A 461,373-nucleotide genomic window follows, 5' to 3' on the forward strand; every position below is an offset into this window, starting at 1 on the left:
TGACACTAGCCAACCCTACTCACCGGAAACCAGTGTTCCCGGAACAGAGGGTACGGTAATGAAATGCGATTTCTGTCCGGATATGCTCCGGCAGGGTAAATTACCCTATTGTGCATCATCTTGCCCTATGGGTGTCATCTATTTTGGGGATAAAAACGAGGACATGGTCACCAATGGAGAGGAAACCGTTCGATTTTCAGAGTTAATAAATGATAGGGGAGGGTATAGGCATTTGGAACATTTAGGGACAAAACCCAATGTTTATTACCTGCCTGCCGTAAATAGGCAGTTCCCATTGGAGCGGGGCTTTGATGTTGAAGAGGATATTATTGAACGCTACAAGGATGTTCCTTTTGTTCAGGACCTAAAGAGCCAAGGTAAGATTTAAAGTAAACAACGTTCTAGGATGGATGTAGATAGTAGAAAAAGAGAATTGGTCAAAGAGTTTTCGCCCATGCTTTTAAGGTCGACCAAATGGTCCAAAATATGGATCGGGACCTTGGTTGGATTTATCTTATGGGGATTGGTAGCCTTTGTCATACAAGTTGTTAAGGGACATGAGGTCACCGGTATGCGTGACAATGTGGTTTGGGGTATTTACATTATTAATTTTATCTTCTTTGTGTGTTTAAGCTATTCAGGGGCCTTTATCTCGGGCATTTTACATTTCTTTAAAACACCTTGGAAGAACTCGGTATCCAGAATAGTCGAAATCATTACCGTAGTATCCCTGATTATTGGCCCGATATTTATTTTACTTTGTATCGGTAGGTTGGATAGGTTGCACTATTTGTTTCTCTACCCCCGTATACAATCGCCCATAACTTGGGATATCATAGCCATAATTACCGATCTTATCGGTTGCTTCATTTACTTATATCTAACATTTATCCCGGATTTTGCCATACTTCGGGATAATAGTAAAGATGTACCTGAATGGAGAAGAAGGCTCTATACGTTTTTGGCCATTGGATATCGAGATACACCCACCCAACGCAATAGACTACATAAAATAACCCGTATCATGTCCGCCATGATCATTGCCCTTGCTATTGTGGCTTATACGGTCTTGGCCTGGATATTTAGCTTAACCCTACAACCTGGCTGGAACAGTACAATTTTTGCCCCGTATTTCATTGTTGCTGGTCTCTATTCCGGTGTGGGGGTTATCATTATTGCCATGTATCTAATTCGCAAATACTATAAATTGGACCACTACATACGAAAGGTTCATTTTATTGGCGCTGGTGTAATCCTATTGGTTATTTCATTGTTGTTCGGCTATTTCACCTTTAGTGAATATTTCTCCAGATGGTTTAGTCATAAGACACATGATGCCGATTTGTTGAATACCTTGTTCAATAGGTATTTCTGGGAGTTCATTTTTGCAAATTACATTGGGGTATTGGTACCCATAGTAATCCTGTTCTTTAAAAGGTTCAGGACTATAAAATCCATCACTTTTGCGGCTGTTATTGCGGTTCTGGGACTATGGTTAAATAGGTACTTAATAGTTGTGCCTACTTTGGAAACACCCTATTTACCTATTCAGGATACCCGTCCAGAGTTCATACATTACTCCGCTACATGGATTGAATGGGCCTTGAGCTTTGCCGGGATTGCCGCTTTTGTCCTGTTCTTTATCCTCATTATGAGGCTTGTTCCCATCATTCCCATATCCGGTATCATAGACTATGAAAGAGAGGGAAAAGGAGGAACCCATGATGTAACCCAATATCAATTGAAATGAGAACTAGGTTTTTTAAATATTCAGTTTCCATGGTGCTTTTGAGCTTATTTCTGGCGTCGAACATTTTTGCTCAGGAACAGGACTTAAGCAACTATAGGATGCGGTTCCGTTTTAAGAGCATTAAACGACCCGATGGGTCGAGGATACTGGAAGCCAGTTTTATCGCCACAAATAAGAAGGACAGAAAAGATAGAGTGCCGGTATACGAGGCGGATATTAATTTTCTTAACGTGCTGGGAGAAGAAAAGATTCGGCTGGGCGCATCCAAAACTTCCAAAGAAGGGATTGCCCGGATTGCCTTGCCAAAGGACCAATCCTATTTGAAGGATAAGGAGGGAAGGATTACGTTGATGGCCCTTTTTAAGGGTACGGAAGAATTGGATGGAGAAGAACAAGAAATCAGTATAAAGGATATTCACCTGGATTTAGGTCTAATTGAAAAGGACAGTGTTAAAACCGTCCAGGTAAAAGCCCATACACTTGATAGTCTAGGAGTTCAAATTCCCGTGGAGGAAACCGACATTATTATTTCGGTTGAAGGGATGCTTTCCAAGATGATAATTGACGAAGGTATCATAGAAGGGGGAGCCTATGAATTTAAGATGCCCATGGGTTTGCCGGGAGATGCAAATGGCAATATCACGGTGTATGCGATCATCGAAGATCACGACGACTATGGTGATGTAGTCCAGAAGAATACGGAAAGCTGGGGAATTTTAAAGGAACGGCACAAAGAGGATGAAAACACATTGTGGTCCGAAGCTGCACCTGTTTGGATGTATGTGGTATTGACCATTTTATTGGTAGGAATTTGGGCAAATTTCGTTTACACTGGAATACACTTATTTAAGATCAAAAAGGAGGGAAAAGAATTGGAGTTAAAAACCGAAGAATAAATAATCAAAACATGGGAACAGTTAGAAATTTAATCGTTATCGCAATCGTGTCATTTGCCTTTTACTCTTTTACCGAGGAAGTGCAAGAAGAATGGGTAGTTCCGGAAGAGTATGAGAAAATGAAAAATCCCACGGACCCAGCGGTGGATTTGAACATCGGCAAATCCTTATACAACAAACATTGTAAATCTTGCCATGGCAAGGAAGGCTATGGAGACGGACCCAAGGCGGATGAGGTAGAAGGAGATTTAGGCGACTTCTCATCAGAGGAATTCCATGCACAAAGTGATGGGGCCATTTTTTACAAAAGCTATATAGGACGGTTCGATATGCCCAACTATGAAAAGAAAATTCCGGATGAAGAGGATATGTGGTTGGTTGTCAATTATATGAGAACAATGAAGGAGTAGTAAATACCTTGTCCCTTTGCTAAAATGTTTTCGTAAAAAAACATGAATGGGGATGAAAGCGTATAGATGGCATCTAAGTTTTAAGATCTATTGTATTTATTATGGAAAAGTCACTTCGCTATATAAGCATTTCGCATAAAACGGCTTCGGTTACCCAACGGGAGGTCTTCCATATTCCGAAGGAGGAAAAGAAGGATTTGGTAGCCCGCCTTTGTGAGACCTTTCCTGATATTTCGGGATTGTTGCTCCTGGTTACCTGTAACCGAACGGAAATATACTTTGAATCCGTAACCACCCGGGCAGTAGCGGTACGGAATTTCTTGGTCTGTATTAAATCCTCTAGTTTAGATGTAGAAGTTTCACGATTATTCAAGTCTAGCGATACCACTGAAAAAACCGTTCGACACGTATTGGAGGTTTCTTCAGGACTTGCTTCATCAATAACTGGGGACGTGGAAATTGTGCATCAAATAAAGAAAGCCTACCACTTCTCCATGGAACTTAACCTTCAGGGGTCTCTTTTGGAAAGGGTCATGCAAACAGTATTTAAAAGTCACAAACGCATAAGTAATGAGACACTTTTTAGGGACGGGACCACTTCAATGGCATATAAAGCGTTAAAGGTTATACATCAGGCCTATGACAAAGCTTTGGTAAAAGAGAAAAGAATATTGTTTATTGGAGCGGGGGACATTGTACTACAATTGTTCAAGTATAATTCCAAATTCAATTTTAACAATATTTGCGTTAGTAACCGTACAGAGGAAAAGGCAGTGGTCTTGGCAAAAAGACACGGAGCTAAGGTACTCGGTTGGGAAAAGGTGTTGCGCAACGATTTTCAAGATTTTGACGTAATCATTGGTGCGGCCAGTAACTGTGCCGACCTTGTAAAAAACATACCTGCTTCGGGAACGGATTTGGTACTCCTGATAGATTTGGCAATCCCGTGCAACATTAATAAGGACCTGTCCCGTAAGGAGAACGTTTTACTTTATGATTTGGATACCCTTTCTATGGATTTGGAGGAGACCAAGGAAAAAAGAATGGCGGCCATTGGGAAGGTTGGCGATATTATAGGGGAGGAACTTTTAGCGTACACCAAGTGGCTTCAAAAGGCTCCTTTACGGGCTTTTTTGGCGGAGTATAAAATTCTTGTAAATCAAAAGGTAGTTGATCATTTTGAAACGGATTCGGAAGAATACGACCTTAAGACGGTCAAAACGGTTACGGACCGGGTTATTCGGAGAGTAAAAAGACGGACAAGTCCATCAATATCACTTGAGGAAATGGATGCAGTTATTGCCGAACAGATTTCTTTTTTATAAAACTATTTAGTTGTGCACGAGACTTGCAATCAATACAAACTTTTCAATAAAAGCAAAACAATGATTTTAAGATTTAAATACATACCATTGATGATAGGTGCAATGACCATAATGACGGCTTGCAATAACGGCCCAAAAGTTATTGAGCTGACCAACCAAACGGGACGCTCCCAGGATTCCTCGACGCAACTTGATAGTAATGGCGATGTATCATCCAAAGCCCAATTCCATTCAGTTATGGTAAGCGAGGTACTTCCTTCAACACGATATGTATATCTTAAAGTAAAGGAAGGGCAAGAGGAATTTTGGATTGCTACAGGGAAAATGGATATTAAAAAAGGCGGGACCTATTTTTATAGGGGTGGATTGTTAAAGACCGATTTTGAGAGTGAGGAACACAATAGGGTATTCAAAGAGATTTACCTGGTCTCAAATTTAGTTTCCAAGGAAGACCATACAGCTATGGCGAAAACTGAACCCAATACCAGTTTGGTCAAGGGAGAAGGTATTGCTGAAAAAGAGGACGCACCTACCCAAACTGGAAAAGAGGTTCAACACAAAGGATCCGTTAAAATTGCCGAATTGTTAAAGGAACCCGAGCGGTACGAAGGACATTCCGTAGACATTAACGGTACCTGTGTAAAGACAAATCCCGGCATAATGGGGCGTAATTGGTTGCACCTACAAGATGGGAGCAAGGATGATTATGATTTGATTGTTACCTCCAATGCCCTAGTACCCGAAGGTTCGGACATCACCGTTCGGGCCGTTGTGGCTTTGAACAAGGATTTTGGCGCAGGGTATACCTATACCCTTATTCTGGAAAACGGAACATTGGTCGAGTAGGCCGAATTGGCTTTGTTGGGATTGGCTTAGTCGCAATTCCCATTTTCCAATCTCTGGGATATTTCAATTAAATGGCTAAAGACCTTAGTATTCGGTCATACCATTGGAGGCTGACTGTTCATATCGTCGTCCACGTCTTCGGAAACGAAACAACTCCGTCCTTCCAAACAGTGTACAGGCGATACCAAACCATTATCGGGCCCCGTGGCTCCAGCAGAAGTAATACACCAACAAATCGTATTGGCATCATCCAATAAAAGCCAAGGATTGTCCCCTCCTTCCATCATACCATATGGATTTCTAGCCCTAAGGAATTTGCAGATATTTTTTTTGTTCGGGTTACCATTTTCCATACTTAAGCGATTTCTAAAATGGTTTGCTTAATAGTGGATACAAATAGCGGTACTTTGTAATCATTTTTAGAAAGCGGGCGCGCTTTTGCCATCGCAGCTTTTGCTGCGGCCGTGGCATTGTCGCTATTTATGATCTTATTTTCAATGGCCTGTTGGGCTTCAACGGAACGATAGGGTACCGGAGCGGCAGCTCCAAGGACGATACTCGCCGATTTACAAGTATTCCCGGAAATTTCCATGACAACGGCCACATCTGCCAAGGACCAATCGTAGGATTCACGTGCTACCTGTTTAATATATGCACTTTTCGTATTTTTTGAAGGTGGAGGTAGAACAATTTCCGTAATGATTTCCTTCGCTTGAAGAATAGTTTCCATAGCAATATCCTCTCCAGCCGAGACAAAGAAATCATCCATTTGGACCGTTTTCTGTTTTCCTTCCGCATTCGCAATAATCACACTGGCATTAAAGGCCATAAGCGCCGTAGCTATGGAGGAAGCATGAACACTTACGCAAGTACCGTTATCGAGTATAGCATGATTTTCATTTTCTCCGGTTTGGGAATGGCGGGCAAAACATCGGTCGCCCCCTTTACGGAAACAATCATGATCGGCAGAACGAAAGTACCAGCAGCGGTTGCGTTGCGCGATATTTCCTCCCAAAGTGGATACATTGCGAAGTTGGGGGGTGGCAGCATGGTTTACCGCTTGGTGAAGTGCCAAATACTGACTCTTAATTTCCGGATTTGACGCGATTTCCGCCAGGGTAACATTACATCCAATTCGCAACCCCTTTTTACGGTCATAACTTATTTTGTCCAGACCGGGAATGTTCCGAATATTGATAATCTTTTGCGGTTTAAGCAGACCTTCTTTTACCCAATCGAATACATCGATGCCGCCCGATTTAAAAACCGCCGCCTTTTGGGTGGGTTGATATAGCTCATCGGATAGGGTCGAATTGACTTGCTCAAGGGCATCCTCAACGGATTTTGCTTCGTACCAACTAAATTTATTCATGGTTTCGTATTTAAGAGACTTTACTTAATGCTTTAAGAATGCTGGATGGAGTAATGGGGATTTCATAGAGCCTTACTCCAATGGCATTGTATACCGCATTGGCAATCGCGGCGGCCGTGGCAATATTTGCAGGCTCCCCAATGCCATAGGCATCGGTTGAGGAACGCCCGGAATATTCTTCTACAATTATCGTTTCAATTTCAGGGATTTCCATGGAAAATGGCACCTTATACTGATCCACATTGGCATTCATCATGTGGCCGGTACTATTGTCCATCACCCTATTTTCATAGAGTGCATAAGACACACCTTGAATGACTCCCCCATTAATCTGACTTTCCAATTGGCCTATATTTAACGGTCTACCACAACTATGCGCTGCCACTACGCGATCCACCTTTACAAATCCTGTATCGGTATTTACACTGACCTCTGCAAATTGTACCGATCCCAAATCACCATAGGCCAGACCCCAAGGTTGTTGAAAGCCTCCATAATCATCCGACCGGCTCGCTATTTTACTAATTTGGCTGGTTCGCATTAACTTGGTCGCTTCCTTAAATGACATTTTAAGGTCCGTATTCGTTTTGTGGGTCACCTGACCATCGGCCATAGATAACTCCGAGGAATCTGTCTCCCATTTTTTGGCAACAAGCTTCAATAAGGCTGTTTTTGCTTCAAAGGCCGCATTACGGGTAGGAGGGGTAATGGAACCCGTGACCACACTTCCGCCAGAACCTGGTCCGACAGGAAAAAACGTATCCCCAATGTTTACTTTAATATCTTTTACCTGTAGGCCCAATTCCTCGGCAACTACCTGAGCAAGAATGGTCTTTGTCCCTGTTCCTATATCCTGGACACTAGACCGTATCTCAACGCCACCGCCTTTGTGAATTTTAATTTCTACGGAAGAATCCAAGGATACAAATCGGGGCCAAGTGGATTGGCCTACTCCAAGTCCTTTCTTCACCACACCTTTGCCACTTCCAGCAGGTTTACGACGAGACCATCCGAAAAGTTCCGCTCCCCGTTGGCGCTCCACTTTTCTCACCTCGCTTGTATCAATACGATCTCTATAGCTCAGGGGATCCAAATTTAGTTTTTCCGCTATTTCATCAATGGCCTGTTCCAAACCAAAAGCGCCCTGCACATTACCGGGTGCACGCCATGCAGCTCCTGGCCCGGCATTGGTCAATACATCATATTGCTCCGTTGCAAAATTTGGACATGTATAAAGGATTTGGGCAATACGCCCCACCCCGGCTCCAAGTCCTACTCCCGCAGTTCCATGGGAACGTTGTTGTATACCGGTCAAGGTCCCATCCTTTTTGGCTCCTATTTTTAGGTATTGAATTGAATTGGGACGATTTCCCTCTGCCAGATGCTCTTCCTGCCTATCCAACATCAGCCAAACAGGTCTACCTGTCTTTTTAGCCAAATTTGCAGCCATAGGCCCAAAACTTCCGGCACTATGTTTGGCACCAAATCCGCCACCCATGAATTCGCAGATGACCCGTACCTTACTTTTTGGCAAATTAAAAACGCTGGCCATTTCATTTCTGACGGCCGCCGTGTTTTGTGTGGATGCATAGACGGTCATAACATCGGCATTCCAATCGACCACAACACCATGGGTTTCCAAAGGCATATGGGTATGCACTTGAGTGCGATATGTTCTTTCCACTACAACATCCGCTTCTTTGAAACCTTCTTCCAAATTGCCTCTGGGCCCACCAAAAAAACTACTGGTAGATGGCCCCCTAACATTACCTTCTCCTTTGCTGCCATCATGTGTTTCGCCTACATCCCCACCATCTTGCTGTTGCGTAATGGGGGCATCAAATACTATAGGTGCATTGAGCTCCATAGCTGCTTCAAGATCTATAACAAAAGGTTTTTTCTCATAGTTGATCTTGATCAAGGAAACGGCCTCTTTGGCAATTTCCAAACTTTCGGCCGCTACACCAGCCAAAGGTTGGCCCACATACTTCACCATGGGGTACTTATCGGTGCTATTTTCTTCTCCCTCTTTTGGGGGACTTTCTATTAGGTGGATAGCGTGTACACCAGGCAAGCTTTTTGCTTTGGATATATCTATGGACGAAATGGTGGCATGTGGCACATTTGAACGCAACATCTTTGCGTAGAGCATACCCGGTAATTTAATGTCCGAGGTATAAATTGCCCTACCGGTCACCTTTTCAAGGGCATCGATTCTTGTGACTCTTTTTCCAATCACTTTTAATTTATCGTTGACGGGCCATACTGGCGGCTCTTCAACGGGTATTTCCCGTTCTACTTCGCCTAAATTATGCCCAGGAATACCGTATGGGAATTTTTCTTTTCTAGTATCCATCTTAAATCGTTTTTTTTGCTGCTGCCAAAGTGGCCTTAAAGACTTTAGGGTAGGTGCCACAACGACAAAGGTTGCCCCGAGTGGCGTTTTTCACATCTTCCAAACTAGGGTCGGGGTTATTATCCACAAGGTGCACACAGGACATGACCATCCCTGGAGTGCAGTACCCACATTGCGAAGCATCATGTTCTATAAAAGCTTCCTGTACCGGATGTAGCTCCCCGTTTTTTGCAATACCCTCAATAGTAGTAATCTCTTTGTCTCCCACATCAAAAGCTGACATCATACAAGAATTTACAGGCTTACCATCTAAATAAACGGTACATGCGGAACAAGAGCCCCGATCGCATACAACCTTGGTTCCCGTAAGCTCTAAATGATCCCGTAGGGCAGAAGCCAGGGTTGTCCTTGGTTCTATGCTAAGTGATTTTGTTGTACCATTGACCTTCATTTTTATGGTTATGGCATCGGGGCCAAATTCTTTGCCTGTCACAAGTGGTTCCTTGTACTCCAAGGCAAAGGCGTTCGAAGTCATTAAAACGCTACTTGCGGTGGATAATCCGGCACCCCGTATAAAACTACGCCTACTTATGGTTTTTCCCGGTTTGGATTCCGGATCTTGGTCTTTATTTTCCATGTAATTAGGATTGGGTTTGTTTACTATTCTATTACAGAAATGGGCACCTTAATTTACAATATTATTCCGTAAGAAGCCACCATATAATCAAAATTTAACGCAAAGAATAGGGACGAGGAAAATAGCCTAGACCTCTTGATCCCTTAATTACAAGATTCATTGATTAGAAAAGGGCCAGACCAAGCATGCGATTGAATATTTTTTATTCTTAAAATAGACCTATGAGTTTTGGAATAAACCTCATAGACCATTTTTTGAGCGGTTTCTGTTGCGAAATCGTTTTGCTTAAAGTGGCGATGGTGCAAGATGCGGTAAGTACCAATGAATAAACCGCCGTGACTATAATGTTAAAAGAGGCAAAAATCAAAGTCCCTGCGCTTGATTAAAATTGAAACGAACATAAGTTTTATGGGTAAAGTACTGGCACGGGCAAAAACAATGTTACGCTCTTTTGCCTGATCTATTGCCTTGCTATAGGGCTTTTATTCGTTCACCGAATTCCTTTACCTTTTCCCAATCTGTATATTCAATTTCGGTATGGGAATCGGTCGGCCCTTTGGTCATCCACATAATGAATTGAATCATGATCCTGTCAAAAAAAGGATATTTTTTATAATCCAGTTTACCTGCAAACACTTCCACTAAGTTGGGTCTCCACTCTATAGTTCTAAAGAACTTTGTAACGTATGGATTTGTATCAGGAGCATTTTTTTCTGGCTTTCTGGCCACTAGATTAACAGAAAAAAATGCTGTCTTTATAGAATCAAGGTGTTCTTTTTTTGTATTGATGAAGTCAATTACTTTTTTGTTATGGACGCCATATCGGATACTTGCCCCAATAATAATTTTGTCATATGGGTTGGTGTCCCCATTAAAACCATCAATGGCAATCAGGTCAACTATGTTTTGTTTCCGTAGCTGGTCCCTAAGTCTGGTACAAATTTTTAGGGTTTGTCCATCTACAGAGGAATATAAGAGCAAGATTTTAACCATCTCATCAAGTTAAAATTGAGATATTTTAGGATGCCCCCTGTGTTTTATGCCAGGCACTTGTATGATTGGCGGTAAAAATCAGTCATCCACCGCAGCAAATACCATCTGCCGAAATTTCCAACCGGTTTGGTCGTCCACTGGCCCCCTGGTCTGCTTCATCAATATTCCGATAATGTTTTCCTGGGGGTCGGCAAAATATTGTGTATTGAAATATCCGCCCCAATCAAAGGTGCCGGCACTTCCCTCACCGCCATGGTCCTGGCCTTTTGAGGTTACTACACCAAATGCAAGGCCATAGTGTTTTATGTCATCACCCCATAGGTCTCCGGTTTGGTTGCCCATAATACTTCTTACCGTAGTTCTGCTTAAAATACGTTTTCCATTAAGTTCGCCATGGTTCAAATACATCTGTAAGAATGTGGCGTAGTCCTTTGCGGTACTTGAAAGCCCAGCCCCTCCTGAAAAAAATCGCCGAGCGCCCTTTATGGGATAATCCGGGTCATAAAAAGTTACAGGATATTCTTCCCATGTGCCTCCTTTTTTTTGTTGTACGGTCACCAACCGGTCTTCCTTTTCCTCGGGAAGATAAAACCAAGTATCGTCCATGCCCAGAGGGTCAAAAAGTCGTTCTCGAAGAAATTCATCGAACGGCATTCCGGAAACGACTTCAATAAAGTAACCGAGTACATCCAAACCTTCGCTATATACAAAGGCCTCTCCCGGATTATGATGCAATGGTAGTTTTGCTAATTTTTTTACGCTTTCCCCAATGGATATATTATCTGTTGTAAAAAGGTCGGTAATACCTGCTTTGGCATATATTTTTTGAAATCGTTCATCGCCATCGATTACGCCGTAACCCAATCCTGAGGTGTGTGTTAAAAGGTGTCGTATGGTAATTTGATTTTCCGCGGGCTTTGTGGTGTAGGTGGAGTCACGTTCGTTGAAGCTATCCAGAATCTCAGCTTTTCCAAAATCTGGAATGTACTTGGAAATTGGGTCGTCCAATCGAAATTTTCCCTCCTCCCATAAGATCATTACCGCGGTAGAGGTTATGGCCTTGGTTTGCGAGGCGATTCTAAAAATGGTATTCTTTTCCATAGCCTTGCCCAATGCATTGTCTGCCTTGCCGTAAGCCTCGTGGAATACAATTTTTCCATTTCTGGCAATCAGGGCCACCGCTCCTGGGATGTTGTTTTTCCCAACGGCTTGTTCCAGCATAAGATCAATTCGCTCCAGTCGCTCCGTAGAAATACCTTCATCGGTCGGGGAAACCTCGGAGAGCGGAGAAGAGGATTGTATGGATCGAGTCTGTGCCCCCAGGATCAGCGAGGTTAAAACGAACAAAAATGTAATTCGGTTTTTCATTATTTCTGATTTTGATTTACAATATATTCATAATGCCCCATTTTTGACATATCTTCCTGAAAAATAGATATGAACATCAAAGCGTGCACGGATACAAAGTGTTATAAAATAGGGATTCATTCGTATATTTTGCAATATTAGGGCACTATTTGGTACAACGGAAAAAAGCATTACCCTTTATGTCATTGATAGACAGAATAAAGGATTTGGCCAATATCAATACGTTATCCAAGCATGAACAGTTGGTGCAAGGTACAATGGAATCCATAGACTCCGGTATTTTGACAACGGGTGACAAACTGCCCTCCATAAACCAAATGGTAGACGAACTAGGTTTTGCCAGAAAGACCATTGTAAAGGCCTACGAGGAGCTTAAAGATCGGGGCCTGGTGGAATCCAAAAAGCTTAAGGGATATTTCATAATCAGTGAGGAAACCAAGGTTACCCTTAAAATAGCATTGCTATTGTTCTCTTTCCGACGTTTTCAAGAGGAGTTTTATGATACATTTAGAAAGGAATTGGGCAAAAAATTCCAGATCGATGTTTTTTTTCATCACAATAATGTTTCCGTCTTCGAGAGTATCTTCAATACAATCCGAGGTAAATATGGCATGTATGTGGTCGCTCCAATTCCCCATAAAAGTATACGCCCGATATTGCGATCTATAGAACCGGCCAAACTATTGATAATAGACAGGTATTTGTCCATGCCCAAAGAGTATTCCTATATATCACAGGAATTTGAGGAAACCACATACAATAAATTGGTTGAGCTACTGCCTCGTATAAGACAGTTTGATAAGTTTGTTCTTTTCTTTAGGAAGGAATCCGATTATCCTGAGGGAATTTTAAGGGCCTTCAATCGATTTTTGATGGACTATAAAATTCTTGGGTCCGTAGAAGAGGAATACCGACTGGGTTCCATCAAAAAGGGACATGTTTATTTCTTTATTAGCGATACCTATTTATGGGAGGTTTTAAGAGATTGTCGCAACGGTGAATATGTTGTTGGCAAAGATGTAGGTATCTTATCCCACAACGATCATGTGGTAAAGCAAATTGTCTTCGGAGGCATTACCACCATCTCTACAAACTTTAATGACATGGCCATTAAGGCCGCGAAGCACATTAAACAAAAGGGTAAAACGCAAGTAATTATGCCCTTTAACGTCATTAAGCGTAATTCACTGTAAGTATTCTGACAGATTTTTCAATGCCTTGCCTAAGCTACTTTTTTCAATAAATCAAAACAGGGACAGCGATTACAGCGTTTGGATTCGCATTTCTTGTATTTGGAACAGCATTTGGTTTTGCAACCCTTGGGTTTTAATTGAAGTAAAGCGACCTTCTGAGCTTTTTCTAGCTTTTTACGCGCTTTTTTTGATACCTTCTTTTTTTTGCCCACGAATACTCACTTAAGGAATATTCCAAAAGTAATTATTTTAATTAAATCTAAATAAGAAAAATGATAAAAATTTATTCTGTTGTATCCGAAGCTGCACTCTCGACCGTGATTTGCTGAACATCCCGATCAAAAAGGTAAAGGCCGCCCTTATCATTTCCTATGAGATTTATTTTATCCAAAATAGTACGGGCCAGTGCTTCTTCCTCAATTTGTTCGGCCACATACCATTGCAGAAAATTGTGGGTGGCATAATCCTTTTCTTCCAAAGTGACGTGTACCAAATCGTTTATACTTTTCGAAACGAAAATTTCATGGTCGTATAGTTCCTGGAACATTTTTTGGAACGTTCCGAAATCGGTTTTAGGGGCTTTTAGATCAGAGATGATGGCATGCCCGCCTCTTTCGTTGACGAATTTTATCAATTTGAGCATATGCATCCGCTCTTCATCGGAATGTTTATACATAAATTGCGAGATACCTTCCAGGCCTTTTACCTCGGCCCATGATGCCATGGATAAATACACCTGTGAGGATTCCGCCTCTATCCTAATTTGTCCGTTCAATGCTTTTTCAACCTTCTTGGATAACATAGTTTCAAATTTTGCGCAAAGTTACAAATTATACCTATTAAAAAAATGATTTGGATTAGAAGCGTGCTGCAATTCCAATTCGTCCTGGACCAAAATTGAGGTCCCAGCTAATTTTTTTGCTATTATCGTTGTATTTCTTGTCGTATTTGGTATCCAGATAGTGATCTATGGATTCAACGATAGCAATACTCACCACGGCACTAAAGACTATATCGGAGAGCCAATGTTTGCCCTCCCACAACCTAGAAACTGAGGGGATAGCTCCCAAAGTATAAATACCTCCTTTTATCCAAGGACTCTTAAACTGTTTTGCAATGGCATGGGCATTTGTCAAAGCCAAAATGGCGTGACCGGAAGGGAAGGCATGAAAATCCTTACCCCCACTCCAGAAGGGGCTAAATGTATCCTTGGTTTTTCCGCTCAAAGGCCTCGCCCGCCCTATAGCGGATTTCAAAAAATGTTGTAGTAATCCTCCCGCGGAGGCCGAGGAAATAAGCAGCACTCCGGTCCTTCGTAATTTTTCATCCTTTATGGCCAGTCCGGTTAGGTATACGGCACCCGTTACGATGTAGTTATTGGATGGGCTTCCGTATTCAAACCCAAAATCCCGAAGGACTTCGGGTATGTCATCCCTGATTCTTCTAAAATATTCCGAGCTAGGATCGTCAACAAGATAAGCGACTCCCGTGCCCACCACGGTAACACCAAAATCGCCCCATTGGTCACCCTTCCAATGCAAAGGTCTGGAATAGGCATATCCCATTCCCAAAAAGATATTGCCAACATCATATTTGAACATATCCCATCGGGTCTCGGTAACATCCGTGTCCAAATCCTGGGATTGAGCGCAACAAACAAATACAAGGAAAAAAAGTAAAAAAACTCTCTGCATTGCACTGATTTGCGGTGCAAGTTAAGGTTAAGATTTCAATTTCAATACTCTTTTAAAACCAAAATTTCACCCATAAATGTGCAGTGACTACTGTGTTGCCGAAACCAAAAGGGGGTTTTCCATGGTTTCATAGAAATCGGCCAGAATCTTTTCCTTATCGAAGTTTTCCCAAACTATAATTTTTCTTTGGTTCGCGGGGCGTTCCATCCATTCATTGTTAATAAGGATTGGGGCTGGAATCGATTTTTGATCTCCCCAGGAGTTGTCCTTTAAAATGGCCAGGGCAACCATATCAAAAAGTGGGCGGGAGGGAGGATCGGTATGGTAATGGATATGTTCAAAAAGACTGATGGAATAATCGCCAAAATTTTCAAAGGTTCCCCCATGTCTTCCTGTAATCGATTCTTTTGCTTTGGGCCCCAATCCCGGCATTCTTGAATTTACTTCGGTTTGGGTTACTGCCACCGCGTCCGTTCCCGAGGGTTTTCCATATCGAACAGTTACCATTTCAAAGGGGATTTTGCTGTTCAGTACATAGTTCATGGAAATGGTGTCATTGTCCTGATTGTATTCCCCGGGTTCGGGATAGTTACTTCCTAACCAAACAATTTTGGTCCGCTCGGCAAAAGAAGGATCTCTTTTTAGAGCTAGGGCAATATTGGTGAGCTTGCCCACCGCCACTATGATTATGGAATCCTTCTTCGTTTCTTCCAGAATAAAATCTACACCTTCGTTTCCATCATAATTGGAGGGGTCAAAATCTTCAACAATTTCCTTAAAATTCCCATTTGCTCCATCTAAAAGGGGGATGGAATCTTTTAAATTACTCAATTGTAATACCCTTTCCGCTTCATCATAGTGCCCCTGAATACCACCTCCATTATACGTAGCATTGACCGTAATCCCCCTTACATCAAAAACATCGCCGTTGAACAACATATAGGCCATGGCATGCTGATCGTCCAGCTCGTTATTGGCATCGGTATCGAAAATAACTTTTGTTTTTTGTGGCTCAATTTTTGACGATTCCTCTGAGACGGATCTGGATTCCTTTTGTTTTTCCTTGCAGGAAGTGCAGAGTGAGGTAGATAAGAGGAATAACAATATGTAGTAAGCCGTTTTCATATAAAAATGAATTATTAGGTTATAGTGGGTTGGGAAAGTACAAAAAAATGGAAAACTCCTAAAACGGCTAAAGCATTGCTCCGAGTTCCATTCAATTTTGGTTACATATGAGAGCATTGTTTAAAAAAAGATGTGTTGTGCCATGCGAAAGGTATTGGCATGGGCCTCAACAATCGTTTTGATATCGGCGGAATATCCACCGCCCATACTACATTGTACCGGGATGCCTAACCGTTGGCAGGTCTCCAACATTATTTCATCCCGCTGTTTGCAACCTTCCAAGGTTAGCGCCAATGTGCCCAATTTATCGGTTTCAATGATATCCACGCCGCAGAGATAAAAGATAAAATCGGGCCGGGTTTTATCGATTAGTTTAGGCAGATTCTCGCGCAAAATGGACAGATACTCGGCATCACCGGTTCCTTTTTTCAAGGGAATGTCCATATCCGATTTTTCCTTTTTAAAGGGATAGTTATTGGCCCCGTGTATGGAGAAGGTAAATACCGAATCATCATTTTGAAATATTTCCGCTGTCCCGTTCCCCTGATGAACGTCCAAATCTACTATCAGGATTTTTTTGGCCAAATTCTTGGCCTGAAGATAACGTGCTCCTATGGCTTGGTCGTTCAACATACAAAAGGCTTCGCCTCTGTTGGTATAGGCATGGTGTGTACCCCCGGCAATATTCATGGCAATCCCATTTTCCAGCGCAAATTCACAACCTCTCATGGTCCCATCGGCGATAGTGCGTTCCCGTTCCACCAAGTCCTCCGTCAAGGGGAAGCCAATTTTTCTGGCCGCTCTAGGAGGGATTTTAATATTCAACAAATCGTAAAAATACTCGGGTTCATGAACGGCTACGATATACTTGTCATTGGGGATGTTTGGCTCAAAAAAGTTTGTATGTGCACAGGTGCCTTCATATAATAGTTGTTGTGGCAACAGTTCATACTTCTCCATCGGAAATCGATGGCCTTTGGGCAAAGGATGTTTATAAATGGGATGATAGGCTATTTTAAGCAAATTCGAAAGATTCTGTGTTGTTTCAAATATCGCTTATTATCGTAAATCATGAGCAAATAGAATACTTCTAAACTATTTGGAATCTTTTTCTCCACCAGTTTCTTCTAGGGAAATAGCCGGTATAAGCGAATGCTGTAATACCTTTGCCGAATATGACGAACACCATCACAAAGGATATTGTCCGTTGCCAAGAACTGTTGCGAAACAATGCGTTGGTGGCCATACCTACCGAAACCGTATATGGGTTGGCGGCTAATATTTACAATGACGAAGCCGTCCGAAAGATTTTTGAGATGAAGGGGAGACCCTTGTTCAATCCCTTGATTGTACACATCCATCATTTAGATCAATTATCATCCTTGGCAAAATCGGTGCCGGAAGCGGCCACAAAGCTGGCCGAGCGATTTTGGCCTGGCCCTTTGACTTTAATACTTGAAAAAAATACTTCGGTAAGTAAACTTGTCACTGCAGGGAAGTCTACCGTTGCCATACGCATGCCCAACCATCCCTTGACTTTAGAGCTGCTCCGGGGTCTGGATTTTCCGGTAGCTGCTCCGAGCGCCAATCCTTTTACAAGAGTTAGTTCCACTTCGGCAGAACATGTGGCCGACTATTTTGGCGATCGGATTCCCGCTATTTTGGATGGTGGTCCCTGTACGGTCGGGTTGGAATCCACTATTGTGGGATTTGATGGTGAAACTGTTGTGGTTTATCGAAAAGGAGGTATTTCCATTGAGGCCATCGAAGCCTGTGTGGGGAAAGTGAGATTGCTTACCAAAAATGAGGATGCCCCACAGGCACCTGGAATGCTGGCCAAGCATTATTCCCCTCGAACAAAACTAGTTTTAAGTGATGATATCTTAAAAACTATAGAAGGCTTTACCAAACAAAAAATAGGGGTATTGGCCTTTTACGAGTCTAACTTTGCCAAAGCCAAGGTGGTAGAAACTCTTTCTGAAAAACGAGATTTAAATGAGGCCGCTAAAAATCTATTTGCCGCTTTGCATCGCTTGGACCAAGAAAATCTGGACATAATTATTGCCCAACGCCTTCCCAATGAAGGATTGGGAATCAGTATCAATGATCGCCTGGAACGTGCCGGAAATTAATCTTGAATAGGTTTTTTATGAAGTGCCAGCTGAATGCGTTTTCTAGGAATATCAACGGATAGGACTTTCACTATAATCTGTTGGTGCAAATGCACATGCTCGGTGACATCCTTAACGAAGCCCTGCGACAAATTGGAAACATGTATCAATCCACTTTCCTTAATGCCCACATCCACAAAACAGCCAAAGTGGGTAATGTTGTTCACAATCCCTGGTAGCAGTTGTCCTTCCCTCAGGTCGGTAATATTTTTAATGTTCTGATCAAAAGTAAACACCTTGGCCTTTTCTCTTTGATCTAGCCCCGGTTTTTTCAATTCCGAAATAATATCCTCTAGGGTAGGGAAACCGACAGTATTGGAAGTATAGAGCTGTAATTCTATCTCCTTGAGCAGTTTTTTGTTACCGATGAGTTGGGTAAGTGGTACTTTTTTGTCCTTTGCCATACGTTCCACTAAAGGATAACTTTCAGGATGCACTGCGGAATCGTCCAAAGGGTTTTCTGCTCCCTTAATACGAAGAAAGGCGGCGCCCTGTTCAAAAGCCTTTCCGCCTAATCTCGCCACGTTTTTAATATCATTTCTGCTTTTGAAAGGTCCGGTCTCATTTCTATATGTCACAATATTTTCTGCCAATTTGGGGCCAATACCAGAGACATAACTTAACAAAGAAACACTGGCGGTATTAATATTTACACCCACTGTATTTACGCAGCTTTCTACTGTTGTGTCCAATGAATATTTAAGCTTTGTTTGGTCTACATCATGTTGATACTGGCCTACGCCAATCGATTTTGGATCTATTTTAACCAATTCGGCCAAGGGATCTGCCAAGCGTCTTCCAATGGATACCGCGCCACGTACGGTAACATCATAATTGGGAAATTCTTCCCTTGCAATTTTGGAAGCCGAGTAGATAGAAGCTCCCGCCTCGTTTACCACATACACCTCCACAGCATTTTTAAAGGCTATGCGTTTCACTAATCTTTCTGTTTCACGGGAGGCAGTTCCATTGCCAATGGCAATGGCCTCTATTTTGTAGGCATCGGAAAGCGAACTGATTTTTTTGATGGCACCTTTACTATCGTTTTGGGGTGCATGCGGATAAATGGTTTCGTTGTGTAGTAAATCGCCCTGGGCATCCAAACAGACCAATTTACAACCTGTTCTAAAGCCTGGGTCAATGGCTAGGATACGTCTTTCACCTAATGGAGCACCCAGCAACAACTGCTTTAGGTTTTTGGAAAATACCTGTATAGCCACGTCATCCGCTTTCTCTTTTGCAATTTTGAGCGATTCGTTGGAAAGCGATGGCAACAGCAGTCGCTTGTAGGCATCGGCAATGGCCAGTTTTATGTGTTCAGAACAAGCATTGTTGGTTTTTAGGACGCGTTGTTCAATACGTTCCAAGGCCTTCTCATCATCGATTTCGATTTTTACCCGAATAAACTTTTCCGATTCAGCTCTAAGGATGGCTAAGAATCGGTGGGACGGACAGCGATTTAGCGGTTCGCTCCAGTCAAAATAATCTCGATACTTTTGGGCTTTTTCGGTATCCTTTTGGGAGCTGATGACCTTAGTGGTCAGAATGGCAAAGCGTTCCAGTTGGTGCCGCAATAGATTTCTGATGGATGCACGTTCATTGATCCATTCAGCAATGATATGCCGTGCTCCTTCCAATGCTTGGTCTTCATCAGCAACATTTTTTCCTAAATAGTTTGAAGCCAAACTTTGGATGGCATCACTATGCTGGGCCATAATGATCTTTGCCAAGGGTTCCAATCCATTTTTACGTGCAGTTTCCGCCTTGGTTTTTTTACGCTTCTTAAAAGGAAGGTAAAGATCCTCCAATTCGATAATATCTGCTGCGAATTCAACCTTTTTTTTTAGTTCTGGGGTCAATACCCCTTGCTCGTTCATGGTTTTTAGAATAGCCTCCCTTCTTTTTTCAAGTGCTTGATATTGCATTTTGAGCTTAACAATCGTCCCGATTTGTACTTCGTCAAGATTTCCCGTTCGTTCTTTTCGATAGCGGGCAATAAAGGGTACGGTACATTCTTCGTCCAACAGTGCTAGGGTATTTTCAATATCTTTTTCGGGAAGTTGGGTATGTTGTAGAACGTAGGTTACCAAGGAAGACATTGAAGATGTTTGTTATAGTTAGCTGATACTGCTGCCATTCCCAACCTCATCTTCATCGGGATTAACGAACACTAGTTTACCTTCCGCATCTTCGGTCATTAGAATCATACCTTGACTTTCTACACCTCTTAGTTTTCTTGGAGCTAGATTTACAAGTACAGTGACTTTTTTGCCAATGATTTCATCGGCCTTAAAACTTTCCGCAATACCCGAGACAATGGTCCGGGTGTCCAGGCCCGTCTCCACTTTTAGGACCATAAGTTTTTTGGTCTTGGGCATCTTTGTCGCTTCAACGATGGTACCTACGCGCATATCCAGTTTGGTAAAGTCATCAAAGGTGATTGTTTCTTTTTGTGGGCTGATTTCTTGTGTAGCCTCCATAGCAGCGTTGGTTTTTTTGGTAGCTTCCAGTTTATCCAGTTGCTTTTGGATTTCTTCATCCTCTATTTTCCGAAATAGAAGCTCGGCCTTATTGATGGTATGACTGGAGGGTAGTAGTATTTCATTATCCTTAACCTGTTCCCAGCCATTTTGAGCTGTGCTTGACCTGATATTGAGGATATTTTTTAGCTTCGCCGAGGTAAAGGGGAGGAAAGGTTCGCTCAAAATAGCCAGTCCCGTCGCAATTTGTAGGGCAACGAACATTATGGTTTTTACTCTTTCTTCATCCTCTTTAATGACCTTCCAAGGTTCTTCATCGGCCAAATATTTATTACCTAAGCGCGCCAAATTCAATAATTCCTGACTTGCTTCCCGGAATCGGTAACGTTCCAACGAATTGGAAATAATTTGAGGATACTTTTGTAGTTCGGCAAGGGTTTCTTTATCTATGTTGGAAAACTCCATGGGCTCTGGTACAATCCCTTCATAATACTTCTGGGTCAATACCACCACCCGGTTGATAAAATTCCCGAAAATGGCGACCAGCTCATTATTGTTCCTTGCCTGGAAATCCTTCCAGGTAAAATCATTGTCCTTGGTTTCCGGTGCATTTGCCGTTAATGTATAGCGCAGAACGTCTTGCATGTCCGGAAATTCTACCAAATATTCATGTAGCCATACTGCCCAATTTTTGGAGGTAGATAATTTATTGCCCTCCAAGTTTAGGAACTCATTGGCCGGGACGTTTTCAGGAAGTATATAGTTCCCGTGGGCCTTAAGGATGGCTGGGAAAATAATACAGTGAAAGACAATATTATCTTTTCCGATGAAATGCACCAATTTGGTATTTTCATCCTTCCAATAGGGTTCCCAATCCTTACCTTCCCTTTCCGCCCATTCCTTGGTGGAGGAGATATAGCCAATGGGCGCATCGAACCAAACATACAGTACTTTGCCTTCGCCTCCTTTCACTGGGACGGGAATGCCCCAATCCAAATCACGGGTCACTGCGCGAGGTGCCAAACCACCATCTATCCAAGATTTGCACTGGCCGTATACATTGGGTTTCCAATCTTCCTTATGGCCCTCCAAAATCCAGTTTCTTAAGAAACCTTCATAACGATCCAAAGGTAGAAACCAATGTTTGGTCTCTTTTAAAGTGGGAACGGCACCGGTAATCGTTGATTTCGGGTTTATTAAATCCGTAGCATTCAGTGAAGAACCGCAATTTTCACATTGATCCCCATAGGCTTCCTCATATCCACAATTGGGACAGGTGCCGGTAACAAAGCGATCGGCCAAAAATTGCTCGGCTTCTTCATCGTACAATTGGGCCGTATTTTCCTCAATGAAATCACCTTGTTCATAGAGCTTCTTAAAAAAATCTGAAGCAGTTTCATAATGCACCTTTGCCGAGGTCCTAGAGTAATTGTCGAACGAAATGCCAAAATCCACAAAGGATTTTTTAATGATACCGTGGTACTTGTCTATAATCTCATTAGGCGATACACCTTCCTTTTTGGCCTTCATGGAAATAGCTACCCCATGTTCATCACTGCCACCTACAAAGGCTACCTCATGGCCCGTTAAGCGCAAATATCGGGCATAAATATCGGCAGGAACATAAACACCGGCCAAATGCCCAATGTGGATTGGCCCGTTCGTATAGGGTAAAGCTGCCGTAATCGTGTACCTTTTTGGATTCTGTTGATCTTGAGACATCAAAACGCGAATTAAGGCACAAAAATACAGATTTTTGCTAGCGCATTATCGAATGCCACCAAAAAGAAAACCTTCGGCTTACCAATTGGTGCACCGAAGGTCAAGTTGCAAAGTGTGGGGCGTGTTAAGCAACCATTACCGATTTGCTCATTTTTTTATCTTGGATCTGAATACGATAAATGTATTTTCCTGTTGATAAATGTTCGGGCATTCGTTCCCTAATATTAATTTCCGCCGATCCCTCGGTCATCATTTCATTGTAGATCGTGCCCACATTCTGGCCAAGGATGTTATACAACTGAATATCCACATGAGCTGTGAAAGGCATCTCCAAATAAATATGGGGAGCATTATCCGTGGGGTAAAATGGTTTATGGACCACAGCGTTCAACAAATCCGGGTTCGGATCCGTTGGTTCCGGTTGTGTGGGCAAGGTAGGTTCCCCATCACTGTAAACAATATCGGGGAATTCAACACCACTACAATTAAAGCCTAGGTTGACCGGAGCATAAGGGTGATCTAATAAATGTTGTTCTACCAAAGGAATGTCTACGCAGAGCCATTCGGCCAAAACAGTGGCATATAGATCCCTAAAGTCCATGGTATATTCCAAATTACCTCTACCATCCGGATTATCCAAGGTTGGGTGTTCCCCAACAAACGCACTTCCGTTCAATCCCGATCCGAAAAACAGTGTTGGTGCCGCTTTACCATGATCCGTACCATTGGAACCATTTTCAAAAATTCGTCGCCCGAATTCCGAAAAGGTCATACTTAGGACTTTGTCATCTTGTTGTGTAAAAGCAATGTCATCGTAGAAATTATCTATGGCTACGGATAAATTGGTCATCAATCGTTCATGGGCCAAGGGTTGGTTGCCGTGAGTGTCAAAACCACCCATGGAAATCATGTATACCTTGGTTCCTAAGTTACCCTTGATCAAACGGGCCAATAATGCCAATTGTCTTGCAAAACCATTGTCCTGATATTCCACTTGGTTTTGTCCACGCTCATAGGCTTCATGGATAAGACCTGCATATTCATAGGTAGTATTGGCGACTCCCCTAAGGAATTTCAATTGGTCGCCATACATACAATCGCCGAACAATGCGTCATCCAATCCATAGACCACTCCAGATTCCGCAATTTCTTCCAACTGATCGATATTTGAGGTCACAAAAGCGTAATTGGTCTCTTCGCCTTGGAAGACCAAGTTCCCGAACTGACCTATTTGTATGGCCGCCGGCGATGCTGGAGGATGAATCAGATAATCTGGATAGAGGTTCTCAAAGTGTCTTCCCATCCAGCCAGTATCCAATCCGGAAAAGCCGGTGGTTGTTAAATCTGTATTGGCATAAATATCCGATCCCGTAAAATGGGAGAGACTTTGGTTTTGATAGCCCACGCCGTGTACAGCCTTAAACTGCCCATCGCCCCACATAGGCTCTACGGCCTGCATATAGGACGGAACGCCAAATTCGTCCGTTAGCTTTAATACTTTACTCTCCGGAATATAGATGTTGGGCCTGGCATTGGCATAACTATCATACTGCTCGATTGGAATTACGGTACTAAGTCCATCGTTTCCGCCGGAAAGTCGAATTAAAATTAAAATATTATCCGTTTCCGCAGCTGCAATTGCTGCAGTCAATGGAGAGGGTGCCGAGGCGGTCAACATATTGCTTCCGAGCATCATGGAACCAGAACCGGCGATTCCCAAAGCCTGAAGAAAGGAACGTCTGCTCCAGGCCTTGTGTTCTAAATCGTGGCCCTCATGCTGAAGACCTTTATAAGGAGTATTGTTGATATTGCACATATTCGTAGGTTTTATTTTAGTTGAAACTCGGGTTGTCTTGCCAAATATTGTAATAGTAGGTATACTTGAAACGGTGCTGTCATCCAAGTGGCCAGCGTCCAAGTTTCATCATTTCCACCTTCATAGTAGGTGAGGTCTACATCGCTTCTAAATACGGCGAATGCCTTATCGTACTCCCCTTCATCCAGTAGTCCTTTGGGTAGAACAAAATCAATGATAGGTCTGGCGATAATATCAGGATTATTGCTTGTTAATCCATCATTTCCGGTTAGGGAGAGGCCAAACGCCCTGAACTGTTCATTGTTGTTCTGGTAGAAAGTTTCGAGAATGGTCTCTATGGTGAGCCAACGTCCTATAATGAAATTGGTATTGATCCAGGTGCGATCTCGCTGCCAACCGGCCACATCAAAAGGATCGAACATTTCCTGTCCTAAAAGACGGCTGTAGTTATTGATCTCGCTCAAGGTGGTATCCGTGTAGGCAAAGCTGGTCTCCTTTAATGTATTCAAATACATGTCATAAGGACTCTTGATAATAACGCCGATAGCGTTGTCATCAAAAAAGTGTTGACTTCTGAACAATTGAGACAGAACCGGAGCTATTTCAAAATCGTTTGCAATGAACGTATTCGCCATTCCATCAATAATGGCCTGCGCATTTCCCATATCATCCTTGGAATCTGGATGTACAAAGAATTCGTAAAGTTTTCTACAGATGAACTCCGCTATTTCATTCGGACGTTGTTGAAAAAGAATATTGATTACGTCATCATATCCCCAATTCCCGGTCTGCCCTAAAATGGTTTTACTGCCCGCATCATGTCGTGTAGCATCATAGGCTACCGGAGAACAGCCAATTTCGCCTCTTTCCACATAACCGGATAGGGCCTTGGCCGTTTCAATGATGTCTTCTTCGGTATAACCGTTTCCTTCGCCCAAAGTGAAAAGCTCATACAGTTCACGGGCATAATTTTCGTTAGGATTGTTACCGTTATTATATACGCCATCCAAATAGTAGAGCATGGCATCGGTCAATCCTATTTCGCTTACGAAGGTCCGGAAGTTCCCTAGTGAATTTCGTTGGAGACAATTAATGTAGTGATAAAGGAAGGAATTACAGTCATATACATCGATTTCGGTAACAAAATGATTGCTCCAAAAGAAACTCATCCTATCCCTTAGATTATTGTCCAAAAGGGCATTGGTATAAGTCAAGCGCCATTCTTCCAACTGTGTTCGACGAACCTGTCTTGCTTGATCATCATCGGCGGGATAATTACTATTATTCCAATCCGCCCAGGCTGGGGCCGGTGTTGGGGGCATGGCTACTGCCTGATTTATCAGATTGTCAACCAGCGTTCCCGCATTTTGAGTGACCGCTTGGTCAATAATCTCTACCGAGGCGCTAAACCCCAGTCTTCTATACAAATGTGCCGCTTTTGTCCTGTCCAAAGGAGTTGTGTACGGCGCTAATGTAGAGGTATTACAATTAACGAAGTATTCCATAGATTTTAGGCTTTAAGAACGTTCATGTGCGTAGGGGCTAATTCTTAACGCTTAAACTTTTTGGATAGTATCTTAATCGTTTTATTTTCGTTGTACTGCGGGCCAATTTACGATGTTGCGGTTAATAATAACGACGAAGTGTTGTTTTTTTCGATGAAATGCACTGTTTTCGTACAATTTTAGGGAGATTTATATGGGGAAGCACAATGAATTTGGAAAGGAGGGGGAGCAGATGGCAGTGGATTTTTTGATGGCAAAAGGGTATGATATCAAGTATCGCAATTACAGATATTTAAAATCCGAAATTGATATTATTGCGCAAAAAGGAAATACCCTAGCTATAATAGAGGTTCGTGCTAGAAGCAATGACCAAATTGTTCCCATTGCGGAAACCATTACCAAGAAAAAAATCGGACTTTTGGTTATGGGTGCAGATTATTATGTAACTGAACAGGGTCTTGATGTAGAGGTTCGATTCGATGTGGTAACGATTCTAAAAAATAGCAGAATATTCAAGATTGAGCACATAAAGGATGCTTTTTATCACTTTTAAATACGTAATTACGCACAAAATTATCTACTGCACAATTTGTTTTATTTATAACAAATTGTTATTTTTGTACCTCAACTGAACCAAAGATGAAAACAATTTCTTCCGTTGTAGAGCAGTACATCAAAAAAAAGCCTTTTTTACAAAGCGCATTGGCGCAGGGTATCATTAATCTGACTTCGTTATCCCGTATTGTGAAGCCGGAGATCGAGGAGGAATTGGGGAAGGAAATTCGCAATGGAGCTATAGTTATGGCCTTAAAGCGTTTATCCGATGACCTGGAATTTAGAGCTACCCATAAAATAATCAAGGTTTTAAAGAATATAGGGGAGATTACGGTTCGTTCCTCACTGACCGATTATACATTCTTGGCCTCGGATACCGTCCTTGTGCAACAAGCCAAGCTTTTAGACGAAATCAATGCCAATCAGGATATTTTTTACACTTCCTCTCGCGGTGTAAACGAAATCAATATTGTGATTAGTAGCAGTATGGATGAAATCGTGGAGCGACTTTTCAAAGCGGAAAAGTGTACCCAAAAGGCGGAGAACCTTTCTTCCATTACAGTAAAACTTCCTGCTGAGAATGTCTCGGTTCCTGGAATCTACTATTTTATTTTTCAGCGTTTGGCATGGGAGGGTATTGTTCTCTATGAGGTAATTTCGACTACTAATGAGTTCACCATTCTTGTGGATGACGATCAAGTAGATGTAGCCTTTAGAACCATAAAGGACTTAAAGGCGCTTTAATTATCTTCTAGGAATTTGATTACTCCCGGGCTGTCATCCAGTTTGGCAATTATCCGTTTCTCCTTGTCCAGAATGAAATAGGTAGGGGTTTTGGCTATATCATACAATTTGGCGTATTCATTTTCCCATTTGCCCATGGCGAGGACGTGCTCAAAATTTTCAAATTTGGCCGATTCAATTTTCCAGCGAATGTCATCATCTTCCAACCCTATGGCAACCACTTTTAGATTTGTCCGCTGCTTTAGCCCTTCATATAATCTTGGCAGATCTCTGAGACAATGCCCACAGGTACTACTCCAAAAGATTAGCATATAATACTCGTAGCCTTTAAGACCGCTTAATTTTTTAAGTGTATTACCCTTTCCCCATTCTATTTCAAGAGCTATGGCCCCCAAGCGCAGACGATTATGGGTTTTGATCTCATTGATAATTTCCTGATTCCTGGTTACCGCCGCCAAAGGGGTAAGATAATCTTCATAAATGAAGTCCGACAAGGTAGTATAATCGTTTGTCGCGGCCAGTTTCCAAAGTTTATGAAAGACATGAAATTTGAAACCTGCCGAGGTACCTTCCATTTGCCTGCTGACTTCACTTACATTTTCCTGTATTGCCTTTTCCGTTTCCAATGGATCCATCTGTTGCAACGGGAGAGCGGTAAAAACATAGTTGGAAATTTTATCCATCAAGAACCCGGAAGCCTGTAGCATAGGATTTTTCAAATCAAGCGCGCTAAAATAATTTGCCTTTCTGTTTTTGACATAATCGAATAAGGATTCATTTTCTCGAGGGATGTAGGGTGAATTAGCTTTTATAAAATGTTGGATCAGCATACCATTGGATAGCTTTTCATAAGCCATCTGAGTTGCCTTTAATTCCTTTGTCACTTTCTTGAATTTGGCTTCGTCGGTTTTTCCTTCGGAATACCACCGGACAATTTCACCTGTTAGACCTTGTATTTCCCCAAAATATTTGTTGAAGATCTTATTTTCCTCGGAAACCAAAAAGTTGATTCCTTTGGAGGCGTTAAAATGCAATTGCACATCTTCCTTCCCGTTGTAGATGACATCAAAATAAAATTCATCCTGGGGAAGGGCGTACACCAGGCGGTAGATTCCGGGAGCACTGTTTTCGGGAAGTGTCAAGATGAATTTTCCGTCATTTACAGCGCCATCCGCTACATAGGATTGATTGCCAGGACTAAGATGATAGGCTATTAGCCAACTATAATTGTCCGCGGGTGAGAAGACACCGGATATGGTATGCTGAGCCATTACCGATAGGGTCAGGAACAAAAAGGAGAAAAGGATGATTTTTCGCATGCTTAAACCAAATCAAACATCTTACCAAAATAGTACGGAGTAAGAAATCGGATAAGGAACATTACATCTCCCAACCTTCCCTATGGGTTCTACCTACAAACTGATTTGCCTCTTCCAGGTTGGTAATCCGCATGTTTTCCCCATCCCATAACAATTTTTTACGGGCATAAAAATCCATTTTTCCATCACTGTTCTCCCTTCGTAGCATATAACTACGGATAGCTAAATTGCCCATTAACACAGTTTCGGTCATTGGTCCTGCATAATCGAAAGATGAGGTCAACCCTTTATGTTCCGGGCTATCGAAACCTGCTTTGCAGGCATCCACCCATAACCGCTGATGGCCATATTCTGGCTCTTCGCTACTTTCAACCTCGGGACCAAAGTCGGTCGTACCATCGTTAAGATATAGTTTAGGGGTAAGTGGGGAACTATCATTAATATTAGTAGAGATAATCCCTTTTTCCCCGATCATCAATACGCCATTTTGACTTCCCGGCCCTCCAATATCGTTATTGGCAGGAATGATGTCCGGGTGTGAAGGTCGAATGCCCCCATCACTCCAAGTCATTTCTATGGGAGATTTGCTCTTATCCGTAGCACCAAAATGTAAGGTAATAAAGGACGAAGGAGGGCAGCCTTCAGGATGATAATCGGCCGTCCACATCTGAGTGTATACGGAACCTACACTGCATTCTGCATCCGTTGGATATTTGAGTCCCAAGGTCCTAAAGGGAATATCGATCAAGTGACAACCTACATCTCCTAAGGCCCCAGTACCGTAGTCCCACCAGCCGCGCCAATTAAAAGGATGTAAATTGGGCGTAAAAGGTCTATTCGGGGCAGGCCCTAACCATAAATCCCAATACAGGTCTTCGGGTTTTTTGCTTTCATCGGGTTCTGGCATAGCATACCCTTGAGGCCATACCGGTCTATTGGTCCATACCTGAACTTTGGAAATGGGCCCAACGGCATCGGTGTCCACCCATTTTTGAACCATATCCAACAGTGGGTTGGAACCACCTTGGTTTCCCATTTGGCTTACAATTTTTTTATCCCTTGCCATTTGGGTAAGCTTCCGTGCCTCACTGATGTTATGGGTCAGCGGCTTTTGAACGTATACATGTTTTCCGCGTTCCATGGCAAAAGCTGCGGCCGGACCGTGCACATGATCGGGAGTTGAAATGGTAACGGCGTCGATGCCCTTTTCCTTATCCAACATTTCACGATAATCATTGTACAACTTGGCCTTGGGAAATGCTTCTACGGAGCTCTTGGCCGATCCGGAAAAATCCACATCACAGAGTGCAACTACTTTTTCCCTTCCTTTGACGGAAGCATTCATAATATCGCTACGGCCCTTTCCTCCGGCTCCAATTGCCGCTAAATTAAGGCGGTCACTAGGGGCTAAATAACCTGGGCCTCCAAGGACATGCCTGGGTACTATAAAAATAGAGGAAGCTATTGCGGTTTTTTTAATGAAGGATCTTCGGGAGGTACTTTTTTTGGACTGCATAAGAGCGATTTTAGTGGATTTTTTTTTGCGCCCCCTAATATAACATAAACCTTCTTAAGAAACTACTATTGATTTGTGATCAAGAGGTTGAAGTACCTCCAATGCCCTATCAACGGAACCAATTTGTTCAAATACAAGCAATAGCCGGAGTCCACTTCGGGTTTGCTTTTCCTTGAGCTTAACCTGCTGTGGGTGGTTTTGCACAAATTGAAGCACTTTGGTAAAGGCGTTGCTTTGGTAAAAGTCCGATTGTTGATCGGCTACAAAGTATCCAAGGAGCTTGCCCTTTTTCATGACCACTTTTTCCAATCCAATTTGGCTCGCAACCCATTTTACACGCACGGAGTTCAAAAGATCGGCCACGGTATCAGGTAGTTGGCCGAAGCGGTCTATTAGCTGGGTTTCGAATTTTTGTAGGCCTTCTTCATCTTTTACCTGATTGAGTTCTGTATACAGGTTTAGGCGCTCCGTTATATTGTTTACATAATCATCAGGGAAAAGCAATTGAAAATCAGTATCGATTTGGGGATCCTTTACGAATACCTTTTCATGATGGCCCTCAACTTCTTCATACAATTCCTTAAATTCATTTTCCTTGAGCTCCTCTATGGCCTCGGCCAATATTTTTTGGTAGGTCTCAAAACCTATTTCGTTTATAAAACCACTTTGTTCTCCGCCCAACAAATCCCCGGCACCCCTAATTTCCAAATCTTTCATTGCGATGTGGAACCCACTGCCCAGTTCTGTAAACTGCTCCAGTGCTTGTATGCGTTTGCGGGCATCGGGAGTCATTACGTGATAAGGCGGTGTGATGAAATAACAAAAAGCTTTTTTGTTGCTGCGCCCTACACGACCGCGCATCTGATGCAGATCGCTCAATCCAAAATTATTGGCGTTGTTGATAAAAATCGTGTTGGCGTTGGTTACATCCAATCCACTTTCTACAATGGTGGTAGAGACTAGAACATCAAACCCACCATTGATGAAAGAGAGCATTAAGGCCTCCAGTTTTTTGCCTTCCATCTGTCCATGACCAATACCCACTTTGGCGTCCGGCACCAGCCGTTGTACCATACCGGCCACTTCCTTGATGTTCTCTATTCGATTGTGAATAAAGAATACTTGCCCTCCCCGTTGTATCTCATAGGTTATAGCATCACGAATGGTTTCCTCGGAGAATCGGATAACCTGGCTCTCTATGGGGTATCTGTTGGGTGGGGGTGTATTGATGACCGAGAGGTCCCTTGCGGCCATTAAACTAAATTGCAACGTACGCGGAATAGGGGTAGCGGTGAGCGTTAGTACATCCACATTTTCTTTAATGGACTTTAACTTGTCCTTGACCGATACTCCAAATTTTTGCTCTTCATCCACGATTAACAATCCAAGATCTTTGAATTTTACATTCTTGTTAACGAGCTGATGTGTGCCGATAATAATGTCCACTTTTCCCGATTCCAGATTCTCCAAGGTTTCCCTACGTTCCTTTGCGGTCCTAAAACGGTTAAGATAATCCACCGTTACAGGCATCTCCTTTAACCGTTCGGTAAAAGTGCGATGGTGCTGAAAAGCCAAAATAGTAGTTGGTACCAGTACGGCTACCTGCTTGCCATTGTCCACTGCCTTGAACGCGGCACGGATAGCCACTTCGGTCTTGCCAAAGCCAACATCCCCACAGATAAGACGATCCATGGGACGTTCGCTCTCCATGTCTCTTTTTACATCTTCAGTAGCCGTGCTCTGGTCCGGGGTGTCCTCGTAAATGAAAGAAGCTTCCAGCTCAGTTTGGAGATAACTATCGGGGTCATATTGAAAACCCTTTTCCAATCGCCGTTTTGCGTAGACTTTGATCAGGTCAAAGGCAATTTTCTTGACCCGTGATTTCGTTTTCTGCTTGAGCTTCTTCCAGGCCGCCGATCCCAATTTATAGATTTTAGGTACAGCCCCGTCTTTACCATTGAATTTGGAAATCTTATGGAGCGAATGGATGCTGACGTATAGGATATCGCGATCGCCGTACATCAATTTTATGGCTTCCTGCTTTTTTCCTTCCACATCAATTTTTTGAAGCCCCCCGAACTTTCCGATACCATGGTCTATATGCGTGACATAATCCCCAATTTCGAGTTTGTTGAGTTCCTTAAGGGTAATGGCCTGCTTCTTGGCATAGCCATTTTTGAGGTGGAATTTGTGATATCGTTCAAAAATCTGGTGATCGGTATAGCAAACTATTTTTAGATCATCATCTATAAATCCTTGGTATAACGGGAATACAAGGGTCTGATAGTTCACCTGTTGGTCTACCTCCTCAAAAATATCGTGAAAGCGTTGAGCCTGTTGTTCGCTGGCACAGCATATATAATTGGTATAGCCATTTTTGTACTTTGCATTGAGATCATCAATAAGCAAATTGAATTTTTTATTGAAGGCAGGCTGCGGCCTTGTATTGAATTGAATGGCTTTCTGCAGAGTTCCGACCGTGCTCAATGTATCATCATCTGTCGGGCTGAGCGCAGTCGAAGCCCCCATTTGAATTAGACCGAAATCTTCTAACTGATTTTTGAATAATACTGAGTCTACAAAAAGCTCCTCAGGAGTGGCATGCTTGATTTCTTGGGGCAATTGGGCAAATGCTTCGTTGGCCTTTCCAAAGAAATCGTCCAACTTTTTAAACAGGAGGTCGTTATTTTGAATAAAAATAATGGTCTTTGGTGAGATGTATTTCAGAAAACTTTCTCGTTTTTCCTCTAAGAATTTGTTGGCTACATTAGGGATAATACTAATTTTCTTCACTGTATCCGTTGAGAGCTGGGTTTCAACATCAAAGGTGCGGATACTGTCTACCTCGTCCCCAAAAAACTCGATACGGTAGGGTTCGTCATGTGAAAAAGAAAACACATCTACAATACCTCCACGAACGGAAAACTCCCCGGGCTCCGTTACAAAATCAACGCGTTTAAATCGGTATTCAAAAAGTACTTCATTCAGGAAATCCAATGACAGGGTATCGTCGATTTTAATTTTGAGCGTATTCTTTTCAAGTTCCCTGCGAGTGACCACTTTTTCAAAAAGAGCATCAGGGTAGGTAACGACAACCGCCGGTTTTTTTCGAGAGTTTATACGGTTAAGTACCTCTGCCCGCAGCAACACATTGGCATTGTCCGTTTCTTCAATTTGGTAAGGTCTTCGATAGCTTCCCGGGTAGAAAAGTACATTCTTTTCGCCTATGAGCTGCTCCAAATCGTTGAGGTGGTAGGCCGCTTCTTCCATATCATCAAAAATCAGTAAAAATGGCCGCTCGGAATTTGAGAAAGCATCGAAAAGTACAAAAGAAAATGAAGACCCGGTAAGGCCTTTAAGAGCTAACTTATTTTGGGATACGGCAATAGCATCCCGCAGTTTCTGGGTTAGCAGAGACCGTGCATAGCTTTCGGAAATCGGGGTATTGAGCAACCGTAAAACTTTGTGCAAAGATAGATTTATGGGGTAAACAATCCAATTATAAAAATAATTTTGGCCAAGCCATTTCAGAGTTTGGGGAAATCAGTGGGGGATTCTAGGAAATAAAAACGAATTATAGCTTCATGATTTCATCTTCCACAATAGCAAATACCTCATCGGTCTTTTTAGGCTCCAATACAAAAGTTCCTGTGAACAGGCCAAAAGCTGGTAGGATTAGTTGTCGATCACTCTTAAAAAAGCAAGGTAATCTAAGGGATTGTCTCCCTTTTCCCCTTAACCTTACGGCAGGGTGTATATGACCTGAAAAATTGAAGAAGCCGTTTCGTTCTTCGGGATGATGGGTCAAAAGAAAATCATCCCATTGAACTTCAGAAACTACCTTAATGCCCAAGTCCTCATACTTTAAAGGGGAAATGATATCATGGTTCCCGGCGACAAGAATGACTTCCATAGACTTCTTGGCAATCCACCTTTCGAAAAAATTCCATTCCTTGTTCAAGGCCGAGTGGAACAAGTCTCCCAAAAAACAGATGACTTTGGGATTAAAATATTCCAAAGCTTCGTCCATTAACTCAAAGTTTTTTTGGACTACATTTTGGGGGACGGCCGCACCGAACTTTCGAAAATGGGACACCTTTCCTAAATGAACATCACTTATCAGCAAGACCGATCGGTCTTGCCAAAATAGGGTTCCCGAGGGATGCAGTATAAAATTTTGATTTTGTATTTGAATACGATGTCCGTTCATTAGGATTTCAAAGGTAAAAAAAGAGCCCCTTGTTTATATGCTTTGATATCGCTACTTTGTCAACGGATAACAAATTGACCCAACTATGTCCAAAATCGTTGTTGTAGGAAGTGCAAATACAGATATGGTCGTTAAGACCAAAAGATTCCCGGAACCGGGAGAGACCATACTGGGAGGTGACTTCTATATGTTTCCGGGAGGTAAGGGAGCCAACCAAGCCGTAGCAGCAGCACGGGCAGGAGGTGAGGTGACTTTTGTTTGTTGTTTGGGGGACGATCTATTTGGCCAAAATGCGCTTAAGGGATATGTAAAGGAAGGGATAGATGTAGGCAGTGTAAAAATTGTAGAAAATGAAGCCTCCGGAGTTGCCTTGATTACGGTTAATGGGGAAGGGGAAAATGAGATTGTAGTCGCCTCCGGGACCAATGCCCTGCTTTCCCCAGAGCACCTTGATACACAAATAGGAGCCATTTCCAACGCCCAAATTTTTCTCACCCAATTGGAAACACCCACTGAGACCGTTGCTTTTTTGGCAGCATACTGCAAGGCAAACAGTCAAAGGCTTATTATTAATCCAGCCCCGGCACAGGCATTGGAAGATACTATTTTAAATGGGCTCTTTTTGATTACCCCCAATGAAACGGAAACCAAGATTTTGACCGGAATTGAGGTAGCGGACGATGCTTCGCTTGAGAATGCGGGGAACGCTTTTTTGGAAAAAGGGGTTCAGAATGTCGTTGTTACCTTGGGAAGCAAGGGTTCTTTTTTTATGAATGCAACCGAAAGCTTTATTGTTCCTGCCCCCAAGGTAAAAGCGGTAGATACAACCGCGGCCGGAGATGTATTTAATGGAGTTTTGACCGTTTGTTTGGCTCAAGGTAAGGGATGGAAGGAGAGTATGGCCTTTGCCAGCAAGGCGGCAGCACTTGCCGTTACAAAAATGGGGGCACAGGACACTGCACCCACAATAGCAGAAATCAACCAATTTTAAGATTATGTTCGTTATAGAGACCTATCAAATAGCTGTACTATTTTGTATTATTACCATGTTTGCCTGGGGTTCGTGGGCCAACACCCAAAAATTAGCGGCAAATAATTGGCGCTTTGAACTCTACTATTGGGATTATGTTTTTGGTATTGTTTTGTTTTCCTTGCTTTTTGCCTTAACTGCAGGAAGTATGGGGGAGTTGGGTAGACCCTTTTTAGAGGATATTGCCCAAGGGAGCTCCGAAAATGTGTGGTCCGCTGTTTTGGGCGGCATTCTTTTTAATCTGGCTAATATCCTTTTGGTAGCGGCCATAGCGTTGGCGGGTATGTCCGTCGCCTTTCCCGTGGGTATCGGTTTGGCCTTGGTCATTGGTGTTATCGTGAATTATCTAGATCAGCCCATTGGAAACTCTACTTTTCTTTTTGGCGGCGTCGCCTTGATCGTGGTGGCCATTTTATTAAATGCCAATGCCTATAGGAAGTTGTCCGCGCAACAGGAAAAAGTACCCACAAAGGGTTTGGTTTTGGCTGTTGTGGCAGGATTGTTAATGGGATTGTTCTATAAATATGTGGCCAATTCAATGTTTCCCGATTTTACACAACCCATAGCCGGAAAACTGAGTCCGTATACTGCGGTTTTTCTTTTTGCCTTGGGAATACTGGCGAGTAACTTTTTGTTTAACACCATACTAATGCGCAAACCTGTAGAGGGTGCTGCAGTAAGTTTTAAGGATTATTTTGCAGGTAGCGGAAGAAGTCATCTCATGGGTATCCTAGGTGGAGTAATCTGGTGTATTGGAATGTCATTTAGTATTTTGGCATCGGATAAGGCCGGGCCCGCCATTTCATATGGATTAGGTCAGGGAGCCACAGTAGTCGCGGCTTTGTGGGGTATTTTTGTTTGGAAGGAATTCAAAGGGGCTCCCAAAGGCGTTACCGGAATGCTGAATGCCATGTTGCTACTTTACATTGTAGGATTGGGACTAATAATAGCGGCTCGTTGAGCTGTAATTACAGATTACTTTTTCGTCAAAATTGCAGCCATTCTTTTGATGCGGTCCGCAAGTTTTTCACTGGATAATCTCTCGCGGCTTAATCTATCGGTAATTATGGGAAAGGAGAATGGGGTAGGTTGCTCACAATGCTTCCAGACAATTTCCTGGGAGGCCATCCTCTCGAGTGCCATTCGCAAACGGCCTTCCTCCAATTGATGTTCAAAAGTTTCCCGAAACGCCTGTTGGTACAAAAGATTATTGGGTTCGTAATCCCGGAAAACATCAAATAACAATTGGGAGTTGCTCTGTAAATGTTTCAATTTAATCTGTTTGTAAGGATATCCGGTGAATACCATTCCGCTGATGACCGCAATGTCCCGGAATTTTCTACGTGCCATTTCGGTAGAATTCAGACTTTTTTGCAAATCTTCCAGTAGGTATTCTGCCGTGAACAAATCATTGTCGATGACCTGTTGCATATCTATTTGCTTGTCCGATAATAGTTCAAACCCATAATCATTGAAGGCCAAGGAAAATGTAATGGGTGAAAGCAGACTTATTCTGTAGCCAAAAAGGCTTCCCATGGCCTCATGGACAAAACGACCTTCAAAAGGATAAAAAATGTGATGATATCCTTCCCGGGTCTTAAAGGTTTCTATCAAGAACTCATAAGGTCTGGGAACAATGCTTTCCCTGCCTTGACGTTCAAAAATATGAGCGAGTGATTGAATTTCTTCCGACTGTTCCTTCGGAGGGCTGTAGGCAGAATATAATTCGTTACGCAATAATTCTGACATGCGTGCTGAAAGCGTCAATCGCCCACCCATCCAACTGGGTACTTTATTGGTTCTTTTCTTTGAATTACGCACATGGACCTGCATTCCTTTTATTCGGATGAACTCCAGATTACGCCCCGCAAAGGTGAACACATCGCCTTGCGTTAATTTGGAAACAAAATACTCCTCAATAGAACCAATATATCCCCCCCTTTGGTAGCGTACGGTGAGGTTGGCATCACCTACAATGGTGCCAATTTGGAAACGATGGCGCATGGCAATACCCTTATTGTTTACCTTAAATTTGCCGTCTTCCGCTACTTCCACCTTTTTATATTCATCGTAGGTTTGGAGACTTTGGCTGCCCATAACCAAAAAATTCAACAGCCAATGCCATTGCTCCAAGGTAATGGCTTGATAGCAAAAGGTCTGTTTGATTTCCGAAAGGATTTCATCTGGATAAAACCCGTTGGATACCGCGAGTGTGGTCAAATATTGTAACAAGACATCGTAGCTGTTCAGATAAGGGATACGGTCTTCTACGGCATTCTGCTTTACCGCCTCTTGCAATGCCGAGGCTTCAATAAGTTCAATGGCATGGGTAGGAAGAAAATGTATAACACTTTCCTTTCCTGGCCTGTGGCCACTGCGTCCAGCACGTTGCAAAAAACGGGCTACACCTTTGGGGCCTCCTATTTGAACTACGGTCTCCACAGGGGCAAAGTCCACCCCCAAGTCCAAACTTGACGTACACACCACGGCTTTAAGGCTTTCATTGCGAATGGCCTGTTCCACCCAGGTACGGGTCTCCTTGTTGATACTCCCATGGTGCATGGCAATTTCTCCCGCATATTCCGGATGCTTCTCCAAGATTTTTTGGAACCAGATTTCACATTGGCTTCGGGTATTGGTAAAGAGTAGGGTAGTCCTACTATTGTTAATTATTGGCACTACATCTTCTAAAAGTCGGATACCCAGATGGCCGCGCCATGGGAAGGTTTCCATCTTCTTTGGAATAATGCTCCTCACCACAATCTTCTTTTTGATATTGGCCCTGATCATTACCGAATTCTTTAGTGCTTCCGTTTCAGGGCCCAAAAGGACCTCTCGGGCCTGTTCCAAATTGCCTATGGTCGCCGATATCCCCCAAATCCGAAGATTTTTGGAGACTGTTTTTAGGCGCGAAAGGGCTAATTCCATCTGTACACCGCGCTTGGTCCCTAAAAGCTCGTGCCACTCATCAACCACTATGGCCGAACAATTCTTGAAAGTTTTGTCATATCCTTTGGAGGCAAGCAAAAGCTGAAGGCTTTCAGGAGTAGTAATCAATAGGTCGGGCATATTTCGTTTTTGCTGGGCCCTTTCATTTGTTGAGGTGTCCCCAGTACGGATACCCACGGTCATTTGGGTTTGCAGATCTTTGGTGACCCGCTCCGCGGATTGCCTAATTTCTTGGGACAAGGCTCTGAGAGGGGTTATCCAAATGGCCTTTAGCCCTTTTTTGTGTTTTGTGCGGTATTCCGGATTTTGTTTGATGTAGTTAAGCACTATGGGAAACCATAGGGCATAGGTTTTACCACTTCCAGTAGGAGCGTTCAACAGTCCATGTTTGCCTTTTAAAAATGCGCTCCATGTCTTTTTTTGAAATGGAAAGGGTTTCCAATTTTGTGATTGAAACCAGTTTTCCGCGATTTTATAAAGTTCCTCTTCAGTCATGTTGCTCAGCCAAATTTCCTCTACACCAGAGAAAACGTATTTATTAATTCCTTCCCTTAAATAAGGGAAGGTGGATTCCAAACTTGTTTCGAAGACGGAAGGGATTACTTTTCCTACCCTTTCCAAGAAAGCCTTGGTTTATCCACCTTAAAGAAAGCATCATCGTATCATTTTTTTTAAATCATCCAATGTATTCGCTTCCTCGATTTTTTTATCCTGTCGCCATCTTAGAATTCTAGGAAACCTTGTGGCCACACCACTTTTATGTCGTTTGGAAAGGGCTATACCTTCAAAGGCAATTTCAAAAACATGGTGGGGCGTTACGGAACGTACCGGCCCAAAACGTTCCAGAGTATTCTTCTTGATCCAATTGTCCACTTGCCGAAACTCCGCATCGGTCAACCCGGAATAGGCCTTGGCGAAAGTGACCAACTCTTTTTCACCATCCTCACGCTCCGACCAAAGGGCGAAGGTATAATCCGTAAAAAGGTTGCTTCGCCTACCATGCCCCCGCATGGCATAGGTGAGGACCGCATCAATAGTCAAAGGGTCTACCTTCCATTTCCACCAATCGCCTTTTTTTCGCCCTACCAGATAGGGAGAATCTTTACGTTTTAGCATTAAACCTTCGCTTTGTACTTCCCTGGAACGATTACGTTCCTGGGCCACCTCCCGCCAAGAGTTGAATTGTAATGTTTTGGAAAGATGCAAGGATTCCGTGACACCTAGAGAATTAACTTTTTCAAACAATCCGTCCAATAATTTCCTTCGCTCGGTGAAAGGCTTGTTTCGAATGTCCTTGCCTTGCCATTCCAATAGATCATAAGCCTTTAAGATTACGGGGACTTTTTCCAGTAAATTCTTGGAAACTGTTTTTCGACCTATTCGGGTCTGCAGGTCGTTAAACGTACCGATTTGACCATTGGGATATGGGAGTATTTCACCGTCTAGCACCGTGCCATTGGGAACAGTATTAATAAAAGTATGGAACTCTGGGTATTTGTCAGTGACCAGTTCCTCCCCACGGCTCCAAACGAAGACTTCCTGATTCCGCAGAATGACTTGGGCCCGTATCCCGTCCCATTTATGCTCAACGGACCAGTCTACTACATTTCCTAATTCCTCAACTTCGTTTTCAACGGCATAGGCCAAATAAAAGGGATAGGGTTTGGAAAGATAGTCGCTTTCATTTTCCTCCAAAATCAATTCCTGAAATGAAATGGAATTCGGGTCCCAGTTGCCCATTAATTTATAAGCGAGAATATCCTCATCGATTTTGGTAGCCTTGGATAGGGCACGCGTCATCAGTTTTTGGCTCACCCCGATCCGAAAACCGCCTGTTATCAATTTGGTAAAGACGAAGCGTTCATAATAATCAAGCACTTTCCAATTTTCATGTAAGTATTGTTTCTTGGCTCCGTCATCCTTCTTTTTAAGGGCGATCATTTCCTCCAAGAATTGGGTTAGACTTTTATCCGTAGAAGTTTTGGAAGAGGGCATGACCAGAGCAATGGTCTCTGCCAAATCCCCGACGATATGATAGCTTTCCTCAAACAACCACAATGGAATATTGGCTAGCTCGGATGCCCATTCCCTTAGTAAAGTGGTATTTACGGGACGCGGTGGACGCCGATGGGAAAGAATGGCGATAGTCCATACCTTATCCCTAGTACTTGCAGTGTTAAAATAATCCGTCAAGGCATTTACCTTTATGTTGGTCTTATTGGTACTGTCCAGAGCTTTTATAAGTTTTGCAAAGTTTTTCATGCCTCGGATTCTTCTTTTGGGGCAGGATTCAATTCTCCCAATTCTCCCTCGTATTGGGTTTCCTCCGTCCGTGCATCATATCCCTGCTCCCTTAGATATCTTGAAAATATTTCGGTATAGCCATGGGTACATATGATCTTTTCAGCTCCAGTGGCGTTGATGCTATCCAAAAGCCCTTGCCAATCACAATGATCACTGAGCACAAAGCCCTTATCAATAGCCCTCCTTCTTCGTGCCCCGCGAAATGTCATCCAGCCACTTGCCGATGCCGTAACATAGGGAACCATTTTTCGCATCCAGGAACTCCCATGGGCGCTGGGAGGGGCAATAACCATATGCCCTAGCAGCTCTTCTTTTTTGGTGTCCGCGGTAATCAATGAGGTCTTTGGAAAATCCACCAATTGGCGCACCACCTCGGTCATGTTTTCGACCGCTCCATGCGTGTATATTTTTCCAAGGGATAAGTCTAAATGTTTCAGTAAACGTTGTGCTTTCCCCAAAGTATATCCAAAGAGGACGGATGTTTTGCCTTCTGATTTGTTTTCGGCCCACCAACCATTGATTTCTTGAAAAACCTCTTCTTGCGGCATCCACTTAAAAGGGGGCAAACCAAAGGTGCATTCGGTAATGAAGGTATTGCATTTTATGGGTTCATACGGGGTACAGACTCCATCATCCTCATTTTTATAGTCTCCGGAAAACACCCATACTTCACCTTTATGCTCAACCCGAATCTGGGAAGAACCAATGATATGGCCGGCAGGGTGCAAACTAAACTTAACATTGTTCACGATAAAGGATTCACCCCATTCCTTCCCCAGTATGTTTATTTTCCCCAATCGATGGGTAACAATAGGAACATTACGATGATGTGTAATATAGCTTTGATGGCCCCAGCGACTATGATCCGCGTGACCATGGGAAATTATGGCCTTCTGCACGGGCCGCCAAGGATCCAAATATACATCTGCCCTGCTGCAATAGATACCATGGTCCGTAAATTCCAAGAGGGGCGTTTTCATAGTGGCAGGAAGTTACGAATTTGGTCAAAAACAAAGTTGGGGATATTATAAAATATGACCTTTAAAAAAATTATATTTGCACCCATTAAAATATAAAGAATGTCCGTAAAAGATTTGTACGATGCCCATTCGGCGAACAACAATTTGGCCCATTTTGCGAGTATAGCCTCATTGGCTGCCGTGGATGGTTATATAGATGATGAAGAAATGAAGCTCTTGGAGCGATTTGCCCATAAGTTGAATGTTTCCGATGCCCAGTTCAAAGAGGTTATGAAAAAGTCCAACAAGTATCCCATAACTCATCAGGTGAGCTTTGAGAAGAGATTGGAGCGTTTTTTTGATTTGGTGAAAATTGTTTTTGCAGATGGCATTTTAGATGAAGAAGAAGAATTTCTTTTGGGCAAATATGCGATAGGATTGGGCTTTTCATCCTCACAGTCCGATGAGATCATCTCAAAATCCAAAGCCTTGTTTATGGGGAAAATAGATTTTGAGGATTATCTCTATTTCATGAACAAGTAGTTTCCTAAAGTACTGATGGGCGACTATTGGTATTTTTGTAAAAACTCCTGTAGTTTTTCCACCATTTTCCGACTTCCACAAAAGAAAGGTATCCTTTGATGCAGTTCTTCAGGTTTTACATCCAATATTCTGGAACGTCCTCCTATGGCCAGGCCATTGGCCTGCTCAGCAAGAAAGGCCATGGGATTACATTCATATAAAAGCCTTAATTTTCCATTTTCCGTGATACTGCTTTTAGGATACATATAGATACCTCCTTTGATCATATTACGATGAAAATCGGATACGAGTGATCCTATATATCTGGAGGTATAAGGCCTATCCCCTTCTTCCTTTTGACAATATTTTATATAATCCTTTACCCCTTGATGAAAATGGATATAATTCCCCTCATTAACGGAATAAATTTTACCCGATTCAGGAAATTGCATGTCCGGATGGGACAAATAGAAGGTACCGATTGCGGGATTCAGGGTAAACCCGTTTACTCCATGGCCGGTGGTATAGACCAACATAGTAGATGTGCCGTAAATAATGTAGCCCGCGGCGACCTGATTTTTACCGGGCTGTAGAAAATCTTCCAAAGTTACCGGGGTGCCCACAGGGGTAATACGCCTGTATATGGAAAAGATGGTACCTACGGAAACATTGACATCAATATTTGTAGATCCGTCCAAAGGATCGATCAGTACAACATATTTATTCTGGTGCTTCTCATCATTACTGTTAATGCTAATAAAATCGTCCTCTTCTTCAGAGGCAATCCCACATACAATTTCACGATTCTTTAGAGTCTGAATGAATTTTTCATTGGCAAGGACATCCAATTTTTGTTGGTTTTCACCTTGGATGTTCATTTCTCCTGCAGTCCCTAGAATATCGACCAACCCTGCTTTGTTCACCTCATGGTTTACTACTTTTGCGGCTAGACGTATGGCGTTTATCAGTTTGGATAATTCACCTGAGGAATACTGAAAAGCAGCTTGATTCTCTATGATGAATTCGCCTAAAGTCTTGTTTTTTTTGTTCAGCATGGGAAGTGTTATTTTCTCCTGCAAAGTTCGTTTATTTTGTTAAACTACAACGTTTTCGTACTTTTTTAGTTTTTTAAATTTATAACTTTGTGTTTTATTTGTAACAAATTATGGAATATATAGTTCGAGAGGCAGCGGAAAAAGATATGGTCCAAGTATGGGGCCTTATTAAGGAATTGGCCATTTTTGAAAATGAAGGAAATGCTGTTGAGGTTACAGCTGAAGATCTGGTGAAACATGGATTTGGGGATATAAAGCATTTTCATTGTTTTGTGGCCGAAACCAAAGAAGGAATCATGGGAATTGCCCTGATATTTCATAGATACTCCACATGGAAGGGTCCTATTATCCACTTGGAAGACCTGATTGTTTCGGAAAAAGCAAGAGGTTGTGGATTAGGTTCGGCACTTTTACACAAAGTAGTGGAATATGGTCATAAATTGGGCGTAAAGCGTATTAACTGGGAAGTGCTGGATTGGAATGAACCTGCCATTGCCTTCTATGAAAATAAAGGTGCCAAAGTACTGCGGGATTGGGACGTGGTCCAATTGGACGAGAAAGGGATATATAATTTTTTGGAAAGAAGCAGAGCCTAGTATTTTAAAGAAAAACTTTTAGCAAATAATTCGAGTCGTATAGAAGGTTTCCCTTGAATCAGGGGATGGAATAAATACAGTGATTACATGAGAATTTTCAAATTTGGAGGAGCATCGGTCAAGAATGCCGAAGGAGTCAAAAATCTGGTCAATGTACTTAAGGAAGTTGGCTATGATAATACATTGCTCGTCATTTCGGCAATGGGCAAGACTACCAATTCAATGGAGGAGGTTGTAGGTTCATATTTTAATGAAAAAGAAAGACTTCCCTTTAAAGTACAGGAAGTTGTTGATTTTCATAACAAGATTTTATCCAATCTTTTCCCTAACGATCAACATCCTGTTTTTAAAAAGGTAAAATCCTTGTTCGATGAAATCCAAGGTTTTTTGATATGGAACAAATCGCCCAATTATAACTTTGTTTATGACCAATTGGTCGGGTATGGTGAGTTGATCTGTACTACAATAGTAAGTGCCTATTTGGATGAAGTTGGAATGGAGAATACATGGTTGGATGTACGCAACTTCATAAAGACCGATAATAGCTATCGGGACACGAATGTGAATTGGGAGCGAACCCAGGAAAAAATATCCAAGGGCATTGATAGGAAAGTACTTAATGTAACCCAAGGGTTTTTGGGGAGTGATGACAACAATTTCACCACCACGTTGGGAAGGGAGGGGTCCGACTATACAGCGGCTATTTTGGCCTATTGCCTCAATGCAGATTCCGTTACTATTTGGAAGGATGTACCGGGTGTGCTTAATGCGGACCCCAGACATTTTAAAGAAACACAATTATTGAACAAAATATCGTACACGGAAGCCATAGAGTTGGCTTTTTACGGAGCGTCCGTTATACATCCCAAAACGCTTCAACCCTTGCAACGGAAAGAGATTCCGCTCCATGTGAAATCGTTCATCAATCCTGGGGATTCCGGTACTACGGTTGGAAGAGGTATTGGGATAGAACCATTGGTCCCCTGCTTTATTGTTAAAAAGAATCAAGTACTGGTAAAGCTTTCCTCTTTGGACTTCTCCTTTATTGTGGAGCATAGTATTAGTGAATTGTTCAAACTACTTCATGAACACAAGATGAAAGTGGACCTCATTCAAAATTCGGCCATTAGTTTTTCCGTCTGTGTGGACAACAAATTCGGAGGCCTAAACGGACTTTTGGAACTTCTTAAAAGTAGATTCAAGGTGGTTTGCCACGAGGACGTTTCTCTATACACCATACGGCATTTCAATGAAAAAGCGGTAGAATCATTTTTAAACGGGCATGATGTGCTATTGGAGCAACGAGGTAAGGAAACTTTGCAATTGGTAGTAAAATAGGAGTGCATATTCCATTGCCTAAATGTTAAAATAAATCGCTCAACTAGTGATTTCCCTATATTTACGGTTACCTAATTTTTTTATGATATGGGTTTAGTGACCGCGAAAGAGGTGGCCAAGGCAGTCAATTTGGATAAGTATGGGTTCTTGGGCACTTTTATGGGATGGGTTTTAATGAAGGTCACCAGAATATCCAGTATTAATAGGACCTATGATGCCTACAAGCATCTTTCGGGGCCTGAATTTTTGGACGCCCTCCTCGCCCATTATCAAATAGATTTTGAAATTCCGGAAGACGACTTTAAGCGCTTACCCAAAGATGGGGCCTATATAACCATTAGCAACCATCCCTTAGGAGGGTTTGACGGTATTCTTTTGTTGAAATTGATGTTGCAGCAAAGAACCGATTTTAAGATTATCGCCAATTTTCTGTTGCACCGTATTAAACCTTTGGAGCCCTACATCATGCCGGTTAACCCTTTTGAAAACCATAAGGATGCCAAAAATAGTATTCTTGGATTCAAGAATGCCTTAAAGCATTTGGATGATGGGCATCCCATGGGGATTTTCCCGGCTGGGGAAGTATCTACATATAGGGATGGAAAACTGATTGTGGACAAGCCTTGGGAAGAGGCGGCGATCAAGTTGATCAGAAAGGCAAAAGTTCCGGTCGTTCCCATATATTTTCATGCCAAGAACAGCAGATTGTTCTATAGGTTGTCCAAGATCAATGATGCTTTCCGAACGGCCAAATTGCCTTCGGAATTGACCACTCAAGGCAATCGCCCTATAAAGGTACGGATAGGGCAACCGATATCGGTGGATACCCAAGAGGATCAGGAAACTTTGGATGAATTCACTGAACTTCTAAGGAAAAAGACCTATATCCTTTCCCATGCCTATGAGAAGGAACGTCTGATTGATCAAATACCTACAACCTTAAAAATACCCAAACCCCCCAAACGTATTGCTACGGCTGTTAGGACCGAAGTAATATTAGGTGAAATAGAAAGGTTAAGGGAAAAGGACGGTAGGATGCTGCAAAGCAAGAATTATGAGGTTTTTTTGGCAAAAGCTCAGGATATGCCTTTTATCCTTCAGGAAATTGGAAGGCAACGAGAGGTTACGTTCCGTGCTATAGGTGAGGGAACCAATAACTCTATAGATTTGGATGAGTTTGACGCCTATTACCACCACTTATTTTTATGGGACTGTAAAGAAAAAACCATAGTGGGGGCCTACCGTATGGGCATGGGTTCCGAGATTTTTTCTAAATATGGTATTGATGGTTTTTATCTGCAAGATCTTTTTAGGTTTGAACCGGAGCTTTTTGCCATGATGCAGCAATCCATAGAGATGGGAAGGGCCTATATTGTAAAGGCCTATCAACAAAAACCAATGCCTTTGTTTCTTCTGTGGAAAGGCATTGTACATACCACCTTGAGACATCCGGAGCATAAATATTTGATTGGCGGGGTAAGTATAAGCAACCAGTTTTCCAACTTTTCCAAATCTCTGATGATCGAGTTTATGAAAAGTAATTATTGGGATCCTTACGTGGCACAGTACGTTCGTCCCAAAAAAGAGTTCAAGGTAAAATTAAAGGATGCGGATAAGGAATTTGTTTTTGATGAAACGGAGGCCGATCTCAATAAGTTTGATCGTTTGATCAATGAGGTAGAGCCCGGGGATTTACGATTGCCGGTACTCATCAAGAAATATATCAAACAAAATGCCAAGGTAGTTGCGTTCAATGTGGATCCATTGTTCAATAATTCGGTGGACGGCCTAATGTATATTAAAATTGCAGACCTGCCTGAAAGTACAGTGAAACCGGTAATGGAAGAGTTTCAAGCAGAACTGGAACGAAAACTTACAGAGGCGAATTCTACAGAGGTTCCCTAATTTAATCTACCCCAACGGTCTTGCTCCTTCGTTCAAACAAAAGATTATCTTTCCAATGCCCATTTAACTTCCCGACCCGTTCCCGTTTACCGATATATCGAAATCCCATTTTTTCATGAAGCTTAACGCTGCCTTGGTTTTCTGGAAAAATCCCGGATTGCAAAGTCCAAAGGCCCATCTCTTCGCTTTGTTGTATTAAAGTTTGCATCAATAGTGCTCCTAAACCTGAACCTCTGAAGTCCTTACCAATATAAACACTAATTTCAGCTACACCGCCATAAACACACCTGCTGGATACAGGTGAAAGAGCGGCCCATCCCAAAATATCCTCTTTTTCCCAGACGACCCATCTGCATTTTTCCAGATGGGCTTTGTCCCAGTCCGAATAGGAGGGGATAGTGGTTTCAAATGTAGCATAGCCCGTGGCGATGCCATCGGCGTAGATTTCCGAAACCTTGGGCCAATCGGCCTCTGTCATTTTCCTAATCTCCATGTTTACGGACTAACAACATCCGCTTTCAGGGGCGCAACAAATCTCTTCTTTAGTGTTTGCTTCAGCTGGTACCCCACAGGTCTCCTGAGCCTTGCAACTAGTCTTTTCGACCACTAGCCTAAGCAAAAGGTGTTCGTCAGCAACGTCCACATCATCAACAAAAAGCTGGGCCGTATGGAAATCTGGATTGCTATATTCAAATTTTATTTCCGCGTCGGGTTGCATCCGTTTCATACCACTTACCCTTTTAAAAATATCAGTTGCTTTCTGAGCTGTCATATAGTGCAAGCGGTCTTTTTCTTTTGGGCTTTCCCAAAGTTGGACCACGGTTTCCCGCCAAAAATCGGTCCCCGCTCCACAGTCAACAGAATCTATAATTATATTCTTTACTTCCGTTATGTGATAGTTTGGTGCAATGGTTTTTCCTTCTGCGTATTCAAACAGTAGACTTTGGGTTGGATGTGCCTCTAAAAGCTCTAGAAATTCTTGTGTCTTCATAGATCTAATCTTAGTTTAACAACAGTTTTGATTTATAGTATTAAAAAATGCGTGGAAAAGCTGCTGCAACTCCGCCCATTTTTCCTTGTGGATACAGTAGCATAGATTTTTCCCTTCAAATGTTCCTTTTAACAAGCCAATTTTCTTTATCTCGTTCAGGTGTTGTGAAATGGTAGGCTGGGAAAGTCCAATGACATCTACCAAATCGTTACAGATACACCCTTCTTGTTTGCTTATGTATTGTAGAATGGCTACCCGTGCCGGATGGGCCAAAACCTTGGCCAAGGAGGCAAGTTCATTTTGAGTAAGATCGAATATCTCGGTTTTAGTAGCTCCCATATGATTTAAAAAGTAATATTGCAATATTACGATGATATGTTGAAATAAAAAAGCCAAATCAAAAAAATTTGGCCTTTCGGTTTTTTAGAACCACGGTTTTTTCCCAACCTGATAGGTGTTATAGAACTCCTCATCGGATTTGGTCAAATAGATAATACCTTCTATGAGACCTACTATGGCGGTGGCCATTACAACGAAACTCCCTATGACAAAACACATGGTGGCATAGCCTATTATTGTGGCAACCAATAGAATAATACCTTCTTTTTGATAGCCTAGAATAAATTTATGGACTCCTAAAGATCCAAATATAATAGCCAAAACCCCGGCGAGTATTTTTTTATTGTCCCCACTGACGTTGTTCATAGCTTCTTTGGCTCCATCGGCAAATTCATTGGCCGTCTTTTTGGCTTCATCGGCAAAATCACCAGCTGCTTCCTTGGTATCCTCTGCAAATTCCTTGGCCTTTTCTTTGGCGTCGTCGAAAGCATCTTCGGCCTTGTCGCCCAAATCCTTATTCTCTTCTGACATTTCTATTGTTTTTGGTGGTTAATATAACCTTAAATGTAACGATTATTTAGAAATCAGAGAAATGCTTTATCTACCGGCTCCCAAAGTTCAATTTTGTTTCCCTCGGGATCTAGTATCCACCCGAATTTTCCATAATCGTATTCTTCTATTTTACCAACAATTTGAACGCCTTCAGTTTTCAATTCTTCTAAAAGTTCTTTCAGATTTTCGACCCTAAAGTTCATCATAAAAGATTTCTTGCTTGGGGCAAAATAGGTCGTGTCTTCCTTAAAGGGACTCCATTGTGTAGAACAATCATTTCCTTCCTTGTCTTTCCACCAAAACGTACAACCGTATTGATCGGTAGCTAATCCCAAATGGGTTTTGTACCATTCCTTCGTTGTCTCAGGATTCTTGGATTTAAAAAAGAACCCTCCAATACCGGTAACTCTATTTTTCATTTTTTCCTCTGTTTTTTATTGCATTTTCATAAAAGTCGATCCATTGGTCAACCGTAATTTTTTGACATAGCTCCCCAATGAGATCATAGGGTATGGCATCTATTTTCTTGAATCGGATACAACTTTTGCCCATATCCAGTTTTGTGCTCGCTGTTTTAGAATATTCTTCCTTGAACCAATCCAAGAGTTCTTGTTTGGAATATATGCCCATATGGTACATGGCTATATAATGCTTTTGCGAAGCTAAATTCATAAAAGGCAACGGCATCTTGGAATCACAATGATAGCCGCTGGGATAAATGGAATGGGGGACTACATATCCCAACATGCCATAGTTCATTTGTTCCTCAAAACCTTTGGGAAGGTTTTTAAGAATAATTTTTCGCAATTTGGAGATGGCTGCTTGTCTTTCAATCGGAAGTTGTGCTATATAGCCTTCCGGGGAGTTGGCCTCGTATTGCATTGGTGTTAACTTTTTCGTTGAAGAATTAGGGAAGAAATCAATGAAATGATAAAACCGATGACAAATACAGTAAGGAACATAATCAAAAAATTCATCATCGGATTGGCAAAGAGTTGTTTTTCCGCCTCCATCCTGGCTTGTTCTAGCTTGAATTCTTCGGCCGGAAGGGTTTCCTTCATTTCATTTAGGACTACTTCATAATACTCCGTTAGGAAATCGGGATTTATAAATTTTACATAGATAATATCCAAAACACCAAAGGCAAAGGCCGTAATCAGACTGATCAGAGTACCAATGATAAGCCCTTTTTTAAAGCTGACCCTACCTTGGTTCTCCTGGTCCCTAAAATGTTTAATGCCAAAGTAAACAAAGGAAAGGGAAATGATCATGGAGGCATATCCCAAGATTTCCTGGGTAGACATATCAGCTCCTTTTAGCGCAAACCAACTAAAAAGGAACAGGGCACATATGGTAATACTTCCATAGAACCCATAGCGTAAAACTGATTTTTTCATTTTCAGTGAGTTTAAAGTTTTGGCCAAAGTAGTCTTTAGGACAAAATGGAGCGTCATACTAAAGTACCAAAATCATTCTATTTTGTCGTATAAGATGCTAATGATGAATAATCTGAAGCTCCTTCGCCTTTTGTATGGCTTGTGTTCTGCGGTTGGCGTCTAATTTTAGCAGTACGTTGGAGACATGGGTCTTTATGGTACTTTCCGAAACAAAAAGCTTACTGGCAATTTCTTTGTTGGATAACCCTTTGGATACTTCCAGAAGTACCTCGTACTCTCTTTTGCTCAATCCCAGTTGTGCTATTCTGGAGAGATCCACTTCTTTTGATATGTTGTTCTTTTCAGTGAAGCTTCGTTTATTGAAAAATACGCCAATGGCAAAAAATACCACGGCGATAAGGGCTATTATGATTTCAATGGAAGTGCTTCCGGAAAGATAGGAATACTTGCTTAGTTGAAAGAGACTAAGCAGTGCTATAATCAAGGCCGAAAAGACAAAAACCGTACGCTTCACGCACTAAATTTAGCAAAATCTTTCCTTTACTTTGTCCACTATAGTCTGGGCTAGTTTTTCTTTACTCTCGATGGTCCAACCGGCGACATGCGGAGATAGGATTACATTTTCGGATTTAATAAGGTATTGAAAAGCTTCGGGAAGTTGATCGTCCATAAACATATCTTCAAAAGAAGTTTTTTCGTACTCCAATACATCCAGTCCCGCCCCCAAGACTTTACCCGACTTTAAGGCCGTTACCAAATCTTCGGTAATTACACATTTTCCGCGAGCCGTATTCAACAACCAAAAAGGGTTATGAAAGGCATTGATGAATTCAGTATTGACCATACCCGTAGTGAGCTTGGTTTGAGGCACGTGAAGACTTACCACATCTGCCTTTTGTTGAAACTCCATAATACCCACTTGTCTTGCATTGTCATCTCCCACACCCCCAACGATATCATAACAAATGACTTCGTCTACATCAAAACCACGTAGTTTTTTGGCAAAGGCCTTTCCCATATTGCCATAACCAATAATACCTATAGTCTTTCCCTCCAATTCTATACCTCTATTACCTTCCCTGTCCCATTTGCCGTTTCGTACTTCTATATTGGCTTTATTCAGTTTGTTGAAGAGGGAGAGAAGCATCCCCAAGGTATGTTCGCCTACCGCATTACGATTACCCTCGGGCGCCGAAGCTAAAAACACGCCCTTGGTCTTGGCATATTTTATATCAATATTTTCCAGACCGGCTCCAACCCTACCGATAAACTTTAAGTTCCTTGCCTTATCTAAAAAATGGGCATCGATTCGAAACCTACTTCGCAGGACAATACCATCATATTTATGGATATGTTGCTCTACCTGTACCTTGGAAGAAGTATAATCTTCGTCGTTTTGGAATCCTAGCCCGGCAAATTGTTCTATCAGCAAGGGGTGGTTGGTATCTAAATGGAGGACTTTCATGATGAATATTAGATTTTTGGATAGTTGGTCTTTGTTAATTTATCTTGGACGCCTCCCGTATGTGCTGTGGATAGCTTTTCGAAAAGTAGCACATGTACAACTTCCCCGTTCTTGGTCATAGGATTGTGCTCTACACCTTTAGGTACCACAATAATCTCCCCTTCTTGCACCACTTCCGTCCTATCTCGAAATTGCATATACAAAGTACCTTTCAAAACCTGAAAGAGCTCATCCTCATTTTCATGGGCATGCCAAACAAATTCGCCTTTAAGCTTGGCGAGAATTATCTGCATATCATCTACAATGGCGATTTGGTGGGGATGCCAGTGCGAGTTGAACAAGTTATGTTTTTCCTTTAGGTTAATTGGTTTCATAATCGGATTTTGATTTGGATTTTCGATTCGAAGTTTAGGTAATGTATTGGTTTGGTCTCTTTCTAAATTCCTAAAACCAACTTGGCAATCCAAAAATAAATCAGGATACCAAAAATATCATTACTGGTAGTAATAAATGGTCCAGTAGCTATGGCCGGGTCTATACCTCTTTTATCCAGGAACAGTGGAATAAAAGTACCTATGATACCGGCCACAATAATAACCGCGACCAGTGATAACGAGATAGCCAAAGCGGTGTAAAAGTTTCCGTTCCACCACCAGGTAAACAATAGCAAAATGGCAGCCAAAATCAAACCGTTTAAAGTGGCCAAGAGCATTTCCTTGATCAAACGGTTACTTATGCTTCCTTTTAGATCATCATTGGCGAGCCCCTGTACGATAATGGCACTGGATTGCACCCCGACATTCCCTGCCATAGCGGCTATCAATGGTGTAAAAAAGAATAGAATGGCATGTTTGGCAATCATTTCCTCAAATCCTCCCATAATGGCCGCTGCGCCAACTCCCCCAAGAAGACCCAAAAACAACCACGGCAATCGCGCTCGTGTCAGTTCCCAAATACTATCATCGGCCTCGACACCTTGTGAAATACCCGCCGCCATTTGATAATCCCTATCGGCTTCTTCCCGGATAACGTCAACGATATCGTCAATCGTAATCCGTCCTACCAAACGCCCAATTTCATCCACTACGGGAATGGCCTCCAGGTCATACTTTTGCATAATTTTTGCCACCTCCTCCGGCTTTTCGTTCACATCTACCCGATCTACCTTAGGAATGTATACTTCCCTTATCGGGGCAGTGGTGGAGGTGGTCAATAAATCCTTTAAGGATAACCTACCTTTTAAAACACCTTCATTATCTATCACATAAATAGAGTGGACGCGCGTAACGTTTTCCGCCTGGGCCCTCATTTCCTTGACGCAAGTAAGGACGTTCCAATTCTCGTTGACCTTAACGAGTTCTTTAGCCATAAGTCCACCTGCCGAATTCTCGTCATAGCGAAGAAGTTCGACAATATCTTTGGCATGTTCCTTGTCCTCGATTTCGGAAATAACCTTTTGAACAATTTCATTGGGTAGTTCCGCTACAATATCCGCAGCATCATCCGTATCGAGTTCTTCAAGTTCCCCTGCAATTTCCTTAACGGACAGGTTGCTTAAAATAGCTTCCCGGACATCCTCGTCCAGTTCAGTAAGTACATCGGAGGTCTTATCGCTGTCGAGCAACTTAATAAGGTAAGTAGCCTCGTCCTCGTTTAGCTCGTTGATGATTTCTGCCACATCCGCATAATGCACCTCCGCCATTAGGGAAACTAGCTCGGTTCCCTTTTGGTTCTCGATCAGCTGCTCTATTTCGGCCAAGAGCTCCTCTGTAAGCTTAAACGGTGTCATCCTCTTGTATTGTACCTCTTACGGGCAATCTGCGCAAAGCTAAAGAAAAATGTGTTAGGCGTATAGTAGTTTCAATTTTCTCTTGGTCGCCGTGTAGAGCATATCTACGGTTGTCTAACCCCAATTCTTTTTGGATCTGTTTTTACAAATATGGGATTTGGAACAATCTTTTGTTCATTAAGTTAAATCGGCTTCGACCCTTTGGGTAAGTCGTATAAAGTCTTCCACACTTAATTGCTCCGGTCTTAGGTTGAATACATCGGAGGATCTTAGCGTATCGGAAAGTGGAAATGTCTTTAAACTATTGCGCAAGGTCTTTCGCCTTTGGTTAAATGCTGATTTTACCACTTTAAATAATAATTTCTCGTCACATTCCAATTGGAAGTTTTCTTTCCGGACCAAACGAAGCACACCGGACTGAACTTTGGGAGGCGGATTAAATACTTCTGGATGTACAGTAAACAAATAGACGGCATCATAGAATGCCTGTACCAGCACCGATAGAATTCCGTAGGTTTTACTCCCTTTTTGTTCACATATACGTTGGGCTACCTCTTTTTGGAACATCCCTGAAAATTCAGGGACTTGCTCACGCATATCCAATAATTTAAAAACAATTTGAGTGGAAATGTTATAGGGAAAGTTCCCCGTAATGGCAAAGGGCTCTTTACCAAATAGCTGACTTAAGTCATAAGAAAGAAAATCGGCTTCCACAATTTTAAAAGAAGCATCTTGCTCAAATAAATGCGGATTTTCCATGGGAAAGCTATGGTTTAGGTAAACTATGGATTCTTGATCCAAATCCATTGCCACCAACTCCAAGTCCCTTAGGAGAAGGTACTTTGTAAGTATTCCAGTACCTGGACCGATTTCCAACACCTTCTGGTATCCTTTCAAGGACAAGGTTTCTGCTATCTTTTTTGCAATAGTTTCGTCCTTTAAAAAGTGCTGTCCCAGGTACTTTTTAGCCTTTACAGGACTTTCCGAATGAAATGTTTTATGATGAAGTGCTTTTCTCCTCCCTTTTTTTCCCATGTTGGTATAACAATTATGTTAATCCAGGCGTTCCATAAAAGCCCAAGCCGTTTTGCCCGAAGCAAGGACCACCCTATGCCGTTCATACCCTTTACCTTCATAAGCATCTGCTTTTTTTAACTCCAAAGGAGTAAGCTCGTATGCCATGCCTACAACACTATCCAAAGTATCATGGGTTTTGGAAACCGTTGGATAGCGACCGTATACCCTATTTTTGGAAAGTAAATATCCCTTCAATATTTCTTTGTTCCCTTTTAACTTGCGCTTAAAGAGATTTAACTGAATTTCATTTTCCTGAAGGGTTCCATAGGTGAAGAGATATTCCATGGGTTGATTGTCCGATCTGTTTAATGTTCGCTTATAATTTCCAATTCGGTTCGAAAGGAGACAAATTTGTTGGGAAATAGTTTTACGGCATCTTCCCGAAGTCGTGGGGCATCTTCAATATAATATTTTTCCAAGGTCTCTTTATTCAAGGTAGTAAATTGCACGGAATAGGTTATACCTCCCATTTCCTCTTCCACCAAGACTTTGCTCATTTTAGCATTCAGAAATTTTCCCGTGGCCAATACATCCGGAATATGAATTTCCTTCATCCATCGGAGCCATTCCTCATGAACGGACTCATCAATATTTGTGGTTACATTGTATATATACATGGCAAAATTTCAAGTATCAAGTTCAAGTTCGTATTGCGTTTGAACTTTAGTTAATGGAATCCCCCCGAAGCCTTCTAAAATGTTTCCGTGCCTGAGGGAAGTAATAACTGTCCTGATAGTTATAGATGATTTTTTCGTAATGTACTTTTGCCTTTTCCGGTTCGCCCAGATGATTTCTATAAAGCTCACCCAAAGCAAAATGGGCATCGTCCGCAAGGATATCGTTCTGATAGAATTCAGTGATTTTTCTGTAATTGAACTCTGCGGCCTCATAATCCTTAAGGGTCTCCAGAAGTTGGGCCTGTTTCAATAAGGCCTCGTCCTCTATTTTCTCTCCTTTATGGTTTTCAAGGATTCCGTTGAGTTCCGCAATGGCCTCTTTGGTCTTGTTCTGGTAGCCCAACAAGTCGGCTCGCGCATATTTCTTCAGAGCGGTCTGGGTGGAATCTTCCAAACTATTATCCGATATTAAGAGGCTCAATTGCATGGCATCATTGGCAATGAGTTGTGAAGTGGAGCCGCGTAGTACTTTTAATTGGGTTAATGCCCAATCAAAATCGCCCTTATAAAAACTAGTCTGCGCCACTTTATAGCGGGCATCCTGGCCCAAAATATCGTTCTTAAGGCTTTTTTGCACCTGGGTAAAATAAATCAATGCCTCGTTAAATTTTTTATGATAGACCAGGATATCGCCTAAAGCTAGCTTTATATATGCAGTCCCCCTTGAATTTAAAGGTAGTTCCAAGCTGTTTTTGAGAATGGTAATAGCGGGTTCTGGAGTATCTTTTTTAAAGGTTAAAAAATTGGCATAGGCAATCTGCAATTGCAATGTCTGACTCTTGTAACCATGTAGGGCCACAAGCTCATCATATTCCTTTTGGACCTGTCCCAAAGTCTTTTTATTGGCATTTAGCAGTTGGATGTCTATTAAATTCAATTTTGCATTTAGTCCGGTAACTTCGTCCTCCGTGTTTGCTACGATATATTCAAAGATTTCCTTTGCGGTTTCTGGCTCATCATCCCTTAGGGCAATATTCCCTAAATTTTCAAGTCGCTGTAATGAACCTCCTTCCATTCTCCTATAAATTGCTTTTTCTTGGCGGAATGCGCTTCTATATTGTTTTTGTTGGACAAAAAGCCAACTCAACAAGTCGTTCCAGAGCAAATCTGGGTTCTTTTGTGCATTCTGTAATAGGATTTTTTTGAGTTTGATATTGTTTTCGTTCTCGGCGTCCGACGTAATGAAATCATCGATACTACGAAGCACATTGGATTTTGAAGTCTTGCCCTCGCTTATGAGCTTCAGGTAGGAGCTATACATCTTTTCAATGTCACCTTGCTCTCCATAGATTCGGGCCATTTGATAATTGTAATCCAGTTTTGGATTAAGCTCCATAGCCTTGGTATAAGCCTCCAGAGCATAGTCCAACAAGGCATATTTTTGAAAGCGGAAGCCGATACCATATCCAAAATTTGGATTCTGCTCAATTTTTCTAAGTGCTTCCCCGTAATACTTTACCGCTTCTTCATTGCGGTTCTGAATGGTATAGTTATAGCCAAGCTCAATAAGCAGGGTAGGATAGGCATTTCCTGCTTGAATTTGAGGGAAAAGAAATTTTTCTACATCGGTGTAACGTTCCAGTTGTTGATAGCAGGCTACCAGGCCTTCGGCATAGTCCGTACGGCGTGGATGTCTGTCTACTAACTTTTCATAAAAAATTACCGCTTTTTCAAAATCCCCATCGTTAAAATACTGCTTGGCCAAAAAGTCCTCCTGAGCTATAGCGTTTGTGGAAATACCGAAAATGATAAAGAAGTATACGACCCTCATAATGGAAATTTAACAAATTTACATTAGCTAGGGATAATAAACTGTCAAGGAAAACATAATATGGACAAACGGCACTAGGAAAGTTCTACGTCCGTCTTTTCATAAACAATATATCGGGTTTCAGTGGGGCGCTGTTTTTTAAGTTTCCAAAAGTAAAGGGCGTCCTTTAATGTTTGATCTGCATTGTCTTTTAGAAAATCACGGACATATTGGGCCATCATGTTGTTCTTGGCAATTGCCCGTTTAAAATTTGGGTCTTTTTTTCTATCCTCAAGCGCATACCACATAAGAATGGCTTCTTCCAAAGTTTTTCCTGGGTTGGATTTTACCCAATCCATGAAGTCGCTATGACAGGAAAATTTGGGGCCAATTTCGGATTTCATAAAATTCCTGAAATTTGGCCCAAAGGAAATAGAGTCCGTAATTTTCGTATCCAAATCTAGTTTTGCCTTGGACCAGTTGAAATTTGAAGAAGCCTTTTCCTTTTTAATGGGCGGTAATGGCTTGCCCGGATAATCCAACATAAAAATAATACGATCCTGAAGTTCAAATTTTCTTCCAGTGTAGGGTATTCGTGCTTGTTTGCAGATTTCCACCAACTCTTCCTTGAGCCAGTACCATCTATTGAATTCCTTCCCAGAGGTTATTTCAGAAAAATCAGGTCTGGGCATTTTTGCTTAATTAATAACCTCGAAACCGCAATAAGGCACCAAAACCTCAGGAATTTGAATGCCGCTCGGGGTCTGGTAATTTTCCAAAATACCGGCCAAGACTCTTGGGAGTGCCAAAGAACTTCCATTTAAGGTATGTGCCAATTGGCTTTTTCCATTTTCATCCTTGTAGCGCAATTTAAGTCGATTGGCCTGATAGGTCTCAAAATTGGAAACCGAGCTGATTTCCAGCCAGCGGTCCTGCGCTGTGGAAAACACTTCAAAATCATAGGTAAGGGCCGAGGTGAAACCCAAATCGCCCCCGCATAGCCTTAGAATACGATAAGGTAGCTTCAATTCCCTTAGAATTTGTTTTACATGTTCCACCATCCCATCCAAAGCTTCATATGAATTGGTTGGATGCTCTACCCGAACAATTTCCACCTTGTCAAACTGATGTAGCCTGTTCAACCCACGAACATGGGCTCCATAACTGCCTGCCTCTCTTCTAAAGCAAGGGGTATATGCGGTGTATTGGATAGGAAAATCCTTTTGGGACAAAATCTCACCTCTTAACAGGTTGGTAACGGGTACCTCTGCAGTGGGAATAAGATAGAGGTCATCTGCCCCGATGTGGTACATTTGACCTTCCTTGTCCGGCAATTGCCCCGTGCCATAGCCCGATGCTTCGTTTACAAGATGTGGAACCTGAATTTCCGTATAGCCTGCTCCGGTATTTCTGTCCAGAAAATAGGAAATCAGTGCCCGTTGCAGTCGGGCGCCCTTCCCTTTGTAGACCGGAAAACCGGCCCCTGTAACCTTAACACCCAACTCAAAATCGATTAGATCATATTTCTTGGCGAGCTCCCAGTGGGGAAGAGCATCAGTTTGTAATGTTGGAATATTCCCCTCCTTGAAGACCTCTTCATTATCCTCTTCGGTACTTCCTGCCGGAACGGAATCATGGGGAACGTTGGGGATCTGGTACAATACGTTTTGAAGCTCATCGGCAGTTATGTTTAGATCTTCTCCCAATTTCTTGGAATCTTCCTTTAATTGCCCCGTTTTTTCCTTGAGTAGATTAGCTTCCTGAGCTTTTCCTGTCTTGAACAGCATGCCTATTTCTTTGGAAAGTGCATTGCTCTCGGCCAGGGTCGCATCCAAACGGGTTTGAAGGGCACGACGTTTTTCATCCAAATGGAGTACGTTTTCCACTAGTGAAGTGACATCGATATTTCTTTTTGTCAGTGCGCGGATGATATCCTCTTTCCTATCTCGAATGGCTTGTAGCTGTAACATCGAATTTTATTTAAGCTGCAAATTTAAACTATCTTCTGCTTAAAAACATATACATTTAAGGCAGATATCATGAAACATATCGTACTATGATTTTTGAGCATTTTGCACTCAACGTTGAAAAAATTGATGAAATTGTAACGTGGTACGTGGAGCATCTGGGACTACAAGTGGTAAGCGAACAAAAGAAACCACCGTTTATGACTTTTTTGGCGGATTCGTCTGGAAGGGTAATGATGGAATTATACCACCGGCCTGATGAAACTATACCGGATTTTTCTCAACAACACCCGTTAACTTTTCATGTGGCCTTTGTTTCGGAAAATGCCAATGAAGATCGTTTCCGGTTGGAAAGCAAGGGTGCATCTTTTGTGGAAGAGGTAAAAAAAGAGGACGGGGGTCATTTGATTATGCTTCGCGATCCATGGGGGATGCCGTTACAGTTATGCCAAAGGGCCCGGAAATTTTAAAGGAAATCGATCAATCTTCTAAGTCGGAGGGAAAAATCCATCCGTGATGCCGCAATGGTTCCCAAGGGACATTGGCCAAATCGGTTTCAGGATTTATAAATGCCCTATAAGGTCTTCCATTGATGCTTACCTTGGAATTGACGGCAAAGACTGAGACGTCTTCTCCTTTTTCCGCAAATTCTTTTTTGAGGTATTGGGCAAATTGCCAAATGAAATCAGGGTAGGCCGCTAGTCTTCTTTTTTGTTTTTTTGAAAGGTAATCGTTCAATTTTACAAATTCTGACATACCGGTTTCAAGGTGTACAATTTTAAACTGTATGGTGCCCGCCCTGCTACGTAGCATCATGCGCCAGCTAAGGCGATGCCCTTCTTCTGTCCATAGCACATCATCCTCAATAATATGGTGCCGCAAAGGCAATAAAAGCTGGACCAAAAAATAGATGCCACCTAAAAAGAATAGGAGATTTTTATAGGTTGGAATTTCAACTGTACTGGATATAAAGGCTTTTTTCTTTTTAAAAAAGATGCTTCTAATGGTCTCGGGCTCAAAAAAGAATACGGAGAAGGCCAGTGATAGAAAAGGAAAAATCCCAATTTGGAAAACAATGGAATTGAGCAGATGAAAGAAAATGGAGAAAAAGAAAGCTGCTTTTCTTGTGGGTTTCCAAAGTAGGGCAGGTACAATCAACAAATCGAATAGAATCCCTACAACACCTATAACACTGTGTACCCAACGTTCCTGCAGCAAACCACCAATGATGTAGTAGTCCGCTTTGTCCTGCATTAAGATTTTTATGATGCCAAAGTCTGTCCAATCACCGTACCATTTAGCGATGGAAGCATAGGTATATACAATGAACAATTGAAGGACAACGGCCCATTTTACCCAACAGAACATACGGTCCGTTTTAAGCGAAGGATTTTGCCGTACATCAAGTGCATGACTGCGATTGGCCGGGACGAGACACATAAAGGCAGAAATCAATATCAACAAATAATAATGGTTATTGTACGATGTTTTTTGCATAAGATAGGCCCCTGTCCATAAAATGGTAAAGGCAATCATACTAAAACGATATTTGTAACCGAGGGCCACACAGATACCCAAAGTGCCCATTATAAAAAAATAAGCGTACATGGGAGTGCCTTGAAGCACCTGAAGGAAATCAAATCCAATGAAATTAAAGGTAAATTCGGGGTCTACCAGATTGCGTCTTACCCAACCTGTCATTATTGCGCCATAGCACTCCGCGGCAATAAGAAACCCAAAAAAAATTCGAAAAATAATTAGTGGCGAGTTATCAATTCTTGTAAATAACAATCGATTCAACATCACCTGGAAATTAGCGAAAGTGAAGTTTCCTTGTCCTTTTGCAGCTGTTTTTTTAAATCCTCAACAGAATCAAATTTATGTTCGTCCCGAAGCCGTTTCAAAATATCAACTTGCAAAGTTTGATCATAAAGGTCTCCTTCAAAATTAAAAAAATGGATTTCAATGCTTTTACTGGTACCTGAAACAGTAGGATTGAAACCTATATTCATCATCCCGGAGACCGTTTTGCCTTTTATTTGGCCCTGTACCACATAAACCCCGTTTTTGGGGACTAACTTATAGGACTCCTGTATTTGTAGATTGGCGGTAGGAAAGTTAAGCTGCCTGCCAAGGCCTTTCCCCCGGGTTATGGACCCTGTTAACATATAGGGGTAACCCAAATAGGTATTTGCCGTATGGATATCCCCTTCTTCCAAAGCCTTTCTTATCTTGGTAGAGCTTACGGATACATCGTCAATTTCCTGTGCCGGGATTTCCTCTACCTCAAAGTCCAGGGTACTACCAAAAGTGATAAGGTCATTTATGTTGGCATTCCTATTTCTGCCAAACCTATGATCGTACCCGATTATTATTTTTTTGGTCTTTAGGCTGTTCACCAGTATATCCCTAACAAACTCTGTTGCGGACAAGCGGGAAAATTCTTTGGTAAAAGGGTGGATGATAAGTTGGTCCAATCCCAATTCCTCCAGTATTTTGGTCTTTTCTCCGATCGTGTTCAATAATTTTAGGTCAGAGTCTTTTTGGAGGATCATCCTAGGGTGTGGAAAGAAAGTAAGGACCGTGGACTTTAAATTTGATTTTTGGGCATTCTTTATAACTCGATCTAGTATTTTACGATGTCCAATATGTACACCATCGAAGGTGCCGATGGTAATTACGGTAGGGTGCTTTTTGTCGTATTTGGAGATGCTTTGGGCTATAACCACGTTATCGGAAAAATAAAAAGACTTATATTTGATTTTGAGCTAAAAACCCCTTAATGGCTACAAAATTACGCCTTGTTTTTTCAATTACCATATTATTTCTCTCCTTTTACGTTTCAGGTCAACAAAAACATTGGCAAAAGGAAACTTCAGGGAATGTTGCCGCGGGGAAAGTGTACCAACGCTTTCAAATAAAAAAAGGGACATTCCTTTCTTTTAACGAGAAAGCCTTTAAGGCCGAACTGCAAAGTTTTCCAAAATCGGGAAAGCAGACCAAAATAGTCAATTTTCCCAATGAAAATGGAGAGTCGATTCCCTTTAAGGTTACCGAAGCACAAACACTATCTCCGGAACTGGCAGCAAAATACCCCTTTATTAAATCGTACGTTGGGCATAGTCTTGATGGGCAGGAAAAAATACGGTTTAGTGTCTCGCACAGGGGTATTCAGAGTATGATGGTACATGCTGATGCCAAAGGGAATACCTTCATGCAAAAAACGAGTGATGGAAAATATGTGGTCTACAAACGGGAAGGCAATGCCTCCCGTGATATGGATTTCGTTTGTAGCACCCTTCCCATGGTTCAAAAAAATATTGGGCGGGCCATGAGGCCGGTTACCGGACAGGTTTTACGTAAGTTTAGATTGGCGGTATCCGCCACCGGGGAGTATACGGACCATCACGGAGGCACGGTTGTGGATGCGTTGGCTGCTATCAATGCTACCATTACCCGGGTCAACGAAGTTTTTGAAACAGATCTGGCCATAACTTTGGAGTTGGTGGCCAATAACGATCAAGTGATATTTACGGATGCCGAGACCGATCCATATGACGGAAATTTGAATTTTCAGGTACAAACTACACTTAACGATATCATCGGTGCAGAGAATTATGACATAGGGCATTTGTTCCATGATGATGTAGCAGGAGGAAATGCAGGCTTTGTAGGCTCGGTTTGTATTGATAACAGAAAAGGTAGTGCCTTTGCCGCATCCCCGGAGCCGGAGGGAGATATTTTTGATCTTGATTTTGTGGCCCATGAAATGGGACATCAGTTTGGCGCCAACCATACCTGGTCCTTTGAATCCGAAGGAACACAGGTACAGGCCGAGCCCGCAAGCGGTACAACTATTATGGGCTATGCCGGAATTACCTTAAACAATAATGTTGCCCCAAATGGGGATGATTATTTCCATTATTATAGCATAGTTCAAATGGCGGATTATTTGGAATCCGTAAGTTGCGCCGAAACCCTGCCCCTTACCAATAATCCACCGGTGATAGCCCCTATCGGAAATTTCACGATACCCAAATCCACCGCCTTTGCCCTTACCGGAAGTGCTTCTGATTCAGATGTTGGGGACGTGCTAACATATACTTGGGAACAAGTGGACGATGGGGTGGTAAACAGGGCGACTTTTGGCCCCACAAATCCAGGAGGAGCAAATTTTCGGTCCCTAAAACCTTCATTGGATCCAACTCGTTATTTTCCGCGATTATCCAGGGTATTGGAAGGGAATCTTACTCAAACGAACCCTCCGGAAGGCTCGGCCTGGGAAACGGTTTCGGACGTGGAAAGGGAAATGAATTTTGCACTTACGGTTAGGGATAATGCCATGGGTGGGGGACAAGTGGTGTCCGATTTGGTAAACGTTGTCGTTACCAATAGTGCAGGGCCGTTTATGGTAACTTCACAGGCTAACAATGAGATTTATGCCGCGGGATCCGTACAGGAAATAACGTGGGACGTTGCCGATACGGACAACGCAGTCGTAAATGCACAAACCGTTGATATATTGTTGTCCATTGATGGAGGACTTACCTTTCCTATGCCCTTGGCAGAAAATGTAGTTAATGACGGGAGCCACAATGTGGTGATTCCCGGTGATGCCACAACGCAGGCTAGGATTATGGTAAAAGCCAATAATAATATCTTTTTTGCCGTAAATTCTACGGATTTTACAATACAAGCTTCGGAGGTTGTTCTCAATTTTTCCAATTTGGAGTATGAGGTATGTCAATCCGATGATTTGATCGTAACATTCGATTACGAAACTTTTTTAGGGTTCAATGAGGAAAGCACCTTTAGTGTCCCTACCCCACCTGCTGGGTTGGATATTTCATTTTCACCTGAAACAGCTATTGCCGATGGTACCTCGGTAGACATTATCTTTTCAAATACCGCAGGTGTGGCTACCGGAAGTTATAGCATACCTGTTCTGGCTACCTCCTTAAGCCAATCTACTGAAATAACTTTGGAATTGAACGTTTATAACACTTCCTTTTCGGAAGTCGTGCTGGTTTCTCCTGCAGATGGGTCAACAGATACTTCCACGGGAATTCCGTTGGAATGGGAAGAAAATCCTTTGTATGTTTCCTATGACATAGAGATTGCTACCGATATTGCTTTTTCGAATATCGTAGAAAGTACAACGGTACTTTCCAATTCATACCTACCTTCTAATTTGGATAATGAAACTTCCTATTTCTGGAGGGTGAAACCAAAAAATCCGTGTGGTGAAGGTATCTTTGGTAGCCCTTTTAGTTTTACCACCATTCAATTTAATTGTAAGAACGAAACTGGCAGTGGCTTGCCCTTGGCCATATCTTCAACAGGTACTCCTACTATAGTTTCCAAAATAGCTTTCTTTGAAGACTTGGCTTTGGCCGATATCAATGTAAGACTGGATTTGGACCACACTTTCTTGGCGGATTTGGTGGTTAGTTTAACCTCACCTTCCGGTACTACAGTTGTTCTTGTTTCCAGTTCTTGTGGAGAACTTAATAATATCGATGCCATTTTTGATGACAGTGCCACCAGCTTTGTTTGTGGAGGAAACCCTGCCATAGGGGGAACTGTAAAGCCCTTGGGATCCCTAAGCTCCTTTAACGGTGAATCCATATTGGGAGAGTGGACGCTGACCATATCCGACAATGCACCATCCGACGGGGGTACGTTAAAAGCTTTTTCGCTTGAAGTTTGTATTGAAGGAGAGTTTGGACCTGATGAAGACAATGATGGAATTTTTGACCAAGATGACCTTTGTCCGGGAACTCCGGCCGGAACGGAAGTAGACTCTTCCGGTTGTCCTGTGTATAGGTTTCCTAGCACTAATTTTTCTATTGCGATTCAAAGCACCGCCTGTCGAAATAACGCTGATGGGAGTCTACAGATTTCGGCCAATCTTCCCTTGGATTATACCATAACGATTATCGGAAACGGAACGAATGAGTCGGATATATTTACGAATTCTTATACATTTGGGGGTCTTGCACCTGGGGTTTATGAGGTATGTATAGGAGGCTCGGACGGCACAATCGATTATTTGGAGCATTGTTTTGAGGTTGTCATATCTGAACCGGATCCTTTGAGCGTCTCATCCAAGATTTCGGCGGACGGCAAACAGGCCATTTTGGAAATGGATGGAAGTGACATGTACACTATAGAGCTAAACGGGGAAGGTATACGGACTAACGAATCCGCGATTGCTTTGGACTTAAAGAATGGAATCAATACCCTAAAGGTATCTACCAACAAAACTTGTCAAGGAATTTATGAAGAACGGATTTTTGTTTCGGATGGTCCTATAGTTTATCCAAATCCTTTTGAGGATTTCATTACTATCTTTATAGGCGAAACGCCTAGAGAACTAACGGTTAAGGTGTTTGCATTAAATGGACGATTGGTCCATAATGGAAAATATCAGGTCAATGGAACGGAATTGGTATTGGACTTATCCACTCTACCTTCCGGAACGTATTTAATACGCTATAGGGGCGAGGGGATAACCGGAGCGTCCAAAATTGTAAAACGATGAGATTATTGGTGCCAATAGCAATGATTTTTCTTTTTATAGGGTGTGGTAAAAAGGATTCACCTAAATCACCTGAGCAAGCTTCTTTAGTCTTTCCGGAAAGGAATTCGGAGTGTACAACAGGACAAAGCCTAAGCGAAACAACAAGTCGTGTGGAGTTTCTATGGCAGCCGTCCGATCATACGGAATCCTATGAACTTCGGGTTACCAACTTAAATACGGGAACCACTCAGACGGCCTTTGTGGAAACTCCTTCCGCCAGTGTCACTATTGCCAAGGGTGTTCCCTATTCATGGGTAGTCGTTTCTAAAAATTCTGGTTCCCCCAATACAGCGATAAGTGAAGAATGGCGATTTTATAATGCAGGTTCCCAAACCAACTACGCTCCCTTTCCGGCGGAAATTGTTGAACCACAAATGGCCGCCAATGTATTTAAGGATATCAATAATGAAGTTACCTTAAGTTGGGCAGGGGCCGATGTGGATAACGATATCTCCAGTTACGAAGTGTATTTTTCTACGGAAACGCCGCCAGAGACCTTGATTGCCTCCCCTGCCGCCGGAGATATGGAGGTAAAGGTAAGTGTTTCGTCAAATGGGATTTACTACTGGCAAGTCGTGACCAAGGACGAGGCCGGGAATAGTTCTGACTCCGGGATTTTTGACTTTAAGGTTTTTTGATGCTATTCAAGTACCGTTGAAGGTGTTCATGGTATTCTTTATTCCGGATAATATAAAAGAGCGAATTAGCTCGGTGGATTTTTCCAAACGTTCCTTTAGTTTCTCTTTTTCTTCCAAATTCCATTCGCCTAGAACATAGTCCACCTGTCTTCCTTTACCAAAATCCGAGCCAACCCCAAAACGGAACCTATTGTATGTAGTGGTCTGCAAAATTTGTTGAATGTCTTTTAATCCATTATGCCCTCCGTCACTTCCCTTGGCCTTGAGCCGAAGGACCCCGAATGGTAGATTAATATCGTCCGTTACCACCAATACATTTTCCAGAGGTATTTTTTCCTTTTCCATCCAGTACCTTAAGGCTTTGCCACTTCGGTTCATGTAGGTAGAGGGTTTTAAACAGAGGATGCTCCTACCTTTAATTTTTAAGGTTCCGACTTCGCCGAGTTTTTCGGTCTCAAAGGCAAACCCTCCTTTTTGTGAAAAGGTATCCAATATTTTAAAACCAATGTTATGGCGTGTCTCTTCGTATTCTGCTCCGATATTTCCAAGGCCAACGATCAAAAACTTTTTCATGGGTATTTTTTCCTCAAGTAAGGGTGCGCTCCAATTGAAAAGGGATACTAGGAATCGGAACATAATTCTAAAAAGATTTTCGCAAAAATACAAAAGCATCCCAATGCAGTCATCGGGATGCTTCGCAAAAGATGCTTTACAAAACTATTCTGCGCCTTCAGCAGCAGTCTCTGCAGGTGCTTCGGAAGCAGCGCCTTCTGCTGTAGCCCCTTCTTCACCTTCAACTCCTTCTTCTTCCTCTTCATCGTCGACCTCGACGGCAGCACGGGCAGTTTTAACCTGAACCACTACAGTGGTATCCGGATGAAGAATTGAAAAATCATCATTCAATAAGCTTTCTACGGAAATATTTTGACCGATCTTCAATTTTGAAATATCAACATCAAAGAAATCCGGAAGTTTATCAGGTAAGGCCCTGATCGCCAGTTTTCGTTTTCTGAACAATAGACGGCCACCATTTCGAACCCCTGGGGAATTTCCTTGTAGACGGACCGGGATATCCATAGTAACCTCCTTGTCGGCGAACAATTGATAAAAATCAATATGTAGAATTCTGTCCGTTACAGGATGAAACTGGATATCCTGCATTACGGCATCTACCTTTTCTCCATTGTCCAACTCAACCACAACAGTGTGTGCATTGGGTGTGTAAACCAAATTTCTGAACGCTAGTTCATCTGCTGAAAAATGCAATGGTTTTTCCCCTCCGTACACTACGCAAGGAACCTTTCCAGCATTACGTAGGGCCTTTGTTGCCTTTTTGCCCACGCTTTCTCTTTCTGATCCTTTAATTGTAATTGACTTCATTATTTGAATTAAAAATTAATAGTTCCTCTCGTTTGATTTGTTTCCGCCCTCGGTAAGATGGACAGAAGACAATTTTTACATTAAAAACTTGGATGCTATGGATGTGTTATGATGTACCCTGTGCATAACATCCGCAAACAGCTCGGCACAACTTAATACTTTTACTTTTCCACTTTCTTTCTTTATAGGAATGGAATCGGTGATGATCAATTCCCTCAATTTAGATTTTTCAATTTTATCAAACGCATCCCCGGATAGCAGACCATGTGTGGTTATGGCACGTACGCTAACTGCACCTCGTTCCATCATCAAATCTGCCGCTTTTGTCAATGTTCCTGCAGTATCGACCAAGTCATCTACAAGCACAACATTTTTTCCTTTAACGTCCCCAATAAGCTCCATATGCGATATAACATTGGCTTTGGCACGCTGTTTATAACAGATGACCACATCACTGGTCAATGCCTTGGAGTAAGCGTAGGCCCGTTTGGATCCCCCCATATCCGGTGAGGCAATGGTGAGGTTCTCTAGACCTAATTTCCTTAGATAGGGCAAAAACAAGGTAGATGCGAACAAGTGATCCACAGGTTTTTCGAAAAACCCTTGTATTTGATCGGCATGCAGGTCCATGGTTATGATCCGTGTGGCTCCTGCGGCTTCCAACATCTTGGCCACCAGTTTGGCCGCTATAGGGACCCTTGGCTTATCCTTTCTATCCTGCCTGGCCCATCCAAAATAGGGCATAACTGCCGTTATATGTCTGGCGGATGCACGTTTGGCGGCATCCAACATCAATAACATTTCCATTAAGTTCTCCGAACTGGGATTAGTAGATCCAATAATGAATATACGTGCTCCCCGTACGGACTCCTCAAAAGAAGGTTGAAACTCCCCATCACTATATCTGGAGAAGAGCACATTGCCCAAGTCCGTACCATAGGATTTTGCTATTTTTTTGGCAAGTTCCGTACTCTGTGTACAAGCAAAAATTTTGGGTTCAGGTACTTGATAAGGCATGGTTAATGTCTTGTGCTCTAGTTTCTTAAATACCCTTTCTACAAAGGAGGTGCAAATTTAGAAATTTATTCGGGTTGGTAAAGGATAATTGTTGATATTTTTACTTTGAAAGTAGCAACTATTTTTTAGCTTTGCAGTCCGTTTGCCTCGGTGGCGGTCCCGATAATTATCGGGAGGTAGATGCCCCGTATTTCATTTAAATGCCTCGGTGGCGGAATTGGTAGACGCGCTGGATTCAAAATCCAGTGGTAGCAATACCGTGTGGGTTCGATTCCCACCCGAGGTACGAATAAACCACAAAATAGTGGAAATTCAAGCGAGCTTCAAAATGGGGCTCGCTTCTTTTTTGAAGTAAAATGATTGCTTAACTGGTAAAAATATCCGGCTATAAACCCAATCTCCTCATAAATTCGTCCTTATAACTTTCCCCGATCGGGATACGGATATCGTCCATTACTATTTTACTACGTTGGATGGAGTCTATGTTATTTACATTTACAAGAAAGGACCGATGTACACGTACAAAATCGGCGTTGGCAAGTTTCATTTCTATATCCTTGAAATTCATCAGGGTAAGTATGGGCTTTCTTTCGAAAGTATGGATTTTTAAATAATCCTTAAGACCTTGTACATATTTGATTTCCTCCATTCTAATCTTAACATTGCCATAGTCCGATTTTACAAAAATAAATTGATTGTCAGAAAGCTGCCCACCACTGGCCGATGAAAGGTTTCCTTCCTTTGCTTCTATGCTTTTTTTGAGCATTTTTAACTCTTTTACACGATTTATGGACTTTACAAATCTTGGAAACGGTATAGGCTTTACCAAATAATCCACGGCATTGAGTTCAAAACCTTCTATGGCATATTGGGGATAGGCCGTGGTAAAAATGAAAAAAGGTCGTTTGTCCAGGGTCTTTACAAACTCTATCCCGGTTATTTGAGGCATTTCAATATCCAGAAATACCAAATCCACATTTCCTTCTTGAAAAAGTGCTATACTCTCCAACGGGTTGGTAAAGGTTCCCAAAACCTCTATACCGCCCAACTCCTCGCAATAGGATTTAACAATGCCCAATGCCAAAGGCTCATCGTCAATTATGATACAATTCATTTTTATAAATTTAGTTCTAATTGAACAGTGTAAAAGCCATCCGTTTTATCAATCTTCAAGACATGCTGGTCGGGATAAAGCAGATGCAACCTACCTTTTATATTTTCCAGTCCGATACCGGAATTGCTTTCGTCTTTTCTGTAGACCCCGATTTTGTTCTTTACAATAAAAAATAAACTTTCCCCGATCAATTCCATGTTAATGGACACGTCTGTCCTTCCCTTGAAATCAGTTCCGTATTTAAATGCGTTCTCTACGAATGGAATTAATAATAAGGGTGGAATTTTCTTATCCTGATAATCCCCTGAAATTTTGATTTTTACGTTTTCACTATGGGATAACCGTAATAGTTGGAGTGACACAAAGTTTTTGATATAATCTATTTCCTTGGAAAGAGGTACCAATTCCTGTTTTGCCTCATAGAGCATATAGCGCATTAATTCCGATAACATAATAATGGCCTCGGGAGCTTCAATGGACTTATTTCTTACCAGGGAATAAACGCTATTCAATGAATTGAACAAAAAATGGGGGTTCAATTGGGCCCTTAAAAATTGTAACTCGGTTTCTTTTCGCTGCACTTCGGCTTCCCTGTTCACACGGTCCCTTCTGTAGAAATCCTTGGTAAGTCCCAATACACCTCCCAAAAGGAAAAAGGTCAGGGAGATAATGGCGGTCATGAAATAGGGTAGTCTTTTCAATGGCTGCATGTCCTTTATGAAATGGGGTGGTTTTCTAGGAGGGTGCATCTCCGTATTCTGTATCAGTTCGGTAAATTTATCTATTGGGACATGAGGAAAGGGCACGAATTTGATAAGGAAATTAAAAAGAACCAATACTGTTATTGAAATAATAATATAGAGTGTAATCTCTTTTTTAAGGAGAAAGTAGGGCACCAATATTAAATAATTGATATAGACTAAAATGGGGTTCAATAGTATTCTATAAAACATACCAAAGCGCACTTCACCAAGGTCAATGTATGATATGCTTAGAGGAAACAATACCAAGCAAGCCCAAACGATAATATGAATCCAAAATTCCTTAATCTTTATATGTCTTTTCAAAGTACCTCTTACTAGTTGTCGAAAAAAGATACTCATTATTGATAAGAAATTCCATTTTTCTCCAAATCTTGTTCGGTTATGACGGGGAACCGGCCACTGTTGAGTCTGTTTAGGACAATCGTCCCAATACGTTCTGCCTGTATTTTGGAGGCAAATCGCACTTTTTTGGATATTCCGGGAACGTGTTCTTGTCGTATCTTAAGCTTTCCATTCGCATATATTTCGTAGTACCAGCTTTTATCCGTTGGATTTTTAGCCAATTTTAGTCCATAACCGGTTTCAACATATTTGGTTTGTGAATCGCTAACATCCAATAACATTCCTACAAGCAATGCAACAATGCCAATGATCAAAAAAGCGATACCGTGTTTTCTTTTTTCCATAAGGACTAGAACACCGACCCGGATTTCGTTTTGTTGTTTTAAGAAACCCGGATAGGTGCCATTAAAAAGCTAGTATTAAAAAAACTATGAAAACTCATATTTCAATCATCTTCATCTTCTTCCTGATCTGGGAAGAATTCACGATTATCATCCAGGTACAAAGTACCGCTTCTACCTAGGCCCAAAAATGCAGTAGCGCCATTATAGAATGCTATCGCTCCCTCCCTGGAAACACCTTCATATTCTGTTTTTTCTTCCCAAAGATCGGTAGAGGGGTTGTATTCCCAAATGTCATCCGAGGCACCAAATCCCGGATCTCCGGTTGCAAAGTATCCCCTATCCCCTATACTAAAGCCTACTGCATTATTGCGTATAATGTCGTAGTCATCATCCTCATCCAGATCCAATAAAGGGCTCCACGATTCCGTGTCGAGATCAAATACCCAAAAGTCCGCCTGGTTAAGGCCATTGGATACTCCCGTTCCTAAATAGACTTTATTGCCAATAGTAAATGTGGCCCCATCCCTTCGTTTGGTTCCCCCAAAGCCTACAAGTTCGGTCCACGTATCATTGGTAGGGTCGTATTTCCAAAAGTCCTTCTTATCATTGTCCCCGTCAAAACCAGTGCCGACATAGCCATGGGTTTGCGAGTTGAATCCAACGGCTCCACGCCGTGCCGATCCCCCAAAGAGATTAAGGGAGTCCCAGGTGTTTGATGCTACATTGTATCGGAAAAAATCACCTAGTTCGTTGTCACCATCATAACCTAGGCCTATGTACCCATTGCCATTTACCGTGAAGGCAACAGCAGAACTTCTGGGAGTGCCCGGGAAAGGGGCAAGTTGACTCCAAAAGTTACCATCCATATCATAGACCCAAACATCGGTCAATCTATCGTCCCCGTCAAAACCCGTACCCATATATCCCTTATTGCCAATGGTAAAGGCAAAGGCCCCACTGCGTGGGGTGCCATCAAAAATGGAGCGGTCTACCCAATTGCCAACGCTATCATCATCGTCGTCATTGGAACATGAAACAAACAGTAGCACCATAAAAATAGGAAGACTAAATTTCCTTAGTGTTCGCAGAATTAATTTTGAATTATTCATTTATTTACGCAATTTGTTAGTAAAGTTTAAAGAATATTTTAGTCCCATGACAATGTAAGGAGAGGAGTCGGCCCCAAGATCAAGTATGGGATTATCCTCCGAATCCATTATCTCCAGACTATTGGCCATTGAGAATCCCGCTCTAACGATTGTAATAAAGCCGGATGACATGTAGTAATTGTACTCCAACCCAAGGTCTATTCCACTATATGCCAATTTTGTATGTTCAAGATTTTCTAGGCCGTTGACAGAAACCGTTTCGGAATTGTTCGCATAGATTCCGGACATAATGGCTTTGGAGCTTAGGGAGTGTTTTTCATTAATGATGTATGTGACCTCCGTATATGGAAATCCAAGGATATATTTCCATTTGTCCGCAATTTTCCCTTCCAAAGATAGCAATGGAAAGAGGGTGGGCTCTCCAAAAAATGTCCCTCGGCCCAACCCTAGGGCGAGGCTCAACGGGAAATCCCCATTTTCCCATTTTTTCGAAAAAGAAGCGGACCAGTTAAATATAAAATCCTCGCTGCTTGGCCCATTCTTGAAATTTGAGGACAGCGTCGGGTCCAGGGAAACGGATATAGCCCAGTTTGAACCAAGGTTTTGGTAGTATCCGATTTCTGGTTGGATCGTATGGGTTTTGTCATAAGAATCCGTGCCAATTGCAGCGCTACTATTGTAAAAGGAGAAGGTATGGGCCAGGTAATCCAAACCAAGCTGAAGCTTTCCTGAATTCAAATTTTTTATGGCGTTCAAAGAAAAGACGTACTTTTCCAAATTCGTATCTCCCAGGCTAGGAATAAGTCCATATTCAAATAGGCCCTCAAAATGATTTTGAGGTTCTTGACAATATATGGGATTCCTGTGCGCAGTAATTATCATACCAATTAGAAAGACGTATTTCAATCCTCTTATTTTTTTCCAAACGTATATAGCACCGTCAGCCGTTGAAAAAAAGATATACGAAACCTAAGGTTTCCTAGATGAACCTCTATTTTTCCCCTACTAATGGCGCAGGAGTACTTTATAGATATATTATATCTATAGGTAGATGTATTTCTCCTTTCTGTATAAAATTCTTCGTGCTCGTCACCGTTGCGTCTTAATTTGCCCCTTTAATTCATTGAAAATGGGGAAGTTTCTTTGCTTTTTAATGCTTTTGTTCGGTATCATAGCCTGTTCCGTAGATGCGTCCGATATCCCTACGCTGGAAGTAGGACAGGACTTTACCACCTCCAATGTACGGGTGCTGGTATTGGATACTTTTTCGGTAAAATTGTCTACCATTAAGTTTGATAGTATTAATACCTCGGAGAGTGAGCGACTTTTGGTAGGGAAGTACAATGATGAATATCTGGGTACCATTGAGTGCAATTCCTACTTTGAATTAACGGCTGCAACCACTGAAAACGCAACCGCTCCATATACACTTCCCGACGATGCCACACTGGACAGTGTGGCCTTGATTTTGGGATATGACCGCTATTTCTATAATGATACCACTTTAGTCTCCCATATCAATGTGCATCTATTAACAGAAGAGGTAGAACCCGATGACGATGCCTTTTTCAATACTAGCGAATTGGAATATGACTCATTACCCCTGATCTCAAGAAGGTATCGCCCGGAACCCTTTGATGAAGATTCTTTACACATTTCCTTGCCCTTTGAGTTTGGCAACAATCTATTTCGGCTCATACAGCAAAACGATATCAATGACAATGAGGATTTAAGGGACAACTTCAAAGGATTTGCGCTTGTCCCGGAAAAAAACGATAATACCTCTGTCATTGGCTTTAGCAAGGAAAGTGAAAGAACATATCTTCGGTTTTTTTATTCGGTTCCCGAGGAGTTTGAGGATGAAGAAAGATTTTTGGATTTTGCGATAAACCCATTCCCCGAAGCTCCTAATGCCTTCAATAAAATATGGAATTTTTCCACGGACTCTTTGTTGAATGCTCTTTCCAATCAGGAGGATGAACTCCCTACTTCAAGGAACAATGATTTGAGCTATATACAATCCGGAACAGGGTACGCTACCAAAGTCGATTTCCCCAGTATTCGCAGTATTTATGAGATAGAGGGCACGGGTACGGTTTTGAGTGCATTGCTAAGATTAAAACCCTTGCGTGCCAGTCATGATGAGAGAACATATCTAAGGGATTCGTTAAACGTAAACGTACTGGACCAGAACAATGTCATTACACGGGTTATAAGGACAGGGGAAGGTATTGTCATTGGAAAGATTACTGGGGCGAACGAGGAATTTTCGGATGTGGTGTATGAAGTCCCCGTTGGGGTGTTTGTGGACCAAAAGCTAGGTGAATCTATCATAACCGAGGATGCTCTTGTATTATTTACCAAGGACTTTAATCAAACGGTAGACCGCATCATTGTGCAGGGGGAGAACAACAGCGATTTTGAGGCACGTTTGGAAATTACTTATGCTATTTATGATGAATAGAATTCTGTTTTCATTTATTCTTTTTCCATTTTGCATCGTTGCCCAGACCAATAACCTTACGGGATCCCCTTATTCCTTTTTCGGACTTGGTGTATCTACCAATTCCAACATAGGAAAGAATAGTGCATTGGGGCGTGGGGGTTACGCCTTAAATAGTAATTTTCTCATTAACAATCTTAATCCGGCCGCATTGGGGGCTTTAGGTGAAAAGGGCTTTCTGTTCGATTTCGGATTCCTTGCCGAGATAAGTACAGTGGCTAATCGAAGTACGGAGGAAACAAGGGTGGCAGGTAACTTTTCCAATCTGGCCATTGCTTCCAGTATAACGCCAAAATCGGCTTTCGGACTTTCTGTCGTTCCCTACTCCGATGTTGGATACTCGCTAATTGGTATCGATAGCAATGTGGAAGGATCCTCCGATCCGTTTATAAGTAATGTCTTTGGAACGGGATCTTTAAATGATTTACGGCTTTCCTATGGCAGTAGTCTTACGGACAGACTCCGCTTAGGAGCCAATGTTTCATTTTTATTTGGGGCCATCTCGGAGCGGGAAACGGTAACCGCGCTTAGCGGATTTGTCAACGAAAGTACACTCACCATTTCAGAAGAAAACAAGTATAATGGCTTTCGGTTTGGGTTGGGATTACAGTACAGTTTTTTGCCCAATCTTACCTTAGGATGGAGTCTAAGCCTCCCGACTACACTTTCCGGGACTCGGGATAGATTTGTAGAGAAAACCTTGGACTTTATCCCAACATCTGTTGAGAATGAAACCGATTTGGATATTGACGGTTTTGACCTTCCCTTGGAAGTGGGGACTGGTATATTGTTCTCACCTATCCGAAAAATTCACGTCAATTTGGACTATACCTTAAAACTGTGGAATGCTACGGATCAAAGGGATAATATTGGGGAATTTGTAGATCAATATATATACGGGATCGGGGTGGAATACCTTAAGGCGGACAGGTCCTTCAACTATTTGGACCGGATACGGATACGGGCCGGGTTCAATTATGATAGTGGCTATCTCAGCATCAATGGAAATGTTATTGATTCGTATAGTATAACGGCCGGTTTGGGCATCCCCTTGGGAGCCAGGACCCTATCCATGTTGAATATTGGCTTTTCCAGTTCCACTAGAGGTTCTACGGAGGGTATTTTGGTGGAAGAGCGTTTAAACACTATAAACATAAACCTAAGCCTAAAGGATATATGGTTCCGAAAACGTAGAATAGACTAGGTAGATTTTATGGACGAACGGGATATTTTTATCTACAAAAATAAAAATGGCATTAGTAGTCAAAATTGGTCTGTTGGTATACCCTATCTTTTATGTGGTCTAGTATTGTTGCATGAGCATTGTAGAAGTGAATATTTTCGGTGGAAAATTTCTAATGAAGAGGATATATTTTTTGGTGGCGGGGCTTGTGGCTATAGGTGCTTACGGCCAAATGCCTATGATGCAAGAACCTGGTGAAGTGGAATTGGCAGGAATTGATTATGGGTATCTTCCGGATTTGGGAGGGACCGAAATCCACAATTATAATGTCAATCTTAATTTGGCAAAACCTATCGGCAAAAGCATAATAGGCTTGGGGCTAACCTATCGGTATTTCGATTTTACCTTTGATGAATCTACGAACGTCCTTGATCTCTCTTCATATGAAAACATGCATGTGGTCAGAACTAATCTTTTATTCATTAGACCTCTAAAAAATGAATGGACTATGATGATATCTGCTGGCCCTACCCTTATGTCCAATTTTGCAAATGGGATTTCATCGGAAGACTTGGTATTCAACGCCCTAGGTGCTGTTAACAAGAGATGGGGCGACTTTGACAGAAATACCGTTTTGATGCTCGGGGTATTTTATGGTACCCAATTTGGTGAACCCAGAGTACTGCCCGCCATATTGTTACGTCAAAAACTCAACCACCATTGGAGCTATTCCTTTGGACTTCCGATTACGGGAATCAACTATAGAATCAATGACAGACATCGCATTTCAGCGATGGTTTCACCGGAAGGTCTTTTTGGAAATAACTCCAACGCAGTAGCCGTGGATGGCAATAGAATACTTACGGACACCAAGATTCAGTTTAACGGAATCAATACCAGACTATTGTATCGCTATAGATTTACAAAACACCTCGCTTTTGTGGCCGAGGGAGGTTTTGTACCTGGCGCCACTTTAAAAATTGTGGATAACGAAAATGATGAAATATTCGATTTAGAACCCGGTAGTGGTGCCTATTTCAAATTTGGGATACGTTTTGCCCTCAAAAGGCCCCCTCAAAATAAGAATCTTAATACAGACGATAATGAAAACTAAAATTTCTATCCTTTTGTTGCTTGCTGCAACGATACAGTGTATAACCGCCCAAAAAATGGATCCACAGGAAATGGCGGACTACCAGACCAAAATTATGTCCAAAGAATTGGAATTGAATGAATCACAAAAAAAACAGGTGACCGAATTGAATCTGGAATTCTCGGAGAAACAGGCCGGATTGATGAATAAAGAAGGCTCTATGTTCAGTAAAATGGGTGACATGAAGAGGATAGGAAAGGAAAAAATGGCAGCACTGGACAAAATCCTCACCAAGGAACAGATGAAAAAATATGAGGACCAGGTAAGGCCAGAGATTCGGAAGTATATGCGCGGAAAAATGAAAGGATAGCATGAAGAGAGCCTACGGAATTATTTTTGGGATTGTATTGATTGGTCTGGGCGTTCTTGCTTTCATTTTTTTGGCTAAGGGACAAGAAGAGCCAGTTGCCGTGAAAAGGACCGATAAAGTATATGTCTCTACAGTTTTGGTGGCGCCCGAAGAACTTCCGTTTGTCGTTGAGGCGACCGGAACCTTAACGGCCAAGAATAAAATTGAACTTTTCAGTGAGGTCCAGGGAGTACTTCTACCCATGAACCCTCGTTTTAGGGAAGGCAATAGGTTCCATGCGGGACAGGACCTACTTCGTATAGATAGTGGGGAACATAAGGCACAGTTGCAATCAAAAAAAAGTGCGCTGGTCAATCAAATAGTTGCCATGTTGCCCGATATGGAAATTGAATTTCCCAAAGCCTCAAGAAAATGGGAGGCTTATCTCGAGAGTTTTAATATAGATGGCTCGCTGGAACCACTTCCTAAAACCGTTTCCAGTGCCGAGAAATTTTTTGTTACCGGGAAGAATGTCTTTCAGACCTACTATGATGTAAAAAATCTGCAGGAGCGACTTTCCAAATATGATATCAAGGCACCTTTTACAGGTATAGTGACACAGTCCGATGTAAATGTGGGGACATTGGTTCGCAGCGGACAGAAGTTGGGAGAATTTATAGACCCTTCGATTTTTGAACTTCAACTGGCTATACCTGCCGCGGCCAATAAATATATTGATGTGGGGAAAAAGGTGCATTTGATATCATTGGACGGAAGCCAAGGCCATGCAGGAAAAATTAGTAGGATCAATGGTAGGATTGATCAGGCTACGCAGACTATAGGGATGGTTGTTGAGGTTTCTGGCAAGCAACTCAAGGAAGGGCAATATTTCAAGGCAGAGATTTTTGGGGAACCTGTTTTGGATGTCTCAAAAATAGAAAGTAATCTACTGGTGGAAAACGATCATGTCTATATGGTAAAGGATAGTGTATTGCAATTGCAAAGAGTGGTGCCCTTAAATTATGTTGGGGATAGTGTTGTGGTGCGGGGATTGAAAAAGGACATGGTGCTATTGGACAAAGTTGTGGCCAATGCGTATCCCGGAATGAAGGTAACCTATTGAATACGTGGTAGAGTGAAGAGATTTATTAGTTATTTTATCAAGTATCCCGTTGCCGTAAATATCTTCATTATAGGTTTTTTGATTTTTGGATATTTGGGATATAAAAAACTAAATTCTTCCTTTTTTCCCTTATCCGATCCAAGCTTCATAAGTATTTCGGTCTCCTATCCGGGTGCTTCTCCAGAAGAGGTAGAGGAGGGTGTGATAGAAAAAATAGAACGCAACCTGAAAGGAGTGCAAGGGGTGGATAGGATAACATCTATTTCGCAGGAGAACCTTGGAACCGTAAATATTGAAGTGTTGACGGATTTCGATATCAATTTGGTGCTGGATGAAGTAAAGAATGCCGTTGATAAGATACCTTCATTTCCCTCAAGTACAGAACCCCCGGTCATTGAGACCTTAAAACCTACTAGAGAGGCCATTGCGTTTGTTGTTACGGGGCAAGATGTTCCGCTTAGTATCCTAAAAAGGACAGCCCAGGAAGTTGAGGAGGATCTGTTGAGAATCAATGGGGTTTCCCAAATAGCACTTTCCGGTTTTCCAGAGGAAGAGATAGAGATTGCCGTAACCGAGGAAATTCTCAGAAGTTATGGATTGACGTTTGAAGAGGTTTCCCGTTCGGTGGCCGATGCTAATATATTTATTACGGGAGGCTCCATAAAGACTAGCAAGGAAGAGTATTTGATCCGGGCCAATAATAAGGCCTACTATGCGGAAAATTTAGGAGGTATTGTCGTAAAGGCCAATGCCAATGGGGGGAAGGTATACCTTCGGGATATTTCGGAAATAAAAAATACCTTTAATGAGACTCCCAATAAAATAAGTCTTAACGGACAACCCGCAGTAAAAATTTCGATTACCAACACCAATACGGAAGACCTTATTGGCAGTGTTGAAAAGATAAGGGGATATATAGAGGATTTTAACCGGGACCATGATAACCTAAGGCTGGAGATTACGATGGACACTTCCGAAGCCATCAAAGATCGGATTTCCTTGTTATTGGAAAATGCCCTGGTCGGGATGATATTGGTACTTCTACTACTTTCCTTTTTCCTAAGGCCCGGGGTGGCCCTATGGGTAGCCTTTGGCTTGCCCATATCATTTTTCGGGATGTTTATTCTGTTGCCCCATTATGGGGTTACCCTTAATATGCTTTCTCTTTTTGGAATGATATTGGTTATTGGCATCTTGGTAGATGACGGTATCGTTATCGCCGAAAATATTTATACCCGATATGAAAAAGGGGAGCCGGCGATAAAAGCTGCGGTAAATGGTACCCTGGATGTGTTGATTCCCATTCTCTCGGCCATTGCTACGACAATATTGGCCTTTTCGGTATTTTTCTTTCTAGATGGACAAATAGGGGCTTTCTTCGAGGATATAGCCGTAGTTGTCACCCTTACCCTTTTGGTATCCTTAATAGAGGCCCTGTTGATCCTGCCCGCCCATTTGGCACATTCCAAGGATTTGAGTGGAAAGGGGAAGACCTATAAATTCAACCAATGGGGCGATCAGTTCATAAACTACCTTAGGGATAAGGTGTATTCCCCATCGTTTCGTTTCGCATTGCGAAACAAGTTCATATCATTTTCCATTATTTTGTTTCTATTTATCCTTACCATAGGGGCTTTTGCAGGAGGTATCATTAAACTGACGTTCTTCCCTACAAATGCCAGCAATCAGATTCGAATCACTCTGGATACCCCTCAAGGGACCCACAAAAACATTACCGATTCCCTGGCCACCTATGTAGAAAACAGCGTATGGAAAGTGAACGGGGATTTGGGAAAAAACGAGATAGGAGAAGACCATGTCGTTTCAACAGTTAAACAAATAGGCCCAGGAAGTTCTACTTCTACCATGACCGTAAATCTTTCACCAAGTGAAACCAGAATTTTAGGATCTCCGGAAATTGCAGATGCCATTCGTAAAGCCGTGGGAGAGCTTAAGGGAGTGGAAAAATTAAGCTTCAATTCCGGGGGAAACGTAGGTGGGATGCCCATCTCGGTCTCCCTGCAAGGAAAGGATATTGCAAACATCAATGGAGCAAAGGACATTATTTATGAGGAATTGAGAAAAAATCCCTATGTAAAGGATATTGTGGATACCAGCCCCAAAGGTGTTAAGGAAATACGTTTGGAGTTAAAGGAGAATGCCCAGCTTTTGGGATTGACATTGAATGATATTATGGCTCAAGTGCGTAGCGCATTTTTTGGCAATGAAGTACAACGGATTCAAAGGGGTCAGGATGAGGTGAAGATTTGGGTACGCTATAATAAACAAGACCGATCCAGTATAAATAACATCAGCAATATTCAAATTTCCGCACAAAATGGGAGAATTCCATTGTCCGAAATCGCCACGTACACCATTGAAAGGGGAGAAGTTGCCATTAACCATTTGGACGGCATACGGGAGATTACGGTCGAGGCGGATATGGCGAATCCAAAGGCAAGTGCTTCGGAGATTATGCAGGATCTTACAACCCGGGTCACCGGTTTGGTGCATAGCAAGTATCCGGAAGTAATGGTCAGTGCCGAGGGTCAGAATCGCGAGGTGAATAAAATTTCTGTATCTGCTTTTAATATATTGCCCGCCGTGATTTTTCTTATCTATGTGACCATTGTCTTTGCCTTTCGCTCATATAGCCAACCATTTATATTGCTTGCCATAGTCCCATTTTGCCTTATCGGAGTAGCATGGGGGCATTGGTTGCATGGATTCCCAATGAGTATTCTCTCGTATTTGGGCATTATAGGATTAATAGGAATAGTAGTAAATGACGGATTGGTGTTTACGGGAAGATTCAATAGCTTTCTTAAGGAAGGCCTAAAATTTGACGAAGCACTCTACGAAACGGGTAGGGCTCGTTTTAGGGCCATATTCCTAACTTCGATTACCACAATAGCGGGATTGGCACCCCTTATGCTGGAAAAGAGCCTGCAAGCACAGTTTTTGATTCCCATGGCCATATCAATAGCCTATGGTATCGCAGTGGCCACTTTACTGACCTTATATATGCTGCCCTTATTTCTTTCTTTTTCAAACAGTATCAAAGTATATATTACGTATTGGATTACCAGAAAGCGCCCTGAACGTGAAGAGGTGGAGCGAGCCATAAAAGAATTAAAAGTAGACCATGTTAAGGTATAATCTTTTATATATGGCCCTACTGGTCGGGACAATGGCACTAGGACAGAATATGTTGTCCATGGAAGAAGCCATTGCCACTGCCGTGGAAAACAACCATGATCTTCGCATAGCAAGGAACAATACCCAAATAGCGGATGTTGAGGCCAGTACGCTGAACAGTGGATATTTACCTAGTTTAAGCGCAAGTGGCGGCATAAATTATTCGGATGAAAATCAAAGTGTTACATTTTCTGATGGAACATCTACTTCTATTGATGGAGCTATTACCGAATCATACAATGCGTCGATAACGGCGGAGTATTTAATTTTTGATGGGTTGGAACGAAAATTTGGTCAGGACAGGAATGAGGAAAACCTCACCTTGGCACAATTACAGGAACGGCAACAAATTGAAAATACGGTAATTTCAGTACATGAAAATTTTTTCAATGTTGCCTATCAAAAAAGAGTGGTGGAGAATTTGGGACTGAACATGGCTAATTCCAAGGACAGGCTGGTACGCGCACAAAAGCAATTAAAGTATGGCCAGGGAACCAAATTGGATGAATTAAATGCCCAAGTCGATTTAAACAATGATAGTATAGCCCATATAGAGGCGGTACGTGATTTGAATAACCTAAAACGCAGCCTGAACCTTGCGTTAGGACGAAAGGTCACCACGGATTTTGAAATTGATACCACTGTAACCTTTAGTGCGCAATTACAAGAACAGGATGTTCTAAAATCCGCAGAGCAGAACAATATAGAGATGATACTGGCCCAACAGAATATTCTTTTGAGCGAGTTGGATATTAAAATCAATAAAGCGCGTTTCCTCCCAAAAATTAGTGGTAGCGGTTCTTATCAGTGGAACGAGAGCCAAAATCCACCTACTTCCTTTGCGTTGGCCAATAAATCATATGGAATCAATTTAGGGCTAAACCTATCTTGGAACATTTTTGATGGTAGCTCTATGGCCAGGGTAAGGACAGCCAAAATCACCAAAAAAAATAGGGAGATAGAGCTGGTAAAAGTGAAAGATCAGCTATTGACCGATATTTTAAATGCCTATGAAACATATACCATATCACAATATACCTTGAATGCGGAGTCCAAAAATGTAGACACCAACAAACTTAATTTTGAGCGTACCCAAAAGCAATATGGTCTGGGACAGATTACCTCTGTAGAATACCGGCAGGCTCAGATCAACTTGTTCAATGCCCGGAACAATTATGCCCGGGCCAAATATGATGTAAAGATTGCCGAGGTGAACTTACTTCAATTGGGAGGAAGTCTATTAAATTAAAATATATTTATGGATATAATCCATTAAATTGGATATATTCCATATATTAGCTATCCTTTTTGGGATAGCCATGAACAAGACCATTCTTCATTTGGATTTGGATACTTTCTTTGTATCCGTTGAGCGATTGCTTAATAGAGAACTTCGGAACAAACCCTTATTGGTAGGAGGTATTACGGATAGGGGCGTAGTAGCGGCTTGTAGTTATGAGACCCGGGGCTATGGCATACATTCGGGTATGCCCATGAAGATGGCCAAGGAACTGTGTCCGGAGGCCAAGGTGATTAAGGGAAATGCAGGGACCTATAGTAAACATTCGGATATAGTTACGGAAATCATCAAGGAGAGCGTTCCTCTTTTTGAGAAATCCAGTATCGATGAATTTTACGCAGATCTTACAGGGATGGATCGTTTTTTTGGTAGCTACAAGTATGCTACGGAATTGCGCCAAAGAATAAGGATGGAGACTGGCTTGCCCATATCTTTTGGTCTATCAGTCAATAAGGTGGTTTCAAAAGTAGCTACCAATGAGGCCAAGCCCAATAATCAGCTAAAAATTGATTTCGGACTCGAAAAGCCATTTTTGGCCCCGCTATCCATTAAAAAGATTCCTATGGTAGGGGACAAGACCTACCAGACGCTGAGAAATTTAGGCATACGAAAAGTTGGAACCATACAGGAGATGCCTGTGGATATCATGCAACGTGTACTTGGCGCCAACGGAACTGTAATTTGGAGGCGGGCCAATGGGATGGATAATACGCCAGTGGTCCCATTTTGCGATAGAAAATCCATTTCTACGGAACGGACCTTTGATAGGGATACGATCGATGTGCTAAAGCTTAAAGGAATTTTAATGGCCATGACAGAGAATCTGGCCTATCAACTACGTCGGGGCAATAAACTTACGGCATGTATAACCGTAAAGATACGGTATTCCGATTTTAACACCTATTCCAAGCAGATGCGGATTCCGTATACCAGTGCGGATCATATACTGCTTCCCAAAATTTTGGAACTATTCCGTATGCTATATAGCAAAAGAATGTTGGTGCGTCTGATCGGTATTCGTTTCAGTCATCTGGTTTCGGGCAATTACCAGATAAACCTATTCGAGGATACCGAGGAAGCCCTGAATCTGTACCAAGCCATGGATCATGTTAGAGATCGGTTCGGGGATCGTTGCGTTTTTCGGGCCTCGGCCATGGGAGCCAAAACTATTGGTAGAATGCACAATCCCTTTAATGGGCAACCGCCAATTGTACTGGCACATAGAAAACAATGAAAGGTGAAAAAATCAAACTACAAATCGCAAATTCCAAAATTATGAAAAAGTGCAAGATTTATAATTTAGAAGAACGTACGTATGTATTTGCCCGGGACTGTAGATTACTTGTCAGGGATTTTTCCAAAACTATTAACAATATTGAGGATGGAAAGCAATTGGTTCGTTCTTCAGGCTCGATTGGAGCAAACTATATTGAAGCCAATGAAAAATTAGGTGATAAGGACTTTCTAATGTGGATGAAGATTGCAAGAAAGGAGGCCAAGGAAAGCGGTTATTGGCTGAGACTTTTGTGGGACATGAATGATTCGCATCGAAAAAAAATCAACGAATTGAAAAATGAAGCTTTGGAAATAAAGAAAATACTCTCGGCGATTATCAATAAGTCTAGTACCTATTGAGATTTGTGATTTGGAATTTGTGATTTCCTCCCATGTACCTTAACTGCCACACATACTACAGCATGCGCTTCGGAACTTTTTCCGAATTGAGCCTCTTGCAATTGGCACAGCAAAGCCATATAAAACAATTGGTGCTCACGGATATCAATACCACTTCGGCATGTCTGAATTTTGTTCGAAAGGCACCGGAGTATGATGTACGCCCCATTTTGGGAATAGATTTTAGGAACGGGGTAGAACCCTGTTTTTTGGGAATCGCCAAAAACAATACGGGGTATCAAGAGTTAAATGCCTTCTTATCGCATCATCTGCAGAACGAATTGGAAATTCCGCAACGTGCCCCTTCATTTGAAAATGCCTTTGTTGTTTATCCTTTTGAAACCGTTTTGCTTAACGAACAACATGAATTTTTGGAAAATGAATTTATAGGCATCTCCATCAAGACCCTTAGGCGGCTTCCTTTTTCCAGATTGTTAAAGCTTAAGGATAAATTGGTAGTACAGCAACCGGTCACTTTTCGAAATAAGCGCGATTTCAATGCGCATCGATTGTTACGTGCCATTGATAACAATGTGCTTTTGAGCAAGCTTCCGGAAACAGAGGTGGCCGATGCCGATGAAAAGATGTTTCCCATGCTGAATTTGGCCGAAGCATTTTCGGAGTACACGCATATTCTTGAGAACACAGAACGTCTCTTGAAAGCGTGCAGCATCCATTTCGATTTTTCAAAAAATAGGAAACCACAAAACTTAAAAGCCTTTACCAATAGTATAGAAGAGGATGAACGGTTGATCGAAAAGTTGTGCGAAGAGGGATTGCCATACAGATACCCTAAAATGGACAAGTCCGTAAAGGAGCGGTTGGAGAAAGAATTGGGCATTATTAAAAAAATGGGGTTTGTTTCCTATTTTTTGATCAATTGGGATATCGTTTCCCATGCCAGGAAAAGAGGTTTTTATTATGTAGGACGGGGTAGTGGGGCAAATAGTATAGTTGCGTATCTCTTGCGGATAACCGATGTAGACCCTATGGACCTGGATCTCTATTTTGAGCGGTTCATTAATCTGTACCGTGCCAATCCACCGGATTTTGATATTGATTTCTCCTGGCGTGATAGGGAGGAGATGACCCAATATATTTTTGACCGTTTTGACCATGTTGCACTCGTAGGCACCTATGTTACCTTTAAGCGAAAAGGAGTCGTCCGGGAATTGGGAAAAGTCTTTGGACTTCCAAAAGAGGAAATTGACATTTTGAGCGAAGGTCATTATTCCCTTTCCAAATTGGACAGTGCCTCCAAACTTGTTCTTAAATATGGTGAATTGATTCAGGGTATGCCCAATTATTTAAGCGTTCATGCCAGTGGTATTTTAATAAGTGAACGGCCTTTGAACTATTTTTCCGCTACTTTTTTACCTCCTAAGGGATTCGCCGTAACCCAATTTGATATGGTCATCGCAGAGGACGTAGGACTTTACAAATTTGATATTCTGGCACAGCGTGGCTTGGGAAAGATAAAGGACACCTTGGCCATCGTAGCCCAAAACCAACCTGAAGAGGCCAATTTTGATATTCATGATGTCAAAACTTTTTTTCAGGACTCCGTAATCAATACTTTGATCAAGACCGCGCAGTGCATGGGTTGCTTTTATGTAGAATCACCGGCCATGCGTATGTTGCTCAAAAAACTGGAGGTGGATAATTATTTGGGCCTGGTCGCCGCAAGTTCCATTATTCGTCCGGGTGTAGCAAAAAGTGGTATGATGCGCGAATATATTTTGCGTCATCGCCATGAGGGGAGGGCCCAAGAAAAAGCCCACCCGGTGATGTTGGATATTATGCCGGACACTTATGGGGTAATGGTATACCAAGAAGACGTAATAAAGGTTGCCCATCATTTTGCCGGCTTGGGTCTGGGCGAGGCCGATGTGTTGCGTCGTGGTATGAGCGGGAAGTTCCGTTCCCGGGAGGAGTTTCAAAAAGTGAAGCACAAATTCATTAGCAATTGTAGAAAAAAGGGGTATAAGGACGTTTTGATCTTTGAGATTTGGAACCAGGTGGCCAGTTTTGCAGGATACGCCTTTGCCAAAGGTCATTCCGCATCCTATGCGGTAGAAAGCTATCAAAGCCTATTCTTAAGGGCCTATTTTCCACTGGAATATATGGTGGCCGTTCTCAATAACGGGGGTGGATTTTATCGGTCGGAATTTTATATTCATGAGGCCCGGATGATGGGGGCTATGATTCATCCCCCCTGTATCAATAAAAGCCAAGTAGCAAATAGCATTTATGGCAAACATATCTACTTGGGAATGATGTACCTAAGGGATTTGGAACGGCAGGTCATGGAACGTATTGTAAAGGAACGTATTACAAATGGCCTTTTCAGCTCATTGGAGGATTTTCTGGATAGGGTGGTCATTTCCGTGGAACAGTTGAGTATTTTAATACGTATCGATGCATTTCGGTTTACAGGGATAAACAAGCACCAAATACTTTGGAAGGCTTATTTAACACTTTCAAGGAATCCTAGGATGGAACACCCAAAACTATTTCCGCCCACAAGGCAAAAGTTTAGGATTCCCCCATTGAACACCACTTTTTTGGAAACTGCTTTTGAGCAGTGGGAGTTATTGGGTTTTTGTTTGAGTAGCCCTTTTGAATTGCTTGAAATACCTCCTAAGAACTCAAACGGTCAACATAACTTGGAAAGCTATCTCAACAGGCATATCGATATTTACGGTTATTTGATTACGGTAAAAAATACAAATACACATTCTGGAAAACGTATGCATTTTGCAACGCTTCTGGATCAACAGGGAAAGGTTTTCGATACGGTGCTTTTTCCTCCTGTGGCTGCCAAATACCGTTTTCGGGGCAAGGGAATTTACCGCTTCTATGGAAAGGTGGTCAGTGAGTTTGGGTTTTTAAGCATAGAGGTCATTAAAATGCAAAAACAGAACTATATTCCGGATCCACGGTATGCTGATATGAAAACTAGCACAAAAGTGTTTGAGAGGAAGAATTCCATTTCACAGCTTAAGGAATAAAGCATATATTTGTATATATAATATATATATTATGGATAAAATCAGGAAGTTGATAGATGTAGATGAAAATGCACTTCAAATTTTGGAAAAGGAGGCCAAAAAACAAAAACGATCCTTAAAGAGCTTATTGGAATACACCATTGAGGAAACTGCTCGTAAGTTGGAATCACCTTCGGAAGAATATAAGGCCATGATGGATGATATGTTGTTACGTGTCCAAAAAGGAGAAGTTGACTTTAACCCTATAGAAGAGATAGAGAAGAAATATGACCTATAAGATTCATATTTCAAGAGAGGCACAAATTGAATTGAGCATTGCGGAATGCTTTTACAAAAGCAAAAATTTGGACCGGGAATTTCTAACCGATTTTTCTCAACAGCTTCAGTTTTTAAAGGCGATGCCAGAATCATTTCAAGTTAAATATAGAAATATCCGCATTTTAAACTTTGAAAGGTTTAACTATTCCATTCATTACATAATAAAAGATTCCCAAATCTTAATCCTAAGGATTTTGAATCAAAAACAGAATTTTTGATATTACTTTGTAGACATGCCAGAAGAATTTCATAGGAACGTCTCCGTAAGGGGATCGGAAGAATTTACAGGCATCCAGTTACGGGAACCTGCCCGCTACGCGGCCGGACCTTTGGGTATTCACGTTGCGATGCAGCACAGTTTTAAGGAAATGGGCATCTCACGTTCCATGCGGGCCTTGTTGCATATGAATCAAAAGGAGGGCTTTGATTGCCCTAGTTGTGCATGGCCCGATCCCGAGAAACCTTCCAGAGTAGGCGAGTATTGTGAGAATGGGGCCAAAGCCCTGGCGGACGAGGCCACTATCCAACAAATCGATGCGGAGTTTTTTAAAAAGTATTCTGTCGAGGAGCTCTCCCGGTTAACGGACTATGAGTTGAACAAGTTTGGCCGGCTTACGGAACCTTTGGTACTTAGGCCTGGAAGTGTTCATTATGAACCCATAACATGGGAAGTGGCCTATGCTTTGATTGCAGAGGAATTACATCGATTGAATTCGCCGGATGAAGCTATTTTTTATACTTCAGGACGGTCCAGCAACGAGGCAGCTTTTTTATATGGGATGTTTGCCCGGGCGGTGGGAACCAATAATATGCCGGACTGTTCCAATATGTGCCATGAAAGCAGTGGCGTAGCCTTGAGTGAAACCTTGGGCATTGGCAAGGGATCGGTTAAATTGGAGGATTTTTATGGGGCCGAAGTAATCCTCATTGCCGGTCAAAATCCAGGTACCAATCATCCGCGCATGCTCAATGCTTTGGAAAAATGCAAGCAGAATGGCGGAAAGATAATCAGCATTAATCCTTTGGAGGAATCCGGTCTGGTCAATTTTAGAAATCCAAAGACACTTAAGGGCCTTGCCGGAAATGGCGAGGATATAGCGGATATTCATCTACCCGTAAAAATCAATCAGGACATTCCTTTGGTAAAGTTGCTCTTAAAAAGATTAACCAGATTGGATGAGGTGACCGGAAAGGTGTTGGACCACGATTTTATGGCAACGTATACCGATGGCTATAAGAACCTCCTAAAAGATTTGGAGCAATATCAAGAAAAGGATTTGCTCCGAAGGAGCGGTGTTGATTCGGAGAAAGTGGATGAGGTAGTAAAGCTTTTGGCCACCAAATCCAAAATTATCGTTTGCTGGGCCATGGGGCTCACCCAACATAAAAATGGGGTGGAGAACATTTGCGAATACGTAAACCTGTTATTGGCAAAGGGAGCCATTGGAAAGCCAAATGCCGGAACATGTCCCGTACGGGGGCATAGTAATGTGCAAGGAGATCGAAGCGTAGGGATTATGCACTATGTGGATAAAGGCCTCAACGAACGTATTAAAAAATATTTGGGTTTTACGCCCCCGGACAAGGAAGGCGTGGATACCGTAGAAGCCATAAAGGCGATGTATGAGGGTAAAGGCAAGGTGTTCATCTGTTTGGGAGGTAATTTTTTAATGGCCGCCTCGGACACCGAATATACCGCTAAAGCTTTGCAAAATTGCAGCCTTACTGTACAAATTAGTACTAAATTGAACCGTAGCCATTTGGTTACGGGCAAAACTGCTTTGATTTTGCCAACCCTCGGTCGATCGGAAAAAGATACGAAGGGAGGTCAACAACGTTATTTTACGGTTGAAAATAGTATGGGCAGAGTGACCCGATCGAAGGGCATGCTTAAACCAACCTCGGGAAATCTCAAAAGCGAACCGGAACTTATTGCCGAAATGGCGAATGCCTATTTTAAAGGAGGGCATGCTATGGACTGGAAAACCTTGGGGGAGGATTATGGGTTGATTCGGTCATATATAGATAAGGTAGCCAAGGGTTTTGAACATACGGACGAACGCTCAAAGGGTATTGGATATTATCTGCCCAACAATGTACGGGAACGCGATTTTAGCTCGCTCCCCGATGGAAAAGCACAATTTACCATCAATTCGCTTCCTGAACATAATTTGCAGGAAGATGAATTCTTGTTGATGACTATCCGTTCACATGATCAGTTCAATACTACCATTTATGGTCTTGATGATAGATATAGAGGGGTGTACAACGAAAGACGAGTGCTCTTTATGAACCCAAGGGATATGGAGGACCGTAATCTAAAAAAAATGGATGTTGTGGATATGGTCAGTAACTATGATGGCGTAAAGCGAACCGCAAATCGTTTCCTAGTTATTCCCTATACCATTCCCCGCTCGAATCTGGCTGCCTATTTCCCGGAAACCAATATTTTGGTGCCCTATAACCATTTTGCCGATAGGAGTAGGACCCCCATCAGCAAATCGATTGTTGTAAAGGTTAAGAAGACTTCTCCTTAGGAAATGGACCTGACCCTTCTTGATTTTGATTAGTACTACAATTCCTTTAAACGAATATTGCGGTACTCCACTTTCATAGGTGGGCCTCTATGGGCCTGTAGACCTAAAAAGCCTGAAAACTTTCGGTTTACGGTGTCGTTATCGATTACATCACTCATAAGGACACCATTGATAAAATGCTGTAACCGATTCTCTTTTATGATGAGGTGACATTCGTTCCAATCCCCATTTTTTATGTGGTTTCTAAGGGAATCCGAGTTTCCCAGCGATTCTAAAACTGCCCTACTTTGCCAGGCATTCTTATCCACATTGGCACGTAACGAACCGGGGGTATCCGGGTCTTTCTGTGATGTAATCGCAGCTTTCTCTCCGCGATAGGCCAAAGTAGTCCGCTTTCGTTCCTCATAATTTTGCCCCGTATAGCTATTTTTTCCATCTATATCCGCTTGATAACCACGGAGCGCGAACGGAACGCTGTCCAAAAGCTCGCTGCGATAGTTAATGCCACTATTGCCATTTTCAGAAATCCTAAACTCTGTTTTGAACTCAAAATCTTTAAGTTCACCACCTTTCCAAATAATGAACGTATTGGATTCTAAGAGTGTTTCTGGGGTGATTTCCCCGACCAAATTGGTATTTTCTACACGCCAATAGGTAGTGTCGCCTTCCCAATTGTTTAAGGATTTCCCATCGAATAAGGCAACAAAGCCATCATTGCCTATGGCATTGTTTTCGGGAGTTTCATTAATTTTTTCTTTAGGTTGCTCACGGCAGGAATAGATGCTGAATAGAATACACATCCCCAATACAATACTCAATTTTCCGCCTTTGCTTACTTTCTCATTCATGTCCTTTGTTATAAAAGATGAATAGCCCGTCCTTACCGGCTACAATAATATCCTTGTTTCCATTCCCCGATAAATCGGTTACCCAAAAATGAATTCCGGTGCCTTTGCTTTCACCGAATACCCCATAATCTATAATATGTTTGCTGAAACTTTCCCCATTGAAGGTATAATAGTAAATTCCGTAGGAATCATTGCCGCCGGGGTCTTTGCCATTGTGGGCACGATACCGTTTTCCCGAAATGAGTTCGTTCGCTGCATCACCATCAAGATCGGTCCATACCATAGTGTGGAACTGCGAGTTATTTGGGTCGATCGGATGTTTTACCCATTTCGGTAATTCTCCACCTTCCTGTTTTTGTTCGTACCAATGTAATCCATAACCGTGCCCTTGGCCTACAATCAGGTCGTTATGACCATCTTCGTTAACGTCTACAACTAAAATAGGTATACTTGCCGTACCAAGCTCAAAATCGGGATGAAAAATCCAATCCCCTTCAAATGGATTTTTGGGAGATTCCACCCAACCTTTGCTCACAATAAAATCTCCTCTTCCATCATGGTTTACGTCACCAAAACCAAGGCCGTGGCCATGTTCCCCCATGACCTTGTACGATGCAAACTTTCCAGTTCCCCTTCCTTCCGAATCCCTTATCAAACGATAAATTATCAAGGAATCATTGGGTGTGTTAGGTACAATTTCTGGGATACCATCTCCATCAATATCCCATGAACATGGGGCTTCTATATTACCGGCTTCGGCAATGAGGTGTTCCGTCCATTCACCCTCATTCCCAGGATTTTCCATCCATACAAGGCGCTTTCCAAACCATCCCCCGGTAATATAATCCATATGGCCGTCTCCGTTAACATCAAGTGGCAGGGTGGAGAAATCATCGTAGTATTCACCATAGCGCTTAAAATCCCCAATAAAATGACGGTCAAGATAAGTGGGCCCTTCATACCAATACGAACCGGATACCAAATCAAGGATTTTGTCATTGTTGACATCGAAAACGCCGACCGATTCAAAACTTTCCGATGCTATTTTTTGTTTTTCAAATTTCAACGGCTTCTTTGTCATCCCATCTATCTTGTTCGCCTGAGCCATTAAAAAGAATCCATTGTGGCCGAAAATTGGGAAGGACAGCAGTGCACAGTAAATGGCAAACTTTGTGGAATTTTGGAGAAGACTTTTAATAGTATCCATCTTTAATGACTTCGTTTTACGAAGCATTGTAAATATATTCAATGATTTTTAAGCTATGGACTTTGTTGGAAATTTAATTTATAACAACATCCATTACTGCTAGAAAGAGTCATAACCCCGGCTAATTTACTTCCGAACGATTAGGGTCTGTCCGTCACATATGCTTTTAGGGCCAGGTATACGCCATTGCTCCAACCAAAGCCGTCCTGCACCGGGTATTCCCCTCCACCAGCTTCCAACCCCATATCCTCAACATTATATTTCTCTACAAATTTGCCCGTATTTTTATACACCTTTTCGTTTAAGGCTACCCATCTTTGTGCAATGGTCCCGGCCAAATTTTCGTAGCCGTAGTTTTGAAGTCCTATTACTGTCATCCATTGTAAGGGAGCCCAACCATTGGGGGCATCCCATTGTTCGCCGGTATGGTACAGCGTGGTGACCACGCCCCCGGGTTTTAAAAAGTGCTCTTCAATATAGGAAGCTACTGCATCTGCCTGTTCCTGATCGGCCATTTTAAAAAACAAGGGGTAGGTCATGGCCAGGGATTTAAGGGGAGTTCGCTGTTGTTCTACCCAATTGTAATCTTCAAAAACCCCATCATTAGCATTCCATGCATATTTATCCAAAAACTCCTTTCTATCTCCCATACTTGTTTTCAATGCGACCACATAAGCTGCATCCTCAGCATAACATTGGGCAAGAATCTCTTCCATGCCATATAGCAATGCGTTAAGGTCTACGGGGATAATATCCGTAGTTTCGATAGTTTCTATGGATTTTCCATCGGCAAACCAACGGGAGGTATAGTCCCAACCGGACTCTGCACCCGAGCGTAGGTCACGATACATTTTTTCGCCACCGCCCATTTTTTGAACCTGGGTATAATCCTCGCGATACGATTCCTGGCGTGGGGTATTTCCTTTGTCAAAATAACGATTCATGATGCCCACCGGAGTTGCCACACAATGTCTAATGGGTTTTTCCTTGGCATGTTGTCCATCCATCCAAAAGTCATACTCCTTTTTTAACGCCTCTCGATATTTTGTATAAATCCGTTTCCCCTTATGCTTTGCCAATAATTTCACCATCTGGGCAAAGAAAGGTGGTTGTGAACGGGTGATGTAGTAGGTGCGATTCCCGTTGGGGATATGCCCCACAGTTTGAATTAAATGGGCAAAGTTATCCAACATATTTTCAATGCGTTCAAACTCCCCACTTTCTGCGAGTCCCAACATGGTAAAATAACTATCCCAATAGTATACTTCCCGAAAACGACCACCAGGAACGATATAAGGTTCGGGTAGCGGTATTAATGTGCTCCCTTCAGCATCTATATCGGATTCCCTTTGTAGTACCGGCCAAAGCGCTTCAACGTGTTCGACTGCGGAACGGTTGGGGTCCGATTTAAAATCCGAAGAAATGGAAATGGGGACATCAAAGTTATTGAAGACAAAAGCCCTCAGGTCAAAATCGGCCTTGTCTTTTTGCGTAGCATATTTCTCTACAATAATTTCATACGGGTATTTAGCTGTACAGTCCACAAAGGTCTTGCCGTCCTGAAAAACCTCACCTAATTGGACATCCGCAAAAAGTTGACCCAAAAGTTCATCGGGAGTTCTTAAGGACCGGGTTGCCGTAGAATCTACTGCTTCGGTAGCTATCGTAGTATCCACCTTTTTATCGGTTCTACATGCTGTGACCAAAACAAGTAGTACGAAGAAATATTTCAAGGAGGCCATATAGTGTCTTTAGTGCCTGAAAATAGGGCTTTTTATTTAAACCTCGAACTGGCCACTATTTCAGTGTTTTCATCTATAGAGTAATTCCATATGTACTGATAACCCTCTTATTTACCCCTAAATCCTACCACTTAGGATGGTCTGGTAAAGATGTTGCTTCCTTTTAATTAGCAAGGGGTTTCCCAAAAAATAGTGGCCATCAAATAAACCAAAACCCAGCAATTAGATTTCGGTTTTATTGAAAGGCAGGTATTCCGGTGATATCCGAACCTGTAATCAAAAGGTGGATATCATGGGTGCCTTCATAGGTGATAACACTTTCTAGGTTCATCATATGACGCATAATACTGTATTCCCCGGTAATACCCATACCCCCTAAGATTTGCCGCGCTTCCCTAGCAATGTTTAGGGCCATGTCCACATTATTACGTTTGGCCATTGAGATTTGCGACGTGGTCGCTTTCCCCTCGTTTTTCAATTGTCCTAAACGGAAAGCCAATAATTGGGCCTTGGTGATTTCCGTGATCATTTCGGCCAGTTTTTTCTGTTGTAGCTGGAACGATGCAATGGGTCTACCAAATTGTACGCGCTCCTTGGCATAGCGCAAAGCGGTGTCATAGCAATCCATGGCCGCTCCAATGGCACCCCAAGCTATCCCATACCGAGCCGAGTCCAAGCAACCCAATGGCGCCCCCAGTCCATTTTTGCCCGGCAATAGGTTTTCCTTGGGAACCTTTACATTATCAAAGATCAATTCCCCCGTGGCCGATGCCCGTAATGACCACTTATTATGGGTTTCTGGAGTAGAGAAACCTTCCATGCCCCGTTCTACGATTAATCCATGAATACGGCCCTCTCCATTCTTGGCCCATACCACGGCCAAGTCCGCAAAAGGAGAGTTTGATATCCAAAGCTTGGCCCCATTTAAGAGGTAATGGTCTCCTTTATCCTTAAAGTTAGTGGTCATCCCGCCCGGATTGGAACCATGATCGGGTTCCGTTAAACCAAAGCATCCCATCAATTCGCCTGTGGCCAATTTGGGCAGGTATTTTGTGCGCTGTTCTTCCGTGCCATAGGAAAAGATGGGAAACATGACCAGAGAGGACTGTACCGAAGCGGTGGAGCGCACTCCACTATCCCCCCGTTCAATTTCTTGCATAATGAGCCCATAACTAATTTGATCTAGCCCCGCCCCGCCGTATTCCTCGGGAATGTAAGGCCCAAATGCCCCTATTTCGGACAGGCCATTAAGAATTTGTTTTGGAAATTCTGCCTTTTGGGCATACTCTTCTATAATTGGGGAGATGTCCCGCTTTACCCATTGGCGGGCGGCATCACGTACCAATTTGTGTTCCTCGGAAAGCAGGTCGTCCAAGTTATAGTAGTCGGGTGCTTCAAATAAATCCGGTCTCATATTGCCATTTTCGCCAAAGATAAATAAAGAAAATACAACAATACTAAAGACTAATGTTACATTTTTAAATAAAATTCCTTGGTCAATTCTTGATATTCCGAAGTGTACACATGGCGATTTATCTCAATGATTAGTTCTTTTTCGGATGCTTCCGTTTTATGAAAGCCAAATTCCAATAAGCTTCTTTTAATTTCTGAAGCTGAATTTCCCTTTACCCGCGTTATCCGTTTTGGATAAAGACCCAATGATTTGCTCGTTTGAAGGAGGGAATTTTCTTCCTTAAAGGGAACAATAATGGAAAGAATGCCGTTCTCGGCGAGTAATTGGGAAGCGCATTGCAAAAGTTCCTCAAAGGGAAGGGAAAGGTTTTGCCGTGCCCTATCCCTTGAGCTACTGCCAGTGGAAACGTTTTCGGAATAAAAAGGTGGATTGGAAACGATTAAATCATAAGTATCATCCACTTCCTGACAGAATTCATCCAAGCCGGCATGATAACAGAAGAGACGGTCGCTCCATGGAGAGGCTTCAAAATTTTCTACGCATTGCTCATAGGCCGCATCATCGATTTCCAAGGCATCAATAGTTTCGGCATTGCATCGTTGGGCCAACATAAGAGCTAGCAGCCCAGTTCCTGCGCCGATATCCAAGATTGAGGAAGGATTATTTTTTACGGATGCCCAAGCTCCGAGCAACACACCATCCGTTCCCACTTTCATGGCGCAGTGGTCTTGTAGGATGGTAAATTGTTTGAATTGAAAAGGCTTGCTCATTCCACTCGTCCCGGCTCCCTGCTTTCAGAACCTTCCAGTTCTAGTAGCGAATCACCCAAACGGGAGCGCATATTATTGGCCAATAACTTTATTTTCTCGACCACTTTGGGATGTTCATCCGCCACATTTACTGTTTCGCTAATATCGTTTTCCAAATCATACAATTCCAAAGTTTCCATGTCTACCATCCTATAGTCGCCTGGCAATCCATCCTTGCCCGGTTCTTGGCCGTCCATGGTACGATAACGGTGTGGAAAATACAGTTTCCATTTTCCGTAGCGCACCCCGAACAATTCGTTGACCCGATAATAAAAGAAATAGGCCTCCTGCGGACTTTCTTGGGTTTTTCCGGTTAAAACCTTCCAGGCACTTTTGCCGTCCAGGACCTTTTCCGGAAGTTCGGCATTCGTAATTTCCGCGATTGTCGGCAAAATATCAATAGCCATGATAGGGATGTCCAGTACCTTTCCCCCTTTTAGGCCATTGGGATATTTAATGATAAAGGGCTCGCGTTGCCCCCCTTCCCAAGCTGTTCCTTTCCCTTCACGCAGGGGATGGGCACTCCCAGCATGATTACCGTAGGATAGCCATGGACCGTTATCCGATGTAAAAATGACCATGGTATTTTCCTCGATCCCGTTCTTTTTTAGGGCGTCCAAAATTTGACCTACGGACCAGTCGATTTCCATGATGACGTCACCATAGAGCCCACGATCTGATTTTCCCTTGAACTTATCCGAGACGAATAAAGGCACATGAGGTTGGGGATGGGGCACATAGAGAAAAAAAGGATTTTCTGCATTTCGGTTGATGAAATCAACACTGCGCTCGGTAATGCGGGTAGTAAGTTGTGATTGTTCCGTTAAGGTGTCTATCACTGTTTCGTTTTCAAATAGAGGAAGGGCGGGGAAATTGAAAATTGTACCCTGTTGTGGGTGGTAGGGCCACATATCATTGGAGTAAGGGATGCCAAACCATTCGTCAAATCCATGACGGGTGGGTAAAAATTTTGGATGGTGCCCCAAATGCCACTTTCCAAAAATGGCTGTTTTGTAGCCGATAGCCTTGAGCATTTCTGCCAAAGTAGTCTCCGATGCATTGATGCCGTGATTGTTCCCAGGCCCCAGAGCCCCGTGTATTCCGATTCTGTTGGGGTAACAGCCCGTAAGAATACCGGCCCGGGAGGCGGAGCAAACCGCTTGCGCCGAGTAATAACTTGTTAACCGTACCCCATCGGCAGCCATTTGATCTAAATTAGGGGTAGCAATATTCTTGGACCCGAATACCCCGACATCTTGATAACCTTGATCATCGGTAAAGATGAGTACGATGTTAGGAGGTGTCTGGGTTTTCTGGGATTCTTGATTTTGCTCACGACATGAGCACAATGCAAATACAGCGAGGATGACGGGAATTCTAAACATAATACAATGTACGATTGGTAAATCCGGCTAAATATACCATAAAATATACCCAGATTTCGAATCCCCTATGAAGGATTTGGGAATTTGACCTCTAATTCAAATATAGGTCTACCAGACCTTCCGGTGTGGATACAAACAGTGTCCTGTTTTTCCGATCTACCCTGGTAAGGATTTCATCGGTTAAAGGGACCAAAAGCTCTTTGCCATTCTTTTCCACTTCAATTAAGGCTTGGGAAGTGGTGTCGTTTACTCCGGTAACTACACCGATATCCCCATGAGTGCTATCCTCCATTGTAAACCCAATGATCTCATGGTAATAGAACTTATTGCCTTCTAATTTGGGAAGCAGGGATAGGGGAAGATATAGTTCGGCACCAAGAATCCTGTCGGCGGCCTCTTCATCTTTTACATCCTCAAAATCGATACGTAACAATGCCGACTTGTGCAGACGACATTTATCAATAAAAAATGGAACCAAATTGCCTCGTATGGAGACAAATATTGATTCCATGTTTTCGTAAATTTCAGGTTCGTCGGTATCTAGTTTTACCAATACCTCTCCCTTATAGCTATATTTTGAAACGACTTTACCGAGGTAGAAACAATCTTCCTTGCGCATCGAGCCGGAATTTTTTACTCCTCTTCGGCGGATGCAGCCGGTGCGTCTTCGGAATCTGTTGCAACCACTTTCTCTTCAGCTTGCGCCTCCTCCGCTTTGGGAGCTTCTTTAGGTGCGGGTGCCTCCTCTACGGCTTCGGCAACCTCTTCAGCAGCTGCAACTTCCTCTGCTTTAGGAGTTTCTTCGATTGCAGGTGCTTCTTCCGCTGTTTCCACAACTTCTTCAGCACTTTCAGCAACAGCTTCTTCTGTTGTTTCCTCTATCGGTGCTTCTGCGGCTGCAGCGGCCAAGGCTCGTTTTTCGTTTACTTCTTTTTCCGCTTTAAGTGCTTCGGCCTTTGCCTTTGCTTTTTCTTTATCTAGACCGCTTACTTTGGAAGAGATGGCTTTTTCCTTTTCTTCCAACCAAGCGTTGAATTTTTCCTCTAATTGCTCTTCGGTAAAGGCTCCTTTTCGGACCCCGCCCCATAAATGATGTTTTAACATTACACCTTTGTAGGAAAGAATGGCCCTAGCCGTATCTGTAGGCTGTGCCCCATTCTGCAACCACTTTACAGAGTTGTCAACATTCAATTCTATGGTGGCAGGATTGGTATTGGGATTGTAGGTTCCCAATTTTTCAAGAAATTTACCATCTCTCTTCGCACGGCTATCGGCGGCTACTACCCAATAAAATGGTTTTCCTTTTTTTCCGTGTCTCTGTAATCTAATCTTTACTGGCATATCACATTAATTTTGTAGGGTGCCCGACCCTTGTTATTAATTCTTTTTCCTTTTTTTAAGGGCTGCAAATATAGGATATTTCTATGAATCGTCAACAAAAAGTATCTAAATATTTAGAGGTTGATAACTCCTAAAAACTACCTTTTTCCAAACAAGTGGTTTTCACTAATTTTAACGGTACTTTTTTATAGAACGAAATACCCGATATGTACCTGATTTTTGATACCGAGACTACTGGATTGCCCAAACGTTGGGATGCGCCAATTACCGATACGGACAACTGGCCACGTTGTATTCAGATTGCCTGGCAATTGCACGATGCTATGGGGAACTTGGTAGACCATCAAGATTACTTGGTAAGACCGGATGGTTTTAACATCCCTTATGACGCGGAACAGGTGCATGGTATTTCTACGGAATTGGCCAAGCAACAGGGCGCTGGTTTGGACGAGGTTTTGGAAAAGTTCAACGTCGCGCTTGCCAAGGCCAAATTTATTGTAGGCCAGAATGTAGGCTTCGATGTGAATATTATGGGGGCTGAATTTTACCGGTCAGGGATTGAAAATTCACTACAGGAACTCCCTGTTTTGGATACATGTACCGAATATACCGCAGAGCTATGTAGGATTCCCGGCGGCAGGGGCGGAAAATTTAAATTGCCTACGCTTACAGAATTGCATGAATATCTTTTCAAGGAGCCTTTTGCAGAAGCTCATAATGCCACAGCCGATGTAGAGGCTACCACCCGATGTTTTTTAGAGCTGGTACGTAAGAAACACTATACCCAGGAGCAACTGGATGTGCAGCCGGATTACTTCGAAAATTTCTCCGAAGCCAACCCTCAGGAAATTCAATTGATTGGGTTAAAGCATATCAACCTGAAAAAGGCTTCCAAAAAAATTGCGGATGTACTTTGGAAAGAGGATACTGGCGGGGTTTCCCAAGAGGAAATAGATGCAAACATAAAGTCTTTGGAGGATGCCAAATTTGTGCACCTACACAACCATTCGCAATTTTCGGTCTTGCAATCCACCATCAATATTAAGGATTTGGTCAAATCTGCGGCCGATAACCAAATGCCAGCCGTTGCCATTACCGATCATGCCAATATGATGGGGGCCTTTCACTTTGTTAAGGAAGTAAAGGCACACAATGCCAGTGTGGAACAAAGCAATGCAGAGGCTATTGAAAAGGAAGAGTCGCCACTGGCAAATAAAATTAAACCGATTATAGGCTGCGAGTTTTTCGTCTGTGAGGATCATACCAACAAGAATATAAAGGATTACGGATATCAAATTGTGCTTCTGGCCAAAAACAAAAATGGCTATCACAACTTGGCCAAAATGTCTTCCATAGCCTATACCGATGGATTTTATTATGTTCCTCGAATCGATAAAAAGGTCATCCAAGAATATAAGGAGGATATCATTGTGCTTACCGGGAATCTGTATGGCGAAGTTCCCGGAAAAGTTTTGAACGTTGGGGAAAATCAGGCTGAGGAAGCCTTGTTGTGGTGGAAACAAGAGTTTGGAGACGATCTCTACATCGAAATGATGCGTCACGGACAGGAAGATGAAGATCGGGTGAATCAAGTCTTATTGGAATTCTCCCAAAAGCATAAGGTAAAACTGGTTGCGACCAATAACACGTATTATTGCTCCAAAAAAGATGCCGATGCCCATGATATTTTGTTATGTGTAAAGGATGGTGAAAAGCAGGCTACGCCGATTGGCCGGGGTCGTGGTTATCGGTATGGACTTCCGAACCAGGAGTATTATTTCAAGTCCCAAAAGGAGATGAAGGAATTGTTCCATGATGTTCCCGAGGCTGTTTTGAATGTTCAGGAAATCGTGGACAAAATAGAACCTTTTGACTTGGCCCGGGACGTACTGCTTCCCAAATTTGATATCCCGGAGGAATTTAAAGTGGCCGAGGATATAACCGATGGTGGTAAACGGGGAGAGAATGCCTATCTAAGACATATTACGTTCAAAGGTGCAAAAGAACGATATGGGGATATTACACCGGAAATAGAAGAGCGCATCCATTTTGAGTTACAAACTATTGAAAATTCGGGCTATCCAGGCTATTTTTTGATTGTTGAGGATTTTATCCGTGAGGCACGAAACATGGATGTTTCCGTAGGCCCAGGCCGAGGTTCGGCTGCAGGTTCCGTGGTAGCCTATTGCCTAAAGATTACAAACATTGATCCACTTAAGTACGATTTACTTTTTGAGCGGTTCCTGAATCCGGATCGAGTATCCATGCCCGATATTGACATTGATTTTGATGATGAGGGCCGGGGCCGGGTTATGGATTATGTCATTAATAAATATGGGGCCAACCAAGTTGCACAGATTATTACCTACGGTACCATGGCCGCCAAGTCTTCCATTAGGGATACAGCACGCGTGCTGGATTTACCCCTGAACGATGCGGACCGAATTGCTAAATTGATTCCTACCATGTCCAAGTTGGGAAAGATTTTTGGGGTGCCGGAAGCAGATTTGCGAAAGAAGTTCCGATCTGATGACCTGGAAAAGGTAAATCATTTGCTCAATATTTCCGAGGGAGACGACTTGGAGGCGCAGACCGTAAATATGGCCAGGGTATTGGAAGGGTCACTTCGGAATACCGGTATCCACGCCTGTGGGGTCATTATCACCCCCGATGATATTACCAATTTTGTTCCCGTGGCTACGGCAAAGGATTCCGATTTATATGTAACGCAGTTCGATAACTCGGTCGTGGAAAATGCCGGTCTTTTAAAGATGGATTTCCTAGGGTTGAAGACCTTGACCTTAATTAAGGATACTGTGAAAATTGTAAAGGCCAAACACGGTATTGAATTGGTGCCCGATGAGTTTCCGCTGGACGATGAAAAGACCTACGAGCTTTTCCAGAGAGGGGATACCGTGGGTATATTCCAATATGAATCTCCTGGAATGCAAAAGCATATGAAGGATTTGAAGCCGACGGTCTTTGATGATCTCATTGCCATGAACGCGCTGTATCGTCCGGGACCTATGGAGTATATTCCTAGTTTTATCGCCCGTAAGCATGGAAGGGAGGAAATCAGCTATGACCTTCCGGATATGGAAGAGTATCTTAAGGAAACCTATGGTATTACGGTATACCAGGAGCAAGTGATGTTGCTTTCCCAAAAACTGGCAAGTTTTTCCAAAGGCGAGGCGGATGTACTTCGAAAAGCCATGGGTAAAAAAATATTCTCCCTGCTACAAAAACTGAAACCCCAATTTTTGGACGGAGGTGAAAAGAATGGGCATCCACGGGAAACATTGGAAAAGATATGGAAGGATTGGGAGGCCTTTGCATCTTATGCTTTCAATAAAAGCCACTCTACCTGTTATGCTTATATCGCCTACCAGACTGCATATTTAAAGGCACATTATCCTGCTGAATATATGGCGGCAGTGCTGAGCAATAACATGAACGACATCAAACAAGTGACCTTCTTTATGGAAGAATGTAAACGGATGGAATTGGATGTTTTGGGGCCGGATGTCAACGAATCGTATTATAAGTTTGCAGTAAACAAGGATGGTGCCGTACGATTTGGAATGGGTGCCATTAAAGGTGTTGGGCGTTCCGCTGTAGAAACCATTGTTGAGCATCGGAAGAAGGATGGAAATTATAAGTCGGTCTTCGATTTGGCCAAACGTATCGATTTGCGTGCCGCCAACAAAAAAGCCTTTGAGAATTTGGCGGTGGCCGGAGGGTTCGATTCTTTTGGGACTACACACCGAGGACAATACTTTCATGATGAAGGCGATGGTGTCACATTCTTGGAGAAGGTTATTCGCTCCGCTGCAAAATATCAGGAAAACAAGAATTCCAGTCAAATGGATATGTTCGGTGGAGTCAGTGAAGCCCAGATTCCGGAACCCGAAGTACCTCCTTGTGAGGAATGGGGCACTATGGAAAAGCTGCGACGGGAAAAGGAAGTAGTCGGGATTTATATTTCCGGCCATCCTTTGGACGATTTCAAGACAGAAATAAGTGCCTTTTGCAATGCCAGCGTTTCCAATGCCAACAATTTGGAAGATTTTGTAAATCGGGAACTTTCATTTGCGGGGGTAATTACAGATGTACAACACCGGACTTCCAAGAATGGAAAAGGCTGGGCATTGTTCACTATGGAAGACTATACGGATTCTTTTGAATTCCGAATTTTTGGGGAAGAGTACCTAAAGTTCCGTCATTTCTTGATGATTAACTCCTTTGTTCATGTCAAGGTGTTTGTTCGTGAAGGCTGGGTCAACCGTGAGACCGGAAAAAAGGGTGAACCAAGGTTACAGTACAACAGTTTTATGTTGTTGCAGGAAGTGATGGAGAACTATGCCAAAAAATTGACCATCAAACTCAACATAGAGGAATTACAAGAGAAAAGAATCCAGGATTTAAAGAGTGCATTGGTTTCGTACAAAGGCAATCATCCTTTACATTTTACGATTTATGAAATGGAAGACGAGATAAAGGTAAACTTCTCTAGCAGAAAACAAAAGATACAGATCACGAGCGAATTACTATCCGTTTTGGAAGAACAGGAAGTGCATTATAAATTAAATTGAAGGAGGTCACTGGCGAGAGACGGCATCGTACATTTGGAATGACCATTTTTGGAAGGGATGTTTGGAACCCTTGAACATATAACTGTTTCTTAACGGCTTGGTAGTAAGGCAGGCACACATAAATTACCTTGATACCACAATAACCAAAATGAATGTGACGTTGGTAAGGAAGACGAGGAATTATTGACTAAATTTGCGAATATAAAATCTAAATAAAATGGCATTAGAAATAACAGATGCTACTTTTGACGAAGTAGTCTTAAAAAGTAATAAACCTGTAGTAGTGGATTTTTGGGCGGCATGGTGCGGACCCTGTAGAATGGTAGGTCCCATTATTGATGAGGTTAGTACGGAATATGAAGGCAAGGCTGTAGTTGGGAAGGTAGATGTGGATGCCAATCAGGAATTTGCCGCTAAATACGGTGTACGTAACATTCCAACCGTTCTGGTATTCAAGGATGGGGAAATTGTTAATAGACAAGTTGGGGTCTCCCCGAAAAAAGTGTATACCGATGCTTTGGACGCGGTACTATAAAAAGGAAAATTAAAAAGTTGTAAGAAAGGTTTGGCATAAGTCAAACCTTTTTTATTTTATCTTAGTTGAATGGATTCCCAGTACGAGTTACACAAAATGGCGCTCTTCCAAAACTTGGAGCTTTTGGCCAATCAGGTAGTGGAAGGGTTTATTAGCGGAATCCATAAAAGTCCCTTTCATGGATTTTCGGCAGAGTTTGCCGAACATAAGATCTACAACGCAGGAGAGAGTACCAAACATATAGATTGGAAACTATTTGCAAAGACGGATAAGCTCTACACCAAACGATACGAGGAAGAAACCAATCTGAGGTGCCATATGATCTTGGATAATTCGGCCTCCATGTACTATCCAGAAGTCCAGGAGTTGACTAGTGCCAACTTGAACAAAATCGGTTTTGGGGTATTGGCCATTGCCGCATTGATGAACATTCTCAAAAGACAGCGTGATGCCGTTGGCCTAAGTATCTATTCGGATGCCTATTCCTATTATTCACCTGAAAAGGGAAGTGAACGCCATCACCAGATGCTATTGGCCAAGTTGGGTGAAATTAGTCTGGAGACCAAACCCGCTCAACAGACCGAAACCTATACCTACTTGCACCAAATAGCGGAAAAAATTAAGCGAAGGAGTCTGATTTTTTTGTTTACGGATATGTTTCAGACGGCTACTGACGATGACAAATTGTTCGATGCCCTAAGGCATCTAAAATACAACAAGCATGAGGTAGTGCTGTTTCATTTACTGGATGCCGAAACGGAATTGTACTTTGACTTTGAAAATAGACCTAAACGTTTTCTTGATGTAGAGACTGGGGAATATATAGATTTGTATGCAAATACTATTAAAGAAGCCTATCATAAGGAGGTAGCCCAATATTTTGATGAACTGAAACTGAAATGTGCCCAATACAAGATAAAGTACGTGGACGTTGACATTAAGCAATCATTTTCAAAAGTCTTCAATACTTTTATGATAGAGCGTCAGAAATTCTTGTAGCGTTTAGGGCACATTTTAAGTGATTTTATTTGTGCAATACAATAAGCAATGTATATTTGCAAACGCTTTACAAAAGCGTTGAGCAAGATTTGAATCCCGCTGTTGCGGGAGTGCCGATTATCCGGGATAAAATCATTGGTCTGGTAGTTCAGTTGGTTAGAATACCTGCCTGTCACGCAGGGGGTCGCGGGTTCGAGTCCCGTCCAGACCGCTTAATAAATAAGAGCCTCCGAGGAATCGGGGGCTTTTTTGTTTGCTTTGTTTTATGTCCTACTCTAAGTTTTAAAAAACTTCAGAAAGAGATTGGTGATAAATGAACGCTTTTAGTTTAATATGGACTTTGAGACAAGGTGTTTTAAAAGTAAATCCCGCTCTAAAAGCCAGAGGCCATTTAGATATATAATTGGTAGTAGAAAAGTTCCTTGATTTCCAGATAATCCGTTTATCGTTATTCAGCTTGCCAATACCATGCCATAAATATGACAATTCAACGCATTTTAACGATGATTGGGCCCAAGGTCATTTGAGTATCGGGCCAATGGTTTAATATTTGAACAATGTTTAATTATGTTGCCCCTTAGATTATGAAAACAAGAAATCTTTGTGAAGTCGAATCAATTCTTTTTGCAAAACCGATTTATATTTATCCGGTAAAGGAAGGAATCCTGTTCATTTTTAAATAACCATACCCTAGTGTTAATCAATAAAGAGGAACGTATAAAATATTTAGGCTTTGATGACCTTTGGTTTTCCATAATCGGCATCCTGATCCTTAGTGGTATTGCAGCCTACCTGTTCAATGACCCATTTTTGCTTCTTTCTTGGCCCGAAAAAGTACTAAGTTGGGTCATATCCCTGTTCTTCACTATCATTGATTGGTTCGTCAATCGATCTATCATGATTCATTTACGTAAAAAATACCCAGCCTTTGCCGATGATGCCAAGCGGATAACCTTGTTTTTTTTAGCCATTGTAGTCACCGTAGTTGCGGTCGATTTTCTAGGGGGTACGCTAATCTCCCAAATCCAAGGGGTCAACTACTTCATTTCCTGGTCCCGAATAAAAGTACTATTACCCATTATAATCATATCCATCATGAGCATGGCCATCTACGAAGCAATTTATTACAACGTACGGCTTAAAAAATCGGTAAGGGAGGAGGAACATTCCAAACGGCTCCTCGTACAAGCACAATTGGACGCGTTATTGAATCAGGCCCAACCTCACTTTTTCTTCAATACCTTGAATACCCTACGCGATATCATCGATCAGAACTCCAAGGAGGAGGCCAAGGAGTTTGTGGACAAGCTATCGGATATGTACCGCTTTTTACTGGAAGCCGGCAAGGAAAATTTGGTTCCCCTAAAAAATGAATTGCGATTTGCCAAAGCCTATATCCACATACAATCCGAACGGTTCGGGGACAACCTGAGATTGAATTGGGATATCCCTGAAGCCGTTTTAAACAAAATGATCGTACCCATGAGTCTACAGCTTTTGCTCGAAAATGCGATAAAGCACAATGTGATATCCAAAGCGAAACCATTAACAATACATGTGGCCGTTCGCGATAACAAATTGGTCGTCAACAATAAAATAGAACCAAAATCTACAAAATTACCATCAACGAAGGTAGGACTTGCAAATATCAAAAAGCGGTATATGCTGATTTCGGGAAAATCAATCGAAGTACAAAATGACGGAAACCGATTTAGGGTTTCTCTTCCATTAGTAACAACGTAAAGAAAAAGAACAAGGATGAACATATTGATCATTGAAGACGAGCCGAGAGCGGCCGGCCAATTGCAACGCATGTTAAAAACGTGTAGTTTCAATTTTCATTTGTTGGGAATAATCGATACCGTTGAAGATGCAGTGAGGTGGTTTCGAGAGAATACCGCTCCTGACCTGGTATTTATGGACATTCAGTTGGCGGATGGATTGAGTTTTGAAATCTTTCAGAAAACAGATGTGGAGGCTCCCATTATTTTTACCACGGCATTTGATCAATACGCTATCCAAGCATTTAAAGTGAATAGTATCGATTATTTGTTGAAACCTATTCAAAAGGACGACTTGAGTCTTGCGCTGGACAAATTCGTTAAATCGAATAGATCGGCTACTATTGCTCCTGGCGTTTTAAAGCAATTACTCGGTAGTCTGCAAGTAAACCAAAAACGTGAGGGCCTATTGGTAAAAGAGGGAAACGGCTTCGTTCAAATTAAAATTTCAGAATTGTTATACTGCTATTCCGAGGATAGTATCACATTTGGCGTTACGGCCGGCAAGCGTTTTATTATCGAGGAAACGATGGACGAATTGTTCAGTTCCTTGGATCAAAATAAATTCTATAGAATAAATCGAGGACAAATAGTTGCCAAAACTTCCATTCAAAAAATAGACCCCTACTTTAATCATCGGGTTAAACTCTCCATAACAAATCCACGGAATCAAGAATTCATTGTCAGCAGACCCAAGACCAGTCACTTTAAAGAATGGATGAATAGGTAAGATCGACATTTACATTTCAACTACACATTACGACATTTCGGAAAAAACGACTTCTCCTAAAGGACCGAAAAAACGATATTGCGCCAATAACCATTTTAAAACAAATACCATATCATGAAAAAATTACTGTTCATCCTAAATATTATGTTTTTTTTGCAGCTACCTGCCCAAGAAACCATGACAACAGCCCAATGGCAAGAAGATCTGCGTTTCTTGCAAAATACCGTTCACAGAGACTATTCCTTTCTATTTGTAAAAACCACCGAAGAAATTTTTGATTCGGAAGTTGAAACACTTTATAAGAACATTCCGAATTTAGAGAATCATGAGATCATTGTGGGTATGGCAAGAATTATTGCCTTGTTCAAATACGGCCATATGGGTGTTGGTTCTTCCCAAACACCCTATGAGTTTCACTATCTGCCCTTAAATTTATATCAGTTTAACGATGGGGTATATGTACAAGGTGTACATAAGGACTACCGACAAGCGTTGGGAGCTCAGGTTTTGGAAATCAACCAAGTCCCAATAGCCGAGGCATTGGAAAGGATCTATCCGGTGGTGAGTGCCGAAAACATGCAGTATTTCAAAGCCTATGGAATACATAATTTAACGGTACCCGAAGTGCTACATGCACAAGGTATTACCAATACCCTGGAGAATTCGATCGAATTTACCTTGCAGAAAGAGGACAAAACCTTTAAACAGCAATTTACCTCCTTACCCAAGGGAGAAAAAGTGCCGTCCAGGTATGGATACGTTTTTAAAGATAGCAATTGGTTGGAGGCCAGAAATCAAGACCATACTCCTTTGTATATGGAACATCTTGATAAGATTTACTTTTTTAAATACTTACCTGAAGAGAAAGCGGTATATGTAAGACATAGCCAAATACAGAACGACCCTGAAGAAGATACACAGTCTTTTTATGCTCGCATTTTTGATTTTATCGAAAACAACACTATTGAAAAATTGATACTCGATGTTCGGTTGAACGGAGGCGGAAACAGTTATTTGAACAAGGCTGTTGTTACGGGTATCATTGAAACCAAGAAAATAAATAAAGTCGGTAGCTTATTTGTAATTATCGGAAGGAATACTTTTTCTGCTTGTCAGAATCTTGTTAACGAATTGGACAATTATACGAACGCCATTTTTGTGGGGGAACCAACGGCGGAAAATGTGAATTTTTACGGGGATAACCGTCCGGTAGCCTTACCTAATAGTAAGATTCCTGTGTATCTATCCTATGCTTGGTGGCAAGAAAAACCAGCATGGGAAAATGCCGATTGGCTTGCACCCGCCATTCCCGTGGAAATGAGTTTTAAAGAATACAAATCCAATCAAGATCCGGTGCTCGATGCTGCTTTGGCTTTTTCGGATATTAATTTTAAACCGAACCCGATGCGGTACATAACCGACCTATTTCTAGCTGGAAAGATGCAGGAATTGGCACAAGAGGTTCCTAAAATGACAAAAGACCCGAGGTACGCTTTTTTTGATTTTGAAACTGAATTGGGCAAAGCAGGATTACATCTGGCGAAGAGTGGCCGAACGGAAGGAGTGCAAGCTGCCATTGGAATATTATCGTTCGTTACGCAATTGTTTCCAAATTCCGCAAATTCTTGGAAAACCTTGGCGCAAGCCTATTTAAAAGCCGGAGATACGAAAAAGGCCATCGAGTTCCTTGAAAAAACGATTTCATTGGATTTGAATGGCGGAATAGGTAAAAGCGCCAAGAAGATGCTTCTGGAGATTAAGAATTAGGGTGTTTGTTTTTGTGCTTTGAAGAACTTTTGCTGATTTTATGAGCCGATTAGAAATCTTATTCGGCTCAAAAACAATGAAAAGATGAGCTAGCAACAATGCGTATTTGGTGTACCGCTTTATTTTCTGATTAAACGGTTTTTTTTGGGGTTACCTAGTTAAAATCAGTAGGAAAAGTCCACAAAAAGGCATATTTTAATTATTGTATTGTAAAGCGAGGTTATCCCCGTCATTTGCAGCACTCCTGTTGATAACTGCAGAAACCAAAACGTGTTCCTCCAATGCCAAAAAATAGAGTCACTTATATCGTTTATGCCTTGGTACTGCTATTTTCGTGGCCCTTGCCGGCCCAAGATCCAGACTACATTGTCGGAAAACTGGTAGACGCCAAAACGGAGGATCCCGTTGTATTTGCCAATATCAGGATTAAGGACAGGGCCTTGGGGGTTATTACCAACGAGGACGGTAGTTTTAGAATCCCCTTGCGGTATAGGGAATATGGTGATATCATTGAAATATCTTCCATGGGATATAGGACCAAGGAAATTCCCATAGCGAATTTGGAAGAAGGGGCCCTAAACCTAATACGATTGCATCCGGATGCCATAATGCTGGAGGAGGCCATTGTTAAGGCCAAAGGGAAGCGAAAAAAGTATTCTGCCCGAACTATAGTAAAGATGGCCATAGAGGCCATTGAGGAGAACTATCCCTCCAGTTCTTTTTCCACAGTGGGCTACTATCGGGACTATCAATGGAAAAATGATAATTACATTAATCTCAACGAAGCCATTTTAGAGGTTTTTGACCAGGGTTTTGACCAGGAGGATTTTAGGACTTCCGAGGTACAATTGTTCGATACGGAAATGAATACGGATTTTCAACGGGATACACTCGCTTCCCAGAAATACGATTATAGGACCAAAACCAAAGTAATAGACAAGGCGTATTTGGAGAATTACGATGGGAACGAGTTTACGAATTTAAGAATTCACGATGCCATACGGAACTTCAATGTATATTCTTATGACTTTGTCGGCAATTTGAAAGACGACTTTTTAGAAAATCACAAGTTTTCGAAAAACGAAGAGACGTATCTGGCTGATGAGGTCTTATATGTAATAGATGGCCAAGGGCAGAAACCTGGCTTTAGCGCCTACACAAAACTCTATATTTCCAAGACAGATTATGCCATCCATAAACTGGAATATACACTATATGATAACTCCATAAAGAATACCAAACGAATTAAAAATAAACACAGTCACAAACGCAAAATGATTTTTGACGTAGTTACGGAATACAAAAGGCTCAAGGATAAGATGTATTTGAGTTACATTTCATTTCATAATAGTTTCCGGCTCAACCTCCCTCCGATTTTTACAATGACGGATGTGGAACTCGCCCTATCAAAAGGTTATTTCGGGTTAAAATTCAACCGACCTCTTGATGAGCTTTCCGCTAAGATTCAAAATAATTATGCGATAATCTTTAAAGGCACCCAATGGGAAGTGGGTAAGGTTGAGGTGTTCCAGGACTCGGTAAAGGTCTATCCAAATTTAAAGGATGGGACTTTGGCCGAGGCAATGCGGGAAATTGATATTGCCGTAAAAAAACGAACGTTCAGTAATGAATTGCTGGACATACAGGTTAAAAGCATAAAGGACTTTGAAGGGAACTCAGTTAATGTGCCAAGGGTGGAAAACTATCAGCAATTCAGGGAGTTTTTTGTTCAAAGGGTAAAATTGGACACTCGCGCCCCTTTTGATGTTGAATTCATGGACAAGAGAAAACCTATGTTCAAGGACCAATCCATTGAAAGGCCAGAGGATTACCAGGAGTATTGGATGAATACTCCTTTACAGGAGAAAATGAATTAATATGGGAAGAATTGTATTTAGAAATTACTTTTTTCTATTGTTCGTATTGATAGCGACTTCCTCCTTTTCACAAAGGGAAGATTTCATTTTTGGGCAGTTGGTGGATTCTACAAAAAATGAGACCATTCCGTTTGCCAGTATCCGGATAAAGGACAAGGCCTTGGGTGTAATCACCAATATAGATGGAACCTTCAAGATACCATTACGATTTAAGAAATTGGGCAATATTATTGAGATTTCGTGTATGGGTTATATGACAAAGGAGGTATTGATGGAAGACCTAATTGAGGGTCAAAGTAACATCATAGTGCTGCGGCCTGGAGGATTTCAACTTAGCGAAGCCGTGGTATCCACCAAAATCCGGGGGCTTACCGCCAAAAAAATCGTCAAGATTGCCGTGAATAATATTTCACAGAACTATCCTTCGGAAAACTTCGAAATCGTGGGATATTATCGCGATTATCAAGTTAAAAATGGCAACTATGTCAACTTAAACGAAGCCATCATTAACGTTCAGGACCCTGGTTTCGCCACCAAGGATATTTTGGACAATGAATACCAACTCTATTCCTATTCAAAAAATCTCGATTTTGAGGTGGATCCGTTTGCAAGACAACCTTATGACTATATAGGCCGAAACAAGATAGTGCCCAATGCAAGAATGAGAAATGATGGCGGTAATGAATTTATTACTCTACGATTACATGATGCCATTCGGAATTATGGGCTAGAATCCTTTTCTTTCATAGATTCTCTTTCTACCCACTTTATAGAGAATCACCAGTTTCGAATACTTCGGAAAACCAACTTTAACAAAGAAAGGGTATACGAAATAGATTTGACCTATGAAGATAATAATTATCGTGTGGAGGGTAAGATTTTTATCAATACCGATGGTTTCGCCATCCATAAATTGGATTATACCCTATTTAAAAGAAGGCAACCTCTGTTCTATCGTGTCGCGGAAAATGCCAACGAAAGGTTTACGGACGGCTTTAATAAAACGAACAGGGAAATGCTGTACCACATTCAAATAGAATATGCAAAAGGTGCTGGCGACCAAATGTTCCTGAACTATATTTCCTTTTATAATAAGATTCTCCTGAAAAGACCGGCAATCTTTAAGTCCAAACCTAGTATCGATTTAGAGGACAACACCTTCAAAATTCGTCTAAACAAATTTCCTGCTAAACCACATAGAATAAAGTTAAGGGATTTTAAGGTGCTTTATGGAAATGAGTCCCTCCCACTAAGTAAATTTGACTTCTTGGAAGATGAAAGGACCATTGTATTATATCCTCATTTAAAGTACAAGAGGGCGCAGGACAAATACAAGTACATATTCATGCCGGAAAAAGGCCTTCAAATTCCTAATCTAAAATTCACTTACCGGAATATCAAAGACAGTCTTGGAAATGAATTGGATGAAAGAAAAGGGGAATATATCCATCAATATCGGGAATTTTTCACTCAGGAAGCAAAGCTCAGGCCAAATCAAGAATTGGATACATTGGGGCTTATGCAAAAGGTACTGCCCTTGGACAATGTATTACAACCCATAAAAAAAGAAGGCCTTAAAAAGGAATACTGGAAAAACACGCCCTTACCAAATTTGGGACAATAGGGAACTCCCTGGCATGGAATTCCAATATTGTATTTTCCGATAAGAAATAGGGGTTTAGTTCTTCTCTGCCACCGGCCCGGTTTTCATCAGTCCCTTTTCACCCTATAGGTAACTCGTCTATTGGTAATAATTCGGGTAGGGCAGCCGAGTCGCAGGGTATTATCCCGTGCAGATCCAACCGTTTGCCCGGAACCGGCCGCTAGGGGAATACCGTAATTTGGGCTTAGGGGATTGGTCTCCACAACTCCGGCCAATCTATTATCGGCATCCAGGTCGTTTTTGGTAAACGTAGCGTTACCCTCCAAGGCATCGGGGCATGTATCGCCATCACTATCCGTGTCCAGATGATCTGCAATTCCATCGTTATCGGTATCGATTTCTGTACAATCGTTATTGCAACCATCCGCCTCATGTACACTGGCCAATCCATAAATAGAACCTATTTCTGGAATTGCTGTAGTAACCGTGGTTCCTGAAAGACCTGTGGTAACGTCATCCAAGATTACCATGGTGTCAATTGCCGCATATACCACTTGACAGCTCCCGGAAATAGACGCTCCATAGGCCGCACCTGGAAGAAGGGTCGGTGTGGAGTGGCTTGCGTAGTCATAGGTAATGGGATCTACCTCCAGTTCAAACATATAATATGAGGAGGGACTTGTTGTCGAAAAAGCCAGATAGTATATTTTTCCATTTACCAGCGAATAGTCTCCTCCTGGACCATAACCCGGTATGTTGGCCCAAGGCGTAATGCTAAATGTCGGGGACACCGTAACCCTATAAATAGTAGATTCTCCATAGAAACCGACGAGGGCCGAACCATCCGGAAGGAAGGACATGGCGTTGCCCCCTGCAAATGGTGCTGTTCCAATAACGGTCTCCGTGCAAGTGCTCAAATCAACTCTTTTTATGTCGGTAGTCGAATTTGCAAATTCTAGGGTATATATTTGACCATCAGGTGCTATTCCGATATCCCCGGATACTTGAAGCCCGGAACATAGTATATTTACCGCGTTGGTCTCAAGATTATAGGTTGCAATTTCTCCAATTTCGGTATTTACGTAAACTTCTCCAAGCGAGATACTTGGACAGGAATGCCCTTCGTCTATATCCACTATGCCATCATTATCATCGTCGAGGTCCCTACAATCATGTATCCCGTCACCATCGGTATCATCGCCAAGGAACAGCCGCACCCCATCCAGGGCCATATACTCAGAGTTAAACCCGGTAGCGTCATTATCCACCGTAAAGGTCAGGTTCTGGGAAGTGGCCGTAGCGGTAAAGGTCATTTCCTCCTCCATCCATATTTGATTGCCCTCTCCCAAGTAATCCATGGTCGTACTGGTAAAGGTTTGGGTACCGAAAGTTACGCTCCAGCGTGCCCTTTGGGCAGGGTCTATTGGTGTGTTCCCGTCGATACCCGCGTTGGCCTGGTAAAACTTCAACACATAAATTTGGCCGACGTCCAATCCGGTTATGGTGGTTCTAAAGGACACGCCCAAATTCGAGGTGGTTACGTATCCTCCCACGAAAACGCCTCCATCCGGGGAAGAAGGCATTCCATCTGCGATTCCGGTAAAGAAATTCGACCCGGCAAGGGGCATGGGGGAAACCCATGTACCGCTAAAACCGATAACGGGAGACCATCCTGCTCCAGTAATTACGTTACTAAAGTTGAATGCATCGTTGCTTGCCACACCGGACAAGGATTCGAAGGAGCCATCGGCATCCGAACTAAAATCGAAAGGGGTCAGGCACTGTCCAAATAAGACGGAATAATTAGAAAGAAAAAAAAGTAGGGGAACTACCCAAATGTTTTTTAAAAATTGATCTTTTGAGGCCATTGGTCGGTTGTCAGGTTAAGTAACATGCTTGCCTTAGATGCATCAAAAAATTTGATGGTTATTGGCTGGGGGGAACAGGGCATAGTTGATACAAAGCTAAGTGGGGATACCTGTAGATTTTGGTACAATCCCCTAAGCGGTAGGTTTCGTATGGTAAACGGTAGGGGATGAAAAACATCGGTATTGCCCTATTTTAAAGAGGTTGCAAGAATATTCTTTCCTAATCGATGCGTGATCTTTTCAATTTATCGGTTTTACTTTGTTCCCATACGCCTGCCTAAGGGCGATACCTCCCGGTTCCATACGGTCTAGACCTCTAGAAAACAAAATCTCCAAGAAGTCAAAAGCTTTTTCAAGCAGTACCAAATATTGCCCGGAAATCCCTTCATCTTCATTCTTGCTCTTCTCTTTTGAAGGACGCTGGATGAATTAAGTAAAGGTTATGTTTTTGATAGCGTTTAAAAAAATGTATCTTTTTTAATTAATTTGTCCAACGAGATATTTGGGCTTTGAATACTCTATTTTTTTCGATAAAGTGGAAGAGAAAAGGCTTTTATTGGCATTGAGGAATTCGGATGAGGCCGCTTTTAAAAAGTTGTTCGAGCGGTTCTATCCGAAAGTCAAATCTTTTCTGGTCTCCTGCAATCTAAAGAACGATCTGGATGATGTGCTTCAAGAGACCTTTATCAGTGTTTGGAAAAGAAGGGAGCATATTGATTTGGATAAATCCTTTGACTCTTACATTTTCACCATTGCAAAAAATTACGCGCTCAAGAATCTGAGAAAACGCATTATTGGCGACATCCGATCTTCTGAAATCGAAATCAACGATACGGCGGTTCCCATAGACCGAATCGTGGATGTTGGTTTCTATGATGAAAAAATACAATCTTCCATCAATAGTTTACCTCCCCGATCAAAGGCCGTTTTTCAAATGAAACGGTATGAAGGGCTTTCTACCCTGCAAATTGCACAAAAATTGGGTATTGCACCAAAAACGGTAGAAAACTATATGCATAAGGCCTTGACAACACTTAAAAAGGAATTGGAGCATTTGGCGTGGCTGATACTTGTCTATTTCCTTTAATCGCCTATCCTAAAGATTAAGTCTTCTTAACATTATGTTAACATATCTGCCTAGAGTGTTAGCACCATTTCTTGGATATACTTATAAACCGAGATAAATTTTTATGACGTCCCTTAAAGAGATTTGGAATAGATATAAGCTTGGAAAAGCCGACATCAAAGAGAAAAAAAAGCTTTTGGAAGCTATTGATAATGAAGATGTTGAACTGGATGGAATCCTATATGCGGATTGGAAGAACACGAGGACTGGTAAAATTGGACGCAAGGAAAAAACTAGGGCATGGGACAACCTTGCCCATAGTATCGCTATTAAAAAGCGGAAGGTCATTCATTTATATCAATATGGTATTGCGGCCAGTGTTGCGGTATGTGTCGCCTTGGCCATTTTTTTGTACCCCACTACGAACCATACCATAGAGGTACAAGTGGCGTCCGGTGAAAAAGTAAAGGAAGTCCTATTGCCCGATGGTTCCAGAGTTTGGATAAATCATGCTTCGTCCATTTCCTATCCAAAGGAGTTTGGTCCGGAATCGCGGAATCTTATTTTACAGGGACATGCTTTTTTTGAAATAGAAAGGAATCCGTCCAAACCTTTTCTTGTCGAAACCAATGAAATTGCTGTAAAAGTACTTGGAACCTCTTTTGATGTGTATAGTTTTAAGGATGAATCTTCAACTGTATCCGTAGAAAGCGGAAAAGTGGAAGTCTCGCATTCCGATTCCGATTCTAAAATTGTGTTGCTGGCCAATGAGCGATCTGTATATGATTCCGAACAAGGACACTTCGGCAAAACCACATTTGATTCCAAAACAATCATGGCCTGGCGAAACAATGTCCTTCATTTTGAAAACCTAGAGTTGGGGCAGGCCATAAAACACATAGAACGGAAATATGGAGTGCATATCGTTTGCACGGATCCCGGACTTCTGGGGATTCGGATACGGGCAAGTTATACTGTGGAGCCACTTGATACCGTCCTAACAGATTTGGCCTTTATGACCAACTTTGATTTTGAGAAAAATGAAAATAACAACGAGATAACACTAAAACCAATGGATATGGGTGAAAATTAAAAAATAGAACAAAAAAGGGTTGAAACCACTGCAATGGTCCCAACCCCGAAAAAAGAAATTTACTAATGCAAATAAATCTCTAATTACAAACATATGAAAACCACCAAATATGGCAAACAAAGCGTTGCCATTTGCAAACTCTATATAGCCGTACTTCTTTTTAGTATATCATTACAGGCCCAGGCCAATAGTTTTGATGAGCTTAAAATAAGTATCGTAGCCAAGAATCAAACGATAGACTGGATATTTAAGGATATCGAAAAAAAGACAACATTCTCCTTTCGTTACTCCGAAGATATCCTCAGGGATCAACGTAAGTTTTCGTTTAGTTATTCGGATGTTCTCCTTAGGACCATTTTGGACGAAATCGGAACCAAGGCCGGACTTGAGTATAAAATCTCAGGGGACAATATTTCAGTAAAGAAATCTACCTTCCAGCGTACCATTTTGGGAACTGTACTGGACGAATCGGGCGTGCCCATACCTGGGGCCAATGTCCTGGTAAAAGAAAGTGGAACCGGGGTGGTGACCGATTTTGACGGTAACTTTAGCATCGAGGTCTCATCCGGGGATACCTTGGTCTTCTCCTATATAGGTTTTACCTCTTTGGAGCTTCCCATCACCGACCAAACGGAACTGACCGTTACCTTAAAGGCAAACGTAGATCAGCTGCAAGAGGTTATTGTATATGGCTATGGTACCGGTACCAAGGAGAAATTTAACGGGGCCGTTTCCAAGGTAGAGACCGAAAAACTCAACAATTTCTCTTCCGCAAATTTTGAACAGGCCCTTTCGGGAAATGTTGCAGGGGTCCAAGTGGTCGGAAATGGAAAAAATCCAGGGGAGAATTCGGTAATCCAGATTCGTGGTCTCAATACCCTTACCGCGGGTACAAACCCTTTGATCGTTGTAGACGGTAATCCGTTATCTGAAGGCTCTTCCTTCAGTTCGATCAGCACCCAGGATATCGAATCCATCAACATCTTAAAGGATGCCGCATCTGCAGCTATCTATGGATCAAGGGCTTCCAATGGGGTTATTTTGATTACTACGAAGAAAGGAAGGCAGGGCGACTTAAAAGTGACGTATGACACCTACTATGGTTTTCAGAATCGCATTGACAATTTTGAATTGGCCGATGCTTATGAAACCGCCCTTTTTGATTCCGATGCCCGTAACTTTGGGTATGTTTCAGGCGGGCCAGGCCGAAGTGTCAATGATGACAACGCCACTCGGGATGCCAATGGCGGGGGAAAAAGAAGTAGGGTACAGGGATTTCTACAAGGCTATTTGGACCGCCAAACGGGATTGACCAATACCAATTGGTTGGATGCCGTTTTTAGAACCGCATCGCAACAAAACCATTACCTGAATTTGAGTGGCGGTACCGAAAAGACCAATTATGCGGTTTCCTTTGGCTATTTGGATCAGGAAAATATCATCATCGATTCGGATTACAAGCGGTATACCGCCAATATCCAATTGAATTCCCAGATCAGTGATCATATTCGTTTCGGGATTACTTCCAATATCTCTTTGGTGAATTCCAATCCAACAGGAGAACGAGGTTGGTCATCCCATGGTAGAGGGGAAAGACAGCAACCCGATCCCAGTTATGCCGTGGTGCTTATGCATCCCTATTATCCCATATACAATGCCGATGGCTCTTTTGCCATTGCCAATCAAATAGACGATAATAATGACAATTGGGATGGCCCTATCTCGGAAAACATCATTGCCAAGGTAGGTTTGACCGACTTTTTTGAGCGCCGATTGCGGGTGTTCGGAAACACCTATGTGGAAGTAGATATTTGGAAGGGCCTACGGTTTAAAACCTCCTTTGGGGGCGATTACAATACCATTTTCACGGAATTCTTTGCGCCCTCTACCATTGGAAATTATAGAACGCCGGTAGAAAATAGTCTAGCCGAAGCCTTTGAAGATAATAGGAGAAGGGAGAATTTCATAACGGAAAACCTATTGACCTATAACGGCACTTTTGGTAAGCATACCGTTGACGCACTGTTCGGATTTAGTTATCAAGAGGAAAGTGGTTTCAAAACAAGACTGGAGAGCAACAACTTTGCAGATGACAACCTGCGCAACATTTCCGGGGCTACCAATCCCTCATCGATACCGGAAAGAAGCAAGTGGGCCTTGGTATCCTATTTTAGTCGCTTACAGTACGATTATGATGGTAGGTATTCACTTTCGGCCTCGTATCGAAGGGACGGCTCATCCCGTTTTGGGGCAAATACAAAGTACGGAAACTTTGCTTCCGTATCCGGAGGGTGGACCTTGAGCAATGAAGACTTCTTCCCAGTGGATGCTGTGGTCAGTTTTGCGAAGCTTAGGGCTAGCTGGGGCCAGACCGGTAACAATCAGATTGGGGATTTTGCCTCCATAGCCTTGGTAGAACCGGACAACTACGTCCTAGACGGGCAATTGGTCTCGGGCTCTTATACACGTACTTCGCCCAATCCCGATTTATCTTGGGAAACCAATACGGCCTTGAATTTTGGTGTCGATTTGGGTTTCTTGGATAACAGATTGTTGCTGACCGCGGAATACTACAACTCAAAGACCACCGACCTGTTATTGGACGTACCCGTACCACAACAATCGGGGTTCTCACAGTCGCTCCAGAACATCGGGGAACTGGAAAACAAGGGATTTGAATTGGAGGTCAAGGGAAACAATTTTGAATTGGGCGATTTCAGTTTAGATTTCAATGCCAATATCACTACGAATAAAAATGAGGTTTTGGCTTTGGGTGAAGGTCAAGATCAGATTATTGCCAGTAACGGCGGCATGACTTTCTTGACCAAAATTGGGGGTAGCATCGCCGAATTCTATACCTACGATATCATAGGCGTATATCGTACCCAGGAGCAACTGGATGCGGAAACTATTACTCCATTCGCAGGAACCGAGGTCGGGGATTATGTAGTAAGAGATGCCAATGGGGATGGGCAGATTACCCCGGACGACAGGGTAACTTTGGGAGATTACAATCCGGATTTTACCTATGGCTTTGGGTTTACCGTGAATTACAAAGGTTTTGACCTTAATGCCCAATTTACAGGAGTGGAAGGCCGAAAAGCTTCTGATAATATGGTTTATGACGCCGAAAGTGGGGAAGGCTTTTTTGTGCCAACGCAATACTACTTTGACAATTATTTTAACGATAGAAATCCCAACGGCTTTTTTAGAAGACCCGATTTCTCCAGTTTTTCATCCGCAGGAAGAATTACCAGGGCCTCCAGTCTTTCGGTATACGATGCCGATTATTTCAGATTGCGGAGCTTACAATTGGGATATAACTTCAAGCAAAACATCACGGACTATTTGGGCATTGATTTCCTTAGACTTTATATGACGGGCAACAATATCTTCAATATCTCGGACTATAGAGGCTATAATCCGGATGGATTGGATACCAGTACCAATAGGCGTCAAACACTGACCAGAGGTTGGATCAATTCCACAAGCCCTTTGACACGTTTTGTGGCCTTAGGATTAAACGTAAAATTTTAAACTGATAAATCACGTTAAAATGAATCATACAAAAAATATACTTCTGATACTGTTTGTCCTTCTTGGATTCGTCTCGTGCGATGATGAATTGGATATTGTACCAATAACCGAAAAGGCCGCGAACAATTTCTTTTCCAATGAGCAGGAGATAGAAAGCGCCATTATCGGGGTTTACGCGCAATTACAAAATGGTGGTCTTTATGGACTGGATTTGATCGGTGTTGGCGAAATACCAGCTGAGGACTCCTTTGAGGAAATTGCAGCGAATGACGGGGGCCGCTTTGGACAGTTGGACGATTTTTCCACCAACCCTGGAAATGATTTGGTGGGGGATATTTGGAGAGAATCCTACGAGGGTATCCAACGGGCCAATGTGGTCTTAAACCGGATAAATGAGATCGAATTTGAAAATGCATCCCTTAAAACCAGTAGGATTGGCGAAATGAAGTTTATACGGGCTTTGCTGTACTTCAATCTGGTCCGGCTCTATGGCGATGTCCCATTGGTGGTAGAGGAGACCGAAAACCCGTTTGATTTCTTTGGACAGGGTAGGACACCGGAGGCCGAAATATACACCCAAATAGCAGCAGATCTGTCGGATGCGGTCCAAGAGTTACCGACCGCCAAACAGCCGGGTAGACCTGCGGTGGGTGCGGCCCAGGCCTTATTGGCCGAAGTACAGTTGACACAAGGCAATTTTTCTGGGGCCCTATCCAATCTGGAAGCAGTGGTGAACTCCGGCACCTACGAATTAATGCCAAGCACCGCGGAGATTTTTGGGGTGGCCAATGAGGGGAATCCGGAAATTCTTTTCGAGGTCCAATTTGCAAGCGGCTTCGATGCCGATGGTGAAATAGAGGGAAGTCCGGCCGGTTCGCAGTTTAGGCCCTCCGGAACTACAGCTAATGCAAAGGGACACAATTTGCCTACTCAGACCTTTATCGATTCCTTTGAGGCCGGGGATACCAGGGCCACTGATTACGTAGGGATAGACCCGGATGCCAATCCATTCTATTTCACGACCAAATATGAGGTCTCTACTACCGGGGCAAATGATGGGGGGAGTGACCATCTTATTATCCGTTTTGCCGATGTCGTTTTACAATATGCCGAAGCCTTGAATGAAAATGGTCAAACGGCTGAGGCAATTACCCAGTTAAATCGTATTCGCACTCGGGCCGGTTTGGCGGGTACAACGGCCACTTCCCAAGCCGATGTCAGGGCCGCGATCCGTTTGGAACGCCGATTTGAATTCATAGGCGAAGGGAAACGATGGTTCGACCTGAAGCGATACGGTACGGCCATCGAAGTTATGAATGTGTATTTTGAAAGTACCGGGGGATCCACGGAAAACATCAATGAGAATGATTTGGTGCTGCCCGTTCCCCAAAGTCAAATTGATACCGATCCGGATTTCATTCTGCAAAATCCAGGATATTAAGGAAAACACAAAGGGAAAGCCTCAAAAGGGCTTTCCCTAAACATCAAAAGCAATGGGATTAAAAGTCATTGGGGTACTATTAGTTATAATGGGGTGGTCCTACTCTTGCAAAGAGCAAGGTAAAGAGGTTCATCCCCCAAAAGAACGGGAGGTAGTTCAGGAACAATCTACAGAAATGGTTTCGTTGGATTCCTTGATTGCCAATTTAAAGAATTCAAAGAACGACCAGGTCATTGTTGTGGCCCATAGGGGCGATTGGCGCAATGCCCCTGAAAATTCACTGCTGGCCATTAAAAATTGTATAGCCATGGGGGTGGATATGGTAGAGATCGATGTCCGTGAGACCCAAGATGGACAATTGATCTTAATGCACGATGAAACCTTGGACAGGACCACTACAGGGACCGGAAAAGTCTCGGAGGTCACCTGGGATTATGTCCAGACCTTGCAATTACGTGATGGCATTGGTCATGCCACGCCCCATAAAGTTCCAACCCTGAAAGAAGTCTTGGAATTGTGCAGGGATAGGATTTTGGTGAATTTGGATAAGAGCTATTCCATATTTGACAAATGCTATGCCGTTATGGAAAAAACAGGTACCCGGGAACAGGTCATTATTAAGGGAGCCATTCCTTATCAACAGCTCAAGGAGGAATTTGGAACCTATCTGGATGAGGTATTTTTTATGCCGATCGTGCGACTGGGAAAAGGAGATTCCAGGGCCTTGGTGGATGAATACTTGGATGTTTTGAAGCCCGTGGCCTTTGAATTTACCGTACCCCAGGACACCTTAAAAATGATAGCCTATTTCGATGATATTCGGGAACAAGGTTCTTCGGTATGGGTAAACTCCCTATGGCCCCAGCATAATGGGGGGCACGATGATGAAAAGGCCGCTTTGGATCCCTCGGTATACGATTGGTTTATTGAAAATGACATCGATATCATCCAGACGGATAGGCCCAGACTGTTGATCCAGTACTTACAAAAAAAAGGACTGCACTGGTAAATTCAGAAGCGATGTTTAACAACTATTTTCCAGTTCTACTTTTGTGTTTTGTCGGGTTTGGCCCTATATGGTCCCAAAATGCACTAAAGCATCAGGTGGAGGATGCAAATTTCGGAAAGCTTGAAAAGTGGGAGGCGGGTTTTTTGGATATCCATCATATCAATACCGGTAGCGGGAATAGTTGCTTTATGATGTTTCCCGATGGCACTACGCTTGTATTTGATGCCGGCAGCTTGGACAAAAAGGCGTTTGAGGAAGGCAGGGCACCTTTAAAGGCCACTTCGCCCATGCCAAGCGATTCCTTGTCTACCGCGGGCTGGATAGCGAATTATATTACCAATGTACATCCCGAGGGAAAGAATGCCAAAATCGACTATGCCTTGGTGTCCCATTTTCATGGGGACCACTATGGCAGTCTGGTGGAGTTGGGAAACCTACTTCCAATCAAAAGGGTGATAGACCGGGATTACCCCAATTATGATTTTCCATTGGATTTACGGAAACAATTGGTGAGGGACAGAACCTTTCAGGAGTATTTACAATTTTTGGACGACCCTAAAGTGGAGGCTTCATCCCTGAAGGTCGGAAAAAGTGACCAGATCGTGTTATTGAAAAATCCCTCGGAATACAACAGCTTTACAATCCGGAATGTAAAGGCCAACGCCCAAATTTGGACGGGAAGCTCGGAAGATGCGTTCCATTATTTCTCCAAAGAACAAATGACCCGGTTTTATAAGGGGAGCTATAATGAAAACCCCTTGAGTTTGGCCCTTAAGATCAGCTATGGTGCCTTTGATTATTTTACCGGAGGGGACAATACCGGCTTACAGGGCTATGGGCTGCCCCAATGGTTTGATGTGGAAACGCCCATTGCGCAGGCTGTAGGTAAGGTAGAGGCCCTAACCTTGAATCACCATGGCAATCGCGATGCCACCAATATGAACTTTGTGGAAACCTTAAATCCAAAAGTCGTGGTACAGCAGTTGTGGTGTTCGGACCATCCAGGCCAAGAGGTGTACCAACGTTTGATCTATGACGGGGAGGGCATGGAAAAAAGGGACATTTTTTCCACCAATATGCATCCAGAAACCTTAGTCACCTATGGCCCATGGTTTCAGGACAATTACAAAAGTACGGGAGGCCATGTGTTGATCCGGGTAGGCCCGGAAGGAAAATCTTTTTCCGTTTTTATCTTGGATGAAAATACGCTAAGGGTCAAGCAAAAACATGGACCCTATACCTCCCAATAAGAATGCGCTTAAAAATGAATTTTTGTTTTATACGTTAGTTTGAGTTAGTTTATGTAGTGTAAGGGCGTAGCCAATTTGGCTACGCCTTTTTTAATCCTTCTGGCCGTAAAACATTTTTCCCCAGAGTAACTTTGGAATCTTTGGACGGGTTTGATAAAAATGCTCTTGGTTCTAGGCCCTAATTGTGGACCAATTTGAGGTTATACAAATTAAAATACGGAAGACTTTAGTTGCTAAAGAAATGAATTCAGCCTGTTACATAATCTATAATAGTGTGGACAGTCTATTCAAATAAGTATCGATTATACCGTCCAAAGGAACCTAACGGAATATCCATTCGTAGAGCCGTTGAATAGTTCAATTCATATATTGACCTTCTTCTTTACTATTAGGCCATAGGAAATAACCTGATAAGATGCCCAAAATCAAAATCAAAAATTTTACATACACGGTCAGATCAAGCTTAAATTTAATAGCGTCATCGCATAGATCATCATTACAACTCAAGGTTTTGCAATCGCAATTTTTCATCTCTGAAAGCCCATCTGATATATCTTGACATAAGACTCGAGTTACATACGGGATTTCCACGTCCTTTATTTCGTTTCTGTAGTTTTCACAGGCGATACTGGGCTGCTCAATGAAAAGGCCAATGGCCAGCAGTACAATACCCATGAGGGAAAGTATCAAGAAATTCCTTCCCAATTTTATTTTTTCATAAATCGTCCTTTGAAAGAAAACATTGGTTACGAACAACCCAAAAAGCCATAATAAAACGATGAACTTTGGCGACGAGTTATATACTACGAGGCTAATCGTCGGGAAGCCGTTCGGAAAAACGAACACTACGTCCAGGATGATTAACGCAATGAAGATAAAAAGGATTACCCTTTTTACCTTTTTGATAATCCTTACATCGAATGCCTTAATGACCCTTTTTGTTAGTTCCCCCATGCGCATTAATCAAAATTGTTCATTGACCATACAAAATGCCCGATGAATAGGCCTATAGAAAACAAAATAACTTGAAACGTTTTTGATGTTCTTCTCTTTTGGAAGATAAGACCGGTAACCAACAACAATAGGCTAAAGGTGGCAACGACCAATACATCAAAAATGGAACACTCGAACGGGATACCCAATTTACTGCAATCCAACCATCGTATGGAAGTCCCCAAAAAAAGATGGCCCGCTAGTACACCACAGAAAAAGGTAATGAAGTAGAACCTACCATAGGCCCAATTCCTAATTACGATGTTGACATTGTCATTCGGGACATCGTTCAATTTTGCGATTATCTCCACGATAAATAGGACGAGTATCGCCACCGCGATCAGACCCACAACGGCATAATAAAAGATGTCGAACTCCTGTAAGCTGAATTTAAGGTGTGTCATCCGGACAGCAATAAGTGTCTACTAAAATAGTTAATTTTCTGTTTTTCATTAGATGTATTTTCCTATAGTTAATGAAACTACAGACCTGTTTTTTATTTATGTCTTGACCCAATTTTTAGGGTCGTTCATTTTACAACCCCCATATAGGTACTGGCATAAGTGCCTACACGGTCTTTACGATGGATTTTTTGGGCCTTTTCCCTATCCCAATCGATCCTATCTTGGATAAAATCCGGGAAGAAATCGATTTGTAAGGCAGCGGATCGCAGTAGAATCTTGGTTCCGGGCCGGCTATTTTTAAGGATAAGATCCCATTCCTCTTCCAGGGCTTTCGGAAGATGATGTGCCAACCAGTCTTGATGGTCCAGCAAAACATAATGGGAATAGGCGCGCGGGTTCTTCTTTAAAAAATTGCTGATGGTGGTCGTATGGGGTTTTAAGACTTCTATGTTCTGTTGCAGGTCCTTAAAGTTGTGCTCCTTTAAATACTCCGGACAACAGGCCTTGGTATATTTGCCGGTAAGGTACAAACGCCAAAAATAATTGTCCTGAATCGGAAGTTTCGTAAATACATGCCTTAAGTTGGTCTTGATAAAACCGGCCATGGCATCCGGATACTTTTCGGATATCAGGTCAAATTGGGCCCTTGGGACACCGAGTAGGGCCATGGTCAAATGCCGGTTCATGAGCCATAAAGACATTTTGCCTATGAACTTAGGCTCTAGCTCATCATACACTCTCCGTTGCTCTTCCAGGGTTTCACAGGACAGCAGACGGTCGATCAACTTTCTTGCATGTGGCTTGGCATCAAAATATTGTTTGAACAGCCAGGCAAATTTACCTGACGTACCAAAGAAGTAAAACGATTTTTTTTCTCCTTTTACATTGAACTTGCCAATTTTCCGGTCCCAAAAGTCGGCTGCATAATCAGGAAGGTACGGCTTTAGTTTTGCCCGGTAATGCTCCCCGATATTTTTATGACCGCCTTTGCCGAACATCTTAAAATGAAGGTCAAAATCCCCGTTTCGTATACAGGCCTTTTTTAACTCCAACAAAGAATTCTGGCGCGGGTTTACATCAATGCAATTGATGGCCTTGGGCCCATCCAGGGAATAATTGAGCGCATTGCATCCGGCGCTGGTTATCATCACCACTTCACTCTCCTTATTGAGGTCCAAAAACTGGCGGTCTATTCGGGAATCTTCCCAACAGGTGTTGTAGATAAGATAATTGGTGTGGACCTTGGAGAAGATCTTATCCTTTAGCTTGTTGATCTTTTTTTGCATTTTGAAATGTAAGGGACTGTGCCCCGGGAATTGTTCACAATTCCCGAAAGGCCTTATATGCTATTTTAACTTGGAAAATTATCACCATATATATTAACTGACGATGAAGTTGTAATTAAGATTATATTAAATCCCGATTTAAAATTTATCGTCCAAGAATATCACTGTACTTTTCAACAGTGTATGTCAAGGTTTTTGGACGCGGCTCTATAACGGAGCTCGATTGGGATACGGTTGTAAATGGTTCGGCGCTTCGTGCGTTTTATGAACCTGTTGTTGAACATTCAAGTAAGGTTTTTGTCCGGAATTCGAATCACAGGGTTGAGGTGCTGCAGGTAAATGATCGGCTTTATCCCTTGACACTCGGTGCCAAAACCAAAAGAAATAGCTGTTATCTGTTCAGTTTCCTGGCCCAATATATAGACTATACCCGCGAAGAGGTTTTGCACGGGGACAAGTATAGTGCTTCACAGAAAATTGCAGCCAAACTCTTCTTTCCTATTCTACGGATTTTAGGTGATTTTTTGGGAATGGAACGCGTTGTTTTCGTAAACAATTTCTTTTTGGCTACCAATTTATATGAAAAGGAAAGCCCGGTAACGCACCCTTTGGTACCGGAGTATCTTAAAAAGCATTATCCGAAAAGGGCCATCGTATATAGATCGGTCAACGATTCAACGGATATCCGGATATTCCAGAAATTACGCAGGCAGGGGGGGATTCCGTTAGCTTGTAGACAACTCTATATCCTGGATCCCCAAAACAGCAACTATGCCAAAAAAAGGCCGGTTATCCAAGACCGAAAACTTTGGGAAAGAACAACGGATGTATATTGGGAAAACGTATCCGAATTCCTTGATAAGGAAACCGAACTCTTATTGTCATATTATCACCGACTTTACCGCGAAAAATATGCCGCATTGAATCCGGACTATACACCGGCATTTCTAAAGGCTATGCTCTCGTCCCATATGCTGCATTATTCCATTTTAAGGGAGAAGACAAGCCTTTGGCCCCTAGCGGTGCAGGCCGTGGTAAAGACGGGAGAGCAACTGTGTACGCCATTTATCGGCTATGATTGGAAGCAACCTAGGGAACGGGGGCTTTACCGTCTCATGAACTATCAACTTGTTCAGATGGCTGTTGCCGAGAAAAAAATACTCAATATGAGTAGTGGGGCATCGGATTTTAAGAAACAACGGGGTGGCGTGCCTTGTTTCGATTATCACATTGTATTTATGAATCATTTACCCAAAAGAAAACAATGGATATGGAAAAAGCTGTATGCGTATTCCGAATCCACGATAAAGCCTACCATGAAAAGACTTAAAGTTTAACGTCAACTTGAAAATTCCAAATCCCAAAAGAAATTCAAGAATAAATACCAGTCCACGTAACTCCAAGCCATTGCCTTTGTTTTAGGATGTTCTCCGTTGGATCCGATACAAACAAAAAACGTCCCCGAAAAATTTCAGGGACGTTTCTTTTAGCTATTGGTCAGTTATAATAGTTGATAGCCCCATGTTTAATTAATGGGATTCACTTGTACGATTCGGGTATCAGCACTTGCCGGAGTTTCAGCTTCCATATAAGGGCTGGATTGTGGGAATTGGGATGTCAAGTATTCTGCCAAGGCTTCTTGTTCTCCACCGGTATAGCTAAAGGAGCTATTGGCTCCGGGGTCGTTGGTCAAAGTAGCATCCGGATAATCGATTTCCTCACCAAAACCGGTGCCCTCATAAAAATTGACCCGGTTGGGTGCGCTCAAATCAGCATCGGTCAATGGATAGGAATCACCGCCATTCGCGAGGAAGTTTAGGGTTACCAGATTAAAGGTACGGGAGGCATCGCCTTGGATGGTGCCCCCGGATACTACAACATCGGTACCTACAGTAAGTTCCGAAACCCGGGTGCCGTTACCTGGAGCCGTTCTTGGAGTACCGGCACTATCAAAGGTGAAGGAAAGCCCAGCCACTTGTGGGAACTGCCCTGGAGTAGCGCCTGATGCCGTAGCCGCAACGCCATGTTCCAAAATATCCTTAAGCTCTGCTGCCGTAACCGTTAATCGGACCAGTCCATTGTCAAAGCGCAATACGGCCCTAAGGTTGCCCTCGGAAATGTTTTCCGGTGCAGAGAATTCCACATCATCGGGATTTGTGGATCCCGGAGGTAAGACAGCTGTGCCGATTTCGGTTCGGATTCCACCCCCATTCTTCAATGAAATCTGTACGGGCTCATCGGAAAGCAGGTTGGCATACCACAAATTGGCGTCAGCGGTAAGGTTGCCCAAATTGGTCTCCTGGGTCCTGACCTGACTTCTTCTACCATCCAGGTACACATCCGAAAAACCGAGGACATTGCTAAATTGTTGGTCAATGACGGAATTCAATGCATTTTGAAGGGTCGTAACCGTAGAAATCGGTGATCCGTCCACTTGCGAGACTACGGATGATATGGACGCATAGGAACCATTGAGGTATTCGTCCAAGGTATTGGTATCCAAAACGCCATGGGCATCAAATCCTACGACCAATCGCCCTAGATATTTGTAATCCCCGTCTACATTCACCACAAGGGTGGGATTGTCACTGGCATCCTTGGTGATAAAGGGATAGGTTTCCTGAAAGCCCCCATCTCCGGAGAATAAGCTGTCATCGCTATCGCCCATACGGGTATTGGATCCCCCGGCAACGATAATATCCACACCGTCCAAAAGAGTGGCCAGTTCTTTTTCAATGGCAATTTGTTGCATATGGGCCAAAAGGACAATTTTGTTGACCCCTGCCCCTTTTAGGGCATCAACGGCGGGTTGGATCTCTGCGGCAAGGGCCATGGTACCCCCTTCTCCACTAACGATCAATGAACCGGTACTGGTGATGTTCGGTAGAGTAGGGGTGGATGCCCCTACCAGACCAATTTGCTGCCCATTAACGGTCGCTATGGCGTATTTGGCCACTTGGGTGCCCATAGTGTTGGCCTCGGAACCATCGGTTCCGATAGAAAAATCATCATCGGGGGTAAAATCTACATTGGCCGAAAGGAAAGGGAAAGCCGACCCGCTAAATTCCGCTCCACCACCGGCTTCGGCCTGGATGGCATCGGCCAATTCACCGGGACCTGCATCCAGTTCATGATTTCCCAAAGCACTGGCTACAACACCAAAGGCATTGGCAAATGCGATATCGGCGTGGCCAGGTTCGTTACTTCCTGTAACCGCACGGACGGCGGATTGTTCCGCGGCAAAAAATCGGGAACCGGGAATAATGATGTCACCGGAACTGACCATTAACGTCTGCGATCCGTAATCCGAATCGTTGGTAAGGCCATTGACCAATGCCGAGAATTCATCAACGGCATCCAAAGCGGTCTCTTCATTGCCATCCACATCCGCGTAATGTAATAATTGAAGTACAAAATCCGCTTCGTCCAATGCCTTTTGGGCTTCGGGATCTACGCCTGTGGAATCTCCATCGTCATCTTTACCGCCCCCTCCAACGAAGTCATCGGGATAGCAACCGTAAAAGAATGTTAGGACAAGGGCAATTAGCAGCAATTTATTTTTTTTCATTTCATTGTGGTTTTAGTTATCGAATAAAACTACAGCCTAAAAGACAGGATGATATTTTTGAATGGTTAAATAATCTTTATAAAAAATGTATTTTAGAAATGGCCCCGGAAGGAAGTAGTATTCCTAAGAACCCTTTTTAAGATTAGCTTGTTTACGCCTCTGTATAAGACCTGTTTTTTGATTGCCGTCGTAACTGGAATACACTTACTCCACAATTAGCGGAAACCTTCAATTGATTCCAATTCGTATGAATTCATGAATCCGTACGGATTTTGCATTTGGAACGAAAGATGGGTAGCCTAGGCACACTACTTTCATGCAGGTTTAATTAGGTGTACTATGAGATTTCTTGTCCTCTCTTTATGGATTATTTATGTCAGCTCTCATGCCGATACGATTATAGCCCAAAGTGAAAAGGATTTAATAAGGACGCTTCAGGAAATAGTAGACGATGGCTGTGCCGGACATTTTAAAAACTATGGGGACAATTACTTTCCCAAAGAAGCTTGGCGAACCGATGCCCCGGAAAGTCAAGGACTGAATGGGGTAAAACTTAGGGGTTTGATCGATAAAATTGGAAAAGGAGAGATTTTACGACCTATTACATCGCTGACCATAGTAAAAAATGGATATCTAATCGTCAACGAAAGCTTTGGGGGATATAAGGATTCCAAACCGCATACCTTACAATCGGTGACAAAAAGTATCACCAGTACTTTGATTGGGGTTGCCATTCAACAAGGTTTTATCCGAGACCTTGATCAAAAGATCCTTGATTTCTTCCCCGAGTATCAAAACATTAAAAATAACGATAGATCAAAAAAGGCCATGAACCTGCAGCACGCCTTAAATATGCGTACAGGCCAGGCATGGACGGGGGAACGTCATCTAGGCCCTTTAAATAAGTACAAAGGCGATAAAATGAAATATGTCCTGGATTACGAAATGGAGTCGGCCCCCGGGAAGAAATGGTACTACAACAGCGGGATAGCTATCTTAATGGGTGGCCTTCTTCAAAATGCCACAGGGATGGACACAGAGGATTTTGCACAACAGTTTTTATTTGGCTCCCTTGCCGTTAAAAGTGCTCAATGGTCTTGGGGCCATAAGGGTATTCCGCATACCGGGGGCGGACTTTTTCTTACGCCGATTGATTTGGCACGAATAGGGTATCTGTATTTAAGGAACGGTTGTTGGGAGGGACAACAAATTGTTCCCGAAGATTGGATCCACGGGATATTGACAAATGCCGTTCCTCTGGTTAAAAAATTTCATGGTAGCATTCCTGCAGGGTATGGGGGCATGTGGTGGTTATTGCCGCTGGAAAAAACGAAGGCCAAAAATTCATTTGATATTCTGATGGCCTATGGGCATTGGGGACAGTTCCTATTTGTAATTCCCCAATATGATATAGTAATCGTTCTGACCCAAAACGATTCGGCCACCTATAGTGAGGAAATTGAACCGATTGAATTGCTCTATAGCCATTTGTTGCCGATGGTACTGAACTAACTCCGGGCTCTTGGGAAAGTTACAGTTCAAATTACAAAGAGTAATGCTTGCATTCTAAAAACATAAAAACCTTATATCCATGAAAAACTATATAAAACTGGCCCTTGTTGTTTTGTTTTTTCTCGGATGGAACTCATGCAAGAAAACGTCCAATGCGCTTACTAAGTATACTGTCCCGGAATATTGGGACTATCAACCTTCATGGTCCCACGACGGGAAAAAAATCGTATTTGCCAGTACCCGAAATTCGCACCCTACCCAAAATTTGTTTCGAATGAATGCGGACGGAAGCGATATACAACAATTGACCTTTCTTAAAGAAGGATGGGGAAATAGCTTCCCTACTTGTTCGCCCGACGGAACAAAAATTGCGTTCATCTCCGATCAAGGGGATGGTATGCGGTCACTATTTATGATGGATACCGATGGTTCTGATGTTCGGATGTTGTCTCAAGAAGAGGATGTTCTGGTAAGTCAGGTGGTTTTCTCCCTGGACGGAAAATACATTTATGCCGAGGTACAGAATAAAAACGGGTCGGATATTTATAATTTTCATGTGGAGACCGGTGAGAAATCCCAGGTCACCTATTTTGATTGGGGTGTAGGAAATCCATCGCTGCATCCTAACGGAAAATTGTTGGCATTTAATTCGGGACGGTATGGAAACCCGGAGATTGAGGTACTGAACCTGGAGACCGGCACATTGGAGCGAATTACAGAATCTTGGTCGGATGATGGGGCACCTGTTTGGTCAGCAGATGGCAAATTTATTTATTTCTATAGCAACAAGGATGAACCTAAATATGAGATTTATCGTATTGAGGTAGCCACAAAAAAATGGCAAAGAATCACCGATTCCCCAAATTGGGATTTGGAGGCCCGGGTTTCCCCGGACGGAAAGTACTTGACCTTTCACTCGAGCAGGATAGGTCGAAATAGTATAGTTGTAACCAATCTAGAGGGTAAAAACAGAAAGACACTTACCAACCTAGAGATAACCCCCTTTGTTAACATCACTAAGGAAGAGAGTTTGGAAAAGGCAATTGCAGCTTATCCGAAAGCTATTCTAGATTCCTTGAACACCCATTATGTCTTTGAAGAGGAATTACTGGGTCTTGCTGATGAGTTAATAGAGGCAAACAGAAATGTGGAGACAAAAGAGGTATTGGATTATATACGTGAGTATGTAAATACCGAACATTTCCCGGACATGACCATAGAACAGTATCAAAAACTAAATGTGGAGGTTCCGTTGTCCCAGTCACAATTCTTCCAGTTGATATTGGAGGAGGGGGTAGAAAAGGGGCAAACCGTTTTTGACGAATTAAAGGAAAAATATAAGGATTGGATCTTTTTTAATGATTATGAAATGTTGATGTTGGCCTATTGGTATCATTTTCAAGGAAAGTATAAAAGCTCCATAGGTTTGCTCCATATGAATTTGGAACTGTACCCCCAATCTTATCAGACCTATCATGATTTGGGACAAAGCCATGAAGCGAATGGTGAATTGGAAATCGCGTTAAAATTTTACAAAAAGGCTTCGGAATTGGATACTATTTCCTGGTATGGAACCCATGCCAGATCCAAGGTGGAAGAACTTGGGGCTAGGGTAGAGGATAAATCCGAACCATAATTCATTAAAAAGTAACTGTATATAGAATCCTTTCAACGATTTTCACACTTCGTTTTAAACGTCTTTCTCGGAAGACCGCCCAATAAGGTTATCGCCTACTATTCTCTGATACACTTCGTTGCGAAGTGTTCTGCTGATCGTAATCCTTTGGGTTCCTACATAAAGGAGGTTCCCCTCGAGCTTTTTCACGTGTTGCAAACCGACCAAATAGGATCGGTGAACCCTCATGAATTTTGAATCGGGCAATTCTTGTTCCAATTGGCGAAGGGATACCAAGGTAAGATACCTATCGTTGATCGTATGCACAAAAACATAGTCTTTCGCAGTTTCTACAAAAGTGATATGGTCTATCTGCACCTTAACAATAGTCCCCTCGGATTTAATGAAAATATGGGTTTTGTCTTCCTCGGAACCTATTGTGCCAGTAAGAACGGTTTTATCCACGGCTTTCAAAAATCGAGTATAGGAGAATGGCTTTAACAAGAAGTCCGTGGCGTTAAGATCAAACCCGTCCACTGCAAACTCCCTGTGTGCGGTAGTAAAGATTACCTGAGGGGGCTGATTGAGCGCCTCCATAAGCTCTACCCCGTTCATATCTGGCATTTGAATATCAAGAAACACAATATCTACCACGCTGCTTTTTAAAAATGTCAGGGCCTCCAAGGCCGATGACAAGGAAGCAACATGCTCCAAGAAAGGTGTCCTAAGCACAAAATCTTCCAGGCCTTTTCTGGCCAAGTGCTCATCATCAACTATGAGGCATTTCATTTTCATGGAGCTGTATTTCCAGTTGGACCATAAATTTTGAGTCAAGTTTTCGTGTGATAAAATTATGCCTATTGGGGTAGATCAATTCCAACCGTCGTTTTACGTTAGTAAGTCCTATTCCCTTTGTATGCATAGGTTTCCGTTTTTTGGTGTTGGCGATTGTATTTTCCACATAAAATTTTAAAACGCCATTTGATGTAATCTCCGAGTTGATGCCTATTTCATATCCTTGACTGCTTTGACTGTGCTTAAACGCATTTTCAATAAGGGGGAGCAAAAGCATAGGAGAAATTACCAAGTCTTCACAATTCTTTGGGAAGTTATGGGTCACTTTAACAAGATCCTTATGCCGAATACCTTCAATGTGGATATAGTTTTCCAGATTTTCGAACTCCACTTTTAGACTAATTCGTTTCTTTCCCGTCTCGTACAATTGATAGCTCAACAATTCCGAAAATTGCAGCAACATATTTTTCCCATCGCTCAGGTTTTTCCCCAGCATAATATAAATACTGTTCAATGAATTGAACAGAAAATGGGGATTGATCTGGTTCTTGAGCAGGCTTAACTCCATTTCCAGTCGTTTTTGTTCCATTTCCCTTAAGACCCTTTCCTTTCTGTACCACTGATCTATCAGGAACAAGGTCATGGAAAGTCCCAAGGACAAAATAATCTCTGTTATTATGGCAATCCTACCTTCAAAGCTGCTAAAAAAATGGGCAGTGGGGATATACACGTTTACCGTAGAAAAATAGAAGTAAAGGTATTTGGAGGAAACCCAGCTAGTAATTGCAATGCCAAAAACCAAAAGAACGAGGTAGCCGCTAATTCTCCTTTGCAAAAGGAACCGGGGTGTTAACCAATAGAGGTTAAAATAAACCAGAAAAGCATAGGGAACAAAGGCAAAAACGTTGGTCTGCAGATTTGCCAAAAAATCGCGGTGATAATTCAGGTCATGCATGCTCCAAAGTACTACAAAGACTATCCAAAACAAGAGGTGCCAAAGTATCTTGCCCGGTTTACCGTTTCTATAATTTGCTTTAGATGTATTTTTTATGGAAAAATGTGGACTCAACTATTTTCGGATAATGGGCTTCCTTATAAAGTTACAATATTTGGTTAGTGTTTAACCGAAGGATATCACCATATCCTTCATCCCGGTTCCCTATGGCTTTATTGTAAAAGTACACCCTGCTTCACCCCTGTTTCAATAGTTTCGTGAATGCAGGATATATCTTCCAACGGATTTTTATTTAGCACCAAAAAACTAGCTTCGTAACCTTCCCTAAGGAATCCGATCTTACGGTTGGGGAAGATGGTCATGGCCGAATTCTCCGTCCACATTTTCAATAGTTCCAGATTGGTGAAAACATTTAAATTGTGTAAAAGCTGAAATTCCCCAACGGAATTGTCATTGTACATATCCGAGCCAATGGCGAGCTTCACCCCTTTTTGCTTTAACAAGATTAGATTGGACCTTATATTCTTCACCAATTCACTGTATGCTGGTTCCTTCTCCTTTTTTGTGACTAGGGAAACGGTTGTGGTAACGACTATATCTTTCTTTTTCGCCAAAATAGCGTGCTCTTCTGCGATGGGTTTGCCATTGTCGATTTCCGGTAGATGGGCTATCTCATCTACCCCGGCTTTAACAGCAACATGAAAATCATGGGTCGTTTCCACATGGGCACTGACACGCAAACCGCTTTGGTGGGCTCTTTTTACAATTTTGGGAACCACCTTTGGATCAAGACCTTTATGACCAAAATAAGCGGTATCGTTCTTTCGGATTTCGTATTCCTCCGAGTAAAGAAGCATTATTTTTATGAAATCGGGACTAAAGGAAAGAACCCGTTCCCATTGGTTATCAAGGTCATCACAGTTGTTAATGATAAAGAAGCCGTGAGATTCTATAGCCCCAATGGTATTAAAAAGTCCTTTAAAATAACCGTAGTGCAGGTATCTTTTACGTAGCGCTATCGGGTGTCCTCCATTGGCGGTCAAAGGAGCATGGGCCAGACTTACATCAAGGCCATGGGGTTTGTTGTAATGATGCATTAAGGGGTCTATCCTCTTTTTTATGGAAGAGAGAAGTTTAACATAGAATACCCCGTTGTTTAAATAGGAATCTATCCTATCTTGAAGTTTATACGCGCTTTCCAAATTATGGTTATGGGCCTCGGCAAAGGGCGGAATTATGTATTTACCGGTAAGGTCGATTACCGTATCTATCGGTTTGGTGCTAGGGCTAAAACGCAGCAGACCATCATCTACCCAGACATCCCGTTTCGTGAAGTTCTCCCCATTGAACCAATTGCCATTGGTCAGTTTCATTTTTAGGCCATCAGGATTTTTCCTGGCTTTTAGGTTATCCTTTGGGAGGTCCGGAGCACAGGAAAGGATGAGCACTGTGAAAATGAAAACAAATGATTTCACTACGGGTTTTTCATAAATCAACAGTTTAAATTGCTATGGGAAAAATGAAATCGCTGGATCGGTGCCTTCAGTAGCCGAGTGGTAACCATACGTAGATGTTCGTAAACCTCCTCCTTTGGAATAAAAGATTTTATATCTTGGGCAGCCAGAGCGGATGTATGATATTTATGGTTTTGCTTCTTGGTAATAGCAACCGGAAGAGGTTCTCTGCGCCGTATTAATTTACCCCTTTTTGTGTTTACTATAAAATATGGTTCGATGAAGAAATTGCTCATTTTACAAATGCGACCCGAAGATGAAGCGGCCGATAGTGAGTTTCGGGCCATTCTTAGGGTGGGCGAATTGGGCCCAGATGAAGTTCATCGTGTCCGCTTGGAGCAAGGCATTCCTGAAATTGAAATGGATAAGTATTATGCCATAATTGCAGGTGGTAGCCCTTATGATGTTAGTATGGACCAAAAGGAAAAGAGCCAAGTACAGAAGGAAATCGAGATCTTTTATGATAAATTATTCGATCGGGTGGTTCCGGCGGACGTTCCTTTTTTTGGTGCTTGTTCGGGCAACGGGCTTCTGGGAAAATATTGTGGGGCCCGGATATCAAAAAAGTATTCCGAACCCATTGGAAGTATCGATGTCTCATTGACTGAAGAAGGTGCAAAGGATCCTCTTTTAAAGGGACTGGCAAGAACATTTTCGGCATTGGTGGGACATAAGGAAGCTTGTGACGACATCCCTCCGGGAGCTGTTCTTTTGGGAACTTCCGAACCTTGCCCCGTTCAAATGTTCAGGGTCAAGAAGAATATCTATGCTACGCAATTTCATCCTGAAGCGGATGCGAATGAGTTTGTGCTACGAATCAGGACCTATAAAGACCATGGCTATTTTGCCCCGGAAGAAGCCAATGGATTAATCACCTCAATCCGTAAAACCAACACTCCGATAGCAATGGAAATACTCAGGCGCTTTGTAGAGCGCTACAGGTTACAGGCCCCAAAATAGGAATGATATGAATTGGGACTGTGGAAGTGCGATAGGTATTTTTATATTCAAGGGATTTGTGATACGGGTATTTTCTACTAAATTTCATCTTTTTAATGCCTAAGAAATTCCTGCTGGATTAGAAACAGTTTGGAGATGCTACCATAAAAGATTTACAACCACAAATATAGTAATGATGAAATTTGAACTAAACACCGCAATTCCAATTTTAGAAAGAACGCCAACGGTTCTAAGAGTCCTGTTACAGGGCCTATCTGAGGAATGGATTCAGGGAAATGAAGGTAAAGACACTTGGAGCCCTTTTGATGTTGTAGGACATTTGATCCACGGGGAAAAAACCGATTGGATGGTACGAACGGCACTCATCTTGGAAAATGGTCCAAACCCTGCCTTTGAACCTTTCGATAGATTTGCACAATTTGAAAATTCCAAAGGCAAAACCCTCGAAAGCCTACTTGAGGAGTTTGAAGGGTTACGAAAAGACAATCTTACCGATTTAAGGTCAAAGAAGCTTAGTTCGGACGATTACGAACGTATAGGGATCCATCCGGAATTTGGTGAAGTTACGTTGGCCCAGCTCTTATCTGCCTGGGTGGTACATGACCTTGGCCATATTGCCCAAATCTCAAGGGCAATGGCCAAGCAATATAAGAACGAGGTTGGCCCGTGGCCTAAGTATCTTACCATTTTAAATTCTACCCCGAAAGAATGAACGATCAGGTTTAAACAAGTGATCTTTCTTTAACTTCCGAATAAGGGGTTACCCATACCCTCCATTTTTCCTTTCTTGGTATTTGGCTAAATACCCGGGCTTTCGGCATGGCCTTTGGCAAATACTCTCTGCAATCCCCACGTCGAATTTTTTGGTCGGTGTTACATTTCCAAAAGTCTTTGTTACATATCAAAAATCTTCTATCTCGTCCTACTTCTACTTTTGAGATGTCGTTGGAGCGGCTTGTTGCCAAAACACGTTCCCAATGAAAAGTTCCCGCGAAGCATAAACGTAATAACCCTTAAACTCAAAAGCTATGAAAACAAAGCGTTTCATTTATACGATCATTCCGTTAGTACTGTGCGCAGCATTTGCGGCCTGTTCCGCCGAGGATGGTGCCGATGGAGCCACCGGACTTCAAGGACCTCAGGGGGAGCAAGGGCCTCCTGGGGCTGACGGACGGGATGGACAAGACGGTATAGACGGACAAGATGGTACTGCAAACGTATTTTCTTCCGGGTGGTTCGAAATCGATACCTGGGATACGGATTTGTCCAATTTTAAATTTCACAGGATTCCCGATTTGATTTTGACGGAGTTTCAAAGGGAAAACAATGTTATTTTGGTGTATAGAAGGTATCAGCCAGTCCCCACAATTACGACCATAGACCTGTTGCCTTTTTACGAGCTTAATGCAACAAGCGGTGGCATTGAACTGGCCATTCAAAGTAAGATATCCGGTAATGGCCTGTTCCTTCAAGTTCAATCCTTTGGTCGTGCTTTGGCCGATGAAGAATTCTTAGGGCCAGATACCCAATTTCGATATATCATTATTGAGCCCGACCCCACATCGGATAAGAATGCTACTCCTAATTTTTCCAAGATGAGCTATGAAGAGGTTATTGCACATCTGGGACTTCATCCATAAAACCATAAAATACTTCATTATGAAAAATTACAGTTTGTTTAAAATTTCAGGTCTTATGGCATGTGTATTTTTCTTACTGTCGTGCAGTGCAGAAGATGGAGCTATTGGACCACAAGGGCCACAAGGAGAACCGGGTGCAACAGGACCGCAAGGTGAACAGGGCCTTCAAGGTGAACAAGGACCGGCCGGAGTAGATGGACAAAACGGACAGGATGGTACCGATGGAGAGGACGGGACCGCCAATATTATCTTTTCGGAATGGATGCGTGCGGATTGGAATGATGTAGATACCGCGCAGTTAAAAACCATGCATGTCCCTATTACCGAAATAAGCAGTGATGAACTTAGAAGAAGGACTCTGGTTTACATGTACTTAGGGCAATTTGGAAGTAACTCTAGATATCCAATGCCGGGCAAAGGTCGATGGAGCAATACCTGGTATTCATTTAGCTTTGGTTCTACCACGCCGGGCTTTGAAGGAATTATAATACGACTGGAAAGTACCAATGGGGTCGATTTAACGGAATTTCAATATTCAGGTGACAGAGGTAACATATTTAGATACATACTGATTCCAGAAAGCGCGCAAGCCGGAAAATTGAATTACTCCGATTATGAAGCGGTCAAGGCATTTTATAATCTTCCCGACTAGCCAGGAAATACAGCAAAAAATTCGCTACCTTGAAGCGGATGTGCTTGTGAGATAAATGTTTTGAGAGACCATTAAAGCCCCAAACCCTATCCTTTTTGATTGGATTAAATTAACTGCTCCAATGGATATAGATATTATAATTAAGGAACCAAGAAAATCCCTTGTACTCCTATTATTCTTTTTCTTTCTCGCCGGATGTGGAAGTGATGATGGCGATAGCAGTGGGCCGCCACCGCTTTCTGCATGCGAGACCGGTTCCAACCCCAATGTAAGTTTTACGGCTTCCTTTACAGATCTTGAGGGTATTGCCCATATTGAGCCCCTAGGTGAAATACAGGCCTTTCACAATTTTTCGGAACATAGCTATGTGTTCATTAAACCGGAGGTATCCGAAGTGCCGGTTTATGCGCCCGTAGATATGGATCTGGTGAACGTTACATTTGATGGTGTAGATTATCAACCCATGTTCCGTGCCAGCTGTGAGGTGGTGATACGTTTTGGCCATATAACGGATCCCATCCCCGCCATACGGGATTTGGTAGTGAACCAAGGTATTAGCATGTTTGAAGGACAGGCCCCTACCTTATTGAAGTTGTCGGCTGGGGATCTCATAGGCACCACATCCGGAACGGTACAGGCCAAAAGCTTTGACTTTGGCGTATATCATAGTGAACGCCCACTTACCTTTTTGAACAATGACCGTTTTCATCCCGTAGAGACGTTTAAATTCGCTTCTTGCCCCTATGATTATTACACGGGAGACTTGCGAAACCAGATGTACGATCTTTTCGGTCCCAAGCCGCTGGTCCAACCCTTGAATTGTAGGGGGCCGAGAGGGAAGGAGGGGACTATTGCCGGGACTTGGTTTGATACCATGGAAGTATTTTCAACGCCATATTTTGGTCAGACCGAATTTTCACCCCTACATGTGGCAACCGCCTTGAACGGGACCGTAAAGATTGTACGAGGCACGGAATCCACGGTAAATCGGGTACTCTTTGGCGCGGCGACCCATGTAGATCCCGAAGAGGTGACCACCGAGCATTGCTACGAACTGGATTCCGGGGGCTACTTTTATTTCCAGTTACAGTCGGATGGAACATTACATGTGGTCAGGGAAACCTCAGGAACTTGCCCTTCTGAATTTCCGGCATCAGGATTTACGGTATACTATCGTTAGATTACCATTCGAATTATAAAACCAGAATCTGGAAGTGTTGATTTCCTTAGGTTTTTTGTACCTTTTAAATGATTCGACCCAACCATGAAAAAAGCAGTTTTCCTTCTACTGTTGACCATAAGTATTTCCACTATCTGGTGCCAAGACCAACAAAAACTTGATTCCATAAAAGACCTGTTGCGGAATGAAAAGGGTGTGGAAGCATCTGTCGACCTGTATTCCCAACTTTTTGTGGCCTATCTGTATGCTTATCCAGATTCCGCGGACAGTTACCGAGCGCAAATCAGAAGATTGTCTGTAGAGCACAATTACAAAAACGGTTTTTATTTGTACCACTCCTTAAGTGGAAGATATCACTTTGCCAAATCGGATATTGACAGTGCATTTTTTCATATTGAATCGGCTTCTAAAATAGCGGAACAACTTAAAAATAAAGCCTATTTAGCGGATTGCTATAAGAAGATCGGAGTCATTTATAATATCCGAAGAAAAGATTCCCTGTCCAAAAAGTATGCGCACCTGGCTTTGGAAAACGCGAAGCAGACGGATGACTGGAGAACACTTTCCTCCATCTATAACTTGCTGGGAAATCAGAACTTTCAGCGTGCTGAATATCCTGAAGCACTAACACATTATCTAAAACTGGATTCAATTTACACCTCACGGAATGAGCTGGACAAATCCTTGGCGGCATCCTATGCCAATATTGGCACCATCTATACCGAACTCAAAAACCCTGAAGCGGTTGTTTATATTAAGAAGGGTATCGAGGTCTATCGGACCTTGGGCCTGGAAGAAGGGGTGCAATATGGAGAGGTTGCTTTGGGCACACATTACGATTTGCTTGGGGAAGATAAAAAGGCCATTGAACACCTTTTGAAAGCTAAGGCCTATTATGAAGCCTACGGCGACTTGCGTATCCTTGCTGATATTTATGGGAGATTAGGTGGCACCTACTTGGAACTAAATGAACTTGAAAATGCTGAATTCTATCTTTTGAAGGCTTCTTCCATTCCTGAAAACTCAATACGGACCACAGCAGCAGCCAGGTACCAGATGAACTTAGGGGATTTGTACTGGCATAAAAAACAATACAAGAAGGCTATCCAACATCTTAACAAATCATTGGAGTTTTTTGAAGAAGTAGGTGATGACCAAGCCGTAGGCATTCAATTGATCAATGTCTATCAAGGACTTTATGATGCGTATAAGGACAGCAAGGATTATGGGAACGCATTAATGGCACTTGAAAAACAAAAGGTCTTAAAAGACAGTATCCAGAAATTCCAGAACTTAGCCTTAGTCGAGGAGCTTAACAAAAAGTATCAGAATGAAAAACAAGAACAGGAAATAGCCCTACTTACCTCCCAGGGCCAATTGGCCGAACAGAAGACCAAAAACCAACGCAATGTTTTTATAGCTGGGATGTCCATTATGGGCTTGGCTTTCATTACGTTGTTTCTTCTTTTCCGAAACAAACAAAAGACCAACCGAAGACTTCGGCAACTGGAAGCGGCCAAGTCGAGGTTTTTCGCCAACATTTCCCATGAGTTTAGAACTCCGTTGACCTTGATATCGGGTCCGGTTGCCCATCAGTTGTCCAAGAAAGATCTTTCTGCCGATGATAAGACTGACCTAGGACTGATTCAACGGAATGCCGACCGCTTGCTAAAATTTGTGGATCAGATATTGGATCTTTCAAAAATTGAGGCTGGAAGAAGAAAACTTAGGGTTTCCAAGGGAAATCTGGAACTTTTCTTAAAGCATCTGGTCGAACCTTTTCAATATCAGGCCGTACAAAAAGGTATGGTTTTCGATAGTCAAGTTGATATTCCAGATGAGGTTTGGTTTGATCGGGATGTGGTGGAAAAAGTTGTGACGAACCTCTTGTCCAATGCATTAAAGTATAGTCCTGATAAAGGCCATATTGATTTTAAGGCCATACGGCAAGGGCAAGAAGTAATACTTACAACCATCAATGAAAACACGGATTTGACCGAAAGAGCGCTTCCCCTTTTGTTCGATCGTTTTTACCAGAGTGATACTTTACATCAGGGTTTTGGAATCGGTCTTTCGCTGGTACAGGAGTTGACGCACCTTTCCCATGGTAAGATCCACGTCTACAAACCGGATGATGCGACCTTGGCATTTGTTGTGACCTTGCCCGTGTCAAAGAATGTCTTTTCAAAGGTAGATTTAGCCATAGAGGATAAGATACCTTCAAACATCGAGGAATATGGCAAAGAAATAGTTTCTGAAGCAGACTATGAAGAAGAGGCACTTGGGGAAAGCTCCCTCCCTGTTTTATTGGTTGTGGATGATAATGCCGAGATCAGGCTTTTTATCAAGTCGCTATTCAAGGGTGAATATCAAATACAAGAAGCGGAAAATGGGGAAGAGGGGATGAATATTGCGTTTAGGATCGTTCCTGATTTGGTTATCTCGGACATTATGATGCCAATAAAAGATGGGATACACATGAGCGCCGCACTTAAAAATGATGAAAGAACATCGCATGTTCCTATTGTTCTCCTTACCGCAAAATCTGGGGAGGAACATGAGTTGACCGGACTCAAGACCGGAGCGGATGCCTATATGATCAAGCCTTTTAAGGAAGAAAAGTTGCGGGTAGTGATCGATAAATTGATTGCCACTCGAACTGCTATCCAAGAAAAGTTTAGTAAGCAACCCTTCCTGAAACCAAAAAATATAGAACTCACCAGCATAGATACACGGCTATTGGATAGAATTGGTCAAATACTGGATATTGAGCTGACCAACCCAGAATTTAATGCAAGTTCTTTTTCAGAACAGATTGGTTTAAGCCGAATGCACCTGCACCGCAAATTGAAGGCGCTTACGGGACTTTCCACTTCGGAGTTTATCAGGGTACAACGACTGAAGTTGGCGGCGAAGCTATTACATGACGGTCATGATAATATATCTGAGGTCGGTTATGCCGTAGGATTCAATCAACCGGCCTATTTTTCCACCGCATTTAAACAGTATTTTGGTTGTTCACCTTCCGAGTATGTGGAAAATTAATTGGTTTTCTACGGCTACGCTGTTATTGTGTTAATCGCTCCTCCAGAAGCTGGATTACCTCCTGATCTTTAACGTCAAGACAAATTTTGATTTTGGGTCTGTTTCGCCAAGGTTCCAAAGCTTTTGCACCTTCGTGGTCTGCTTCCCCCAGTGAAGGCCATGTCTTACCCCGGCTAATGCAGTGCTGTGTTTCTACACGAATGGGATACTCCAAGGTTTTGTAAAGACTCCGATCTATAAAATAGGCAATTACGGAAGAGTCATGTACAAAGGTTCCATCAATTTTATTGGTTTTCATGAAAAAATCCTGGTAAAACTGATAGGCTTCCATTACGTGGTCGTTCAATGGTGACCTAAACAAGGAAATTCTATTCAAGGTATCTCGTGAAAGCATAGTTTTATGGGTAACATCCAGCCCTACCATGGTCATGGGCCAATTTGCCCCCAAGACCTTATCGGCAGCTTCCGGATCCGAAAGCATGTTCGCTTCGGCGGCGGGTGTTGCATTTCCGGAGCAGAATGCATTTCCACCCATAAATACAATTTCCTTTACCCTATCCTGGATTTTTGGTTCCTTCTCCAATGCCATGGCAAGATTGGTCAACGGGCCTAAGGCAGCTATACAAATTTGGTCGGGATAGCGCAATACCTGTTCGATTATGAATTCATCGGCCGGGGTATTTATGGGTTTTAATGGACCGGCCGGTTTCCAAGTATTACCCTGCCCATCGTCGCCATGCACAAAGGGCACACCGCCAAGGAATTCTCCCTGAACCGGTTTTGAGGCGCCCTTCGCAATGGGAATATCCGGTCTGTTGGCCAAATGAAGTAGACGTAAGGCGTTTTTAGTAGTTTGTTGGATATCAACATTTCCAAACACCGTGGTGATTCCCACTATATGAAGCTCTTCGGAAGCCAGGGCAAACTGAAGGGCCATGCCGTCATCCACCCCGGGATCGGTATCAATAATTAATTTGTCCATAAACGGTCGTTTTGCTATTTTCAAATCACGTACTTTTTTCGTTACCATAAAAGGACAATTGTCCAAACCAATTCACATGATACGGACGAATAATGAGCTACTTGATTTCTTTTCCCAATGGGATAACCCGGAAGGGTACAAGACTTTTGGGGAAAAGCAATTTGATCCGGGACAAAAGTTGATCGTACAGGGAATGGAAGGGAGGTTCGTCCATATTATAAAAGAGGGGATTGCCAAATGTTATGTTAGCGAGGAAAATGGGAAGGAGTTTGTACAGGAGTTCTTTGGCGCTGGTGAATTGTTGGGTGAAATAGAGGTTTTGAACGATACCAGCACCTTTAGCAATGTTATGGCAATCACGACCGTCACTACCTACTACATAGGAAAGGACGATTTTTGCGCTATGATGAAAAGTGTCCAAGGATTCAATTTGATGGTATCCCGCGCCCTGGCCGCAAAATTAAGGGATTCCGCAATTCGTACTTCCCGTCAGCAAACCTATCCCACGGCTCATAATTTGAACAAATTGTCCCAACTTTTTTCCAAGGAGACCGGTATGTTTTCAAAGAAGGATATTGCAGATTATCTGGGAGTAACTTTACGCAGCCTTAACAGGACCCTAAAGCAAATGGAACAAATGGACCTGTTCAAGGAATAATAGTAAGGACACCTGGTTTGAAAGGCTTAGTGCCTTTCTAAAAAAGGCCCGTTCATCGAAAAGTATGACATAGAAGTCTCGCGAATAGGGATTTTTGCTATTTTCAACGAAAATTCCTACTTATGAACAACTATATCGCCCTCATCAGCTTTTTTGCCATTTGTTTTGTAGTCTCTTGTTTGGTCATCGCATTTACTTCTTCCGATCCTGATTGATAAATAGCACCTTCGAATATGCTTTTGGAAATGGAGTGCTATGCAAAGTCCAGGGTTTTTAGGTTGACTTCAAACGGGGGATACTCACGGTCTTAAAAAGGCCCTAAACCATTTTCCGGATTTCTTGATGATTCTTTCCTGGGTGGTAAAATCTACATACACCAGGCCAAATCGGGAATGGTAGCCTTCGGCCCATTCAAAATTGTCCATAAAGGTCCAGGCAAAATATCCCGAGACCTCTAGCCCTTCGTTTTTCGCTTTTAGAACTTGTTTCAAATAGTCCTGTAGATAATTCACCCTTTTTGGGTCGTCCACCGATCCATTTTTCAATTTGTCCTCAAAGGCGGCCCCGTTTTCGGTAATAAGGATTTTTTTAATATTGGAATACGCATTGAATTTGGCAATCATCTCATAAATGCTGGGAGGATGTACTTCCCAATCCATGACCGTGGTGGGAACGTTCCGTTCGCTGGCCTTTACAATTTTGGCCCTTAAATAGGGAACACGATAACTGTGTTTAACGACCTCTCTTGTATAATTCTGAATGCCGATGAAGTCGAATGAAAAGGTCATATCCTTTAAATCAGTGGGCTGCTGGTATCGTTCAAGACGTTTTAAGACGTTTAGATTTTCCACGGGATATCCCAAACCCAAGGTAGGTTCAATAAATAAACGGTTTAACAGGGTATCCGCTTTTTTTGCCGCTATCAGATCTTTTTTATTTTCGGAATATGGGGAAATTTGCGAGCATGAAAACGTAGTGCCAATACTAGATCGTTTAACTTCTTCCCTCAAAATTTTACCTCCAAGGGCCTGGCATAGGGTAGCGTGATGTACTGCCGGCAAAAAACTTTTTAATCCCTTACGCCCGGGTGCATGGACCCCCAGAAAATACCCAGCACCCGTGAAGACCATAGGTTCATTTAAAACCATCCAATGCTTTACCCGATCACCAAAATACTTTGCACAAAAACGGGTATAGTCACCAAACCAACCCAAAATATCCCGGTTCGCCCAGCCTCCTTTGGCTTCCAGGGTTTGAGGTAGATCCCAGTGGTACAAGGTAACCCAAGGAGTGATACCACATTCCAGGCAGAAATCTATGACACGATTGTAAAAATCAACCCCGGCCCTATTTACTTCGCCATGGCCCGTGGGCATCAGTCTGGGCCATGAAATCGAAAATCGGAAGTTTTTGATATGCATGGACTTCATCAGAAGGATATCTTCACGATAGCGATGGTAGAAGTCGCAAGCAACCTTCCCGTGGTGTCCCGCGAAAATTGTTTTTGGTTTTGCTGTGAAATCGTCCCAGATGGACATTCCCTTGTTGTCTTTTACATAAGCGCCTTCAGTTTGATAGGCCGCAGTAGATACGCCCCAAACAAAATCATCGCCAAAATCGATCTTGTTCAAATTAATAGGTTCGCTCTTGGGAATATTTCGCATTCGTCTTTTTAGTGAAGGACACCGGCGGTAGCCTCTTCAAGAATCCGGTCGATAATAGGTTCCGTAATATCAGGATAGTAAACCTCCACTTTTCGATTGCTTTCCACCCAATCCTGAAGCTTGCCTAAGTGTTTCATTTTCAACGATTTCAGTATTGGAACCCCCATTTCTTTCAATGCTGCGGCATTGCACTGTTGTTCATACTGTCCTTTCATGGGTATGACCATAAGCTTCTTGCCCATATGTAGCACTTCCGCTGGCGTTTCAAAACCTGCTCCACAAAGCATGCCTTTACACGATGCCATACTTTGAATAAAAGCCTTATTGTTGATTTTACGAACGGAGACATTGCTCTGAAAAAAATTGGTGCGGGTATGTTTGGAGAAGACTTCCCATTGAATTCCCTTCACTTTTGAGAGCATATTCAGAATCTTTTCGTCACTATAAGAAGGCAAATAAACCGTGTAATGATTTTTTGAACTTCGGGTGGTTTTTCGAATCTCCCCACGTACAATCGGTGTAAATATGTTGCTGTTGTATTCCTTGAAATGTAACCCATACGATTTTGTTGTTGGGGCATATTTCCGAAGAATAAGTTTTCCCAAAGGGTCCTTTTTTATAGGCTTGGGAACCTCCGGCGCCAGAACCGCGGCCTGGTGGCTAAAACCGATGGATGCCTTATTCTGTAATTTGCAGCCCCATGCGGTTATCGGCTCAAAGTCATTGATGATGAGGTCATATCGGGCCACGGGAATGCTTTTGATTTCCTTTTGCAGGCGTGCCGTATTGGTCCTTAGATATGTGCGCCACATATCAACGCCTCCCTTTTTTCCAAAAATGAAGCTCCATCCTTTTAATTGATATTTAATGGGATAGGGAATATGGATATCCGCCTGGGTACCGCTGACCAGGATATCTAGCTCTATATTTTTTCGTTCAAGGACGGGAATAATATCCCTTGCCCGACTCAAGTGGCCATTTCCTGTTCCCTGAATGGCATAAAGTACTTTCATTTGAAGTAATTCAAATTCGGTTTTGCTCAATATTCTTGAATTCCTGTAGCAGATGCTCAAAAAGCACATTTTTCTCCAGGACTTCAATGGGATCGGCTAAATCCAAATCCGAGGCCTTGGCGGAAACGTCCTCGTTATAATTGTAAAGTTTCCATTTGCCTCGGTGGTATTCCAGCGAGGTAAGGTTTTCCACCCAGTCCCCGGAATTCAAATATAATACAGTGCCTTTATCTGTTTGGATCTCCTTAATTTCCGGTTGATGGATATGGCCGCAGACCACATAATCGAATTTCTTTTCTATCGCAATGTCGGCAGCCGTCTTCTCAAAATCACTTATAAATTTGATGGCCGATTTCACCCCATTTTTAATTCGCTTTGACATGGAGACGGGTCCTTTGCCCATTTTTTTACTGACAAAATTGACGAAGCGGTTCAAAAGAATCAAAAAATCATATCCTATAGCACCAAGCTTCGCGATCCACTTGGAATGCTGCATGGTTACATCGAATACATCCCCGTGGAACATCCATGCCTTTTTCCCTTTTAAGGAGAGTACCACCTTGTTCGATATGGTAAAGGAGCCCAAGGTAAAACCTACGAACTTCCTTAACATTTCGTCATGGTTCCCTGTAATGTAATGTACCTTGACCCCATTGGAAACCCACTGCATAATCAGCTTCACCACTTTCATGTGCGACTTGGGCCAATAGCGTTTGCTAAACTGCCAAATGTCTATGATATCGCCATTTAGTACAACTTGCTTGGGTTTTATGGATTTTAAATAGGCCAATAACTCCTTGGCGTGACATCCATATGTGCCCAGGTGCACATCTGAAATGACCACAAGGTCTACCGATCTTTTTTTCATAGGAAATAGGGGGTGTTGGTATATGTATCAAATCTGATCGCAAGGCTGATAGGTGAATACCATGAAACCAAACAAGGGTAGTAAGATGGCTTGTTGGATGTTAAAATTTGATGTTTTTTCACGCCAAAACAATCAGGTTATTCAAAGTTTGTAAATAATCCTTTATACTATTGCAAAGTTGGTTTTAAGGTTGCGTTAACTTCAGGTTATCAATTGGATTCTTGATTTAGGGCTTTCTAGGATTAAATGATATCTGAGTAAATCGAGCCCTGTTCAAGAAAGTGAAACATGCAAAAAACGTTTAGGAAGAATATCCCGAAGGTGTTTCACCAAACAGTTCCTTAAAACATCTTTTCGACCGATGGAACTACGATTTGGCATTTATGAAGGCAAAAACCCTAGAACTTAGGTCTTCAAGCGTATCCACAATATAGGTGTCCTCTAAAAGGTTATAGGAATGTACGGAGCTTCGGGTAACGTTGTTGGTTACGGCAAAAACCTGCATTCCGGCCGCGATTCCAGCTTTAATGCCATTAACGGAATCCTCAATGACCAAACATTCATCCGAATCCAAGTGGAGTGTATTTTTTGCCTTAAGATAAATCTCTGGGTTCGGCTTGCCCTTATCAACATCGTCTCGGGTAAGGATCAAATCAAGCTTATCTGTTATCCCCAGTATGGTGGTCATCCTTTTGGCCTGGGGTAGATGGGACATGGTAGCCAAAACAATTTTTAACTTCTCTGAATAGGCCGTGTGCAAAAGCTTAAGGGTAAAGGGACAAAAATGTCTTGAGAGAAGAACCTCATCCTTGAGTATTTCATCGTAAATGGATAATCTTTTTTTGATGATTTGCTCCTTAACGTTAGTGGAATCCTTCGAATTCAGATGATATTCCAATTCAGGCGAAAACTCCTCGTACAAGCCTTCTACCACCTTTTCCCTCGATAGTCCTACATACTTTCCGAAAATATCCAATACCTGCTTTTCTTGTATGGTATTTTGGGTCAAGTGTTGTATTGCCTGGGCATATGAAGTTGCCTTCAATACTTCGGTCTGGATCAGTGTTCCATCCAGGTCAAAAATTAGAGCTTTTATCATTGCAGGTCGAATTTAGGAAAATTAAGTAAAGTATCTGTCGCCATTTTGTTTTTACTTTTCCAGGTGTGGACCGCGATGTCTTCCGGCACTTTAATTGTTCCGTTATTAATTATCTTAGTCCGGGAAAGAGCTCTTAAAATGAAGTCGACCGTAATAGAACATGAAAAGAAATTAGCGGCCTATGAATCGGTCTCCTTGGTTAAAAACGGCATGATAGTCGGTCTGGGATCGGGGTCCACGGCTGAACATATGATTCGCAAATTGGGAGAAGAAGTTGAAAAGGGTCTGTCTATAAAGGGAGTACCTTCCTCTGAAAGGACCGCCCAATTGGCCCAGGAAGTAGGAATCCCACTAATTTTATTGAAAGAGGCAATTACATTGGATATCAACATAGATGGCGCAGATGAGTTCGACCCGAAATTCCGCTTGATAAAAGGTGGTGGCGGTGCATTGTTGCGGGAAAAAATACTTGCACATAATTCTAAACTAAATGTAATCATTGCAGATTCTGGAAAGAAGGTCAGTGCCTTGGGCAAATTTAAGTTGCCTTTGGAAATTATCCCTTTTGCTACGCAAGCGATTCTTGCCGAACTCAATAAAATGGGTTTGAAACCCGTACTCAGAAAGCTTGATGGAGGGGCCTATAGAACCGATGAAAACAACAATATCATTGATATCGATATTTTTGGGGTCAAGGAGGTGGACAAATTGAACGGCACTCTCATAGAAATTCCGGGTGTGGTTGAAACCGGGCTTTTTCTGAAAACCACGGATATTATCCTTATGGGACAGGGTAGTGAGACCTTATTTTTTAGGAATACTCGGTAAAAAAGAGGGGTATTCAAACATAGGAAACTCTGGAGAGACAGAAGTTATCCGTCTCTCCAAAGTTGATTTACATGTTAATCAAGATGAATGAGATATAAGGAGCTCGCATCCACGTCATCCGTTCCCGGAAGTATTTTTTGTTCGATGGTGCCATCCCCGTCTTCGTCGGAAACCGCAAAATCATCATCGTTAAGACATCCAATAGTATGGTTATCGATCAACCAAAAGCCTTCCAATTTGTCATGAGGGTATCCATTGAGTGCCACCAAATCCGCCACAAGTTCTTTGTTCACAGGCACGATTCCAGCGGCATCGAGTTCCTCCCAGCTTGATTGTTCAATGGTCTTGCCATCTATCATAAGGCCAAATTCGGCGGCATCGTCGTCGCCTGATACGTCAGTAGCTCCCGATACGTCTATTTTATAGATATGTTTTTGGGCAGCCTCGGCTCCGGCAAAATTCCCATCACGCTCCACCACTAAAAATTTTGTACTGGATAGGGCCACAATCTCCGAATTGGAGAGATTCGCCTTCTCCTGTCTGTATAGGTACTGTTTTGTGCTTCCGGTATATAGATCAAGTGTTACAATTCTAGTGATGTCGGCCCGGATACTTTCCGGGTTGTGCATGGTAGACTGCATAAGGCCTACAAGAACACGTTCATCCGGGGTGATGGCCAATCCTTCCATCCCTCGGTTTGCCCTTCTTTTGGCGTAAACGGCAGGAAGTTTTCTACCGCCATTTCCCTCGTTTACCCCAATTGGGGAGATACGCTCCAATTCTACTCCGGTAGCCGAATAGTGCACAATGTGTGGACCATACTCGTCGGATACCCAAAAAGTACCGTCCTTTAAGGCGACCAGGCCTTCGGCATCCATTCCGAAATCATCAAAGGAGATTTGATTGCCCGCAATATCATAGGGAATTTCCCCGGTGGCTCCTTTGCCTTCGGGATTGGGAATGCCCGAAATGGGATTGCCATAGGGGTCTTTGAGTAAAATCTCTTCCAGCAAAACTATTTCGGCATCGCTATTGACCGCATAATGGCCGATCCGAGGAGTGTAATCGGAAACGGGAAACTTTTTCCCATCCAAAAAATTGGTATTCGGGCCCCGATCCGTAATGGCATAGAACTCACCTCCATGGGTAGGATGGGCCGTGGCGGCGGAACCAAACCCTCCGTTGCGGATTTCAACATCGTTTTCCAAGGTGCCCAATACATTAAAAGGGAGGGGGTATTGTACATTTTTCTGTAGCACGGATTTGGGAGGAACCCCTGGGTCTGGTGTACCTATATGATCTTCGATAAGCTCACAGGATGAGATGAGAATAACAAGGGCAAGAAAGAATAGAACTTTTTTCATTTTAAAAAATTTAAAGGTTGATTGTTCACAAAATTTGTTGGGCGATAGCCTAACGAATGATTAAAGTTCCAATACCTAAGCCGTATTGATGTTAGCTAAAACTTATAAAATGTTTATGTCTTATCTAATACTTAAAATCAAGAAGTTAAGCCATTGTAAAGGCTAGGGCCGTACTTTCTGGAATGTAAGCCAAATTATATGGAGAAGTCACCTTTTACTGCCGAATTAGGAACCATTGGGGCAACGGGTATTTTGTTCTAGAAGCTATTTATTGATGTTTTGAACTAAAAAATACCGATATTACATACCCGTTTTAGGTAAGAACCCAGAAAATCAGGCACAATAATCAGTGTTTTGGGGACAATAAAAGCGATAATTTGTTTGTTTACCTTATATTAACGTTTTAATAACCTAAATGGAATTGGGATTTAGTATATGGGAAAGAAATTTAATCTTAAGGAGTTTAGGCATCAACTAAGGAAAGAGCATCCAAAAGTTATTGATAAGGCATACCTTTTGGCCAATGGAATGATCGAGGTTCATGGATATTCAAAAGAGAAAGCCTTTGGAGAGGCTTTGGCCATAGCTAGGACTTGGTTGGAAAACGGGGAACAATACGCAACCAAGAACGATTGGTAAGAGGTTCGCTAGCTTTTGAATGTACTTTCCAAGGGGTACGTTCCTTTTTTAAACCGTTTGGGGTCTGTAGTACTTTTTTCTTAACCAAAAGGCTACTCTAACCAAAAGTATCAGGGCGGGTACTTCCACCAATGGTCCGATCACACCAGCAAATGCTTGACCAGAATTCAATCCGAAAACCGCTATGGCCACTGCAATGGCCAATTCAAAATTGTTTCCTGCGGCCGTAAATGCCACGGAAGCCGTTTTGTCGTACTCCGCACCCATAGCCTTGGTAAAGAAAAAACCAATGATAAACATTAGGCTAAAATACACCAACAAAGGAACGGCGATAATGAGGACATCCATCGGTATCTCCACAATTAATTCACCCTTAAGGGAGAACATAACCACAATAGTAAACAACAACGCGATTAAGGTGATTGGTGAAATGGTAGGAATAAATTTTGTGTTGTACCATTCCTCTCCTTTCAATCTTACCAAAACCAGGCGACTCACAATACCCAAAAAAAATGGAATCCCTAGATATATGGCCACGCTCTCGGCAATGGTTCCTATTGAAATGTCCACAATGGCGCCTTCAAAACCAAAGTAAGGGGGGAGAATGGTGATAAATATCCAGGCATAAAAACTATAGGCGAATACCTGAAAGATACTGTTTAATGCTACCAGTCCTGCACCGTACTCACTATTGCCTTCGGCTAGGTCGTTCCAAACCAGTACCATGGCAATACAACGTGCCAGACCTATAAGGATAAGCCCCACCATATATTCGGGATAATCCCTCAAAAACGCAATCGCCAAAACGAACATTAAAATGGGACCAATAATCCAATTTAGGAGCAACGATATGGACAATATCTTGGTATTGCGGAACACTTTGGGCAACAGGGCATAGTTCACTTTGGCTAGGGGCGGATACATCATCAATATCAAGCCTATGGCAATGGGGATATTGGTGGTGCCACTATTGGCCGTATTCAGCAATTCGGGAAATGATGGGAAAAAGTATCCGATACCGACGCCCAGGGCCATAGCAATAAAAATCCATAGCGTTAAATTTTTATCCAGAAAACTCAGTTTTTTATTCGCCATGGTTATGCCTTGATTTTAGAAAAAACATAGAATAGTTCGGTCGCTATCTGCAGACTTCGTTCACGATATTTTTCAGCCTGCTGTGGGGTATTATCAAAGGCCTTGGGGTCTTCATAGGTGATCGGAATCCGTTTTTCGGCACCTGCTATAAAGGGACAGCCTTCATCCGCTTGTGAACAGGTAAGGATGGCCGCAAATTCGCTGTTGGGATTAAAATCGTCATCAAAGGTTTTTGAGAATCCAATTACAGGATGTGCGTTCTCGGCATATTTGATGGCATAAATAGGGTTTGGGCCTTGGCCAATGGTTATGACCTGAAAACCGGAATTGGCCAAAGTCGCAGCTGCCATAGGGAACAGGGCAGTGGCTTCGGTTCCTCCAGAATAGCAATACACATTTTTAATGTTGAAATAGGCTGCCATGGTCTGTGCCCAAACCTGAGACAAATGGCTTCTTCTAGAATTATGGGTGCAGATAAAGTTGAGTCGTACCTCTAGCTTGTCATCTACCTTGCCCTGTATAAAAGCTATGAGGGGTTGTAACGTATTTCTTCGCTTATCCGAAATGGTATCTGTTTGGATCGAGGAAATCCCTTGTTCTATTTTCTCGAAAATTGCCGTTTTTGTCATCATTGTTTTAGGTGTCTATTAGCTAGCAGCAACCGGAACCTGGTGCGCAAGGATTAGTATTCAGTTCTTGAAGTCCGGCCATTTTGATTTTTGGTTTCTCAACTGGAACTCCACATTTTTCCTTGGCCAAACAGTTGGTTTCCTTGGAGGTCAACAGAAAATATTTTCCATCAAAATGCAGTCCGTATTTGCCAATGGTCTTTCCTTGGTATTCCACTTCAATTTCGAGAGAATCATCTATCCCTAGAATTCTTTCGGATAGTTCAATGATGCGGACCAATTTCTCCGGGTGTAGGCGGTGATCATAATCGTCCGCTTCCCACAATTGAAAATTAACCACTTCTTCATTGCGTACCGTACCTCCACAGTCTATAAAGTGTTTGGTAACCTTCCCTACTTCCGTTACATGGAAATGATTGGGGACCAGGGAACCATCGGGTAGTTGAAATGCAATCGTATCCAATCCATTGAGCAGCACTTTGATTTCGGATAGTTTCATAAAATTAAGATCATAACTTTGTTTCTAGTATAGTGTTGATTCGCGTGGCTACATAGAGCATCTCTCCGGGAATCACTTCCTTGTTCTGAAATATGACTTCAAATATATCGGTTTCATTGTTTTCATTAAGGTTTTCCTCGACAAAAATTTTCGTGCTGTTATCTGCTCTTAAATTTAAGGATTCAAGGCTTTTTCTTTTGATTTCCCAACTGTTGGTACCGTACTGGATTTCATAGGTGAACAGTTCCTTGTCCTTTACATTTTTAACCCTAAAACCATATTTCCGTAACATAGTCAGGTCCAATGCGCTGTTTACGGATTCAACCCCTGCGGATTCAAGGGTCAGATTATCGTCCAGACCGTAGTGGAGAAGACCCGTTCGTAACCATATCATTGCAAATTGGCTTACGTTATCGTTCGTTTTGTCCACAACTACCACGGTATGGTTGGCTTCGCCCATTTTGGCGGCTATTTTGGTCGCCAATTGATCCAAGTTTAAAACTTTATCTTTAGGTATTTGTGGAAAGATGGTTTTTAGTTCCAAAACGGACCTTTCGATTTTCCCTCTTAGTTCTTGGGCGTGAACAGCTGTTTGAAAGCTGAGCAAGAATGCTAATGCGTACGTTAATTTTGTTTTCATGAGATTGTTTTTTAAGTTTATTATATTTGTTTATCGCAATAAAACAATTAATAGGTCTAAATTTTTTTAGCAACATTCCTCATTGGTCGGAAGATCTTGATCCAGAAAATCGGACATCACTTCCTTCATGGCGGTCCAGTTTTCTTTGTTGATACAATAACATACACTTGTACCCTCCACATTTCCCTTGATAAGGCCCAGATATTTCAATTCTTTCAAGTGTTGGGAAATGGTAGGTTGCGCCAACCCTATCTTCTCTACTAAATCCCCGCAAAAACAAGAATCTATTTCAAACAGATGCTGGAGTATGGCCACGCGCGCAGGATGCCCAAATACTTTGGCAAAAACCGCAATCTGGTTTTGCTTTTCCGTAAAAATTTCGGTTTTGGCTAACCCCATTCCATTGATTAATTAATTGCAATATTACGATAAACGATGGAAACAACAAAAAATGAGCGTTATTTATATTTAAATCCTAATTTTTTTGACAGCTTCTTAAATAGCCGATTGGTCAGACGAAATGTGGAATGGGTAGTGCATGGTTAAAGATTCCTTTCATAAGATGTTTCTAAAGTGATGTTCTATACCTTATAGTGCAGTAATAGCGATTTGAATTAATACCCAAATCGCTATTACTTGAATACCGTTTTGAAAAGGGTTTTACACTTTTCTATAGGAATGGGCTTCTTCACCATCATTTGCCTTTCCAATGCCGACAAAATCCCCAACACCGTTTATATACCCCGCATACTCCCTGATATGACGTGCTTTTCCATTCTCGATAACGAATAGCATCATCAATTGATTTCCATACGATTTTCCCTGTATTGTGCCATAGGTCCATGATTCAAATCCTATCTCATTTCCATTGGCAATAACATTTTTTAGTTCCCAAGTGGTTCGGGTCACTCCGGCATGATGCTTAAATAGTTTGGCCATGGAGGCTTTGTCCTTATGTAGGCCTTGAAATCCGTCTACTGGGGCAAACCAGGTCAAATCTTCGTGTAGTAGCTCCAAAAACGGGTCCCATTCCCCGGTTTGTGCTCCTTCATTAAGTCTTTTGAACAGTTCCATTCCTATTTTTAATGCTTCTTCGTTTACCGTTTTCGGTCTAAACTTTTCAGTGTTTAATTGTGTTTTCATATTTACTTTGTTTTACATTTTACATATGTGTATTAGAGTATTCCTCCGTTTATACCTATTTTTTGCATGTTGATCCATTTATTCTCAGGGCTTGTCAACCGTGCCATGGCGTTCGCTACATCATCGGGTCTGCCAAGCCTTCCCAAGGGAGTTTGCGCGATCAATTGATCGATTATTTCTTTAGGAGCGACCAGACTTTCGGTATTGGTAACTCCCGGCAGAATTACATTGACATTTATATCACGTTCCCCAAGTTCTTTTGAAAGGCTGAGGGCAAATTGTTCAATTGCGGATTTTGCGGCTGCATACAGCCCTCCGGCAGGTACCGGCATTGCGGTGGCTCCACTTGAGGTGACCAGGATCGTTCCATGGTCGGCAAGGTGTTCGGCGGCATTTTGCAGAAGAAGAAACGTTCCCTTTACCGTGGAAAAGGTTTCTTCATACTCCTCATCCTCGATGAGGTGCAAGGGTTTGAATATGGATTTTCCAAAGGCGTTACTTATAAGTACATCCACCTTCCCAAGGATTTCTTGGATTTTATAAAAGATGTTATTTACCTCTTTTTGATTATGAAGATTAAGCTGTAATGCGATAGCTTTTGCACCTTTGCCCTCAAGTTGGGAAACAACTTCCTCTGCTTTGGTTTTGTTCCTTGCATAGGTCACTGCAATTTGAGAGTCTCCATTTGCCAGGTTTAGGGCTGTAGCCTTTCCTATACCTTGGGTGGCTCCGGTAATTAAAAATGTTCTTTTTTTCATAATGTCATTTTTAAGATTTGTAATGGACTCCAATGGGAGTTTCGCTTCAAAAAAGCTCATCAGCATTACTGTTTCATTTTACAACTGTTTTAATTGACAACAATTAAAATAAATTTTTTAGCCTTCTAAGTTGAGTTTGATCTTTTGGAGGTCTTTTATCAACCTATCGATTTCTTTTTTGGAAAAACCCATATAGGCAACTTCAAATGCTTCTTCCAATGCATCGATAATCAAGGGCTTATTCTTTTTGGTGAAATGGGATAAACAAATACGTTTTGTCCTTCTACTCTCCGGATCTTCCATGCGCTGGACAAATCCGGCATTTTCCAATTCGTCCAGTACTCTGGACGTTTTTGGCCTGTCATAACCGAACCACTCCGCAATGGTCTGCTGTGATACTGCGTCCTGAAGAAAAAGCCGGTTGATTATTGGAAACAACTCTACCTTTAATGGCAGCTCCCTTTTATTGAATTGTCGTTGCAATTCCTTTTTCAATAGACTAAAAATGGAGCCTGTCAACATCCCGATCGAAGTGCTTTTGTCGTAGCTGATTCTATTGTTGTTTTTCATAACTGTTGTAAACTTACAACATTTTTAGATACAAGCCAATTTTGTATCCGCGTATTCCGAGTACGCCATTTTTTCCAATATTTTGCACATTACTATTTTAATTGTGGAACAGGTAAACGGAATGGAATAATTTCGGTATCCGATTTTAAATAAATTCTTAAATTAAAAGGTATAGAACAATGTAATACCAAAAATTCACCTTTATTTGAGACCTTTGGTAAAATCATCCGAAAATAAGGTCTCCCCATTGCCATTTTTCAACTGTACATCATCGATCATACCGATACCATTGAAGAAATAACTGATTTCCATTATCGGACCAATGGATTGGTGGTAGGCACTTGTAAATATCGGGGTTCCATTTAGTTTTAGGGTGACCTCTTTGTCCTCCGTCAAAACATCCACTTTTTGCCACTCGTACACTGAGGTTCCGAACATACTCAGGTCTTCGTTTTTGCCATTGTGTATGGCATCTCCCAATCGGATTTCTAGTTCACTTTCACAGCCCTTGTTGCCGATCATAATCCAGTAAAATCCATCCACACCTTGTACGTGCAGGTTAAAAATGGGGCAGTCTATAGCCTCTAGGGGTTCCATTTTAAAATCGATGGTATGCCGAAAATTATCTCCTTCCAGACCAAAATTCCTTACATAGTAAAAAGCTAGCTGCATTTTCTTGTTGAGATCGATGCCCTTTTCTTCCAAACTTGATTTATCGATTCCCAAATAATCCTCCTTTGACCAAAAAGTAGGGCTAAACGTATACACTTCTTCCATGGGTTGTCTAGCGGCCATAAACCAATCCTCATAGGTCACATGAATGGGCAACTCCTTTATGATGTTCTCATCCGCAAAAAGTTTGGCCGTAAAGTATCCGGGGATATAGTAGATATCCGTCCGTTCATGAGATCCCTTGAAGATTTCCACTTTTCGACTACTGTCCCAACTCTGTTGTAAAAAAAATCGATTGGCGTCCACACCTTCAATATCATATCTAAAAACCACGGTGTTTGGTATTTTCCCATCTACTGTTTTCTCATAGGAAAAGGAAACCTCTTCGGATGCCTTTGTTATGGACTTTTTGGATGCATTTCTTGGGAGATAAACACCCAAAACTACTAATGTAAGTACAGCCAGAACAATTAAAAAGTAAAATTTTTGGCTTTTGACTTTCCGAGGTTTTTTCCCGATTTCCCTTTTAGGTAGGGTTTGTATTTTAGGATTTAGATGCTCCTTTTTAAGAGAATGCCAATCTTTGCCGTACGCCAAGTTGGCCAGAATATCCAGAGTAGTAATATGGGGTAATCTTTCAAACTCGTTCTTCCATATTCTTTTAACTGTGGACAAGCTTAGTCGGTGGCCCGTCTGATCCTCGATAAAAAAAACTAGAAACTCGTAGTCCTTTTGGACCCAGCCCGATACATCGGAAAGACCGGAGGCCATTTCGATCCGCTTTTTTATGGCTTCCAAGAGATTTTTGTCGTTTTTGGATATATGACTCATTTACAGCGATTTATAAAAATGAATCGAAAAAAAACCTAAAATGGTTGAAAAATGAAGGCTTTCCTACACCTTGCTTCCATTAGTTTGGAATTGTATTCATTTAAAATCATCAATCATGAAGTTACAGCATTATTTTTTGAGTTTCGCCTTTATTCTATCCATACCACCCATGAATGGGCAGGAAGCTTTGTTCGAGCAGGGTAAAAGTATTATTCTATCCGAAGAAAACAAACCTACAACGTATATCGACACAATTTATAAGGGCAAACGCAGTCTTAAACTGGACGGAAAAAAACAGTCCATCGCATTGACCAAGGACAAAAATGTAAGGAACTTTAGAGTAGAAATGGACATTGCCGGAGAGGTTATGTCCGGATTGGGATTTCGGGTACAGGACAAGTTCAACTATCGTTTCATTTATTTTAGACCGGGAATGGGAGGTACCCGGGAAGCTATTCAGTACATCCCAATCTACAATGGTGCCCTGAGTTGGGTGTTTTATAACTATCCAACGTATGAGACCACGGCGGATGTAAAGTCCTTGGAATGGTTCCATGCGGCATTTGAAGTCCGGGGAACCAATTTAAAGGTCTTCGTAGATCATAGTCCCCAACCACAAATGGATATTCAGCTTTTGGACTCTGAGATATCCGGAGGTAATTTTATGTTGAGGAGTTTGTTCGGGGTTTCCTATTTTGCGAATATTACCTATGAAGAGCTCTCGGGCCGTGAATCTGTGGCCTCCCAGCCAAGCAAGAATTCTTTTTTAACGAACTGGGAAATCTCGGAACAATTTCCCAGGGACACCGTGTCCAATCATTTTGAAGCCCTGATAAAGAAAGCAAACCGCTCCAAAAATTGGAAGGTTATAGAACACCCGAGAGATAACTATGTAAATTTTGCCAGATACTTTGAATACCCCAAGGGGGTTGTGGTGGCCAGAAAGACATTAAAATCCAATCAGGACAAGAAGTCCATCTTAAACTTTGATTTTGTCGGGAGGATAAGGATCATGCTAAACGGGAATGAGGTGTTCAGCTACCGAAAGATAAAATTTGAGCGTATGTTCGATGGTATGTTCAGGGTAAACCTGGATCTGAAAAAAGGTGAGAACGAGTTATTGGTGGTCGCCGAGGGAGACGCCAATTTTTTTGGAGGAAAAGGGTTTAAATATATGGGCAGATTGCAACATACCAATTGGGGATTTATAGCCCGTCTTGAGGATTAAAAAGGCATTTTTGCTCCCTTGATTTACATCCACATAAACAATTTTCCAAAACACTTAGGGAAAATAGTATTGAGCATATCTTATCTGTACTACGCCATTTTTCATTCGAAAACAAAGCGCAACAGAGCCAATTTCTTCAGACTAAAATGAAAGTGGAAAAGAATATACCGCTTGTGTAACCTATGTTACCATGGGACCTGTTTATACATTGTAATTTTACTTTATACAAAGACGAAATTGTTTGGTTGATGAGTTGTTTTTAAGGAGCGGTCATTTTTTTTTGAATGGCCGTTCCTTATCCATTTCTCCTTGTAAATAAAAAATGCAACTATGTCGTTTTTAAATGTTTTTTTTCGAGGAACCAAAGAGCGAATGGATAAGATCGAAGTCCTGGATGCAAAGACTTACGCCAAGGCCATATCCGATACAAAAGTGCAATTGGTGGATGTCCGTAGCCTGGCGGAATACAATAGCGGACATATCAAAAATGCGGTGAACATCGATTTTTTCGATTCAGTCAATTTTGAAAGATCTTTTAGTAAGATAAACAAGGAGAAACCGATCTATCTGTATTGTCGCTCTGGAAGTAGAAGTAGGCGGGCCAGCCATAAATTGGCTCGTATGGGATTTGTAAAAATCTATGACCTTAAAGGAGGGTATATGCGGTGGAAATGATAGAAAGGTTTCGTAAATTTAAGTATCTAAAAACCAAATAAAACAACTGTAGGAAATAGACTTTTTTGCCCCTCATTTAAAGTCAAAAAAATAAAAGATTCAAAGATGAAAACTTCAATTATCGTACAGAACTTAAAGTGTGGCGGATGTGCCAAGACCATCACCGAAAAGTTATCGGGAATAGATGATGTTTCAAAGGTTGAAGTGGATACGGAAAATTCCATGGTCTCTTTTTTGCACGAAAATTCGGAAGATGCCTTGGTGGCAAGGGATACCTTGGCATCGTTGGGATACCCCTCCGTAGATAGTAAAAATAACTTGGCGCACAAGACACGCTCTTTTGTAAGCTGTGCAATGGGGAGACTATCAAAATCATGAGGAATAGATTCCTTTTTATCATATCCACGGTACTCTTGACCATAGGATGTAAGGACTTCAAAGCATCCAAGGAAGGTACGGACAAGGCGTCTTCCGAGAAAGAAGCATTGGAAGCTAATGTCGTACATCCTGGAAAGAGACTTTTGGTACAGGAATGTTATATGTGTCACAATCCAAAAGCCTCTGAAGCCCATATGATTGCTCCGCCCATGGCAATGGTTAAGATGCATTATATAGATTCGGGAACTACCAAGGAACAATTTACGGAGGCATTGGTACATTGGTTGAACGACCCCGAACAGGAATACAAGATTCCCAACGCCGTTGAAAGATTTGGCAGCATGCCCTATATTCCCTATCCCGAAAAAATCATTGAACAGATTGCGCATTATATGTACGACCATGAACTGGATAGGCCGGATTGGTTTGTCGATTACCTGGAAAGTGACGAACCAGGAGCGGAAAATTCATTGGAAAAATACGATTATACTGCAACCGGCAATGCCGAAAAGCGCTATGCCAACAAGGGTCTTGGCCACGCTCTGGCGACCAAGGCACAATTGGGGAGTGACTTAATGAAAGCCATTAAGGAAAAAGGAACCCAAGGAGCCGTGGAATTTTGTAATGTAGGGGCGATACCATTAACGGATAGTATGTCCGTTATGCAGAACGCGATTATCAAGAGGGTATCTGACAAACCGAGAAATCCACAAAATGAAGCCAATACCAAGGAATTGGAACATATTAACTTCTTTAAGGAACAAATAGCTTCCGGCAACAGCGTAGAGCCCATAGTGGAATTACATAATAACGAAGTGAACTTTTACTACCCGATTACCACCAATACCATGTGCCTACAATGTCATGGAAACCCCAATGAACAGATTGAATCGGAAACCATGACCGTGTTAAAAAGTCTTTATCCAAAGGATAAGGCCATAGGTTATGGAACAAACGAAGTCAGAGGTATTTGGAGTATCAATTTCGGGACGAATGACCAATAGGGGTAAGGTACTTGTCCTTGATTTAGGACTTCCTGCCATTATTTGGGCCGTACCCGATCCCGAACCTTTATGCCGTAATGTCCTTGAATGTAAGAGAGGGACAGAAATATGGGTTCTTGGAAAGTAGACAAACTCATTTTAAGATTAAGCAATTTTTCTTTTTAGGCTGGGCTGTTTTCAAGTCAGGACAAGGGGAGATGGGCACTTTATTTTTTTGGTCTCGAGCTAGGAATAGATATCCTAAACTAACGGTCTATGGAACTTAGCCTGTTCGCAATGGAGTCTTCCATAAAATCAAGTTCTTCCAAGGCTTTTTTGGTGAAATCGAACAAGCTTAGACAACGATCTAGATTTTGATTTTCATAAGCTACCTTATAATACACATCACCATTAAGGTAGTCCGTCAAGGCCCTAATACCATGAAGGAATGGCATAAGTACGGCCCCCATGGGCAGTACATCAATTTCTGCTTGGGTCAAAAATGCCCCGTTGGTCCCAAGTCCGTCTATAAAGGAATCAAAAAGATCCCTTCGGAATACGATATTGCCATGATCTTGCTCATCTTCGGGAGCAGTATTTACTATGGTACGTATGGCATCTCCGAAGTCAAAATGAAAGAATCCGCTCATCAAGGTATCCAAATCTATTAAACAGAGCGGTTGATCTGTCTTTTTTGAAAAAAGGATATTGTTCAATTTGGTATCATTGTGGCAGATGCGCAATGGAAGTTGAAGATGGTCAAGTTCCTTTAGGGTCTCCAAGGTTTTGTTGGCAAAGGCAATAGCATTTTTAGCGGTATGCCTCCGGTCGTTGGCTCCTGCGGAAAGCGATTCATTAAACTGTCTCTTCCGTAAAGTCAAATCATGGAATCCCGGAATGATTTCAACAAAACTTTCCGGTGAGGCGGGAGACAATAATCGATGGAATTCACCAATGATTTTTCCCGCCCCGAAAGCGATTTTCGGATTTTCCGTGGTATTGTGGGCAAGGCTGTTGTCCATATAGGTCATAAGCCTCCAATAGGTAGCACCCTCTTTTTTATGGCTGTAATAGCTTTGTCCAGATATAGTTTGTACCAGTGAAATATTATGATAGACATCGCTTTTAAGAAAAGAAAATGCCTTTTCAATATTGTTCATTATCCCAGAAACATTCGGAAATACATCATGGTTGATACGTTGCAAAATGTAAACAGGAGCAATGCCTTCCTTTACTAGGAATGTATCGTTAATATAACCATGGGTCAATGGTGATAGTGAATACTTCTTTTGCGCTATAGAAAAGTTTTCTAAAAGAAAGTTGAGTTCGTCGTGGGAATAGCGGCTCATTGTTGCGGCCAAAGAGGTGATACATACTGTCCCTTGTCTGTTTTTTCTTGCAGATGGGTCACGGCCACTTCACGATCGCTGGCATAGGTAACCCCGAACCACTCTCCACCAGAGGGTACCACTTTTACTTCTATTTCACCGGCCTGTAACATTTCTTGAACGGTCTTGGGAATATAGAGCTCACTGGTTTTTGCCAATGCTTCATTGGAAAGGAAGCTTCGGAATTCACTTTCTATTTTATCGAATATTGAAGGTTGACAAATCCAAAAGTTCATACTTACCTGTTCGTCACCGGTGTACATATTTCCAGAATCGTGATCTTTTACACCATTGCCTTCCCGTTCCAGTTTCAAACGTTCATCAACGGATAAGAGATGGTCGCCATCCACTTTGCAAACCCCTCTGGAAACCGAACCATGCTCGGAAAGGGTATCCTTTAAGGTATAGCCTACAAGGGCAAAGGTATTGTCGTTTTTATGTTGCCTAATGAAATCGGCGGCGTTTTTATAGGCAGGCTGTCCATAAAAATCGTCCGCATTGATGACTACAAAGGGATTGTTTATTACATGACGCGCGGTCCATACCGCATGTGCTGTACCCCAAGGTTTGGGACGTTCCCCGGAAAAACTACATCCTTCCGGTAGATCGGTAACTTCCTGTGCCAGCACATCCAGTTTAATATTTTCGGGCAGCCTCTCACGAAGATGGTCGAACAAAAAAGATGTATTTTCCTTTTTGGTAATGACCACAATATGGTCAAAACCATTTTTTAAGGCATCGTATATGGCAAATTCCATTAAAAATTCACCTTTGGGTCCTAGGTCGTCAAATTGTTTCAGTTTTCCATAGCGACTTCCGCTTCCGGCAGCCATTAAAAGTAAGGTCATGTGGTTTATGTTTTAATGGGGCAAAAATAGCCCTTTGAATTTAAAAATGGTTTATATATCGATATAGATCATAATTAAGGGGATTAATACAAACAATTTTATATAGAATTTCATAATTTGAGCAACAACACAAATTCCAAAACCAATATTTAAAATAGACGTATGAGTTCAAGAAGAAGATTTATAAAGGAAAGTTCCCTAATAGGGGCGGGAATGGTCATGGCACCTGGATTTGCCTTTGATATTTCGGGTTCAAGTCAGAATGATAAATTGAACGTAGGACTCATCGGTGCCGGATTACGGGGCACCAATCACCTTCAGAACTTACTTCTACGCAAGGACGTAAACGTTACAGCTGTCTGTGACGTAGATCCGACCCGCATTTCGATTGCGAAACAAAAAATTGCCGATGCCGGCGGCAAACCTCCCAAAACCTTTGGTAAAAATAATTATGATTATAGAAATCTATTGGAGCTACCGGATGTAGATGCGGTTGTTATTGCCACACCTTGGCTATGGCATGTAACTATGACCGTCGATGCCATGAAAGCCGGGAAATATGCGGGTACAGAGGTTTCAGCTGCAAATACACTGGAAGAATGTTGGGATTTGGTGAATACCCATGAGGAGACGGGTACACATATGATGATTCTTGAAAATGTGAATTATCGGCGTGATATCATGGCAGTACTTAACATGGTAAAACAGAATGTGTTTGGGGAACTGGTACATTTTAGATGCGGATATCAACACGATCTTCGGGGTGTAAAATTCAATGATGGTACAACTGCCCATGGAAAAGGAGCCGAATTTGGTGAAAAGGGAAGCTCAGAGGCTAAATGGCGTACCCACCATTCCGTTAAGCGCAATGCCGATGTTTATCCCACCCATGGTCTGGGGCCCATCGCTGTTATGGCGGATATTAACCGGGGAAACCGTTTTGTTTCCATGACTTCAAGTGCTTCCAAGGCTATTGGACTTCACAATTATATTGTTGAGGTGGGTGGGGAAAACCACCCTAATGCCAAAGTGAAATTCAAACAGGGGGATGTAATTACCTCCACCATTGAAACCGCAAACGGGGAAACTATTATCGTTACCCATGATTGTAATTTGCCGCGACCCTATTCTTTAGGTTTCCGGGTTCAGGGAGCCAACGGACTATGGGAGGTGGATGGTAACAGAATATATATTGAAGGCGAATCCAAACCACATACTTGGGATGTTGCCGATGAATGGCTAAAGAAGTATGATCATCCTCTATGGATAAAATACGGGGAATATGCTTTGGGCGCGGGACATGGGGGAATGGATTTCTTTGTTTTAAACTCCTTTGTGGAATCGGCCAAGGCGAAAGTTGCTCCGCCTATGGATGCCTATGATGCCGCCGCTTGGAGTGCGGTTACCCCGCTTTCGGAAGTATCCATAGAGAACAACGGAGCACCCCAGGATTTTCCGGACTTTACCAAAGGACTTTGGATGAAAAGGAAACCCTATAATTGGATTAAGGAAACCTATTGATCAATAATGCTTGGAAAAGCTATGAACATGAACTTAAGGGCCACTTTATTTATTTTGATGGTATGCTTGTCCGCTGTCGCGCAAGAAGGTCAATTATGCGTGGGCCATTATTGGACACCGGATCAAGCCAATCTAAAAATGAAGGAATTCGCCTCCCAATGGAATGACTTAAAGTCTTGGGAGGAAAGGGCCGCTAAGATCAAAGAAGGAATCAAAATTGGTATGCAATGGGAGAAAATGCCGAAGATCACCGGGAATTTTAATCCTGTTATCCATAGTAAAAGGGAAATGGATGGCTATACCATAGAAAACATTGCCATTGAGAGCTTTCCTGGCTTTTATATAACAGGAAATCTGTATAGACCTTCCAATGGTGAGGGAAAGTTCGCAGCTATTCTGAGCCCACATGGACATTTGCCGGACAAAAGGTTACGTGAGGACGTACAGACCAGGGCTGCCATTTTTGCCCGGATGGGGGCCGTGGTCTTTACCTATGATATGCTGGGCTTCGGTGAAAGCAAACAAGTAGAACACACAATTCCCATTGCGCTCGCCCTACAGACGTATAATAGTAAGCGGGTATTGGATTATCTATTGTCACGAGATGATGTAGACAGAGATCGCGTGGGTATGACCGGTGGTTCCGGTGGAGCTACACAGACTTTTATGCTCGCGGCTGTGGATGATCGTATTAAAGTAGTTGCTCCGGTCGTCCAAGTTTCGGCCCATTTTTTTGGCGGATGCGTCTGCGAAAGTGGTATGCCCGTTCATAAGGGAGCAGACCATCAGACTAATAATGTTGAAATAGCTGCACTGGCAGCACCAAGGCCGCTTTTATTGGTTTCCAATGGAGCGGATTGGACGCGAAATACGCCCAGAATTGAATATCCCTACGTACAAAGGGTATATGCCCTTTACGATGCGGAACACAAAGTAGAAAATGTGCATTTGCCCTCCGAAAAGCATGATTATGGGTATTCTAAAAGAACGGCTGTCTACAATTTTTTTGGAAACTATCTGCAATTGAATCTAGGATCCATACCCTATGAAAATGGTTATCGCGAAGATTTTGTAACTCTACTAGAGAAGGACGACTTGAAAGTTTTTAATAATGAACATCCTATACCTGGGAATGCCCTTAAAGGGAATCTTCAAACCATGAATTTTTTGGGACTTCACTGAGCCCGAGTACATCAAAATTGCAGTAAGCCGGATAGGGCAAGATTTGTATCAACTGATAATTATCATGTTTTTTTTTGTGGGCTGAGGCTAAGTTTGTAAGTAAACAAACTATATCCATGTGCAATCTCGTTCAAAAATATAATATTCCTGGTCCCCGTTATACCAGTTATCCTACGGTTCCCTATTGGAACATAAAGACTTTTTCTGGGAAGGAATGGAAATCTACCTTAAAGCGTAGTTTTGAAGAGAGCAATTCATCCGAGGGCATTAGTCTCTACATTCATTTGCCTTTTTGTGAAAGCATGTGTACCTTTTGCGGATGCCATAAACGTATTACCAAGCGGCATGACGTTGAGGCTCCTTATATTGGGAATGTTTTAAAGGAATGGAGGTTGTACTGCGACTTATTTTCCGAAAAACCGATTATTAAGGAATTGCATTTGGGGGGAGGCACTCCCACCTTTTTTTCGCCCCTGAACTTAAAACGACTTATCAACGGAATTTTCAGTACGGCCGTAAAATCGGATGACTATGAGTTTAGTTTTGAAGGCCATCCCAATAATACCACCAAAGAACATCTACAGGCCTTGTACGATGTGGGTTTCAAACGGGTAAGCTATGGCATACAGGACTATAACCTAACCGTTCAAAAGGCAATTCATAGGATACAACCTTTTGAAAATGTTAAGAATGTTACGGAATGGGCCCGTGAAATAGGCTACGAATCCATAGGCCATGATATCATTTTCGGATTGCCCCATCAGACTTTGGCCAATATTGAACAGACCATAACCATGACCGGGGCCTTAAAACCGGACCGATTGGCTTTCTATAGCTATGCACATGTTCCATGGTTAAAGGGCAATGGACAGCGAGGCTATAGGGATGAAGATCTTCCATCAGGCGAAGAAAAACGAAAGCAGTATGAAACCGGAAAGAAACTATTGATCAAAGCTGGGTACCATGAAATAGGCATGGATCACTTTGCTCTTTCTTCCGATGGACTTTATACCTCCATGGTGTCCGGAAAGTTGCATCGCAATTTTATGGGTTATACGGCTTCCAAGACTCAATTGATGATTGGTTTGGGGGTTTCCAGTATAAGTGATAGCTGGTACAGTTTCGCCCAAAACGTAAAGAGTCTTGAAGAGTATTCCCATCTTGTAGAAAATGATATCATTCCTATCTATAGAGGTCATATTCTAACAAATGAGGACCAGATTATCAGAAAACACATTTTGAATTTAATGTGCAGATTTGAAACCTCATGGAGTAACACGGATTTACACTTCCCATCGTTACCCTCGGTATTGGATCGCCTACATGAAATGGAACTGGACCATTTGATAGAAATTCGCCCAAATCAAATTAAGGTAACCCATAAAGGAAGGCCCTTTATCCGTAATATTTGTATGGCCTTTGACCTTCTTCTCCATAGAAAAACACCGGAGACACGTTTATTCTCCATGACAGTTTAACCCAAAAAAGCAGTATGATGAAAAACATTATAGTACCCATAGACTTTTCGGAACAATCGGAACATGCACTTAAAGTGGCCGCCTCCCTGGCCAAAAAACACGGCTCGGAAATCCTGGCCCTCCATATGTTGGAGTTGAACCAAGCGATGGTCTCTTCTTCAGAAGGATTTCATCCCGAGCAAACCGTATTTTTGATAAAATTGGCGGAGAAAAGATTTTCTGACTTTCTGGATAAACCGTATTTGAAAGGAATTTCGATTACCCCGATCGTAAAGCATTTTAAAGTTTTTAGCGAGGTGAACCAAGTTGCCAAAAAACACAACGCAGAACTTATCGTCATGGGTTCCCATGGTACGGATGGGCTTAAGGAGATTTTTGTAGGCTCCAATGCGGAAAAAGTAGTACGGAATGCCACCATACCGGTTTTGGTTATTAAGGATGAATTGCCTGATTTTAAAATAGACCGTTTTGTTTTCGCCTGTGATTTTAGGGATGATAACATGTTGGCTTTTCAAAAAGCCAAGGACTTTGCCAAAATGCTGTCCGCAAAATTGGATCTGGTCTACATCAATACTCCAGGGGACAATTTTTTAAGCACCAAGGATGCATACGATCGTATAAATAAATTCCTCAGAAAGTCCAATACAGGTATGGAAGTGGAGATTTATAATGATTATAGTGTTGAAAAAGGTATCCTTAACTATAGTGAGATGAGTGGCGCCGATATTATCGGGATTTCAACACATGGACGTAAGGGGCTTTCCCATTTCTTTATGGGCAGTATAGGGGAAGATTTGGCCAACCACTCAAAGATTCCAGTAGTTACCTTTAAAATTAATAATTGATGATTTTTTTGTTTCGTTGATGCTCTAAAGGGAAGCCGGTTCGGTTTCCCTTTTTTGTTTCGGTGGGAATAAAAAAATCCCTAATTTACATGGGTTATTCTATCGTAGCACTAGGGTTTTACGATTTGAGTACGTTATCCATACAAAACAATTTATATTTTACCATTATGAAGTTTACCACTAACAAACTAAGCCGTATAATGAACGGGGATTCAAAGAAGAAAAAAGAAGATGAGGCCAAAGGCAGACGGTCTTTTTTGAAAAAGGCCGGATTAGGGGGCCTTAGTCTTGCAAGTTTTACCGGGGCCTCTGCCCATATTGGGGATCAGATTGCCTACGCTTCCCAGAATGTTAACAGAAATTCCAGTCCCTCCGATCTTAAAATTACCGATTTGAGAATTGCGGAAATTGGAGGCGATGTGGTGTTTAGGACCCCAATTGTCCGCATCTATACCAATCAAGGAATTGTGGGACATGGTGATGTACGCGATGGCGCTGCAAAGGAATATGCATTATTCTTAAAGAGCAGGTTGCTGGGTGAAAACCCCTGTAATGTGGAACGCCTATTTGGTATCATAAAGCAGTTTGGACATCATGGAAGGCAAGGTGGTGGAGTATCCGGTGTGGAAATGGCATTATGGGATTTGGCCGGAAAGGCGTACAATGTTCCGGTGTACCAAATGTTAGGTGGAAAATATAGGGATAAGGTAAGGGTATACTGTGATACCACAGTTTCCAAAGACCCGGTTGAATATGCCAATAGGATGCAGGCTAGGATAGACCAAGGATATACCGCTTTAAAAATGGATATCGGTATTAATTTGATCAAGGATATACCTGGAGCACTTATCAATGGTCATGAGGCAGACTATAATCCATATCAACATCAGTCCACAAAGTATAATATGACAAAGCATCCTTTTACAAGGATACAGATTACGGAGAAGGGGGTTGATAAATTGATGGAATATTTAGATGTAATGCGTTCCAAAATAGGGTATGACGTTCCTATGGGAACGGATCATTGGGGCCATATTGGGGTCAACGAGGCCATTAAGCTGGCAAGGGCTTCAGAGCGCTATAATTTGGCCTATATGGAAGATGTCATTCCATGGCAATATACCGATCAATGGAGGGAAATTACGGAATCATCAACTACCCCCACCCAGACAGGTGAAGATATTTATAGGCTTGAAGGCGGTTTTGAGGAACTGATCAAGACCAGGGCTGTGGATATCGTACATCCAGACCCTAACACTGCGGGAGGTATCTTGGAAACAAAACGCATAGGTGATTTTGCTTCCAAACATGGTATTGGTTTCATGCATCACCATGCAGCTGGCCCCGTGTCTTTCCTGGGCTGTGTGCATAGTGCAGCGGCTACGGAGAACTTCATGTGGCTAGAACATCATGCCGTAGATAAAAAGGATTGGGAAAATCTGGTTACCGGTTTTGATGGACCTATTGTAAAAGACGGTTATGTAACCGTACCGGAAAAACCTGGTATTGGTGTAGAACTCAATGAGGAAGTGGTAAAGAAATACCTCGTCAAGGGCGAGAAACTGTTCGCACCCACCCCGGAATGGGACAAGATGCGGGCATGGGATAGGCTTTGGAGTTAATCCAGATCCTATTCTTTTTTAAGCATGGGAAACAATCTTTTGATTTCGGTTTCGGAGGGTTGTTTCCCATATTCACATATTTCAAACCCTTCTGCATGCTTTGCGTTTGCCGCCTTGGCACCGTACCATGTTTTTAGGCACTCCAAGGTTGCCGTATTGGGTTTACGCGATCGCCAATTGGCCAAAAATTCCAATCGCCCCTTTTTGTCCTTGGGTACTTTGTCCAAATTACCGGATGTCCAAGGAAGCCAATCAAAAAATTGGGATTCGTGTGCCGCCATAGCATGAATTTTCTGATCAAAAACATCGTCTATGATAACGGCAATATCCGGTTCAAACGGACTGGGTTTTTGAAATCCATCTTCAGAATACAAAAAAACCGGATTTTTTTTCAAGGGAGGAGTATCGGCGGCAACATTGGGAACAATGACCATATAGGCCGCATCCTGCACCAAGACTCCCGTGTACCTATGATCCGGATGGTAATCGTTGGGTCTAGGGGCGATTACGATATCCGCATTCCATTTCCGAATTTCCCGGATGACCTTCAGCCGATTTTCCAAGGTCGGCATTAATTCCCCATCGTGGTTGTCAAGAACGGTATATTCCACCCCAAATCGTTTTCCGGCTTCTTTGGCCTCCGCAATACGAATTTTGGCCAGCTCACCGCCTCCCATGGCATAATGTCCCGCATCGCCATTGGTCAAGGAGACGAATTTCACTTTATGGCCCATTTTTGAAAAGAGAATGGCAGTACCTCCGGCATCTATATCACAATCATCCGGATGTGCGCCAAATACGATAACATTCAACGGATTTTCTTGGGCAGACATAAACAATGAAATTAAGAACGAACAAAGGAAAAACAGAACTCTTTTCATAAGGAACAAACTAGGATTACATTAGCTTCATGGAAACAGGGTCCCAATCAACCGGTGATTTTTTGTAATAACTATCATTAGCCAAAAGCGCGGCTCCCGCGGCCCTTAATCCAAAGGTAGGGTCTTGAATTACTTTTCCTTTTCCTCGGACGGCTGTAAAGAAGTTATAAAAATGGTCATGGTGGGCACCTTTATAATTTCTTGGTGCTTCCCAAGTGGTACCGCCAGTGTTTAAGGCCGAATCCCGAGTTTCTAAATTTTGGGCGGCATAGCCTTCACGTATTTTCTCCTGTGTGGCTTCCGTAAAGGCCACCATAGAATAACCACCAGGAACCATGCCCAATTTAGATCGCCTTACGGTAACCGAATTTTGTCCTACTTCCATTTCACCTTCCGTTCCTATCAATTTAAAGCCGCCGCCACCACCAGAGCCTGCTATGAAATTGATTCGAAAAGCGGCATTGAATGCGGCATGGGTATCGGTTTTTGGATAGTCATAAAGAGTTATGCTAACATCGGGCACATCGCGACCGTCATTCCAATAGCGGAGTCCACCTGTGGCCAAGGCCCGGTTTGGACCATGGGAACTAATGACATGATTCAAGGTAGAAAAAGCATGTACAAAAAGGTCACCCGCAACCCCGGTACCATAGTCCTGATAGTTACGCCACCTAAAGAATCTTTTTAACTCGTAAGGTACCTTTGGCGCATTGCCCAGAAACGTATCAAAATCTACTGAATCGGGACTGGCATCTGGTGGAATAGGGTATTGCCAAGCTCCCTCGGCCGAGTAACGGTCGTTGTAAAAGTCCAACATCACGATTTCTCCTATTGCGCCATCTTCGTAGAGTTGTTTGGCCTTTTCATTCCCTAGTGAGGACATCCCCTGACTCCCGATCTGGCAAATCTTTCCCGTGGATTTTTGTGTGGAGATAATTTCTTGACCGTCCTGCCATTGCTGTACCATTGGTTTTTCACAATAGACATGCTTACCGGCTTTTAGGGCATCAACCGCAATTTTCTTATGCCAATGATCCGGAGTGGCCACAATGACGGCATCAATATCCTTTCGGTTCAGGAGTTTGCGATAATCCCGGGTAACGAAAATATCATCGCCCCAAAGTTCCTTGGCACGATCCAATCTTCCGGAGTATAGATCACAGGCAGCGACCAATTTTACACCGGAAACAGATAGTGCAGCCCTTGTATCGTAAATACCCTGTATCCCGGAGCCAATCAGTCCCAAATTAATTTGGTCATTGGCCGTGTATTGCTCATCAAGGTAATCTCGTTTCATTAAAACTTTTTCACCTTCTGAGGCAGAAATAAAAAATGGTGCCGAGGTCATGGCAGCGGAACCTAATGTGGCCTTTTTCAAAAATGACCTTCTGGACGGATTTTTCTTCATTATTCTATAACTTTTGGATTTTAGTGGTTATGGCGATGGAAGTTACGTTTTTTGTTGTTCTGCTCCAAAGCACTTTTTAATTGTTAAAAATGGAGGCCCACATAGTTCAACCCTATTGATCTTTCAAGAACGCTTATCCTTTTAAAATTGGACATCTCGGCACTCCTGGGCTATACCGGGGCGGTTTTCAAAAAATTCTTTGGTACTGACTTTGGCCTTCTGATTTCCCTTGTGGTGCTATTGTTTTGGACCATACTTCCTATATGGCGATTGGCCATAAAATCAAAACGAAAGGATTTTTAACTCCGCAATTTCGAAATATTGCAAATGACAATTCCACAATTGGAATTTGATATATTAAAATGTCTAATTACAACATATCCAGATTTTGTCATGGTATTTAAACCAATGAATGGCGAACTATTAAAACGCACGGAAATAGTAAACTTGTTCATCGTGGCGAGCAGATAGAACATTCTAAGCGAACAAAAACAGTAGATTTTATAAGCTTGAGGTATCCACCCGCGGAGGGTCAATCGTAAGAACTACTAAAAAATACTAGGAATGGGATACTTTATCCAAAGGAGTCTGCATTTGTATTTTCATGTCATAAAACGGCCATTTCTAGGGTTACATCTATGTTCAAATTAAAATGGTGTGATAATCTGTAATAAAACCTTGGAAAGACTAACTTTTTTTCAAGCCCACCTGTTTCTCAATACCTAATCGTTTCATTTTTGCAAAAAGGGTTTTGTCTTTCATATTTAAAATATTGGCTGCTCCTTTTGGGCCACTTACCCTCCATTTGGTGTAATTTAGAACATCAATTATGTAATCACGTTGCATAGACTCAAAGGACTTAAAATTTTCGGAAGAAATATTACCATTGGATTTAGGAATCCAAGTTCCCGGGTTAAGTGTAGTACCATTTTCAATAATAACAGCGCGTTCTATCAAGTTTTCAAGTTCCCTTATATTCCCAGGGAAATTGTAGGCCATCAACAGTTCTATTGTTCTTTTGGACAACCGCTTAAATGCTTTACCCGCTTTTACGGAATACTTTTCTAGAAAATATTGTGCCAGTAAAGGAATATCTTCTTTGCGTGCTCTAAGTGGTATGTTATGAATTGGAAACACATTAAGCCTATAGTACAGATCCTCTCTAAAAGTCCCTTCTTTAACCATATCTTCCAAGTTGCGATTGGTCGCAGCAACAATTCGCACATCTACCTGTATGGTCTTATTGCTTCCCAGAGCATCAAATTCTCCTTCCTGTAACACGCGTAATAGTTTTGGCTGCAAGTCCAAGGGCAATTCTCCTATTTCATCCAGAAATATTGTCCCTCCATCGGCAAGCGAAAACTTTCCTATTTTATCCTGTACTGCGCCCGTAAAAGCACCTTTTTTGTGACCAAAGAGTTCGCTTTCTATAAGCTCCTTCGGCAAGGTTGCACAATTAATCTTTATGAGTGGCCTCTCTTTCCGAATACTGTTATTATGTACTGCGCTAGCCAGTAATTCTTTACCTGTACCTGATTCTCCTGTAATTAATACCGTTGTATCTGTAGGGGCAACCTGATTTACTTGCTCCAGGATTCGCGAATAAGAGTTGCTTTTGCAAACGATATTATCGGCGTTAATTTTGCTGCTGATTTCTTCTTGCAAATATTCATTTTCATTTTCCAGTCTTTCTTTCAAGGACTTTATTTCCTCTAAAGCTTCAAAAAGCTTTAAATCGCGCATTTTCCGTTCGGTAATATTTCTTACTACGGCACAATTAATGTCCTGCCCTTCATACACTAAATGATTGGCAACAATATCTGCCGGGAACTTGGTGCCGTCTTTTCTAGTTACAAGCCATTCCATATGCATTGAACCCTTCTCTTTTAGTTCATCAAAGTGACCATGCCACCATTCTTTGGTAATATTTGCATCTAGATCATAGATATAGAAATCATCAAGTTGCTTTCGTGAAAAACCCAGTTGTCTTGAAACAGTATCGCTATAATGTAGCAGCTTGCCTTCTCGGTTATATACATAAACCAAGTCTTGTGCATTATCAATTATCTCTTTAAATAATTTAAGCCGATTTTCTTTTTGTTGTTGTTCGGTAACATCTTGGTATATGCCTATAATTTTAAAAAGATTGTCCCCTTTCTTAATAGGTTTGGCTATAGCTCGAATAAATTTTGACGGGTCTGATTTGGATTCTAAAATCTCGTCAAACTCCGCTCCATTTCTCCATAAATTTTTAAAAAGTATTTTGGCTTTTTCTTCGTCCTTGAAAAACTTAACTGCATTGCCAGGCGCAAAATGGTCTTTATTACTTGTTTCCATTATACAAAAAGCCTCCTCGGTTACCAATATGGATTTGTCCTGCATATTGAATGTCCAGCCCCCAACATTAGCGATAGACTCCGTATCTCGCAACAAACTTCTGTAAAAACTGGACTCGGTAATATCATTGATAATGGAACATATCAGCTCTTTTCCATTATTTGAGAAAAATTGAGCAAAAACCTCGGCTTCATAAAACTTCCCAGACTTAGTTTTATGAATAGCTTTAAAATACTGAGCCTTTTCTTGCTTAATAGTTTCCCAATGGGCTTTCCAACTTTCCTTCGTCACTGTCACATTTAAATCAAATATGGAAAGCTTCATCAGCTCGGACTTTTTATAGCCTAACCGCTTGCAAAACTTGGCATTGGCATAAATAATCTTCCCCGATTCCGATGCCCAAATCACCTCGTAGGGCAAGGCGTCGATCAGCCATTCTTTTATTGATAATTCGTGATGTAAGGCAACCATTTTTATCGCTTTTTAAATGTTAAAATTAGCAAAAAAATTCTCAAATAATAGAATATTCTTAAAAAAGGGAAAGCTATATCCGTGATATATATGTGTAAAATAATGAATATCAATACTTTATTTGTTTGGCACAAGGTTGGTTTAATATCTGTCTAAAAAATTCAACAAAAAATGAAACGTAAAGACTTTTTAAAGAAAACAATTGCAGGCGGTGCACTCTCCATTGTGGGAGCATCCGCAATAGCAAATTCAAGTTCTTCGGTGGAAAGGACAAACGTGAAAATTAACAATGTTGGATACAATCATTTACCAAATAAAGAAAGGAAAACAATGAATTCAGTATTTCACAAGGCAGATACTAGAGGTGATGCTAATCACGGATGGCTAAAATCAAAACACACATTCAGTTTCGCTAATTATCACAACCCAGAGCGAATGCACTTTGGGGTATTGAGAGTTCTTAACGATGATGTTGTTTCCGAAAGTATGGGATTTGGAACACACCCCCATAGGGATATGGAAATCATTTCCATTCCTCTTGAAGGCGACCTAATGCACAAAGATGATATGGGCAATGCCGCAGTAATCAAAGCCGGCGATGTTCAAGTAATGAGTGCGGGTACCGGTGTTATGCATTCAGAGTACAATAACAATCCTGATAGACCGGTAAAATTTCTTCAAATATGGGTTTTTCCAAACAGGAAGAGTGTTGAACCAAGGTATGACCAAATTACCCTTGATACGTCCGACCGAAAAAATAGGCTTCAACAAATCTTATCTCCAAACGAAAATGATGCTGGAGTATGGATTCACCAGAATGCTTGGTTCCATATGGCCGCACTTGACAAGGGAAAGTCTCTCGATTATGAATTGAAAGATCCCAAAAACAATGGTGTTTATGCCTTTCTATTGGATGGCAAGGTGACCATAAATGGCCAATCTATGGCAAAAAGAGATGGTTTTGGAATCTGGGAAATTGAGAAGTTGGAAATAATAGCGGACAGTAACGCAGAAGTACTTCTAATGGAAGTACCGATGCACTAAGCAATAAAAAACTAAAAAAACATAACCGTCAAAATTGACACAAATCTAAAAACAATGAGAAAATTAAGTTTATCGATCACAGCACTATTTGCAAGTATGGCAACATTTGCCCAATGGACACAATACAACCCTAATCCGGTAAATGACCCAGCTAATGCTGCAAAACAAATTTTAAATCCTACTAATCACGCCCTTATTTTAATCGATCACGAAGGCCAAATGGCATTTGCGGTGGAATCTCAACCAATTGAAGAACTAAGAAACAATACTGGTTTAATTGCTGGAGCTTCTAAATTATTTAATGTACCTACTGTAATTACAACTGTAGCCGAAAAACAGTTTTCAGGACCTGTATTTCCTGAAATTAGAGAATACTATCCAGATATGTCTACTTATGTAGATAGAACTACAATGAATTCTTGGGAAGACACTAATTTCATTAAAGCTGTTGAAGCTACTGGTAAAAAAAGACTTGTAATGGCTGGTCTTTGGACTGAAGTATGTATCAATTTAGCCGCATTATCTGCCTTAGAAGATGGATATGAAGTATATGTAATTACAGATGCATGTGGCGCTGTTTCTCAAGAGGCACACGATATGACAGTCGCCCGTATGATTCAAGCAGGTGTTATCCCAATAACTTCGATGCAGTATATGTTGGAAATGTACAGAGATTGGTCTCGTTCAGACCAATATCTTGAAGTTAACAAGCTCGCTAAAAGATATGGTGGAGCGTATGGTTTAGGTATAGATTACATTAAAACAATGCAAAAATGGGCTAAAGAGGACAAGAAGGAGGACTAATTTGAATAATTGTAAGCATTCTAAGATATTCTTGGAGTGCTTCTAAAAACTTAACAAAATGAAAAAATTAGTGTCACTTCTAGTTCTGGTATTAGTAATTGCAGCTTGTAAGAACGATACCAAAAAACAAACGACGGAGGTTGCAGACCTCATAGTTACCAATGCTAAGGTGGCCGTGATGGACGAAAACCGAACCATTACAGAGGCCATTGCTGTAAAAGATGGCAAGGTACTAATGACAGGTACTTCAGACGAGATTGCGAAACTCAAAGCAGATGATACCAAAGTTATTGATGCAAAAGGAAAAACAATTATACCAGGTTTAAATGATTCTCATTTACACCTCACCCGTGGAGGAAGGTTCTTTAATGCAGAGGTACGATGGGATGGCGTAAAAACCCTAAAACGTGCACTCGAAATGTTGAAGGAACAAGCAGCTAGAACACCCGAAGGTCAATGGGTTCGTGTCATAGGCGGATGGAGTCCTTTTCAATTTGAAGAGAAACGATTGTTCACCATGCAAGAACTGAATGAAGCTACAGGAGATGTTCCAACCTATGTTTTGTTCTTATATAGCCAAGGGTATTTGAATCAAGCTGGACTCGATGTTCTAGGTATTGATGAAAATACAAAAGCACCAAAAGATTCCGAATTTCAAAAAGGCCCAGATGGAAAATTGACGGGAGTACTAATTGCAGACCCAAACCCCACTATTCTTTATGCTCGCATTGGAAGCTTACCTCCATTGACCCAAGCCGAAATGGAAAACGGAACAAGGCAGTTTTACCGAGAATTGAACACTTTTGGTATTACAAGCGGAATAGATGCTGGAGGTGGCGGGCATAAGTTCCCGAAGGATTATATGGGAACAAAAGCATTAGCTGATGCAGGTGAAATGCCTATACGTTTGTCCTACTACCTATTCCCTCAAAATAAAGGAGCAGAATATGAAGAGTTTCAAGAGTGGATGGCTAACAATGAAGTTGGTCACAATGGCGAAATCCATTTAGACCACGGTTACGAGCTTGAAGGTGGCGGTGAATTTTTAGCTTGGAGCGCCGGTGATTTTGAAAATTTCCTTGCACCGCAACCAATGCTCAATCGGGACAGACCCACATGGCGTTCGGACTTAAAACGTATTGTCCGCTTGCACGTAGACAATGGTTGGCCTTTCAGAATTCACGCAACCTATGGTGAAACTATTTCAAATATGTTGGATGTGTTTGAAGAAGTAAACCAAGAAACCAATGGCAAACTGGCTTCAAAACGCTGGTTGTTTGACCATGCCGAAACAGTTCAAGAAAAAGACCTTGAACGTATCAAAGCACTTAACGGTGGTATAGCAATACAAGCACGTATGGCATATGCTGGAGAGTATTTCGTTGAGCGATACGGTGCCGAAAAAGCAAAACAAGCACCGCCTGTAAAAAAAATGATCGAGATGGGGTTACCGGTCGGAGCAGGAACCGATGGTACACGTGTTGCAAGTTATAATCCTTGGCCGGCATTGTATTGGTTGGTTACAGGTAAGACCGTAGGTGATTTCCAACTGGCCGAAAAAGCGAATCAGCTATCACGTGAAGAAGCCTTGCATTTGTATACTCAGGGCAGTGCATGGGTCTCTAACGAAGAAACTGTGAAAGGAACGCTAGAGAATGGAATGTACGCAGATTTCGCCATTCTTTCCGATGATTACTTCACAATTCCAGAACAACAAATTAAATCATTGAAATCAGTACTCACCATAGTAGATGGTAAGGTAGTATATGCAAATAGGGAATATAGCACAATGAACCCTCCATTGCCCGAAGTAATACCCGATTGGTCACCGGTAAAACACTTTGGGGGCTATCAATCAAAATAAGTTAAATCACTTAAAGAAAATAAAAATGGAAACAGCAGTAAAGACAAAATGGAGTGTTGACAATTCACATTCAGAAGTGGGATTCAAAGTAAAGCATATGATGATTTCTACCGTAAAAGGACACTTTGGGGAATATGAAGCATCAATAGTATCAAGTAAAGAGGATTTTAGCGACGCGCAGTTTGGTTTTTCCGCGAAAACCGCTTCAATCAACACTAAAAATGACGACAGAGACAATCATTTAAAATCGGATGATTTCTTCAATACTAGTGAATATCCTGAAATGACCTTCACCTCTACATCATTTAACGGGGATAAACTTGTGGGAGATTTAACGATTAGAGATGTCACCAAGGAAGTCATTTTGGATGTAGATTTAAATGGTGTTGCCGTTGACCCTTACGGACAAACCAAAGCTGGTTTTGAAATAAGAGGAAAAATTAACCGTAAGGATTTTAATCTTACTTGGAGCGCGGTTACCGAAGCAGGTAGCATTGTAGTTGCAGATACCGTTACGCTAGTAATAGATGCGCAATTTGTAAAGCAACAATAAACATAACCAAAGCAAAGGCTGTTCTTTTTAAGGGCAGCCTTTTTTAACCTATCAACTCGATGAAAAATAAGAGCACATCCCGAAGAGGCTTCCTTCAAAAGGCAGGCTGGTCAACTCTAGGAATAAGTAGTTTACCTTTTTTGCCAACAGCAATTTTAGGTTGTGAGACCAAAAAAAAACAACAGGATTCAAGAACATCCAGTTTAGGGAATTCGTCGATTTCGGTCAGAAAGAACATTGCAGATATTCCGATAAACGACCCAGAAATCAAACTTCTCAAAGACGCGATCAACATACTTAAAAAACGCTCAGAAGTTTCCCCTTTAGACCCGATGGGATATACAGCCCAAGGTATGCTTCACGCTACCTTTTGTGCAACTAGTATTTATTCCAATCAGGTACATTATAACTGGTATGTTTGGCCATGGCACAGACTATACTTATGGTCCATGGAGCAAAAATTGCAAAAGGCGGTAAACGAGCCAACTCTGGCACTTCATTATTGGGATTGGACCAAATCCAACTTTATTCCGGAACACTATTGGGGAGATGAAAGCAATCCACTTTTTAATGTTACAAGATTGGTTTCCCGGACTGATGAAATTCCAAAAGACTTCATTAATGTAGGAGCCACTTTTAGAGCGGATAAATACAAAACCTTTGGCGGCTACCCTGCTATTAAAAAGCATGGCGATTCCCAACTGGACGGTATTGCAGAGCAATCGTTCCATAACAACATACATAACTGGATTGGTGGTCAAATGGCCACATTTACAGAATCAGGGTTTGACCCCATTTTTTATGGACATCATGGAAACTGCGACCGCATTTGGGATGCTTGGAGAGCATATAGTCCAGGAAACAAATTACCTACAGATGAAGAATGGCTGGAGAAGCGATTGTTTGCCACAGATGGTAATGGAAGGCCTGTAGATTTTAAGATTAAAGAACTGCTCGATACCGAAGCACTAGGATATCGTTTTGCAGATTTAAACCTTAACCCCAATTATTGCAATCCATTTGTTGAAACGGACAAACCTCAACGTAAAGAGACAGGGCGCGATTGCATTGTGCCATTGAATCTCAAAACTTCAGATACCAATGCGATTTACAAGGAGTTCGTGGACAAAGAACGCACCCACGTAATCCTTCATTTTGAAAGAGCACAATTGCCGTATCAGCCCTATTGTGCAAGAGTCTTTTTTGAATACGATAAGTATGGTGAAAAACAGAGTAAGTATACAGGTACCTTTACTATTCTGCCAATATTGGATTTGGATTCGGTCTTATTGCAAAACGGGGTGCACTTACAGATAGAAATTGAAAAGGAAATTGCGGAAGCTATTGATGCCAAGAAGGACATACAAGTAGTATTTCAACCTGTACCGCTTCCCAATAGAAATATACCTGATGAAATTTTGAAATTAGAAAATATCTCTCTTGTAACACATTATGAGAATGGGTAAGTATGGTTCCATATTCATCTTGGTTGCGCTGTTGCACTCCTGTTACCATAAACAAAGTCTACCCATCCTTGGTGAAACATCGGTTGACGCCGGTACTGGTGAAATAGTGTATTATAAAGCACCCGAATTTCAATTAAAAAATCAGTTGAATGAGGTTGCTAGCAGTAATACATTCAAAGGCAAAATACAGGTAGTAGATTTCTTTTTTACAAGTTGCCCGACCATTTGTCCACGAATGACTAGGCATATGAAACTTGTGGAGGATAAATTTCAGGATGATAAAAGAGTATCCATCATATCGTATAGTATCGATTCTAAAACGGATACTCCTGAGAGACTGAAAGAATATGCGGAAGCGTACGGTATCAACAATGATAAATGGACATTTCTAACAGGAAATAGTGAAACCATTTTTGAACTGTCAAAAGATTACAAAGTAAGAGCATTCGACGATGGTGGTCATCAAGAAATTAACCTTATTCATGATGGCACGTTTGTTCTAGTAGATGGTAAACAAAGAATACGGGGCTACTATAACGGTCTTGATGAAAAAGACACCAATAGGCTTATATCGGACATTCAAAAACTTCTCATAGAGTAATTAATGAAAACGAAGCTCAAACATAAAATCTTTAATTCAGAACCCTCCTTTTTATCAAAGGATTGCACACTGTTATTCTTTAGAATACTTGTGTCGCTTTCAATGATAAATACTCACGGAATGAAAAAGCTTTTGAGCTTTGAGGATACTGTAAAACATATCCCGGACCCTATTGGTGTTGGAGGTGAAATAAGTGCTGTTGTAGCTATTGTAGCCAACATAGTTGCACCTCTATTTATCATTGTAGGGCTAACTACAAGACTAGCAGCTATGGCTACTCTTAGTGTTACGCTAATGGGTTTTTTTATTGTTCATGGTAACGACCCCTGGGCTGTGAGAGATGTCCCCCTAATGTACTCACTGGCCTACCTACTCATTTTCTTTATGGGACCAGGAAAATATTCGCTGGATAACAAAATCCTTAAAACATCTTAAAATGAAATCTCAACTCTTTTTTATACTTCTGGCAATAATTGCCGGAGCGGTTCTTCCCATTCAAGCTGGATTAAATGTACAGTTGGGCAAATCTGTACACCAACCTATTTTCGCCGCGTTTGCCTCTTTTTTAATAGGTACAATAGGGCTACTTGTTTACCTCTTTGTTCTCAAATTCGATTTTTTCACCATATCGCAAACAAAGACAGTATCTCCGGTTGTCTGGATTGCAGGAATACTGGGCGCATTTTATGTAGCTGCCGTTATCATTCTTGCCCCAAGACTAGGAACCGCACTCACTTTTGTTCTGGTTGTAGCTGGCCAAATGACGGTTTCTTTAGTGCTTGACCATTATGGTTTGTTGGGCTTGCCCATAAAACAAATTAATTGGCAGCGATTACTCGGCGTAGCCTTTTTGGTTGCAGGAGTTCTCTTAATAAGACGGTTTTAAAGATGAGATTTTGGATAATCGTAAGATGTCTTTTCTATTTTGCTTTTGCAAATGCACAAGATGAAGGCTTTCCCTATAATTTTGGTTTGCTACGACAAAATGACGAGATAAACACAACCCAAGATGCTCCAAAAAGTTTCTATCAAAATATCAAACAACACAAGCTGTCAGCTAAAACCTCTTTGAGTTTTGGTGGAAGTTATCGTTTTCAAATAGAGGGTTTTGTTAATGAACAATTCTCGAGTGAATTAAACCAAAATGACTACTGGTTTTTAAACCGATTTCAATTGCATTCGCACTTGAAAGTATCGGATAAATTTGAGCTTTTCGCAGAAATAAACTCAAGCCTAATAACCAGTAAGGATGAACTTGCTCCAGTGGATAAGGACGAGTTAAGCTTTAACCAGTTGTTTGTTCGTTATCATTTTGATGAAAACTGGAATGCTCTCGTCGGCCGTCAAAATATTCGTTTGGGAAGTGGTCGTTTAATAGATATCCGAGAAGGGCCAAATGTGCGTTTGTCATTTGATATGGTACAACTTCATTACGTTAATCCTAAAACGCAAATTACGGGGTTTTATGCTATACCCGTTCAACTCGAAGAGGGCATTTTTGATAATGATATACTGAACTTCAAGGAGTCCGTAGCCGCATTGTATTGGACACAAAACTGGAATTCAAACACCAATACCGATGTCTACGCCCTATATAAAGAAGAAGAGGATAAAACATGGGATTCGGGAACCGCTGATGACAATCGTTTGTCAATCGGATTACGTCACTTTGGAATGTGGAAAAAGTTCACCTATAATAACGAGTTTGTATATCAGACCGGAGATTTTGGAGGCCAAAACATTAGCGCCTGGACGGCTTCTTTCAATATTGAGCACCCTTTGCCCTTATTGGGCGAAGATGGGGTTATAGGTATTAAAACTGAAGCTATAAGCGGTGATTCAAGTGATCCCGATGGTATTTTGAATACCTTTGATGGCCTGTACCCAAGAGGAGCTTATTTTGGAAGGGTGGCTCGTTTTGGACCTTCTAACCTTATTGATGTACATCCGTATATCAACACCATATTAGGTCCTGTTTCCGTAGAATTGGATTATGTGGCTTTTTGGCGTTTCTCTAGGCAAGATGGCGTTTACAGTCCACCGTTGATATTGGAGTATCCATCCGCTAATGAAAATCGGTTTATAGGGCATCAAATTGGTACGATTGCAAGTTTAAAGGTTAACGACTTCCTTAACTTGGAGTTAGAGACCAATCTTATTTTTCCGAGTGGTTTTCTTGAAGAAAGCGGATTGGATGACACACTTTTTCATACTGTAGTGACAGCTGAGATGAAATTTTAAAACCTTAGACCATGCTAGTTTTAAAATAGATTTTCAGCACTATCGATAGCCTTTTCACTAATTGCTATGATTCTGGGAATGGTTGTATTCGCGCCCTATCTTTTATATCTGTTGATCAAAGAAAATGGAGATTTAAAGAGAGTTCTTACTGGGGAAAGATAGCAAATTGCCCAACTAGGTCTTGAAATAGAAAAAGTCTTAAAAGAAAATTGCTCAAGTTTACAAAAAAACCAATGTTTTGTGGGACAGGCAATCCGATAAACGAACCGCAAGCAACCCTGGGTATATTTTATTTTGCGTCGATGTATACACTGTATATGATATCATTTACCATAAGATATTTTCAAAATGGCTGTCAAAATTTTGAAACGCCAATAGAATTGTTGCAATCTTAGGTAAAACTTTACGAGAAAATCGAACATCAAAGTTGAGCCAACTTATCTCAAAACAAAAGTGCGGGTTTTATCGTACATTGTGACGAAAATCATATTTTCCAGTGTAGATCAAAAATACATTTGCATCCGAAAATTTGGAATCGAGGAACATGAGTTTGGCAAACGAAATCTTAGAACTAAAAAAAAGTAAAAAGGCCATAGTGCTGGCGCACTACTACCAACGGCCGGAAATACAGGAAATTGCTGATTATGTAGGTGATAGTTTGGGCCTCTCGCAAAAGGCTGCGGAAACCGATGCGTCCATTATCGTATTTGCCGGAGTACATTTTATGGCGGAGACGGCCAAAATCTTGAATCCGTCCAAAATGGTTCTATTGCCTGACCTTGATGCAGGTTGCTCCTTGGCCGAATCCTGCCCACCGGATGCATTTCGCAAGTTTAAGGAGGCCCACCCAAACCACTTGGTGATTACCTATATTAACTGCTCGGCAGAAATCAAGGCAATGAGCGATATTGTTTGTACCTCTTCCAATGCTTTAAGGATTGTGGAATCTGTTCCAGAGGATAAGCCCATTATCTTTGCTCCAGACAAAAATTTAGGGAGGTATATCGCCAAAAAAACAGGTAGGGACCTTTTGCTTTGGGATGGGTCTTGTGTTGTACATGAAGCCTTTTCAATAGACAAATTATTGGAGCTCCATAAAGCAAATCCAGGAGCCGTAATCATTGCGCATCCCGAGTCCGAGGAACATATCTTGGACGTTGCGACCTATATCGGTTCCACGGCTGGAATGATCAACTACGTGAAAGAGCATCCCGAGGAACAGTTTATCGTTGCCACAGAAGCTGGTATACTCCACAAAATGCAGCAAGAAGTTCCTGATACAGTTCTCATTCCGGCTCCTGCACAGGAAGACAATACATGTGCGTGTAGCGAATGTGCCTATATGAAAGTGAACACCATACAGAAGTTATACGATTGCCTGCTTAACGAATCCCCGGAAATAGATGTCCCGAAAGCCTTGGCACAATCCGCACTATTGCCCATAGAAAGGATGTTGGAACTATCGAAGTAAGATGATACAAACGAATTTTCTTGTTATTGGCTCAGGGGTAGCAGGATTGACCTTTGCCTCAAAAATTGCCCAGGCACTTCCAGAAAAGACAGTAACCATAGTCACAAAAGCCGATGAGGAAGAATCCAACACAAAATATGCCCAAGGAGGTGTGGCCGTAGTACTGGATCTGGAGGAGGACTCTTTTAAAAAACATATTAAGGATACCTTAGTAGCCGGGGATGGACTTTGCGATCGGGATGTAGTGAAAATGGTGGTGAAGAAAGGTCCAAAACGACTGAAGGAATTGATGGCATGGGGCGCCAATTTTGATATTGACGCTTCGGGAAAATTGGATTTGGGCAAGGAAGGTGGTCATTCGGAACATAGGGTCGTTCATCATAAGGACATTACCGGGCATGAAGTGGAGCGAGCATTGCTGGAAAATTTAAGAAGATTACCCAATGTTTCCATGTTACCGTATCATTTTGCGATAGACCTTATTACGGAACACCATCTGGAGGTTCCGGAATCAAAGCAAGTTTCTTGTTATGGAGCTTATGTACTAAATCAAAGGGCAGGGGAAATTATTACAATCAAGGCGGACAGTACCTTGTTGGCTACTGGAGGTATTGGCCATGTTTATGGGCATACGACCAATCCTGTAATTGCAACTGGCGATGGTATCGCCATGGCCTATAGGGCCAAAGCGGAGATTAGGGACATGGAATTTGTACAATTTCATCCCACCGCCCTATATACCACCAAAGAAGGCCCTTCATTTTTAATCTCCGAAGCTGTACGGGGATTTGGGGCTGTTTTACGAGATAAAAATGGGCATAGGTTTATGCCGGATTATGATGAAAGGGCTGAATTGGCATCACGGGACATCGTATCGCAAAGCATAGACAAGGAATTGAAAAAATCTGGGGATTCCTGTGTTTTTTTGGATTGTACCCATTTGGATATCAATAAGTTCAAAAGACATTTCCCTACGATTTATAGAGAGTGTCTGGCAAACCATATTAACATTGAAACCGATTGGATTCCTGTGGTACCCGCAGCCCATTACCTTTGTGGGGGTGTTGCGGTAGATAAGACTGGAAGAACTTCGGTAAACCGTTTATTCGCCTGTGGCGAGTGCTCCAGAACCGGATTGCACGGTGCCAACCGGTTGGCTTCCAATTCTTTGTTGGAAGCCTTGGTGTATGCGCACAATATCTATAAATATCATGTTGCACGTCCTACCGATTCCCTAAATCTTGCTATTCCGGAATGGAACGATGAAGGAACCCGTATTCCCAAGGAACATATTCTAATACTCCACAATCTTAAAAAGCTACAGGCCCTAATGCGGGATTATGTAGGTATTGTTAGAAGCAACGACCGTTTGGCAAAGGCCGTCCTGCATTTGGATTTGATTTACAAGGAAGTTGAGGAACTTTATAAAAGTTCAAAAGTAACTACGACACTTTGCGAGTTACGAAATATGATCAATGTAGCGCATTTGACAATCGGTCAGTCCTTGAAAAGAAAAGAAAACAAAGGGGGGTACTATAATATAGATAATACCACCAATCTTTGAAAAAGGTGTGTTTGAGATTGGGAACCATCCCTTATTGGAACATTTTTTCGTTCACTCCGCAGTATGGTCACCTTTCCTTAAAGTCCAAATCTACAACGCTTTTATTTCCTCTTCTACGAGAAGCAGGGTCTTTAGGCCCCGGTCCAAATCGAACGCAATTTGGGATCTAGTGCTTTCAAAACTTCCTTTAAGGGTATTAAAAACAGAATTATAGTAGGCAATGCCATCTTTAAGGTTATCCGTAAAAGTGGACAAATACTTTTTTTGCCGATCGGTCACCGTTTCTTTGGCTTCCTCAATTTTGTCTTTGAGATAGTCGATATAGATGTACAATTCCTTGATGAACATATTGGGGCGATCGGTTCTAGTAATTACGTTGGTCCTTCCATAAATATGATCGGTCATTTCGTTTAGGCTGAGTAGTTTTGAAAAATAGGCCATATTGGGTCCTGGACATATAGAAACGCCTTCGCCCTCGGTTTTGGTATCTAAACCATAGGCAAGGAGGGCAGATGTTCCTAACCCAACACAGGTACAGGACTTCTCCACTATTTTTTCATATTTGGCCTGATATTGGGCAGGGGATAATTCCAGGCTATCCAGTTCCTTTAATTTTAAATGCTGGTATTGCCTGGATGCGATGCAAATTCCCTTATCCGTAAGATCCTTGTTCAGGGCAACAAATTTCTTGGGGCAAGAGCTACCGGGCCTTCCTTTATTGATCAAGTTGAACTTTTCATCATCTTTGGTATTGCCCTTAAGGCTATGGAAAGGAATTCCCAGTGGGGAGGTATTGCTCAAATACAGATTATCCTCTTTGGCCTCCACTAATTTGTTACGTGTGCTATCATCGACTGTTGTTGCCTCGGGCACCAAAAGAAAAGGTGTCCCCCATCCAACGGAATCCACATTATAATGGTCCAATATAAACTGATGTTCCTCGGCAGTGCCTACGCCACCTTGAGCTGTTATTTTAAGGGGCAATCCTTTTTTTGGAGCCGGTCTATTTTTTTGTGTCAGTGCCCCTACAAGAATCTGATGGACGGATGCTATCAAATCATCCCTGTTTTCCTTGAATTGATTTAAAATAGGGCCCATAAGGTATCCATCGGTGGCAAAGGCATGACCGCCACAATTGAGTCCAGATTCTATCCGGTATTCGGATACCCATAATCCTTTTTTGGCCAAAAACTTACCTTGGATTAAAGCGGACCGGTAGTCGCTTACCTTTAAGACTATTTTCTTTTTAATATGTCCATTTTCGTCCGGATAAAAATCTTCAAACTGTTCCAGATAGCTATATAATCTAGGGTTCATTCCGGCCGAAAGTATGACGGAAGAGCTCAGGCTGCTATTGGCAAACCCTCTCAGTGCGGCATGCGCATCGTTATATTCACTAGGAAGCTTTTCGTTTTTTTTATAATTATCCTTATCCACCTTGGTCATGATGTTTACATCTATACTTCCCATGGCCATGTGCTCCTTTACCCATTTTTGGACTTCCTCAAGATTAAAATAGTCCGCTGTCAATTTCTTGAATTCCTGTTTTATGTTTGAAGTATCCGGAAGCATATTGAAATAGTCTCGAATACCGTTTGCGGTCTCGGCAGTCGTATTTTTAAACTCATCGAATTTCTTTTGGGCGAGTTCGTTCATAAGATCTAAGTAGGAGGTAATTCGCTTTGCCCGAAAGTCTTCAATTTTTTCCGTGATCTCTGTATACGAAATCTCGAATTTCTCGCAGTACATTTTACGCAATTTCTCAAGGAGAATATCATCCACCAATGAAATCACGGAGTCCATCCCAAATTGAGAAACCTTTAGAGGCGTATCTATAGTAAATCCAATTCCCATTACCGGAATATGGAAAGAATGTGCATGTGTCATTTAATAATCGGTTTAAATCTAGTTCCGGCAAAGTGTTTTTGGAAAATTTTCACGGTTATGTGAAACGCTTTTGCTGTGGCTTGAAATTGCTTTCAGCAAATTTTCGGGTTTTCAGGATTACAGTATATGACTTTTGTCATGTTTTTAAGGCCTTTTTTCTTTTTCTGGCTTACACACGAGCAGCGTATCAAAAATCCGACATTATTACTACAACATTGAATGGCTCAGGGAAAATCATTGTAAAAATGATTATTTAATAAATCACTATTTCTCGGTAGCTAAAGTTGGTGGGTTCGGACCTGTCCAAAAATAATTTTCCTGTACTGATTTCATCTCAGGATATTCCAAACCTTCATCATCATAAAGAATCTGAAGTTCTTTTAATTTGTGTTTTAGACTGTCCACCGTGGTGGTATATTTTGGGTCGTTGAAGGCATTGTACATTTCCGAGGGATCCTTTTTTAAATCGAAGAATTCCCATTCAGGCGGGGTAGGGGACTTGTTGGTCTGCCCAAGGGGCAGGCCGTAATAGAAAATCAGTTTTTTATCTCGCGTTCGGACACCAATATGTGCCGCGACTTCACGATGCAATATGTGTTGCCAATAATGATAGTAAACAGCTTCTCTCCAATCTGCAGGAGTTTCTCCCTTTAAGTTGGGCAAAAAACTCCTGCCCTGTACATCTTGCGGAATATCAATATCCGCTATATCCATCAGAGTAGGGACAAAGTCAGCATTAATAATTAAATCCTTGTTAACCGAGCCTGGTTCGATCAACTTTGGATATCGGATGATCAGGGGCATTCTCATGGCTTCGTCATACATAAACCGTTTACTGAAAAATCCATGTTCTCCCAGAAAATGGCCCTGGTCCGCTGTGTAAATAATCACCGTATTGTCATACAACCCTTCTTTTTTAAGAAAATCGACTAGTTTGCCTACATTTTCATCCAATACCCGGCCACAGCGAAGAAACGACTTGATGTATTGCTGATAGATAAATCCCCGTTGTTCGTCGCGAGTGGCATTTTTAAGACGCTTGTGAGGATAGGTTCCCTGGTTGATTTTCTCTAGTTTAAGCCCAGTTCTTCGGGCTGCCTGTGATCGGTTTTCATAAGTGTCGTAAAGATTTGCAGGTTCAGGAAGATCCTCGTTCGCCCAAAGCGTATCATAAGGTGCTCTTGAGGACCATGGGTCATGTGTGGCCTTGTAATGAGTCATCACCAGAAAAGGTTTTGTCGTATCCCTTTTTCTAAGATACGTGGCAGTAAGTTCCGAAATTATATCTGTCGACCAACCTTCCCTGGTAATCAAGCTATCCTCCCCTTTTTCAATAAATTGAGGGTTTTTGTAGTTGCCTTGAACCGGTAAAACTTTAAAATCATCAAATCCGGTGGGCAAGGTCTCCAGATGCCATTTTCCAAACAAAGCCGTTTGATAGCCGGCAGAGCGAAAAGCACTTTGAACAGTGAATTGTGAACCATCAAAAGCCTGACGTAATATCCGCACGCCATTTTTATGGCTGTACTTTCCGGTGATAAGGGTAGCCCTGCTAGGGCTACAAATTGAATTGGTAGAAAAAACATTCTCAAATCGTATACCCTCCTCGGCCAACCGGTCTATATTCTCAGTCTGGGCATATGCTGCCAAAATGCCACCATAAGCGCTTATGGCTTGCGTAGTATGATCATCGCCCATAATAAATATAATATTGGGCTTGGTCTTTGGATTGGTAATACCCTCCTTTTCTTTCTTGACATCCTTACAGGTGATGCAAGATATAAGAATGAGGAAAAGTGCTCTATTTTTCATTGTTCAATTCGTTTGTGCAAATGCCTATGTACCTCTTTAGAGGTCAGTACACAACTAACTTATGTTTTATAAAATAGGGTTTTGATAGCTACTTTCCAGGGGCAAAACATTTCTGAGCTTAACATTCGTTTTAAAAGAACGATTATTTAGCAAGCTTGTCGGGATTATAGTCGTAGTAAATATAGATGAAACAGCGCAATTATTCCCATAAGTTGCCTTTTGTCCAAAACTAATAAGGCTACGGGCAAACTGGACGGATTGTATTGGTAATCGTAAGTATTTTTTGGACAAGGAGTCTAGTGAAAAGGTAAGTTGGCCGCCTAAAGTCCTGTTAATTCGTTTATTTCTTTCTCAATTTGTTCCAATGGATGATAAGAACGGATTTCCTTCTGAAGTCTTTTTGTATTCTCTTTGTAACTCGGATTGTTGAACACCTCCTGAACGGCTTTTTGGATTTTATCCGGAGTAGGTCTTAGCTTTTTGATATTTATTCCGCAACCGGAATAGGCCACTCTTGCCGCTATCTCCATTTTGTCCTCGTTACCACCTGAACACACCAGGGGTATGCCATGGGCTAAAGCCATGTGGGTTGCCCCAAAGCCCCCATTGGTAATCATAAGATCTATGAAAGGCAATAGATTGGCAAAAGGGATGAATTCGGCTGTTTTTACATTGGCCGAAAGATTTTTTATTTCTTCTTTTACTGGTACCGCAATAAGTAAAATATTTTGGTCCTATAGAAACCGACGTCACCAAAATGTCCTTATTCCTCTGTCCGTACATAAAGCCCGATAAATTTTAACTAAAAACGAGCCATTTTGTATTAGCTTTAGTGGAGTACTAAATGACAATCTAAATTTTATTTTATATCCGTCACGCTACATAAGCATTAAAGAAAACAACCACCAGTGAGTAAATTAAATTACATAACCGTTATTGCCATTTTGCTTTGCAGTTGTAACACAAATGACTCAGAACTCTTAGGTCACCTTGGAAGACCTGATATCTCACCGGACGGAAAGAAGATTGTCTTCATTTATGCCGAGGACGCTTCAAAGGATACCTGGGAGATTTACTCCGCCGACATTACTGGCAAAAATGTTGTTCGACTTACACATTTTCCTGAAGCACGAATTAAGAAAGGACCCGTTTGGTCTCCTAATGGTGAAAAAATCGCCTTCCATGCGGATATAGATGGAGGTTCCCAAATTTTTGTTATGGATTCGAATGGACAGAATCTTACTCAATTAACCCAAACCAGAGGGTATAATGTAGAACCTCATTGGTCTCCTGATGGAAGCAAAATAGCTTACAACCTTTCAATACCTGAAGAGGGCAAAGTACAGATGTTGTCGATGAATTCAGATGGGACAAATATTCAATTTCTACCAAACTTCACTGGTCAAAACTGGTATCCAAGACTTACTCACAATGGTCGAATAATTTTCACATCAGATATACATCACAGGGATTTCTATGATATTTTCACCATGAACCGGGATAGTTCTGATATCAAGCAACTGACCAAGGTAAAGGCGATAAATTGGTTTCCTGAATACTCTCCTGATGGATCTCGAATAACATTTACTTCTAATAGGGATGATCCCCAATTAAGTGATTCAGGAAATTATAATATCTACATGATGAATCAGGATGGTACTGGCCTTCGTCAAATAACGGATTTACCTGGTCAAGAAGTTCATCCTAAATGGCACCCTTCGGGGGACAAACTAATATTCGCGCAGTATCAAGAGGGCCCCATGGGGTTATATATGATAGACCTGCATTCATTGAAAATCAACAAGATTCGCTTGACTTATTAAATTAATATGTTGGGCAAAAAAATAGTAGTTGCTAAAAAACACGATAAGTGAATATACGAATCAAGCCGATATTGCAAACTGAGAGTTCCATACCTCTGGCAACAGGAAGAATACTGATTTTAGATGAGCATTACATTCAAAATAATTATTATGAAAAAAATAACACTTTTATTCTTGTCTCTTATTAGCTTCAATTGCTATTGTTCAGGTTTAATAACTACTAAACCCATTTTATATATTGAAGATACTATGGCATATGCAGTGTTTAACTTACGATTGGAAAATACTTGGAACAACCAACGTAACAACGATGCCATTTGGCTTTTTTTTAAGCTCAAAACGAGCAAAGGTCTTATTAAGCACATTTCCATCGCACCTACCGGTCATCAGGTCGTTAATGTGTTTTCCGGTGAAGATCCAAGTTTAAAATTCAATACTTCGGCAGATGGGGTTGGTGTATTCATTTATCCCTCTATAAGATACAAAGGAAATATAGAAGTGTCCTTGAAAGTCCTACTAAGACCTGAAAGTTTTGAAGGTATTGAAACAAGAAATTCGTCATTTGATGTTTTCGGTATCGAGATGGTTAAGATTCCTTCTGGAAGCTATTTTGTTGGTCTTCCTAATAATCTAGGGAGAAATCGCGGAGTGCTTTATAATCCTACCGAAAATCAATCTCTGATTGAAGTTGATTCTGATTCCCAAGAATTTGAAATCTCACAAAGCGGAGATATTTATTATATGTCCACAGAAGGATATGAAGGTGATCAAAAAGGTCAAATACCCATAACTTTTCCTAGGGGTTTACAATCTTTTTTTATTATGAAATACGAATTGAAAGAAGGCCAATACGTCAAGTTTTTAAATAATCTGAGCGAAAGCCAAGTCCGCAAACGAATTATACATAAGGAAGAAAACTATGAAGGATTCATTGAATTGGACAAAAATAAGTTCACTTCCAGGTACCCGGATAGACCCTGCTCATTTGTCGGATGGGATGACGCAATGGCATATGCAGACTGGGCAGGTCTACGTCCAATGACCGAACTTGAATACACCAAGGCGGCCAGGGGACCTTCGCGGCCAGTGGGAATAGATTATCCATGGGGCCTTTCAGGAAAAGAAACTGTTCAAAGGCTTCCAGATGCTAATGGAAATATGATTATGTTAAATGGATTGGAAGAATCAGAATTGTCAGATGACAACAAGAATCATTTTGGCGCTTCCTATTATTGGGTCATGGACTTAGCAGGTAGCTTATGGGAAAGAGTTATTACTATTGGTCATGAAAACGGGAGGAACTTCAAAGGAACTCATGGAGACGGGGTGCTTACAAACGAAGGAGAAGCAACCAACGAAGATTGGCCCAATGGAATTGAAAATTCGGGAGGAATTGGATTTAGAGGAGGCGGGTTCTATGGTTATAACCGAGAATATCATGACTTTAATCCTTTTAGCCCTGTGTCTTTCAGACCTTACGGTGGATGGCATGGATCAATGAGAACCATATCTTATGGAACAAGGTTCGTTAGAACTTCAAACTAGCATGGGGTATAACTAATGGAGAAATGCATGAAATTGCAGATTTTTTTAGAGATGCCATTGCAGGTTGAATTAGCCATAATTTTACCAAGGCAAGTGAAACATACAAAAGAACTGGAAACCTCATTAATGGGATCAAAGATTTCTTGTTTTAGTTCAGTACATATAAAGATATATTAATCATGACTTATATTCCTATGTTAGCCTTCATTAAATCAACGTCTAAGCAAAAAAATCCGATTGACACAATCAGTAAATTTTCCCCAATGTTTTATCTCGCCCTTATTTTAGGGTTTTTCAGCCCTCAGGACTTATTGGCACAAAAGCGTGATACAACAAATATAGAACAGGCAATAGAGAATTATATAGCGGGCTGGCGCACTGGTAATATTGAACTGCTCAAAAAAACTTTTGACTTGGAAGCAGGAGTAGTGCTTTGGGTGGACAAAAATGGAGAGTCAGAACAATTGAAATCAATGGCATTGTCAGAATTGGCGAATGGAGTTAAACCCGATGACGGCTTTGGTATCGGCTACACGATTCAAGATCTGAAAATAATCGACTCCAAGCTTGCTATTGCAACTATAAAAGTTCCGCTTCCACGCAAGAAAAGTTATTATATTGACTGTTTAGAGATGCAGAAAATCAATGGCGAATGGAAAATTGTGCTTAAATCATTTGTATACTTTCCTAAGGAATAGGTTTTAGTATCTAATTCAAATCCATTCAATAAAGCTTGGATATAGCTGTTTAATAAATGGATTTTTCTACTGGCTTGTGCATGATGTTTAACGTCTTGGGTGGTATTGTTACAATTGATTGTCTTTGGTACTTTGGGCAAAAAAAGTAAGCTTTTTTCACCACCTTTCAGGAAAGGATATTGAAGACCGCAATTGTAGTGTTGATCATTAAAATGCTACTACAGTTACTAACGGCTTTTCCCTATTTTGCCGCTACCATACTGGATTTTACCATAGGGTATCTACATTGGACTTTCTTGGGCGTAGTGACACTATCCCTTTTTTTATTTCTCGATTATTTAAAGTTGTTGCAAATCTACCTAAAGACTCACTTTCTTTATCTATTTGGTTTTTTCTTGACCGAAATTCTCATTTTTTACAAAGGTATTGCGGCATGGCAAAGTTTCGCGGTTTTTGAAAATTATTACGAAATCCTATGGGCAGGAAGTTTGCTTATTCCTTTAAGCTTGGGGATACTGCTGGGTACCCACAGAAAAAGAAAGGTATAGAAACCAATGGCATTCCACCACTTACGACTTGTTTTTCCTGTATTGGTAGATTTGCATGTACAACATGGTCGACATTTTTTGGGCCCTATTTTTGGCTATCCACGTCGTTTCCCCCTCAAATAGTTCGTCCAATGTTTCAAACCAAAGATTGAGCCACAATCCAAAATGTTCGGAAGTTACGGTCTGGGCCATTTTAGCATCTACTTCCTGATGAGCGGTTACGGGGTTGCCGTAATACTTTCGTTTTAGGAAAAGTTGGGTCTCCCAGAAATCGGTAAGGAGGTCTAAATGGCCTTCCCAATCCGTAACTATGGTATTAAAAATGGGCCCAAGTGTTTCATGGGCCCGTATTTTATCATAAAAGGATCTGACCAAAAAATGTACGTCCTTTCGTGTTTGTATATCCTGTTTCACCACAGGCCAATATAGGCATTCCTATCTTCCGAACCTATCAAAAGCTGCTTTGGACAACTCTTCCCTATGTTCCGGATGCGCAATGGAAATTAACGCCTTGGCTCGTTGATGTAAATTTTTTCCATAAAGGTTAACGACACCATATTCCGTGGCCACATAATGAACGTGCGCCCTGGTAGTAGTTACTCCGGCACCTTCTTTTAGGGCAGGGGTAATCTTTGAAATGCCCTTGGGCGTAACGGAAGATATGGCAAAAATGGGTTTTCCGCCTTCCGATAGGGATGCTCCACGGATGAAGTCCATTTGACCTCCTACTCCGGAAAAATGGCGATAGCCTATACTATCCGCACAGACCTGTCCCGTAAGGTCAATTTCAATGGCACTGTTAATCGCCGTTACCTTGGGATTTTTACGGATCAAGGCAGTATCATTGGTGAAGGCCGCTTCCTTAAAGTGAACAGATGGATTGTCGTCGATAAAGTCATACAATTTTTGGGAACCCGCAGCAAAACAGGTAACGATCTTTCCCGTTTTCAATTCTTTTTCCTCACCTGTTATTACTCCTTTTTCCACAAGTGGCAGGATACCATCGGAAAACATTTCGGTGTGTATGCCCAATCTTCTATGGTTTTGGAGGTTTGCCAATACGGCATTGGGAATATTACCTATGCCCAATTGTAGGGTGGCACCATCTTCGATCAGTCCGGCAACATGCTTGCCGATCATCTGATCTATTTCCGATAGCTCGGTAGGTTCATAAGTATGTATGGGCATATCCACTTCTACGGCAAAATCAATATTGCTAATATGAATAATTCCATCGCCATGTGTCCGGGGGACTTGGGGGTTTATTTGGGCCAACACTTTTTTGGCCGTCTGAATAGCTGGTAGGGCTACATCTACGGAAACGCCCAGGGAACAATAACCGTGCCTGTCCGGAGGGGATACCTGAACGATGGCAACATCCAAAGGAAGAATGTTCTTTCTGAAAAGCAATTGGATTTCACTAAGAAAAATAGGGATATAATCCCCTTGATTGGTGTTAACAGCCTTTCTGACATTGCCACCGACAAAACAACTATTTATTTTAAAGGCCTTGTTATAAGGAGGTAGTGCATATTTAACCTCACCGTCCGTATGAATGGAGATAACTTCCACATTCTCCAATTCGGTATAACGCTCTTCGCAAAGGGCATTGATCAAGGTGTTCGGGGTCATTGCGGCACCTTGTACAAAAACTCGATCTCCCGGTTTAACAAAGGACGCAGCTTTTTCTATAGAAACTATTTTCATATCGGCTAAAATTTATGGTACAAAGTTCTTAAGGAAGACAGGAATTAAACATGATATAACTCATTGTTTGGTCGGGGTTGACTTACTTTTTCTCCAAATCGATAAAAATTCAGCAAATACCTTTACAGCTAATCATGGCATTCTATCTCGGCCGTTACCACATCTTGTACAGGTTCGGGCGATATATAGGGAATACCCAATCCCATTCCCCTTAGAATAAAGAACAGACCAATTACCACCACAAATGCCGGAATCAATTTCTGAACGCGATGTCGTAGAGTTCCTTTTAGAAATCCACTAAAGTAAATGGCCGATGTCATTAAGGGCACAGTGCCCAATCCGAATAACATCATATACAAGGAGCCTTCCCAGGCACTTCCCATGGCGATGGCGCCAAATAACGCCATATAGACCAATCCACAGGGCAAGAATCCATTTAGGAACCCAATGGTCAAAAAGGTATCCGGGGTTTTCTTTTTCAATTCTTGGCCCAATCGGTTTTTCACCTTTGAGATTACTTTGTAAACCGGTTTGGAAAGGCTATAGGAGTTCAAGGCTTTTGCAGGGATAAGGACAAGAACAATCATCAACAGGCCAACTCCTATGGATAGTTTTTGTTGCATTCCAAAGATGTAGAGTCCCTTGCCCAACAACCCAAACACTAGACCGATCAAGGCATAGGATAGTAATCTACCAAAGTGATAAAGGGATACCTGAAGAAGTTTCTTAAGATTGTTACTTCTGTCTACCGGCAACATAAAGGCAATAGGGCCACACATGCCTATACAGTGCAAGCTTCCCATAAGCCCTAAAATGATAGCGGATATTAACATTTATTGGATATAAGACTTGAGATACGAGACATTGAACGGGTAAAAACTATTTCCAATATCTAATACGTTATACTTTCCTTATGCAAAAATTCTTTTCCTTTATGTTCCCAAATGATTTTAATGTCCCAGCGACCACCCAACAAACGTTTGTCAGGTATGAGCAAATGTGTATTGGATAAACTTACGGGTAAGTCAAAATCCAAGTGTTTATTGGATGGTCTATATAGGGACACTGTTCCTTGTATGTTTTGTCCTTCCAGAATTTTTGGGAATTTTAGGAGAAGGCCGTTATTCGTTTTTTTTATTTTAATAGGGTCGGCCAAATTTTTGGCATTGGCCTCAGCATCAATTTCCTTTTGATAGGCCAGCTCCTGTTTGTAATATTCATCCGTGACCAGGTCATGGTTGGCTTTGTTGTCCATGCTCATCCGTACAACGAAAAATAGGATAAACCCAATAAACCCTATGAATGCCAGTACAATAGCTGTTCCCCAGTTTATTTTCATGATCGATTCCTTTATCAATTTTTTTAATTGTAACTCCGAGGCGCTAAAAAACGGGCCGTGGTGGTTTCGATGAGTTCGCTCCCGCTGTAAACACCAATTTTTAGCTTATCCTTGTCGCCTTCCAAGGCCGCATTGTTTATTTCGATAAACAATGTACCTTCTGCCAAATCCTGTGCAGGGACCTCAAAATTCGCGTGCCGCACCAATTCTATTTTTCCTTGATGGGATAAAAGTTTGAAACTTACATCATCAATACTTTTTGTGGTCTTGTTTACCAATTTATAGGTATACACATTACTTATGATGTTATTATCCTTACGTTCGTACAGTTGTCCCGGCAAGCGTAGAATGTTCGCTTCCAAATCGTTTCTCAAAAAGAGCATACCGATCAGTACTCCGGTCAAAATGGTCAATACCGCGGTATATCCTTTTAATCTGGGATTGAATTTAAATTTTTCCTTTTTTACGATTTCATCCTCACTAGCATAACGGATAAGGCCCTTAGGCAAATTTACCTTCTCCATAATGGTATCGCATTCATCGATACAGGCGGTGCAGTTAACGCACTCTAACTGTGTTCCATTCCTAATGTCGATTCCTGTAGGGCATACCACCACGCATTGGTTACAGTCTATACAGTCTCCATGTCCCAGTGCTTTTCGGTCTTCGTTCTTACGCCATTTTTTTCGTCCATTTTCCGCCTCTCCGCGTTTATGGTCATAGGCCACCACAATGGATTTATTGTCCAAAAGCACCCCTTGCATCCTTCCATACGGACAAGCAATAATACAAACCTGCTCTCGAAACCAAGCAAATACAAAATAGAAGACAGCCGTAAAAATCAATAGTGATACCAGGGTACTTACATGTTGAAAAGGGCCATCGGTAACATACTGTATCAATCTATCGCTACCAATGAGATATGCCAAAAAAACATTGGCGATAAGAAAGGATATCAAGAAAAATACAATCCATTTTAAGACCCGCTTTCTGATTTTTTCCGCATTCCATGGCTGTCGGTCCAATCTTATTTGGGCTCCACGGTCACCATCGATCCAATACTCGATACGGCGGAAGACCATTTCCATAAAGATAGTCTGCGGACACATCCATCCACAGAAAATACGGCCAAAAGCTACTGTGAACAGGGCAATAAATATGACTCCGATAATCATTGAAATCACAAACAGATGAAAGTCCTGCGGCCAAAAAGGGAAACCAAAAATATTAAAACGGCGTTCCAATACATTGAACATTAAAAACTGATTGCCGTTAACCTTAAGAAACGGTGAGGCAAATAGAAAGGCCAAAAGTAAATAGCTTACGTATTTCCTATAGGTATAGAACTTTCCGCTTGGTTTTTTTGGAAATACCCAGGCCCGCTTACCTTCTTCATTGATGGTGCCTATGCTGTCCCTAAAATTTTCCTGGTCCTGTGCCATTTTACACCGCTTTCAAACCCCGCTTCGCTTCCCTATAATTTGGGAATGCCTCAGGGAATTCATACTTTTTTATGCCCTCAAACCTGAAAATTTCCTTAATTGACGGCTACTGTTGTTGAGTCCGTTTCCACAATTACGGAGTCTTTTGATTGTTCTGGGATTTCCATGGCCGGAGCATCCGGATCGATCCAAATATCCCCTTCTGGAGCTTTTGGGTTTGCGGGCGTCGTTCCTTGGAAAGTCAATAAGTAACTAGACACCTGAGCCATTTCTGCAGGTTTAAGTACATTTTTCCAGGCCACCATACCTTTGCCATCCCGTCCTCCTTCGGAAACGGTGTTGAACACATTTTTGATGCCACCACCAAGAATCCAGTGCTCATCAGTTAAATTGGGGCCAATTCCCCCACCACCATCGGCCATATGACAGGCAACACAATTGGTCTCAAAAATGGCCTTGCCTGCACTTAAATCGGAGGCGTCTGTAAGAAGTTCCACAGTATTGACGTCTACAAAATCCTTTGCTGTTTTCTTGTATTCCTCTATTTCGGCCTCGGCCAAGGCTACCTCGGTAACATATTCCTCATCTTGGGTGTAATCCCCAAAAACATGGAAACGGGCAAGATATATTACACCAAAAACGATAGTGGCATAGAACATCCAAACCCACCAAGGTGGTAACTTGTTATCCAATTCTCGGATACCGTCATAGTTGTGGTCCAAGATAATTTCGCCTTCGGCCTCTATAGGTTTGGAACCCAATGATCTTTGGTATATTTTTTTGCCCCATTTCCATTCCCATCTTTTGGCTTTGGACTCAAGATAGCGTTCCTTGGCCTCTTCGGTCAAGGTCTGGAACATCACATTTTCTATGGATTGCAGTATTAATTCTATTCCGATCAATATCAGCAGTACCATCAGCATAAAGAACTGGGTAATAGGATATTCAATGATTGCTGGTTTATCCCCGGAATCAATGAAATATTCCATCAATCCAAAAATGAGGAAAAAAACTACGGGGATCCGTATCCACCAGGGTGACATATTTCTCATAATACTTCTTCTTTAGGTTGATTATCTTTTTCCAAGGGCAATTCGCTTACTTCTTTGATGTAGTCCTTTCCTGCTGTGAATACCCACCAAAAGAGCAGGGCAAAAAAGACAAAGAAGATGAGCAGTGATATCATGGGATAGGTGGCAATGCCCTCTATACTTTCCATATGGTTTTTTACAAATTTCAACATGGCCTTTTATTTGTTTTCTGAGAGTAGTTCGTTAGTTTCCTTTACTTTGATGTCCGTACCCAACCTTTGTAGATAGGCGATCATAGCAACAATTTCACGGTCTTTCATTTCTACGAATTCCTGTCCGTTTTCCTGTGCGTACTTTTTGGACGCCTCATAGCTTGCTACAAAATCCGGATCGGAATATAGGTTCTTTTCAATTTGGCTTGCCTGCTCGTCCATTGCTTGTACGGCATTGGCAATATCCTCCTCCGTGTAGGGTACCCCTAGGCTGACCATAGCTTCCATTTTGTCCTGTACCGCGCTACGGTCGTGTTCGTTGTTTATTAGCCATTGGTAAGCGGGCATTATGGATCCCGATGAGGTAGTTTGGGGATCGTACATATGGTTAAAATGCCAATTGTCCGAATATTTCCCACCAACCCGAAGTAGGTCCGGTCCGGTCCTTTTACTGCCCCAAAGGAAAGGATGGTCATATACGAATTCCCCTGCCTTGGCATATTCACCATAACGCTCTACCTCGCTTCGGAAAGGACGAACCATTTGGGAGTGACAGCCCACACATCCTTCTCGGATATAAAGATCTCTACCTTCCAATTCCAACGGGGTATACGGTTTTACACTGGTAATCGTTGGGATATTCGATTTTACCAAAATTGTAGGTACAATCTGGATAATACCGCCTATCAAGATGGCTACTGTGGCCAAGATGGTCAATTGTATCGGTTTACGTTCCAACCAAGTATGGAAAGTCTCGCCTGCGGTCCTCCTTTTGGAAACCCGTGTTAAGGCGGCTGCCTCGGCAAGTTCATCCTCTACCTTGCTACCTGATTTTATGGTCACGACTACATTATAGACCATTACAATGGCCCCAACAATATATAGGGTACCTCCAATGGCACGCATCCAATACATAGGGATGATTTCGTTTACAGTCTCCAAAAAGTTTCCGTAGACCAATGTACCATCCGGATTAAAGTCCTTCCACATCAATGCCTGGGTAAATCCGGCGACGTACATGGGCAGTGCGTATAGAATGATACCCAAAGTACCTATCCAAAAATGGAAGTTGGCCAAAGGAGTGGAATGCAATCGCGTCTTGAACATTTTGGGGACCAACCAATAGATCATACCAAAGGTCAAGAAGCCGTTCCAAGCCAATGCACCAACATGGACGTGGGCAATGATCCAGTCACTAAAGTGGGCAATGGCATTTACGTTCTTTAGGGATAACATGGGTCCCTCAAATGTAGCCATACCGTAACCGGTAATCGCTACGACCATAAATTTGAGTGTTGGATCGGTCCGTACCTTGTCCCATGCCCCACGTAGGGTCAACAAACCATTGATCATACCGCCCCAAGAGGGAGCAATCAACATTACGGAGAAGGCAACACCCAGATTCTGTGCCCAATCTGGCAAAGCAGAATACAACAGATGGTGTGGGCCTGCCCAAATATAGATGAATATCAAGGACCAGAAATGGACTATGGACAGTCTATAGGAATATATGGGCCTATTCGCAGCCTTGGGAACAAAATAATACATAAGTCCTAAGAAAGGGGTAGTCAAGAAAAAAGCCACGGCATTATGCCCATACCACCATTGAACCAAGGCATCCTGGACACCGGCATAAACGGAATAGCTTTTTAGAGCACTGACTGGAAGCTCAAGGCTATTGAAAATGTGAAGTACGGCAACGGTTACGAAAGTAGCTACATAGAACCAAATGGCTACGTACAGGTGGCGCTGCCTCCTTTTGATCATGGTTCCTATAAGGTTTACCCCAAAAGCGACCCAAACCAGTGCAATGGCGATATCAATAGGCCATTCCAGCTCAGCGTATTCTTTGGAGGTGGTATAACCCAAAGGAAGGGTTATAGCGGCGGCTACGATAATCAACTGCCACCCCCAAAAATTAAAATTGCTCAGAAAATCATTGAACATCCGGGCCTTGAGCAAACGCTGGGTGGAGTAGTAGACTCCTGCGAAAATGGCATTCCCCACAAAGGCAAAGATTACCGCATTGGTATGCAACGGCCGTAAACGACCGAAACTTAACCAGGAGATGCCATCGGTTAAGTTGGGGAATAGGAACATAAAGGCCAATATAAGCCCCACCAGAAAACCTACAATCCCCCACAGCATTGTCGCATAGAGGAATTTTTTTACGATTTTATTATCGTAGTAAAACTGCTGTACTTCCATAATAACTATTGATTTATTTCGGTTGATTTATCCACTTTTAGTTCACCTTTTGATTTTTCCCCTCCCGTCAAGGATGAGGGCTTTACCAATTCATCTTCAAATAGCATTCGTACCGATGGGGTATAGGAATCGTCATATTGACCACTCCTAACAGAAATAATAAATGCTGTGAAAAAGATGACCGCAACAACAATGCTAATGGCCAACAATACATATATAACACTCATACCTTACCTGAATTCTGGCGTAAAACTAAGTTGGGCACTATCCATAGAAAATGATATTTATCAGGTTTTAAAATAATTTTTCTTTTTGCCTTGACATCTGCAAAAAGAGAAATTTATCAGTTTATTTTTTTGCCCAATACATTGGTCATTACCGTAGTAAATGTCACAATGCTTATTGAACTCAGAGGCATTAAAATGGCCGCAATAACGGGCTGTAACTGCCCTGTTACCGCAAAGTAAAGTCCGATTACATTGTATAATAGGGACAACACAAAACTCAGTTTAATGATTTTCATGGCTTTTTTGGAAGCCAATATATATTTATGCAACTGACGAAATTTGGTTGCATCCAAAATACCGTCACAGGCGGGGGAGAATACGTTTACGTTTTCAGAGATGGCGATACCTACATCACTTTGGGCCAAGGCCCCGGCATCATTTAGTCCGTCGCCGACCATCATCACTTTTTCACCTTGCTCCTGAAGGGATTTGATGAACTGTAGTTTGTCCTTCGGTTTCTGGTCAAAGTATAAAGGTACTAATTTGGGCAACAGTTTTTCTAAACGTTTTTTTTCACCTTCATTATCCCCTGAGAGAATGGCCAACTTTAAGTCCGTAGCCATGGTCTTGAACAATTCCGGGACACCTTTGCGATACATGTTATGAAAAACGTAACGCCCTTTGTAGCTCTCATTGCTACTCACGTGTACCGATGTATTCAACTCATTGGCGGATGATTCCGTACCCACAAAATCTGCCGATCCTATCTTAATGTGATTGTCATCTTTGCTCCCTTCCAAGCCTTTGCCCAAATGTTCCTCATATTCATCTAAGGGAACAATATTGTTTTCCGCAAGTACATCGTACAAGGCACGACTTAAAGGATGGTTGGAAGCCCGTAATGTATTTTTCAATAACGATTCCTCTTCCTCGGTCAAGGGCATACCTTCATAACTGGCCGTAGTCCTTTTGGTAGTGGTGATGGTTCCTGTCTTATCAAAAATAGCAGTGCCTATTCCAGCCAATCGTTCTATGGTCTGTACATCCTTGAGGTAGAATTTTTTTCGGCCGAAGATGCGTAACATATTTCCAAGGGTAAATGGTGCTGCCAAAGCAATGGCACAGGGACAGGCTATAATAAGAACGGCCGTAAAAACATTCAAGGCCTTACTGGGATCATAATACAGCCAAAAGGCCGTAGCAATGGATGCTATGGTCAAAACGGCCAATGTAAATCGTTTTCCGATACTATCCGTAAGCGTCCTGAACCTGCTCGGTCTGTCTTTTTGAAATACGGTATTGCTCCAAAGTTGGGTAAGGTAGCTTTGTGATACGGATTTTAAAACCTCCATTTCCAGGGCCCCGCTTAATTGCTTTCCTCCGGCAAAAATTTTATCCCCGGACACTTTGCGTACGGGTTCCGACTCTCCGGTTACAAAACTGTAATCTATTTGCGCATTTCCGTTAATGAGAATACCATCTGCCGGAATAAGTTCGTGGTTTCGGATAAGAAGCCTATCCCCCCTTTTAATTTTGTATACCTGAACGGATTCCTCTTTTCCATTAGGATTTATACGGGTAATTGCAATGGGGAAATACGATTTGTAATCCCGTTCAAAGGAAAGAAAGGAATAGGTTTTTTGTTGAAAGAACTTTCCGAGCAAAAGGAAGAAGACAAGTCCCGTAAGGCTATCGAAGAAACCGCTTCCCAAGTTGAAAATGATTTCTAGGGTACTGCGTAGAAAAAGTACCAAAATACCCAGGGCAATGGGAACATCAATATTCAATAACCGACTCCGCAATCCTTTATATGCCGATATAAAATAATCCTGGCCCGCATAAAATACCACGGGCAACGAAAAGAAGAACATCAACCAACGAAAAAGATGTTTGTACCGCTCCAGCCAAAATTCCTTTGTGACCGATTCGTCCAGATGCAGATCAAAGTATTCTGGAAAGGAGAGAAACATTACGTTTCCAAAGGCAAATCCAGCTACACCCAGTTTGTAAATGAGGCTGCGGTCTATCTTTTTTTTGCCCCTGTCATAGTCCTCAAGGGAAATGTAGGGCTCATATCCGATGCGAGCCAAGAGGACAACCAGGTTTTTTAAAGAGAAATTAGCGGTTGTATAGGTAATGCGAACCGTTTTCTTGGGAAAATCTACTTGGGCCGCAGTTACCGAGGGGTGCAATTTGTTTAGATTCTCCAATACCCAGATACAGGAACTACAATGGATATGGGGAATATAGAGGCTAACGACCTGAACGTCACTTTCGCTGAATTCCGTTAATCTTTCAACAATAGCAGGAGTATCCAAAAAGTCGTACTTTCCTTCAACCTCTTTTGGAGTGGCCCCAGCAGCCGATTGTAGGTCATAATAATAGGATAGGTCGTTGCTAGAAAAAATTTCGTATACAGTTTTGCAACCGTTACAGCAGAAGTCTTTCTCATCGAACTTAATGGATGCAGTGCCACAATGGTCACCGCAATGATAACACTTGGTCGTTTCCATTCACATTTGCTTACTATACCTTTTGCAAATATTTGCAAGTTTTACAAACATAGATATGATAATTGTCAGCTTTTCAATATTTTTATATAATTTTTCGGAACAACCCAATAACAATGAGGTATGGATAAGGAGGAGCACGAAAGTAGATGTGAGCAGTGTATCATACGCCAATTTAATGCACTGCGTGCCATGAGCAAAGAAGAACTTAAAAAGGTATCCGACTCCAAGATGGTTAGAAAAATAAAAAAGGGGGAGTCCATTTTTGAGGAAGGAGAAAAACTCAATGGTGTTTTTTGTGTTCGCAACGGGGTTTCCAAACTCTCCAAGTTGAGTGCCAACGGTAAGGATCAAATCGTAAAACTGGCCACTAAGGGAGAAGTCATGGGACAACGATCCGTAATTGCCGAAGAACATTCCAATTTAAGTGCTGTGGCCGTAAATGATATGGAGGTGTGTTATATTCCAAAGGATAGCATTGTACATACCCTAAAATCCAATCCGGATTTTACTGTAGAAGTACTCCGGCATATGGCCCATGACTTAAGGGAGGCCGATGATGTTATTGTAAATATGAGCCAAAAAACGGTAAAACAACGGGTTGCCGAGGCTTTTCTTTACCTAAAAAATAATTTCGGGGAGGATAAAGAAGGTTTTTTAATGTTAACCCTTTCCAGGGAGGATATTGCCAATGTGGTAGGCACCGCTACGGAAAGTTGCATCCGTATTATCTCCGAGTTTCGAAAAAAAGGATTCTTAAAGACTTCTGGAAAAAAAATAGGTATTGCCGATGAACGAAAACTGCAAGACTTGGTGGAAGGATTTTAAAAGCTGACATATATCATAGTTTGAGCCTAAGTACTAGGTTAATTTTACCTTGTATAATTAGACTCCGATCTATGAAAAGCATATTATTACCTACCGATTTTTCCGATAATGCGTGGAATGCTACGCAATACGCCATGGAGCTTTTTAAAGGTGAAGAATGCGTTTTCCACTTACTTAATACATACACCCCCGCAATTGCCAATAGTAGATTTATGGCGGCCACCTTGGATGCCGGCAACTTGGAGGATGGAGCGCGGGCCTGTTCAGAGAACGGTCTACTGGGGGTAGTAAAACGTATTCAGAAAAGCTACAGTAATCCAAAGCACAGTTTTAAAACCATGTCTTCGTTTTGTCTGTTGACCGAGGAAATCAAGGAAGTTGTTGAACAAGAAGAAATAGATCTGGTGGTTACCGGGACAAAAGGTGCTTCTGGGTTAGAGGAAGTCTTTATGGGAAGCAATACGGTCCGAATTATCAAATCGGTCAAAAATTGCCCCGTCCTGGCCGTTCCCCAACATTTTAAATATGTTGCTCCTTCAGAAGTTGCTTTCGCTACGGATTTTAATCGCTTTTATACGGAATCCGAGCTTATGCCTTTAATCGAACTTGCCAACACCTTCAATGCCGCAATACGTATTGTATATGTTCAATATGAAATCAAGGCGCTCACGGAAATTCAGCAGTTCAATCTATCTATGTTGCGCAAATACCTTTCCGATGTAGAGCATTATGTACATACAGTTTCCGAACTAAACTCTGTATCCAAGACCTTGGAGATGTTTGTAAACGAGTTGGACATCCACCTATTGGCCATGCTTCATTATCAGCATAGCTATATGGAACGTATGACCCGGGAACCGGTGGTAAAACGCATGGCCTTCCATACGCAAATACCTTTATTGGTCATCCCTGAGCTGGGCATGAGCGTACCATACAAGCATAAAAGGGAACAAGAAATGTCTGTTTCTAAATAAGTATTGGATCCTTCTAAGTAAGTTTACTTCCAATATTAGTATTCACAGGAGCTTTTCTGCATAAAATTGCTGCAATATTATTTCTAATGGAGACGCTCACTTATGGGGCAGTCCTCATAGAAATCCTCAAACGTTTTTTCCGTTTGATAATTTTCGGTCAATACTTTATAGACCATATAGACAATTAAAATTTGTCCTAAAACGGTCAAATAAAAGACCCAATTGAATGGAAAGTCCATGGCAACCATAATCGTTACCATAACGAGAAGCAGGGTAGTAATTCCTACCCAAAACATGGAAGTACTTTGCATAGCGATTTTTATTTCTAAAGTAACACAAATCTTTATTTGGCACTGTTAAGATAACGGTAAAAGAATACGTAATTTTGTACAAAATCGTTGCATGAACCTACCCAAGACGAACCAAAGGAGAGTGGTCATTATAGGTGGTGGATTTGCCGGAATATCGTTGGCAAAAAAGCTTAAAAATTTGGATGTGCAAGTGGTCATGATAGACAAGCACAACTACCATACTTTTCAACCCCTACTTTATCAAGTATCCACTAGTGGTTTGGAGCCGGATTCCATTGCTTATCCGATTCGCAAAGTACTAAAACGTCTTAAAAACTTTCATTTTCGATGGGCAACGGTAGAGCATATAGAGCCGGAGGGTGATCGAGTAATTACCAATATTGGTGAGCTTTCTTATGACTATCTGATCATTGCCACGGGGACCAAGACCAACTTTTTTGGCAATGCGACCATTGCAGAACATGCCATGCCCATGAAAAATGTACCCCAGGCGCTCAATATAAGGAGTTTGATGTTGCAAAATTTTGAAAAGGCGGATGATTGTGATGACTTGGAAGAACGAAAGGCCTTACTCAATTTTTGTATCGTGGGCGCCGGCCCAACGGGAGTTGAACTTGCCGGTGCGTTCGCAGAATTGAAACGCCATGTATTTCCTAGGGATTACAGACATCTAAATGTGGATGAAATGGAGATACATCTCTTTGAAGGTGCCGATAGAATCTTACCTCCTATGAGCGAACAAGCCTCCAAAGAAGCAACCAAATTTTTGCATGAATTGGGTGTGAAGATTCTTTTGAAAACCTTAGTTCAAGACTTTAACGGAGAAACACTTACCATGAACAATGGTAAGAGCATGCGAACCAAAAATTTTATTTGGACGGCTGGGGTAACGGGTGCTGCAATTAAAGGCATAGATGCTTCTTCTCTAATGGAGCGGCTTAATCGGTTTAAAGTAAATCGATTTAATCAAGTAAGGAATTACAAGAATATATTTGCTATTGGCGATGTTGCCTACATGGAAACGGAACACTATCCAAAGGGGCATCCACAAGTGGCCCAACCAGCCATACAACAAGGGGAGCTTTTGGCAAAAAACTTAAAACGACTCTTGGAGGAGAAACCTATGGAACCCTTTATTTATAATGATAAGGGAACTATGGCAACGGTTGGTAGGAACAAGGCCGTTGTGGATTTGCACAAATTAAAGTTTGGCGGATTCTTCGCTTGGTTTATTTGGATGTTCGTGCATTTGATGGCCCTGGTAGGTTTCCGAAATAGAGTCATTGTGTTTTTTAACTGGGCGTACAACTACATCAACTATGATAAGGCAGCTAGGCTTATCGTTAGACCCTTTAAGCCCAAAGCATAAAAGACGGCTGGTTTGTCGTTTTGTTGAAAACCTTTGTTATATTTGCAGCGTTGTGTTGTGACCCATGACCATTAAGGTCAGGGCCAATGAAAGGCTTTCCATAATGGGAGGCTTTTTTTATGATTCCACCTTAGGGGATTTGGTTTAAACCAAATTTCTCCTGAAATCTACTTTCAAACCTACATTATCAATCTTTCGGAAATTGGATGGATTTCCATATAAATTTCCAGCTTTTGGGACATTTTTTAATGAGTATAATCAGTTGATTGTCAAATGTTTTAATAAAGTTATAATTCTACAGGCCAATAAAGTAAACTGTGTTATTTATTGTATTTTTAAAAGAGATTAAAACCAGTAATTATGCCATTGTATCACAAATTGGGCAAGATACCCCAGAAGCGTCATACTATTTTTAAAAAGGATGATGGAACCTTACATTACGAACAATTGTTCGGTACCATTGGTTTTGATGGAATGTCTTCCTTGATGTACCATTTGCATAGACCTACACAGGTCAAGGCCGTTCAAACGGCCATAGATGTTGCTCCCAAAGCGGCAGTGGAATATAACATTGCTTCACGATTATTGAAGGGTTTTGAAATACGACCCGAGGAGGATTATTTGGAAAGCCGGAAAACGATTTTATTCAATTCGGATGTCCACGTGGCTTTGGCCGCGCCCAAAAACTCGATTACCGACTATTTTTATAAAAATGTGGATGCCGATGAACTCCTTTTTGTCCATAGGGGTACAGGTACTTTGAAGACCTTTTTGGGGGAAATCCCCTTTGAATATGGAGACTACCTCTTAATTCCTCGGGGTATGATCTATCAAATCGAGTTTGATGATTTGGACAATAGACTACTAATTACAGAAAGTTACCACCCTATTTATACGCCGAAACGTTACCGCAATTGGTTTGGGCAACATTTGGAACATTCGCCTTTTTGTGAACGGGATTTTAAGCTCCCCGCGAACTTACGGACCTACGACGAAAAAGGTGAGTTTTTACTCAAGATAAAAAAGCAGGGACAATTGCACCATGTAGTTTATGCAACGCATCCTTTCGACGTAGTGGGCTGGGACGGCTATAATTATCCCTATGGGTTTTCCATCCATAATTTTGAGCCGATTACGGGACGGGTACACCAACCGCCCCCGGTACACCAGACTTTTGAGACCTCGGCATTTGTGGTCTGTTCCTTTGCACCTCGATTGTATGACTATCACCCAGCGGCCATCCCAGCGCCCTATAACCATTCAAATATCGATTCCGATGAGGTTCTGTACTATGTAGATGGAGATTTTATGAGCCGTAAGAACATTGATAAGGGATATATTTCCCTACATCCCGCCGGTATTCCCCATGGGCCGCATCCGGGCACCTATGAAGCAAGTATCGGAAAGACCAAGACCGAGGAACTGGCTGTGATGATCGATACCTTTAAACCATTGCAACTAACGCAAACCGCTTTGGATATTGATGATGGAAAGTACTATAAGAGCTGGTTGGAATAGCTAATTGAATTGCTGCCGTGTTACGTAATGGATAAGTGACGCCGCCAATTTAGCAGTACAATTATCAACATCATATCTCGGATTCATCTCAGCAATGTCCACACTTATCAATTTTCGTGAAAGGAGAATTACCTTTAGACATTCCAGTACAATATCCGGCGAAAAGCCCATGGGAGAGGCAGCACTGACCCCTGGAGCATACGCCGATGAAAATCCGTCTAGGTCAATAGTCACGTATAGGGCATCTACTTTGCCAATAAATGTTTGAAGTTCCCGTTCAACGGACTTCCAATATCGAAGATGAAAGCGTGCGTTTTCAATATAACCTACATCAAGTTTGTTTGCTGTTTGAAACAATACCTTGTCATTGGCATCCTTCCGGATTCCAAAACATAAATAGTTAAAGCTAGTTCCATCGGCTTTGCAGTCTTGGGCGATTTGGTAAAAAGGTGTACCAGAATTATTACCGTTGCCGTTATTGCGCAGATCAAAATGCGCATCAAAATTGATAATACCTATGGACTTGTTTCCGTTCAAAAACTTTTTGATACCTTGGAAATGTCCATAGGCCATATCATGACCTCCACCCAGTAGAACGGGAAATATACTGTTCTTTAAAAGTTGGGAGACTTTTATTGAAAGTAGATCTTGTGATTCTTCCATGTCTTCATCCGCACATGAAATTGAACCTATATCCAATAACTTTGTATCCGGATTCAGATGATTGGGCATCTTCCCTAATTGCTTTCGAATGGCATCCGGGCCTTGTGCAGCCCCAATCCTTCCTTGGTTTCGCCTTACCCCTTCATCACAGGCATAACCTAGTATCGCAATGGTTTTTGAAGTAGTGTCTGGAACGATTGAATCCAGATCCATACATTTTACGATTTCATGCAGGTACAGGTTTTTACCGGATTTTCTTCCTGTCCAAATTTCGGGATTCGTTGGATTGTAAACAGGCATAGTTAATCGAACAATTTTTCAAGTATTCCGTCTTCCACCAAATGGGGTATGGTAACCTTTAACTCTGGAGTGCGCTCCATTTCGCGCTGAATGGCAAAAAGTGCCTCCTTGTTCCGAGCCCAAGTTCTTCGGGCGATGCCATTGTTTACATCATAAAATAACATGTTTCGAAGATTTTTTGAGGCTTCCTCAGAACCATCGAGCACCAAACCAAATCCTCCATTGATGACTTCGCCCCATCCAACACCCCCGCCATTATGGATGGAGACCCAAGTAGCCCCTCTAAAACTGTCACCGATAACATTGTGTATGGCCATATCCGAAGTAAATTGGCTTCCATCATAGATGTTACTGGTTTCCCGAAATGGAGAATCCGTTCCGCTGACATCATGATGATCTCTTCCTAAAACAACGGCTGCTGAAATCTCACCTTTTTTTATAGCGTTGTTAAAAGCCTCCGCTATTTTAACCCTGCCCTCTGCATCGGCGTATAGAATCCTAGCTTGGGAACCAACGACCAATCGGTTCTGATCTGCCTCGGAAATCCATTGGATATTGTCCTGCATTTGCTGCTGGATTTCCTCCGGGGCATTCGACTTGACTTTCCGCATTTCCTCCAAGGCCAAGGCATCGGTTTTTCGGAGGTCAGCGGGATTACCAGAAGTACAAACCCATCGGAATGGTCCAAAACCATAGTCAAAACACATAGGTCCTAAAATGTCCTGAACGTAGCTGGGGTATTTGAAATCAATGTTGTTGTCCGCCATTACTTTGGCTCCCGCGCGGGAAGCTTCCAGTAAAAAGGCATTTCCATAATCGAAGAAATAGGTCCCTTTTTGGGCATGTTGGTTTATGGCATCTACCTGTCGTCGAAGCGATTCATGTACTTTTTCCATAAAAAGGGTAGGGTTTTCGGCCATTAGTTGGTTGGATTCCTCAAAACTACACCCAACCGGATAATAGCCACCCGCCCATGGATTGTGCAAAGAAGTCTGGTCGGAACCCAAGTGAACAAAAATGTTCTCCGTAAAGAAACGTTCCCATACATCTACAACGTTTCCAATATAGGCCAGCGATACGGTTTCACTATTCTTTTGGGCTTCCTTGGTACGTGATACTAGCTCATTAAGATTATCAATTAACACATCTACCCAGCCTTGATCGTATCTTTTTCTGGCGGCAGCCGGATTTACTTCCGCGCAGACAGTGATACATCCCGTAATATTTCCAGCTTTGGGCTGGGCGCCGCTCATTCCACCAAGTCCTGCAGTCAGGAATATTTTTCCTGCTGGATTTTCATCTTTTTGTAGCACTTTCCGAAAAGCGTTCATGACCGTAATGGCCGTACCATGTACGATTCCCTGAGGTCCTATATACATATAGGAACCTGCGGTCATCTGTCCGTATTGGGTGACACCAAGGGCATTGTATTTTTCCCAATCATCCGGTTTGGAGTAATTGGGAATCATCATCCCGTTGGTAACAACTACTCGAGGAGCTTCCTTGGCGGATGGAAAGAGTCCCATAGGGTGACCCGAGTACATATGCAGGGTTTGTTCTTCCGTCATAGTGGCCAAATAGTGCATGGTTAAAAGGTACTGCGCCCAGTTTTGGAAAACCGCACCATTGCCACCATAGGTTATCAATTCTTCAGGATGTTGAGCAACTTTGGGATCCAGATTGTTCTGGATCATCAACATGATGGCTGCCGCCTGTTTTGTTTTCGCCGGGTACGCCTCTATGGGTCGGGCAAACATTTCGTAGTCTGGCTTAAAGCGATACATATAGATCCGGCCATGGGCCTTTAACTCCTCGGTGAATTCCTTGGAAAGTTCGGAATGCCATGATTTGGGAAAATAGCGCAAGGCATTGCGTACGGCCAATTTCTTTTCTTCCAAAGACAGGAGATCCTTCCGTTTGGGAGCATGATTCGCATCTTTTGAATAGTCCCCTTTAGGAGGAAGTTTTGTGGGGATGCCCTGAAGTATTTGTTCTTTAAAGGTCATTCTTGGTTCTTTTTACGCTTTCTTTAAATACTGGACATTCGTTCTATTTCCCCTTCATACTTCGTACCTCGTATTTCTTACTTCCTACTTCAACCCTTATGTCTATCAGAAATCAGTTCTCCGTTTTTCCACACCATACACGGTTTTAAATTTCCTTGATTATAGAGAATTTCAGAATAGTTGGTTGTATGGAAAACGGCAAGATCGGCCAAAAAACCCTTGGCCAATTGGCCCCTATCCGATAGATTAAGGGCCGCTGCGGCACGAAAAGTTATGCCCGCCAATACTTCCGCATTGGACAATTTTTCGAAAGCGCCTAGAATGGCAGCCTGGGTCAGCAAATCCCCCATTGGGGCCGATCCCGGATTATGGTCGCTGGCAATGGCCAAAGCTCCACCCGCATCCAAGATTTTTCGGGCGGGAGTAAAATTACAGCCCAGTCCTAATGAAGCTCCCGGCAGTGCAGTGGCAATGACATTACTTTTGGCCAATAGTTCAATTTCTTTTGGAGTACTCGCCTCAAGGTGATCCGCACTGAGCGCATCAAACTGAATAGCAACTTCGCTACCACCTGTAGAGAATTGATCGGCATGGACCGTAATATCAAAACCCATTTCCCGGGCTTTTTCAAAGTAAGGCCCGATTTGCTTTGCAGAATAGGCATTTTCTTCAATAAAGGCATCAATACGATGGGCTAAACCTTCTTTCTTAAGTTTAGGGAAAAGTACATTTCCAATCTCTGCCAGATAATCTTCTTCACCTCCCTTATAATCTTTAGGAAGCATATGTGCCGCCAAGCATGTCGGTATTAAATCTATGGGAAGGATTTCGTTGGCCTCCTTGATGGCATATAGCATTTTAAGTTCCTCCGCTTGAGACAGCCCATAACCACTTTTAACCTCCAATGTGGTTGTTCCATTTTTAAGATGGCGTCGGGCAAGTTTAACCGTATGTTTTACAAGTTTATCTTTTGTGGCCTTTCGGGTTTGGGTCACCGTATCCCAGATACCACCGCCGGCCTGGGCAATTTCTAAATACGTCTTTCCTGAATTTCGCAACGCATAGTCATTGGCCCGGGAACCTCCATAGCATATATGTGTATGGGCATCTACCAAACCGGGCAAACAAACATGGTCGCCCTCCAAACGAATGATTTCCGTGTTGGTTTCCTTGAAATCCTTAAATAACTCAGAAAACTTTTTTATGGAATGAATTTTATTATCCTCGACTAGAATCCCGGCTTCGGTTATAACAGCTAGTTTAATATCTGGAATAGCACCCTTTAAGGGCAATCCGGTCATGGGTACCACTTGTCTAAATGGACCGATAAGTTTGGTTAAACCTGTCATTTTAGTATTCTTCAAATTCCTCGGAATAAGGAGTGTCCAAGGACATGTTCTTCTTTTTCCGTGTTCTTTCTATAATGGTTATCAAGAACTTTGATCGTATCAACTCGATTCCGATATCAATATCTTCTGCAAAAACCCTATCCTCCTTTGCAAAGGCTACTACTTTGCGGACTTCCTTATGGATTTCATCCAACAAAATCCCTGATTTTAACGGCTTTCGAAATTCGAATGCCTGTGCAGCGGTCAGTAATTCAATCGCCAAAATCTTTTCCACGTTTTCCAGGACCTGCAGTGCTTTTCTTCCAGAGATGGATCCCATACTTACATGGTCTTCCTGTCCCAAGGAGGTAGGGATACTATCGGCACTTGCGGGAAAGCACAATCCCTTGTTTTCGCTGGCCAAAGCCGCAGATGTGTATTGCAAGATCATATAACCCGAATTGATACCTGTGCCCGCCATTAATAATTTGGGAACCCCAGGGCTATTGCCTTCCAAGGCCAAATAGATTCTCCTGTCCGAAATATTGCCGAGTTCGGAAGCCGCAACACAGGCATAATCCAAAGCCATGGCTAAGGGCTGGCCATGAAAGTTGCCTCCACTTATGGTCAGGGATTCTTCTATAATGACTGGATTATCCGTAACCGCATTCAATTCTGTCTCCAGTAGTTCCTTTAAATGTAACCATGCATTTCGTGAAGCGCCATGTACCTGCGGAATGCAACGAAGGGAATAGGGGTCCTGTACCCGTTCGCAATCAATATGGGCTTCCATGATTTCCGAACCTTTGAGCAATCGTTTTACCCTTTTGGCCACATGTATGTTTCCCTTGAAAGGGCGTAGGGCGTGCAACTCGTTATAAAAGGGCTTAATGGATCCCTGTAGGCCTTCTATCATCATGGCCCCTATGATATCCGCCTGGGCCAAACAAGCGTGCATTTTTTCAATTACCATAATAGCATGGGCAGCTATAAATTGTGTTCCGTTGATTAATGCCAACCCCTCTTTTGGGCCCAGTTGCAAGGCCTTCAACCCCTCTTTTTTAAAAAAAGCGGAAGTGTCCAAAACCTCTCCTTTATAGGTTATTTTTCCCAATCCGATCAAAGGAAGAAAAAGATGGGCCAAAGGAGCCAGATCGCCGGATGCGCCTACAGAGCCTTGAGAGGGAACCACAGGAATTACATTATTTTCTATATGCCAAAGGATTCGATCTATAGTGGTCTCTGCGATCCCGGAATACCCTTTGGCAAGTGAATGCAATTTTAACACCAACATTAATTTGGCAATTTCCGTATCAATAGGTAATCCAACACCAACCGCATGACTTTTTAAGATATTGGATTGCAGTATTTTGGTTTCCTCCTTGGAGATACTGGTGGTACACAATGGCCCAAACCCTGTATTAATACCATATACTGGATGGCCGTGCTCCACAATGGTATGCACGATTTTTTGACTTGCCCTAAGCTTGGCTCTCGATTCCTCGGGAATTTCACCGATGATTTCACCTCTAACCAGGTCAAGGGCAATGCCAGCTGTAAGATGTTCTTGGCCAAAAAGGAATTTTTTTGATTTCGATGCCATTCGGACTATATTTCAGGACCCTAAATGTATTCATTAAGTTTGATATTGTTAAATATATAACATATGATCTTCGATTTGATAAAAAAGAGACGTTCGGTATTTCCGGTTCAATATAATTCCAGCCCAATTGCCAAATCTGATATTGAAAAAATCCTGGAGGCCGCCAACTGGGCCCCGACCCATAGAAAGACGGAACCCTGGCGATTTAAGGTACTGCTTGGCGAATCCAAACCACGATTGGGTCAATTCCTGTCCAAAAAATATCAGGAGACCGAGGCAAGCCCTAAACAGATCAAATTCAAAAAACTTTTGGAGAACCCCAGAAGGGCAGGAGCAATAATTGCTATTTGCATGCAACGGGATCCAAAGGAAAGTTTACCGGAATGGGAGGAAATAGCCGCTACGGCAATGGCTGTACAGAATATGTGGCTCTGTTGTGCGGAAATGGGAATCGGTTGCTATTGGAGCTCACCCGGTCTAATACAATATATGGGAGAATTTCTGGAGTTAAATGAAGGGGAAAAGTGTTTGGGCTTTTTGTATATGGGATATTATGATGAAGAAATTCCCGAACAGACCAGGACACCTATAGCAGAAAAAACGGTATGGCTCGAATACTAGATCCTAGATTTAGGCCTATTCCATTTTGTAGTTATATACACCTCCAGCTTGCTTTAGGACAAAGCTCTTTTCATCGGGTGTAAATTCTATTCGCACCCCGGCCTTCGCAAACTCGAATATGTCCTTTTCTACGGCTTCCATAGGGAAGGATGGTTGCCCGGTAGCTTGGCCAAAAAGAGTAGTGCCGTCCTTGGTTATTGTAATCTTTAATGGAAGTTGCTCACTGGTATAGATGCCAAGATACTTGTCCAAATCTTTCGATTGTACTTTGATAGTTTTAAAAGTAGGTATCTCAAAAGGCTTCCCATAATACGCGCTTAATACGGCAATGATGATATCGTTATTGGCATAGCGATTGCCATTGGAAGTTAGGGCTACTGAAACTTTATCTTCAGGCATGTACCCCAAGACGGAGGTAAATCCATCTATTCCACCATTATGGCCATATCCACTTTTATTGTGGAAGGGTACCGGAAAAATACCCATGCCATAACCATCGGAAATGGTTTTCATCTGGTAGAGGCTTTTCATGGAAATCAATGTCCCCTCAAAAAGGGCATGTATGAAGGTATTTAAATCGGTTGGTGTGGAGACCATAGCACCTGCCCCTAAGGGGATGGACATATGGGTTTCATCCTTTTTTTTCCAACCTTTTTCGTAGGTGTAGGAATGGGCTTCGTTATGGTCTAAATTGATCCGACCTCCCACATAGGTACTTTTTAGGCCCAGGGGTCCGGTAATGTTTTCGGATACAAGCTCCGAATAGGTCTTCTTTAAGACATCCTCTAAAATAAATGTCAACAGCACATAGTTGGAGTTACTATACTGAGCCCTGCTATCAGGATTAAAGACGCTTCCACCATCTCGGATGATTTCGAGGAGTTCGGCCCTTGTTTTGGGTTCGATATCCCAATCTTGGTAATCGGGGCGGCTTGTAAAACTATGGATGCCGCTTCTGTGGTTTAACAGATTGGCAATGGTGATTTGATCACTATTTTCGACTTTGGGAAAATAGGCGTCGATTGTCTGATCGAGCTTTAGTTCACCAGTTTCCACGGCCTTAAAAACAAGTACCGAGGTAAACATTTTGGTTATAGAGCCAACCCTGTATTTGGTGCCTGTAGTCGGTTTTAGGTTGTTTTTTACATCCCTATATCCAATAGCCTTGGCGTATATAGTTTCACCTTCATGCGAAAGGGCTAAACTTCCCATAAAACGGTCATTAACCTCCAAGGTGTTAAAAAGGCTATCCAGTTTAGCGGAATCAATCTGCTGTGAAACCCCGTACAAAGAGATAAGGCTGGCTAGTAAGAGTGTCAGGAAGTTTTTTTGCATATCAGAAGTTTGAGATACTATTCAAAAAAAGGAAATAGGGCCGCTTTATGTGTCCAGGCCACTGAAATGAACATCCCAAGAAATATCACGGTGACCATAAATTTTAGGAAAGTACCTGTCAAGAATCCAAGAAAGGAACCAAAGGCTGCCTTCAATGCCGTCTTTTTGTCCGCTTTATTAATGATTTCACCCACAAGGGCACCCACAAACGGCCAAATAACAATTCCGAATATACCCAATATGGGGAATACCAAGGCTACCAACAATCCGACAGTGGTGCCTATCATACCCGATCTGCTACCTCCAAATTTCTTAGTCCCCATTGCCGGGATTATGTAATCCAATGCAACAACAATAAGTGCAACTCCCAGGGTGATGCCCAACAACCACCAATCTTGGGGGACGGCCTTTGTGAGATACAGTAATAATAGGCCTACCCAACTTATAGGAGGCCCAGGCAGTACGGGCAAAAAACTTCCCAGAATGCCAACGAGCATTAAAATAAATCCTAGGACCAGTAATACTATATCCATTTTTTCCTTTTCTGTTGGACTAAGATACATGCATTTTGTTACACTTTTTTAACCAGACCCGTCAGGTTTTTTAAAACCTGACGGGTCTATAAACTAAAGGAATAGTTTATTGGGCTCAATTTTTTAACTAAATAATTAGTTTTAACTAAAGTTTTAGTTATATTTGAATATTATTTGAACTAAAAACTTAGTTAAATGAAGCAATTGACCAAAGCGGAGGAGGAGGTAATGCAAATCCTTTGGAAACTGGAAAAATGTAATGTGGCGGCCATTATAGATGAAGTGCCCAAACCCAAACCGGCCTATAATACAGTCTCTACCATTGTACGGATTTTAGAGAGTAAAGGATTTGTAGACCACGAAAAGGAAGGAAAAGGGCATCTCTATTTTCCATTGATTAAGAAAGCTGATTATAGCAATCAGTCCATTACCAAATTGGTGGACGGTTATTTTCAGGGATCTTTTAAAAGCATGGTGTCTTTCTTTATGAAAAAGAACGATATGAGTCTTTCAGAATTGGAATCTATCTTAAAAGAAATCAAAAAAGGCGAAAAATGATACAGTATGTCCTAGAATGTATGGCCTTTCAATTGGTGTTTTTGGTCATCTACGATTTTTGGCTAAAGCCCGAGACCTTTTTCCAATGGAACCGGGCCTACCTTATAGGTTCATATCTGCTATCCTTGATTTTGCCTTGGGTAAAGATAGAAGCCTTTAGAACCAAAATACCCATAGCTTTTAAGGGATATCCGGAATTTCTTTGGAATTTGGACAATGCCGCTCTAAAGGTCGTAGGGGACAAAGGGTCAACTTTTGGTCCGTCCTGGGAGCTTGTCCTGCTTTTTGGCGGGATGATTTTGACCACGACGTTTTTTGTGTATAAGCTGTTTCAAATCCAAAGACTCAAGCGGCTAGGGGAAGTGCATTATTTTAATGAGTTTACCCGGATAATCCTTCCCAATAGTAGGGCTGCTTTTTCCTTTTTCAGGTCCATTTTTTTGGGAGACAAGGTTGTCGAAAAGGAACATGAAACGATCATCAATCATGAGTTGGTCCATATTCGGCAGAGACATTCGTGCGATCTTATATTCTTTGAATTGATGCGCATCTTAGGTTGGTTTAATCCATTGGTTTATGTATATCAAAACAAGGTTTCGGAATTGCACGAGTTTATCGCCGATGCCCAAGTGGCCAAAACCAATAAAAACGAACAATATAAATTGCTTTTGTCCCAAGTGTTTCAAACCCAACATATTTCATTCATCAACCAATTTTTTAAAGAATCATTAATCAAAAAGCGAATAGTCATGTTACAAAAATCAAAATCAAAACAAATTTGGAAATTAAAGTATTTACTAGTTGCCCCCATTGTAATTGGGATGCTTTTTTATACATCCTGTGAAAATGAAAGGAAAGATGATGTACAGGAAACCATATCCGTTGCGGATATCGGGAATTTGACGGATATGGAGGAGGACAAGGTTTTTTCAAGACTTGTGGATCTCTCAAATGGCTCACAGGATTGGGAATTACATGTTGAGGATGGCAATTCTACCATACATTTTTCCAGACCGGAGGATGGGGAGTCCTATATTTCAGGCCCGGAGGGGAACCCTATCAAAGCTAAGATGCAAATTGAAACGGACTTGGCGGACATGGATTTCGACTTTTTCGGAGATAATTCGAAGACCACTTCGGAATATGGCCTGGACAGGGCTTTACCTTTTGGGGAAGTGGAGCAAGTACCTATTTTTTTGGGTTGTGAAAGCGAGACGGATAAAAGGGCCTGTTTCAACTCAAAACTACAACGCCATATCAGTAAGCATTTCAACTATCCGAAGGAAGCTATTGAAAAAGGAGTAGAAGGGCGGGTGAATGCTGTGTTTACCATAGATGAAGATGGTAAGGTTGTACACATTAAAACCAAAGGGCCGGATAAGCTTTTGGAAAATGAGGTAGAACGGATTATCGGACGCATCCCGAATATGGTACCTGGCAGGCATAACGGAAACAACGTTAATGTGATGTATTCCATCCCGGTTACCTTTAAGTTACAATAACTTCCCATAACCTTATAAAAAGACCTGGGTACTGATCCAGGTCTTTTTGTATAGCGTTATAAAGATGTTCTGATCCTTCGCTAAAAAATTGTAATTTCCACCCAAGAATTGGTGGGTATGCGACACTTTTGGATGCTGTTGGTTTTTTGTGGTCTGGCTTCCTGCAATCTGTGGGTCTCCAAAGACAAGAAGACCCAAAAAATGGTGGACGAGGAAATGCAAGCCATTGATTGGAACAATGTGGACAACTACCCCTTATTTGAGAACTGTGACGAGACTGCATCCAAAATAGGGCAAAGGGAGTGTTTTGAACAGGAACTCTTGTCCCATTTTTCGGCTACTCTAACAGAATTTGAATTTATATTAGGTACAGAAATCGACTCTATCATTACTGTCGATTTTTTAGTGGACAAGGAAGGGAAAATAACCATTCTAGAGATTGTAAAGGATAATGAAATCGATGGACAAATGCCAGAATTTGAAGGTATTGTTCGTCAAAGCCTTAAGAATATGCCGCCTTTGGCTCCGGCCTTAAAAAGAGGAATTCCGGTGTCGGCAAAATTTCGGTTACCCATACGTTTACGCAGTAATTAGATTTCGTATTTGAGCCAAAAATCATGTAGAATATTCAATGTCAATTTATTGGATGTAATTTAAACCATAAACCATAAACCATAAACCATAAACCATAAACCATAAGACCTTGGCCCACGAAAAAATCATACTTGGTATAGATCCCGGAACAACCATCATGGGTTTTGGGATTATCAAAGTGGTGGATAAAAAAATGAAGTTTATCCAGATGAATGAACTTCTACTTAAAAAGTATACCGACCCCTATACCAAACTCAAGCTTATTTTTGAACGGACCTTGGAATTGATAGATACCTATCATCCGGATGAAATTGCCATTGAGGCGCCATTTTATGGCAAAAATGTACAAAGTATGCTTAAATTAGGTCGTGCGCAAGGGGTAGCTATGGCTGCCGGACTTTCCCGACAAATACCCATTACGGAATACCTTCCCAAAAAAATAAAGATGTCCATAACCGGAAATGGAAATGCGAGTAAGGAACAGGTCGCGAAAATGCTACAAAGCACTTTGGGTCTTAAAACCCTCCCTAAAAACTTGGATAGCACAGATGGTCTTGCCGCCGCAGTCTGCCATTTTTATAACGAAGGCCGAATAGAAATAGGTAAAAGTTACTCAGGTTGGGAAGCGTTTGTTAAAGCTAATGAAGGACGACTCAAAAAGTGAAAAGTATATAGTAATAAGTAAAATAACACCTCTTTATGAAGTTTCAGGATTTACTGGCATATCAAAAATCTTTTGAGTTGGCAATGGAAATTTTTGAGGTTTCCAAAAAGTTTCCGAAGGAGGAGAAGTATTCTTTGACAGATCAAATAAGAAGATCTTCCCGAAGTGTTTCCACGAATATCGACGAATCTTATGCGAAACGTCGATACCCCAAACATTTCATATCTAAGCTTTCAGATAGTAATGGTGAGAATTTAGAAACTCAAGCATGGTTGGAGTTTTCGAGAGAATGCAAGTATATAGAACAGGAGAAGTTTGAATTGTTATTTGAAAAAACGGTTTAAATAGCAAAATTAATTTATTATATGATTAATAATCCAAGCAAGTTTGGCGCCAAATAGAACTTGCATTAGGCGTAACTATATAACTTATCCTTTTTTACTAATTACCTTTTACTATTTACTACAAGATGTCCGCCATCTACATCCATATCCCATTTTGCAAACAGGCCTGTCACTATTGTGATTTTCATTTTTCCACGTCCCTAGGTAAAAAAGAAGTTATGGTCCAAGCCCTGATGAAAGAGATGGTATTGCGCAAAAATGAATTGAAGGGAGAACTAATTGAAACCATTTATTTTGGGGGAGGAACACCTTCGGTATTAGATATTGGGGAAATTAACCAACTTGTTGATGCTGTATACACTAATTATCAAGTAGTACAGAATCCGGAAATTACCTTGGAAGCCAATCCGGATGATTTGTCCAGAAATCGAATCGTTGAGCTGGCAAAAAGTCGGATCAATAGGTTAAGTATTGGTGTCCAATCTTTTTTTGATAAAGACCTGAAATTGATGAACCGGGCCCATAATGCGTTGGAGGCCGAAATATCCATAAAGGATGCATCCCAATATTTTAAAAATATTTCTATTGATTTGATTTATGGAATTCCTGGAATGACCAACTTACGTTGGCAACAGAATATTGAAAAAGCGTTGGCCTTCAAAATTCCCCATATTTCAAGTTATGCCCTCACCGTGGAACCTAAAACGGCCCTGGCCCATTTTATTGAAAAGGGAGTGGTTCAAAATGTAGATGATGAGGTGGCCCAAGCACATTTTCATATTTTGTCGGATATCCTGGCGGACGCCGGCTATACCTGTTATGAGATTTCCAATTTTGGCAAACCGGGTTATTTCTCAAAGAACAATACGGCCTATTGGCAGCAGAAAACATATTTAGGTATAGGGCCGTCCGCACATTCCTATGATGGCGAACGAAGGGGCTGGAACGTGAGGAGCAATCCCAAGTATATTAGGGCTATCGCCAAAGGTGAACTGCCTATGGAGGCGGAGGTACTTTCCAAAACGGATCGATACAACGAGTATGTCATGACCGGTCTTCGGACCGTTTGGGGCGTCTCTCTAGAAAAAATAAGGGATTTGTTTGGAGAAGTGTATGAAAAACATATTGGGGAGCAGGCCGGAAAATACATTGCGTCACACTTACTGTACCTGGACGGGGATACCTTGTTGGCCACAAAAAAAGGCAAGTTTTTGGTGGACGGAATCGCCAGTGATCTATTTATGGTTAACTTGTCCTAAATCGGGTTTAGAAAAAGTTTGGCAGACATGCTCGCGAAAATAGAATACAATAACAAAGCTTATACAATTGACCTGTCCAAACCCTTGGACATCTCGATTCCCTTGCGGGGAGAGGCAAGCAATGTGAATGCTTGGTATTTGGACCATCCTAAGATAGAACCGCATCAGGAAGGGGGTTCTGTTGCCAAAGTCTCGGAAGGAGCTGCTATTAATTTTAACGATATCTGGTTCAATCCACATGCCCATGGAACACATACCGAGTGTGTTGGTCATATCACCGAGGAATTCCATTCCATAAATACCCATTTGAACCGTTATTTTTTTGCCGCGGAGTTGTTGACCATTGCTCCCGAAAAACAAGGAGGCGATTTTGTGATTTCAAAAAAACAATTGGAGTATGTTTTGGGCCAGGGCCGAAGGGATGCGATAGTAATCCGAACCCTGCCAAATACCAAAGCAAAGCTCTCCCGGCAATATTCCCACACCAATCCTCCCTATATATTGGAGGAGGCAGCAAAATTCCTTTGCGAAATAGGAGTGCAGCATCTTCTCATAGACCTTCCGTCCGTGGACAAGGAAAAGGATAATGGGGAGTTATTGGCGCATAAGGCCTTTTGGAACTTCAATGGAGCACTTAGGAAATCGGCCACTATCACAGAGCTCGTGTTTGTACCTAATCATATTCAGGATGGTAAGTACTTTTTAAACCTACAAGTGGCACCTTTTGTCAACGATGCTAGCCCTAGCCGGCCCGTTTTATTTGAGGTGGAAGAGGTATAACCGTAATCGATAACTTCCTTATATTTACTGCATGGACAATATTCTCGAAATATTTCTGGGCCTGGTTTTAGGCGCGATTATGATGTATTGGATTTTCTCCTTTTTCCGCAAAAAGAAGAGCAAGGAGTTGACCCATCATCAGTCCACGGTATTGTTGGAAAAAATAAAAAGCGTTTGTAAGTTGATTTCCGTGGAAGGTGACTTCGCCGAGATTTACAAATATGAGAATACCAAGGAACGGTTTATGAGCTTGGTGAGCAGCAAAAAGAAAGCACTGATCGTTATCAATGCCAAGGCCCAAATAGGCTATGATCTCCAAAAAGTGCTGATGCATTCCGACACTGCCAAGAAAAAGATAATCCTCACCAATTTTCCTCAACCGGAAGTGTTGTCCATAGAACCGGAATTGGAGTTTTATGATATTAAGAACGGACTTTTTAATTCCTTTACCCCGGATGATCTTACCAGCTTAAATCAAGAAGCAAAAAAGCACATTATAGAGAAAATTCCGGAAAGTGGTCTTATGGAAACTGCAAAACGGGAGGCCTTGGAGGCCGTTCTGCTTATCGAAAAAATTGTGGAAACCATTGGGTGGACCCTGGATTATTCCGCTTTGAAAATCTCCGATGAACAGAAGAAATTGTTCGAGGACATTAGAAAATAAAACACAACAAATGAAAAAACTATGCTATCCTTTACTAATTTTAACCCTTGCCGTAAGTAGTTATGGCCAAACCAAAACAAACATGAAAGAATTTGATCCCCATTTTGCACACACGGTGTATTTCTGGTTGAAGAACCCGGATAATCCAGATGACCGCAAAGCCTTTGAAACCTCGCTCCAAAAGTTTCTGGACAACTCGGCATATGCTAAGACCAATTTTATAGGAACCCCGCCCCAGGCCGGTAGGGATGTCGTTGACGGATCTTTTACCTATTCCCTGATCGTAACGTTCGAATCTGCCGAGGCGCAGCAAAACTATCAGGACGAAGGCCCACATAAATTGTTCATAGACGAATCTAGCAATTTGTGGGAAAAAGTAATCGTTTACGATTCCAAGGGCATTTAAAACTATGAAAGGTACTTCACCCTTAAAGAAATGAACATTGAGGAGTTTCGAAACTATTGCCTTGCCAAAAAAGGGGTAACCGAAGAACTTCCCTTTGGTCCGGATGCCCTCGTTTTTAAGGTGATGGGTAAAATGTTCGCGTTAAGTGCCCTGGAGCGTATTCCGCCACAGGTAAACCTAAAATGTGACCCGGAACGGGCCATTGCCTTGAGGGAAGAATACGATGGGACCATTATTCCTGGCTATCATATGAGCAAGGTACATTGGAACACCCTATATTTGGAACACCTTCCCCCGAAGCTGATCAAGGAGTTAATCGATCACTCCTATGATCTGGTGGTTTCCAAATTCACCAAAAAACTAAAGTCCGAGCTGGACGGCTTGAGTTGATACCAAATTTGTAACATTAGAGCGTTTTCCTACCAATTTTTCAAAACCAACAGATGGTATAGCGTATTTAATCTCCATGCCCTCGTCTTTACTTACGTTAAACAGCATCTATTCTCGTTGAAATACAACTTCATTGAAACTTTATCCTATAAATTGAGAATTTAGTCGAAAACTATTTTCGTTTTTATTTGAAAGACCTTTCATTTTCTAATTTGGCAAAATAAAACAACACATTGTTTATCAATGGTTTAAAAAATAGAAATATGAAGAGGAATACTTTTTTTGGTATCTTGTTAGTGGTTTTTATGTTTCTAGGCTCCTGTGAACGGGAACCTATGAATTCTTCGGAATCCATAGAAAATATACTCGCTAATGATATATTGGAAATCAAAGCGGGTTGGGAGGCCTTTACCTTTAATGCTCCCCTGGCAGGGCTGCCCATGAACGAGATGGTAGTGGACTGGGAAAATCCGGTGCAGCGGGATTCGGTTACCGGTACGGCTTACGAATTCCCTATCACCCAGGAATTCCCAACGGTACTGAATTCCGACGATTTTGAGGCGGAATCCTTAGCTTTAGTAGTATATGAAGGTGCGGAACGATTGTACAGGGTAGTACGCATGCTGCATACGGAGGATTCCTCCGAGGCATCCACCTTTTTGGAACCTTCGGGTTTGGATGGCACGGTTCATGTATATGATTTGGAGGGGAAAAATATCTTGGTAATGGCCTATGAAAAAGGAGAATTGGTGGCGAGTGCGGTAGAAGAAGACCTTGAGGACGTTCCGGAAGTGGACCTTTCCAAAACGGCCCGCTGCAATACCCGAAAATCCGCATCTTGGTCTGGCCAAAAGAGATATGGTTCAGATTGTAGCGGCGGCGGCGGTTATGACCGAGTACGGGTAGAACACTATACGGACTGGTTCAATCACCGGGGCAACGGCCAATGGGAATTCCAACGGAGCGAACATACGGGCACTACCTATGAATATGTATATTCCCCAGGGGCCGGGTATGGAGGGGCCACCATTTATAGGGAAACGGTACGGCCTTACGGTGGTAGCAGTGCGGCCTTTAACAGTTGGTGGCGACAAAATAGCATTTTCTTTAAGACCACCCCGGAGGACTATGAAAGAAAGTACAAGATTATCAACAACCTCACCGGAAAAGCGGATTGCGTATATAAAAAATTGCAACGTGAGAACCCAAATCTGTTTATCAATACGATACGAAAGTTTATCGATGATCCCGAATATCATTTAACCTTAAAAGAGGGAAATTGTAATTCCACCGATGATGCTTGTACAGACGCTAGTGATGTGAACAATATTGTAATCAAAATTGAGGATACCAATTTGTCGAGCATAGAGATTGCATCTCTGATTTTACATGAAGGGATTCATGCAGAGATACACAGATATGTCAGTAGATTTGAATCTGGTATTGACCCTAATGAACGAGCAAGACTATTTCAACTATACGCCTTTTATAAAGGAAGGGAAAGAACAGGAAATATACAACATATATATATGACGGAAAGATATATTCAGCCAATTGCGTCTGCGTTGCGTCAAATCGACGAAAATAGATATCCTTTGGATTATTATAAGTCTTTTGCTTGGGATGGCCTAAGACTTTGGGATGCTAACGGATTGTTATCGATAGAGGAAGATACCCGCTTCAATAGTTATCGTAACATTGTAATAAAAAATTCCAAAATACCATGCAATTAAAGTTCTTTTTAAGAGGATTATTAGGAATATCGATAGTTGCTCTATGGTCTTGTAATGGGGGTATATTGAAAATCGAGGAACAAAGTATTTATACGTTGATCATTGATGATGTTGTCCGACCGGTACCCCCACCACCCCCACCTCCTTTAGGGGAAGAATCTACTATGTCCATGCCGAAAGAAATAATTGATTCTTTAGAGCGGGTTAGCCTGGAGGTGGCGGTAGCCCCTTTTTTCAATATTTCGAAGACGAATCTAAATAAGCAAAAAATAGATTTAGAATATCATTCGGTCATAGACCTTCTTTTTTCCAAGGACACTGTCCATATCATTTCTGACGAAATGATAGGCCTTCAAAAGAAGCACAGAGTTGATGTCATAAATGAGGCGGAACTTAGGGACAAAAAAAGGTTGTTTGAGCATTTCGACCAATTGATTTATCTCTCCAATATCACATTTAATGCGGAAAGAAACAGAGCGGTGGTCTATGTAGGATGGACAAGAGAAGGAAGATTGGCAGGTGGCACTCTTCTATATCTCTTAAAAAGAGAGGGGAAAAATTGGTTTATTGAGGATGTAAGGGAACTATCAATTTCTTAGATAGTAAAGCAAGACTTACGGGTCATCACACTTACTTTTATACAGCATATGTCAGCCGATTTTTCTTTTTTCCAAGAATATCAATACAAGTATCAAAATTATTTTTCAAAAGGGGACTCAGGTGTTTATTTTAATCAATTAAAACACATAAGTTTACTTTCCAAAACTATTTCATTGTGATATCAAACCATAAAATTGCCGCCATAGTACATGATTTAGAGGAATGCTTTGATGGTAGGCCTTGGTACGGGGATTCCCTAATGGGAAAATTGGATTCCCTGGATTGGCAATATGTTAATGAACGACGATATGGAATAAAATCCATTGCGGTGCTCGTTCGGCATATACTCAATTGGAGAGTGTTCGTACTAAAAAAACTAGAAGGCGACCTTAACTATGACTTGATAATAGATGGTCCTAACGATTGGACGGAGGTAAACATCACAACCAAAGAGGAATGGGAAGGATTGAAGTCCGAACTTCAGCAAACGCAGAAGGACATTCTTGGCATTTTGTCCAATAGCTCCGATGATTTGTTGGAGAAAAAAGTACCCGGAAAAAAATACACTTTTGGCAATGTCCTACCCAGTATCGCCCAGCACGATATCTATCACCTAGGACAGATAGCCATGCTATATACCATGGGAAAAAGCTAGCACAGAATACATATCTTTGGGTCTTATCATTTTTTTGAATAGTCCATGCAAGATTGTTTCCTGTTCTATAACGAACAAATCAAAAAACATAAGACAGCATTATCCCAGGTAAAACAGCGCCTTTTTGCTTCAAGCATGATTCGTTTGGCAGTGTTTGCAAGTGCGGCCCTTGGGATTTATGTTTTGTTCGGAAATACCCAAATGGTATGGGGCATTGTGCTGGTCACTTTTGTCCTTTTCCTGTTTTTGGTTTCCCGGCATTCGGATCTGCAATATCAGCGTGACAAGTTACGGGCATTAATCCGGCTGAACGAAACCGAGATTGAAGTCCTGAACCGCAATTTCCATCAGTTGCCGGAAGGGAATGAATTTAAGGATTCTGGTCATTTCTTTAGTCAGGACATCGATTTATTCGGGAGGGGCTCTTTCTATCAATACTGCAATCGTACCGCTCTTCAACAAGGAAGTGAAACCTTGGCGGGAATCTTGACCGGGAATACCATAGATAACATTCCACAAAAGCAGGAGGCCCTAAAAGAATTGTCCCAAATACCAGAATGGCGGCAGAATTTTTCGGCCATCGCCACTTTGGTAAGGACGGAAACAAAATATACCACAATTATCAAATGGATACAGAATTATCGACCATTTATGCCCGCGATAATGAAGATTCTGCCCACTATTTTTAGTGTGCTGTCCCTAGTGGTCTGGACGCTGTATTTTTTAGATACGGTTTCAGAATGGTTTTTGGTCGGATGGTTTTTTTTGGGCCTTGGTATTACCGGAAGATTTTTAAGTAACATAAACAAGCTTTCGGCGGACACCTCCAAAATACAGAGCACTTTTCAACAGTATCAAAAATTGATAACGGAGTTGGAGCAAATGAAGTTTACCTCAGACCTGTTATCCGAAAAAAGAAGTTTGATCATTGAGAAAACGGATAAGGCGTCCAGGATTCTAAAAAAGTTTTCCAGACTATTAAACGCCCTAGATCAACGGAATAATATTATTATTGGCTTGTTCGCCAATGCGTTTATGTTACGGGACCTGCAGTTGGCCTATGCCATAGAAGATTGGTTTAAATCGTATGGTTCCAAGATAGAAGGCTGGTTCCAGACCATTGCCTTTTTTGATGCCTATAATAGTCTGGGCAATTTCGTTTTTAACCACCCTTCCTACAGCTTTCCATCTTTATCCGAGGAAGAAATTATTTTGGAATCCGAAAAGGCCGGCCATCCATTGTTGGATCCCGATAAAAGCGTTCTGAACAATTTTAAAGTCGAGAAAGAACAGTTCTTTATTATCACAGGGGCCAATATGGCTGGTAAAAGCACTTTTTTAAGAACTGTATCGCTGCAAATTGTGATGGCCAATATAGGGCTTCCCGTCTGTGCCTCTAAAGTGCGTTACTCTCCTATTAAACTCATAACTAGCATGCGCACTACGGACTCCTTGACGGATGAAGAGTCGTATTTCTTCTCGGAATTGAAACGGTTAAAATTTATTGTTGACGAGATTCAGAGAGACCGATATTTCATTGTGTTGGACGAAATCCTAAAGGGCACCAATAGTTCGGACAAGGCCAAAGGCTCCAGAAAATTTGTGGAAAAGCTAGTTCGTTCCAAATCTACCGGGATCATTGCGACCCATGACCTAAGCCTATGTGATGCAGCAAATGAATTCAATCAAATTCGCAATTATTACTTTGATGCTGAAATTATTAATAATGAACTCCATTTTGATTATACGCTCAAAGCCGGTATTTGTCAGAACATGAACGCTTCTTTCTTATTAAAAAAGATGGAGATTGTGGAATAAGAAGAGTTTTGGAATCAAGCCAAAAAATTGAAAAATACAATGGTGGTGGATTGGTAATTCTCTTCCTGTCCGGGACCATCACTTAAGGTACTTACTCCTTTTATTCGCTGTCATAAACAACAAGGCCAAGCCTATAAGGCTGGCAGTGGATGCAGCTCCTATGATAATGGGGTCCATGGTACATTGGAGCCAGTGATATGGTTCTGGTAACTCCCTTAAAAAGGTGCCCCATACAATGACAAGAATACTAAAGGCAACGGATAGGATGCCCTGTAACTTTGTAATTTTTACATTATAGATCGCCAGTAGAAAGAGCCCTAGGATACCACCTCCAAAAATACCGGAAATTTGCCACCAAACATCCAATGCACTCTTCGCCCGTATCATTAACAGAGCAAACCCGATTCCTAAAATGCCCCATAGTATTGTCGATAATCTTAAAATTATAAGGCTCTTCTTTTCCGGGACATGCGGATTAATATATTTTTTGTAGAAATCAATGTACCCTACTGTAGCGGAACTATTTAGGGCCGAGTCTACTGTGCTCATGGAAGCTGCCATGATAGCAGCTATCATTAGGCCTTTTACCCCTATGGGCAGTTCGGTGGCGATGAAAAAAGGAAATACCTCGTCACCCTTGGTAATGGTTTGGTCCAATGCATGAAGGCTCGCATTGTAGTAGGAAAATAAAGCCGTACCAATAAAAAGAAAAATAGCGGTCAAGGGCAAATAAATCAACATGGCTATCCATACGGATTTTTTGGCTTCTTTCTCCGTAGCGACCGAACTGTACTTCTGGGTAAAGTTCTGATCGGCCATAAGGTTTCGTACATTTTCGGTAACACCATAAATGATCATCACCCAGATAGTACGGTCACTTAAAGAAAAATTAGTATCGCCCAGGCTAAATTTCTGTCTGTCCAAAGCACTTTGGATCAGATAATCGGGCTGTGCAAAAACTTGTGTAACTAGAATATAGCCTACAAAGAAAATACCTCCAATCATAATGACCGATTGCATTACATCGGTCCAAATGACAGCCTCCATGCCCCCCATTAAGGTATAGATGATAGTTACGACACCTATAATCAGTATGGCGGTACCGATATCGGTATTGATAAAAGAGGTAAGCAATAGGGACGAAAGGTAGAGTATTACAGCCACTCGCCCTACCATAAAAAGCAGGAAGGAAAATGCGGCATAGATTCTACCCCAGCCTCCTATCTTTTCCTCGAGATAACTATAAACCGATATGATTTTGTGTTTTCGATAATGAGGAATCACAAATTGTGTCACGAACCAAGTGACCGGGATGGCGGTAAGCGCAAAAATTAAGGGGTGCCAGTTGTCATCAAAAGCTTTTCCGGGTACCGCGATATAGGAAATACTACTGGTATAGGTGCTCATTACGGCAATACCGGCCGCCCATGCGGGAATACTCCTCCCGGCGACCATGAACTGCTCAGAAGACTTACTCTTTTTAAAGTAATGGATGCCCATGGCCAACAACACCAGACCATATCCAATAATAATGACCAAGTCTAAAGTGCTTAGGCCATATTTCATAGGCCGGTAAGGTATTGATCATCCAAAGGGAAGTTACTCAGATGATTTTGGATTAACCGGCGCTCAGACATAGTAAACCGACTTAAGGGGGGTGCCACTTGATCATGGCATAATCCAAGTACGGAGAGGACACATTTTGTACCTTTAATATACTTCGATTCTTGTTTTCCGACATTGTATATGGTTGTACCTATCAATTTCACTTTCTTCAAAAGTTGCGATATGGTTTCGGTATCCTTGGCCAAGCAAGCTTCGTACAAAGTTACGAACAAACGCGGGAAAAAATTGGCACCGCCGGCAACAGCTCCATGCCCTCCCTTTGCAATTAATTGAGGTAGGAACAATTCCGTTCCGGTGACAATTGAAAAAGTGGGATCCCCACCAAATTCTTCGATTAGGGAATGTAGATAATCCCAATCACCCGAGCTGTCCTTTATTCCGATGGCGCCAAGCTCCTTTCCTTTTTTAATGGTTTCCAATGACAATTGAAGTTTGGTGCAACTCGGCATGTTATACAGTAAAAAGGGTAGGGGGAGCAAAGGTGCCAGATATTCCAAATACTGTTGCATTTCACCTTGGGAAATAGGCAAATAATAGGGAGGGGCCACTACTAGGGCATCAACCCCCATTTGTTTGGAATGTTCCGCCAGTTCCAGGGATTCCTTACATGAGGTATCCGTAATGCAGACCAGTACGGGCACTCGACTGTTTATAAAGTCACAGGCTTCCGTTACCAATTGTTTTCGAAGTACATGGGATAAGCTTGATCCTTCCCCGGTAGTCCCCAACAGGAAAAGTCCGTGTACGCCTCCTTCCAGCATGTGTCCAATGATATTTCTAAGACCTCGGCTATCCAAATCCCCGTTTTCCAATAAAGGGGTAACAATGGGTGGTATAATTCCTTTAATGGGCAGATTCATCTCTTGTTGGAATGATGCTAAACAAATAAAGACTAAATCTCGCTTTGGCACCACTATAATTTTGTATCAAATACATTAAATCTTAACCTTTTTTAAAGCTTTATTTTGTATTTTAAGCCACAACTGTTAAAATAACTACGAATGGAGTTTGTTTTCGAAAAGATTCATGTTCCCCATAAACATTCTTTTATCACAAGAAAGTTACCCTTGAAAACGAATGACAACGTACATTCCCACAAAAATTTTGAGCTTAATTTTATTGAATCCGGTTCGGGCCGAAGAATTGTCGGAGACCACATTTCCAGATTCGAAGCAGGGGATTTGGTACTATTGGGCCCCAATTTACCACATTGTTGGGAGCTACAGGAAGAAGGAAATACCGCGCCCGCTTTCTGCATTGTAACCCATTTTTCCGAGGATATCATGAATTCGGATTTTTTCAAGATTCCGGAGTTGGAAAAGGTGGTGGCTCTTTTGAAGCAATCCAAAAGGGGTTTGCGGTTTAAGATGGAAGATGATTACCAAATCCGACATATACTGGAAAAAATGACCTGTTTGGAAGGATTGGCCTATTATATTGAAATGCTTAAGGTCTTTTATCTTTTGCTCCAGATCAAGGAGCGGGAAATACTATCCAATCCCATGGACCATACCACAATTTTTAATAGAAATTTGGAAAAAATCAATACAGTATATGCCTATGTTTTTCAAAATATTCACGAAGGCGTGAAGTTGGAAGAAGCAGCTGATCTTTTGAATATGGCACCGGGCTCGTTTTGTCGGTTTTTTAAGAAAAAGACAGGTCTTACCTTTATGGAATATGTAAAACGTGTCCGTGTAGGGATGGCGGCCAAACTTTTGGCCGAGACCGATAAACAAATTACCCAGATATGTTTTGAAAGCGGCTATAACAATTTGGCTAACTTCAATCATTATTTTAAAAGTATAATGGCAAAGACGCCTTCAGCCTATCGAAAGAGTTTTAATTGAATGACATGTTGGGTTTGTATCAATCCTAAAAATCAACTTAGCAATTTAATATGAAGATACTATTTGTGTTTGCGATAATAGCTACGACATTTTCGTGTAACGGGCAGTCCCGTAAGCTGCCAAAGGTATTGCCCTCGGACCATCCGGCCGTTATTTCCGAAGAATTCATTTATGATTTGGAAAAGGCCTTAACACCGGAATGCCATGCCTCTACGGTGGAAATCAGCAACGGTGTAATCGTTGCCGCTTGGTTTGGAGGAACAAAAGAGAAGAACAAGGATGTGGGGATATGGGTGTCCAGAAAGACAAATACGGATTGGTCCATTCCCGTTGAGGTAGTCAATGGCGTCCAAGAAGATGGTACCCGCTATCCCTGTTGGAACCCGGTATTGTTTAAACCTAGAGGCAAGCCTTTGCACTTATTTTATAAGGTAGGGCCTAGCCCACGGGAATGGTGGGGATTATATATGACCTCCAAAGATGATGGGAAAACCTGGTCCGAACCTAAAATGCTACCCGAAGGTATTCTAGGGCCTATTAAAAATCAGCCCATTCAATTGAAAGATGGAACCGTGCTTTCACCTTCCAGTACGGAAAGTAAAACGGAAGGTTGGAAAATACACTTGGAATCCAGTGATGATGAATGTACAAACTGGTTCAAAACTACTTCCTTGAACGATTCGAAAGAATTCGGTGCCATACAACCGGTAATTCTAAACTACGGCAATGGAAAATTGCAGCTGTTGAGCAGGACGCAGAACAACGTAATAACCCAGAATTGGTCTACGGATTTTGGGAAAACCTGGAGTAACATGACCGCAACGAAGCTTCCGAATCCAAATTCGGGTATTGATGGGGTTACCTTAGAGGATGGACGCCAACTATTGGTCTATAATCCAACCGAAAAGAATTGGGGAGATCGCGTTCCTTTAAGTGTTGCTCTATCCTCAAATGGGCAAGAATGGAAGCGCGTACTGGACCTGGAACCTCTTCGGGAAACAACTGATAAGGAAGGGGAGGAATATTCATACCCCACTGTGATTCAGGCCTCGGACGGGAAAGTTCACGTTGTATATACTTGGAATCGAAAAACGGTAAAACACGTGGTATTGGATGTGGGTAAGCTTTGACGAAAGCGTTCATAGAGATACATGAGGCCTAGTTCAATTAAGGAAAAAATAGAATAGTTTGGAAGTGAGAAGTGAGAAGTAGGATGTGAGAAGTTCTTTTTTAATTTTATCGGACATCGGACATCGGACATCGGACATCGGACATCGGACATCGGACATCGGACATCGGACATCGGACATGTCGTGCTGAGCGCCCACCTGAATGACATCGTTGGCAGGCAGCCGAAGCATCAAAGTGCAATCGAAGCACCAAACTCTACCCTTGAATCTACTATACGAATAAGAACTTGAAAAATGGATTCACTAACACAAATTGTTCTCGGAGCCTCGGTCGGTGAGGCGGCACTGGGTAAAAAAGTGGGCAATAAGGCACTGCTCTATGGGGCCATTGCGGGTACGATACCGGATTTGGATGTGCTTGCGCGAAATTTTACCGATACCGTTACCGCCATTGAATGGCACCGCGGATTTAGCCATTCCATTTTCTTTTCGTTGTTATTTGCCCCAATTTTTGGTTGGCTTATTTCTAGAATAGAAAGAAAATCCAACGCTACTTGGCAGGATTGGTCCAAGCTTATGTTTTGGGGGCTGTTTACCCATCCCGTATTGGATGCCTTTACCACTTGGGGAACTCAGTTGTTTTGGCCTTTTGATGTGCGGCTCGCCTTTCAGAATATTTTTGTGATCGATCCATTATATACCCTTCCCTTTTTAGTTTTTATGATACTTGTTCTATTTCAAAAACGGGCTTCACCTAAAAGATCAAAATATAACAACTTGGGGTTGCTGGTTAGCGGTAGCTATCTGGTTTTGACCCTTGTTCTAAAAGGATTGGCCTACACCAAGTTCACCAATAGCCTGAAGGAACAGGGGATAGACTACAGCGCCATGGATACCCGGCCAACCCCGTTTAATGCCATTCTATGGACGGCCAACATAGAGACCACCGATGCGTATTTAATGGGCAGTTACTCATTTTTTGATTCCCAACCCATACAATTTTCTTCCTATCCCAAAAATCATCAGCTTTTGGGTAGTTTGGCTACCAATAACAAGATAGAGCGCTTAAAGCATATTGTAGAAGGTTGGTATACGATAACCAAAAAGAATGATCAATTGTTTTTTAATGATTTACGTTTTGGACTGATTAGCCTGGATTCCGAAGAAGAACGCTTTGCATTCAGCTACCGCATCATTCCAAAAGGGAACGAGGTTTTGGTCCAGGAAACCCCAAAACTTAGAAGTGATGCCCGGCATCTTCTTGTTGCACTTTGGCTAAGAATATGGGGGAATTAATACTTCAATTTTCAGTATCTTCATGCCCATTCCAAAAAAACAACCCGGCACTATGAAGAACTTTTTTTTGCTCGTATCGATTCTGCTATTCCTTTCCTGTGGTGAAAAGCAAGACATGAAGCCCATAGCGGAATACCAGCAATGGCATACGGTCACCTTATCCTTTGAAGGTCCTGAAACCACTGAGGAAGCTGGTGAAAATCCTTTTTTGAACTACCGATTGTTCGTAACATTTAAAAATGGTGAAAACGCATATACCATACCGGGATTTTATGCAGCGGATGGCAATGCTGCCGAGACCAGTGCAAATTCGGGGAATATTTGGCAAGTTCGCTTTACACCTGATCAGCAGGGAAAGTGGAGTTATGCGGCCACGATGCATAAAGGAGAAAATATAGCTTTAAGTGAAGATCCCGATGATGGGACCCTAGTAGAAATAACGAATACCTCCGGCGATTTTATGGTAATTCCTTCGGATAAAAAAGGGGATGATTTTCGCGCGCAGGGTCGTCTTATAACATCAAATGGTTATTTTCAATTTAAGGACTCCGGCAAGTATTGGATCAAGGGAGGAGCGGACAGTCCTGAAAACTTGCTGGCATATGAGGACTTTGACGGCACCTATCGTATGCAGACTTCCAACGATGATGGAGAGGCGAAAACCAATGATACCATCCACAGTTATGCACCGCACCTAAAGGATTGGAAAGAAGGCGACCCCACTTGGCAAGATGGTAAGGGCAAGGGCCTTATCGGTGCTTTGAACTACCTGTCCTCCAAAGGGATGAATGTGGTCTATTTCTTGACCAATAACATTAAAGGCGATGGAAAGGACGTTTGGCCTTATGTTTCCCCGGATGATTTTACCCGTTTTGATATTAGCAAATTGGAACAATGGGAAATTGTTTTTCAGCATATGCAATCCAAAGGGATTTTGCTGCACATGGTACTTCAGGAAACCGAAAACGAAACCATGCTGGATGAAGGTGATACCGGTCCTTTGCGACAGTTATATTTAAGAGAACTTTTGGCCCGGTTTGGACATCATCTTGGGATGAATTTCAATCTTGGGGAAGAAAACGGGCCTGCTGATTTTACGCCTATTGCCCAGAACAATGAACAACGCAAGGAAATGACCCGTTTTATCACGAAGATAGACCCTTACAACCATCCCATTCTTTTGCATACCCATTCACATGAACCGGCGCGTACCAATGTTCTGGATTCCATAGTGGGTTTTATGGATCTTGATGGACTTTCGCTACAGGTAGATAAACGTGAAGGGGCGTCCGGTGTTGTGGAAACTTGGAAGAGCAAGTCCCGCGAAGCTGGGCATGAGTGGATGATTACCATGGATGAAATCGGGATGTGGCATACCGGTGCCCGATCGGATTCTTTAGATGGAAACCATGATACGTTACGACGTTACGTGCTTTGGGGTACCCTGCTTTCTGGAGCGGCCGGAGTAGAATGGTATTTTGGGGCGAATAACCGTTATCATGATTTGAATACCGAGGATTGGCGAACGCGAGATCGCTTATGGGAAATTACGGACTATGCCCTACATTTCTTTAGGACATATTTGCCCTATTGGGAAATGAGCCCGGAACATGGGTTGGTCAACTCAAAGGAAGCATATTGCTTCAGAAAAACTGGGGAAATATATGCAGTTTACCTGCCCGAAAATGTTCGGGCGGGCTTACCGGATTCCAAGTCATATACCATCGATTTAAGTGAGGCGAGAGGGGAATATACCGTGCACTGGTATGATCCTTTAAAAGGTGGGGAACTTCAACCAGGTTCCATCAAAATTGTTCAGGGGGGATCAGTCCAAAAATTGGGCTTTCCTTCTAAAGAAGACAAGCAAGATTGGGTGGTCCTATTGCGACCATTTCAGTAATACGGGTTATAAGCTCTTAACCTGTAGATCGTGAAAGGCATCGGCCTGAAGTTTTAGAAGTTCTTCGGCTTTCTGTTTCTTATAAGCGTAGACCGCCTCTTCCTCTTCTATTTCACTATAGATTTTTTCGTTTAACGCGGAATCCGTAGCTAAGATTTTCTCCCGTTGTTCTACTTTTTGTGTTACCCAGGTTTTAACGGCACTTTCCTCATCTTCCAATTTTAGGTCATATTCGCCCTTTGAGGCCAATAGTTTGGCAATGATAGGGGAGGTTTCAATCGCCAAAAATAAAAGGAAAATAAAGAACGAAGGGAACCAAGGTAACTTACCCAAGGCATTGATACGTGCCATAAGTCCGTCGAAACCATCAATAATCGGCTGGGAGTTTTTTACTACTTCTGCGTATTCCAGATTCAATGCCGCAATTTGTCCTTCTATAACCTTAATTTTTTCGCCGTTCTCTTGCTTCAATTGCTGAAGCTCCGCCAGGGTAGCATCATGCTTTTCACGTTTTTCCTTGTATACGGGACCTTTGCCCAAAAGCATGGTTCCCGCCCTTCCCTCGGCCTCGGAAATGTAGGTGTCATATAGTGCGTTGGTTTCAGCCTCCTTAGTATTGATTTCGGCTTTTAACCCTTCAATAGATCCATTTAATTTTTCGATGGTGGGGGTGTATTGTTGCGCCAATTGTTGCTTGTTGGCCAAGGTCATTGCGTTCTTCTCTTCCAGCAATACTTGGTTGATTTCCTTTTCAAAAATCTTCATTTCCAATGGTTTTGAGATAACAACGGCAATAATGATGGCTAGAATAATTCGGGGAGTAGCTTGTAAGAGCTCGCTTCCAAAGCTGTTTCGCTTTTTGATCGTGGAAACGATAAACCGGTCTAGATTAAAAATCAAGAGCCCCCAAATAACCCCAAAGAAAATAGCAATATATACATTGTCAAAAACGGTATAAAGCGCATAACTACTTGCAATAAAGGCCATAACAGCGGTAAAGAAAACGGTGGCCCCGATACCGGCATATTTATTCTGCTCGCCTTCGGAGCAAGTTTTTAGAATGGAGGCATCCGCCCCGGAACAGAGGATAAAAAAACGTTGTAGCATAGTGTTCTGATTTGATTGATGATTCCAATTGAAAGTTAGAACGCGATTTTGGGTAAAATGTTACAACAATAAGCTAGAAATCAAGGTGCTTGTACACAATTTATGATTTTGTTCACGATATTTATCAACGAAGGTATCTGCATAATCGTTCCCCTATAAGTGGCCAATCGATTTTTTTTTACTTCATGTCCTGGGATTTTGATAGAAAATCGTTGGCGAGACCCTTAAATCGTTCATCCGGATTTAATTCAAGGCATCTTTTAAAATTGATTTGGGCCTTTTCAAAATCTTCCATTCTAAAATATCCAATGCCCAAATTAAAATAGGCCTGATAGTTTTTTGGATGCAATTGGGTGTTTAGAATGAAGTATTTAAGGGATTCCTCCCCCTTTCCCCCCATAGATAATAACTGGGCCGTATGGTTTAATTGATAATAATCAAAGTCGCACTTTTCATTGGTTCGGTACACTTCCAAAAAGAATTCCAACATTTGATCAGAAGTAATATGTTTCAAAACCTTGTTATGAAAGGCTTCTTTGTAGTTGGACTTATACCATGCCATCAGCTCCTTAGAGGTTTGTGATAGATTATGTTGTGCGGCAAGGAAAATCAGTTTTTGTAAGTCAGCCTCCGGATAGAGTGTATAGGGTTTCTCGGACAAGGATGCGTCCAAAAATGAAACCAGATCCTTAACTTTGCCGTTTGCATATCGGTCAAAGAGTGCCTCTACTTTGGGTAATCCTTTTTTAGTTTTTATTTGCGCAAAGGAGGGGTCTATTTGATTTGAATCAAAGTATTTCCGGGTCATTTCGGAATAGTCGAGCTTCTCCTGGAATATTCCATTCAGAAAGGCCAATACATACTTGGTCATCAAGTTATATCCTTTCACTTTTACAGCCACATTTTCTTTGGTATCATTTGCCCCAAAAAGCTTTATGAATTGAGAAGCTAGGTCCGTGTGTTCCAATTGAGGTAGGTTGACCATATAGGCATCACTGTAAACCAATTTATCGTAAAAGGGAAGCTCGTTCATATAACCCAAGGAATTGATGAACAAGGCGGGTTTCGAAAAGCACCTATAGTCCTCGTAAGGGGAATCCTCAAAGAAATCATAAGCCTCATGTATACTCGGGTCGATTCCGATCCAGGCGTCTATCGATGAGTTTCGGGCCATCATCAGTACATTGGACAATCCCCCCAAGCTAAATCCACCAATAGCTATCTGATCTGCATCGGCGTTGGGCAGCGTATCCAAAATGCTGAATAGAAATTCCATATCACGGGCCTGGGTCTCCACGCCAATTCTGGAAATGGGCATGTCCCGTTTTTCCGGGCCCACACTTGGGCTGGAGATAACAACATAGCCATGACTTGCCAAGAACTCGCTCAATAGCGCATTTTCATAGGCGGAAGAAGACCAACTTGGACCGTAGATCAGGACAGGAAACTTTTGTGTTATATTGGGAGCGGCATCTTCTATGGCCCGCATATTTACCCTTAATTCCTTTTCTAGGATTTTCATGTCCACCCGCTCGGTTTCAAGGAAATTGTCCAATAGACTGTCCTTTACGGTCTTCGACAAGTCTATTTTTCCAGTCTCATGGGCCATTAGAAAGAAGTACCCACTATATTCCATTGGGCTTTTACCAACGGTTTTCGAAGGATACCAAACACATACCTGAATAGGTCTGAAAATGGTTTCGTCCGGGTCCAAATCAGGGCGGTTTCTATCAAACGAAAAACTTCGGGATTTATCTAGGGTATTGAATGTTTGAAACCCTACTCCATAGTTCCCATAGGGTTCTGAAATGTGGAGTGACGATTCTTGTGCCTTAGCCGTGCAATAACAAAGGATACTGGAAAAGAACAAACGGGAAATCACTCTTAGTATCATCGTATTACTGTAAAATGATTGTTGAAATTTTTTCGGCGATGCTATCGTCCTTAGCACCCCTGTACTTATTGGATAAGACAATGACGGCAATATCTTCTTGTATAAATCGCCAAAAGTCTGCGAAGAATATACCGTTACCTCCGTTATGCCAAATAGCGGTCTTATCTGGGCCAAAGGGCATATTTACCCAACCATAGGCATAAAAGGATTCTCCACTTGCATCTTCCGGTGTATGGGGATAGAAGTACTTTTCCTTGGCTTTTTCGTCCAATATAGCATTGCCCAGAAGTGCTGTATGCCATTTAAATAGGTCTTTGGCATTGGACAGGATTCCGCCATTCCCCTTAAGGTTCAAAAAAGGGCCGTCCTTGCCCCAATGCTCTTCATTGGGTTTTTTATGCTCCTTCTTTTTTGAATATCCTTTTGCAATGGAATTGGAATCCCAGGTAGGGAGCCTATAACCCGTGTTTTGCATTCCAGCCGGATTAAAAAGTGCTTCGTTGAGGTAGGTTTCGTAACGTATACCGCTTACCTTCTCTATAATGATACTCAACAAGCTATAACCCACATTGGAGTAGCGAAATTTTTGGCCTGCAGGTGATTTTAATTCCAATGCGAAGACCCGATTTAGGAAATCCTTCTCACTGATTTCTTCATAGTCGTTACCAACACTTGCTACCAGACCGGAGGTATGTGTTAAAAGCTGATGGATAGTAATCTCCTTTTTATCCCTAGGTATTTCCGCAAAATATTTGGAAATGGGGTCACTTACCGACAATTTCCCCTGCATCTCCAACTTTAGGATAGCGGCTGCGGTAAATTGTTTTGTGACGGAGCCGATGTCGAAAATGGTGTTTTTTTGATTTTTTAACCCTTCGGCTTTATCACGCATACCATAGGCACGGTGCTTAATGATTTCCTGCTTTTTTGCTATAAGAATAGTTCCGGAAAACCCCTTCTTCTCCAATGATTGCAGATACTTTTCCAAATTCTTATTCGAAAAGGATGGTTCTGTTTTAGGCGTATGATCCGTTATGTAAGGATTACCGACCCATAGAAATAAGAGCATAGTTATCCAGGACAACGTTTTTGCTATTGGCAAAATCATGATGATGGTATTAAAATTAGTCTACTAGTGGGAAGAGCCGGTGGATATTTCTACGATAGGACGCTTCCCTTTCGAGCCTTTGGAATTGATGCTAATGTCATTGCTGTTTTTAAGAAGTTCTAGGGCTTGATCAGCAGATATCTTTTTCCCTTCGTGATAAAAGATGGCATTTTTTTTCTTCATTTTTTTAACGAATTCCAAGGGTGATTCAGGTTCTGGCGGAGGTGGCGGGGGCGGGACGCTTCGCTCCAATTTTCGGGCCTGTCTTTCCAGTTCCAGGGATTCCTTTTCCATCAATTTGTCCTGTTTTTCCATTTTCTGTGCTTGTTCCTGAAGTTCCAGGGATTCCTTCTCCATCATGGCATGTTGTTTTTCCAAGGCAACGGCCTGTTCCTTCATTTGCGCTTCCTGTTTTTCTATCTCAATTTCCATCTCCGCCATTTCGGATCTTTGCTGTCTTACTTCTACCACTTTTTCTGCCATCAGGGCGGCCAGCTTTTCCACCTCTTCCTGAATCTCCGCCACTTCATGGGCGGGTGGAATAGGGGGTTCCGGCGCGTCTGGAAAATCCGGAAAAGGTTCTGCCGTATTTTTTTGTTCTTCGGTCATAAGGCTATGCAGATATTCCAGAAGTTCTACGTCGGACTTTTTTATGAAGATGTTTTCCTCAGTTTCGATCATGGCGTTGTATTTTTTGGCCAAGGCATTGTATTGCGCTACTTGTTCCGGGGTAGCACCCTCTTGTGATTCCTGTAAGGGGTCGGCAAATTTAGGAAGCGGCTCGGATTCATTTTTCTGGGCTTGGGACATTCTGTGATAAATATGTTCCATACGTAAAATATCCTTGCTTTTTACAGCTCGTTCGTCCACGAACACATCATTGTATTTTTTAGCCAAGGCATTGTATTCTTTGATCATGTCTCCTGTTATATTTTCTTGGATACTATCTATCCTGGATAGTTCCAAATCCGTAATTTCAGTAAGGATTACCTTTTTATCGCTAAAACTATAAAGCGATATTGCAAGCAATGGAAGAAGCAGAAAGCTTTTGAGTAAAATGATGTGTTTCGATGTTTGTTTTTTCATGACCGCAAATCGTTTTTTGACTTGCCTATACGGGCTTATAAATTCAAATTTTTTACCAAGCACGTTTAGACGGATTGATGAATAATTAATGGCATTGGCTAACCATGGTTGATCGTTTTCATAGTTTGACGGAGAGGTAAATGCCAAAAGAATACTTTGATAAGAGGGAGAGGACGCTCCTTGGTTTAAAACGGCTTGATCCGCCAAAAATTCATGATTTAATCGAACGGCATCCTTTACAAAAAAGAATAACGGATTGAACCAGAGAATAACCTGTAATACTTCGATAAAAAGAATATCCAAACTATGCATTTGTTGGGCGTGTGCTTCCTCATGCAACAGTACTTCCTTTGGAATCAAATGAGTCTCATATTTCGACTTGCTCAAAAAAATGAAATTAAAGAAAGTGTGAGGCACAATTTTTTCCCAGAGCAGTACATAAATATTTTGGTTCCTCTTGAATTTAGGATTGCTGCGTATTCGTCCTATGACTCTGGACAGGTTCTTTGCAAAACGAAGAGCAAAAAATAATACGCCAAACAGATAGATGGTCCAAAGGAACAAAGGGATGTTCATAGCGCTCAAATCCGATGAAATGGTCTGGGATGCTTCTTGCGCATCGGAATTGAATCCCAATGGAATTTCTACACTTCCTGTGGTAGTTTCAATGTATTCCGTAAAGGTAAGAGTGGGAATGGTGAGCGCTAGTACTAGGGATATCAACAAGTAAAAGCGCTTGAAAACATGCATTTTTTCACGCTCCAAAAAGATTTTGTAGAAAATCAGAAAAAGAGCGAGACATGCACTCGACTTTAAAATGTACATCAACATAATTACTTCTTTTTTATTTCCTGATCTATCAATTTCTTTAAATCCTCCAGTTCCTCTTTGCTAAGTCCCGTTTCCTGAGTAAAAAATGATGCAAATTGGCCCGGGCTATCGTCGAAAAAGTTTTTGATCAATCCGTTCACATGTCTGGAGAAATAATCTTTTTTCTTTACCGTGGGATAGTATTCCCGGGACCGTCCAAAAGCGGTATAGGCCACAAATCCTTTGTCCGTCATACGTTTTAAAAGTGTGGCTACAGTTGTTGTTGCGGGTTTAGGTTCAGGGTACGCATCCAACAAATCCTTCATAAAAGCTTTTTTGAGCTTCCAGAGTATATTCATAAGTTCTTCCTCGGCCTTTGTCAATTTCATTGTTCTACAGAATTAGAATAATTTCTACAAAAATAGAATAAATTATTTAATTCTACAAATGTAGAGATACAATTAAAATTTTGAATGAACTTCCGTTCTTCCCGGAAGTAATCCGTAGTTTTGGTTTGGCCTGATGTTAGGGACTTCACTACCCCCAGCACCCTTGATTTTGAAGAAATCCCGTTACGAATTCATTTCGGTAAAATAATGGTAAAAATAAGGTATGGTTTCAATGCCTTTGAGGTAATTCCAAACCCCAAAATGTTCATTTGGTGAATGAATGGCATCACTATCCAGGCCAAATCCCATAAGGACCGTTTTACTTTTTAGCTCCTTTTCGAACAAGGCAACGATAGGGATACTGCCCCCGCCCCTCTGTGGAACGGGAGATTTTCCAAAAGAGGTATCATAGGCTTTTGCCGCGGCCTTGTATCCTGTATGATCTATGGGCATTACATAGGCCTGACCTCCGTGATGCGGCGTAACTTTTACGCGTACACCCTTAGGGGCGATGCTTTCAAAATGTTTACTGAAAAGTTCAGTGATTTCCTTCCAATCCTGATCGGGCACCAATCGCATCGAAATTTTAGCGTAGGCCTTACTGGCAATAACGGTTTTGGCACCTTCACCTATATAGCCGCCCCATATACCGTTTACATCCAGTGTAGGCCTTATGGAATTCCGCTCATTGGTAGTAAACCCTTCCTCACCATATACGGCTTCAATGTCCAGCGCTTTTTTGTATTCCTCCAAATCGAAGGGGGCCTTTGCCATTTCAGTCCGTTCGCCTTGTGAGAGTTGCTCTACCTTATCATAAAATCCAGGAATGGTAATATGGTTGTTTTCATCGTGGAGCGAAGCAATCATTTTAGTAAGGATGTTGATAGGGTTGGCAACGGCACCTCCATAAAGTCCGGAATGTAAATCGCGATTGGGCCCCGTTATTTCTACTTCAACATAACTCAATCCACGAAGTCCTGTAGTGATGGAAGGTACATCTGGGGCGATCATACCCGTATCCGATATTAAAATAATGTCATTGGCCAGCTTTTCCCTGTTTTCGGCAACAAAAGTGGTAAGGCTGTTACTGCCTACTTCTTCTTCACCCTCGATCATGAATTTTACATTGCAGGGCAATTGATCGGTTTTTACCATAAACTCCAATGCCTTTACGTGCATATACATTTGACCCTTATCATCACTGGATCCCCGGGCAAAAATGGCCCCTTTGGGATGTAGCTCGGTTTCCTTTATGACGGGTTCAAACGGGGGAGATTTCCAAAGATCCAAAGGATCTGGCGGTTGTACATCGTAATGACCATAAACCAAAATAGTGGGCAAGGAGGCATCAACCATTTTTTCACCGTAGACAATAGGGTAGCCTTCTGTCTCGCAGATTTCCACTTGATCGCAACCGGCTTCTTCCAGAGCTACTTTTATCGCCTCGGACATGTCTATGACATCTTGTGAGAAGGCTGAATCCGCACTTACGGACGGAATTTTTAAAAGTTGGATGAGCTCGTTTAGTAGGCGTTCTTTGTTTTGTTCAATGTAGTTGGTAATATTCTCCATTTGCAGGAACTTGAGTTTAAACCGAAGTTACAAAAAAGAAGTTTTTTGCCTATCGAATTATTTAGGGAATAGGATTTTTACTTTATATTTGCAATCCTTTTGCGAAATATAACCGTGAAAGAATGTATTGAATTGCGGGCGTGGTGGAATTGGTAGACACGCTAGACTTAGGATTTATCCAAATAAAAAGTGTTAATTTGCACTTTATGCGGGTGTGGTGGAATTGGTAGACACGTCAGACTTAGGATCTGATGCCGCAAGGTGTGGGGGTTCGAGTCCCTTCACCCGCACTAAAAGCCGAAGAGAAATCTTCGGCTTTTTTACTTTGAAAATTGACCAAAAAAAAGCACGGGTACAACATAGGTACAACATTTGACCTATTTTCAAGATAAACTTTGATTTAGTGTCATATAATTCCATTTGATATTAACCACTATGTCAATCAATATAAATTCATAGAATTTAGGTTTTCTCGACTCTTGTTCTTCGATTTGGAGTTTATTATCATACAATATTCCCGAAAGTTAAACTCGTAAAATACTTCCATCAAAAGACTACGGCATAAAGCCACCGCTTCTGTCCATACTTATTTATTCCGTTTCCTTTTGAGCCAAGATTTTATCTTCCGTTTGGTTCACTGCTCAAATATTGTTTAATCTAAAATTTGAGTATTATGACAACAAAAGCAAGTACCACAAGAAAGCGTAGAAGTACAACAACTACTGCGAAGAAAGAAGTTAACGGAAAAAAAGTTCCGGTACTTCAAATCGAGAACATTCCAATTGGCAAAATTAAGCCTGACCCCAAGCAACCGAGAAAGACCTTTGATGAAAAACAGCTACAACAGCTCTCGGATAGTATCAAAGAGTTTGGTGTGCTACAACCGATAACGGTTCGGAAATCTGGAAAGGACTTTATCATCGTTATGGGCGAAAGACGATTTCGCGCAAGCAAGATTGCCAGAAAGAATACAATTCCCAGTATAGTAAGAACTTATGAAAACGATGAAGTGTTGGAAGTTCAAATCATCGAAAACTTGCAAAGAAAGGACGTAGAGCCTACCGAAGAAGCCGAAGCGATAGCTTATCTAAGCGACAAATATCAACCCTCTGAAATCGCAAAGCGTTTGGGAAGAACCGACAATTTCATAAGACAACGTTTGAAGTTGGCTGGATTGATTGACGGTTTCAAACATTTTGTTCGCAATGGTGAAATGACCATTTCGTTAGGTGTTGGTGTCGCACTTTTTGAGCCAGAGGAACAACAGATGATGCTGGAAACGATGGGCGAAGACTTCAATGCACATCAGATAAACCGAATGATAAACAATCGAACCTATGATTTGGAAAAAGCACCCTTTGATGTAGCCGATAAGACTTTGGTGGTTAAAGCGGGTTCTTGTGTAGAATGTCCATTCAATGCTGCGAATCAAGGTAACCTTTTTGGTGAAGGCAAGATGGTCTGTACGAAATCGCCCTGTTTTGAGACGAAAAAGACCAAATCGTTCTTGAACCTTATTGAAAAATCCAAGAAAAAAAACCTTTTGCTCATTCCTGAAATAAGACAGTACTGGGCTGATGAAGAAAAAAATCAGCTCGTTATTTCCCAACTGGAAAATAATGGATTGAAAGTCTATTTGCTGGACGATGTCGAAATTATAGAGAATCCTATCGAGCCGACAATGGATGCCATTAAGATTGAATATCAGCATTATGATTATTCCGAGGATGAACTGAAAGCAGAGTTCAAAGAGGCTATTCAGCAATATAAGGAAGAACTGAAAACGTATTGTTCAGCAGAAAAGAATGGTTTTGTAAATGGTATCGTCTTCCATCCTGAAACATATCAAAACAAGAATGTTTTCATAAAAGTGATTGAGAAATTAAAGAATGATTCTTCTGAATATTCAGCACCATTGGCCAATAGGAAAATGGCAGATTGTACGCCCGAAGAACAAATCATCAAAATCAACGAGCGTGAAATCCGCAAGCGACAGATTGAAAACAACAAGCAATTTGAGGAAGTGGTGCAGATGATTCGTGAGACGGATTATATCGATACCAAAAAAACGCTTTCGGTAGATGAAATGGTTGCGTTTTCCATTTCACTCTTTGAAAACAATGTGGACTATATGAGCCGGCAAAAATGCTTTTCAGGATTTTTCGCCAAAACATCGAAAATGTCCAGGGTTGAAATAGTCGAGCATTTCAAGAAGAATTTCAAAAAGGAAATCTTTCACAAGTTGATTCGGTATATGCTCACGAAGCAAGTACATTTTAGCGAAAGCAACCATAACAATAACCTCACGAATATTTCATTTTACTATGCGATGCAGGGATATTACAAATCCAAGATTGCAGACATTGAGAAGAGCTATGCTGAGAAACGAAACAAGCGTGAAGCACGTTTGAAAGAGCGTATCGCAGTTCTTGAAAAGAAAATCCAAGAGCTCAAGGATTAGCTTTTGTTGTTTGAAGAAGGGTCGGCATTCGTGTCGGCCCTTTTTCTTTTTATGATATTAACAAAAGGGTACTAAGAGAAAGCATCAATCAATATCAGCGCAAAGGTAAACTCGTAAAATACACCCATCAAAAGACTACGGCATAAAGCCGTTGCGCGCATCCCTCTTCTTATTTATTCCGTTTCCTTTTGAGCTGTGATTTTAGCTTCCGTTTGGGTGATGCTCAAATATTGTTTAACTAAAATTTCAACATTATGGAACAAGCATCAAAAGCAAAGATTTCGGTCGAGGAAGCCGAAGTACATTATCAATCCAGTAAGGAAAATTACATCATTGAAGGTGCCGAAAGTCATCTGGCTTACTATAGAGAGAAGCATCCAGAGTATTACGCTCTGCTATCACAAATTGTTTAACCTAAAATTCAAAAGCTATGTATTTACAAAATTTGCAACAAGATGAGATTTTCGTTTCAAACGAAATGAAATCTTTGAAAAACCTGACCCAGATGGAATCCCGTCGCGGACTTGAAAATGCCATCATTTCGAATGGCAAAATCGTTAACGTGGTATCAAACAGTTATGGCCACATACCGAACCAACTGTTCTTCAAGAAAGCAGAGGAAATGTTGACTGATGCCGGATTAAATTATCACAAGCGCACCATCAACAAAAATGATAGGTCTTTCATTACCGATTTTATCATAGACGACAAAAGCCAGTTTACGGTTAAGAATGATAAGGACTTGATACTGCCAATGTTAAGGTTCAAGAACTCGTATGATGGTAGCGAAAAGACCTCTGGCCACTTCGGATTCTATCGAAAAGTATGTTCCAACGGACTTCACGTCTCACAAGCTGAAATCGAATTTTCGATAAAGCACAGCAGGAACAATACAGACCTCATAATGCCAAGGTTGAACAACCTGTTTGATAAATTTCTTGACAATGAATTCTATACCATAACCAAGAAGTTTGATAGGATGAAGGAATTTAAAATCATCGATACTAAAGAATTCGTAAAAGCCATTCTTGACAGAACCAAACTGTTCCGCTATGAATGTAGCGATAAAAACAGCGACCCATCGAAGAAGTCGAGAGAGGTTTTGGAAATCCTCAATTACGAAGCTCTTTTACTTGATGAAGAACCAAATCTCTGGTTAGGTTATAATGCCTTTAATTCGGTATTGCACAATGTGCTGAAAAAGAGTTTCGGCCAACAGGAACTATTGGATAAAAAGTTGTTCGATGAAGTGTATGCCCTGGCATAGCTTTAAAAGGTATATCCAGTACCTTAAACTGGATTTTCCATTATTACAAATCCGTACTACTAAAACCACTCAGCACATTCCCCTGCATTCCGTTTCCCTACATTCCGGGAAAAGAGCTTCACTGCAAATATCTTGGACACAATCCCCAATTTCAGCTTTCCATTTCGCTAACCCTTCCCGCTTAGGCTGGGAAGGAACACTTCATTCCAGAGCGAAAATTGTGAATTAAGTCCGCCTTACCAAATCGGAAGGCCAGCACCTCGATTTTCTTAACAGAATTTACGGCAAGAACTTCTTGAGCCCTTGCTCGAAAATTCTTAAAAACCACGGCACCGGCCCACACATTTTAAGGGGTTTATAATGGATGAAGCCTTGAATGTTTTTCGGGGCATCGAAAAACAGGCAGTGCATAACCAATTCTAAATTAAACCCGATCGCTCGCCTCGCTTAACTTCCCGTACGCTCAACTCACGACCGGCTTTAAAAGAATTGCTAATGCCCTTATGGAACTTGTAAAGACCGTGACAAGTTTCAGCGAAAAATAAGGTATCTACTTCCTTGAAAATGCGAGCATTTTACTACGTCGCAGACACACCTGATTTATTCCCTGAAAGTCTTGACAAAACCCACGTCACCCATTGTGCTACGCACGTAAGAAATCAAACAAACACCCCTTAAAATTTCATCTCAATTTAATTAAACAGGGGAATTATTAATCTTTAAATTTTAGTTATGAGTACTTTAAGAAATCACGTACAACTGATTGGAAACGTTGGTCAAGAGCCAACCATTACGAACCTTGAAAGCGGAAGCAAGGTAGCCCGTTTTTCACTCGCCACAAATGAATATTATAAGAACAAGAAAGGCGAAAAAGAGCAAAACACCGAATGGCATACCGTGGTTGCCTGGGGCAAGACTGCTGAAATTGTAGAGAAGTATGTAGTCAAAGGAAAAGAGGTAGGCGTAAGCGGAAAACTGAAATCCCGAAGCTATGAGGACAAGGACGGTATCAAACGATACCTAACCGAAATCGAAGCCAACGAAATCCTATTGTTGGGTACAAAGAATGGCAACGAGTAAAAACAAAAACAAAGAGGGCGCACCTGTGGAAAGTTTCGCCCTCTTTTTCATTCTTAATTTCTAAATCGAAATCACAATGAAGACACAAGTTAACGAAATAAAAGAGCGGTTGCAATTTTTTACGGGAACGGAAATGTTCTACCAAATACCGCTTTTGAAAACCCGATTTACTGACGGTTTAAAATATTTAGCCGAAGTCGCTGAATGTTTTTGGCTCATAACGGATGCGTCGGTAATCGCTAAAAGTCTGATGAACCGAAGTGAATTTATCACGATTGACTTTAAAAGAATGTCCGAAGATAAACAGGACTACACAGGGTATGAAGCTGAAATCATTTACAGCGATGGAAACAGCAACGTTTTAGAAACCCACCGCTACAATTCCACTGATTTTCCATTGGATGAATTGCGGATGTTCTTTGTGAACGATACGCTGATGTTACCAAGCGAATACTAAATACTGAAGCTATGATTTATCTAAATTTTACTGATTTGAGCGAGGAAACTCAAGAGCGATTAATTGCCAATTCCAAGGTAGATGTCAAGAAAAAATACGGCAAGGATTTGATGGACTATGCCACCAAACATCACACCAATCTAGACCAAATGCTTGACGAAGAAGCGTTAAGGAATCTCTATTCCTATACCTATGTATTTAATATCTGAATGATATTTTTGAAAGAATTGCACCTCTGAATTATCAGGGGTGTTTTCTTTTTTAGTGCATTCATAATCACGAAAAAATCGTATCTTTATTTTGCTGAAATACAGCACATAATTTAATGTAGGGTTATCCACTTTTTTGACTTTCGCCGATAACCGTACCCATCGAAAATTAACGTATCGGAAATTTTATTTTCCCTAAAAATGGCAATTATCCGCCGTAGGTCGGATGGATTGTATGGATTTTTGTCAGCCTTCGGCTGACGAAAAGGAATAGCAAGAGGGTAACACGCTGCGCGATGTTACGGATTCCTTTTCGTTTTCAAATTATTGATAATCAATTGTTTAAATTTATTTTAAATTTTTTGATTTTCAGCAATTTGCGACAAATGCCCTCAAAACGTCCATTTTTCGGGAAGGATTTGCGACAAATCGGCGAAATATGGACACATTTATCGGCATCAGATTCAAGAAGGAAACGGCAAAACGTTTTCAGGAATTCTCAAGAACACATTTCAAGACCCATACCGAGGCAATGGAAGCCATTCTCGACTTTTTCTTCTACAACGAGATTTCACCCAAGGAAAATTTAGGACCAACAGGACGTACCATTGAAGCTAAATTATTGAAACGTATCAATGCCGTCATTGCCATAATGCGCGATGTCGAAAAGACCCAGACGAAACCCACAGTCGCAATGTTGCAATCTCTTTTTGAGATGGAAGAAACAAAGAAAAAACCGTTGATTTTGGAAAAGAAGTTTGCAGAGGAAAAGAACGAAGTGCGCTTTCGCGAAAAGCGAAATAATTCAAACCAACTTTAAAAATACAGGCTATGTACATCAACATCACCCCACAAAAATTAGGAACGAATTACTCGCAGAGCTCAGCGGATTTTGTGGACTATCTCGAAAAGGAAAATGAAGGTTTGGAAAAGGAAGAGATGGAACATTTTTTTAACCAATATGGCGATGAGATTTCAGCTAAAGAAGTGGTCAAAGAAATTGATGGTAACACTGCCAAGCTGAAAAAGAAAGAACCTAAATTCTATTCCATCACGGTGAGTCCATCCAAATATGAATTGCGAAAACTCGAAAACAATAGTGAAGATTTAAAACGATATACCCGGGAATTGATGAAGGATTATGCAGCCAGTTTCAACCGGGAAATCAATGGGCGACCAGTTACGGTAGATGACATTAAATACTTCGCCAAAATCGAACACCAACGGACTTTTAAAGGAACGGATTTTCAGGTGCGAGAAAACCAAACTTTTGCCACCAAGATTCTTGAATTGAAACAAGAAGTCAGGCGCATTCAACAAGGTCAGGCAACAGGCAATATAGAACGGTTGAAATTAAAAATTAGGAAGTTAGAAAAGGAAGCACCACACCAACTCAATGGCAAGCGAATTGTCCAGGGAATGAAGAAACCCGGAAACCAAAGCCACATCCATATTATAGTCAGCCGGAAGGACGCTTCCAATTCCTTCAGTCTTTCCCCAGGAAGTAAACACAAAGCCTCTGAAGTAAAGATGCACGGCAGAGAAGTAAAACGAGGTTTTGATAGGGATGCATTTTTCACGAAAGCAGAAGAGACATTCGATAAGACTTTCGCCTACAAACGCAACTATGCGGAAACTTACAAAGCGAAAAAAGATTTTGTAAAGAATCCCAAGTTGTACTTCGCCGCTTTGATGAAATTGCCAGCCAATGAAAAGGCTTTGGCTTTTAAGATGATGGGCAAGTCGGGTATTCCGTTAATCCCAAACATCCCGACCAGTAAGGCGCAATTGGCGCTTCGAGTGTTTAAGCGGCTACGAAAAGGTGCTGAAATCGCAGTGAAATCAAGTTCTATTGGGATATGAGCTGGTCATTGGTAGAAATAATGATTTATGTCGTTGTGCCTGTTCTTTCGATGGCCATACTTCTCTATGCATTTTACGATAGTGAACCAAGGAATAAAACCGATAAAAAGTATCAAGTCAAGTTCCCGACAAAATCGGGAAGCTTTAAAATCGACAACATAAAACGTGGCGCATCCGTTATCGGATCCGCAGGAAGTGGGAAAACCGAAAGCGTGGTCTATGGATTTTTAAAACACTTTCGTGAAAACAGTTTTTGTGGTATTATTCACGATTACAAGAATTTTGAGCTGACCGAAATGGCATACCCGCTTTTTGCCGATAGCAATGTTCCAATGAAGGTCATTTCATTTGATAGGATTATCCATCGGGTAAATCCCATTGCACCACGGTATTTAGAGAATGAAGAAAGCGTCAACGAAGTATCGAGGGTACTCATTGAAAACCTTTTGGAACAACGGGAATCCGGAACTACCGGAACTACCAAATTCTTTAACGATGCTGCCGAAGGTTTGATTGGTGGATTGATTTGGAAACTGAAAACTGACTATTCACAGTTCTGCACCTTGCCACATTTGATTGCGATATACCAAATGCTCGATACCGATAGCCTGGTCCAGTTTCTGGAAAGCAACATAACATCGAGGGCAATGGCAGATGCATTCATTAGCGGCAAAGATTCTGACAGGCAGACGGCTGGTGTAAAGAGCACCTTGGCCAATGCGCTAAAACGCATCAGCACCCAACGCATTTTTATGGCACTATCTGCAGATGAAGTACCGTTGAACATAAATAATGAAGAAAACCCAGCCGTGATTTCCGTTGTGAACAATCCCAAATTTGAAACCTCTTATTCACCCATTATCGCTACCATAATTCACACGATTACCAAACAAATGAGTGTACGCAATTCCAAACCTTCTTTTTTATTGATGGAAGAAGCACCTACCATTCGCCTACTGAATATGCACCGCATTCCTGCTACACTAAGAAGCTATGACATTGCCACCATTTATGTAATGCAGGATAAAATCCAAAACGATATGATGTATGGCGATAAGGCAAGCAAGGCGATACTGAGCAATCTATCCTATCAGTTTTTTGGTAAGGTCAATGACTCAGATACGGCTAAATATTACGAACGCTTCTTTGAAATTATCAAAAACCCAACAAAAAGCGTGAGCAAGGCCGCCAACATTTTTAAAACTGATACCAGAATCACGAAAGGCGAAAGAGAGGTTTCCAAAAGAAGGGCGGATATTTTCTTTAAGCTGCGACAAGGCGAGTTCGTGACCTTTGCCGATGGGAAGGACAAGAAAGTTCAATTCAAATTACTCAAGATTCAGAGAGGGCTTCCGCAGGAAACGAAGCAATATTCTGATGCTGATTTAAGAGCGAATTTTGAGCGGGTTTATGATGAAGCGAGGTCGATATTTAGGTGATTTTTTGCTCGCAACTTAGTAATTACAAAATATTCTTTAATCGTAGTAGAAGGAATTGCATTTTCCAAATTTTTGGAATATATCCAAATATTAGTATAACTTCAGTTATCAAAATCGCAAAATCATTTGTACCTTTGAAATTAATTTAGTATGTAACTGATTATCAGATATTTTGGACAACTTTCGATATGATTGATTTTGATATAATAGAAAATCTAGGCTTGGATAAAGCCGTGTCTGTTACTTCGAAATCTAATCAAATTTCTGAAAGTCAATCAGTTGTTATAAATCAAGTAAAAGACTTTGGTATTGATGAAATTTATTTCAGTACCGATGAAAACCACAATAGTTATCCTGCGGTTTTTTTAAAAAAAGTTGAAAAGTTTGACGACAGAGCTCTTCATCAAGTTGCAAAGACCCAAAAGAAAATCTGGAACTTCAAGAAAGTAATTTTTCTATACGTTTATTCAGAAACTGAAATTCGTATTTACAATTGTGCTGAAAAACCTCTTATTATTAAAAACGACGATTTTGATTATAAGAAGGAACTCAAAACACTCGAAATAGAGTCTTACAAGTTCAAGGACAACAAAAAGTTAAGGCAGCTTCAAAACCTTTTTTCTTCAATTGCTATTGATACAGGTATCATTTGGACATTTGAAGAAGCCTATGAGATAAGAAAAAAGATAAGTCTTCAGCGTAGGGTAGATAAATATCTTGTACAGAGCCTTACTTACACTGCAAAACAGCTTCAACAAGAAGGATTGGAGATTAATCTTATCCATAAAATAATAATGCGTTCTCTATTTCTACTTTACTTGGAGGATAGAGGCGCAACCGATGAGAAATTTTATTCGGATATAAAAAAAGGAGCAAAATCCTATTTTGATATTCTGGACGACGCTGATAAAACATATTCCCTTTTTAAAAAATTAGAAGAATATTTTAATGGCAATGTTTTCACTGTAGATAATAACGAATCAATCTCTGGAGAACATCTTAAGATTATCCGAAAGTGCTTTATAAACGGTAACGACAATTCTTTACAACAGAATCTTTTCGAAGATTTACGACTTTTTGATTTCAGCATTATTCAAATAGAATTGCTGAGTGAAATCTATGAAAATTTCCTTGCAGAAATTAATCCTGCCCTAAAACAAGATACAGGAACTTTTTACACACCACCTTCTTTAGTTGAGCTTATTCTAAACGAGAAATTACCAATATCTAGGTCAGAGAAAGAATATGATGTTAAGATATTAGACCCCACCTGTGGTTCCGGGATATTCTTGGTGGAAAGTTTCAAACGCTTGGTAAAACGACACGAAAACGCCAACGGAAATAAACTTACGGACTTCAATGAATTGAAGAAGCTGTTGACGGATAATATTTTTGGTATAGAAATCCACCCTCAATCCATCAAGGTTGCAGCATTTAGTCTCTATCTTGCTCTTGTAGATAATCTAAACCCTAAAACCATATGGCAAAATAAGGACTATCGCTTACCTTATCTAATCAATGACCCATCAGACGATACTTTAGTCGAACAAGGCAACAACTTGTTTAGGACAGATACAATAGAAGAAAATCCTGAAGTAGAAAAAATTAATTTTGATTTAGTAGTAGGGAATCCACCATTTGGTACTAAAAACTTATCTAAATCTATTCGAGATTATAGCGATAAATATGGTTTTGCTAAAGAAATGGTTCTACCATTTTTACACAAGGCTACGAGCTTCTCAGCAAACGGAGAGATTGCTCTGATTTTCAACACCAAAATACTTACCAATACCAAAATAACATATCAAAATTTTAGAAGGTGGCTTTTTAATGATTGTTACGTTGAAAAGATATATAACTTTTCAATTTTAAGAAACGCCCCTAAAGACTTTGGAGGTCAATTGTTTGGTTCAGCAACTGGTCCTATTAGTATTGTTTTTTATAGACTGAATCCGCCTAAGAATAAATCTAATATTATCCTTTACTATGCACCCAAGACTTTTATTAAATCTAATGTAATTGAAGGGGTAAGTATCGATAGCTCAGATTTAAAGTTTTTACCACGGGAAGAATGTCAAAAGCAAGACACCAAAATATGGAAAGTTGCAATGTGGGGTGGATTGTCTGACTTTAGACTGATAGAAAAATTGAATTCCAAAAAACATCAAACAATTGAGGAATTTAATCAAGTTCACAATATTGAATCTGGTGTGGGTTTTCAACTTCTTACCCAAAAAAAGGATGAACCTAAATATTCTGACACTTTATCAGAGTTACCTTATTTAGATGCCAGTTCTATAGAGAGATTTTATACACAAAGTTCACGCTTGAGGAATATAAAAGATTCTGTCAAAACACCTAAATCAAAATCTTTTTATAAAACCTTCTACAAGGTAGATGAAATAGATGATATTGAAAGTTTCTCTCACTTCAGACGTCTTGGTGATATTCAAGCATTTTTGAATACGCATATTGTTGTCAAAAAAGGATTGGAGAAAAATAATGTTTGCTCGTCACTAATTGACGTTAAATGCTCTTTTAGAGACGGTGTATATGGTTTTTATTCCAGTAGCAATGATAGTTCTATTCTCAAAGTTCTAAACTCATATTTTAATTCCAGGCTTAGTAGTTATTTCTTGTTTATGACCATTTCTTCTTATGGGATAGAAAGGGAGCAGATTATGAAGAATGAATACCTTTCAATACCTATAAATCTTGAGAAAACAGAGGTTTCGCAAATTCTAGATTTATCCGAAGAGTTTATTGAGGAAATTAAAGGTTTAGACTTTTGGAATATTGAAGAAGAACGAAATCAGTTAATATCTTCTTTTAGTGAAAAAGTAGAGGGAATTATTAATAAAAGTTTTGACCTGAACAATGACGAAATAAACCTTATAAACGATGTCATAGATTACAGCTTAGATTTATTTCATTCAAAAACTAAATCAAAAGCCCTTAGCCCTGTTAGTAATGTATCAGAGTATTCGGAGAAAGTTATTGGAAGATTAAATCAATTCCTAAATGGCCAAAACTTATATGCAAATGCAACACTTTTTGACATTAGTAACTTTTCACCTTTATTGTTAATTAAAATTTCTTTCGAGGAGCATAGCACAGGAGTGTCAAAATCTCAAGAGAGTGTGACACAAGAGCTTCAAAAACTGGATAAACATTTGTGGGCTAAACAAAGTACAAATATCTATTTCAGAAAAAAATTAAACTACAAGACTGGTAACGAGATTTTTATTGTTCGTCCCAATCAGAAAAGGTTTTGGACACAATCAATGGCGATTGAAGATGCTTCGGAACTTATTCTGGAAATCCTTAATGAAGTATAGTAAATGGGATTAAACAAAGTAATAGTTGCCAGCTTCAAAAGAGGCTTTGAAGAAAAATGCTATCAGCTGATAACGGAATCCTATGTTTCTGCTATGGAAACCAAAGTCATTAAATTGGACTGGGATGAAAATGACATTACTTCTGAGCTACACGGACACATCAAGGAAAATCCATTAAGGTTAAAGTGGAATATCATCACTAATGTGGAACAACATTTACCCCAAAAAGATGTAGAGAAAGAGAAAGGTTTTGCTGCCAAATTACCTCGAATAGACCTAAGATTGGCAACCATAAATTCGTCTTTAGAGTATGAGTATCATATGGAAGCCAAAAACCTTAAAGAAAATGACTCTGCTTTAAAGCGACGTTATATTGATACCGGTATAAATAATTTTATATCTGGAAAGTATGAGAACGGGTGCCTGCTTGGATATAACCTTGAAGGTCTGTTACAAAGTACAGTTTCTGGAATAAATAAGCTACTCACGAAAGATGAAAGAGAGCCTGAATGTTTAGAACAGAAGCGGCACCACTTACATAGCGAATATTACGAATCTGAGCATCCAAATGACTATATCATTAAACATTTTATGTTCGATTTTGCTTCTCTAAATAGTGCTTGATTGATTCTAAACCCTCTTGCATTTTAGGGTATTATGGTAAAGAGAGTTTTAGCTTTTCTGATAACTTTCTTAGAATGACGTTTGTAGCTATAGAAACTACTGTTGAAGATGGTGGTGCAAAAGGTGGTCAAACAGGTGGTGTAACAGGTGGTGTAACAGATGCTGCAATTGATGCCACAACTACACTTACTAAAAGACAAAAAGAAGTGGTTAAACTTATAGCTGCTAATTCTTCTATAACTTACAATGAAATAGCAGACGCTTTAGGTATCAATGAATCTGCTGTTGGTAAACATATAACAGCTATTAAGAACAAAGGTGTTTTGGTACGTCAAGATGGTACACAGGGCTATTGGGAAATCAATCTCGATAAAAACAAATAAATACGCTTTTCAAAAAGGCGACTTATCCTTAGAGCCTCTCGCATCCGCCAACCACTTACCGTTTTGCTTAACCAGTTTAAAAATACCAGGTGTTTTATCGTAAGCTGTGGTATATTTTACCCAAGCCACGTCGCCCATAATCGTGTCCTGCAAAACAGTAAAATTGGAATCATCTTTTGGCGTAGTGTTGAACATATTTATGGTATTCATATAGTTTGAATACGCCTGTGGTGTGGAGTTGGCCTTTAAGGTTTCTTCATCCTTTTCATAAAAGCTTTCGATAACAACTTGGGCTGTGGCACTTGGTCCTGAAACTTTAGTTTTAGAATCAGCACAAGAGAGGAACAGCACTACGAGTAAGAAAACAACAATATTTTTCATAATGACTTTAATTTGGGTTATTGATATATCTGTGCGATAGTTTCATTTCAATATTTCGTTCACCATCCTTTTCATTCAGTTCTAAAATTGCCCTACGGTCATTGGATAATGAAAATTTTGGCAACACATAAACGAACCGTACCGTTTGGCCTTCTACAATTTTTGACGGCAACTTATGTTTGTAAATCGGCTCTTGATACAAACGTTGTAACGATTTCCTTTTTCCTTTTTGTCGTGTTTCAATCGAAAGGTTCAAGAAATTCAAATCGTAATCCAATGTGGAATTGTTCTCAATCTGGATGACGAAGTACAGTTCTTCTTTATCAAAAACGATATTCTCAACACGTAAAACAATACCTTCATTTCGCTTTTTAATTCGACCAATGCGCTGTTTCGTATTGAGAAGATACGAGCAGAATTTTTGGTAATGGTACGTCCTGTTATCTACACCCTCTTCAGAAGATTCAGCAAGAATTGAATCAGTTACAATCGGTTTTTCATTCCCGATACTACTTGATATCGGAATAAAATAATTGAGCTTAGAAAGCTGTTTTTTATACCTTACAATATACGAAAAAATCGAGCCATTTCGATTGACTACCAGCAAATTACTTTCCTTTCCAGGCTTGGCTTGCAACAGGCCAAAATATTGTTCTTTTTCACGATTGTAGGTAAAGACAAAATTATCTGAACCAGTTATACCTTGCCGAATAGGTTCTGGGAAAAATAGTGCAACATTTTTAGTGTCGTTTGCATAAATGGTATCAAGTAAGTGGGTGGTTTGTGCGTTCGCTTTCGCGATAGCGAAAACAAATACCATTATGAATATATAGTTATATCGTCTCATAGTTTTGGTTTTAGAATTAATATGTAATTGTTCAGGACGGTTACTTTTACCCTGCGGTTAGAACGCCTAAATACTTGTGTAAGTCCGCCAACTTGCGGTACGCTGGGAATATTAATATCACCAATAACATCATCAAATACCTCTCTGGTTACCTCTTCCCTAAAGTTGTTTTCGACGTAGATACCCTCGCTACCATCTTGTAAATCGAAGGCTTTTAGTTTGGTAGGATGGTGTTTAATATTCTCAATTTCAATTAAAGCACGATTTGGCTGAAAACTGATAAAGCCAAAAACAGTTGTATTCTTCGGCATCAGTTTACCATTGATAGTAGCCGATTTGGTTAGGCGCATCCGTAATCGGGTATTCGCTTGAACAATTTGGTCACCATCTACGACTACGTAAATCGTTTCATCAGTATTGCCAATAATTGAAACTTCATTGGGCTTGGGCGAAGCTGCAAAGAACAGTTGATGTTCCAGGCCCAATTCTTTGGCTTCAATTTTTTGTTCCCTTTTAACTTCAGCAGAATCCACCTTTGGTACCGTTTGCTGAACAACTCGTTTATGTCCCAAATGTTGGTAGCGTTTTTCGGAATACTTTATCTTACCAGCATTGTAAATGCTGTCCACAATACGTTCTTTTTCAAGTTCCGGTAAATCTGGGTCGTAAAAGCCCAGGGAATCAATCAGCTTTTCATCATAGATGCTCGGTGCGGTGCTTTCACGCACTTCCTTGAGGTCGTTTATGGCATCGAGTTTGGAATCGTATTCCTTTTGGTCATCTTCCAGTTCAGGTACAAGCGTCTGTTGCAAGGTGTCTTCATCATTGTCCTCATCTTCCATAAGCATCACTGAATATGAGATAAGGAAGAGGAAAATGATGGCGAGGACACCAGCGAAAATGATTTTATTCTTTTCTACTTTCATAATCTATTTTTCTTAAAGTGTTTTCGAAATAATTGGTAATCAACAATCCGTGTGGATTGTTGGGAAAGTTTCGGTCTACCATAATCAAGTTTCCTGTAGATACCAATTCGTAAGTGTCAATGACGGGTCCACGGTTAATTTCAAAAATGGTAACGGTTCGGAAGACGTGGCTTCCGTTTTGTTGCTCAACTTGGGAATCGATACTTAGCACCTTTTGCACTAAGGAATACTGCAACAATCGGTTATAAACACCATCAGCCTTTTTCTGACGGTACAGATTGTCCACAGAGCTGTTACCCAGCCAAAGTGCTTTTTTGAGATTGCGTTCATAATTGCTGGCATCGATGTTATAGAAATAGTTGTGGAACAGTTCTAAGTGAGCCAGGGCTTCGACCCTGAAATTCTCTTTTTGGGTGACGAGTTTGAGCGGGATGATAGTGCCATCAGTATTGATTGCAAAAGCGCTGTTGAGCGCCTTCTGATTGGTGTTGAATACCATCCAAACTGAAAAAGTACTGGATAGCAGTGCACAAATGACGACCGCCAAAACAATAAACCGATTTAGCTTTAGGACGTTGTATATATTTTTAAAGGGTGTTTTCATTCTGAATGGAATTAGTTGGTAAACAATCTGAGGGTAAACGAGGTGGCACGCCGATATAGTTTGAATTTCAGGAACACGATAAACCCTACTGAGCCCAATTGTACGACAGGTGCAAAGAAGCCCTGGCCCGTATCGGTTCCAAACAGGTTTACCCAGAAATTGGTGTTGATTTCGGTATAAATGGCATTGACAAATACATTGACCAGAAAAAATGCTGGCACAAGCATATAAACGGCAGCGTACAATTTAAAGAAGGTATATGCGAGCGAGCGAAACTTTTCAAATACGGCAAGGCTTATGACCAAAGGGAAAAAGGCTTGCATTATTCCCAACAGGAAAAAACGCTCTGCCAAGAATAGCGGATAGATGAACAAATCCAATATCCAGAGTATGGTACTTAATATAAAGGCCAAAATTTTGAATCCAAACAATGGTGTCACTAACGCCTCATACAAAAGTGTCATTGCCGAACTTGCCGCATCAAAAAGACTTACATCTTCCTCTAATGGTATATCCTGCATCTGTAACGGTAGTAATGCAGGTGCAGTTCCTCGATACTGTCCTTCGATGGCCACTAAAATCCCATCAAAAAACCCTAATACCTGCGTTGAGAATATGACCAAAACCACAATGGCAAAATTTTTTGCCAATTCGCCCGGACTTAACCCCCAAGTGTAACCGTCCTTGTCTGCAATACCTTCGTTGTATTTTTTAAGGATGTTGACCAAGAAAAATAGGACAGCAAGCGTTTTCATTCCGGCAATGGTATATTGCGAAAAGTCGCTGGCCTGTATGGTCTGGAACACCGTATCGATGTATTCCAGCCCAATTCCTAAAATGATGGTCGCAGTCATTGTTAGTATTCGGTTTCTCGATTATTGACTTTATCTTGCATCTTTCTGAATGAAATAATATCACGATAACGTTTTGTTTTCATAGTGATGTTGGAAACCATTTGCTTTGATTCCAGTTCTTTTGCTTTCAGTATTTCGGCGCGTTCGGCATCACTCATTTTGAGATAATCGCTGGAGAGAACTTCGTCTATGAAATCAACCGTGTCAAGGGAATTTTGTACAATTGTTTCAAAAGAGCCCATAACCTTGTCTATTTCCTCGGGTTTGATGTAGGGGGAATTTAGAATATCCTGAAGGTCATTTTGCATTACATTGATAAGGCGCTGATTGTTCTGTGCGATTTCCTCAACTGCCCTAAGCTGTTGGACAACGCTTGAAACTTTTTCAATAGCTTCTTTGGCATCCTTCAAGAATTTTACGGACTTAATCATTTCTGCCGTCTGTTTACCCGATTCCAAGAGCTGTTTAACCAAACTGATGAAGTTGGTATTGTCATAAACTGGCATTCCCTGAGCAGTAGCACGACTTGACATTAACAACATTAAGGCTACAGTCATTATTAAAATTCTAATTTTTGTTTTCATAATATTATGTTTTAGATGTGAATTGAATTATTGCTTTTTCCATATCCTGATGCTCATTGTAGAGCTTCATTATTTTTTCGTTTTCCTTTCCATCAGTCAAGTAAGCTGCATACACTTCCTTCGGAACTTCCAACCGGAAGATGTTGCTTTCCTTGCCTATTTTGATAAACATTTCGGTGTATTTCCGTAGTCCGGAAAGATTGTTTTTGATGGACTTTAACTGGTTCAGGTCGTGACTGGAAAGGTTGAGCCTTTTGACCAGCTCATCGTAGCCTTTTTCATTGTTTAAGCTGTAGATAACCTGTGTGTTCTCAAGAATACTTGCCGATGTGGAATTGTTTGGTAGCTGATTAATGGACTGCAAAATGATACCGATAGCACCATTCTGTTTCCGTATGGCCTGATAGTAGAATTCCACACTTTCCAGCACGTTGTCAAACTTCAGTTGTTTGGCAAACTCATCGAAAAGGATAATGCCTTTTTCGGCTCGATTACGCCAAATGGTGCGTTGGATAGCTGACTTAATAAGCTTAAGCATTACGGATAGGATTTCCTTATTATCCTTTACTTCATCAAGCTCAAAGACAATCAAGCGTTTATCTTCGATTTTATAGGTCTGGTCTTCGCTCACCTCGAACAGAAAACTGTATAGACCATCACCGACATACTCGGACATTACGTGCAAGAAGCTCGTGACATTAAAGTAGTCGGGATGGATTTTAAGGGTTTTCAGAATATCCTTCTGATGCCTCTCTATAAAATTGTAGAAACCTTCGAGCGAATGATTTTCAGAAGTGCTATCGTAATAGTGACGCAATATCTTTTTGACCGAAACGGATTGTGCTTTCGTCACTTTTAGGTCTGAAGCGAACAATTCAAAAAGGAAAACCGACAAGTCTTCGAGACGTTCCGGTGTTAGGTCATTTTTATCGCTGATGAAGAATGGGTTGATACCCAAGTTCTTTCCACTTTCATAGCGAAGTACCGTGTATTTCTCAGGATAGAGTTTGGCAAATTTGGTGTAGGATCCACCGAGGTCAATTATGACCAGGCGAACACCACTTTCAAAATATTGGCGTAGGATGTTATTGGCCAAAAAGGACTTGCCTTCGCCAGTCGGTGCGAAAATTGCAAAGTTCCGGGCTTTGATACGTCTCTTGCGTTCATCCCAAACATCTTTTAGCACAGGAATGTTATGTTCCCTATCATTAAAAATAATTCCGGTAGCATCAGATTTGTAGTTGGTATTGTTGATGAACAGACATAGGGCGTGCTTCAAATCGGTTACGTACAAATCGTTGTTTGAGAAGTTGGATGAAAAACAGCAATAACTGTTCAGAATATAATTTTTACGTTCTTCACCTCTCGGATAGTAAGGGATGATATCGAGTTCCTTAAACTCAGTCTTGATTTTCGAGGTAATTGAATCGAGACTTTTTTTATCCTTTGCCCAATAGACCACATTTAAGTGACCACGGATGATCCGAGCATTATCATCGGCATTGATTTGGTCAAGGATGTGCTGGATTTTACCAAGAACCACCTTATTCTGCGAACCGAAATTGGAACTTTTGTTAAGCTCTTCTATTTTCTTATCCAGCAGCTTTCGCCATTTCTGTTTATCATCCAAATACAGGATTTGGTTGACGATGTGGTTCTCATTCAGCGTAAGCCCTAAGCCATCAATAAACCCTTGATGAAACACAAAATCGTCCGAAGTGAATTTCTCATTGGTCTTGCTACTCTGTACACTTTCGCCAAAGCACAGTTCGCTATTGACGGCCAGGGCATCAAAATGGTTATCGCCAATGGTGACGTTCTTTTTTTCCAGTAGGATGTCGGTATCAAAACCTTCGCTGAATCCGTTGAAATAGTTTGTGGTGAGTTGTAGTATTTCTTTCGCTTGAAGCGAAACAAAACGCATCTTTCGGCTGTTATTGATAAAGGACACCGAATCGCTCACCGCATTGGCAAACACCTTAATGTTGTCATCCATTTGCTGGACAATTCCTTTGAAAACCTTTCGGAATGGGTTGACATATTTTGGATTGTTGAGTGCCTTGTTTTTTGTCAGGATAAAGAACAAATAACATTGATGTTCGATGTAACCACGACTTTTAAAATGATTGTGCGTTGCCTTTTCGAGAAAGGACTCATTGGGCAATTGTTCTGAAGAGTAGGACTTCTTTAAATAAATATCCTGTTTATGAACCACAATTCCAACAGGTAGTGACTTCAAGGCTTGGAACCACGCACCGTGTATATCCTCAAAGTCCTTTTCAGAAAGCGAATAGATTTCTGGCAGATTCCCTTTATAGCACAACACCACATTGCCATTATTGGCAAAGACAATATTATCCTGAATATCTGCAATGGGTTGATATGCTGAGAGGTTCATCTTATTCATATTCAAAACCTGAGTTACGCTTGTTGCTGATGATTTTTGGAAAAGGATTACCCATTTGAAATAGCTGTGGATTGTTGGCAATTCGAGTTAATGCGATGTAGAGACCACCATTGAATACCATTAACCCAATGATGACACCAAAGCTGAAGGAAAAGATGATAATGAGAAGTGATGCCAAAATGGATACCATCATCAAGGCAAACAGGGAAATGGGCAGACCAAAGATGACCGCACGTTTCCGCATATTTCTATAGACTTCAAACTTCTTCACTACACTACAATGCCTATTAGATAGGTGAAGATTCCAACGACTGCACCAGCAATTAGCACAAAGACCAATACACGCGTAATCCCTTTTTTAAGGTCTGCGTTTTCACCAAAGAAGTGTCCTGCATTAAACAGGAAACCTATTAGGAAGATGACACCCAATATAATTGGGAAAATAGTTCGGATGGTGTCGGAAACATCGTTGACCGAATCTTCAATACCACCAATCTGAGCAAAAAGCGAAGTTGATAAGAGCGAAAGAACGCCTGCCAAATAATGTGTTTTTTTCATAACGAATTAGATTAAAATTTTGGTTCATTTTCGTTATGTGAAATTTACATATATTTGAACATAAATAATTGAAAATCAAATATATGTGAATAAAATATTATTTGATATTGTTTGGTTTTCGATGCTATTATTTGGCATCAAATTCTATGGAATTTTGAAGTGTAACTGTTGAAAACCTAAAATTGGAAAATGAAAAAGTGGCTCAAAAACGTCAGTTTTGTGTTTTTACTTCTCAAAAGTTGCTTGCTTTTGGGTCAGGATTTGGATGAGAAAAAAATCATTGTCATTGACCCTGGCCACGGCGGAAATGATTCTGGTGCAATTGGGGTAAATAGCTTAAGGGAAAAGAAAATCACCTTAGAAATAGTAAGGTTGATTTCAGAATTGGCTGAGAAAAACTACAATAAAACTGTGGAAATTTATCAAACACGGTATAGCGATACCTTAGTTTCTTTAAGTGATAGAGCCAAGCTGGCCAAAGTTCTAAATGCAGATTTGTTTCTTTCCCTGCATTGCAATCATTCTGATAATCCAGATGCAAGAGGTGTGGAAGTCTATGTGCCCAATAAAAGGTTGAAGTTTTTGGATGAAGCAACTTGGTTTGGCTTTCAATTACAAGCAGAATTGAATGAGAAGTTGGGATTTGAAAGTAGAGGCGTAAAATTTGCTAATTTTCAGGTGCTTAGGGAAACGACTGACTATATGCCTTCAATTCTTTTGGAATTGGGGTTTGTAAGTAATGAAGATGAACAAGGTTATCTGCTAAAGCCAGAATCTCTGAATGCTGTGGCACTGGTGATTTGGGAATGTTTAATAAAAAATATTGATAGTTATGAAAGAGTTGGGGATTGAGGTTGTAAAATGTTTGAGAAAAGTAATTCTTTCTATTTTGAATTTTATTCTGTCTTTATCGAAAAAATGAGCTACTGTTGATTAGGGTGAAAACCATCATTTTTCATAAAAGCGATGGTCTGCAGAATTTCATCTTTATCAAATTTTGATTTATCAGGATGCCACTGATAAAATTTATGAACTAAAATTTCTTCTGTAAGTAGTTGCTTTTCATCAATAATTTCCTTCCAGCAAGCAAAAATGGTGGCAATCAATTCTATGGCTCTAGTTTTAGTCTTTCGAAACTTATTTATTATAAAATCAATTTCAGAGAGTTGTTCATTGAAATAGCGTTCATACCATTCTTTATGGCCACCATATTTCTCTAAAGGTTGATATTTTTCATATTCTCTTGGATTATAAGAGAACCATTTATTTTCCTTAAACTTTTTATCAATTGAACGCATTAAGCGATTATCATAAGGTCCCATAGCTTGTTTCAAGAAGTTGGCGTGGATATCAATTCTTGCGGAATTTTGGCACAAATAAAGAAGCTTCTGAAGCTTTAAATGTCCTAGTGTATTTTCTTGGTGCAACTGATATACGATTTCTGCAGCAAGCACTGTCCTCTTGTGATAATCAATATTTGTTGCTTTTTTTTTAGGCCTTAACCCCTCTAAAATCTTGTATGAATCTATTTTGTCAGGATTTGATTCTGTTTTACAAGACTTGAATGTATCGTCAAAAGCTTTTATTTCATCTGGACTTTGGGGAAGACCAAAACCCAATGAAATCAGTATTTCATTAATCTTAGACTCTTCCATTGTAAAACTCTTTTGTTACTTCCATCGCAGAAGTATAATTCTTTATTTTATCTAATGCTTCCTTTTTCAAGCCTCGAATCGTAGGCTGTTTAACATCACCCAGATGTTCTCGAAGTTTTTTAAGTAGTTTATTTGGTAGATTAAAACCGTCTATTTCGTATTGCTTGTATGTGAGATAAACCGTTCTTTGGGAAGGCGTAAGTGAATGTATTGCCTTAATTAGAATTTGTTGTTCTAGATTCATTTCCATACCATCAACGTCAGGAATGTCTGTAACAATCTCTTCAGAACCATCATAAGGGTAATTAAGTTTTCTCTGTTGTTGTCTGTAATAATTAGTGAGTTCTATTTTTACTATACCAACTAAATAACCCACAAATAAGTAATCTACATCTGCTTCATCTTCAGGATTAATTTCAAACTTCCCTTTTTCAGCATAGGACTTAAAAGTCGCTGTAACAACCTGTTCGGCGACATTGATGTCGTGACCAAATCTTTTACATCTAATCTCGCATTTTTTTAATATGTCATCTTTAAATCTATGCGTCAGCGCGTGAAAGGCGTTTTCCCTTAAGGATAGGGGGTTGCTCTTATCCTGATAAATCTCGGTAAGTCGTAAAGTGTGCTCATCTTTTAGTTTTTTCCAATCTGACATTGGTTGTTTTCAATAATGGTACGAAAAAGCGTTGGGGATGGTTTTGCGTACTAAGGTTGGCGTAACACGCTAAAACAAAACTAAGCATATTTTTTAACATTTTATTATGGCAACAAATGGAAAAAGCGGCGACAACCGCAGGCACGGAGCAGTTAAGAAAAGATCCCAAGTAAAAAACCCTAAAACAGGGATTTGGACCAAGCGTGATTCGGAAACCGGTAAGTTTATGGATGGAAAAACATCAAGTAAAAAACCATTTAAAGGAGTAAGAAAGGAAAAGTAATAATTGAGTAATATGACAAAATACTTACAATTGATTAAACAGTTAGCCCCTATCGATGCAATAGTGGCTAAAAAGAGAAACGGTCTAGGAAGAATACTGGACCATTACGTAGTTTATTTAGGCAATGGTGTTTTTATAGGTAATCTTAAAGGTGCGGTTAAAATTATCCCAGAGAATGAACTTATGGAACTCCTGCAAGAATACGAACCTGTGAGAATCCGAAAGTTTAGAGGGAGCCATTTTGACATTCAAAATGCAATTAAGAGGGCGTATCAAAAGCTGGGTCAGCGTTATAGCTTCTTAGGCTTCAATTGTGAGCATTTTGCAAATTGGGTACAATACGGTAAAGAGAGAAGTAGTCAAGTAAATACCGGCTTGATGGTGCTTGGAAGCGTAATCTTTTTAAGACTTATATCGAACGATGAATAAAGTACTTAGACGCTTTTTGTTTTACCTAATCGGATTTCTTGTAGCAATTAGCTATTTGTCATATCGTTATCTGTATTTAGAGGGTGCAAACGATTTTCACAAAGAAATTTTGGTAACAGCAGCCTTCGCAGTTGTAATCGGATGCTTTACAGGTATTATAGAAATCGTTAAAGCACATGGGAAATACTTTTGGATTGCCTTAAGGTGTTTCCTTTTAATTCCAAACAAAAAAGTATACGTATCTCTAAGTTACTTACTCAGAATTAAAATACCAGGAGACGAAAAGTATTTTTTGGTCAAGGGTGGTAAGATTAATCAATATCAGCCAGTTGGAGGTGTATATAAATTAGTTGGTAATAAGGATTTATACAAGGACTGGAAGGCAGCCCCGAAAGCGGATGGAAAGAACCCTAAAGACCTACGGTTTTTTGTAAGCGCAAAATTCGTCCCAAAAATTATCAGTTGGTTCTATTCTCGAAAGGACAGGGAAACTGGGGTATGGCGAGAATTTTCGGAAGAATTGGTTGAAACTCAAATTTTAAGTGCTACTAATTTCAAATCTATTAGAGCAGAATACCTCGGGACTGAGGAGAACATCCTGTGCAAACAAACACGCTTTAAGGATGAAGAGTATCATACTTTGATTTACGATATTTTCCAGATTGAACTAAATACAAAGCAGTTAAAGGAATTTAAAAAACTATTAAAAAGCAGCTCATTTAATGAGAAGTATGCCTTTGTTAGTGAAGATGACATAAAAAAAGAATGCTTTAACGAACATAAAACAAGAATAGGACAACACGCAAAATACATATCGTAAATGAATTTTCAAGATTACTTATATAGAAATGGCTTTCAGCGAGAGGACTTATTGGCAAGACTTGCTGAGTCTCTCGAGCTTGACGAAACAAGGTCAAATAAGATGGAGACTGCCTACAATGCCATCTATGATGTTTTAAAAGCAGACCCAGTGTTTTTCTCTAAGGTTGATTTTGTGGTTTACCCGCAAGGCTCAAAAGCCATAGGAACAACAACAAAGCCAATAGGAAAGGATGAATTTGATTTGGATATTGTGGTTCAAATTAAGGATTCGTACAGGAACTACACCTCTTCAGAGATTTACAATCACCTAATACGTGTTTTCACAAGCAATGAGGTTTATAGGCCAAAACTTCTAAAAAAGAATAGGTGCGCAAGAATAAATTACGCTGGGGATTTTCATTTAGATATTTTGCCTGGTTGCATAATCATTCCTTTCGAAGATAAAATTATGGTACCCGACCGAGAACTTGCATCTTGGACTTCTTCTTTTCCAAAGGGATATGCTAAATGGTTTACGGATAAAGCCGAAGATGTCCGAGAGCCATTATTGTTGCGAAAAGCATTTACTGATTATGTTACCCTATCTGAAGCGAAGGCTGAACAGGAGGAATTACCAGACGAGAACATCTATGAAAAAGAGCCGCTAAAACGTGCTGTACAGCTTACTAAACGATACAGAGATATTTTCTTTGAGAAAAAACCAAAACACAAAACATCAAGTATCGTATTGACTACAATTTTCGGAGAATTATACCAAGGTGAGGCATCGATTTATGAAACAATTGATAATACACTCAATAGGATTTTAGAGCGCTACACTAGCTATGAAAAGCTTTTTGAAAGTAGTGGAGTCTATAAAAGGATTAAGGTTTTAAATCCAGTAAATGAAGATGAGGACTTTACTGAAAAGTGGGATAAGGACAAAGAATACTATACTCAATTCATCAGTTTTGTTAGGAGCTATAAAGAAAAATGGGAGCAGTTAAAAAATGGGAACTTTAGTGTTGCGGAAGACTTGTTTGGCAGTACAACAACTAAAACCATTTTAAAGTCTCAACTAGACAACTTATCTGGAAATGGTAAAAATGAATTAGAAAAAGCAGGTCTTACTTTATTGTCTGGTAAAAGTTATGTTGACGACCGAGGAAGAATTTCTAGAGATTCAGGCTACCCGAGCAAGCCTAATAGAAACTATGGTGGTGTAGAATTAAATTTGAATTCGGGTAAAAAGGATATACAGAGGAACTATGTTGCAGCATATATCCAAAAAGACTATTTAAATAAACATTTTCCTTGGCTTAAAACTGTCATCACCGATGGAAAATTGTTGGGAAAAGGAAAAATCAAACCCAATGGATGCAAAAAAGAATATGAGATTCTTGTCGAGTATGATATCAATAGGCAAGGGCGAAAAGAAAGGGTTTATGTGCTAAATGATAGTCAAATCAAGTTTGGTAAAACACCACATCTATATCCTGGAAATAGTTTGTGCCTTTACTATCCCAAAGATTTATCACCACATTTGGACTTGAATTTTGTGGATGTTATGCCTTGGATATCAGAATGGCTTATAATGTATGAACTATGGAAGAAGTATGGTCTGTGGTTAGCAGATGAAGTCAAGCACTAGATTTTCCTCTCATTTCCTCTTATCCCCAGCCCTTTTATCAAAAGCAATCAAATTAAACAGTTCACGCATCCGGCTACGGACGCGATTACCATAGCGTTCTTCCAGTTCTTCGGCATTAAGGTTGGTAGTAGCGTGGGTCTTTATTTTTCGTTTGGTATCGAGATAGAGTTCGTAGCGGGATAAAAGCACTTCACCCATCACATTTAAGTCCTTACCATAAAAGCGTCCGGCAGGTTCTACGCCCAAATCGTCAAAACAGTAAAATTTAGCATTGCCATATTCCTCGACAGTTTTAAAACCCAAATGATTAAAGCTGAAAGTAACATTTCGGCACGGAATCATTTCATAAGGGCGTTGTAAAGGCACAATATGGCGCAACAATTTCATCAAACTGGTCTTACCACAGCCTACAGGCCCGGAAAGTAGAATACCTTTTTCAATGTCGATGTCATATTTCTCACAGTTGTCCTTGTCTTTGATAAAATATGAACATAGCTTCAACAGAATACCCTTATCCTCATCATAAATCCTGAACTTTTTACCAAACAGCAGCTTGCCTTTAGCATTCAAATAAATCAAGATTTTTGGGAAGTCGTACAGTACGCTTTTCCCATCAAACTTTCCCAGCGAATATTCCACGCCGCCTTCGGTGATTTTAGAGGGGTTGTCCATAGTCTTTCGTTTTCGTGGTTCGCAAGTTGTCCTTGATTTGGGATGCTTCTTTTTTGTTTGGTTTGTTTTCAGCTTCAAAAAGTTCGGTTCTGTCCATCCAGTTGATAGCCACAGCTCGCCAATCCCGAATCGGTTCGCCATCGCCTGTTTGCCAATCTCGGTCAGCGTAGTGCTGGTAGAACTTTTCAGCTTCAGCTTTATTAAAATTCTTTTCTTCAAAAAAATCAACTACGGCCAGACAGTCCTTTGGCTGTTTTATGTAGTTTTCTTGTTTGATATTGTTTGTATTAGATACCAATGCTTGTCCACCTATGGGACGGCGTTGGTACACCGCCTGTCCATTTTTGGGATGGTGGTGTCCTTCAAGCGGTACACCTCTGGGATAGTACTGTTCCGCAAGCTGTTCTAAAATGGGATTGTACTGTCCCGTAGCTGGTTCATCACTTGTCCCTAAAATAGACATCTTGATTTTACTGCCCTTGTATGGATTGTTGGACGGGAAATAGGATAGATATTCCCACGAGTGAAGCTCGGTTATGCATCTGTGATAGGTAGACTTTGAACCAATCTTGGCAACACGCATCAATTCCCTTCGGTTTACGTAGAATTCATCCATAAAACGGCAACTGTTCCATTCCTGGAACAGCGCCATATACAGACTGATATGGGTAGGATTTAGGCGGTCATCAAAATAAAACGTTTCAAAAGCCGCATTGAGTAGCTTTATATAGTTCATATTTTCAAGAATTAAAACCGTGATGCACACGGTTGGCATCCATTACCTTTTGAATTTCCTCGGCATCATAATAGATGATTCCGCCTACCTTAGTGTATGGCAAGGTGCCATTGATGCGAAGGTTCTGAAGTGTACCCGGACTCACTTGAAGCAAATCCATTACTTCGGAAGATTTAAGATATTTCTTGATTTTTCCAGAAGCCTGTTTGGACAAAAGACTTTTGATGTCATCGAGCAATTCCATTTTGAATTCTCGAAGGTCGTCTGTGGTGATAATACTTGTCGGCATATTAGAACGGTTTTAAAAGAAAAGGACTATCATAGGTTTAAAATTTTTAATGATAGCCCTTAACCCGATTTGACTTTCGTTCTACAAATTTGATATGTATTATCGGATTTTCTTCCCCAGTACGACCGTACTACGGTCAAAATTTAACATCTTGAAATTTGGTTTGATTTGGTGTTGTTTAATCGCGTTGATGCCGCAAATTATACTCAAATCGAACTAAATTTCATGATAAATAGAAGGAAAACCAAAACACCGTAGGTCAACCGTACTACGGACTTTTTTTAGCATTTTAATTTGATGTATAAAAGGCTGATAAACATTACTATTTCTCGCTTTTATCCATTGCTGAAAGAAGGGAAGTGGACAGCTCATCAAGGAAAAGCGTTCGGCTTTTTTTCCTGTATTTTATGTCTTGATAGGTTTTATAGATGTCTTTCGGCTCAACATCGAAAATCTGACTTAAATAATCTGAAATTTTAACAATACTCAGATTGTTTTTAGCACCAAGCCCTTTAGCGTGAAGCGCATAAATAAGTTCCACATAGTCTGTATTGCTGAACGGCCAATGCATTTTTTCGATGTGAGATAAGGAAATCTCATTTCCATTCAACCCGTTCTTCAATCTATTTTGCTTGTCCACTAAATATTTGGTTAGGGACTTGTAGGCATTGTATTTGCCGAGCAACATATCTCTTGCTGTACAGAATTCCGGGTCTTGAAAGTAGAATTTGGAAAGTGTGATATGATACCCATTGAGATAATCACGAGTGTAATATTCTTTGTCAAAATGCGTCTGCCCTGATTCAATGTATCTTCCGAAGTCCAAATTATAGAGAAAGAATCGATTGAGTTTGTTGCTTTTTTTTTTGATGGATTTAAGCTGACTTTTTAAGTCGATTTTCGGGAACTGGATTTCAAACGAATGGATTTCGGAATAGTAGATTAACTCAACGAGAGGAACTTGTTTAGTTACTTTAAAAAAATGGATTTCGTCTTGAATGGATTTGAAGCCTTGCGACAGGACCTCTTTTTTAAGTGTGCTTAATGAATCACGGCAGAGCCCAATGGAACGGTGTGCCCTTTCAAGGATGCTCTCGTTTTGAAGTTTTATATCATCAAGTTCTTTTTTTAGTCGCTGTGTTAATAATTGAAAGTCCATAAGTAGGTGTATTTTGATATGAAACCATAGAAATGGGATTTAGTTGATGTGGTTGGTTAGATGATATCATAGTCCTGCAAAATGATATAAATGAATGCCACAGGTCATTAAATTTGTGGCTCATTGGTGTATTTTCTGGAACTCTCACTAAAATAATTTTACTTCGTAAACGTACAAGGAAAACTTGCCGTATTTAATTACGGAACGAGCCGTATTTTTCTACGGAAACCCTGTGAGACACTGAATATGCTAAGGTCTTCAGAGAGGAAATTTAATTATCTTTTTTTACGAAATCGCTTTAAGAATTCACGACGGTTCTTCACACCCGTTTTCTTGAAGATGTTTGAGGCGTGTTTTGATACGGTGCTTTCGGCAATGAACAGTTCCTCAGCAATTTTCTTATAACTAAGATTACTAAGGATGGATAGCGCAACTTCAATTTCCCTTCTGGTTAAATCCTCATAGATTATCTTGCGCTCTACAGATTCCTCGCGCTGTTTTTTCTTCAGGGCAAATACTTCATACATTCGGGTATTGTTTTCCAAAAAGTATAGATACCTATCTACTTCAATGGCTGTAATGGCAAAGAAGGCCAAGTTCATTACAGTAAAGGTTATGCATTGATAATCACCTATTACGGTGCAGATGGGTAACAGGGCTATACTTGCTACACTCACCATAGATAATTTGTTTCGCCTTAAAATAAAGGCATTCGGGTTGCTCGGATTTGAAATACGACGATAGAAAATGATGAGAAATACAAATGCTATTATGGATATGGGAATAGTAAAAAGAAAGCGAGCCGCATCTAACGAATCGGTCAAAAAATAAGGCATCAAAAAAAGAACTACATAGCTTCCACTTGCTAAAAATGCGAGATTTTTAATAGATGAATTGAATTTCAATACGACGATGTCATATTCTTTATAGAGGTAATAAACGATGTAAACGCATAATGCAATTGCCACACTATACGTTATGATATATTGAAGTATGAATGGTCCCGGAAAGTTATCTATGGGTAAAAATCCGCCCGTGACATTGTACACAATAAAAAGGATGCCCAGATATAAAAACCGTCGAAGGCTACTTCGTGTATTCCTTCTTGAAAAGTAAAAAGTGAGCAATACAATGACCGTATCTATTAAAAGATAGAAGAACGTTGTCCAATGTATTGACGTGCCGAACATTTACATTACTGGTCATTGCGCTCAAATTTGTTGGTTTCTAAATTCTTTGAAACGTTGTTCCAATTGAAAATCTGTCCGTTCATAGCAATATAAACATCCGGTTTTAGAAGCTGTAATGAGCTCAGTGCATAGCCTAAATTAAATGGTGCATCTGTCTCTGCAGATGAACCTAAAATGAAAGACCCAACCAGTACGATGGTTTTATTCAGGTTGAGTTTTCCGATATATTTTGCGGTATCTTCCATTGTGAAAGTACCGTGAGTTATCAAAATCTTTGTCGCAGCAGATTCCTTAATCTTGCAAACCAACTGCGCTCTGTCCTCATCTGTGATGGCTCTGCTATCCTTTTTGAACACACTTTCAATGGTGTAATCAAAGTCTATATTGGCTTTCTCAAGAAAACCTTGAATCGTGACATTTGATTGGGTTACACCTTTTCCGTCCACATAATCCAGTCCTTCGATGGTGCCGCCTGTTGTAAGAATATGTATCATAAAATAGGACTTGTTGTGACCTATAAAGATAGCAGATTTTTACCGGTAAATATTAAATAACATCGCATTAAAGACTTGGAAAGAATATCATTCCCACTTCTTTTTCTGCAACCGCACAGCATTAAAGATTGCCAATAATGCTACCCCAACATCGGCAAAAACAGCTTCCCACATTGATGCCAAACCACCAGCCCCAAGGATAAGGACGATTACCTTCACACCAAATGCCAGACCTATGTTTTGCCAAACTATCTTTCGGGTGGAACGACCGATTTTGACCGCTCTCGCTATCTTGCTCGGTTGGTCAGTCTGGATGATAACATCCGCCGTTTCGATGGCCACATCGCTACCCAAACCACCCATTGCGATACCTACATCGCTTGCAGCAAGTACGGGGGCATCATTGATACCGTCGCCCATAAAGGCTACAGTCGTATAAGGTTGTTTTTTGAGTTTCTCGACTTCGTTCAGTTTATCTTCCGGTAGCAGACCACCTTTCGCCCAATCGATATTCAATTCTTCAGACACCTGTTGGGTAATGGAATCCTTGTCGCCCGAGAGCATTATGATTTTAGAGATACCCGCCTCTCGTATCTGATTGATGGCTTGGTGTGCATCTTCCTTGAGTTCATCGGCAATGGTTACATATCCGGCAAACTTTTTATCGATGGCTACCATTACTATGGATTCGACTATAGTATCGGTTTCAGAGGGGACTTCGATGCTATTAGAAACCATCAAAGCTTTATTGCCCACTAATACCTGCTTTCCATTGACCGTACCTTTCAGTCCCTTTCCAGCAACTTCGGAAACTTCGGTTGCTTCAAAATCGGCACCATCGGCCTTATATTCCAGTATCGCTTTTGCAATGGGATGGGTGGATTGTTTTTCCATCGCCATCAGGTATTGCATAAATTCCGCTTCTGCAAAATTGGATTTATTGACCACTTCCTTAATCTTGAAGACCCCTTTGGTAACTGTACCCGTTTTGTCCATTACCACGGTATTTACCTTGGTAATCGCATCGAGAAAGGACGCACCTTTGAACAAAATCCCGTTGCGGGATGCCGCACCTAATCCGCCAAAATAGCCCAAGGGAATGGATATGACCAAGGCACAGGGACAGGAAATTACCAAGAAAATCAGAGCGCGGTAGAGCCAATCCCTAAACACATAATCGTCCACGAAGAAATAGGGCAAAAACGTCAGTCCGATGGCAAGGAAAACCACGATGGGTGTATAAATTCTGGCGAATTTTCTAATGAACAGCTCCGTTTTAGATTTTCGGGCGGTAGCGTTCTGAACCATATCCAAGATTCGGGCGATGGAACTGTCCTTAAATTCTTTGGTAGTCTTTACTTCAATGACCCCATCCAAGTTGATGCTTCCTGCATAGATTTTTTCGCTCTTGGCAATGGTATCGGGTTTGCTTTCACCGGTAATGGCAGCCGTGTTCAGCGATGCTTTTTCTGAAAGTAAAATGCCGTCCAAAGGAATTTTTTCGCCTACGCGAACCTGAATTCTTTCACCAATCTCGACCGTTTCGGGATTGACCGAAACAAAATCCTCATTTCTATAAACCAATGCTTCATCGGGTCGCGCATCCAAAAGTGCCTTTATATTTCCCTTCGCCCTATTTACCGCAGCGTTCTGGAAGAGTTCGCCCACGGCATAAAATAGCATTACGGCCACACCCTCGGGATATTCGCCTATGGCAAATGCCCCCAAGGTGGCAATGGACATCAAGAAAAATTCCGTAAAGAAATCACCGTTCCTGATACTGTTCCAGCCTTCTTTAATTACAGGAAACCCAACGGGAATGTAAGCTACAGTGTACCAAATAATCCGCACCCAGCCCCTGAAGAATGGGAACGTATCGAAATAATCTATGGCAATGCCCGTAATCAGCATTAAAAAGCTGAAAATGGCGGGCAAGTAGGTCTTAAAATTGGATACCTCTGCGGCACTGCTATGGTTATGTCCGTCATCGTGACTGTGCTCACCTTGATGTTCTTTCGGGTCTAAATCCCGTAAGTTTACTTTTTTCTTTTTCATTGCGTTTTTCGGTATTTATTTAAAATTTTGGCTATGTCTTCGGGCATTTCCATTCTTTTCAATGGTGGCACATCGCTTCCACCGGTATTTCCAATGGGTACGTGGTCGATAAATGATTTCCAACCACCAACCAAAAGTCGCAACACCTGACCCAGAACTTCTTTTGTGTTTCGCTGGCGTAACCCGAATTTTAACATTGACCAATGGGTATAGGTATGTTCCAACGGGTAGGATTGACCGAGAATATGGGAACGTTCAAGGTGATGCCAAGCTTGGGATGAATTTCCACTATGTAATGAAGAACGATATAGGTTCAGTTCATCTAAATAAAATGCTCTAAGGCCTATTGGTATGGTGGTATTAAATTTCATTATTTATTATTCATTTTTAAAGTGCAAGGTATGTATCTGACCTATGCAACGGAAGTGCATTATTGTCCGCTGCATTTGTCACAAATACCCTTCAGTACCAAATTGGCATCCTCTGCCACAAAGCCTTCTGGCAGATTGATATGTGGAATCTTATGTTCGGTCAGGCAAACGGTCTCATCGCAATTGTTACAATGGAAATGCAGGTGCAAATCTTGTTCAAGGTTACAATCGCAACCAGGCTCACAAAGTGCATATTTTTGTATGCCTGTACCATCATCTATTTGGTGCACAATTTTCTTTTCTTCAAAGGTGCGCAACGTTCTATATAAAGTCGTACGCTCTGCTTTCGCGAAAGCGGCTTCAATATCTGTCAATGATATGGCTACTTCCTTTTCTGCCAAATATTTATAAATCAATAACCGCATCGCCGTCGGGCGAACGCCATTTTCAGTGAGTCTTTGTTCTATTTTTTTCATTTTATAATTGTCTGTATTAATGTCCGTGTTCTTCCGCTTCGCCCTTTTTTAGTTCCGCCATTAGGTAGTAGGCGTTGTTATAGGCGTATTGTGTGTTCGGTTCTTGTTCGCTCAAAAAATCAATGGCAATCCAATCGCCATCGTGGGTGCCTTTGGTGATTTCAATGGGTTTGAATGACCAATCGTCACCTTCCTTTTCTGCCGAGAATACAAAGAATCTCTCGCCATCGGCTGCTATGGCAGCTTCGGGCATCGCCTTAGTTTGTGTATTTTCCGTTTGGATGCGCCCCTGAATGTACATCCCGGGAATCAGGTTGCCTTCCTTGTTCTCGATTTCAGCGTGTACGTGAATAGCCTTCGGATTTTGTTCAAAGGTCTTTCCTACGGAATAGATTTCGGCAGTCAGTTCCTTTCCGGGAATGGACTGTACATTGAAAACCACTTTTTGCCCTTCTTTCACCTTATGGACATCCTTTTCGAAAACCATCAAATCTGCGTGTACGTGATGGGTGTCCACAATTTCCATAAGGTCGGTCTGTGGTTCTACGTACTGCCCAGTCTTAATTTCTACTTTTTGGACGAATCCTTCAATGGGGCTTCTAAGAGATACACGCTGATAAATTGTACCGTTTCTTACGCCTGGTGCGCTGATACTCAACTGTTGCAGTTGCGCCTCAAGACCTTTTACCATACTTCGGGATGCCTGGTATTCGGCTTCTGCCTTTTGAAAATTGGCACCGCTGCCGACACCTGCATCGTACAGGGTTTTTTGCCGCTCATATTCCTTTTTAAGAAATTGACTATTACTGAAAGCATTGAGGTAATCCGTTTGTTTCTCGATGATATTGGGGTGGGACAGATAGGCGACCGTTTGCCCCTTATTAACCTTATCACCCTCGATAACTTCGATGGATACCACGTTGGCACCTACTACCGTTGTGATGGTGGCCTCGTTCTGAGGTGGGACTTCCAACTGCCCGTTGGCTTGCACATAACCGCTCATATTCCGCATTTGCAGGGTGTCGATTTCCATTTGTAGTGCATCGAACTGTTTAGCTGTGAGCATTACTTCCTCGGCTTCACCCTCGGAATGTTCTTTTTCCATTTCCAGATTGGCATTTTTATTCCCTGCGGTTTCTTTGTTGGAATCGCCACAAGCGGTCAACGCCAAAAGCATCGCCAACAAACCAATAGCTGTGTATTTTGATAGATTCTTCATTTTATTATTTGAAATATTGTAGTGCAAAAACTGATTTTAGATAATTGTCGAGCGCGTCCAGCGCATCCATTTCCGTCTGTATGGCATCCCTAATAATTTGGGTGAATGCGGCATAATCCACGGCACCTTCCTTATAGGCTAATAACGCACCCTGTCGCTGTTCCTCGGCAAGCGGTAAGGCCTTGTCCTTATAGAATCGCCAGGATGCTTCCCATTTTTGATACGCTTGTACAGCTTGTCGATATTCCGATTGCAGTTGGCGTTTGGTAAAGTCCGCATTGGCTTTTGCAATTTCACTTTGGATTTTGGCTGCCTTGGCCTGACTGCGTTCTGTACCAGAAAACAATGGAAGGGATATTCCTGCCTGATAAGTGTAGAATCCGTTACTGCCATTCACCCGTTGCAATCCGCCCTGAAGGTTGAGATTGGGCAACAAATCGGAACGTTCAGCTTGGTAGCTGGATTGGGCTTCCTCAATCCGCTTTCGCGAAAGTTCCAGTTCTGGATGGGTTTCTATGGTTGATGGAATTCCCAGTACTGCCATTTCATTTTCATCAAGGGTGTCGGGAACAGTATAGAACGTGTCGGAAACCAACCAAAGATTAAGCTTCTGTAGGGCAATGGCATAGTCACTTTCGGCCTGTTGAAGTTTATTGTTGATTTGTAATGCCTGATTGGTTGCCGATGAATATTCCAAACGTGAAATGGCCTCTACCTCGTAATTCAGTTCAATCGCCTTTTCAAATTGCGAGTAGATGGAATCCAGTTCACGATACAGTTCAAATTTCTGCCGTTGCTGATAGGCCTGTGACCAAGCTTTTTTGACTTCCTGTTCCACTTGCAATGCGGTAAAGTCAAGTGCGGTTTCCGCCAAGGCGATACGCTGTTTTTGCAACCGCTTCTTCGCACCGATACCGAACAGGTTGATATTCTGTTGAACCACGCCAACAAGGGTATAAATGCCCTGACCATCAGAAACTTCCTCACCACCGGTAAACACTTGGGTATTCCCTAAATCATAGGCCGTACCTTTTAGGGCGTTCTGCTTTTGAATTTCCAGTTGTTTTGTTTTCAATAGCGGATAGTTTTCTTTGGATATTTCTACCGCTTGTTCCAATGAAACAACAGGTAATGTATCGTTCTGCCGAACTTGTTGCGCTTCCGCTTTCGCGAAAGCAAAAAAGAAACAGACCACCGCAGAAGCGGTTACGATTTTCGGATTGACCTTTATCTTGCGTTCCGAACGTCTTTCTACCCATTGATAGAAAATGGGAAGAATGAATAGAGTCAACAAGGTGGATGTAATCAATCCACCGATAACGACCGTTGCCAACGGTCGCTGAACTTCTGCCCCTGCCGATGCGGAAATTGCCATTGGCAGAAACCCAAGGATATCGGTAAAGGCCGTGAGCATAATGGGGCGTACCCTTCTTTTTGTTCCTTCAACGATTCGCTCTTTTAGGTTTATAACGCCTTCCTCTTTCAGTTCGTTGAATCCGCTAATCATTACCAATCCGTTCAGTACGGCAACCCCAAAAAGCACGATAAAGCCAACCCCTGCGGAAATACTAAAGGGCATATCCCTAAGCCAGAGAGCGAACACGCCACCAATAGTCGCCATCGGTATGGCCAGATAAATCATCAACGTCTGCGGAAAGGATTTTAATGCAAAATATATCAGGATGAATATGAGTAATAGCGCAATAGGAACCACGGTCTGCAATCGGTCGCTGGCCCTTTCCAGATTTTCAAAGGCACCACCATAGCGGATAAAATAACCTGGGGGTAAATCGAGGTTTGCATCCAGCTTGTCCCTTATCTCATTGACCAGCGATTCCACATCGCGACCACGTACATTAACGCCTACATAGGTTCTGCGATTGGTATTGTCCCTGCTTATCTGCATCGGTCCCGGTGTGTATTCGATGGCCGCCAGTTCGTGAAGTGGAATTTGTGAACCGTTCGGTAGATTGATATAGAGATTACGGATATCGTTGATATCGCTTCGGTTCTGCTCATCGAGCCTTACCACCAAATCAAAACGCTTTTCACCTTCAAAAATGACCCCTGCGTACCCACCTGCAAAAGCGGATTGCACCATCATATTGAGTTGGTCGATGCTTACGCCGTATTGGGCCAGTTTGTTTCGATTGTACTTTATCGTCATCTGCGGTAAGCCCGATGTGGCTTCTGCCCGCATATCGCCTATACCTTCAGTACCTGCGATGATTTTGGTAATCTCGTCCGCTTTGGACGCAAGTACATCGATATCCTCACCGTATATCTTAATGGCAATATCCTCACGGATGCCTTCCAATAGTTCATTGAACCGCATTTCGATGGGTTGCGTAAATTCATAATTGACACCAGGGATAATGCTCACCGCATCCTTCATCTTGTCAATAAGTTCATCCTTGGATTCGGCAGAAACCCATTCGTCCTGCGGTTTCAGGATTACGAATACATCGGCAAAGTCCATAGGCATTGGGTCGGTAGGCACTTCCGCAACACCGATACGGCTAACTATTTTTTCCACTTCGGGAAATTCGGCCTTTACGATGCGTTCTATTTTTGTGGTGGTCTCGATGGTCTCGCTCAATGAGCTTCCGGGTTTCAAAATAGCGTGGAAAGCAATATCGCCCTCGTCCAATTGCGGTATGAACTCACCGCCCATTTTAGTGAACGTGAAGATAGCCACGGCAAAGATGGCCACCGCAATACTAACGACCCATTTTCCTTTTTCCAAGGCATTTAACAATAGGGGCTCATACTTGCGTTGTACCCAATGTACAAAACGGTCGCCCCACGATTTCTTTTCCTTTTTTGGCGGTTTCAGGAATAATGCGGACATCATCGGCACATAGGTCAGACATAAAACCATTGCACCAATCATCGCAAAGATGAACGTAAGTGCCATAGGCTGGAACATCTTGCCCTCGACACCTTCCAATGCCAAGATGGGTAGGAAAACGATAAGGATTATCAGCTGTCCGAAGAAGGCTGCGTTCATCATTTTTTTGGATGCATCGGCTGCAATTTCGTCACGGTCTTTCTTATCCAAAGATTTCTTTTTAAGCACATAACTGGCCATAAGAAATACACTCGCTTCCACGATAATGACCGCCCCATCTACGATAATACCAAAGTCGATTGCACCCAAGCTCATCAGGTTCGCCCATACGTCAAAAACATTCATTAGGATAAAGGCAAACAATAGGGATAGGGGAATGGTCGATGCCACAATCAGTCCGCCACGCCAGTTCCCCAAAAGAAAGACGAGTACAAAAATCACGATGAGCGCGCCTTCCAGAAGATTGTTGCGTACCGTGCCCGTTGTCTCACTTATGAGTTTACTTCTATCCAACAAGGGTTCGATGACCACGCCTTCGGGAAGTGATTTCTGGATTTCCGCCATCCTATCCTTAACGCGGACAATGACCTCGTTTGAGTTTGCGCCTTTGAGCATCATCACCAGTCCACCGACGACCTCGCCTTCGCCATCCTGCGTTAATGCCCCATAGCGAACGGCGGAACTGAAGCGTACATCGGCCACATCGTTTACGGTGATGGGCACACCATTTTCATTTTTAATAACGATTTTCTTGATGTCATTGAGGTTGCGTACCAAACCTTCACCCCGAATGAAGTTGGCCTGGTGGTTCTTTTCGATGTAGGCACCACCCGTATTCCTATTGTTTGCTTCCAAAGCTTTAAATACATCGGTAATGGTAAGCCCGATAGCCTTCAATTCGTTGGGGTCAACGGCCACTTCATATTGTTTAATCTTTCCACCTATCGCATTGATTTCAACGACGCCAGGCACCATCGCCATTTGTCGTTGTACAATCCAATCCTGCATCGTGCGCAAGTCGGCAAGGGAATACTCGTCCTGAAACTCAGGCTTGACCTTTAAGGTGTATTGGTACACTTCGCCCAAACCAGTTGTAATAGGTCCCATCGATGGCTGGCCCAATTCCTCTGGAATTTGCTCGCGTACCTCAGTCAGTTTTTCGGAAACGAGCTGGCGTGGCAAAAAGGTTCCCATATCATCGTCAAAAACTACCGTTACCACCGATAGCCCGAATCGGGAAATCGAACGGATTTCCTTGACATCGGGAAGGTTGCTCATCGCCACTTCCACGGGATAGGTTACGAACTGTTCGATATCCTCTGTACCCAGATTGGGCGATTGCGTGATGACCTGTACCTGGTTGTTGGTTATATCCGGCACAGCATCTATGGGAACTTGGGTCATACTGTAGATACCGGCACCGATGAGTGCCAGTGTAAGCAGACCGATAATAAATTTGTTATTGATTGAAAAATCAATGATTCTGTTAATCATAGATTTAGGTGTTAATTCAGTTAAAAATGAAATTGTGCTTTCCCTTCGACTGCGCTTTGGACAGGCGCGCAAGGCAAATACACCATTTGAAGTTTCCTAAAGCTGAAAACTTCAAAACTGGATATAGTAATCCTGTAAAACTGAATTAAACCTGCGGGGGCTGAAAGAGAGAGAAAGTAATATCCTTACCGATACTGTCGAAGTGGGCAAAGTTATCCTGTGGAATGGTCGCTTGAAGCGGTTCGAAGTTAGCAATACCAAAGTGTATCGTGTGAACGTGACAGCAGTGGCACTGGCAGAACGGTGAGCAAAGTTCGCAATCGTCACCGTGGTCACCATCAAAATCAACTACTGAAACGGTTTGGGAATCGTCGGCGACATCACCAACATCGCTACAAGGCACCACATTGAGCGCCAAGAAGTAAATCGATAATATGATTGCCAAAACTTTCACGATGCAAAGATAACAGAATTTCGGTGCAACAGGGTTGCAAAGTCCTATTTCAACGAATCAATCACACTACCGCACGTTAACATTGCATCACCATAATAAGGATTACGGATTTCTTCTTCGGTGCTCAACCAAACCGCACCTTTATTGTTGTTTGCCATTGGGCATTTTTGAACGTATAGGGGGTTGTCAATGCTTTCGAGATTCATTGCTATTGCAACCAAATTTTCATTGAGAATGACGAAATGACTACGTTGGTTTTCTAAATTAGAATTACTTGCAATGGCATCCAGCATTTCAATACTTTTGGATAGATGGGTTTTGAGCATTTTGTCCAAATCTTTTTGTGATATCACCTTCATTTTTTCGGAAGATACTTTCGCAAAATCGGAAACTTTTTCTGCATTACTCGCTACCAAAGCATCTTTGAGTTCAAGGTATGACGGCAAAGCCTTCACAAACTGTTCTTGAAAAGAAGTTGAAAGTGACATTTCCATCGCCATCATTTCTTTCTCTTCTTCAGTACTTTGATTCATCATCGATTTCTTCCCCTGCAATTGCGCAGCTGCATCTACGGTAAAAGTGCCATTGGTCACAATCTCATCGCCATTTTTTAAACCGGATGTAACCGTAAACATATCGCCATTGCGATTGCCAAGAGTAACTTCCCGCATTTCAAAAACAGGTTCGTTGGCGTTGGTTTTGATGTACACCAAAGACCGTTCACCCGTCCACATCACAGCACTTGCAGGTATGGTCAGGTTTGATTCCGTATTTACCGTTGTTCCTTCTACTTTGCCAGTTACGAACATTCCGGGTTTTAGCATTCCATCGCTATTTTTGAGATTGGCCCGAACGGTTACGGTGCGGGTTTGGGTATTCAGAACAGGGTCTATAAATGAGACCGTTGCATCAAATTCCTTATTTGGATAAGCATTTGTCGTTACTGAAATTTTCTGCCCTTTTTTAAACTCTGAAATCTGGTTTTCGTAGGCATCAAATTCCGCCCATACAGAGTTTAGGTTACTCACCTTTACAATGGGCTGTCCCTGTTTTACATAGTCGCCTTCGGCAGCCATTTTTTCTGAAACCGTTCCGGATACGGTCGCATAAATCGGAAAGTTCTCTTTGACCTTGCCGGATTCCTCTATGCTATTGATTTGGGCTTCCGAGAGTTTCCAAAGTTTCAGTTTGTTGCGTACCGCCTTGTATAGTGAGGGTTGCGATTCTTTTAGCGAAGCCGCAGTAATCAATTCTTGCTGAGCAGCTATCAGATTAGGTGCATAAATGGTTGCCAACAATTGCCCTTTTTGTACTTCCTGACCTTCAAAATTGACGTTGAGCCGTTCAATTCTACCATCGAAATAACTGGCCTGCACCGCATTTTCTTCCTCGTTCATCTTGATTTTTCCCGAAAGGGAAATCATATTCTCATCATCTACAGAAGCATTTCCCACGATGGATGTTTGGATGTCCGCCAATGCCATCGCATTTTTGGTCATCTTTATTTCGTTCATTGCAAGTCCATCAGCACCTGATTCCGCAGGAATTAAATCCATTCCGCAAATGGGACAATCACCTGGTTCGGGTTGCATAATCTGGGGGTGCATCGAGCAGGTCCACATTTGACCTTCCGCTTCTGTGGAATGGTCGTGCTTATCTGTCATAGATTCTTCCGATGAGCCACCGAAAATGAGCCAACCACCAAGCAGTCCGACAACGACTGCAATAGCGATATATATGAAATTCTTGTTCATAGCTATTTATTTTTCGTTCTGTAATCGTTCAATCATTTCTTTCATTTCGGCAATTTCCCTGCGCTGTGCCTTGATGATTTCTTCTGCCAGTTTCTTCACCTCTGGGTCTTTGATGTCCGCTCGTTCACTGGTCAATATAGCGATGGAATGATGCGGTATCATTGCTTTCATCCATAGTACGTCACCTACTGTGGATTTTTGGTCGCGAACCAAAAACAATGCCCCAAAAAACAAGACCAAACTACCTAAAAGAATGGCAATATTCTTTTTCTTGTCGGTGTACATCTTCCGCATAAAAAACCACATAATGACTGCCATTGCTGCTATGCCCAGACAGACCATATAGAAGCGCGTTAGGCTGAACCATACGTGGTCGAGTTCATAGGTGTTGAGATACATTGTGATGTACATTGCTACAAATGAGCAAGCCAGCATCATAAAAAATGTTCTGTATTTTCCTTTGTTTGCGTGTTTTGAATGTTCCATAGTTTTTGAATTTTTGGTGTTATTTGTTTCTCTTTTTTATTTTTCTGATTGTTGGTGAACTGATATACCATAACAAAAACCCGCTCAATACGGTAATCAATCCAAGTAGGGAAAAGGCACGTAGTACGGTTGTATTGAAATCGTCGCGACCTTCATAATCCATCGTATGGGTCATCCATAGAAAGTCGAACCAACGCCAATCCCGATGACGTAGCGTTTGGAATGCGCCATCTTTTTCGGAAACGTAGGCCTTGATGTTTTTAGGTGTTTCATAGCTGATGACATAGGCCGGAAGCGGTCTGCCACGATACTCGCTATGGCTGCCTACTTGCTCGATGCGCTCGATTCCTTTTACTTGAAGTTCCGGCAACATATTCCGTTCAGCGATTTTCAGAGCTTCACTTTCTGAGATTACTTTCTTTACTTTGCCTGTCTTGGCATCAAAGAGCTGTTTGTCATTAATCCAGTAAAAAGGTTTACCACCGATTTCCCGAAGTTCTACCGAGACTATTGCTTCTTCAAGATTCACTTCGGATGGACTTATCAAACTTGTAAAAGCAGATGCCTTTACTGGGTCTTGCCGAAATTGGTCACCGTGTATTTCGTCAATGTCTGTCCAACTAAAATACATCCCACTTATCGTCCACATCAAGAACTGGATGCCCAAGAAGATGCCCAAATAGCGGTGTACCTTTCTAATTTTTATCGCTGTTTTTCTTTTTACCATATAACTTAATCAATGTTTGAACCTTTAAGCCTAAGCGAATTGGCTATGACCGAAACCGAACTGAAACTCATCGCCAAAGCAGCTATCATTGGTGATAGTAAAATCCCAAAAAATGGATAGAGCAATCCCGCAGCAATGGGTATTCCCAAGGTGTTGTATATCATCGCAAAAAACAGATTCTGCTTAATGTTTCGCATTACCACATCGCTTAAATTTCTTGCCTTGACAATACCGTGTAGGTTGCCTTTGACCAAAGTAATGGCAGCACTTTCTATGGCCACATCAGTACCCGTTCCCATTGCGATGCCTACATCGCTTTTTGCCAAAGCAGGTGCATCATTGATACCGTCACCTGCCATCGCCACGACTTTTCCATTTTCTTGTAGTTTTTCAACTTCCTGCAATTTGTTTTCGGGAAGCATTCCCGCTTGAAAATCTGCAAGATTGAGTTCGTTGGCCACTGCCTGAGCTGTATCGTGGTTGTCGCCCGTGAGCATAATCACATCGATTCCCTTGTCCTGTAATTCCTTGATGGCCTTGGCACTCGTTTTCTTAATTTTATCACCAATTACTACATAACCGACAAGGTTTCCATCAATCGCGAGATAGGAAACGGTTTTGCCCTGCTTTTGGAAGAATTGGGCTTTTTCTTCCATTTCTTTGGAAAGCGTCGCCTTTGCATATTCCATCATTTTGGCATTTCCTAAAGCCACCTTTTTACCGTTTACATTACCTTCAACACCTTTACCGGTTACGGCATTGAACCCGTCGGCTTTTAAGAAATCAGCTTTTTGTTCTTTGCCGTATTTGATGGTGGCTTCCGCAAGGGGATGCTCACTTTGATTATTCAGGGAAACAATGTATTGCAGTACTTCGCTATCGCTGAAACCGTTATCAAAAGACCCCATTTTTTCCACCGTGGGTTTTCCTTCGGTAATCGTTCCCGTTTTATCCACGATAAGGGTATCTACCTTATCCATTTTTTCAAGTGCCTCTGCATTCTTGATGAGCACCCCATTTTGTGCACCCTTACCCACACCGACCATCACGGACATCGGTGTTGCCAATCCCAATGCACAGGGACAGGCGATAATCAAAACGGCAATGGCATTGACCAAGGCATACACATAAGCTGGTTCTGGTCCCCAAATTGCCCAAATCCCAAAAGTGATTACGGCGATGATGACCACGATGGGCACAAAGTAACCTGAAACGGTATCGGCCAGTTTTTGGATAGGCGCACGGCTACGACTGGCATCATTGACCATTTGGATGATTTGTGAAAGCAAAGTGTCGGAACCTACCTTTTCCGCTTTCATAAGGAAAGACTGGTTGCCGTTGATAGTTCCGCTACTGACTTTATCATCGGTTGACTTGTTGACTGGAATGGGTTCGCCCGTTATCATCGATTCATCGATGGATGTTTCGCCTTCGGTGATAACACCATCAACGGGAATTTTATCGCCCGGTTTTACCCGAAGAATATCGCCCAATTCAATTTGGTCGATGGCCACTTCCTGTTCCTCACCATCCACGACTTTAACTGCCTTATTTGGCGCCAGTTTTAAAAGTTCCTTGACCGCGGAATTTGTCTTGCTATGGGCTCGGGCTTCCAATAGTTGGCCAAGTAAAACTAACGTGAGAATGACCGTGGCCGCTTCAAAATACACGTGTACGGTGCCCGCTTCGGTCTTGAACTGGTCTGGGAAAAAGTCCGGCATCAGCATCCCGAATACACTAAACAACCAAGCTACACCAGCACCGATGCCAATGAGCGTGAACATATTGAGGTTCCACGTTTTTATGCTTCGATAAGCACGCTCGAAGAACATCCAAGTGGCATAGAACACCACGGGTAGGGAAAGTGCAAACTGAATCCAGTTCCAGTATTTCAGTTCCAAAATATCGTATAGCGGATTGTTGCTGACCATTTCGGACATCGCAATGATGAAAATAGGCAGTGTAAAGGCCGTGGCTATCCAGAACTTTTTGAGCAGTTTTTTATAGGTTTTTTCCTCTGCGGACAAATCTGGCTTCATCGGTACCAAGTCCATACCACAAATGGGGCAGCTTCCCGGTTCATCCTTTACAATTTCAGGATGCATTGGGCACGTCCATTGTTCGCTGCGGGAACTGGCGGAAAAGCTTTGCTCTTCCACCAAATCCATTCCACAGACAGGGCAATCGCCTGGCTTGTCATAAGTATTATCGCCTTCACAGTGCATCGGGCAGTAGAACGTTCCGGTTCCCTTGCCTTTTGGTTTTTGCTTTTTCGCTTTCGTACTTCGACTATGCTCAGTATTAACTTTAGCCGAATCATCCTTGTGATGATGTTTGCCAGATTTGTGAATGCTATACGAACCACCATCTTGCTTTAGAGCTTCCTGAAATGATTCGATAGGAATATGCGATTCCATTTCAATGACCGCTTCAGATTTTTCCAAATCGACCAATACATCAATTACACCGTCCACTTTAGAGAGCGTTTTCTCGACGTGGGTTCTGCAACCGTTACAGGTCATTCCGTGTATGTGATAGGTGTGTTTCATTACTTTACTAATTTGTGTCTGTTACGGAAAGGGTTACTACGAACCATCATACTACCCTTCCCGCAGCAGGACTTTATTCCAAGCTATCTTTTAGTTTATTCATATAGTCAATTACTGCTGTTTTGTTCGCCTCAGAAAAAATTGCATCCCGATGAATTAGCGTGTAACTATCCAAAGGCATTTCCCCATCCTCAATCTGGTTTATGATAGACCGTAATTTGCTATTTTTCCTTCGGTCGGAAAGGTTGCCCCATTCGTTGAAATTCAGCTCTGCCTTTCCTTCTTTGATATGATGTTCCAAGTACCAAGAAGAGGGTTGTACCTTGCTGTACCAAGGATAATCGGTATTATTGCTATGGCAATCATAGCAGGAAACCTGCAACGATTGTTCTACCGTTGCAGGTACATTGTTCACGAGCATAAAATCGGTTTGTGGTACGGTTTCACTCTGGTTATAGTCCACAGGAAAAAACTGGATGACCACAAAGGCAACCAATGCTATCCACGCTATGATTTTTACTATTTTCACTTAGTTGATTTCACGTTGCACCTTACCACATTTTAGCATTTGGGCACCGAAATAGGGGTTTCTGATTTCTTCATTCATACTTAGCCAAGCACCGCCTTTATTGTTATCGTACATTGGGCAGTACTGCTCATAAATGGTCATTGAAGTTCCCGTTATCGCCACCATATCGGTCATATCCTTGCTAAGCGTTTTAAAATGCTCGCGTTGGTGGGCTATATCGCTCTCGCCAATATGCTCGGCGTGTTCGGTGGCATCCTCAATGATATCGTTTAGTTCGTTCTGCTCGCTGTCCGAGTAGCTCGATGCATCAAAGGATTTGAGCGATTGTGCCAAGGTGTTGCCCAGTTCCTTTGCTTTGGAATTGTCATCGTTGACCAAAGCGTCCTTCAAGTTGAAATAGTCCTTCAATATCGCTTCTGCCTTGGCATCTTGGCTGTTATCCATAGCCATATCTTCCTTATCATCCATCTTTTCTTGATGTATTTCATTGCTCATTGGCTTGGCGGGTTCGTTCTTATTTCCGTCCTTGCAGGAAACTGTTACCATCACTACGGTAGCAAGTGCCATTGTACCTATCGTTCTCTTTACTGTTTTCATTTTGTGTTTGTTTTAAATTGTTACTTTGTTAAAATCGGGCTAAAAGACCGCCACCCCAGCCATATCGGTTATTGTAATTTGCTTGTATTGAAAAATTTCGGGATAGGATATAAGAGGTTCCCACCAACCATTGCGTTTCGCCCTGATAGGATGTATCGCCTATATCGTTCACCCAACCAAAGTCTGCCCGGTATTCGTATTCCCCTTCAAGGAAAAAGCGTGGAAAAAGCAACAGTTCCCTATCGAGACGTATCCTTGGGCGCAGTTGATGGTCTACACTCACATCTACATTAAATCGGTAAGGCGTAAAGTATTTTACACCAATTAGACCTACTGTATTAAAGGTGTCATACGAGTCGGGTGTAGAAGTTTCGGTATTTACTCCTACATAGAGGCGCACCCAATCATTGAGATACCTATTATAGTTTACTTCGGCTTCAAGGTTTTTGTTATAATCGAACTCTGCTCTTAAACCAAATTCATTCCGAATATTGCTTGACATCAGAAATAGTTCATTAAAGTTTGAGCCTGCACGCAACAATCCCCAAGAATAGTAATGGTCTGTTTCGTCAATCAGTTTTTGAACGGGAAAGTTTTTCATCCTTTCATCCCTTGGGGTATCATAGCTGAATACGCGAGCCATACCGCCCATCATATGGTACAGGATGTGGCAGTGAAAGAACCAATCGCCATACTCCTCGTTATAGAACTCGATAACCACTTTCTGCATCGGTGGCACATTGACGGTGTGTTTCAACGGCGAGCGCTCACCATTTTCATTGATTACCCTAAAATAATGCCCGTGAAGGTGCATCGGGTGGTGCATCATCGTTAGGTTGTTAAGGGTAATGCGGGTTACTTCACCACCCCTGATTTTAATCTTATCCGTTTCTGAAAGTGGCACACCGTTAATACTCCACACATAGCGTTGCATATTTCCGGTCAGGTTTAATAGAATGTCGTTTACGGGCAAATCAGCCTTGTAGGTGGTATTTTCCTTCGCTTTTAAGAAATCATAGTTGAAATAGGTTTTACGGGTATCGTAATCAAAAGAGGAAGTGTCTTTTTGCATCATAGGCATATCGTGCCCCATATGGCCTCCCATCATATGCGAAGGTTCGGTAGATTTCATTGGCATTGAATCTTTTTTCATTCCTGCCATACCGTCCATCTTTTTATCCATCTTCATTTGCTTATGGTCGTCCATCTTCATATTGTCGCCCATTTCGCCTTTATTCATTGACATTTTGTCTTGCATTCCCATATTCATCTGGCCATCTTTCATATCCATTTTCATCCCGTAATTTTCCTTCAAAAACTCGGGTGTTTTTTTCTTTTTGTTACCCACCATTGCAGGGGCGCCCATCTTCATATCCATTTTGGCCATTTGTTTCATCATTGCAACCTTGTCCGGTCTCTCAATTCTTTTTGCTGGATACAGGCTTCCCTGTCCCAAGCGCAACGAGGTGCTACCAGAACCGTCTTGAGCGGTGGCGGTAACTTCCAAAGTACCTTCAGGGATGGTTACGATAACATCATAGGTTTCGGCAATACCAAAAAGGAAACGGCTTTTAGGTACAGGTTCCACATCAATACCATCGCCCGCAACGACCATAGGGTTGCCACCGCCAAAATCCATCCAGTAATAGGTAGAGGCGGATGCATTGATAAAGCGAAGCCGTACTTTTTCGCCTGTTTTGAATTCGGGATACTCGGCCAATGATTTTCCATTGGTCAGAAATGCCGGATAATAGATGTCGGCTATATCTGCTCCTTCCATACGGTCTCTCCAAAATTTCAGTTGTGCACCAAATGCGCCTTCCTTGATAACCCTGCCCAAAGGAACCGCCGTACCTTTTTTGACCTGATACCACTCGTTACCTCTTTTAAGGTTTCTCAAAACATTCATAGGATTTTCGTTGGTCCAATCAGAGAGTACCACAACCAAATCCTTGTCATATTCCAGAGTTTTTTCTTTTGGGTGAATAATAATAGACCCATAAACACCGCTTTGCTCCTGTAGCATCGTGTGGGAATGGTACCAGTAGGTGCCTGATTGGTTGATTGGGATTCTGTATTGAAAAGTTGTTCCTGGTTTAATAGGTGGCGTGGTCAAATAGGGAACGCCATCGTAAAAATTGGGTAATATCAACCCGTGCCAATGTACAGAGGTTTCCACATCCATTTTATTGGTAACATTGATAATGGCGAGGTCGCCCTCGGTGAATTCCAAGACTGGTCCAGGAATACTACCATTGATGGTCATTCCTTTTGCTGTTACACCAGCGAGCGTCATTTCATTTTCTTCAATGGTTAAGTTATACTCCTTGACAGGTCTACCTTCTTCATTTCTGTCCGCACCGTTTGTGCCTACTTGGGCAAATACAGTAGAAGAAAACAGCAATAGGGTGGTGATTTGTAATATTTTCATTTTTAATTTATTAAATAGTTTAAAAGTGCTGATTGCACGTAATACATCTTTATGGATTCGATTTGGTTCATCTGAAATTTCAGTTGCAATTCCTGAATGTCCAGCACATCGTTAAAATCGATGGTTCCCGTTTCATAATTCTTTATTAATATTTCCTCGGCATCGTTAGCCTGCATTAAACTCTTTTCTTGGGTATTGAACTGAATACGGGCTTGATTGCGCTGTGATTTTGCTTTCGCGAAAGCGGTTTCAAGTACATTCAAACGCTCTGTTTTTTGTGATTCGATTTCCAGTTGTCTCAGTTCGTTCTGTTTGGAAACCGATGAATAGCGGTTGTTGAAAATAGGTATGGACAGCGATACCATTGGCATCACGATATCCTTGCCGTTGTCGCTAAAGGTCATATCGGGACGTTCGGAAACGGGTACATAGTCCAATCCAAAACCGATGTTCGGGGCACTTTCCTTTTGGTTCAGCAATTCGGATTGTTCAATGGACTCGTAAAGTCTATCATATTTGAGCAGTTCGGGATTAAGCGCCAATCCTTCATCGCTGTATATCGGGTCTTCCGTTGGGATGGTCATTTCTGGGACGATTTCAACGGCAATGCTTTCCTTTCGGTTCAAAAGATTGTTGAAGCTGACCTGTTCCGCCAAATACTCCTCCTGCAAGACCTCTTTTTGTTGTTGCAGTTCGTTCTGGCGAATCTGCAACCGTAGAACATCAACTGCGGAAGCCTTGCCCACTTCCACAGAGGTCAATGCCAACCGTTCGTAAGTTTGTAGTAGTTGGATGTTTTCGTCCAGTACATCCTGTTTCGCATTGATGGCATATAGTTGATAGTAGGATTGGGCGACCGAAAGTGCCAGTTTTCGTTTGGCAATGGCAATTTCAACAAACTCGGTTTCCGCCATTGAGCTGGCATAGTTTTCCCGTGCCGTTATCGTACCGAACCACGGCAACATCTGCGAAATCGAAAATCGTGCCCGTTGCGCACCCGTTCGGGTTTCGGGTTCGCTTACAAAGTATCCTGCGCTTACCACAGTATTAGGTAGCGTATTGACTTCGTTCACTTTTTCTTCGGCGATATTGTACCGCAGCTCGTAAGCCTGAATATCTGGATTGTTCGCTTCTGCTTCCTGTATATAAGATTGAAGCTCTTGCGCTTCCGCGTAAAAAGAAACAAGCAATAATCCGATGATGATTTTTACATTTTTCATTTGCTCGCTCGTTTAAGTTGATTTTCTTCCCGCCAGCTATATAGTACGGGCAACAGGAAATATGAGGTTACATCAATGAGCATCCCACCCACAATGGGAATGGCCATTGGAATCATTATATCGCTTCCCTTTCCGGTGGATGTTAGCACTGGCAACAAGGCAAGAACGGTCGTTACGGTCGTCATCAAACAGGGACGGATACGCTTGCCTGCCGCTTCACGGGTAGCTTGACGAATGCCCGGTTTGTCATTCGGTTTTTCCTTATCGAAAGATTGGTCGAGATAGGTTGCCATCACCACACCGTCATCGGTAGCAATACCAAAGAGTGCGATGAATCCGACCCAGACCGCAACGCTCAGGTTGATAGTTTTGATATTGAACAACTCGCGAAGGTTCTCACCGAACAAATTGAAATTGAGAAACCAGTCTTGTCCATAGAGCCAAATCATCACAAAGCCACCTGCAAATGCTACGGCAATGGCGGTAAATACCATCAATGAGGTGGTGACCGATTTAAACTGAAAGTATAGAATGAGAAATATGATAATCAAGCATAGCGGAACCACGATGGACAGGGTTTTCTCTGCACGCAACTGGTTTTCATAGGTGCCCGTAAACTTGTAGCTGATGCCTTTGGGTACGGTCAGTTCGCCGCTGTCTATCTTTTCTTGAATCAAGGCCTGGGCATTTTCCACCACATCCACTTCGGCAAAGCCGTCCAGCTTGTCAAATAAAACATAGCCGACCAAGAAGGTGTCCTCACTTTTGATGACCTGCGGACCTTGCTCATACCGGATGTCCACGAGTTCGCCAAGGGGAACGGGGCTTCCTTTTTCCACGGGAACGTAGATATTCTTTAGGTCGGTCGGATTATCACGCAGCTCTCGTGGGTAGCGTACCCTAACGGCGTAGCGTTCCCTACCTTCGACTGTTTGGGTCAGGGGCATCCCACCTACGGCCACTTGCAGGATTTCCTGTACGTCCATAATCGAAACCCCGTAACGCGCCAACTGTTCCCGTTTGATATCCACCAACAGATAGGGTTTGCCCACGATACGGTCGGCAAATACGGCCTGTTCTTTTACACCTTCGGCCTGTTTCAATATTTCTTCGAGTTCCAAGCCGAAAGCTTCGATTTCCCGTAAGTCCTGCCCCTTGACCTTAATGCCCATTGGCGCGCGCATACCCGTTTGCAGCATCACCAATCGGGTTTCGATAGGCTGTAACTTAGGGGCGGAAGTAATACCGGGCAGTTTAGTGACCCTGACGATTTCGTTCCAGATATCATCCGGGCTCTGGATTTCAGGTCGCCAGTTTCGGTAGTACTCGCCATCATCATCGGGAATCAATTCGTTTCTTGTGATGGTAGTTTGCAATTGGGATGCTTCATAACTGGCATCGTTTTCTACTTCGTTGTTCGGATTAATATGGAACCTATCATTTTTCAATACAAAAAGTCCGTCGTCGTTTACCCGATAGCGTTGCCGTTCCCCTGAAGCGTTGCGCATATATTCCGACTTGTACTGAATCACGTTCTCGTACATCGAAAGCGGTGCCGGGTCAAGCGCGGATTCGGTGCGGCCTGCCTTTCCGACCACGGTCTCGATTTCAGGGATGGTGGCCACCGCCATATCCAATTGTTGCAAGACCCGTTTATTTTCGGCTACACCTGAGTGCGGTAGCGAGGTAGGCATCAACAGGAACGAACCCTCGTTGAGCGCTGGCATAAATTCCTTACCCGTGTTGCGCATTATGAAGAAACCGAGAACCAGCAATGTGGTGGGAATTATCAAGAACAGCAATCTGTTTTGCAATGCCCATCTTAAGATGCTATCGTAGTATTTTCTGAGTAGCGAAAAGATGCCCAGAACACCAAAACAGCTTACCGCTACAAAAATGAGGTTCATAATCAGGCTGCGGTCGAAGCCGAGCGGTCGCCAGTATTCAGCCAATAGGAATACAACTGCGATTGTGGCAATAGCCGTATTGATGAGATTTTTTTGCTTTACCGCTACGCTCTCCCTTTGGTCGTGAATCTCGCCAGCTCGATTTCGCGAAAGCGTAACACGCATCGATAAAATGGCTACCAAGCCAAAAGCGACAAGTACCAATCCTATCCAATACCCAAAAATCACTGCGGTGATTCCCAAAAGGATTAAAAGCCCATTGATGGCATATTTGAGCCGTTCCCGCATTTCGGTCTTTCTAAAGAAAGTGGCTGCGAATGGCGGTATAAGGAATAGGGCAATAACGAGTGCAGCGGCCAATGCCATTGTTTTGGTAAATGCCAATGGTCGAAAGAGTTTCCCTTCAGCACCAATCATCGTAAACACCGGAAGGAAACTAATTATTGTAGTCATTACAGCAGTAACAATAGCGCCGGAAACTTCGGATGTGGCGTTGTAAACGATTTCGTTTGTTGTATAGGGTTGACCGTTTTTGTTTACCCGCAAGTCTTCATCTTCCAGATGTCGAATCATATTTTCGGCAAGGATGACCCCGACATCTACCATCGTACCAATAGCAATGGCGATACCCGAAAGTGCCACAATGTTCGCATCCACATTAAAGAGCTTCATCGTGATAAAGACCATCAACACCGCCACGGGCAATAATCCAGAAATCAATATGGATGCTCTGAGATTGAAAACCATTATGATAATGACCAAAATGGTAATCAGGATTTCCAAGGTCAGGGCCTCGTTGAGCGTACCCAAGGTTTCTTGAATGAGTTCGGTACGGTCGTAAAAGGGGACAATAGTGACTTGGGAGGTTCTACCGTCGGCCAGTTCTTTTGAAGGAAGCCCCGAGCTTACCTCGTCGATTTGGTCTTTGACATTATTGATGACTTCCAGCGGATTGGCACCGTAACGGGCAACTACCACACCGCCCACGACTTCGGCACCTTCCTTGTCCAAAATGCCGCGACGTGTAGCTGGTCCCAAGTGTACCTTGCCTACATCCTTTATCCTGATGGAAGTGAAATTCTCGGAATCGACTACCGCATTTTCTATATCGGCTATGGATTTTACGTACCCCAGACCGCGCACCAGGTATTCGGCCTTGTTCATTTCCAAGGTTTGCGCACCGATGTCCTGATTGCTTTCCCTAACGGCCTTTACAATATCCGCCAGACCGATGTTGTACTGCCGCATCTTTTCGGGGTCAACATCCACTTGGTATTCCTGAACGTATCCGCCAATGGATGCCACTTCACTTACACCGCTTGCAGAAGAGAGCGCATATTTTACGTAGTAATCCTGTATGCTTCGTAGTTCCTGTAAATCCCATCCACCTGTAACGTTTCCCTCTTTGTCACGACCTTCCAGAGTGTACCAAAAAATCTGTCCCAATCCCGTGGCATCCGGGCCCAAGGCGGGATTGACACCATCGGGCAACAGACCGCTGGGTAGCGAATTGAGCTTTTCGAGGATGCGGCTACGCGACCAGTAGAATTCGATGTCCTCTTCAAAAATGATGTAGATACTGGAAAACCCGAACATCGAAGAACTACGAATGGTCTTGACGCCAGGTATTCCGAGAAGGGAAGTGGTGAGCGGGTAGGTAATCTGGTCCTCGATATCCTGAGGAGAGCGCCCTTGCCACTTGGTGAAAACAATCTGTTGGTTTTCGCCAATATCGGGTATGGCATCTACAGCCACAGGGTCATTGGGCAATATTCCGGTGTCCCAATTAAAGGGTCCATTCACGATACCCCAACCCACGAAAAGGGCTAGCATCAGTACCGCAACGAGCTTATTTTCTATAAGGAATTTTATGCCTTTGTTCAGCATATAAAATGATAATTAGACAGTTATACAATTGTGGCTTGTTGCAATTCTAAAAGTTGAATACAACAAAACGTGCCCAGAACGGGATAACCGTTGGGCTTAGTGCCGTTCCGATGGGTATCGGAATCGGGCTACTGTCTAAAAATCAAATTAAATAAGTCTCGTAGAGTATCTGAACGTCCCGTTCAATAAAGGGGGGCGAGTAATCCTTGAAGGGAACGATATTTTCATCAAGTCCCTCGAAAAGATTGATATAGGTGTAGAAAAATGTGGCAACGAAGGTTTGTTGCTCAAAAGTAAGTTTGTTGAATGATGTTTTAAGGTCGTCGCTACCTTCCTTCACGATTTTTTGGTCTGAGCAACACGATTTATTGCTCATTGAAGGATTTTCACAACCCGTGGTTGGTTGTGCCTTTTCCATTCCGCAGGTTTCTGCCTTTGTGAAGAAACTAAAATCGACCAAAGAGTCCCCGCAGTAGTGTATATCAACCGTGAATGACATCGTAGTGAACATCACTACAAATGCCATTAAAACAGATAATATTTTATGGAAAACCTTTTTCATCGATGCAAAATTACAAAATTTTAACAGTTTTTAATGGGTTTAACGAAATTTTAATTTGACTCATTCACAACATTTTACATCATTTGAACGGGTGGACAAGCCTTAGTGCCATATGAACAATACACACAACAATCGCCTTCCTTTGGTCGAATTACTTCCTTACAGTTTTTACACTCATAAAAAAACTGACAAGCATCGGTAGGCATTTGTTCTTCTTCTTGATGCCCACACTTGGGACAAGTAATGGTGGATTTTATTATAGTATTTTTCATATTATTCAGAAACTTTATAACCTGTACTGTTGATAGCCTTTATAATTTGTTCCTCAGTTACTTTGGTGCGGTCGTATTTGACGCTTGTATTGCCCTCTTCATAGCTGGCCTCCACGGAAATTATACCGTCCAACTTGTTGACCTCTCTCTCAATGTGGTTTTCGCAACCCGTACAGGTCATTCTTTCGACGGTAAAGGTTTTTTCAACAATATTATCATATTGCACATATACAATTTCCTTGGTTGGTTGGGCATAAAAAATTCCGGAATAATAGGGAAATGCCAACATCAGTCCAGCAAAGAGGGTCACAATAAGCAGAAATGTTTTTGATTGTAGAAAGGAAGGTTTCCCTGCCTTGCCGACAGGCAGGTCATCATCTTCACAGGCACAATCAATTTCGTGCTGTGATTTTGGCTTTAGCTTCTGGTACCAAGCAAATGCAATTACCAATAAGGTCAGGCCTATGAGATAGGGTCTAAAAGGCTCTACCCAAGAAAAGGTAAATGCAATCCCGCTTGTTCCTGCCAATAGTGCAAGCACTGGTGTGATGCAACAGACTGAGGCAGCGACCGCTGTGAAAATTCCGGTGTACGCTGCTGTATTTGATGATTTGGATGTGTTCATTCTATGCTACTTTTTTGTTTTCTTTAAGCTTGCCGAATATCCCTTCCAACACATTGCTTGAATCCTTGACCAAGGAGTAGTACAACGTTTGGCCATCACGTCTCGAAGTTATCAATCCTGCATCCTTCATTTTACGGATATGCTGCGAAATTGCGGGTACGCTCATTTCCAGTATATCCGAGAAATCACAAGGACAAAGTTCACCTTCCTCGTTCAAGAGGAAAAGTATCTTCAGTCTGGTCTCATTACCTGTCAGGGCGAGTACCTTGCCAATACTGTTGATTGATTCTGAACTTGTTTTCAACGTCTCACGACAGCGCATCAATTGCTTCTGGTCTGCCTCGGCACGGGTGCAACTTAATTCAAGAGACATAATTACAATTTTGAGTAAAGCTACAATTATATAATTATTTAAGCAAATGCTTAAATATATTTATTTTGTTTTTCTAATAGGTTAGAGTTTTTAAGAAAATATGTTATTATAAAAAATTTACCACACTGTCCAAAGCATCGTCAGCATCTTTATGAATAAAATTAGCTTGATAGTTAATGGTGGTTTTCAAATCCGTATGGCGATATAATTTTTGAAGCATTAGTGGATGAATGTTGTCGCCTGCAATATTGCCAAAAGAATGTCGAGCAATGTGCATCGTAACTTTTTTCTGGATGCCTGCTCTTTTTGCAATCTTTTTGAGGTGGTCATTGAATTTTTTGTTTGCTACTTTTTTCTTTCGATATATGTCTTTCGCATCAGATAAGTCGGCTTTTTTCATTTCTGGGAAAACAAAGTCATCATCATTTACTCTGTCCTCAATGTACTGTAGCAAGATTTTTTCAACCTTAGCTGGAATTTTAAGGGACAGTAACTTTGAATTTTTTCCCATTCTATAATGCAATCGCCCATCATAAATCTGGGACCATCTTATAAACAACACATCCGAAACACGCATTCCAGCAAAATAGAAACTGAACAACCAAACGTTCAATGAATGTCTTTCCATATTAGTTAGTTCAGCAACACTTTCAAGGGCTTTTATTTCTTTACCTGTAAGCCCTGTTTTTGTGGTTTCGGGAAATTTGATTTTAAACTTACCCTTGCCAAAGGGGTATATTTCCTTGCTAACAACTTTATCCCGAATGGCTCTATTAAACAGTAGCCTTATCAAGACCATTACATTCATTGCAGTAGTTTCAGTTAATGAACAAGAACCTTTTAAATAAATCTTGAATTTTTTGAGAAAGCGCTCATCGATTTCTTGGAAAGTCAAATGTCGGCCAGAGCAGTATTTTTCTATATAACTCACCCAAGCTGAATCTGTAGAATGGCGATTGATTTTCTTTTCAGCTTCTAAGGCTTCAAGATGCTCGTCAGCAAAATCAAAAAAAGTTAAGCTCGAAGTTGGCTTATATATTTCTTTTTTGATTTGTCGAGCAGTAGCAGCTTTATTATCCGTCTGTAATGCAATAAGCCCTTTTCTGGCTTCGGATAGTTTGGAAGCTATCAAATTGTTCAGGCTTTCAGCTTCAGAATGCGATTTTTTTACCTTTAGGTTTTTAGAGTCCCAATCCTCTAATTCAATGTAATGGCCTATGTGTTTGTAAGTTGAACGACGGTCTTTGGTTATCCTAATTGCAAGCGGATACAGCCCTGTTGCGTTAGGCTTTTTGCGAAGAATTATTTTTGCACTTGTTGACATTTTGAACCTGGTTTAGAGACGAAAGCCAAATCAGGTACAACATCTTGTCAAAAATTCATTCTAAAGATACGTCTTTATTAGGAATTTTGGGTACAACATAGGTACAACAAATGTTGATATTAACTGATATTAATTGACTTTAAATAAAATGAGCAAAAACATAAGTCATTGAAAATGAATTAATTTATGTTTTATTGGTGCAATATATACCAGACTTAGGATCTAGTGCCGCGAGGTGTGAGAGTTCGAGTCTCTCCGCCCGCACAACAAAAAAGCCTCTCAATTTTGAGAGGCTTTCTTTATGGCGAACAAGTACGTTTCCTTAAGATTAGAAGGATAGGGGAGAGGCCCGTCAGCTGGTACCTTTTTTCAACTCTAAATTGTACCGCGAAGCCTTTCTATTTTGAGAGCTGTTTTGTTCTTCTGAAACGTAGGTGACCATTTTGCTTTTTTGTATCCGAACATCAATGAATTACAGTTACTTTCCATTTGGACTGATACTTAATAAATATATCGAAGAACCCATTTTTAGTAGTACTGATTAGCGATACCTTTATTCATGGGAAAATTGTACAACAATCAGTATGGGCAGGACGATGGCTCAGAGCACTTTGCCGGTGTTCATTTTCATTTAAGAAAGACTATGTTCGATACTGTTTGAAAACCTTTAACCCATTTCTGTTTAGCCGATAAAGTTCTCCAAATAATTGGAGTGGGGGTTTTCAATTTATGAAGCGCAAGCGTTTTTGTGCAAGGTCCTTTGCTTGTTTTAGCTCTAATCTAATTGGCATAAATGAGCTTGAGAAAATCCTATTTGGAATTTTCAAAATAAGCAAAGATACAGGGATTAGGTATCCTTGGTTGCATGAAGCTTACTTTTCCTTGGCACATTGTTTCTGGGATCAAATTCGGTAATTGTATTGAAGAACAGCAATGACATAGGTTTAAGATTACCGGATTAGATTTCGACGATTATTCCATCATGATCATTGGGCTATTTGGTATTCAGCCATAATTGGATAATGATCGGACAGTAGGTGTGTTTCTTCCTGATTGTAAACCTGGGCCTTGATGCAATGTTTTGTCAATGAGGGAGAGGACAGGATAAAGTCTATTCGTCTACCCTTAGCGCTTGCCCCCGATTTCTTGTCATTTGGATTGGTAAAAACTTTTGTTGGGTAGCTAGTGCCCTGTTTTAAATCGATCTTGCCCAGGCAAACATCTATCGATGGGGCAGCGAGAAATTCCGAAAGGACGGCGTAATCAAACTCTCCTTCCCTTAAATTGGAATACTCCTTATTCTTGTTTTCGGCATATTGTCGTCTCAAAGCGTCTTTTTTTTCCATCCAGGAAGCATCCATTGGCGAAAACGCATTAAAATCTCCGAGAATAATATACCTATTGTTTTTGAGGTTTTGTATCCGTTCGGTAATCTGTCTGGCCTCATCCAATCTTATACCACTATCAAAAGGCGATAAATGAATCACAAAAAAGTCGATGCCGTAGGTACTACAATGTAGCAGCCCATGCCAAAACGAATCCAAAGCGCGCTCTTTCAATACAATAGGTTTATTGGAGGTAAGGGCCGTGGGATATCCTTCGCTTTTCAGCAGCTGAACATATGGGTGCCCCCATTGCTGGGCATCTTTCTTTAGTTGTTGTTCATCATAGCCACACATTTCCTGTAGGGCCAGAACATCGGGTTTTTTACTTTTGATCCATTGGATGGCATTGGCCTTCCGGTCAGTATCCTTGCCCCAATCGAAGCCGTTCCAAATATTATATGTCATGACCCTAAGTGATTGGTTCTCTTGGGCTCCTAAAAAGCTTAGGACAAAGGCCATGGCAAAAGTCAGCAATACTGTTTTTCTATTTTTCCACATTGTAACTATAGCTTTAAATTACTTCTTATAATTAATACAGTAATCCGATATTTCCACTAAACTTATCAAACCTTCTAGGGCTTTGGACATACCTAAACGGTAGGGAAAAGGCTCCATCCATGTATTTTTGCCCTTAAATATTCGCACGTGGGAGCCTTTATATACTACCAAAATCTAAAAGACATTCTTATGAATTACCGCGGCAGATACCAAAAAAACAATTCTCCATTGATTCTTACTCTATTCGAAAAACGGTCAACACCCCGCCATGATCGGATGGAAACATTATGGGGTGGTAATCTAAGACCTTGGACTCCAAAACACCTAATGATTTGCCCTTATAGTAAATGTAATCGATTCTGTCCCTTAAACCATATTTAGTGGACGAGGTAGCCGCGCGAGGGGTCCATGTAAATCCAGGGTCCAGGAGCGGGTTTATATGCAATTCCCGATAACTATCGGTAAATCCGGATTTGATCATCAATTTGCTCACCGGCCATTCGATGGCCTTGCCGTAATGGATTCCCCTAGTTTTTTCGGTCCAATCCAAATGGGAACCTACATTAAAGTCTCCTGCCATGATAATCGGGGTGCCCTCTGTCTTTTTTAGATAGGGTGCTATTTCCTTAATGATTTCCTTGATTTCGGCATAGCGCGTCTTTCCTTCTTCCGCAATCAATTCTTCGGCCGTTTTCTTTTCATCTTTAACGCCATCACCATAATTTGGCAGGTAATGCAACCAAGTATCGAAAAAAATAAGTTCCCTATCTTCTCCTATCCTGAGTTTCGCGCCACCGAAATTAAAGGGTTTAAAGGCGGTTATGGTCTCAGAAATGGGATAACGGCTCATTATAGATAAATTGGAGCTTATCAAATAAAAGTAATATCCCAAAGCATCGGCAATATACTCTCCGGATCCATAGGTTTCTACCAGCCCAATGATGTCTGCATTGGTAGATTTGATAGTTTCGATAACGCGCTGCCGCCCTACAGCCTCGCCGTACCGATTACCGCCATGCCAGATATTCCATGATAACACTTTTAGATGTTGGGGCCAAATATCAACACTATTCTCTTCTGAATTGGGATGGAACCGGGTATACAGTTTTTGAACTTCTTCGGGAGTTATGGCCCTGTCCCATATTTTCACCTCGTCCAAAAAACCGTTAAAAGCATTCCATTGCCCATTGGATCCCCATTCCCACTTTTCATCAGATCCGCCGATAACCGTGGCAAAATCGGTTTCAAGATCGGAAAGGTTGGGTGTGTTGTATATGGCCTTGTTTTTTCCGTCAAAATACATCCATACCTCTTGCTTTTCACGATCCACCGTGAAAATAATCTGGTGCCATTCCCCGTCGTTTATCCTTTGCCATTTGGCCGTTGGCCGATACTCGTGTTTGTTCTTGCCATCGTTCAAGAGCAGTGCCCAGGCACCATTATCACGTGAATAGAGTTGCCATCCCTTTGTGCCGGGGTCATTCGCTTTTTTATTCCCCATAATCGGGGTGCCCACAACGGCATTGGGGAGGGTCCTGACCCATACTTGAATAGAAAATGATGTTTTCTCAGAAAACGGGATTATATTTTCCTTTTCAACTTTTATCGGCCTTCGCAATGCCGCATTGGCAGAAAGATCCAATGCCCTTCCGCTTAGGCCTTTTATATATTGCGATTGCAACAAGTCTACCATGTAAATGGCATCTTCTTTAGATGTATAGGTCTCATTAAATCCATTGGAATCAAAATCCAAAGAAAAAAAAGGATCCTGTGCTACTATACTACTTGCGTAAAGAGAAATAGCCACTACAACCTTAAAAGCTTTTGATACGTTCATTCAATTTTTTTGGTTAAGATAATACCAAAAGTATGAAGTGATTTAAACCTTTCCCAAATGACCGAGAAATTTTCTCTTTACTTCGATTAAAAAAAATTGATTAAGATTAACAGTGAATCGCATATGATTTGTTTTTGGAAGATCTTGTCGCTTCCCACCATCCTTTTTATCAGGTCATTGAATATGCTTTTCTTACGCTGTGAAGGTTGATGTAAAAGCGTACCAGGGGCAAAGATGTTATCCTATGCGTTGCCGGAAGCTTTCGCCTTTCAGGTTCCTGGCAGGAATTGGGCGATGAGGCATTTCAACATATGATTAAGAAAAAACACGATTTCCATTCCAGGAGAGAAACAACAAGGCCAATATGGAACCTTCTCTTCTCTATACCGATGGTGTGGAATATTTGAAAACGAACAAAAGGGTGAATGTGCTTTACCTATTGATGGAAATCATTGGAAAAAGACGTTTCAATAGGCTTTTAATGGATTGGGTCGACCAAGATGAAATTGGCGCAAGACGTTTATCTACTTACATCGGCGATTGTTGAGTGAGGTACAGGCATCCAAAAAGGAAGAAATTAAAAAGCTGTTCGGGACAGTTGAGACTATTTGAGCTAAGGTGAACGATGCGCTCCTCATCTAATTACAAATTGCACAATCCGGCTCTCCGACCAATTGGCCTCGTTCATTACGGATGTATTTGCAACAGTTTGTGAATCGGTCTTTTAAAATGTTCTTGGCCCTTCGAATTCTTGCCTTGACGTTAGGGAGGGAAATTCCCAAGTCTTTGGCAACTTCAGCCTGTTTCTTGCCTTGAAAGTAGACGGGTAAAATAACTACTTTATAAGTTTCGGGTAATTCATCGACAAACCTATCGAAACAACATAAAAAATCCTTAGCTGTTCCGTTTATGTTGATCGGGTTATCAGGGATTTTGTTGCCTTTATGAAAATTTGCAATTTCATTACGGGTAATTTGAAATACCCATTGCCTAACCTTATTCGGTTGTTGCAGTTTATTTAGGTTGCGGTGAATCTTTATAAAGCTATTTTGAAGGATATCATTCGTTATATCCTTGTTTTTTACCCTTTTTAAGGTAAAAAAATAGAGATCTGTGTAAAACTCTTCCCAAACTTTTGTCGTGGATAAATCCATAAATGGAAACGTTAGGCAATGGGTTAATTACGGCTTAATTACAGCATGCACATTTTTGGCAATCGCAAATTTTACAGGTACAGCTTTCAGGTGAACAACTTGAGCATTCACAATTTGCACATTTACATTTGGTACAAGTACAATTTCCTATCATCATGAAATTTTTATAGTTTACAAAGTAGACCAAAGAAGTTGAAAAAAGATACTTTAAAACTCATTTAATATAACTCCGGTGTAAGTAAAAAAATTAATAAGACTTTGTTTTTTAATGTATTATGGGTTTAACTGACACACACTAAATAAGAGGTTCTTTCCCCTAAATCGGCCCGTTAAATTCCCAACTTGCCTCGTATTCCATCTTCTTCGAGATTTAAAATCAATTCCAAAAGGTTGGGATACCATCGCTCATGATAACCGAACTCATTTCTTTTAAACTCCCGTATCGCCCTTTCCTTTTCCCAATTTTCAAAAACAACCCGATAGGCCGCAATGATGACCCCGGTTCGATCCGATCCGTGCCAGCAATGGATTAAGGCTGGTTTTTCCGAGATTTGGATTGTATAGAGCACATTGTTTATATCGGCCTCGACCATTTTGGCAGCCCGCAGTGGTATTTTTTTTAACTGCAAGTCAGTACCTTTTGCCTTTTTATCATCCTCTTTTAACCTTCGTAAATTAATAATCGTTTTCACCCCTATGGCTTCCAATTCGCGAAATCCTTTTCTGCTCGGTTGTTCCGAGCGGTAGATGGAATCGTTTATACGGTATAGGTTTTTAAAATATTTGGATTCTACTTTGTGGAAGTCGTCCTGCTGCGCAGCCATGGGCCTGATACTAATAGCAAGAATGGCCAACATTGAAAAAAGTCCTCTCATATTTTCATTCCAAACAATCCATAAAAAATTACAATAACGGAAATTACAAAAGATATTGTCATCAATCCACCGGAAATCATGACCACATATTTCATCCATAAAATACCTTTCCATAAAAAGTAAATTCCACCAAAAGTTGTGAGTACGGAAAGCAAGGGCTCAAACAAAAGAAACTGTCTAAAAAATCCCTTTATAGGGGTTGTCGTTACCAAAAGAGCCAAAGTAAAGAAGATGAGCCCCATGGATAAAATATGGCTGTGAATTATATTAAGTAGCTGTTTTTCATTTTTTTTGAATTTCATTTCCTCCGCTTCCAGGTCTTCCTCATTACCGAGATAGTTTTCCTGAATACCTTTTGGGCTCGCTTCGGTCGTTATGGAAACAAATTGTAAGGCCGATAAGAATCCAATACTAAGAACCACCAAAAAAATGCCAATGAGCAGTTTCATCTCTTTTGGGAAATGTTGAATGGAACGATAGAATTGCATTTGAACTATTCGGCTTAATAATGTTATGGAAGAATAAAAGAATCTTTTACTTCCCGAACCCTTCTGGTCCGTACAATAGATGGTCCAACTGTAACTGGAACAGTGTTCCCGCTACCAAATCGTGAACGGCATTTAACTCTTTCTTGTTTACGGCCAATGTAACCTGTGGCGCAGGGGTGTCCAATAAAAGAGCCCGGCACGATTCATTTTGCTGACAATCCTGGCAGAGGCTATAACTTTCCATAGTGTACTTGATGCTTTTTTGAAAATCCTTCAATTCCTTTCTAGAAAGTAGGAGGCCCGTGTCGCGAAAGACCAATTGAACCTTATTTATGTCTTTTACACTATTCCTTTTCCATTGAAAGGCCACTCCGAATGGATTGTGATAAATAGGATTGATATCTTGCATATGGTTCATGGGAGTAGTTTTTTTTCTTCTAAAATGGCTACACTTTTTAAAGCATTGGCTACCGCCTTTGTCATATTGGATGCAGAAATGGTAGCTCCGGAGATAGCATCGATGTTTTTAGCATATAGGGGAACATCGGTAGGGGATAACCCTATAAATTGTTTTAACCATCTTTGGCTTCCGATCTGTTGCCCATAATCTTCCCGATAAATCAAGACTTTTGACTTTTTTATGATCAAATCGGGATTGAACATTATGATATAATCGAACTTTTGTTTCATACTTGGGGCCTCGCCCAGATATAGGTACCCAATTAGATCTGTATCCTGAGTTATTTCGAAAAAGGAATCACCGTTTAGGGCCAAAGGGATAGTATCCTTTAAATCGGATTTGATGGCAATCCTGTTTAAAATGAAGGTTTCGACACCGTATGTTGCATGAATGGCAGCATCTATTTTCTTTTGCAGCCTAGGGGAAATTTGCAATTCAGAAAACGAAAAACATAAGAGAACGGCCCAAAAGGCAATCAACAAAGAAAAAGTCTTATTTACCTTGTACATCAATTACCGATTTATCGGTCACGAATTTTTGGATGATCTCGTTAATATCCTGTGTTTTGGCCTTCCCTTTTTCCAGGGGATAAAAATGCATAAACAGTGGTTGCCCATCTACCGCTTTGCTGAGGGTCAACTCTCCCTCCCTGTCATATACCTTGTCCCATGATTTGCGGACTTTTCCCCAGAACTCATGGTTGGATTTCCACCAATCCTGGGCAAGTTTGCATTTTTCATCGGCTACTTTGGTATAGATATTATAGCCTTTCTCTTGCGCCAATAGCACATCTTCCTTGCCATCTTCCCGGATTACCTTATCGTTGTCCTGTTCGTGTACCCAGCCATATTCGGTAATTTCCTGTCGGTTGCCACGGAGCATTACGTTATAATCCTTTCTTTTGCTATATTCCCTCCTGGGTAGGGGGGCATTTGTCTTGCTTTCCCAATAATGCTTGCCATCCACGTGCACCCAAGTGGCCGAACCTGAATATCTAGGACTATCATCCACTTGAAAGACCTTTTGTGTCCATTGGCCTTTTACTTCTTCCGGGGGAAGTTTTTTGAACTTCCAGGTATTGTCCTTATCATAATAAAAAACATTTTGATTTTCATACTCCCAATCTTGTCGCCAATGTTTCACCACCATGGTATCATTGACCACCAAAATGTGTTGTATCGATAATTTGTCGTCTTTATCCTCTATGAGTTGGGCCCATTCCAAAGCGGCGGCCGCATAATCGTGGTGCTTTTCATAATCGATTTCCGGGGCAAATGTCTCCGTATACTTGAACTTGATTTCATAGCAGCCGCACATATCCTTGATAGACTTGATGTCCTGCAGTTTTTTGTTTTCCTGGGCAAGGATCGGGAGGGTAAACATAGCGGACAACAGCCCAAAAAGAGCTAAATTTTTCATGATTATAGGTTTTAATTGATATACAAAATTTCTTCTCCAAAAATAGTATTTTTATTTAGATTGATTAAAAATAACTTATATATTTGTCGAAATAATTATATAGAATGGATCTAAATAAGGTGTTAATCCTTGTTTTTATGGGGTTTCTGGGAACCTCAATTTTTGGTCAGGAAATAGCTGTGGAAAATGATTCCGTACTCACAGAAGATTTGGACGAGGTAATTGTCACCGCTACCCGCACGCTCAGACAACTCTCGTCCCTGCCCTTGCCCGTTACCTTGATTTCCAAAACGCAGTTACAAAAAACCGGGGTCATTCGATTGGATGAAATCCTCAATGAGCAGACCGGGATTATTACGGTAGCCGACGAAAGCGGGTTCGAAGGCGTACAGATACAGGGTATTGCCTCTGACTATGTACTTGTTCTTATTAATGGAGTACCCTTGGTAGGAAGGTCTGCAGGCAATTTGGATTTGAGCAGGCTTACCATCGGTAACATAAAACAAATAGAAGTGGTAAAGGGGCCTTCCTCCAGTTTATATGGGTCCGAAGCGTTGGGCGGGGTCATCAATATCATCACGGAAACGCCAAAGGACGGAGACTTCCATGGTGACGTTTCCTATAGGTTCGCTTCGTTCAACACCCATGATGCCAATATTGACCTGAGCCAAAAATTGAACAAACTGGGCTATTCGTTTTTTGCCAATACCCTGCATAGCGAGGGGTACGATCTGCAACCGGAAACCCAAGGACAAACGGTACCCCCTTTCAATAATTATACGTTCAATGGTCAGGTATTTTACGACTTTTCCGACCGATTAAAACTCTTCACCTCTGGCAGATATTACCAACAGCAGCAGCAAGCAGACCTCTTTGTAAATGATGAACTTTTTGAAGGGGATAGTGATATTGACGAGACTAATGCACATCTAAGGCTTAATCATAAGGCCAACGAAAAATGGAACTTGGAATATGAATTCTATTTTACGAATTATACGGCGTCCGAAATCTTGCAAAGCCCCATTACGGATGATGTTTTTAGCCAAAGTAATTTTGATCAAAATTTGGTGAGGCCAGAAATTAGGGCCACGTATACCTTTAAACCAAAACATGCATTGACCACCGGGGTGGGTTACAATCATGAGAACCTAGATCGTACATTTTTTGACGAAAAAGTGGTCTTCGATTCTCAGTACGTCTTTGCCCAATATGATTTTTTCCCATGGGAAAAACTAAACCTGATTCTTGGAGCACGCTTTGACAACCATAGCGAATACCAGTCCCAATTTAGCCCAAAGGCATCCGCGAATTTTCAATTGAGCGATGCCATTTCGGTTAAGAGTTCCATAGGTTACGGTTTTAAGGCCCCTGATTTTAGGCAATTGTATTTTGATTTTACCAATTCGGCGGTTGGTTATACGGTACTGGGCTATAACGTTGCCGTAGAAAAAGTCCAGGAACTAGAGTCGCAGGGACAATTGACCGAAATCCTCTTTGACCTCTCCGAATTGGAAGAACCCTTGGAAGCGGAAAGTTCCATCGGGTACAATTTGGGTGTTGGATATGTCCGTGGAAACGTAAAAGTGAATCTCAACTTTTTTCGAAACGATTTTAAAAACCTGATCGACACTAGGGCCATTGCCAGGCGGACCAACGGGCAAAACGTATTCAGCTATGCCAATTTTGACCGGATCTATACGACCGGTCTTGAAATGGATGCCAGTTATAGCTTTAACAAACAATTGACCTTTACCGCAGGCTATCAATTGTTATATGCCAAGGATAAGGAAAAAAAGGTGGCCTTGGAACGGGGCGAGATATTCGCAAGAGACCCCCAAACCCTGCAGACCGTAGCTTTGGACAACTCTGATTATTTTGGGCTCGTCAACCGTTCCAGGCACACCGCCAACTTCAAGGTATTCTATGATGTTCCCCAATGGGATTTTAATATTAATATCCGAATAAACTATAGAAGTAAGTACGGGCTTTTCGATGGTAATGGTAACGGGATCTTGGACGATTTTGATACCACTTTTGTCGATGGCTACGCCCTTACCAATCTGGCATTGAACAAAACCTTTTCGAAAAAGTACACCTTACAATTGGGGGCCAACAACCTCTTTGATTATAGGGACGAGGAAAACATACCTGGCCTTGCCGGAATATTACTATTTACTAAAATCAATTTTCAATTCTAAAAACAATTCCAATGAAAACTACGATTAAATTCTTTACCATACTTTTTGTCACTTTTGCATTCGTTTCATGTAGCGATGACGACAACGGCCCTGAGCCCTTGGCCATAGAAAGTGAAACCGCGAGCAACATTCCTGCACCGCAGACCGGAGGACAACCCAGCCCCGACCCTATAGGTGGTCCATTTACAAAGTTCAGTTTTGCAACTGGTGCGGTCACAACCAGTGAAACAGAATGGGATATTGCTTTTAGGGGCACGACGATAGCCGTTAACGGTGGTGCCACTACCGGCACCAACGATGAACCGGAAAGAAATGGTAATGCCGGGGCCTTTGTAGCCACAGGTACCTTTGCAAGTATTGTGGATGCTGCCAGTTACACCTTTGCGCAAGATTCCGACAGTGGTTTTGCCGTTCCTACCGGAAGCGACAATGGATGGTATAACTATAACCCTTTTCCTGTAAACGTAATTTCACCCATTCCCGGACGGGTTTTGGTTATCAGGACCTACGATGGTAAATATGCCAAGGTAGAGATATTGAGCTATTATAGGGATGCACCGGCAGAACCTGACGGCATGGCTGACGAAGCCCGTTTTTATACCTTCAATTACGTGTACAATCCCAACGAAGGGCAAACCACCTTGGAATAATGAAAAAGTCGGTCAACATATTGTTTATAGCGCTTCGCTTGATTTTGGGTGGAATGATGCTCTATGGTGGGATACAAAAATTCCAAACACCTTTACCTTCTCCTGTGGCAGTGGTGGAAAAAGCGGAAAAGTTTACCGCGCCCGAAAAGGAAAATACGCTACAAAAGATATTGTATATCAGCGGAGCAAAACAGACAGGCTATTTCTGGCAGGTCTTGGGCATTTGTGAATTGTTGTTAGGTCAATTATTATTACTTCAGGGAACCAGTTTGGTAGGTGCCCTATTTCTTTTGCCTATTACATTACACATCTTTTTGTTCCATGTATTTCTTGAGTCCGATGAGGTGGGAGAACTTCTGGAAACAGGCGGATTGTTTCTAATCAATATTCTTTTGGTTCTGAAGGAAAAGGATAAGTGGAAACATTTGTTATGGATAAAACCGATTTGAGTTTGAGTTAGTTGGGGCCGGAAATCTATCAGATTTGGTTTCCGGCCTTTTTAATCACTTTAACAAACCTTGGAAGCCATTACAAACGGACTAAAAATATGGAACTACTCTACCAAAATGATTACGGTGCAACTTACAGAATTTTTCATAGCCCCAACCCCTCCTGTGAGATTCAGCTGATCATTGACACCGCCGGCCTCTTTATGTCCCGTTCGGACTTGGACCACCTGCTCAAAATTGTTCTTAAATCCCATGGGTCATCATGTACATGCCCAGAATGTGGTGGAGATCGTTGCAACAAAATATGGTGCACCAATCCTCTAATGGATATCCACCTTAAGGTGGACGAACGTATCCTTTTTTTATTGGAAGACCTTATTAAAGGAACCCTGTTTATCTTGGATATGGAATCTACCTTAGAAGAACATCTTCTCAAGCCGAAGAATGACGGGGAATGGAAATAGAACCGGAGTTGGAGGGTTTAAAAATCTGACTGAACCGGTTCAATATGGGGCAAAATATAGGAAGTAATATAGGTAACGAATGCATAATCAAGTCTACCCATTATAGTAATCTGCTTTGATAGTCCTAAAAATAAGAAGCTGACCATAGTCATTTCCTAAAAGTGTTTTCCGATTTATTTTGGTGGCTTAACAACCCATAAAAACACAAACTGTCGTGAAAAGAATACTATTGCCCACGGATTTTTCCGAAAACGCTTACAATGCCATCGATTACGCCTTAAATCTTTTTAAGGAAGAGGAGTGCTCTTTTTATCTGCTACACGTGTTCTCTCCGTCCATTTACTATGAAGAAAGGGAGTTCTATGACAATCGGAAAATGCCTTTGGACGATGCAAACCAAATAGATTCACTACGGCAATTGAATGAACTACAAGAACGGATTTTAAAGAAATTTAAAAACCCCAAACACCTATTTGTCCCGCACTCTACATTGGGCTTTCTTGTGGGTGAAATTGGAACTATGATTGAAAAGGAAGAGATAGACTTGGTCATTATGGGAACAAAGGGAGCTACGGGGGCAAAAGAAGTCCTCTTTGGTACCAATACGGTAGATGTCATCAAAAAAATAGAATGTCCGGTAATTGCGGTTCCATCCAATTCTGTTTTTAAGATTCCTGGGAATGTACTGTTTCCGACCGATTATGAAATTGATTACCGAAGAGAACAGCTCGCAGAACTGCTAAATATTGCCAACGAATACAGCTCAATAATTAATATACTGCATATAGGAGCAAGTTCCGATCTTAGTGAACAACAAGTGGCGAACAAATTGAAACTGCAAAAAATAGTAAAAGGGAATTCCTTATTCTATGATATTTCCAATGGTAGCACCATCCAAGGGATCTATGAATTTCAAGCTAGGAACCCTATGGATTTTTTAATTATGATACAAAACAAGCATACTTTTTTGGAGCGTCTTTTTATGAAGTCCATTGTACGGAAGATCGGTTTTACTATTACCATTCCCTTTATGGTAATACCCCATTGGAGCAAAAAAGGGAACACACAATAACTTTTTCCAATTTTAGTGCAGTATTTTCTGAGTTCGGAGTTGGCAAAGCATATGGAAACGAGTTTAATTGACCGATTTAATACTACTAAATTCATTCCTTAATAAATGTTCCCTTTTCTTGGACCACGGTCATGCCCCATTCGGCTATGGATGTCAAAATCGGGACCAAACTTTCACCGAACGGGGTAAGCGCATATTCCACTTTTAGTGGCGGTTTTTTTGTATGGACTTTCCGGGAGATCAAGCCATCTTTTTCCAGTTGTTTAAGCTCAAACTCAACGTACGTTCTGTAATGGTAGAAATTAATTTTCGCAATTCGCTATACCGTTTCTTTCCGTCGATAAGATAAACCAATATTACGCTTTTCCACTTCCCTCCGATAAATTCCATAGCAATGCTGGTGGTACAGGAAAACAATTTGTCATTGTATTTTATCAGTCGTCTTTCATGTTGTTTTGCCATAGGTGTCCAAATTGCGGAGGTTAAAACTAGGATACTATATTCACTTATGCAACTATACTTTTTATAGTATTTTTTTATTTTTTATACTATGATTATCAGATATATAAATCATAATTATCTCTTTTTTAGCCACTATCATTTTTGACCGTTATTGCCAGATATGAAAACTCGAATTAATTTTGGAGCTATACTTTTTATAGTTAAGCCATAACAGATAACACAAAAGATTATGAAGGCCATAGTATTGGAAGAAACAGGAGAAGTTGAAAACCTAGTAACCAAGGATATTGAAAGCCCTATGGCCAAGGAAAATGAAGTTTTGATTGAAGTAAAAGCCATCGGTATTAATCCGGTCGATTATAAAGTACGTGCCAACGAAGCTGTACTCCAAAAGATATGTGGTGGGCAGGCCCCTATAATCCTAGGTTGGGACGTAGCAGGAAAAGTGGTGGCTACGGGTAACAATATTTCCCAATATAAAGTAGGCGATCAAGTTTTTGGGATGCTAAATTTTCCCGGAAGAGGAAATGCCTATGCCGAGATTGTAACTGCCCCGGAAGACCATATCGCAAAAATGCCCAAGAACCTATCTTTTGAAGATGCGGCGGCAACGACGTTGGCGGCATTGACCGCCCTACAGGTTTTACAGGGCAGGGTTCAAAAAGATGACAGGGTACTTATACATGCCGGATCGGGAGGCGTTGGTCATTTTGCGATCCAAATTGCCAAATGGTTGGGCGCTTATGTGATTACGACCAGCTCGGCCAAGAATAGGGATTTTGTCAGGGCTTTGGGTGCGGATGAACATATAGACTATAGAGCACAGGCCTTTGAAAATGTTGTTAGGGATATAGATTTTGTTTTTGATATGTTCAATGGGGATATCTTGCTAAACTCGGTCAAAGTAGTAAGGGCAGGAGGCTCCATCGTTTCCATACCAACCCCGGAATTTTCCGAGGAAATCATGAATTTGGCCAAAGAACGCAATGTCCATGTTTCAAATCTTTTGGTACAGTCCAATGGAAATGACATGAATACGCTTAAAGGCCTATTGGCAAATGGAGCGATTAAACCACATGTTTCCAAAACTTTTCCCTTTGACCGTATGGCGGAGGCGCATCAACAGCTGGAAAGTGGCAGGACCGTGGGGAAAGTAGTGGTTACCCTATAAATGGACATGCTCATGGCATCAATAGAAAGAAAGCCAAAGCCGTATTAACTTTGAAAATTTGATATATCAGATGCTTTAAAATTGGGGATATGATTAGTTAAATAAAAACGGTTGGTCGAAATAAATAACGGAATACCAAAGAATGGATGTTCTAAAGAACGCTTCCTTTTTAAGACATAGAAATATCAATAGATAGACAAATTCATTAAGTCTGTTTAATTGAGTTTTGTTTTCCGTTACAGGTTTCCAGACTAATATTTATTTTAAGTCTTCATCTAGGACTTGGATATCAAGTGATGCTCTTTCTCCGGTTGCCATCCAGAAGTTATAGGTATTGCCCCAATATCCATCCGGCGTTCCCTGCCTGGCGAAGTTTTCCAAGTGCCGGCTGATAGTATCAATCTCATCTTCACTGATTTTCGTAGGAGAGATTATTACGGCTAGGGCCTTAAATGATTTCTGTGAATTTTGAACGGACGGGATACGTTCCCCATGTTGAGCGATAAGATCGGCATTGGTTAAGGTCGTAATGGCATCAGCTGTGAATTGTCCGAATGTACTTCCTCTTTCAGGATTTTCAGCTACCTGGATTGACTCTAATTCCTCTGAACTTATTAGGCCCATGGCATACAGTTCTATATTGCTGTAGGGAACAGAATTGCCCCCATTGGCATTTGGGCCAAATCCGTCCTTGCCATTTAGTTTACCCTGATAGGTATTATTGCCCAGATCAATGAGTTCATCAAAACCGCCCAATTGCCCACCGGCACTGGAATATCCCCAATGCCCCCCAATGGTGGTCGGAATAAAATTGTGGTTGCTCCAATAATGGGCAATTTCATGTAGAAATGGACCGTTTACGATATACTCCGTCCGAGGCATATGAATTACACTTTTCAGTGTACCAAGAGAACCATATTCTGCCGTACCCTCATAGAGGGACATGCCAAGACCCTGAACGTCATTTTTAACCTTGTAGGACCTGCCATAATATAGGCCATCCGGCTGTTGCTCTTCTACAGATAGTATAAATATAAAATCGAGATCATCATGAAAATACTCATATACTTTTTGGGATACCATTTTTACATCCCCTTCGCCTTCCAAAAACTTGTTGTACTCGCTGTTCGACAAAACAAAATTTACCAGTCTTCGATTATCCTCCAGGACAAAATTTTCTTCAAACACAATGGCCCCCGAAGTATCCGGATTTTCATCAACATCATTGTCAGTACCATCGTTAATTTCTGTGTCATCCGAAATTTCTGAATTATCGATATCTTCATTGTCCGTGCTACAAGCACTAATTAACAATGCCATAGAAAATAGGAAAATGGGAAAAAAGATTTTTGCCAAACTCTCTGTAAGGCTCAAAGAAGTACTTTTCATAAGTGTTCATTTATAGATTCAGGTAAGATTATAACGTATGGAAGAGATGCTTATTTTGTTGGGGTAAGGCTTTTAGTGTCCCCAATACGGTTCTCAAACGAATAAAAAGTCTTATTCGCCCAAGTAACATTTCTGGTTCTTCAAATCCTAAATCGTAGTAAGCGTTATAGGGATTTTTTGCCTGTATGATGACCGAAAAATTGTGTAAGAAGGAAAAGTGACATAGGTGAAAAGAAAAAAAATTGAATAAAACTGTCACTAAATCGAAAAAACGAAGTCTTTACTTATAGAACAGCAGTTCTATAACATCAATCAATCAAAAAATGATACAGATCCAAAATCTAAGAAAGAGCTTTAGAACCGAGGAGGTAGAGACCTTGGCTCTAAACAATGTAAACATGAAAATTGAAGATGGCGAGTTCGCCGCCATTATGGGACCTTCCGGTTGTGGAAAATCAACACTGCTTAACATTATTGGTATGTTGGACAACCCTACAGAGGGTAGTTATCAATTTGCCGGTCATGAAGTAAGTGGGCTGAAGGAACGCCAGCGCACGGAATTACGTAAGGGCAACCTGGGCTTTGTTTTTCAAAGCTTTAACCTTATCGATGAACTTACGGTTTTCGAAAATGTGGAACTTCCACTTATTTATTTAAAAATGAAGAAAGCGGAACGTCGGGAAAAAGTGATGAACGTCCTGGAGCGAATGAAAATAGGTCATCGTGAAAAACATTTTCCACATCAATTATCCGGGGGGCAGCAACAGCGGGTGGCTATTTCTAGGGCGGTGGTGACCAATCCGAAATTGATACTTGCGGATGAACCCACAGGTAACTTGGATTCCAAGAATGGAATTGAAGTTATGAACCTTTTGACCGAATTGAACCAAGAGGATACAACCATAGTGATGGTGACCCACTCGGATCGCGACTCGCATTACGCGCATAGGGTCATCAATTTATTCGATGGGCAAATCGTAGCCGAAAATCAGAATAGGGCCATAGGGGCATTGGTATAAACGAAATAAGATAATTGGAATATAAAAGAAAAAGCCCTTCAAATTGAAGGGCTTTTTGGCTTTTGTCAAAATCAATACATAAACAATTCATAGGGAAGTCTTAATTTGGGGAAATTGAACTCCTTGGTCTAAAAGAATCCAAGGGCTGCTAGAATTAAGCAGACAACTACAGCTAAGAGGATGGCAACCAAAACTACCACCATCACACTGAGGAAGCCGTTCAAGACCCTAGCACCAAAAGTGATTTCCTCTTCCATGATTAGTTTGTTTATTACAATGTATAGAATAATTGACTAAAAACCAAGGATTTAGAAGGGTATTTCGACCAATTGCGCTGCCTTTGGTATATTCCTTCGGTATACGGTTTGTTTGATCGGTAAAGGGTTTATAGGCCCTATTGTTCATTGCCGTTTTTGCCTCCGCTCAGTTTTGAGCTCAATTCCTCAAGGGAAACCCCTTTGGTCTCTGGCATCATGAAGAGTACAAAAATCAATTGTAGGACCATCATTCCAGAGAAGAAAATAAATATAGGCCATGGATTGTCCTTAAAGATCCCTTTTTCGGCATCTAGAAAAATGGGGGTTACCAAAGTGATGAGTGCCGCAAATACCCAGTGGGTTCCTGTTCCCCAGGATTGACCAAAAGCCCTTACCTTATTGGGAAAAATTTCTGAAATAAAGACCCAGATAACGGCCCCTTGGCCTACTGCATGAGAAGCGATGAAAATGAGTACAAAAGTCAATAGCAATGTAGAACTGGCTCCACTATAAAAGCACCATCCTACCATGGCAAGGCTTACAATGTAGCCTATGGAACCAATTTTCATCAACTGTTTCCTGCCCAATCTATCGATCAACCAAACCCCTACAAAAGTAAATATCAGATTTACGATTCCGATGGAAATAGAACTGAAAAGCGATTCCTGTGCCGCAAGACCGGCCCTTTCCAAGATTTCCGGGGCATAGTACAGCACAAAGTTGATACCCGACAATTGATTGAAAAAAGCAATCAGAAAGGCAAGGATCAAAGGGGTCTTATACCGTTTTGAAAACAATTTTTCCCCTGTTCGGGCAACGGAGATACTTTCTTTAATTTCCTTCAGTTTTGCCAAAGCCTCACTTTCGTTGAATAACACTTTCAAGGTCTTTAACGCACCCTCATCATCCTGTTTTGTAATGGCCAACCATCGTGGGCTATTAGGAATGCTAATGACCATTATCGTATAAAGAATGGCGGGAACGGCTTCTACGCCCAACATCCAACGCCAATCATTGGAGCCTCCAAAGCCTTGCAAAAGGTAATTGGAAATAAAGGCAATAAGTATTCCCAGTACAAGATTGAATTGATATAACGCCCCAAGTTTCCCCCGATTTTCAGGAGACGAAATTTCCGAAATATAGATAGGAGCGGCTACGGAAGAGGCACCTACCCCAAGCCCCCCGATAAATCGAAAAAAGGAGAAAGTATAGGGGTCCGGGGCTATGGCCGACCCTAATGCTGAAGCAGCGTAAAGGATCCCGATCCAGAATAGGGTTTTCTTTCTACCAAAACGATCACAGGGAATACCCCCAAACAATGATCCGATAACCGTACCCCACAGCGCCATGGACATTATGAAAGTACCATGGAACCATGGCGAGGTATTCCAAAGTTCTTTTATAGGAAGGTTTGCCCCGCTGATTACTACGGTATCAAAACCAAATAAAAATCCGGATAGTGCCGCAGTCAGCGAAATTCGAAAAAGCTTGGAATTCATAGGTTCGGTTTGTCGATTTCGGTAAAGCTAACAAAAAAAACCAAACCGTCTGTACACGTCAATCCAATGTGGCGACACTCGGTTTTAGCGTGTCCAAAGCATTGGGCTTTTTCTTTTTTTTGAGTAGACTATCGGGAATCTTTTTGGGCGCGGGTTTTTGGAAATCCGGTTTTTCGATGGCCGGTGCTGTTTGCTCATTGGGATGTAACTTCCTTCTTTCCCCAAGGTTCTCCCCACAAGAAAGCAAGACCATACAGGATATGACCAAGAGCGTAAAAATTTGGGAAAACTTCATGTGTCAACATAACGGGATTCAAAGTAATGTACGGATATAATGCATTATTTGGATGCCTGCGCCTTTTTTTTCGGCGACATATGTAGCATTGATTTGCCCTGTATTTTGTAGATAGTACTTGTCCTTCAGGAGGCTATTAAGTTTATTGGAAAACTCCTGGGAATTTTTGACGACCAATATTCCGCCGCTATCCACCAATTCTTCGGCCTCATTAAAACCTTCATATTGTGGGCCTATGATTACGGGTATACCGAATACTGCCGGTTCCAGGGTGTTATGAAGACCGGTGGCAAAACCACCACCTACATAGGCAACATCAGCGTAGCTATAAATTTTGGTCAATAGGCCTACCGTATCTACAATTAGCACCTCAAAACCGGAAAGGTCCTTACCCGCTGTTTCCGAATACAATACAACTTTCTTTTGGATAGACTTTTTTAAGTTGTTGATATGGTTTTCCTTTATGTTATGCGGGGCCAGAACGTACTTCATCGGTTTTTGCCCGGTGTTGATGAATTCTATTATAATTTCCTCGTCTTCGGGCCAAGTGCTCCCACCAATAAAACAGATATCGGTTCCCTTAAAATCTTCCATAAAGGATAGATGATTGTCTTGTTTCAAAATTTCCGATACCCTATCGAATCGGGTATCCCCACTTACCGTAACATTATTGAAACTAAGGGACTCCAAAAGGCTTTTTGAATGTGCATCCTGGACAAAGAAATGGGTGAACGTATTTAGTGCTTTTCGCATGAACCCTCCATAAGTCTTGAAATAAATCTTTTCCTTTTTGAATATTGCCGAAATCAAAAGCGTGGGGATTTCTTTCTTCGCCAGCATTTTCAAATAATTCGGCCAGATTTCATACTTCACGAACAACACCAATTGCGGATTAACGGTTTCCAAAAAACGTTTCGCATTTTTTCGGGTGTCCATGGGGAGATAGGTGACGATATCCGCAGCATTAGTGTTCTTCTTTACTTCGTAACCGGAGGGTGAAAAAAAAGTCACCAATAGTTTAAAATCGGGATATTCCAATTTCAATTGTTTTAGTATGGGCAATCCCTGCTCAAATTCGCCCAAAGAGGCCACATGCATCCAAATAATATTGTCCTGTTTTGAAATCGACTTTTCCAGAATATCAAAAGTTCGTTTCCTGCCTTCTACGAAAAGTTTGATCTTGGGATGAAAGATTGCCGTCAACCTTAGAAAAAACCAAGCAATATGGACAACAAAAGTATAGAGAAGGTACACTAGGCAATCGTTTGCGGCTAAATTACGGTTCTTTCCATAAATGCATATCCTACCTTGCCTATTTTTGTACCTTTACATTTTCAAACCGTTTCCATGCGAAAGATTCAAATGGTAGACCTGGGCGGTCAGTACCAGCCCATCAAGGAACAGATCAATAGTTCCATTGCCCAAATTTTAGAAAATTCGACTTTCATCAACGGTCCCGAGGTCCATGCTTTTCAAAAAGAGTTGGAGGACTATCTCGGCGTAAAACATGTTATCCCATGCGCCAACGGTACCGATGCCCTCCAAATTGCGATGATGGGCCTAGGATTGCAGCCCGGGGACGAGGTTATTACGGCGGATTTCACTTTTGCGGCGACCGTGGAGGTAATCGCTTTGTTGCAGCTGACCCCTGTTTTAGTGGATGTGGAACCTGATTCTTTTAATATCGACATTGCTGCCATAGAAAGAGCCATTACTCCAAAGACGAAGGCCATTGTTCCCGTACACCTTTTTGGACAATGTGCCGATATGGATACCCTGCTAAAACTGGCTGAAAAGCATAAGCTGTATATCATAGAAGACAATGCCCAGGCCATAGGGGCGGATTATACCTTTCCCAATGGAACAAAGCAAAAGGCTGGAACCATAGGCCATGTAGGTTGTACCTCTTTTTTCCCTTCCAAAAATTTGGGAGCTTATGGAGATGGAGGTGCTATTTTTACCAATAGCGATGACTTAGCACATACCCTTAGGGGAATGGTCAACCATGGGATGTATGAGCGTTATCATCACGATGTGGTAGGCGTCAATTCCCGTCTGGATTCCATTCAAGCTGCCGTACTTAGGGCCAAACTGCCCAAATTGGATAGTTATTGCGACGCGCGTAGGGTCGCGGCCAGAAAGTATACCAAGGCTTTTGAAAATCAAGAACATATCATCGTGCCAAAAACGGTTAACCGTTGTGAGGGTATTTGCGACACCTGTGATTGTCATGTATTCCATCAATATACGTTACGGATTACCAATGGAAAAAGGGATGCATTAGTACAATATCTAAGCGAAAATGGAGTTCCTTGTGGTGTATATTATCCAATTCCCCTTCATCGGCAAAAGGCCTATACCGATGAACGCTATAAGGAGGCAGATTTTCCGGTAACCAATCAATTGGTCCAGGAAGTAATTTCCCTGCCTATGCATACGGAATTGGATGACGAGCAAATAGCCCATATTACGGATACTGTCCTACAATTTGTTAATAATTGATTTCATACACTCCATAATACGATCGACAAACTTCAACCTTAAACAATATAGTTTATGAAAATACTAGTAACTGGAGGTCTAGGATTTATAGGTTCCCACACTGTGGTGGAACTTCAAAATGAAGGTTTTGAAGTGGTCATTATCGATGATTGTTCCAATGCGGATGAAAAAGTGCTTCAAGGTATTATTTCAATTACCGGAAAGGTGCCGATTTTTGAAAAACTGGATTTACGAGAAAAGGAAAGGGTGCAGGACTTTTTCAGTCGTCATCAGGATATAGAAGGGGTTATCCATTTTGCAGCTTCCAAAGCAGTAGGCGAAAGTGTGGAGAAACCTTTGCTCTATTATGAGAATAACCTGGGTACCTTGGTATATCTGTTGCAAGAACTTTCCCGAAAAGGGAAATCGAGCTTTATTTTTAGTTCTTCGTGTACGGTATATGGCCAGGCGGACAAAATGCCCATTACTGAAAACGCTCCGGTAAAACCCGCGGAATCACCCTATGGCAATACCAAACAGATAGGAGAGGAAATCATTCGGGATACCTGCAAAGTGACCCCAAATTTACAGGCCATTTCCCTACGCTATTTCAACCCTATGGGAGCCCATCCCAGTACGGAGATCGGGGAACTGCCCATTGGCGTACCCCAGAATCTGGTCCCATTTATTACGCAAACAGGGGTAGGGCTTAGGGAACAACTTTCCGTGTTCGGGGACGACTATCCTACCGAGGATGGTACCTGCGTGCGGGATTATATCTATGTGGTAGATCTGGCCAAGGCCCATGTAGTAGCCTTGCAGCGATTACTGGAAGGGAAAAATAGGGATAATTACGAGGTTTTTAATGTAGGTACGGGAAAGGGAAGTACGGTACTACAGGTCATTCAAAGTTTTGAACGGGTGTCCGGCAAAAAACTGAATTACCAAATTGTGGGTAGACGCGCTGGAGATGTTACCTCTGCCTATGCAGATACTACCAGGGCCAATGAAGTTTTAGGTTGGAGAGCAAAATATACCTTGGATGAGGCCATGAAGTCCGCTTGGGACTGGGAACAAAAGGTTAGATTAGGAGTGGTTGAGTGATCCAGGAGGATTCTTTGTCCAGTAAATCACCTGTAACAAACCATAGGGAACGTTTTGTACCTCGCAACCTAAGAACATCAATTATGTGGAAATATGTCATTGCTTGGGTACCCATGATTTTCATTGCTATTGCCAATGGAATATTCCGGGAAAAATTCCTTGCCGGGCGACTAAAGGAACTAGGTGCCCATCAAGCTTCTACAGGTACATTGGTCATATTATTTGGAATCTATATTTGGATAGTGATTCGAAACTGGAAACCGGAGTCCGCCGAACAAGCCATTTTTATTGGCCTACTTTGGTTAGTTCTTACGGTCCTGTTCGAATTTCTATTCGGACATTACATCGCTGGTCATCCTTGGAGTAAGCTGCTCCAAGATTATAATATTTTAAGGGGTCGAGTCTGGATAATTGTACTCATTTGGATTACCATAGCACCCTACATTTTTTATCGATTACTGCGATAGATTATTTTGGTAATTGCAAAGGACAAGGGCCGCAATTGTTTGCGTTTTTGTTAATTATCCACATAGCCTTGATCCCATGTTCTTTTCGAATGGCGGTTTCTTAAATCACATTGGAAGTCGGCTACCGCTTTAAGGTTCATCAGCACGGATATCCATCCGACCTGTACCTCCAAGAAATCACTTTCGGTCACATTTTCATTAATCAGGGTAAGGTCTGTTCCATCATTTTCGGCCTGCTCCAATTGAAATTTTACCACGCTGTCGAAATAGTCCAAATGGAATTCTTTGTTGTGGACGTTTTTTAGAATTCGACCGTCATAGGTTTGGCCATTGGGAAATAAGAAATGAATTATATCATCCTCTTCCGTTGCTTTTTCCGACCAGAATTTTGACCTTCCCTCGGAAGTAACGAGCAAATCAAAGACTTCATTTGGATTGGATTTTAAATGTATTTTCCAGGTAATTGTTTTCATTGTACCGCTGAGATTTTAAAAGGACCGTAGTGGTCTGGTACAAACATCAGTTACGGTTTTGTATTACTGATAATGGTTTATTGATTCAAATGCTTTCTTAATGTTTCGGTGAACTCTTTTGACTGATCGATCCATGGCATGTGTCCAGCATTTTTTATGCTTGTCATTTTGATTCTTGGGACTTCTTTGGTCCACTTTTCATAGAGCCCATTTCCAAAATCCAGCCAATCGTGATCTCCGATAATTATACCAATAGGGTATGTTTGCTTTTTGAATGTTGTAAAGTAGTTCCAACCATTTTCAGGGTAAGTATTAGCCGTTAAATCATAAACTTTGCCTTTATATAAGCCCTTTCCATTACTTAGTTCAGTCCACTTTGAAATATCATATAGCATCAACTTTCCAAAGTTGATTCTTGATTTTATGGTTTTTTCCCTTGAATTTAGAAGGGAATCCGCTCTCGTTAAGCCATATTTTTCCAGTTCTTGTCTTACTTCAGCCCTGTTTTGAAATTCTTTATTTGCCAAGAATTGTTTATGCTGAATGTCTTTATCCGCTTCTGGAAACGGTTCCTTAAGATGTGCCGGGCTAACCAATATAAGCTTTTTGATATGTTTTGGATATTTTGAAGCATACGCCGAAGCCAAAACTGCGCCCATTGAATGTCCGACAACTGTCATCTTTTCAAGATTTAACTCCTTTCGGAGTAGTTCTAAATCATTAATGTGCTGATTAAATGAAATCAGGGAGTCTGGAAATGGCGATCTTAATGAACCTCTTTGTTCGTAAAAGATAAACCTAAATTCATTCTGAAGCTCTGTTATTGCTTGCACTAGCCCACTATGTTCGGCACCCCAGCCTCCGTGAAGCATGATTATCGGTTTGGTCCCGGTTCCAATTTCCCTCACATAGATTTGTGGGTCATTATCCCAGTCGCCGGTAGATAGAAACCATTGGTTTATTGTTTGTTCGTCCGATTCTTTTTGAGCATTCCCTTTTACGAAAAACATTAAACCAATCACCAAGATTATAACTATGCTCTGAGGTTTGGTACTATGCATAAATTTCATTTTCTAAAGTTTTCACTTTAGAGATACTATTTTAAGAAGTTTGTTACAGTATAAATCCTTTTAATTAATTATTCCTCGGACGGCCTTTGGCTTTTTATATTTTGAAGAGGCGTATTCATCCAATAGTCGTCAAAATTATCAGGTTTTGTAATGGTTTGGTCTTTGAAAATATGCCTTCGTTTTTCCATGAATAAACCATCCATTGGATTTTTCGCATTAGGTTTTACTTCCTGTACAAAGAACTCCCGAAATTGATTGTAGTCTTTGGAAGTCCATTCGTTGATCAAATTGCCATCCACATCCCTTATATTGGATACTTTCACGCTTAACAATAATGAGTCGACAGATTTTTTACTGGCCGCCATAGTCATGGACATAAACTTAGCGGGGTACATCTTGGGGTATAGCAGCACTGTTTTTCTATTTTCATCACTATTATCAAGTACAACTTTTGTAAAATCTATTTTTTCGCCCTTGTATTTCAAGAAATAGTTATCCTCGTTCAAAGCATCCCGTACCTTGGGTGCTCGATTAAAGGACATTACAAAACACTGCAGATTAGGGTCTATCGTTGTATGTTCCAACACGAACTTAGGGGGATACCATATTTGAAATGTATTATGAAAAGAGATATAACTGAGGTACATCCTGTCATTTTCAGGATGATACTCCGTGATAATCTCAAAAATCAATTGGTTGTTTGTTTTATGCTTGTTGGTAGCTCCATTTGGCAACTTTTTTGTGCGGTCATATAAGGTATATTCCATCTTATGGATAGCGAAATCCCTTTTTGAAATGTACATTGTACCATACGCACTATAGTCCAAAAGTAGTTTCTCGAACTTAACAGTATAAAGGGGTTCGTCATCCAAATAAGTATCTGACTCTTTTTTGAACCGGTGTTCGGAGAGCAAATCCGATTTAAGGCGATGTACGAAAGAATAAGAACTGATTTTATAGTTGCGCAAAGCATCATGAACCCTTAAAATGGTAAATTCGTTGCCACCATAGGACGCTAAAAAAGCTTTGTCGATAACCTTGCGACCTTCTTTGAATCGATAATCATACGATTGCAACGCCAGGGTATCCCGTTTAAAATCAGTATTTTCTAGATAGTTGAAAATCTTGACTTTGGTTGTGACGGAATCGATGGCATCAAAGCCTTCATCAAATACTTCTAATATGGCTTCATTGAGATTTACATATCCCAAACTGTCTAATTGGTAATCACGATAATAACCTACTGTGGAAAAAGGTTCTACCGGATAATTTTCAGGTATCGACCTTAGGGCCTTACGTACTATCTGTTTCGCCGTGAGCTTCTTTTCCTTTTTCTTTTTGGCGGTTATTACGGCTTCCTCCAATGCCAATGTCGCCGGTTGCAGTCTCACATCATTCAACTCATGGACCGAAAAGTCTTCAATCAAGATTTCTTTTGACCGATATCCCATAGAGGATATCTCGATAATATCTCCGTACGCTTTATACTTTAAAGGAATTTTGAAACTTCCATCCGTATTTGAAATGATACCTAAAGCTCTATCCTTTATTCGAATACTGGCAAAGGCAATAGGCTCCTGTGTTTTGGAATCCGTTAGCTTACCAATGATATATTCAGGCTGTTGAGATAATGCTGAATTGGATACTAGAAAGAGCAAAAGAAAAAACAAATGAGTTCGCAATCTTTCTAGAAAGCTTTTGATCGCAAGAACTTGCCCTTTCGTACGGGTAGATTTTGATACATTTTTTATGTTGCGCAAAATCCATAAGATTTATCGTTCTCATAAAAATACGTAAACCTTTCTGTAAATTCCATAGCGGAACGATATGGATTGGTGAACTTAATTTGCTCCAACTAATCGAGAGTTTATGTGAAACTTTATAAGAACTAATCTATTTCGAGGGCTTATGCCTCTCTGTGAAAACCAAAGCCCCTTAAAAACTCGTACATAGGATATGGTCATAAATTTCCCCAATAGTACCGAACTCCTTCAAAGTGCTGAAAACCAGGGTTTGTATAATAAATTGGTATCTCAACTGGAAAAGGATTTTGGTTTGGCCAATGTTCCTGTAGATTTTTCACTGGATGTTGAACCTACGGACCTACAGGCCACACTCCATGAAAAAGTCTATTTTCTTATTCTTGAAAAATTTGCGGACTATCTTAATCTATTGTATATTGTAGACGTACCCGAAAAAGCTTTTAAGGAAATCCAGGTGACCGATGCGGTAGAAGTCGCGGAACAGGTCTCGTTCCTCATCCTAAAAAGGGAGTTACAAAAGGTGTTGCTAAAGGCAAAGTATGGTTAGCAAGTCAAGTGTCGGCTAAAAACCCATCTTTACCTTAGTGTCTCTAAAATTCGCAGAGGACACCGTTCAAGATTACCTGCTCTACCGTTTTCATAGCTTCTAGATTTTCAAGTGGATTTTCACGGAGCAAAATCAAATCGGCAATTTTTCCTTTTTCAATACTGCCCAAACGGGAATCTATTCTAAAAAATCGTGCATTCTCCAGGGTAGCTGCAACAATAGTCTGCATAGTACTAAGTCCGGCCTCATGTAATAGCTCCATTTCGCGGTAAAAAGCATCGCCAGTATCCGAATAGGGTACCCAGGTATGGGAGCCTACCACTACCTTTGCGCCCGCCTTATGGGCCTTGCCTACAAATTTGAGCATATTCTTAAAACCGTTGACCGCAACGCTGTCGCCTCTGTCCGACTGCCGTTCAAAAACGGCCAAAGTGGGACTTACAAAGGTTTTGCGTTTTACCAATAGTTGAATCAAGGTATCCGCTAACGGATTGTTGTCCATATCTAACTTGTTCCATACTTCATATCTCCCCGATCTTCGGGCTGCGTTGTCCGCCATAACCGTGTTTTTGTAGATTTCGGCTTCTTCCAATGGAAGCAAGGCCGTACCAAATGAGGTCACATGCTCTACCCCATCCAAGCCGGCCTTTATGGCATCCACGGCATGAGTAATTTCCAAATGGGCGGTAACCGGAATTCCTCTTTTGTGGGCCTCGTCGCATATAGCGGCTATCATTTCTGTAGAAAGGCGAAAATAGGCCTTGATGGCTGTAGCACCCTCATCGGCAAAACGGTTTACCGCAATCCGACCTTCCTTGGCGTCTTGAATTAAATAGGAGTTTTCGGGATAGGCCGGCGGATAAACATCAATATGCGGGCCTGTCAAAAACAATCGCGGAATAGGTTTTCCGGAATTTCGGGCGGAATTATAGGAGGCATTCCAGGCACCGGGATCCCGTACGGAAGTCACCCCTTTTTTTAGAAAAAGGGTAGACATTTCGGCATTTTCTCCCCCATGAAAATGGGCATCGATAAGACCTGGAAGCAAGGTTTTTCCTTTGGCATCTATAACTACGGCATCATCTTGGATTTCTTGTTCGTCTACTTTGCCGACAAAATCGATTGTATCATTTTGTATAATGACCAGGGAATTCTCTACCGGAGGTGCCCCCGTACCATCGATTAAAGTGGCACCGACAATGGCAATGGTTGCTTCACCCCTAGGAATTTCATTGGCGTTCAGGGCATGGATGGTATGGGTAATGATTTCTTTTTGGACAGGGGTCTGTTTGGTTTCCCCTTTGTTTTTACAAGAAAAAAGGAGAACAACTAAAAGTATGGCGATTATGTTTGTTTTCATAGAAATTTGATTTTTGATTTGCATGCTAATCCTGTAAGATCTAAAAAAATACCCGTACAAAGGGCATCCAGGCGTTGGCATAAATGCTTTTTTCATCATCGTACAGCACATCGTAACGGATACCCAAAGTAAAATTACGATCCGTATAACCGATACCCAAAAATAGGGCAGGGGACCAGTAATTGTCCTCCAACCGAAAGGTACCGTCATCAAACTCCCTGTTGATACGTAACTGCTCCAATTCGGCGGACAATTGAAGGAATGGAATGGGATTGTAAAGTGAAAGTATGCTCCCGCCATAGGCCAACAGTTTGTCGTCATTAAATTTGGCGTAATTAAAGTTGAGGCTCAGTCCACTCGCGAATTGATCGTTGAATTGGTAAATGCCACTTGGGGAAATGGACCCGTTAAATCCGCCATTGGTAAAGCCCAGACCCACACCGCCTCCAAAACGGACCCGATTCCAGAAATTACTTCGGTTCATGGGATTTTGTGCAAAAAGAGTGTTACAGGTGAGCACACAAAAAAGAACAACAAAAGACTTGAGGAAGAATTTGGCCATAATCCCTTAATTTTCTATGATTACCTAATCTAAGATACACCTAGATATCGTAAATGTTGTATTTTTGAACATATTTTATTCTGATTTCAGAGAAACCTTTTATGGATAAGTATTCCTTCTTAAATACAGCACACACCACTTTTTTTGCCGAACTCTACGATAAGTACCTGCAGCACCCAGATAGTGTGGAGCCCAGTTGGCGGGCCTTTTTCCAAGGCTTTGATTTTGGGATGGAAAGTGCCCTAGACGAGCTGGACATTTCTGCCCAAAATGGAACGGTTACTCATGCCAACGGGGAAGCCGTGGCCATGCCGGAATCGCTTCAAAAAGAATTTCAGGTAGTTCGTTTGATCAACGGGTACCGTAGCCGAGGCCATTTGTTTACCAAGACCAATCCCGTAAGAGAACGTAGAAAATATGAACCTACGCTGGACATCGAGAACTTTGGGCTCTCCCAGAGCGATATGGATATCGAGTTCAATGCCGGCGAGATCATCGGTATCCAAAGAAAGACTTTACGTGAGATTTTAGGCCATCTCCAACGGATCTATTGCGATGCCATTGGTGTGGAATATATGTATATCCGAAAGCCGGACAGGGTCGATTGGATACAGGATTGGATCAACGTCAACGACAATCATCCGAAATTCGATGTAGACCAGAAGAAGCATATTCTCAAAAAATTAAATCAGGCCGTAGCTTTCGAATCCTTTTTACATACCAAGTATGTAGGGCAAAAACGCTTTTCATTGGAAGGTAATGAGACCTTGATTCCCGCTCTGGATGCCATAGTGGAAAGAGCGGCGGGATTAGGTGTTGAGCAATTTGTTATGGGCATGGCACATAGAGGCCGTTTGAACGTATTGACCAATATTTTTGGAAAATCGGCCAAGGATATTTTTAGCGAGTTCGATGGAAAGGATTATGAACAGGAAATTTTTGATGGGGATGTAAAATACCACCTTGGGTGGACCTCACAACGGAAATCGGATAATGGCAATCGCATCAATATGAATATTGCGCCCAACCCTTCCCATCTGGAGACGGTTGGTGCCGTGGTGGAAGGGATTTCCAGGGCCAAACAGGACACTCATTTTCCGGATGACTTTTCAAAAGTATTGCCCATCGTGGTACATGGCGATGCGGCAATCTCAGGGCAGGGTATAGCCTATGAGGTGGTACAGATGGCCCAATTGGACGGTTATAAGACCGGTGGTACCATTCATATGGTAGTCAACAACCAAATTGGGTTTACCACTAACTATCTGGACGGTAGATCCTCTACCTATTGTACCGATGTGGGCAAGGTGACCTTAAGTCCTATTCTTCATGTAAATGCCGATGATGCGGAGGCTGTTGTACATGCCGCCTTATTTGCGTTGGAATATCGCATGCAGTTTAAACGCGATGTTTTCCTGGATCTTTTGGGGTACCGAAAATACGGGCATAACGAGGGCGATGAACCGCGCTTTACGCAACCCAAGCTCTATAAAATGATCGCTAAGCATAAAAACCCCAGGGACATCTATGCCGAGCGATTGCTTTCGGAAGGAGTTATCCAGGAAGGCCATGTAAAAGCATTGGAAAAGGAGTACAAAAGCTCCCTGGAAGAAGAACTGGAGGACTCCCGAAAAGAAGACAAAACGGAGATTACCCCTTTTATGGCGGACGAATGGAAAGGGTTTGAAAACGTCCGGGAATGGGAGATGATGGATCCGGTAGATACCACCTTTAATCCGGAAAAATTAACTGAAATCGCCAAGGTCATCACGGAATTGCCGGAGGGTAAAAAATTCCTTCGAAAGGTAGAGCGATTGGTCGCTGATCGCAAAAAAATGTTTTTTGAGAACAATAGACTGGATTGGGCCATGGGCGAACTTTTGGCTTATGGTACACTTTTGGAAGAGGGTTTCGGAGTACGTATGTCCGGTCAGGATGTGGAGCGGGGCACCTTCTCTCACCGCCATGCCGTTATGAAGGTAGAGGAAAGTGAGGAAGAAGTGCTATTGCTCAATCGTATTTCGGACAAACAAGGTAGGTTCCAGATATACAATTCCCTTTTATCCGAATATGGTGTAGTGGGGTTCGACTATGGCTATGCCATGGCAAGCCCGAATACCCTAACCATCTGGGAGGCCCAATTTGGGGATTTCAGCAACGGGGCACAGATTATGATTGATCAGTATATCTCCGCTGCCGAGGACAAATGGAAGCTGCAGAACGGACTTGTGATGTTGCTGCCACACGGTTATGAAGGTCAGGGGGCCGAACACTCCTCTGCCCGGATGGAGCGGTACCTGCAATTGTGTGCCCGAGACAATATGTATGTTGCCGACGTGACCACACCGGCGCAGATGTTCCATATTTTGAGGCGACAAATGAAGGTGAAATTTAGAAAACCCTTGATTATTTTTACACCCAAGAGCTTATTGCGCCATCCCAAGGCGGTATCTACTATTGAGGAATTGGCATCAGGGAATTTTCAAGAGGTAATCGATGATGCTTCGGCTGATGTAGGGAAGGTAAAAAGTGTGGTCTTTTGTACGGGGAAATTTTATTACGACCTGTTGGCCGAAAAGGAAAATAAAGACCGCACGGATGTGGCCTTGGTACGTGTTGAGCAATTGTTTCCCTTGCCCGTTGAGCAAATGAAGGGGATCATCAAAAAATACGAAAAAGCGGATGACTGGGTCTGGGCACAGGAGGAACCTAGAAATATGGGTGCTTGGAGCCATTTAATGATGCATTTTTCGGAGGCGGACAAGCTTAGGGTCGCTTCTCGTCGCTTTTACGCCTCCCCGGCGGCGGGCAGTGCTGTTCGTTCAAGGATGCGGCACCAGCAAGTAATTGATTATGTTTTTGATAAAACAAAGGACAATATGACCCGTCCCAAGAGCAAAACCGAAGCACAATAATGAAAGGAATCCTATGTGCCTTGGTATTTGTTGTAGGCATAAATTTTTCATATTCACAAGAGGAACTGGGTAATTATGCCGTGGCATCATCGCAATTTATGGCCTTGTACAACAATGCGGATTATGAGGGTATTTTCAACCTTTTTGATGCCGATATGAAGAAGGCACTTCCGCGCGAACGGACCCTTCGGTTTTTTACGCAGAATGTCAACAATCTTATGGGGAACATCCAGTCCATGCAATTCTTTGGATTTAAAAGGGGGGCACATCTATATCGGACCATTTTTGATAATGCCGTAGCGGATGTGTTGATTTCGTTGAACACCAAAAACGAAATTAGTGGGTTGTATATTTCCCCGTCCAAACCTTTGGATTTTCCCGTTTTGGAGCGAAATACCACCCCAATGATCCTGCCGTTTAAAGAAGAGTGGTTTGTGTTTTGGGGAGGGACTACCTTGGAACAAAACTTTCATTTAAGGGAGATAAGCCAACAATATGCCTATGACCTGATGATGGTGGCCGATGGAAGCTCCTATATAGGTGATTCAAAAAGTAATGAAAGTTATTTGGTGTTCGGCAAGGAAATAATTGCACCCTGTGATGCAAGGGTGGCCAAGGTAATTACCGGGGTGCCGGATAATATTCCAGGGGAAACCAATCCAGACCAACTTACCGGAAATACGATAGTTCTGGAGACGCCGATCGGCGAATATTTGCTATTCGCACATTTAAAAAAGGGCTCTATTTTGGTAGAGGAGGGAGCGGACGTGCTACAGGGAGAACCTCTTGCACAGTGTGGCAACTCCGGGAATTCCACAGAACCCCATCTACATTTGAGCCTTCAGAATGATGTGGAAATGTTTAACTCCACGGGAGCCCGGTTATATTTTGATCGGATTTTGGTGAATGGCGAAGTCAGGGAGGATTACCTTCCCATCAAAGAAGATTTTATACAAAATATAAACTAAATTAGCACATCAAAAAAGAGCAGAATGATTCTAGAAATGAAAGTTCCTTCTCCAGGGGAATCGATAACCGAAGTGGAAATTGCGGAATGGTTGGTAGAAGATGGTGATTATGTAGAAAAGGACCAAGCTATAGCCGAAGTAGATTCGGACAAGGCCACTTTGGAATTACCAGCGGAAGAAAGTGGTACGATTACCCTTAAGGCCGAAGTAGGTGATGCCGTAGCCGTGGGCGAGGTAGTCTGTTTGATCGACACAGATGCCCCTAAGCCTGAGGGAGCGAAAGCCGTTGAGGAATCCGTAAAGGACACTTCCAAAAAAGAGAATGCTCAAGAAAAACCGGATTCCGAAAGCGCTACGCAAGCTGCCAAGACCTATGCTACGGGCACTCCAAGCCCTGCAGCCAAAAAGATTCTGGACGAAAAAGGCATACCCGAGGCTAGTGTTAAGGGTACGGGCAGGGATGGCCGGATTACCAAGGAGGATGCCGTCAATGCTGTACCTGCCATGGGGACCCCAACGGGAGGTAACCGGGGCGAAACCCGGTCCAAACTTTCCATGTTACGTCGAAAAGTGGCTGAAAGACTGGTTTCCGCCAAAAATGAGACGGCTATGTTGACCACCTTCAATGAGGTGGACATGACCCCTATTTTTGAGTTAAGGAAAAAGTACAAGGAGGATTTTAAGGAAAAGCATGGTGTAAGTCTGGGCTTTATGTCCTTTTTTACCAAGGCATGTGTACGGGCCTTAGAAATGTTCCCGGCGGTAAATTCCATGATAGATGGTAAGGAAATGATTTCCTATGACTTTTGTGACATCAGTATTGCGGTTTCCGGTCCTAAGGGGTTGATGGTTCCTGTAATACGCAATGCCGAAAACCTGACCTTTAGGGGCGTTGAAGCAGAAGTAAAACGATTGGCCATACGCGCTCGGGAAGGGGAGATTACCGTTGATGAAATGACTGGAGGTACTTTTACCATAACTAATGGTGGTGTGTTCGGTTCTATGTTATCCACCCCAATAATCAATCCACCGCAAAGTGCTATTCTAGGAATGCACAACATTGTGGAACGACCCATTGTACGGGATGGTGCCATCGCTATTGCTCCCGTCATGTACGTGGCACTTTCTTATGATCACCGAATCATTGACGGTAAGGAATCGGTAGGCTTTCTGGTAGCCGTGAAGGAAGCCTTGGAAAACCCCGAAGAATTATTGATGGAGAATAATGTAGAGCGGGCATTGGAGATGTAATGTGATGTCTTGGAAAAGGGGCGGGCAGGTAGCGATAGGATTATTGTTTCCGTTTTAGATAAACGCAGCTTTTGTTGTAATCTATAATCGCTTTTGCTTTTTTAAGGATATCGGCACCAATAATTCCATCTACAGGTAGCGCTTTATGCGTAATCAAGGCTTCGTTTACATGAACCAGATCAAACAAAACGATTTTTAGTTTCTTTTTCTTCCAATCACCGATTTCAATCTTGTTTTTGGTAGAGATTAGGGTTTCCATGTTGGTAGCCCCGGCTCCGGCCGCCTTGATCTTGGACTCCTTGGAAGTCAATTTAAAAAACTCGATTTTATCAAACCCCACACAGGTGTTGGAAGCTCCGGTATCCAGAATAAACCGCCCTACCACCCCATTGATTTTGGCCGAAATCTCAAAATGATTGGTATCGGTCAAAACTAAGGGAACTTGGATATAGCTCTTTTTGTCCAGGAATTTTTTGAGGGATGTCATTGCCGCTTTTTGACAAAGATAAACCTATTTTTGCCATATGATTTTAACCGATACACACACCCATCTTTATAGCGAGGCTTTTGACGAGGATAGGGATAGGGTTATTCAAAATGCCTTGGATAAGGGCATTGAACGTTTCTTTATTCCTGCAATCGATTCTACCTATACCCAGGCTATGTTGGATTTGGAGCGTGCCTATCCCGAAAACATTTTTTTGATGGCCGGGCTTCATCCCACCCATGTAAATGAGAATTATGAAAAGGAATTGCAGCATGTTGGGGAGCAATTGGCCAAACGCAAATTTTACGCAGTTGGGGAAATTGGAATTGATCTGTACTGGGACAGGACCTTTTTAAGGCAACAACAGGAGGCTTTTCGTCATCAGATCCGATGGGCCAAAAAGTACGGATTACCCATTGTAATTCATTGCCGGGAATCCTTTGATGAAATATTTGAAATCCTGGAAAGTGAAAAAGGCGATGACCTGTTTGGGATTTTTCATTGCTTTACCGGGAATTTGGAACAGGCAAAAACCGCCATATCCTATAATATGAAACTGGGTATTGGGGGGGTTGTTACTTTTAAAAATGGAAAAATTGATAGGTTCCTGGATCAAATCGATTTGGAACACATCGTCCTGGAGACGGATGCTCCTTATTTGGCCCCGGTTCCCTATCGTGGCAAACGTAACGAAAGTGCATATCTTATGAATGTGTTGGAAAAATTGTCCGACGTTTATGGCATATCCAAAACGGAGATAGCCAGGATTACAACTGAAAATTCAAAAGAGGTTTTCGGCATTTAATATTGGATATTTAAATACTTTAATTTAAATCTGTTGAAGTTGGATTTGAAAAATAAGACCCACATATTACTTATCTATACCGGAGGGACTATTGGAATGGTAAAGGATTACGAATCCGGCGCATTAAAAGCCTTTGATTTTGATAAAATGTCCAAGCATATTCCGGAATTGGCGCAGTTGGATTGTAGTATAGATTCTGTGTCCTTTGATAAGCCGATTGATTCGTCCAATATGAATCCGGACCACTGGGCAAAAATTGCGACGCTGATCGAGGAAAACTATGAGGACCATGATGGTTTTGTGGTGTTGCATGGCAGCGACACCATGAGCTACACGGCATCGGCCTTGAGCTTTATGTTGGAAAATCTGGCCAAACCCGTCATTTTTACCGGATCTCAATTGCCTATTGGAGATTTGCGGACCGATGCCAAAGAGAACCTGATTACTTCTATACAAATAGCGGCTTTGCAAAAAAAAGGGAAACCGGTTATCCAGGAGGTGGGACTTTATTTTGAATACAAATTGTATCGTGGTAACAGGACTACCAAGATAAACGCGGAGCATTTTCAGGCTTTCACTTCATTGAACCATCCGCCATTGGCCGAGTCCGGCGTGCATCTAAGAGTGTTTAATGAATATCTAATGCAAAGAAAAAATGTGAAGCGGTTTTTGGTGCATAAGAAGTTGGATGCCAATGTTGTGATCCTAAAACTTTTCCCGGGACTTAATCGGGCAGTGGTCCAAAGTGTATTGGGAACCCCCAATCTTAAGGCATTGGTATTGGAGACTTACGGTGCCGGTAACGCACCTACGGATCATTGGTTGTTAGAGGATTTGGGAAAGGCCATGAAAAATGGACTGCATATTGTTAATGTTACCCAATGCTCTGGCGGTAGCGTAATTCTGGGGCAGTATAAAACAAGTGAGCAACTTAAGGAACTACAGATCATTAATGGAAAGGATATTACTACAGAGGCCGCTATTACCAAGTTAATGTATCTTTTGGGAAGCGGTGTTTCGCATAAATTGTTCAAGACCGTCTTTGAAACTTCACTTCGCGGGGAAATGCAATAAAAATAGTGTGCTAAATTTTATTAACTAAGTTTTTTTTTGTTATTTGCCCACCCCTGAAAAGGGAGTACTAGAGAGGTGGCCGAGTGGTCGAAGGCGCACGCCTGGAAAGTGTGTATACACCAAAAGTGTATCGAGGGTTCGAATCCCTTCCTCTCTGCGAAGACAGAAAGGTTTTTGTGCGAAATATTTTGAACCAAGATTGTCCGGGAATCCAATTTCGAAGATAATCGAAGTTTTAAATGAAATTACTTCAAATAGAGTCCTTTTTGAATTCCCCTGATAATTGTTAAGGGACATGGGCTAATCTTTGATAAACCCTATCCCCTTTGCGATTAAGTTTTACTTTTTTTATTGCGATTTTTTTTTATCTTTAACCCTATTAACTAACTAATTTAAGTTTGAAAAAATGAAAAGATTATTCTCTATCCTAGCTCTAGCTGGGTTATTTGTTCTAAGTACAAATACAGTAAGTGCAAAAGCTACTGCGGCTACGATGGTGTCCAACCTATCCAGCACTGTAGCTGCAACAGCGGTTATACTTCAAGATGAGGCCCCGGCGGAAGCACGAGGTTTTACTCAAGTATTAAAGACTCAATTTATACAGGGAGGTGCCGGCTTCATGGGTATCGTTCTTTTGTGTTTAATATTGGGATTGGCTGTTGCCATAGAAAGGATAATCTATCTTAATATGGCCAGCACCAATACCACCAAACTCAAGCAACAGGTTGAAGATGCTTTGGCATCAGGTGGAGTAGAAGCTGCAAAAGAGGTTTGTAGAAATACCAAAGGACCCGTAGCGTCCATATACTATCAAGGATTGGATAGGGCCGGTGAGAGCATTGAATCCGCTGAAAAAGCAGTAGTTGCCTATGGTGGTGTGCAAATGGGACAATTGGAAAAGAACGTTTCCTGGTTGTCTCTCTTTATTGCCATTGCACCCATGCTTGGTTTCATGGGTACGGTAATAGGTATGATCCAAGCCTTCCAGAAAATTAGTGCGGTAGGTAACTTGAGCGCCTCGCTTATTGCAGGTGATATCCAGGTGGCACTTTTAACTACGGTATTTGGTCTTATTACGGCTATTATATTACAAATTTTCTACAACTATATCATTGCAAAAATCGACAGTATTGTTAATGACATGGAAGACTCCTCAATCTCTTTGATTGATATGTTGGTGGACCACAAAAAATAAGTCGGATAATTTAAAATAGTGTCATGCATAAAATATTAAAAATAGTTCTCATAGTTGTAGGCGTCCTTTCTGCAATATTATGGTACTTTCTGCCGCCAAAGGACATGCCGGCAGCTGAAGCCGCCCAAAGTGGTGCCATGAACGGTATGTTCTGGATTACCTACCTGCTTTTGGCAATCGCAGTGATATTTGCTTTATTGTTTACCCTCAAAAACTTATTCTCCAACCCTAAAGGACTAAAGAAAACCTTGTTCGTTATTGGAGGGTTTTTGTTGGTAGTGGTAATTTCCTATGTTTTGTCCAGTGGAACGGATGTAAGTATTGAGGAAATGGCCAATAGGGGGGTAGCCACTTCAGAGAGCACCATTAAGAAAATTGGAATGGGACTTAACGTATTTTTTATACTTACCGCGGTCGCCATAGTATTGATGGTTCTACCGGGTCTGAAGAAATTATTTAGTAAATAATAAAATTTTATAACTATGGCTAGAAGAGCAGGAGCACCAGAGGTAAATGCAGGATCCATGGCCGATATAGCTTTCTTGTTGCTTATCTTTTTCTTGGTAACCACTACCATAGAAACGGATGCAGGTTTGGATCGTATGTTGCCGCCCATTGAACCACCCGATACCGATGTGGTCATAAAGCAGAAGAATATATTTCAAGTCAATATTAACAAGAACGGCCAACTCTTGGCAGATGAAGAGCTTATAGACCTGAAGGATCTTAGGACGAAAGCGATGGATTTCTTGGATAATGGTGGTGATGGTACTTGTAGTTATTGTAAAGGGAGAAAGAATGCCGAGTCCTCCGATAATCCTTCAAAAGCTATTATTTCTTTGAAGAACGATCGGGAAACCAAATACGGAACCTACATTACCGTACAGAATGAATTGGTAGGTGCCTATAACGATTTGCGTAACCGTGAGTCACAGCGTTTGTTCGGCAGAGACTTTACGGATATGGAAGCTGAGTATTTAAATCCTGAAACGTCTTCAAGCCTTAAAGATGAACTTAAGGAGAAGGTGAAAAGCATTCAAGATTTGTTTCCACAGAAACTTTCAGAGGCAGAGACCTCAACAAGTAATTAATAAAAGCTTAAAAAGTCTGATATGTCAAAATTTGCAAAGAAAAAAGACGGGGATGTTCCTGCGGTGTCCACGGCATCGTTACCGGATATTGTTTTTATGCTTTTATTCTTTTTCATGACCGTAACGGTCATGAAGGATAGTACATTAAAGGTTGAGAACACATTGCCAAATGCTAGTGAAACAAAAAAATTGGAAAAAAAGGACAGGGTAATTTATATCTATGTAGGTAAACCTACCTCTCAATACGAAAAAGTTTATGGCTCTGAACCGCAAATCCAGTTGAACGATAAGTTTGCCGGTCCATCCGAAGTCGGAGACTACATATTACAGGAAAGAGCTAAGAAGGCGCAGGAGCTTCAGAATGTTTTGACCACTGCCTTAAAGGTTGATAAGAATGCCAATATGGGACTTATCTCGGACATAAAGCAAGAGTTGAGAAAGGTGAATGCCCTTAAGGTAAATTATACTACATATGAAGGAGATGCCTTCATGAATCTGAATAGGTAGTATATTACAGATTTTATTTTTGAAACGCCTTTACTGTTCCTAGTGAGGCGTTTTTTATTTTCTTAATTTAGTGTTGCTATAATAATCCAATTAATTAGAAACTATAATTGGGCCACATATAAAATCTTTACTGAGCTGATACCGACAATTTCTATCCGTCTAAAGTGGGTCTTAAAACTTATGAGATGCTTAGTTCTTTTCTATATTTTTTTTGGGTTTTTAGTTTCGTGCTACGCTCAAGTGGATCAGGACACTTTTGCGGGGAACACAGACTATCTTGAAGACCAGTTTTATATCGGAATCACCTATAACTTTTTATTGAAAAAACCGGTTGATGTTAGTCAGCGTAATCTGTCCTATGGGCTACAAGCTGGTTTCATAAAGGATATTCCCGTCAATGCGGATAGGACCGTTGCCTTAGGTATAGGTATTGGCTACAATGTAAATTCCTACTATTCTAACTTAAGGGCAATGGAATCCGGTGATGATGTGGTCTATGATATTCTTGATGGCGATACGGATTTTAAAAGGAATAAGGTAGAAACCCATTTGATAGAAGTGCCATTGGAGTTTCGATGGCGTAATTCCACAGCTGCCAGTTATAAATTTTGGAGAGTATATACCGGGTTAAGGTTCGGATATGTGGTGGGAGGCAGATCTAAGTTTGTGTCGGATTCAGTGGATTTTTCCTTTTACAATGATGATATCAGACAATTTCAATATGGACTCACTTTTAATTTTGGGTACAATACTTTTAATATTCACCTATATTATGCCCTTAACGACTTGTTCAATGACAATGTTCTTGTTAACGGCACCGAAATCTCCATGAGACCTTTACGCATAGGTCTCATCTTTTACATTTTATAGATTTTCCCGTATTACGGTTTTTCATATTGTTTTAATGTAGTGGCAAAAGGTCTATGGCATGAATGTTGTGGATTAATGGGTAGTGTCTGGCCTTTTACTTTTTGAACAGACCATTCATTTTCTTCCCCAATGATCTTTGTTACTTTCCGAATGATATGGTTTAATTTTTTTATGAACCAAAGCCATGTATTATGTCCAAAAGAGAGGAAGTACCTAAAGTGAATGCCGGGTCTATGGCCGACATCGCATTTCTACTATTGATTTTTTTCTTGGTAACCACAACCATAGAAACAGATGTTGGAATAGATAGGATTATGCCTGCAATGACCGATCCTTTCAAGGGAAAAATATTGGAAAGGAATATATTTCGGATAGAAGTGAACAACAAAAACGAATTGCGAGTTGAAGAAGAACTAGTGGAAATAGAAGACCTTAAGGGCATTGTCATAGATTTTTTGGACAATGGGGGAGCGGCTAGGGAAGCCTTGGATTTTTGTGATTATTGTAAGGGTAATAGGGATGTATCTTCTTCCGATAATCCTTCCAAAGCCATTGTATCACTTAGCTATACGAGGGAAACCGGTTATGGGATGTACATCACCGTTCAAAATGAATTGATAGCGGCATATAACCAATTGCGGAATAGGGAATCCCAACGCCTATTCCAAGTGAGCTATTCAACACTGATGGAACAATATGGGCACCCAGGAACATCATCTGTCGTTAAGAAAAGGCTCAAGGAAAGGATTATGAAAATCCAAAACCTATTTCCTCAAAAAATATCGGAAGTAAAAGTAGAATGAAGAGTTACGATTTCCTTATTAACCACCATTATAAGAAAACAGTGCAAAGGTTATAACCAGAACCTAACCAGTAATAACTGAGAAGTAAAGCCTATGCAAAAACCTATCACAAGCTCAGCTTTGGAATGCGCCTTTAAATAAAGACGTGAACTGGCTACCAAGCCTATGAACACGGTAAGGATACTTAAAGCTAGGGTGATGTTTATTTCAAAATGAATGCTTAAAGCGGTAAGGAACATAAATAGACTTCCCAAGCCCATAAGATGTAAACTACATTTTACCTTAAAAAGTAGCGTGAAGAGTGCGGCAATCGCCGCGACGGTTAATCCTAAGAAGTAATAGTGGATTTCCATTACGAAGTTATTGGGAATAACTTCATAAACAATCATTAAAAGTAAACCAATATGAATAAGAAGGGGGTATCTACGCTCTTTGATGGAAGGCATAAAAATGGAGCGCACTACACCGATATTTCTAAGTATAAGGTAGGAAACAATGGGTATGATTATGGTCAATATAAAAATGGGCAATATATTACCACTCTGCAATTCTAAAGGGCTATATTTTGGGGTTATGATGAAATAGGCAATAGTCCCCGCAAGGGGTATAAACAAAGGATGGGAGATATAGGAGATAGCTCGTAAAAATAGCCCCATTATATTTTTTTTCGTAATCTGGCCACCGATATTCCCAGTTGTTCCCTGTATTTAGCAACCGTTCTTCGCGCAATGGGGTAGCCTTTTTCCTTTAGGATTTTGGCCAATTTATCATCTGTAAGGGGTTTTTTCTTTTCTTCATTCTGTATCACGGTCTCCAAAATCTTTTTGATCTCCTTGGTGGAAACATCTTCGCCCTGTTCATTTTTCATGGATTCGGAAAAATAATCCTTTATCAATTTGGTGCCATAGGGAGTATCTACATATTTGCTATTGGCCACTCTAGAAACGGTAGATACATCCATATCTATTTCATCCGCAATATCCTTTAAAATCATAGGGCGCAAGTTTCGTTCATCACCGGTCAAAAAGTATTCCCTTTGGTACTGCATTATTGCGTTCATTGTGATGTAAAGGGTCTGTTGCCTTTGGCGGATGGCATCGATAAACCACTTGGCAGCATCCAACTTTTGTTTGATGAAGAGTACTGTATCCTTTTGGGATTTGGATTTATTCTTGGAGTCCTTATAGCCTTTTAGCATATTGCTGTATTCCCGGGATACGTGCAGCTCCGGTGCATTTCTGCCGTTTAGGGTAAGCTCTAGTTCTCCGTCTACGATCCGAATGGAAAAATCAGGAACTACATGTTCTACTATTCTATTATTTCCGGAATAGGATCCTCCCGGTTTGGGATTTAACTTTTCAATTTCGGAAATGGCATCCTTAAGCTCTTCCTCGGAAATACCATGCCTTTGTACTAATTTTTTGTAATGCTTTTTGGTAAACTGTTCGAAAGATTTTTCCAATACGGTAATGGCCAGTTCAATACTGGGCGAAGGCTCCTTTCTCTTCAACTGTATGATAAGGCATTCTTCCAACGACCTTGCTGCTACTCCCGGAGGGTCCAATTCCTGTACTATCCCCAATACTTTTTCGATGGTCTTTTCATCCGTATATATATTTTGGGTAAAGGCCAGATCGTCCATAATATCGGAAAGGGGTCTTCGGATATATCCACTTTCATCAACACTGCCCACCAAAAATTCGGCAATGGTCCATTCCTCATCACTTAAATAAACGGTATTAAGTTGATTTAATAGGTATTGGTTAAAAGAAGTCCCTGCCGCATATGGAACGCTTTTTTCGTCATCGTCAACACTATAATTACTGGTTTTGGTACGGTAATCCGGAATTTCATCATCACTTAGATAATCATCAATATTAATATCTTCCGTGTTAATACTGTCATTATCCGTTTCGCTCTCATAGATATCGCCATACTCATCCTCCTGCGTAGCGTTCTCCTCTTTACCACCTTCCAAAGCGGGGTTTTCCTCCAATTCCTGTTTCAAACGCTGCTCAAAGGCCTGGGTAGGCAGTTGTATAAGCTTCATCAGCTGAATCTGCTGCGGGGAAAGCTTTTGTGATAATTTAAACTGTAGGTGCTGTTTGAGCATTAGGGTTAAATTCTACGTACTTTATAAAGTTAAAAAATGAATTCTAAAACTCGGCATTTTGTGGTGTTCTAGGAAAAGGTATGACATCCCTGATATTTCCCATACCCGTGGCAAAAAGCACCAATCTTTCAAAACCAAGACCAAATCCGCTATGTACGGCAGTTCCAAATTTTCGAAGATCTAAGTACCACCAGAGTTCTTTTTCGTCAATATCCAGTGCAGCTATCTTTTCCCTTAACACGTCCAAACGTTCCTCGCGCTGAGATCCCCCAACAATTTCGCCTATTCCTGGAAAAAGGATATCCATGGCCCTTACGGTCTTGCCATCCTCATTAAGGCGCATATAAAAAGCCTTTATGTTGGCAGGATAGTCAAATAGGATTACCGGGCATTTAAAGTGTTTTTCCACTAAATAACGTTCATGTTCACTCTGCAGATCGGCACCCCATTCATCAATGGGGTACTGAAATCTCTTCTTTTTATTAGGTTTGCTGTTGCGTAAAATATCTATGGCCTCCGTATAGGTAACCCGTTTAAAACTATTGTCCGCCACAAATCCGAGTTTTTCCATAAGGGCCATTTCACTTCGCTCGGCTTGTGGTTTGGTCTTCTCCTCGTCCAATAGCCGTTTTTCCAGAAACTGCAGGTCTTCTTTGCAATTTTCCAATATGTAGCGAATAACGGATTTAATGAAGTCCTCTGCCAAATCCATATTGGCATCCAGATCATAAAAAGCCATTTCCGGTTCTATCATCCAGAATTCGGCCAAATGCCTGGAAGTATTGGAGTTCTCCGCCCGAAAAGTTGGCCCGAACGTATATACTTTCCCCAGCCCCATTGCATAGGCTTCCGCTTCCAACTGACCGGATACGGTAAGATTGGTTTCCTTTCCGAAGAAATCTTCCTTAAAGTCTACCTGCCCATTTTCATGCAAAGGCGGATTTTTATCGTCCAAGGTAGTTACACGGAACATTTCTCCAGCTCCTTCAGCATCTGATCCGGTAATAATGGGAGCGTGGAAGTAATAAAAGCCGTTTTCGTTAAAGTATTTATGTATCGCGAAAGCCAAGGCCGAACGGACTCGCATCACCGCTGAAAATGTATTGGTACGAACTCGCAAATGAGCTTTTTCACGAAGAAATTCCAAGGAATGCTTTTTGGGCTGAATGGGATAAGCTTCTGGATCTGCACTTCCGTGTACATAAATCTCCTTTACCTGTATTTCCACATTCTGACCCCTTCCCTGACTTTCAACTAAAATACCTGTAACCCGTAGGGCCGCTCCTGTAGCAATTTGTTTCAACAAATTTTCATCAAACTGTTCAAAGTCCACAACACATTGTATGTTGTTAAGCGTAGATCCATCGTTAAGGGCTATAAAGCGATTACTTCGGAATGTTTTTACCCATCCGTCCACTTGGACTTCCTGCAATGTAGGTGCCATTAAAAGCAGTTCTTTTACACTAGATGATTTCATCATATGTTACATGAAAATTAGAACGGCAAAGATAGCTTTTTTGATTAAAAGGAATTACCGGTTGTGGGGTATAAAAAGGTTTGGTAGGGTGGTATCCCTATGGGTTTTCCACGTTTACCTCTTCTTTGGGAAGGATATCTATTTGTGGTTTTTTCAATACCTCTTTATTGGCTATGCTCCTTTCCAAGGACAACAAGAGGGAAGGCAATAAAATGAGATTGGCCAACATGGCAAAAAGTAAAGTAGCGGAAACCAAGGCACCCAGGGCCACTGTTCCTCCAAAGTTGGAGATAACAAAGACGGAAAAACCGAAAAACAAAACAATGGATGTATAAAACATACTTACCCCTGTTTCCCTAAGCGCTGCATATACGGACTTTTGGATACGCCATTTATTTGCGGTAAGTTCTTGACGATATTTGGCCAGAAAGTGAATGGTATCGTCCACGGAAATACCAAAGGCAATACTAAAGACTAGGATAGTAGAAGGTTTTATGGGAACTCCCACAAAGCCCATGACCCCGGCCGTGATGACCAAGGGAAGCAAATTGGGAATGAGGGATATAACGATCATGCGAAACGAACGGAACAAATAGGCCATGAACAAGGCGATTAAAAAAATGGCAAACGCCAATGAAAGCACTAGATTTTTCACCAAATATTTGGTGCCTTTTAGAAATAGCAGGGCACTTCCGGTCATGTAAACATTGTAACGTTCCGAAGGAAATATTTTTTCGATATTCTCCAATAACCTATCTTCAATTTCCTCCATGCGATCGGTTTTTACATCCTTCATAAAGGTGGTAATCCGCGCCGTCTGTCCCGTGCTATCCACAAAGTTTTTGAGCAAGTCACCGTTGCCAGAGGATTTCCGGGCAACATCCATAATAAAATTATTCTCCTGTGTGGTTGGAAGCTGATAGTATTTGGGAATACCGTTGTAAAAGGCCTGTTTTGAATATTTGACCAGATTAACTATGGAAATGGACTTGGAAAGCTCTGGGATTTCTTCAATGACTCCCCCCAATCGATCTATCCGTTTTAATGTGGCAGGTTTTAGTACGCCTTTGGGCCGTTCGGTATCCACCACAATTTCTACAGGCATAATACCGTCAAACTCACTTTCAAAAAAACGGATATCCTGAAAAAACTCCGCCTTTTTTGGCATATCCTCTATAGGGCTTCCGGAGATTTCAATTTGGTAGATTCCTATGATGCTAATGACCAAAAGGGCAATGGAAACGATGTATACGGCTATTCTATGGTCCCGGACAATGCGTTCCATCCAATTTACAAAGGCATCTATCCATCTTTTGTTCAGATGCTTTAAATGTTTTGTTTTGGGCAAGGACATGAAACTATACACTATGGGAATGATCAGAAGGGAAAGGATAAAGATGCCGATAATGTTTATGGAAGCAACAACACCGAATTCTTTTAACAATTTACTGTCGGTAATGATAAAGGTCGCAAACCCGGATGCCGTGGTCATATTCGTCATTAGGGTAGCATTCCCAATTTTGGAAATTACCCGCTGTAACGAAAGTGCCTGGTTGCCATGCTTTTTTACCTCTTGCTGATATTTGTTGATTAGGAAAATACAATTGGGTACTCCGATAACTATGATTAATGGAGGGATAAGTGCGGTGAGCACGGTTATTTCATATTGGAGTAGGCCAAGAATTCCAAAGGCCCACATTACCCCAATGATAACCACGCACATGGAAATAGTTGTTGCCCTTACACTTCTAAAGAAAAAGAAAAAAATCAGGGAAGTGACGGCCAGTGCTGCAAAAATAAACTTCCCGATTTCGTCTATAATATTCTGTGAGTTCAACGTACGTATGTAGGGCATACCGGATACGTGCACGTTCAAGCCGGTTTCCTCTTCAAAATCGTTGATTAAGTTGGTAAGGTCTTTTAGAATAAAATCTTTCCGTACGGAAGTGTTTACAATATCCTTGTCCAAATTTACTATGGTGCGTATAGTGCTACTTTCCTTATTATAAATGAGCTTGTCGTAAAAGGGTAGATTATTGAAAAGGTATGCGGTAAGACTATCTATTTTGCTTCGGGTATTCAAGGAATCCTTGATAAAGGGTTCCAGCACAAATTCCTGTTTTTCGGAATCGCGCTTAAGCTCTAGAAGATTATCCGTGGAAAGAACAAAGTCCACTTCCGGGAAGGCCTGTAATTGCTTGCTGAGCCGGTTCCATCGGTTAAAATTTTGTGGAGAATATAATGTGCTGTCCTTTACGGCAAATACTACTGCATTGCCCTCTTCACCAAACTGCTCCAAAAAGGATTGGTATTCTTGGTTGATGGGGTGGTCATCGGGGAGCAAATTGGCCTGGGAGCTACTAAAACGCATATGTTCCCACTGTAGGCCCAAAAAAACGGTAAACGCCGCGATCAATACCAATATCAATACCCTATTACGAAGGATGATACGCGCCGTCCTAGCCCAAAAGCCTTGTGTAAGTTTTGCTACCACAGTAGATTTTTACAGAGCGCAAAGATAGGGAATGGCACCGAAGGTTCCTATAGGGTTTTCTAGCAGGCTGATACCTAAGGGTTTCCGAAATCTGTCGCAATAATATAGAAAATATACTATTTTTTATTATATTTGAGAAAATATTAGATGATTCAAAAAGTTTTATGTACCCAATATTTTGAAACCACTCAAAAACTTGTTGATTCAGATACAGTTTTTTTGTAATTGGTAGTAAAACAGAGGAAATAGTCTAAATAATTATTAACCACCTTAAACTTTAACGCATGAAAAAGTTCCCCCCTTTTTTGCTTTTACTATTTATTTTTTTGTCCTTACTAAGCTGCGACCACGATGAAGATTTGGAAGTTTCAAATGACATGATTCTGGAAAAACGAATGTATGACAAAGAGTATATAAAGGATGCTACATTAAATGAGCAACTGAATTATCGGATATTTCATTTATCCCAATTAGTTAATGAGTTACGTGTATCTAAAATTGAATTTGACAAAATGTTTTCTAAAAATTCCGGAAAGGATAACAGCTTTAACAAGTTGTTCTTCAGTGATTTATTATATTCAAATGCTCTAGACAACAAAGGGAAGGGTGTAAATAAGAATATGGAATTTTCACTTGGGGCTTTTATGGGTCTATCTGAACAAGATTTATTACCTTATATAGAAAAAATTAAAAATGGTGACACCTCTGACCCTTTATTCCTTGTGTCTTCATACGATATCAAAAACGATAGGGAAACTGTCCTAGGGCTTAAACTGGACTCTGAGGGTAAATTGCAAATGGTAAGTTCTGATGTAACGGAAGAAAATGTTTTTGGAGATAAAACGGGAAAAGTTGCAGGTCCCAATGCCGTTTATAAAGTTGACTCCGATGGGTGCGGAAACTATTACAAAAATGCTGGTTGTGGCAGTAGTGGTAGTACAGGTGGTGTTACAACAAGTGGCACGGTCGCAATTAGAACAATACAAATAAGAGATAAAAAAGATTCGTGGCTCTCGAATGCTCAGATTAGGTTTCAGAAAGTTACAGCAGGTGATTTCAATTCTTCAAACTTTTACACACACTGCGGTATAAACGATGCTTGGTGCAATTTAGATGGTGACTGGTTGGCTCAGTATAGTAGTAGAGAGGTTAAAAAAGGAAGGGTGGTAAATGTAAACAAGTATCTTGGACGAAAGTCTGGTGATTTTGTATTATATGCACTATACGAGTATGATAATTGGCCAGCACCAAAAAAAACGTTTAAGAGGAATATCAATGGTGCGGATGTTTATGTGGAATATAGGTCTTATCAAACCCCTTATGACCACAATGTTTTTACAACTTTCTCTGGGAATAGATATGGTGTTAGGTCAAGGACCTCATACATGTTGGACAATAGGGCTATTAAATATAATTTTAATTGAAATTAATGAGAGTAACACTCTTTTTGTCAATAGTACCTTTTTTTGCGTACTCTCAGATAGGGAATGAAGTTGACCATTGTCAACTTCGTCTTAATTTAGGAACAGAATATAGAATTACTCCAATATACAATGTGAATGTTGTTGGTTTAAACGAAGCGGCTTTTTTTACAAATTTGGATAGACAAAACTCCGGTTTTAGCTTTGGAATTGGGCTTGAGTTATTTCTCATCAAGAATTTCTCTGTTGGTTTAATAGGTTCACTTAGGCATGACATACTTGTAAACGAGACTCCAGATAGTATTGATGATTTTTCCCAAACTGTTAGTGAAAAAAGACTGATGCTGGGATATCATTTAAATTTGAATTATTATTTTAAGCTTTTCAAAAAGGGAGAAGCCTTTGTAGGAGGGGGTGTTAGCCTTCTTAACAGAAATAGTGATTATACAACTCAAGAAGTATTCTTTAATGAAGAAGGTAATATTACTGGAACCGAAACGAGAATGGGAAACTACAAGTTTTCCGCCAATAATCTTTTTGTGGGTTATAACATAAAGAGAAGTAAAATTTCTCTAGGTATTTATCTGACAAGAAAATCTCCCTATTTCAAGGAGTCAGCAACATTTATTGTCCCTCATATCGGATATGAATACAATCTTGCCAAATTTTAAAAGATGGAATCGGATTAATAATTTAATATGAGGTTCTTTTTAGGATAAAGATTAAGGGAGCACGTATCATTTTTTAAAGGTAGGGCAATACTTATTTTGACTAATCTACTTGTTTGTTACACTTTTCTCTTAATGTTTATTTCTTAGAAATCTGCTAGAAGCCACTATGTTTAGGTGAACCAAAAAAGTCTGATGGCATATAGAGTAAATTTGACTCTTGTGAAAAAATCAGAATATAGCTAGTCAAGTGAAATTCCAGCCTTACCGTTTCAAATTACACCTTCATAATCTCTGCCTCCTTGGCATGGAGAAAGTCGTCTATTTTTTGGGTATAGGTATCCGTAAGCTCTTGTACATCCAATTCCGCATTTTTTTGTAAATCTTCGGAAATATCCAATCCCTTGATTTCCTTGTTGGCATCCTGTCGTGCACTACGCACCCCTACCTTGGCATGTTCCGCCTCGGCTTTTGCCTGCTTCACCAACTGTTTTCTACGCTCTTCCGTTAAAGGAGGTACGTTAATGATGATCATTTCACCATTGTTCATCGGATTAAAACCCAGGTTGGCGTTCATAATGGAAGTCTCTATTTCTTGTAGCATGCTCTTTTCCCAGGGCTGTACGGAGATAGTTCGCCCGTCCGGCGTGTTAATGTTGGAAACTTGGGACAAAGGGGTCTGTGAACCGTAATACTCTACCATAACCGAAGAAAGCATGGCCGGACTGGCCTTTCCCGCACGGATTTTTATAAATTCCTTTTCCAGATGGGCTATGGCAGCGCCCATACCCTCTTTCGTTGCCTCAAGTATAAATTGTACCTCTTCGTTCATTTTGAAGAATTTTTAAAGGTGAAACAAAAGTTGAACCCAATTATAAGTTGACTACAGTTCCGATATTCTCTCCTGAAATAATCCTCATTAGATTGCCTTTTTTATTCATATCAAAGACAACAATGGGCAACTCGTTCTCCTGACTTAACGTAAAAGCCGTGGTGTCCATTACCTTAAGCCCTTTTCGAAGCACATCATTGAAAGAAATAGTATCGAATTTAGTAGCATTTTTGTCCTTTTCAGGATCGGAAGTATAAATCCCGTCCACTCGGGTTCCTTTCAAAATAACATCGGCCTCAATTTCAATGGCCCGTAATACTGCAGCGGAATCCGTTGTAAAATATGGATTTCCCGTTCCTCCTCCAAAAATAACCACTCTCCCTTTTTCCAAATGGCGCATAGCACGTCTACGGATAAAAGGCTCGGCTACTTCATTAATTTTAATTGCGCTTTGTAAACGGGTCTGTACCCCTTTTTGTTCCAGGGCACTCTGCAGGGCAAGTCCATTTATTACAGTTGCCAACATACCCATGTGGTCTCCCTGTACGCGGTCCATTCCCGTTGCTGCCCCGGAAAGTCCGCGGAAAATATTACCTCCTCCAATGACCACGGCCACTTCTATGCCATGATCTACTACTTCCTTTATCTCATTGGCATATTCGGCAAGCCTTTTGGGATCTATTCCATATTGTCTTTCTCCCATAAGGGCCTCACCGCTCAATTTTAAAAGTATCCTTTTATACTCCATGCCAAGAAATTGTTTCAGGCAAAAATAATCAAAAAAAGTTAGGCAAAACTTTCACTTTTTCGGTTATTGATGCCATAATTATTTCATAATAATGATATATTGATGCCGTATATTTTATATTCTTGCAACACATTAATAATTATGATGTTAAGTATTGAATAGATGGTAAAAACGATAATAATGAAAAAACTAATTGTAGTATCCCTTCTAACGATGACAATTTATGGCTGCGGTTCCTCTAAATCTCTGTTGACTGTAGAAAAAGCTCCTATGGCCGTAATGATAGATTTAGTAAATGTTGTTGATGACAAGGTACAAGTATCTATCGATCCCGGGGCTTTCCAACAGGATATGGTTTCCTTTTACATCCCCAAAACGGTTCCAGGAACCTATAGCGAGGACAATTATGGTAAGTATGTGGAAGGTTTTAAAGCATTGGATTATAAAGGGAATGAACTTGCGGTTAACAAGGCCGATGACAATACTTGGAATATCTCAAACGCAAGGAGTTTAGATAGGGTTTCCTACTATGTAAATGACACCTTTGACACGGAAAGTGAGGTTAAAGATGCCGTTTTCTCCCCGGCAGGCACTAACATTTTGGCCAATAAGAACTATGTTTTGAACCTACATGGATTTGTGGGGTATTTTAACGGATTAAAAGAGATGCCTTATGAACTTTCTATTACAAGGCCTTCGGGTCTCACGGCTACTACCTCCCTTAAGGAAAAGAGTGCCGAAGGATTGGCCCCCAATATAGATCTGTTTACGGCCGATCGCTATTTTGAGGTCATCGACAACCCAATCCAATATACAGAGCCGAATACGGAAACTTTCCAAATCAACGATATTGCGGTTACGCTCAGTGTATACTCACCCAATGGAACGTACACCGCATCGAGCTTAAAAGACCGTATGGAGAAAATGATGACGGCCCAAAAGGCTTTTCTGGGTGATATTGATGGTACCAAAGAATACAACATTTTGTTATACTTGTCCACTATGGAGCCTTCAGATGCCAATGGTTTTGGGGCTTTGGAACACCATACTTCCACTGTTGTGGTTTTGCCGGAGGCTATGCCCCAGGATCGTTTGGAGCAGGCTATGGTGGACGTTGTATCACACGAGTTCTTTCATATTGTTACGCCGTTGAACATACATTCGGAAGAAATTCAATATTTCGATTTTAATGACCCTAAAATGTCCGAGCATTTGTGGATGTATGAAGGAACTACCGAATATTTTGCCAATATCTTTCAAATTCAACAAGGATTGATAAATGAGGAGGAATTTTATAAACGGATGATGGACAAGACCAACAATGCCAAGGCCTACGATGATGCGATGTCCTTTACTGAAATGAGCAAGAACATTCTTGAGGAACCTTATGAAAAGAACTATGCAAATGTCTATGAGAAGGGGGCTTTGATCAATATGGTGCTGGACATTTTGTTGAGGGAACAAAGTGACGGTGAAAAAGGAGTGTTGTGGTTAATGAAGGAACTCTCGAAAAAATACGGGGACATGACCCCTTTTAAGGATGAGGAGTTGATCGATGAGATCGTAGCGATGACCTATCCGGAGATCCGAACTTTTTTTGATACTCATGTTATTGGAAACACCCCAATAGATTACAGCAAGTATTTGGCCAAGGTTGGCCTAACCATTAAAACCATTGAAAAGGAGTCGGGTTATTTTCTGGATGGTGAGATACCCTTTATAGATGTCAATCAATCCGAGGGGAACTCCATCTTTGTTCGGAAAGGAATTGAATTGAACTCATTTTTCAATGATTTGGGTGCCAAAGGCGGTGATGTTATAAAAAGCATCAACGATACTTCCATCAATCTTGACGCCATTCGGCCCATCATCGGACAAAGTTTTCAATGGAGTCCGGAAACAGAAATTAAGATGATCGTACAACGGGAGGGAGAGGAGATAACTTTGGAAGGAAAAGTAGGAACTCCCGTGTTACAGGTAGAGACTATTGTTCCTATGGAAAATGTAAGCTCAAAAGAAACCCAGTTGCGTGAAGCTTGGTTAAAGGGCTAACAATGAATGTATCTTACTATTCTGAACGTCACCCATTAGGTGACGTTTTGGTTTTATTGGTTTCTGCATGCAACCCATACCAATTTTTGATGTCTTTAGTATGTGAATATCTTCCGGTGCAGATTATATTTAATAAAAAGTAGATTTGGGGATGCTTAAGCTAGTTTTGGCAAACATTTACAAAAAAAGCAACTATACCTTTTTGATTGTAGTATTCTCCATTTCGTTAAGCTCTGCCCAAACGCTTACACAAACAGTAAAGGGCAGGATTTTGGATGCCGAGACTGAGGCTCCTTTACTAGGTGCGGATATAGTAGTTTTGAACAGTAATCCACCGAAAGGAGCGGTAACGGACGAACAGGGATTTTTTAGACTGGAGGGAATTCCGGTGGGTCGTGCCTCATTTCAATTTACTTTCTTGGGATATGAGGATTTTGTTGCATCTGAAATTCTTATTGGTTCCGCTAAAGAAGTGGAATTGAATATATATCTGACCGAAGCGTTAAATCAACTGGATGAGGTTGTACTTATTGCTCCCACGGACAACAGCGCACCGAACAACAAACTGGCTACGGTAAGCGCACGTTCTTTTAGCGTGGAGGAGACCAAACGTTTTCCCGCAAGTGTTAGCGATCCGGGACGTATGGCCCTATCGTTTGCCGGGGTGACCAACTCGGATGATTCCAGTAATGAGATTATTATTAGGGGAAACGCTCCCAATCAACTGTTATGGCGGATTGAGGGTATTGAGGTGCCGGAACCCAATCACTTTTCGGAGGAAGGATACTCTCCGGGCAATGTGAGTTTGGTTAGTACAAGTATGTTGGGAAAATCGGACTTCTTTACGGGCGCCTTTCCAGCAACTTATGGAAATGCGCTTTCCGGTGTTTTTGATATCAATTTAAGAAACGGGAACAGTGAAAAGGGGGAGTATGCCTTTCAATTTGGGGTATTGGGTGCGGACCTTACCGCAGAAGGTCCATTTAGCAAGGGTTACAGAGGGTCTTATTTGGTCAATTATCGCTATTCCACGATTGCTTTGCTAAATCAAATTACCGATGTTACCCCTGGAAGTACCCCTACTTTTCAAGATATTTCCATGAAATTGAATTTTCCTTTGGGTTCAAGGACCAATCTTTCTATTTGGGGAATCGGTGGAATTAGTGATGAGGATGAGGATCCTGAAATAAACGACAACTTTTCAAGTGAGGAGATTTTTAAGTCCAAAACCTATATGTCCGGGTTAACAATTTCACATTTCTTCAAGAATAATGACAAATTGGAAACAAGGCTTTCATATTCCGGAAATGCCAGTGATTATGTATTTGAATCACGAAATACCGATACAAGTGATTTTTTTGAGGAAAGTGATATTCTTCGCAACAATGCCTTCCGTTTAATTGCGGACTACACCAAAAAGGTGAGCGCTAAAACAACCTTAAATTCCGGAGCTATTTTAAGTTTTTTGAACTATGATGTGTTGACCACGGAAACCTTTAACGATCAAAGTAGGGATTTGGTTAGGGAAGAAGGTAGTGGTACTATGGCGCAGGCCTATGTGCAGGGGAAATATCGTTTTACAACGAATTTCTCCACCACTTTTGGTCTTCATGGCACCTATTTTTGGGTCAATAAGGACTTTGTCGTAGAGCCCAGGTTGGGCCTCCAATGGAACGTAAATCCCAATCATACCCTGAGTGCAGGTTTCGGAATACATTCAAGAAGAATGCCACTCAATCAATATTTTATTAACATTCCTGAAGGAACCGGGTTTCGAACCCCGAATACGGACTTGGATTTAATGCAGGCCGTTCATTACATCATTGGGCACGATTGGCGAATCATTAAAAATGGACATATAAAAGTTGAAGTATACTATCAAGACCTGAATAAGGTAGCAGTATCCAGAGATCCTAACTTTACCGCGTCATACCTAAATGGACAATTTATTCCCGTTGAATTGACGGATACTGGTGATGGGCGAAATTATGGCATTGAGTTCACTTTTGAGAAATTCTTTTCACGTCAATATTATTTTTTGACCACGGCATCCTTATATGATACAAAATATAGGGCTTCGGATGGCAATTGGTATGATAGTGCCTATAACTATAACTATACCTTCAATTTGGTGGGTGGAAAGGAATTTACTGTGGGTAAGAAACAAAACAACACTATTGGCCTCAATGCAAGGATACTTGTAAATGGTGGAAAAAGGGCCACACCCATAGATCAAGAATTTTTTGAGGAGACCGGGGAAATCCGTTTGGAGCAAAGTCTTAGAAATACGGTTGAACTGGATAGCTACTTCCGGTTGGATGCCAGTATTTATTATCGCCTAAACAGGCCCAAAGCTGCCCATAGAATTTCTCTGGATATTCAAAACGTTACCAACAGACAAAATGTTGACACAGCTTTTTTTAATCCCAATACAGGGCAACTGGAAACCGATCTGCAACTTGAATTGATTCCCTTTATCAACTACAGGATAGAGTTTTAGCAAACCCGATTATCCTATCACTTTCTAAAAAGAGTCGTTAAAATGACACCTTAAATTTGCGAAGGGTTATTTTACAACATCTAGTATTCATTAGTGTTTTGTCTCCTAGACCGGGCCTTAACAAGGGTCGTTTTCTTTTGATTAAAAGGAGTACCTTAAAAGAAATTTGAACTTTTTTGTAACCTTTTCAAAAAACATCGGTTTACCCTTCTGAAGACCTAGATAAAGCATGCAGCAACTGACCGATAACGCATTAATGCTAAAAGTAAAATCAGGGGACCTGGATAAATTGGGTCTGTTGTACGAACGACATAAAAAAAGGTTGTTCGGCTTTTTTTACAATATGAACGGAAATCCATCCATTAGTGAGGACTTGGTACAGAACGTATTTATAAGGATGCTGAGGTACAGGCATACATTTACCGGAGAAGGCTCTTTTGCGGCCTGGATGTTCAGAACGGCAAGAAATATAAACTACGACCATTACAGAAAGCATAAAAAGGAAGCTAACCAAACCGGACTTACATCGTTAGAATATAGATTAGAGGACGAACAAGGGTTGGAAAGCAAAATGGAGGGAAAGGATAAAATTTCACAATTGAATCGCGCTATGCAGCTGTTGACACCTGAAAAAAGGGAAGTTTTGATACTGAGCAAATACAAAGGAATGAAATTTAGCGAAATAGGGGAAATTTTAGGATGTAGCGAGGGCGCTGCCAAAGTAAAGGCTCATAGGGCACTAAAGGATTTAAGAACAATTTTTCTACAACTGGAAATGTAATAAGTTATGGAACAGGAAAGATTCGACATATGGATGATGGAATACCTCTCCGATACTTTGGATGTGGAAGGGAAAAAGGAATTTGAACGGTTTTTACAAGACCATCAGGAATATCAAAAACAGTTTAAAGAGATGCAACGGACTTGGAGTCAAGTAGATATTACATCCGTCCCTGAACCATCCGAGGCTATGGATAAACGTTTTTTTGACATGCTCCAAAACGAAATCGGGAAATCGGAAAAATCAAAGCAAAGTGTACCTTCCTTGTTCTCAAAAATTGCAACGGTTCTTTGGAGACCACAAATAGCCTACGGAGTATTGTTATTGGTATTAGGACTAAATCTGGGGTATTTTTTGAATTCGGATCGCCCTTCAGAAGTTGTAAAAACGACGGTGACCGACAACTCCGAGGCAGAGGAGGTAAGGCAACAATTGGTATTGACCCTATTGAAACAGCCATCAGCCAATGAACGCTTACAGGGCATAAACGAAGCTACCAAGATCAAAGAAGTAGATGAAACGGTTATCAAGGCCCTATTGCAAACGTTGAATAGCGATTCCAATGTAAATGTACGTCTGGCCGCGATAGAATCGCTGACCAATTATTTGGATCACCCAACAGTAAGAGAGGGCTTGGTGCAGTCCATAGTAAAGCAAGATTCCCCAATAGTCCAAGTGACTTTGGCAAGTCTAATGGTAGCCCTTCAAGAGAAGAAATCCATAGAGTCTTTTAAGACGTTAATGCGTACACAGGAATTGGATCAGTCTGTGAAACAAAAGTTGGAAACATCAATCAATTCAATCATCTAGAGTTGATATCAAATACATAATACGAGGAGTTTATTCATCAATAAGTGCTGAACCTGTTTCGGCACCAAATCACGAACAGTTAAAACTTAGACAAATGAAAAGAGTAGTAGTATGTGCCATGTTAGTAGGTTCTTTTATGATACAATGTGCAAAGGCACAGAAAAAAGAATTTAGTGAAATCATTAAGAAAGAACTGTCCTATACGAATGCAGGCGGGGACAGAATGCTTGAGGTTCAGAACCTCAATGGTTCCATATCGGTTGAAGGATATGACGGTGATAGGGTGCTTTTGGAGGTGGAAAAAATCGTAGCCGCTAGTACCGCAACAGATCTTGAACTAGGAAAAAAGGAAATCGGGGTAAAAGTCTTCCAAGAGGGCAATAAGCTTGTCGTTTATCCAGATTCGCCCAATATGCATTACAAAGATGGTCGGTTTACCTCCAAAAACTGTCAACATTGGGAGGAGTCTCCTTATGAGCATACCTTGAACTTCAAGGTGAAAATGCCTAAAAACAGTAGGCTAAAGGTCGGTGCGATCAATAACGGGGAGGTTTTGGTAAAAAACACCAACGGTGATTATATAGAGGCCCATAATATAAATGGAGGAATTGAGCTTATGAACATTACAGGGGAGACCAAAGTGCATTGTATCAATGGAAAAGTGAATATTTCCTATGCGGATAATCCAAAAGTTGCATCGACTTATTATTCGCTTAATGGGGATATCAACATTACCTATCAAAGGAATTTATCGGCAGATATCGCTTTCAAAAGCATGAATGGAGAACTGTTTACAGATTTTGATATTGCCAAACAGTTTTCCAGGACTATCAAAAACAAGACCGGGGAAAGGAATGTTAAATATAAGTACGAGTCCAAACCTATAGTACGGGTAGGGGAGGGTGGTTTGTCCTTCGATTTTGAGACCTTGAACGGGGATGTAATTATTAAAAAAATATAAAAGGAATAGCGATTCCCATTAGTGTATTACAGTGTCTGATTCTAACAGATAGAAATGTTTAAAAAATTAAAAAATAGAGAAATGAAAAATATCGGATTATTAATCGTATCAATGCTCATGTTACCCTTATTGATCAATGCTCAAGAGGAGAGTGTGGAATTGTTTTCAGTACCATTAAGTGATGCCAACAGTCCTGGAAAATTGATTGTAGAGCAATTGGCAGGGTCAATAGATGTTCTGGCCTACGAGGGGAATGAGGTAGTTGTTAAGGCCTCGTTCGGTAATAAAAAGGAGCACTACAAGGAGAAGAAAGAAAAGAGTGGCCTAAGGCGGATTCAAAATAGTTCCTTAAAAATAAGTGCCGAGGAAAAGAACAATGTGGTTCGGATTATTAATGAACAATGGGATAGGGCCACCAATCTTGAAATTAAGGTGCCTAAGAACTTCTCATTGAAACTAGGTACCGTTAACCAGGGAAACATTAACGTAAAAGGAGTTAGCGGTGAAATGGAGATCAGTAACGTAAATGGTGAAATAACTCTTGAGAGTGTTAGTGGATCTGCTTTAGCCGATACAGTCAATGGGGATATAAAAGTAGGCTTCGTCTCGGTTACACCAAATGTGAATATGGCCTTTAGTAGTCTTAATGGGGACTTGGACGTTACCTTTCCAAATTCAATAAAGAGCGACCTTAAACTAAAATCTGAACAGGGCGATATCTACACGGATTTTGAAATGGTCACCGATAAACAAAAGGCGGTTTCCAAAACCGACGAATCATCAAGTACCTACAAAGTGCAGATTGAACAATGGGTACGTGGACAGCTAAATGGTGGTGGCCCGGAAATGCTTTTTAAAACCTTTAATGGAGATATTATTATAAGATCTAACTAGCTCCAGTACATTTCTTAAGCAATAAGTTTTGATACAAAGACGCCCCGACAAAACTGCCGGGGCGTCTTCATAAGAATTGGTTTTATGCTTTAAATTACCCTAGGGCAACACGTTGGAACCCGGTAACTTCCAAATTGGCATCGACGGATTTTATGTACTGTGCCACACTTTGTTTGCTGTCCTTGATAAAAGCTTGATTTACCAGAGTATTATCCTTAAAGAAACGTTTTAGTTTCCCTTTGGCGATATTGTCCAACATGGCTTCTGGTTTGCCTTCTTGGCGCAATTGATCTTTGGCTATCTCAATTTCCTTGTCTATTACGGACTGATCCACACCTTCTTCGTTCAATGCCACAGGATTCATTGCCGCCGCTTGCATGGCAACGTCCTTTGCGGCTACGGCAGAGCCTTCTACAGCGGCGGAAAGTCCTGCCAAAGTAGCGATTTTATTACCGGCATGGATATATGATCCAACGAATGGGGCGTTCAATTTTTCAAAACCACCAATTTCTATTTTTTCCCCAATAACACCGGTCTGTTCCGTTAATTTATCCTGAACTGTATTTCCTTTGAAATCTGCGGAAAGAAAATCCTCTTTCGTGTCAAATCCAAGTGCCAATTCGGCCAATTCATTGGCCAAGGTAACAAAGCTGTCGTTCTTCGCTACAAAATCGGTTTCACAATTCAATGAAATGATAACACCGGAGGTATTGTCGGTATTTACCTTGGCTATAGCCGCACCCTCGGAGGACTCCCTGTCGGCCCTTTTGGCCGCCACTTTTTGTCCCTTCTTACGTAGGATTTCAATGGCTTTTTCAAAATCGCCTTCGGCTTCCACAAGAGCATTTTTACAATCCATCATGCCGGAACCGGTCATCTTTCTTAATTTGTTTACGTCTGCTGCGGTAACTTTTACCATCATTATTTCTTATGTTTTTTAGGAAATTACATTTCCCAATTGGATTATTTTACTAAGTGTTTGATTTTTATTCTACTCCGGCTTTTACCTTATCCTGCCATTCTTTAAGCTCGTCCCATTTACCATCGGCCGCCATTTTGGCCTGCTTTGGCCAAGAGGTCGGATCTAAGTGGGCCATACGCGAACTGGCTTCGGTCAAAATCTCCTTTATTTTATCGGACTTGGCTTTTGCCAAATCGGCAAAAGATACTATTCCCGAATTTATGATGGCTTCTGCCGCTTTAGGCCCAATGCCCTCTATTTTAGTGAGGTCGTCTCCCTTCTCGGATTTTTCCTCACTGGGAGTTTCAGCGGCTTCCTTTTTGGGTTCTTCTTTTTCTTCCTTGACCTCATGAGCCTCGTCAACAACGGGAGTTTCTTCCTTAACTTCTTTTGTTTCTATTGCCGCTTCTGCCACAGCTTCAACCTTGGTATTTTCCGGGGCTTCTTCAACGGTCTTTTCTTTAGTTGCTTCGGCTTTGGGAGCTTCTGGTTCTCCTGCTCCTTCCTTATCAGACTGTCTTTCTGCCTTTCGTTCGGCCAAGCCCTCTGCTACTGCATTGGTCACATGGGTCATGATGATATCAATGGACTTAGAGGCATCATCATTGGAAGGGATAACAAAATCAATATCCCTGGGGTCGGAGTTGGTATCGATCATGGCAAAAATAGGAATGTTCAATTTTTGAGCCTCCTTAACAGCTATATGCTCGCGCATGGTATCTACAACAAAAAGAGCTCCTGGTAATCGAGTCATTTCCGAAATGGAACCAAGGTTTTTCTCTAACTTGGCACGAAGACGATCCACCTGCAGACGTTCTTTTTTCGATAAGGTATTGAACGTGCCGTCCTTTTTCATCCGGTCTATGGAAGCCATTTTCTTTACTGCCTTGCGAATGGTGACAAAGTTCGTCAACATTCCTCCTGGCCATCTTTCTGTAATATAGGGCATATTTACATTGGCCACCTTCTCGGCAACAATGTCCTTAGCCTGTTTTTTAGTTGCTACAAAAAGGATTTTACGACCAGAGGCCGCAATCTTTTTGAGTGCCGCATTGGCCTCATCCAATTTTGCAACGGTTTTGTAAAGATTGATGACGTGAATCCCATTGCGCTCCATGTAGATATAAGGAGCCATGTTCGGATTCCACTTTCTTGTAAGGTGCCCAAAATGCACACCTGCTTCCAATAATTGTTTTACTTCGACTTTTTTAGCCATTTTGTTATTAGTTTACGTTCCTTTGAATTAGCAATACCAGAGTGGTATCCGAATATTTAAACGGAAGCCTCCAGCATTTAGATGCTAAACTAATTTACCTTGATGCTATGGAAAGCAAGTCAAGGATTTTAATTGTTATTGCCCTAGAGCGCTAACTTTCAATGAACTTGGTTATCTATCCCCAAATTTGTTTCAGGGTCTTTTTGTAAAATTTATATTTCAATTAAACAGTCCGAAAACATTCAGTCGATACTGAACTGGATCCAGGACAAATATTAACGCTTGGAGAACTGGAACTTCTTACGAGCTTTCTTTTGACCAAATTTCTTACGTTCCACCATTCTTGGGTCACGCGTCAATAGCCCTTCAGGTTTAAGGACAATTCTGTTTTCTTCGTCAATTTCACACATCGCTCTGGAAAGTGCCAAACGAATAGCTTCGGCTTGCCCGGTAATTCCTCCACCATACACATTTACATTTACATCATAATTTCCTTCTGTCTCGGTAAGGGCAAAAGGTTGCTTTATTTTGTACTGTAAAGTAGCGGTAGGAAAATAATCGTTTAAATCTCTTTGGTTTATGGTAATATTTCCTTTACCCTCCGAAACATACACACGTGCAACGGATTTTTTTCTTCTACCGATTTTATGAATAGTCTCCATTATTTAATTTCATTAAGATTTACTACAGTGGGTTTTTGAGCTTCCTGGCCATGCTCCGCTCCAACATAAACCCTTAAGTTTCTAAAAAGATCAGCACCCAATTTATTTTTAGGAAGCATACCTTTTACCGATTTCTCAATAATACGCTCCGGATGTTTTTCCAATAATTCCTTGGCCGTAGTAGATCGCTGACCTCCTGGATAGCCCGTATAGCGCAAATACACCTTATCTTCCCATTTATTTCCGGAAAGTTGTATTTTTTCGGCATTGATGACTATGACATTGTCACCACAATCCACATGGGGGGTAAAATTGGTTTTGTGTTTCCCCCTAAGAAATTTGGCCACTTCCGAGGCCAAACGACCCAAAGTTTGCCCTTCCGCATCGATCAATAACCACTGCTTGTCAACTGTAGCCTTATTCGCAGAAACTGTCTTGTAGCTTAATGTATCCACTACGTGTATTTTTTATTGATTAAACCTTTCAATTCTGTAAAATGGGCTGCAAATGTACAATTATTAACTTGAAATGCAAACCGTTATTCTTTGTATTTTTTATGATTTTTTGATTTATATCAGATAGCATTTTGTGAAATCTTAAAATTGGTAGTGAAAAGGATGAGAAGACCTTTTCACCTTTTGGGATAAACACGGATATGTTTCCATCAATAGGTATGAATAGGGTCGTTATTTAAATACGGATCAATTCCTAACTAAAATATAACCTTCTTTTTTTCGTTACTACCTTTTATAACGGAAAACAAAAATACCCATGAAAACAAGAATAGCATTACTTTTTCTTTCAGCTACCCTATTGTTAGCCTGTTCTTCTGACAACGATGGCGAAAATGGAGGAAACGATAATTCCTTGATAGGAACGTGGAGTTTTACTGAACTTATTGTTGATGATGCCGATGGGGAGATAAAACTGGCTAATGAAGTCATTCAAGTTCTCATTTCCCAAGGTTGTGATATTCTGTCGTTTGAATTCAAAAGTGATCAGACTATGCAGGCCGAATACAGGGATTTTACGCAGACCGGAACCGACGTAAATTCTGGAGGTACCGGACTTTTAATTGAATGCCCGGAAAATGCTGAGATTACTTCTTCCACATGGAGTTTGGAAGGGGACCAATTGACCATTGTGGATAACGATGGTATGAGCGATACGGTCACCATTAAATTATATGGCGATACACTAACCGTTTCGGCGGAAATCATTGATGAGGATAACCTGGCGGGAGCGGAAGCTGTTTTTCAGAAGAATTAGTTTTCAACAGATATCTTTTCAAAACCACAAACGGGCGTTGCCATTGGCGACGCCCGTTTGTGGTTCGTCCCCTAAGCAAAGTAGTAAGATTCCTTGGATTAATTTGGGATAAAACGGACTTTTGCTATTGCCCCACTACTCATTTTACCTTATATTCCAATTCTAGAAATTTCTTACATGGATCATCTAGTAAAACGCCTAAGGATTATCTTTTTTTCAGTACTGTCCCTTATGTTGTTCGGTACTTGTGTAGATCCCATAGCACCGGATTTTGAGCTTAGGGAAGACCTCGTTTTTATTGAAGGTTTTGCTTCCACAGAACCGGGAGCTTCTTTTGTGACCATCAGTATATCCGCCATTGAATTTGGAGTGTATGTGGTCAATTTCGTTGAAGATGCCTCAGTTAATTTTGAGAACATGGATACCGGGGACATTGTTCCCTTGCAGGAAACTGATGAAGCCTACGTAACGCCGGATAATTTTAGGGTGAATCCTGGAGAAAGCTGGAAACTGAATATCCAAATGCCCAATGGCAAAGAATACACTTCTGAAATTGAAAAAGTATTGGAACCCATACCCTTAAATAACGTTAGGGCGGTGTATGACCCTGAATTGGAGTTTAGGGAAATTTTTGGCGGTACGTTTGTTCCGGGGCACGAGATTCTAGTTTCCTTCACAGATCCCCCGGAATTGGGCAATTATTATTATTGGACCTATCGGGGTTATGAAAATTTGAATCTTTGTGAAAAATGTAGGGAATCCTACTTCCGAGATGGAGAATGCCAACCTCTTCCCAGAAACGTGGGGGGTCTTCAACCCTATTACGACTATCCCTGTATTACAGATTGTTGGCGTATCCGTTTTCCGGAAAGTATCCCCATATTTGAGGACCAGTTTTCCAATGGCCTTACCATAACCGATTTTTCAATTGGAAATGCCCTCTTATATACCACTGAGGATATTGTAATCGAGGTGCAACAGCTGGTTATTTCCTCTTCGGCACATGAATATTATAAGGTGCTAAAAGACCTTATTGACAACAATAGCGGACTTAACGCACCTCCACCTGCAGGTTTGATAGGCAATATATTCAATCCTGCGGATAGTGAAGAGTTTGTTTTTGGTAGATTCACTGCTGCTGCGACCTCGGTGGCTTCTGTTTTTGTGGACAGAACGTTCATAAGGGAAGAAGCTCTGGAAGGAAGGGAACCCTTAATAACGGAACCAACATTTGGCTCGCCATTGCCTCCTCCGGCCACTGTTTCGGCACCATGTAGCGAAACTCGATTTAGAACAGCTATTCGTCCAGAAGCATGGATCGACCAATAATACCAAACCAAAACCAATATGTCCGTAAAACTAAAGTTTATCTTGACATTCTTTTTTTCCATATGCTTGGCCTCATTTGTTAGGTCGCAGGAGTATGCCATGTCCTTTGAGGTATTGGCTCAGGCGACAGGACTACCTATGGACAATGCCCAAATCTCGATAAGGCCCTGTAACTGCGGAGGAGTCACTAATTCCTCGGGAAGGTTTTCCATTACTCTTCCGGGAAATACCTATGAAGTTACGATTTCCTTTATAGGGTTTAAGGATGATGTCCAGACCGTTATACTTGATCAAAGTCGGATTATCCAAATACAGTTGTACGAAGAGGAAGAGCAATTGTCGGAAGTTGTAGTACGGGCCAAGCGAGTTTTGGAAAATATCGAAACCCCTCAAATGGGAGCCTTGAAATTAACTTCCCAAGAACTAAAGAAGATACCTGCGGCTGTCGGTGAGTTTGATGTGTTACGGGGTATGACTCTCCTTGCAGGTGTCAACAATGCTGGGGAGATAAGTAACGGAATATCGGTCCGGGGAGGGTCTTTGGACCAAAATTTGGTTTTGTATGACTATGCCCCTGTTTTTAACCCTACCCATTTGTTCGGGCTTTTTTCCGTTTTTACTCCGGACGCCATTTCTTCCGTGGATTTGTATAGGGCCAATATTCCAGCCCGTTATGGGGGCAGGTCCACCTCCGTATTGGATATAAAAGTAAAAAACCCGTATACCGATAAGTTTAAGTTGAATGGTGGCGTGGGCATTGTATCCAGTAGATTATCAGTGGAAACACCCATTATTAAGGACAAGTTGCTTCTTAATATTGGAGGTCGAGCCGGATTTACCGATTTTTTGCTACCACTTTTTTCAGAACGATTGGAAAATACCAAGGCCAATTTTTATGATGGCACCATGAAACTGTTATACCTACCTACGGAGAACGATCAAATATCCTTTACAGGATTTTATAGCAAGGACTTTTATCAACTGGATTTGATTACTCAGATTGAAAATATCAATGCAAGTAGTAATCAATATGACTTTCAGACATTGAATGGAACACTTAATTGGATACACACTTTTGGGGACGAGTCCAATCTTAGAAACATTTTTGTAGTGAGCGATTATACGCCAAAGACTATTTTTCCGGAAAGGGACAGTGATAATGAAATCGAATTTGAATCCAAGATCAATTATTTGAGTTTTATTTCCGAGTATTCCAAGAGCGTGAGCGATAAGCTGGAATATTATGGAGGTGTCCAAGCCAATAGATATAACATAGATCCAGGAAGTTTAGATCCTGGGGCAGGGAATAGCATCATTCCCGTTACCCTGGAATCGGAAACCAGCTATGAATTTGCCGGCTTTGGCAATGTTAACTGGAATGCTACCGAAGATTTGACCATTTCCGCCGGACTACGCTTTAATCATTTTGTGTTTGTCGGGCCTTATACCCAAGCTACTTTTGATGATATTACAGGGGCCTTGTTGGATACACAATTTTTTGAAAAAGGCGCCGGGGTAAAAACCTATAATGGTTTGGACCCAAGACTTGGTATTAATTATAAACTTGGAGAAACAATGTCGCTCAAGGCCAGTTATGCCAGGCTAAACCAATATCTTCAAAACATTTACAACACAACTACCCCTTTGCCCACCTCCCGTTGGAAAACCTCCGACCCTAACATTGAACCACAACAAAGTGATAGCTATGGTCTTGGTATATACAAAAGCTTGGAGGAAAGTGGTATAGAAATAGGACTGGAAGGCTATTATAGAAAATCAAAGAACAACCTGACCTATAAACCTGGAGCCGATTTTTTCTTGGAAGAATTTTTAGAAAGGGATGTGGTTCAAGCGGAAGGTGAGGCCTACGGTGTGGAGCTCAGTTTTAAGAAACCAAAAGGAAAGTTCAATGGTTGGTTCAATTACACTTGGTCGCGTAGCTTTTTGCGTTCTTTCAATGAAAGGTTGGCGGATCGTGTAAATAACAACCAACAGTTTCCCTCGGACTTTGATCGGCCCCATGTATTCAACGGTACCATCAACTTTGAAGGGGACAAATACAATACTTGGAGTTTTAATTTTACGGCCCAAAGTGGAAGACCCTATACTGTGGCCAATAGTGTTTTTGCCTTGGAAGATATTAATGTGCCCATTTTTTTAGAGAGGAACAATGCACGTTTACGGCCCTATCATAGACTGGATTTCTCATGGAAGGTGAAATATGGAAGAAACCCCAATAGAAGATGGGTGGGAGATTGGACATTTACCATTTACAATGTATATAGCAGAAGAAATCCTTTAAACTTATACTACGCACAGAGGCAGGATGGGGTGGATGCGGATGTATTCCTGGGAAGCCCTTTGGGGACCTATGAGCTTTCCGTACTTAACAGTCCTTTATTTGCCGTTACCTACAATTTTGTCTTCGACTAAATCTGGGAACATTATTGTTTGTAAAACTTTGTACGAACTTTTTGCTCCAGTGAGTTTATAACGATCATATATACCCCTTTTTCAAGATGTGCAACGGGTATGCTCAATGCATTGTTCTTAATTTTCCATTGATGTTGCAGTACCGGATTCCCGTAAATGTCGGAAATCAAGATATCCGCTCGAGCACTATTTTCAAGACCTAGGACATTGATTACATTGTTCGCCGGATTGGGGAATAATTTTATTTCGGAAGCCGCTTCAACCCCTTGGCGATTCTCTTCCTGGGAATAACCCAATGCCGTAACGAAAAGTAGACCAAGTATAAGAAGAAGTTTTTTCATCGCAAAGGTGTCCTTAAACAAAACACTGCAGCAAAAATATCCCTATCCGTTCCATAACAAGAAACATTGTTGTAAAAATCGATTTTTAATAGTCGAAAAGGAATAATTAACTCATGTTAACATTTTAACCGCGTCTCTAATGTGCTTCCAGCCAATTGTTTCCTTCACCCAATTCCACATCCAAGGGAACGGCAAGTTCATAGGCGTTTTCCATCTCGGATTGGATAAGCGGCCTTAATTTTTCCAATTCTGGCTTATACGCATCAAATACCAGTTCGTCATGCACTTGGAGTAGCATCTTGGTCTTGTAATTCCCCTCGGTGAGTTTTCGATGGATGTTGATCATGGCAATTTTAATGATGTCAGCCGCACTACCTTGTATTGGTGCGTTCACAGCATTACGTTCCGCAGCCCCACGTACCACTTGATTACTTCCATTGATATCCTTTAAATAGCGCCTTCTGCCTAAAATGGTCTGTACATACCCATGCTCTCTGGCAAAATCAATTTGATCGCTAATGTAGTTTCGTAATTTGGGATAGGTCTTGTAATAAGTGTCTATAAGCTCCTTTGCCTCGGAACGGCTGAGGTCCGTTTGGTTGCTTAATCCGAAGGCCGAGACACCATAAATAATCCCAAAGTTTACGGTTTTGGCATTTCCACGTTGTTCGCGGGTCACTTCCTCCAAAGGTACATTGAACACTTTTGACGCTGTGGAGGCATGGATGTCCTCCCCATTTTTAAAGGCTTCGATCATGGTAGTTTCCTCACTCAGGGCGGCAATTATACGAAGTTCTATTTGAGAATAATCTGCTGCTAGTAAGGTATAATTTTCATCCCGTGGAATAAAAGCTTTCCGAACTTCCCGTCCTCTCTCCGTCCGGATAGGAATATTCTGTAGATTGGGATTATTACTGCTTAATCTACCCGTAGCGGCCACGGTCTGCATATAGTCGGTATGTACCCTGCCCGTAGAGGGTTCCACCTGTTCCGGAAGCGCATCCACATAGGTGCTCTTTAATTTGGAAAGTCCGCGGTAATCCAATACATCCTGAATAATCTGATGGTCCTTGGCCAAATAGGACAACACATCCTCCGAGGTGGAATATTGTCCAGTTTTGGTTTTTTTAGGCTTGTCCACCAATTTCATTTTATCGAAAAGTATCTCTCCCAATTGTTTTGGGGAAGCTATGTTGAATTGTTCCCCAGAAGCTTCGTAAATCTTGCTTTCCAGGGTTGCAATATCATTGTTGAGATCCTGGGAAAGGGATTTCAGGAATTCCTCGTCCAAATTAATACCTTCCAGTTCCATATCAGCCAATACGCGAAGCAACGGGACTTCAATAGTATTGAACAAGTCTTCGGTTTTGGCTTCTGCCAATTCGGGTCGAAAATGTTGCGCCAATTGAAAAGTAATATCCGCATCCTCCACGGCATATTCGGTCTGTTGTTCCAATGGCACATCGCGCATACTCAATTGGTTCTTCCCTTTTTTGCCGATGAGTTCCGTAATGGAAACCGGCGTGTAGTTGAGATAGGTTTCTGATAGGACATCCATATTATGGCGCATATCCGGATTGATGAGGTAATGCGCCAACATCGTATCGAAAAACTTACCGTTCACCTTTACATTGTACTTGTCCAAAACCTTGATATCGTACTTCAGATTCTGTCCAATTTTTTCTATGGTTTCCGATTCGAAAAAGGGTCGCAATTGTTCTATAATTTCCTGGGCTTTTTCCCTATCATCCGGGAAAGGAATATAAAATCCTTTTTTTGGCTCCCAAGAGAATGCGATACCTACAAGCTCTGCAGTCAACGAATTGATTCCGGTAGTTTCAGTATCGAAGCACACTGCCTCCTGTTTCATTAGATTCTGCAGAAAGAGTTTCATGGCAATTCCTGGAGCAACACTTTGGTAGACATGAGGAACGTCTTTTACGGTTTTTCTGCTAGAGACCTCCTTGATGGTAGCAGCCGGACTGGCCCCATCGTTGCCAAAAAGGGAAAATTGACCACTACCGGCGGGTTGTGCCTGTTTTTTAGCAGTTTCCGTGCTGCTCACCTGAGTCTGTGTTTCCTCTACTTCACCGGAAAATATTTTTATGAATTGATCTTTTAACCTTCGGAATTCCAATTCCTCAAAAATCTCCTGCACCTTTTCACTATTGGGGACGGAAAGTTGGTAATCTTTGGCATCGAATTGAACATCACAAGTAATGCATATGGTGGCCAGTTTTTTGGAGAGAATACCCAATTCGGCATTCTGCTCTACCTTTTCCTTCATCTTGCCTTTCAGCTTATCGGTATTGGCCAATAACCCTTCCATGGAATCAAACTCCTGGATAAATTTCTTAGCGGTTTTATCACCTACGCCTGGCAATCCTGGGATATTGTCACTGGCATCGCCCATCATACCCAGATAGTCGATAACCTGATCGGGCCGTTTTACCCCAAAGCGCTTTTGCACCTCGGGAATTCCCCATATTTCTATACCATTGCCCATTCTGGCAGGGCGATACATAAAGATATTTTCCGAGACCAACTGCCCAAAATCCTTGTCCGGTGTCACCATAAAAACCTTATAATCCTCTTTCTCGGCCTGTTTGGCCAAGGTACCTATGATGTCATCGGCCTCCAACCCGGAAAGTTCCACTACGGGAATATGCATGGCCTTCAGAATATCCTGGATATAGGGTACGGCGATCTTTATGGCATCCGGGGTCTCATCCCTATTGGCCTTATAATCGGCAAACATTTCCGTACGCTCGGCACTCCCATCCTTATCAAAACATACCGCCAGATGATCCGGTTTCTCCCTTTTAATGACATCAAAAAGGGAGTTCATAAACCCCATAATGGCAGAGGTGTCCATTCCTTTCGAATTGATTCTTGGATTCTTGATCAGAGCATAGTAACCACGAAAGATGAGCGCATAGGCATCCAGTAAAAAAAGTCGTTTTTGTTCAGCCATATTAGGTGTTCTTGAAGAATTATAAAACTACAAATATTATCCTCTTTTGATGCGTTTTAGGAAGTGATATATGAATCAGATGGATTGTTTAGATGACCTTCGTTGGAATACGTTCTGTAGGTAAAGCCGGGTTGAATGCAATATCCACCGGTTTCCCCTTTTTTGTTAATGGCGATAAAACCGATTTGAAAGTCCAGCTTGGTCTTATTTTTTTCAATAATACGCTTTACGCCTTCCTCACATGCCTCTTGGGGCGTTTTGCCTTGCCGCATAAGTTCTACGATCAAGAAACTGCCCACAGTACGTACCACCTCTTCACCGACACCCGTTGCAGTAGCTCCGCCCACTTCATTGTCCACAAAAAGTCCGGCCCCAATAATAGGGGAATCCCCAACACGCCCCGCCAATTTATAGGCCATGCCACTGGTAGTACAGGCACCTGCAAGATTCCCGTTTTGATCAATGGCCAACATCCCTATGGTATCATGGTTTTCTATATTGATGATGGGCTGATATTTGGAGGTTTTTTTCCATTCTATCCACTCCTGTTTTGATTTTTCCGTAAGGAGATTGGTTTTTTTAAAACCCTGTTCCATGGCAAATTGCTCCGCACCTTTTCCCGCAAGCATAACATGCGGTGTTTCCTCCATAACCTTACGGGCAACGGAAATGGGATGGGCTATGTTCTGCATACACAGCACCGCTCCACAGTTACCATCCTTGTCCATGATACAGGCATCCAGAGTAACCCTTCCATCCCTGTCCGGGCGTCCACCAACGCCAACGGTTTGATTTTCCAAATCGGCCTCCTCTACCATGACCCCCTTTTCCACCGCGTCCAAGGAAGTGCCTCCACTTTTTAAGACTTCCCAGGCCTTGGCCGAAGCATTGTGAAAATCCCAGGTACAAATAACAATAGGACGAATGCTTTTCGTCTTTTGCGGCGATGTCATAGATGACTTGTCTGCCTCGCCATAGGAAGCCAAAACAGATGAGGAAACGAGTCCGGCGGTACCTGCCGCCGAATTTTTAAGGAAGGTTCTTCGTTGCATGTTTTATTGGTAAATTACAGCCCTAAATATACATAAATATGTTGGTGGAAATCTGTGCAAATTCCTTGCAATCGGCGTTGAACGCGGAAAAGGGGGGAGCGGACCGGATAGAGCTTTGTTCAGAATTGGCAATAGGGGGCATTACCCCTTCCTATGGGTTACTAAAAAGCGTTAGGGAGCGTATCTCTATTCCGGTTCATGTGCTCATAAGACCCAGAAGCGGCGATTTTACCTATTCCGATTTGGAATTTGAGATTATAAAAAAGGATATCGCCCTTTGCAGGGATTTAGGTTTTGAGGGAATCGTTACCGGGGTCTTGCATGAGGATTTTACTCTGGATGAGAAACGTACACAATCTTTGGTCAACGCTTCGGAGGGAATTCATTTTACATTCCATAGAGCTTTTGATTGGGTGGTGGATCCACTGAAAGCCTTGGAAAAATTAGAGAATATGGGCGTACAGACCTTGCTGAGTTCGGGACAACAAAAATCCGCTTTGGAGGGTATAGATTTATTAACAGAGCTAAATGAACGGGCCTCTACTTGTACCATTCAACCAGGTGGCGGAATTGGAATGGGAAATCTGCGGGAATTTAAAGATAGAAACTTCAAGGCCATACATCTTTCCGCTAGCTCTTCCATTAAAAAATTGAAGGACCCTCCCAATATACCAATGCATTCGGGCCCAAAATTAAAAGATGATGAAATAACCGTAACGGATTTGAATATCGTTCGTCATATTGTGGAAGATGCCAAATAAATCCGGATTCATAAGCTTAAGAGTACGGTAAGGGATATCTTTGCAAAAAAAGATTAATGCTACGCTGGATTATTTTTATCGCTATCTATATTGTTCTTGGACTGTATACCTTACAGGCCTTAAAGACGGTTACCCGTTTTCCTTGGGTATACTACCTTTTTGTAGCCATTTCTATTTTGGTGCTCGGTAATTTTATATATCAATTTACCTGGGGAGAGACCGAGGGACGGGTATTGAGCAGACCAAAGAGTTATGCCTTTGGATTTTTGATTACCGTGCTCACATTTCAGTTCATTACGATCATTTTCCTTTTTTCGGAGGATATCTTCCGATTGCTGGCCGGCACGTACCATAAGTTTCTTGGAAGCTCAAAAGAGTTCAGCTTGCCCGAAAGAAGACGATTTCTGAGCTTAATTGCCCTGGGTATTGCCGCTGTACCCTTCGGTGCTTTGTTATACGGAATGTATAGGGGGAAGTACAATTATCAGGTATTGAAGTACAATTTGGAATTTGAAGACCTACCGGATGCTTTTGATGGCTATCAGATTACACAAATATCCGATGTTCACAGCGGTAGTTTTGATAATAAGGCGATGGTGGAATATGCCGTTGATCTGGTCAACCAACAGGGCAGTGATATAATTTTTTTCACCGGGGATATGGTAAATAACAAAGCTGAGGAACTGTATCCTTGGAAGGATATCTTTACAAGACTTGAGGCAAAGGATGGGAAATATTCCATTTTAGGCAATCATGATTATGGCGACTACGTACCATGGCCAACGGAAGAACTGAAAAGGGATAATCTGGAAGAGCTAAAAAAAATACAAAAGGAAATCGGTTTTGATCTTTTGCTTAACGAAAGCAAATATCTACAAAAGGGTAAGGATAAAATTGCACTCATAGGGGTGGAGAATTGGGGCCGTGGTGCATTCAAAAAAGCTGGCGACTTGGACGGGGCTATACAAACAATTTCCGAGCACGATTTTAAGATTTTATTGAGTCACGACCCCTCACATTGGGAAGATGTAGTAATACCCCACAAATATCATTATCACCTAACACTCAGTGGCCACACCCATGGCATGCAATTTGGAATAGAAATACCGGGATGGGTCAAGTGGAGTCCAGTAAAGTGGCGCTATAAATATTGGGCTGGAATCTATAAGGAAATGGGTCAGTTTATCAATGTAAATCGTGGATTTGGGTTTATAGGGTATCCGGGCCGAGTTGGAATCTGGCCGGAGATTTCAGTAATTACCCTTAAAAAGAAAATCTTAACATGATTTTAACCTTCGTTCCCTACTATAAAAACAAGGGTTTCCAAGTGTTTTTTAACAAATTTTACTACATTTGGCGCATAACCCAATGATTTACATATGTCTAAATTTGGTGAACTCATAGACGTAAGTGTTCCGGTTCTTTTGGATTTTTATGCCGAGTGGAACGAACAATCCACTGCTATGCATCCCGTACTCAGGGATGTGGCCGCTGCCCTCGGCGATAAGGGAAAGGTAATAAAGATCGATGTGGACAAAAATAAAGAGCTTTCCCAGGCTTTACGCGTTAAGGGGCTACCTACTTTAATGATTTACAAAAAAGGCGAAATGGTCTGGCGGCAAAGCGGTGAGCAGGACGCCAATACGCTCATCGGGATACTTAACGAGTACGTTTAGGTGGATCGATACCGGGAATAAAGTGGAATAACCTTTTTGTTTCCTATCCTTGGGGCGGCTAAAATCCAAGCTACATGTAATCCCGATAATAGAATAGCTTCATTATGTTTACACAGAAAAGTCCATTAACTTTCTTTTGTAGCAGCGGAAATGGTTTTCATTAATCTTGAGATTCTAAACTATCAACGGAAGTACTGTCCGATATGGGCATGGTATCCCTAAGATCGGGATCATTTTCACCTTCCATTCCTTCGTCCAGCATATCGTCCCTATAAAAATGGGCGAACTTGTCTATGTATTCGTTGAATATCAATGTTTCCTTTTCGGCCAATTCCCTATCGTTGTTGGAGATAAGAATATCAATATTTCTTCGATACCCTTCCATATCGGCTATAATATCATCGATATGGTCATATTGTTGATCCAAAGGTACTCCGGCGTAATACTCCAAACGCTCCTGATATTTTGTTTTTAGTTGATTAAAGAGGTCCCGCGCCTTGGTGGTTTCGCCCACCCTGAAATACCCATCCACAAAGGGCTCCACAAACGTATAGTATCCGAAATAATCCACGGGTAAATTCGTCATTGCAATTTCAATGATATCCTTGGCCTTGTCAATTTTCTCCTCATTTATGAGTTCCTCCATTAATCGTGCAAGGTTGCTTCTAAAAGTGAGTCCTTGGATACGCGTCTGCGTATCATGATAGATATCCGAACTGCCGGAGTTGCCCCATTCCCAATTCGTTACCACATCGTACATGAGTTCGGTATCTATGCGCCCCATTTCAAAAGAATTTCTACGTTCCGTTTTGATGGGGACCAATTTATAGGCCAGGCCATCCAACTGCAGATAATCCTTCATCCAAATGAATTCGGCATCATCAAAGCTTCCACCGGAAAAGTATATAGGTCTCTTCCAATCATTGTTGGCCATGATGTCCAACATCATCATACTCTTTTTCGTAATGGCACTTTGCGGCAGGTCTATATCTATGTAATCCACTATTGCTGCGGAGTCCTTTGCCTTTACCAATCCACTTTCCAATGCATTTTTCTTGTTTACCGGAATACGGATTTTGTTTGTGGGATAATAGACCGTACTCAAAAAGTTTTCGGAATATTGGTCGATATCGGCACCTTGCTTTTGTAGGATATGCTTCAGTTTGGTCTGAGGTTTATCGCTATCCAGCCAATCAATAAAGTCCTTTACGTTCCATCTGCTGTCCGTAAGCCCTTGAAAGTAAAGTACGTCTCGGGAGCCCCAACGGTATTTATCGTGTTCTATTTGGGAGGGTATAGGTTCACTATCATACGCTTTGCGCTTCATTTGGTCTACATACCAATCCGTCTCAAAGAGGCTGGTACATACAACTCTGACATCCGTTCTAAAACCTTCAATTTCTTGGGCATACCATAGTGGAAAGGTGTCATTGTCCCCAATGGTGAACAATATGGCCCCGGCATCTTTTTGGCAGGAATCCAGGTAGGCTCGGGCCGATGACCAAGCGGTATAGCGATTTGACCGATCATGGTCGTCCCAGTTTTGTATGGCCATAACCGTGGGTACGGCAAGCAGACATATAATTACAACAAGAGGGGCCAAAATCTTTGGGGTCAACCATTTTTTAAATTCATCAAATAGGCCATACACGCCCAATCCTATCCAAAGTGCGAAAATGTAAAAAGAGCCTACTAAGGAATAATCCCGTTCCCTGGGTTGAAAGATATAGGGATTGGTATAAAATTGAATGGCGATGCCCGTAAACATGAAGAACATAAAGAGCACCCAAAAGTGCTTGGGGTTCTTCGAGATTTGGAATAGGATACCGATGATTCCCAATATCAAGGGCAGGAAGAAATACGTGTTTCGTCCCTTATTATCTAAAACTTCACTAGGAAGGTTATCCTGGCTCCCTAAAAACCAGCTGTCCACAATGGGAATCCCCGAAAGCCAACGGCCATTTTCATCATATCTGCCTTGGACATCGTTGGTTTTTCCGGTGAAGTTCCACATAAAATAACGCCAATACATGTAGCCGAACTGGAACTCCAACATATACGTAATGTTCTGCCATAGCGTTGGAGGTTGTACCTCAATGTATTCGCTAAATCTTTTCAAGAAACTTATGTACTGTTCCGCATCTATTTCGCCATTGGCATAACCATCCTTTACTTGATTTACCGCTTTACGAAGTTCTTCGTTGGATTGGGTCATCTTAAAGTCCAGCGGCCCAAAATAGCGCATATAATTTTCCGCATGCTGCCCACTCCACAATCTGGGAAGGACACCTACATGGTCAGGGTTTGGGCCTTGCAGAGCATCTTTGTAATAGTTTACGATAACATATTTGCCCAATTTTTCATCCTTCTCATATTTTGGAGCTTCATCCTTGTCGTCTCCTGGAGGAGCAAAAATATCGGAATAATACGTGCCATATACAGGGCTGTCCACCCCGGGATATTGTTCCCTATTGTAATATGCCAATAGGGCCCTTGCGTCTGCGGGATTATTTTCGTTAATGACCACATTGGCATTGGCACGAATGGGCAGCATAAGCCAAGAGGAGAATCCCAGAAACAAGAACATGAGGCACAGTACTATGGTATTTGCAATTCTAAAATTGTTCTTTCGGGTATACTTAAGGCCAAAATAAAAGGCGGCTATAAAAATAAGCCCCATAATGATAGTGCCAGAATTAAAAGGCAATCCAATACTATTGATGAAAAAGACCTCGCTCCAGCCAAAGAGTTTGAGCACATAGGTCAATGAAAATTTATAAACCAGCATTAGGATCGCTATGACCACGACATTGGCAATCAAAAAGTTCTTTACCGTTGTAGTCTTGTATTTCTTAAAATAATAGAGCAGACCTATGGAAGGAATGGCCAAAAAGCCCATAAATTGGATGCCAAAAGTAAGGCCAACAACAAAGGAAATTAAGACCAGCCATTTATTGCCTCGAGGATTGTCCAAGTTATCCGTCCATTTTAGTCCCATCCAAAGCAAAAGCGACATTATAAAACTGGCCATCGCGTACACTTCGGTCTCTACTGCGTTGAACCAAAAACTATCCGAATATGTAAAGGTCAGACAGCCAATCAACCCACTTCCCAATATAGCTATCGCCTTGCTGTTGGTAAGAGGTTCTTTTTTTCCGATTAGCTTTTGGGTAAGATTGGTTATGGTCCAAAACATAAAGAGAATGGTAAAAGCACTGGAGACACCGGAAACGGAATTGACCATTCTTGCCACTTGGTCCGGACTAAATGCGAACATGGCGAAGAAGGCACCTATCATTTGCAATAAAGGAGCTCCCGGAGGATGCCCCACCTGTAATTTGGCCGATGTGGCTATGTATTCACCGGCATCCCAAAAACTGCTGGTAGGTTCAACGGTGATAGCGTAAGTAATAAAGGCAATAAAAAAAACGACCCATCCTAGGATGGTGTCCCATTTTTCGAAGTTTTTTGCAAACATGCAATCCGTGGTTTTGGTAAACCCTGGTTTCAAAACGCATTCTTCAAAACCTCGGGTTGGACTAATCCCGCTTTTAGGGGGATATGTTTTTATACAGTGCTACAATAACGGCGAATTTACTAAATCTAACCTAGATGAGGGTATATTTTTTATAAAGGATTAACAGTTTGGACCGGTCCAAATTTGGTGGATTGTCCACAAAAATGTTTGTGCAAACCAAACTTTGTCTTAAATTTGCACGCTCTTATTGCCAAGTTGTTTTGGCTGAGTAGTTGGTAATGGCCCATGGTGTAATTGGCAACACAGCTGGTTTTGGTCCAGTCGTTCTAGGTTCGAGTCCTAGTGGGCCAACAGAATTGAAGATCCCGGTTTTTACCGGGATTTTTTTATAACAAAAATTAGGGACTGAGTATATTGTGTGAAATTACATGCTGGGCATTTTTGAGACTTAAGCCACATTTGATCCCAAACCTTGGCTATTAAAAAGTTCCAGCAAACTTGTTCTTCTCCTTCTTGCTACGGGAATACGCTCTCCTGTTTCAAGAATCAATGTACCGTCCGGGAAGAACTTCTTTATTTTCTGAATGTTTACCAAATGGGATTTATGGGCCCTGAAAAATAAGGGGGATGTCAAAGAGTTTTCAAAAAATTTGATGCCATAGGAACTCAGGTGAATATTTCCATCCTGAAGATATATTTTTGCATAGCCCTCCACACTTTCTAGCCGTATGACATCCGAGATATTCGCAAAATAAGTGCATCCCAAGGTCGGTATGGCAATTTTTTTGTTTTCCAATGCCAGCATATCCAAGAGTAGCTTGCTATTAATATTCTTTTTTTCACCGCTGGCCAACCTTTGTAAAGCCTTGGTAATAACCGCAATAAATTCGGCCTGGCTATAAGGCTTTAGTAAAAAACCAAGTGCAAAATTTCTATAGGCCTCTATGGCAAACTTATCGTGTGCTGTGCTAAAGATTACTTCCGTGTTTGGGGATTTTAGATATTTCATTAATTCCAAACCGGTCATATTTGGCATTTCAACATCAACAATGAGCAAGTCCGGTTGATGCTCATTTAGATATTCTAGACCTTCCAAGGGGTCGGTAAAACACTTGGGCGTATCAAAACAGTCAAAGTTTGTGGACAATGACTTTTTACAATATTCTATATCCGATATGTCGTCATCTATTAGTACAATCGTCATTATAAAAGATTTAATAGCAATGTATCACTTTTTATAATATACATCTTATTTGGCTAATTATTATCTAGTTAACGAAAAAATATAGTTTTAATTATCCAAATTTATAGTTTTAAAAAATCTATAATTTGAGAAACATACTCAATCTTACTAGTGGAGACGTCCATAACATCTATTCCTTTCACCCGCTTTAAGTTCTCATAGCTGTTCTTGTCGATTGGGGCAAAGACGATAGGCACATTAAGTTTGGCCAGCTTTACGCAATCGATTAATTCGTATTCTTCGTTGTAAACAAAAAGTATAAAAATGAACTTGACTTCAGATTTCGATTTAATGGCATCGGATATATTGGAAATTTTTTTATGCCGATATACGTTGATATTGGTTTTTTTTAAGGATTGCTTTATGATGCTGCCTAATGGCCCCTGTTTATCGTAAATTATAAAATTTCCTTCTGCTTCAAACATAGTACCTTTTAAAAGACGTGGTTCGTATAAATTGTCAAGTAGGTATAAAAGAAATGGGGCAAATTAGTTCTGTTAGATGGTTAAGTTTGAATTGGAAGTTGGGATAACATGGGACAATAGGAGGTCACTGTTTCTATAGATTTTAATCCATTTGGCCGTGTTGTTCAGCGGAATACCAATGTCAAAAAAAGTACCTTCAGAAAGTGGAAAGGCGTCCAACTCCGGTAGAGTCCCTAGGGCAATAAGGGTACGTTCTTGGTCCACAAGGGTGTAATAGAAATGATTCTCTGTGGGATCTAGTCCTTTGGGACTTTCCTTTAAGGGCTCTCCTGCAGGAATCATTTCATAATCCCTTACCCATAAATGACCGTATTGGTTAATGAAATATTTTACCCGGAGGCCGTTGTAGTCATCTACTAAGGGCTCTTCTTCATGTTCTTCTTCTGTGTCATACTCTCTGTAGTGGTAATAGGGTACGGTCATTTCCAGTCCAAATATGTCACTTGTTGGGAAAAGAAGTTTTTGTAGATAAAACAAACAGTGTTGTTTTGTGCTTCTTATGAGGGCTTGTGTTTGCATGGGAACTTTTTTTTGGGTTTTGGGTTTAGTTTTTGAATTCAACAATGAACTCACTCCTACGGTTGAGCTGATGTTCGGCCTTTGTACAGCGCACACCATTGGAACAGTGATTTACCAATTGGCTTTCACCATAGCCTTTGCTCGTAAGTCTTGTCTTTGATATTCCCCTGGTGATTAAATAATCTATCGTGGATTTGGCTCTTCTTTCAGACAGGTCCATGTTGTACATATCATCTGCACGGCTATCTGTATGTGATCGTACATCAATATTAATGGTGGGGTGAAGCTTCATGACTGAGACAATTTTTTCCAGTTCCAGTGCGGCATCCGGGCGAATGTTGGACTTATCCAAATCAAAATAGATGATGACATTGAAGAGTTTGGCAATATCATCCCCTGCTTTAATATCAATTACATTTTTGTCAAGCTCAAAATTGTGCTCCCGTTCTTTTTGTCCTTTTTGGGAATAGGCATCCTTGGACTCATATTTGTCCTTTTCGGCTTTAACGATATAGGAAGTGTTTATATCCACTTCACTATCATAATACCCCTTTTCATTAGTGTTCAGTTCAACAAAAACCTGGTCTCTCTCATCATATAGTGTAATGGAACTATTCTTTAAAGGTTCTTTGGTTTCCTTGTCGGTGACCACCCCAAAAATCCTGCTCTTTAATACATCTTTGATTTTTTCGGTTTCTATAAAGCTATAGATATCGTCATGGCCCAGACCGCCTGGCCTGTTGGAGCTTATATAACCCTTGTCACCCATGATAGCAAAGGCAAGATCATCGAAGGAAGAGTTAAGAGGTTTCCCAACGTTCAATAGATTTCCAAAAGAGCCGTCCTCTTTGATTTTTATATAAAAAATATCATAGCCGCCCAGGCCGTAATGGCCATCTGAAGAGAAGTACAATTCATTATCAGGTGTTAGGAAGGGGAAGGATTCCCTCCCTTTTGTATTGATTTTTGGCCCCAAGTTTTTTGGTTGGCCTAAAATACCATTAGGGCCTATGGTAACTGTGTAGACATCGGTGAAGCCCAGCGCTCCGGGCCGATCTGATACAAAGTACATTTTGTCCTCTTTTGGGCTTAACACGGGGTGTGCGTTGGAATAGTTGTCTGCATTGATGGATAGGTCCTCCACGTCGGTCCATTTTCCATTCTTCAATTTTGCCCTATAGATTTTTAAATGTTGAACCTCTTGTTTTCTTTTGTTTTTGGAAGGTGTTATGTTATTACGGGTAAAGTACATGGTTTTCCCATCAGCAGTAAAGACTGCACTGGATTCGTGATATTTTGTGTTTACGTCTCCCTTAAGTTTTGTCGGTGCCTGGAGGGACCCATCCTTGCCTAGGGGGGACTCGAACAAATCCAGATAGGATAGTCCGTCCCAAGGGCTAAGACGTTTTCCTGTTTTTGTAACATCCTGTGTGGAGGCAAAGACCAGCTTTTTTTCATGAAAGGATGCTCCAAAATCTACCCCTGTAGAATTTATTTTTGCTGGCTGCATGGTATACCTTCCAGAGTTTTCTTCAATGATCTTTAAATAATCTATGGCATTTCCGTAGGTTTCGTCCGGAGCACCATTTTTTTCAATATAGGTATTGAACCAGTACATGGACAGACCTTCGTCCCCAATGGCCTTAAGGGATTGCGAATACCTTAAATAGTAAATAGGATCCAAGTTTTCGGTCAATGAGAACAATTCCTTGTACCAATTTGCAGCGTCTACATATTTGGCGTTGAAGTAATAGATGTTACCCAGTCTCCGGAAAAGATCTTCCGATCGGTATCCAGATTCGGCCAAATCCAGATAGATTTCTGAAGCATCGATAAAGGCCAGGTCTTCATATTTTTTGTTGGCGCGGTCCAACTTCACTTCCTGTCCAAGGCAAGTAAGGACAAAGGCAAAAAAGAACGAGACGCACATGCATGGGATTTTTGGATATGTATTCATAATAGAGGTATAAAAAGTGTGTTAAAAGAATCTTGGGTTTATGGAGTGTATGCTTCTTTTGGTAAACTCAAAACGCAAAAAGAAATCATGGGAGCCTGAATTGTAGTTCCCCAACTCCGTGGTATCATAGTCATAGGAGTAACCCAACATAAAGCGATTGTTTATTTGGAAACCGACCAAGGCACTTACGGCTGCATCCAAACGATAGGAGAGCCCTAACGTGAACCTTTCATTGATCAAAAAATTGGCTGAGGCGTCAAAGGCCAAAGGTGCGCCCTTTACGGCTTTGGTCAGTATGGCCGGCTTAAATTTAAGTCCGCTATTAATTTCAAAAACATATCCGCTGATTAGGTAGAAATGGGCTTTTTCCGACGCAGTGGATGAGATGGCGTCATCATAATGGTCCGTTGACAATATGTTGGGAGAGGACAGCCCAATATACCACCTATCATCAAAATGCAGGTACACGCCCAGCCCTGTATTGGGTGAAAAGCGATTCTCAATGTTTTGGGAAAATTCCAATTCGCTCCGATCTCTGATGTCCAATTTTCCGAAGTCCACATTTAGGAGATTCATTCCTCCTTTTAAACCAAAGGACAACTTGGTTTTTAAGTTTAAAGAAATGGTATAGGAAAAATCAACGGTTATATTACTTTCCGTAGACGGACCCACCTCATCGTGAATAACAGAAAGGCCAAGACCCACGCCCCTTTCCCCAATCGGGCTGTTCACCGAAAAGGTAAGGGAATTAGGAGCCCCGTTAAGGCCCGTCCACTGGGAACGATAAAGACTGTTAAAGCTTAACACACCCCTGTTTCCGGCATAGGCCGGGTTTACCGTAACCGTGTTGTACATATATTGGGTATATTCCGAATCTTGCTGGCTCCAACTGAGGAAAGGAAGGCTTATTCCCAGCAGGATGAAGAACACGGTTCTTTTATAGTTGTTATTAATTGTTTTCATGGTATCTGGTTGTTTTGAGAATATGGAATCAATTATCGCTGGTTAGGTATAAATAACCGGACCGTTGAATGGTCTGCGATTCACCGTTATTCGGAGATTCATATTGTACTATGTAGAAATAGGTTCCAGTAGGTAGTTTTTTATTTGGGGCAACGGTAAGCCTACCTTCGGAATACCCCTTGAAAACCTTGTTCTGATTATCATATCCATTGGTTTCAAACACTTTTACCCCCCAACGGTTGAATATTTCAACCTGATTGTTGGGAAAACAATCAATGCCCTCCAATAAGAAGATATCGTTTTGTAGGTTATTGTTGGCGGAGACGGCATTGTATATCCTAACCGGACAGGTGAGTTGTACAGTTTGGGTATGGGAGGTTTCGTTTCCACAATCATCCGTGGCCGTCCATGTTCGCACTATGGAATATTCGGAAGTACAATTTCCAGGTACTTCGGTTTCTGTAAAGTCAACAGTAGCCGTACCACAATTGTCCGTCGCTGTAAGTACTACAGCTTCAGGAATGGCATCACACTCTGCAAAACCATCTTGGGGTAAAGCTTCCACAAATGCGGGGGCAGAAGTATCCTCTACCGTAATCATCTGTTCATGTACGGTTTCATTGCCACAGGCATCCGTTGCTTCCCAGGTTCTCAGAACCGTGTAGTTGCCTGCGCATCCGCTATTTAAGATTTCTTCGCTATAGGCCACCGTTGCCGCCCCACAATTGTCCGTGGCGGTCAGAATCTCCGCTATGGGAAGCTCGGAATTACATTCCATGGTGAAATCAGTTGGAAGTGTCTCGACGAATACAGGGTCGGTGGTATCCTGTACGGCAATGGTCTGCGTATGTGTTGTGGTAAGTCCGCACTCGTCAGTCGCGGTCCATGTTCTTTCCAGGCTATAATCGGATACACAGCTCCCATCCGTCCTAGTCTCTACAAACGTAACTATAGCGGAGCCACAGTTGTCCGTAGCGGTCAAAGTCTCAGGTGTAGGTACGGCATTACACTCCACGGTAAGATCTATAGGTAAGGTCTCCACAAATACAGGGTCAGTGGTATCCTGCACGGTAATGGTCTGCGTATGTGTTGTGGTAAGTCCGCACTCGTCAGTCGCGGTCCATATTCTTTCCAGGCTATAATCGGATACACAGCTCCCATCCGTCCTAGTCTCTACAAACGTTACTATAGCGGAGCCACAGTTGTCCGTAGCGGTCAAAGTCTCAGGTGCAGGTACGGCATTACACTCCGCGGTAAGATCTATAGGTAAGGTCTCCACAAATACAGGGTCAGTGGTATCCTGTACGGTAATGGTCTGCGTATGTGTTGTGGTAAGTCCGCACTCGTCAGTCGCGGTCCATGTTCTTTCCAGGCTATAATCGGATACACAGCTCCCATCCGTCCTAGTCTCTACAAACGTTACTATAGCGGAGCCACAGTTGTCCGTAGCGGTCAAAGTCTCAGGTGCAGGTACGGCATTACACTCCGCGGTAAGATCTATAGGTAAGGTCTCCACAAAAACGGGGTTAGTGGTATCCTGTACGGTAATGTTTTGGGTACAGTCTGCCGTATTGAGCACACTGTTCTCTCCAAGGTCACGTATACCATTGCCGTTTGTATCCTCATATTCGGTTACAGTATAGGTACGGGTAACGGTCACATTGCAATTGCCCGTATCAGGTCCATTGGCTGCTGTTATTTCAATAATGCCACAAGGAAAATTGCCAATAATTCCATCTGCATTGCCCAAAGCCTCAAACTCCGCTTCTGTGAGGGTTGCGGCCGTAGGGATGTCTTCATAACATTCTACGGTGGTTGCAGGGAAGGTAGGACATGTGACCTCAAATACACAGCATACTGGCGCCACATCCGCCACTGTGACTGTATTACAACCATTTACATCGGTAAAATCTACACTATAATTGGTTCCGGCAGGGATAGGTTCCGAAGTCCAGATATTGCCTGCAAAAGTTCCTGGTGTCCCAATTCCGGTTACGTTGTAGGGAGCCGTTCCATTTAGCGCTACGGTAAGAATATAACTTTGGCCGTCCAAGGCACATGAGGTTGTTTCTGTACCTGTTTGGGCCAATAGGGCATTTACGCTTATTTGTGCAGTATCACTGCTGGTACATCCATTCACATCTGTAAATACATAGGTAAGGATGTGGGTTCCTGTTCCTGCTATGGTCGGATTAAAATTGTTGCCCGTTACTCCTGGTCCGCTAAAGTTTCCTCCAAGTGGAGTTGCGAATGCGGTAAGGTCCAATACACTGGCGTTCAAACATATATTGGCAGGGTCGTTGAAGGTAACAATAGGTAGGGCGTTCTCGGTCAATTGTATGGGCGTACGCGTGGTACTGGTGCAACTATTCACCGTATCTCTGGTTTCTGCATAATAGGTCCCGGGAATCGTGGGGGTATAGGTCGTATTTCCACTCAACAATGGTGTGCCTCCCATAGGCGCATTGTACCAATCGATAGTTTCTCCAGGGTTTACGACCGCCGTTAAAGCAGGAATGGTACTTCCGATACAATAACTTTGGTCGCCATTGCTCACAGGTGCATTCACCACAGGACAACTACAGTCAGGTGCCGTGATGTTTAAAGTGGAAATACAACTGTTGGCATCGGTCAATGTTAAGATGATATTGGTCCCTGCAGTAACACCGGTAATGGACCAAGTGTTTCCGGAGGTGTTGGTTACGTTACCGGATGTGCTGCTTATCGTCCCGGTGCTTACCGTTACGTCTAATGAATAGGTTGTAAGGTCTGGAGAGCATGTCGCTGGACTGGATATGGAGAGAGTAGGCAAAGCATTTACCGTAATGAGGGGCGCCTGGTTCATGGTTACCGTACTACATCCAGGGCTGGAAGCCTCTACGCTGAAAATGCCTGTAGCAAGTTGTGGGTGTCCGGCGGGTATGGTAAGTAGTAAATCTCCTCCCGTACCTGCCCCTGTTACAGCTGGGCTAAGAGGTGCGCCGGATTGTAGAATTTGATAGTTTATCCCTACCTGCGAATTGGATATAGTCACAGTAGCGGCATCACCTTCACAAACAGTATCTCCGGTTACGTTTAATAGCGTATCGGGATTACCATCGATAAATGAGACAGGGTCAACAAGTACACTATTACACCCTGGAATTCCGTTGGTTACAAATACTGGGTAATCCGTGCCTCCGGGAGGAACATTTAGGGGAGGAATGTTTATTGAAAGATCTCCGCCATTTCCTATACCTGTTAGGGCAGGGATAAAGGAAATACCATTCTGGTCCCGTACCTCATAGGTAAGGCCAAGGGTGGTATTGGCAATAGTGGTGCTGTATGGCCCCGGATTCAAACAGAGGTCTATATTGGATGTGGTAAGATTTAGGTCAAATACACAACAATTGGGTGCAGTACCTGCTACGCTAAGGGTGTTACAGCTATTGGCGTCCGTAAAATCTAAACTATAATCGGTTCCTGCCGGGATAGGATCAGAGGTCCATGTATTTCCAGCAAAAATACCAGGGGCTCCGGTACCGGTGACATTATAAGGACCGGTTCCTGCTATTTCAACAACAAGGGTATATTCGGTTCCGAGAAGATTACAACTAGAGGTTTCCGTTCCTACTTGAACAACATCCGGATGGACCGTAATGGTAATATCGTTGGTATTTATGGGTGCCGTTGGGCAAAATGCCGGTTTTATGGCGTAGCTTGCCGTATAAGTGGTGGTGGCATTGGGGGTAACCGTTACCGGAGTACCCAGACCTACGGTGTTGCCCAGATTATCTGTCCAAGTAATATCAAAAATACTGGTTGGCAAGTTTATGGATAGTTCCACGTTGCCTCCAGGAGCACATATGGGATTATTATCTGCCGTTATTGTGGTTGCTATGGGAGCGAGTGTCAAATTTACATTTAGATCAACACCATCACAGGGTGTAGTTATTCTGACTAAATAATCCCCGGCAGTGACATTTTCAAAAAGATGGCTCGTTATGGTGGGATCTGTTTCTACATGAGTCATTACGGGATTTAACAAATCCGAAGTCGCAAACAACTCATAGTTTATGGGATAGGTGGGGGTTCCACCTGTGATTTCTGTAAAAATGATTCCGGTACTGGGATCGGTAAAATCGCAGAAAGCCCCTGCAGTCGCTGCAGCTATACTTTGGAAAGGCGCAATGGTTACCGCCGTCCAATATTCGCGGTCGTTGTTGTTGCCTGTTACGGCCGAGAAAACCTCATTGGCATTGGTCGATTGAAAATTGATGTTTGAAAATCGTATCACATAATCCCCTGCGGTAAGGTTATTGAAAGTTCCAGCTAATCCACCCTCGGGAATATCATCTGTTAACAATGTTCCTGGATTACCGCTACCATCATCCGTCCAGAGTTCTACCGTGGTATTGACAGTATTTGAACCAATGGAATTGGCAACATGTATTGTGTTCATATCGTATTCGATCCTACCGGAATTAGCGCACCCACTGAATGCGGTTATTTCTGGATTATATTGGGCCGTATTGACTATGGTGTAGGATTTTACGGCTAGATTGCCACAAATGTCCGTTACCGTAATTTCATATTCTCCTGGGGGCAGGTCACCAATAATGGAGCGATTAATGGTGGTGGTGTACGCCAAGGGGAAATTTAGGGTGTATGGACCTCCCAGATTAAAAGGTTGGGTAGGGTTTATGGTAATACTGGATTGAAACGGTACGGGGCGAATGGTATATGTCGTCTCCGGAACAACACCGCTACTGGGCTGACCTGGAACACGGTCTATCACAATGGCTCCGGTATCTTCCAAAATGGAGAGGGAAGATCGTATCCTTACAGCATCCAGCGGGTTTGTTGGCGTAAGTGTATTGAATTCCACGGATGTGGAATGGCAATCATCTATACCTGTAATCCGATAGCTTCCTTCTCCGGGCAACGTATAATAATCGAAAAAGTTATTGTTCAAAGGGTCGGGACTACCTCCTACTAGAGGTATGTTAACCCATACATTGGAGCCCGTTGGAATTTCCTGTTCTATGGTGACATTGTTTGTTGTACAGAACATATTGTAAACATCCAACCCGTCAGCAGTTAAACTTATGGCATCTACTGTATGAATTGGTGAACAGTCGGGGGCAATGGCAATTTCTTGATCTATAGTCAATAAGGTATCATCTACAGGTAGCGTGGTTTTGGTTGTACCAAAAGTGTTACATCCATCATTGAAAGTAACCATATACGGAATATTTTCATCAAGTCCGGGGGGATATGTAAATGAGATACTGCTACCATTTACATTTTCCAATGTCAGGTCTTGTGGAATGCCCCCATTAATGCTTATTGTGGCATTGCCCGGTTGTTGTATCGTAGTTACACCATTTGTAGAATGGACTGTAGTAAAAAATGTTACGTCGTATGCCCCACAGTCCGGACTACATTTCCTTTGAAAGGTAGCATTGCGATATTCAGAAACTAGCGCAGTATTGTCCGCAATAACCGGATTTTGTGTCTGTGATACGGAACATCCCAAATCGGTGACTTCAAAAGATACGGTTTCACCGCCGTTTAAACCTGAAAAGGTGTGGGATCGATTTGGAGTGGGGCCAAAAGTTTGTGGTATTCCAGGGGCAGGGGGAGTTACCGTATATTCAAAAGGTCCGTTGCCTCCACTATTAATGTCAATGGTTAACGTGGCATCCGTTCCACCAGGGCAAGAGGGTGCCGTATTGATGCTTGTGATGTTCATGGCCTGATAGGTGCTGGTCACCGCTATGGGATTGTCCGGGGACTGAATTACACTTGCACCGTTTACCAACCTTACCATATAGCTGCCTACAGCAAGGTTGCTAAAATCAACAGGCCCTCCCGTATCGGGGATATTGAGTACTGTTTCCAAACCTCCAGGGTTTGTAAGGATGGCTTGCCATCCAACACAGGGAGAACCACCAGGAAGTGTCACTGCAATATTTCCATCGTTGGGACAGGTTCCTTCGGTAACGGTTACCGTAAAATTATTGGGATCGCATTGTGCCTGGGCCATTTGAGAGCCCAAAACCCATAGTAGCGTTAAAAGAAGTACGGTTTTAAAATGTACTGTTTTTCTCATGATAGGATTACTTAGGGTGAAGTTGGTTTTTCGTAGGTTAAAGCATATGGACTGGGATGTTTTACTATGGCAACTCAAGCGATACTTGATTTTTTGCCAAAACCCAAGACGGGTTCAAAATTATCGCTGAGAACGCCCATAAAAAGGTCTCATCTAATAAGCGGTTCATTTCGTTTGATAATAGGTAGCTGTACCTTTTTTTCGGTAAAAGCGGCTTTTTCACCGGGATTTATCGTCCGATTAAAACCAAAATTTTAGCACCATAGTGCTATTATAAAAATGTAATTAACTGTTTTGTAAATACTTATGGATTATTGACAACCTAAAAACGTAGCTGAGGAAACATCTGGCTTAAGGGTAGGGAAATCCCTATTTACATTTTAAGAGTTACGTAATCCAGAATTAGGTGTCTAAGAGTGTAATTGGAATATCAAGATGCTAGTAAAGCTTGGTATTTAAATACAATGCTTATGGAAAATCAAATAGTAGTAATGACTTTTGGAGCCGGCAGTATTATAATTTTTTTAGTCGCCATATGTATCATTTACTTCTCAAGGATAAAAAAAGGATTCTTTGTAATATCCGAATTCGGCATGAGGAATAAAACAATTGTCCAAAGATGAACGAACTTAAATATTATGTAGGTACCAGGCTGAGGTTCGTTATTCACAGAGAAGGTGATCGTATTGAGGAAGACAAAATGTTTACTGGGATTCACTTTTCAGAATCTACCACCACCATATGGTTTGGCGAAATAGGATATAGTAACGAATACTTTGATTTTAAACCTATTCTAAAACCTTTGAATGTACTAAAGTATAACCTTAAGGGTTTGGAAAAAGTAGGAAAGGAACTTACTTTTTTTTCAGCAAATGAATTGGTCGAAAATTTATGGGCCATTGCCAATGGCGATATTAAGGACTGGCGATGTTTTCGGTCCGACGCACTCTTTTTCCTAATAGAACGGCAATATGATGTCTTTGGCCTGATAGACAAAAGATCGGCCATAAAAAGTATGGAATTGGAGAATAGGAATTGGGAACATTCATAAATAGGTGAAAGACTATTGTTCTTTCCCACGGTAACCCCTAAAGTTTTCCAGTATCATGATGTATTCATGAATACCCTTAAAAAGGAATAGTGAAATTTAGGAGGCAAAGAATTCCATGGAATTTTTAGTAAAACACTGTATGGGAAGAAGGAAGTATATATTCATCTCTGCCATAAAATTACCATTTATCGTTAGAAATGAACTGATCGTACATATTTCCGCAACTGATTTCTTATAATTTGTATATTGTTGCTGAATTTGGGTCGGACCCTAGGTGTTTGACCATAGGACCATCCCAATTCAATGCCCCACAATTTTAGTGCACATTTTAGCTATAGCAGATGAAGTTAACCGTAAAAAACTTAAAGGTTATTCTTGTCCTTGTCATTCTTGGCTTTGGTTTAGGAATCTACCTGCAAGACTTGGAACATCGTAAAAGTACCGCGCATGCTTGGAAGGCAAATCGCTATAACCTATCCCGTTTCAATAAAATTACCGAGTACAACAAAAAAATGACTTCCAGGAATTGGAGACGGATGAAGGATAGTATCGCTTTACAGTTGGATACCCTGATGATTTTGAAATTTAGGCGTGAGGTAGACAGCCTTAATGCACTGGATGGGCAAAATACCAATATTCAACGTGCAGGAAGCTCCATTGCCAATTCCTTATTATCCAACAAATAGATACTGGACTCTTTTGCAGTGATTATCTTTAGGAGTCCTCGGAATGCCTTGAGTGGATTCAAACTAATGCAGATTCGATCGTTCAATAGTATCATATTTCAGGCTGTTCTCCCCTAATTTCATTGTCGTTTTCCGTTTCTCCCGGTCCGGATTTTTCCTCATAGATCGTTTTGTATTCTTCGCCAATTTGATCCACTAAGGTATTTACCTTGCTTTTGTCCTTTATCATGGCCCAGGTCATGATCAGACTGGTACCTATGATTACGAACAGTAGAATTCCGGGCTCAAAAGTAGCTACTTGAGCTTCTGTCGGAATAGCAAAAAATAGCAGTACCGTTATCAATCCACGAGGGGCGATGAACAATTGAGGTAAGATATCACTTCCTATAAAAGTTCGTAAGATTACAAACCGAATCACATAAATGGACACAATGAGGAGAAGGCTTATCAAGGCTACGCTCAAACTAAAGAGAGATGCTATGGCGATGGTCAGCCCAAAAATCACAAAGAAAAAAGTACGTACCACAAAAGCGGTCTCCAAGGTAACGATATGGAGCTCATGATAGATGCGATGCGCTTTTTCATATTCCAAAAAATGGGCCAACTTCCCGGCAAAGAATAACTTCATATTGGCGATTACCAAACCGAATATGAGAATTATCAACAGCGAGGAAAGATGTAATTGCTTGCCAATGGCATAGAGCAATAAGAGTACAGCTATCAAAAGAAATAATTTGGCCTGACTCTTTATTTGCTGGAATATGAGAATAATAGCATAGCTGGCAACCAAAGAAAGCACTATGGTGAGTACAATGTTCACTGCAAAGCCAACTGCACCGGAGTCTTCCGCTGGGTTTAGCCCGCCTACCAAAAAATAGAACATCATAATGCCCATAATATCGGAGAACGTGCTCTCGTATATATGGAACTCTTTTTTGTGTTCCGCTAATCCGCTTACGCTTGGAATAATAATGGCACTGGAAAGAATGGACAAGGGTGTGGCATACAGCCAAGCGGACTGCATGGTCATCTCCGGGACAAACTGGAAGAGTATCAATGCCGCTACCCACGCAGATCCTATAAGGCCTACAAGGGCAATGGCCATAGATTTGAGTATGGGCACCAGTTTTTCCTTTTTCAGTTCCAATTCCAAGGCCGCCTCCAGGACGATCATGATAAGTCCAATGATACCCAATACCTCAAGGGCCGGAAAAAAGTCCACCTTCTCGGAAGTCATATATTTTAGGACAAATTGGAGTACCACGCCCAAGATGATCAACAGCAATACCGAAGGTATGTTGGTACGTTTGGCAATACCGTTGAACAAGAAGGATAAAATAAGAATGACCGATGCCTCGATGATAAGGTTATAGGATGAAAATACGTCCATATGGTTGGGTTGTTTTTTGGTCTATTTCCCTAAAATAGAGTATAATTTTTAATTCATGTCCGCCCTGTTGATTTTATTCAAGGATTAGTTTTTAGCTTGGATATTGAAAGTCGGAAAAATTTGTATATTTGCACCACTGAACGGATATAAATGTATTCATGAGGGGACAATTGGTCCTCTTTTTTATTGCTGAAACTTTGGTTTAGGGGGTTTCTTTTACTTCCGGGTAAACCGATGGGTTAAGGCAAACACCGTTAAAGGACGGGTGGGTAGAAAAGTGGTGCAAAATGTTGAAGGATAAAGTAGAGATGCTTTTGAAAGAAGCCTTGGCTAAGGATGAATCCCTTTTTTTGATTGATTTCTCCATTTCATCGGACAATACGATCAAGGTGGTAATCGATGGAGATAAAGGGGTGTCACTTCAGGATTGTATGAAGGTCAGTAGAGCCATAGAGCACAATCTGGATCGGGATAAGGAAGATTTTTCGTTGGAAGTGACCTCCTCAGGAGCTGCATCACCCATTCATATGCCAAGACAGTATAAAAAAAACATTGGTAGGAAATTAAAAGTGAGAACCCAAGAGGATACCTATGAGGGAAACCTTGTTGAAACTTTGGAAAATGGTATTGTTTTAACATGGAAGGCCCGTGAGCCAAAACCGATAGGGAAGGGTAAAATTACGGTCCGGAAAAAAAAGGAAATCAATTTTTCGGAAATAGAGGAAGCAAAAGTTATTTTAAAATTTTAAGTGTAGTCAAAAATGGAAAATATTGCGTTAATAGAATCCTTTTCGGAGTTTAAGGACGATAAATTCATAGACAGGGTAACGCTGATGGCAATCTTAGAGGATGTTTTTAGGAACGCCCTAAAGAAAAAATTTGGTTCCGATGATAACTTTGATATTATTATAAACCCGGACAAAGGGGATTTGGAAATCTGGAGAAACCGGATAGTGGTAGAAGATGGTGAAGTTGAGGAACCCAATGAGGAAATATCCATTTCCGAGGCAAGAAAAATAGAACCCGATTTTGAAGTCGGCGAGGATGTTTCCGAAGAGGTAAAGCTTATAGATTTGGGAAGAAGGGCCATTTTGGCATTGCGTCAAAATCTTATCTCAAAGATCCATGAGCATGATAACACTACAATTTATAAGCAATTCAAGGACCTGGAAGGCGAAATATATACCGCCGAGGTGCACCACATTCGCCACAAGGCCATTATCCTTTTAGACGATGAGGGCAATGAGATTATCCTGCCCAAGGATCGTCAGATTCCTTCGGACTTTTTCCGTAAGGGCGATAATGTCCGTGGAATCATTGAAAGTGTGGAACTCAAGGGCAGCAAGCCCACAATAATTATGTCCAGGACCTCTCCACGCTTTTTGGAGCAGTTGTTCTTTCAGGAAATCCCGGAAGTTTTTGACGGTCTTATTACCATTAAAAAAGCAGTTCGGATTCCTGGGGAAAAAGCCAAGGTGGCGGTTGATTCCTATGACGATCGTATTGACCCCGTAGGAGCCTGTGTTGGAATGAAGGGTTCACGGATACATGGTATTGTAAGGGAACTTGGCAATGAAAATATTGATGTGATCAATTGGACCAACAATCCACAGCTTATGGTCACAAGATCTTTAAGCCCGGCAAGAGTTACCTCGGTAAAGCTCGATGATGAAAAAATGGCGGCACAAGTGTATCTTAGACCAGAAGAAGTCTCCAAGGCCATAGGCCGTGGCGGCCACAATATTCGTTTGGCCGGCCAGTTGACCGGTTATGAGATCGATGTGTTCCGCGAAGGAGTGGAGGAAGATGTGGAACTTACCGAATTTTCGGATGAGATAGATGCATGGATTATTGAGGAATTCAAAAAAATAGGAATGGATACGGCACGGAGCGTACTGGAACAAGATGTGGACGACCTTGTGAAAAGAACCGATCTGGAGGAGGAGACCATTTACGAAGTTGTACGAATACTCAAAGAAGAATTGGAAGATTAGCTATATATTAGCAACGATTTAAAGAAATAGGAATTAGTATTTATGGCAGACAATGCAAACATAAGGCTTAATAAGGTTCTTAGGGAGCTCAACATTTCTTTGGATAGAGCAGTGGACTTTTTAACATCCAAAGGGCATGAAGTAGATGCCCGTCCCACTACCAAGATATCCAATGAAGTGTACCAAGTACTTTTGGATGAGTTTCAGACGGATATGAGCAAAAAGGTTGCGTCCAAGGAAGTAGGGGAGGAGAAAAGAAAGGAAAAAGAGGCCATAAGGTTGCAATTGGAACAAGAGCAGGAAGAAAGGCGAATTGCCAGGGAGAAGAGGGCGGCCTCATCTGCTGATAATGTGATCAAGGCCAAGGCTGAGCTTTCCGGTCCCAAGACTGTGGGCAAGATTGATTTAAATCCTAGAAAAAAGACTCCGGCCGCTCCTAAAAAGACAGAAGAAACGGCCAAAGCTGAAGAACCTGAAGTAAAGGAGACCCCAAAAGCCCCAATAGCTCCTGAAGAAAAACCTAAGCAGGCCGCTGAACCGAATGATGCCGAAAAAGAGAACGAAAAGATAACTACCCAATACCAAAAACTTTCCGGACCAAAAATAACCGGTGATAAGATTGACCTTACCAAATTCCAGAAACCGAAGAAAAAGAAAGAGGAGCCAAAGAGTACCACTACTGGGGGAGATAGGAAAAAGCGAAGAAAGCGCATTGTAAGCAATACCGGTGATGCCAATAAAGGCACAGTGTCACGTGGCAGGGGACCTGGTGGAAGAAAAGATGTAAAACGCTTTGCTACGAACAAAGTAGAGCCTTCCGAAGAAGATGTTCAAAAACAGGTAAGGGAAACCTTGGAAAAACTTCAAGGGAAATCCAAAAAGGGTAAAGGGGCCAAATATCGTAGGGACAAAAGAGACCAGCACCGTCAACAAACGGAGAAAGATCTTGAACAGCAAGAACTGGAAAGTAAGATTTTGAAGGTAACTGAATTTGTTACCGCCAGTGAAGTTGCCACCATGATGGGCGTTTCTACTACTGAAATTATTTCAGCCTGCATGTCGCTTGGAATAATGGTCACCATGAACCAACGCTTGGATGCCGAAACACTTTCTATAGTTGCCGATGAATTTGGTTACGAAGTAGAGTTCGTTACTGCTGAAATTGAGGAGGCCATAGAAGAGGATCAGGATGCACCCGAGGATTTAAAGCCAAGGGCACCTATCGTTACCGTAATGGGTCACGTAGATCATGGTAAAACATCCCTGTTGGATTATGTTCGAGAGGCCAATGTCATCGCGGGAGAGAGCGGAGGTATTACCCAACATATCGGGGCCTATGGAGTGGAATTGGATGATGGCCAAAGAATAACCTTTTTGGATACACCCGGTCACGAAGCCTTTACGGCAATGCGTGCTCGTGGGGCACAAGTAACGGATATTGCGGTTATTGTGATAGCGGCGGATGACGATATTATGCCCCAGACCAAGGAAGCTATTAGTCATGCCCAGGCTGCCGCGGTACCACTGGTATTTGCCATTAATAAAATAGATAGGCCAACGGCCAATCCGGACAAGATCAAGGAAGGGCTCGCCAATATGAACCTTTTGGTAGAGGACTGGGGTGGAAAAATACAATCCCACGATATTTCGGCCAAAACGGGCGATGGGGTAAAAGAACTATTGGAAAAGGTTCTGCTGGAAGCAGAATTACTGGAATTAAAGGCCAACCCTAGTAAAAATGCTTCAGGTACTGTTGTTGAAGCCTTTTTGGACAAAGGGCGCGGATACGTATCCACTATTTTGGTGCAGGCCGGAACCTTGCGAATAGGAGATTATGTATTGGCCGGTACCCATAGCGGAAAGGTCAAGGCTATGTACGATGAACGAGGGAAAGAAATAAAAAAGGCCGGTCCGGCTACGCCCATTTCAATATTGGGATTGGACGGGGCGCCTCAAGCGGGGGATAAATTCAACGTCATGGAAGATGAACGTGAGGCCAAACAGATTGCAACGAAAAGATCTCAATTGTTACGTGAGCAATCCGTTAGGACGCAACGTCATATCACGTTAGATGAAATCGGAAGGAGAATTGCCCTTGGGGATTTCAAGGAATTGAACATCATACTTAAGGGAGATGTGGATGGTTCAGTCGAAGCTTTGGTAGATTCCTTCCAAAAGCTCTCTACAGATGAGATTCAGGTGAATATTATTCACAAGGGGGTAGGTGCCATAACGGAATCCGACGTGCTCTTAGCTTCAGCTTCGGATGCAATAATTATTGGCTTTAATGTTAGGCCTATGGGCAATGCCCGGGAAATTGCGGAAAAGGAAGAAATCGATATCCGTATGTATTCTATAATCTATGATGCCATCAATGACCTTAAGGATGCCATGGAAGGAATGCTTTCTCCCGAGATAAAGGAGGAAATTACGGGTACAGCTGAAATTAGGGAAACCTTTAAGATTTCCAAGGTAGGTACCATCGCAGGATGTATGGTAACCAGTGGAAAGATATTCCGAAATTCCAATATTCGACTTATTCGCGATGGTGTGGTTATCTATACCGGTGAATTGTCATCCCTAAAACGATTCAAGGATGATGTTAAGGAAGTAGCCAAAGGTTATGATTGCGGTCTTCAGGTTAAGAATTATAATGATATTAAGGAGAGCGATATCGTTGAGGCGTTCCAAGAGGTGGCCGTGAAGAAAAAATTGTGATAGGTACAATTTAACAGAAAGAAAAAATCGACCAATTAGGTCGATTTTTTTGGTTTTAACAACATGGCATTGGGGTATTTTTCCCGTACTTCCAAAAACTTCCGCTCAGCTTCCAACTTGTCCTTAAACTTTCCGACCCTGACCCTATAAGTAGGGGAATCGAAATCTATTTTTGAAGGTAGTTCCGGGAAGTCTTCCTCTACCTCCATCTGTATTTCCTGGGCTTGGTCAAAAGAACCAAAACCTACTTGTATCCGATAATGTTCCGTACTGGCATTGGCCGATTTATAAATGTCCAATAAGGTCTCGATATTTTTATCCTGTTCAATGGTTATTTTTCCTTGCTGTGCAGTGCAAAGCTGAATTCCCAAAATCAGTACAGCCAATGATAGCGGTGTTTTTAAGATAAAGTCCATAGTTTGTTTCTAGAGTTTTACAAAAGTAATTCTTTATGTTTTAGTGCTTGAATTTTTACTTTATTTAGAACAATTATAAATTATAAATTATAAATCCATTAACATTTTCAAAATAAAGTCAATGTCGTATTTTTGCCTTCAATTTGAGGCACTGTAATACTACCTAACATCCCATATATACTAATTATCGTGCCAAGATTTCGAAAGAAATAGTTACCATATGAAAAAGGTTCCATACCGCAATCGAATTTCTAAAGTTTTAGGTGTTAGTCTCATTATTTTCCTTCTTTTTTCCATTTCACTCTACAGTCAGGAAGAAGCCGTTGCCGAGAATGCTGAAGTTGCAACGGAAGAAGGTGCAGCGGACGCATCTGCCGGGGATCCTGCAAAGGGAAAATCCTTATTCAATCAAAATTGTGCCGCTTGCCATGCACTGAACCGAAAAATGACCGGACCGGCTTTGGCCAATGTTGAAAGCAGACTCGCAGAGGAAGAAGGCCTGGATAAGGAATGGTTGTATGCTTGGATAAAGAACAGTCCCGGAATGATAAAGTCCGGCGATGCATATTCGGTCAAAATTTATAATGAATACAATCAGGCGGCAATGACCGCTTTCCCAACCTTGAGTAATCAGGATATCGATGATATTTTGGCGTACACTGCCGCTCCTCCTCCTGCGGCCGCACCATCGGTAGCTGTTACCGCAGCGGATAATGCAGGTTCTTCAGAGTCTTCCGGAATTTCCAATGAAATACTATTAGGCGCCTTGGCCGTGGTCTTTGGACTCCTAGTACTGATGCTTTTCTTGGTCAATAGTACGCTTAGGAGAATTGCCGAGGCCAATGGTGTTGTTCTGGAAAAAGAGCGGGCGGAAAAGAGAATTCCCGTTTGGAAGGCATTTGCTCAAAATCAGTTTTTGGTCTTGGTCACGGTTATATTCCTTTTATTGGGAAGCGCTTACTTTGCCTATGGATGGATGATGCAAGTAGGTGTAGATCAAGGATATGCGCCTATTCAACCTATACACTATTCGCATAAGATACATGCCGGCGATAATAAGATAGAATGTAAGTATTGCCATTCTTCGGCGCGGGTTTCCAAACATTCTGGAATTCCATCCTTGAACGTCTGTATGAACTGTCATAAATCCATTTACGAATATAAAGGAAATCCGGAAGGGCCTACCCAAGAGGATTTGGCCAATGGGTATACCAATGAATTTTACACTGGTGAAATAAAGAAATTGTATAAGGCCGTTGGTTGGGATGAAGAGAATCAGAAGTACACTGGAGAAAGTCAGCCCGTTGAATGGGTGCGTATCCATAACCTCCCCGATTTTGCTTATTTCAATCACTCGCAACACGTTTCGGTGGCCGGTATAGAATGTCAGACCTGTCATGGCCCCGTTGAGGAAATGGAAATCATGTACCAATACTCTCCTTTAACCATGGGCTGGTGTGTGGAATGCCATAGGGAGACCAATGTAAAAGTTGAAGGCAACGAATACTATGCAAAAATCCACGCGGAACTTTCCAAAAAATATGGTGTAGACCAGCTTACTGCTGCCCAGATGGGTGGTTTGGAATGTGGAAAATGTCACTATTGATTAAAACTAAAGCAGCTAATTACAGAGATATCGTATGGCATCAAACAAAAAATATTGGAAAAGCGAAGCGGAGTTAAATCCTAACGATTCCATTGTTGAGGCGCTGAAGCAAAACGAGTTTGTAGAGGAGATTCCTGTTGATGATTTCTTGGGCGATAAGGAGAACCTTTCCGCCGCTACCACCAATAGAAGGGACTTTTTAAAATATGTAGGGTTTAGTACCGCTGCGGCTTCCCTTGCAGCATGTCAGGGACCTGTCCGTAAATCCATTCCTTATGTAGTACAACCGGAAAATATTGTTCCCGGCGTGGCCAACTACTATGCGACTACGATTGCCAATGGTTTTGATTTTGCGAGTATACTTATAAAGACGAGGGAAGGTAGACCGATAAAAGTTGAAAACAATACAGAGGCCAAAGTAGGAGGAAGCGCAAATGCCAGGGTTCAGGCTTCGGTTCTATCCTTATACGACAGTACAAGGTTGCAAGGGCCATTGGCTAACGGGGAGCCTGTTGAGTGGGATGCCTTGGATGCCGGTGTAAAGGCCAAATTGGGAAGTCTAAAAGGTTCCGGAAAACAAATAGCCTTATTGACACAGACTTATGCAAGTCCCTCTACTTCTAGGCTTGTAGCCGAGTTTAAGGAAATGTATGGCGATGTAAACCATGTTACCTATGACGCGATTTCCGAGGATGCCGCTCTTACCGCTTTCGAGAACCGTTATGGCGAACGTGCTTTGGCGGACTATGATTTTTCAAAAGCGGATTTGATCATTTCCTTCGGAGCCGACTTCTTGGCAGACTGGCAAGGTGGTGGATTTGATAATGGCTATGCCAAAGGCAGGATTCCAAAAAATGGAAAAATGTCCAGGCACGTCCAGTTTGAGGCCAATATGTCCCTAACCGGTGCAAATGCTGATAAACGAGTTCCGTTGACGCCTATGCAACAAAAAGTAGCCCTGGCCAAGTTGTATGCCAAATTAAACGGCACTTCGGTTGGTGGTGAAATCGGGGATGCCGAACAGGCACTGGATGCCGTGGTTGCACAAATAAAGAAAAATACAAGCAATGCCGTGGTAGTTACCGGTATTGATGACGTAAATGCCCAGTCCGTGGTTCTGGCCATAAATGAAATGTTGGGTAGCAAAGCATTTGATCCAAAGTCCCCTAGGTATAGTAGGCAAGGAAATACCAAAGCCGTTAATGCTTTGATTTCCGATATGAACTCTGGGAAAGTGGGGGCATTGATAATGGATGGGGTAAACCCCATGTATACCCTGCCCAATGCGGTGGATTTTGCCAGTGGTATTGAAAAGGTAGATTTATCTGTTGTGTTCTCCACCAATTGGAACGAGACCACTGAGGTAACACAATATACTGCAGCGACCAACCACTTTTTGGAATCCTGGGGAGATGTACATATCAAAAAAGGGCATTATAGCCTTATGCAACCCACTATTAAGGAGTTGTTTGATACCAGGCAATTTCAAACAGCGCTATTGGAGTGGATGGGCCGCGATATTAGCTACTACGATTACATTAAGGAAACTTGGGGAACGCTTGTGCTCAATGGTACGGATTGGAACAAAGTGCTTCACGATGGAGTGTTTATAGTTTCCGATCAGGTTGAGGGTGATCCCGAAAATGCATTGGGGCAAGAGGACAAGGAAACATCGGATGCAGCAATGACCGAAGAATCGGCTACAGCCTCATCCATTACACCAATAGCCTCTGCTGTGCGTAGTTTGGCGAATGCTACCAGTGGTGGGGGTATGGAACTTACACTTTACCCCAAAATAGGTATGGGGGATGGGCAGCAGGCCAATAATCCTTGGCTGCAAGAATTCCCGGATCCCATAACCCGAGTATCTTGGGATAACTACGTTACGGTTTCCAAGTCAGATGCAGAACAAATGGGATTGGAAAACGTGCATGTCGCCAATGGCGGTATGGATGGAAGTTATGTGAAGCTCACCGTAGATGGGGTGTCCATTGATGGAGTTCCCGTTATCGTTCAACCCGGGCAGGCCAACGGTTCTGTAGGACTCTCTTTTGGGTATGGTAAAAAAGTGGGTATGAAATCGGAGATGCAGACTGGTGTGAATGCCTATTCATTATATAAAAATTTCAATGCCGTTCAATCCGTAACGATTGAAAAAACATCGGGAATGCATGAATTTGCCTGCGTTCAATTGCACAAGACATTAATGGGTAGGGGTGATATCATCAAAGAAACTACCCTAGAAATTTTCAATACCAAGGATCATGCCGAATGGAACCATGTTCCAGTGGTATCCCTTAACCACCAAGAGGTGCCGGCTACTACCGTCGATCTTTGGGACAGCTTTGATCGTTCTATTGGGCATCACTTCAACATGTCCATAGATTTAAATGCCTGTACAGGTTGTGGTGCCTGTGTTATTGCCTGTCACGCGGAGAATAATGTCCCGGTAGTTGGTAAACAAGAGGTAAGGCTTTCCAGGGATATGCACTGGTTGCGAATAGACAGATACTATTCTTCGGAGGATACATTTGAGGAGGACAATACCAAGAAAGAGGAATTTGATGGTCTTTCAGGAGAAAAAGGCTCTTTGGGAGGTTTTGGGGAGTTGGAACATCCAGCTGCCAATCCACAGGTGGCCTTTCAGCCCGTTATGTGTCAGCATTGTAATCATGCACCATGTGAGACAGTTTGCCCAGTTGCGGCAACATCACATGGTCGTCAAGGACAGAATCAAATGGCCTATAACCGGTGTGTAGGTACCCGTTATTGTGCCAATAACTGTCCTTATAAAGTTAGGAGGTTCAATTGGTTCCTGTATAATAACAATGATGAGTTTGATTACTACATGAACAACGATTTGGGCAAGATGGTTCTTAATCCTGATGTCAACGTACGTTCAAGGGGAGTTATAGAAAAGTGTTCCCTTTGTATCCAGAAAACGCAGAAAACCATTTTGGATGCCAAACGCGAAGGCCGTCAAATTAAAGATGGGGAGTTCCAGACAGCTTGTTCATCTGCATGTAGCAGTGGCGCAATCGTATTTGGGGATGTAAATGACAAGGAGAGCAAGGTTGCCGAATTGGCAGAAAGTAACCGCATGTACCACTTATTGGAGCATGTAGGGACCAAACCCAATGTATTCTATCATGTAAAAGTTAGGAATACCAACGAAGCTTAAACCATACAATAAGAAACAATTATAATAGAAATCTATGGCGTCGCATTACGAAGCACCTATTCGAAGGCCCTTAGTAATTGGGGATAAAGGCTACCACGATGTAACCGTGGATATTGCCGCTCCGGTAGAGGGAAGGGCCAATAAGCACTGGTGGATTGTTTTTACCATTGCCTTGGCCGCATTACTTTGGGGTGTTGGGTGTATCATTTATACAATTTCCACAGGTATTGGTACTTGGGGTTTGAATAAGACCGTTAACTGGGCATGGGATATCACTAATTTCGTTTGGTGGGTAGGTATTGGTCATGCAGGGACGTTGATTTCCGCTGTATTGTTGCTGTTCCGTCAAAAATGGAGAATGGCCATTAACCGTTCAGCAGAGGCCATGACCATCTTTTCCGTAATTCAGGCCGGGTTGTTCCCTATTATACATATGGGCCGTCCTTGGCTGGCATATTGGGTTTTACCTATTCCCAATCAATTCGGTTCACTTTGGGTAAACTTCAATTCACCACTGCTGTGGGATGTTTTCGCAATTTCGACTTACCTCTCTGTTTCTTTGGTATTTTGGTGGACAGGCCTTTTACCGGATTTCGCCATGATTCGCGACCGTGCCGTTAAGCCATTTCAAAAGAAAATATACAGCCTGTTAAGTTTTGGATGGAGCGGGCGTGCCAAGGATTGGCAGCGTTTTGAGGAGGTTTCCTTAGTTTTGGCCGGTTTGGCCACCCCTTTGGTACTTTCCGTGCATACTATCGTATCGTTTGACTTTGCTACATCCGTCATACCGGGATGGCATACCACAATTTTCCCTCCTTACTTTGTTGCCGGTGCTGTATTCTCGGGCTTCGCCATGGTGAATACGTTGTTGATCATAATGCGCAAAGTCTGTCATCTGGAAGCATACATTACCGTACAGCACATTGAGCTGATGAACATCATAATCATGATTACGGGGTCCATTGTGGGGTGCGCTTATATTACGGAACTTTTTATGGCCTGGTATTCCGGTGTAGAATATGAACAGTACGCCTTTTTGAATAGGGCCACAGGACCGTATTGGTGGGCATATTGGGCTATGATGACCTGTAACGTATTTTCACCACAGTTTATGTGGTTTAAAAAATTACGTACCAGTATCATGTTCTCGTTCTTTATTTCCATAGTGGTGAATATTGGGATGTGGTTTGAACGTTTTGTGATTATCGTAACTTCGCTGCATAGGGATTATCTCCCTTCTTCATGGACCATGTTTTCTCCCTCTTTTGTGGATATAGGCATATTCATAGGTACTTTGGGATTCTTTTTCGTGTTGTTCCTGCTTTATGCCAGAACCTTCCCGGTAATTGCACAGGCCGAAGTGAAGACCATATTAAAATCTTCCGGGGAACGCTACAAGAAATTAAGGGAAGCAGGGAAACCATTGTATGAGATTGCCAAAACCGCCCATATTCAAGAAAGTGTGGTTGAAGAAAAATCACTTCCCAAAGAAGAGCAGGAAAGTCAGGTTTCGACCCTACTGGACTCAATAGGTGCATTTGATGCGAACACGGAAACGCCCGATGATTTGAAAAAAGTCAAAGGAATTGGTCCCCAAATGGAAAAAACCCTGAACCAAATTGGAATATTCACCTTTGCCCAAGTAGGTAAAATGACGGAGAAAGAGTATAATCTCTTGGATTCAATAACTGGTTCTTTCCCCGGACGGGCACAACGAGATGATTGGGCCGGACAAGCTAGAAGTTTAAATAACAACAAATAATATGGCATCTAAAGTTATACATGCTTACTATAATGATGATGATGTATTGATGCATGCGGTCAAAAAGATAAAAGAGGCCAAACATCATATAGAGGAAGTGTATTGTCCTTTCCCGGTACATGGTTTGGATAAAGCCATGGGACTGGCACCGACCAGAATTGCCATTACATCCTTTATGTATGGTTGTTTAGGATTGGCAGTGGCCATTGCTATGATGGATTACATTATGATCGATGATTGGCCCCAGGATATTGGTGGAAAGCCTAGTTTTAGCTATATCGAAAATATGCCTGCATTTGTACCGATTATGTTTGAGCTAACCGTATTTTTCGCGGCCCACCTAATGGTTATCACTTTTTATTTGAGAAGTAGGCTATGGCCATTTAAAAAAGCCGAAAATCCAGATGTGAGAACAACGGACGATCATTTTGTGATGGAAATTGAAATCCATGACAATGAAAAGGAATTGCGTAACTTATTGCTGGATACAGGTGCGGTAGAAATAAGCATAGCAGATAAAAACGATCATTGAATATGAAAAGTTTTGGTAAAATAGGAATGATATTGTTTGGGATTCTGGTCTTCTTTTCCTGTCAGGATGAAAAGATTCCAAATTATCAGTATATGCCTAATATGTATGAGGCCGTAGGTTACGAGACCTATGATGAGGTCTATTTTTTGCCCAAAGGTACAGAGGCCCTAGTGCCACCGGAAAATACTATTCCTAGGGGATGGCTGCCCTATGGGTATGAAAACACCCCCGAAGGGAAAGAACTGGCACGCTTGCAGATGAGCCCTCTGGATTCATTGCAAAGGAATGAAAATCTGGCTACAGGAAAAGAATTGTATGATATCTATTGCGCAATATGCCACGGTGCCAAAGGTAAAGGGCAAGGGAATTTAGTGAAGCGCGAAAAAATATTGGGTGTGCCCAGCTATGACGATGCGGCAAGAAATATTACAGTCGGCACTACTTTTCATACGGTTCAATATGGCTTGAATTCCATGGGATCTTACGCATCGCAAATGAGCACTACGGAGATGTGGCAGGTTTCTGAATATGTAATGAAATTAAAAGAAGACTTAACAAAATAATACATAGATAATATGTACACGTTTTCAAGTAGATTAAAAATTGCGTCTATAGTAATGATGATCGTGGGAGCTTTGGGCTTAGGCTATGGTTTTATTACCATGCCGACGTCTGTAGAGGAAGCCAAGGCCATGGTCGCCAGTCATGATGATGGTCATGGAGGATCTCATGGAGAAGGGACACATGCCAATACGGATTCCCATGGAGAACACGATGCTTCCCATGATGAGCACCTGCTACACCAATTACAGAATAAGCCTTGGGCGGCATTATATGTTGCTGCTTTCTTTTTCTTTATGATTGCCTTGGGTACCCTGGCCTTTTATGCCGTTCAGCGTGCCTCGCAAGCAGGTTGGTCACCATTGTTGTTCCGCGTTATGGAGGGTATCTCGGCGTATCTGGTGCCCGGAGGTATTATTGTCTTTGTTATTTTGGTCCTTTCCGTAATGCACATGAACCATTTATTTGTATGGATGGATGCCGATGTGGTGGCCCATGATACATTGTTACAGGGAAAAGCAGGATACTTGGATCCGGTCTTCTTTCTGATAAGAGCGGCAATATTCCTGGGCGGATGGATTCTTTATCGCGAGTATTCCAGAAAATTGTCCATTAAGCAAGACGAGTCCAATGATAATTCAAGCTTCAAGTTGAATTTTAAGATTTCCGCCGCATTTTTGGTGTTCTACCTTATTTCCGAATCCATGATGTCCTGGGATTGGATAATGAGTGTTGACCCCCATTGGTTTAGTACCTTGTTCGGGTGGTATGTTTTTGCCAGTATGTTCGTATCCGGTATAACGGTTATTGCAATGGTTACTATTTACCTAAAATCGAAAAATTATTTACCGGATGTAAATGATAGTCATATCCATGACTTGGCCAAGTTCATGTTTGGAATCAGTATTTTTTGGACCTATCTATGGTTTTCACAGTTTATGTTAATTTGGTATTCCAACATCCCAGAGGAGGTCACCTATTTTGTTACAAGAATTGAGGATTATAAACTGCCCTTCTTCGGAATGGTTGTGATGAACTTTGTATTTCCCTTTTTAATTTTGATGAATAGTGACTATAAACGAATTAATTGGTTCGTAATAATGGCAGGGATCGTTATCTTGGCCGGACATTATGTAGATATATTTAATATGATTATGCCGGCCACTGTCGGAGATCAATGGTATATAGGCATTCCCGAAATCGGGGCAATTCTTTTCTTTGCCGGGTTTTTTATATTTTGGGTTTTCAGGGCTCTTGGCGCTGTTCCCTTGCAGCCTAAGAGAAACCCATTCATTGAGGAAAGTAGGCATTTTCACTATTAACGGATTTTAAAGAATAATTTCAAATCATACAATGACTACATTACTGGTTTTAGTTGTTTTAGTTCTAGTGGCAATCGCAATTTGGCAGATGACAAAGATGTTCGAATTTGCCCAACTCAAAGCAAATACTTCGGAGATAGCCAACGATAATGACAATAAGTACAATGGGTATCTATTGTTTGCCTTTTTGATTTTTATCTATGGCATTACCATTTTCAGTTTTTGGAAGTACTCCAAGGTATTGCTTCCGGAGGCGGCTTCCGAACATGGTGGAGAATATGATTATTTAATGTTGGTATCCTTTATCATCATTTTCTTTGTACAGACCATTACCCAGGCATTGCTGCATTATTTTGGGTATAAGTATAGGGGAGAGAAAGGTAAGAAGGCCCTTTTTTATGCAGATAATGACCGCTTGGAATTTATATGGACAATAATTCCCGTAATCGTATTGGCCGGACTCATATTATGGGGCTTGTATACATGGACAAATATCATGGATGTCAATGACGAGGATGACCCGTTAATAGTGGAGCTATATGCCCAACAATTTAACTGGACGGCCAGATATGGCGGAGAGGATAATGTTCTGGGAGCGGCCAACGTAAGAATGATAGATATTGACAAGGCGAACGTATTGGGACTGGACGAGTCCGACTCCTATGCCTCGGATGATATAATCGTAAAGGAACTTCATTTGCCTGTAGGCCGAAAGGTAAATTTTAAAATGCGTTCCCAGGACGTATTGCATTCTGCCTATATGCCCCATTTCCGGGCCCAGATGAACTGTGTGCCGGGAATGACAACCGAATTTTCGTTTACTCCCATAACCACAACGGCTCAAATGAGGCAAAACCCGGATGTTGTTGAAAAGGTAAAACGTACCAACGCACTTAGAGCTGAATGGGCCGCAGAAGGAAGACCAAATTCCGACCCATGGGAGTTTGACTATGTGCTCATTTGTAACAAAATATGTGGTAAGTCGCACTACAATATGCAAATGAAGATTATTGTAGAGACCGAGGAAGAATACAATGAATGGATAAAGTCCCAAAAGACCTTTGCGGAAACCGTTATGGTAGCGGACGTACAGGAACCGGATTTCAATCCAGTTGGAGCGGAAACGGCGGAGCTATCTTATAAGGCACAGGATTAAGAATATTGCTAGAAAGGGAAAAGATAATTAAAAAAGTAAAATTATGTCTGTTACGGCACAAGCACATGTAGAGGACCATGCACATGATCATGGGCATCATCACAAAGAGACATTTATAACCAAATACATCTTTAGTCAGGATCATAAAATGATAGCCCGACAGTATTTGATTACGGGGCTCATAATGGGTTTTGTTGGAATAGCGATGTCCCTATTGTTTCGGATGCAACTGGCCTGGCCGGGGGAATCCTTCCCTATATTTGAAACTTTATTGGGTAAATGGGCTCCCGATGGTGTTATGGATGCGGATATCTACTTGGCCTTGGTTACCATACATGGAACCATAATGGTGTTTTTTGTACTTACTGCGGGATTGAGCGGTACCTTTAGTAACCTTTTGATTCCCCTGCAGATCGGAGCTAGGGATATGGCATCAGGTTTTTTGAACATGGTGTCGTATTGGTTATTTTTCCTGTCCAGTGTAATTATGGTGATATCGCTTTTTGTTGAGGCCGGTCCGGCTTCAGCAGGGTGGACGGTATACCCACCTTTAAGTGCCCTTCCGATGGCCCAATCAGGATCAGGTATGGGGATGACTCTTTGGCTGGTATCCATGACTATATTTATTGCTTCATCCCTTTTGGGATCTTTGAATTATATCGTTACGGTACTGAACCTAAGGACCAAGGGTATGTCCATGACCCGTTTGCCGTTAACGATTTGGGCATTTTTCGTTACAGCGGTAATCGGTGTAATTTCCTTCCCCGTTCTTTTATCCGCTGGCCTATTATTGCTCATGGATAGAAGTTTTGGCACATCGTTCTTTTTATCGGATATCTTTATTCAGGGAGAAGTTTTGCATTATCAAGGAGGATCTCCGGTATTGTTCGAGCATCTTTTTTGGTTTTTGGGTCACCCAGAGGTCTATATTGTAATCCTACCCGCTATGGGTATTGTTTCCGAGGTAATGTCCGTTAATGCCCGTAAACCTATCTTCGGATATCGTGCCATGATTGCCTCCATATTGGCCATTGCGTTTTTATCCACAATTGTTTGGGGGCATCATATGTTCATTTCCGGGATGAACCCATTTTTGGGGTCTGTATTTACCTTTACTACGCTATTGATTGCCATACCCTCGGCGGTAAAGGCATTTAATTGGATAACGACCCTATGGAAAGGAAATTTGCAGCTAAATCCTGGAATGCTATTTTCCATTGGAATGGTTTCCACATTTATAACGGGAGGCTTAACCGGTATTATTTTGGGCGACAGCACCCTGGATATAAACGTGCATGATACCTATTTTGTAGTGGCGCACTTCCATTTGGTAATGGGTATTTCAGCACTATATGGTTTATTTGCCGGAGTGTACCATTGGTTCCCAAAAATGTTCGAAAGCAAAATGATGAATAAAAATTTGGGATATGTCCATTTTTGGATTACGGCAATAGGTTCCTATGGAATATTCTTCCCCATGCACTTTGTTGGCATGGCTGGAGTGCCTAGGAGGTACTATGAGAATACCGCCTTTCCTATGTTCGATGAATTGACGGATGTGCAAGTCCTTATGACGGTCTTTGCATTGATAACCGCTGGAGCACAATTGGTCTTTGCCTATAACTTTATCAGCAGTATCTTCTATGGTAAAAAAGGCCCCAAGAACCCTTGGAAAGCAACTACTTTGGAATGGACGGCAGAGGTAAAACATATTCATGGAAATTGGGACGGTCCCATACCTCATGTTCATCGCTGGGCCTATGATTACAGTAAGACTGATGAAAATGGGGAATACATTATTCCAGGGCAAGATTTTGTACCTCAAACGGTGCCCTTACAAGAAGATGAGGAAGAACTAAATCATTAACACCAAACTAATTTAAATAAAAAATGCCCGTACTACTAAGTCGGGCATTTTTTTTTGATGGTTATTGAAAAAAGACAATCTCGCTTTTTTGTAATATCTTAGTAAAGCCCTATTTGAAATCCCCATTTAAATTCGTTTTAGTAATGGGTGTACCATTGACGGGCGCTGAAATCCTCCATGAAATATAACCTGTTATGAAACACGTTTTTCTTATTGCACTGATTATGTTCACAGGGTTTGTACACGCCCAACGCAAACCTAAGATTAAGGGAAATAGAAGCATTGTGCAGGTAAACGAGAACTTGCCCCCATTCAATGCCATACAACTTATCGATGATTTGGAGATTGTTTTAAAGAAATCCTTTGAAGAAGGTTATACCATTGAAGCCGATGATAATTTAATCGATGTCCTAAAATTTGAGGTTAAGGACGGTACGTTGTTCATCAGTTCCTTTTATAAGATTACGGCTAAAAAAAAGTTGGAAATTATAATCAATTATAGGGAATTGGAGTCAATAACCATGGAGAATGGTAAGATGAACTCAGATGATGTAATCTCTTCCGATGAATTGCACATTAAAACTTCGGGCCCTTCACGATTGGAATTGAATGCCAATGCAACTATAACACATCTTGCCATGGAAGGGATAAGTTCCGGGGATTTTAATTTTGCAAGCGACTCTATAGATGTTCAATTAACGGACCGTATAGACGCTCGCATATATGTGGTTGGGGAGAGTTCCCACGTCTCCATGCAAAAGAATGCCACGGCAAGGTTGGAAGGCACCACAGACAGTCTACAGGTACTATTATATGGGAATGCCAATCTTAAAGCGGAGAGATGCGAGGCAACTTCGGTTAAGGCCTTTTTAGAGGAATCTCCGGATGCCAACATTTATGCCATAACAAATTTTGAACTTTCTTCCAAGGGTTCTTCCAAGGTTAATCTATACGGAAACCCCAATATTAAGATTTCGGAGTTTTTAGACACTTCCAAGCTCCATAAAGCACTAGATTAAACTGCAATCGGAGCGGTGATACAATGTTCTGGAATACCAAAGCCATCCACCAAAACCTCCATATGTGGCCTAAGCTCGGAACATAGACGTTCTACCCTTTGCCTTATGGCCTTCGATTTGGTACGTCCTATATAACCCTGCTCCAAGTACCATTCGGCATCCTGTCGGATTTGATATAGGGCGTAAAGCGTTCCCAGCTTTTGGAACAATAGACGGTTTTTTTCATCTACTATGGAGGATGAAAAATTGGAAAACAAGGTGTAGGACAGTTCTATGCTATACGCCTTACCCAGGGCCAATAGATGTGTCTGCACTTTCAGGAATGCTTGATAGGAAGGTACGCCTTTTTTTATTTGATCCCGTATTCGCATGGCCAAGGTATACGTAAGCCTTTTGGTCCTGTAGTTAAAGGCGTGTCCGTGAAATTTGGGGTTGTACAGATGTTCCTTATCCGTTTTATTGGTGTAGACAGGGTTAATAGCGGAAAGCCTCTCGCCAAGTTGGGTTGTGAGCAGGCGCAATACCGAGGAAAAACCGGCACTATTAAATTCGGCCCTAAAGTCTGAGAGAACTCCTTTAGCGGCCAATTGTAACAAGACAGTATTGTCACCTTCAAAAGTGGTAAAAATATCTACATCGCCCTTTAGGTCCGAAATACGGTTTTCGATTAGATAGCCCTTACCTCCACAAGCTTCCCTACATTCCTGGATGGCATCATTGGCATACCAGGTAATCAATGACTTTAGACCGGCCACTTGGGTCTCTACCTTGCGTTTATCCGTATGGTCTTCATTGCAATAGGCCTCCATAATCCTGTCCAAGGTAATGTGGTATACATAGGCACTGGCAACTAAAGGTGTAAGCCGAAGTTGATGGGTAGGATAATCCAGTAATAGGTCTTCCTGAATTTTAATGTTGTCATTGAACTGCCTTCTTCTTAAGGCGTGCTTCACGGAGATGGCCAATGCAAACTTTGCTCCCCCCAATCCGGCACGGGCCACACAAATACGCCCGCCCACCAATGTGCCTAGCATGGTAAAGAAGCGCTTATTTGGATTTTGGATATCTGAATGGTAGCTGCTATCATCGTTTATGTGGCCATACATGTTCAGTAGGTTCTCCCTTGGTACATGTACCTGATTAAACCAAATTTTCCCGTTGTCCACGCCATTAAGCCCTAATTTATATCCATTGTCCTCTACTTTTATTCCAGGAAGCAACCTATGTTCGTCATCCCGTAAAGGAACAAGAATGGCATGCACCCCTTCGTTTTTTCCATTTACGATCAATTGGGCAAATACCGTAGCCATTTTGGCATGTAGAGCGTTTCCAATATATTCTTTATTATCATTATCGCCAGGAGTATGAATTATAATTTCATCGGTTTTGGAATCATAGGTTGCCGTGGTCTTAATGCCCCTTACGTTGGAACCGTGTCCAGTTTCGGTCATGGCAAAACAGCCCAAAAGTTTGGCTTCCCCGGTTTTTTTAAGATACTGGTCATGATGTTTTTTGGTTCCCAATTTTTGGATGCTTCCCCCAAATAGCCCAAACTGTACCCCGAACTTTATGGTAAGACTGCCATCCACGTACATAAGGTTCTCAAAAATAGCGGCATACCCCTCCATATTTTCTGCACCACCATAGGATTCTGGATATGCCATGGCACCATAACCATTTTCTCCAAGAAACTGTACTTGCTCCAGAACCCGTTTTCTGAATTCATCCTTGTCCCTATGAATGTTCCAATCAAAAAGAGGATGGGATAAAAAAGAGCGAAAATTATCAATTACATTGTCATGCTTACCTTTTAATAGGGCATCCAATTCATGGGCATTGTAATAATGGGATGTTTTTTGGTGAATTACTTCTACGTCAAAGAGATGGTTATAGTGGTTGGGCTGTATACCAAGGTTTACTTCAATATACTTTAGATTTTCATTGAATGGACATTCATTATGATAACTGCACACTACTTTTTGACTAAAAGTGGCTAAGGGATAGGTATCACTTTCTACAAGCTTTACCTTAGACCTGGAAATGGTATGTCTCCAGTTTTTGAATTCCTTATTGGATGGAGGGTTTGTCCTTTTCAACCATTTGAACAAAGCGTCCTGTTCTTCTTTGGATAAAGAATTATCCTGTTCCAAAGCCTTTTCAATAATGGCAATCTCCGAAGCCGATAATAGATCATCTGACCATATGACATAAAAAAAGGGAATATATTGAAGAATCCCAGGGCTGTACTTTTCCATGTCCTGAATTTACGATTTTAAGGGAGAACCAAAAAAAGCCATGAGCCATAAAACAAAAACCCCTGATCGGACTCGATCAGAGGTTTTATATACAACTAAGTAAAAAAACTAAAACTATGCGGTTTCAGCAACTTTTGGACCGGCAGCAACAATTTCAGGGTTCACATTGGCCTTGAACTGCTCAAAGTTGTCATTAAAAAGCGTAACCAGTTTGTTTTTAACCTGGGTATACTTCTCTTTATCTTCCCAAGTATTTTTAGGAATCAAGACCTCTTCTGGCACATTTGGACAACTGGTCGGAATTTGGAAACCAAATTCCTCATCTGTAACATACTCTGCATTGTCAAAGTCGTGGTTATGAATAGCATCGATCATAGCCCTGGTATGTTTCAATTTCATGCGGGAACCACTACCGTTCCATCCGGTATTCACCAACCAAGCCGTTGCTTTGTGTGTTTTTATTTTTTCAGCCAATAACTCGGCATACCTGTTGGGATGCCACATCATAAAGGCAGCTCCAAAACATGCACTGAACGTGGCTTGGGGTTCGGTTACACCCATTTCAGTACCGGCTACTTTTGCCGTGTACCCAGAGATAAAGTGGTAACTGGCCTGCTCAGGAGTCAATTTGCTTACCGGAGGCAACACACCAAATGCGTCGCAAGTCAAGAAAATAATGTTTTCCGGATGACCTGCAATACAAGGAATCTGTATATTGTCAATGAACTCTATGGGATATGACGCTCTTGTATTTTGTGTTATGGAAACATCGGAATAGTCTACCTGACGGGTATCCTTATCATAGACAACGTTTTCAAGAACAGTTCCAAAGCGAATGGCGTTAAAGATATCCGGTTCGTTTTCTGCAGAAAGATCGATAGCCTTGGCATAGCAACCTCCTTCAATATTAAAGGTTCCTTTGTCTGTCCAGCAATGTTCGTCATCACCGATTAATTTACGTTTGGGATCTGCACTTAAGGTAGTTTTACCCGTACCGGAAAGACCAAAAAGAATGGAGACATCTCCTTTTTCACCTACGTTTGCAGAACAGTGCATAGGCATAACCCCTTCCAACGGCATAAGATAATTCATGACGCCAAAGAGACCTTTTTTCATTTCCCCGGCATACTGCGTACCTAATATCACAATTTCCTTACGTTCCAAGTTCACATCAATACTGGTCTTGGAAGTCATTTCGGATGTGTAACGGTTGGCTGGGAAACCACCGGCATTCATGACAACGTAATCCGGCTCGCCAAAATTGGCCAATTCCTCTTTGGTGGGCATGATCAACATATTCTGCATAAAGAGTGCATGATAGGCCCGTGTACAAATAATCCTGGTCTTTATCCTATAATCTGGATCCCAACCTGCAAAGGCATCTACAACAAATAGATGCTCACGGGTATTAAGATAATCCAGGGCACGTTCGTGGTTTACCATATAGGTGTGCTCGTCCAACCCAATGTTGATATCGCCCCAGTCAATATTGTTTTCAGAATCGGGATGCCGTACAATGCGTTTGTCCTTTGGACTACGACCGGTCTTTTCCCCAGAGTAGGTCATCAAAGCGCCTACATCGGAAATTGCAGTACCTTTTTCCAATCTCAGTCCCAATTCGTACAGCACAGGTACACTACTGTTTCGATAAATGGTTTCGGTATCTATACCGTATTTCCGAAGGTTAAATGCTTCTGCCATGTTCAATTGTTTTTAAAGTTGATATATAGTATTTGCTCATAAATTCTAGTGCAAATGTAGGGTACAGGGCATGGTAAAAAAGATGACAAATGTCATGTAGGCGAAAATCAATGGCCGGCCTTCAATGAATTTAACCTTAAGATAACCCAGATACAAAGCAATATTTTTGAATTTAATTGGTGCAACACTTCTACATGCTTTATTATCTTTGTTAGGATATGAATGAGAACTTGGATCCTACCGCACAGAACTTTTCGCAGGAAGAGCTGGATGTCGAAAGGGCATTAAGACCTGTTACGTTTGGGGATTTTACAGGACAGGAACAAGTGCTGGAAAATCTAAAGGTCTTTGTGCAGGCGGCCAATCTAAGGGGAGAGGCTTTGGACCATACCTTGTTCCATGGTCCGCCTGGCTTGGGAAAGACTACATTGGCCCATATTTTGGCCAATGAACTGGGAGTGGGTATCAAAATTACCTCGGGACCGGTACTGGACAAACCCGGAGATTTGGCCGGTCTGTTGACCAATCTCCAAGAAAGGGATGTGCTCTTTATTGATGAAATCCATCGGTTAAGTCCTATTGTGGAGGAATATCTTTATTCCGCCATGGAAGATTACAAAATTGATATCATGATCGAGACGGGCCCCAACGCTCGTACTGTACAGATCAACCTTAATCCGTTTACTTTAATAGGGGCCACTACACGTTCCGGTCTCTTAACGGCTCCCATGCGGGCCCGTTTTGGGATTTCAAGCCGATTGGAGTATTACTCCACAGAATTACTTTCCACCATAGTGCAGCGTAGTGCGGATATTTTAAAAGTACCTATTACCAATGAAGCAGCCATTGAGATTGCCGGACGTAGTAGAGGTACCCCAAGAATTTGTAATGCCCTTCTGCGCCGTGTCCGTGATTTTGCCCAAATCAAGGGTAATGGGAATATAGATATGGAAATCTCAAAGTTCGGTCTCAAAGCTCTGCATGTGGATGCCCATGGTCTGGATGAAATGGACAATAAGATTCTGACCACTATTATTGAAAAATTCAAGGGAGGTCCAGTTGGTATTACTACATTGGCCACTGCCGTTTCCGAAAGTGCGGAGACCATTGAGGAAGTCTATGAACCTTTTTTGATTCAACAGGGTTTTATAATGCGTACACCGCGGGGCCGGGAGGTTACGGAATTGGCCTATAAACATTTGGGACGGATAAAGGGTGGTGATCAGCCGGGCTTATTCTGATGAAAAATTTACCGAATATCCCCCGATATGAAGTGCTAAGGAACAGAAGGACGATTCTAAAAAACCCCTTACCCTTTCATCATCATTATTTCCAGAAATATGGAGACACCTTTCGGATAAATTTAGGTAGGAGCAATGACTGGGTTTTTACCAGGAATGCGGAATCCATACGGCATATACTTCAAAAAAACCACAAGAACTACGGCAAATCATCTTTGCAGACCAAGGAATTGGCCAAATACATTGGCCATGGACTGCTAACCTCCAATGGTGAATTTTGGCGAGTGCACCGAAGGATGATACAGCCGGCCTTTCATAAGAAAAAATTGGAAGGCCTAATAGACATGATGTATAGAACCATTGCGGCCGAGCTAAGCGAACTTCAAGTTAATTCCGAGTATGACATTTTTCCCATGATGGGAGATCTGGCCTTTCAAGTGGTGGCAAGATCCCTTTTTAGTGCGGACAATATCCGTGATAGGATGCAACGTCTAAAGGAGATTACCATAGCCAACCAAAAAATGTTGATCAAGGAAATGCGAATGCCCTATCTAAATTGGTGGTTCCATTTGAAAGGGGATATCCGAAGGCATTTAAAGCTATCTGCTGAGGCAAGACATTTGATTAATGGAATTGTTCAGGAACGCTTGGATTCCAATGAGAAAAAGGACGATTTGTTGGATATGCTATTGGATGCCCGTTATGAGGATGGTACGAACATGCCAAGGGAACAGCTGATAGATGAGGTAATGGTACTTTTTACGGCAGGTCATGAAACTACGGCCAATGCCTTGAGCTTTACCCTAATGTTATTGGCAAAACATCCAGAAGTCCAACAAAGACTTTTTAAAGAAGTAAAGGAAATTGATTTTGAAAAGGGAAATAATCTACAGGCTTTGACCCAATTGTCCTATACCCAACAGTGTATTGAGGAATCCATGCGCCTTTATCCCCCGGTATATTTTATGGATCGGGTTAGTTTGGCCGAAGATACCATAAAAGGGCATATATTTAAAAAAGGTACCGTATGGTTAATGAGCATTTATGAGTTGCACCGACACGTCGATTTCTGGGAAAACCCGTATCAATTTATACCCGAACGTTTTGCCCATGATGATAAAAAAGACTTTTCTTCTCATTACTTTCCCTTTGGGGCGGGACCTCGAATGTGCGTGGGCAATAATTTTGCCATGTATGAGATGATAATGACTATCAGCTTTTTAATCAAAAAGTATAGGTTATCCACGACTGGGGAAATTGAGGTTCATCCACTGATTAGCTTAAAACCTAAAGGGGCATTTATAAAACTTACAGCACGTACATAAATGTATGGAAAGGGCAGACATACGGTTTTGATAAAGGAAGAAGCAGAGCGTCTCGGTTTTTTATCCTGCGGTATTTCCAAAGCTGCGTTTTTAGAAGAGGAGGCCCCTAGATTGGAAAAATGGTTGAAAAGCGGTATGCATGGTGAGATGCATTATATGGAAAACCATTTTGACAAGCGCCTAGATCCCACAAAGCTGGTAGATGGGGCAAAATCAGTGATTTCATTGCTGTTGAATTATTATCCCTCCGAGAGCCAAATAGAAGATACCTTTAAGGTATCAAAATACGCCTATGGTATGGACTACCACCTTGTGATAAAGGAAAAGCTTAAAAACTTGCTCCAGTTTATTCAAGAAGAAATTGGCGAGGTTCATGGTCGGGCGTTTGTGGATTCCGCTCCCGTGTTGGATAAGGCATGGGCGGCGAAAAGTGGTTTAGGCTGGATGGGCAAACATAGCAACTTGCTTACGCAACAGGTGGGTTCCTTTTATTTTATTGCGGAGCTAATAGTGGATTTGGAATTGGATTATGATGCTCCGGTAACCGATCATTGCGGTTCCTGTACGGCCTGTATCGATGCCTGTCCCACAGAAGCCATCGTGGAACCCTATGTTGTGGACGGAAGCAAGTGCATATCCTATTTCACCATTGAGCTCAAAAATGAAATTCCAACTTCGGTAAAGGACCAATTTGAAGACTGGATCTTTGGTTGCGATATTTGTCAGGATGTTTGTCCTTGGAATCGATTTTCCAAATCGCATAACGAACCTTTATTTCATCCCAAACCGGAATTACTATCCATGACCAAAAAAGACTGGGAGGAAATAACGGAGGACGTCTTCAAAAAGGTTTTTCAGAAATCGGCCATAAAACGCACGAAATTTTCCGGTCTCAAAAGAAATATCAACTTCATTAAATAAATTTTAAGGGTAAGATTTTCAAAACCTTAGGGTTTTCTTTCCCTCTTTTTTTGTAAGCCGGAAAACGCAAACGTTTTCGTAATAAAATTTACCATTTTCTTTTTAAGATTTTTTTAAGAAGTCGTTAAAAACGCTATATTCGGAGACTGTTCTGTTTTGCGGATTCCTTAAAATTGGGCAATAGATATGTGCTATAGTTTAAAATAACAGCTATTGATTGTGGAAATGCCAAAATGAACCGATAAAACTGACTAAACTAAATCAACACTATTATGGGCGGATTGGAAACGTTGGATGTAATTGTAATTCTGGTTTATCTCGTAGGAATTATCATATATGGAATATCAAAGTCCAAAAGAAGCAGTTCGGAGGATTATTTTCTTGGCGGGAGGACCATGACCTGGCCCATTGTTGGTATTGCATTATTTTCAGCCAATATTTCCAGTTCCACCTTGGTGGGGTTGGCCTCGGATGGTTTTCAGACCAATATCAGTGTTTATAACTATGAGTGGTATGCCGTTGTAATCTTAATTTTCTTTTCCATTTTTTTCCTACCCTTCTACTTAAAATCTGGAGTTTACACCATGCCGGAATTTATGATGCGCAGGTACGATAAACGATCACGTTACTATTTTTCCTTTGTTACTATTTTGGGGAATGTCCTTGTGGACACGGCGGCCGGTCTCTATGTAGGGAGTATTGTTTTAAAATTGCTATTCCCTGAAATTAGCTCAACATACATTATCATTATGTTAGCCATCGCGGCTGCTGCATATACCATTCCGGGAGGCTTAAATTCCGTAATACAGACCGAAGTGATACAGGCCGTGCTTCTCATTATTGGTTCTTGTTTCCTTACCTATTTTGCTTTTGACCAATTGGGCGGTGGCTGGCAGGGAATGATGGGAAAATTGGATGCCATGTTAGCGGGCGGAGAGGTGAATTTTGGGGATAGGGCTGCCGAAGGTAAATATATTCCATCCAATTCGGATGAAGTATTTAGTCTGGTACGTCCGGACAATGATGAGTTTATGCCCTGGTGGGGATTATTGACCGGGGTTCCTCTTTTGGGCTTTTATTTTTGGGCCAATAACCAGTTTATGGTACAGCGGGTATTAGGGGCCAAGGACCTGAACCATGGGAGATGGGGCGCACTTTTTGCAGGATTTTTAAAACTCCCCGTTATTTTTATCATGGTGGTTCCCGGTGTACTGGCCTTGCTGCTTTTTAACAACTTGGATATTTCCGGACTTAATTACCCGGTGGCTGATGGCGGAATGTGCGAGAACCTGGCCGATTGTCCCAACCTTACCTATCCGGTATTGTTATTTCAATTACTGCCCACAGGAATTTTAGGTCTGGTAGTAGCGGGTCTTTTGGCGGCTATGATGTCCTCGGTTTCCGCGACCTTTAATTCGGCCTCTACATTGATTACGATGGATTTTGTAAAACAACTTCGCCCGGAAATGACAAGTAAACAATTGGTTCGGGCAGGTCAGATAGCAACCTTGGTTTTGGTGGTCCTGGCTTCAGCATGGGTTCCCTTCATTGAAAAGGTAAGCGACTCGCTATGGGGCTATTTGCAATTGGTCATCGCATTTACCAGTCCTCCTGTGGTATCTGCGTTCATATTAGGACTTTTTTGGAAAAGGGCGAATGGTACTGGAGCCTTTGTTAGTTTGTTGGTCGGTGGTGCCTTCGCTCTTTTTATGATATTGTCGGCGGCATATGATATTTCCCCTTACCTTAATGATTTCCACTTTCTGGCAAAAGCAAATCTATTGTTTGTTATAAGCATTATTGTCCATGTGGTTGTTAGTTTGGCGACGGGTCTTCCAGATGAGGAGCAGGTAAAAGAGTATACCTACAAAAAAGAAATGTTTACCGAGGAGACAGAAGAGCTAAGTGCTCTCCCATGGTACAAAAATTATCGGTATTTAGCCATTATATTATTGGTAGTTACTGCAATCGTAGTAGGTTCATTTTGGTAGTTTAAGTTTAACATTTGGGAAAGCATCAATAATTTTATTGGTGCTTTTTTATTTTTGGGAACCCCATTCCTAAAAGATTAGGCTAAATTTACAAATCAAACTTCGGATATGAGTGAAGAGAAACGCAGACGGGAGGCCTTGGTATACCATGCCAAACCTAGGCCCGGAAAAATAAAAATAGTACCTACCAAACCATATGCCACACAACGTGATCTGGCATTGGCCTATTCTCCCGGAGTTGCGGAGCCCTGCCTCGAAATCGAAAAGAACCGGGAAGATGTTTACAAATACACCTCCAAGGGTAATATAGTAGCCGTTATTTCCAATGGGACGGCTGTTTTGGGCTTAGGTAATATAGGACCTGAGGCTTCCAAACCTGTAATGGAAGGTAAAAGTTTGCTATTTAAGATTTTCGCCGATATCGATGGAATAGACATTGAACTGGACACTGAGGATGTGGACAAGTTTGTGGAAACGGTAAAGACCATTGCCCCCACCTTCGGTGGAATTAATTTGGAGGACATCAAAGCCCCGGAGGCCTTTGAAATAGAACGCCGATTAAAGGAAGAACTGGATATTCCTGTAATGCATGATGACCAACATGGCACAGCAATTATTTCCGCTGCTGCGTTATTGAATGCATTGGAATTGACAAATAGAAAAATTGAGGAAGTAAAAATAGTAGTCAGTGGAGCAGGAGCTGCCGCAGTTTCCTGTACCAAGTTGTACAAAGCATTTGGGGCCAGGGCAGAAAATATTGTTATGTTAGATAGCAAAGGCGTAATCCGAAAGGACAGGGAGAATCTATCCGAGGAAAAACTGGAGTTTGCCACAGATCGCAAAATAGACACTTTGGAAGAGGCCATGGAGGATTCCGATGTTTTTATTGGATTGTCCATTGCTGATATTGTGACTCCAAAAATGTTGGAATCCATGGCCAAAAATCCCATTGTATTTGCCATGGCCAACCCAAATCCGGAAATAAAATATGGATTGGCCTGTAAAACCAGGGATGATATTATCATGGCTACGGGACGTTCGGATCATCCAAATCAGGTAAACAACGTTCTTGGATTTCCCTTCATATTTCGGGGTGCTCTAGATGTAAGGGCAACCACTATCAATGAGGAGATGAAAATGGCCGCGGTGAAAGCATTGGCGGATTTGGCCAAACAACCCGTCCCCGAGCAGGTTAATATCACATACGGTGAGACCAGACTTACTTTCGGTAAGGACTATATTATTCCCAAACCTTTTGACCCAAGACTTATTTCCGAAATCCCTCCTGCAGTGGCCAAAGCTGCCATACAGAGTGGGGTTTCCAAGGCGCCAATTACCAATTGGGAGGCCTATAGCGAGGTACTCCTACAACGATCTGGCGATGATAATAAGGTGATGCGCCTACTTATGAACAGGGCAAAAATGAATCCCAAAAAAATAGTTTTTGCCGAAGCGGATCACCTGGATGTTCTAAAGGCCGCCCAGATTGCCCACGAAGAGGGTATAGCACAACCCATTTTGTTGGGAGATAAGCAGATTATTTCAGAACTAAAGAAAGAATTGGAATTTGATGCGGATGTACCTATTATTGATCAATATGGGGATGATTCCTTGGAAAAAAGAAACCACTATGCACAAAGATATTGGGAAAGTAGGAAGAGAAGTGGAACTACCTTGTATAGTGCAAAAATAAAAATGCGGGAGCGCAATTATTTTGGTGCTATGATGGTTTTGGAGGGGGATGCGGATGGCATGATAACGGGACATTCCAGGGCCTACGCCAATGTAGTGAAACCCATATTTGAAGTTATTGGAAGGGCCAGCAATGTAAGAAAAGCGGCAACTGCCCACATTATGATAACGAATAATGGCCCTCTGATTTTGTCCGATACATCCATCAATATTGATCCCACCGCGGAGGAGTTGGCTGAAATTGCAAGAATGACAGCCAACTTAGGCAGCGCTTTCGGGTTTGACCCGGTTGTAGCAATGTTATCCTATGCCAATTTTGGCGCTTCAAATCATCCTCATGCCTCAAAAGTAAGAAAGGCCGTTGAACAGCTGCATGACGAAAATCCCAATTTGGTCGTAGATGGGGAAATACAGACAGATTTTGCGCTGAACAGAGAGATGCTTCAAAGCCAATTTCCGTTTTCAAAACTTGCTGGGAAAAAGGTCAACACCTTGATATTCCCGAATCTGGAATCCGCTAACATTACTTATAAATTGTTAAAGGAACTGCATGCTGCTGATGCCATTGGACCTATAATGTTGGGACTGCGAAAAGCCGTCCATATCCTACAACTGGGGGCCAGTGTTGATGAAATGGTGAACATGACGGCCGTTGCGGTTATAGATGCCCAGGAAAGGGAAAAACGTAAACGTGCCAAAACAGGAAGTAGTGCTCAGTAGGCATAAGAATTTGGTTATAGAATCAGTCCCGGTAATCGATTTGGTGTAATGCATACATTCCTTAAACCTTAAACCTGAAGCATATTAAATTGAACTTGAAGTTGATATTTGCGCTTGAACTTTGATCTATGATACATCACCTAAAAGGAAAACTGATAGAAAAAAATCCGACCCATGTTATTATTGAATGTGGGGGAGTAGGCTATTTCGTAAATATATCGCTCCATACATTTTCTAAAATATCCGATGTAGAGCTCATTAATCTCTTTACCCATTTACAAGTAAAGGAAGATTCGCATACATTGTTCGGTTTTGCCGAGAAATCCGAGCGTGAAATATTTCGTTTACTGCTGTCCGTTTCAGGGATCGGTTCTAGCACGGCAAGGACCATGTTGTCTTCCTTGTCCCCGCCTCAAATACGGGAGGCCATTGCCAATGGTAATGTGGCTACAATTCAAGCAATAAAAGGAATTGGGGCAAAAACCGCACAAAGGGTTATTCTGGACCTAAGGGACAAAATTTTGAAGGTCTACGATATAGATGAAGTTTCCATTAATTCAAACAATACAAATAAAGAAGAAGCGTTATCTGCTTTAGAGGTTCTTGGCTTTGCCCGAAGACAAGCCGAAAAGGCAGTGGACAAAGTGCTAAACCAAGACCCTTCTCTAAGCGTTGAGAACATTATAAAACATGCGCTTAAAAATTTGTAGCAAGTTTGAAAAAAGGGGCCAAGCAATTTCTTAAATTAACATTTAAGCTTACTTTCCTATTCCTGTTTCTTCTGATGATCTCGGCTTCTGCCGTAGCACAGGAAACGGAGGAGGAAGAACCTGCTGAACAACAACAGGATTCTGTAAAAACAGGCCCGGATTTGGGGAAATTGGTAATGCCCAACCCCGAAAGCATAATCTCCAAATACATTTATGACCCCAAACTGGATAGGTATATCTATAATGAGAGTATTGGGGAATTTAATATAGGCTACCCCATAATCCTTACTCCTGAGGAATACATGGAATTGGCCAGACAGGAAGGTATTAAGCAATACTTCAAGGAAAAGTCCGATGCCTATTCCGGCAAAAAGGAAGGTAGTGAGGAAGCGCGCAGAAACCTGCTTCCCAATTTTTATATCAATAATAACTTTTTTCAGTCCGTTTTCGGAGGTAATACCATTGAGGTCATACCACAGGGTTCGGTTGCTATGGATCTAGGGGTAATCTGGCAGAAGAATGACAATCCAGCACTTTCGCCTCGAAACAGAACAAATCTTTCCTTTGATTTTGATCAGCGTATCAGCTTGAGTATGTTGGGTAAAATTGGGGAACGTTTACAAGTGACCGCCAATTATGATACCGAGGCTACTTTTGACTTTCAAAATATCGTAAAGTTGGACTATACCCCAACGGAAGACGATATTATCCAAAAGATAGAGATCGGAAATGTAAACATGCCTTTGAACAGTTCTTTGATACAAGGAGCGCAAAGCCTTTTTGGGGTAAAGACCCAATTGCAGTTTGGAAGGACCTCGGTAACTGCGGTCTTTTCCGAGCAACGTTCCCAAAACAACACGGTAGTAGCCCAAGGAGGAGGTACATTGAACGACTTTTCTATTACCGCCCTGGACTATGACGAGGACAAACACTTTTTCTTGGCCCAATACTTTCGGGACCAATATGATGACGCCTTGGCCAATTATCCTTTTATCCAAAGCCAGGTCCAGATTACCCGTTTGGAGGTTTGGGTAACCAATAGGAGTCAGCAAACCTTAAATGTTCGAAATGTTGTCGCCATACAAGATTTGGGGGAAGCCAACGAGGAACAGACCCGGATTGGACTTCTTAACGGTGCTCCGGCCGGTTTCTTCAATAACCCTAGTAATATTCTACCTAGGAACGATGCCAATGATTTTGACCCCGAACAGATAGGGACAGGTGCTTTAACTCAGTCTATAAGGGACATTGCAACTGTAGAGGCCGGGTTTAACATTCCGGGATATCAATCGAACCAAGGATTTGATTATGCCATTTTGGAGAATGCGAGAAAGTTGGAGGCGGGAAGGGATTATGATTTCAATTCACAATTGGGCTATATATCCCTAAACCAACGCCTAAGCAATGACGAGGTATTGGGTGTTGCATTCCAATATACCTTTAACGGGCAGGTTTTTCAGGTGGGAGAATTTGCAAATGGAGGTTTGGATGCCACAACGGTTTCTGGCGGAGCAAACCCCATAATTGAAAACAACACCTTGATCCTTAAGTTGTTAAAAAGCAATATTACCAATATCTCTGATCCCATTTGGGATTTGATGATGAAGAACATCTATGCTACCGGGGCTTTTCAATTGAGCCAGGATGACTTTAAAATGAATATTCTGTATTCCGACCCTACCCCTAGAAATTATATTACACCTGTAGATGATGCCACCTGGCCCACAGGTTTAGAAGAGAATATCCTTTTGGAAGTTTTTAATTTGGATCGCTTGAATATCTACAATGATGTGCAGCCTGGAGGCGACGGTTTCTTTGATTTTGTACCGGGAATTACAGTGAATACCCAGGGAGGGCTCATTATTTTCACAAAGGTGGAACCCTTTGGCGAATATTTATTTGAAGAACTTGGGGGTGGAACCTATGAGAACGTACAGGGATATAACCCGAACCAGCAACAGTATGTCTTTCGGGATATGTATGAACTTACCAAGGCGGCCGCCTTGCAAGATCCAGAAAAAAACAAATTTATCCTAAAGGGCCGCTACAAGTCCGAAGGAAGTAGCGGAATTCCGATAGGTGCCTTTAACGTGCCCCGAGGATCTGTACGGGTCACCGCTGGAGGACGGCAATTGCAAGAGGGCATAGATTATACCGTAAACTATCAGGCAGGGACGGTACAAATTTTGGATCCGAGCCTTGAGGCCTCCAATACCCCCATAAATATTTCCGTTGAGAACAATGCCGTGTTTGGTCAGCAGACCCGAAGGTTTACCGGTATTAATGTCGAACATCAATTTAATGAGAACTTTGTGTTAGGGGCTACCTGGTTAAATCTAAATGAAAGGCCCCTTACCCAAAAATCAAATTTTGGTGTGGAACCGGTCAATAATACCATTTTTGGTCTTAATGGAAACTTTTCAACCGAAGTGCCTTTCCTCACGCGAATGGTCAACAAGTTACCGAACATAGATACGGATGTACCTTCCAATGTATCCGTACGCGCAGAGGTAGCATGGTTAAAACCCAATTCTCCGAAAAATGCCGATTTTCAAGGAGAGACCACAACATATCTGGATGATTTTGAAGGCGCACAGGCCTTGATAGATATACGGGGATCTTTGGGTTGGACCTTGGCCAGTACCCCATTGGAATTCGTTCCGGGAGGACAACTGTCAGGAAGCTCACCGCAAGACCCGGATAATCTTTTGAACGGATATGGTAGGGCCAAAATGGCCTGGTATACCATTGATCCCATATTTTACACCAACCAAAGGCCATCAGGTGTTTCGGATAGTGATGTTTCCACCAATCCAACACGAAGAATATTTGTAGATGAGGTTTTTCCGCAAGTGGATATCGCCCAAGGTCAGACCACGGTTCAGAATACTTTGGATTTGGCTTATTACCCCAATCAAAAGGGTCCCTATAATAACAATCCCAATTTTGATACGGAAACACCGGACAATAAATGGGGCGGTATTATGCGTTCCCTTAGTAGTACCAACTTTGAACAATCCAATGTGGAATTTGTCCAGTTTTGGGTATTAGATCCCTATGTAGATGGGACAACTACAAGCCCTGGAGAATTGGTCTTGAACCTGGGAAACATCTCTGAGGACGTTCTTAGGGACGGTAAAAAACAATATGAAAATGGGTTGCCTGGAGTAGAAAGCAATGACTTGGTCGCCCCAACATCCTGGGGTGAGGTTCCGGCCACACAGTCATTGGTATATGCTTTTGATGCCAGTGAAACCAATCGTAGTCTTCAGGATATTGGTCTGGATGGCCTGGACGATGCCGGGGAAGCATCGGTATATTCAAATAATACAGGGGATGATCCCGCTTTGGACAATTATCAATATTACCTGAACCGGGAAGGTGGGATTTTAGAACGCTATATTGATTTTAATAACCCCCAAGGGAACTCTCCGGTCCAGGTGACCAACACCAATAGGGGTTCCACTACATTGCCGGATGTTGAGGATATTGATCGGGATTTAACCATGAATACGGTCAATAGTTATTATGAATATCGAATTCCCATCCAACCAAATACTACGATTGATGATTTATATGTGACCGATATTAAGGAAGGGGTTACACCAGAATTGCCGGACGGATCTCAACTTAACCGAAGATGGATACAATATAAGGTCCCATTAAGCGATTTTACCGAAGCTGTGGGAGGCATAACCGATTTTAGGTCCATCAGCTTCATGCGAATGTACCTGACCAACTTTAATAGTGATGTGGTGCTTCGCTTTGCTACCCTTGATTTAGTGCGGGGCGATTGGCGGACTTATCTTAAAAATCTGCAGGATGAGGATTTGGATACGGATCCCACCGATGATGGAACCGTAGTAGATGTAAATACCGTGAACATTGAGGAGAACAACTCTAGAATTCCTATCCCTTATGTGCTTCCTCCAGGTGTAGTTCGGGAACAATTGAATAACAATAACACGATCATCCGTCAAAATGAACAATCACTTTCCTTGGTTGTGGAAAATTTGGAATCACGGGATTCCCGGGGAGTCTTTAAAAATTTGAACATAGACCTGCGGCAATATGAAAAGATAAAAATGTTCATGCATGCGGAGAAGATTGTGGATAGTGACTATTCTGATGATGATATTCCCTTGGTAGGGTTTTTAAGAATCGGTACGGATTTCACACAAAATTTTTATCAGATAGAACTTCCCCTGCGGTTTACACCATTTACGGCCACTTCCGAAAGTGAGATTTGGCCAGAGGATAACGAAATGGATCTGGCGTTAAGTGATTTGAACAAGGTGAAATCCTTATGGATCAATAGTGGCGATTTGAGCGAGATTCGCTTTTTTGAAGTAGAAAATGGGGAAGTAATACCGGTGGAAGAATTTGCTCCTCGGACCCCGGGCAGGCTCCGCATAGGTATTAAAGGTAATCCATCCCTGGGAAGTATACGAAGTATGATGGTCGGGGTAAAGAATACGGATGATTTTCCGGCCCGTGGTGAAGTATGGTTCAATGAATTACGTTTGGCCGGACTGGACAATAATGGAGGCTGGGCGGCTGTGGCTGCAGTGGATGCCAATCTGGCCGATTTTGCCAATGTCTCCGCTACAGGTAGTAGGAGTACCTCAGGTTTTGGGGCCATTGATCAAATGCCCAACGAACGGGCCAGGGAAGATGCCATTTCCTATGATGTAGTCACCAATGTAAACGTAGGCCAGTTGCTACCCAAAAAATGGGGTATACAACTTCCTTTCAATTATGGTATTTCCGAACAGTTGATTACCCCAGAGTTTGACCCGGTCTATGACGATTTAAAATTGGATGATTTGATCGATACCGCTCCTACGGCTGAAGCAGCGGAAGAAATTAGGGAACAGGCAGAGGATTACACCAAACGGACCAGTATTAACCTGATCGGCGTGCGTAAGGATAGGGGAGAGGAGGCCGATGCCAATTTCTATGATATTGAAAACTTCACCTTCAACTATTCCTATAACGAAACAAATCACAGGGACTTTGAAATAGCCAACCTACAAGATCAAAATGTAGTTACGGGATTTGTGTACAATCACGCTTTTGAACCTGTTGAAGTGGCGCCCTTTGCCAAAAAGGATTCGCTCTTTACTGGTAAATATTGGCAGTGGCTCAAGGATCTTAATCTAAATCTATTGCCAGCTACCGTCTCCGTAAACTCCAATATAAACAGACAGTTTAACAGACAACGCTTTAGAGATGTACGCGAGGAAGGTGTGGAACGTTTGGAGCTTCCCGAACTACAGCAACGGAACTATCAGTTTAATTGGCAGTATGCCATTAACTATAATCTTACTAAGTCCTTACGATTGAATTTTACGGGAAGCAACAATAATATTGTACGCAATTTTTTGGAGGATGAGGATGATCCCAATTCGCAAATAGACCAAACCTTGGGGCTTTGGGACGGATTTTGGGATTTGGGCGAACCTAATAGGCATTCCCAGCAAATGCAATTGAATTATGAGTTGCCATTCAATAAGATTCCTGCTCTGGATTTCATTAATGCCCAATATACCTACACCAGTAATTTTGATTGGCAGCGGGGCGGGGATGCACTTCGGGTGGTTGCCGGAGAGAATATTAACACGGTTCAGAATGCCAATACACATAACCTCACGGCAAACCTTACCCTACAGAAGTTTTATGATATGATCGGTCTAAAAAAGCGAGACGGCAAGGTAGCTGTTAATAGATCTCCGATCCGCAGGGACAAGGCCGGAAACACAAAAACCGAAGAAGAAGGGCAAAAACAAAAGACTAGTGCCGTTTTTAATACGGTTGTCGATATTTTGACCATGGTGAAACGTTTAAACATCAATTACAACGAGAGCAATGGAAAAGTGCTTCCTGGATATACCCAAACTATAGGTTTTATTGGGTCTTTACGACCTTCCGTAGGGTTTGTTTTTGGCAGTCAGGCCGATGTACGTTTTGATGCTGCCCGTAATGGATGGTTAACACAATTCGATGGATTTAATGAACAGTTCCTGGAACGTACCAATAAACAATTGAATATTACGGCCACCGCCCAAGTCACAAATGATTTGACCATAGATCTATCTGCAGATAGGCAATACTCCAGTAGCTATCAGGAAAATTTTGAAGTAATTCCGGATATCGAAAATGGGGGCCTTAGGTATAATCAGTTACTAGGGAATCAATTTGGGAATTTCAGTATCTCCACCATGATGATTGGCACGGCTTTTAGCAAAAGCGACGAATTTACCTCCGAAACCTTTGAAAAGTTTAAGGAGAATAGGATAACCATTGCCAATAGATTGGTAGCGGATAGGGGGCAAGCTATTGGAGATTTAGATGAAGACGGTTTTCCACAATTGTATGGCAAGACCAGTCAAGAGGTGCTTTTACCCGCATTTTTTGCAGCATATACCGGTCAGGATGTAAATAGGGTAAACTTGGATGCTTTTCGGGACATTCCTATTCCCAATTGGAACATAAAGTATACCGGATTGATGCGAAACAAATGGTTCAAGAAAAAATTCAAGCGGTTTTCATTGACCCATGGATACCGGGCCGCTTATAGTATCAATTCCTTCCAAACCAATTTGGAAAAAGAAAATGGTAGCATCGATTCCGAAACCGGAGATTTGTTACCAGACCTTATTTTGAACAATGTGGTGCTTACCGATCAGTTCAATCCTCTGATGCGTGTAGATTTTGAAATGAAAAATTCCATTAGTGTTCTGGCCGAGGTACGAACCGATAGGGCCTTGTCCCTGAGCTTTGACAATAACCTTATGACAGAGGTCAACGGTAAGGAATATACCGTAGGGTTGGGATACCGTTTTAAAGACGTAAAATTCGTAACCAATATTGGAGGCAACAAAACTAGGCTCAAGGGAGACCTAAACCTTAAGGCGGATGTTACACTTCGAGACAATATTACCATTATCCGAAATTTAGATATAGACAATAACCAGATTACCTCTGGCCAAAACCTGCTGTCCATTAAGTTTACTGCGGACTATGCACTGAATAAAAATCTGAACGCCCTCTTCTTCTATGACCACTCGTTCTCACAATTTGCCGTATCCACAGCTTTTCCTCAGACTACCATAAATGCCGGATTTACCCTGCGTTACAATTTTGGAAATTAAACAGGGGTACAAGTACATATTCAAAATTTTTATAGGATAGTACAAACGTCCCTCGTTGGAGTCGCCATACTATAGCATTGCTTTTATTTGAATTGATTTAGGAATAGGATCTATTTCACATTTGCCGAATATTGTATAGCAGTTCAATATTTCAACTTCAATTTATTCTTGAAAACCTATTCAGAATCCGTTACATTTGTCTGCATAAAAAACAAAAAAAATGAACATACCACCCGAATTGAAATACACAAAAGACCACGAATGGGTACGGATAGAAGATAATGTCGCGACTGTAGGTATTACGGATTTTGCCCAAGGTGAGTTGGGAGACATTGTTTATGTAGAAGTAGAGACCTTGGACGAAACCTTGGATAGGGAAGAGGTTTTTGGAACAGTTGAGGCCGTAAAGACGGTATCGGATTTGTTCCAACCTCTGAGCGGTGAGATTATAGCATTCAATGAATCCTTGGAAGATGAGCCGGAAAAAGTGAACTCTGATCCCTATGGTGAAGGTTGGATGGTGAAGATAAGATTAAGTGAACCATCGGAAATCGAGGATTTGCTCAGTGCCGGGGATTACAAAGAACTGATAGGTGCCTAAAAAGCCAATTTTTACAATTTCCTTTATAAGCTGGATGGTGTTCGTTGCATTTTCCAGCTTATATTCTTTTGAGGATACAAGTGTGCCGACTATTAACATACCCCATCTTGATAAGGTCGTACATTTCACGTTTTACTTTGTGGCCGCGATTTTGGGCTTGCTCTCTTTCCGTATGCGACTAACTCAGGGCACTTCTTTAAGGAAAATTACAATAGTGATGCTGTTGTTCCTGATTATTTTTGGTATTATTATTGAGGTAATGCAGTATGGATTCACTACATCAAGGGAAGGTGACATTTTTGATGCCCTGGCCAATACCCTTGGTGCCTTGGCAGGGGTGTTGACAGCAAAAATGCTTTTTTCCTCTAAAAACAGGTTAAATTGGAAATAGTATTTGCTTTTTACGCATTATTTTAATTAAATTAGCGAACATTAAAGATATAATTATGGAACCTAAAAAGAACCCAAAAGCCGATATTGGAAGGAACAGCGGGCTTTATTTTGTAATAGGATTGGCATTGGTCATGGCCTTGGTCTACGGTGCCTTGGAATGGAAAACCTATGACAAGGTAAACGATTATGATATCTCGCTTAATGTTGATGATGATTTGGATGAGGAAGTTCCCATGACGGAACAGATAAAAACACCGCCACCGCCACCGCCACCGGCTGCTCCAGAGGTTATTGAGGTAGTAGAGGATGAAGAGGAAGTAGAGGAGACCGTCATAGAATCAACGGAAACTAGCCAGGAAGAAGAAATCATAGAAGTAGAGGATGTTGCTGTGGAAGAAGTGGAAGAAGACGTAGATGTACCTTTTGCCGTTATTGAAGATGTTCCTGTTTTTCCTGGTTGTGAAAGCGCGGGAGACAAAAGGGCCTGTTTCAATAAAATGATGCAAAAACATATTAGTAAAAACTTCCGTTATCCTGAAATTGCCCAAGAAATGGGGGTTCAAGGAAGGGTTAACATCATGTTCGTTATTCAAAAGGATGGCAGCATTGGCAATGTTAGAATGCGGGGCCCGGATAAAAACTTGGAAAAGGAAGCAGCTCGTATCATTGGTAAATTGCCTAAAATGACTCCCGGGAAACAACGGGGAAGAGCAGTTAGGGTTCCTTTTAGTATCCCCATTACATTTAAGCTTCAATAAGGTAGAAAGCTATAATAAAATTTAAAATAAAACCCTGATGATCACCATCAGGGTTTTATTTTTTTGGTAAAGTCCTTTCGTCCAATAAACTGGACTATTCGTTGCAGGAAATAGTGTTTGAGGTTATCTTTGCAAACCTATTGGAATTTAAGAATGAAAACTGCGATTAGAACGGCAAAAAGGACCTCATGGGCTTTGGCTTTTGCTGATTTTAAGGAAATTACCAAAGTTAGACTTGCCGTAAGCGTAGTCTTTTCTTCCTTGGCCGGTTATCTTTTAGGTGCCGATCAAGTGAATTTGGTCTCTCTAATACTACTTGCCTTTGGAGGATATTGTATGGTTGGTGCCTCAAATGTGTATAATCAAATCATAGAAAAAGATTTGGACGCTTTGATGAATCGAACTAGGAATAGGCCAATACCCGCAGGTCGAATGTCAGTCAATAGAGCATTGTTCATTGCTGTACTCCTTACACTTTTAGGCGTATTTACCTTGTATATCCTAAATCCGAAAACAGCCATGTTCGGTGCGATATCCATTTTTCTATATACTAGTATATATACCCCGTTAAAGACAAAGACCCCGTTGTCCGTATTTGTTGGGGCGTTCCCAGGGGCAATACCATTTATGCTGGGCTGGGTGGCGGCCACTAACGATTTTGGAATAGAGCCGGGTACCCTTTTTATGATTCAGTTTTTTTGGCAGTTTCCTCATTTTTGGGCTTTGGGGTGGATGTTGGATGAAGACTACAAAAAGGGCGGATTTAAAATGTTGCCTACGGGAAAGAAGGACGGTGGCACGGCCTTGCAAATTATTATGTACACCATATGGATGATCGTTATTTCGGTTATCCCGGTCTTTGGTATTACAGGAAGATTGTACCTCTCTATTCCGGCAGCAATCCTTATTTTTCTAATGGGATTGGTAATGCTGCTTTTCGCCTTTAAGCTCTATGAAAAAAGGGACAATGCATCGGCCAGGAGATTAATGTTGGCCAGTGTAAGTTATATTACCCTAATGCAAGTAGTATACGTAATCGACAAGTTTATATAATGAAATGCGTTCGGACTCCAAACAATGAATTGAATTGTACGGGGTGATAAGGATATAAAACAGTACAAAAAACTTTAATGGATTTAACCCAGTCAACACAAAAAGAGAAAAAGGCAAGGGCCAAAAAAATGATGCTTTGGTTCGGTATTGTGAGCCTGTTGATGGCTTTTGCAGGATGGACCAGTGCCTATATCGTAAGCAGTAGCCGTGAAGATTGGTCACGGGATTTGGAACTTCCTTCTTCATTATATTTGAGCGCATTCGTAATTCTGTTGAGTAGCATTACTTATGTCCTTGCAAAAAGAGCCATAAAACTGGGAAATTCCAAACAATGTACTTCTTGGTTGGTCGCTACCTTGGTCTTGGGTGTTCTTTTTATTGTGTTACAATTTAATGGGTTTTCCCAAATGATTACACTTGGCCAGTATTTTACAGGCCCAAGCAGTAATATCAAGTCATCTTACATTTATGTTTTTGTTTTAGCTCATGTTGTGCATGTTGTTGCAGGAATCATATCCTTACTTGTGGTTTTGTTTAATCAGATTAAAGGAAAGTATACGGCCAATGAGTTTTTGGGACTTTCCCTAGGCGCTACATTTTGGCATTTTCTAGATTTGTTATGGATATATCTGGTGTTGTTCATGACTTTTGTGAGGTAATTAAAAAAATATACCGGCTTTTCGTTAAAATCCGCTTTCGTTTAAAAGAAGAAAACTATAAATTTGTGCCAATTCTAATCAGACTTTAAGACTTTATGGATTCTACGGTTACTACTGCTTCGGAAGAAAATGTTTGGGGCGGGGGCAACAGGCCCCTCAATGCCAGTTATGGCAAATTAATGATGTGGTTCTTCCTCGTATCCGATGCTTTGACCTTTTCCGGTTTTTTGGCCTCCTATGGATTCTCAAGATTTAAATTTATAGAGACTTGGCCCATCGCGGATGAGGTGTTTACGCACGTTCCCTTCTTCCATGGTAACTTTCCAATGTATTACGTAGCTTTTATGACCTTCATACTGATTATGTCTTCAGTTACTATGGTACTTGCGGTGGATGCAGGCCATCGGATGAAGCAAAATGCAGTCATATGGTATATGTTCCTCACCATAATAGGCGGTGCCATATTCGTGGGCTCCCAGGCTTGGGAGTGGGCTACGTTCATTAAAGGTGATTTTGGTGCCTTGGAGACCAAGGGCGGGAGAATCCTGCAATTTGTAAACGCCGATACTGGGGAGAGAGCGGCATTGGCGGATTTCGCCGAGGTTATTCCAGATAGTCGTCTGGAGCATGAGAGAAAAAATGGTGTTTGGTTCTACGATGAAGGCTACACGCCCAGTTACAATCTTAATGAAGTAATAGAAGGATTTAAGGCCAACTCCAATATATTGATACGAACGGAGACCATTAATGAAGAAGGGGAAAAGGTAGTTCTGGATCGGGGACAATCGTTGACCAAACTTAAGGATGCCGTTCAAGTAGTGGAAGGAGCAAATCTTATTCATAACGAATACGGTAGCAGGCTGTTCGCCGACTTCTTTTTCTTTATAACGGGCTTTCACGGTTTCCACGTTTTCTCTGGGGTCGTAATTAATATCATTATATTCTTCAATGTTATATTGGGCACTTATGAGCGACGTGGGCATTACGAAATGGTAGAGAAAGTAGGTCTATATTGGCACTTTGTAGATTTGGTTTGGGTATTTGTATTTACTTTTTTCTATTTGGTATAAAAGGCTCGGATTTTGCTTCTCGTACGAAGTAAACATGTCAAAAACAAGATCAATTAAAACATGGCACACGAACACAAGCTTGAAATTTTTAGAGGACTCCTGAAGTTCAAATCCAACACCCAGAAAATATGGGGGGTTTTAGTTTTTTTAACCATTGTTACCGCGATTGAAGTTGCCCTGGGAATTACCAAACCTGTAGTACTGACAGGGAATTATTTTTTGGGAATGAAGCTTCTGAATTGGATATTCATTATTCTTACTCTGGTAAAGGCCTATTATATCGCTTGGGATTTTATGCACTTGCGTGATGAAAAAAATGCATTGAGACGGGCTATAGTCTGGACCCCCATTTTTTTAGTGGCCTATTTAATTTTCATTCTTCTTTTTGAGGCGGACTACATTTATAATGTATTCAAGGACGGTTATGTAAAATGGAATTTCTAACGTATAATTAACAGCTTTAAAAGACGGTTTACACACCGTCTTTTTTTATTTTTGCATATGTCCGTGGAGCTATGAAAAAGACATTTGTACTAATCGTTTTGTTTGTGTTACCTATAGTGGTATACCTGTTTTTTGCTTCTGGCGTCACCAACTTTGGAAAACTCCCCACCTTAACGGAAAACGTAGCTGATTTACCACCTTCCGATGAAGATATTTCACTGAAGGGCAAAATTACTGTTTTGGGTTTTTTAGGAAAGGATATTGAGCTTAAAAAGGGTAACGCCTTCAATCTTAATCAAAAAATATACAAACGATTTTATGAGTTTCAAGATTTTCAATTTCTTATGGTTGTACCTAAGGGAACCGAAGAAAAGGTCTTGGAATTAAAAAAGGAATTGGGTGGCTTGTCGGATATTCGAAAATGGAATTTTGTTTATGCGGGGGAGAATGAAATACATAAGTTTTTCAAGGGGCTACGGACCAATTTGTCCTTGGATGAAAGTTTATCTACCCCATATGTTTTTATAATTGACAAGAACGGCAATTTAAGGGGTAGGACCAATGACGAGGATGAGGGCACAAAGTATGGTTTTGATGCCACTTCTGTGGCCGATCTGAATAACAAGATGGAAGACGATGTAAAAATAATCTTGGCGGAATATCGCATGGCCTTAAAGAAAAACAATTCCAATAGGGATAAATAATGCACAAGAAGTACACCTATATTTGGGTATCCTTCGTAATCTTGATTTTTGGGATAATTTTTGTCCCCAAAATTGTGAATCGTGTACGAAGCGGTGAAATCGTTGATAATGATAGAATGAGCAAATTGGCCTTTATTGAGGTCAATGGTGAAAAAAGGAAGGTGCCCTCATTTTCCTTCATTAATCAGGATAGCCTTTTGATTACGGATAAGGATTATTTGGGAAAGGTATATGTGGCAGAATTCTTTTTTACTACCTGTCCGACTATCTGCCCGGTAATGACCCAAAATTTGGTTGAACTCCAAAACACTTTTAAGGATTTCGATGATTTTGGCATCGTTTCTTTTACCATAAACCCACGTTATGATGTACCTCAAGTGCTAAAAGAATATGCTGAGAAGAATAGTATCACGGATATAGACTGGCACTTATTGACCGGAAATAGGGATTCAATATACAATTTGGCCCAAAATGGATTTTATTTGATTGCCAATGAAGATGAGGCGGCTCCCGGAGGTTTTGAGCATTCGGGAATGTTTGCCCTCATTGATAAAAATGGATATTTCCGTTCAAGAAGGGATACCGCAAACAACCCGATAATCTATTATAGGGGGACTGTTACAGAGGAACAAGGAAAAAATAGTGAGGGGGAAGAAGAACAAATTAGTGTGTTAAAAGAGGACATTAAAGAATTATTGAAGGAAGAATAAATGGAGACCACGGAACTTAAGGAAAAAAGATTTAATAGGCTGATTACGGTTGTATCCATTTTGGTTCCTGTTGTGGTCGCTATTCTATTTGGTGTTAAATTGCCCAATGTGGAACCGCTGACCTTTTTGCCTCCTATTTATGCAACTGTAAATGGTTTAACGGCCCTCTTGTTAATTTTGGCCGTTTGGGCCATTAAACAAGGGAAGCAAAAACTTCACCAAAATGTCATGAACATCTGTATTGGGCTATCCGTATTGTTTTTGATGATGTACATCGCATATCATATGACCTCGGAATCCACACCTTTTGGAGGAGAGGGATACATCAGGTACGTGTATTACTTTATTCTATTTACACACATCATATTGTCTATTGTCATAATTCCATTGGTATTGAAAACTTATGCCAGGGCATATCTTGGTAAGTTTAAGGCGCATCGAAAATTGGCCAAGATTACCTTTCCAATATGGCTCTATGTAGCGGTAACCGGGGTTGTTGTTTATATCATGATTTCACCCTATTATGTACACTAATAGAAAAAAAATGAATTTGCCCCATTTTCTCCTAGATGTATGGGACTCCATAAAGGGACTGATCAATTATGATTCCAGGACAGTGTCAAATCGGACTGGGTTGTTTTTGGTTCTTGGATGCTTTCTTATGGTTTCACTCTCTGCCGAGGCACAATGCGCAATGTGTCGAGCTGTTTTGGAAAGTGAAGGAAACAAAAGTACGGCAGAAGGTATAAACAATGGTATAGTATACCTTATGGCCATACCCTATATCCTTGTTGGCGTACTGTTTTACTTTGTATATAAGAAAATTAGGGGGTAGACCTTAATTATTTAACATATTTTTAAGAATAGTACTGTAACATTGGAATGTTCTAGAAGTCTTATTACAGTGCATAGTATAATTGTACCCATCAATCAAAAACCGACCGAATGTTTGATATCGAAAGATGGCAAGAAATATTTGATACCATTCGCAAAAACAAATTGCGAACTTTCCTTACGGGACTTTCCGTTGCTTCGGGCATATTTATATTGGTAATCTTATTGGGGTTTGGACAAGGAATGCAAAATGGAGTTGCACATGAATTTGAACAGGATGCGTCTACAAGTGTTTGGGTATGGCCAGGGGTAACCGCTAAGGAGTATAAAGGACTAAACCCCGGCAGGAGAATTCAATTCCGCAACGAGAATTTTGAGAATAGTGTGTCCCTTTTACGTGAAGATATAGAATACAAATCGCCCCGAATATTTGTCCAGGACATTTCGGTCAATTATGGTAATGAAGTCCTCGTCTATAGTGTACAAGGAGTCTCCTATCAATTTCAGCAAATTGATAATGCCAAGATGTCCGAAGGTCGTTTTGTCAATTACAGTGATGAAATAGGTACTGCAAAAGTGGCCGTTCTTGGCAACAAGATCAAAAAGGATGTATTTAAGAATGTAGATAATCCGTTGGGAGAGTACATAGATATTTCGGGCATTCCCTTTAAGATTATTGGTTTTTTTGGAGAACAGGAGGAACGGGAAGAGGAGGTTATCTATATTCCAATTACAACAGCCCAAAGGGTTTTTAATGGATCGGATAGAGTAAGCAATTTGGCATATACCGTGCCTCCTATGGAAAACTTTGATGAGGCGGCCGCAAGGGCGATAAAGTTCAAAAACGATTTGAAGGCGTATTTGCAACAAGCCCATACGGTTGCTCCGGACGATACAAGTGCCATTCATGTTTGGAGTGCCATGGAGGAGGCAAAGCGTTATTATGGGCTAACGGGAAACATTAAATTCTTCTTTTGGTTTGTGGGGGTTTGTACCATTATAGCCGGGGTGGTAGGCGTAAGTAATATAATGCTTATTGTAGTAAAGGAGCGGACCAGGGAAATTGGGATACGGAAGGCTTTGGGAGCAAAGCCTTGGTCCATAGTAGGTATGATTCTTCATGAATCCATTTTTGTTACTGCCATTTCCGGTTTTGCCGGCCTAATTTTTAGTATGGGGCTTTTGGAACTGGTAGGCCCCCACATAGAGGTGGATTATATCATGAACCCATCCGTAAATTTCAATGTGGCATTGGCCACTGTTTTTGTACTGATTTTTGCAGGGACTTTTGCAGGCTTTTTCCCTGCATGGCGTGCGGCAAAGGTGCAGGTGGTAGAAGCTTTAAAAGATGAGTAAGCCACCAATAAAGGACGGACTTGGGTTTTTTAATTTGAGTTTTGGAATTTTTCACAAAGTGAATCATGTTTAACAGGGATCGTTGGAAAGAAATTTTAGAGGTACTCACCAGTAATTGGTTTAGGACCGTACTGACCGCTTTTGGCGTATTCTGGGGTATCTTGATTCTAATTATCCTTTTGGCGGCAGGCAAAGGTCTTGAGAACGGTATTAAGGCAGATTTTGGGGATATCGCCACAAATACTATGTTCATGTGGACCCGTAGTACCACTAAGTCCTATCAAGGGCTTCCAAAAGGAAGAAGTTTTGAATTTAAGATTGAGGACGTTCAGACACTTAAGGAGAATATTCCCCATCTTAGGTTCATTTCGCCAAGGAATCGATTGAGCGGTTTTAGAGGGGGAAGTAATGTGATACGAGGATTGAAAACAGGGGCGTACAATGTATATGGAGATTATCCGGAAATTATAAACCAAGACCCCATGACCGTAACTTCGGGCAGGTTTCTCAATCAGAACGATATCCGCGAAAAACGGAAAATAGCCATAATTGGAAACGGGGTAAAGAATGACCTGTACGAAAAGGATGAAGAGGTGCTGGGGACCTATATTAAGATTCAAGGTGTAAATTTTATGGTAGTAGGTACCTATAAGAAAAATAGCAATGATGGTGATGGGGAAGAAGCCCAAAAGGAAATATTTGTTCCCTTCACCACTTTTTCGCAGGCTTTTAATCGAGGTAATGATGTGGGATGGATGGCCATAACCGCTCATGACGGCCACTCCATTTCCGACTTAAAGGAAAGAATAATAAATATAGTAAAGGAGAAGCGTAAAGTACATCCAGATGATGATAGGGCTATTGGCTATTTTGATCTATATGAGCAGTACAATAGGGTAGAAAGCCTTTTTGGTGCCATGGGATTCATCGCTTATTTTGTTGGAATTTTGGTATTGTTGTCCGGTATTATCGGGGTAAGCAATATTATGTTGATCGTGGTCAAGGAACGAACCAAGGAAATTGGGATACGCAGGGCTTTGGGTGAAGATCCGTGGTCCATCAAAAAACAAATATTAATGGAGTCTATTTTTCTTACCCTTATTTCCGGAATGGCAGGAATTAGCTTTGGAGCACTGTTTATTTATGCGGTTAATGCACTATTGGATGCCAATGGTCCTGTGGACATGTTCCTGAACCCTAGTGTAAGCTTAAGTGTAGTGGTCGGTGCTTTGGTCATACTGATCATATCCGGTTTGTTGGCGGGCTTCATCCCAGCGCAAAGTGCCATTAAGGTAAGACCTATAGATGCACTCAGAACAGAATAAAAAATAGAAACATCAATCAAATCCTAAAACCAAAACGAGACAGGAAATGAAAAAGTCGGTTACCATAATTATCCTATTACTCATAGCCATAACCTTTGGGGGGGCTATGTATTACTTGTATCAAAAAAACGCTGAAGACCCCATCGTCTATGAAACTGCGGAGCCTTCCAAACAAAATATTATTAAAAAGGCCGTGGCCACGGGAAGTATTCTTCCGTTGGAAGAGGTATTGATAAAACCTAATATTTCCGGGGTTATCGAAGAGATTTTTGTAGAAGGCGGGGATTATGTGAAGTCAGGCGATCTCCTGGCACGTATCAAAGTTGTTCCTAACTTGAATGCCTTGAACAATGCAAGAAATGCTATTGACGCGGCCAAAATTGCTTTGGATGACCAAATTCGAAATCTTACACGCCAAAAAAGTCTTTTTGATAAAGGGGTGATTTCCAAAGTGGACTTGGAGCGCGCGGAGGTTGCCCATGACCAGGCCAAACAGTCCTACGCTGCCGCCAATAAGGATTATGACATCATTAAGACAGGTACCTCAAGGGGCTATGGCAACGTGGCGAACACCCAAATTCGGTCTACGGTAAGTGGTATGGTATTGGAGGTCCCGGTAGAAGTTGGGAACCAGGTCATAGAAAGTAATAATTTTAATGAAGGGACTACTATAGCGGCCATAGCGGATGTGGAAAAAATGATTTTTGAAGGAAAGGTGGATGAGTCGGAAGTCGGGAAGATCAAAGAGGACCTTCCTTTGGAAATAACCGTCGGAGCTATTGAAAATACCGTTTTTGATGCTGTGTTGGACTACATTGCACCAAAAGGGAATGAGGAGAATGGAGCCATCCAGTTTGAGATCAAGGGCACGTTGAATAAACAGGACTCGGTGTTTATTAGAGCAGGGCTGAGTGCCAATGCATCTATAATTCTGGGCCGGGCGGATAGTGTGTTGGCCATAAAGGAAGCTTTGGTGCAATTTGATGATGAGACCAAAAAACCCTTTGTAGAAATAGAACAAGGAGAACAACAATTTGAACGCAAGGATATTGAGTTGGGAATAAGCGACGGAATTTTTGTTGAGGTAAAGTCCGGTATTGCCGAAAACGACAAGATCAAGGTCTGGAACAAAGTGGAGCCCGACGAGGCGGTAAACTAGTTTTTAACATAATATTTTGAACCCATCTTGTAACATTTTAACGACTGATCTGTCTCATTATCGGTGAGGCACTTCCCACTTAAGAAATCACTAACATAACCACCATGATTGAAATCAAGGATCTTCATAAATCTTATAAAATGGGGAGCAATTCCCTACATGTGTTAAAGGGTATCAATTTCTCTGTAGAGGAAGGGGAACTTGTAGCGATCATGGGTTCTTCTGGATCGGGAAAATCAACACTTCTCAATATTTTAGGCATGTTGGATGAGGCAAATTCCGGAGAATATACTTTGGACGGGGTGCCTATAAAAGACTTGAACGAAACCAAAGCGGCCAAATACCGAAATAAGTTTTTAGGTTTCGTATTTCAATCCTTCAACTTGATCAATTATAAGAATGCCATGGAAAATGTAGCCTTGCCCTTATATTATCAGAAGATGGGCAGAAAGGAAAGGCAAGAGAAGGCATTGAAGTACTTAGGCCAAGTGGGATTGACAGAATGGGCCACTCATTTGCCCAATGAGCTTTCAGGAGGTCAAAAGCAACGCGTTGCCATTGCGCGGGCCATGGCGGCAGAACCCAAAGTACTTTTAGCCGATGAACCTACAGGAGCCTTGGATAGCAAAACATCCTATGAAGTCATGGACCTTATCCAGAAAATAAATGACCAAGGAAACACTATTCTTGTAGTGACGCATGAAGAAGATATCGCACACATGTGCAAGCGGATTGTACATTTAAAGGATGGTATTATTGTAAAAGACGAAAAAGTAAAGCAGGTAAGAGCTTCCGAATATGTTTAGTAGGGATAATTGGAAAGAGATTTTTGAGACGATCCAAAAGAACAAGTTAAGGACTTTCTTGTCCGGTTTTACTGTTGCTTTGGGAATTCTCATCTTTGTTATCCTTTTTGGTTTCGGCAATGGACTCATTAATACCTTCAATGACTTTTTTGCAGATGACGCCACCAACGTGTTTTATGTTTTTCGCGGAAGGACTACCATGCCATACAAAGGATATAAATCCAATAGGCAAATTGAATTTGATAATAGCGACCTTTCGGACATAGAAAAGAATTTTCCATTATTCTTGGAATATACTACCCCTAGAATTTCGAGACAGGATACTGTGAAATACAAAGAAGAATCCAATAGCTATACGACTCAGGCCGTAGCCCCTTCCCATCAATATGCCGAAAAGACAATTATGATGAAAGGGAGGTTCTTGAACAAAAATGATATTGAAGATAAAACCAAATATGCGGTTATTGGCCGTCTTGTGGAAGGCGATTTGTTCGGGGCCAAAACCTCGATTGGAGAATACATTGATATTGGGGGTAGTGCGTTCAAGGTAGTTGGTGTTTTTCAGGATGATGGTGGAGATAACGAAGAACGCATTATTTATATGCCTTATACAACACGTCAACTTATCGAAAAAAATACGGATGAGATAGATCAAATCATAGTGGGATTTAAACCGGAAATAGGTTACGCAGGAGCCATGGCATTTGAGCGAAGCCTAAATAGTTTTATACGGGAAAAGAAGTATATAAACCCTAAAGATCAGAACGGAATTTTTATACGCAACGTAGCGGATCAGTTAAAGCAGAACCAACAATTTGCACGTGTACTTCAGATTATTGTTGGATTCGTTGCTTTTGGTACCATTATAGCTGGAATTATTGGAATAAGTAATATCATGGTCTTTGTGGTAAAGGAACGGACCAAGGAATTAGGGATACGAAAGGCCCTAGGGGCTACCCCCAAAGCCGTTATTGGTACCATTTTGTTGGAGTCGGTATTTATTACCACTATTTCTGGCTTCATAGGTATGTTGATCGGGATTGCGGTTTTAAGTTCATTGGGTGAAAAGTTAAAGGACTTTTTTATTACAAATCCTTATATAGATTTGACTATGGCCACCATTGCGACCATAGTTTTGATAATTTTTGGGGCAATTGCCGGTTATGTACCGGCGCAGCGAGCAGCAAAAATCAAACCCATTGTAGCATTAAGGGACGATTGATATGCGATTATTATTCGATAGAAATACTTGGCAAGAGATTTTTGGTTCTATAGGTAAGAACAAGGTACGGACCATTATCACAATAATAGGGGTATTATGGGGCATTTTTATCTATATAGCCCTTTCCGGGGCCGCAAAGGGAATGGATAACGGCTTTGAAAGTATGTTCGAAAGTATTGCAAGAAATAGCATGTTTGTATGGGCACAGAGTACGAGTATTCCTCATGAAGGGTTTAAAACGGGCAGACAATTGCAGTTGAAGCTGGAAGACGCAGCTATGATGGAAAACAGGATTCCTGAACTACAGTACATTGCCCCAAGGAATGTTAAAGGGTTTTTTGGATCGGAACCGGCAAGTATCGGCCGGAAAAATAAATCAGGGAGTTATCCGGTATTTGGGGATTTCCCGGTATTTACAAAAATAGCTCCAAAGAAAATATATGATGGTGGCCGCTTTATAAATGATGAGGATATTGATCAGGCAAGAAAAGTCGCCGTAATCGGTGAGCGGACCCAGCAGGAGTTATTCGAAAAGGATGAGGATCCCATAGGTGGATATATGAAAATAGATGACGTTTATTTTCAGGTCGTCGGTGTCCACAAATTTGACCCAAGTGGTGGATTTGGTGGGGATGGCGATATTTTTATTCCCTTTACTACCTATAGAAAATTGTACAACACAGGGGATAATGTAGGGTGGTTTTCCATAGCGGCCCATGATGATGTGGATGTGGTAAAGGTGGAGGATAATATAAAGGCCCTTTTAAGGAATATCCACAGGGTGCACCCAGATGATGAGAGGGCATTTGGCTCGTTCAATTTGGGGGAGGCCTTTAACAGAATCATTGGGTTTTCCAAAGGGATAACCTTTTTATCCCTTATTGTCGGAATTGCCACAATTCTAGCGGGCGTCATCGGTATAGGCAACATTCTATTGATCTCCGTGAAGGAACGTACCAAGGAACTTGGTGTTCGTAGGGCCTTGGGCGCTACCCCTAGGGAAGTAAGGTCCCAGATTATTTTGGAATCCGTTTTCTTGACTATGATTGCCGGTATTATGGGAATTATCTTGGGAGCAGCTACCCTAAAATTGATCAATAGTTTTACCCAGGACATAGATTTCCCCTATACAAACCCTACGGTTCCCATCCCTTATGTATTGAGCGCTTTGGCCATAATGGTCATATTGGGAACATTGATCGGCTTAATACCTGCACAGAGGGCCGTAAGCATAAAACCTATAGATGCGTTGCGGGAGGAATAGAAAAGTGGATGGAAATATATCGTAACAAAAATGGAAACAATACAACCAACAGATATTAAACACATATAAAATGAACAAAATTGTAAAATATATTATTATCGGTGTTTTGGTGCTAGGTGCGCTTTGGGCCGCCGCATTTTTTATAAAATCCAATAGTAAATCCGCCATTGAATATGAAACAAAAACACCTTTTATCTCAAACATTGAGAAGAAGACGGTAGCTACGGGTAAAGTGGTACCAGAAGACGAAGTTGAGATTAAACCTCAGATTACCGGTATTATAGATAAGATATTCTTGAAAGAAGGAGCGGATGTCAAGGCGGGAGATCTAATTGCCGTCATTAAGGTTGTGCCCAATGAGCAGTCCTTGAATCAAGCTCAAGGTAGAGTTCGAAATGCAGAAATTGCCCTTAAAAACACCACGATTGAGTACGACAGAAACAAAAAGTTGTATGAAAGGGGAGTCATATCAAATCAAGACTTCAATAATTTACAGCTACAGTATGATCAAGCCGTCCAGGAACTGGACAATGCCAAGGCCGACTATCGAATTATTCGAATAGGTTCGGCGGGAGGCTCTTCAAGTGCCAACACGGATATAAGGGCTACGGTTACCGGAACAATTTTGGAAATCCCCGTTGAAGAAGGCGTGCAAGTTATCCAGAGTAATAATTTCAACGACGGGACTACGATCGCCACTATTGCGGATTTGGGCAAGATGATTTTTGAGGGAAAGGTAGATGAGGGGGAAGTTGCCAAACTGGAACTCGGGATGCCCTTAAAAATTAGTCTGGGAGCTATTGAAGACAAAGAATTGGATGCAGAATTACGATTTATTGCGCCCAAGGGAATAGAAGAGACCGGAGCGGTACAGTTTAAAATTGAAGGAGACGTTCAGGTTCCAGACGATTTTATGATCCGCGCAGGCTATAGCGCCAATGCCTCTTTGGTGTTGGAGAAAAAGGATAGCGTTATGGTTATTCCAGAAGCCCTACTACAATTTGATAAAGAGACCGATGAACCCTATGTGGAAATAGAAACGGGAGAGCAGAAATTTGAACGTAAGGATATAGAAATAGGTATTTCCGATGGGGTAAATGTAGAGATAGTCTCCGGACTGTCCATGGAGGATAGGGTGAAGGAATGGAACAAGACCGAACCCATAAAGAAAGGGGAAGAGGAAGAAGATGATAATGAAGAGGATACGGAATAAGAATAACATCAATCAAAATTAGAATACATGAAACCATTTGCAATTGCAGTACTCATTCTATTTTCAATTGGAATTACGACCGCTCAACAAAAAAAATGGACCTTGGAGGAGTGCGTCACCTATGCCTTGGAAAATAACCTGACTATTGAACAGTTTGAACTGGATTTGGAAAATGCCGTAATCGACAAATCGGATGCATTGGGGGCCTTTTTACCAACTCTTAGTAGTAGTGCCAGTGTAAGTGAAAGATCTGGTTTAGTTACCAATCCGAACACCAACATTATAGAGCCCGGGCAAATTTTTTCAACTTCGGCAGGTATTAATAGCGGCATGCGGATTTTTGATGGGCTAAGGAACATCCATCAGTTAAACCGGGCTAAATTGAACACCCTTGCCAACCAATACCGCTTGGATGACTTAAAGGACGATATCCGTCTAAACGTAGCAAATTCCTATTTACAGGTTATTTCCAATAAGGAGTCCTTAAAGGTCTTTAGGGCCCAGTACGCGGTCACGGAACAAGATGTTAAGCGGACTAAGGAATTGGTGGAATCCGGGGTACTTCCCCGGGGCGATTTACTGGAAATTGAGGCTACGGCTGCCTCTCAGGAGCAACAGATCGTAAATGGGGAGAACCAAGTGCTTTTGTCTCGTATTGCCCTGGCTCAATTGCTCCAAATTACGGATTATGAGAATTTTGATGTAGCCGATGAGGAGTTCAATATTCCACCTTCGGATATCTTGAACAATTCGGCAAAGGTTATTTTTGACAAGGCCTTGACTTTTCGAAACGATATCAAATTCTCCGAGACCAATGTAGAATTGGCAGAGAAAGATCTACAGATTGCCAAGGGAGCCAATTATCCTACTATAGATGCTTTTTTCAACTACAACACTTTTTATACCAATCAGTTTCAGACTATCCCGGATCCCGTTGATCCTGTCAACAATCCTCCCATTGCGTTTCGAGCGGATTTTATAGATCAGCTGTGGCTAAATGATGGAATTTCCTATGGTTTTCAAATGAATATCCCAGTATTTAATGGTTGGGCCACCCGAAACAGTGTAAGGCGATCCAAAATAAATTTAGAGCGTAACAAATTGCAACTGGAACAGGACAAATTGAACCTGGAAACCGATATCAATCAGGCCTATGTAGACGTCACGAATTTTTTCAAGACCTATGAAGCGGCTCAAAAAACCTTGGATGCTAGGCGCTTGGCTTATGTGTATGCCAAGGAGCGTTATGATGTGGGGTTGATGAATGCTTTCGATTTCAGCCAGGCGCAGGCCAGGCTGGATAATGCCGAAGCCGAGGTTATCCGTACCAAATACGATTACATTTTTAGACTAAAAGTGCTGGAGTTCTATTTTGGAATTCCCATTGCCTTGGATTAGATCTATTATTCCAAATAGAATAGCAGACCCGTCCGGTTTCTAAAACCTGACGGGTCTTTTTGGAAATCGACCTATCTTTGCTCCCGTAATGGCAATAATCCTAAATTTAGAAACGGCAACGACCAATTGCTCCGTAAGTGTTGTGGAAAATGACAATATTATTGTACTTAAGGAAGATAATACACCAAACTATTCACATTCCGAGCAATTACATGTTTTCATAAAGAATGTGTTGGATAAAGCTTCTCTTTCATTTTCTGATTTGGATGCTATAGCCGTTAGCAAGGGTCCTGGTTCATATACAGGATTAAGAATTGGAGTGTCCGCGGCCAAAGGTCTGTGTTTTGCCTTGGATATTCCCTTGATTTCCATTGCAACATTGGAAAGTATGGCCCATCAGGCAAGAACGGAGTCTTGTGATTTTATTATTCCAGTCTTGGATGCTCGGCGGATGGAGGTTTACTCAGCGGTGTTTAACGCAAATTTTAATCAAATTAGGGAAACAAAGGCCGAAATTATTACGGAAAGTTCGTTTTCTGAATATGCGAAAACCGGTAAAACCCTATTATTGGGTCCCGGCGCAAAAAAGTGTGGCGAAGTACTTAAGCATACCCATTTTGATTTTATGGATGATGTAATCCCATCTGCTAAAGAAATGAGTAAACTCTCCTATCTAAAATATCAAAAATCGGTGTTTGAAGATGTGGCCTATTTTGAACCCTATTATTTGAAGGATTTTATTACTCAGGGAAAAAATTAGGACTCTACTGTCATTCAAAGGCTTCTTTCTTACTTTGTTTTTGACAGAAGGGAATCATAATAATTTAAAACTTGAATTACCTCTTCTTCGGTACGCATTCGCAATTTATTTTCGCGTGCGTATTTGCGAAGATCGGAATAGTGCTCCCAAAGTGCTGCAAATATTTCCTTTTTACTTAAATCGTTTAAAGACATTGCAGGTCTGTCCTTTCGTTTTAAATAGTATGAGGTTTTGAGCATAAACTTGGGAGGTACAAAAGACTCATATCCATTTTCAGGGGCCTTATAAAAAATGGTTTTTGTATTTCGGAGATATAAAACGGTTTCGCCTTGATTCAATGGAGTGAAAAATCCGGATTTTACATTTCCTCTGTCAAAATAGTCTACTAACCGATACACAACGGAATCAATTCTAACTTCTGTATGATCGCTTTTGTAAAAAAGCATCCGTTTACCGTCATCCAGATATTCAATTTCATCAGAGTACGCATCATACCTGAGTGCCAATTCCTCATTTTTGTACCCATTTACAAGGACATAACCTTTTCTGAACTGCTTGTCCATATACACAGTTCCTTCAACGGGCCATTCATCCAAAGTACCGTTTCTCCATATAGTCATTTTTACTTCCTTTTCCGGAAGTTGTGCGCATACAGTCGAGAAATGGAAGAAAAGTAGGAATGCTACATAAAACTTTTGATGTACTGCTGTTGCTTTCGTATATAGAGGTATCAAAAGGATAATCGCGGAAACCCATTCTAATTTCATTTAACATTGTGTTAGTTGAAGTAGAATTTACGAAATGGTTTCTGTTTTCATATGAATATCCCGTTGAGGGAAAGGAATTTCTATGCCCGCTTCATCAAAACGAAGTTTTATTTCTTCCATCACATAAAAATGAGCCGCCCAAAAGACGTCATTGTCCGCCCAAAAACGTAACGTGAGATTGACCGAACTATCCCCCAATTCACCAACATAAACCTCAGGAATAGGGTCTTTTAAGATGTTTTCATTTTCCGAACATATTTGCAACAGGATATCTTTGGCCTTTTTTATGTTGGACCCATATCCTATACCAATATCTATTTTGTCCCTTCGCGTGCTTTCCGCATTGTAGTTAATAATGTTGTTATTGCTCAATTGCCCGTTCGGGATAATGGCCACTTGGTTGCCAAAGGTATTGAGTTTTGTGGTGAATATGGATATTTCCTTAACGGTACCGTCCACACCCTGGGCCGAAATAAAATCTCCCACCCTAAAAGGTTTGAACAAAAGAATTAGAACTCCTCCTGCAAAATTGGATAATGAACCTTGCAGGGCGAGGCCAATGGCAAGACCTGCTGCACCGACCATAGCGACCAAGGATGATGATTTAACACCTAATTGCGTAATGACCAATACAAATAAGAGCAGTTTCAGCGCAATGCTTATGAAGCTTTGTAAGAAGGTTTCCAAAGCTTGGTCATAATCCTTTTTCTGGAAAAATTTACGGACCATACGGTTGATAAACTTTATAATCCATAATCCCAGAATTAAAATTATAATCGCCATGAGAATGTTTGGTAATATATCCCAGGCCCAGTTTATTGCTTCATCAATGTGCTTTTGCCAATCTGTAAATTTTTCCATTTTTATAGCTTTTTGGTTTTTGAAACATAAAAAAATGCAAATTTCCAATCAAAAAGAAGGGATTAAACTATTGTTAATATTAATTCTAAAATCGTATTTGGGTCAAAACTTCTTTTGATTGCAATACAGGTAGTTTGCATGAACCATGCTCGCAAACATAATATAAGGTTTCTTTTGGTTTAAATCTATTTTGTAATAACATCAATTTACTATCCCTTTTTGCTGCGGCCAAAACTATATTGGGTAAATAAGAGGCGTACAATTCTCTCGCCTTTTCCTGATATTGCGCTCCCACAACGGCCACCTCGTAAAACGGTTTGTTAAAATAGAGCGCCAGTTGCATCCAATTGGCATGGCTTTGTGCGTTTTTTTCGAAGTTTTCCTGAATGTTTTTAAGCATTTGTTGGGCAATATCTTCGTAGTTGGTCTTAAAAAGGATTTTAGACAATCTAAAGAGATTCTTGGCCATTATGGAATTGGATGCCGGGATAACATTATCTGAAGTTTCCAAGGTTCTACGAACAAGTCTAGGTTCTTTCCGGGAAGTGAAAAAGAACAGACCACTTACGTCGTCCTTGAAGTTTTCAAGGCAATAGTTCATCAATTCTTGGGCCCTTGTCAACCATCTCTCGTCAAAGGTTGTTTCATAAAGGCTAATAAATGCATCAATAATGGAAGCATAATCCTCTAAATAACCATTAATAGTACTAATGCCATTTTTATGATTGTGATGAAGTCCGCCATCTTCCTTGGTCAATTCCAATTCAATAAACTTGGCATTTTTTAAGGCCAAGTCCAGGTATTCTTTTGCCCCAAGATATCTGTAGGCGTCCACCAAACCTCTTAACATAAGGCCGTTCCAAGAGGTAAGGATTTTATCGTCCAATCTGGGTCTATTTCTTTTACGACGCATATTTTCCAAAAGCTGAAGGCAATCTGCCATTGCTGTTTTTAAATGGTTTGGATCGATGTCATGTTTTTTCGCAATTTCTGCATCGGTCTCATCTCGTATCAATACGTAGTTCCCGTGCTCCCAATGCCCATAACTTTTAATATTGAAATAATCCTTAAACACTGGGAAGTCTTTTCCCAAGATTGACTTTAACTCATCCTCTTGCCAAATATAGTAGGCTCCCTCTTCCAAACTACCACTTTCGTTGATACTATCGGCATCCAAGGAAGAATAGAACCCGAAATTTTCTGCCATCAATTCCTTTTTTACGAATTGGATAGTCCTTTCGACAACACTTTTGTAAAGCTCATTTTGCGTGGAGGCGTAAGCCTTTGCATAGAGGCTTATTAACTGTCCATTGTCATAGAGCATTTTTTCAAAATGGGGCACATGCCATTTGACATCTACTGAATATCTGGAAAATCCCCCACCCACATGATCAAAAATTCCGCCCCATGCCATCTTGGTAAGGGAGGTGTTTACATAATCCAGGATTTCTTGATCGTTCTCTACCGTACCGTAATGCAACAGGAAATTAAGGTTAACAGGCATCATAAATTTAGGTGCATGCCTATAACCGCCCATTTTTTTGTCAAAAAACTGTGACCACTGTTTTATGCCCTCCCCTAAATCCTTGGAATTGATGATATCCAGATTCGGTTGATTCTCGATCAAATTTATCGCTCGCAGGCCCTCAGCTAGGTTTTTAGCATAGTCCAAAACCTTCGAAGGGTTTTTTTGGTACAGATCGGTCAATTGTTCCAATACTTTGATCCAATTGTCTTTTTTTACATAAGTTGCGCCCCAAAAAGGTCTACCATCCGGTAGTGCGACAATATTGAGGGGCCAACCGCCACTACCGGTCATAATTTGGATGGCATCCATATAAATTTGATCAATATCCGGACGTTCTTCCCTATCTACCTTAATATTTATAAAGTTTTGGTTCATGACTTTGGCTACTTCTTCATCCTCAAAACACTCATGTTCCATAACGTGGCACCAATGACAGGCGGCGTACCCGATGCTTATGAGCAACAATTTATTTTCTTTCTGGGCCGTTTCAAGACTTTCCGCATTCCATGCCTGCCAGTTGACCGGATTATGGGCATGTTGTAATAAATAGGGGCTTGTCTCATGAATTAGGGCATTGGTATACGAATGGGTCATTTTTTGGGTTTTTTGGGCAAGCCCATTTAGGGTAAAAAATAACAATAGCAAATATCTAAAGAAAGACATAATCAAAGGTAGTGCAAACAAGGCATAAAAAACGCCCACCTATTGGCGAGCGTAGTTACATATATGGTAAAAGATATTTACTTTACCTCAAAGGTGATTTTTACATTTACCCTGTACTCCTTTAGTTTTCCATCGTCCACGGTTGCACTCTGCTCGTTAACATATACCGAACGGATGTTCTTTACGGATTTAGAGGCTTCCGCCACTGCTTTTTTTGTGGCATCTTCCCAACTTTCATCGGAGTTTGCCAATACTTCAATAACTTTTAAAACTGCCATAATGATTGTGTTTTTAAATTCTATTAAAGTTAGGGAATATTAGTTGGAATCAAATATAGATTTTCAAAAATCAACCATTTAGGGCAACCACCTCGTTGACCTTATCCCCCATCATATTTTTAAGCATAGTTTCAATCCCGTTTTTTAAGGTATAGGTAGAAGATGGACAACCGCTACATGCCCCCTGCAGGATGACGTTCACGGTCTTGCTTTCTTCCTCATAGGACTTAAAAAGAATATTTCCCCCATCACTGGCTACGGCCGGTTTCACATATTCCTCCAAAATATCTATGATTTGCAGGGAAGTATTATCCAAATTTTCCTGTATTTCCTGTTCTTTTGGGGTGTTCTCCAATTTTATAGCACGCGCATTTACCGATACCGCTTCTTTTCCATCCGCAATGAAATCTCGTATAAACTCTCGCAGTTCCATGGTGATTTCGTCCCATTCCGCCATTTCGTATTTGCTAACGGAAACATAATTCTCGTCCAGAAACACTTGTTTTACAAAAGGGAAATGAAATAGTTGTTTAGCAAGTTCGGACTCCGTTGCTTCATCAATATTTTTAAATTCAAAAGGTTCGGGGACAATTCTTCTGCTCGCCACGAATTTCATTGTAGAAGGGTTGGGAGTAACCTCGGCATAGACCGTTACGGCAACTTTTTTTCCAACTGCTTCTTCCAGGACAACAGGCTCACCTGCATTTAGATATTCCACCAATTGCTGGGCCACCTCGTCCTTTACATCCTCCCATTCCACAATATCAAACCGCTCCAAGGCTATAAAGTTTCCAGAAACATAGACAGTTTTGATAAAAGGAAGGTAAAACAGCTGCTGCGCCAGTGGTGATTTTTTGGCTTCGTCAATGTTTTTAAATTCGTAGTTATTCCCTTGGGTAAGGTTTTGATTCGTCTCAAATTTTAGGATAGTCGGATTTTGAGTGGGCACTACGGTAAGGTTATACTCTTTCATTGCTACTAATTTTTTTCAAAAATACAACCATTTTCTCGGTATTTGCATATATAATAATGTAGCGTTTCGTTCGTTATATGTTATATTTAGTCGATATTAATTCATATCCCCCCCAAATTTGATGAAACTTCGCTTACTGCTTTTGTACTTCTTTCTTGCTTTTGGCCTTAAGTCATTTGCCCAGGAAGGGATTCCCGTATATTTTGATTACTTGTCGGATAACTACTACCTTGTATACCCTTCTATGGCAGGCATTGGGGAAGGTGGAAAGATAAGGGGCACTATAAGACAGCAATGGTTTAGTGTGGATGAAGCCCCAAATCTCCAGACCTTGAATGCCCATTTTAGATTGGGTGACAGTAATAGTGGAGTGGGGGCCATCTTCTTTAATGATGCCAATGGATATCATTCCCAGACGGGTTTAAAGTTGACCTACGCCCACCATTTAAAGTTAGGAGGCGATATCCGATATCTCAATCAGTTGTCCTTTGGACTTAGTGGAGGTCTAATTCAAAGTAGTTTGGACGAGACGGAATTCCGTTCGGTAATCCCTGATCCGATTATTACAGGAACAAGAAATAGTGTAAGCTATTTTAATATGGATTTGGGCATGTCCTACAGTCTTATGGAATTTTATGCCCATTTTTCCGTACTTAATGTATTGGGTTCTGGGCGTGATTTGTATACGGCCATTGAGTTCGATAACCTAAGACGATATCTAATTTCAGCCGGATATGTCTTTGGACGGAACGAATGGCAATATGAACCTTCCGTACTATTTCAGTTGACTGAATTTACCGAGGAAAGGACCATCGATATCAATGCCAAGGTATACAAGGATGTAAGTTTTGGACGTATATGGGGCGGTCTATCCTACAGAAGAAGTTTTGATGGGGCCCAGTTCCAGACCGATGGCAGTTTTGGTGAGCAAAGACTACAACTGATCACACCGATTATTGGCGCCAATATCAACAACTTTATGGTATCTTACAACTATTCCTATCAAATGGGTGACATCCGTTTTGATAATGGCGGATTTCACCAGATAACGGTTGGGTATGATTTCGGACAATCCGAAAGGCGTTACGATTGTTATTGTCCGGCAGCCCAGTAAGCTTCCAAAAAAAACAAAGGCCTTACCCCTTGTGAACCAATGAATAAGGCGTGTTTTAAAGTCCTAATTTTTTACCATTTATAATTCTTTAGGGCCGCTTGCTTTTCAATAGCCTGCAACATGGCCCCTTCCAAATCATCTTTGGAATTTTCCTTTTGGTTTTTTGCAATGTAGATTTCTCGTTTGGCATTTAGCTCCTGAATTTCTTTTTGGATTTTTTTTCGCTCTTCCTTTTTTTTCAGGATATAGGATTCAATTTCCTTTGGTGTTTTGTTTTTTAATTCAGAGGGCAATTCATCTGTACCGATATTGCCTACCGCTACGGTCCCTTCAACATAGGCATCCACCAAGTCCCATTTGGAATTTTTATACAATCGGGAACTTTTGCTTACGGCACGCTTTATGGCCACCGCTTCTTCCATTTCCATGGCATTATCATCTTGATCCAGTTGAATCTGTATTTTTTTCTTTCCAAGGGCCCCATAGGAGATATACGTTTTGTTTAATTTGGAATTCAATTTAATGATTACATCGTCATAGGGGGTATCTATATGTACCACCTTTCTATTATGGTCAATGGCCGTATACTCACCGCCTGTTAGGGTTGCTCCGTGCTTCCATTGGGTATGGATTCCTTGTTGGTAGTCTCCACAAAAAATAGTATTTACGATTACATCTTTTTCCTTCGCATTGATTGCGGCATCTTCATAGTTTAATTTTCCTTGGGTAAAAGGCTCGTTTCCCGCAATGAACATCATTTTAAGATTATCCGGATTTTTACCCCAATCCAATTGCCCTAATGCCGTTTGGATTACCTTTCCGCAATACTCCTCACCTCCGTTAGTGGTAAGGGAAAATAATTTTTCTGAAATTTCATCAAGATCATCGCTAAAACCCAATACTTGCTGAATATAACCTTCCCTGGACGAAAGATTATCGTTCCCATATTGGTATAAGGCAATTTGAAGATTTGGTGCACCCTGATTTCCGCATTTTGCATGTGTAAACTTGTTTACAATATCCCATAATTGGGCCTTGGCCTGATTAATAAGTCCGTCCATACTATTACTCGTATCCAATAGCAACGCGATTTTTACGGTATGGTTTGATGGCTTTTCCTTATCTAGAATGGCATGGGCTATAATGGTCTGCTTATTTGAACTATTTTGTTTGGGTTCGCATCCATATAAGGTTACGGCAAAAAGTGATAGTCCTATTCCTAAGAGTTGTTGTGCAAATTTCATTTCGATTTATTTTTGGATTATGGCCTAAAACTAGATTCAAACTTTTTCTTAAAAAATGAGGAATGAGCAAAAAGGTTTTTTGGATGCGTGAAGTGGTTATTTGATCGATCAAAGGGCTAAAACAAACTCTTTTAAGTCTTGTTTTTGGGATTTTCCTGTTTTTCAGTACCGTTTAGATCCCCTAAGTTTACGGAGTATAATAGATCCATGCGAAGCAATCTGTACATAACGTTATTGTTCCTGATACTTTTTTCCACTGTACTTCCTCAGGTAAGTGGGAGCTCTGCCCAGATGGAAATTAAAGGTTCGGTAAAGGGCAGGGAAACGGGAGTGCCCATATCCAGTGTTGAGGTTTCTACAAATACAGGGGAGTTTGTGCTGACCAATGCTTTGGGAGAGTTTACAATACGTGTTCAAATAGGGGATCAGCTAATTTTCACAAGTTCCGAATTTGAAACGGTAAGGCATACCATCACCAGTAATGAGGATGTGGATGTTTTGGTCGAAGGATATGTTGGAAACAACAGGAAGGCCAGAAAAAGTAGCCTTTCAAATAGAGCAATACCCGCACATCAAACCCTTTTGGATTCGGCCGATTTATACAAAAAAACCGATATCGAAAAGAGTATAGACTTCATTGCACAATCTATTTCTAGATTGGGTAAGCGGGGAAATAAAAAGGAATTGGCCCGTTCGCTGACCAAGTTAGGAGAGGTATACCTATATCACAGACAATATGATTTGGCCATAGACAATCTTAAGGATGCCAATGAGGCCAATAAGACCGTAAAAGCTTCTCTTTTATTGGGTGAGGCCTATTTGAGGAATAAGGAATTCGACGCAGCGAGTACCACGCTTTTACCTTTGCTAAAAATAAAGCAACTGGAGCCATACCGCAAGACGGAGCTTTACGAATTTTTAGGGGATGCCTTCCAAGGCCAGAAGCAGTTGGATAAGGCTATTGCCTATTATGAAACGGGGTTACAAGTCGCCAAAAAAAATCAGATTACCCCAAAGATGACCGACCTCACTTCCAAAATTGCGGATGCCTATGCAAATGAAAACCGGACCATTGAGGCGGAAGGCTTTTATGGCAATTCCTTGGAACTTGCCAAACAACAAGCACCTCAAAGGGCTATTCAGGAGAAGGAAAAAGTCGCCGATTTTTACAATAAAAAAAACAGATATGATGAGGAAATAAAGCTGCGAAAAAAAACGCTGAGCGAGCTTAAGGAAATTTCGGGCCCTGTTGTAGATAATGGCAACTCAGTTTTAACTAGAGTGCCAGATACCATTACTTCCCAGCGTATCAATTACAAGATTGCCAATGCCTACATTGCCCAGGACAAGTATGACGAGGCCCTTCCCTATTTGGAGCGCAGTATCGTTGAGGCCGATTCTGAGGATGATCTGGTGGTGCAGAAGGACGCCACACGAAAATTGTCAGAAATCTATAAGTACAAGGGCGATTATTCCAGGGCTCTGGAAAGTTATCAAGAGTATGTGGCCTTGGTAGATACCCTATACGCACGTAAGGAACAAGAAATTTCCAGTGCCGCAAGGTTTAATCGCGAGGTTGCGGCCAAACAAAGCAGGATTACCGGACTGGAGC

The 461,373-nt window shown here is 41.6% G+C and carries 398 protein-coding genes, 5 tRNA genes and 3 pseudogenes (2 of these 406 cut by a window edge); 207 read left to right on the top strand and 199 right to left on the bottom strand.

Features of this window, described 5'->3' with window-relative positions; all coding sequences use genetic code 11:
• The 6 genes from ACP2AF_RS07175 to ACP2AF_RS07200 form a co-directional block, all read left to right on the top strand.
• Window positions 1–388, top strand: partial view of a 4Fe-4S dicluster domain-containing protein gene (locus ACP2AF_RS07175; protein WP_425235555.1) — the 3' end only. The gene continues 542 nt to the left of window position 1, outside the view; 388 of the gene's 930 nt are visible here — the last part of the coding sequence; the start codon falls outside the window, past its left edge; its stop codon occupies window positions 386–388.
• An 18-nt stretch (window positions 389–406) separates the two neighbouring features.
• On the top strand, window positions 407–1,750 hold the full coding sequence (gene nrfD / locus ACP2AF_RS07180; protein ID WP_425235556.1) for an NrfD/PsrC family molybdoenzyme membrane anchor subunit: 1,344 nt from the start codon (window positions 407–409) through the stop codon (window positions 1,748–1,750).
• Window positions 1,747–2,646 carry a hypothetical protein gene (locus tag ACP2AF_RS07185; protein WP_425235557.1) on the top strand — a complete coding sequence of 300 codons (900 nt, stop codon included), beginning with the start codon at window positions 1,747–1,749 and terminating at the stop codon, window positions 2,644–2,646. Before nrfD (ACP2AF_RS07180) ends, ACP2AF_RS07185 begins: the two co-directional genes overlap by 4 nt.
• 11 nt (window positions 2,647–2,657) lie before the next feature.
• The gene (locus tag ACP2AF_RS07190; RefSeq protein WP_425235558.1) at window positions 2,658–3,056 is read left to right on the top strand and encodes a c-type cytochrome; all 399 of its coding nucleotides are present in this window, start codon (window positions 2,658–2,660) and stop codon (window positions 3,054–3,056) included.
• A gap of 101 nt (window positions 3,057–3,157) precedes the next feature.
• Window positions 3,158–4,381: a hypothetical protein gene (locus ACP2AF_RS07195; RefSeq protein ID WP_425235559.1), complete on the top strand. Its 1,224-nt coding sequence runs from the start codon at window positions 3,158–3,160 to the stop codon at window positions 4,379–4,381.
• A 60-nt stretch (window positions 4,382–4,441) separates the two neighbouring features.
• Window positions 4,442–5,227, top strand: coding sequence for a hypothetical protein (locus ACP2AF_RS07200; protein ID WP_425235560.1), 786 nt, complete (start codon window positions 4,442–4,444; stop codon window positions 5,225–5,227).
• 95 nt (window positions 5,228–5,322) lie between these two features.
• Here ACP2AF_RS07200 and ACP2AF_RS07205 read toward each other — a convergent pair whose 3' ends face one another.
• The 6 genes from ACP2AF_RS07205 to ACP2AF_RS07230 form a co-directional block, all read right to left on the bottom strand.
• Entirely contained in the window at window positions 5,323–5,580 is a 258-nt protein-coding gene (locus ACP2AF_RS07205) for a hypothetical protein (protein WP_425235561.1), read from the bottom strand.
• 2 nt (window positions 5,581–5,582) lie between these two features.
• On the bottom strand, window positions 5,583–6,599 hold the full coding sequence (locus ACP2AF_RS07210) for an FAD binding domain-containing protein (RefSeq protein ID WP_425235562.1): 1,017 nt from the start codon (window positions 6,597–6,599) through the stop codon (window positions 5,583–5,585).
• 10 nt (window positions 6,600–6,609) lie between these two features.
• Complete coding sequence (locus ACP2AF_RS07215) at window positions 6,610–8,955, bottom strand: xanthine dehydrogenase family protein molybdopterin-binding subunit (RefSeq protein ID WP_425235563.1); 2,346 nt, start codon at window positions 8,953–8,955, stop codon at window positions 6,610–6,612.
• A 1-nt stretch (window position 8,956) separates the two neighbouring features.
• Entirely contained in the window at window positions 8,957–9,592 is a 636-nt protein-coding gene (locus tag ACP2AF_RS07220) for a (2Fe-2S)-binding protein (RefSeq protein WP_425235564.1), read from the bottom strand.
• Window positions 9,593–10,063: 471 nt separating this feature from the next.
• Entirely contained in the window at window positions 10,064–10,585 is a 522-nt protein-coding gene (gene hemG, locus ACP2AF_RS07225) for a menaquinone-dependent protoporphyrinogen IX dehydrogenase (RefSeq protein WP_425235565.1), read from the bottom strand.
• Between the two features lie 78 nt (window positions 10,586–10,663).
• The gene (locus ACP2AF_RS07230) at window positions 10,664–11,953 is read right to left on the bottom strand and encodes a serine hydrolase domain-containing protein (RefSeq protein ID WP_425235566.1); all 1,290 of its coding nucleotides are present in this window, start codon (window positions 11,951–11,953) and stop codon (window positions 10,664–10,666) included.
• 179 nt (window positions 11,954–12,132) lie between these two features.
• Here ACP2AF_RS07230 and ACP2AF_RS07235 point away from each other — a divergent pair, with 179 nt between their 5' ends.
• Complete coding sequence (locus ACP2AF_RS07235) at window positions 12,133–13,146, top strand: GntR family transcriptional regulator (protein WP_425235567.1); 1,014 nt, start codon at window positions 12,133–12,135, stop codon at window positions 13,144–13,146.
• A 283-nt stretch (window positions 13,147–13,429) separates the two neighbouring features.
• On the opposite strand, the gene ACP2AF_RS07240 is transcribed toward ACP2AF_RS07235, so the two are convergent.
• The 4 genes from ACP2AF_RS07240 to ACP2AF_RS07255 all read right to left on the bottom strand — a co-directional run bounded on the left by ACP2AF_RS07240 (window position 13,430) and on the right by ACP2AF_RS07255 (window position 16,988).
• Window positions 13,430–13,948: a ferritin gene (locus ACP2AF_RS07240; RefSeq protein WP_425235568.1), complete on the bottom strand. Its 519-nt coding sequence runs from the start codon at window positions 13,946–13,948 to the stop codon at window positions 13,430–13,432.
• Between the two features lie 55 nt (window positions 13,949–14,003).
• On the bottom strand, window positions 14,004–14,840 hold the full coding sequence (locus ACP2AF_RS07245; protein ID WP_425235569.1) for a phosphatase PAP2 family protein: 837 nt from the start codon (window positions 14,838–14,840) through the stop codon (window positions 14,004–14,006).
• An 87-nt stretch (window positions 14,841–14,927) separates the two neighbouring features.
• The gene (locus ACP2AF_RS07250) at window positions 14,928–15,965 is read right to left on the bottom strand and encodes a nucleoside hydrolase (protein ID WP_425235570.1); all 1,038 of its coding nucleotides are present in this window, start codon (window positions 15,963–15,965) and stop codon (window positions 14,928–14,930) included.
• Between the two features lie 120 nt (window positions 15,966–16,085).
• Window positions 16,086–16,988: a histone deacetylase family protein gene (locus ACP2AF_RS07255; protein WP_425235571.1), complete on the bottom strand. Its 903-nt coding sequence runs from the start codon at window positions 16,986–16,988 to the stop codon at window positions 16,086–16,088.
• 152 nt (window positions 16,989–17,140) lie between these two features.
• Here ACP2AF_RS07255 and ACP2AF_RS07260 point away from each other — a divergent pair, with 152 nt between their 5' ends.
• Window positions 17,141–18,097, top strand: a complete 957-nt coding sequence (locus ACP2AF_RS07260; protein WP_425235572.1) for an L-threonylcarbamoyladenylate synthase — start codon at window positions 17,141–17,143, stop codon at window positions 18,095–18,097.
• Here the strand turns inward: ACP2AF_RS07260 and ACP2AF_RS07265 are convergent.
• The 4 genes from ACP2AF_RS07265 to ACP2AF_RS07280 all read right to left on the bottom strand — a co-directional run bounded on the left by ACP2AF_RS07265 (window position 18,094) and on the right by ACP2AF_RS07280 (window position 25,659).
• On the bottom strand, window positions 18,094–20,235 hold the full coding sequence (locus tag ACP2AF_RS07265) for a Tex family protein (protein ID WP_425235573.1): 2,142 nt from the start codon (window positions 20,233–20,235) through the stop codon (window positions 18,094–18,096). The genes ACP2AF_RS07260 and ACP2AF_RS07265 overlap by 4 nt on opposite strands.
• Before the next feature lie 18 nt (window positions 20,236–20,253).
• Window positions 20,254–22,338: a methionine--tRNA ligase gene (metG, locus tag ACP2AF_RS07270; RefSeq protein ID WP_425235574.1), complete on the bottom strand. Its 2,085-nt coding sequence runs from the start codon at window positions 22,336–22,338 to the stop codon at window positions 20,254–20,256.
• A 124-nt stretch (window positions 22,339–22,462) separates the two neighbouring features.
• Window positions 22,463–24,154: a DUF1501 domain-containing protein gene (locus ACP2AF_RS07275; RefSeq protein WP_425235575.1), complete on the bottom strand. Its 1,692-nt coding sequence runs from the start codon at window positions 24,152–24,154 to the stop codon at window positions 22,463–22,465.
• A gap of 11 nt (window positions 24,155–24,165) precedes the next feature.
• Window positions 24,166–25,659, bottom strand: coding sequence for a DUF1800 domain-containing protein (locus tag ACP2AF_RS07280; RefSeq protein WP_425235576.1), 1,494 nt, complete (start codon window positions 25,657–25,659; stop codon window positions 24,166–24,168).
• 193 nt (window positions 25,660–25,852) lie between these two features.
• On the opposite strand from ACP2AF_RS07280, the gene ACP2AF_RS07285 reads away from it, so the two are divergent.
• Complete coding sequence (locus ACP2AF_RS07285; protein WP_425235577.1) at window positions 25,853–26,212, top strand: YraN family protein; 360 nt, start codon at window positions 25,853–25,855, stop codon at window positions 26,210–26,212.
• 86 nt (window positions 26,213–26,298) lie between these two features.
• Window positions 26,299–26,958 (top strand): aspartate kinase, encoded by a 660-nt coding sequence (locus tag ACP2AF_RS07290; RefSeq protein WP_120709542.1) that lies wholly within the window; start codon window positions 26,299–26,301, stop codon window positions 26,956–26,958.
• On the opposite strand, the gene ACP2AF_RS07295 is transcribed toward ACP2AF_RS07290, so the two are convergent.
• The 4 genes from ACP2AF_RS07295 to pdeM form a co-directional block, all read right to left on the bottom strand.
• Window positions 26,955–28,277 carry a peroxiredoxin family protein gene (locus ACP2AF_RS07295; protein WP_425235578.1) on the bottom strand — a complete coding sequence of 441 codons (1,323 nt, stop codon included), beginning with the start codon at window positions 28,275–28,277 and terminating at the stop codon, window positions 26,955–26,957. The two genes, ACP2AF_RS07290 and ACP2AF_RS07295, sit on opposite strands and share 4 nt — an antisense overlap.
• A gap of 61 nt (window positions 28,278–28,338) precedes the next feature.
• The gene (locus ACP2AF_RS07300) at window positions 28,339–29,793 is read right to left on the bottom strand and encodes a Gfo/Idh/MocA family protein (RefSeq protein WP_425235579.1); all 1,455 of its coding nucleotides are present in this window, start codon (window positions 29,791–29,793) and stop codon (window positions 28,339–28,341) included.
• Window positions 29,794–29,847: 54 nt separating this feature from the next.
• Window positions 29,848–33,246: a transcription-repair coupling factor gene (gene mfd, locus ACP2AF_RS07305; RefSeq protein WP_425238013.1), complete on the bottom strand. Its 3,399-nt coding sequence runs from the start codon at window positions 33,244–33,246 to the stop codon at window positions 29,848–29,850.
• Window positions 33,247–33,367: 121 nt separating this feature from the next.
• Window positions 33,368–34,003 (bottom strand): ligase-associated DNA damage response endonuclease PdeM, encoded by a 636-nt coding sequence (gene pdeM / locus ACP2AF_RS07310; RefSeq protein ID WP_425235580.1) that lies wholly within the window; start codon window positions 34,001–34,003, stop codon window positions 33,368–33,370.
• 85 nt (window positions 34,004–34,088) lie between these two features.
• Here pdeM and rbsK point away from each other — a divergent pair, with 85 nt between their 5' ends.
• Both rbsK and ACP2AF_RS07320 read left to right on the top strand, forming a co-directional pair.
• The gene (gene rbsK, locus ACP2AF_RS07315) at window positions 34,089–34,994 is read left to right on the top strand and encodes a ribokinase (protein WP_425235581.1); all 906 of its coding nucleotides are present in this window, start codon (window positions 34,089–34,091) and stop codon (window positions 34,992–34,994) included.
• Between the two features lie 4 nt (window positions 34,995–34,998).
• Entirely contained in the window at window positions 34,999–35,994 is a 996-nt protein-coding gene (locus ACP2AF_RS07320; protein WP_425235582.1) for a GRP family sugar transporter, read from the top strand.
• Between the two features lie 14 nt (window positions 35,995–36,008).
• On the opposite strand, the gene ACP2AF_RS07325 is transcribed toward ACP2AF_RS07320, so the two are convergent.
• From ACP2AF_RS07325 to ACP2AF_RS07335, 3 genes are all read right to left on the bottom strand, one after another.
• The gene (locus ACP2AF_RS07325; protein ID WP_425238014.1) at window positions 36,009–38,477 is read right to left on the bottom strand and encodes a ligase-associated DNA damage response DEXH box helicase; all 2,469 of its coding nucleotides are present in this window, start codon (window positions 38,475–38,477) and stop codon (window positions 36,009–36,011) included.
• Window positions 38,478–38,636: 159 nt separating this feature from the next.
• Entirely contained in the window at window positions 38,637–40,244 is a 1,608-nt protein-coding gene (locus ACP2AF_RS07330; RefSeq protein WP_425235583.1) for an ATP-dependent DNA ligase, read from the bottom strand.
• Window positions 40,241–41,266, bottom strand: coding sequence for a ligase-associated DNA damage response exonuclease (locus ACP2AF_RS07335; protein ID WP_425235584.1), 1,026 nt, complete (start codon window positions 41,264–41,266; stop codon window positions 40,241–40,243). The genes ACP2AF_RS07330 and ACP2AF_RS07335 overlap by 4 nt, the downstream gene beginning before the upstream one ends.
• A gap of 99 nt (window positions 41,267–41,365) precedes the next feature.
• Here ACP2AF_RS07335 and ACP2AF_RS07340 point away from each other — a divergent pair, with 99 nt between their 5' ends.
• Window positions 41,366–41,788, top strand: a complete 423-nt coding sequence (locus tag ACP2AF_RS07340) for a TerB family tellurite resistance protein (RefSeq protein ID WP_425235585.1) — start codon at window positions 41,366–41,368, stop codon at window positions 41,786–41,788.
• 23 nt (window positions 41,789–41,811) lie between these two features.
• Here ACP2AF_RS07340 and fbp read toward each other — a convergent pair whose 3' ends face one another.
• Window positions 41,812–42,819, bottom strand: coding sequence for a class 1 fructose-bisphosphatase (gene fbp / locus ACP2AF_RS07345; RefSeq protein WP_425238015.1), 1,008 nt, complete (start codon window positions 42,817–42,819; stop codon window positions 41,812–41,814).
• Window positions 42,820–42,932: 113 nt separating this feature from the next.
• Between fbp and ACP2AF_RS07350 the strand changes: the two genes are divergently transcribed.
• The 3 genes from ACP2AF_RS07350 (at window position 42,933) to ACP2AF_RS07360 (ending at window position 46,661) form a co-directional block, all read left to right on the top strand.
• Window positions 42,933–43,418 carry an N-acetyltransferase family protein gene (locus tag ACP2AF_RS07350; protein WP_425235586.1) on the top strand — a complete coding sequence of 162 codons (486 nt, stop codon included), beginning with the start codon at window positions 42,933–42,935 and terminating at the stop codon, window positions 43,416–43,418.
• Between the two features lie 87 nt (window positions 43,419–43,505).
• Complete coding sequence (locus ACP2AF_RS07355; protein ID WP_425235587.1) at window positions 43,506–44,756, top strand: aspartate kinase; 1,251 nt, start codon at window positions 43,506–43,508, stop codon at window positions 44,754–44,756.
• A gap of 87 nt (window positions 44,757–44,843) precedes the next feature.
• On the top strand, window positions 44,844–46,661 hold the full coding sequence (locus ACP2AF_RS07360) for a GNAT family N-acyltransferase (RefSeq protein ID WP_425235588.1): 1,818 nt from the start codon (window positions 44,844–44,846) through the stop codon (window positions 46,659–46,661).
• Window position 46,662: 1 nt separating this feature from the next.
• Here the strand turns inward: ACP2AF_RS07360 and ACP2AF_RS07365 are convergent, their stop codons facing one another.
• The 17 genes from ACP2AF_RS07365 to serS form a co-directional block, all read right to left on the bottom strand.
• Window positions 46,663–47,154, bottom strand: coding sequence for an N-acetyltransferase family protein (locus ACP2AF_RS07365; protein ID WP_425235589.1), 492 nt, complete (start codon window positions 47,152–47,154; stop codon window positions 46,663–46,665).
• A 9-nt stretch (window positions 47,155–47,163) separates the two neighbouring features.
• On the bottom strand, window positions 47,164–47,652 hold the full coding sequence (locus ACP2AF_RS07370; RefSeq protein ID WP_425235590.1) for a DUF6428 family protein: 489 nt from the start codon (window positions 47,650–47,652) through the stop codon (window positions 47,164–47,166).
• 15 nt (window positions 47,653–47,667) lie between these two features.
• Window positions 47,668–47,991: an ArsR/SmtB family transcription factor gene (locus ACP2AF_RS07375; RefSeq protein ID WP_425235591.1), complete on the bottom strand. Its 324-nt coding sequence runs from the start codon at window positions 47,989–47,991 to the stop codon at window positions 47,668–47,670.
• 84 nt (window positions 47,992–48,075) lie between these two features.
• Window positions 48,076–48,522, bottom strand: coding sequence for an NINE protein (locus ACP2AF_RS07380; protein ID WP_425235592.1), 447 nt, complete (start codon window positions 48,520–48,522; stop codon window positions 48,076–48,078).
• A 53-nt stretch (window positions 48,523–48,575) separates the two neighbouring features.
• Complete coding sequence (locus ACP2AF_RS07385; protein WP_425235593.1) at window positions 48,576–48,962, bottom strand: VOC family protein; 387 nt, start codon at window positions 48,960–48,962, stop codon at window positions 48,576–48,578.
• Window positions 48,952–49,425 (bottom strand): DUF1801 domain-containing protein, encoded by a 474-nt coding sequence (locus ACP2AF_RS07390; RefSeq protein ID WP_425235594.1) that lies wholly within the window; start codon window positions 49,423–49,425, stop codon window positions 48,952–48,954. Before ACP2AF_RS07390 ends, ACP2AF_RS07385 begins: the two co-directional genes overlap by 11 nt.
• A gap of 5 nt (window positions 49,426–49,430) precedes the next feature.
• A complete protein-coding gene (locus ACP2AF_RS07395) occupies window positions 49,431–49,940 on the bottom strand; it encodes a DUF4199 domain-containing protein (RefSeq protein ID WP_425235595.1) in 510 nt (169 codons plus the stop codon).
• A 97-nt stretch (window positions 49,941–50,037) separates the two neighbouring features.
• Window positions 50,038–50,454: a response regulator transcription factor gene (locus tag ACP2AF_RS07400; RefSeq protein ID WP_425235596.1), complete on the bottom strand. Its 417-nt coding sequence runs from the start codon at window positions 50,452–50,454 to the stop codon at window positions 50,038–50,040.
• A gap of 9 nt (window positions 50,455–50,463) precedes the next feature.
• Window positions 50,464–51,405: a 2-hydroxyacid dehydrogenase gene (locus ACP2AF_RS07405; RefSeq protein ID WP_425235597.1), complete on the bottom strand. Its 942-nt coding sequence runs from the start codon at window positions 51,403–51,405 to the stop codon at window positions 50,464–50,466.
• An 8-nt stretch (window positions 51,406–51,413) separates the two neighbouring features.
• Window positions 51,414–51,779: a cupin domain-containing protein gene (locus ACP2AF_RS07410; protein WP_425235598.1), complete on the bottom strand. Its 366-nt coding sequence runs from the start codon at window positions 51,777–51,779 to the stop codon at window positions 51,414–51,416.
• 62 nt (window positions 51,780–51,841) lie between these two features.
• The gene (gene mgtE / locus ACP2AF_RS07415; RefSeq protein ID WP_425235599.1) at window positions 51,842–53,194 is read right to left on the bottom strand and encodes a magnesium transporter; all 1,353 of its coding nucleotides are present in this window, start codon (window positions 53,192–53,194) and stop codon (window positions 51,842–51,844) included.
• 177 nt (window positions 53,195–53,371) lie between these two features.
• Complete coding sequence (gene rsmA, locus ACP2AF_RS07420) at window positions 53,372–54,229, bottom strand: 16S rRNA (adenine(1518)-N(6)/adenine(1519)-N(6))-dimethyltransferase RsmA (protein ID WP_425235600.1); 858 nt, start codon at window positions 54,227–54,229, stop codon at window positions 53,372–53,374.
• A gap of 18 nt (window positions 54,230–54,247) precedes the next feature.
• Window positions 54,248–54,556 carry a gamma-glutamylcyclotransferase family protein gene (locus ACP2AF_RS07425; protein WP_425235601.1) on the bottom strand — a complete coding sequence of 103 codons (309 nt, stop codon included), beginning with the start codon at window positions 54,554–54,556 and terminating at the stop codon, window positions 54,248–54,250.
• Between the two features lie 20 nt (window positions 54,557–54,576).
• Window positions 54,577–54,888 (bottom strand): DUF4286 family protein, encoded by a 312-nt coding sequence (locus ACP2AF_RS07430; RefSeq protein ID WP_425235602.1) that lies wholly within the window; start codon window positions 54,886–54,888, stop codon window positions 54,577–54,579.
• Window positions 54,889–54,934: 46 nt separating this feature from the next.
• Window positions 54,935–56,719, bottom strand: coding sequence for a tetratricopeptide repeat protein (locus ACP2AF_RS07435; protein WP_425235603.1), 1,785 nt, complete (start codon window positions 56,717–56,719; stop codon window positions 54,935–54,937).
• Between the two features lie 74 nt (window positions 56,720–56,793).
• Window positions 56,794–57,390: a DUF6434 domain-containing protein gene (locus ACP2AF_RS07440; protein WP_425235604.1), complete on the bottom strand. Its 597-nt coding sequence runs from the start codon at window positions 57,388–57,390 to the stop codon at window positions 56,794–56,796.
• Between the two features lie 6 nt (window positions 57,391–57,396).
• Complete coding sequence (serS, locus tag ACP2AF_RS07445) at window positions 57,397–58,668, bottom strand: serine--tRNA ligase (RefSeq protein ID WP_425235605.1); 1,272 nt, start codon at window positions 58,666–58,668, stop codon at window positions 57,397–57,399.
• A gap of 86 nt (window positions 58,669–58,754) precedes the next feature.
• On the opposite strand from serS, the gene ACP2AF_RS07450 reads away from it, so the two are divergent.
• Window positions 58,755–59,135, top strand: a complete 381-nt coding sequence (locus tag ACP2AF_RS07450) for a VOC family protein (RefSeq protein WP_425235606.1) — start codon at window positions 58,755–58,757, stop codon at window positions 59,133–59,135.
• A 10-nt stretch (window positions 59,136–59,145) separates the two neighbouring features.
• Here ACP2AF_RS07450 and ACP2AF_RS07455 read toward each other — a convergent pair whose 3' ends face one another.
• Window positions 59,146–60,468, bottom strand: a complete 1,323-nt coding sequence (locus tag ACP2AF_RS07455; RefSeq protein ID WP_425235607.1) for an HTTM domain-containing protein — start codon at window positions 60,466–60,468, stop codon at window positions 59,146–59,148.
• Window positions 60,468–61,394 carry a bifunctional riboflavin kinase/FAD synthetase gene (locus ACP2AF_RS07460; protein WP_425235608.1) on the bottom strand — a complete coding sequence of 309 codons (927 nt, stop codon included), beginning with the start codon at window positions 61,392–61,394 and terminating at the stop codon, window positions 60,468–60,470. Before ACP2AF_RS07460 ends, ACP2AF_RS07455 begins: the two co-directional genes overlap by 1 nt.
• Window positions 61,395–61,447: 53 nt before the next feature.
• Between ACP2AF_RS07460 and ACP2AF_RS07465 the strand changes: the two genes are divergently transcribed.
• On the top strand, window positions 61,448–65,209 hold the full coding sequence (locus tag ACP2AF_RS07465; RefSeq protein WP_425235609.1) for a reprolysin-like metallopeptidase: 3,762 nt from the start codon (window positions 61,448–61,450) through the stop codon (window positions 65,207–65,209).
• Window positions 65,206–65,886, top strand: a complete 681-nt coding sequence (locus ACP2AF_RS07470) for a hypothetical protein (protein WP_425235610.1) — start codon at window positions 65,206–65,208, stop codon at window positions 65,884–65,886. Before ACP2AF_RS07465 ends, ACP2AF_RS07470 begins: the two co-directional genes overlap by 4 nt.
• A 6-nt stretch (window positions 65,887–65,892) precedes the next feature.
• Here the strand turns inward: ACP2AF_RS07470 and pth are convergent, their stop codons facing one another.
• From pth to ACP2AF_RS07485, 3 genes are all read right to left on the bottom strand, one after another.
• Complete coding sequence (gene pth, locus ACP2AF_RS07475) at window positions 65,893–66,522, bottom strand: aminoacyl-tRNA hydrolase (RefSeq protein ID WP_425235611.1); 630 nt, start codon at window positions 66,520–66,522, stop codon at window positions 65,893–65,895.
• A gap of 81 nt (window positions 66,523–66,603) precedes the next feature.
• Window positions 66,604–67,266 carry a 50S ribosomal protein L25/general stress protein Ctc gene (locus tag ACP2AF_RS07480; protein WP_425235612.1) on the bottom strand — a complete coding sequence of 221 codons (663 nt, stop codon included), beginning with the start codon at window positions 67,264–67,266 and terminating at the stop codon, window positions 66,604–66,606.
• A gap of 75 nt (window positions 67,267–67,341) precedes the next feature.
• Window positions 67,342–68,283, bottom strand: coding sequence for a ribose-phosphate pyrophosphokinase (locus ACP2AF_RS07485; protein WP_425235613.1), 942 nt, complete (start codon window positions 68,281–68,283; stop codon window positions 67,342–67,344).
• A 202-nt stretch (window positions 68,284–68,485) separates the two neighbouring features.
• On the opposite strand from ACP2AF_RS07485, the gene ACP2AF_RS07490 reads away from it, so the two are divergent.
• Window positions 68,486–68,569 (top strand) — tRNA-Leu (locus tag ACP2AF_RS07490).
• A gap of 99 nt (window positions 68,570–68,668) precedes the next feature.
• On the opposite strand, the gene ACP2AF_RS07495 is transcribed toward ACP2AF_RS07490, so the two are convergent.
• From ACP2AF_RS07495 to ACP2AF_RS07515, 5 genes are all read right to left on the bottom strand, one after another.
• Window positions 68,669–69,397, bottom strand: a complete 729-nt coding sequence (locus ACP2AF_RS07495; protein WP_425235614.1) for a LytR/AlgR family response regulator transcription factor — start codon at window positions 69,395–69,397, stop codon at window positions 68,669–68,671.
• A gap of 2 nt (window positions 69,398–69,399) precedes the next feature.
• Window positions 69,400–70,350: a sensor histidine kinase gene (locus ACP2AF_RS07500; RefSeq protein ID WP_425235615.1), complete on the bottom strand. Its 951-nt coding sequence runs from the start codon at window positions 70,348–70,350 to the stop codon at window positions 69,400–69,402.
• Between the two features lie 149 nt (window positions 70,351–70,499).
• Window positions 70,500–70,847 (bottom strand): DUF4907 domain-containing protein, encoded by a 348-nt coding sequence (locus ACP2AF_RS07505; RefSeq protein ID WP_425235616.1) that lies wholly within the window; start codon window positions 70,845–70,847, stop codon window positions 70,500–70,502.
• 101 nt (window positions 70,848–70,948) lie between these two features.
• Window positions 70,949–71,956 (bottom strand): Kelch repeat-containing protein, encoded by a 1,008-nt coding sequence (locus ACP2AF_RS07510; protein ID WP_425235617.1) that lies wholly within the window; start codon window positions 71,954–71,956, stop codon window positions 70,949–70,951.
• Window positions 71,957–72,838: a DUF6268 family outer membrane beta-barrel protein gene (locus ACP2AF_RS07515; protein WP_425235618.1), complete on the bottom strand. Its 882-nt coding sequence runs from the start codon at window positions 72,836–72,838 to the stop codon at window positions 71,957–71,959.
• 247 nt (window positions 72,839–73,085) lie between these two features.
• On the opposite strand from ACP2AF_RS07515, the gene ACP2AF_RS07520 reads away from it, so the two are divergent.
• The 13 genes from ACP2AF_RS07520 (at window position 73,086) to ACP2AF_RS07580 (ending at window position 90,245) form a co-directional block, all read left to right on the top strand.
• Window positions 73,086–74,420, top strand: a complete 1,335-nt coding sequence (locus tag ACP2AF_RS07520) for a DUF4270 family protein (protein ID WP_425235619.1) — start codon at window positions 73,086–73,088, stop codon at window positions 74,418–74,420.
• Window positions 74,410–75,663 carry an OmpP1/FadL family transporter gene (locus ACP2AF_RS07525; protein WP_425235620.1) on the top strand — a complete coding sequence of 418 codons (1,254 nt, stop codon included), beginning with the start codon at window positions 74,410–74,412 and terminating at the stop codon, window positions 75,661–75,663. Before ACP2AF_RS07520 ends, ACP2AF_RS07525 begins: the two co-directional genes overlap by 11 nt.
• 112 nt (window positions 75,664–75,775) lie before the next feature.
• The gene (locus ACP2AF_RS07530) at window positions 75,776–76,756 is read left to right on the top strand and encodes a DUF6268 family outer membrane beta-barrel protein (RefSeq protein ID WP_425235621.1); all 981 of its coding nucleotides are present in this window, start codon (window positions 75,776–75,778) and stop codon (window positions 76,754–76,756) included.
• A complete protein-coding gene (locus ACP2AF_RS07535; protein WP_425235622.1) occupies window positions 76,746–77,105 on the top strand; it encodes a DUF4890 domain-containing protein in 360 nt (119 codons plus the stop codon). The genes ACP2AF_RS07530 and ACP2AF_RS07535 overlap by 11 nt, the downstream gene beginning before the upstream one ends.
• A gap of 1 nt (window position 77,106) precedes the next feature.
• Entirely contained in the window at window positions 77,107–78,207 is a 1,101-nt protein-coding gene (locus tag ACP2AF_RS07540) for an efflux RND transporter periplasmic adaptor subunit (RefSeq protein WP_425235623.1), read from the top strand.
• A 12-nt stretch (window positions 78,208–78,219) separates the two neighbouring features.
• A complete protein-coding gene (locus tag ACP2AF_RS07545; protein ID WP_425235624.1) occupies window positions 78,220–81,366 on the top strand; it encodes an efflux RND transporter permease subunit in 3,147 nt (1,048 codons plus the stop codon).
• On the top strand, window positions 81,353–82,654 hold the full coding sequence (locus tag ACP2AF_RS07550) for a TolC family protein (RefSeq protein ID WP_425235625.1): 1,302 nt from the start codon (window positions 81,353–81,355) through the stop codon (window positions 82,652–82,654). The genes ACP2AF_RS07545 and ACP2AF_RS07550 overlap by 14 nt, the downstream gene beginning before the upstream one ends.
• Before the next feature lie 70 nt (window positions 82,655–82,724).
• Window positions 82,725–83,939 carry a DNA polymerase Y family protein gene (locus ACP2AF_RS07555; protein WP_425238016.1) on the top strand — a complete coding sequence of 405 codons (1,215 nt, stop codon included), beginning with the start codon at window positions 82,725–82,727 and terminating at the stop codon, window positions 83,937–83,939.
• 41 nt (window positions 83,940–83,980) lie between these two features.
• Complete coding sequence (locus ACP2AF_RS07560; RefSeq protein ID WP_425235626.1) at window positions 83,981–84,340, top strand: four helix bundle protein; 360 nt, start codon at window positions 83,981–83,983, stop codon at window positions 84,338–84,340.
• 32 nt (window positions 84,341–84,372) lie between these two features.
• Entirely contained in the window at window positions 84,373–87,390 is a 3,018-nt protein-coding gene (locus ACP2AF_RS07565) for a DNA polymerase III subunit alpha (protein ID WP_425235627.1), read from the top strand.
• Window positions 87,391–87,421: 31 nt separating this feature from the next.
• A complete protein-coding gene (locus tag ACP2AF_RS07570; RefSeq protein WP_425235628.1) occupies window positions 87,422–87,667 on the top strand; it encodes a hypothetical protein in 246 nt (81 codons plus the stop codon).
• Entirely contained in the window at window positions 87,657–87,926 is a 270-nt protein-coding gene (locus ACP2AF_RS07575) for a type II toxin-antitoxin system RelE/ParE family toxin (protein ID WP_425235629.1), read from the top strand. Before ACP2AF_RS07570 ends, ACP2AF_RS07575 begins: the two co-directional genes overlap by 11 nt.
• A 15-nt stretch (window positions 87,927–87,941) precedes the next feature.
• Complete coding sequence (locus ACP2AF_RS07580; RefSeq protein ID WP_425235630.1) at window positions 87,942–90,245, top strand: FdhF/YdeP family oxidoreductase; 2,304 nt, start codon at window positions 87,942–87,944, stop codon at window positions 90,243–90,245.
• A 35-nt stretch (window positions 90,246–90,280) separates the two neighbouring features.
• Here ACP2AF_RS07580 and ACP2AF_RS07585 read toward each other — a convergent pair whose 3' ends face one another.
• From ACP2AF_RS07585 to ACP2AF_RS07620, 8 genes and pseudogenes are all read right to left on the bottom strand, one after another.
• Entirely contained in the window at window positions 90,281–91,093 is an 813-nt protein-coding gene (locus tag ACP2AF_RS07585; protein WP_425235631.1) for a 3-keto-disaccharide hydrolase, read from the bottom strand.
• Window positions 91,086–92,300 carry an FG-GAP repeat domain-containing protein gene (locus tag ACP2AF_RS07590; RefSeq protein WP_425235632.1) on the bottom strand — a complete coding sequence of 405 codons (1,215 nt, stop codon included), beginning with the start codon at window positions 92,298–92,300 and terminating at the stop codon, window positions 91,086–91,088. Before ACP2AF_RS07590 ends, ACP2AF_RS07585 begins: the two co-directional genes overlap by 8 nt.
• Window positions 92,301–92,440: 140 nt before the next feature.
• A complete protein-coding gene (treF, locus tag ACP2AF_RS07595) occupies window positions 92,441–94,042 on the bottom strand; it encodes an alpha,alpha-trehalase TreF (protein ID WP_425235633.1) in 1,602 nt (533 codons plus the stop codon).
• 235 nt (window positions 94,043–94,277) lie between these two features.
• Complete coding sequence (locus tag ACP2AF_RS07600; protein WP_425235634.1) at window positions 94,278–95,456, bottom strand: acyl-CoA dehydrogenase family protein; 1,179 nt, start codon at window positions 95,454–95,456, stop codon at window positions 94,278–94,280.
• 56 nt (window positions 95,457–95,512) lie between these two features.
• Window positions 95,513–96,226, bottom strand: coding sequence for a tRNA1(Val) (adenine(37)-N6)-methyltransferase (locus ACP2AF_RS07605; RefSeq protein WP_425235635.1), 714 nt, complete (start codon window positions 96,224–96,226; stop codon window positions 95,513–95,515).
• Complete coding sequence (locus tag ACP2AF_RS07610) at window positions 96,223–97,650, bottom strand: sulfatase family protein (protein ID WP_425235636.1); 1,428 nt, start codon at window positions 97,648–97,650, stop codon at window positions 96,223–96,225. The genes ACP2AF_RS07605 and ACP2AF_RS07610 overlap by 4 nt, the downstream gene beginning before the upstream one ends.
• A gap of 91 nt (window positions 97,651–97,741) precedes the next feature.
• Complete coding sequence (gene rimM / locus ACP2AF_RS07615) at window positions 97,742–98,269, bottom strand: ribosome maturation factor RimM (RefSeq protein WP_425235637.1); 528 nt, start codon at window positions 98,267–98,269, stop codon at window positions 97,742–97,744.
• A gap of 161 nt (window positions 98,270–98,430) precedes the next feature.
• Window positions 98,431–98,991 (bottom strand): annotated as a pseudogene (locus ACP2AF_RS07620) (30S ribosomal protein S16); the annotation flags it as partial.
• Between the two features lie 206 nt (window positions 98,992–99,197).
• On the opposite strand from ACP2AF_RS07620, the gene dnaE reads away from it, so the two are divergent.
• The 9 genes from dnaE (at window position 99,198) to ACP2AF_RS07665 (ending at window position 112,896) form a co-directional block, all read left to right on the top strand.
• Window positions 99,198–103,583 carry a DNA polymerase III subunit alpha gene (dnaE, locus tag ACP2AF_RS07625; RefSeq protein WP_425235638.1) on the top strand — a complete coding sequence of 1,462 codons (4,386 nt, stop codon included), beginning with the start codon at window positions 99,198–99,200 and terminating at the stop codon, window positions 103,581–103,583.
• Window positions 103,584–103,800: 217 nt separating this feature from the next.
• Window positions 103,801–104,118, top strand: a complete 318-nt coding sequence (gene trxA / locus ACP2AF_RS07630) for a thioredoxin (RefSeq protein ID WP_120709482.1) — start codon at window positions 103,801–103,803, stop codon at window positions 104,116–104,118.
• A gap of 69 nt (window positions 104,119–104,187) precedes the next feature.
• Window positions 104,188–105,117 (top strand): DUF58 domain-containing protein, encoded by a 930-nt coding sequence (locus ACP2AF_RS07635; RefSeq protein WP_425235639.1) that lies wholly within the window; start codon window positions 104,188–104,190, stop codon window positions 105,115–105,117.
• A 137-nt stretch (window positions 105,118–105,254) separates the two neighbouring features.
• Window positions 105,255–105,328 (top strand) — tRNA-Asp (locus tag ACP2AF_RS07640).
• A gap of 482 nt (window positions 105,329–105,810) precedes the next feature.
• Entirely contained in the window at window positions 105,811–106,860 is a 1,050-nt protein-coding gene (locus ACP2AF_RS07645) for a sensor histidine kinase (RefSeq protein WP_425235640.1), read from the top strand.
• Window positions 106,861–106,875: 15 nt separating this feature from the next.
• Window positions 106,876–107,628, top strand: coding sequence for a LytR/AlgR family response regulator transcription factor (locus tag ACP2AF_RS07650; protein WP_425235641.1), 753 nt, complete (start codon window positions 106,876–106,878; stop codon window positions 107,626–107,628).
• 114 nt (window positions 107,629–107,742) lie between these two features.
• Window positions 107,743–109,395 (top strand): tetratricopeptide repeat protein, encoded by a 1,653-nt coding sequence (locus tag ACP2AF_RS07655; RefSeq protein WP_425235642.1) that lies wholly within the window; start codon window positions 107,743–107,745, stop codon window positions 109,393–109,395.
• Between the two features lie 281 nt (window positions 109,396–109,676).
• Complete coding sequence (locus ACP2AF_RS07660) at window positions 109,677–111,272, top strand: carboxypeptidase-like regulatory domain-containing protein (protein WP_425235643.1); 1,596 nt, start codon at window positions 109,677–109,679, stop codon at window positions 111,270–111,272.
• A gap of 1 nt (window position 111,273) precedes the next feature.
• Window positions 111,274–112,896, top strand: a complete 1,623-nt coding sequence (locus ACP2AF_RS07665) for a carboxypeptidase-like regulatory domain-containing protein (RefSeq protein WP_425235644.1) — start codon at window positions 111,274–111,276, stop codon at window positions 112,894–112,896.
• Window positions 112,897–112,982: 86 nt separating this feature from the next.
• Here ACP2AF_RS07665 and ACP2AF_RS07670 read toward each other — a convergent pair whose 3' ends face one another.
• The gene (locus tag ACP2AF_RS07670; protein ID WP_425235645.1) at window positions 112,983–114,743 is read right to left on the bottom strand and encodes a hypothetical protein; all 1,761 of its coding nucleotides are present in this window, start codon (window positions 114,741–114,743) and stop codon (window positions 112,983–112,985) included.
• Between the two features lie 535 nt (window positions 114,744–115,278).
• Between ACP2AF_RS07670 and ACP2AF_RS07675 the strand changes: the two genes are divergently transcribed.
• From ACP2AF_RS07675 to ACP2AF_RS07700, 6 genes are all read left to right on the top strand, one after another.
• Complete coding sequence (locus ACP2AF_RS07675) at window positions 115,279–115,830, top strand: RNA polymerase sigma factor (protein WP_425235646.1); 552 nt, start codon at window positions 115,279–115,281, stop codon at window positions 115,828–115,830.
• Between the two features lie 103 nt (window positions 115,831–115,933).
• Window positions 115,934–116,902, top strand: coding sequence for a FecR family protein (locus tag ACP2AF_RS07680; protein WP_425235647.1), 969 nt, complete (start codon window positions 115,934–115,936; stop codon window positions 116,900–116,902).
• A 93-nt stretch (window positions 116,903–116,995) separates the two neighbouring features.
• Entirely contained in the window at window positions 116,996–120,439 is a 3,444-nt protein-coding gene (locus tag ACP2AF_RS07685) for a SusC/RagA family TonB-linked outer membrane protein (protein WP_425235648.1), read from the top strand.
• 19 nt (window positions 120,440–120,458) lie between these two features.
• Window positions 120,459–121,880 (top strand): RagB/SusD family nutrient uptake outer membrane protein, encoded by a 1,422-nt coding sequence (locus tag ACP2AF_RS07690; protein WP_425235649.1) that lies wholly within the window; start codon window positions 120,459–120,461, stop codon window positions 121,878–121,880.
• Between the two features lie 52 nt (window positions 121,881–121,932).
• On the top strand, window positions 121,933–122,889 hold the full coding sequence (locus ACP2AF_RS07695) for a glycerophosphodiester phosphodiesterase family protein (protein WP_425235650.1): 957 nt from the start codon (window positions 121,933–121,935) through the stop codon (window positions 122,887–122,889).
• An 11-nt stretch (window positions 122,890–122,900) separates the two neighbouring features.
• Window positions 122,901–124,139 (top strand): ComEC/Rec2 family competence protein, encoded by a 1,239-nt coding sequence (locus ACP2AF_RS07700; RefSeq protein ID WP_425235651.1) that lies wholly within the window; start codon window positions 122,901–122,903, stop codon window positions 124,137–124,139.
• 357 nt (window positions 124,140–124,496) lie between these two features.
• On the opposite strand, the gene ACP2AF_RS07705 is transcribed toward ACP2AF_RS07700, so the two are convergent.
• From ACP2AF_RS07705 to ACP2AF_RS07715, 3 genes are all read right to left on the bottom strand, one after another.
• Complete coding sequence (locus ACP2AF_RS07705; RefSeq protein WP_425235652.1) at window positions 124,497–125,093, bottom strand: hypothetical protein; 597 nt, start codon at window positions 125,091–125,093, stop codon at window positions 124,497–124,499.
• A gap of 5 nt (window positions 125,094–125,098) precedes the next feature.
• Entirely contained in the window at window positions 125,099–125,536 is a 438-nt protein-coding gene (locus ACP2AF_RS07710; protein WP_425235653.1) for a hypothetical protein, read from the bottom strand.
• 125 nt (window positions 125,537–125,661) lie between these two features.
• Window positions 125,662–126,822, bottom strand: coding sequence for a DUF3419 family protein (locus tag ACP2AF_RS07715; protein WP_425235654.1), 1,161 nt, complete (start codon window positions 126,820–126,822; stop codon window positions 125,662–125,664).
• 179 nt (window positions 126,823–127,001) lie between these two features.
• Here ACP2AF_RS07715 and ACP2AF_RS07720 point away from each other — a divergent pair, with 179 nt between their 5' ends.
• On the top strand, window positions 127,002–128,159 hold the full coding sequence (locus ACP2AF_RS07720; protein ID WP_425235655.1) for a hypothetical protein: 1,158 nt from the start codon (window positions 127,002–127,004) through the stop codon (window positions 128,157–128,159).
• 188 nt (window positions 128,160–128,347) lie between these two features.
• On the opposite strand, the gene ACP2AF_RS07725 is transcribed toward ACP2AF_RS07720, so the two are convergent.
• The gene (locus tag ACP2AF_RS07725) at window positions 128,348–130,390 is read right to left on the bottom strand and encodes a bifunctional metallophosphatase/5'-nucleotidase (RefSeq protein WP_425235656.1); all 2,043 of its coding nucleotides are present in this window, start codon (window positions 130,388–130,390) and stop codon (window positions 128,348–128,350) included.
• 339 nt (window positions 130,391–130,729) lie between these two features.
• Between ACP2AF_RS07725 and ACP2AF_RS07730 the strand changes: the two genes are divergently transcribed.
• The gene (locus ACP2AF_RS07730; protein ID WP_425235657.1) at window positions 130,730–131,902 is read left to right on the top strand and encodes a serine hydrolase domain-containing protein; all 1,173 of its coding nucleotides are present in this window, start codon (window positions 130,730–130,732) and stop codon (window positions 131,900–131,902) included.
• Window positions 131,903–131,981: 79 nt separating this feature from the next.
• Window positions 131,982–133,538, top strand: coding sequence for a DUF5050 domain-containing protein (locus ACP2AF_RS07735; RefSeq protein ID WP_425235658.1), 1,557 nt, complete (start codon window positions 131,982–131,984; stop codon window positions 133,536–133,538).
• 54 nt (window positions 133,539–133,592) lie between these two features.
• Here ACP2AF_RS07735 and ACP2AF_RS07740 read toward each other — a convergent pair whose 3' ends face one another.
• The 3 genes from ACP2AF_RS07740 to ACP2AF_RS07750 all read right to left on the bottom strand — a co-directional run bounded on the left by ACP2AF_RS07740 (window position 133,593) and on the right by ACP2AF_RS07750 (window position 136,742).
• Window positions 133,593–134,312 (bottom strand): LytR/AlgR family response regulator transcription factor, encoded by a 720-nt coding sequence (locus ACP2AF_RS07740; protein WP_425235659.1) that lies wholly within the window; start codon window positions 134,310–134,312, stop codon window positions 133,593–133,595.
• Window positions 134,287–135,381, bottom strand: a complete 1,095-nt coding sequence (locus ACP2AF_RS07745) for a sensor histidine kinase (protein ID WP_425235660.1) — start codon at window positions 135,379–135,381, stop codon at window positions 134,287–134,289. Before ACP2AF_RS07745 ends, ACP2AF_RS07740 begins: the two co-directional genes overlap by 26 nt.
• Window positions 135,382–135,479: 98 nt before the next feature.
• On the bottom strand, window positions 135,480–136,742 hold the full coding sequence (locus tag ACP2AF_RS07750; protein WP_425235661.1) for an amidohydrolase family protein: 1,263 nt from the start codon (window positions 136,740–136,742) through the stop codon (window positions 135,480–135,482).
• 258 nt (window positions 136,743–137,000) lie between these two features.
• Between ACP2AF_RS07750 and ACP2AF_RS07755 the strand changes: the two genes are divergently transcribed.
• The 6 genes from ACP2AF_RS07755 to ACP2AF_RS07780 all read left to right on the top strand — a co-directional run bounded on the left by ACP2AF_RS07755 (window position 137,001) and on the right by ACP2AF_RS07780 (window position 144,258).
• The gene (locus tag ACP2AF_RS07755) at window positions 137,001–137,741 is read left to right on the top strand and encodes a glutamine amidotransferase (RefSeq protein ID WP_425235662.1); all 741 of its coding nucleotides are present in this window, start codon (window positions 137,001–137,003) and stop codon (window positions 137,739–137,741) included.
• Between the two features lie 175 nt (window positions 137,742–137,916).
• Entirely contained in the window at window positions 137,917–138,453 is a 537-nt protein-coding gene (locus ACP2AF_RS07760; RefSeq protein WP_425235663.1) for a DinB family protein, read from the top strand.
• 316 nt (window positions 138,454–138,769) lie between these two features.
• Window positions 138,770–139,381: a collagen-like triple helix repeat-containing protein gene (locus ACP2AF_RS07765; RefSeq protein ID WP_425235664.1), complete on the top strand. Its 612-nt coding sequence runs from the start codon at window positions 138,770–138,772 to the stop codon at window positions 139,379–139,381.
• Window positions 139,382–139,400: 19 nt separating this feature from the next.
• Complete coding sequence (locus ACP2AF_RS07770; protein WP_425235665.1) at window positions 139,401–140,033, top strand: collagen-like triple helix repeat-containing protein; 633 nt, start codon at window positions 139,401–139,403, stop codon at window positions 140,031–140,033.
• A 121-nt stretch (window positions 140,034–140,154) separates the two neighbouring features.
• Window positions 140,155–141,213, top strand: coding sequence for a hypothetical protein (locus ACP2AF_RS07775; protein WP_425235666.1), 1,059 nt, complete (start codon window positions 140,155–140,157; stop codon window positions 141,211–141,213).
• Window positions 141,214–141,297: 84 nt separating this feature from the next.
• The gene (locus ACP2AF_RS07780; protein ID WP_425235667.1) at window positions 141,298–144,258 is read left to right on the top strand and encodes a hybrid sensor histidine kinase/response regulator transcription factor; all 2,961 of its coding nucleotides are present in this window, start codon (window positions 141,298–141,300) and stop codon (window positions 144,256–144,258) included.
• Window positions 144,259–144,280: 22 nt separating this feature from the next.
• Here ACP2AF_RS07780 and ACP2AF_RS07785 read toward each other — a convergent pair whose 3' ends face one another.
• On the bottom strand, window positions 144,281–145,240 hold the full coding sequence (locus tag ACP2AF_RS07785) for a nucleoside hydrolase (RefSeq protein WP_425235668.1): 960 nt from the start codon (window positions 145,238–145,240) through the stop codon (window positions 144,281–144,283).
• A 76-nt stretch (window positions 145,241–145,316) separates the two neighbouring features.
• Between ACP2AF_RS07785 and ACP2AF_RS07790 the strand changes: the two genes are divergently transcribed.
• Window positions 145,317–145,898, top strand: coding sequence for a Crp/Fnr family transcriptional regulator (locus tag ACP2AF_RS07790; RefSeq protein ID WP_425235669.1), 582 nt, complete (start codon window positions 145,317–145,319; stop codon window positions 145,896–145,898).
• A 299-nt stretch (window positions 145,899–146,197) separates the two neighbouring features.
• Here the strand turns inward: ACP2AF_RS07790 and ACP2AF_RS07795 are convergent, their stop codons facing one another.
• From ACP2AF_RS07795 to ACP2AF_RS07810, 4 genes are all read right to left on the bottom strand, one after another.
• Window positions 146,198–147,562, bottom strand: a complete 1,365-nt coding sequence (locus ACP2AF_RS07795; protein WP_425235670.1) for a GH1 family beta-glucosidase — start codon at window positions 147,560–147,562, stop codon at window positions 146,198–146,200.
• Between the two features lie 8 nt (window positions 147,563–147,570).
• On the bottom strand, window positions 147,571–148,575 hold the full coding sequence (locus tag ACP2AF_RS07800; RefSeq protein ID WP_425235671.1) for a glycosyltransferase family protein: 1,005 nt from the start codon (window positions 148,573–148,575) through the stop codon (window positions 147,571–147,573).
• Between the two features lie 10 nt (window positions 148,576–148,585).
• Window positions 148,586–149,443: a UDP-2,3-diacylglucosamine diphosphatase gene (locus tag ACP2AF_RS07805; protein WP_425235672.1), complete on the bottom strand. Its 858-nt coding sequence runs from the start codon at window positions 149,441–149,443 to the stop codon at window positions 148,586–148,588.
• Window positions 149,444–149,810: 367 nt separating this feature from the next.
• Window positions 149,811–150,542, bottom strand: a complete 732-nt coding sequence (locus ACP2AF_RS07810; RefSeq protein WP_425235673.1) for an HAD family hydrolase — start codon at window positions 150,540–150,542, stop codon at window positions 149,811–149,813.
• A gap of 138 nt (window positions 150,543–150,680) precedes the next feature.
• On the opposite strand from ACP2AF_RS07810, the gene rpiA reads away from it, so the two are divergent.
• On the top strand, window positions 150,681–151,370 hold the full coding sequence (gene rpiA / locus ACP2AF_RS07815; RefSeq protein WP_425235674.1) for a ribose-5-phosphate isomerase RpiA: 690 nt from the start codon (window positions 150,681–150,683) through the stop codon (window positions 151,368–151,370).
• 74 nt (window positions 151,371–151,444) lie between these two features.
• Here rpiA and ACP2AF_RS07820 read toward each other — a convergent pair whose 3' ends face one another.
• Entirely contained in the window at window positions 151,445–152,734 is a 1,290-nt protein-coding gene (locus tag ACP2AF_RS07820) for an esterase-like activity of phytase family protein (protein ID WP_425235675.1), read from the bottom strand.
• Window positions 152,735–153,169: 435 nt separating this feature from the next.
• Here ACP2AF_RS07820 and ACP2AF_RS07825 point away from each other — a divergent pair, with 435 nt between their 5' ends.
• Complete coding sequence (locus ACP2AF_RS07825; protein ID WP_425235676.1) at window positions 153,170–153,373, top strand: hypothetical protein; 204 nt, start codon at window positions 153,170–153,172, stop codon at window positions 153,371–153,373.
• 48 nt (window positions 153,374–153,421) lie between these two features.
• Here ACP2AF_RS07825 and arsB read toward each other — a convergent pair whose 3' ends face one another.
• From arsB to ACP2AF_RS07870, 9 genes are all read right to left on the bottom strand, one after another.
• Window positions 153,422–154,468, bottom strand: a complete 1,047-nt coding sequence (gene arsB, locus ACP2AF_RS07830) for an ACR3 family arsenite efflux transporter (protein ID WP_425235677.1) — start codon at window positions 154,466–154,468, stop codon at window positions 153,422–153,424.
• Between the two features lie 2 nt (window positions 154,469–154,470).
• Window positions 154,471–155,100 carry a low molecular weight phosphatase family protein gene (locus tag ACP2AF_RS07835; protein WP_425235678.1) on the bottom strand — a complete coding sequence of 210 codons (630 nt, stop codon included), beginning with the start codon at window positions 155,098–155,100 and terminating at the stop codon, window positions 154,471–154,473.
• 19 nt (window positions 155,101–155,119) lie between these two features.
• On the bottom strand, window positions 155,120–155,596 hold the full coding sequence (locus tag ACP2AF_RS07840; protein ID WP_425235679.1) for a DUF6428 family protein: 477 nt from the start codon (window positions 155,594–155,596) through the stop codon (window positions 155,120–155,122).
• 10 nt (window positions 155,597–155,606) lie between these two features.
• Window positions 155,607–156,236 (bottom strand): hypothetical protein, encoded by a 630-nt coding sequence (locus tag ACP2AF_RS07845; protein ID WP_425235680.1) that lies wholly within the window; start codon window positions 156,234–156,236, stop codon window positions 155,607–155,609.
• Between the two features lie 66 nt (window positions 156,237–156,302).
• Complete coding sequence (locus tag ACP2AF_RS07850) at window positions 156,303–156,635, bottom strand: ArsR/SmtB family transcription factor (RefSeq protein WP_425235681.1); 333 nt, start codon at window positions 156,633–156,635, stop codon at window positions 156,303–156,305.
• A gap of 261 nt (window positions 156,636–156,896) precedes the next feature.
• Window positions 156,897–157,379 (bottom strand): nuclear transport factor 2 family protein, encoded by a 483-nt coding sequence (locus ACP2AF_RS07855; protein WP_425235682.1) that lies wholly within the window; start codon window positions 157,377–157,379, stop codon window positions 156,897–156,899.
• A 32-nt stretch (window positions 157,380–157,411) separates the two neighbouring features.
• Complete coding sequence (locus ACP2AF_RS07860; protein WP_425235683.1) at window positions 157,412–158,137, bottom strand: SDR family oxidoreductase; 726 nt, start codon at window positions 158,135–158,137, stop codon at window positions 157,412–157,414.
• A 117-nt stretch (window positions 158,138–158,254) separates the two neighbouring features.
• On the bottom strand, window positions 158,255–158,707 hold the full coding sequence (locus tag ACP2AF_RS07865; RefSeq protein ID WP_425235684.1) for a MarR family winged helix-turn-helix transcriptional regulator: 453 nt from the start codon (window positions 158,705–158,707) through the stop codon (window positions 158,255–158,257).
• A gap of 201 nt (window positions 158,708–158,908) precedes the next feature.
• A complete protein-coding gene (locus ACP2AF_RS07870) occupies window positions 158,909–160,210 on the bottom strand; it encodes a hypothetical protein (RefSeq protein WP_425235685.1) in 1,302 nt (433 codons plus the stop codon).
• 115 nt (window positions 160,211–160,325) lie between these two features.
• Between ACP2AF_RS07870 and ACP2AF_RS07875 the strand changes: the two genes are divergently transcribed.
• The 4 genes from ACP2AF_RS07875 to ACP2AF_RS07890 all read left to right on the top strand — a co-directional run bounded on the left by ACP2AF_RS07875 (window position 160,326) and on the right by ACP2AF_RS07890 (window position 163,495).
• The gene (locus ACP2AF_RS07875; protein ID WP_425235686.1) at window positions 160,326–161,438 is read left to right on the top strand and encodes a hypothetical protein; all 1,113 of its coding nucleotides are present in this window, start codon (window positions 160,326–160,328) and stop codon (window positions 161,436–161,438) included.
• A gap of 330 nt (window positions 161,439–161,768) precedes the next feature.
• A complete protein-coding gene (locus ACP2AF_RS07880; RefSeq protein WP_425235687.1) occupies window positions 161,769–162,113 on the top strand; it encodes a rhodanese-like domain-containing protein in 345 nt (114 codons plus the stop codon).
• 105 nt (window positions 162,114–162,218) lie between these two features.
• The gene (locus ACP2AF_RS07885; RefSeq protein WP_425235688.1) at window positions 162,219–162,491 is read left to right on the top strand and encodes a heavy-metal-associated domain-containing protein; all 273 of its coding nucleotides are present in this window, start codon (window positions 162,219–162,221) and stop codon (window positions 162,489–162,491) included.
• Window positions 162,488–163,495 carry a Tll0287-like domain-containing protein gene (locus ACP2AF_RS07890; protein WP_425235689.1) on the top strand — a complete coding sequence of 336 codons (1,008 nt, stop codon included), beginning with the start codon at window positions 162,488–162,490 and terminating at the stop codon, window positions 163,493–163,495. Before ACP2AF_RS07885 ends, ACP2AF_RS07890 begins: the two co-directional genes overlap by 4 nt.
• Before the next feature lie 245 nt (window positions 163,496–163,740).
• On the opposite strand, the gene ACP2AF_RS07895 is transcribed toward ACP2AF_RS07890, so the two are convergent.
• Both ACP2AF_RS07895 and ACP2AF_RS07900 read right to left on the bottom strand, forming a co-directional pair.
• A complete protein-coding gene (locus ACP2AF_RS07895; protein ID WP_425235690.1) occupies window positions 163,741–164,823 on the bottom strand; it encodes a phosphotransferase enzyme family protein in 1,083 nt (360 codons plus the stop codon).
• Window positions 164,820–165,710: a nucleotidyltransferase family protein gene (locus ACP2AF_RS07900; protein WP_425235691.1), complete on the bottom strand. Its 891-nt coding sequence runs from the start codon at window positions 165,708–165,710 to the stop codon at window positions 164,820–164,822. The genes ACP2AF_RS07895 and ACP2AF_RS07900 overlap by 4 nt, the downstream gene beginning before the upstream one ends.
• Before the next feature lie 162 nt (window positions 165,711–165,872).
• Between ACP2AF_RS07900 and ACP2AF_RS07905 the strand changes: the two genes are divergently transcribed.
• The 5 genes from ACP2AF_RS07905 to ACP2AF_RS07925 all read left to right on the top strand — a co-directional run bounded on the left by ACP2AF_RS07905 (window position 165,873) and on the right by ACP2AF_RS07925 (window position 172,358).
• On the top strand, window positions 165,873–167,231 hold the full coding sequence (locus tag ACP2AF_RS07905; RefSeq protein ID WP_425235692.1) for a Gfo/Idh/MocA family protein: 1,359 nt from the start codon (window positions 165,873–165,875) through the stop codon (window positions 167,229–167,231).
• Window positions 167,232–167,237: 6 nt separating this feature from the next.
• Window positions 167,238–168,413 (top strand): alpha/beta hydrolase family protein, encoded by a 1,176-nt coding sequence (locus ACP2AF_RS07910; RefSeq protein WP_425235693.1) that lies wholly within the window; start codon window positions 167,238–167,240, stop codon window positions 168,411–168,413.
• A gap of 116 nt (window positions 168,414–168,529) precedes the next feature.
• Window positions 168,530–169,891 (top strand): oxygen-independent coproporphyrinogen III oxidase, encoded by a 1,362-nt coding sequence (gene hemN, locus ACP2AF_RS07915; protein WP_425235694.1) that lies wholly within the window; start codon window positions 168,530–168,532, stop codon window positions 169,889–169,891.
• A gap of 17 nt (window positions 169,892–169,908) precedes the next feature.
• A complete protein-coding gene (locus ACP2AF_RS07920) occupies window positions 169,909–170,736 on the top strand; it encodes a universal stress protein (protein ID WP_425238017.1) in 828 nt (275 codons plus the stop codon).
• 89 nt (window positions 170,737–170,825) lie between these two features.
• Window positions 170,826–172,358, top strand: a complete 1,533-nt coding sequence (locus tag ACP2AF_RS07925) for a mandelate racemase/muconate lactonizing enzyme family protein (RefSeq protein ID WP_425235695.1) — start codon at window positions 170,826–170,828, stop codon at window positions 172,356–172,358.
• Between the two features lie 8 nt (window positions 172,359–172,366).
• On the opposite strand, the gene ACP2AF_RS07930 is transcribed toward ACP2AF_RS07925, so the two are convergent.
• Window positions 172,367–173,191 carry a PIG-L deacetylase family protein gene (locus tag ACP2AF_RS07930; protein ID WP_425235696.1) on the bottom strand — a complete coding sequence of 275 codons (825 nt, stop codon included), beginning with the start codon at window positions 173,189–173,191 and terminating at the stop codon, window positions 172,367–172,369.
• Window positions 173,192–173,255: 64 nt separating this feature from the next.
• The gene (locus ACP2AF_RS07935) at window positions 173,256–174,647 is read right to left on the bottom strand and encodes a Gfo/Idh/MocA family protein (RefSeq protein WP_425235697.1); all 1,392 of its coding nucleotides are present in this window, start codon (window positions 174,645–174,647) and stop codon (window positions 173,256–173,258) included.
• A 105-nt stretch (window positions 174,648–174,752) separates the two neighbouring features.
• On the opposite strand from ACP2AF_RS07935, the pseudogene ACP2AF_RS07940 reads away from it, so the two are divergent.
• Window positions 174,753–174,950, top strand: a pseudogene (locus ACP2AF_RS07940) (ABC transporter permease); the annotation flags it as partial.
• Window positions 174,951–175,334: 384 nt separating this feature from the next.
• Here the strand turns inward: ACP2AF_RS07940 and ACP2AF_RS07945 are convergent.
• Window positions 175,335–177,455 (bottom strand): sigma 54-interacting transcriptional regulator, encoded by a 2,121-nt coding sequence (locus ACP2AF_RS07945; RefSeq protein WP_425235698.1) that lies wholly within the window; start codon window positions 177,453–177,455, stop codon window positions 175,335–175,337.
• A gap of 330 nt (window positions 177,456–177,785) precedes the next feature.
• Between ACP2AF_RS07945 and ACP2AF_RS07950 the strand changes: the two genes are divergently transcribed.
• The 11 genes from ACP2AF_RS07950 (at window position 177,786) to nadB (ending at window position 189,063) form a co-directional block, all read left to right on the top strand.
• Window positions 177,786–178,499 (top strand): pirin family protein, encoded by a 714-nt coding sequence (locus ACP2AF_RS07950; protein ID WP_425238018.1) that lies wholly within the window; start codon window positions 177,786–177,788, stop codon window positions 178,497–178,499.
• A gap of 54 nt (window positions 178,500–178,553) precedes the next feature.
• Window positions 178,554–179,303, top strand: coding sequence for a hydrolase (locus ACP2AF_RS07955; protein ID WP_425235699.1), 750 nt, complete (start codon window positions 178,554–178,556; stop codon window positions 179,301–179,303).
• A gap of 58 nt (window positions 179,304–179,361) precedes the next feature.
• The gene (locus ACP2AF_RS07960; RefSeq protein WP_425235700.1) at window positions 179,362–181,167 is read left to right on the top strand and encodes an amidohydrolase; all 1,806 of its coding nucleotides are present in this window, start codon (window positions 179,362–179,364) and stop codon (window positions 181,165–181,167) included.
• Between the two features lie 25 nt (window positions 181,168–181,192).
• Window positions 181,193–181,720, top strand: a complete 528-nt coding sequence (locus ACP2AF_RS07965) for a YceI family protein (RefSeq protein ID WP_425235701.1) — start codon at window positions 181,193–181,195, stop codon at window positions 181,718–181,720.
• Between the two features lie 59 nt (window positions 181,721–181,779).
• Window positions 181,780–183,186, top strand: coding sequence for a tyrosinase family protein (locus tag ACP2AF_RS07970; protein WP_425235702.1), 1,407 nt, complete (start codon window positions 181,780–181,782; stop codon window positions 183,184–183,186).
• Window positions 183,179–183,787 carry an SCO family protein gene (locus ACP2AF_RS07975; protein ID WP_425235703.1) on the top strand — a complete coding sequence of 203 codons (609 nt, stop codon included), beginning with the start codon at window positions 183,179–183,181 and terminating at the stop codon, window positions 183,785–183,787. Before ACP2AF_RS07970 ends, ACP2AF_RS07975 begins: the two co-directional genes overlap by 8 nt.
• 3 nt (window positions 183,788–183,790) lie before the next feature.
• Window positions 183,791–184,222, top strand: a complete 432-nt coding sequence (locus ACP2AF_RS07980; protein WP_425235704.1) for a DoxX family protein — start codon at window positions 183,791–183,793, stop codon at window positions 184,220–184,222.
• A gap of 1 nt (window position 184,223) precedes the next feature.
• Window positions 184,224–184,673, top strand: coding sequence for a DMT family transporter (locus ACP2AF_RS07985; RefSeq protein ID WP_425235705.1), 450 nt, complete (start codon window positions 184,224–184,226; stop codon window positions 184,671–184,673).
• A gap of 2 nt (window positions 184,674–184,675) precedes the next feature.
• Entirely contained in the window at window positions 184,676–186,028 is a 1,353-nt protein-coding gene (locus ACP2AF_RS07990) for an alginate export family protein (protein WP_425235706.1), read from the top strand.
• A gap of 544 nt (window positions 186,029–186,572) precedes the next feature.
• Entirely contained in the window at window positions 186,573–187,499 is a 927-nt protein-coding gene (nadA, locus tag ACP2AF_RS07995; RefSeq protein WP_425235707.1) for a quinolinate synthase NadA, read from the top strand.
• Window position 187,500: 1 nt separating this feature from the next.
• Window positions 187,501–189,063: an L-aspartate oxidase gene (gene nadB, locus ACP2AF_RS08000; RefSeq protein WP_425235708.1), complete on the top strand. Its 1,563-nt coding sequence runs from the start codon at window positions 187,501–187,503 to the stop codon at window positions 189,061–189,063.
• 90 nt (window positions 189,064–189,153) lie between these two features.
• Here the strand turns inward: nadB and ACP2AF_RS08005 are convergent, their stop codons facing one another.
• From ACP2AF_RS08005 to ACP2AF_RS08015, 3 genes are all read right to left on the bottom strand, one after another.
• Window positions 189,154–190,950 carry a hypothetical protein gene (locus tag ACP2AF_RS08005; protein WP_425235709.1) on the bottom strand — a complete coding sequence of 599 codons (1,797 nt, stop codon included), beginning with the start codon at window positions 190,948–190,950 and terminating at the stop codon, window positions 189,154–189,156.
• Between the two features lie 264 nt (window positions 190,951–191,214).
• A complete protein-coding gene (locus ACP2AF_RS08010) occupies window positions 191,215–192,762 on the bottom strand; it encodes a sulfatase family protein (protein ID WP_425235710.1) in 1,548 nt (515 codons plus the stop codon).
• A 320-nt stretch (window positions 192,763–193,082) separates the two neighbouring features.
• Entirely contained in the window at window positions 193,083–193,487 is a 405-nt protein-coding gene (locus tag ACP2AF_RS08015; RefSeq protein WP_425238019.1) for a glycosyltransferase, read from the bottom strand.
• Between the two features lie 183 nt (window positions 193,488–193,670).
• Here ACP2AF_RS08015 and ACP2AF_RS08020 point away from each other — a divergent pair, with 183 nt between their 5' ends.
• The 4 genes from ACP2AF_RS08020 (at window position 193,671) to ACP2AF_RS08035 (ending at window position 197,376) form a co-directional block, all read left to right on the top strand.
• Window positions 193,671–194,585, top strand: coding sequence for a TolB family protein (locus ACP2AF_RS08020; RefSeq protein WP_425235711.1), 915 nt, complete (start codon window positions 193,671–193,673; stop codon window positions 194,583–194,585).
• A gap of 249 nt (window positions 194,586–194,834) precedes the next feature.
• Window positions 194,835–196,130: an SUMF1/EgtB/PvdO family nonheme iron enzyme gene (locus tag ACP2AF_RS08025; protein ID WP_425235712.1), complete on the top strand. Its 1,296-nt coding sequence runs from the start codon at window positions 194,835–194,837 to the stop codon at window positions 196,128–196,130.
• A 179-nt stretch (window positions 196,131–196,309) separates the two neighbouring features.
• A complete protein-coding gene (locus ACP2AF_RS08030) occupies window positions 196,310–196,828 on the top strand; it encodes a nuclear transport factor 2 family protein (RefSeq protein ID WP_425235713.1) in 519 nt (172 codons plus the stop codon).
• Between the two features lie 212 nt (window positions 196,829–197,040).
• The gene (locus ACP2AF_RS08035) at window positions 197,041–197,376 is read left to right on the top strand and encodes a hypothetical protein (protein ID WP_425235714.1); all 336 of its coding nucleotides are present in this window, start codon (window positions 197,041–197,043) and stop codon (window positions 197,374–197,376) included.
• 21 nt (window positions 197,377–197,397) lie between these two features.
• Here the strand turns inward: ACP2AF_RS08035 and ACP2AF_RS08040 are convergent, their stop codons facing one another.
• The 10 genes from ACP2AF_RS08040 to ACP2AF_RS08085 all read right to left on the bottom strand — a co-directional run bounded on the left by ACP2AF_RS08040 (window position 197,398) and on the right by ACP2AF_RS08085 (window position 208,055).
• On the bottom strand, window positions 197,398–197,793 hold the full coding sequence (locus ACP2AF_RS08040; RefSeq protein WP_425235715.1) for a group III truncated hemoglobin: 396 nt from the start codon (window positions 197,791–197,793) through the stop codon (window positions 197,398–197,400).
• A gap of 18 nt (window positions 197,794–197,811) precedes the next feature.
• A complete protein-coding gene (locus tag ACP2AF_RS08045) occupies window positions 197,812–199,083 on the bottom strand; it encodes an acetyl-CoA hydrolase/transferase family protein (protein WP_425235716.1) in 1,272 nt (423 codons plus the stop codon).
• A 128-nt stretch (window positions 199,084–199,211) separates the two neighbouring features.
• Window positions 199,212–199,916, bottom strand: a complete 705-nt coding sequence (locus ACP2AF_RS08050; protein ID WP_425235717.1) for a sulfite exporter TauE/SafE family protein — start codon at window positions 199,914–199,916, stop codon at window positions 199,212–199,214.
• Between the two features lie 59 nt (window positions 199,917–199,975).
• Window positions 199,976–200,422, bottom strand: coding sequence for a FixH family protein (locus ACP2AF_RS08055; RefSeq protein WP_425235718.1), 447 nt, complete (start codon window positions 200,420–200,422; stop codon window positions 199,976–199,978).
• A 23-nt stretch (window positions 200,423–200,445) separates the two neighbouring features.
• Window positions 200,446–201,864: a cytochrome c oxidase accessory protein CcoG gene (gene ccoG / locus ACP2AF_RS08060; RefSeq protein ID WP_425235719.1), complete on the bottom strand. Its 1,419-nt coding sequence runs from the start codon at window positions 201,862–201,864 to the stop codon at window positions 200,446–200,448.
• 95 nt (window positions 201,865–201,959) lie between these two features.
• A complete protein-coding gene (locus ACP2AF_RS08065; RefSeq protein WP_425235720.1) occupies window positions 201,960–202,916 on the bottom strand; it encodes a cbb3-type cytochrome c oxidase N-terminal domain-containing protein in 957 nt (318 codons plus the stop codon).
• A complete protein-coding gene (locus ACP2AF_RS08070) occupies window positions 202,913–203,107 on the bottom strand; it encodes a CcoQ/FixQ family Cbb3-type cytochrome c oxidase assembly chaperone (protein WP_422081903.1) in 195 nt (64 codons plus the stop codon). The genes ACP2AF_RS08065 and ACP2AF_RS08070 overlap by 4 nt, the downstream gene beginning before the upstream one ends.
• A gap of 6 nt (window positions 203,108–203,113) precedes the next feature.
• On the bottom strand, window positions 203,114–205,315 hold the full coding sequence (ccoN, locus tag ACP2AF_RS08075; RefSeq protein ID WP_425235721.1) for a cytochrome-c oxidase, cbb3-type subunit I: 2,202 nt from the start codon (window positions 205,313–205,315) through the stop codon (window positions 203,114–203,116).
• Between the two features lie 5 nt (window positions 205,316–205,320).
• Window positions 205,321–205,542, bottom strand: coding sequence for a cbb3-type cytochrome oxidase assembly protein CcoS (gene ccoS, locus ACP2AF_RS08080; RefSeq protein ID WP_425235722.1), 222 nt, complete (start codon window positions 205,540–205,542; stop codon window positions 205,321–205,323).
• Between the two features lie 116 nt (window positions 205,543–205,658).
• Window positions 205,659–208,055, bottom strand: a complete 2,397-nt coding sequence (locus ACP2AF_RS08085) for a heavy metal translocating P-type ATPase (protein WP_425235723.1) — start codon at window positions 208,053–208,055, stop codon at window positions 205,659–205,661.
• A gap of 189 nt (window positions 208,056–208,244) precedes the next feature.
• Between ACP2AF_RS08085 and ACP2AF_RS08090 the strand changes: the two genes are divergently transcribed.
• Together ACP2AF_RS08090 and ACP2AF_RS08095 are read left to right on the top strand one after the other, a co-directional pair.
• Window positions 208,245–208,880, top strand: a complete 636-nt coding sequence (locus tag ACP2AF_RS08090; RefSeq protein WP_425238020.1) for a Crp/Fnr family transcriptional regulator — start codon at window positions 208,245–208,247, stop codon at window positions 208,878–208,880.
• A 71-nt stretch (window positions 208,881–208,951) separates the two neighbouring features.
• Window positions 208,952–209,854 (top strand): universal stress protein, encoded by a 903-nt coding sequence (locus ACP2AF_RS08095; protein WP_425235724.1) that lies wholly within the window; start codon window positions 208,952–208,954, stop codon window positions 209,852–209,854.
• 83 nt (window positions 209,855–209,937) lie between these two features.
• Here ACP2AF_RS08095 and ACP2AF_RS08100 read toward each other — a convergent pair whose 3' ends face one another.
• Complete coding sequence (locus ACP2AF_RS08100) at window positions 209,938–210,165, bottom strand: hypothetical protein (RefSeq protein ID WP_425235725.1); 228 nt, start codon at window positions 210,163–210,165, stop codon at window positions 209,938–209,940.
• Window positions 210,166–210,256: 91 nt separating this feature from the next.
• On the opposite strand from ACP2AF_RS08100, the gene ACP2AF_RS08105 reads away from it, so the two are divergent.
• Entirely contained in the window at window positions 210,257–211,534 is a 1,278-nt protein-coding gene (locus ACP2AF_RS08105) for an NAD(P)/FAD-dependent oxidoreductase (RefSeq protein WP_425235726.1), read from the top strand.
• A gap of 360 nt (window positions 211,535–211,894) precedes the next feature.
• The gene (locus ACP2AF_RS08110) at window positions 211,895–213,052 is read left to right on the top strand and encodes a homogentisate 1,2-dioxygenase (protein ID WP_425235727.1); all 1,158 of its coding nucleotides are present in this window, start codon (window positions 211,895–211,897) and stop codon (window positions 213,050–213,052) included.
• Here the strand turns inward: ACP2AF_RS08110 and hutG are convergent, their stop codons facing one another.
• From hutG to hutH, 4 genes are all read right to left on the bottom strand, one after another.
• Window positions 213,053–214,015 carry a formimidoylglutamase gene (hutG, locus tag ACP2AF_RS08115; RefSeq protein WP_425235728.1) on the bottom strand — a complete coding sequence of 321 codons (963 nt, stop codon included), beginning with the start codon at window positions 214,013–214,015 and terminating at the stop codon, window positions 213,053–213,055.
• Window positions 214,016–214,017: 2 nt separating this feature from the next.
• Complete coding sequence (locus tag ACP2AF_RS08120) at window positions 214,018–216,021, bottom strand: urocanate hydratase (protein WP_425235729.1); 2,004 nt, start codon at window positions 216,019–216,021, stop codon at window positions 214,018–214,020.
• An 89-nt stretch (window positions 216,022–216,110) separates the two neighbouring features.
• Window positions 216,111–217,370: an imidazolonepropionase gene (gene hutI / locus ACP2AF_RS08125; RefSeq protein ID WP_425235730.1), complete on the bottom strand. Its 1,260-nt coding sequence runs from the start codon at window positions 217,368–217,370 to the stop codon at window positions 216,111–216,113.
• 1 nt (window position 217,371) lies between these two features.
• Window positions 217,372–218,952, bottom strand: a complete 1,581-nt coding sequence (gene hutH / locus ACP2AF_RS08130; protein ID WP_425235731.1) for a histidine ammonia-lyase — start codon at window positions 218,950–218,952, stop codon at window positions 217,372–217,374.
• Window positions 218,953–219,015: 63 nt separating this feature from the next.
• On the opposite strand from hutH, the gene ACP2AF_RS08135 reads away from it, so the two are divergent.
• Window positions 219,016–219,573, top strand: coding sequence for a nitroreductase family protein (locus tag ACP2AF_RS08135; RefSeq protein WP_425235732.1), 558 nt, complete (start codon window positions 219,016–219,018; stop codon window positions 219,571–219,573).
• A 15-nt stretch (window positions 219,574–219,588) separates the two neighbouring features.
• On the opposite strand, the gene ACP2AF_RS08140 is transcribed toward ACP2AF_RS08135, so the two are convergent.
• Both ACP2AF_RS08140 and ACP2AF_RS08145 read right to left on the bottom strand, forming a co-directional pair.
• A complete protein-coding gene (locus tag ACP2AF_RS08140; RefSeq protein WP_425235733.1) occupies window positions 219,589–220,908 on the bottom strand; it encodes a serine hydrolase domain-containing protein in 1,320 nt (439 codons plus the stop codon).
• A gap of 17 nt (window positions 220,909–220,925) precedes the next feature.
• Window positions 220,926–221,441, bottom strand: coding sequence for a DUF456 domain-containing protein (locus tag ACP2AF_RS08145; RefSeq protein WP_425235734.1), 516 nt, complete (start codon window positions 221,439–221,441; stop codon window positions 220,926–220,928).
• A gap of 195 nt (window positions 221,442–221,636) precedes the next feature.
• On the opposite strand from ACP2AF_RS08145, the gene ACP2AF_RS08150 reads away from it, so the two are divergent.
• From ACP2AF_RS08150 to ACP2AF_RS08215, 14 genes are all read left to right on the top strand, one after another.
• The gene (locus ACP2AF_RS08150; RefSeq protein WP_425235735.1) at window positions 221,637–221,999 is read left to right on the top strand and encodes a BlaI/MecI/CopY family transcriptional regulator; all 363 of its coding nucleotides are present in this window, start codon (window positions 221,637–221,639) and stop codon (window positions 221,997–221,999) included.
• A complete protein-coding gene (locus tag ACP2AF_RS08155) occupies window positions 221,996–223,501 on the top strand; it encodes an energy transducer TonB (protein WP_425235736.1) in 1,506 nt (501 codons plus the stop codon). Before ACP2AF_RS08150 ends, ACP2AF_RS08155 begins: the two co-directional genes overlap by 4 nt.
• 117 nt (window positions 223,502–223,618) lie before the next feature.
• Window positions 223,619–224,095: a hypothetical protein gene (locus tag ACP2AF_RS08160; protein ID WP_425235737.1), complete on the top strand. Its 477-nt coding sequence runs from the start codon at window positions 223,619–223,621 to the stop codon at window positions 224,093–224,095.
• A 109-nt stretch (window positions 224,096–224,204) separates the two neighbouring features.
• Window positions 224,205–224,759 carry a crossover junction endodeoxyribonuclease RuvC gene (ruvC, locus tag ACP2AF_RS08165; RefSeq protein ID WP_425235738.1) on the top strand — a complete coding sequence of 185 codons (555 nt, stop codon included), beginning with the start codon at window positions 224,205–224,207 and terminating at the stop codon, window positions 224,757–224,759.
• Between the two features lie 35 nt (window positions 224,760–224,794).
• The gene (locus ACP2AF_RS08170; protein WP_425235739.1) at window positions 224,795–225,103 is read left to right on the top strand and encodes a four helix bundle protein; all 309 of its coding nucleotides are present in this window, start codon (window positions 224,795–224,797) and stop codon (window positions 225,101–225,103) included.
• A gap of 125 nt (window positions 225,104–225,228) precedes the next feature.
• Complete coding sequence (gene hemW, locus ACP2AF_RS08175; protein ID WP_425235740.1) at window positions 225,229–226,362, top strand: radical SAM family heme chaperone HemW; 1,134 nt, start codon at window positions 225,229–225,231, stop codon at window positions 226,360–226,362.
• 27 nt (window positions 226,363–226,389) lie between these two features.
• The gene (locus ACP2AF_RS08180; protein ID WP_425235741.1) at window positions 226,390–227,142 is read left to right on the top strand and encodes a cyclase family protein; all 753 of its coding nucleotides are present in this window, start codon (window positions 226,390–226,392) and stop codon (window positions 227,140–227,142) included.
• A gap of 31 nt (window positions 227,143–227,173) precedes the next feature.
• Window positions 227,174–227,806, top strand: coding sequence for a DUF4230 domain-containing protein (locus tag ACP2AF_RS08185; RefSeq protein ID WP_425235742.1), 633 nt, complete (start codon window positions 227,174–227,176; stop codon window positions 227,804–227,806).
• An 82-nt stretch (window positions 227,807–227,888) separates the two neighbouring features.
• Window positions 227,889–228,212, top strand: coding sequence for a Dabb family protein (locus ACP2AF_RS08190; protein WP_425235743.1), 324 nt, complete (start codon window positions 227,889–227,891; stop codon window positions 228,210–228,212).
• Between the two features lie 30 nt (window positions 228,213–228,242).
• Entirely contained in the window at window positions 228,243–228,602 is a 360-nt protein-coding gene (locus ACP2AF_RS08195) for an MmcQ/YjbR family DNA-binding protein (protein ID WP_425235744.1), read from the top strand.
• A 263-nt stretch (window positions 228,603–228,865) separates the two neighbouring features.
• Window positions 228,866–230,335: a hypothetical protein gene (locus tag ACP2AF_RS08200; RefSeq protein ID WP_425235745.1), complete on the top strand. Its 1,470-nt coding sequence runs from the start codon at window positions 228,866–228,868 to the stop codon at window positions 230,333–230,335.
• Window positions 230,326–230,934 carry a hypothetical protein gene (locus ACP2AF_RS08205; RefSeq protein WP_425235746.1) on the top strand — a complete coding sequence of 203 codons (609 nt, stop codon included), beginning with the start codon at window positions 230,326–230,328 and terminating at the stop codon, window positions 230,932–230,934. Before ACP2AF_RS08200 ends, ACP2AF_RS08205 begins: the two co-directional genes overlap by 10 nt.
• Window positions 230,935–231,110: 176 nt before the next feature.
• Window positions 231,111–231,590 carry a DinB family protein gene (locus ACP2AF_RS08210; RefSeq protein ID WP_425235747.1) on the top strand — a complete coding sequence of 160 codons (480 nt, stop codon included), beginning with the start codon at window positions 231,111–231,113 and terminating at the stop codon, window positions 231,588–231,590.
• A 45-nt stretch (window positions 231,591–231,635) separates the two neighbouring features.
• The gene (locus tag ACP2AF_RS08215; RefSeq protein WP_425235748.1) at window positions 231,636–233,408 is read left to right on the top strand and encodes a MutS-related protein; all 1,773 of its coding nucleotides are present in this window, start codon (window positions 231,636–231,638) and stop codon (window positions 233,406–233,408) included.
• Between the two features lie 78 nt (window positions 233,409–233,486).
• On the opposite strand, the gene ACP2AF_RS08220 is transcribed toward ACP2AF_RS08215, so the two are convergent.
• Together ACP2AF_RS08220 and ACP2AF_RS08225 are read right to left on the bottom strand one after the other, a co-directional pair.
• Window positions 233,487–234,974, bottom strand: a complete 1,488-nt coding sequence (locus ACP2AF_RS08220; RefSeq protein WP_425235749.1) for a sodium:solute symporter family transporter — start codon at window positions 234,972–234,974, stop codon at window positions 233,487–233,489.
• On the bottom strand, window positions 234,971–235,894 hold the full coding sequence (locus ACP2AF_RS08225) for a dihydrodipicolinate synthase family protein (RefSeq protein WP_425235750.1): 924 nt from the start codon (window positions 235,892–235,894) through the stop codon (window positions 234,971–234,973). Before ACP2AF_RS08225 ends, ACP2AF_RS08220 begins: the two co-directional genes overlap by 4 nt.
• Window positions 235,895–236,035: 141 nt before the next feature.
• Here ACP2AF_RS08225 and ACP2AF_RS08230 point away from each other — a divergent pair, with 141 nt between their 5' ends.
• The 4 genes from ACP2AF_RS08230 (at window position 236,036) to ACP2AF_RS08245 (ending at window position 241,210) form a co-directional block, all read left to right on the top strand.
• Complete coding sequence (locus ACP2AF_RS08230; RefSeq protein WP_425235751.1) at window positions 236,036–236,884, top strand: AraC family transcriptional regulator; 849 nt, start codon at window positions 236,036–236,038, stop codon at window positions 236,882–236,884.
• A gap of 50 nt (window positions 236,885–236,934) precedes the next feature.
• Entirely contained in the window at window positions 236,935–238,014 is a 1,080-nt protein-coding gene (locus ACP2AF_RS08235; protein ID WP_425235752.1) for a sialidase family protein, read from the top strand.
• A 294-nt stretch (window positions 238,015–238,308) separates the two neighbouring features.
• The gene (locus ACP2AF_RS08240; protein ID WP_425235753.1) at window positions 238,309–239,310 is read left to right on the top strand and encodes a metal-dependent hydrolase; all 1,002 of its coding nucleotides are present in this window, start codon (window positions 238,309–238,311) and stop codon (window positions 239,308–239,310) included.
• A 52-nt stretch (window positions 239,311–239,362) separates the two neighbouring features.
• Window positions 239,363–241,210 carry a DUF5060 domain-containing protein gene (locus ACP2AF_RS08245; RefSeq protein WP_425235754.1) on the top strand — a complete coding sequence of 616 codons (1,848 nt, stop codon included), beginning with the start codon at window positions 239,363–239,365 and terminating at the stop codon, window positions 241,208–241,210.
• A gap of 6 nt (window positions 241,211–241,216) precedes the next feature.
• Here ACP2AF_RS08245 and ACP2AF_RS08250 read toward each other — a convergent pair whose 3' ends face one another.
• From ACP2AF_RS08250 to ACP2AF_RS08275, 6 genes are all read right to left on the bottom strand, one after another.
• Window positions 241,217–242,317 (bottom strand): DUF4407 domain-containing protein, encoded by a 1,101-nt coding sequence (locus tag ACP2AF_RS08250; RefSeq protein ID WP_425235755.1) that lies wholly within the window; start codon window positions 242,315–242,317, stop codon window positions 241,217–241,219.
• Between the two features lie 178 nt (window positions 242,318–242,495).
• The gene (locus ACP2AF_RS08255) at window positions 242,496–244,211 is read right to left on the bottom strand and encodes a tetratricopeptide repeat protein (protein ID WP_425235756.1); all 1,716 of its coding nucleotides are present in this window, start codon (window positions 244,209–244,211) and stop codon (window positions 242,496–242,498) included.
• A gap of 4 nt (window positions 244,212–244,215) precedes the next feature.
• Window positions 244,216–245,319 carry a serine hydrolase domain-containing protein gene (locus ACP2AF_RS08260; RefSeq protein ID WP_425235757.1) on the bottom strand — a complete coding sequence of 368 codons (1,104 nt, stop codon included), beginning with the start codon at window positions 245,317–245,319 and terminating at the stop codon, window positions 244,216–244,218.
• Between the two features lie 24 nt (window positions 245,320–245,343).
• Window positions 245,344–247,236, bottom strand: coding sequence for a M56 family metallopeptidase (locus ACP2AF_RS08265; RefSeq protein ID WP_425235758.1), 1,893 nt, complete (start codon window positions 247,234–247,236; stop codon window positions 245,344–245,346).
• 2 nt (window positions 247,237–247,238) lie between these two features.
• A complete protein-coding gene (locus ACP2AF_RS08270; RefSeq protein ID WP_425235759.1) occupies window positions 247,239–247,604 on the bottom strand; it encodes a BlaI/MecI/CopY family transcriptional regulator in 366 nt (121 codons plus the stop codon).
• 183 nt (window positions 247,605–247,787) lie between these two features.
• Entirely contained in the window at window positions 247,788–249,176 is a 1,389-nt protein-coding gene (locus tag ACP2AF_RS08275) for a dipeptidase (protein WP_425235760.1), read from the bottom strand.
• 208 nt (window positions 249,177–249,384) lie between these two features.
• Between ACP2AF_RS08275 and ACP2AF_RS08280 the strand changes: the two genes are divergently transcribed.
• From ACP2AF_RS08280 to ACP2AF_RS08340, 13 genes are all read left to right on the top strand, one after another.
• Window positions 249,385–249,466, top strand: a tRNA-Leu gene (locus ACP2AF_RS08280).
• Between the two features lie 383 nt (window positions 249,467–249,849).
• Window positions 249,850–251,637, top strand: coding sequence for a ParB/RepB/Spo0J family partition protein (locus ACP2AF_RS08285; protein ID WP_166250241.1), 1,788 nt, complete (start codon window positions 249,850–249,852; stop codon window positions 251,635–251,637).
• Between the two features lie 254 nt (window positions 251,638–251,891).
• On the top strand, window positions 251,892–252,050 hold the full coding sequence (locus tag ACP2AF_RS08290) for a hypothetical protein (RefSeq protein ID WP_157518033.1): 159 nt from the start codon (window positions 251,892–251,894) through the stop codon (window positions 252,048–252,050).
• A 17-nt stretch (window positions 252,051–252,067) separates the two neighbouring features.
• On the top strand, window positions 252,068–252,904 hold the full coding sequence (locus ACP2AF_RS08295) for a DUF932 domain-containing protein (RefSeq protein WP_149304579.1): 837 nt from the start codon (window positions 252,068–252,070) through the stop codon (window positions 252,902–252,904).
• 732 nt (window positions 252,905–253,636) lie between these two features.
• Window positions 253,637–253,984 carry a single-stranded DNA-binding protein gene (locus tag ACP2AF_RS08300; RefSeq protein WP_149304580.1) on the top strand — a complete coding sequence of 116 codons (348 nt, stop codon included), beginning with the start codon at window positions 253,637–253,639 and terminating at the stop codon, window positions 253,982–253,984.
• Between the two features lie 76 nt (window positions 253,985–254,060).
• Window positions 254,061–254,441 (top strand): DUF6876 family protein, encoded by a 381-nt coding sequence (locus ACP2AF_RS08305; RefSeq protein WP_149304581.1) that lies wholly within the window; start codon window positions 254,061–254,063, stop codon window positions 254,439–254,441.
• An 11-nt stretch (window positions 254,442–254,452) separates the two neighbouring features.
• Entirely contained in the window at window positions 254,453–254,650 is a 198-nt protein-coding gene (locus tag ACP2AF_RS08310; RefSeq protein ID WP_149304582.1) for a hypothetical protein, read from the top strand.
• Window positions 254,651–255,089: 439 nt separating this feature from the next.
• Complete coding sequence (locus ACP2AF_RS08315; RefSeq protein WP_149304583.1) at window positions 255,090–255,470, top strand: BfmA/BtgA family mobilization protein; 381 nt, start codon at window positions 255,090–255,092, stop codon at window positions 255,468–255,470.
• 11 nt (window positions 255,471–255,481) lie between these two features.
• The gene (mobB, locus tag ACP2AF_RS08320) at window positions 255,482–256,513 is read left to right on the top strand and encodes a MobB family relaxase (RefSeq protein ID WP_149304584.1); all 1,032 of its coding nucleotides are present in this window, start codon (window positions 255,482–255,484) and stop codon (window positions 256,511–256,513) included.
• Window positions 256,514–256,563: 50 nt separating this feature from the next.
• Window positions 256,564–257,952: a type IV secretory system conjugative DNA transfer family protein gene (locus ACP2AF_RS08325; protein WP_394348975.1), complete on the top strand. Its 1,389-nt coding sequence runs from the start codon at window positions 256,564–256,566 to the stop codon at window positions 257,950–257,952.
• 188 nt (window positions 257,953–258,140) lie between these two features.
• Window positions 258,141–261,290, top strand: a complete 3,150-nt coding sequence (locus ACP2AF_RS08330; RefSeq protein WP_425235761.1) for an HsdM family class I SAM-dependent methyltransferase — start codon at window positions 258,141–258,143, stop codon at window positions 261,288–261,290.
• Window positions 261,291–261,293: 3 nt separating this feature from the next.
• Window positions 261,294–261,914, top strand: coding sequence for a hypothetical protein (locus ACP2AF_RS08335; RefSeq protein WP_149304587.1), 621 nt, complete (start codon window positions 261,294–261,296; stop codon window positions 261,912–261,914).
• Window positions 261,911–262,297, top strand: coding sequence for a winged helix-turn-helix transcriptional regulator (locus ACP2AF_RS08340; protein WP_232625253.1), 387 nt, complete (start codon window positions 261,911–261,913; stop codon window positions 262,295–262,297). The genes ACP2AF_RS08335 and ACP2AF_RS08340 overlap by 4 nt, the downstream gene beginning before the upstream one ends.
• A 9-nt stretch (window positions 262,298–262,306) precedes the next feature.
• On the opposite strand, the gene ACP2AF_RS08345 is transcribed toward ACP2AF_RS08340, so the two are convergent.
• From ACP2AF_RS08345 to ACP2AF_RS08385, 9 genes are read right to left on the bottom strand one after another with little or no spacing between them, the layout of a single operon-like run.
• A complete protein-coding gene (locus tag ACP2AF_RS08345) occupies window positions 262,307–262,678 on the bottom strand; it encodes a hypothetical protein (protein ID WP_149304588.1) in 372 nt (123 codons plus the stop codon).
• A gap of 7 nt (window positions 262,679–262,685) precedes the next feature.
• Complete coding sequence (locus tag ACP2AF_RS08350) at window positions 262,686–263,525, bottom strand: DUF4138 domain-containing protein (protein WP_149304589.1); 840 nt, start codon at window positions 263,523–263,525, stop codon at window positions 262,686–262,688.
• Entirely contained in the window at window positions 263,522–264,451 is a 930-nt protein-coding gene (gene traM, locus ACP2AF_RS08355) for a conjugative transposon protein TraM (RefSeq protein WP_149304590.1), read from the bottom strand. The genes ACP2AF_RS08350 and traM overlap by 4 nt, the downstream gene beginning before the upstream one ends.
• A complete protein-coding gene (locus tag ACP2AF_RS08360) occupies window positions 264,432–265,055 on the bottom strand; it encodes a conjugal transfer protein TraK (RefSeq protein ID WP_149304591.1) in 624 nt (207 codons plus the stop codon). Before ACP2AF_RS08360 ends, traM begins: the two co-directional genes overlap by 20 nt.
• An 11-nt stretch (window positions 265,056–265,066) precedes the next feature.
• Window positions 265,067–265,909 carry a hypothetical protein gene (locus ACP2AF_RS08365; protein ID WP_149304592.1) on the bottom strand — a complete coding sequence of 281 codons (843 nt, stop codon included), beginning with the start codon at window positions 265,907–265,909 and terminating at the stop codon, window positions 265,067–265,069.
• A gap of 2 nt (window positions 265,910–265,911) precedes the next feature.
• Window positions 265,912–266,493 carry a conjugal transfer protein gene (locus ACP2AF_RS08370; RefSeq protein WP_149304593.1) on the bottom strand — a complete coding sequence of 194 codons (582 nt, stop codon included), beginning with the start codon at window positions 266,491–266,493 and terminating at the stop codon, window positions 265,912–265,914.
• 4 nt (window positions 266,494–266,497) lie between these two features.
• On the bottom strand, window positions 266,498–268,900 hold the full coding sequence (locus tag ACP2AF_RS08375; protein WP_149304594.1) for a TraG family conjugative transposon ATPase: 2,403 nt from the start codon (window positions 268,898–268,900) through the stop codon (window positions 266,498–266,500).
• A complete protein-coding gene (locus ACP2AF_RS08380) occupies window positions 268,893–269,171 on the bottom strand; it encodes a hypothetical protein (protein WP_149304595.1) in 279 nt (92 codons plus the stop codon). The genes ACP2AF_RS08375 and ACP2AF_RS08380 overlap by 8 nt, the downstream gene beginning before the upstream one ends.
• A complete protein-coding gene (locus ACP2AF_RS08385) occupies window positions 269,171–269,458 on the bottom strand; it encodes a hypothetical protein (protein WP_149304596.1) in 288 nt (95 codons plus the stop codon). The genes ACP2AF_RS08380 and ACP2AF_RS08385 overlap by 1 nt, the downstream gene beginning before the upstream one ends.
• Window positions 269,459–269,647: 189 nt before the next feature.
• Here ACP2AF_RS08385 and ACP2AF_RS08390 point away from each other — a divergent pair, with 189 nt between their 5' ends.
• On the top strand, window positions 269,648–270,310 hold the full coding sequence (locus ACP2AF_RS08390; protein ID WP_149304597.1) for an N-acetylmuramoyl-L-alanine amidase family protein: 663 nt from the start codon (window positions 269,648–269,650) through the stop codon (window positions 270,308–270,310).
• Window positions 270,311–270,381: 71 nt separating this feature from the next.
• Here ACP2AF_RS08390 and ACP2AF_RS08395 read toward each other — a convergent pair whose 3' ends face one another.
• Both ACP2AF_RS08395 and ACP2AF_RS08400 read right to left on the bottom strand, forming a co-directional pair.
• Window positions 270,382–271,113, bottom strand: a complete 732-nt coding sequence (locus tag ACP2AF_RS08395) for a hypothetical protein (protein WP_149304598.1) — start codon at window positions 271,111–271,113, stop codon at window positions 270,382–270,384.
• A complete protein-coding gene (locus tag ACP2AF_RS08400; RefSeq protein WP_149304599.1) occupies window positions 271,100–271,768 on the bottom strand; it encodes a sigma-70 family RNA polymerase sigma factor in 669 nt (222 codons plus the stop codon). The genes ACP2AF_RS08395 and ACP2AF_RS08400 overlap by 14 nt, the downstream gene beginning before the upstream one ends.
• Before the next feature lie 295 nt (window positions 271,769–272,063).
• On the opposite strand from ACP2AF_RS08400, the gene ACP2AF_RS08405 reads away from it, so the two are divergent.
• From ACP2AF_RS08405 to ACP2AF_RS08415, 3 genes are read left to right on the top strand one after another with little or no spacing between them, the layout of a single operon-like run.
• Window positions 272,064–272,480, top strand: a complete 417-nt coding sequence (locus tag ACP2AF_RS08405) for a lecithin retinol acyltransferase family protein (protein WP_154917249.1) — start codon at window positions 272,064–272,066, stop codon at window positions 272,478–272,480.
• Window positions 272,473–273,300 carry a hypothetical protein gene (locus ACP2AF_RS08410; RefSeq protein WP_149304601.1) on the top strand — a complete coding sequence of 276 codons (828 nt, stop codon included), beginning with the start codon at window positions 272,473–272,475 and terminating at the stop codon, window positions 273,298–273,300. Before ACP2AF_RS08405 ends, ACP2AF_RS08410 begins: the two co-directional genes overlap by 8 nt.
• Window positions 273,301–274,932 carry a nucleotidyltransferase domain-containing protein gene (locus ACP2AF_RS08415; RefSeq protein WP_149304602.1) on the top strand — a complete coding sequence of 544 codons (1,632 nt, stop codon included), beginning with the start codon at window positions 273,301–273,303 and terminating at the stop codon, window positions 274,930–274,932. It begins immediately after the preceding gene.
• Window positions 274,933–274,941: 9 nt separating this feature from the next.
• Here ACP2AF_RS08415 and ACP2AF_RS08420 read toward each other — a convergent pair whose 3' ends face one another.
• The 28 genes from ACP2AF_RS08420 to ACP2AF_RS08555 all read right to left on the bottom strand — a co-directional run bounded on the left by ACP2AF_RS08420 (window position 274,942) and on the right by ACP2AF_RS08555 (window position 309,355).
• Window positions 274,942–275,604: an ATPase gene (locus ACP2AF_RS08420; RefSeq protein WP_149304603.1), complete on the bottom strand. Its 663-nt coding sequence runs from the start codon at window positions 275,602–275,604 to the stop codon at window positions 274,942–274,944.
• Window positions 275,588–276,340 carry a hypothetical protein gene (locus ACP2AF_RS08425; protein WP_149304604.1) on the bottom strand — a complete coding sequence of 251 codons (753 nt, stop codon included), beginning with the start codon at window positions 276,338–276,340 and terminating at the stop codon, window positions 275,588–275,590. Before ACP2AF_RS08425 ends, ACP2AF_RS08420 begins: the two co-directional genes overlap by 17 nt.
• Window positions 276,341–276,344: 4 nt before the next feature.
• Entirely contained in the window at window positions 276,345–276,629 is a 285-nt protein-coding gene (locus ACP2AF_RS08430; RefSeq protein WP_149304605.1) for a helix-turn-helix domain-containing protein, read from the bottom strand.
• Window positions 276,630–276,951: 322 nt separating this feature from the next.
• Window positions 276,952–277,788 carry an RteC domain-containing protein gene (locus ACP2AF_RS08435; RefSeq protein WP_149304606.1) on the bottom strand — a complete coding sequence of 279 codons (837 nt, stop codon included), beginning with the start codon at window positions 277,786–277,788 and terminating at the stop codon, window positions 276,952–276,954.
• 275 nt (window positions 277,789–278,063) lie between these two features.
• The gene (locus tag ACP2AF_RS08440) at window positions 278,064–278,978 is read right to left on the bottom strand and encodes a helix-turn-helix domain-containing protein (RefSeq protein ID WP_149304607.1); all 915 of its coding nucleotides are present in this window, start codon (window positions 278,976–278,978) and stop codon (window positions 278,064–278,066) included.
• A 5-nt stretch (window positions 278,979–278,983) separates the two neighbouring features.
• Window positions 278,984–279,472 (bottom strand): asparaginase domain-containing protein, encoded by a 489-nt coding sequence (locus ACP2AF_RS08445; protein WP_149304608.1) that lies wholly within the window; start codon window positions 279,470–279,472, stop codon window positions 278,984–278,986.
• Window positions 279,473–279,559: 87 nt separating this feature from the next.
• Window positions 279,560–281,527 (bottom strand): heavy metal translocating P-type ATPase, encoded by a 1,968-nt coding sequence (locus tag ACP2AF_RS08450; RefSeq protein WP_149304609.1) that lies wholly within the window; start codon window positions 281,525–281,527, stop codon window positions 279,560–279,562.
• Window positions 281,524–281,898: a DUF3703 domain-containing protein gene (locus ACP2AF_RS08455; protein WP_138257808.1), complete on the bottom strand. Its 375-nt coding sequence runs from the start codon at window positions 281,896–281,898 to the stop codon at window positions 281,524–281,526. The genes ACP2AF_RS08450 and ACP2AF_RS08455 overlap by 4 nt, the downstream gene beginning before the upstream one ends.
• 59 nt (window positions 281,899–281,957) lie before the next feature.
• Complete coding sequence (locus ACP2AF_RS08460) at window positions 281,958–282,374, bottom strand: Fur family transcriptional regulator (RefSeq protein ID WP_138257807.1); 417 nt, start codon at window positions 282,372–282,374, stop codon at window positions 281,958–281,960.
• Between the two features lie 16 nt (window positions 282,375–282,390).
• Window positions 282,391–283,593, bottom strand: coding sequence for an efflux RND transporter periplasmic adaptor subunit (locus ACP2AF_RS08465; protein ID WP_149304610.1), 1,203 nt, complete (start codon window positions 283,591–283,593; stop codon window positions 282,391–282,393).
• A 4-nt stretch (window positions 283,594–283,597) separates the two neighbouring features.
• Window positions 283,598–287,938 (bottom strand): CusA/CzcA family heavy metal efflux RND transporter, encoded by a 4,341-nt coding sequence (locus ACP2AF_RS08470; RefSeq protein WP_138257805.1) that lies wholly within the window; start codon window positions 287,936–287,938, stop codon window positions 283,598–283,600.
• Between the two features lie 145 nt (window positions 287,939–288,083).
• Window positions 288,084–288,392, bottom strand: coding sequence for a DUF6660 family protein (locus tag ACP2AF_RS08475; protein ID WP_045802071.1), 309 nt, complete (start codon window positions 288,390–288,392; stop codon window positions 288,084–288,086).
• A gap of 44 nt (window positions 288,393–288,436) precedes the next feature.
• Window positions 288,437–290,146 carry an efflux RND transporter periplasmic adaptor subunit gene (locus ACP2AF_RS08480; protein WP_138257803.1) on the bottom strand — a complete coding sequence of 570 codons (1,710 nt, stop codon included), beginning with the start codon at window positions 290,144–290,146 and terminating at the stop codon, window positions 288,437–288,439.
• 6 nt (window positions 290,147–290,152) lie between these two features.
• On the bottom strand, window positions 290,153–290,632 hold the full coding sequence (locus tag ACP2AF_RS08485; RefSeq protein WP_045802073.1) for a DUF305 domain-containing protein: 480 nt from the start codon (window positions 290,630–290,632) through the stop codon (window positions 290,153–290,155).
• 19 nt (window positions 290,633–290,651) lie between these two features.
• Window positions 290,652–291,359: a PepSY domain-containing protein gene (locus tag ACP2AF_RS08490; RefSeq protein ID WP_138257801.1), complete on the bottom strand. Its 708-nt coding sequence runs from the start codon at window positions 291,357–291,359 to the stop codon at window positions 290,652–290,654.
• A 5-nt stretch (window positions 291,360–291,364) separates the two neighbouring features.
• Entirely contained in the window at window positions 291,365–293,908 is a 2,544-nt protein-coding gene (locus ACP2AF_RS08495) for a heavy metal translocating P-type ATPase (protein WP_425235762.1), read from the bottom strand.
• Window positions 293,909–293,981: 73 nt separating this feature from the next.
• Window positions 293,982–294,437, bottom strand: coding sequence for a heme-binding domain-containing protein (locus tag ACP2AF_RS08500; protein ID WP_138257799.1), 456 nt, complete (start codon window positions 294,435–294,437; stop codon window positions 293,982–293,984).
• Window positions 294,438–295,034 (bottom strand): DUF3347 domain-containing protein, encoded by a 597-nt coding sequence (locus ACP2AF_RS08505; protein WP_138257798.1) that lies wholly within the window; start codon window positions 295,032–295,034, stop codon window positions 294,438–294,440.
• Window positions 295,035–295,062: 28 nt separating this feature from the next.
• Window positions 295,063–297,465 carry a multicopper oxidase domain-containing protein gene (locus tag ACP2AF_RS08510; protein WP_138257797.1) on the bottom strand — a complete coding sequence of 801 codons (2,403 nt, stop codon included), beginning with the start codon at window positions 297,463–297,465 and terminating at the stop codon, window positions 295,063–295,065.
• A gap of 2 nt (window positions 297,466–297,467) precedes the next feature.
• Window positions 297,468–298,685, bottom strand: coding sequence for a TolC family protein (locus ACP2AF_RS08515; protein ID WP_119638282.1), 1,218 nt, complete (start codon window positions 298,683–298,685; stop codon window positions 297,468–297,470).
• Entirely contained in the window at window positions 298,682–302,479 is a 3,798-nt protein-coding gene (locus ACP2AF_RS08520) for an efflux RND transporter permease subunit (protein WP_149304611.1), read from the bottom strand. The genes ACP2AF_RS08515 and ACP2AF_RS08520 overlap by 4 nt, the downstream gene beginning before the upstream one ends.
• A 142-nt stretch (window positions 302,480–302,621) precedes the next feature.
• Window positions 302,622–303,041 carry an HYC_CC_PP family protein gene (locus ACP2AF_RS08525; protein ID WP_138257795.1) on the bottom strand — a complete coding sequence of 140 codons (420 nt, stop codon included), beginning with the start codon at window positions 303,039–303,041 and terminating at the stop codon, window positions 302,622–302,624.
• Window positions 303,042–303,115: 74 nt separating this feature from the next.
• On the bottom strand, window positions 303,116–303,313 hold the full coding sequence (locus ACP2AF_RS08530; protein WP_149304612.1) for a GDCCVxC domain-containing (seleno)protein: 198 nt from the start codon (window positions 303,311–303,313) through the stop codon (window positions 303,116–303,118).
• Between the two features lies 1 nt (window position 303,314).
• Entirely contained in the window at window positions 303,315–303,938 is a 624-nt protein-coding gene (gene merTP / locus ACP2AF_RS08535; protein WP_149304613.1) for a mercuric transport protein MerTP, read from the bottom strand.
• Window position 303,939: 1 nt separating this feature from the next.
• Window positions 303,940–304,311 carry an ArsR/SmtB family transcription factor gene (locus ACP2AF_RS08540; RefSeq protein ID WP_149304614.1) on the bottom strand — a complete coding sequence of 124 codons (372 nt, stop codon included), beginning with the start codon at window positions 304,309–304,311 and terminating at the stop codon, window positions 303,940–303,942.
• Between the two features lie 106 nt (window positions 304,312–304,417).
• Window positions 304,418–305,635 (bottom strand): site-specific integrase, encoded by a 1,218-nt coding sequence (locus tag ACP2AF_RS08545; protein WP_149304615.1) that lies wholly within the window; start codon window positions 305,633–305,635, stop codon window positions 304,418–304,420.
• 986 nt (window positions 305,636–306,621) lie between these two features.
• Window positions 306,622–307,518: an endonuclease/exonuclease/phosphatase family protein gene (locus ACP2AF_RS08550; RefSeq protein WP_425235763.1), complete on the bottom strand. Its 897-nt coding sequence runs from the start codon at window positions 307,516–307,518 to the stop codon at window positions 306,622–306,624.
• A gap of 235 nt (window positions 307,519–307,753) precedes the next feature.
• Window positions 307,754–309,355, bottom strand: coding sequence for a LamG-like jellyroll fold domain-containing protein (locus ACP2AF_RS08555; protein WP_425235764.1), 1,602 nt, complete (start codon window positions 309,353–309,355; stop codon window positions 307,754–307,756).
• A 364-nt stretch (window positions 309,356–309,719) separates the two neighbouring features.
• On the opposite strand from ACP2AF_RS08555, the gene ACP2AF_RS08560 reads away from it, so the two are divergent.
• The gene (locus tag ACP2AF_RS08560; protein ID WP_425235765.1) at window positions 309,720–309,902 is read left to right on the top strand and encodes a hypothetical protein; all 183 of its coding nucleotides are present in this window, start codon (window positions 309,720–309,722) and stop codon (window positions 309,900–309,902) included.
• A gap of 91 nt (window positions 309,903–309,993) precedes the next feature.
• Here the strand turns inward: ACP2AF_RS08560 and ACP2AF_RS08565 are convergent, their stop codons facing one another.
• The 6 genes from ACP2AF_RS08565 to ACP2AF_RS08590 all read right to left on the bottom strand — a co-directional run bounded on the left by ACP2AF_RS08565 (window position 309,994) and on the right by ACP2AF_RS08590 (window position 313,751).
• Window positions 309,994–310,509, bottom strand: a complete 516-nt coding sequence (locus ACP2AF_RS08565; RefSeq protein ID WP_425235766.1) for a sigma-70 family RNA polymerase sigma factor — start codon at window positions 310,507–310,509, stop codon at window positions 309,994–309,996.
• A 329-nt stretch (window positions 310,510–310,838) separates the two neighbouring features.
• On the bottom strand, window positions 310,839–311,384 hold the full coding sequence (locus ACP2AF_RS08570) for a tyrosine-protein phosphatase (RefSeq protein ID WP_425235767.1): 546 nt from the start codon (window positions 311,382–311,384) through the stop codon (window positions 310,839–310,841).
• Window positions 311,381–311,833: a hypothetical protein gene (locus ACP2AF_RS08575; protein ID WP_425235768.1), complete on the bottom strand. Its 453-nt coding sequence runs from the start codon at window positions 311,831–311,833 to the stop codon at window positions 311,381–311,383. Before ACP2AF_RS08575 ends, ACP2AF_RS08570 begins: the two co-directional genes overlap by 4 nt.
• Before the next feature lie 85 nt (window positions 311,834–311,918).
• A complete protein-coding gene (locus tag ACP2AF_RS08580) occupies window positions 311,919–312,290 on the bottom strand; it encodes a hypothetical protein (RefSeq protein ID WP_425235769.1) in 372 nt (123 codons plus the stop codon).
• Window positions 312,287–312,841, bottom strand: coding sequence for an FMN-binding protein (locus tag ACP2AF_RS08585; RefSeq protein WP_425235770.1), 555 nt, complete (start codon window positions 312,839–312,841; stop codon window positions 312,287–312,289). Before ACP2AF_RS08585 ends, ACP2AF_RS08580 begins: the two co-directional genes overlap by 4 nt.
• Window positions 312,825–313,751, bottom strand: coding sequence for a DUF6607 family protein (locus ACP2AF_RS08590; RefSeq protein WP_425235771.1), 927 nt, complete (start codon window positions 313,749–313,751; stop codon window positions 312,825–312,827). The genes ACP2AF_RS08585 and ACP2AF_RS08590 overlap by 17 nt, the downstream gene beginning before the upstream one ends.
• A gap of 104 nt (window positions 313,752–313,855) precedes the next feature.
• Here ACP2AF_RS08590 and ACP2AF_RS08595 point away from each other — a divergent pair, with 104 nt between their 5' ends.
• The 5 genes from ACP2AF_RS08595 to ACP2AF_RS08615 all read left to right on the top strand — a co-directional run bounded on the left by ACP2AF_RS08595 (window position 313,856) and on the right by ACP2AF_RS08615 (window position 318,584).
• On the top strand, window positions 313,856–315,949 hold the full coding sequence (locus ACP2AF_RS08595; RefSeq protein ID WP_425235772.1) for a TonB-dependent receptor plug domain-containing protein: 2,094 nt from the start codon (window positions 313,856–313,858) through the stop codon (window positions 315,947–315,949).
• A gap of 11 nt (window positions 315,950–315,960) precedes the next feature.
• Window positions 315,961–316,599: an HmuY family protein gene (locus tag ACP2AF_RS08600; RefSeq protein WP_425235773.1), complete on the top strand. Its 639-nt coding sequence runs from the start codon at window positions 315,961–315,963 to the stop codon at window positions 316,597–316,599.
• On the top strand, window positions 316,599–317,048 hold the full coding sequence (locus ACP2AF_RS08605; protein ID WP_425235774.1) for a DoxX family membrane protein: 450 nt from the start codon (window positions 316,599–316,601) through the stop codon (window positions 317,046–317,048). The genes ACP2AF_RS08600 and ACP2AF_RS08605 overlap by 1 nt, the downstream gene beginning before the upstream one ends.
• A gap of 98 nt (window positions 317,049–317,146) precedes the next feature.
• On the top strand, window positions 317,147–317,512 hold the full coding sequence (locus ACP2AF_RS08610) for a hypothetical protein (RefSeq protein ID WP_425235775.1): 366 nt from the start codon (window positions 317,147–317,149) through the stop codon (window positions 317,510–317,512).
• 214 nt (window positions 317,513–317,726) lie between these two features.
• Window positions 317,727–318,584 carry a universal stress protein gene (locus tag ACP2AF_RS08615; protein ID WP_425235776.1) on the top strand — a complete coding sequence of 286 codons (858 nt, stop codon included), beginning with the start codon at window positions 317,727–317,729 and terminating at the stop codon, window positions 318,582–318,584.
• A gap of 91 nt (window positions 318,585–318,675) precedes the next feature.
• Here ACP2AF_RS08615 and ACP2AF_RS08620 read toward each other — a convergent pair.
• Window positions 318,676–319,046, bottom strand: a pseudogene (locus tag ACP2AF_RS08620) (winged helix-turn-helix transcriptional regulator).
• 229 nt (window positions 319,047–319,275) lie between these two features.
• Here ACP2AF_RS08620 and ACP2AF_RS08625 point away from each other — a divergent pair.
• Window positions 319,276–320,217, top strand: coding sequence for an NADP-dependent oxidoreductase (locus ACP2AF_RS08625; RefSeq protein ID WP_425235777.1), 942 nt, complete (start codon window positions 319,276–319,278; stop codon window positions 320,215–320,217).
• Window positions 320,218–320,475: 258 nt separating this feature from the next.
• Here the strand turns inward: ACP2AF_RS08625 and ACP2AF_RS08630 are convergent, their stop codons facing one another.
• The gene (locus ACP2AF_RS08630; protein ID WP_425235778.1) at window positions 320,476–321,606 is read right to left on the bottom strand and encodes a hypothetical protein; all 1,131 of its coding nucleotides are present in this window, start codon (window positions 321,604–321,606) and stop codon (window positions 320,476–320,478) included.
• 323 nt (window positions 321,607–321,929) lie between these two features.
• Between ACP2AF_RS08630 and ACP2AF_RS08635 the strand changes: the two genes are divergently transcribed.
• Window positions 321,930–322,625: an ABC transporter ATP-binding protein gene (locus ACP2AF_RS08635; RefSeq protein ID WP_425235779.1), complete on the top strand. Its 696-nt coding sequence runs from the start codon at window positions 321,930–321,932 to the stop codon at window positions 322,623–322,625.
• A gap of 394 nt (window positions 322,626–323,019) precedes the next feature.
• Here the strand turns inward: ACP2AF_RS08635 and ACP2AF_RS08640 are convergent, their stop codons facing one another.
• Genes ACP2AF_RS08640 through ACP2AF_RS08650 form a run of 3 tightly spaced genes read right to left on the bottom strand, consistent with a single transcriptional unit; the run spans window position 323,020 to window position 325,930 of the window.
• Entirely contained in the window at window positions 323,020–324,381 is a 1,362-nt protein-coding gene (locus ACP2AF_RS08640; protein WP_425235780.1) for a sugar porter family MFS transporter, read from the bottom strand.
• A gap of 58 nt (window positions 324,382–324,439) precedes the next feature.
• Complete coding sequence (locus tag ACP2AF_RS08645; protein WP_425235781.1) at window positions 324,440–324,676, bottom strand: hypothetical protein; 237 nt, start codon at window positions 324,674–324,676, stop codon at window positions 324,440–324,442.
• 18 nt (window positions 324,677–324,694) lie between these two features.
• On the bottom strand, window positions 324,695–325,930 hold the full coding sequence (locus ACP2AF_RS08650) for a 3-deoxy-D-manno-octulosonic acid transferase (RefSeq protein ID WP_425235782.1): 1,236 nt from the start codon (window positions 325,928–325,930) through the stop codon (window positions 324,695–324,697).
• Between the two features lie 93 nt (window positions 325,931–326,023).
• Between ACP2AF_RS08650 and ACP2AF_RS08655 the strand changes: the two genes are divergently transcribed.
• The 3 genes from ACP2AF_RS08655 (at window position 326,024) to ACP2AF_RS08665 (ending at window position 328,728) form a co-directional block, all read left to right on the top strand.
• Window positions 326,024–327,178, top strand: coding sequence for a DegT/DnrJ/EryC1/StrS family aminotransferase (locus tag ACP2AF_RS08655; protein ID WP_425235783.1), 1,155 nt, complete (start codon window positions 326,024–326,026; stop codon window positions 327,176–327,178).
• Between the two features lie 54 nt (window positions 327,179–327,232).
• Entirely contained in the window at window positions 327,233–328,261 is a 1,029-nt protein-coding gene (gene galE / locus ACP2AF_RS08660) for a UDP-glucose 4-epimerase GalE (protein WP_425235784.1), read from the top strand.
• An 83-nt stretch (window positions 328,262–328,344) separates the two neighbouring features.
• Complete coding sequence (locus tag ACP2AF_RS08665) at window positions 328,345–328,728, top strand: hypothetical protein (RefSeq protein ID WP_425235785.1); 384 nt, start codon at window positions 328,345–328,347, stop codon at window positions 328,726–328,728.
• Window positions 328,729–328,778: 50 nt separating this feature from the next.
• Here ACP2AF_RS08665 and ACP2AF_RS08670 read toward each other — a convergent pair whose 3' ends face one another.
• From ACP2AF_RS08670 to ACP2AF_RS08680, 3 genes are all read right to left on the bottom strand, one after another.
• Complete coding sequence (locus ACP2AF_RS08670) at window positions 328,779–329,201, bottom strand: SRPBCC domain-containing protein (protein ID WP_425235786.1); 423 nt, start codon at window positions 329,199–329,201, stop codon at window positions 328,779–328,781.
• Between the two features lie 77 nt (window positions 329,202–329,278).
• Window positions 329,279–330,271 carry an alpha/beta fold hydrolase gene (locus tag ACP2AF_RS08675; protein ID WP_425235787.1) on the bottom strand — a complete coding sequence of 331 codons (993 nt, stop codon included), beginning with the start codon at window positions 330,269–330,271 and terminating at the stop codon, window positions 329,279–329,281.
• Window positions 330,272–330,339: 68 nt separating this feature from the next.
• Window positions 330,340–331,953 carry a carboxypeptidase-like regulatory domain-containing protein gene (locus ACP2AF_RS08680; RefSeq protein ID WP_425235788.1) on the bottom strand — a complete coding sequence of 538 codons (1,614 nt, stop codon included), beginning with the start codon at window positions 331,951–331,953 and terminating at the stop codon, window positions 330,340–330,342.
• A 274-nt stretch (window positions 331,954–332,227) separates the two neighbouring features.
• On the opposite strand from ACP2AF_RS08680, the gene ACP2AF_RS08685 reads away from it, so the two are divergent.
• Entirely contained in the window at window positions 332,228–332,581 is a 354-nt protein-coding gene (locus tag ACP2AF_RS08685; protein WP_425235789.1) for a hypothetical protein, read from the top strand.
• 43 nt (window positions 332,582–332,624) lie between these two features.
• Here the strand turns inward: ACP2AF_RS08685 and ACP2AF_RS08690 are convergent, their stop codons facing one another.
• Together ACP2AF_RS08690 and ACP2AF_RS08695 are read right to left on the bottom strand one after the other, a co-directional pair.
• Window positions 332,625–333,941, bottom strand: coding sequence for an amidohydrolase family protein (locus ACP2AF_RS08690; protein ID WP_425235790.1), 1,317 nt, complete (start codon window positions 333,939–333,941; stop codon window positions 332,625–332,627).
• 40 nt (window positions 333,942–333,981) lie between these two features.
• Window positions 333,982–334,503 (bottom strand): alpha-ketoglutarate decarboxylase, encoded by a 522-nt coding sequence (locus ACP2AF_RS08695; protein WP_425235791.1) that lies wholly within the window; start codon window positions 334,501–334,503, stop codon window positions 333,982–333,984.
• Window positions 334,504–334,604: 101 nt separating this feature from the next.
• Between ACP2AF_RS08695 and ACP2AF_RS08700 the strand changes: the two genes are divergently transcribed.
• The 3 genes from ACP2AF_RS08700 to odhB are packed head-to-tail and all read left to right on the top strand — an operon-like array spanning window position 334,605 to window position 339,637.
• Window positions 334,605–337,418 carry a 2-oxoglutarate dehydrogenase E1 component gene (locus ACP2AF_RS08700; RefSeq protein WP_425235792.1) on the top strand — a complete coding sequence of 938 codons (2,814 nt, stop codon included), beginning with the start codon at window positions 334,605–334,607 and terminating at the stop codon, window positions 337,416–337,418.
• Window positions 337,418–338,386: a DUF3887 domain-containing protein gene (locus ACP2AF_RS08705; RefSeq protein WP_425235793.1), complete on the top strand. Its 969-nt coding sequence runs from the start codon at window positions 337,418–337,420 to the stop codon at window positions 338,384–338,386. The genes ACP2AF_RS08700 and ACP2AF_RS08705 overlap by 1 nt, the downstream gene beginning before the upstream one ends.
• Window positions 338,387–338,410: 24 nt before the next feature.
• A complete protein-coding gene (gene odhB / locus ACP2AF_RS08710; RefSeq protein WP_425235794.1) occupies window positions 338,411–339,637 on the top strand; it encodes a 2-oxoglutarate dehydrogenase complex dihydrolipoyllysine-residue succinyltransferase in 1,227 nt (408 codons plus the stop codon).
• A gap of 40 nt (window positions 339,638–339,677) precedes the next feature.
• Here the strand turns inward: odhB and ACP2AF_RS08715 are convergent, their stop codons facing one another.
• A complete protein-coding gene (locus ACP2AF_RS08715) occupies window positions 339,678–340,124 on the bottom strand; it encodes a retropepsin-like aspartic protease family protein (protein WP_425235795.1) in 447 nt (148 codons plus the stop codon).
• Between the two features lie 37 nt (window positions 340,125–340,161).
• On the opposite strand from ACP2AF_RS08715, the gene ACP2AF_RS08720 reads away from it, so the two are divergent.
• The 9 genes from ACP2AF_RS08720 (at window position 340,162) to ACP2AF_RS08760 (ending at window position 346,469) form a co-directional block, all read left to right on the top strand.
• On the top strand, window positions 340,162–340,929 hold the full coding sequence (locus ACP2AF_RS08720) for a TatD family hydrolase (RefSeq protein ID WP_425235796.1): 768 nt from the start codon (window positions 340,162–340,164) through the stop codon (window positions 340,927–340,929).
• Between the two features lie 45 nt (window positions 340,930–340,974).
• Window positions 340,975–342,003, top strand: a complete 1,029-nt coding sequence (locus ACP2AF_RS08725) for an asparaginase (protein WP_425235797.1) — start codon at window positions 340,975–340,977, stop codon at window positions 342,001–342,003.
• A 69-nt stretch (window positions 342,004–342,072) separates the two neighbouring features.
• Window positions 342,073–342,160: transfer RNA gene (locus tag ACP2AF_RS08730), tRNA-Ser, on the top strand.
• Window positions 342,161–342,409: 249 nt separating this feature from the next.
• Window positions 342,410–343,198 carry a MotA/TolQ/ExbB proton channel family protein gene (locus ACP2AF_RS08735; RefSeq protein ID WP_425235798.1) on the top strand — a complete coding sequence of 263 codons (789 nt, stop codon included), beginning with the start codon at window positions 342,410–342,412 and terminating at the stop codon, window positions 343,196–343,198.
• 23 nt (window positions 343,199–343,221) lie between these two features.
• Entirely contained in the window at window positions 343,222–343,665 is a 444-nt protein-coding gene (locus tag ACP2AF_RS08740; RefSeq protein WP_120712270.1) for a hypothetical protein, read from the top strand.
• A gap of 15 nt (window positions 343,666–343,680) precedes the next feature.
• Window positions 343,681–344,289 (top strand): ExbD/TolR family protein, encoded by a 609-nt coding sequence (locus ACP2AF_RS08745; RefSeq protein ID WP_425235799.1) that lies wholly within the window; start codon window positions 343,681–343,683, stop codon window positions 344,287–344,289.
• 21 nt (window positions 344,290–344,310) lie between these two features.
• On the top strand, window positions 344,311–344,796 hold the full coding sequence (locus tag ACP2AF_RS08750; RefSeq protein WP_425235800.1) for an ExbD/TolR family protein: 486 nt from the start codon (window positions 344,311–344,313) through the stop codon (window positions 344,794–344,796).
• Between the two features lie 180 nt (window positions 344,797–344,976).
• A complete protein-coding gene (locus tag ACP2AF_RS08755; RefSeq protein WP_425235801.1) occupies window positions 344,977–345,666 on the top strand; it encodes a porin family protein in 690 nt (229 codons plus the stop codon).
• Between the two features lie 191 nt (window positions 345,667–345,857).
• Window positions 345,858–346,469, top strand: coding sequence for an ExbD/TolR family protein (locus tag ACP2AF_RS08760; RefSeq protein WP_425235802.1), 612 nt, complete (start codon window positions 345,858–345,860; stop codon window positions 346,467–346,469).
• Between the two features lie 50 nt (window positions 346,470–346,519).
• Here the strand turns inward: ACP2AF_RS08760 and ACP2AF_RS08765 are convergent, their stop codons facing one another.
• The 4 genes from ACP2AF_RS08765 to ACP2AF_RS08780 form a co-directional block, all read right to left on the bottom strand.
• On the bottom strand, window positions 346,520–347,125 hold the full coding sequence (locus ACP2AF_RS08765; protein WP_425235803.1) for a hypothetical protein: 606 nt from the start codon (window positions 347,123–347,125) through the stop codon (window positions 346,520–346,522).
• The gene (rpoN, locus tag ACP2AF_RS08770) at window positions 347,125–348,582 is read right to left on the bottom strand and encodes an RNA polymerase factor sigma-54 (RefSeq protein WP_425235804.1); all 1,458 of its coding nucleotides are present in this window, start codon (window positions 348,580–348,582) and stop codon (window positions 347,125–347,127) included. Before rpoN ends, ACP2AF_RS08765 begins: the two co-directional genes overlap by 1 nt.
• Window positions 348,583–348,625: 43 nt before the next feature.
• Window positions 348,626–350,059 (bottom strand): asparagine--tRNA ligase, encoded by a 1,434-nt coding sequence (asnS, locus tag ACP2AF_RS08775; RefSeq protein ID WP_425238021.1) that lies wholly within the window; start codon window positions 350,057–350,059, stop codon window positions 348,626–348,628.
• A 97-nt stretch (window positions 350,060–350,156) separates the two neighbouring features.
• The gene (locus tag ACP2AF_RS08780) at window positions 350,157–352,553 is read right to left on the bottom strand and encodes an efflux RND transporter permease subunit (RefSeq protein WP_425235805.1); all 2,397 of its coding nucleotides are present in this window, start codon (window positions 352,551–352,553) and stop codon (window positions 350,157–350,159) included.
• 284 nt (window positions 352,554–352,837) lie between these two features.
• Here ACP2AF_RS08780 and ACP2AF_RS08785 point away from each other — a divergent pair, with 284 nt between their 5' ends.
• Both ACP2AF_RS08785 and ACP2AF_RS08790 read left to right on the top strand, forming a co-directional pair.
• Window positions 352,838–353,977: a hypothetical protein gene (locus tag ACP2AF_RS08785; RefSeq protein WP_425235806.1), complete on the top strand. Its 1,140-nt coding sequence runs from the start codon at window positions 352,838–352,840 to the stop codon at window positions 353,975–353,977.
• A gap of 5 nt (window positions 353,978–353,982) precedes the next feature.
• Entirely contained in the window at window positions 353,983–354,645 is a 663-nt protein-coding gene (locus tag ACP2AF_RS08790; protein ID WP_425235807.1) for a hypothetical protein, read from the top strand.
• A 274-nt stretch (window positions 354,646–354,919) separates the two neighbouring features.
• Here ACP2AF_RS08790 and frr read toward each other — a convergent pair whose 3' ends face one another.
• The gene (gene frr, locus ACP2AF_RS08795; RefSeq protein ID WP_425235808.1) at window positions 354,920–355,474 is read right to left on the bottom strand and encodes a ribosome recycling factor; all 555 of its coding nucleotides are present in this window, start codon (window positions 355,472–355,474) and stop codon (window positions 354,920–354,922) included.
• Between the two features lie 40 nt (window positions 355,475–355,514).
• Window positions 355,515–356,222 (bottom strand): UMP kinase, encoded by a 708-nt coding sequence (gene pyrH / locus ACP2AF_RS08800; protein WP_425235809.1) that lies wholly within the window; start codon window positions 356,220–356,222, stop codon window positions 355,515–355,517.
• A gap of 180 nt (window positions 356,223–356,402) precedes the next feature.
• On the opposite strand from pyrH, the gene ACP2AF_RS08805 reads away from it, so the two are divergent.
• From ACP2AF_RS08805 to ACP2AF_RS08830, 6 genes are all read left to right on the top strand, one after another.
• Window positions 356,403–358,274: a peptidase M61 gene (locus tag ACP2AF_RS08805; protein WP_425235810.1), complete on the top strand. Its 1,872-nt coding sequence runs from the start codon at window positions 356,403–356,405 to the stop codon at window positions 358,272–358,274.
• Between the two features lie 151 nt (window positions 358,275–358,425).
• Window positions 358,426–360,774 carry a TonB-dependent receptor gene (locus tag ACP2AF_RS08810; protein ID WP_425235811.1) on the top strand — a complete coding sequence of 783 codons (2,349 nt, stop codon included), beginning with the start codon at window positions 358,426–358,428 and terminating at the stop codon, window positions 360,772–360,774.
• 229 nt (window positions 360,775–361,003) lie between these two features.
• Window positions 361,004–361,555 carry an RNA polymerase sigma factor gene (locus tag ACP2AF_RS08815; protein ID WP_425235812.1) on the top strand — a complete coding sequence of 184 codons (552 nt, stop codon included), beginning with the start codon at window positions 361,004–361,006 and terminating at the stop codon, window positions 361,553–361,555.
• A 6-nt stretch (window positions 361,556–361,561) separates the two neighbouring features.
• Complete coding sequence (locus ACP2AF_RS08820) at window positions 361,562–362,365, top strand: HEAT repeat domain-containing protein (protein WP_425235813.1); 804 nt, start codon at window positions 361,562–361,564, stop codon at window positions 362,363–362,365.
• Between the two features lie 94 nt (window positions 362,366–362,459).
• On the top strand, window positions 362,460–363,326 hold the full coding sequence (locus ACP2AF_RS08825; RefSeq protein WP_425235814.1) for a DUF4097 family beta strand repeat-containing protein: 867 nt from the start codon (window positions 362,460–362,462) through the stop codon (window positions 363,324–363,326).
• Between the two features lie 81 nt (window positions 363,327–363,407).
• Entirely contained in the window at window positions 363,408–364,220 is an 813-nt protein-coding gene (locus ACP2AF_RS08830; RefSeq protein WP_425235815.1) for a DUF4097 family beta strand repeat-containing protein, read from the top strand.
• 94 nt (window positions 364,221–364,314) lie between these two features.
• Here the strand turns inward: ACP2AF_RS08830 and tsf are convergent, their stop codons facing one another.
• From tsf to rplM, 4 genes are all read right to left on the bottom strand, one after another.
• Window positions 364,315–365,139, bottom strand: coding sequence for a translation elongation factor Ts (gene tsf, locus ACP2AF_RS08835; RefSeq protein WP_425238022.1), 825 nt, complete (start codon window positions 365,137–365,139; stop codon window positions 364,315–364,317).
• Window positions 365,140–365,206: 67 nt separating this feature from the next.
• Window positions 365,207–366,397: a 30S ribosomal protein S2 gene (gene rpsB / locus ACP2AF_RS08840; protein WP_425235816.1), complete on the bottom strand. Its 1,191-nt coding sequence runs from the start codon at window positions 366,395–366,397 to the stop codon at window positions 365,207–365,209.
• Between the two features lie 275 nt (window positions 366,398–366,672).
• Complete coding sequence (gene rpsI / locus ACP2AF_RS08845) at window positions 366,673–367,059, bottom strand: 30S ribosomal protein S9 (RefSeq protein ID WP_120712287.1); 387 nt, start codon at window positions 367,057–367,059, stop codon at window positions 366,673–366,675.
• The gene (rplM, locus tag ACP2AF_RS08850) at window positions 367,059–367,514 is read right to left on the bottom strand and encodes a 50S ribosomal protein L13 (protein WP_282159572.1); all 456 of its coding nucleotides are present in this window, start codon (window positions 367,512–367,514) and stop codon (window positions 367,059–367,061) included. The genes rpsI and rplM overlap by 1 nt, the downstream gene beginning before the upstream one ends.
• A 316-nt stretch (window positions 367,515–367,830) precedes the next feature.
• Between rplM and ACP2AF_RS08855 the strand changes: the two genes are divergently transcribed.
• The 3 genes from ACP2AF_RS08855 (at window position 367,831) to ACP2AF_RS08865 (ending at window position 372,090) form a co-directional block, all read left to right on the top strand.
• Window positions 367,831–368,328 carry a lipocalin family protein gene (locus ACP2AF_RS08855; protein ID WP_425235817.1) on the top strand — a complete coding sequence of 166 codons (498 nt, stop codon included), beginning with the start codon at window positions 367,831–367,833 and terminating at the stop codon, window positions 368,326–368,328.
• 177 nt (window positions 368,329–368,505) lie between these two features.
• A complete protein-coding gene (locus ACP2AF_RS08860) occupies window positions 368,506–369,657 on the top strand; it encodes a DUF4249 domain-containing protein (protein ID WP_425235818.1) in 1,152 nt (383 codons plus the stop codon).
• Window positions 369,658–369,675: 18 nt separating this feature from the next.
• Window positions 369,676–372,090 (top strand): TonB-dependent receptor, encoded by a 2,415-nt coding sequence (locus ACP2AF_RS08865; RefSeq protein ID WP_425235819.1) that lies wholly within the window; start codon window positions 369,676–369,678, stop codon window positions 372,088–372,090.
• An 11-nt stretch (window positions 372,091–372,101) separates the two neighbouring features.
• Here ACP2AF_RS08865 and ACP2AF_RS08870 read toward each other — a convergent pair whose 3' ends face one another.
• The 3 genes from ACP2AF_RS08870 to ACP2AF_RS08880 all read right to left on the bottom strand — a co-directional run bounded on the left by ACP2AF_RS08870 (window position 372,102) and on the right by ACP2AF_RS08880 (window position 376,457).
• A complete protein-coding gene (locus ACP2AF_RS08870) occupies window positions 372,102–372,431 on the bottom strand; it encodes a T9SS type A sorting domain-containing protein (RefSeq protein WP_425235820.1) in 330 nt (109 codons plus the stop codon).
• 136 nt (window positions 372,432–372,567) lie between these two features.
• Window positions 372,568–375,405 (bottom strand): DNA polymerase I, encoded by a 2,838-nt coding sequence (polA, locus tag ACP2AF_RS08875; RefSeq protein ID WP_425235821.1) that lies wholly within the window; start codon window positions 375,403–375,405, stop codon window positions 372,568–372,570.
• A gap of 56 nt (window positions 375,406–375,461) precedes the next feature.
• Window positions 375,462–376,457, bottom strand: coding sequence for an isoaspartyl peptidase/L-asparaginase family protein (locus ACP2AF_RS08880; protein ID WP_425235822.1), 996 nt, complete (start codon window positions 376,455–376,457; stop codon window positions 375,462–375,464).
• Window positions 376,458–376,495: 38 nt separating this feature from the next.
• Here ACP2AF_RS08880 and ACP2AF_RS08885 point away from each other — a divergent pair, with 38 nt between their 5' ends.
• From ACP2AF_RS08885 to ACP2AF_RS08895, 3 genes are all read left to right on the top strand, one after another.
• The gene (locus tag ACP2AF_RS08885; RefSeq protein ID WP_425235823.1) at window positions 376,496–377,218 is read left to right on the top strand and encodes a copper homeostasis protein CutC; all 723 of its coding nucleotides are present in this window, start codon (window positions 376,496–376,498) and stop codon (window positions 377,216–377,218) included.
• 56 nt (window positions 377,219–377,274) lie between these two features.
• Window positions 377,275–378,504, top strand: a complete 1,230-nt coding sequence (locus ACP2AF_RS08890) for a metallophosphoesterase (protein ID WP_425235824.1) — start codon at window positions 377,275–377,277, stop codon at window positions 378,502–378,504.
• A gap of 93 nt (window positions 378,505–378,597) precedes the next feature.
• Window positions 378,598–378,894 (top strand): thioredoxin family protein, encoded by a 297-nt coding sequence (locus tag ACP2AF_RS08895; RefSeq protein WP_120712299.1) that lies wholly within the window; start codon window positions 378,598–378,600, stop codon window positions 378,892–378,894.
• A 160-nt stretch (window positions 378,895–379,054) separates the two neighbouring features.
• Here the strand turns inward: ACP2AF_RS08895 and ACP2AF_RS08900 are convergent, their stop codons facing one another.
• Window positions 379,055–382,372 carry a protein O-mannosyl-transferase family gene (locus tag ACP2AF_RS08900; protein WP_425235825.1) on the bottom strand — a complete coding sequence of 1,106 codons (3,318 nt, stop codon included), beginning with the start codon at window positions 382,370–382,372 and terminating at the stop codon, window positions 379,055–379,057.
• Window positions 382,373–382,651: 279 nt separating this feature from the next.
• Between ACP2AF_RS08900 and ACP2AF_RS08905 the strand changes: the two genes are divergently transcribed.
• Window positions 382,652–382,723: transfer RNA gene (locus tag ACP2AF_RS08905), tRNA-Gln, on the top strand.
• A 97-nt stretch (window positions 382,724–382,820) separates the two neighbouring features.
• Here the strand turns inward: ACP2AF_RS08905 and ACP2AF_RS08910 are convergent.
• The 6 genes from ACP2AF_RS08910 to ACP2AF_RS08935 all read right to left on the bottom strand — a co-directional run bounded on the left by ACP2AF_RS08910 (window position 382,821) and on the right by ACP2AF_RS08935 (window position 393,633).
• Window positions 382,821–383,576, bottom strand: a complete 756-nt coding sequence (locus ACP2AF_RS08910) for a LytR/AlgR family response regulator transcription factor (protein ID WP_425235826.1) — start codon at window positions 383,574–383,576, stop codon at window positions 382,821–382,823.
• Window positions 383,577–383,677: 101 nt separating this feature from the next.
• Window positions 383,678–384,040 (bottom strand): hypothetical protein, encoded by a 363-nt coding sequence (locus ACP2AF_RS08915; RefSeq protein ID WP_425235827.1) that lies wholly within the window; start codon window positions 384,038–384,040, stop codon window positions 383,678–383,680.
• Window positions 384,041–384,112: 72 nt separating this feature from the next.
• Window positions 384,113–384,619 carry a hypothetical protein gene (locus tag ACP2AF_RS08920; RefSeq protein WP_425235828.1) on the bottom strand — a complete coding sequence of 169 codons (507 nt, stop codon included), beginning with the start codon at window positions 384,617–384,619 and terminating at the stop codon, window positions 384,113–384,115.
• Window positions 384,620–384,644: 25 nt separating this feature from the next.
• On the bottom strand, window positions 384,645–386,549 hold the full coding sequence (locus ACP2AF_RS08925; RefSeq protein ID WP_425235829.1) for an OmpA family protein: 1,905 nt from the start codon (window positions 386,547–386,549) through the stop codon (window positions 384,645–384,647).
• 48 nt (window positions 386,550–386,597) lie between these two features.
• Entirely contained in the window at window positions 386,598–387,539 is a 942-nt protein-coding gene (locus ACP2AF_RS08930) for a PorP/SprF family type IX secretion system membrane protein (protein WP_425235830.1), read from the bottom strand.
• Window positions 387,540–387,567: 28 nt separating this feature from the next.
• Complete coding sequence (locus ACP2AF_RS08935) at window positions 387,568–393,633, bottom strand: gliding motility-associated C-terminal domain-containing protein (protein WP_425235831.1); 6,066 nt, start codon at window positions 393,631–393,633, stop codon at window positions 387,568–387,570.
• Window positions 393,634–394,252: 619 nt separating this feature from the next.
• On the opposite strand from ACP2AF_RS08935, the gene ACP2AF_RS08940 reads away from it, so the two are divergent.
• Both ACP2AF_RS08940 and ACP2AF_RS08945 read left to right on the top strand, forming a co-directional pair.
• Window positions 394,253–394,684, top strand: a complete 432-nt coding sequence (locus ACP2AF_RS08940) for a hypothetical protein (protein WP_425235832.1) — start codon at window positions 394,253–394,255, stop codon at window positions 394,682–394,684.
• A gap of 341 nt (window positions 394,685–395,025) precedes the next feature.
• Window positions 395,026–395,370: a hypothetical protein gene (locus tag ACP2AF_RS08945; protein WP_425235833.1), complete on the top strand. Its 345-nt coding sequence runs from the start codon at window positions 395,026–395,028 to the stop codon at window positions 395,368–395,370.
• A 91-nt stretch (window positions 395,371–395,461) separates the two neighbouring features.
• On the opposite strand, the gene ACP2AF_RS08950 is transcribed toward ACP2AF_RS08945, so the two are convergent.
• Complete coding sequence (locus ACP2AF_RS08950) at window positions 395,462–396,760, bottom strand: cation:proton antiporter (protein WP_425235834.1); 1,299 nt, start codon at window positions 396,758–396,760, stop codon at window positions 395,462–395,464.
• A gap of 287 nt (window positions 396,761–397,047) precedes the next feature.
• On the opposite strand from ACP2AF_RS08950, the gene rimP reads away from it, so the two are divergent.
• Genes rimP through infB form a run of 3 tightly spaced genes read left to right on the top strand, consistent with a single transcriptional unit; the run spans window position 397,048 to window position 401,472 of the window.
• Window positions 397,048–397,509, top strand: a complete 462-nt coding sequence (gene rimP, locus ACP2AF_RS08955; protein WP_425235835.1) for a ribosome assembly cofactor RimP — start codon at window positions 397,048–397,050, stop codon at window positions 397,507–397,509.
• A gap of 12 nt (window positions 397,510–397,521) precedes the next feature.
• A complete protein-coding gene (gene nusA / locus ACP2AF_RS08960; RefSeq protein ID WP_425235836.1) occupies window positions 397,522–398,754 on the top strand; it encodes a transcription termination factor NusA in 1,233 nt (410 codons plus the stop codon).
• Between the two features lie 42 nt (window positions 398,755–398,796).
• Entirely contained in the window at window positions 398,797–401,472 is a 2,676-nt protein-coding gene (gene infB, locus ACP2AF_RS08965; protein WP_425235837.1) for a translation initiation factor IF-2, read from the top strand.
• 35 nt (window positions 401,473–401,507) lie between these two features.
• Here the strand turns inward: infB and ACP2AF_RS08970 are convergent, their stop codons facing one another.
• Window positions 401,508–401,888 (bottom strand): SPOR domain-containing protein, encoded by a 381-nt coding sequence (locus ACP2AF_RS08970; RefSeq protein WP_425235838.1) that lies wholly within the window; start codon window positions 401,886–401,888, stop codon window positions 401,508–401,510.
• 220 nt (window positions 401,889–402,108) lie between these two features.
• Here ACP2AF_RS08970 and ACP2AF_RS08975 point away from each other — a divergent pair, with 220 nt between their 5' ends.
• The 9 genes from ACP2AF_RS08975 (at window position 402,109) to ACP2AF_RS09015 (ending at window position 414,894) form a co-directional block, all read left to right on the top strand.
• Entirely contained in the window at window positions 402,109–403,494 is a 1,386-nt protein-coding gene (locus tag ACP2AF_RS08975; RefSeq protein ID WP_425235839.1) for a c-type cytochrome, read from the top strand.
• 34 nt (window positions 403,495–403,528) lie between these two features.
• A complete protein-coding gene (locus ACP2AF_RS08980) occupies window positions 403,529–406,675 on the top strand; it encodes a TAT-variant-translocated molybdopterin oxidoreductase (RefSeq protein ID WP_425235840.1) in 3,147 nt (1,048 codons plus the stop codon).
• A 34-nt stretch (window positions 406,676–406,709) separates the two neighbouring features.
• The gene (gene nrfD, locus ACP2AF_RS08985; RefSeq protein ID WP_425235841.1) at window positions 406,710–408,437 is read left to right on the top strand and encodes an NrfD/PsrC family molybdoenzyme membrane anchor subunit; all 1,728 of its coding nucleotides are present in this window, start codon (window positions 406,710–406,712) and stop codon (window positions 408,435–408,437) included.
• A 1-nt stretch (window position 408,438) separates the two neighbouring features.
• Complete coding sequence (locus ACP2AF_RS08990; RefSeq protein ID WP_120712322.1) at window positions 408,439–408,969, top strand: DUF3341 domain-containing protein; 531 nt, start codon at window positions 408,439–408,441, stop codon at window positions 408,967–408,969.
• Window positions 408,970–408,971: 2 nt separating this feature from the next.
• Window positions 408,972–409,532 carry a c-type cytochrome gene (locus ACP2AF_RS08995; protein ID WP_425235842.1) on the top strand — a complete coding sequence of 187 codons (561 nt, stop codon included), beginning with the start codon at window positions 408,972–408,974 and terminating at the stop codon, window positions 409,530–409,532.
• A 12-nt stretch (window positions 409,533–409,544) separates the two neighbouring features.
• Window positions 409,545–410,852: a quinol:cytochrome C oxidoreductase gene (locus ACP2AF_RS09000; protein WP_425235843.1), complete on the top strand. Its 1,308-nt coding sequence runs from the start codon at window positions 409,545–409,547 to the stop codon at window positions 410,850–410,852.
• Window positions 410,853–410,883: 31 nt separating this feature from the next.
• Window positions 410,884–412,008, top strand: coding sequence for a cytochrome c oxidase subunit II (locus tag ACP2AF_RS09005; RefSeq protein ID WP_425235844.1), 1,125 nt, complete (start codon window positions 410,884–410,886; stop codon window positions 412,006–412,008).
• 43 nt (window positions 412,009–412,051) lie between these two features.
• Window positions 412,052–413,875, top strand: a complete 1,824-nt coding sequence (locus ACP2AF_RS09010) for a cytochrome c oxidase subunit I (RefSeq protein ID WP_120712326.1) — start codon at window positions 412,052–412,054, stop codon at window positions 413,873–413,875.
• A gap of 194 nt (window positions 413,876–414,069) precedes the next feature.
• Window positions 414,070–414,894, top strand: coding sequence for a GIN domain-containing protein (locus tag ACP2AF_RS09015; protein ID WP_425235845.1), 825 nt, complete (start codon window positions 414,070–414,072; stop codon window positions 414,892–414,894).
• Here the strand turns inward: ACP2AF_RS09015 and ACP2AF_RS09020 are convergent.
• Both ACP2AF_RS09020 and pckA read right to left on the bottom strand, forming a co-directional pair.
• Window positions 414,891–417,149 (bottom strand): acyl-CoA dehydrogenase, encoded by a 2,259-nt coding sequence (locus tag ACP2AF_RS09020; protein ID WP_425235846.1) that lies wholly within the window; start codon window positions 417,147–417,149, stop codon window positions 414,891–414,893. The two genes, ACP2AF_RS09015 and ACP2AF_RS09020, sit on opposite strands and share 4 nt — an antisense overlap.
• Before the next feature lie 114 nt (window positions 417,150–417,263).
• Complete coding sequence (gene pckA / locus ACP2AF_RS09025; RefSeq protein ID WP_425235847.1) at window positions 417,264–418,850, bottom strand: phosphoenolpyruvate carboxykinase (ATP); 1,587 nt, start codon at window positions 418,848–418,850, stop codon at window positions 417,264–417,266.
• A 218-nt stretch (window positions 418,851–419,068) separates the two neighbouring features.
• Between pckA and ruvB the strand changes: the two genes are divergently transcribed.
• From ruvB to tsaB, 27 genes are all read left to right on the top strand, one after another.
• Window positions 419,069–420,091 carry a Holliday junction branch migration DNA helicase RuvB gene (gene ruvB, locus ACP2AF_RS09030; RefSeq protein ID WP_425235848.1) on the top strand — a complete coding sequence of 341 codons (1,023 nt, stop codon included), beginning with the start codon at window positions 419,069–419,071 and terminating at the stop codon, window positions 420,089–420,091.
• Complete coding sequence (locus tag ACP2AF_RS09035; protein WP_425235849.1) at window positions 420,091–421,416, top strand: cytochrome P450; 1,326 nt, start codon at window positions 420,091–420,093, stop codon at window positions 421,414–421,416. Before ruvB ends, ACP2AF_RS09035 begins: the two co-directional genes overlap by 1 nt.
• Window positions 421,417–422,337, top strand: a complete 921-nt coding sequence (gene queG / locus ACP2AF_RS09040; protein WP_425235850.1) for a tRNA epoxyqueuosine(34) reductase QueG — start codon at window positions 421,417–421,419, stop codon at window positions 422,335–422,337. It abuts the gene before it with no gap.
• A 272-nt stretch (window positions 422,338–422,609) separates the two neighbouring features.
• Window positions 422,610–424,328, top strand: a complete 1,719-nt coding sequence (locus tag ACP2AF_RS09045) for a sodium:solute symporter (RefSeq protein ID WP_425235851.1) — start codon at window positions 422,610–422,612, stop codon at window positions 424,326–424,328.
• Between the two features lie 108 nt (window positions 424,329–424,436).
• A complete protein-coding gene (locus ACP2AF_RS09050) occupies window positions 424,437–426,740 on the top strand; it encodes an NADP-dependent malic enzyme (protein WP_425235852.1) in 2,304 nt (767 codons plus the stop codon).
• 128 nt (window positions 426,741–426,868) lie between these two features.
• Complete coding sequence (ruvA, locus tag ACP2AF_RS09055; protein ID WP_425235853.1) at window positions 426,869–427,450, top strand: Holliday junction branch migration protein RuvA; 582 nt, start codon at window positions 426,869–426,871, stop codon at window positions 427,448–427,450.
• Between the two features lie 5 nt (window positions 427,451–427,455).
• Window positions 427,456–434,604, top strand: coding sequence for a cell surface protein SprA (sprA, locus tag ACP2AF_RS09060; RefSeq protein ID WP_425235854.1), 7,149 nt, complete (start codon window positions 427,456–427,458; stop codon window positions 434,602–434,604).
• Between the two features lie 220 nt (window positions 434,605–434,824).
• Window positions 434,825–435,205 carry a glycine cleavage system protein GcvH gene (gene gcvH, locus ACP2AF_RS09065; protein ID WP_120712337.1) on the top strand — a complete coding sequence of 127 codons (381 nt, stop codon included), beginning with the start codon at window positions 434,825–434,827 and terminating at the stop codon, window positions 435,203–435,205.
• The gene (locus tag ACP2AF_RS09070; protein ID WP_425235855.1) at window positions 435,198–435,596 is read left to right on the top strand and encodes a VanZ family protein; all 399 of its coding nucleotides are present in this window, start codon (window positions 435,198–435,200) and stop codon (window positions 435,594–435,596) included. Before gcvH ends, ACP2AF_RS09070 begins: the two co-directional genes overlap by 8 nt.
• Before the next feature lie 55 nt (window positions 435,597–435,651).
• Complete coding sequence (locus ACP2AF_RS09075) at window positions 435,652–436,356, top strand: energy transducer TonB (RefSeq protein ID WP_425235856.1); 705 nt, start codon at window positions 435,652–435,654, stop codon at window positions 436,354–436,356.
• Between the two features lie 153 nt (window positions 436,357–436,509).
• The gene (gene cyoE, locus ACP2AF_RS09080) at window positions 436,510–437,409 is read left to right on the top strand and encodes a heme o synthase (RefSeq protein ID WP_425235857.1); all 900 of its coding nucleotides are present in this window, start codon (window positions 436,510–436,512) and stop codon (window positions 437,407–437,409) included.
• A 77-nt stretch (window positions 437,410–437,486) separates the two neighbouring features.
• Window positions 437,487–438,068 carry a cytochrome c oxidase subunit 3 gene (locus ACP2AF_RS09085; protein WP_425235858.1) on the top strand — a complete coding sequence of 194 codons (582 nt, stop codon included), beginning with the start codon at window positions 437,487–437,489 and terminating at the stop codon, window positions 438,066–438,068.
• A gap of 95 nt (window positions 438,069–438,163) precedes the next feature.
• On the top strand, window positions 438,164–439,138 hold the full coding sequence (locus tag ACP2AF_RS09090; protein ID WP_425235859.1) for a cytochrome c oxidase subunit 3: 975 nt from the start codon (window positions 438,164–438,166) through the stop codon (window positions 439,136–439,138).
• A gap of 60 nt (window positions 439,139–439,198) precedes the next feature.
• A complete protein-coding gene (locus ACP2AF_RS09095) occupies window positions 439,199–439,582 on the top strand; it encodes a cytochrome C oxidase subunit IV family protein (protein ID WP_425235860.1) in 384 nt (127 codons plus the stop codon).
• A gap of 71 nt (window positions 439,583–439,653) precedes the next feature.
• Entirely contained in the window at window positions 439,654–440,286 is a 633-nt protein-coding gene (locus ACP2AF_RS09100) for a hypothetical protein (protein ID WP_425235861.1), read from the top strand.
• Complete coding sequence (locus ACP2AF_RS09105; protein ID WP_425235862.1) at window positions 440,286–440,996, top strand: SCO family protein; 711 nt, start codon at window positions 440,286–440,288, stop codon at window positions 440,994–440,996. Before ACP2AF_RS09100 ends, ACP2AF_RS09105 begins: the two co-directional genes overlap by 1 nt.
• The gene (locus tag ACP2AF_RS09110) at window positions 440,997–441,530 is read left to right on the top strand and encodes a DUF420 domain-containing protein (RefSeq protein ID WP_425235863.1); all 534 of its coding nucleotides are present in this window, start codon (window positions 440,997–440,999) and stop codon (window positions 441,528–441,530) included.
• Window positions 441,531–441,540: 10 nt separating this feature from the next.
• Complete coding sequence (locus ACP2AF_RS09115; RefSeq protein ID WP_425238052.1) at window positions 441,541–441,831, top strand: hypothetical protein; 291 nt, start codon at window positions 441,541–441,543, stop codon at window positions 441,829–441,831.
• Window positions 441,832–441,941: 110 nt separating this feature from the next.
• A complete protein-coding gene (locus ACP2AF_RS09120; protein WP_425235864.1) occupies window positions 441,942–443,186 on the top strand; it encodes an ABC transporter permease in 1,245 nt (414 codons plus the stop codon).
• Between the two features lie 65 nt (window positions 443,187–443,251).
• Window positions 443,252–444,511, top strand: coding sequence for an ABC transporter permease (locus ACP2AF_RS09125; RefSeq protein ID WP_425235865.1), 1,260 nt, complete (start codon window positions 443,252–443,254; stop codon window positions 444,509–444,511).
• Between the two features lie 46 nt (window positions 444,512–444,557).
• Window positions 444,558–445,670 carry an efflux RND transporter periplasmic adaptor subunit gene (locus ACP2AF_RS09130; protein ID WP_425235866.1) on the top strand — a complete coding sequence of 371 codons (1,113 nt, stop codon included), beginning with the start codon at window positions 444,558–444,560 and terminating at the stop codon, window positions 445,668–445,670.
• Between the two features lie 104 nt (window positions 445,671–445,774).
• Window positions 445,775–446,476, top strand: coding sequence for an ABC transporter ATP-binding protein (locus ACP2AF_RS09135; RefSeq protein WP_120712351.1), 702 nt, complete (start codon window positions 445,775–445,777; stop codon window positions 446,474–446,476).
• Window positions 446,469–447,698, top strand: coding sequence for an ABC transporter permease (locus ACP2AF_RS09140; protein ID WP_425235867.1), 1,230 nt, complete (start codon window positions 446,469–446,471; stop codon window positions 447,696–447,698). Before ACP2AF_RS09135 ends, ACP2AF_RS09140 begins: the two co-directional genes overlap by 8 nt.
• Window position 447,699: 1 nt before the next feature.
• Window positions 447,700–448,962, top strand: a complete 1,263-nt coding sequence (locus ACP2AF_RS09145; RefSeq protein ID WP_425235868.1) for an ABC transporter permease — start codon at window positions 447,700–447,702, stop codon at window positions 448,960–448,962.
• A 70-nt stretch (window positions 448,963–449,032) separates the two neighbouring features.
• On the top strand, window positions 449,033–450,175 hold the full coding sequence (locus ACP2AF_RS09150; protein ID WP_425235869.1) for an efflux RND transporter periplasmic adaptor subunit: 1,143 nt from the start codon (window positions 449,033–449,035) through the stop codon (window positions 450,173–450,175).
• A 27-nt stretch (window positions 450,176–450,202) separates the two neighbouring features.
• Complete coding sequence (locus ACP2AF_RS09155) at window positions 450,203–451,573, top strand: TolC family protein (RefSeq protein WP_425235870.1); 1,371 nt, start codon at window positions 450,203–450,205, stop codon at window positions 451,571–451,573.
• An 88-nt stretch (window positions 451,574–451,661) separates the two neighbouring features.
• A complete protein-coding gene (gene tsaB / locus ACP2AF_RS09160; protein ID WP_425235871.1) occupies window positions 451,662–452,333 on the top strand; it encodes a tRNA (adenosine(37)-N6)-threonylcarbamoyltransferase complex dimerization subunit type 1 TsaB in 672 nt (223 codons plus the stop codon).
• Between the two features lie 29 nt (window positions 452,334–452,362).
• Here tsaB and ACP2AF_RS09165 read toward each other — a convergent pair whose 3' ends face one another.
• The 5 genes from ACP2AF_RS09165 to ACP2AF_RS09185 all read right to left on the bottom strand — a co-directional run bounded on the left by ACP2AF_RS09165 (window position 452,363) and on the right by ACP2AF_RS09185 (window position 457,403).
• Window positions 452,363–453,100 (bottom strand): hypothetical protein, encoded by a 738-nt coding sequence (locus ACP2AF_RS09165; protein ID WP_425235872.1) that lies wholly within the window; start codon window positions 453,098–453,100, stop codon window positions 452,363–452,365.
• A 27-nt stretch (window positions 453,101–453,127) separates the two neighbouring features.
• Window positions 453,128–453,961, bottom strand: a complete 834-nt coding sequence (locus ACP2AF_RS09170) for a mechanosensitive ion channel family protein (protein ID WP_425235873.1) — start codon at window positions 453,959–453,961, stop codon at window positions 453,128–453,130.
• Window positions 453,962–454,046: 85 nt separating this feature from the next.
• Window positions 454,047–456,083 carry a thioredoxin domain-containing protein gene (locus ACP2AF_RS09175; RefSeq protein ID WP_425235874.1) on the bottom strand — a complete coding sequence of 679 codons (2,037 nt, stop codon included), beginning with the start codon at window positions 456,081–456,083 and terminating at the stop codon, window positions 454,047–454,049.
• A 146-nt stretch (window positions 456,084–456,229) separates the two neighbouring features.
• On the bottom strand, window positions 456,230–456,430 hold the full coding sequence (locus ACP2AF_RS09180; RefSeq protein ID WP_120712358.1) for a dodecin family protein: 201 nt from the start codon (window positions 456,428–456,430) through the stop codon (window positions 456,230–456,232).
• A 70-nt stretch (window positions 456,431–456,500) separates the two neighbouring features.
• Window positions 456,501–457,403 (bottom strand): NifU family protein, encoded by a 903-nt coding sequence (locus ACP2AF_RS09185; protein WP_425235875.1) that lies wholly within the window; start codon window positions 457,401–457,403, stop codon window positions 456,501–456,503.
• Between the two features lie 121 nt (window positions 457,404–457,524).
• Here ACP2AF_RS09185 and ACP2AF_RS09190 point away from each other — a divergent pair, with 121 nt between their 5' ends.
• Window positions 457,525–458,517 (top strand): PorP/SprF family type IX secretion system membrane protein, encoded by a 993-nt coding sequence (locus ACP2AF_RS09190; RefSeq protein ID WP_282159511.1) that lies wholly within the window; start codon window positions 457,525–457,527, stop codon window positions 458,515–458,517.
• Window positions 458,518–458,588: 71 nt separating this feature from the next.
• Here ACP2AF_RS09190 and ACP2AF_RS09195 read toward each other — a convergent pair whose 3' ends face one another.
• Complete coding sequence (locus tag ACP2AF_RS09195) at window positions 458,589–459,761, bottom strand: vWA domain-containing protein (RefSeq protein WP_425235876.1); 1,173 nt, start codon at window positions 459,759–459,761, stop codon at window positions 458,589–458,591.
• Window positions 459,762–459,968: 207 nt separating this feature from the next.
• Here ACP2AF_RS09195 and ACP2AF_RS09200 point away from each other — a divergent pair, with 207 nt between their 5' ends.
• Window positions 459,969–461,373: the 5' portion of a histidine kinase gene (locus tag ACP2AF_RS09200; RefSeq protein ID WP_425235877.1), read on the top strand. 806 nt of this gene lie beyond the right edge of the window; 1,405 of the gene's 2,211 nt are visible here — the first part of the coding sequence; it begins with the start codon at window positions 459,969–459,971; the stop codon falls past the right edge of the window.

The organism is Ulvibacterium sp. (genome assembly GCF_965248315.1).
Classification (GTDB): domain Bacteria; phylum Bacteroidota; class Bacteroidia; order Flavobacteriales; family Flavobacteriaceae; genus Ulvibacterium.

Coding starts and splice junctions, on each gene's coding strand:
- ACP2AF_RS07635 (WP_425235639.1), top strand. CDS start 104,188: ATGGATTCCCAGTACGAGTTACACAAAATGGCGCTCTTCCAAAACTTG.
- ACP2AF_RS08820 (WP_425235813.1), top strand. CDS start 361,562: ATGGAACAGGAAAGATTCGACATATGGATGATGGAATACCTCTCCGAT.
- ACP2AF_RS07850 (WP_425235681.1), bottom strand. CDS start 156,635: ATGGGGTTAGCCAAAACCGAAATTTTTACGGAAAAGCAAAACCAGATT.
- ACP2AF_RS08530 (WP_149304612.1), bottom strand. CDS start 303,313: ATGAAAAATACTATAATAAAATCCACCATTACTTGTCCCAAGTGTGGG.
- ACP2AF_RS08135 (WP_425235732.1), top strand. CDS start 219,016: ATGATCTTCGATTTGATAAAAAAGAGACGTTCGGTATTTCCGGTTCAA.
- ACP2AF_RS08505 (WP_138257798.1), bottom strand. CDS start 295,034: ATGAAAACAGTAAAGAGAACGATAGGTACAATGGCACTTGCTACCGTA.
- ACP2AF_RS09110 (WP_425235863.1), top strand. CDS start 440,997: ATGGAGACCACGGAACTTAAGGAAAAAAGATTTAATAGGCTGATTACG.
- ccoS (WP_425235722.1), bottom strand. CDS start 205,542: ATGAGTGTTATATATGTATTGTTGGCCATTAGCATTGTTGTTGCGGTC.
- ACP2AF_RS07970 (WP_425235702.1), top strand. CDS start 181,780: ATGAAAAATAAGAGCACATCCCGAAGAGGCTTCCTTCAAAAGGCAGGC.
- ACP2AF_RS09140 (WP_425235867.1), top strand. CDS start 446,469: ATGTTTAGTAGGGATAATTGGAAAGAGATTTTTGAGACGATCCAAAAG.
- ACP2AF_RS08920 (WP_425235828.1), bottom strand. CDS start 384,619: ATGCAAACACAAGCCCTCATAAGAAGCACAAAACAACACTGTTTGTTT.
- ACP2AF_RS07265 (WP_425235573.1), bottom strand. CDS start 20,235: ATGTCTTCCTTGGTAACCTACGTTCTACAACATACCCAACTTCCCGAA.
- ACP2AF_RS07510 (WP_425235617.1), bottom strand. CDS start 71,956: ATGAATAATTCAAAATTAATTCTGCGAACACTAAGGAAATTTAGTCTT.
- ACP2AF_RS07250 (WP_425235570.1), bottom strand. CDS start 15,965: ATGAAAACGGCTTACTACATATTGTTATTCCTCTTATCTACCTCACTC.
- ACP2AF_RS08185 (WP_425235742.1), top strand. CDS start 227,174: ATGGACAATATTCTCGAAATATTTCTGGGCCTGGTTTTAGGCGCGATT.
- traM (WP_149304590.1), bottom strand. CDS start 264,451: ATGAAAGTAGAAAAGAATAAAATCATTTTCGCTGGTGTCCTCGCCATC.
- ACP2AF_RS09050 (WP_425235852.1), top strand. CDS start 424,437: ATGAGTGAAGAGAAACGCAGACGGGAGGCCTTGGTATACCATGCCAAA.
- ACP2AF_RS08400 (WP_149304599.1), bottom strand. CDS start 271,768: ATGTCAGATTGGAAAAAACTAAAAGATGAGCACACTTTACGACTTACC.
- ACP2AF_RS08480 (WP_138257803.1), bottom strand. CDS start 290,146: ATGAACAAGAATTTCATATATATCGCTATTGCAGTCGTTGTCGGACTG.
- ACP2AF_RS07235 (WP_425235567.1), top strand. CDS start 12,133: ATGTCATTGATAGACAGAATAAAGGATTTGGCCAATATCAATACGTTA.
- nusA (WP_425235836.1), top strand. CDS start 397,522: ATGGAAAATATTGCGTTAATAGAATCCTTTTCGGAGTTTAAGGACGAT.
- rimM (WP_425235637.1), bottom strand. CDS start 98,269: ATGCGCAAGGAAGATTGTTTCTACCTCGGTAAAGTCGTTTCAAAATAT.
- arsB (WP_425235677.1), bottom strand. CDS start 154,468: ATGGCGAATAAAAAACTGAGTTTTCTGGATAAAAATTTAACGCTATGG.
- ACP2AF_RS08825 (WP_425235814.1), top strand. CDS start 362,460: ATGAAAAGAGTAGTAGTATGTGCCATGTTAGTAGGTTCTTTTATGATA.
- ACP2AF_RS07240 (WP_425235568.1), bottom strand. CDS start 13,948: ATGTTATCCAAGAAGGTTGAAAAAGCATTGAACGGACAAATTAGGATA.
- ACP2AF_RS07520 (WP_425235619.1), top strand. CDS start 73,086: ATGGGGAAGTTTCTTTGCTTTTTAATGCTTTTGTTCGGTATCATAGCC.
- ACP2AF_RS07275 (WP_425235575.1), bottom strand. CDS start 24,154: ATGTGCAATATCAACAATACTCCTTATAAAGGTCTTCAGCATGAGGGC.
- ACP2AF_RS07585 (WP_425235631.1), bottom strand. CDS start 91,093: ATGAATGAGAAAGTAAGCAAAGGCGGAAAATTGAGTATTGTATTGGGG.
- ACP2AF_RS08110 (WP_425235727.1), top strand. CDS start 211,895: ATGCCATTGTATCACAAATTGGGCAAGATACCCCAGAAGCGTCATACT.
- nadA (WP_425235707.1), top strand. CDS start 186,573: ATGAGTTTGGCAAACGAAATCTTAGAACTAAAAAAAAGTAAAAAGGCC.
- ACP2AF_RS07960 (WP_425235700.1), top strand. CDS start 179,362: ATGAAAAAATTAGTGTCACTTCTAGTTCTGGTATTAGTAATTGCAGCT.
- ACP2AF_RS08335 (WP_149304587.1), top strand. CDS start 261,294: ATGGGATTAAACAAAGTAATAGTTGCCAGCTTCAAAAGAGGCTTTGAA.
- ACP2AF_RS08240 (WP_425235753.1), top strand. CDS start 238,309: ATGGATTCACTAACACAAATTGTTCTCGGAGCCTCGGTCGGTGAGGCG.
- ACP2AF_RS09150 (WP_425235869.1), top strand. CDS start 449,033: ATGAACAAAATTGTAAAATATATTATTATCGGTGTTTTGGTGCTAGGT.
- ACP2AF_RS08085 (WP_425235723.1), bottom strand. CDS start 208,055: ATGGAAACGACCAAGTGTTATCATTGCGGTGACCATTGTGGCACTGCA.
- ACP2AF_RS08415 (WP_149304602.1), top strand. CDS start 273,301: ATGAATTTTCAAGATTACTTATATAGAAATGGCTTTCAGCGAGAGGAC.
- ACP2AF_RS08100 (WP_425235725.1), bottom strand. CDS start 210,165: ATGCAAAGTACTTCCATGTTTTGGGTAGGAATTACTACCCTGCTTCTC.
- ACP2AF_RS08260 (WP_425235757.1), bottom strand. CDS start 245,319: ATGATTTTGCCAATAGCAAAAACGTTGTCCTGGATAACTATGCTCTTA.
- ACP2AF_RS08950 (WP_425235834.1), bottom strand. CDS start 396,760: ATGGACGTATTTTCATCCTATAACCTTATCATCGAGGCATCGGTCATT.
- ACP2AF_RS08595 (WP_425235772.1), top strand. CDS start 313,856: ATGGATCTAAATAAGGTGTTAATCCTTGTTTTTATGGGGTTTCTGGGA.
- ACP2AF_RS08570 (WP_425235767.1), bottom strand. CDS start 311,384: ATGAGAGGACTTTTTTCAATGTTGGCCATTCTTGCTATTAGTATCAGG.
- merTP (WP_149304613.1), bottom strand. CDS start 303,938: ATGAACACATCCAAATCATCAAATACAGCAGCGTACACCGGAATTTTC.
- nrfD (WP_425235841.1), top strand. CDS start 406,710: ATGGCGTCGCATTACGAAGCACCTATTCGAAGGCCCTTAGTAATTGGG.
- ACP2AF_RS08145 (WP_425235734.1), bottom strand. CDS start 221,441: ATGGATATAGTATTACTGGTCCTAGGATTTATTTTAATGCTCGTTGGC.
- gcvH (WP_120712337.1), top strand. CDS start 434,825: ATGAACATACCACCCGAATTGAAATACACAAAAGACCACGAATGGGTA.
- ACP2AF_RS08935 (WP_425235831.1), bottom strand. CDS start 393,633: ATGAGAAAAACAGTACATTTTAAAACCGTACTTCTTTTAACGCTACTA.
- pyrH (WP_425235809.1), bottom strand. CDS start 356,222: ATGGAGTATAAAAGGATACTTTTAAAATTGAGCGGTGAGGCCCTTATG.
- ACP2AF_RS09155 (WP_425235870.1), top strand. CDS start 450,203: ATGAAACCATTTGCAATTGCAGTACTCATTCTATTTTCAATTGGAATT.
- ACP2AF_RS07380 (WP_425235592.1), bottom strand. CDS start 48,522: ATGTCAGAAGAGAATAAGGATTTGGGCGACAAGGCCGAAGATGCTTTC.
- ACP2AF_RS07470 (WP_425235610.1), top strand. CDS start 65,206: ATGAGATTATTGGTGCCAATAGCAATGATTTTTCTTTTTATAGGGTGT.
- ACP2AF_RS07710 (WP_425235653.1), bottom strand. CDS start 125,536: ATGACACACCTTAAATTCAGCTTACAGGAGTTCGACATCTTTTATTAT.
- ACP2AF_RS07290 (WP_120709542.1), top strand. CDS start 26,299: ATGAAAACAATTTCTTCCGTTGTAGAGCAGTACATCAAAAAAAAGCCT.
- galE (WP_425235784.1), top strand. CDS start 327,233: ATGAAAATACTAGTAACTGGAGGTCTAGGATTTATAGGTTCCCACACT.
- ACP2AF_RS07955 (WP_425235699.1), top strand. CDS start 178,554: ATGAGAAAATTAAGTTTATCGATCACAGCACTATTTGCAAGTATGGCA.
- ACP2AF_RS08575 (WP_425235768.1), bottom strand. CDS start 311,833: ATGAAACTGCTCATTGGCATTTTTTTGGTGGTTCTTAGTATTGGATTC.
- ACP2AF_RS07550 (WP_425235625.1), top strand. CDS start 81,353: ATGTTAAGGTATAATCTTTTATATATGGCCCTACTGGTCGGGACAATG.
- ACP2AF_RS09175 (WP_425235874.1), bottom strand. CDS start 456,083: ATGACCCATTCGTATACCAATGCCCTAATTCATGAGACAAGCCCCTAT.
- ACP2AF_RS07935 (WP_425235697.1), bottom strand. CDS start 174,647: ATGAAGAAAAATCCGTCCAGAAGGTCATTTTTGAAAAAGGCCACATTA.
- trxA (WP_120709482.1), top strand. CDS start 103,801: ATGGCATTAGAAATAACAGATGCTACTTTTGACGAAGTAGTCTTAAAA.
- ACP2AF_RS08740 (WP_120712270.1), top strand. CDS start 343,222: ATGCATAAAATATTAAAAATAGTTCTCATAGTTGTAGGCGTCCTTTCT.
- ACP2AF_RS09115 (WP_425238052.1), top strand. CDS start 441,541: ATGAATTTGCCCCATTTTCTCCTAGATGTATGGGACTCCATAAAGGGA.
- asnS (WP_425238021.1), bottom strand. CDS start 350,059: ATGAAATCATCTAGTGTAAAAGAACTGCTTTTAATGGCACCTACATTG.
- ACP2AF_RS07975 (WP_425235703.1), top strand. CDS start 183,179: ATGGGTAAGTATGGTTCCATATTCATCTTGGTTGCGCTGTTGCACTCC.
- ACP2AF_RS08430 (WP_149304605.1), bottom strand. CDS start 276,629: ATGCCGACAAGTATTATCACCACAGACGACCTTCGAGAATTCAAAATG.
- ACP2AF_RS07695 (WP_425235650.1), top strand. CDS start 121,933: ATGGGATTAAAAGTCATTGGGGTACTATTAGTTATAATGGGGTGGTCC.
- ACP2AF_RS08315 (WP_149304583.1), top strand. CDS start 255,090: ATGGACACATTTATCGGCATCAGATTCAAGAAGGAAACGGCAAAACGT.
- rbsK (WP_425235581.1), top strand. CDS start 34,089: ATGTCCAAAATCGTTGTTGTAGGAAGTGCAAATACAGATATGGTCGTT.
- ACP2AF_RS07360 (WP_425235588.1), top strand. CDS start 44,844: ATGGGTTTAGTGACCGCGAAAGAGGTGGCCAAGGCAGTCAATTTGGAT.
- ACP2AF_RS07690 (WP_425235649.1), top strand. CDS start 120,459: ATGAATCATACAAAAAATATACTTCTGATACTGTTTGTCCTTCTTGGA.
- ACP2AF_RS08790 (WP_425235807.1), top strand. CDS start 353,983: ATGAGAGTAACACTCTTTTTGTCAATAGTACCTTTTTTTGCGTACTCT.
- ACP2AF_RS07350 (WP_425235586.1), top strand. CDS start 42,933: ATGGAATATATAGTTCGAGAGGCAGCGGAAAAAGATATGGTCCAAGTA.
- ACP2AF_RS07775 (WP_425235666.1), top strand. CDS start 140,155: ATGGATATAGATATTATAATTAAGGAACCAAGAAAATCCCTTGTACTC.
- rpsI (WP_120712287.1), bottom strand. CDS start 367,059: ATGGAGACTATTCATAAAATCGGTAGAAGAAAAAAATCCGTTGCACGT.
- ACP2AF_RS09085 (WP_425235858.1), top strand. CDS start 437,487: ATGGATTTAACCCAGTCAACACAAAAAGAGAAAAAGGCAAGGGCCAAA.
- ACP2AF_RS08675 (WP_425235787.1), bottom strand. CDS start 330,271: ATGAAATTTATGCATAGTACCAAACCTCAGAGCATAGTTATAATCTTG.
- metG (WP_425235574.1), bottom strand. CDS start 22,338: ATGTCTCAAGATCAACAGAATCCAAAAAGGTACACGATTACGGCAGCT.
- ACP2AF_RS07730 (WP_425235657.1), top strand. CDS start 130,730: ATGAGATTTCTTGTCCTCTCTTTATGGATTATTTATGTCAGCTCTCAT.
- ACP2AF_RS07910 (WP_425235693.1), top strand. CDS start 167,238: ATGCTTGGAAAAGCTATGAACATGAACTTAAGGGCCACTTTATTTATT.
- ACP2AF_RS08200 (WP_425235745.1), top strand. CDS start 228,866: ATGAAGAGGAATACTTTTTTTGGTATCTTGTTAGTGGTTTTTATGTTT.
- hutH (WP_425235731.1), bottom strand. CDS start 218,952: ATGGCATCGAAATCAAAAAAATTCCTTTTTGGCCAAGAACATCTTACA.
- ACP2AF_RS08025 (WP_425235712.1), top strand. CDS start 194,835: ATGGCATATGCAGTGTTTAACTTACGATTGGAAAATACTTGGAACAAC.
- ACP2AF_RS08890 (WP_425235824.1), top strand. CDS start 377,275: ATGCTACGCTGGATTATTTTTATCGCTATCTATATTGTTCTTGGACTG.
- ACP2AF_RS07835 (WP_425235678.1), bottom strand. CDS start 155,100: ATGATGACAAAAACGGCAATTTTCGAGAAAATAGAACAAGGGATTTCC.
- ACP2AF_RS07195 (WP_425235559.1), top strand. CDS start 3,158: ATGGAAAAGTCACTTCGCTATATAAGCATTTCGCATAAAACGGCTTCG.
- ACP2AF_RS08980 (WP_425235840.1), top strand. CDS start 403,529: ATGGCATCAAACAAAAAATATTGGAAAAGCGAAGCGGAGTTAAATCCT.
- ACP2AF_RS08215 (WP_425235748.1), top strand. CDS start 231,636: ATGCAAGATTGTTTCCTGTTCTATAACGAACAAATCAAAAAACATAAG.
- ACP2AF_RS07375 (WP_425235591.1), bottom strand. CDS start 47,991: ATGGGAGCTACTAAAACCGAGATATTCGATCTTACTCAAAATGAACTT.
- ACP2AF_RS08630 (WP_425235778.1), bottom strand. CDS start 321,606: ATGAAAAGTACTTCTTTGAGCCTTACAGAGAGTTTGGCAAAAATCTTT.
- ACP2AF_RS08230 (WP_425235751.1), top strand. CDS start 236,036: ATGGAGTTTGTTTTCGAAAAGATTCATGTTCCCCATAAACATTCTTTT.
- ACP2AF_RS09020 (WP_425235846.1), bottom strand. CDS start 417,149: ATGGAAAAGTACAGCCCTGGGATTCTTCAATATATTCCCTTTTTTTAT.
- ACP2AF_RS08655 (WP_425235783.1), top strand. CDS start 326,024: ATGCGAAAGATTCAAATGGTAGACCTGGGCGGTCAGTACCAGCCCATC.
- ACP2AF_RS07245 (WP_425235569.1), bottom strand. CDS start 14,840: ATGCAGAGAGTTTTTTTACTTTTTTTCCTTGTATTTGTTTGTTGCGCT.
- ACP2AF_RS07725 (WP_425235656.1), bottom strand. CDS start 130,390: ATGAAAAAAAATAAATTGCTGCTAATTGCCCTTGTCCTAACATTCTTT.
- ACP2AF_RS07200 (WP_425235560.1), top strand. CDS start 4,442: ATGATTTTAAGATTTAAATACATACCATTGATGATAGGTGCAATGACC.
- ACP2AF_RS08495 (WP_425235762.1), bottom strand. CDS start 293,908: ATGAAACACACCTATCACATACACGGAATGACCTGTAACGGTTGCAGA.
- ACP2AF_RS07185 (WP_425235557.1), top strand. CDS start 1,747: ATGAGAACTAGGTTTTTTAAATATTCAGTTTCCATGGTGCTTTTGAGC.
- ACP2AF_RS07390 (WP_425235594.1), bottom strand. CDS start 49,425: ATGCAATACGAGGCCAACTCCCCGGAAGGCTATATAGCACAACTTCCG.
- ACP2AF_RS08865 (WP_425235819.1), top strand. CDS start 369,676: ATGTCCGTAAAACTAAAGTTTATCTTGACATTCTTTTTTTCCATATGC.
- ACP2AF_RS08035 (WP_425235714.1), top strand. CDS start 197,041: ATGCTACTACAGTTACTAACGGCTTTTCCCTATTTTGCCGCTACCATA.
- ACP2AF_RS08235 (WP_425235752.1), top strand. CDS start 236,935: ATGAAGATACTATTTGTGTTTGCGATAATAGCTACGACATTTTCGTGT.
- ACP2AF_RS07455 (WP_425235607.1), bottom strand. CDS start 60,468: ATGTTGAATCGATTGTTATTTACAAGAATTGATAACTCGCCACTAATT.
- ACP2AF_RS07845 (WP_425235680.1), bottom strand. CDS start 156,236: ATGAAAACAAAATTAACGTACGCATTAGCATTCTTGCTCAGCTTTCAA.
- tsf (WP_425238022.1), bottom strand. CDS start 365,139: ATGGTAAAAGTTACCGCAGCAGACGTAAACAAATTAAGAAAGATGACC.
- ACP2AF_RS08645 (WP_425235781.1), bottom strand. CDS start 324,676: ATGAAGTTTTCCCAAATTTTTACGCTCTTGGTCATATCCTGTATGGTC.
- ACP2AF_RS08010 (WP_425235710.1), bottom strand. CDS start 192,762: ATGAAAAATAGAGCACTTTTCCTCATTCTTATATCTTGCATCACCTGT.
- ACP2AF_RS07230 (WP_425235566.1), bottom strand. CDS start 11,953: ATGAAAAACCGAATTACATTTTTGTTCGTTTTAACCTCGCTGATCCTG.
- ACP2AF_RS07425 (WP_425235601.1), bottom strand. CDS start 54,556: ATGGAATATCTCTTCACCTATGGAACCCTTCAGGAAAATGAAATTCAG.
- ACP2AF_RS09090 (WP_425235859.1), top strand. CDS start 438,164: ATGGATTCTACGGTTACTACTGCTTCGGAAGAAAATGTTTGGGGCGGG.
- ACP2AF_RS07325 (WP_425238014.1), bottom strand. CDS start 38,477: ATGACTGAAGAGGAACTTTATAAAATCGCGGAAAACTGGTTTCAATCA.
- ACP2AF_RS07495 (WP_425235614.1), bottom strand. CDS start 69,397: ATGAATTGTATCATAATTGACGATGAGCCTTTGGCATTGGGCATTGTT.
- ACP2AF_RS08195 (WP_425235744.1), top strand. CDS start 228,243: ATGAACATTGAGGAGTTTCGAAACTATTGCCTTGCCAAAAAAGGGGTA.
- ACP2AF_RS08490 (WP_138257801.1), bottom strand. CDS start 291,359: ATGGTAAAAAGAAAAACAGCGATAAAAATTAGAAAGGTACACCGCTAT.
- ACP2AF_RS08360 (WP_149304591.1), bottom strand. CDS start 265,055: ATGAAAACACCCTTTAAAAATATATACAACGTCCTAAAGCTAAATCGG.
- ACP2AF_RS07875 (WP_425235686.1), top strand. CDS start 160,326: ATGAAGTTACAGCATTATTTTTTGAGTTTCGCCTTTATTCTATCCATA.
- hemW (WP_425235740.1), top strand. CDS start 225,229: ATGTCCGCCATCTACATCCATATCCCATTTTGCAAACAGGCCTGTCAC.
- ACP2AF_RS08395 (WP_149304598.1), bottom strand. CDS start 271,113: ATGGAAGAGTCTAAGATTAATGAAATACTGATTTCATTGGGTTTTGGT.
- ACP2AF_RS07295 (WP_425235578.1), bottom strand. CDS start 28,277: ATGCGAAAAATCATCCTTTTCTCCTTTTTGTTCCTGACCCTATCGGTA.
- ACP2AF_RS08635 (WP_425235779.1), top strand. CDS start 321,930: ATGATACAGATCCAAAATCTAAGAAAGAGCTTTAGAACCGAGGAGGTA.
- ACP2AF_RS08420 (WP_149304603.1), bottom strand. CDS start 275,604: ATGGACAACCCCTCTAAAATCACCGAAGGCGGCGTGGAATATTCGCTG.
- ACP2AF_RS07990 (WP_425235706.1), top strand. CDS start 184,676: ATGAGATTTTGGATAATCGTAAGATGTCTTTTCTATTTTGCTTTTGCA.
- ACP2AF_RS07435 (WP_425235603.1), bottom strand. CDS start 56,719: ATGAGGGTCGTATACTTCTTTATCATTTTCGGTATTTCCACAAACGCT.
- ACP2AF_RS07920 (WP_425238017.1), top strand. CDS start 169,909: ATGAAAAACATTATAGTACCCATAGACTTTTCGGAACAATCGGAACAT.
- ACP2AF_RS08105 (WP_425235726.1), top strand. CDS start 210,257: ATGAACCTACCCAAGACGAACCAAAGGAGAGTGGTCATTATAGGTGGT.
- ACP2AF_RS08670 (WP_425235786.1), bottom strand. CDS start 329,201: ATGAAAACAATTACCTGGAAAATACATTTAAAATCCAATCCAAATGAA.
- ACP2AF_RS08170 (WP_425235739.1), top strand. CDS start 224,795: ATGAAGTTTCAGGATTTACTGGCATATCAAAAATCTTTTGAGTTGGCA.
- ACP2AF_RS07755 (WP_425235662.1), top strand. CDS start 137,001: ATGAAGAAATTGCTCATTTTACAAATGCGACCCGAAGATGAAGCGGCC.
- ACP2AF_RS07320 (WP_425235582.1), top strand. CDS start 34,999: ATGTTCGTTATAGAGACCTATCAAATAGCTGTACTATTTTGTATTATT.
- ACP2AF_RS07300 (WP_425235579.1), bottom strand. CDS start 29,793: ATGCAGTCCAAAAAAAGTACCTCCCGAAGATCCTTCATTAAAAAAACC.
- ACP2AF_RS07980 (WP_425235704.1), top strand. CDS start 183,791: ATGAAAACGAAGCTCAAACATAAAATCTTTAATTCAGAACCCTCCTTT.
- ACP2AF_RS08915 (WP_425235827.1), bottom strand. CDS start 384,040: ATGTTTGAAGCAGAAGGAAATTTTATAATTTACGATAAACAGGGGCCA.
- ACP2AF_RS09095 (WP_425235860.1), top strand. CDS start 439,199: ATGGCACACGAACACAAGCTTGAAATTTTTAGAGGACTCCTGAAGTTC.
- ACP2AF_RS08070 (WP_422081903.1), bottom strand. CDS start 203,107: ATGTTGAAATTTGTAAAAAACCATATGGAAAGTATAGAGGGCATTGCC.
- ACP2AF_RS07795 (WP_425235670.1), bottom strand. CDS start 147,562: ATGCGAAATATTCCCAAGAGCGAACCTATTAATTTGAACAAGATCGAT.
- ACP2AF_RS07340 (WP_425235585.1), top strand. CDS start 41,366: ATGTCCGTAAAAGATTTGTACGATGCCCATTCGGCGAACAACAATTTG.
- ACP2AF_RS08005 (WP_425235709.1), bottom strand. CDS start 190,950: ATGACACATGCACATTCTTTCCATATTCCGGTAATGGGAATTGGATTT.
- ACP2AF_RS07465 (WP_425235609.1), top strand. CDS start 61,448: ATGGCTACAAAATTACGCCTTGTTTTTTCAATTACCATATTATTTCTC.
- ACP2AF_RS08785 (WP_425235806.1), top strand. CDS start 352,838: ATGAAAAAGTTCCCCCCTTTTTTGCTTTTACTATTTATTTTTTTGTCC.
- ACP2AF_RS07655 (WP_425235642.1), top strand. CDS start 107,743: ATGAAAAAATTACTGTTCATCCTAAATATTATGTTTTTTTTGCAGCTA.
- ACP2AF_RS08290 (WP_157518033.1), top strand. CDS start 251,892: ATGGAACAAGCATCAAAAGCAAAGATTTCGGTCGAGGAAGCCGAAGTA.
- nrfD (WP_425235556.1), top strand. CDS start 407: ATGGATGTAGATAGTAGAAAAAGAGAATTGGTCAAAGAGTTTTCGCCC.
- ACP2AF_RS07890 (WP_425235689.1), top strand. CDS start 162,488: ATGAGGAATAGATTCCTTTTTATCATATCCACGGTACTCTTGACCATA.
- ACP2AF_RS09170 (WP_425235873.1), bottom strand. CDS start 453,961: ATGGAAAAATTTACAGATTGGCAAAAGCACATTGATGAAGCAATAAAC.
- ACP2AF_RS08565 (WP_425235766.1), bottom strand. CDS start 310,509: ATGGATTTATCCACGACAAAAGTTTGGGAAGAGTTTTACACAGATCTC.
- ACP2AF_RS07430 (WP_425235602.1), bottom strand. CDS start 54,888: ATGTATATATACAATGTAACCACAAATATTGATGAGTCCGTTCATGAG.
- ACP2AF_RS08405 (WP_154917249.1), top strand. CDS start 272,064: ATGACAAAATACTTACAATTGATTAAACAGTTAGCCCCTATCGATGCA.
- ACP2AF_RS07500 (WP_425235615.1), bottom strand. CDS start 70,350: ATGTTTTATAGAATACTATTGAACCCCATTTTAGTCTATATCAATTAT.
- ACP2AF_RS09165 (WP_425235872.1), bottom strand. CDS start 453,100: ATGAAATTAGAATGGGTTTCCGCGATTATCCTTTTGATACCTCTATAT.
- ACP2AF_RS07355 (WP_425235587.1), top strand. CDS start 43,506: ATGAGAATTTTCAAATTTGGAGGAGCATCGGTCAAGAATGCCGAAGGA.
- ACP2AF_RS08285 (WP_166250241.1), top strand. CDS start 249,850: ATGACAACAAAAGCAAGTACCACAAGAAAGCGTAGAAGTACAACAACT.
- dnaE (WP_425235638.1), top strand. CDS start 99,198: ATGTACCTGATTTTTGATACCGAGACTACTGGATTGCCCAAACGTTGG.
- rpiA (WP_425235674.1), top strand. CDS start 150,681: ATGAAGTCGACCGTAATAGAACATGAAAAGAAATTAGCGGCCTATGAA.
- ACP2AF_RS07820 (WP_425235675.1), bottom strand. CDS start 152,734: ATGAAAAAAGTTCTATTCTTTCTTGCCCTTGTTATTCTCATCTCATCC.
- mobB (WP_149304584.1), top strand. CDS start 255,482: ATGTACATCAACATCACCCCACAAAAATTAGGAACGAATTACTCGCAG.
- ACP2AF_RS08750 (WP_425235800.1), top strand. CDS start 344,311: ATGTCAAAATTTGCAAAGAAAAAAGACGGGGATGTTCCTGCGGTGTCC.
- ACP2AF_RS08815 (WP_425235812.1), top strand. CDS start 361,004: ATGCAGCAACTGACCGATAACGCATTAATGCTAAAAGTAAAATCAGGG.
- ACP2AF_RS07580 (WP_425235630.1), top strand. CDS start 87,942: ATGCCAGAAGAATTTCATAGGAACGTCTCCGTAAGGGGATCGGAAGAA.
- ACP2AF_RS08555 (WP_425235764.1), bottom strand. CDS start 309,355: ATGAACGTATCAAAAGCTTTTAAGGTTGTAGTGGCTATTTCTCTTTAC.
- ACP2AF_RS08450 (WP_149304609.1), bottom strand. CDS start 281,527: ATGAAAAAGAAAAAAGTAAACTTACGGGATTTAGACCCGAAAGAACAT.
- ACP2AF_RS07780 (WP_425235667.1), top strand. CDS start 141,298: ATGAAAAAAGCAGTTTTCCTTCTACTGTTGACCATAAGTATTTCCACT.
- ACP2AF_RS08295 (WP_149304579.1), top strand. CDS start 252,068: ATGTATTTACAAAATTTGCAACAAGATGAGATTTTCGTTTCAAACGAA.
- ACP2AF_RS09195 (WP_425235876.1), bottom strand. CDS start 459,761: ATGAAATTTGCACAACAACTCTTAGGAATAGGACTATCACTTTTTGCC.
- ACP2AF_RS08410 (WP_149304601.1), top strand. CDS start 272,473: ATGAATAAAGTACTTAGACGCTTTTTGTTTTACCTAATCGGATTTCTT.
- ACP2AF_RS07865 (WP_425235684.1), bottom strand. CDS start 158,707: ATGAAAAACAACAATAGAATCAGCTACGACAAAAGCACTTCGATCGGG.
- ACP2AF_RS09130 (WP_425235866.1), top strand. CDS start 444,558: ATGAAAAAGTCGGTTACCATAATTATCCTATTACTCATAGCCATAACC.
- ACP2AF_RS09120 (WP_425235864.1), top strand. CDS start 441,942: ATGTTTGATATCGAAAGATGGCAAGAAATATTTGATACCATTCGCAAA.
- ACP2AF_RS08610 (WP_425235775.1), top strand. CDS start 317,147: ATGGAACTACTCTACCAAAATGATTACGGTGCAACTTACAGAATTTTT.
- rimP (WP_425235835.1), top strand. CDS start 397,048: ATGTTGAAGGATAAAGTAGAGATGCTTTTGAAAGAAGCCTTGGCTAAG.
- ACP2AF_RS08880 (WP_425235822.1), bottom strand. CDS start 376,457: ATGCAACGAAGAACCTTCCTTAAAAATTCGGCGGCAGGTACCGCCGGA.
- ACP2AF_RS08370 (WP_149304593.1), bottom strand. CDS start 266,493: ATGAAAACAAAAATTAGAATTTTAATAATGACTGTAGCCTTAATGTTG.
- treF (WP_425235633.1), bottom strand. CDS start 94,042: ATGGCCTCCTTGAAATATTTCTTCGTACTACTTGTTTTGGTCACAGCA.
- ACP2AF_RS08225 (WP_425235750.1), bottom strand. CDS start 235,894: ATGAATCTGCCCATTAAAGGAATTATACCACCCATTGTTACCCCTTTA.
- ACP2AF_RS07930 (WP_425235696.1), bottom strand. CDS start 173,191: ATGTCTGCCCAAGAAAATCCGTTGAATGTTATCGTATTTGGCGCACAT.
- ACP2AF_RS08745 (WP_425235799.1), top strand. CDS start 343,681: ATGGCTAGAAGAGCAGGAGCACCAGAGGTAAATGCAGGATCCATGGCC.
- ACP2AF_RS09185 (WP_425235875.1), bottom strand. CDS start 457,403: ATGAAAGAGTATAACCTTACCGTAGTGCCCACTCAAAATCCGACTATC.
- ACP2AF_RS07535 (WP_425235622.1), top strand. CDS start 76,746: ATGAAAACTAAAATTTCTATCCTTTTGTTGCTTGCTGCAACGATACAG.
- ACP2AF_RS08300 (WP_149304580.1), top strand. CDS start 253,637: ATGAGTACTTTAAGAAATCACGTACAACTGATTGGAAACGTTGGTCAA.
- ACP2AF_RS07440 (WP_425235604.1), bottom strand. CDS start 57,390: ATGCCCAGACCTGATTTTTCTGAAATAACCTCTGGGAAGGAATTCAAT.
- ACP2AF_RS08945 (WP_425235833.1), top strand. CDS start 395,026: ATGAAGTTAACCGTAAAAAACTTAAAGGTTATTCTTGTCCTTGTCATT.
- ACP2AF_RS08580 (WP_425235769.1), bottom strand. CDS start 312,290: ATGAACCATATGCAAGATATCAATCCTATTTATCACAATCCATTCGGA.
- ACP2AF_RS08440 (WP_149304607.1), bottom strand. CDS start 278,978: ATGTTCGGCACGTCAATACATTGGACAACGTTCTTCTATCTTTTAATA.
- ACP2AF_RS08350 (WP_149304589.1), bottom strand. CDS start 263,525: ATGAGACGATATAACTATATATTCATAATGGTATTTGTTTTCGCTATC.
- ACP2AF_RS07505 (WP_425235616.1), bottom strand. CDS start 70,847: ATGGAAAAAAGAAAACACGGTATCGCTTTTTTGATCATTGGCATTGTT.
- ACP2AF_RS09100 (WP_425235861.1), top strand. CDS start 439,654: ATGAAAAAGACATTTGTACTAATCGTTTTGTTTGTGTTACCTATAGTG.
- ACP2AF_RS08030 (WP_425235713.1), top strand. CDS start 196,310: ATGACTTATATTCCTATGTTAGCCTTCATTAAATCAACGTCTAAGCAA.
- ACP2AF_RS07685 (WP_425235648.1), top strand. CDS start 116,996: ATGAAAACCACCAAATATGGCAAACAAAGCGTTGCCATTTGCAAACTC.
- rpsB (WP_425235816.1), bottom strand. CDS start 366,397: ATGGCTAAAAAAGTCGAAGTAAAACAATTATTGGAAGCAGGTGTGCAT.
- ACP2AF_RS08520 (WP_149304611.1), bottom strand. CDS start 302,479: ATGCTGAACAAAGGCATAAAATTCCTTATAGAAAATAAGCTCGTTGCG.
- pckA (WP_425235847.1), bottom strand. CDS start 418,850: ATGGCAGAAGCATTTAACCTTCGGAAATACGGTATAGATACCGAAACC.
- tsaB (WP_425235871.1), top strand. CDS start 451,662: ATGGCAATAATCCTAAATTTAGAAACGGCAACGACCAATTGCTCCGTA.
- odhB (WP_425235794.1), top strand. CDS start 338,411: ATGATTCTAGAAATGAAAGTTCCTTCTCCAGGGGAATCGATAACCGAA.
- ACP2AF_RS08445 (WP_149304608.1), bottom strand. CDS start 279,472: ATGATACATATTCTTACAACAGGCGGCACCATCGAAGGACTGGATTAT.
- ACP2AF_RS08640 (WP_425235780.1), bottom strand. CDS start 324,381: ATGAATTCCAAGCTTTTTCGAATTTCGCTGACTGCGGCACTATCCGGA.
- ACP2AF_RS08485 (WP_045802073.1), bottom strand. CDS start 290,632: ATGGAACATTCAAAACACGCAAACAAAGGAAAATACAGAACATTTTTT.
- ACP2AF_RS09105 (WP_425235862.1), top strand. CDS start 440,286: ATGCACAAGAAGTACACCTATATTTGGGTATCCTTCGTAATCTTGATT.
- ACP2AF_RS07525 (WP_425235620.1), top strand. CDS start 74,410: ATGATGAATAGAATTCTGTTTTCATTTATTCTTTTTCCATTTTGCATC.
- ACP2AF_RS08045 (WP_425235716.1), bottom strand. CDS start 199,083: ATGAAAATAGTTTCTATAGAAAAAGCTGCGTCCTTTGTTAAACCGGGA.
- ACP2AF_RS07330 (WP_425235583.1), bottom strand. CDS start 40,244: ATGAAAAACTTTGCAAAACTTATAAAAGCTCTGGACAGTACCAATAAG.
- ACP2AF_RS09075 (WP_425235856.1), top strand. CDS start 435,652: ATGGAACCTAAAAAGAACCCAAAAGCCGATATTGGAAGGAACAGCGGG.
- infB (WP_425235837.1), top strand. CDS start 398,797: ATGGCAGACAATGCAAACATAAGGCTTAATAAGGTTCTTAGGGAGCTC.
- ACP2AF_RS08735 (WP_425235798.1), top strand. CDS start 342,410: ATGAAAAGATTATTCTCTATCCTAGCTCTAGCTGGGTTATTTGTTCTA.
- ACP2AF_RS07825 (WP_425235676.1), top strand. CDS start 153,170: ATGGGAAAGAAATTTAATCTTAAGGAGTTTAGGCATCAACTAAGGAAA.
- ACP2AF_RS08155 (WP_425235736.1), top strand. CDS start 221,996: ATGATACAGTATGTCCTAGAATGTATGGCCTTTCAATTGGTGTTTTTG.
- ACP2AF_RS07870 (WP_425235685.1), bottom strand. CDS start 160,210: ATGAGTCATATATCCAAAAACGACAAAAATCTCTTGGAAGCCATAAAA.
- ACP2AF_RS08910 (WP_425235826.1), bottom strand. CDS start 383,576: ATGACGATTGTACTAATAGATGACGACATATCGGATATAGAATATTGT.
- ACP2AF_RS07945 (WP_425235698.1), bottom strand. CDS start 177,455: ATGGTTGCCTTACATCACGAATTATCAATAAAAGAATGGCTGATCGAC.
- ACP2AF_RS09010 (WP_120712326.1), top strand. CDS start 412,052: ATGTCTGTTACGGCACAAGCACATGTAGAGGACCATGCACATGATCAT.
- nadB (WP_425235708.1), top strand. CDS start 187,501: ATGATACAAACGAATTTTCTTGTTATTGGCTCAGGGGTAGCAGGATTG.
- ACP2AF_RS07765 (WP_425235664.1), top strand. CDS start 138,770: ATGAAAACAAAGCGTTTCATTTATACGATCATTCCGTTAGTACTGTGC.
- cyoE (WP_425235857.1), top strand. CDS start 436,510: ATGAAAACTGCGATTAGAACGGCAAAAAGGACCTCATGGGCTTTGGCT.
- ACP2AF_RS08705 (WP_425235793.1), top strand. CDS start 337,418: ATGAAAGGAATCCTATGTGCCTTGGTATTTGTTGTAGGCATAAATTTT.
- ACP2AF_RS08970 (WP_425235838.1), bottom strand. CDS start 401,888: ATGGACTTTATCTTAAAAACACCGCTATCATTGGCTGTACTGATTTTG.
- ACP2AF_RS08585 (WP_425235770.1), bottom strand. CDS start 312,841: ATGTACAAGGTAAATAAGACTTTTTCTTTGTTGATTGCCTTTTGGGCC.
- ACP2AF_RS07280 (WP_425235576.1), bottom strand. CDS start 25,659: ATGGAATACTTCGTTAATTGTAATACCTCTACATTAGCGCCGTACACA.
- ACP2AF_RS08860 (WP_425235818.1), top strand. CDS start 368,506: ATGGATCATCTAGTAAAACGCCTAAGGATTATCTTTTTTTCAGTACTG.
- ACP2AF_RS07665 (WP_425235644.1), top strand. CDS start 111,274: ATGGGAAGAATTGTATTTAGAAATTACTTTTTTCTATTGTTCGTATTG.
- hutI (WP_425235730.1), bottom strand. CDS start 217,370: ATGACAGGTTTAACCAAACTTATCGGTCCATTTAGACAAGTGGTACCC.
- ACP2AF_RS08275 (WP_425235760.1), bottom strand. CDS start 249,176: ATGGAGAATATTACCAACTACATTGAACAAAACAAAGAACGCCTACTA.
- ACP2AF_RS08550 (WP_425235763.1), bottom strand. CDS start 307,518: ATGTGGAAAAATAGAAAAACAGTATTGCTGACTTTTGCCATGGCCTTT.
- ACP2AF_RS08760 (WP_425235802.1), top strand. CDS start 345,858: ATGTCCAAAAGAGAGGAAGTACCTAAAGTGAATGCCGGGTCTATGGCC.
- ACP2AF_RS08900 (WP_425235825.1), bottom strand. CDS start 382,372: ATGTTTGCAAAAAACTTCGAAAAATGGGACACCATCCTAGGATGGGTC.
- ACP2AF_RS08305 (WP_149304581.1), top strand. CDS start 254,061: ATGAAGACACAAGTTAACGAAATAAAAGAGCGGTTGCAATTTTTTACG.
- ACP2AF_RS08855 (WP_425235817.1), top strand. CDS start 367,831: ATGAAAACAAGAATAGCATTACTTTTTCTTTCAGCTACCCTATTGTTA.
- mgtE (WP_425235599.1), bottom strand. CDS start 53,194: ATGACACCGTTTAAGCTTACAGAGGAGCTCTTGGCCGAAATAGAGCAG.
- ACP2AF_RS07800 (WP_425235671.1), bottom strand. CDS start 148,575: ATGAAAGTACTTTATGCCATTCAGGGAACAGGAAATGGCCACTTGAGT.
- ACP2AF_RS07560 (WP_425235626.1), top strand. CDS start 83,981: ATGAAAAAGTGCAAGATTTATAATTTAGAAGAACGTACGTATGTATTT.
- ACP2AF_RS07855 (WP_425235682.1), bottom strand. CDS start 157,379: ATGAAAACACAATTAAACACTGAAAAGTTTAGACCGAAAACGGTAAAC.
- ACP2AF_RS07985 (WP_425235705.1), top strand. CDS start 184,224: ATGAAATCTCAACTCTTTTTTATACTTCTGGCAATAATTGCCGGAGCG.
- ACP2AF_RS08715 (WP_425235795.1), bottom strand. CDS start 340,124: ATGACATCCCTCAAAAAATTCCTGGACAAAAAGAGCTATATCCAAGTT.
- ACP2AF_RS08140 (WP_425235733.1), bottom strand. CDS start 220,908: ATGCAAAAAAACTTCCTGACACTCTTACTAGCCAGCCTTATCTCTTTG.
- ACP2AF_RS07680 (WP_425235647.1), top strand. CDS start 115,934: ATGACGTCCCTTAAAGAGATTTGGAATAGATATAAGCTTGGAAAAGCC.
- pth (WP_425235611.1), bottom strand. CDS start 66,522: ATGTTCCGATTCCTAGTATCCCTTTTCAATTGGAGCGCACCCTTACTT.
- ACP2AF_RS07810 (WP_425235673.1), bottom strand. CDS start 150,542: ATGATAAAAGCTCTAATTTTTGACCTGGATGGAACACTGATCCAGACC.
- ruvA (WP_425235853.1), top strand. CDS start 426,869: ATGATACATCACCTAAAAGGAAAACTGATAGAAAAAAATCCGACCCAT.
- ACP2AF_RS07950 (WP_425238018.1), top strand. CDS start 177,786: ATGAATTCAGTATTTCACAAGGCAGATACTAGAGGTGATGCTAATCAC.
- ACP2AF_RS08205 (WP_425235746.1), top strand. CDS start 230,326: ATGCAATTAAAGTTCTTTTTAAGAGGATTATTAGGAATATCGATAGTT.
- ACP2AF_RS08345 (WP_149304588.1), bottom strand. CDS start 262,678: ATGAAAAATATTGTTGTTTTCTTACTCGTAGTGCTGTTCCTCTCTTGT.
- ACP2AF_RS07805 (WP_425235672.1), bottom strand. CDS start 149,443: ATGAAAAAAAGATCGGTAGACCTTGTGGTCATTTCAGATGTGCACCTG.
- ACP2AF_RS09145 (WP_425235868.1), top strand. CDS start 447,700: ATGCGATTATTATTCGATAGAAATACTTGGCAAGAGATTTTTGGTTCT.
- ACP2AF_RS07590 (WP_425235632.1), bottom strand. CDS start 92,300: ATGGATACTATTAAAAGTCTTCTCCAAAATTCCACAAAGTTTGCCATT.
- ACP2AF_RS08465 (WP_149304610.1), bottom strand. CDS start 283,593: ATGAAGAATCTATCAAAATACACAGCTATTGGTTTGTTGGCGATGCTT.
- ACP2AF_RS07715 (WP_425235654.1), bottom strand. CDS start 126,822: ATGCAAAAAAAGATCAACAAGCTAAAGGATAAGATCTTCTCCAAGGTC.
- ACP2AF_RS08545 (WP_149304615.1), bottom strand. CDS start 305,635: ATGTCAACAAGTGCAAAAATAATTCTTCGCAAAAAGCCTAACGCAACA.
- ACP2AF_RS07260 (WP_425235572.1), top strand. CDS start 17,141: ATGACGAACACCATCACAAAGGATATTGTCCGTTGCCAAGAACTGTTG.
- ACP2AF_RS08325 (WP_394348975.1), top strand. CDS start 256,564: ATGGCCATACTTCTCTATGCATTTTACGATAGTGAACCAAGGAATAAA.
- ACP2AF_RS08810 (WP_425235811.1), top strand. CDS start 358,426: ATGCTTAAGCTAGTTTTGGCAAACATTTACAAAAAAAGCAACTATACC.
- ACP2AF_RS08390 (WP_149304597.1), top strand. CDS start 269,648: ATGAAAAAGTGGCTCAAAAACGTCAGTTTTGTGTTTTTACTTCTCAAA.
- ACP2AF_RS08995 (WP_425235842.1), top strand. CDS start 408,972: ATGAAAAGTTTTGGTAAAATAGGAATGATATTGTTTGGGATTCTGGTC.
- ACP2AF_RS08590 (WP_425235771.1), bottom strand. CDS start 313,751: ATGAAAAATTTAGCTCTTTTTGGGCTGTTGTCCGCTATGTTTACCCTC.
- ACP2AF_RS08600 (WP_425235773.1), top strand. CDS start 315,961: ATGAAAACTACGATTAAATTCTTTACCATACTTTTTGTCACTTTTGCA.
- ACP2AF_RS08625 (WP_425235777.1), top strand. CDS start 319,276: ATGAAGGCCATAGTATTGGAAGAAACAGGAGAAGTTGAAAACCTAGTA.
- ACP2AF_RS07285 (WP_425235577.1), top strand. CDS start 25,853: ATGGGGAAGCACAATGAATTTGGAAAGGAGGGGGAGCAGATGGCAGTG.
- ACP2AF_RS07530 (WP_425235621.1), top strand. CDS start 75,776: ATGAGCATTGTAGAAGTGAATATTTTCGGTGGAAAATTTCTAATGAAG.
- ACP2AF_RS09035 (WP_425235849.1), top strand. CDS start 420,091: ATGAAAAATTTACCGAATATCCCCCGATATGAAGTGCTAAGGAACAGA.
- ACP2AF_RS07575 (WP_425235629.1), top strand. CDS start 87,657: ATGACCTATAAGATTCATATTTCAAGAGAGGCACAAATTGAATTGAGC.
- ACP2AF_RS08540 (WP_149304614.1), bottom strand. CDS start 304,311: ATGTCTCTTGAATTAAGTTGCACCCGTGCCGAGGCAGACCAGAAGCAA.
- ACP2AF_RS08525 (WP_138257795.1), bottom strand. CDS start 303,041: ATGAAAAAGGTTTTCCATAAAATATTATCTGTTTTAATGGCATTTGTA.
- ACP2AF_RS08375 (WP_149304594.1), bottom strand. CDS start 268,900: ATGAATAAGATGAACCTCTCAGCATATCAACCCATTGCAGATATTCAG.
- ACP2AF_RS07790 (WP_425235669.1), top strand. CDS start 145,317: ATGATACGGACGAATAATGAGCTACTTGATTTCTTTTCCCAATGGGAT.
- ACP2AF_RS08190 (WP_425235743.1), top strand. CDS start 227,889: ATGAAAGAATTTGATCCCCATTTTGCACACACGGTGTATTTCTGGTTG.
- ACP2AF_RS07395 (WP_425235595.1), bottom strand. CDS start 49,940: ATGAAAAAATCAGTTTTACGCTATGGGTTCTATGGAAGTATTACCATA.
- ACP2AF_RS07215 (WP_425235563.1), bottom strand. CDS start 8,955: ATGGATACTAGAAAAGAAAAATTCCCATACGGTATTCCTGGGCATAAT.
- ACP2AF_RS09045 (WP_425235851.1), top strand. CDS start 422,610: ATGGGCGGATTGGAAACGTTGGATGTAATTGTAATTCTGGTTTATCTC.
- ACP2AF_RS08925 (WP_425235829.1), bottom strand. CDS start 386,549: ATGTGCGTCTCGTTCTTTTTTGCCTTTGTCCTTACTTGCCTTGGACAG.
- ccoN (WP_425235721.1), bottom strand. CDS start 205,315: ATGGAAGTACAGCAGTTTTACTACGATAATAAAATCGTAAAAAAATTC.
- ACP2AF_RS08425 (WP_149304604.1), bottom strand. CDS start 276,340: ATGAACTATATAAAGCTACTCAATGCGGCTTTTGAAACGTTTTATTTT.
- ACP2AF_RS07205 (WP_425235561.1), bottom strand. CDS start 5,580: ATGGAAAATGGTAACCCGAACAAAAAAAATATCTGCAAATTCCTTAGG.
- ACP2AF_RS08365 (WP_149304592.1), bottom strand. CDS start 265,909: ATGACTGCGACCATCATTTTAGGAATTGGGCTGGAATACATCGATACG.
- ACP2AF_RS07885 (WP_425235688.1), top strand. CDS start 162,219: ATGAAAACTTCAATTATCGTACAGAACTTAAAGTGTGGCGGATGTGCC.
- ACP2AF_RS08685 (WP_425235789.1), top strand. CDS start 332,228: ATGGTCATAAATTTCCCCAATAGTACCGAACTCCTTCAAAGTGCTGAA.
- ACP2AF_RS07600 (WP_425235634.1), bottom strand. CDS start 95,456: ATGAGACCGGATTTATTTGAAGCACCCGACTACTATAACTTGGACGAC.
- ACP2AF_RS07700 (WP_425235651.1), top strand. CDS start 122,901: ATGTTTAACAACTATTTTCCAGTTCTACTTTTGTGTTTTGTCGGGTTT.
- ACP2AF_RS08310 (WP_149304582.1), top strand. CDS start 254,453: ATGATTTATCTAAATTTTACTGATTTGAGCGAGGAAACTCAAGAGCGA.
- ACP2AF_RS08095 (WP_425235724.1), top strand. CDS start 208,952: ATGAAAAGCATATTATTACCTACCGATTTTTCCGATAATGCGTGGAAT.
- ACP2AF_RS07860 (WP_425235683.1), bottom strand. CDS start 158,137: ATGAAAAAAAGAACATTTTTAATTACCGGAGCCACCCAAGGTATAGGA.
- ACP2AF_RS07220 (WP_425235564.1), bottom strand. CDS start 9,592: ATGGAAAATAAAGACCAAGATCCGGAATCCAAACCGGGAAAAACCATA.
- ACP2AF_RS08330 (WP_425235761.1), top strand. CDS start 258,141: ATGATTGATTTTGATATAATAGAAAATCTAGGCTTGGATAAAGCCGTG.
- ACP2AF_RS09125 (WP_425235865.1), top strand. CDS start 443,252: ATGTTTAACAGGGATCGTTGGAAAGAAATTTTAGAGGTACTCACCAGT.
- ACP2AF_RS07905 (WP_425235692.1), top strand. CDS start 165,873: ATGAGTTCAAGAAGAAGATTTATAAAGGAAAGTTCCCTAATAGGGGCG.
- ACP2AF_RS07365 (WP_425235589.1), bottom strand. CDS start 47,154: ATGGAGATTAGGAAAATGACAGAGGCCGATTGGCCCAAGGTTTCGGAA.
- ACP2AF_RS07895 (WP_425235690.1), bottom strand. CDS start 164,823: ATGAGCCGCTATTCCCACGACGAACTCAACTTTCTTTTAGAAAACTTT.
- ACP2AF_RS08695 (WP_425235791.1), bottom strand. CDS start 334,503: ATGGCCAAATTCTTCCTCAAGTCTTTTGTTGTTCTTTTTTGTGTGCTC.
- queG (WP_425235850.1), top strand. CDS start 421,417: ATGTATGGAAAGGGCAGACATACGGTTTTGATAAAGGAAGAAGCAGAG.
- ACP2AF_RS09015 (WP_425235845.1), top strand. CDS start 414,070: ATGAAACACGTTTTTCTTATTGCACTGATTATGTTCACAGGGTTTGTA.
- ACP2AF_RS07740 (WP_425235659.1), bottom strand. CDS start 134,312: ATGAAAATGAAATGCCTCATAGTTGATGATGAGCACTTGGCCAGAAAA.
- ACP2AF_RS09135 (WP_120712351.1), top strand. CDS start 445,775: ATGATTGAAATCAAGGATCTTCATAAATCTTATAAAATGGGGAGCAAT.
- ACP2AF_RS07925 (WP_425235695.1), top strand. CDS start 170,826: ATGGGTTATTCTATCGTAGCACTAGGGTTTTACGATTTGAGTACGTTA.
- ACP2AF_RS08720 (WP_425235796.1), top strand. CDS start 340,162: ATGATTTTAACCGATACACACACCCATCTTTATAGCGAGGCTTTTGAC.
- frr (WP_425235808.1), bottom strand. CDS start 355,474: ATGAACGAAGAGGTACAATTTATACTTGAGGCAACGAAAGAGGGTATG.
- ACP2AF_RS08220 (WP_425235749.1), bottom strand. CDS start 234,974: ATGAAATATGGCCTAAGCACTTTAGACTTGGTCATTATTATTGGATAT.
- ACP2AF_RS09180 (WP_120712358.1), bottom strand. CDS start 456,430: ATGGCAGTTTTAAAAGTTATTGAAGTATTGGCAAACTCCGATGAAAGT.
- ACP2AF_RS08515 (WP_119638282.1), bottom strand. CDS start 298,685: ATGAAAAATGTAAAAATCATCATCGGATTATTGCTTGTTTCTTTTTAC.
- hutG (WP_425235728.1), bottom strand. CDS start 214,015: ATGCCTGTTTACAATCCAACGAATCCCGAAATTTGGACAGGAAGAAAA.
- ACP2AF_RS08245 (WP_425235754.1), top strand. CDS start 239,363: ATGAAGAACTTTTTTTTGCTCGTATCGATTCTGCTATTCCTTTCCTGT.
- ACP2AF_RS07515 (WP_425235618.1), bottom strand. CDS start 72,838: ATGATAATTACTGCGCACAGGAATCCCATATATTGTCAAGAACCTCAA.
- ACP2AF_RS08930 (WP_425235830.1), bottom strand. CDS start 387,539: ATGAAAACAATTAATAACAACTATAAAAGAACCGTGTTCTTCATCCTG.
- ACP2AF_RS08470 (WP_138257805.1), bottom strand. CDS start 287,938: ATGATTAACAGAATCATTGATTTTTCAATCAATAACAAATTTATTATC.
- ACP2AF_RS08765 (WP_425235803.1), bottom strand. CDS start 347,125: ATGGGGCTATTTTTACGAGCTATCTCCTATATCTCCCATCCTTTGTTT.
- ACP2AF_RS08510 (WP_138257797.1), bottom strand. CDS start 297,465: ATGAAAATATTACAAATCACCACCCTATTGCTGTTTTCTTCTACTGTA.
- ruvB (WP_425235848.1), top strand. CDS start 419,069: ATGAATGAGAACTTGGATCCTACCGCACAGAACTTTTCGCAGGAAGAG.
- ACP2AF_RS08940 (WP_425235832.1), top strand. CDS start 394,253: ATGAACGAACTTAAATATTATGTAGGTACCAGGCTGAGGTTCGTTATT.
- ACP2AF_RS07565 (WP_425235627.1), top strand. CDS start 84,373: ATGTACCTTAACTGCCACACATACTACAGCATGCGCTTCGGAACTTTT.
- ACP2AF_RS08885 (WP_425235823.1), top strand. CDS start 376,496: ATGTTGGTGGAAATCTGTGCAAATTCCTTGCAATCGGCGTTGAACGCG.
- ACP2AF_RS07405 (WP_425235597.1), bottom strand. CDS start 51,405: ATGAAAGTCCTCCATTTAGATACCAACCACCCCTTGCTGATAGAACAA.
- ACP2AF_RS07540 (WP_425235623.1), top strand. CDS start 77,107: ATGAAGAGAGCCTACGGAATTATTTTTGGGATTGTATTGATTGGTCTG.
- ACP2AF_RS08665 (WP_425235785.1), top strand. CDS start 328,345: ATGTGGAAATATGTCATTGCTTGGGTACCCATGATTTTCATTGCTATT.
- ACP2AF_RS07480 (WP_425235612.1), bottom strand. CDS start 67,266: ATGAAGTCAATTACAATTAAAGGATCAGAAAGAGAAAGCGTGGGCAAA.
- ACP2AF_RS09190 (WP_282159511.1), top strand. CDS start 457,525: ATGAAACTTCGCTTACTGCTTTTGTACTTCTTTCTTGCTTTTGGCCTT.
- ACP2AF_RS07385 (WP_425235593.1), bottom strand. CDS start 48,962: ATGAAAAATAGAGTTACCGGTATTGGAGGGTTCTTTTTTAAATCCAAG.
- ACP2AF_RS08065 (WP_425235720.1), bottom strand. CDS start 202,916: ATGAGAAATATGTCACCCTGGTGGATACGGATCCCCGTAGTTTTTTTC.
- rsmA (WP_425235600.1), bottom strand. CDS start 54,229: ATGGGAAAAAAAGGGAGGAGAAAAGCACTTCATCATAAAACATTTCAT.
- ACP2AF_RS08435 (WP_149304606.1), bottom strand. CDS start 277,788: ATGGACTTTCAATTATTAACACAGCGACTAAAAAAAGAACTTGATGAT.
- ACP2AF_RS08605 (WP_425235774.1), top strand. CDS start 316,599: ATGAAAAAGTCGGTCAACATATTGTTTATAGCGCTTCGCTTGATTTTG.
- ACP2AF_RS08265 (WP_425235758.1), bottom strand. CDS start 247,236: ATGTTGATGTACATTTTAAAGTCGAGTGCATGTCTCGCTCTTTTTCTG.
- ACP2AF_RS08455 (WP_138257808.1), bottom strand. CDS start 281,898: ATGAAATTTAATACCACCATACCAATAGGCCTTAGAGCATTTTATTTA.
- ACP2AF_RS07370 (WP_425235590.1), bottom strand. CDS start 47,652: ATGAAGACACAAGAATTTCTAGAGCTTTTAGAGGCACATCCAACCCAA.
- ACP2AF_RS09005 (WP_425235844.1), top strand. CDS start 410,884: ATGACTACATTACTGGTTTTAGTTGTTTTAGTTCTAGTGGCAATCGCA.
- ACP2AF_RS07450 (WP_425235606.1), top strand. CDS start 58,755: ATGATTTTTGAGCATTTTGCACTCAACGTTGAAAAAATTGATGAAATT.
- ACP2AF_RS07965 (WP_425235701.1), top strand. CDS start 181,193: ATGGAAACAGCAGTAAAGACAAAATGGAGTGTTGACAATTCACATTCA.
- ccoG (WP_425235719.1), bottom strand. CDS start 201,864: ATGGCACAGGACCAGGAAAATTTTAGGGACAGCATAGGCACCATCAAT.
- ACP2AF_RS08755 (WP_425235801.1), top strand. CDS start 344,977: ATGAGATGCTTAGTTCTTTTCTATATTTTTTTTGGGTTTTTAGTTTCG.
- ACP2AF_RS08560 (WP_425235765.1), top strand. CDS start 309,720: ATGGAACCTTCTCTTCTCTATACCGATGGTGTGGAATATTTGAAAACG.
- ACP2AF_RS07210 (WP_425235562.1), bottom strand. CDS start 6,599: ATGAATAAATTTAGTTGGTACGAAGCAAAATCCGTTGAGGATGCCCTT.
- ACP2AF_RS07880 (WP_425235687.1), top strand. CDS start 161,769: ATGTCGTTTTTAAATGTTTTTTTTCGAGGAACCAAAGAGCGAATGGAT.
- ACP2AF_RS08055 (WP_425235718.1), bottom strand. CDS start 200,422: ATGAAAATAAACTGGGGAACAGCTATTGTACTGGCATTCATAGGGTTT.
- serS (WP_425235605.1), bottom strand. CDS start 58,668: ATGTTACAGCTACAAGCCATTCGAGATAGGAAAGAGGATATCATCCGC.
- ACP2AF_RS07485 (WP_425235613.1), bottom strand. CDS start 68,283: ATGCCTTATCAAGTACCTGAACCCAAAATTTTTGCTTGTACACAGAGT.
- ACP2AF_RS08050 (WP_425235717.1), bottom strand. CDS start 199,916: ATGTTAATATCCGCTATCATTTTAGGGCTTATGGGAAGCTTGCACTGT.
- ACP2AF_RS07650 (WP_425235641.1), top strand. CDS start 106,876: ATGAACATATTGATCATTGAAGACGAGCCGAGAGCGGCCGGCCAATTG.
- ACP2AF_RS07735 (WP_425235658.1), top strand. CDS start 131,982: ATGAAAAACTATATAAAACTGGCCCTTGTTGTTTTGTTTTTTCTCGGA.
- ACP2AF_RS07555 (WP_425238016.1), top strand. CDS start 82,725: ATGAACAAGACCATTCTTCATTTGGATTTGGATACTTTCTTTGTATCC.
- ACP2AF_RS08090 (WP_425238020.1), top strand. CDS start 208,245: ATGAGCAAAGAAGAACTTAAAAAGGTATCCGACTCCAAGATGGTTAGA.
- ACP2AF_RS08255 (WP_425235756.1), bottom strand. CDS start 244,211: ATGATACTAAGAGTGATTTCCCGTTTGTTCTTTTCCAGTATCCTTTGT.
- ACP2AF_RS08990 (WP_120712322.1), top strand. CDS start 408,439: ATGGCATCTAAAGTTATACATGCTTACTATAATGATGATGATGTATTG.
- ACP2AF_RS08690 (WP_425235790.1), bottom strand. CDS start 333,941: ATGAAAACAAACATAATCGCCATACTTTTAGTTGTTCTCCTTTTTTCT.
- ACP2AF_RS07660 (WP_425235643.1), top strand. CDS start 109,677: ATGCCAAAAAATAGAGTCACTTATATCGTTTATGCCTTGGTACTGCTA.
- ACP2AF_RS08270 (WP_425235759.1), bottom strand. CDS start 247,604: ATGAAATTGACAAAGGCCGAGGAAGAACTTATGAATATACTCTGGAAG.
- ACP2AF_RS08460 (WP_138257807.1), bottom strand. CDS start 282,374: ATGAAAAAAATAGAACAAAGACTCACTGAAAATGGCGTTCGCCCGACG.
- ACP2AF_RS08805 (WP_425235810.1), top strand. CDS start 356,403: ATGAAAAAACTAATTGTAGTATCCCTTCTAACGATGACAATTTATGGC.
- ACP2AF_RS08870 (WP_425235820.1), bottom strand. CDS start 372,431: ATGAAAAAACTTCTTCTTATACTTGGTCTACTTTTCGTTACGGCATTG.
- ACP2AF_RS07900 (WP_425235691.1), bottom strand. CDS start 165,710: ATGACCTTACTTTTAATGGCTGCCGGAAGCGGAAGTCGCTATGGAAAA.
- ACP2AF_RS07760 (WP_425235663.1), top strand. CDS start 137,917: ATGAAATTTGAACTAAACACCGCAATTCCAATTTTAGAAAGAACGCCA.
- ACP2AF_RS08250 (WP_425235755.1), bottom strand. CDS start 242,317: ATGCTACAACGTTTTTTTATCCTCTGTTCCGGGGCGGATGCCTCCATT.
- ACP2AF_RS07410 (WP_425235598.1), bottom strand. CDS start 51,779: ATGAAACCAATTAACCTAAAGGAAAAACATAACTTGTTCAACTCGCAC.
- ACP2AF_RS08895 (WP_120712299.1), top strand. CDS start 378,598: ATGTCTAAATTTGGTGAACTCATAGACGTAAGTGTTCCGGTTCTTTTG.
- rpoN (WP_425235804.1), bottom strand. CDS start 348,582: ATGCTCAAACAGCACCTACAGTTTAAATTATCACAAAAGCTTTCCCCG.
- ACP2AF_RS08700 (WP_425235792.1), top strand. CDS start 334,605: ATGGATAAGTATTCCTTCTTAAATACAGCACACACCACTTTTTTTGCC.
- ACP2AF_RS08150 (WP_425235735.1), top strand. CDS start 221,637: ATGAAGCAATTGACCAAAGCGGAGGAGGAGGTAATGCAAATCCTTTGG.
- ACP2AF_RS07670 (WP_425235645.1), bottom strand. CDS start 114,743: ATGGCCTCAAAAGATCAATTTTTAAAAAACATTTGGGTAGTTCCCCTA.
- ACP2AF_RS07705 (WP_425235652.1), bottom strand. CDS start 125,093: ATGGGGGAACTAACAAAAAGGGTCATTAAGGCATTCGATGTAAGGATT.
- ACP2AF_RS09000 (WP_425235843.1), top strand. CDS start 409,545: ATGTACACGTTTTCAAGTAGATTAAAAATTGCGTCTATAGTAATGATG.
- ACP2AF_RS07610 (WP_425235636.1), bottom strand. CDS start 97,650: ATGTTTAGAATTCCCGTCATCCTCGCTGTATTTGCATTGTGCTCATGT.
- hemG (WP_425235565.1), bottom strand. CDS start 10,585: ATGGTTAAAATCTTGCTCTTATATTCCTCTGTAGATGGACAAACCCTA.
- ACP2AF_RS08830 (WP_425235815.1), top strand. CDS start 363,408: ATGAAAAATATCGGATTATTAATCGTATCAATGCTCATGTTACCCTTA.
- ACP2AF_RS07335 (WP_425235584.1), bottom strand. CDS start 41,266: ATGAAAACGCCCCTCTTGGAATTTACGGACCATGGTATCTATTGCAGC.
- ACP2AF_RS07770 (WP_425235665.1), top strand. CDS start 139,401: ATGAAAAATTACAGTTTGTTTAAAATTTCAGGTCTTATGGCATGTGTA.
- ACP2AF_RS08975 (WP_425235839.1), top strand. CDS start 402,109: ATGAAAAAGGTTCCATACCGCAATCGAATTTCTAAAGTTTTAGGTGTT.
- ACP2AF_RS07785 (WP_425235668.1), bottom strand. CDS start 145,240: ATGGACAAATTAATTATTGATACCGATCCCGGGGTGGATGACGGCATG.
- ACP2AF_RS07605 (WP_425235635.1), bottom strand. CDS start 96,226: ATGAGCAAGCCTTTTCAATTCAAACAATTTACCATCCTACAAGACCAC.
- hemN (WP_425235694.1), top strand. CDS start 168,530: ATGTGCAATCTCGTTCAAAAATATAATATTCCTGGTCCCCGTTATACC.
- ACP2AF_RS07570 (WP_425235628.1), top strand. CDS start 87,422: ATGGATAAAATCAGGAAGTTGATAGATGTAGATGAAAATGCACTTCAA.
- ACP2AF_RS08385 (WP_149304596.1), bottom strand. CDS start 269,458: ATGAAAAAAACACATTATTTGGCAGGCGTTCTTTCGCTCTTATCAACT.
- pdeM (WP_425235580.1), bottom strand. CDS start 34,003: ATGAACGGACATCGTATTCAAATACAAAATCAAAATTTTATACTGCAT.
- ACP2AF_RS07840 (WP_425235679.1), bottom strand. CDS start 155,596: ATGAAACTATCCGAAATCAAAGTGCTGCTCAATGGATTGGATACGATT.
- ACP2AF_RS08180 (WP_425235741.1), top strand. CDS start 226,390: ATGCTCGCGAAAATAGAATACAATAACAAAGCTTATACAATTGACCTG.
- ACP2AF_RS08160 (WP_425235737.1), top strand. CDS start 223,619: ATGCGACACTTTTGGATGCTGTTGGTTTTTTGTGGTCTGGCTTCCTGC.
- ACP2AF_RS08120 (WP_425235729.1), bottom strand. CDS start 216,021: ATGACCTTTAAAGAACAAATACTTCAGGGCATCCCCACAAAACTTCCT.
- ACP2AF_RS07190 (WP_425235558.1), top strand. CDS start 2,658: ATGGGAACAGTTAGAAATTTAATCGTTATCGCAATCGTGTCATTTGCC.
- polA (WP_425235821.1), bottom strand. CDS start 375,405: ATGGCTGAACAAAAACGACTTTTTTTACTGGATGCCTATGCGCTCATC.